We start from the raw sequence: 457844 nt of genomic DNA on the forward strand, positions 1-457844 counted from the left end.
CTGGTGGACTTCGCCAAGTCCAAGGGCCTGGGCGCGCTCTCCATGTGGTCCGGCACCCGCGACAAGCAGTGCGACGGCGGCACCAAGCCCACCGCCGACGCCACCTGCAGCTCCATCACCCAGGACAAGTTCGCCTTCTCCAAGGCGTTCGCGGCCTACAACTGACCTGCTGATCAGGGGGGACTGATCAGAGGAGCGCCGACCGGGGGGAACCGGTCGGTGGCTGACGGCGACCGATGACCCGGGGGCCCGGCGGTGACACACACCGCCGGGCCTTCGCCGTACGGCCACACAGCCGCACAGCCCGTCCGGACGAGCGGAGGGATCAGCCCGCCGACTCCACCGAGGGCAGCGCACTCGTCCGCGCCACCTCCGCGTACCAGCGCGCGCTCGACTTCGGCGTGCGCTCCAGCGTCGCGTAGTCCACGTACACCGCGCCGAACCGCTTCTCGTAGCCGTAGGACCACTCGAAGTTGTCCATCAGGGACCACAGGTAGTACCCGCGCACATCGGCGCCGTCGGCAAGGGCCCGGCGTACGGCGGAGAGGTGGCCGTGGAGGTAGGCGACGCGCTCGGGGTCGTGCACGCGGCCGTCCGCGTCGGGCTTGTCGTCGTAGGCCGCGCCGTTCTCGGTGATGTAGAGCGGCAGGCCGGGCGCCTCGCGGGTGTAGCGCAGGAGCAGGTCGTACAGGCCGCTCGGGTCGACGGTCCAGCCCATCTCGGTGCGCTCGCCCGGGGTCTGGTGGAAGAGGACGTCGTCGGCGGCGGGCCAGGGGGAGTGCTCGCTCGCGCCGTGGCCGTCGGCGCGCGGGCCCGAGACCTCGCCGTCGACCGCGGAGACGAGGGCGGGGCTGTAGTAGTTGAGGCCGAGCGCGTCCAGCGGGGCGTTGGCGGTGCGCAGGTCGCCGTCGAGCACGAAGGACCAGTCGGTGAGCCGGGAGGTCGCCTTCAGGAGCGAGTCCGGGTAGGCGCCGCGCAGCAGCGGGCCGTGGAAGACCCCGTTGGCCAGGTCGTCGATGCGGCGGGCCGCTTCGAGGTCGGCCGGGCGCTGCGACAGCGGGCGTACCACCGCCGAGTTGAGGCTGATCGCGATCTTGTTGCGGGCCGGCATCGCCGCACGCAGCGCCGAAGTACCGAGGCCGTGCGCGAGGTTGAGATGGTGGGCCGCCTTCAGCGAGGCCACCGGGTCGGTGCGGCCGGGGGCGTGGACGCCCGAGCCGTAGCCCAGGAAGGCGCTGCACCAGGGCTCGTTGAGGGTGATCCAGTTCTCCACCCGGTCGCCCAGCGCCTCGCCGACGAGCTGTGCGTACTCCGCGAAGCGGTGGGCGGTGTCGCGCTCGGGCCAGCCGCCCGCGTCCTCCAGCTCCTGCGGGAGGTCCCAGTGGTAGAGGGTGACGGCGGGCTGGATGCCCTTCTCCAGCAGTTCGTCCACCAGACGGCGGTAGAAGTCCAGGCCGATCTGGACCGCGGGGCCCCGCCCGGTCGGCTGCACGCGCGGCCAGGAGACGGAGAACCGGTAGCCGCCCAGGCCCAGGTCCGCCATGAGGGCCACGTCGTCGCGGTAGCGGTGGTAGTGGTCGACGGCGGTGTCACCGGTCTCCCCGCCCGCCGTCCTGCCCGGCGTATGGCTGAAGGTGTCCCAGATCGACGGCGTACGGCCGCCCTCGCGCACCGCCCCCTCGATCTGGTACGCGGAGGTCGCGGCACCCCAGAGGAAGCCCGGCGGGAAGGTGACCGGGGAAGCGGCCGGAGAGGCGGCGGGAGAGGTGACCGGAGAGGCGGTGGGGGAGGAGTCGGGCATGGAAGCGCTCCCATCGAGAGTCGGGAAGACCGAGGGTCGGGAAGACCTGGGGGAAGTCGGGAAGACCCGGGGGAAAGGGGAGAAGGGGCCGGGGCGACACTGACCCGACCCCTCGGACGGAACCGGTCAGCCCTTGATCGCGCCCTGCATGATGCCGCCCACGATCTGCTTGCCGAACAGCAGGAAGGCGATCAGCAGCGGCAGCGTGCCAAGCAGCGCGCCCGCCATGATCACCGCCTGGTCCGGGACATAGCCGGTGCCGAGCGAGTTGAGGGCCACCTGCACGGTGGGGTTCTGCTGGTTCAGGGCGATGATCGGCCACAGGAAGTCGTTCCAGGCGAACACGAAGGTCAGCAGGCCGAGCACCGCCATCGCGGGCCGCGCGGCCGGGAAGACCACGTGCCACACGATCCGCAGACTGCTCGCCCCGTCCACCCGCGCCGCCTCGATCAGCTCCGAGGGCAGCGCCTGCACCAGGTACTGCCGCATGAAGAAGGTGCCGAACGCGGTCACCAGGCTCGGCAGGATCACCGTCTGGAGCTGGTTCGACCAGCCGAAGTCGCTCATCCACAGATACAGCGGGACGACCGCGAGCTGCGGCGGGATCATCATCGTGCCCACGGTCAGCAGGAGCAGCAGCCCCGAGAAGCGGAACCGCAGCTTGGCGAAGGCGAACCCGGCCAGCGTCGCGAAGACCACCGTGCTCACCGTGATCGTGCTCGCCACCAGCAGCGAGTTGAGCATCGCGGTGCCGAGCCCGGCCTCGTCCCACGCCGTCTGGAGGTTCTTGAACAGATTGCCGCCGAACCACAGCGGCGGCGGGGTCTGCGCGAGCCGCCCGCCGGTGCGCGAGGCCGCGACCGCCGTCCACACCAGCGGCGCCAGCGAGACCAGCGCGAACACGGTCAGCGCCACGTACGTCACCGGACCGGCGTGCAGCTGCTTGCCCGCGCCCGTGATCCGGCGCCGCCCGGGCGCCCGCGCGGGCTTCGCCGCCTTCGGCAGGGTCAGTTCACTGGTGGTCATTGGGACTTCCTCAGCCATCGGGTGAACAGCAGATTGACCGCCGCGACGATCAGCAGGATCAGGAACATCGACCACGCGATGGCGGACGCCTTGCCGAGATTGCCGATGATCCAGCCCTGGTCGTACATGTACAGACCGAGCGTCTGGTACTGGTGCTCCGAGCCGCCCTTGGACCCGCTGACCCCGCCGAACAGCAGGGGCTCACCGAAGAGCTGGGTGGAGCCGATCGTGGAGACCACGATGGTGAACAGGATCGTCGGGCGCAGCTGCGGAATGGTCACGTGCCGGAACTGCTGCCAGCGGTTGGCGCCGTCCAGCGCCGCCGACTCGTACAGGTCGGCCGGGATCGCCTGCATCGCGGCCAGATAGATCAGCGCGTTGTAGCCGGTCCAGCGCCAGATGACGATCGTGGACACCGCGAACTGCGAACCCCAGTCGGACTCGCGCCAGTTGACCGGGTCGACGCCGACGAAGTGGAGAATCCAGTTCACCATGCCGCCGTCCCACGAGTACAGCAGCGTGAAGACCAGCGTCGCGGCGGCCACCGAGGTGGCGTACGGCGTCAGCATCACCACGCGCCACACGGTCGAGCCGCGCAGCCGGTAGTTCAGCATGTGGGCCAGCCAGAGCGCCGCCATCAGCTGCGGGACCGTGGAGATCACACCGATGGTGAAGGTGTTCTCCAGCGCGTTCCAGAAGAACTCCGAGGACAGCAGATTGCGGTAGTTGGCGAGACCGGCCCAGCTCTGCTCGTCCAGCGCCGAGAGCTGGACGTCGTGCAGCGAGTACCAGGCCGTGTACAGCAGCGGGACCAGGGTGAAGGCCGCGAACAGCAGGAAGAAGGGGGACACGAACGCGTACGGCGACGCCTTGGTGTCCCAGCGGTAGAGCCGGCTGCGCCAGGAGACGGGCGCGGCCGGCGCACCGCGGTCCCGAGCGCCCCGGGCCGCGCCCGGCGGGGTGCCGGGCGCGGCCTCGGCGCTCGACGCGGGATGCGCGAGAGCCTCTTTGGACGTCACTGGCCGAGCACGTCCTTGATCTCGGCGGACGCCGCCTTCCAGCCCTCGGCCGGGGACTTGCCCTTCTGCTCGACCTGGAGGATGCCGATGTCGCTGATCGCGCTGTCGATCGGCTTGTCCTTCGGACCGAGCGGCTGGGCCGGGATGGTCTTCGCGGCGTCGGAGAAGATCTGGGTGAGCGGCGCGTCCGAGAAGTACGCGGTGGTGTCGGCCGCGGGCTTCAGGTCCGCGTACGCCGCCGGGGTCGACGGGAAGCTGGCCTGCTTGGCGAAGACCTTGGCCTGCTGCGCGGGCGCGGTCAGCCACTTCGCCAGGGCGACGGCCTCCTTCTGGTGCTTGCTGGAGGTCGGCACGCCGAGGAAGGAGCCGCCCCAGTTGGAGGCCGCCGGGGCCGCCGCCACGTCCCACTTGCCCTTGCCGGAGTCACCGGACTTCTCCTGGATGTAGCCGATCATCCAGGCCGGGCAGGCGACGGTGGCGAAGGTGCCGTTGGCGAAGCCGTTGTCCCAGGTCGGGTCGAACTGCTTCAGCTTGGCGGACATGTCGCTGGTCGCCACGGTCATGGCGGCGTCCCAGGCCGCCTTCACACCGGGGGACTTGTCCCAGACGACCTTGCCGTCCTTGTCGTAGTTGCGCACGGAGGCGCCGCCCACGGCCGCGTTGTACACCGAGGCCGCCGAGTCGACGTACTTGGTGCCCTTCGGCGCCTTCTTCATGTACTTCTTGCCGAGGTCGACGTACTTCGCCCAGTCGCCCTTCCACAGCGCGGCGAGCTTGTCGCGGTCGGTGGGCAGACCGGCCTTCGCGAAGAGGTCCTTGCGGTAACAGACCGCCATCGGGCCGGTGTCGGTGCCGAGGCCGATCGTCTTGCCGTCCTTGGTGGTGGCCTGGGCGAGCTTCCAGTCCAGCCACTGGGACTTGTCGACATCCTTGCCGAGGTCGACGAACTTGTTCGCCTGCGTCTGCACGGCCTCGGTGATGTTGCCGACCTCGATGGCCTGGATGTCGTCGGCGCCCGCGCCCGCCTGGAGGCGCGTGAGCACCTTCGGCCAGTACACGTCGGTGCGGGTGGTGACGTTCTCCTTGATGGTGACGTCCGGGTGGAGCTTCATGTACTCGTCGTACAGGCCGGCCTGCTTGTAGCCGAAGACGCCGAAGGTGCCGACGGTCAGCGTGGTCTTGCCGTTGCCCCCGTCGTCCGCGTTCGACGAGCCGTCGTCCGCGTCCTTGGAGCAACCGGCCAGCAGCCCCGTGGTCAGCGCGGCGGCGGCCATCAGAGCCACCGTTCCGCGAGACCTGCGGATGCTCGTGCGCATTGCGTCCTCCTGTTGCCTGACGTGCCGACCCCCCGGCCAACTGCATGGAACTACTGCTGGAGCTGGGCCCGTTCGTACGCGCTGCGGCTCGGGCGGGGAACGTGCGGGATGTGTAGGTGTCAGGTACCGTGGGAGCGCTCCCACGAGTGATGTGTTGAAGGGTCGTCCGTCCGGCGCGGGGTGTCAAGGGAGTGCGCACGCCCAAGTCCCTTCAGTTATCGGGCTGTTAATCAGCCGGGGGTGACGGCGCGGAACGGGGCCGGTGGCGGTGTCGCGGGGCACTGTTAGATTCCAGGCCGGGGGCGGGTACGGCCCGTGGTGCGGGTCGTCGCTGTACGGATACGGCTTGCGCGGCGGGCTGTTGACAGAGGTGTACGGGGTACGGCCGGGAAAGGTGGAGGAGGCCAATGGCGAGCCACGGAGCGCGGGGCGGCCGGAGCGGGGGACGGCCCACGCTCGAAGAGGTGGCCGCCCGTGCCGGGGTGGGCCGGGGCACGGTCTCCCGGGTGATCAACGGCTCGCCCCGGGTCAGCGACGCGACCCGAGCGGCCGTCGAGGCCGCCGTGGAGGAACTGGGCTATGTCCCCAACACCGCCGCCCGCGCCCTTGCCGCCAACCGCACCGACTCCATCGCCCTGGTCGTCCCCGAGCCGGAGACCCGCTTCTTCGCGGAGCCGTACTTCTCCGACATGCTGAGCGGGGTGGGCGCCGAACTCGCCGACACCGAATGGCAGTTGCTGCTGATCTTCGCGGGCAGCGACCGCAAGCGGCAGCGGCTGGCGGACTACCTCTCCGCCCACCGCGTCGACGGCGTCCTCCTGGTCTCCGTCCACGCCGACGACCCCCTCCCCGACCTCCTCGACCGCCTGGAGATCCCGGCCGTCATCAGCGGCCCCCGCTCGGCGGGCGAAACCCTCCCCTCGGTCGACTCCGACAACTACGGCGGCGCCCACTCGGCGGTCTCCCACCTGCTGTCCCGGGGCCGCCGCCGCATCGCCCACATCACCGGCCGCCCCGACGTGTACGGCGCGCAGCGACGGGTGGACGGATACCGGGACGCGCTGCGGTCAGCGGGCGTGACCCCGGACGAACTCCTCCTGGAACCGGGCGACTTCACGGAGGAGGGCGGCCGTCGCGCGATGACGGCCCTCCTGTCCCGCCGCCCCGACCTGGACGCGGTCTTCGCGGGCTCCGACGTCACGGCGGCCGGCGCCCGCCAGGTCCTGCGCGAAGCGGGCCGCCGCATCCCCGACGACGTGGCCCTCGTCGGCTACGACGACTCCGCCATCGCCCGCCACATGGACCCACCCCTGACCAGCGTCCGCCAGCCCATCCAGGAGATGGGGCGCGCGATGATCGGCCTGCTCCTGGAGGAGATAGCGGATCGCCGTCCGGCGGCTGCGCGGGGGCTGGAGCGGAGGCATGTGGTGCTGCCTACGGAGCTGGTGGGGCGGGAGTCGGCGTAAGCCGTGGCCTAGGTCTTCCCTGAAGTGGCCTGTGCGAGAAGGCCGTCGACGAAGGCGCGGAGGGCTTCGGGATAGGTGTCCCGGGCGGCTAGCTCCGGCCAGCATTCGCCGACTTCGGAGAGGCGGGGGAGTCGGGCGGTGTCGATGCCGCTGAAGAAGTCGGCCTCCCCGGCGAGTTGGGCGTTCTCCTGCCGCCGGTGGGCGGAGTGCGCGCGGACCAGGATCTCGCCCGCGGTGTAGTACCAGACGCTCCGGAAGAGCCCGACGGCCTGGTCGAGCGTGCACCCGCAGTCGACGGCCCCCGCCACGATCGTCTCGACCGCCTGGAGGGACGCGGGCCCGAGCCGGGCCAGGAAGCCGTCCACCGTGAGGATCTCGGCCGCCCACGGCCAGGCGGCGAGGGAGTCGTGGATCGCGGTCGCCGCCGCGATGATCCGCTCGCGCGGCTCGGCGGGGAGGTCCGGGCGCAGCGTGTGGTCCACATGCTCGTTGAGGAGCTGGACCAACAGGTCCTCCCTGTCCCGGACATGGTGGTACAGCGTCGTCGTCCCGATGCCGATCTCCGCCGCCAGCCTGCGCACGGTCAGCTTCTCCCAGCCGTCCCGCTCGATGACGCGGCGCGCCGCGTCCAGGATCTCGGTGCGGGAGGTGGCCGGGGGGCGGCCGCTGCGGCCGGGCGATGAGTTGCTTCGGGGCACCGCTCCATCATGCCGTTCCCCGCTTCCCGCTCGACAGCGGCGGTCGCGCGGAGTACTTTCGGAACATGTTCCAAAACCTCGGGGGAGCCGCGTTTCCAACGGCATGGAGGAACTGGTGACGAAGACGGTCGAAGAGCCGGACGGCAGGGGTGCGGCGGTCGACGTGGGGGCGGGCGACGGCGTGCGCGCGGGCGTGCGGCCGGGACTCACCCTCGCCGCGGTGGCCGTGGTGCAGTTCATGGTGTCGCTCGACCTGTCGGTGGTGAACGTAGGACTGCCCGAGATCGCCGACGGCCTGAACTTCTCGGGCGTGGGCCTGACATGGGTGATCCACGCGTACGCGCTCACCTTCGGCGGGCTGCTCCTGCTGGGTGGCAGGACGGCGGACCGGTACGGCCGTAAGCGGGTGCTTCTGGCGGGGCTCGCCCTGTTCGGCCTGGCGTCCCTGTCCGGCGGCTTCGCTCAGTCCCCCGCTCAACTGGTCGCCGCCCGCGCCGTCCAGGGCATCGGAGCCGCGGCCCTCTCCCCGGCCGCGCTGGCCCTGCTGACGACGACGTTCCCCACGGGCCGCGCCCGCGTACGGGCCTTCGGCGTGTGGAGCGCGGTCAACGCGGCGGGCGGTGCGCTGGGCGTTCTGATCGGGGGCGTCCTCACGCAGTACGCGGGCTGGCGCTGGTTGATGTTCGTGAACGTGCCGATTGCGGCAGGGGCGTTGCTGCTGTCGTGGCGGGGTGTGGGCGCGGACCGGCCACACCCCGGCGGTGGCCGGCCGGACATCCTCGGCGCCGTCCTGGTCACCTCGGGGATGCTGCTCCTGGTGTTCGGCGTCGTCCGCACCGACCGGTACGGCTGGGGCTCACCGGTGACGCTGACGACCCTGACGGCGGCGGTGGCCCTGCTGGCCGCCTTCCTCCAGGTCGAGCGGACGACCAGCCGCGAACCACTGATCCGACTGGGCCTGTTCACGAACCGCTCGGTCCTCGGCGCGAACGCCTTCAACCTCCTGGCCGGTGCCGCGATGGCCTCCGCCTTCTACTTCATCTCCCTCTACCTGCAAGGCGTCCTCGGCCACGGCGCCGCCCGCACCGGCCTGGAATTCCTCCCGCTGGCCGTCGGCGTGATCACCGGCTCGGCCCTCGCGGTGAAACTCGCCCACCGCTTCCCACCCCGCACCCTCCTGCCCCTCGGCGGCACCCTGGCAGCCACCGGCTTCGCCTGGGCGAGCCTGATCACCCCGCACGGCTCCTACCTCACCGACATCCTCGGCCCCGCCCTCCTCGCGGGCACCGGCTTCGGCTTCTGCCTGGCCCCGGCGGTCTCCCTGGCAACGGAAGGCGTGTCCTCTTCCGAGGCAGGCACCGCCTCCGCCCTCCTGAACAGCTCCCGCCAGATCGGCGCCTCCCTCGGCCTGACAGCCCTGGTCACGACAGCGGCTCACCACACGGGGCCCGTGGTCACGGCCGAGAGCCTGACCGAGGGGTACGCGCTGGGGCTGAGGCTGGGAGCGGGGCTGCTGGCGGCGGGGGTCGTGGTGGCGATGACGGTGCTGCGGGGGGACCGGTCCGACTGACCGGCAGTGAAGCCGCCTCGGACAGCGGTCAAGCCGCGGCGGCTTCTCGGCGGCAGTAGCGCAGCACGATACCCGGACCCGGTGCCGCCTCCGGCGCCGTACCCCGAGGATCTTCAGCGTCGCCTCCGCACCGGGGCGCACGGCTCCCTGTGACGGTACGCGTCCGGGGCGAACCCGGTGCCGGACTCGACGGGGATGACGTCGTAGTGCTCACCGGGCTGGAAGTAGTGGCCGCATCGGGCGCAGGCGGGGGTGATGTACGACGGCGGGGGCTCGGGTTCGGGGTTCATTTCCGCCCTTCCCGGCCCATCCACGCGCGCTCGGTCCGCTCGCCGGTGCAGGGGCGGCAGGCGCGAGGGAACCAGCGCTGGGGTGTGGGCAGTTGACCGAAGTCGAGGAAGGCAGTCTCGGCGGTGAGCGGGGTTCCGCACCAGACGCAGGCGCGGCCCCGTAGGCGGTCGTCGGGCACGGTGTCGGGTGGGGGAAGTTCCTGAACGAGAGCGCTCAGTGCCTCTGCGTCGGTCCTGTGTGTCTGCCCCAACTCCCGTCTGCCGTAGGCGATGAGAGCCAGCACGTCCTCGGCGCGGCACAGGTGGTGTCGGCGGTGGGGCGGGGTCACCCAGAAGGAGCCGGGCGGACCGGTGACGGTGAGGTCGGGCACGCCCAGGTACGTGCCGTGGCTGAGGAGCGGGGTCTCCGGGTCGCCGGGCCAGCCGTCCTGGTGGGGGACCAGGGCCCAGTAGGTGGGGCCGAGGGTTCGTACGTCATGGATGACAGGGCCGTTGAGCGCGTCACGGGCATCTCCACTGCCGACGGCGGCGTGGAGGAGGTCGCCGGGAATGCGAACGGCATCGAAACACGAGCCGAGCGGCAGCAGCGCGATGCCACACCTGCTCCATTCCCGCCGGGCCTGCTCGGGGGAGGGGTGCGCGCCTGCCAGCCAGTCCCGGACCACTTCGGGAGGATCGCTACGGGAGGGGAGGACGGCGGACTGGGTGGTGTGGCCGTGCTGCATGCGAGGCTCCCTCGGAGGAGGCGGTCCCCAGGGGCAGAGATGCCTTGGGGGCGGGTCGTCCAGCCGACGGTAGGGAAGTGATGTGCGCCGCTGCGAGTGATGTTCATGAATGTTCAGAGCCGCTACTCACCGCAGTTCATCGGCCTGAAGAAGCTTTTGATCCGACTGCCGGGCGAGGCGAAAGTGCGTACATCCATGCACAGCCAGAGCGCTGGAGGGCGTCGAGTCATTACGGTTCATCGGGATCCACCCGAGCACCGGGCAGGGTGAGAGCCCGCCGTCTGAGTGGATCAGACGCGGCAAGCTCGTGATCCAGGGGTGGAAGCCGGATACGGCGACACGGATGAAGCGCTTCGCCTTCGAGGTGTCCGGCCACACGGTTGGCATTTCGAGCACGACCAAGTAGTCCGTGTCTTGAGTCCGTAGGAACGCGACCCCGAGAGAGGCGTGCGATGTCACAGAGATCGCCGAGCCGCGCTGAACTGCTGGACAGCGCCGCCGAGTCGGCCGTCCATCTGGAGATGCGGGACGCATACGGCGTGGCCGGTGAAGCGGCGGACTTCGCTCGCTGGAAGGAGACGGGTGAGTTCGACGACGACCCCGAATCTCCGTACTGGGCGCCCTGGACCGAGCTGGTGCGTCGTACCGTCGCGCGCGGAGTCTCCGTCCGCAGGGCCCGCATCGTCTCCGAGCCCGTGAGTGACTACATTCGCTACGAGCACGCCGGGACCGGCGTCAACGTCGCGGCCGGTGAGCAGGTGCGCTGGCTGCCGCGTCGACGGGCCTCCGATCTCTGCCTGCCGGGCAACGACTTCTGGCTGATCGACGGCAGACTCGTGCGCTGGAACCACTTCACCGGCGACGGTGCGAGCGCGCCTGGCGAGATCACCGAGGAGCCCGGGACAGCCCGGTTGTGCGAGGCGGCGTTCGAGACGGTGTGGGCCCGGGCCGTCCCGCATGCCGAGTACAAGATCCAGTAACGCGACACGAAGGGTCCAGCCGCGCTGCATGGCCGCCACCCCGTCCCCGTCCTCTTCCGCCCAGGCCGCACGCCAGCGCGTCGCCCGACGCCTGCGTGATCTCCGGGCCGACGCGGGACTGACCGGGACCGAACTCGCCGTGCTCTGCGGCTGGACGCACCCCAAGACCTCCCGCCTGGAGAACGGGCGCACGCCGCCGTCCCCCGACGACATCCGCCGCTGGTGCCGGGCGTGCGGCGCGGAGGACCAGACCGAGGACGTCCTCGCGCAGTCGAGAGACGCCGAGTCCGCCTACATGGAGTGGCGACGGCAACTGCGCCCCGGCCTCAAGCGTTTGCAGGACAGCTACGTCGACCTCTACCGCCGCACCGAGCTGTTCCGCATCTACTCGCCCACGCTCGTGCCCGGCCTGCTCCAGACCGAGGGGTACGCCCGCGCCCTGCTGACCGGTGTGGCCGAGCTGTACGACGCGCCCAACGACGTGGACCAGGCCGTGGCCGCGCGCCTGGAGCGCTCGAAGGTCATCAGCGAGCCGGGTCACCGCTTCGTCATGGTCATCGAGGAGAACGTCCTCCACCACCGGCTCGGCGACGCCGACGCGATGGCCGCCCAACTCGGTTATCTGCTCACCGCCGGCGCCCTGCCATCGGTCTCCCTCGGCATCATCCCGCACACCGTGCAACGGGGGCTGTGGCCGCAGGAGTTGTTCCACGTCTACGACGACGAGCTGGTCTCTGTCGAGCTGATGGCCGCGCGGGTACGCGTGACCCAGCCCACCGAAGTCGCCCTCTACCTCAAGGCATTCGAACAGCTCCGCTCCATGGCCGTCTACGGCCCCGACGCCCGAGCCCTGATCCGCCGAGCCATCGAGGCGCTGGACCAGCCAGGGGTGTGACAGGCACGGGCACGAGACCACTGATCAGGGAGGCATGTGATGTCGTCGAACGTGCTGCCAGTCGAGTTCACCGACCTTCTCGCGTCCGCGCAACGGTCCGCCGTCCACCTGGAGATGCGTGACGCGTACGCCGTCGACTACGAGCGCGGCCCCTTCGCCAAGTGGCGTGAGGGATTCCGGTACGACCCCGCCGACCGCGCGTCCTGGTGGCGGCCCTGGCTGGACCTGGTGCGGGAGACGGTGGCCCGGGGTGTCGTCATCCGCCGGGCCCGGATCGTCTCCGAGCCGGTGAGCGAGTACACCCGCTTCCTGTACGACAACACCTTCACCAACGTGGCTGCCGGAGAGCAGGTGCGCTGGCTTCCGCGCCGCAGGACCGGCGCGATCGCTCTGCCCGCCAACGACTTCTGGGTCATCGACGGACAGGTGGTCCGCTGGAACCACTTCACGGGATCGGGCGCGTCCGCGGGCGGGGAGGTCACGGACGACCCTGCAGCGGCGAAGCTGTGCAGTGAAGCCTTAGACGCCGTCTGGGCGCGAGCCATCCCGCACGACCAGTACGAGATCCACTGACCCGCGCCATCGAGGCGCTGGACCACCCGAAGAACTGAGTCGACAGGTACCCCACGCCGCGCCAGACTCCCCCGATGACCCAACGAACCGACACACCCCCCACCTGGGACGAGCGTGCGCAGCTCACCACCTTTCTCGACTACGCCCGGGACACCGCGCGGGCCAAGTGTGAGGGGGTGTCGGAGGAGGGGGCTCGGATGGCGCCGCTTCCGGGGTCGCCGTTGATGACGTTGTGCGGGCTGATCAGTCATCTGCGGTGGGTGGAGTACTACTGGTTCCAGGTGATGTTCCTCGGGGAGGAGCTTGAGGGGCCGCTGGCCGGGGCCACCGAGGATGATCCGGACCCCGAGATGCGGACGGCGGTCGACATTCCGTTGGCGCGGCTGCTCGCCGAGTACGAGGAGCAGAGTGCCCGTTATCGGCGGCTGGTGGCCGAACGTGAGCTGGATGCGAAGGCCAAGCGACCCATCGGGGACGGGCGGTACGTCGATCTTCGCTGGGTGATCCTGCATCTCATCGAGGAGACCTCCCGGCACAACGGCCATCTCGATGTCGTACGGGAGCTTGTCGACGGGCGGACCGGGGCTTAGCCCGTCTCGTCCACGTGGGTCAGTCGGCCGTCGGTCAGGTGCCAGTACCTCTGGTGGGGGGTCAGGCGCCAGGTTTCGGTGGCGGTGAGGCCCTGGGTGATCCAGGTGTGGAGCTGGGGGAGGGCCTGGGCGCGGAGGAGGGGGCGGATGGTGGCGCGTTGCGGGGTGGGGACCGGGTGGACGTAGAGGGAGAAGCCGACCGAGTCCGGGTGGATGCCGCGGCCGTAGGTGCGGGGGAGCGGGGCCACCCAGGACGCGCTCAGGACGATGGACCCGCTGTCCACGCCCGTGAGGAAGTCCAGGTGTGTCACGTGGGTCATGAGCGGGCCCAGGTGCTCGGTGATGTCGGTCGTGGTCAGGGGCCAGGCGCGGCCTCGGGGCAGGCGGCGGTTTCGTGCGGACATGACAGGGAGAGTGGCAGAGAGGGCGCCCGGTGCGGAAACGACTTTGGGCCGATCCGTCGGAACGGATCGGCCCAAAGTCCATCAGGGTGAGTGACGGGACTTGAACCCGCGACATCCTGGACCACAACCAGGTGCTCTGCCAGCTGAGCTACACCCACCACGACCGGCGGTTGAACGTGTCGTTCCCCGACCGGCCGAGAAGAAGTCTACAGGGTTCTCGGGGGTGCTCGCGCACACGTTTCCGTGTGGGGGCTACTGCGGGGGCAGGACGTACTTCGCGGCGATCGTCCGGGCCGTTTCGGAGTCCGGGCCCGGCTGGGGGACGAAGACGGCCTCGCGGTAGTAGCGCAGCTCGGCGATGGATTCGCGGATGTCGGCAAGCGCGCGGTGGTTGCCGTTCTTCTCCGGGCTGTTGAAGTACGCCCTCGGGTACCAGCGCCGGGCCAGCTCCTTGATCGAGGAGACGTCCACGATGCGGTAGTGGAGGTGCGCCTCCAGCGTCGGCATGTCGCGCAGCAGGAAGCCGCGGTCGGTGCCGACCGAGTTGCCGCACAGCGGCGCCTTGCCCGGCTCCTTGACGTGCTCACGGATGTACGCGAGCACCTGCTCCTCGGCGTCGGCCAGCGTCGTACCGCCGGCCAGCTCCTCCAGCAGGCCGGACGCGGTGTGCATCTGGCGCACCACCTCCGGCATCGTCTCCAGCGCGGCGTCCGGCGGACGGATGACGATGTCCACGCCCTCGCCGAGTACGTTCAGCTCGGAGTCGGTGACGAGGGCGGCCACCTCGATGAGCGCGTCGTCGGACAGCGAGAGGCCGGTCATCTCGCAGTCGATCCACACCATGCGATCGTTCATGTGTCTCACCTTACGGTGAGCCGACCCCACCTGAACCCGGCCGTGCGCGAGGTATGGGGGGAGGGGGAGGGGCGTGTGACGTCCGCCCTCTTCCCCCTCCCCGATGATCCCTACGGGATCCCCTACGGTCAGACCCCGCCCCGCGCCCCCGGCAGCAGACTCACCGCACCCGCCGCATGCCTGCGACTCTGCAGCGGGACTCCCCCGTCACGCTCCGCGTGCAGTACGGCGGGCACCTGGCCGACCACGCCATGGCCGGCCAGGCCGACCGCGGTGCCGGTCACACCCGGCGGCGGCAGCGGCGACTCCTGCTCGACCGGCCGTTCGCCCTGCGGCCTGCGGGCCCGGTAGGCGGCCCGGTAGGCGGCGGGGGACGAGCCGAGCTGGCGGCGGAAGTGCCCGCGCAGCGCGACCGGCGAGCGGAAGCCGCACCGGCCCGCGACCTCGTCCACGGAGTAGTCCGAGGTCTCGAGCAGCCGCTGTGCCTGGAGCACCCGCTGGGTGATCAGCCACTGCAGCGGCGCGCTGCCGGTGAGCGAGCGGAAACGGCGGTCGAACGTACGGCGGCTCATATAGGCGCGTGCCGCCAGCGTCTCCACGTCGAACTGCTCGTGGAGGTGTTCCAGCGCCCAGGCGACGACCTCGGCCAGCGGGTCGGCGCCGATCTCCTCGGGTAAAGACCTGTCGAGATAGCGCTCCTGACCGCCACTGCGGCGCGGCGGGACCACCAGACGCCGGGCGAGCGCGCCCGCCGCCTCGTTGCCGTGGTCCGTCCGCACGATGTGGAGACAGAGGTCGATCCCGGCCGCCGTCCCCGCGGAGGTCAGTACGTCGCCGTCGTCCACGAAGAGTTCCCGTGGATCGACGTGCACCGACGGATAGCGCTTGGCCAGCGTCGGCGCGTACATCCAGTGGGTGGTCGCCGGGCGGCCGTCCAGCAGGCCGGCCGCCGCCAGGACGAACGCCCCGGTGCACAGGCCGACGATGCGGGCCCCCTCCTCGTGTGCGCGGCGCAGCGCGTCGAGCGCCTCCTCCGGCGGTGGGGAGGTGATCGAACGCCAGGCCGGTACGACGACCGTCCCCGCGCGGGAGATCGCCTCCAGGCCATGCGGCGCGGTGAGTTCCAGGCCCCCTGTGGTCCGCAGCGGGCCGTCCTCGCCCCCGCACACCAGCAGTCGGTAGCGCGGTACTCCGGCGTCCTGGCGGTCGATGCCGAACACCGAAAGCGGTATGGAACTCTCGAAGATGGGGCCGCCGCTGAACAGCAGCACCGCGACGATCTCCTTGCGGCGTCGCCCGGCGAGCTTCCGGGCTGCGGCATCCGGCGCTGCGGTGGAGTCGTGGCTCATACTGCTAAGCCCCCCTCGGTGGTCGCGGCTCCTCGGTTGTGTCGCTCCTGCACGTTTCCCCTCGGTCCTGCACGAGTCCCCCGCCGTAAGACAGTCAAGATCGAATCTACTGGCTGCCGTGGTCTGCCGGTGGCCAGTTCTCCACGTCACGCATTGTCGACATGACAACTTGGCGTGAAGCATTCGATCACGAAGGGTTGCACTCGTGGGCCGCGCAGGGAAGTGCGCCTCAGCGTGGTGGCCAAACCGCATAGGGTGCGTGGGGTCTCGTGGACCCTGTTTGTGCAGGTGGAACGGGGGATGAAGGGTGGTTGCGACCCCTCCGGAGCGATATTCAGAAGTTGGCTGAAAAGCAGCGTTCCGAGGCGCGGAAACCGGTCAGTCAACCGGTGTCTGTCGTTCCGCCTTCGTCGCGGCGCGCTCGAAGTGGCGAAGGAGCGCCCAGCATGTTCCCGTCACGGCGGTCAGGCCAAGGCCCGCCCCTGCGGCGGTCACCGGCGGGGCGCCGCACCACAGCAGGACGACGGGGACGAGCAGGCACCCGAACACACCCCAGCCGATCACGTCACGCACGGTGTCCGGCGCGGACGGCACGGACGGTGCGGACGGCGCCGATGAAGCCGACGGGCCGCCCTGCGCGGCCGACGACTCGGCGCGCGGTGCGGCGGCGGTGGGCCGGGCTGCGGGCATCGGACTGCTCCCTGGGGGCTGCGGTTCAGGGGGTTCAACGCGGCCGGGCCCGGTCGGTCACCGGGCGGACCCGGATTTCCGTACAACGGTCATGGCGCGATGGTCACCTCCCGGCCCCCGGCCGGTCCCGCCCCCGTCCCCTGATCCCGTACAAAACCGCGTGTACGGGGCAGCGACCATTGCGCCCCGCGCGTCGCTCGTGCATTCTCCGGGGAACCCCCTGGGGCACCCCGGAGGGCCGCTCACGGAGCGTGCGGGAGATCTGGGCTCGGGAGGCGTGCCGCCGTACCCTTGGGGGTATGGGCTTGGGAAGACGAATCCCGGACACAGCTCCGCCGCACGATGTCCCCCTCCCATAAAGGATCACAACGCCGAGACAGCCATGGCCGGTCACGAATTCTTCGAACCCGCGGACCGCAAGCGGCCGGTTGCCGAACCGACGGCGGCCGACCCCCTGGCGGCGGAAGAGGCACGCCCTTCCTGCGATCCCGCCTTCCAGCACGGAGTGGTCGTCGGCTTCGACGGCTCCACCTCCAGCGAGCGCGCCCTCGCCTACGCGATCGGCGTGGCCTGGCGATCCGGCTCCGGCCTGATCATCGTCCATGTGGCCAACCGGCTGCCCACCACCGTGTGGGCGGGCTGCGAGCCGCCCGTCTTCGTCGATGTGCCCGACCACCGCACCGAAGTGCTCGGTCTTGAGCTGGCCTGCGCGGACCATCTCGCCGAGGTGCCCTGGATCCTGGTCGAGCGCGGCGGCGACATCTGCCATGAACTCGAGGAGGTCGGGCGGGAGTACGAGGCGGACGCGATCGTGGTCGGCTCGACCCACGGCCTGGTCGGCCGTCTCTTCGGCTCGGTGGCGGGGCGGCTGGCCAAGCGGGCCCGCCGCCCGGTGATCGTGATCCCCTGACGTCCCGTAAGGGGCGCGTTCAGGACTGTGGAACACCCAACGCGCCTGCTGGTGCGCCCGGTTGAACCGTCATCCAGGTGTCCGGAAGCCCCCGGCGGGGCATGAACCCGCCGGGGGCTTCGGTGCGTGTCGCAGCGCCGGCGGGTGACGGCCGCCGGCCGAGGGGGCGGCACGGAATGGACCCCCACGTGGCCACGTAGGGGTCCGTTCTCCTCTTTGCGCCTAAACCGGCGCCGCTCTCGCGGAGGTGGTTGCTCGCCGCGGGGGTTGCTCAATTGTCGCTTCCGCCCGTGCGGGGATTTCCTATTCCACCGTGACGGACTTCGCCAGGTTGCGCGGCTTGTCGATGTCGCGGCCCAGGGCCTTCGCCGTGTGGTAGGCGAGCAGCTGGAGCGGGATGCCCATGAGGATCGGGTCCAGCTCGTCCTCGTTCTTCGGGACGATGATCGTCCGGTCGGCCTTCTCCTGGTCCTGGTGGGCGACCGCGAGGATCTGACCGCTGCGGGCCTTGATCTCCTCCAGGGCGGCGCGGTTCTTCTCCAGCAGGTCGTCGTCCGGGACGATCGCGACCGTCGGCAGCGCGGGCTCGATCAGGGCCAGCGGACCGTGCTTCAGCTCGGAGGCGGGGTAGGCCTCGGCGTGGATGTACGAGACCTCCTTGAGCTTGAGGGAGGCCTCACGCGCCACCGGGTAGCCCCGGACACGGCCGATGAAGAGCATCGAGCGGGCGTCGGCGAACTGCTCCGCCAGCACCTTGATCTCCTCCTCCTGCTTGAGGATCTCGGTGATCTGCTGGGGCAGCTTGCGCAGGCCCTCGATGATCCGCTTGCCGTCGCGCACCGACAGGTCGCGGGTGCGGCCCAGGTGCAGGGCGAGCAGGGCGAAGGCGACGGTCATGTTGGTGAAGCACTTGGTGGACACCACGCAGACCTCGGGCCCGGCGTGCACGTACATGCCGCCGTCGGCCTCGCGGGCGATCGCCGAGCCGACCACGTTGACCACGCCGAGGACGCGGGCGCCCTTGCGCTTCAGCTCCTGCACGGCGGCCAGCACGTCGTACGTCTCACCGGACTGGGAGACGGCGATGTAGAGGGTGTCGGGGTCCACGACCGCGTTGCGGTAGCGGAACTCGGAGGCGGGCTCGGCGTCGGCGGGGATGCGGGCCAGCTCCTCGATCATCTGGGCGCCGATCATGCCCGCGTGGTACGAGGTGCCGCAGCCGAGGATCTTCACGCGGCGGATCTGGCGGGCCTCACGGGCGTCCAGGTTGAGGCCGCCGAGGTGCACGGTGGAGAAGCGGTCGTCGATGCGACCGCGCAGCACGCGGTCCACGGCGTCGGCCTGCTCGAAGATCTCCTTGTGCATGTAGGTGTCGTGGCCGCCCATGTCGTACGAGGCGGCCTCCCACTCCACGGTGGTGGGCTCGGAGCTGGTCCGGGTGCCCTCGGTGGTGTAGGTGCGGAAGTCGTCGGCCTTCAGGGTGGCCATCTCGCCGTCGTCCAGGGTGACGATCTGGCGGGTGTGGGCGACCAGGGCGGCGATGTCCGAGGCGACGAACATCTCCTTCTCGCCGATGCCGAGGACGACCGGGGAGCCGTTGCGGGCCACCACGATGCGGTCGGGGAAGTCGGCGTGCATGACGGCGATGCCGTAGGTGCCCTCGACGACGCGCAGCGCCTCGCGGACCTTGTCCTCCAGCTTCTCGGCGCTCGAGCGGGCGACCAGATGGGTGAGGACCTCGGTGTCGGTGTCCGAGAGGAATTCGACGCCGTCCGCCTCCAGCTTGCGGCGCAGGTCGGCGGCGTTGTCGATGATGCCGTTGTGCACGACGGCGACCTTGCTGTCGGCCGACATGTGCGGGTGGGCGTTCACGTCGGAGGGGGCGCCGTGGGTGGCCCAGCGGGTGTGGGCGATGCCGGTGGTGCCCTTGAAGCGCGCCGGGACCTTGGCCTCCAGGTCGCGCACCCGGCCCTTGGCCTTGACCATCTTCAGACCGGCCGACTTGGGGCTGGAGACGACGATGCCCGCCGAGTCGTAGCCCCGGTACTCCAGGCGCTGCAGGCCCTCGAGGAGGAGGGGAGCGACGTCGCGCTTACCGATGTATCCGACAATTCCGCACATATGAAGTCTTCCCTCACCCTGGAGTTCTCAGCCGTAGACCATGCGGCGCAGTTGCCTGAGCGTCAGCTCCGGCGGCGCCACGGCCCGGTATTTCAGGTCTGCCTCGATCTGTTCAAAGATCGCTGTGTTCCGCAGGCCGTCGGCCTGCAGTTCACGGTGGCGGCGACGGACGTACTCCTGGGTCGTCTCGTCGAAGTAGGCCAGCACGTCCTGGATCACCCGCAGCGCTTCGCCCCTGTTCAGCGGGGTGGAGCGCGTCAGGTGATCGACAAGTTCCTCGTGCACCCGGTAGATCCTCGGGCACGATCGCGACTTTCGCAAGAATCTTGCCCGAAATCGGGCAAGCGCCTGTTGGGGGTCCGATGGGGTGCTGTTAGCCGGAAATCCACCCGGCGTCCCGGGCGGCGTCGCCCGCGCGGGGCACCTTCTGGTGACATGGACATTCCTCGTATGGGCGTACCCGAGAAGCTGGCCGAGCGCATGAGCATGGCCGAGCAGCACGAATATCTGCGCTCCAGGTTCTCCCGGCGGACCATGATCAGAGGCGGCGCCGTGACGGTGGGCACCGTCGTGGGCGGCGCGTTCGTCTCCGGCGCCTCGGCCCAGGCGGCCCCCGCGAGCGCCCCCGCCACCGCCGCCACGATCCCCGCCCACCGCCCCGCCGAGACCGTCGACGGCGCCCTCGTCGCCCCCTTCGGACGCCATCTGGCCTGGGGCAACGACCCGCGCACCGAGATCACCGTCTCCTGGCAGGTGCCCGTCGCGGTCAAGCGGCCCTTCCTCCGCGTCGGCGCCCACCCCTGGGACCTCTCCCGCAAGATCGAGGCCGAGGTCCGCACCCTCTACACCCCGGCCGGAGTCGGCGCGAGCGGCGACCACACCCAGTACTACGTCCACGCCAAGCTGACTCACCTGCGCCCCGGGCAGACCTATTACTACGGCGTCGGCCACCAGGGCTTCGACCCCGCCGCGCCCCATCTGCTCGGCACCCTCGGCACCTTCACCACCGCCCCCGCCGGGAAGAAGCCGTTCACCTTCACCGCGTTCGGCGACGAGGGCGTCGGCTACCACGGCCTGGCCAACAACGCCCTGATCCTCGGCCAGAACCCCGCCTTCCACCTGCACGCGGGCGACATCGCCTACGGCGACCCGGCCGGCCAGGGCAAGACCACCGACACCGGCTTCGACTCGCGCACCTGGGACCAGTTCCTGCACCAGACCGAGTCCGTCGCCAAACAGATCCCCTGGATGCCCGCCTACGGCAACCACGACATGGAGGCCTGGTACTCGCCCAACGGCTACGGCGGCGAGGAGGCCCGCTGGACCCTCCCGGACAACGGCCCCGACCGCAAGAACCTCCCCGGCGTCTACTCCTTCGTCTACGGCAACACCGCCGTGATCTCGCTCGACGCCAACGACATCTCGTACGAGATCCCGGCGAACCTCGGCATCTCCGGCGGCACCCAGACCAAGTGGCTGGAGACCCAGCTGAAGAAGTACCGCGCCGCGAAGGACGTGGACTTCATCGTGATCTTCTTCCACCACTGCGCCTACTGCACCTCCACCGCGCACGCCTCCGAGGGCGGGGTACGGCAGGAGTGGGTGCCGCTGTTCGAGAAGTACACCGTGGACCTGGTCATCAACGGCCACAACCACCAGTACGAGCGCACCGACGTGATCAAGGGCGACAAGGTCGTCAAGAAGCTCCCCATCGGCGGCACCGCCTACCCGGAGAGCGAGGGCGTCGTCTACGTCACCGCGGGCGCGGCCGGCAAGAGCCTGTACGCCTTCACCGCGCCCGACTCCTACGAGGGGCACGAGCACGAGGTCGAGTCCGTGGCCTCCTTCGTCAACCTCAAGGACGGCAAGCGCGACGAGGCGGTCACCTGGTCCCGGGTGCGCTACCTCGACTACTCCTTCCTGCGCGTGGACGTCACGCCCGCGCCGAAGGGGCACACGGCGAAGCTGACCGTGTCGGGCATCGCGGAGACGGGTGAGCGGATCGACCACTTCACGGTGGCGCGCAAGGCCAGGTAGCGCGTCGCGCGGCACGGGAACGGGCACCCCGGAGGACCGTACTCTCCGGGGTGCCCGTCGTCTCTGTGCCCGTCTTGTCCGTGCCCGTCTCGCGGGCCGCTCAGAACGCCGCGAGCGGGTTCTGCAGGGTGCCGATGAGCTGGAGCGCGCCGGACGGGTCCGCGAGGTCCACCATCTGCTTGTTGTTGCGCAGCTGGAGCCGGTTCAGGCAGGACAGCGCGAACTCGGGCGCGAACATGTCGTACTGCGCGAACTTCTCCGCCAGCTGCGGGTTCGCCGCCTGGTACTCCCGGGTGATCTCCGCGACCGTGCCCCAGAACTCGTCCTCGGTGAGGATGCCCTCGGCCGCCAGGTTGGACGCGAGGAAGCGGAAGAAGCAGTCGAAGACGTCCGTGAAGATCGACAGCAGCTTCGTGTCCTCGGGCACCTCGACCCGGATGCGCCGGACCTCGGGCGGCAGCACCGCGTCCGGGTCCATCACGGCGATCTCCTCCGCGATGTCCTTGTACACCGCGCGCCGGACCGCGCCGTCCGCCAGGACCAGGATCACGTTCTCGCCGTGCGGCATGAACACCAGGTCGTAGGCGTAGAAGCTGTGCAGCAGCGGCACGTAGTACGCGCGCAGGTAGTCGCGCAGCCAGTCGGCGGGTGCCTGCCCGGAGCGCTCGATCAGCGCGCCAGCGAAGGAGGCGCCGTCCTGGTCGACATGGAGCAGCGAGGCCATGGTCGCCAGCGACTCGCCCTCGGCGAGCCGGGACACCGGGGACTCCCGCCACAGCGCGGCCAGCATCTTGCGGTACGGCGAGTAGCGGTCGGTCGCCCGCTCGTACTCCAGGTGCCGGTAGCCGACGGCCGCCTGCTCGCGGATGATCGTCAGGCCCGTGCCGCTGAGCACCGGGTCGTTCTCGATCAGCTGGGCCAGCCAGTCGTTGATCGCCGGGGTCGCCTCCATGTACGCGGCCGAAAGACCACGCATGAAGCCCATGTTGAGGACGGACAGGGCCGTCTTCACATAGTGCTTCTCCGGGTGCGAGGCGTTGAAGAACGTCCGGATGGACTGCTGGGCCAGATACTCGTCCTCGCCCTCGCCCAGGCACACCAGATGGCGGCGGGCCACCTCGGCGGCGAAGGTCACGCTGAGCTTGTTCCACCACTGCCAGGGGTGGACCGGGATCAGCAGATAGTCCTCCGGGTCGAGACCCTGCGCGGTGAGCACGCCCCGGAAGCGCTCCAGGACGGTCTCGCCCAGCTCGCGCCGGAAGAACTCCTCGTACTCGACGCCCGCCCCGGCGGTGAACGCGGCGCGCGAGCGGTGCGCGGCCAGCCAGACCAGTTTCAGCGGGCTCGCGGTCTCCGGCGCGTACGCCAGATACTCGTGCACACCGAAGCCGAGCCGCCCGTTGTTCGCGACGAAGCACGGGTGGCCCTCGGTCATCCCGGTCTCGATCTCCTGGAACGAGCCGGCCGCCAGCTCCTTCGCGGTGACGCGGGGCTTGGTGAGCTTGTAGCAGGTGCCGGACAGGGTGGAGGAGATCTCCTCCAGGTAGACCGGCAGGATCTCCTCGCTCAGGCCGAGCGCTTCCTTGAACTCGATGAAGAAGTCCAGGGCGGCGAGCGGGAGTTCGGAGCCGTCGCGGTGCCGGGTGATCGAGTCTTCGGCGATCTGCCAGTGGTCGAGGCCCCGGCGTACGGCGGAGAAGCGGTACGCGGTCAGTTTGTCGTCGCTGCGGACGACGTACTGCTCCCCGTCCTCCTCGGGCGTGAGCAGCCGCTCATGGGCGAACTCCGCGAGGGCTTTGCGGATCAGCAGGCGGTTGGCCTGGTCCCAGCGCTCGGGGGAGAGATGGGCGACGGAGTCGGCGAGGCTCATGCGGCCACCCCCGTCGCCGCCTCGAACCGCTCCCGCGTGCAGAAGCTCAGCAGGGCGCGCTTCTCCGGCTTCTCTATCTCGCGCTCGGCCTCGAAGCCGACGGCCTCGTTGAGCACGTGCACGGCCTTGTTGCGCACGTCCGGCTCCACGACCACGCGCCGGGTCGCCGGGTCCGCGAACAGATGGGCCATCACGGCCGTGATCACCGACCGGGTGAATCCGTGCACGGGCGTGTCCGTGGGCGGCACCAGGAAGTGCATCCCGACGTCCCCCTCCTGAGGCTCGTACAGCCCGACCAGCTCCCGGTGGGCCGGGTCGTAGCTCTCCATCAGGAAGACCGGCGCTCCGGACTCGTCCAGACCGAGGAAGGCGTGGTGGTGCGGGTCGGCCGCGATCTCCATGTAGGCGCGCTCGACGTCCACCAGGCGTGCGTCCTGCATCATCCAGAACGCGGCCTTCGGGTCGGTGACCCAGCCGTGGACGAGCCGCGCGTCCTTCAGGGGGTCGAGCGGGCGGATCGTGAAGGTCATACGGCGAACTCCTGGAAGGCGATGGTCTTCTCCACCGGGTAGTACTCCCTGCCGAGCAGGTCGCGGATGATGGAGGCGTTCCGGTAGGGGCCCATGCCCAGGTCGGGGCTGGTCACGCTGTGGGTGTGGACACCCGCGTTCTGGAGGAAGACGCCCCGGCCCGTGGTGTCGATCGCGTAGTTGCGGGCGATGTCGAAGTTGCCGTGGGAGTCGTAGCGCAGACGGTCGCGGACCGGCTTCAGGAACTCCGGCTCGCGGTACTGGTAGCCGGTGGCGAGCACCAGGCCGTCGCTCTCCAGCTCGAAGTCCTTGCCCTGCTCCTCCTGGCGGAAGGCGAGGGTGTAGCTGCCGTCCTCGTAACGGGCGCTGGTGAGGGCGGAGTTGGTGAGCAGGCGGGTGGGGACCGGGCCGCCGAGGTTCTTCTGGTAGAGCAGGTCGAAGATCTCGTTGATCAGCTCGCCGTCGATGCCCTTGAACAGGCCCTTCTGCGCGGTGGCGAGCCGGTAGCGGGTGTCCTCCGGGAGCGCGTGGAAGTAGTCGATGTACTCCGGGGAGGTCATCTCCAGCGTGAGCTTGGTGTATTCGAGCGGGAAGAAGCGCGGGGAGCGGGTGACCCAGTTGAGCCGGTAGCCGTGGACGTCGATCTCGCTGAGGAGGTCGTAGTAGATCTCCGCCGCCGACTGGCCGCTGCCGACCAGGGTGATGGAGCGCTTCTTCTGCAGCTCCGCCTTGTGCTGGAGATAGCGGGAGTTGTGCAGGAAGTCGCCGCCGAGGTCCTGGCACGCCTCGGGGATGTACGGCGGGGTGCCGGTGCCGAGGACCAGATGCCTGGCGCGGTAGGTGTCACCGGCCTGCGTGTGCACGGCGTACACGCCGTCCTCGTACGTCACTTCGGTGACCGTGGTGCTGAACCGCACGCTGGTCAGCTTGTTGGCCGCCCAGCGGCAGTAGTCGTCGTACTCCACGCGCAGCGGGTAGAAGTTCTCGCGGATGTAGAACGAGTACAGACGGCCTTTCTCCTTCAGGTAGTTGAGGAAGGAGTACGGCGAGGTCGGGTCGGCCAGGGTGACCAGGTCCGACATGAACGGCGTCTGGAGGTGGGCGCCTTCGAGGAACATCCCGGCGTGCCACTCGAAGTCGGGCTTCGAGTCGAGGAAGACGCCGTTCAGCTCGTCGATGGGCTCGGTCAGACAGGCAAGGCCGAGGTTGAAGGGACCGAGGCCGATCCCCACGAAGTCAAGGACGGGGCTGGCTTCAGGAAGCGCGGTCAAGGGACTCTCCCAGGTACTGCTCGGCGTGGCCGGCGATCAGATCGAGGACGGCGGCGATGTCGGCCGCGGTGGTCTCGGGGTTGAGCAGGGTGAACTTCAGGTAGTGGCGTCCGCCGACCTTGGTGCCCGCGACGACGGCGTCACCGGAGGCGAACAGGGCCTTGCGGGCGTAGAGGTTGGCGCGGTCGATCTCGGCGGGGTCGGTGACCCCGGCCGGGATGTAGCGGAAGACGAGGGTGGACAGGGACGGGGCCACGACCACGTCGTAACGCGGGTCGGTGGCAAGGAGCTTCCAGCCCTCCTGGGCCAGTTCGCAGACCTCGTCGAAGAGTTCGCCGATGCCGTCCGCGCCCATCACGCGCAGCGTCATCCACAGCTTGAGCGCGTCGAAACGGCGCGTGGTCTGGAGGGACTTGTCGACCTGGTTGGGGATGCGCTCCTGGACCATGCGGCGCGGGTTGAGGTACTCCGCGTGGTAGGTGGCGTGGCGCAGGGTGGCCACGTCGCGCACCAGGAGGGCGGACGAACTCACCGGCTGGAAGAAGGACTTGTGGTAGTCCACGGTGACCGAGTCGGCGCGCTCGATGCCGTTCAGCTTGTCGCGGTGCTTGAGCGAGGTGAGCAGGCCGCAGCCGTACGCGGCGTCCACGTGCATCCACACGCCGAACTGCTCGCACAGCTCGGCGATTTCGGGGAGCGGGTCGATGGAGCCGAAGTCGGTGGTGCCCGCGGTGGCGACGACGGCCATCGGGACCAGGCCGTCCTGGACGGCGCGCTCCAGCTCGTGGGCGAGTGCGACGGTGTGCATCCGCTTGTCGTGGTCCACGGGGATGGTCACGACCGCGTCCGGGCCGAGGCCGAGCAGTTTCGCGGACTTCTTCACGCTGAAGTGGCTCACCTCGGAGGTGAACACCCGCAGTTTGTCCAGGGATTCGGCCTTGGCCTCCTCGCGGGCGAGCAGCAGGGCCTGGAGGTTGGACTGGCTGCCGCCGGAGGTGAAGACCCCGTCGGCGTTCTCACCGAGGCCGATGCGCTCGGTGGTCCAGTCGATCAGTTTCCGCTCGATGAGCGTGCCGCCTGCCGACTGGTCCCAGGTGTCCAGCGAGGAGTTGACGGCGGAGAGCACGGCCTCGCCGAGCACCGCCGGTATGACGACCGGGCAGTTGAGGTGGGCGAGGTAGCGGGGGTGGTGGAAGTAGACGGCGTCGCGGAGGTACAGCTCCTCCAGCTCGTCCAGGACGGCGGCGGTGTCGCCGAGCGGGCGGTCCAGGTCGACGGCGTCGATGCGGGGGGTGAGGTCGTCGACGGTGACGCCGGTGAACGGACGTTCGGTGGTGGCCAGTTTGGCAGCCACCCGCTCTACTCCTTCGGTCACGGAGCGGCGGTAGTGCTCCGCGGTGAGGCCATTGAGCAGGTGCGAGCGCATGTGGGGGTCCTCCGAGGGGACTGTCCGTGCGGGAACTTCAACTTAGGTTAGCCTAACCTAAGTTAGCTCGGGGGTGATCACGGGGGTGCGGTGACGGGGGTCACGTCGGCGTTGCGCTTGGCTTTGGCGGGTGGGGGTGCCGGGGGTGCGCGGGGTGGCCGGGCGCGGGTGCGGACGTCGCGGTTGCGAGGAGAGGTGACGCGGACACGCGTCGGAGCGGTGGGGGTGGGGGGAGTGGGGGCGCGTCTCAATGGCCCGCGGGTCGCGTGGCCGGGCGGCTCCGGGGCTGCGTCGATCGGGCCGGACGGATTCGCCACCCCGCGCACGGTGGAGCCGCGTGTCGAAGTGGCTGAGGGAGCGCCGGTCATGGCCGCCCTCCGCGGACCGGACTCCCGCCCACGGTATGCGGCAGGAGTCCGGTCCGCGGAGGGCGGCGGTTCTGGGGGTGACCGGAACGGCGGCGGCCCGAGCCCCGACGCCGCCCGTCCGCGCCGAGGCGAGGAGCAGATGCGAGGTGACTCGGCTGCCGCGCCGCGGTCTCCTGAGCCCGGCCCGGCTCTCCGGGTGCTTTCCCGGGCGGCCGGGTTCAGGAGACGGGGGAGCGGGAGGTCAGCTGACCTTCTTGGCCTTCTCGATGGCCTCGGCGAGATTCGTCAGAAGCGGGACGCACTTGTCGTAGGAGAGGATCGGCTCGGGAGAGCGGGAGATGACCTGGCCGGCCTTGACCGCGGGGAGCTTCTTCCAGGTCGCCTTGGTGATGTCCGCAGGCTGGATCGTCGAGGCGCGGTCGTCCATGATGATCACGTCGGCGGGGTACTTGTCGACGTTCTCCCAGCTCAGGGTCTCGTACCAGCCACCGGTGGACTTCTTGGCCTTCTCCGGGGGCTCCACGAGGTTCACGCCGAGGGCCTTGAAGTACTCCAGGTCGATCGAGTAGTGCGAACCGGAGACGTAGAAAACGTCCTGGGCGGCCGAGCCGGCCAGCACCTTGATCTCGGGGCGGGCCTTCGCGGCCTTGCGCAGCCGCTCGGCGGCGGCCTCGAACCTCGTCTTCGCGTCGACGGCCTTCGGCGCCTTCAGGTCGGCGCCCAGCGACTTGGCCAGTGCGGCCATGTGCTCCAGGGACACGGGCAGTTGGCGGTTCCAGGCGGCGATGCCCACGCTCGGGGCGATCTTGGCGATCTTGGCCTTGGACTCCTCCGGCACGTACCAGAGGGTGCCGGAGGAGTCGAACACCGTGGTGATGAGCACGTCCGGCGCCATGGCCGCGTACTTCTCCACGTTGAACTGGCCCCAGACATTGCCAAGGACCGTGACCTTGCTGATGTCCATGTCGCCGGCCTGCACGTCGGCCTTGCCGTCCTTGGTCCTGGTCGGGCCGAAGACGCCCTTGACCTGGATGCCGTAGTCGTAGAGGGCGGCGCCGACGCCGACGAACGCGACGATGTTCGAGGGGACGGCGTCCAGCTTCACGGTCGTGCCGCGGTCGTCCTTGAACGACCAGGGGCCCGACGCCTTGCCGGACGTCGACCCGGTTGCCGAGCCACCGCTTTTGGCGTCGTCATCCCCACAGGCCGCGAGCACGGCGCCGAGACCGAGGGCACCACCAGCGGCGAGTATGCCGCGGCGGGTGAGGTGGGTGGCACGGACGTTGGGCATGGGCATGCTGCTTTCGAAGGGGGCGGAGCGCCCGCCGGACAATTCGAAAGTAGGTTAGCCTAACCTCATATCTTGTCCAGTGATCGGCTCCTCTGTGACGAAACCGGTGAACCTTCCACGGACCTGCATTGACACGGAGCCAGGCCCAACTCCGTCGTTGTGAACGGTCGTTGGGCCTGACTCGTGCGGTTGTCCCGGCCGGTGGGCGACTACGCGGCCGTCTTCTGTTCGCGAGCCAGGGCCTTGGCCGCGTCGCGGCGCTTGCCGGACAGTACGTCCACCGGGGCGCCGGCGCCCTTGCCGGGCTGCTTCTCCCAACCGCGAAGCTTGGCGACCACCTTGGCCAGCAGCGGGCTGCCCGGCTTCACCGCGACGTAGAACAGCGACTCGTCGGGCGTCTTGTCGTCCCCGCCCCAGCGGACGACGCCTTCGAGTTCGGCGAGGATGTCGCGGATCACCAGTTGCTGCGGGGTGAAGAAGCCGCCTCTGGCACCGCTCGGGTAGTGCTCCGGACGGATCTGTACCGCGGTCCCGGAAGCCTGGTTGGCCTCGGACAGCCTGCCGCGCACCGTGCTCGGGCTGCGCCAGCCGACCACATCGCCCCCGCGCAGCTCGTCCACCTCGTAGTGGAACCGGCGGATGACGTGAACGAGCACGGTCTCCACGTCGCCGATCCGTACGGCGACGCCCTTGACGGGGGTGCCGGGGACCGGCCGGGTCCACACGAACCCGCCCTTGTCGGTGGTCAGTTCCATCTCCCAGCCGTTGGGGCTCGGCTTGCCGGACTGGGTGCGCTTGCCACGGGCCAGCGCACGGCGGGCCGCGTCCCTGAGGTGCTTCGGCTGGGCGTATCGGTTCGCCGCGTGCGCGGGCGAGGCGAGGTACTCGGAGAAGGGCAGCGTGGCCGCTGCCGTGGCGCCCGCGATCACTGCGGTCCGGGCGAGGAAGGTACGGCGGGAAAGCGTGCGGCGGGAAGAAGTCATGAACGCCTTGTCTCTCTCTTGAAGTCCCGAGTGGCCCGGCGCTCGGTTTCCAGCAGGCTGAAACCGCCCAGCGCGACGGCGGCGAGTGCGAGAGCGCCCACCGCGGGGTTGATGTAGCCGGGCACGCCGATCGAATAGGTGGTACCGCTCTTCACATGGCAGCCGAGGCCGAGGGGGATGTAGGTGGGCCGGTAGGAATCGATCTCCAGGACCCGCGCCGGACCCACCGCCGCCTTGCAGCCGAGGTCCCGTCCCGTCTCGTCCAGCGTCAGCAGATGCAGGGCACCCCAGGCGTAGAGGCAGGCCGCGCCGGCCCCCGCGAGCGCCGCGAACGAGCGCAGCTGGACCAGCAGGCCCGCCCGTCTGACGCCGTGGCGGGCCACCGTCGCGAAGCCGTAGACGGCCAGTGCGGCGGCGGCCGACAGGCCGAGAAGAACGAGGAGAAGCAGCGCCAAGGGGTTGTGCCCCTCGTACGGGTCCGTGGACATGGTGCTCCTGACTGCAGATGTGTCTGACCGTGCCGGACTACCGCCGGGACAGTCCGTTGTACTTCTCGAAGAGCTGGTAGAGCGCCATGCGCTTGTTCGCGTGCGCCTCGGCCTCGTTGCCCCAGCCCTGATAGCGGCGCAGGACCTGGAAGATCTCGGACTGGGTGTAGTCCAGGCTCATGGTGCGCATGACGCTCTCACCGCTCGGCGGGTTCTGGCCGCCCGCCTTGCCGGACGCGTCCCACAGGTGGATGAGGGGGACGGTGCGGATCGAGTAGGCGTTGTCCTGGTTGACCTTGTGCCACATGGTCCAGATGTCGGGGTCCTTGGCGGGGTCGAGGATGGTGCCCTGGACGATGCCGGCCTGGATGCAGTGGTTCCAGGCACGGATGCCCACCTCACCACTGATCTGCGCGATACCGGTGGAGGAGTCGCGCTTGGGGACGATGCCGTCCGCCCCGCTTCCGGTGTGGTAGAGGGTGACGGCGGCATCGACGCCGAGGTCGACCACGTCGTAGTGGCGCATCTCCCAGTAGGCCGAGGTCTGGATCAGCGCCTTGCGCATGTTGTACGCGTTCGACAGCTGGGTGATCAGGCTGTCGTGGGACATGATCGTCTCAAGACACTCGGTGTGTGTGAAGATCCGGGTGATGTCCGAGTCCGGGAAGCCGATCTGCTGCATGTAGGTGCTGATGTCGGCGTGCAGGATGTCGTAGTACGACGAGAAGTTGAACGCGGTGTCCGGGTCGCTGTCGAGGTACGACGCGTTGAAGGAACCCTCACCGATGTCGCGCCCCGAGGCGATGTTGTGGTCGACCTCGATGGCACCGTCGCCCGAGCCGAGCACCCGCGTGACGACCTGGTCGTAGGCCCAGTTGGCCGGTAGCGGATAGCCGTAGTTGCCGGAGAAACCGCTGGACATGTCGGAGACGAAGCTCGCCGTGGCGTGGCCCGCTTCGGACACCCGGATGCAGACGTTGCGCGGCCCGTAGACACCGACCCGGTAAGGGTTGTTGTACATCGCCAGGGCGTCCTGGACACCCTTGAAGTAGGGCAGGACGCTGTCGGTCACCTCGTAGTCGTAGGCGTCGAAGTCGACCGCGAAGAAGATCCGGGCACCGTTCTTGAAGCCGTGGCGCTGGGCGGCGGCGATGGCGGCGAGACCGTCCGCGCTCCCGGAGGGGTAGCTGTAGCCGCTGGCGTCGCGGCCGTAGGTCTGCCAGATCGGGAAGCAGCGCAGCCCGTTCTCGGCGATGGTCTGGAGCTCGCCGGCCTGGATCTCCTTCTCGTAGGGCTTTCCGCCGGTGGCATTGATCAGATAGCGGCCGATGTACTTGACGCCCTCGGCCTTGAGGGCCGCCGCGCGGGCGGCGGTGATCTTCGTGACGCCGTCGCAGGCCTCGCCCCTGCGGTTCTGGTCGCCGTACGAGACCAGGAGGGACGCCCAGGTGGAGAAGTCGCCCCTGCCGGTGACCGGGAGCTTCACGAACGCCTGGAACGCGGCCGTCTCACTGGCGACCGTGCTGTTGAAGAGGGAGGTGAAGGGCGTCGCCGAACGGCCGTTGAGGATCAGCGCGGCGCTGTACAGCTGCGCCCAGGTGCCCGCGGACCCCTCGGAGAGCGTGTGGTCGGCCAGGCCCGACCTGGTCCCCGGGCCGAACACGCCGTTGGCGGTGCCGTCGGCCATGCCGAGCTCGTACTGGATGGCGTACAGCATGGACGAGGACACGGTCCGCGAGTGGTGGCCGTCGCACGGCACGATGAAGAAGTCCTGGCGCCCTATGTAACGGCCGTTCAGCCACTGCTGGATATCACGGATCGTCGAACTGCCGCCGTTCACCACGACATAGGGGTCCATGTTGAGCAGCGCCTTGAAGACCTTGGGGTAGAGGGCGCCCTCGTCCGGGAACGACGGAAGCACACCCATGTCGATCTTCAGCTTGCGCACCGAGTCGGCGACGCGGCTGTTGTACGTCCCGTCCATGTCGCCGCCGTCGTAGCCCTTGCAGTAGAGCCCGGCCTGGATGATACGGGCGAAATTGGCCGACGGGACATTCCCGTTCTTCAGCACGGGATACTTCGACTGCAGGGTGTTGAGAGTCGTCGGTCCGAAGGTGTTGGAGAGCGAGCTGATTCCGAGTTCGAGCTGGAGGGCGCGGGTGAGCGCGTACATCACGGTCCAGCTCGTCTGGCCGTTCTCCTCCAGCGGCTCTATGCCCAGCATGTTGGGATATGTCGTATTGATGAAGCGCTGGGCGCGGATTACCATCTCGTCGGCCATGCCGAAGCTCGCTTTCGCTGAGAGGGAATGCCGGGCGCGGAGGCGACGCGGTTGACCCGTCGTGTGCGCAGCGGCTGTTGATTCTTTGCCAGCCGGGCCCGGGGTGGGAAGGCTCTGGCGTAATTGCGCCGATGCGCCGTGAACGTGGGGTCGGCGGGGTGGCGTAATGACGTCACATTCATTGGCAGCCGCTTCTCGTGATGCCAGGATCTACGCTCGACCCAGCCCGAGGAGATGAAATATGCGAGCCTTCAGCGCAGCCCTGACCGCATCGGTTGCCGCCGGAATGCTGGTTTTCACGGGAAATCCCGCGCACGCCGAGGACCAGCTGGACCTGAAGAACTGGATGCTGGCCTGTGAGTCGGGAAACAACTTCAAGTTCGAGCTGCATTACAACTCCGACAACAAGGGTGCCTGGCGTGACTTCGGCTACGCCGTCGCCAACTTCGACTCCGTGTACAGCGGTCAGGGATACAAGCCCCTCGTGTTCTGCGACAACGGTGCCGGCGGGTTGCAGAAGGTGAAGAACAACGCCGCGTCGGCGCACAACAGACACACGTCGTACGGCGCGTGCGTGTACTACAACAGCTGGTTCAACGGGGCGAAGGACGCGCTGCAGCCCGCGGTTCCCGCCCCGGTGAGCCGGAACCTGGTGAACACCTACAACCAGAACGCCTCCTTCCAGTGGTGCTGAGAACGACGCGAGCACGGGGCGCACTCCGCCGGATGCGCCCCGTGCTGGCCCTCGCGCTGGCCCTGCCGCTCGCGGCGGGGTGCGGCGGCCAGGACGCAGGAACCGGCTCCGACCCGGGAGCCGGCCGTGCCGCCGACCCCGCGAACCCGGCCACCTGGGTCCTCCCGCTCCAGGCGTACATGCCGGACCCGGAGCAGGAGGACCTGCTCTTCGACGCCATCGAGCAGGCCAAGTCCGTGTGCATGAAGAAGTTCGGGTTCGACTACCACCCGGCCGAACCGCTGCCGGACATGGGCCCGGACACGCTCACCGACCTCCGGTACGGCATCCACGACCGGCACGTCGCCGCCACGTACGGATACAAGCCCGCCGGTGACATGCGCGCGTACCAGCGGGAGACGCAGCGCCTTATGGAGGCGTCCGAGCTCGGCCCCGAGGAGGAGGCGGCCATGACCGGGAAGCGGGACGGCTCGGCCGTCGGCGCGAAGCTTCCCGAGGACGGCTGCGGCGGGGAGGCGTACCGCCGGATCTACGGCTCCCTGCACCCCCTGTCCACGCTCGCCATGGACCTGAGCAACGAGGCGTACACGAAGGCGCAGCGGGCCGAGCCGGTACGGAAGGCCTTCCGGTCCTGGTCGAAGTGCATGGCCGACAGCGGCTACACCTACGACGAGCCCCTGGACGCCCCGAACGACCCCGCGTTCGGCGCGCCGACGGCCGGACCCGAAGAGATCGCCACCGCCCTGGCCGACCTGAAGTGCCGGGACACGTACAAGGTGGCGGATGTCTGGTTCAAGGAGGAGTCCGCGCTGCAGCGGCAACTGGGCGAGAAGCACGCCCAGGAACTCAAGGCGGCCGACCAGGTGCTCGAGCGGGCGCTGAAGGCCGCGGCACGCATCACCGGGTCCGGTTCCTGAGGAGTTGGCCGGGATGAAAGACAACGCCGGGACGAACGACCTCTCGGACATCGAGCCGCTGCCGGGCGACGAACTCGCCGGGGGACCGGAGCCCGGTCACGCCGGGCTGACCAGGCGCTGGCGGTGGCTGGCCGGGATGACGGCCGCCTCCGTGCTGCTCACCGGCGCGGGGGTCGCCGCCGCTCAGCTGATCCGCTCCCCGGCCCAGGCCGCGGCGGAGACCGCGCCACCTGAGGCCGACGTGCTCACCGCGCCGGTGGAACACCGCGTGCTGAAGGACACGGTCGTCCTGCGAGGCACGGTACGCGCCGGGCAGACGGTAGAGGTGGCGCCGCAGAGCTCGGGCGGGGACGGGGCCGGAGCCCCCGTGGTCACCAGGGTGCCGGTCAAGGCCGGCCAGCGCGTCAAGGCCGGTCAGGTGGTGCTGGAGGTCTCCGGCCGCCCCGTGTTCGTACTGCCCGGAGACATCCCCGTGTACCGCGACCTCAAGCCCGGCGCCGAGGGCCGGGACGTGGCGCAGTTGCAGTCGGCCCTGCGCGGTCTCGGCCATGGCACGGGGGCGGACCCGAAGGGCGTCTTCGGCGCGGGCACGAAGTCGGCACTGGCCGGGTACTACTCCTCGATCGGTTACGAGCCACGGCGGGCCGAGGCCGACGGCGGAGACCGGCTCGACGCCGCGCGGGACGCCGTACGGCAGGCCGAGCGCGCTCTTCAGGACGCCGACCGGGGAACCGGGCAGCACGTCGACGGGGGCACCGGGCAGGGCAGCGCCGCGGTCACCCGGCGCCGGGCCGAGCAGGACCTCGCCGACGCACGCGCCGAACTCGCCGAGGCGGAGGCGGTGTCGGGGCCGATGCTGTCCATGGGCGAGGTGGTCTTCGTCCGCGGATTCCCGGCCTTCGTCGACTCGGTCACCGGCACGGTGGGCTCGCGCGTGTCGGGCTCCGTGCTGCGGCTGTCGGCCGGTGAACTGGTCGTCCACGGGTATCTCCCGGAGCACCAGCGGAAGTTGGTCGGTGCCGGACGGGCGGTGCAGATCCTGTCGGAGCTCAGCGGCGAGGAGACCGGTGCCGTGGTGGCCTCGGTGGCCGATACGCCGGAGTCGGGGAAGGCCGCGGAGGGCGAGGACGCCACGGGCGGCGAGGTGCCCCCGCCCGGCTCCTACCGGCTGGTGGTCAAGCCGGACAAGGCACTCACGGCGGGCTCCGCCGGGCAGGGCGTGCGGTTGACCATCGAGTCGGCCTCGACCGAGGGCCGCGCCCTGGTGGTGCCGATCACGGCGGTCTCCGCCGGGGCCGACAGCAGGACGTCCGTCACCGTCCTCGAAACGAACACCACCCGCAGACGGGTGGAAGTCCGGTGCGGTACCCAGGGCGACGGCTATGTCGCGGTGGTTCCCGTCGGCGGACAGGCCGCGCTTCGGCCGGGAGAGCGCGTGATCGTCGGGCTGCGCGGCACAGGTGGCCCGCGATGAGGCGGCTCCTGCGGCGGAGGCGGCCAGTGCCGGAACCTGTCGGCAGTGACACGGTGCTGGACTTCCGTGCCGTCGGCCGCACCTACCCGGGGCCGCCACCGGTGACGGCCCTGCGGTCCGCGAGTCTGTCGGTGCGGCAGGGGGACTTCGTCACCGTGTCCGGCCCTTCCGGCTCCGGGAAGTCCACCTTCCTCAATATCGCCGGGCTCCTCGACACGCCGACCGAGGGGCAGTACCTCCTCGACGGCGTCGACGTCGGCTGTCTCGCCGACGCCGAACGCACCGCCGTACGAGGCCGCCGTATCGGCTTCGTGTTCCAGTCCTTCCATCTCATGCCCCACCGCACCGCGCACGAGAACGTCGAGCTGGGGATGGTGTACGCCGGGGTGCGGCGCCGGGAACGGGCCGAGCGGGCCCGGGAAGCGCTGCACAGCGTCGGTCTCGGCCATCGGCTCGATGCGCTGCCCGGCCGGCTCTCCGGAGGCGAGCGCCAGCGCGTCGCGATCGCACGGGCCCTGGTGGTCCGGCCCGCGCTGCTCCTGTGCGACGAGCCGACCGGAAACCTCGACAGCGCGACGGCCGACGCCGTACTGGCACTGCTCGACGGACTGAACGACCAGGGAATGACACTCGTCGTGATCACTCACGATCCCGCCGTCGCCGTACGGGGGTCGCGCCGCATCACGATCCGCGACGGCGTACTGAGTGAGCCCGTGCCCGCCGCGGCGCGGTGAGGAGAGGGCATGACCAGACCCGGAACACCGCGCGGTGCGGGAATCTCCCCGTCCGTACTGCGGCTGCGCGACCTGTGCGCCGAGGCGGCGGCGGGCATCCTGCAGCGCCCGGCCCGGTCCCTGCTGACCGCCTTCGGCACCGTACTGGGCGTGGGCAGTTTCGTGGCCGTGCTGGGCCTGACGGCCACGGCGTCGTCGCAGATCGACAGCCGTTTCAGCGGCTTGAGTGCCACCGAAGTGACGGTCGAGGACAACGCCAGGAAGCAGAACGAGTTTGTGAACGTCGCGTTCCCCGAGGACGCCGACCAGCGGATCGGGCGGCTCAACGGCGTGGACCACGCGGGCGTGTACTTCACCGTCCGGCTGCCGGACGACGCCACGGTGAGCGCCTCGCCGCAGGCCGATGCCCCCGGCTCGACCTCCCGCACCAAGGTGGTGGCCGCCTCTCCGGGAGTTCTCGCGGCGGCGGTGCCCAGTCTTGTCCAAGGACGTGTCTACGACGGGTTCGCCGAGCGCACGGCCGCTCCGGTGGCGGTGATCGGCGAGGGGGTGGCCGGTCAACTCGGCATCACCACACTGGAGAACGCTCCCGCGATCTTCATCGACGGGGAAGCCTTCTCCGTCGTGGGCATCGTCGGCGATGTGGAACGCAAGGCCGACCTCCTGCTCTCCGTGGTCGTGCCCAGGACCACGGCGGAACGTGTCTGGGGCGAGGAGACCGCCTCGGATCCCACGATGCTGATCTCCACCCGGACCGGTGCCGCCCAGCAGATCGCGGCGGAGGCGGCACTGGCACTGCGCCCCGACCATCCGGAGTACTTCCGCGCGATCGCTCCTCCGGACCCCAGACAGCTGCGGACGTCGGTCGGTTCCGACCTCGACCAGCTGTTCCTGCTGCTCGCCTCCATCTGCCTGGTCATCGGCGCGGTCGGGATCGCCAACACCACGCTGGTGGCCGTACTCGAACGCACCGGGGAGATCGGTCTGCGCAGGGCTCTCGGGGCGCGCGGGCGCCACATCGCCGGCCAGTTCCTCGCCGAGTCGGGGGCGCTGGGAGCGCTGGGCGGCTTGCTGGGCACCGCGATCGGCACGATCACGGTGGTCGCCGTGGCCGTCTTCCGCGAGTGGACACCTGTCGTCCACCCGGCGACGGTGACGGCGGCGCCGTTGGTCGGCCTGGTCACCGGCCTGCTCGCCGGTCTCTACCCGGCGGTCAGGGCGTCACGGGTCCAGCCCGTGGAGGCGCTCAGGCGCTGAGCGTTCCCTTCTGCGGGAACGTGGCGTATTCACGCCATGAGGATGTTGGGTGCTGCGTGATCTTTTGGGCAGTTTTTAAGACGGACTTGTGGAAACCATGGAGATTAGAGTGCCCGGTGAGGTAGCTGTGGTTCCGTCTCTGGGGGATATGCGTTGCGTCGTTCATCGTCACTCGACCAGCTCGATCAGACCGACATGCTGATTGTCCGCATGCTGCATCAGGGACTCGGTGACGCGGCCATCGGCCGAAGACTCGGCATCGGGCACCGAACGGTTCAACGGCGGGTGCGTCAGCTGATGGAACGCTGGAACGTCCCGGGGCGCGTGGCGTTGGGAGCCAGGGCTCAGGAACTCGGCCTGTTCGGCAGCGAGCAGGACGATGTCAGGGCTGTTATGAGCGGTCGGTTCGCCCAATCGGCCTGAACCGCACGCAGTTCGGAGCAGGCGCCGGGCGCCCCTGATGTCCGCCGATCGCGCCGATGGCGCCGGTCGACAGGTGAGCGTGGGCGGCCCGGCCGCGTCCGGGCCGCCCCGGTCCCTCAGCCCGTCAGTCCCAGTTCCCGGGCGATCAGCATGCGCTGGACCTCGCTCGTGCCCTCGCCGATTTCGAGGATTTTGGAGTCGCGCCACATGCGGGCGACGGGGTACTCGTTCATGAAGCCGTAGCCGCCGTGGATCTGGGTGGCGTCGCGGGCGTTGTCGACGGCGATCGTGGAGGAGTAGAGCTTGGCGATGGCGGCTTCCTTCTTGAAGGGGTCGCCGGCCACCAGGCGGGCGGCGGCGTCGCGCCAGGCGAGGCGGGCCGTGTGGGCCTTCATCTCCATGTCGGCGAGCTTGAACTGGATGGCCTGGTTGGTGCCGATGGGGCGGCCGAAGGCGTGCCGTTCCTTGGCGTAGCGCACCGACTCGTCCACGCAGCCCTGGGCGAGCCCGGTGCCGAGGGCGGCGATGGCGATGCGGCCCTCGTCCAGGATGCGGAGGAACTGGGCGTAGCCGCGGCCCTCTTCGCCGAGCAGGTTGGCGGCGGGCACGCGCACGTCCTGGAAGGACAGTTCGCGGGTGTCGGAGGCGTTCCAGCCGACCTTGGAGTACGGCGCCGCGACCGTGAAGCCGGGGGTGCCCGAGGGGACGATGATCGCGGAGATCAGCGGCTTGCCGTCGGGCTTGCGGCCGGTCACCGCCGTCACCGTGACCAGGCCGGTGATGTCCGTGCCGGAGTTGGTGATGAAGCACTTGGAGCCGTTGATCACCCATTCGTTCGTGTCCGGGTCCAGGCGGGCCGTGGTGCGAGTGGCCCCGGCATCGCTGCCGCCGTCCGGCTCCGTCAGCCCGAACGCGCCCAGGATCTCGCCCGCGCACAGCCGGGGCAGCCACTCGGCCTTCTGCTCCTCGGTGCCGAAGAGATGGATCGGCATGGCGCCCAGCGAGACACCCGCCTCCAGGGTGATGGCCACGGACGAGTCGACCCGGGCCAGTTCCTCCAGCGCGATGCCGAGCGCCAGATAGTCGCCGCCCATGCCGCCGTACTCCTCCGGGAACGGCAGCCCGAACAGGCCCATGCGGCCCATCTCGCGGACGATCTCGTACGGGAACTCGTGCCGCTCGTAGAAGTCGCCGATCTTCGGCGCCACGACATCGTGCGCGAACTCCTCGACCGTACGGCGGAGTTCCTCCAGCTCGGGGCTGAGACGGTGGTCCATGCTGATCACTGGTCCTTGTCGGGCTGAGTCGTGTTGCCGAGGGCGCGGACGGTTCGGGAGGGGCTCGGGCGGCCCAGGTGCCCGGCCATCCACACGCTGGTCGCGGTCAGGCGGTCGAGATCGACGCCGGTCTCGATGCCGAGGCCGTGCAGCATCCAGACCAGGTCCTCGGTGGCGAGGTTCCCGGTGGCGGACTTGGCGTAGGGGCAGCCGCCCAGGCCCCCGGCGGAGGCGTCGACGGTGGTCACACCGTGCTGGAGGGCGGCGAAGGTGTTGGCGAGCGCCTGGCCGTAGGTGTCGTGGAAGTGCACACCGAGGGTGTTGGTCGGCACGCCCGACTCGTTGAGCAGGGCGAGCAGTTCGAGCACATGGCCCGGGGTGGCGACCCCGATGGTGTCGCCGAGGCTCAGCTCGTCGCAGCCCATGTCCCTGAGCGCGGTGCACACCTTGACCACCTGGTGGAGCGGGACGGCGCCCTCCCACGGGTCGCCGAAGCACATCGACACATAGCCGCGCACATGCGCGCCCGCGTCCTTGGCCTGCCGCACCACCGGCTCGAAGACGGCCAGCGACTCGTCCACCGTGCGGTTGAGGTTGGCCTTCGCGAAGGACTCGGTGGCGCTCGCGAACACCGCGATACGGCGGGCGCCGAGCGCGAGGGCCCGGTCCAGGCCGCGCTGGTTGGGGACCAGCACCGGGAGGTCCGCGTCCAGATCGCCGAGAAGCGGGAACAGCTCCTCCGCGTCGGCCAGTTGGGGCACCCACTTGGGGTGCACGAAGCTGGTCGCCTCGATCGTCGTCAGGCCCGCGTCGGCGAGCCTGCGGACGAACTCCGCCTTCACCGCCGTCGGTACGGCCGTCTTCTCGTTCTGCAGGCCGTCGCGCGCGCCCACCTCGTGGATGCGCACCCGGGCCGGGAGATCCGGCGCCGGTACGACCATGGGCAGTCCCTCGGTGCTCACTCCGCCGCCTCCTTCGGCTCGATGACCGCCAGGACCTGGTCCATGGCGACCGTGCTGCCGGGGGTCACGTCGAGTTCGGCGACCGTGCCCGCGTGCGGGGCGGAGACGACGTGCTCCATCTTCATCGCCTCCACCACCAGCAGGCTCTGCCCCGCCTCCACCTCGTCGCCCACGGCCACCTTCACCACCGTCACCGTGCCGGGCATCGGCGCGGTGAGGGAATCGGCGCCCGCGTGCGCGGAGCGGGTGAGGGACGCGGCGACGGGGTCGTGGTCGCGGACCTGCCAGGCGTCACCGTCGCGGCCCAGCCAGGTGCCGTCCGGCAGCGTGGCGAAGGTGTACGACACCCCGTCCAGCTCGCACGCGAAGCGGTGGCCGTCCGCCGAGAAGGCTCCCGGAGTCGCCCGGACCGGGGTGTCGGCGCCGTCCGGCAGCAGCTCGGTCCTGCCGTCCGCGGTGCGGCGCACTCGCACGGTCACCGGCTCCTGGCCCGGCACCCGAAGGGGGTGCGGCGTCCAGGCGCGCGCCCCGCCGAGCCGCCACCCGTCGGCTGCGCCGAACGGGTTCACCCAGCCGGTCCCGGCTTCCGGGGCGAGCGCCGCTTGGCGCAACAGCGCCGCCGCCTCGTACACCTCCGGCGGAACGTCCGTGGAGACCAGCTCGTCCACCACCCGCTCCACCAGACCGGTGTCCAACTCGCCCGCCACCACCGCCGGATGCGCCAGCAGCCGCCGCAGGAACCCCGCGTTGGTCGGCACGCCCAGCGTGACCGTCTCCGCCAGGGCGCCGCGCAGCTTCCGCAGGGCCGTCGCGCGGTCGGGGCCGTACGCGATCACCTTGGACAGCATCGGGTCGTACAGGCTGCCGACCTCGGTGCCCTCGGAGAGGCCGGAGTCCGTGCGGACCCCGTCGCCCTGGGGCTCGCGGAGGAGCAGGACCGTGCCGCCGGAGGGGAGGAAGCCGCGGGCGGGGTCCTCTGCGCAGATGCGGGCTTCCACCGCGTGTCCGGTGAGCCGTACGTCCTCCTGCGTGAAGCCCAGCCGCTCACCGGCGGCGACCCGGAGCTGCCACTCGACCAGGTCCAGGCCCGTGATCAGCTCGGTGACCGGGTGCTCCACCTGGAGGCGGGTGTTCATCTCCATGAAGTAATAGGAGGAGGGGTCGCCGCCCGGCACGATGAACTCCACCGTGCCCGCGCCCCGGTACCCGCACGAGCGGGCCGCCTGCACGGCCGCCTCGCCCATCGCGGCGCGGGTCGTCTCGTCGAGCAGGACGCTGGGCGCCTCCTCGATGACCTTCTGGTGGCGCCGCTGGAGGGAGCACTCGCGCTCGCCGAGGTGGACGACATGGCCATGGCCGTCGGCCAGGACCTGGATCTCGATGTGCCGGGGGCGGTCGATCCACCGCTCCACCAGCAGCGTGTCGTCGCCGAAGGAGGCGCGGGCCTCGCGGCGGGCGGCGGCGATCTCCTCCTCCAGGGCGGAGACGTCCCGGACGAGACGCATCCCCTTGCCGCCGCCGCCCGCCGAGGGCTTGAGCAGCACCGGGGTGCCGATCTCCCGCGCGGCGTCGGCCAGTTGGGCGTCGGTCAGGCCGCTGCCGCTGGAGCCCGGCACGACCGGCACCCCGGCCGCCGCCACCGTCTCCTTGGCGCGGATCTTGTCGCCCATGAGGGCGATGGCGTCGGCGGACGGGCCGATGAAGACCAGGCCCGCCTCCTCGCAGGCGCGCGCGAAGGCGGCGTTCTCGGCGAGGAAGCCGTAGCCCGGGTGGACGGCCTGGGCGCCGGTGCGGGCGGCGGCGTCGAGCAGCCGCTCCACCGACAGATAGCTCTCCCCGGCGGGCGCCGGGCCGATCCGGACCGCCGTGTCGGCCTCCCGGACGTGCCGCGCGTCCGCGTCGGCGTCGGAGAAGACCGCCACCGAGCCCACGCCGAGCGCGCGGAGCGTCCGGATCACCCGGACGGCGATCTCGCCCCGGTTGGCGACCAGCACTGTGTCGAACACGATTCCCCTCCCTCTCACATCCGGAAGACGCCGAACCGGGGCTCTCCCAGCGGCGCGTCGGCACAGGCCGTCAGGGCGAGGCCCAGGACCTGGCGGGTCTCCAGCGGGTCGATCACGCCGTCGTCCCAGAGGCGGGCGGTGGCGTAGTACGCGCTGCCCTGGCCCTCGTACTGCGCGCGGATCGGCGCCTTGAAGGCGTCCTCGTCCTCGGCGGACCACTCCTCGCCGCGCGCCTCCAGCTGGTCGCGCTTGACCGTGGCGAGCACGGAGGCGGCCTGTTCGCCGCCCATGACGGAGATCTTGGCGCCGGGCCACATCCACAGGAAGCGGGGGGAGTAGGCGCGACCGCACATCGAGTAGTTGCCCGCGCCGTACGAACCGCCGACGACGACCGTCAGCTTCGGTACGCGCGTGCAGGCGACGGCGGTGACCATCTTGGCGCCGTGCTTGGCGATGCCACCCGCCTCGTAGTCCCTGCCGACCATGAAGCCCGAGATGTTCTGCAGGAAGACCAGCGGGATGCCGCGCTGGTCGCACAGCTCGATGAAGTGGGCGCCCTTCTGGGCGGACTCGGAGAAGAGGATGCCGTTGTTGGCGACGATGCCGACCGGGTGACCGTGGATGCGGGCGAAGCCGGTGACCAGGGTCTGGCCGAACTCGGACTTGAACTCGCTGAACCGCGAGCCGTCCACCACGCGGGCGATGATCTCGCGGACGTCGTAGGGGGTGCGGGAGTCGACCGGGACCGCGCCGTACAGCCCATGGGGGTCCACCTTGGGCTCCACCGGCGCCGTGACCTCCCAGGGGGCGTCCTTGGGGGCCGGGAGGGTGGCGACGATGTTCCGCACGATCCTGAGCGCGTGCGCGTCGTCCTCCGCGAGGTGGTCGGTGACGCCGGAGACGCGGGAGTGGACCTCGCCGCCGCCCAGCTCCTCCGCGGTGACGACCTCGCCCGTCGCGGCCTTCACCAGCGGGGGGCCGCCGAGGAAGATCGTGCCCTGGTTGCGGACGATGACCGCCTCGTCGCTCATCGCCGGGACGTACGCCCCACCGGCCGTGCACGAGCCGAGGACGGCGGCGATCTGCGGGATGCCGGCGGCCGACATGCGGGCCTGGTTGTAGAAGATGCGGCCGAAGTGGTCGCGGTCGGGGAAGACCTCGTCCTGCATGGGGAGGAAGGCGCCGCCGGAGTCGACCAGGTAGACGCAGGGGAGGCGGTTGTCGAGGGCGACCTCCTGGGCGCGGAGGTGCTTCTTGACCGTCATCGGGTAGTAGGTGCCGCCCTTGACCGTGGCGTCGTTGGCGACGATCACGCACGTACGGCCGCTGACCTTGCCGATCCCGGCGATCACCCCGGCGGCGGGGGCCTGTCCCTCGTACATCCCGTCGGCCGCGAGGGGGGCCAGCTCCAGGAAGGGGGAGCCGGGGTCGAGCAGCGTGTCCACCCGGTCCCTGGGCAGCAGCTTGCCGCGCGCGGTGTGGCGGGCGCGCGCCTTCTCGCCGCCGCCGAGGGCGGCCCGCGCGAGCTTCGCGCGCAGCTCCTCGCCGAGAGCGAGATGGGCCTGTTCATTGGCCCGCCAGGCCTCCGACGCGGGATCCGCCGCGCTCGTCAGCTCCGGTGCCTCGTGCATCCTGCGAACCCCTCACCTTGTTAATGAGCGTTAACGCATTTCCCTCAGGTTAACGACCGCTAACCTCGCTGTCTAGAATGAACCGCATGGCCAGCAGAACCGATGCCCCGACCCGGCGCCAGCAGATCCTCAGGGAGGCCGCGCGCCTGTTCGCCGAGCGCGGCTTCCATGGCGTCGGCGTGGACGAGATAGGAGCGGCGGTCGGCATCAGCGGCCCCGGTCTCTACCGGCACTTCCCCGGCAAGGACGCGATGCTCGCCGAGCTGCTGGTCGGCATCAGCGGCCAGCTGCTGACCGGCGCCCGGCGCCGCCTCTCGGAGGCCGACGGCCACGCGGACGCCTCCGCCGTCCTCGACTCCCTCATCGAGGGCCACATCGACTTCGCCCTCGACGACCGCCCGCTGATCACCCTCCACGACCGCGAACTCGACCGCCTCCGCGAGAGCGACCGCAAGCTGGTCCGCCAGCTCCAGCGCCAGTACGTCGAACTCTGGGTGGAGGTCGTCCGCGAGGTCCACCCCACCCTCACCGAACCCGCCGCCCGCTCCGCCGTCCACTCCGTCTTCGGCCTCCTCAACTCCACCCCCCACCTCGGCCGAGCGGGCACCCTCCCCGGCCGGGGGGCCACAGCAGCGCTGCTGCACCGGATGGCCCGGGGGGCGTTCGCGTCGGCGGGGGTTTGAGGCTCGGCCGGGGCGGTGGCCTGCGCGGGGGTGCGTGCACCCAGCCAGCTCGGCTTTTCGTCGCCCGGGCCGCGTGGGCGTGCTTCCCTGCCGGGTCTACGGCGGTGTTCGTGCGGCGGGTGAGCGCGGCTCTGCCGGTGTGCTGGCCTGTGCGGGGGTGCGTGCGCCGTCCAGCTTCGCTTCGTCGCCCAGGCCGGGTGGAGATGCTTCCCTGCCGGGGTCTATGACGGTGTTCGCGTCGGCCGGGGGGCTGAGGCTCCACCTGGGAGGTGGCCTACGCGGGGCGCGTGCACCAGCCAGCTCCGCTTCCTCGCCCGGGCCGCGTGGGCATCCTTCCCTGCCGGGCCTACGGCGACGTTCGCGTCGGCGGGTGAGCGCGGCTTCGCCGGTGTGCTGGCCTGTGCGGGGGTGCGTGCGCCGTCCAGCTCCGCTTCCTCGCCCAGGCCGGGTGGGCGTGCTTCCCTGCCGGGTCTACGGCGGTGTTCGCGTCGGTGGGTGAGTGCGGCTCCGCCGGGGCGCTGGAGTCATGGCCCGTGTGAGGGGGCGCGCCCGTCACCTTCACCCCTCCACTCCACCCGGGCCGAGCGGGCACGCTTCCCCGTCTGGGCTCTGCCGCGCCGGACGGCACGGGGGGAGCACGCGCGTCGGCGGTCGGCCGGGGCTTCGCCGGTACGCTGCGGCCCGTGGACTACGCCAGGATGCGTGTGCTCGCCGACGAGCCGGGTGCCTTCGCCGAAGGGCTCGAAGGGGCGTGGCGCGTCGAGATCGGGCCGGAGGGGCCCTCGCTGGCGCTGCGGCGTCGCCCGAAACGCCACGCGGGGATCGTCCGCAGCCTGCGCGCGCAGCTGGACCGGCAGCTCCGCGCGACCCACCCGGACCACGTCTGCGCGTCCCCGCCCATCGAGCACCCCGCCCTCGGCCGGATGCTCCACCCGGACGCGGCGGTCGTCCCCGAGGCGGCCCTGGACGAGGATGGCCCGGCGGTGAACGCCTCACAGGTGCCGGCATCCGTCGAGGTCGCCGCTTCGGCGGACGGGGGCACCGCGAGGCCGACCGCGTTCGCCGCCCTGGGCATCGCCCACCACCTGGCCGTCGACCCGGCCGTCGGCACCATCGAGGTCCACTCCGACCCCCGCAAGGGCCGCTACGCCCGCAAGGACGCCTACATCTTCGGTGACACGGTCCCCTTCGGCCCCTGGCTGATCGACACCGGCGACTTCCGGCGGTACGGCAAGACCGGCGGCTGAAAACCCCGCGACGAAAAGGCTGTTCCCGCAGGTCAACCCTGTGGTCTCATTCCCCGGGGGATCGGCAAACAGGGGGGAGTTCCGGTGCGTGCTCGGGTTTTCAGAGGGGTCGCGGGCGCGGTCGTGCTCGTGGGGGTGCTGACGGCGGCGGCCGGGGGTGACGGCGGGAGCGGGGATGCGCAGGGGCGGGCGCTGGCCGGGAGGGGGGGCGAGATCGGCAATGAGCATGTGCGGGTGGGGGCCGAGTACTGGGTGACGATGCCGGTGCAGCGCAATGTCACCGGGGAGCCGCTGACGGTGCTGCGTACGCGGTGGGTCCATGTGCCGCGCAACGTGAAGGTGGTCCGGTACGGCGTCGTCACCGTGAAGGAGACCGGCGGCGCCGTCCTCGGGGCGGTCGAGCCGAAGGATCTGCGCCGCGATGTCGGCCTCACGCACGTGGGCGCCGAGCGGCCCGTCGAGATACCGGCGCACAGTGAGACGGAGGCGTATGTCCTCGCCCTGGTGAAGGTGACCGGGCCCGTGCGCGACCACCTCTCCGGTTACCGCGTCCGGTACCGCCAGGGCGCCGTGGAGTACCGGCAGGATCTCGACTGGGAGGCAAGGCTGCGACCGCACCCCGAGGACGCGTGAGACCCGGGAGCGTGACGAGCGTTACGGCCGATGCCCTCTGGACGGGGTTCCGTACTCGCCGGTAGGCTCGTCTGAGCAAGCGCTTAGACATGCGTCATGCCCGATGTCATGCCGAGTACGTGGAGGTGGCGGCGTGCGCCGTACGGTGTTCAACGAGGATCACGAGGCGTTCCGGGAGACCCTTCGGGCCTTCATCGAGGCCGAGGTCGTGCCCGTCTACGACGAGTGGTTCGCGGCCGGGCAGGCTCCCCGCGACTTCTACTACAAGCTCGGCGAGCTGGGCATCTTCGGGATCAACGTCCCGGAGGAGTTCGGCGGCGCGGGCATGGACAGCCACAAGTTCGAGGCCGTCCTCTACGAGGAGACCGCCCGCGCGGGCGTCCAGTTCGGCGGCTCCGGCGTGCATGTGCTGCTCGCCCTGCCGTACATCAAGATGCTGGCCACGGAAGAGCAGAAGAAGCGTTTCCTGCCGAAGTTCGTCACCGGCGAGGAGATGTGGGCCATCGCGATGACGGAGCCCGGCACCGGCTCCGACCTCGCGGGCATGAAGACCACCGCCAAGCTCTCCGAGGACGGCACGCACTACGTCCTCAACGGCGCCAAGACCTTCATCACCGGCGGCGTCCACGCCGACAAGGTCATCGTCTGCGCCCGTACCTCCGCCCCGAAGGAGGACGACCGCCGCTTCGGCATCTCCCTCTTCGCCGTGGACACCAAGTCCGAGGGCTACTCGGTGGGCCGCAAGCTCGACAAGCTCGGCCTGAAGACCTCCGACACCGCCGAACTCGCCTTCGTGGACGTCAAGGTCCCCGTCGAGGACCTGCTCGGCGAGGAGAACAAGGGCTTCTCCTACCTCGGCCACAACCTCGCCTCCGAGCGCTGGGGCATCGCCTTCGGCGCCTACGCCCAGGCCAAGGCCGCCGTCCGCTTCGCCAAGCAGTACGTGCAGGACCGCACGGTCTTCGGCAAGCCGGTCGCCCACTTCCAGAACACCAAGTTCGAGCTGGCCGCCTGCCAGGCCGAGGTCGACGCCGCCGAGGCCGTCGCCGACCGCGCCACCGAGGCGCTGGACGCCGGTGAGCTGACCCCCGCCGAGGCCGCCTCCGCGAAGCTCTTCTGCACCGAGGTCGCCCACCGCGTGATCGACCGCTGCCTCCAGCTGCACGGCGGCTACGGCTACATGAACGAGTACCCGATCGCCCGCCTGTACGCGGACAACCGCGTCAACCGCATCTACGGCGGCACCAGCGAGATCATGAAGACGATCATCGCGAAGGACATGGGCCTGTAAGGCCCCCGAAATGACTGGCCGATACCACTACACGTCATGAGCCAGGCACTTCAGGACCTCCTCGATCTGCTCGACCTGGAGCGGATCGAGGAGGACATCTTCCGCGGGCACTCCCGCTCCGCCGTCGTCCCCCGCGTCTTCGGCGGCCAGGTCGCGGCCCAGGCGCTCGTCGCCGCGGGCCGCACCGTCCCCGCCGACCGTCACGCGCACTCCCTGCACGCCTACTTCCTGCGCATGGGCGACCCCGGAGCGCCGATCGTCTACAGCGTCGACCGCATCCGCGACGGCCGCTCCTTCACCACCCGCCGCGTGGTCGCCGTCCAGCACGGCAAGCCGATCTTCCATCTCTCGGCGTCCTTCCAGACGTACGAGGACGGTCTCGACCACCAGTCCGTCATGCCGGACGCGCCCGACCCGGCCACGCTGCCCACCTCCCAGGAGCGGCTGCGCGGCTACGGCCATCTCGCCCCCGAGATCGTCGAGCGCTTCCTCCAGGCCCGCGAGGCGATCGACCTGCGCTACGTGGACGAGCCGCCGTACGGCGCGTTCGGCACCCCGCGCGAACCGCACAGCCAGGTCTGGTTCCGCACCAACGGCAAGCTGGACGACGACCCGTTGCTGCACGTCGTCCTCGCGACCTACGTCTCCGACATGACCCTGCTCGACTCCGTGCTGCTCGCGCACGGGCGCGGAGGGTGGGCCGTCGGCGACGTGGTCGGGGCCTCCCTCGACCACGCGATGTGGTTCCACCGCCCCTTCCGTGCCGACGAGTGGCTGCTGTACGACCAGGAGTCACCGTCCGCGCACGGCGGCCGGGGCCTCGGTCAGGCCCGCATCTTCACCCGGGAGGGACAGCTCGCGATCTCGGTCGTCCAGGAGGGTGTCGTCCGCGTCCCGCGCTGAAATATCATCGTCAACAACCTTTTACCCAAGGGGACTTGACGACAGAATCAGATACATGGTTGCTCGAAGTGACGAGTGGCGCATGGGGTACTAGGCTCTAACAGTGAAAGCCGCAACGCACGGTTTGCCCGGCCGACGAGCTTCCGGACGCCCGGATCTCAGCCGCAGCACCCGATGACGCACAGCGTACGGATGACTGACAGGCGTCGGCGGTTCCACATCGTGCCGCTCAGACATTGCGGTGACATCTGAAGACCGCGCCGCATCTTCCTCTTTACGCGGCGACGGCCATCCACCTCGCCCCCAGACAGGGGATACGCGAGAGACGATGGAGATGGAAGGTATTCCCATGCGATCACAGCGCACGAGGCGCCTCGTCGCGATGTCCGCCACCGGCCTGCTGCTGGCCGGAGGAGCCGCGATAGGCACCGCGGGCACCGCCTCTGCAGCCCCGTCCCACAGCAACGACCACAGTTCCTACGGCAGGGACTGGGACAGGAACCACCACAACAACTGGTGGAACGACAACGACAGGGGCCGTCACCACCACAACAACTGGTGGAACGACAATGACTGGGGCCGGGGTGACTGGGGCTACGGCCACGGCCACGGCGGCCATGGTCACGACGGCTACGGCCACGGAGGCTACGGCCACGGCGGTCACGGCGGCGGTCATGGCGGTGGCCATGGCGGTCACGGCGGCGGTCATGGTGGCGGCCACGGTGGTCACGGACGCTGACTCACTCACCGCGATCTGAGCGCGATGTGCGGCCCTGGACGGGGCCGTGCATCGCGCTCGGCGCGTTAGAGCCCCGCTTCTGCCAGCAGATACGCGGTCATGGGGTCGTAGAAACGAGGGCTGACCACATGGTCGTCGAGCGGCACCGCCACCTGGAGGGTGCCCTCGGACTCGGCGAGGAAGAGCGCCGGGTCGTTGCAGTCGGCGTAGCCCACCGCGTCCACGCCGTGCTGCGCGGCGTACCCGGCCCAGCCGTGATCGGCCACCACGAGATCGGGCAGCGGGCGCCCGGCGCGCTCAAGTCCGGTGAGAATGGCGCGCATCGGCTCCCCTGAGTGGGTGTGCCAGAGCGTCGCGCCGTGCTCCAGGACGGCCACGTCCGCGAACTGCATGACGTAACCCTCCTCCGTCGTCAGCCCGTCGGGGATGACGACGATCTCGCAGCCCGCGGCGCGCAGCGCGGCGGCCGTGGCGCGGTGCACGTCGAGCAGGCCGCCGGGGTGCCCGGTCGCGAACAGCACCCGCTGCTCGCCCTCGGCCGCCTTGCGCAGCTGGGCCGCCATCCGGTCCAGCGCGTCCACGGTCAGTTCGGGGTCGATGGTGTCCTGGCCGTAGCGGTGGCCCGGATCGTCGTTCACCCCGACCCGCTCGGCCATCACCGCGAGCACGTCCTGCTCGTCGGACCAGCGGTCGCCCAGCTCGAGACCGAGCCAGAAGTGACGGTCTCCGTTGGCGAGCCTGCGGTAGTGGGAGAGGTTGTTCTCGCGGGGAGTGGCGACGTCGCCCGCGATACGTGTTCTCACCAGATGCTCGACCAGTTCGGCGCGGCTGGGTGTCCCGGGTATCGGCATGCCCCCCATTGTGGGGCAGCGGGCCGGGTGCCGTCTCCGCCCTCGCACCGGTGCGGGCCTCAGCCCCGGCGCAGCGCGAACCACAGCTCCATCCGTACGTCCGGATCGTCCAGATCGGCCCCGAGCAGGGCCGCGCAGCGGGCGATCCGCTGGCGCACGGTGTTGCGGTGGACGCCCAGCGCGACCGCCGTACGGTCCCAACTGCCGTGCAGCGAAAGCCAGGCGTGCAGCGTCTCGGCGAGCGCGGGGCCCGCGGCGAGCGGGGCGAGCAGGGCGCGGGCGTGCGCCTCGGCGTCCGCCGGGGGCACCAGGTCCGCGAGGCCAGGGCGGGCGCCGTGCCGCACCAGCGCGGTACGCGTCGCACGGGCGCGGGCCAGCGCGCGGGCCGCCTGCGCGTCGGCGGCGGCCCAGTCCGCGGGCCGCGCGGGCGCGCTCACCCCGAGCGTCCACCCGGGCTGCGGCTCGGGCTCCCGCCCGGCGGGCACCAGCACCCGTACGGCCTCCCGCGCGAGGTCCGTCAGCGGCGACCCCAGCGCCGCCCCCAGCGCGGCGGCGGCCACGGCGTCCGGCGCGCGCCCCTCGGGCCGCGCGTGCACGACGACCCACGGCTCCGGCCCCGGCCGCAGCAACGGCACGACCTCCTCCGGCGCGGCCCCCAGCAGCAACCGCACCAACGCCGACGACCGGTCCGCCCCCGCCCCGCTCTGATGCTCCCCGGTCAGCAACGACAGCAGCACGGCGGCGACGGACGCGATGGTGTGATCCCCGGCGGTGCGCTGCGCGGCGGCCACCCCGAGCACGAACCCGCCGTTGCTGCCGAGGGCGTAGGCGGAGAGGTGGGTGCCGTGGTGGGTGTCGGTGGCGGAGGAGGGGGCCTGGCGGCCGGCCGGGGTGGGGGCGGTGGTGCCGGGGCGGTGGGGTGGGGTGTGGCCGGGCCGGGTGTCGGGGCCGGGCGTGGGTGCGGCGCTGTGGCCCGGGTCGGGGGTGACGGCCGTGCCGGGGCGGTGGGGTGGGGTGTGGCCAGGCTGGGGGTCGGGGCCGGGCGTGGGTGCGGCGCTGTGGCCCGGGTCGGGGGTGACGGCCGCACCGGGCGTCCGGTCGGCGCCGTGGGGCGGCTGGGGGAGGGCGCTCAGCTGTCGCGTGCCGGGGGCGGTCTCCGCTGGTGACTCGGTGCCGGGGGCCGTCCGCCGTGCGTCCTGGCCCGGCCCGGGTGCGGACGGCCCGCCCGGCTGCTCACCGGGTACGGCTCGGGTTCCGGGGCCGGTCGCGGGTGTGGCTGGTCCCGAGTGTGCTGCGGCCGGGTTGTCGCCAGGGGCTGGTCCGTCCGCCGGGCTGCTGCCCGGTGGGCCGCCGGGTGCGGCTTGAGTTCCGGTGCTGGTCGTGGGTGTGGTCGGTCCCGAGTGTGCTGCGGCCGGGTTGTCGCCAGGGGCTGGTCCGTCCGCCGGGCCGCTGCTCGGTAGGTCGCCGGGTGCGGCTTCGGGGGTGGGTGTTGCCGGGCCGGGGTGTCCTGCGGAGGGGGCGTCGCCGGGTGCCGGGCGGCTGCCTGGCTGTCGGGTTCCGGGCGCGGTGGCCGCGCTGCGGTCAGGGGTCGGGCGGCTCTCGCCGGTTTCCGTCGCGTCGCGCTCCGGTGTTCGGTCCTCGCCGGGTGCCGGGGTGGGCAGCGGGCGTACCACCGACGCCAGCCGGGCCAGTGCCTCCCGAGGGTCCGGGGTCGTCGTGCGGCCCGCGGCGGCGATCGCCGTGCCGTCGGGGCCGTAGAGCACCGCGTGGGCCGCGAGGCGCTGGGCGAGTTGGCGGAGGACGGAGGGGACCGGGTCGGGGCGGGAGGCGGCGGCGGTCAGGCTCTGCTGGGCCTCGGTGACGCGGCGGAGTTCGGCGAGCCGGGCCTGGGCCATCAGCTGCCAGACGGCGCGGGCGATGCCGGAGAAGGTCGTACGGGGCGGGACTTCCAGCAGCGGCAGGCCGTACGCCTCGCACGCCGCGACCAGCGCGCGCGGCACCGTGTCGTGCACCGGGGCGAGACCGAAGCCGAGTGCGGCGCCGCCCGCCGCGACGATCCGGGAGACGTAGTCGTCGAAGTACGCCCCCGACCCCGCCGCCTCCGGGACGTGCACCCCCGCCGTGAGCAGCAGCTCGCCGCCCAGGAGATAGGGGTACGGGTCGGCCATCTCCGAGGTGTGCGCCCAGTGGATCACCGTGTCCGGGTCCTCGGGGCCCGCGATCTGCCGCAGCCCCAGGTCCTCCCGCGCGAGCAGGGCGGAGAGCGGCACGGGTGGGGTCGGCGGCACGGCCGGGGTGATCGGGTCCGTCATGCTGTGCGATTCCTCCGTCCCACCCCGTTCGAGTGGATGAAACGTACACTTCGCAGTCGCTTTCCGGCCACCTAATCTCTAGGCGGAACGGCAGCCACGGGTACGGGCGGATGTCCCCGTGAACCGCTGCCGTCGCACCCCCACGACACCGCACGACACGCCACCGGACTGCGCGCGAAGGAGGGCCCCGCTCATGGCCGTCGACTACACAGTGATCGTCGTCTATCTCGTCGGAATGCTGGCCATGGGCTGGTGGGGGATGCGCCGGGCCAGGTCGAAGAGCGAGTTCCTGGTGGCGGGCCGCCGCCTGGGCCCCGCCATGTACTCCGGCACCATGGCCGCGATCGTCCTCGGCGGCGCGTCCACCATCGGCGGCGTCGGCCTCGGCTACAAGTACGGCCTCTCCGGCGCCTGGATGGTCTTCGCCATCGGCCTCGGCCTGCTGGCCCTCTCGGTGTTCTTCTCGGCCCGGATCGCCCGCCTGAAGGTCTACACCGTCTCCGAGATGCTGGATCTGCGCTACGGCGGACGGGCCGGGGTCATCTCCGGCGTCGTCATGTGGGCGTACACCCTCATGCTCGCCGTGACCTCCACCATCGCCTACGCCACGATCTTCGACGTGCTGTTCGACATGAACCGCACCCTCGCGATCGTCCTCGGCGGCTCCATCGTCGTCGCGTACTCCACCCTCGGCGGCATGTGGTCGATCACGCTCACCGACATGGTGCAGTTCGTGGTGAAGACCATCGGCGTCCTGCTCCTGCTGCTGCCCATCGCCGTGGTCAAGGCGGGCGGCTTCTCGGAGATGAAGGCCAAGCTGCCCACCGAGTACTTCGACCCGCTGGGCATCGGCGGCGAGACGATCTTCACCTATGTGCTGATCTACACCTTCGGCATGCTGATCGGCCAGGACATCTGGCAGCGCGTGTTCACCGCCCGCGACGACCGCACCGCCAAGTGGGGCGGCACGGTGGCGGGCACCTACTGTCTGGCCTACGCCGTCGCGGGCGCCGTCATCGGCACCGCCGCCAAGGTCCTCTACCCCAAGCTGGCCAACCCGGACGACGCGTTCGCGACCATCGTCAAGGACGAACTCCCCATCGGCGTACGGGGCCTGGTGCTGGCCGCCGCCCTCGCCGCCGTGATGTCCACTTCCTCCGGCGCCCTGATCGCCTGCGCGACCGTCGCCAACAACGACATCTGGTCCCGGCTGCGCGGCCTGGTCCGCCCGGGCGGCGAGGAGCACGACGAGGTCAAGGGCAACCGCGTCTTCATCCTGATCATGGGCCTCGCGGTGATCGGCACCGCCATCGCCCTGAACAACGTGGTCGAGGCGCTGACCGTCGCGTACAACCTCCTCGTCGGCGGCCTGCTCGTGCCCATCCTCGGCGGGCTGCTGTGGAAGCGCGGCACCGTGCAGGGCGCGCTGGCCTCCGTGATCGTCGGCGGCCTCGCGGTGATCGGCCTGATGGCGGCCTACGGCATCCTCGCCAACGAGCCCGTCTACTACGGCCTGCTCGCCTCCCTCGCCGCCTATGTCGTCGTCTCGCTGGCCACCAGGCCCACCGACGAGCGCGTCCTCGCCGTCTGGCGCGACCGCCTCGCCGGGAAGTCCCCCGAACTCGCGTCCGAACCGGTCCCGGCTCACCAGTAGAGTCGTACGGAAAGCAGTACATGCGCGACGAAGCGCAAGGAAGAAGGCATTTCACGATGAGCAGCTCCGAGACGCCCCGCGGGCCCGTCGACTCCTCCCGCGTCCCGCGCTACGCGGGCCCCGCCACCTTCGCCCGGCTGCCCCGGCTGGACGAGGTCGGCCGCGCGGACGTCGCCGTGGTCGGCGTGCCGTTCGACTCCGGCGTCTCGTACCGGCCGGGCGCCCGCTTCGGCGGCAACGCCATCCGCGAGGCGTCCCGGCTGCTGCGCCCGTACAACCCCGCGCAGGACGCGTCCCCCTTCGCCCTCGCGCAGGTCGCGGACGGCGGCGACATCGCCGTGAACCCGTTCAACATCAACGAGGCCGTCGACACCATCGAGGCCGCCGCCGACGACCTCCTCGGCACCGGCGCCCGGCTGATGACGCTGGGCGGCGACCACACCATCGCGCTGCCGCTGCTGCGCTCGGTCGCCAAGAAGCACGGCCCGGTCGCGCTGCTGCACTTCGACGCACACCTGGACACCTGGGACACGTACTTCGGCGCCGAGTACACCCACGGCACCCCCTTCCGGCGCGCGGTGGAGGAGGGCATCCTCGACACCTCCGCGCTCTCGCACGTGGGCACGCGCGGCCCGCTGTACGGCAAGCAGGACCTCACGGACGACGAGAAGATGGGCTTCGGCATCGTCACCTCGGCGGACGTCTACCGGCGGGGCGCCGACGAGGTCGCCGACCAGCTGCGCCAGCGCATCGGGGACCGCCCGCTGTACATCTCCATCGACATCGACTGCCTCGACCCGGCCCACGCTCCCGGCACCGGCACCCCCGAGGCGGGCGGCATGACCTCCCGCGAGCTGCTGGAGATCCTGCGCGGCCTGGCCTCGTGCAACCTGGTCTCGGCGGACGTGGTGGAGGTCGCCCCGGCCTACGACCACGCCGAGATCACCTCGGTCGCGGCCTCCCACACCGCGTACGAACTGACCACGATCATGAGCCGTCAGATCGCGGCGGCCCGGAAGGACGCGTAAGCGCAGTGACTCACGACCACGACCTGGTGCTCCGCCCGACGCAGGCGCAGATCTCCGCCGCCCTGAACCCTCCTCCCGGGCGCAACGGCGGCGACCTGGTCGTGGAGACCCTGGCCGGGCTCGGCGCGACGACCGTCTTCGGGCTGCCCGGCCAGCACGCGCTCGGCATGTTCGACGCGCTGCGCCGCTCCTCGCTGCGCTACATCGGGCTGCGGGTGGAGAACAACGCGGGCTTCGCGGCGGACGCGTACGGCCGGATCACGGGGGAGGCGGCGCCGCTGCTGCTCTCCACGGGTCCGGGCGCGCTCACGTCCCTGGCCGCGCTCCAGGAGGCGGCGTCGGCGTCGGCGCCCGTCCTGGCGATCAGCAGCCAGATCCCGACGGCGGGGCTGGGCGGCGGCCGGCACGGGTATCTCCATGAACTCCCGGACCAGTCCGCCTCGTTCCGGGGCGTGGTGAAGTCGGTTCACACGGTGCGCTCGCAGTCGCAGATCCCGTCGGCCATCGCGGAGGCGTGGCGTTCCGCGCTGACCGCTCCGCACGGGCCGGTGTGGGTGGAGATCCCGCAGGACGTGCTCCTCGCGGAGACCTCGCTGCCCGTGGTGACGGCCCCGGACGCGACGCCGGAGGAGCTGGTCCCGCGCGTCGAACTCACGGCGGTGGCGGCGGACTTGCTGTCCCGTGCGGAGCGTCCCGCGATCATCGCGGGCGGGGGAGTCGTACGGTCGGACGCCTCGGGCAAGCTGCGTCAGCTCGCGGAGAAGCTGGACGCCCCCGTGGTGACGACCTTCGGAGGCAAGGGCGCCTTCCCCTGGGAGCACCCGCTGTCCCTCCAGTCCTGGCTGGAGGACCGGCACACGACGGACTTCCTGGAGGACGCGGACGTACTTCTGGTCGTCGGCTCGGGCCTCGGTGAACTCTCCTCGAACTACCACACGTTCAAGCCGCGCGGCCGGGTGATCCAGATCGAGGCGGACCTCGGCAAGCTGGAGTCCAACCACCCGGCGCTGGGCATCCACGCGGACGCCCGCCTCGCGCTCCAGGCGCTCCTGGAGACGGTGGAGGAGCGGACGGACGCGTCGGCGGCGGACCGGGTGCGGGAACTTCTCGCGAAGGTCACGGCACGCATCGCCGCCCAGGAACTCACCCTGGAACAGGACGTGTTGGCCTCGGTACGGAAGGCGCTGCCTCCCGGCTCCCCGTCCTTCTGGGACATGACGATCCTCGCCTACTGGGCCTGGTCCGCCTTCGACCCCCGCGGCGCCAACACCATGCACTCCGCCCAGGGCGCCGGCGGCCTCGGCTACGGCTTCCCGGCGGCCCTCGGCGCGGCGGCGGCGGACCCCACCCGCCCGGTCCTGGCGGTCTCCGGCGACGGCGGCGCCCTGTACTCCATCGCGGAGCTGGCGACGGCCCGCCAGTACGACCTCCCCGTCACCTGGCTCATCGTGGACGACGGCGGCTACGGCATCCTCCGCGAATACATGACAGACGCCTTCGGCGAACCGACGGCGACGGAACTGACCCGCCCGGACTACGTGGCGCTGGCGGAGTCCTTCGGGGTACCGGGCACCCTGACCTCTCCGGAGACCCTGGAGGCGGACCTGTCCAAGGCGCTGGCGACTCCGGGGCCTTCGGTGGTGGTGCTTCCGGCGGTGCTGCGGATGTTCGCGCCGACGCATCTGGACTGACGGCCGTCACTCCCCGGCCGCGTCGAGCAGCACCCGTGCCAGCTCGCGCGGCCGGGAGAACATCGGCCAGTGCCCGGTGTCCATCCGGACGAGGCGCCAGTGCCCGGCGGCCACCAACTCGGCCACGTCGTCGTCGGGTTCGTCCCCGGCGGGTCCGCACAGGACATAGGTCGCCTTCAGGGTGCCGAGCGGGCGGGTGAGTACGGCGGGCTCGGTCAGCGTGGGGCCCGGGTGGGGCGTGGAGTTGCTGACGATCCGCGCGATCTGTTCCTCGGTGAGCCCGTGTCCGTCGTAGTGGGAGGCGGGGGCGACGGGCCAGAAGCCGTTGTTCTGAGCGACGGCCTGTTTCAGCGCCACCCCGCCGTCGGGCCATTGCGAGGCGAACGACTCTCCGTCGACCGGAACACTGGAGTCGACGAACACCACCCGCGCCAGCCGCTCCCCGATCCGCTCCGCGGCCTGGCCCACCGGGACACCGGCGTAGCTGTGCCCCACCAGGACGACTTCGCGCAGATCGTGCCGCTCGACTTCGTCGACGATGTCCTGAACGTGGGTCCGCTGCCCGGCCGTTACGCCCCGCCGGTCGGCGAGACCGGAGAGCGTCAACGAGTGAACGCCGTGACCGGCTTCCCGCAGGAGCGGTACGACGCCGTCCCAGGCCCATGAGCCGAGACGGGCGCCGGGGACGAGTACGAAGGCGGTCATGGGGGCAGGGTAGCGGCCGGGGAGTTTCTGCGGGTGGGGCGCGGGGAACGGCGCGACCAGCCACAGCGGACCCGCACGCGCCCCCAACCTGCACCCCCACGGCGATATCTCTCGAAAACACCCTGCGCGACTCATCTCACCTGGGCGGAAAGCACCCTTGTCCGCAGGAACACCGCGCTGGTGAGGACCCCCAAGAGCACGAGCCCCGCGTTCACCGCGATCGCTGTCTTCAGGCCGGTCAGTACCGCGAGGGCGCCCGTGCCGGTCATCGCGCCGGTGGCGATCGCGCTCATCACCGGGGTGCCCATGGTGATGCCGATCTGCTGGGTCATGGTCGCGAGGCCGGTCGCCAGGCCCTGTTCGCCGTCGGCCAGACCCGACGTGGCGGTCACCATGAAGCCGACGATGACGAGCATGTTCCCGATCCCGCCCGCGAACGTGGCGACGAGCAGCGGTCCCAGGGACGCGTGCCCCGTGCCGAGACCGAGCAGCGCGGCCGTGAACACCGCCTGGACCACCCCGCCGACGATCAGCGTCCGCCTGCTGCCGATCCGCCCGATGATCCTCGGCGCGAGGGCGCCGCCCGTGACCGTACCCACCCCCAGCACCCCGAAGGACAGCCCGGCCGCCAGCGGGGAGAAGCCGAGCACCTTCTGGAGATACAGGGTCAGCAGGAAGACGAGGGAGGTCTCGGTGAGGAACGCGACGAGACCGGCCAGATTTCCCCAGGCGACGGTGCGCCTGCCGAGGACGTGGAGCGGTACGAGGGGCTGGGCCACCCGGCGTTCCACCGCGCCGAAGAGGACCAGCAGCGCCACTCCCGCCCCGAGGGCGCCCAGCGTGTACGGCGAACCCCACCCGCGCTCGCCCGCCTGCGTGAGCCCGAGTACGACGGCCAGCAGACCGAGGGTGACCGTGAGGGCGCCGGGGAGGTCCAGCGTGGCGCGGTGGCCGCTGGTCCGGGACTCGGCGATGACCGCGGGCGCGACCAGCAGGACCGCGAGGGCGACGGGCACATTGACGAAGAACGCCCAGCGCCAGGACAGCAGGTCGGTGAGGACCCCGCCGAGGATCGCGCCGGTGGTGAACCCCGCCGACATCAGCGCCCCGTTGAGCCCGAGCGCCTTCTCCCGCAGCGGGCCTTCCGGGAACGAGGTCGTCAGCAGCGACAGCCCCGCCGGAGTCACGGCCGTGGTGGCCAGCCCTTGCAGCACACGGGCCGCGAGCAGCACCTCGGGGCTGGTGGCGAGACCGCCCGCGAGGGAGGCGACGGCGAGTACGGCGAGGCCGCCGAGGAACAGCCGACGGCGCCCGAAGAGGTCGGCCACCCGGCCGAAGAGCAGGGTGAAGCCCGCCGCGCAGAGGGCGAACGCGGTCCCGATCCACTGGAGTTGACCGAGCCGGAAGCCAAGGCCCCGGCCGATCACCGGAAGCGCGACGTTCAGGATCGAGAAGTCCACGGCGAGCATGAACTGGGCGGCGAGCAGGAGGACGAGGACGAGACGGAGGCGGGGGGTGAGGGCGGTGACGGCTGCGGTCGGGGGCGGGGTTCCGGTGAGCGGCATGGCGGGGATTCCCTTCGACGGGTCGGGGCTCGGCTCGGCGAAGCCAGGCTCGCCAGCGGGAAAGGGGGCAGCCAGCACCCCGGTCCGGGCAGTCACCGGGAGGGTGGTCATGACGTGACCACCCTCGGCGGGCGCCCCGCGCGCCCACGGCGGCCATCATGGAAACCCCGACCCGTGGAGGCAGCGATGGACGCCCCGTCCGACCTGGGCGACTTCCTCAAGTCCCGCCGCGCCGCCCTGCGTCCGGAGGAGGCGGGCCTCACCCCGCTCCCGACCCGCCGCCGGGTGACGGGGCTGCGCCGCGAGGAACTGGCCATGCTCTCCGGCGTCAGCGTCACCCACTACACCCGCCTGGAACAGGGCCGCGCGGCCGGTGCCTCCGACTCCGTCCTGAACGCGATCGCCCGCACGCTACGCCTCACCGAGGACGAGACGGCCCACCTGAAGGCACTGGCCCACCCGGTGCGTTCCGCTACGACCCCGCCCCGCCCGGAGCAGGCGAGCGCATCGGTACGCCAACTCCTCGCGTCGATGCGGGAGATACCGGCCCTGGCCCTGGACCGCCGGAACGACGTCCTGGCCTGGAACCCCCTGGGCCACGCCCTCCTGGCCGCACACCTCCCCGCGAACGCCCCCGACGCCTCCGCCACCCGCCCCAACCTCACCCGCATGCTCTTCCTGGACCCCGCCTACCGCGCCCTGTACCGCGACCGGCCCTCCGAGGCCGTCCTGGCGGTGGCCTCCCTGCGCCAGCAAACGGCCCGCCACCCCGACGACCCCGCCCTGACGGCCCTGGTGGGCCACCTCACCATCCACTCCTCCGACTTCACGCCCCTCTGGAACCGCCACCCGGTCCGCACGTGCACGTCGGGCATGAAACGCCTGCGCCACCCGCCGGCAGGCGACATGGACCTCGCCTTCGAAACCCTGACGTTCCCGGCCTCCTCGGGCCAACGCCTGATCACGTACACGGCCGAGGCGGGCTCGGACTCGGCGCGCGCCCTCCGGTCGCTCCTCGAAGAAACACTCCCGTCGGCCCACCCACCCGAAGACCCCAGTTCGACGCCCCGGTTCGCCATCGGAAGCAACCTCAAGCACCGGTAAAGAACCCGTCAGGGTCGGGCAACTTGTGGGAAGAAGTCGCTCGAACCGGGACACGGTCCGTGCAACTTTCGTGTGGTTCCGTTAGTCAACTGAGGCATGAAAACCCGGACTCCACGTCGTACCGGAGCGGTCGCCGCCGCGCTCGGTGTCGCGTTGCTCATACCGGCCGTGGCCGCCACACCGGCGTCCGCGGCCTCGGCCGTCAGCTGTACGTCGTCCAAGGCGGGGCTGGCGGACAAGCTGGAGAAGGACATCACGGCGGCGCTGGCGAAGCGGAAGAGCAGTGTCGCGCTCGGGGTGTACGACCGCTCGACCGGCACCACCTGCACGCTGCGGGCGACCAGCGCGTACGACTCGGCCAGCACCGTCAAGGTCACCGTGCTCGCCACGCTGCTCTGGGACGCCAAGAAGCACGACCGGTATCTGACGAACACCGAGACCACGCTCGCCAAGGCGATGATCACGCAGTCGGACAACACCGCCACCAGCAAGCTGTGGAAGCAGCTCGGCGTGACGAAGGTCAAGGGCTTCCTGGCCGCCGCCAAGATGACCAGGACGACGCCGGGCGCGAACGGTTACTGGGGGCTGACCCAGATCAACGTCACCGACGAGCAGAAGCTGCTCAAGCTCGTCACCGCCAAGAACAGTGTGCTGAGCGACAGTTCGCGGGCGTACATCCTCAAGCTCATGGGCCAGGTCGTCTCCTCCCAGCGCTGGGGCACCCCGGCAGGCGCCCCCGCCACGGTCGCCGTGCACGTCAAGAACGGCTGGCTCCAGCGCGCGACCCACGGCTGGCGCGTCCACAGCCTCGGCACCTTCGACGGCGCCGGTCACGACTACATGCTCAGCGTGCTGACGCAGGACAACAGCACGATGGACTACGGCGTCACCACCATCCAGAACGTCTCCAAGGTCATCCACAAGGACCTGGTCCCGACGGCGGCCAAGTCCGCCGTCTACGTCCCGACCAGCACCCCGCGCGAGGCCTTCGTGGCCACCCCGCCGCAGGGCTGACACCCCCTCCGCACGGGCCCGGCCCCTCCGTCCACCGGAGGAGCCGGGCCCGCGCGCGGGGGCCAACGGCCGTACCGCCGTGCGCCCTTGGGCCCCGCCCCCTACCGTGACCCCCATGACCGCGCGCAAGAGAACCCGCCCCGTCCTCTCCGCAACCCTCGCCGCCGCCTTCTGCCTCGCGGCACCGGGGGCAGCGCACGCCGACTCCCCGCAGGAGCGCGCCAACTCCCCGCAGACACACGCCTGTTCCCCCGCCGTCACGCTCGACCGTTTCTCCGACGCGCTCGACAAGACGACGTACGACGGCAGTTACGTCGGCAACCTCTCCGCCCTCGCCGTGGACCGCGACGGATCGCTCGCCGCGCTGTCGGACCGGTCCACGCTGTTCCGGCTGGACGCACACAGCCTGCGGCCGACCGGAGCGATCGGTCTCGCCGACGAGAGCGGCCAGGAGCTGGACTCCGAGGGCCTGGTCGTGGACCGGGACGGCACCCGGCTGGTCACCTCCGAGACCGAGCCGTCCGTACGGCGGTACTCGCGCACCGGGAAGCTCCTGGAGCGGCTGCCCGTCCCCGAAGACCTGCGCGTCGCCCCCGCCGGACGCGCCACCGCCAATCAGACCTTCGAGGGGCTGACCCTGCTGCCCGGCGGCCACACCCTGCTCGCGTCGATGGAGTACGCGCTCGCCGGGGACGACCCCGGCACCGTCCGCTTCCAGACGTGGACGCGGGGGCACGGCGGGTTCCGGCTCGCCGCGCAGTACGCGTACCGCACCGACGACCCGAGCCTCGGCGTGCCCGAGGTACAGGCCACCCCCGACGGCCGCCTGCTCGTCCTGGAGCGCGGCTTCACGGCGGGCGTCGGCAACACCGTCCGGCTCTCTCTCGCCGACCCGCGCCACGCCACCGACACCGCACGCGTCGGGCACCTCACCGGACAGCCCGGCGTACGTCTCCTGCGCAAGACCCCGCTCGCCGACATCGCCGACTGCCCGAGCCTCGGCGCGACCGCCCGCCAGCCCCAGCCCAACCCGCTGCTCGACAACATCGAGGGCATGACCGTCACCGGGCGGGACGCGAAGGGCCGCCTGAAGGTGCTCCTGGTGAGTGACGACAACCAGAACCCGGCGCAGACGACCCGCCTCTTCTCCTTGCGGGTGCGCACGGCACCTACTCGCTGAGACTCCCGTCCGGATTCCAGTCCGACGGGATCTCCGAGGACAGCCCGAGCGCGCGGGCGCGGTCCATGATGTGGCGGCGGATCGTGTCGTGCGGATCGCGGCGCCCCCGGCCGACCGCGTGGATCGCCCGGCGCAGGTCCTCCGCGCCGTGCAGGTCCGCCGGGCGGACGGGATAGCTGCCGTCCGGCAGCGCCCAGCCCTCGGCGGCGCTGTGCCGCCGGGCCGCCGCGTCCAGGTCGGCGGCGTCCGGCGTGTCGATGTTGCCCGTGTCGTTGCCCATGTGCGCCTCCATCACCGAGTCCCTGCGACGCGACGCATTCCAGCACAGATACGGACACCCCGCCCGGCGGCCGTCACCCGCCAGGCGGCGCCTCCGTACCGGACCGGGCGGCACCCCCGTACGGAATACCCCCCTTCCACCCCGCGTTTGTGCCTCACGGAAGATCAGGCCGACCGACGGAGGACACCCGCGTGGGACCGCAACGGGGATGGGCACGACGACTGGCGGGATACGCCTGGCGGTATCCGAAGGACGTCGTCCTCGCCCTCGGCTCCTCGCTCGCCGGAATGGCCGTCATGGCGGTCGTCCCGCTGATCACGAAGGTGATCATCGACGACGTGATCGGCGGCCACACCCGCTCGATGGCCCCCTGGGCGGGCGCCCTGATCGGCGCCGCACTGCTGGTGTACGCGCTCACCTACGTCCGCCGCTACTACGGCGGCCGGGTCGCCCTGGACGTCCAGCACGACCTGCGGACCGCGATGTACCGCACGATCACCCGGCTCGACGGCCGCCGTCAGGACGAGCTGTCCACCGGGCAGGTCGTCGGCCGGGCCACCAGCGACCTCCAGCTGATCCAGGGCCTGCTGTTCATGCTCCCGATGACCATCGGGAACGTGCTGCTGTTCCTGATCTCGCTCGGGATCATGGCCTGGCTGTCGCTGCCGCTCACCCTGGTCGCGCTCGCGGTCGGTCCCGCGCTCGGCTGGATCGCCCGGCGCAGCCGCAGCAGGCTGCACCCGGCCACCTGGTACGCGCAGGCGCAGGCCGCCGCCGTCGCCGGAGTGGTGGACGGCGCGGTCAGCGGCGTCCGCGTGGTGAAGGGGTTCGGGCAGGAGGAGCAGGAGACCGGGAAGCTGCGCGAGGTCGGCCGCAGGCTGTTCGCGGCGCGGCTGCGGACCATCCGGCTGAACAGCAAGTACACCCCCGCCCTCCAGGCCGTCCCCGCGCTCGGCCAGGTCGCCATGCTGGCCCTCGGCGGCTGGCTCGCGGTGGGCGGGCACATCACGCTCGGCACCTTCGTCGCCTTCTCCACCTACCTCGCCCAGCTGGTCGGCCCGGTGCGGATGCTCGCCGTGGTGCTCACCGTCGGCCAGCAGGCCCGCGCGGGCACCGAGCGCGTCCTGGAGCTGATCGACACCGAGCCGACCATGAAGGACGGCACCAAGACCCTCCCGGCCGACGCGCCCGCCTCCGTCGAGTTCGACGACGTGTCCTTCGGCTACGACGCCGACCGGCCCGTCCTCAAGGGGCTCAGCTTCGAGATCCGGCCGGGCGAGACGCTGGCCGTCGTCGGCGCCTCGGGCTCCGGCAAGTCCACCCTCTCGATGCTGCTGCCCCGCTTCTACGACGTGGGCCGGGGCGCCGTCCTGGTCGGCGGCCACGACGTGCGCGAGCTGACGCTCGACTCGCTGCGCGCCGCCATCGGCCTGGTCCCGGAGGACTCCTTCCTGTTCTCCGCCTCGGTCCGCGAGAACATCGCCTACGGCCGCCCCGACGCCACGCAGGAGGAGATCGAGGCCGCCGCCCGCGCCGCCCAGGCCCACGGCTTCATCAGCGAGCTGCCCGAGGGCTACGACACCAAGGTCGGCGAGCACGGCCTCACCCTCTCCGGCGGCCAGCGCCAGCGCGTCGCCCTCGCCCGCGCCCTGCTCACCGACCCGCGCCTGCTGGTCCTGGACGACGCGACCAGCGCCGTCGACGCCCGCGTGGAGCACGAGATCCACGAGGCGCTGCACCAGGTGATGCAGGGCCGTACGACCCTGCTCATCGCGCACCGCCGCTCCACCCTGAACCTGGCCGACCGCATCGCGGTCCTGGAAGGCGGCCGCCTCGCGGACATCGGCACCGACGCCGAGCTGCAGAAGCGCTCCCCGCTCTACCGCAGGCTGCTCACCGACCCCGACGAGCTGGGCGGCGTCTCCCCGGGCCACGCCCGCCCGGCCGAGCCGCGCGAGGACACCACCGTCCGCGAGGAGCTGGACGCCGAGTTCGACGCCGAGCGCGGTCTCACCCCGAGGCTGTGGACCGGCGACCGCGCACCCCGCGACCGGGCGCTGGCGGGCACCCCGGCCACCCCGGAACTCCTCGCCAAGGTCGAGGCGCTGCCCCCGGCCACCGACACCCCCGGCGTGGACGAGGCCCGCGCGGTCCGCCCCGAGGACTCCTACGGGCTGCGCCGTCTGCTGCACGGCTTCGGGCGCCCCCTGCTGATCAGCCTGCTGCTCGTCGCCGTGGACGCGGGCGCGGGCCTGCTGCTCCCGGTCCTGATCCGGCACGGCATCGACCAGGGCGTCACCCGCGCGGCCCTCGGCGCGGTCTGGGCGGCCTCGCTGCTGGGCCTGCTCACGGTGCTGGTGCAGTGGGTCGCGCAGTACGGCGAGACCCGGATGACCGGCCGTACCGGCGAGCGGGTGCTGTACGCGCTGCGGCTGAAGATCTTCACCCAGCTCCAGCGGCTCGGCCTGGACTACTACGAGCGCGAGCTGACCGGCCGCATCATGACCCGGATGACCACCGACGTGGACGCGCTGTCCACGTTCCTCCAGACGGGTCTGGTCACCGCGTTCGTCTCGGTCGTCACCTTCTTCGGGATCATGGGCGCGCTGCTGGTGCTCGACCTCCGTCTCGCGCTGGTCGTCTTCGCCACGCTGCCCCCGCTGATCGTGGCCACCTTCTTCTTCCGCCGGGCCAGTGTGAAGGCGTACGAGCTGGCCCGTGAGCGGGTCTCGGTCGTCAACGCCGACCTCCAGGAGTCGGTGGCCGGGCTGCGGATCGTGCAGGCGTTCCGGCGCGAGGGCGACGGCGGGCGCCGGTTCGCCGCGCGCAGCGACAGCTACCGGCAGGCCCGCATCCGGGGCCAGTGGCTGATCTCCGTCTACTTCCCGTTCGTCCAGCTGCTGTCCTCGGTCGCGGCGGCGGCCGTGCTGATCTCGGGCGCCGGACGAGTGGAGGCGGCCACGCTGACCACGGGCGCGCTGGTCGCCTATCTGCTCTACATCGACCTGTTCTTCGCGCCTGTCCAGCAGCTCTCCCAGGTCTTCGACGGCTACCAGCAGGCCACCGTCTCCCTCGGCCGCATCCAGGAGCTGCTGCGCGAGCCCGCCTCCACCGGCTCGGCCGCCGAGCCCCTGGAGGTGCTTTCGCTGCGCGGGGACATCGCCTTCGAGGACGTGTCGTTCGCGTACGGCGACGAGGAGGAGGCGCTGACCGGCGTCGACCTGACCGTCCCGGCCGGGCAGACGGTCGCCTTCGTCGGCGAGACCGGCGCGGGCAAGTCCACGCTGGTCAAGCTGGTCGCGCGGTTCTACGACCCGACCGCGGGCCGGGTCACCGTCGACGGCACGGATCTGCGCGCCCTGGACCTCACCTCGTACCGGCACCGGCTCGGGGTCGTGCCGCAGGAGGCGTACCTCTTCCCCGGCACGGTCCGTGACGCCATCGCCTACGGCCGTCCCGACGCCACCGACGCCGAGGTGGAGGCGGCGGCGCGGGCGGTCGGCGCGCACGAGATGATCGCCACGCTGGAGGGCGGCTATCTGCACGAGGTCGCCGAGCGCGGCCGGAACCTCTCGGCGGGCCAGCGCCAGCTGATCGCGCTCGCCCGCGCCGAGCTGGTCGACCCCGACGTCCTGCTGCTCGACGAGGCCACCGCCGCCCTGGACCTGGCCACCGAGGCCCAGGTCAACCAGGCCACCGACCGCCTCGCGGGCCGCCGTACGACCCTGGTGGTCGCCCACCGGCTGACCACGGCCGCCCGCGCCGACCGCGTGGTCGTGATGGACCACGGCCGGGTCGCGGAGGACGGCACCCACGACGAACTCCTCGCCCTGGACGGCCGCTACGCCCGGCTGTGGCGGACCTTCGTGGGGGAGTCGGAGCCGGAGGAGCCGGTGGGGGTGACCGGCTGAGCCGAGAGCGCGCCGCGCGGGACGGGACGCGCGCCGGGGCGCCCGCGCCCCGCGCGTTTCGCTGACGGTCGTGCAACCGTCCGGCACACCCCGTGCGTCCGTACACCAGTACGTACATCGACGGCGTATGCCCAGGACACGGGGGAGGCACGGGAGTGGGCGGGGACGCGATACGCCGGCTGACGGCGGTCGGCGCGGCCGTGCTGACGGTGCTCGGGGTGCTCGTCCTCGCCGCGCCCGGCGCCGGGGCCGCCCCGCGCCAGGACTGCCCCGGGCGCCAGGTGCGCGCCCTGCCGTTCCGCACCGGGGTCGTCCGGCTCTACAAGCGCGAGGGCTACGTCTGCGCGCTCACCCTCGCCAAGGTCCCCGGCACCCCGCGCGTGATGTCGGTCAGCGTGCAGGCGCGCGGCAACCGGCCGGTGACCGACCAGGGCCGCTACCGCCATCACGCGGGCCCGGTCACCGTGCACGCCGGACACCGCTGCGTGCGGGTGCGCGGCGCGGTGGGGCGCGGCTCGGTCAGCTCGGGCTGGATCCTGTGCTGACCGGCCGCCGGATTCTGTGCCGGTCGGCCGCCAGGTGCCGGGCCTGCGGCCCACATTGATCGCCTGACACGCCCAACATCCTCTGATGTCACAGCAGTTGCTCGGATACCTTCCGGCGCACATGTGTCTCACAGGGGAGAGTCGAATGCGCAAGGCCCTCAGATGGCTGCTGGCGCTCACGGTGCTGCTCGGCACCCTGAGCGCGGCAGGCACCGCAGGGGCGGCCACCGCCGCACCCGCCGACATCAAGGACCGGCTCCTCGCCATACCCGGCGTGAGTCTGATCGAGGAGAAGCCCTACACCGGCTACCGCTTCTTCGTCCTGAACTTCACCCAGCCCGTGGACCACCGGCACCCGGACCGCGGCACCTTCCAGCAGCGCATCACCGTGCTGCACAAGGACACCAGCCGCCCGACCGTCTTCTACACCGGCGGCTACAACGTCTCCACCACGCCGTCGCGCCGCGAGCCCACCCAGATCGTGGACGGCAACCAAGTCTCGCTGGAATACCGCTACTTCACCCCGTCCCGCCCGGCCCCGGCCGACTGGTCCAAGCTCGACATCTGGCAGGCGGCCAGCGACCAGCACCGCGTCTACCAGGCCCTCAAGCGCATCTACTCGGCCAACTGGCTGGCCACCGGCGGCTCCAAGGGCGGCATGACCGCCACCTACTACGAGCGCTTCTACCCGCGCGACATGGACGGCGTGGTCGCCTACGTCGCCCCCAACGACGTGGTGAACGACGAGGACTCGGCCTACGACCGCTTCTTCGCCACCGTCGGCACCAAGGAGTGCCGCGACCGGCTGAACGCCGTCCAGCGCGAGGCCCTGGTACGCCGCGAGGCGCTGGAGAAGCGGTACGCGCGGTTCGCGGCCGACGGCGGCTACACCTTCACCACCGTCGGCTCCCTGGACAAGGCGTACGAGGCCGTCGTCCTGGACTACGTCTGGGGCTTCTGGCAGTACAGCGGCCCGGACTGCGACGACATCCCGGCCGACGCCGCGCACGCGAGCGACGACGCGATCTGGGACTCGGTGGACACCATCTCCGGCTTCTCCGCCTACACCGACCAGGGCCTGGAGCAGTACACGCCGTACTACTACCAGGCGGGCACCCAGCTCGGCTCGCCCACCATCCACTTCCCGCACATCGAGCGCCGTCTGATCCGCTACGGCTACCAGCCGCCGCGCACCTTCGTGCCGCGCTCCATCCCGATGCGCTTCCAGCCCGGCGCCATGCGGGACGTGGACACCTGGGTCCGCCACCACGCCCGGCACATGCTGTTCGTCTACGGCCAGAACGACCCGTGGGGCGCCGAGCGCTTCCGTCCCGGCGCGGGCGCCCGTGACTCCTACGTGTTCACCGCGCCCGGCATGAACCACGGGGCCAACGTGGCCGGTCTGACCGAGGGGCAGCGCACCCTGGCCACCGCCCGGATCCTCGCCTGGGCCGGGGTCGCCTCCCCGGCCGTCCAGGACGACCCGGCCGCCGCGAAGCCGCTGGCCCGCTTCGACGCGCGGCTCGACGTACGCGACGTGGAGCGCGAGCCCGCGCTGCGGCCGTAAGGTCCCACGACGGGCAGGGCGCCGGCCGGGAGGGAACCGGTCGGCGCCCTCACGCGTCCAAGCCCCGGACGCCGGACGAGTCGTGGTGCGGTGTCGGCCGGGTCCGCAGACCAGGCACCGACACCACCCTCCCAAGCCGCACCGCGACCGGCGTCACCGCCACCGGCGCGCCCCCCTCCCATGCGCCGGTGGCGGCCCCGTTCCCGGGCCCCGCTCGCCCCGGTGACCCGCCCTGTGCGGTCCCTTGACGGAAAGAAACTTCCCGGATATTGGTGATTCCTCGGAAGTTTCCTTCAGCCGATCTCCTCCGGAAGGGGCGCACGTGCCCGACACCCGCACGGCAAGCACGGGAAACACCGCACGGCCGTCCAGACGCGCCGTCCTCGCCGCCACCGCCGCCCTCACCGCGACGCTCGCCGCACCCGCCCCGGCCGCCCACGCCGCCGCCACGCCGGACGACAAGACGCTCCGCGCGCTGATCGCCGCCATGACGCTGGAGGAGAAGGTCGGCCAGCTCTTCGTGATGCGGGTCTACGGCCACTCCGCCACCAACCCCGACCAGGCCGACATCGACGCCAACCGCCAGGAGCTGGGCGTCGCCACCGCGGCCGAGCTGATCGCCAAGTACCGCGTCGGCGGCATCATCTACTTCACCTGGGCGCACAACACCCGCGACCCGAAGCAGATCGCGGACCTGTCCAACGGCATCCAGAAGGCGTCCCTCGGCCTCAAACGCGGGCTGCCGGTGCTCATCGCCACCGACCAGGAGCACGGCGCGGTGTGCCGGGTGGGCAAGCCCGCCACGCTCTTCCCGGGCGCCATGGCCGTCGCCGCCGGACGGTCCTATTACGACGCCCTCGCCCTCGGCCGCCTCTCCGGCACCGAACTGCGCGCGATGGGCATCAACCAGGACTACTCGCCCGACGCGGACGTGAACATCAACCCGGCCAACCCCGTCATCGGGGTCCGGTCCTTCGGCGCCGACCCGGCCCTCGCGGGGCTCATGGTCTCCGCCGAGGTGAAGGGCTATCAGGCGGCCCGTGTCGCGGCGACCGCCAAGCACTTCCCCGGGCACGGCGACACCGCGACCGACAGCCACACCGGCTTCCCGGTCATCACCCACACCCGCGACCAGTGGGAGAAGCTGGACGCGGTGCCCTTCCGGGCCGCGATCTCCGCGCACATCGACTCGATCATGACCGCGCACATCCAGTTCCCCGCCCTGGACCCCTCCGGCGACCCGGCCACCCTCTCCCACCCGATCGTCACCGGCATCCTGCGCGGCGACCTCGGCTACGACGGCGTGGTCATCACCGACTCCCTCGGCATGGAGGGCGTGCGCACCAAGTACGGCGACGACCGGGTGCCGGTGCTCGCCCTGAAGGCGGGCGTGGACCAGCTGCTCAACCCGCCCTCCATCGACGTGGCCTGGAAGGCCGTACGGGACGCGGTGCGCGGCGGCGAGCTGACCGAGGCCCGCCTCGACGAATCGGTTCTGCGCATCCTGCGGATGAAGGCCCGCCTCGGCCTCTTCGGCCACGCCTACACCACCCACGCCCGGGTGACCTCCGCCGTGGGCACCGCGTCCCATCGGGCCACGGCCGACCGCATCGCCGAGCGCACCACCACCCTGCTGGTCAACGAGGGCAAGGTGCTCCCGCTCGACCGCCGCCGCACCCCGCGCGTCCTGGTGGTCGGCGCCGACCCGGCCTCCCCGTCCGGCACCGACGGACCGCCCACCGGCGTCATGGCCGCCGCGCTGAAGGAACTCGGCTTCACCACCACCGTCCTCGCCACCGGCACCGCCCCCTCCTCCGCGACCGTCACCCAGGCGGTGACGGCGGCCGGGAAGGCGGACGCGGTGGTCGTGCTGACGTACAACCTCACGGCGACCGACCCCCAGCGCACCCTGGTCGAGAAGCTGCTCGCCACCCAGCGCCCGGTGGTCGCGGTGGCGGTCCGCAACCCGTACGACGTGGCTCGGCTGCCCGGCGTCAAGGCGTATCTGACCTCCTACGGCTGGACCGACGTCGAGGTGCGCGCCGCCGCCCGGGTCGTCGCGGGCAAGGTCGCCCCGCGCGGCAAGCTCCCGGTGCCGGTGCAGCGGGCGGACGACCCGGCGCAGGTGCTGTACCCGATCGGCCACGGGCTGACGTACTAGACATACGTCACGCACCGGGCAGGGCACCCCCGAAGGGCGGAAAGCACCCCTGTCGACTGGCGCGGGCCCCGCGCGGCGCGTCAGGCTGGGCGGGGTCTTCGGGGGGAGTGCGATGCGCGGGAACGGTGCCGTGGGCACGGCGGCACGGCTGCCGTCCGCGTTACTGCTGGCGCTGGCGGGGCTGTTGGGCGTGACGGGCTGCCAGAGCGTGGCCCCCTCGGCCGGGGTGCGCCCCTCCTCGGCCCCGCCCGCGCACGACGGCACGTTCCTGGCCAAGGGCGAGTGCAGCTCCTTCGGGCCGACCAGCTACACCGAGGTGCCGTGTTCGGGGGAGCGGGCCGCCGCCCGGGTCGTCGCCCGCCACGACGGCCCGGTCACCGAAGGGCCGCCCTGCCCTCCGGCCACCGACTTCGTCCTGCACATCGGCGGCGGCGAGCCCGCCACCGGCCGCACCACCGCCCCCGCCGTCCCGCGCGGCTACGCCTGCATGCGCAACCTCCAGCCCCCGCACCCCGGCGACCCGGGCCAGGGCGGCGGCCCCCGCACCGTCCCCGGCGACTGCGTGTACGACTCGGGCGGTGGCCAGGTCCGCGAGACCGCCTGCGACGGCTCCGGCCCGCACAAGCCGGGCTACAAGGTCACCGAGACCGCTCCGGACCGCCGCGCCTGCCCGCCGTCCACCTCCCTGTACGTCCAGGTGGGCGGCCCCGACCCGGTGGGCTGCGCCCGGCGGCTGTGACGCGGCCGGGCCGTGGCTCAGCCGGGCAGCGCCGCCACTTCGTCCGCCGTCGGGTACGACTCCTGCGCACCCCGGCGGGTCACGGCCACCGCCCCTACCCGGGCCGCGTAGGCAGCCGCCTCCGCCAACGGCGAGCCGGTGCCAAGGCGCCACGCCAGCGCGGCCGTGAACGCGTCACCGGCGCCCGTGGTGTCGACCGCGCCCACCCGCACCGGCGGCACGAGCCGGACGCCCGAGCCGTCGCACACCAGCGCCCCCTCGGCGCCCAGGGTCACCACCACCGAGCGGGGGCCGAGGGCGAGCAGGGCGCGGGCCTGCGCCGCGGGGTCCTCGGGGGCGTCGTCCAGCAGGACGCGCGCCTCGTGCTCGTTGACCACCAGCGGGTCGCAGGCGGCCAGGACCTCGGGGGACAGCGGGCGCGGCGGAGACGGGTTGAGGACGAAGCGGGTGCCCTCCGGCAGCCGCCGCACCACCTCCGTCACCGTCTCCGGCGGGATCTCCAGCTGCGCCGACACCACCCGCGCCGAGCGCAGCAGCGGCTCGGCGGAGCGCACGTCCCCGGGGGTGAGGCGGGCGTTGGCGCCGGGGGAGACGACGATGCTGTTGTCGCCGGAGGGGTCGACGGTGATGAGGGCGACGCCGGTCGGGGCGCCCCCGGTCAGGACGCCCGCCGTGGCGACCCCGGCCGAGCCCAGGGAGTCCAGGAGCAGGCGGCCGTGGCCGTCGTCGCCGACCCGCGCGAGCAGCGCCGTACGGGCCCCGAGGCGGGCGGCGGCGACGGCCTGGTTGGCGCCCTTGCCGCCCGGGTGGACGGCGAGGTCACCGCCGAGGACGGTCTCCCCGGCACCGGGGCGCCGCTCGACCGCCACCACGAGGTCGGCGTTGGCCGAGCCCACGACCAGCAGGTCGTAGTCGTACATGAACAGGACTCCCTGAGCAGTGAGTTGGGGCGTCAGCCGGTGAAACCGGCCATGTTCTCACGGGTGACCACCTTCACCGGCACCTTCACGGTCGGCGCGGTCGTGCCGCCGTGGGCCGCCTTGAGGGCGTTGTCCACCGCGATCCGGCCCAGTTGGCTGGGCTGCTGCGCGACCGAGGCGTACAGCGTGCCGTTCTTGACGGCCTTCAGGCCGTCCGGGGTGCCGTCGAAGCCGACGACCTGGACGGACGTGCCCGCCTTGGCGCCGAGCGCCTTGACCGCGCCGAGGGCCATCTCGTCGTTGGCCGCGATGACACCCTGCACGTCGGGGTGCGCCTGGAGCAGGTTCGACATGACGTCCAGACCCTTGGCCCGGTCGAAGTCGGCGGGCTGCTGGGCCAGCGCCTTGATGCCGGGGTACTCCTTCAGCCCCTGGGCGAAGCCCTGGGCGCGCTCACGGGCGGCGGAGGTGCCCGGCTGGCCCTGGAGGACGACGATCTTCCCCTTGCCGCCCAGCTTCTCGGCGAGGGACTTCGCCGCCAGCTCACCACCGGCCACGTTGTCGGAGGCGACCAGCGCGGCCACCGGCGCCTTGTTGACGCCCCGGTCCACGGCGATCACCGGGATCTTCGCCCGGTCGGCGGCCTTGACCGAGTTGGCCGCGGCGTCCGAGTCCACCGGGTTGACGATGATCGCGTCGTAGCCCGAACCCGTGAAGTTCTGCAGCTGGTTGGCCTGCTGGGAGGCGTCGTTCTGGGCGTCCGTGACGGTCAGGTCGATGCCCCGCTCGCGCGCCTCGGCCTGGGCGCCCGAGCGGATCTGCACGAAGAACGGGTTGTTCAGGGTGGACAGGGACAGGCCCATGCGGGGGTTCGTGGCGGCCTTCGAGCTGTCGTGCAGGAACGAGGTCGCGCCGACGATCGCCACGGTCACCACGGCCGCGAGCGCGTACGTCGCCGCCTGCTTGCCCCTGGGACCGCCCGCGCCGGGCACCGCCGCCGTACCCGCCTTGCGGCGCACCGCGTCGAGCAGCACCGCGAGCGCGATGACGACACCGATGACGACCTGCTGCCAGAAGGCGGACACGTTCAGCAGGTTGAGGCCGTTGCGCAGCACCGCGAGGATCAGCGCGCCGACGAAGGTGCCGGACGCCTTGCCGGTGCCGCCCGCCAGCGAGGCCCCGCCGATGACGACGGCCGCGATGGCGTCCAGCTCGTAGCCGTCGGCGGCCTGCGGCTGCGCGGAGCCGAGGCGGGCGGCGAGCACGATGCCCGCGACGGCCGCGAAGACGCCGGAGAGCGCGTAGACGGCCAGCTTCTGCCGCTTGACCCGCAGGCCCGACAGACGCGCGGCCTCCTCGTTGCCGCCGATCGCGTACATCGACCGGCCGATGTAGGTCCGCCCGAGGATCAGCGCCGCGAGCAGCCCCATGACCACCATGACCAGTACCGGCACGGGCAGCCGGCCGCCCAGGTTGTCCCCGAGGTGGGAGACCGAGTCCGGGAACGGGATGGGCACACCGCCGGAGATGACCAGCGACAGACCGCGCGCCACCGACAGCATGGCGAGCGTCGCGATGAACGGCGGCAGCTTGCCGTAGGCGATCAGGAAGCCGTTGACCAGACCGGCCGCCACACCCGTGCCGAGTCCGAGGACGACCGCGAGCGCGACCGGTATCCCGGACTGCGTGGCGCTCCAGGCCAGCACGGTCGAGGTGAGCGCGGCCACCGAGCCGACCGACAGGTCGATGCCCGCCGAGACGATCACGAAGGTCACACCGAAGGCGAGGATCGCCGTCACGGCGGCCTGGACGCCGATGTTGAGCAGGTTGTCCGTCGTCAGGAAGTCGCCGGACAGCGCGGACAGGGCGACGACCAGGACGATCAGCGCGGTCAGCGCGCCGTTGTCGAGCAGCAGGCGGCGCAGGCCGCCCGGGGCGCCCTTCGCGCCCGTCGTGCTCTTGAGCGTGTCAGTTGCCACGGGGGGCCTCCGTTCCGGGAGTGGGAGTGGGGATGCCGGTATCGGTACCGGTGGGGGTGGTGCTCGTGCTCACGGCGAGGGACATCACCGCGTCCTGCGTCGCCTCGGCGGCGGCCAGTTCGCCCGCGATCCGGCCCTGCGCCATCACCAGCACCCGGTCGCTCATGCCGAGCACCTCGGGCAGATCGCTGGAGATCATCAGGACGGCGGCACCGGCGGCCGTGAGTTCGTTGATCAGCTGGTAGATCTCGACCTTGGCGCCGACATCGATCCCGCGCGTCGGCTCGTCGAGGATGAGGACCTTGGTGTCGGCCAGCAGCCACTTGCCGATGACGACCTTCTGCTGGTTGCCGCCGGAGAGCGTGCGCACCGGCTGGCCGAGCCCGGCCATGCGCACCCCGAGCTGCCCGGCGATCCGCCCGGCCGCCGCGTGCTGGCCCCTGCGGTCCACCAGACCGGCCCGGGTCGCGGACCGCAGCGTGACCAGGCCCAGGTTCTCCGCCACGGAGGCGTCGAGCACCAGCCCCTGGCCCTTGCGGTCCTCGGGCACGAGCCCGATCCCGGCCGCCATGGCCGCGTTCACGTCGCCCCGGCGCAGCGCGGCGCCCGAGACCCGCACGGCCCCGGCGTCGTACGGGTCCGCGCCGAACACCGCCCGCACCACCTCGGTACGGCCCGCGCCGACCAGCCCCGCGATGCCGACGACCTCACCGGCGCGCACCTCGAAGCTCACGTCGTGGAAGACGCCGTCCCGGGTCAGCCCCTCGACGGAGAGCAACGCCTCGCCCCGCGCGGGCCGTTCGCGCGGATACTGCTGCTCGATGGAGCGGCCCACCATGAGCCGGACGAGTTCGTCCTCGGGCGTGGACGCCGGGACCTGCCCGACGCTGCGGCCGTCCCGCAGCACGGTCACCCGGTCGCCCAGGGCGGCGATCTCCTCCAGGTGGTGGGTGATGAACACGATCCCGACGCCCTCCGCGCGCAGCCCGCGCACCAGAGTGAACAGCCGCTCGACCTCCTCCGAGGTGAGCACGGCGGTCGGCTCGTCCATGATCAGCACCCGGGCGTCCAGGCTGAGCGCCTTGGCGATCTCCACCATCTGCAGCCGGGCGATGCCGAGTTCGCGCACCCGCGTGCGGGGCGAGACCTGGACGCCGACCCGCGCGAGCAGTTCCTCGGCGTCGGCCTCCATCCGCCTGCGGTCGACGAGCCCGAGGCGGCGCGGCTGCCGTCCGAGGAAGATGTTCTCGGCGACGGTCAGCTCGGGCACCAGGTTGAACTCCTGGTAGATCGTGGCGATCCCGAGCCGCTCGGCGTCCTGCGCGCTCTGCACGCGGACCTCCTCGCCGCCGACCAGGATCCGTCCGCCGTCCGGGGTGTGCGCCCCGGACAGGGTCTTGATGAGGGTGCTCTTGCCCGCGCCGTTCTCCCCGAGCAGCACATGGACCTCGCCCCGGCGCAGCGCGAAGTCGACGCCGTCCAGCGCGATCACGCCGGGAAAGGACTTGCGTATCCCTTCGACGCGCAGCAGTTCTTCGGGGTCGCTCACGGTGTGCTCCTTCGCACGGGGGTGGGGGACGCGGGGGCGGGGATGCCGGAGGTACGGCTCGTGGGGGCGGGGGCCGCGCCGCACGAGCGGCGGACGACCAGCCGGGCGGGCAGGGTCACGGAGGCGGCGGGCCGCCCCTCGATGCGGTCCGCCAGGGCCCGTACGGCGGCCCGGCCCAGCTCGCCGGTGGGCTGGGCGATCGCGGTGACCGGCGGATCGGTGTGCACGAACCAGGGGATGTCGTCGAACGCGGCCAGCGCGATGTCGTCCGGCACCCGCAGCCCGCGCGCGCGGATCGCGTCGAGCGCGCCGAGCGCCATCAGGTTGTCGGCCGCGAAGACCGCGTCGGGCGGCTCGGGCAGATCGAGGAAGCCCTCGGTGACCCGCCGCCCGCTCGCGGCCTGGAAGTCGCCCTGCCCGATACGGGTGTCCGGCAGCGGAAGGCCGTACGCGGCCAGGGCCTCGCGGAACGCCGTCACGCGCTCGCTGCCGGTCGTGGTGCTGCCCGGGCCCGCGATGATGGCGAGCCTGCGGTGGCCGAGCGCGTACAGATGCGCGACCAGGTCCCGCACGGCCGCGCGGCCGTCGGCCCGGACGACCGGCACGTCCACCCCCGGGATCCAGCGGTCCACGAACACGGTGGGGACGCCCGCGCCCACCGCGTCCAGCATCGGCGCCGAGGCGCCGTCGGCGGGGGAGAGGAGCAGCCCGTCGATCCGGCGGTCCAGCAGGGTCCGTACGTGGTGGTCCTGGAGGTCGGGCCGCTCGTCCGCGTTGCCGATGATCACGCTGTAGCCGAGGGCGCGGGCCTCCTCCTCCACCGAGCGGGCCAGCTCGGTGAAGTACGGGTTCAGCACGTCGCTGATGACCAGGCCGAGCGTGTGGGTCTGGGCGGTGCGCAGCGAACGGGCCACGCCGTGGGGCCGGTAGCCCAGCGCGGCAACGGCGCTCAGCACGCGGGTGCGCGCGTCCTCGCTCACCGACGGGTGCGCGTTCAGGACGCGCGAGACCGTGGCGGCCGAGACGCCCGCTGTGGCGGCGACGTCCTTGATGCTCGCCATCGACGGCTCCACCTCCTTGTGGAATCGTTTTCAACGACGTGTTCCGGAGGATTGGAATCGATTACACGGCGGTTCGACAACCCCCTCCGGGCAGGCCGAAATCGGATTGTGATGAAGCGTGCTCAGATGAGCGAGTCCGAGCGGCGTCCGGTGCGTGCCCGCTTCGCCCGCCCCTGTCACCCCGCACCGATACGGTCACCCTCATGGCCCAACAGTCGGGAACCCCCACCGGCGAGCACCGCACGGCTCAGCTCGAAGGGGTGCTGGAACGCATCACCTACGCCAACGAGGAGACGGGCTACACGGTCGCCCGCGTCGACACCGGCCGGGGCGGCGCCGACCTGCTCACCGTCGTCGGCGCGCTGCTCGGCGCCCAGGTGGGGGAGTCGCTGCGGATGGCGGGGCGCTGGGGCTCCCACCCGCAGTACGGCAAGCAGTTCCACGTCGAGAACTACACGACCGTCCTGCCCGCCACCGTCCAGGGCATCCGGCGCTACCTCGGCTCCGGCCTGGTCAAGGGCATCGGACCGGTCTTCGCGGACCGCATCACCCAGCACTTCGGCACCGACACCCTGCGGATCATCGAGGAGGAGCCGAAGCGGCTCATCGAGGTCCCCGGGCTCGGCCCCAAGCGCACCCGGAAGATCGCCGACGCCTGGGAGGAACAGAAGGCGATCAAGGAGGTCATGCTCTTCCTCCAGACCGTCGAGGTGTCGACCTCCATCGCCGTGCGGATCTACAAGAAGTACGGCGACGCGTCGATCTCGGTCGTGAAGAACCAGCCCTACCGGCTCGCCTCCGACGTCTGGGGCATCGGCTTCCTCACCGCCGACAAGATCGCCCAGTCCGTCGGCATCCCGCACGACAGCCCCGAACGCGTCAAGGCGGGCCTCCAGTACGCCCTGTCCCAGTCCACCGACCAGGGCCACTGCTACCTCCCCGAGGAACGCCTCATCGCCGACGCGGTCAAGCTGCTCCAGGTCGACACCGGTCTGGTCATCGAGTGCCTGGCCGAACTCGCGGACCCGGCCCAGGAAGAGCCCGGAGTCGTGCGCGAGAAGGTCCCCGGACCCGACGGGGGCGAGGAGGTCACCGCCGTCTATCTCGTCCCCTTCCACCGCGCCGAACTCTCCCTCGCCGCCCAGCTGTCGCGCCTGCTGCGCACCGGCGAGGACCGGATGCCCGCCTTCCGCGACGTGGCCTGGGACAAGGCGCTCGGCTGGCTGAAGGGCCGTACCGGCGCAGAGCTCGCGCCCGAACAGGAGGCCGCCGTACGGCTCGCGCTCACCGAGAAGGTCGCCGTGCTCACCGGCGGCCCCGGCTGCGGCAAGTCCTTCACCGTGCGCTCGATCGTGGAGCTGGCCCGCGCCAAACGCGCCAAGGTCCTGCTCGCCGCCCCCACCGGACGCGCCGCCAAGCGCCTGGCCGAGCTGACCGGCGCCGAAGCCTCCACCGTCCACCGGCTGCTGGAGCTGAAGCCCGGCGGCGACGCCGCCTACGACCGCGAACGCCCGCTGGACGCCGACCTGGTGGTGGTCGACGAGGCGTCCATGCTCGACCTCCTCCTCGCCAACAAACTGGTCAAGGCCGTCCCCCCGGGCGCCCATCTCCTCTTCGTCGGGGACGTGGACCAGCTGCCCAGCGTCGGCGCCGGAGAGGTGCTGCGCGATCTGCTCGCCGAGGGCGGCCCGGTGCCCGCCGTCCGGCTCACCCGGGTCTTCCGCCAGGCCCAGCAGTCCGGCGTGGTCACCAACGCGCACCGGATCAACGCCGGGCAGCATCCGCTCACCGACGGGCTGAAGGACTTCTTCCTCTTCGTGGAGGACGACACCGAGGAGGCCGGGCGGCTCACCGTCGACGTGGCAGCCCGCCGCGTCCCGGCCCGCTTCGGGCTCGACCCGCGCCGCGACGTGCAGGTGCTCGCCCCGATGCACCGGGGCCCGGCGGGCGCGGGCACCCTCAACGGCCTGCTCCAGCAGGCCATCACGCCCGGACGCCCCGACGTCCCGGAGAAGCGGTTCGGCGGCCGGGTCTTCCGCGTCGGCGACAAGGTCACCCAGATTCGCAACAATTACGACAAGGGCGAGAACGGCGTCTTCAACGGCACCGTCGGCGTGGTCACCTCCCTCGATCCGGTCGAGCAGCGTCTGACGGTCCGTACCGACGAGGACGAGGAGGTGGGCTACGACTTCGACGAACTGGACGAACTGGCCCACGCCTACGCCGTGACCATCCACCGTTCGCAGGGCAGTGAATACCCGGCGGTGGTGATCCCGGTCACCACCAGCGCCTGGACCATGCTCCAGCGCAACCTGCTCTACACGGCGGTCACCCGGGCCAAGCGGCTGGTCGTCCTGGTCGGCTCGCGCAAGGCGATCGGCCAGGCCGTACGCACCGTCTCGGCCGGTCGGCGGTGCACCGCGCTGGACTTCCGGCTGGCCCCGCGAGCCGCCCGCGAACCCGCCCGCGAAACGGTCCTGGAAAAATGATCGATCAAAGGAGTCACGAAGGTCACAGAGCACTTCCGGAAGGTCCGCGCAGACGGCAGGATGTGCAGGTTGACGGCACTGAGTGCCGCCAGCGGGCCAAGTGGCGACCCCGAGTGCACTCTCCTGAGCCAAATGGGGGATGGTAGAGACAGTCAGGGCACCTCGAAGATGAGGCACTAAGTCGGTGAGGGAAGACGTGAGCGACAACTCTGTAGTACTGCGGGTCGGCGACGGCGAGTACACCTATCCGGTGGTCGACAGCACCGTCGGTGACAAGGGCTTCGACATCGGGAAGCTCCGCGCCCAGACTGGTCTGGTCACCCTGGACAGCGGCTACGGCAACACGGCCGCGTACAAATCCGCGGTCACCTACCTCGACGGCGAGGCGGGCATCCTCCGCTACCGCGGCTACCCGATCGAGCAGCTGGCCGAGCGCTCCACCTTCCTCGAGGTGGCGTACCTGCTCATCAACGGCGAGCTGCCCACCGTCGACGAGCTGACGACGTTCAAGAACGACATCACGCGGCACACCCTGCTGCACGAGGACGTCAAGAACTTCTACCGGGGCTTCCCCCGCGACGCCCACCCGATGGCCATGCTGTCCTCGGTCGTCTCGGCGCTGTCCACCTTCTACCAGGACAGCCACAACCCCTTCGACGAGCAGCAGCGCGACCTCTCCACGATCCGCCTGCTCGCCAAGCTGCCGACGATCGCGGCGTACGCCTACAAGAAGTCGATCGGCCACCCGTTCGTCTACCCGCGCAACGACCTCGGCTACGTCGAGAACTTCCTGCGCATGACGTTCTCGGTCCCGGCCCAGGAGTACGACCTCGACCCGGTCGTGGTCTCCGCGCTCGACAAGCTGCTGATCCTGCACGCGGACCACGAGCAGAACTGTTCGACCTCCACGGTCCGCCTGGTCGGCTCCTCGCAGGCCAACATGTTCGCCTCCATCTCCGCGGGCATCAACGCGCTGTGGGGCCCGCTGCACGGCGGCGCCAACCAGTCGGTCCTGGAGATGCTGGAGGACATCCAGGCCAACGGCGGCGACGTCGACTCCTTCATCCGCAAGGTGAAGAACAAGGAGGACGGCGTCCGCCTGATGGGCTTCGGCCACCGGGTGTACAAGTCCTTCGACCCGCGCGCCAAGATCATCAAGGCCGCCGCGCACGACGTCCTCTCCGCGCTCGGCAAGTCCGACGAGCTGCTGGACATCGCGCTCAAGCTGGAGGAGCACGCGCTCTCCGACGACTACTTCGTCTCGCGCAACCTCTACCCGAACGTCGACTTCTACACCGGCCTGATCTACCGGGCCATGGGCTTCCCGACCGAGATGTTCACGGTCCTGTTCGCCCTCGGCCGTCTGCCGGGCTGGATCGCCCAGTGGACCGAGATGATCAAGGAGCCCGGCTCCCGCATCGGCCGCCCGCGCCAGATCTACACGGGCGTGGTGGAGCGCGACTTCATCCCGGTGGAGGAGCGCTGACCTCGGCGCCGTAAGGCGTTGATCTCCGGGGTGCCCCGCGGCGCCCCGGAGGCTGAGCTTCACAAAGAGCTGGGCTTCAAACAGAAAGAAGAAGGCGCCCTGGCGCGTCGGTCCCCCCACGGGCCGACGTCCAGGGCGCCTTCCCATGCCCCGGTGCGGATTCCCCCCACGGGATCCGGGCCGGGCGCTCGGAGAGGGCAGCGCCTGAATTCGCTGCCTGAGCAGGGCGGGCGAACCCACCGCGCTCCAGTGATGCACAACGGTTGCGGTCTGCCGGGACAGCGCACGCTGGGAGGGCCGCTCAAAGCTTCCCGGTGTACGTGCCCCGGCAACGCATCTCTGGAGAAGTCCCCCAAGACGACTCCAGATGCCAGCCGGCGCCCCCCAAGACGCTGGACTGACACCGCCAACTTAGACCTTCGAACCCCTTCGATGGTTACGTTCGCATCACTGTGATCTGCGTCTCTTGCATATGTCCTTTAGGTGCACAAGAGCCCCGATACGACGATCGGGTGCCCCAGCGTAAGGATGATGCGCGAGCCTTGTGAAGAGCTTATGTGAGGCGCGGGCCCGACTCTAGGGGGACTCTTACTTCTCCCGGCCCGAACCGCCGGTAACCAGGGGGTATTTCAGGCAAAGCGGCGCAGCCGCAGGCTGTTCGTGACGACGAACACGGACGAGAAGGCCATCGCGGCCCCCGCGATCATGGGGTTCAGCAGCCCCGCGGCGGCCAGCGGCAGCGCGGCGACGTTGTACCCGAAGGCCCACACCAGGTTTCCCTTGATGGTGGCGAGGGTCTTGCGGGACAGCCGGATGGCGTCCGCGGCCACCCGCAGATCGCCGCGCACCAGGGTCAGATCGCCCGCCTCGATGGCCGCGTCGGTCCCGGTGCCCATGGCGAGTCCGAGGTCCGCGGCGGCGAGGGCCGCCGCGTCGTTGACGCCGTCCCCCACCATGGCCACGGTCCGCCCCTCGCGCTGGAGGCGCCGTACCGCCTCCACCTTGTCCTCGGGGAGGACGTCCGCGATCACCTCGTCGATGCCGACTTCCCGCGCGACCGTCTTTGCGACCGTGCGGTTGTCGCCGGTGAGCAGGACCGGGGTGAGGCCGAGGGCGCGCAGCGCGCGCACCGCCTCGGCGCTGGTGTCCTTGACCGCGTCCGCGACGGCCAGCACCGCGCGGGCGCGCCCGTCCCAGCTGACCGCGACGGCCGTACGGCCCGCCTCCTCGGTCAGGGCGCGGGCGGCGACCAGTTCCTCGAACAGCTTGTGGTCGAGGCGCCCCACGACCACGTCATGGCCCTCCACACGGCCGCGTACGCCCCGTCCGGGGACGTTCTCGAAGTGCTCGACCGGCGGCAGCGTGCCGACCCGCTCCTCCGCGCCTGCGGCGATCGCGCGCGCTACAGGGTGCTCGGAGGCGTGCTCCAGGGCTCCGGCGAGCCGCAGCACCTCCGTCTCGTCCTCGCCGAAGGCGGTGTGCACCTCCTGGAGGGTCATCCGGCCGGTGGTGACGGTGCCGGTCTTGTCCAGCAGGACGGTGTCGACGCGGCGCGTGGACTCCAGGACCTCGGGGCCCTTGATGAGGATGCCGAGCTGGGCGCCCCGCCCGGTGCCGACCATCAGCGCGGTCGGGGTGGCGAGGCCGAGCGCGCACGGGCAGGCGATGATCAGGACGGCGACGGCGGCGGTGAACGCGGCGGCCGTGTCCCCGGTGACCCCGAGCCAGACCCCGAAGGTGCCGAGCGCGATCAGGATGACGACGGGCACGAACACGGCGGAGATCCGGTCGGCGAGCCGCTGCACCTGCGCCTTGCCGTTCTGCGCGTCCTCCACCAGGCGGGCCATCCGGGCGAGCTGGGTGTCCGCGCCCACCCGGGTCGCCTCCACCACCAGGCGGCCACCCGCGTTGACGGTCGCGCCGGTGACCTTGTCGCCGGGGCCCACGTCCACGGGGACGGACTCGCCGGTCAGCATGGAGGCGTCCACGGCCGAGACGCCCTCGGCCACGGTGCCGTCGGTGGCGATCTTCTCGCCGGGCCGTACGATGAACCGGTCGCCCACGGCCAGCGAGGACACCGGCACCCGCACCTCGCGGCCCGCGCGCAGGACGGTCACGTCCTTGGCGCCCAGCTCCATCAGCGCCCGCAGCGCGGCCCCCGCACGGCGCTTGGAGCGGGCCTCCAGATAGCGGCCGAGCAGGATCAGCGCGATGACACCGGAGGCGACCTCCAGATAGATCGCGGAGGCGCCCTCGGTGCGCGAGACCGTGAAGCGGAAGGAGTCGTGCATCCCGGCCATGCCCGCGTCACCGAAGAACAGCGCCCACAGCGACCAGCCGAACGCGGCCAGCGTGCCGACCGAGACCAGGGTGTCCATGGTGGCCGCGCCGTGCCGCAGATTGGTCCAGGCGGCCCGGTGGAAGGGCAGCCCGCCCCAGACGACGACGGGCGCGGCCAGGGTCAGCGAGAGCCACTGCCAGTTGGTGAACTGGAGCGCCGGGACCATGGCGAGCAGGACGACCGGGACGGCGAGGGCGACGGAGACGAGCAGCCGCTGCCTGAGCGCGGCCGTCTCCGGGTCGCGCTCCTCGGCGCTCTCCCCGGCCGTCTCCTGCGGCTCGGGCTCCGGGGGCGGCGGCTCCTCGGCGGTGTAGCCGGTCTTCACGACGGTGGCGATCAGGTCGGCGACCCGCACGCCGGGGCCGTAGCTGACCTTGGCCTTCTCCGTGGCGTAGTTGACGGTGGCGCTCACGCCGTCCATGCGGTTGAGCTTCTTCTCCACCCGGGCGGCGCAGGACGCGCAGGTCATGCCGCCGACGAGCAGCTCGACCTGCGAGGTGGTGCCGTCCGCCTGCCGTGTCTCTTCGGTGGTGCTGGTCATGTCCGGACTCCAGACATCGGACCGGGCCGTACGGAATCCAGTATGAGCTGGTCGGTACGGCCCGGTCGGGGAAGGTGTGTCACCGGCCGCGCGCGGAGGCGTGGGCCGGGGCGTGACCGGTGCCGTCAGGCGCGGCCGGCCAGCTCGAAGCCGGCCTCGTCGACGGCGGCGCGGACGGCCTCCTCGTCGAGCGGGGCGGCGGAGACGACCGTGACCTCGCCGGTCGAGGCGACGGCCTTGACCGAGCTGACGCCGGGGATCTCGGAGATCTCGGCGGAGACGGAGCCCTCGCAGTGGCCGCAGCTCATGCCGCTCACCTGGTAGACGGCGGTGACGGAGCCCGGGGTGTCGGTCTGGGCGCTCATGTCGTTCTCCTCGTCGGACGTGCGTGGGGCGGGGCCGGTGTGGCCGGTGGGGTTCTCGGGGAACCCTCACCTCTGTCAACACTATACCCCTAGGGGGTATTCCCCAAGGGCTCCCCGATGATGGGTGAATCCTCCCGCAGCCTATGTATACGCGCGCTTTGTCGCAGTGCGGCGAACGCCCGCACACCGCCCCTCGGGGGACGATGTACGGGCGTTCGCGGTACGGGATGGTGACGGAGGCTCAGTCTCTGCGGCCACGGTTTCCGGGGCGCGAGGCGACCCAGGCGCGCACCGTGTCGGCGTACCAGTAGGGCTTGCCGCCCTCCACGAGGTCGGGCGGGGGCAGCAGGCCGTGTTTGCGATAGGACCGCACGGTGTCCGGCTGCACCCGGATGTGCGCCGCGATCTCCTTGTAGGACCAGAGCCTTCGGTCGGTCATGAGTCGCACCTCCCTGCGCGCGCGCCACGGGCACGGCCGGGGGCGGCCGTCGGGGGACCGGGCGCAGCGCTGGTGATCACAAGCCTGTGCCGACTCAACGACACAGAGTGACCACCGGGAGGGGTTTGTGGGCCGGGTGTGACGGAGGGCCCGCGTAAGCGCGACGTATGTGACAGGAGGGGTGTATTCGTGACGGAACCGCAGCCGATCAGTATGACGAGCGGCGGGCGTGGGAGATTGACGCGGCGGGGGTCCGGGTGTCCCGGCCGGTGCCGTCCGCCAACCTCCGGTGCGCGTCATACCCCGCACGAGCGCAGGAACGCCCGGGTCCGCCGCGCGATCGGCAGCGGACGGTCCGGCGCGCACGGGTACATGTCCTGCTCGACGATCGCGAACAGGTCGGTGTCCAGGCGGGCCGCCGCCTCCAGGACCGGGCCGAGCGCGGGCACCCCGGCGGGCGGCTCGCACATCACGCCCCGCGCGACCGCAGGACCGAACGGCGTGCCCTCGGCGCGCACCCCGGCCAGGATCTCCGGGTCCACCTGCTTGAGGTGGAGGTAGCCGATCCGCTCGCCGTAGGTCTCGATCAGCTTGACGCTGTCGCCGCCGCAGTAGGCGTAGTGCCCGGTGTCCAGGCAGAGCGAGACGTCGGCGGAGTCGGTGCCGTCCAGGAAACGGGTGACGTTCTCCTCGGTGTCGATGTGGGTGTCGGCGTGCGGGTGGACGGCGATCGTCAGGCCGTACCGCTCGCGCACCTCGCGGCCCAGCCGTTCGGTCAGCGAGGTGAGGTTCCGCCACTGCTCCGCCGTCAGCTCGGACGGCTCCAGCACCTCGCCGGTCTTGTCGTCGCGCCAGAAGGAGGGGATGACGACGAGATGGCGGGCGCCCGTCGCCCGGGTGAGGTCCGCGATGGCCGCGACGTGCTCCCAGGTCCTCTCCCAGACCGCCGGGCCGTGGTGCAGCCCGGTGAAGACCGTGCCCGCGGACACCTTCAGGCCGCGCCGGGCGGTCTCCTCGGCGAGCACGGCCGGATCGGTGGGCAGATAGCCGTACGGGCCCAGCTCGATCCACTCGTACCCGGCGTCCGCGACCTCGTCGAGGAAGCGCCGCCAGGGCACCTGCCGGGGGTCGTCCGGGAACCACACACCCCAGGAGTCGGGGGCCGATCCGACGCGGATACGGGACAGTGAGGAAGTCGGCAGCGACGTCATGGGCGCCAGCGTGGGCGTCTGCCGGAAGGGGTGTCAATACCTGGTCCGAATGTCCGGACAAAACATTGACAGGGCTCACCGGACCGGACTAGAACACCGGGAAGAGACCCGGGACGAAGGGGAGCCGATGGCGTACGACCTGATCACCATGGGGCGGATCGGGGTGGACCTCTACCCCCTCCAGAGCGGGGTTCCGCTCGACCGGGTGTCGTCCTTCGGCAAGTTCCTCGGCGGCTCGTCGACCAACGTCGCGGTCGCCGCCGCCCGGCTGGGGCTGCGCACCGCCGTGATCACCCGTACCGGCGCCGACCCCTTCGGCGACTACCTCCACGAGGCGCTGCGCGGCTTCGGCGTGGACGACCGCTGGGTCACTCCGGTCCCCGGACTGCCCACCCCGGTCACCTTCTGCGAGATCTTCCCGCCGGACGACTTCCCGCTCTACTTCTACCGGCAGCCCAAGGCCCCCGACCTGGAGATCCACCCCGGCGAACTCGACCTGGACGCGATCCGGGAAGCCCGCGTCTTCTGGATGACGGGGACGGGCCTGAGCGAGGAGCCGAGCCGTACGTCCACTCTCGATGCCCTCGCCCACCGCGCCCGCTCCGGGCTCACCGTCTTCGACCTGGACTGGCGGCCGATGTTTTGGCAGGACCCCGACACCGCCCGCCCCTTCTACGCCGAGGCCCTGCGCCACGCCACGGTGGCCGTCGGCAACCTGGACGAGGTGGAGATCGCCACCGGCGTCCGCGACCCGCACGCCGCCGCCGAGGCGCTGCTGGCCGCCGGGGTGGAGCTGGCCGTGGTCAAACAGGGCCCCAAGGGAGTGCTCGCGGTCAGCAGGGACGGCGAGAGCGCCGAGGTGCCCCCGCTGCCCGTCACCGTCCTCAACGGTCTCGGCGCGGGGGACGCGTTCGGCGGCGCGCTGTGCCACGGGCTGCTGGCAGGGTGGGACCTGGAGACGGTGATGCGGCACGCGAACGCGGCGGGCGCCATCGTGGCCTCGCGCCTGGAGTGCTCCTCCGCGATGCCCACCCCGGACGAGATCGAGGCCGCGCTCTCCGCCGGAGCGGTCCGGTGAGCGGGGGCCGGACCGCCGACGGCGTACGGGTGGATGTCTCCACCCTCGTCCACCTCCGCACCCGTCACCCCGAAGCCGTCGCCGAGGCCGCCGCCCGCCGCATCCGGCGTCCGCTGCTCCGGGCCAGTGAGCGGCTGCTGATCGTGGCCGCCGACCATCCCGCCCGGGGCGCGCTCGGGGCGGGCGGCCGGGAGTTCGCCATGGCCAACCGGGCCGACCTGCTGGAGCGGCTGTGTCTCGCGCTGTCCCGGCCGGGCGTGGACGGGGTGCTGGCCACCGCCGACATCCTGGACGACCTGCTGCTGCTCGGCGCCCTGGACGGCAAGGTCGTCCTGGGGTCCATGAACCGGGGCGGACTCCAGGGCGCGCGCTTCGAGCTGGACGACCGCTTCACCGGCCACCGCCCGCAGGACATCGAGCGGCTGCGCTTCGACGCGGGCAAGCTGCTGCTGCGCATCGACTACGACGACCCGGGCTCCCTGGCCACCCTGGAGAGCGCGGCCCGCGCGGTCGACGCGATGGCGGAGCGCCGACTCCCGGTGTTCATCGAGCCGTTCCTCAGCGGACGCGCCCCGGACGGACGGCTGCGCAACGATCTCTCCGCCGCGGCCGTCACCCGCTCCCTCGCCATCGCCTCCGGACTCGGCGGCACCTCCGCCTACACCTGGCTGAAGGTGCCCGTCACCGAGAACCCCGACGACATGGCCGAGGTCATGGCCACCACCACCCTGCCCGCCGTCCTGCTCGGCGGCGAGGCCGGGGGCTCGGCCGAGGAGCAGGCAGCCGCCTACGAGAAGTGGCGCGGCGCGCTCCAACTGCCCACCGTGCGCGGCCTGGTGGTCGGCCGCTCGCTGCTGTACCCGGCGGACGGCGACGTGGCCGCCGCCGTGGACACCGCCGCCGGACTGCTGTGAGGGCCGCATGACGACCAGCGACGGACTGCATCTGCCCGCCGGGACCGCGGCGAGCGGCCCCTACGTGCTCGACGTCGGCCCCACCCCAGGCCCTACTCCAGGCCCCGGCCCCGGCCGCCCCGGCTGGGCGCACACCGCCCTGCGCGTCGTCCGCCTCGAACCCGGTGCCACGCATACCTTCGACACCGGGGACACCGAGTGGATCATGCTGCCCCTGCACGGTGCATGTACCGTACAAATTGACGACACCATGTTTCGGATCCAGGGCCGGGAAAGCGTGTTCGCGCAGGTCAGCGACTTCGCGTACGCACCCCGTGACGCCCGGGTCCAGATCGCCTCCGGCGCGGGAGGCCGCTTCGCCCTGGCAGGAGCGAAGTGCGAGCGACGACTCCCCGCCCGCTACGGCCCCGCGCCGGAGGTCCCCGTCGAAGAGCGCGGCAGCGGCAGCTGCGCCCGCCGGGTGCGCAACTTCGCCGCCGCCGACACCTTCGACTGCGACCGGCTCATCGCCGTCGAGGTCATCACCCCCGGCGGCAACTGGTCCTCGTACCCGCCGCACAAGCACGACGAGCACCTGCCGGGGGAGGAGTCCGAGCTGGAGGAGATCTACTACTTCGAGATCGAGGACGGCGGCCTCGGCTACCAGCGGGTCTTCCCCTCCCGCGAGGGCGGCGCCGATGTGCTCGCCGAGGTCCGCACGGGTGACGTGGTGCTCGTCCCGGACGGCTGGCACGGCCCGTCGATCGCCCAGCCGGGCCACGCCATGTACTACCTGAACGTCATGGCGGGCCCCGGCGCCACCCGCGAATGGCGCATCCGCTTCCACCCGGACCACGCAGGGGGTTACCAGTGACCACCAGGCTCACCGTCGCGCAGGCGCTCGTCCGCTTCCTCGCCGCCCAGCACACCGAGCGCGACGGCGTCCGACGGCGGCTCATCGGCGCCACCTGGGGCATCTTCGGTCACGGCAACGTCGCGGGGATCGGCCAAGCCCTCGTAGAGAATCGGGAGTTGATGCCGTACCACCAGGGCCGCAACGAACAGGCCATGGTGCACGCGGCAGTTGGTTACGCCCGTCAGTCGAACCGCCTCTCCACCCACGCGGTCACGACCTCCATCGGCCCCGGAGCCACCAACCTCGTCACCGGCGCCGCCCTCGCCACCATCAACCACCTGCCCGTCCTCCTCCTCCCCGGCGACGTCTTCGCCACCCGCCCCGCCGACCCCGTCCTCCAGCAGCTCGAAGTCCCGTACGCGGGCGACGTGTCGGTGAACGACACCCTGCGCCCGGTCTCCCGTTACTTCGACCGGATCACCCGCCCCGAGGCCCTGATCCCCGCGGCGCTCCAGGCCGTACGGGTCCTCACCGACCCGGTGGAGACCGGCGCCGTCACCCTCGCGCTGCCGCAGGACGTGCAGGCGGAGGCGTACGACTGGCCCGAGGAGTTCTTCGCCGAACGGGTGTGGACCGTACGGCGCCCGGGGGCCGACCCGACCGAACTCGCCGAAGCGGTACGGGTGATCAGGCAGGCCCGGCGCCCTCTCGTCATCGCGGGCGGCGGGGTCCACCACAGCCGCGCCGAAGCAGCCCTCGCCGAGTTCGCCTCCGTCACCGGCATCCCGGTCGCCTCCACCCAGGCGGGCAAGGGGTCCTTGGCGTACGACCACCCCCAGGACGTGGGCGGCATCGGCCACACCGGCACCGCCACCGCCGCCGAACTCGCCCGCGCCGCCGACCTGGTGATCGGCGTCGGCACCCGGTACACCGACTTCACCACCGCCTCCGGCACCCTCTTCGAGCACCCAGGAGTGCGCTTCCTCAACCTCAACATCGCGCCCTTCGACGGCCACAAGATGTCCGGACTCCCCCTGGTCGCGGACGCCCGCAGCGGGCTCGGCGAGCTGACCGAGGCGCTGGAGATGCACGACCACCGGGTGCCGGACGCCTATGTGGCCGAGTACACCGAGGGCAAGGCCCGCTGGGAGGCCCGGGTGGACGCCTGCTTCGCCGCCGAGGACCCGGACGCGGTGCCGACCCAGCCGCAGGTCGTCGGCGCGCTCGACGCCCTGGTGGACGAGAGCGACATCATCGTGAACGCCGCCGGTTCCCTCCCCGGCGACCTGCACAAACTCTGGCGCGCCCGCTCCCGCGACCAGTACCACCTGGAGTACGGCTACTCCTGCATGGGCTACGAGATCCCGGCCGCCCTCGGTGTGAAGCTCGCCGCACCCGAGCGCAACGTCTGGGCGCTGGTGGGGGACGGGACGTATCTGATGATGCCGACCGAGATCGTCACCGCCGTGCAGGAGGGCGTGGCGATCAAGATGGTGCTCATCCAGAACCACGGGTACGCCTCCATCGGAGGGCTTTCGGAGTCGGTCGGCGCCGAGCGCTTCGGCACCGCCTACCGCCACACCGCGCCCGACGGCACCTACACCGGCGCCCCGCTGCCCGTGGACCTGGCCGCCAACGCGGCGAGCCTCGGGATGCGGGTGCTGCGGGCGCGGACGGTGGGGGAGCTGCGGGCGGCCCTCACCGAGGCGCGCGCCGCCGACACTCCCACATGTGTCTACGTGGAGACCGAAACGTCCGACAGTGTGTCGGGCGCGCCCCCGGCCGCGGCCTGGTGGGATGTTCCCGTGGCCGAGACCGCGACCAGGCCGTCCGCGGTCAAGGCACGCGAGCTGTACGAACGGCACCGGTCGGCCCGCCGCCGCCATCTGTGACAAGGAGCCCGAGGACATGACGAAGACCGTCAACCACTGGATCGGCGGCAAGACCGCCGAGGGCGCGTCGGGTACGTATGGGCCGGTCACCGACCCGGCGACCGGCGAGGTCACCACCCAGGTCGCCTTCGCCACGGCCGAGGAGGTGGACGCGGCGGTCGCCGCCGCCAGGGACGCCTTCGCGACCTGGCGCCACTCCTCGCTGGCCCAGCGCACCTCCATCCTCTTCAAGTTCCGCGCGCTGCTGGACGAGCACCGCGACGAGATCGCCGCGCTGATCACCGCCGAGCACGGCAAGGTGCACTCCGACGCGCTCGGCGAGGTCGCGCGCGGCCTGGAGATCGTGGACCTGGCCTGCGGGATCACCGTGCAGCTCAAGGGCGAGCTGTCGACGCAGGTCGCGACCAACGTCGACGTGGCCGCGATCCGCCAGCCGCTCGGTGTCGTCGCGGGCATCACGCCGTTCAACTTCCCGGCCATGGTGCCGATGTGGATGTTCCCGATCGCCGTCGCGTGCGGCAACACCTTCGTGCTGAAGCCGTCCGAGAAGGACCCGTCGGTCTCGCTCAGGATCGCCGAACTGCTGGCCGAGGCGGGGCTGCCGGACGGCGTGTTCAACGTCGTGCACGGCGACAAGGTGGCCGTCGACCGGCTCCTGGAGCACCCGGACGTGAAGGCGGTGTCGTTCGTCGGTTCGACCCCGATCGCCCGCTACATCCACACCACCGCCTCCGCCCACGGCAAGCGCGTCCAGGCGCTCGGCGGCGCCAAGAACCACATGCTGGTCCTGCCGGACGCCGACCTCGACGCGGCGGCGGACGCTGCGGTTTCGGCGGCTTACGGTTCCGCGGGCGAGCGCTGCATGGCCATCTCCGCGGTCGTCGCGGTCGGTGCCATCGGCGACGAGCTGGTGGACAAGATCCGCGAGCGCGCCGAGAAGATCAAGATCGGCCCCGGCACCGACCCCACCTCCGAGATGGGCCCGCTGATCACCAGGGCCCACCGCGACAAGGTCGCCTCCTACGTCTCCGGCGCCGCCGCCGAGGGCGCCGAGGTCGTGCTCGACGGCACCGGCTACACGGTCGAGGGGTACGAGGACGGCCACTGGATCGGCATCTCGCTGCTCGACAAGGTGCCGACGACCGCCAAGGCGTACCAGGACGAGATCTTCGGCCCGGTGCTGACCGTGCTGCGCGTGGACAGCTACGACGACGGCATCGCCCTGATCAACGCCTCCCCCTTCGGCAACGGCACCGCGATCTTCACCCGCGACGGCGGCGCCGCCCGCCGCTTCCAGCTGGAGGTCGAGGCCGGCATGGTCGGCGTCAACGTCCCGATCCCGGTCCCCGTCGGCTACCACTCCTTCGGCGGCTGGAAGGACTCCCTCTTCGGCGACCACCACATCTACGGCAACGACGGCACGCACTTCTACACCCGAGGCAAGGTCGTCACCACCCGCTGGCCCGACCCGGCCGACGCCCCGGCAGGCGTGGACCTGGGCTTCCCGCGCAACCACTGAGCCGTACACCCGACCGGGCCCGGAGGCGTGCACAGCGCCTCCGGGCCCGGTTTTTTTCGGCCCGGCACCTGCGGTTCCCGTACCGGTGACAAGCGTGGAATCACCCGCGAGATACCGCTGTATGCGTAGCAGAAGGCCCGGTTCAGCGACGGAATCCGTAGTTGAACACCCATTGACGCGCCGGTTTTCGTCGGTGTTCGATGCGGTCGCCGGGAGCGAGAGACATGCCGTACGCCACGAACCGCCGGAGGCGATAGCGCTCCCGCCCGAGCCCGCACCGCACGAGTCGATCGGACCGCCGCATGACCGACACGCTCCGCCCCGCCGAGGCCGCCGCCCCCGGGCACCCGTCCGACAGCCCCCGACAGCTCAAGCGTTCCATCGGCGTCGTCGGCGGCACCCTGCTGACGCTCTCCTGCGTGACCCCCGCCTCCACCCTCTTCGTCGTCGTCCCCGACCTCTTCGGCACCCTCGGCACCGCCACCGCGCTGACCATCGCCATCGGCTCGCTGCTCTGTATCGCCGTGGCGTTCTGCTACGCCGAGCTGGGCACCCTCATCCCGAGCGCGGGCGGCGAGTACGCCATGGTCTCCACGCTCGCCGGACGGCTCACCGGCTGGCTGGTCTTCGTGCTCTCCCTGCTGGTCGTCATGATCGTGCCGCCCGTCATCGCGATGGGCACCGCCGACTACCTCGCCCCCGTCGTCCATCTGGACCCCTCGCTCACCGGCGCCGCCGTCATGCTGCTCGCCACCCTCGCCGGACTGCTCGACCTGCGCGCCAACGCCTGGATCACCGGGATCTTCCTGGTCCTGGAGGTCATCGCCGCCGCGGTCGTCGCCGTCCTCGGGTTCGTCCACGGGCACCGCGGGCTCGGCAGCCTCGTCTCGATGCAGGTCGCGGGCGCCCACGGGCACACGGACACGGTGACCGGGGTGCTTGTCGTCTCCGGGCTCGCCATCGCCCTCTTCGTCACCCAGGGCTTCTCGACCGCCGTCTACCTCTCCGAGGAACTGGAGCACCCGCGCCGCGACGTGGCCCGCACCGTCCTCGCCACCCTCGCCATCTCCACGGTGATCATCCTGGTGCCGGTCGCCGCCATCACCCTGGGCGCCACCGACATCGAGCAGCTGACCGGCGGCGACCTCAGCTCCATGGTCACCGCCTGGTCCAACAGCGCCGTCGGCACCTTCGTCAGCCTCTGCGTCGCCCTCGCCATCGTCAACGCGGGCATCGTCATGGTCATCCAGAACTCCCGCGTCCTGTTCGCCTCCGCCCGCGACAAGGCGTGGCCCACCCCGGTCAACCGCCTCTTCTCGAAGCTCGGCCGCTTCGGCTCGCCCTGGGTCGCCACCCTCGCCGTCGGCGTCCCCGGCGCGCTGTTCTGCTTCGTCGACCTCGACACCCTCTACGGCGTCACCGGCGTCTCCGTGACCGCGATGTACCTGCTCGTCGCCGTCGCCGCCCTGCTCGGCCGCCGCGACGCCCACCGGAACACCCCCGCCTGGCGGATGCCGCTGTGGCCCGCGCTGCCCGTCCTGCTCATCGGCGTCCTCGCCTACGTCCTCACCCAGCAGGACGTCGGCCACCTGCTGTGGACCGGCGGCATCACCGCCGTCGCCACCCTCTACTGGGCGCTCTACCTCCGCCCCCGCGCCGCCACCCACTGGCTCGTCTCCCTCCCCGAGGACACCCGCCCCTGAGCCGGGCGGCCCACCGCGTACCGCACTCGCGGTACACCCGGCCGGACGCGTACGCCCCGGGGAGGGCCAGGGGTTCAGCCCGGCGGCGCCGTCCGCCGCCGCCCGGGGCCCTTACGGTGGGGTCATGGATCTTCGAGTGCCCGCGGCGCGGCTCCTGAAGGGGCCGCGCCGGACGGCCGCCGCCCTCGCCGCCGCCGTGCTGGTCGCGGTCGCCGGAACCTGGACGGCCACCGCCTCCGGCGACGACACCCCCCGCGTGCACCAGGTCAACCAGAAACTGACCACCGCCGACGGCACCCGGCTGACCACCTCCTTCTTCACCGACGGCCGCCCGGGCCGCCACCCCGCCGTCCTGCTCGCCCACGGCTTCGGCGGCAACAAGAAGGACATGCTCGACCAGGCCCGGAACTTCGCCCGGCACGGCTACGCGGTCATGACCTGGTCCGCGCGCGGCTTCGGCGGCTCCACCGGCGAGATCGGCCTCAACGACCCGAAGCACGAGGTCAAGGACGTCTCCCAGCTCATCGACTGGCTCGCCAAGCGCCCCGAGGTCCGCCTGGACGCCCCCGGCGACCCCCGCGTCGGCGTGGCCGGAGCCTCCTACGGCGGCGCCATCTCCCTGCTCGCCGCCGGACACGACCACCGCGTCGACGCCATCGCCCCCGCCGTCACCTACTGGAACCTCGCCGACGCGCTGTTCCCCGACGGCGTGTTCAAGAAGCTGTGGGCCGGGGTCTTCTTCAACTCCGGCGGCGGCTGCGAGGACTTCGAGCCCGCCCTGTGCCGGATGTACCAGCGCGTCGCCCAGTCCGGCACCCCCGACGCCGAGGCCCGCCGCCTCCTGGAGGAACGCTCCCCCTCCGCCGTCGCCACCCGCATCAAGGTGCCCACCCTCCTCTTCCAGGGCCAGACGGACTCCCTGTTCACCCTCGCCCAGTCCGACGCGGCCGAACGGGCGATCAAGGCCAACGGCGCCCCGGTGAAGACCGACTGGATCTCCGGCGGCCACGACGGCGGCGACGAGGAGACCGACCGCGTCAGCACCCGGATGCGCTCCTGGTTCGACCGCTACCTCAAGGACGACACCTCCGCCGCCACCGGCCCCGCCTTCCGCGTCACCCGCACCGGAGGCGTCGACTCCACCGACGGCACGGTGCAACTGCGCGGCGCGAGCGGCAGCGCCTACCCCGGCCTCCACTCCCACCAGCACACCGTCCAGCTCACCGGCGGCACCCAGCACGTCGCCAACCCGGCCGGGGCCGGACCGCCTGCCGTCTCCGCCCTGCCCGGCCTCGGCAGCCTGGCCCGGCTCTCCGCCCTCGGCACCGGCGTCTCCCTGGACTTCCCCGGCCAGAACGCCCACTTCGACTCCGCCCCGCTGCCCGCCACCCTCCGCGTCACCGGCTCGCCCACCGCACGCGTCCACGTGCGGGCCACCTCCGACGACGCGGTCCTCTTCGCCAAGCTCTACGACGTCGGCCCCGGCGGCACCCGCGTCCTGCCCTCCCAGCTCGTCACACCCCTGCGCGTCACCGGCGCCCGCGCGGGCAAGGACGTCACCGTCACCCTCCCGGCCGTCGACCACGAGATCCAGAAGGGCCACCGCCTCCGCCTGGTCCTCGCCTCCACCGACCTCGCCTACGCCTCCCCGACCGCCCCGGCGACGTACACCGTCTCGCTCGACGGCGCCCTGAAGGTGCCCACCGCCCCGGGCGTCACCACCGCCCGCACCCCGCTGCCCTCCTGGGTCTGGTGGCTGCCGCTCGCGGGCGCCGCCCTCGCCGCCGCCCTGCTCCTCACCGCCCGCCGCCCCAGCAGCGCCCCCGCCCCCGACCCCGAGCTGGCCGAGGTCCCGCTCGTCATCGGGGACCTGAGCAAGCGCTACGCGGGCTCCGCCGAGCGGTACGCCGTACGCGACCTGTCCTTCCGCGTAGAGAAGGGCCAGGTCCTCGGACTCCTCGGACCCAACGGCGCGGGCAAGACCACCACCCTGCGCATGCTGATGGGCCTCATCCGCCCCGACGCGGGCGAGATCCGCGTCTTCGGTCACGCCGTACGCCCCGGCGCCCCCGTCCTCTCCCGGGTCGGCGCCTTCGTGGAGGGCGCGGGCTTCCTGCCCCACCTGTCGGGCCGGGAGAACCTGGAGCTGTACTGGCGGGCCACCGGCCGCCCCGCCGAGGACGCCCAGCTGGAGGAGGCCCTGGAGATCGCGGGCCTCGGCGACGCCCTCGACCGCGCGGTGCGCACCTACTCCCAGGGCATGCGCCAGCGCCTGGCCATCGCCCAGGCCATGCTCGGCCTGCCCGACCTGCTCATCCTGGACGAGCCCACCAACGGACTCGACCCGCCCCAGATCCGCGAGATGCGCGAGGTGATGATCCGCTACGCGGCGGCCGGACGCACGGTCATCGTCTCCAGCCATCTCCTCGCCGAGGTCGAGCAGTCCTGCACCCACCTCGTGGTGATGGACCGGGGCCGCCTCGTCCAGGCGGGCCCGGTGCGCGACATCATCGGCTCCGGCGACACCCTCCTGGTCGGTACCGGCACCCCGGTGCGCGAACCGCTCGTGGAGAAGGTGGCCGCGCTGCCCGGCGTCGCCTCCGCCGTCCGCACCGAGGACGGACTCCTGGTCCGCCTGGAGCCCGGCGCCACCGCCGAGGCCCTGGTCGTGGACCTGGTCCGGCTCGAGGTGCCCGTCGCCTCCGTCGGCCCGCACCGGCGCCTGGAAGACGCCTTCCTCACCCTGATCGGAGGCTCCCCGTGAGCACGCTCACCCCGGGCGCGGACACGGCACCCGGCTACCGCCCCGTCCGCACGCTGCCCGTCCGCGTGGAGCTGATCCGCCAGCTCAAGCGGCGCCGGACGCTGGTCATGGGCCTGCTCCTGACCGCGCTGCCGTTCGTGCTGCTCGCCGCCTTCGCCATCGGCGGCGAGCCCGGCGCCCGCAGCTCCCGGATCACCCTCATGGCCACGGCCACCGACTCCGGCGCCAACTTCGCCGCCGTCGCCCTGTTCGTCTCGGCGGGCTTCCTGCTGGTCATCCCGGTCGCCCTGTTCTGCGGCGACACGGTGGCCTCCGAGGCGAACTGGTCCTCGCTGCGCTATCTGCTCGCCGCGCCCGTGCCCCGGGTACGGCTGCTGTGGTCGAAGCTCGTGGTGGCCCTCGGGATGAGCCTGGCCGCGATGGTGCTGCTGCCCGTCGTGGCCCTCGTCGCGGGCACCGCCGCCTACGGCTGGGGCCCGCTGCGCATCCCCACCGGGGGCGCGCTGGAGCCGGGGGTCGCGGTGCAGCGCCTCGCGGTCGCGGTGGCGTACCTCTTCGTGTCCCAACTGGTCACCGCCGCCCTCGCGTTCTGGCTCTCGACCCGGACGGACGCCCCGCTCGGCGCGGTCGGCGGCGCGGTGGGCCTGACCATCGTCGGCAACGTCCTGGACGCCGTCACCGCGCTCGGCGACTGGCGCGATTTCCTGCCCGCGCACTGGCAGTTCGCCTGGGCCGACGCCCTCCAGCCGCACGCCGAGTGGGCCGGGATGGCCCAGGGCGCCTCTGTCTCGGTGGCCTACGCCCTCGTCCTGTTCGCCCTGGCCTTCCGGGGGTTCGCGCGCAAGGACGTGGTGTCGTAGGGCACCGGCGGGGTGTCGTAGAGCAAGGACGTGGTGTCGTAAGGCACTTGGGCATCCGGGCGGCGAGGCGTCCGGGCACACGAAACGGCGGGCCACCGGGGAAACCGGTGGCCCGCCGTCGCGGTACGGGCTCGATCAGCCGTTGCCGGCGCCGTTGCCGGACAGGGCGGAGATGTCGTCCAGGATGTGCGACAGCGGCTCGTCGCCCTTGGCCTGGGTGGAGTTCTCCACGCACTGCTGGTTCTGCGGCGAGGACAGGATCGGGATGTCCTGGACACCGACGTTGACCAGCGCGAGCACCGACTGGGCGTTGAGCTTCGCGGGCAGGCCGATGCACGGCTTGTTCAGCGAGCCCTGGACCAGCGCGAGCTGCGGGCTCATGTCACCGAAGGTGGCCGAGTTGCCGAACGACTGCGAGGCGCCGTTGCCGCTGAACGAGGTGGTGCCGTGGTCGTCCCCGATGGCGAGGGCCTGCGGGGCGGCCACGCCCGCGAGACCGGCGACGGAGGCGGCGACAGCCGCGGTTGCCCACAGCTTCTTCATGTGCGTTCCCTTTCGAAAGGCGGACTCCGGGGAGGAGTTGCGTGATCGTCAACGGGGCGGCGGACACCGGGGTTGCGGTCTGTGCCCCTATCGGGGCAGCGCAGTGCGATGAGTTCACAAGCGCCCCCTCGTTCGTGGAGTCACGCCCAAGTCCCTTGACGCGCATGCCCGTTCACCGTCCCCCGGACATGCCGACGGGCCGCCGATCGCTCGGCGGCCCGCCACGCGGGGCCCACGAGGGGCCCCGCACATCTCCGGATCAGTGGCTGATCAGTTGTTGCCGGCGCCGTTGCCGGACAGGGCGGAGATGTCGTCCAGGATGTGCGACAGCGGCTCGTCGCCCTTGGCCTGGGTGGAGTTCTCGACACACTGCTGGTTCTGCGGCGAGGACAGGATCGGGATGTCCTGGACACCGACGTTGAGCAGACCCACCAGGGACTGGGCGTTGACCTTCGCGGGCAGACCGATGCAGGGCTTGTTCAGCGAACCCTGGATGAGCGCCATCTGCGGGCTCATGTTGCCGTAGGTGGCGGAGTTGCCGAACGCCTGCGAAGCACCGTTTCCGCTGAACGACGTGGTGCCCGTGTCGTTGCCGATGGCCAGGGCCGGCGACGCGGCGACTGCGGACGCACCGACAACGGAGGCGGCGACCGCGGCGGCGGCCAGAACCTTCTTGATCACTTGCGATTCCCTTCTGGAGAAACCCCGTCACCGGAGTGCCCGGATCAACTGCCCCGCCCGCCGTGGGGTTCCTCCCGTTCACTCCGATGGCCCACAGCCGATACGCCCGAAAGCCCGGGTTTCCAAGGAAAATCCGTATCCACGCCGCGCCGCGCCGCGATCCGATCGGGTGACATACCGCAACCATTTCGCCGCCCCGGGGTTGATGCCGGTCAGGAACGTGCGTCTTGGCGTGGAGCCAGGGAAAGGAAAGCGAAATGCTGAAGAAGGCAATGGCCGCGGCCGCGGTCGCCGCGTCCTTCATCGGGGTGTCGGCGGCTGCCGCCCCCCAGGCCCTCGCCATCGGTAACGACACCGGCACCACGTCGCTGAGCGGCAACGGTGCCTCGGAGGCGTTCGGCAACAACGTCACCGGCGGCAACCTCAGCCCGCAGGCCACCCTGGTCCAGAGCTCGCTGAACAAGCTCTGCGTCGGCCTGCCCGTCAAGGCGGACGTGCAGTCGGTCCTCGCGCTGGTCAACGTGGGTGTCCAGGACGTCCCGGTGCTGTCCTCCCCGCAGAACCAGCAGTGCGCGGAGAACTCCACCCAGGCGAAGAACGACGAGCCGCTCTCCCACCTGGTGGACGACGTCTCCGTCCTCGCGGGCAACGGCGTCGGCAACAACTGACGCCTCGCGGCCCGGTCCACCGGCCCGCACCGAAGGCCGCCCCCGCCCGGGGCGGCCTTCGCCGTTTCCCCGTGCTTTTCCGCGATTTCCGCCCCTGTCGAATCCTCCCCGACTGCGCCAACCTGTCAATTCCGTGGAGGCGTTCGAGTGAATTGAGGGGCGACGCGCGTTCCACGGTTTCTTCGGCTGTCTATCCCTCGTTTCACAGCCTGCCGGTCATGGTGCGAGCCGTTCAAGTTGTGCTCGCTCGGTTTCGGCCGACATAAGGACATGACCGCAGAGAAGGGAAACACCATGAAGAAGACCGCTGCTGTCATCGCGGGCGCCATCCTGGCCCTGGGCGGGGCGGCCCCCGCCTTCGCCGACGCCGGTGCCGAGGGTGCGGCCGTCGGTTCGCCGGGTGTCCTGTCGGGCAACGTCATCCAGATCCCGGTGCACGTCCCGGTCAACGTCTGTGGCAACTCGGTCAACGTCATCGCCCTGCTGAACCCGGCGTTCGGCAACGCCTGCGTCAACGGCTGACGCCACCGCCGCGAGGCACCAGCCGCACGGCTGCGTTCAGGCCGGCCCCGGACCGTCGATCCCTTCGAATCTGCGTTCCGGGGCCGGCCTTCCCACTTCTTCGAGCAGGAAGACCACGAGATTGAGACAGACCCTCAGCAAGGGCATCGTCGTGGCCGCCGCAGCGGCCGCGACCGGCGTGCTGTCCTTGTACGGCAGTCAGGCGCTCGCCGATTCGGGAGCGCAGGGCGCAGGACAGCGCTCTCCCGGCGCACTGTCGGGCAACACCCTCCATGTACCGGCTCACGTCCCGGTCACCATCTGCGGCAACACCGTCGACGTGTCGGCGGCGCTCGACCCGGCCCTCGCCGAGTCCTGCGTCACCGGCAAGAGCGCACGCCACCACGACTCCTACGGTGACGACGACTCCGACGACTCCGGCTACGGCTCCGGCGGCCACACCACCCCGCCGCCCGCCTACGGCCACACCCCGGCGCCCGCGACGACCCCGCCCGCGTCCTACGGCCACGACGAGACGACCGCCCCCGCCTCGTACGGCGACGACGACGAGGACGAGACCACCCCGCCGCCGTCCTACGGCCACGACGAGACCACGCCGCCCGCGTCCTACGGTGACGACGAGGACGAGACGACGCCTCCCGCTTCTTACGGGGACGACGACGAGACGACCCCGCCCCCCGCGTACGGCAGTCACGAGACCACGCCGCCCGCGTACGGGGACGACGAGGAGACCACTCCGCCCGCGTACGGCGGCGACGACGAGACCACGCCGCCGCCCTACGGAGGTGAGGAGACCACGCCTCCGCCCACCGGGCACACCACGCCGCCTCCCTACGGCGGCGAGGAGACCACCCCGCCCCCGTACGGCGGCGAGGAATCGACTCCGCCTCCGTACGGCGGTGAGGAGAGCACACCTCCGCCGCACCACAGCACTCCGCCGCCCTACGGTGGCGAGGAGAGCACTCCGCCGCCGCACACACCTCCGCCCCACACGCACCCGCCGCACACTCCGCCGCCGCACGGCGGGCACCACCCGCACAAGCCGTCCCTTCCGCACACCGGTGGACAGGAACGTCTCCTGCTCGGCGCTTCGGCCGCCGGTGCCGTGCTGATCGCGGCCGGTGCGGTGCTGTTCCGGCGAGGCCGGGCAGCGTCCCGTCGGTAGTGCGCCGGGTGCCGGACCCGAGCGCCCGGCACACCGGCGACACGCGGCGCCGTACCGCCACGGCGCCGTACCGAATCCTTCAGCGCCGGAGATGCCCCGGCGCCCCGCCACGCCGTCCGGTGGGAACCGGCCAGCCTGCCGGCCCCTTTGTGTGACCGGCGTCGTTCACCCGGGTGGCAGGAGGCGGCCACCTGAAAGCCCCACCGCGCTGGCGGAGAACCGCTTCCTGTGACTGGGTGTCAGGTACGTACGGGGAGCGGAGAGAAGAGAGGGGCGGTCATGCACGCACCGCGACGACGTGTCCGGCGCGGCCGGCTGACGGCGGCCGTCGCCGCGGTCACCGCCTCGGCGGCGCTGCTGACCGGTTCCGGCTTCGCGGCGCGGGAGGACCCGGAGGTGTCACGGGCGCCCGCCTTCGGGGCCTTCCTGGACTCCGGGCCGCTCGGGGTCGCCCGCATGGCCGAGCTGAGCCGCTGGCTCGGCGGGACCGAGCTGAAGGTCGCCCACACCTATCTGCCCGGCGGTCGCTGGAGCGACATCGAGGGCGACCCCGCCTTCCTCGCCCCCTGGGCGCACTGGCGCCGCGCCCAGGCCGACCGCACGCTCGTGCTCAACGTGCCGCTCCAGGAGCGCAACGAGGAGCATCTTTCCGACGCGCAGGTACGGCAGCTGCTGCGGCAGGGCGCGGACGGCGCGTTCGACCAGCATTTCCGCACCCTGGCCCGGCACCTGGTGGAGCTGAAGGTCCCGGACACCGTGCTCGTGCTCGGCTGGGAGATGAACGGCATCACCTACACCCACCGCTGCGGGCCCGACCCCGAGGCGTGGAAGACGTACTGGAACCGGATCGTCACCGCCATGCGCTCGGTGCCCGGCCAGCGCTTCCGCTTCGACTTCGCCCCGAGCCGGGGCCGGGACGCCGTGCCCTGGACCGAGTGCTACCCCGGCGACGACACCGTGGACATCGTCGGCATGGATTCCTACGACCAGCCGAGCGGGCTCTCCTTCGACGAGCAGGTGAGCGAGCCGTACGGCCTCCAGGCGCACGTGGACTTCGCGCGCGCCCACGGCAAGCCGATCTCGTACCCGGAGTGGGGGCTCTTCCGCAACGGCGACAACGCGGAGTACATGCGGCGGATGCTCGCCTGGTTCGACGAGCACAAGCCGCTGTACAACACGCTCACCGACTACTGCCCGCACGGTGTCTGGCAGTGCTCGGCCAACCCGAGGGCGGCGGCGGTGTACCGGGCGGCGCTGTCGGGCGGGGCGGGGGAGCCGACGCCGAGCGGGACGCCGACGCCGACAGCCACAGCGAGCGGGACGCCGACACCGACGCCCACGCCCACGCCTACGCCGAGCCCGTCGCCCACCGGCTCCCCCGAGCCGTCCCCCACCCCCGAACTCCCGGACGGCTGCTCGCCGTTGCTGCCGGACAGCTGGGTCCAGGAGTGGCTGGGGGAGGGGTTCTGTCTTCCGGCGACCCGGTGGCGGGGGATGCGCTAGCCGCGCCGGAGGTCCTGCCAGCGGTGCAGGACCTCCTTGCCGTGCCGCCGGGCCGCCACGTCGTACAGCGCGGCCGTCAGCAGGGGGACGGTGCGGCGGCGGGCGAGCAGGAGGCGGACGCTGGGGACGGGCTCGGGGCGCCAGTGGTGCTTGTACGGTTCGTCGCCGCGCATGAGGCTCAGGGTGCGGTGGGCGCCGGTGGCGGCGTGGTCGGCGCAGGCGTCCAGCAGTATCACCGCGACGTCCGCGCGCAGGTCGCGCAGCCGGGGGTGGGCGCCGTAGAGGTAGCCGCCCGCCAGGCCGGGGGAGAGCAGGGTGACGTCGACGGCCACCACCTCCGGGCCGAGCAGGAACTCGGTCACCACGGCGTCCCCGGAGCGCGCCATCGCGCCGACCGCGCGCAGCAGGTGCGCGCGGAAGCGCGGGCGCAGATGCTCGGCCGTCACCTTGCGGTCGGCCCACTGGAGCCGGTGGAGTTCCAGGAGGCGGCGCAGCGCGCGGTCGGTGTCACGGGGCCCGGCGACCCGGCGGGTCACGCCAAGGGCGGTCAGCTTGCGGAGCTTGGCGCGCACCCGCTGGGCCTTCTTCGACGGCAGCCGGGCGATCAGGTCGGCCATGGGGGCCGCGGGCAGTTCCAGGCACAGGGAGTCGGGTACCCGGCGGCGCGGTCCGGGCCAGCGGTCGTAGATCCGCTCGGCGGCGCCGCCGGGGCGTACCTCGCGCAGGTCGATCAGCGCGGTGCGGGCGGCGAGGGAGAGTGCGCGGGTGAGGGCGTCGGCGGCGCGGCCGTCGTCGGCGTCGTCGAGGAGGAGGTCGCCGTAGTCGCTGATCGCGCCGCCGAGCGGCACGAGCGCGGTGAGCGGGCTGCGGACCAGGGTCAGCGGGGCGGCGGCGACCAGGTCGGGGCCCGAGCGCACGAGGTGCAGCCGCAGGCGTCCGGGGCGGCCGTAGGAGCGCCACCAGGAGTGCAGCCAGGCGTGGCTCTGGAACGGGGTGGCGGTGGCGCACCGGCGGTGCAGCCGGGTCCAGGCCGGGGCGAGGGCGGCGAAGGCGTCGGGGTCGGTGACCAGTTCGGTGGTGAGCGCGGGGCGGACGGTGCGGGCGGGGCGCGCCGCGTAGGTGGCCGTCACCGCAGGCCGGCGGCGTCGGCGGCGGCCGGGGCGGGCAGCGTGGCCGGGCGGCCGGGTTCCGGTTCGGGCCATCGGCGCGGCCGGACCAGCAGCGCGAGACCGCCGAGCAGACCGCCCGCGCTCGCCCCGACCAGGCCCGTCACGGCGGGCGAGGCCGAACTCGGCTCGGTGGGCGCGACCGCCCGCGCGAACTGGCGCAGTTCCACATGGGTGTCGGCCGCGGCGTCGCCCGCCTGCGCGGTGAGGGCTGCGGCGACCGCGTTGGCCATGGCGGCGGCCCGCGCCGGGCGGGTGGCGGTGGCGGAGACGGCGACCATGGGCGCGTCCGGCGAGGTCGCCGTGCGCACGCTCTCGCGCAGGGTGTCCACGCCCGCCCCCGCCTTCGCCTGTGCGGCCGCGAGCACGCCGGGCTGGGTGGCGATCCGGCCGTACGCCTGGGCGAAGCCGAGCGCCGAGCCGGTGTCGGACCGCTCGGTGGGCACGGCGACGACATAGCTGGTGGCGGTGTACGTGGGCGGCTTCACCAGGCCGTACGCGCCGCCGAGCAGCCCGCCCGTGACGACCCCGGCCGCCACCAGCGACCAGGACGGCAGACGGGAGAGACGGGGACGCCGGTGTGGGTTCTCGGTCATGAGGGGCTGCCTCTCAAGGGGGTGCGGGACGAGGGGACGAGTGCTGCCGTGTAGACGTCCATCAGCCGGGCGGCGCTGCGGGTGACGCAGTAGTGGCGGGCGGCCTCGGGCGCGGTGCGCGGGCCCGGTCCGGCGGCGCGGACCCCGGCGAGCGCGGCGGCGTACGCCTCGGGGTCGCAGGGGATGCGTACGGCGTCCGGGGCGGCCCCGGACGGCAGGTCCTCGACGGCGGGACAGGAGGAGTGGCGCACCGGAAGCCCGGCCGCCAGCGCCTCCACGACCGCCAGACCGAACGCCTCCTCCGGGGACGGCGAGGCCAGTACGTCCATCGCGGAGGTCAGCGCGGGCAGGTCCGGGCCGTCCGACTCGTGGGCCAGATAAGGCCGTTCACCGGCGAACACCACCCGCTCCGCGACCCCGGCCTCCTCGGAACGGCGCCGCAGTTCGCTCTCCTCGGGGCCGCCCCCGACCAGCAACAGCCGGGTGTCGTGCGGGAGTTGGGTGAGGGCCTGGACGAGTACGTCGAAGCGCTTGCCCGGGGCCAGCCTGCCGATCCCGCCGATCACGAACGCGTCCTCGGGAAGGCCGAGTTGGGCGCGGGCGCGTTTCCGTGCGGCCGGGTCGAAGCGGAAGCGGCCGAGGTCGATGCCGTTCGGTACGACCGCGATGCGCGGCTCGGGCACGCCCCACCGGGTCAGCCGGGCCGCGACCGTCGGGGACACGGCGACCGTGGCCCGGCCCAGGCGCTCCCCGGCCAGATACAGCGCACGTACCCCGGAGTTGAGCGGGCGGCCCTCCATCTGTGAGTCGCCCAGGGAGTGTTCGGTCGCCACGATTGCGCGCACCCCGGCGAGCCGGGCGGCCAACCGGCCGTAGAGGCAGGCCCGGTAGAGGTGGGTGTGCACGAGGTCGTAGTGGCCGCGCCGGATCAGCCGGGCCAGCCGGGGCAGCGCGGCCAGGTCGCGGTTGCCGCCCATGGCGAGGTCGGTCACCCGCACCCCGTCGGCCCGCAGCCCGTCGGCCACCGGGCCCGGGTTGGTCAGCGTCACCACATCGCACTCGACGGGCAAGTGGCGCAGCATCAGCCTGAGTTGCTGCTCCGCGCCGCCCACGCCGAGCCCGGTGATGATGTGCAGCGCCCTCATCGCGGACCCGGCACGGGACGGCGGCGCAACCGGTGCAGCCGGTACTTCAGGAACAGCCGGGCGGCGGTGTCGCTCTCCCCGATGTGCACACGGGGGAGCGCGTACGGACCGGTCAGCGGGCCCGGGTCGATGGCGCAGGCGTACGCGTACCCGGCGGCGCGCACCGCGTCCCGCACCCGGCGGTCCACGGTGCCGTACGGATAGCAGAAGCCGTCGGCCGGGCTGCCGGTCAACTCGCCGAGCAGAGCGCGGCTTTGCTGGATCTCCTCGGTCAGGACGCGGTCGTCGGCGCGGGTGAGGTCGAGATGGGTCAGACCGTGCGAGCCGATCTCCATCCCGGCGCGCCGGGCCTCGCGTACGGCGTCGGCGGTGAGCAGCGGCTTGCACGGGCCGGGCCGGTCCCAGGAGTTGTCGCCGCCGAGCCTGCCGGGCAGCACGAACAGGGTGGCCGTGCACTCCCAACGGGCCAGCACCGGAAGGGCGTCGGTGAGGAAGTCGGCGTACCCGTCGTCGAAGGTGAGGCCCACCAGCTGGCGCCCCTCACCCCGCGCGCGGGCCGCCAGCAGCTCGGCCACGCTCACCCCGCGCAGCCCGCGTCCGCGCAGCCAGCGCAGCTGCCGCTCCAGCCGGGCGGGGGTGACGGTGACGCGGTACGGATCGTCGGAGCGGTCGCCGACCGAGTGGTACATGGCGATCCATGGGACCGGGCCGGGTCTGGCCCGCCCCGGGGAGCGGTCGCGGGGCAGGGACGCGGACTCAACGGAAGACGGCATGGGCGAGCCTTCGGGTGTGGGTGCGTACGGAACGGAGGGCGGATGCGAGGCCCGGGGCGCCCCGGGGCAGGCCGAGCAGGGCGAACACGGCGGCGACGGTGACGGACCCGGCCGCGAGCCCGGTGAGCGCGCCGCCGGGCAGGCTCGCGGCGAACGCCCCGGCGGGCGCGGCCACGACGGCCCCGCGCAGCGGGCGGCTCAGCTCGGCCAGCACCCGCCGGACCCGGACCGGCACCCCGCGCCGTACCCCGCGTCGCCGCGCGCGCATCCCGCCGAGCAGCAGGGCGGCGGTGAGCGTGATGCCGGTGGCGTTGGCGGCGGCGATCCCGGCCACGCCCCAGGTGCCGACCGTCGCCGCGCCGATCCAGGCGGTGACCGCGACCCCGGCGGCGATGGCACCCACCGGGTACCAGGCCGCGCGGCCCGCCGAGAAGTAGGAGCGGACCAGGACACCGGTCAGGGTCTGGCCGAGCAGCCCGGCCGCGTACACCCGCATCACGCCCGCCGTCGCCGCCGTGTCCTCGACGGTGAACGCGCCGCGCTGGAAGAGCAGTCGGACGATCTGCGGCGCACAGGCCAGCACCGCCGCCGTGCCGAGCAGCACCAGCGTGGCCGCGACCGCGAGGTCCCGCTCCACCCGGACCCGGGCCCGCTCGGTGTCGCCCTCGGCCAGCGCCCGCGCCACCACCGGGAAGGTGACCGTGCACAGCATCATCGACATGGTCATCGGGATCTGGGCGATCTTCTGGGCGTAGTTGAGATGCGAGATCGCCCCCGAGGGCAGCCCCGAGGCGAGGAACCGCTCGATCAGCACCTGCGACTGACGGCACAGTGCGAACAGCAGGACGGTGGCCATCAGTGGGAGGTCCACGCGCTGGCCCTGCGGGGCGGGGCATGGTTCGACGGACAAGGGTGCGTCGGTCTCGCGGATGCGTAAGCGCCGTACCAGGAAAGGCAGTTGAAGCAGCACCATCAGGACTCCGCCCAGCGCCACTCCGAACGCGGCCGAGCGCACTCCCCAGGCCCCGCCGAGGGCGAACATCGCCGTGACGATGCCGGTGTTGTAGGCCACGTAGATCGCCGCCGGGGCCAGGAAGCTGCGGTGGGCGCGCAGGGCGGCGCTGCAGTACCCCGCGAGTCCGAAGCTGACCACGCAGGTCGCGGTGAGCCGGGTGCAGTCCACGGCGAGCGCGGGATCGGGCAGCCCGGGCGCCAGCACCTCCACGAGTCCCGGCGCGGCCGTGGCGAGCAGCGCGCCCACCACGGTGAGGGCGAGGGCGAGGCGGGGCAGCGTATGGGCGACGAGCGAGCGCACCGGATCGCCCGACGCCCCGCGCGCCCGCCGCGCCAACGCCATGCTGAACGCCGGGATCAGCGCGAACGCCAGCCCGTCCTCGATGAGCAGCGTGGCCGCGAACTCCGGCACCGTCCAGGCGACCAGGAACGCGTCGGTGTCCTGGCCCGCCCCGAACAGCCGCGCCAGCGACTGGTCCCGCACGAGCCCGAGCACGGCACCCGCCGCGGAGAGGGAGGCGGTCAGGAGAGCGGCACGGGCGAGGAAGCGGGGGGTGGCGGCTTCCGCCGACGGCGTGGGGGTGGTGGGGCGGACGGGGTGCGGTGGGGCGGGGGCCGGGCCGGTTTTCGACAGGGGCACCGGGCCGGACCTCGGCAGGGATGCCGGATCGGTCTCCGGCAGGGGCACCGGGCCGGACCTCGGCAGAGCCGCCAGGTCGGTCTCCGGCAGGGGCACCGGATCGGTCTCCGGTACGGGCTCCGGGAGCGGGGTGATGGTCACAGGACTCCGGCCTCCCTCGCCACCGGAACGCGCCCGGCGGACACCGACCCCACCGCGACCCGAGCGGCGCGCTCTTGCTCCGCCCCGCCGACCAGCGCCCACCACGCCACCAGACCCAGCGCCACCGCCGTCAGCACGGTGGAGGGCCCGCCGATGTCGGCGTACATGAAGTCCACCAGCAGCCAGATCAGCAGGCCGCAGCCGATGACCCCGTACTCGCGGCCCCCGGTCGTACGGGCCGTCCACAGCCCCCGCAGCCCGAGCGCCAGCAGTGCCAGCCAGGAGCCCACGAGGCACAGCAGGCCGGTCAGGCCCTGTTCGCCGAGGACGAGGAGGTACATGTTGTGCGGGGAGAGCAGCGGCTGGCGGCGGAAGCCCGTGCCCGCGCCCGCCGTGTCGCTGCCGGAGGACAGCGCCAGCGAGGCGTGCCCGTCGCGGTACTCGGGGAAGCCCTTCAACCCCACGCCGGTCAGCGGGTGTTCACGCCACATGCCGGTCGCCGCCGCCCACATGGTGTACCGGTCGGTCACCGACTGGTCCGGCGCGTCCGCCACCTGCGTGATGCTGTCCAGCCGCTCCTGGAGCATCGCCGTACCCACCCCGAAGCCGCCCACCAGCACCACCCCGGCCGCCAGCGCCACGGCGCCCACCTTCAGCGCCCGGCGCGGCCCGGACAGCACGAGCTGCACGGTGAGCGTCAGGACGGTCGCGATCCAGGCACCCCGGCTGAAGGACAGCGCGAGCGGGAGCAGGAGGACGAGGGCGCAGACCCCGGCGATCGCCCGCTCCCGAGGGGACGGCGAGCTGGATTCCGGTGTCGAAGCCGACCTCCCGCCCAGCGCCACCCCCACCGCGCAGATCAGCCCGAACGACACCACCGTCGCCATCCCCATCACGTCCTGCGCCCCGAAGGTGCCGACGGCGCGGATGTTTTCGCCCTGGTAGGAGGCGCCGGTCGCGGTGACGTACTGCTTCACCCCGACCGCCCCCTCCCACAGCGCGAACCCGATCAACGCCCAGACCAGCAGCCGGACATCGCGCCGGTCGCGCAGGAGCAGCACCACGGCCGCCGGGACCAGGACGAAGATCTGGAGGTAGCGGCCGAGGCCCGCGAGCCCCGCGCCGGGCGCGACCGCGCCCATCGCGGCCAGCGCCGTACCGGCCACGGGCAGCCCGAGGACCACCGCGGCCGTACGGGACAGCGGGCGCCGCCGCTCGCGCAGCAGCCGCAGGACGCAGTACCCGACGACGAGCGCGGAGGCGGCGTCGGCCGGTCCGGCGCCCCCGTCGTCGCCCGACGCGGGGAGCGCCAGGAGGGCGACGACGGCGAGCACCGGCAGGACCGGACGGCGCGACAGCCACAGGGCGAGACTCATCGGTCAGCTCCCGGTGGAACGCACGAGCACGGCGGCCGTGCGCAGCAGGATGCAGACGTCCTGCCACAGCGACCAGGTGTCGATGTACGCGTTGTCGAAGCGGGCCCGGTCCTCGATCGAGGTGTCCCCGCGCAACCCGCTGACCTGCGCGAGCCCGGTGACCCCGACCCGCATCCGGTGCCGGGCGGCGTAGCCGGGGTGGAGCTGGCTGAACCGCGCGACGAAGAAGGGGCGTTCGGGGCGCGGTCCGACCAGGCTCATGTCGCCCCGGAAGACGTTCCACAGCTGGAGCAGTTCATCCAGTGACGACCTGCGCAGGAAGCGGCAGAAGGCGCTCATCTCCGGCTCGCCCGCCACACTCCAGCGCGTCGCGGACTCGCGCTCGTCGACCGGGCGGTGCGTGCGGAACTTCAGCAGCGTGAAGGGGCGCCCGTCCTTGCCGATGCGCTCCTGCCGGAACACCACGCCCGGCCCCTCGGTCAGCCGCAGCACCGCCGCGCACGCCAGCAGCAGCGGACCGCACAGCACCAGCAGGGCGCCCGAGACCGTGACGTCCACCAGCCGCTTGACCACACTGTCCGGCCGCTGCGCGCCCGCGTCGAGACGGCGTACGGCGAACCCGGCCAGCCGCTCGCGCACGCCGTACGCCGGGCCGTCCGCCGCCACCTCCCAGAGGACGCAGCCCGACTCGGCGAGCGCCCGCAGCAGCGGGGCCCGCTCGGTGCGGGTCGCGGGGCCGACGACGAGGACGGTACGCACCCCGTTCTGGATCAGGGCCCGCTCCACCTCCTCCTCACCGGTCAGCACGGGCAGACCGTCGCTGCCGTCGGGGTGGTCCGCGACCACGCCGACCGGCCGCACTCCGCAGCGCGGGTGCCTGAGCAGCGCGGCGGCGACCCGCTGGCCGGTCGCGGCGGGGCCGACCAGCAGGGCCGCGCTCGGCCGCCGCAGCCGCGCGGCCGTACGCCGCCCGCGCACCAGGCCCCGGCCCGCGCAGGTCACCGCCGAGTGCAGCGCCCAGCCGAGCAGCAGGGTGGCGGCGGTCAGCGCCTCGGCCGGTTCGCGGGCCGCGACGAGCGCGGCGAGGGCGAGCCAGGTGACCGCCATCCGGCCGCAGACGGAGGGCAGTTCGTCCAGCCCGCCGGACAGCGCGGACCGGGGACGGGGGCGTGGCAGCAGGGCGCCGCAGATCAGCGCCGCGATCAGCAGCGGGTGGTGCGCGGCCGGGTCCAGCGCGGCGGCGCCCACGAGCGCCCCGGCGAGGTCGGCCGCGAGCAGCGGCAGGGGAGAGGCGGCCCGGGCGGGCGGCCGTCGTACCGGGAGCCGGAAGCCGCGCGCGGCACGGGCCCGTACGACGGGAACCTGGCCCGGCGCCCGGTCCCAGGGCTGCGCGGTGGGGGCGGTGCTTTCCGTGGTCACGAGAGAAGGGACTCCCTGCGCTCGGCGGTCACGGGCGGCCGGGCGCCGAGGAGTTCGCGGTAGAGACCCGCGATCCGCTCGGCGGTGTACCGCACGTCGTGGGTGGACAGGACGTGGCGGCGCCCGGCCTCGCCGAACTCCGCGCGCAGCGGCGCGTCGGTCAGCAGCCCGGCGACCGCGGCGGCCAGCGCGGCCGGGTCCTCGGGCGGCACCAGACACAGCCCGGCCGACGCGGGCGGCAGGCTCTCCCGCGCGCCGTCCACGTCCGCGAGCACCACGGGCCGCCCGCAGGCCAGCGCCTCCAGCGGGGCGAGCGCCATGCCCTCCCAGCGCGAGGGCAGCACCACCAGATCGGCTGCGCGGTACCAGGGCCGTACGTCACGCACCGCGCCCGCGAACAGCACGCCCGGGCCCGCCGCAGCGCGCAGCGCCGCCCGGTCCGGGCCGTCGCCGACCAGCGCCAGACGCGCGCCCGGCACCTCGGCCCGCACCCGCTCCCAGGCGCGCAGCAGCACGTCCTGGCCCTTCTGGCGGCAGAGGCGTCCCACACAGACGGCGAGGGGAGCGGTGCCGGGGTCCGCGCCGGGGTCCGCCGCATCGAGTCCGGGCAGCGCGGCGCGGGCCGGGCCTGCCGGAGCCGGGCAGAAGCGCACCGGGTCGACCCCGTTGGGGATCACGGCGTACGCAGCGCGCACCCCGGCGCGCAGCCCCCGCCCGCGCTCCGCCTCGCTGACACACACCACACGGTCGGCCCAGCGGGCCCCGAACCGCTCCCAGCGCCGGGCGAGCGCGCCGGTGATCCCGTCGGCCGCCTCGAACGACCAGGCGTGCGGCTGGAAGACGGTCGGGACACGGCCGCGCAGGGCGAGCCGTGCGGCCAGCCCGGCCTTCGCACTGTGCGCGTGCACCAGGTCGGGCCGCGCCTCCGCTATCAGACGCCCGAGCCGCCGCACCTCGCCCCGCAGCCCCGGGCCGGGCGCCCTTACGGCGGACCACTCCCGCACCTCGGCACCCAACTCCCTTGCTTTCTCTGCCAGTTCGCCGTCGGGGCAGCCGACGGCCACCCGCAGTCCCGAGGCGAGCTGAGCCCGTACGAGGTCCAGGACGACCCGGGCGACACCGCCGTCGACGGGTTGCGCCAGGTGCAGGACCCGGGGGCGGAAGTCGGGGGGTGGCTGGTGCATGTCGCGGACTACCTCGCTCACGGAAAGGGGCGCTCGGGGCTGCGGTCGCGGCCGGGGCGCCAGGGGCTTGGGAGGGGGAGCGCGTCGTACTGCCGGGCGCCCCTCACGGAGCGGAATCCACGGGTCCTCGTCGCGTCCCCGAGGGGAACGAGAGGAAAGCCCCGCTGGTCACCGCCCTGCGCGCCCGCCGTGACCGAGACCCGACAGGTGCGAGCGGCACCCTCGGGTAACAGCCGTATCCACCGCTCGACCCGGGGCAGTACGGGCCCCGCCGTACCGGTCGTGCGCGCCACTACGCCATTCGGGGGAGAAAGCGGGTCGCGCCCGCGCCCGGCGCACGACCGCGCCCGAGGGGGAGCGCACGTGGCGCGCCCTTCTCCCGAGGCCCATCCCGGGCAGGAGTCCCGGGCCGGAGATCGAGTCGCTGATCGAGTCATCAATAAGGCGAATCGGGGCAACTGTGCCGGATCGGCGAGAGTGCCCCGCACGCGCTTCACTCCTTTGGCGGCACAACCCCCGGGGGGTGCCACGCGTTGACACAGCGTCGGGCATCCCGCCCGGACGTTTGTCTCGATTTGCAAGGAGCACTTCTCCATGTCGCGTATCGCCAAGGGCCTGGTCCTGACCTCCGCCGCCGTCGCGGCCGTCGCCGGCGGTGCCGGTGTGGCTGCCGCCGACGCCGGTGCCAGCGGTGTCGCCGCCGGCTCCCCCGGCGTTCTGTCGGGCAACGTCATCCAGGTCCCGGTCCACATCCCGGTCAACGTCTGCGGCAACACCATCGACGTCATCGGCCTGCTGAACCCGGCCTTCGGCAACACCTGCGTCAACGACTGATCTCGCGGCGCACCCCTTCGGCCGGCCGTCCGCCCGCGCATCGACCGCGGGCGGGCGGCCGGTTTCCGTGAGTTGCCGTAGAGAGGAACCAAGATGAAGTCCCTGAAGGTCGCCGCCGTGCTCGCCGGTTCCGTCGCCCTCACCGGCGCTGCCGCGCCCGCGTTCGCCTACACCGGCGATCTGACCCCCTCCAGCCTCAACGGCGCCGTCGACCAGGTCGCCAAGGGCGGTCTGACCGTGCGCGACGTGATGCCGCTCCAGCACCAGTCGAACGCCCTCGACACCGAGAACAAGACGTCCGTCCTGAACACCGTCAACGGCGCGACGACCGCGCTCAACCAGCCCAACCAGCTGCTCGGCGGCCTGCCCCTCAAGGGGTGATCCGGTACCGGAGACGTGGGGAGGGGCCGGTCCCACAGGACGGGGGACCGGCTCCGTAGGGCGAGGGACCGGCTCCGTGGCGTCGGCGCGCCCTTGCGGGCTCGGTGGCTCAAGCCCCCTGACGTGCCCCGCCCTCCGCCGTGTTCGAGCCCGCTTCCCTCGTTCGTGTGGAGCACCCCGGGCCGCTCATCCGGAAGGGTGAGAAGCCGCCCGAACCCGCCCCGACCCGTCGATAAGGTCGCGCGGTGACCTCAACCTCAAGCGACGCCCCCGCCTTCCGCGGCACCGACCTCGGCACCCTGGTCCTGCTGGCCTGGAGCGGCGAGGCCCCCGACGGCTACGACATGCCCTATCTGCTGGCCTACTCCCTCGGGGACGCGGCGGGCGGTCCGCTCGTCACCGCCGCCGCGGTCCACCAGCTGCTCACGCTCAACGGCCTGCCCGTCGGCGGCGAGGTGATCGACGGCGCCACCCGGCCCAGCCTCCCCGTCACCCTGCTCGTCGAGGCGGGCCAGGCCGTCGTCAACATGCCGCAGCTCGTCGCCCAGGCCGACGCGCCCCCGGAATGGCTCGCCGCCGTCGCCCACCGCGGCTACGCCTACCTCGTCTTCACCACCCGCGCCTGGCCCCAGGGCCGCCCCGGAGTGCCCGTCACCCCGGCCGCCCTGGCCGCCTTCGCCGGAGCCGAGGAGACCCTGCACACGGCCGCGCACCTCATGCTCCCGGCCCGCAGCCTGCGCGGCTGATGCCCCGGGCCCGGGCGGGCGGCCGGGGCCCCGGACTGCTGCTCGTGCTCACCGGGGCGGCCGGACTGCTCGCCTCCTGGGTCATCACCCTGGACGAGTTCAAACTCCTGAAGGACCCGGCCTTCGTCCCCGGCTGCAGCCTGAACCCGGTCGTCTCCTGCGGCAGCGTGATGAGGAGCGCCCAGGCGTCCGTCTTCGGCTTCCCCAACCCGATGCTGGGCCTGGTCGGCTACGCCGTCGTCGTCTGCGTGGGCACCGGTCTGCTGGCCGGTGCCCGCTACCCCGGCTGGTACTGGCTGGCGTTCTGGGCCGGGTGCCTGTTCGGCGTCGGCTTCGTCTCCTGGCTCCAGTTCGAGTCGCTGTACCGGATCGACGCGCTGTGCCTGTGGTGCTGTCTGGCCTGGGCGGCGACGATCGTCCTCTTCTGGTACGTCACCTCACTGGTCGTCCGCGAGGGCCGGCTCCCCGCGCCGGGCCCGGTACGCGCCTTCCTCGCCGACTTCACCTGGCTCCTCGCGCTGCTCCACCTCGCCGTCGTCGGCGTCCTCGTCCTCACCCGCTGGTGGGACTTCTGGACCGGCTGACCAGGGCCCTCCAACCCGGATGGCCCTGCGGCGGTGACTAGGCGCGGCCCGCGCCGGTTACCGGTACCGACATCCGATCCGCGACGAGGAGTTGAGACATGGCTGTCGGTGCCGGTGACACAGCGGTGGGGGCGGGAACGCCGACCGGAGCGGGTACGAGGAGACCGTCACGGCGGGACCTGGCGCGAGGACTGCTGGCCTCCGCCGCCGCCCTCGCCCTGACCCCGGTGATCGCCGCCTCCCGCCCGCTGCCCCCGGGCGACCCCTCGGACGCCGTCTTCGACGAGACGTACCGGGGCCGCCACATCCAGGGCTACGCCGTCCCCTCCCTCACCCGCCGCGCCGGCGAGGGCGACTGGCAGATCACCGTGGACGGCAGCCCGCTGCACCTCATGCGGCGCGCGGACGGCACCTGGATGAGCATGGTCGACCACTACACGTCGTACCCCACGCCCCTGGAGGCGACCCGAGCGGCCGTCGACGAGCTGGGCCCCGGGCGGCACGTGCGGGATCTGGCGCCGGGGCCGGTCGGCGCGATGCGCCACTCGGGCGGCGGCACGGTTCGCCCGGGCGGGATGACGGACGAGATGGCGGGGGGCTCGCATGGCGTACACGCGTAAGAACGTCACCACCCTCACCGCGAGCGAGCGCCGCCGGTTCGTCAACGCGCTCCTCGAGGTGAAACGGCGCGGCGAGTACGACGCGTTCGTGCGCACGCACGTCGACTACTACACCTCCGACGGCGAGAAGGGCCTGCGCGCGGCCCACATGTGCCCGTCCTTCCTGCCCTGGCACCGCAGGTTCCTGCTCGACCTGGAGAACGCGCTGCGCCGGGTCGACTCCTCGGTGACCCTGCCGTACTGGGACTGGACCCGGGACCGCTCGATCACCGCCGCGCCCTGGACGGCGGACCTGCTCGGCGGCAACGGACGGCGCTCCGACCGCCAGGTGACGACGGGTCCGTTCGCGTACGGCACCGGGCACTGGACCCTCAAGGTGAACGTCACCGACGGCAAGGCCCTCACCCGCGACCTCGGCCGTGCCGCCAACCCCATCCAGCTGCCGACCAGGAGCGAACTCCAGTCGGCCCTGGACGACCCGGTCTACGACGCCTCCCCCTGGGACTCCACGGCCACCCGGGGCTTCCGCAACAAACTGGAGGGCTGGGGGACCGGCAGCGGCAGCGTCTCCTGGCGCAACCACAACCGGGTGCACCGCTGGGTCGGCGGCGACATGCTCGGCGGCGCCTCCGTCAACGACCCGGTGTTCTGGCTGCACCACGCCTTCCTCGACTACCAGTGGTACCGCTGGCAGCGGGCCCACACCAGCCACCGCTACCTCCCCGCGAACCCGCCCGGCGCGGGGGACAAGCAGCAGGGGCGGATCGTCGCGCGGCTGCAGAAGCTGCCGCCGTGGAATGTCACGCCGGAGTCGCTGGAGGACGTGAGCCGGATCTATACGTACGCCTGAGCCGCGGAGTTCCAAGGGGTGTTTCAGGGGGCTTCAGGGGGTGCGGACAGGGAAGAGCCCCGGCGCTCGGTGTGCCGGGGCTCTGCGGTGACGCGCGGGGGTGACTCAGTTGCCGTAGCCCGAGTCGCCGTAGCCCTCGGGGGCCTCGGGGGCCGCCGGGGTGGTGGGGGCCTCGCCGACGTTGGCGCAGGTGTTGCCGAACGCCGGGTTCAGCAGGCCGACCACGTTGATGCTGTTCCCGCACAGGTTGACGGGGACGTTGACCGGGACCTGGATCACGTTGCCGGACAGCACGCCCGGCGAACCGACCGCGGCACCCTGGGCACCCGCGTCGGCCAGCGCCAGGCCGGCCCCGCCGACCACCACGGCGCCGGTGCCGAGGGCGACGACGGCTGCCTTCGCGATGCGAGACATCACGTTCTCCTTTTGTTGCTCGGGTTGTTGCTCGGGGGAGCGCGGTCGGCGGGTCTGGCCCAGCCGCCGCACTTCCCGTTCAACGGCCCCGGCCGGGACGGGTCACGGGCGACCGGGAAGAGATCCCCCTTTTGCGGCGAAACGGGTCAAGGGGGTGGTAGTGCCCTTGTCCGCGGCTCAGGGGAGCTGCCGTACAGGCGAGCCCGCGAGGTACGCCTCGATGTCCTCCACCGCCTGCCCGTAATACGTCGCGTAGTTGGCCCGCGAGACATACCCGAGGTGCGGCGTGGCCAGCAGCCGCGGCGCGGTCCGCATCGGATGCCCGTCGGGCAACGGCTCGACGTCGAAGACGTCCACCCCCGCCCCCGCGATACTCCTGTTGTGCAGCGCGGCGAGCAGCGCGTCCTGGTCGACGATCGCGGCGCGGGAGGTGTTGACGAGATAGGCGGTGGGCTTCATGAGCGCGAGTTCGGGGGCGCCGATGAGCCCGCGGCTGCGCTCGCCGAGGGCGAGATGCACGGAGACGAAGTCGCTGTCGGCGAGCAGTTCTTCCTTACTACCGGCCAGCTCGACACCGGTGGCGGCGGCCCGCTCGGCGGTCAGGTTCTGACTCCACGCACTGACCCGCATCCCGAAGGCGAGCGCAATCTGCGCCACTCTCGCCCCGATCTTCCCGAGCCCGAGCAGCCCGAGCCGGGCGCCGTGGAGGTCGGCCCCGAGGGTGGACTGCCACAGTCCGCCTTGCCGTAGGGCGTTGCTCTCCTGAACGACCCCACGGGCGAGTCCGAGGATCAGCGCCCAGGTCATCTCCACGGGCGGAGTCGACGAACTGGCGGTTCCGCACACGGTGACACCGTGCTGTGCGGCGGCCTCGTAATCGATGACGCTGTTCCGCATCCCGGAGGCGACGAGCAGCTTCAGCCGGGGGAGCCGGGCGATGAGCGACCCGGGAAAGGGCACCCGCTCCCGGAGCGTGACGACGATGTCGAAGTCGGCGAGGGCGGCGGCGAGGGCGTCTTCGCGGTCGATGTGCTCCCGGAACACGACGACCTCGACGCGCCCCTGGAGCCTGCCCCAGTCGGCGACCTCGGTGGCCACCCCTTGGAAGTCGTCCAATACCGCGCAACGAAGCTGCATGTCATGTCCCCCTGACCGGCTGATCTGTTGCCGGGGCAATTGGATCACGGGGGTTGGTGGACGGTGCGGGCACCGGAGGGCTTCGCATCGCGGGGGTTTCGATCCAGGGGCTGGTGGGTTGTGGACCACGCGGCGTCGGCCCCGGGGCGGGCGGGCACCCGGTGGGCTGAAGTACTCGCCCCCACCTGAGTACGCGCCCCCTGTCCTTCCCCGTCCCGAACGGAAACCCTGCTGTCATGACCCGAGCCCGGAAGTCCCGCATCCCCCAGCCCCTGTGGACCGTCGCCCTGACCGCCACATCGATCGCCCTCTGGACGGCCTGGCTCGGCTGGGACCAACACCGCGACGTCCACCCGGACGGCTCGACGACCGGCCCGTACGAGCCCTGGCAGGTGATCGGCCTGGCCCTGACCTTGCTGCTCCCGGTGTGCTGGGCGGCGTACCGCCGACACTCCCTCGCGGCCACCCTCGGCACCCCGCTCGGCTTGGCCATCGCCTCGTTCTACGACTGGTCGGACGACGACAGCGGGCTCTTCGTGATCGGGGTGGGGTTGGTGGTGGCGGGGAGTCTGGTGGGGTGTCTCGTCGTAACTGCGCTGGTCAGGGGGATGTTTGGGATGGAGGAGGGAGGGGAGCGGGGGTCGCGTGTCTGAACGATGCCTGGTGCGACTGGCGACGCATTGGCGGTGACCCGGTGCTTTCGGTGTGGCAGGTAGGCCGCGAGGGGAGCGGCGGCTGCCCTCTCCTCCGGGCCGACCGCTGTTCCGCCTGGCGTTGCCCGCCGCAGGATCTGTCGGCCCGTCAACTTCCTCTTGATCGCCAAGTACTTTGTGGTGCAAAGTTAAGGGGAGCGGCCAGCCGTTGGCGGTCCGCCCGTGAGCGCTGCCAAAGCGTCGGACACAAGGGGGGCACATGGGGACATCCGTACCGGGCAACGCGGAATCGGAGCCGAGGGCGGCCGCGGCCGCGTTGCTGGCCGCGACGGAAGGTCTCCGGGCGAGGACTCGCACGCAGACCAACGGGGCGTGGGTTCCCCTCCTCGGCTTCGGGCTTCTTGCGCTGGCCGCCGTTCCGGTCGCCCGATACGCCTTCAACTTCGGCGCCCATGGGCGTTACATCGGGTCCTATCCGGCCTTCGCCTACGCCGAGTTGACCGGTCTGTGCGTCGTTCACCAACCGGGAAACCCTTGCCTGAAGGGAGAGTTCGACGGAGCCGTCCTGCGGTTCACGGCATGGGGCGTGTGGTTCGCGCTCCTCCCCCTCGCATGGTTCGTCCTCGCCCGTTGGTATCGCCTGCGCGGCGAGGCCCGAGGTGTCGTACCCCGGCGCGGCATGTGGGTCCGCGCGACCTTCGCGGCCACCGCCGTGATCACGACGGCTCTGTGGGCGCTCCTGTTCGGCAAGGACCAGCCGTGGGAGGCCGGGCTGCTGGAGAACAGCTACGCCTCCCCGTGGTACCTGGTCGGGGTCGGACTTCTGGCCCTCGGCGTGGCCGAACGCAGTTGGATCGCCATGGCGGCCGGCGCCGCTCACGCCATGCTGCTCACGGGGTACCTGGGAGCCTCCTGGGGCACCGGATGGCTTCCCTGGCAGCACCCCGCCCACCCCGGCTGGGCCGACGGGCCGCAGGCCAAGGCCGTCCTGCTCGCCGCGATCCTGCTCCTGGCCGGTCTGTGCGAGTGGACATCGGTCCGCCGCCGGGGCGCCTTCGGCGTCACCGGTGCGGGTACGGTCGTCTCATGAGCGTCGACGACCCGGCCGCTACGCAGGACGACCAGGAGGAACCCCATCCCACTCAGACGCTGGACGACACGGTCCACCAGCGTGTGCGGCTCGGCGTCCTCGCTGTTGCCCGCGAAGCCGACCGGGTCGAATTCAGCTTCCTGAAAAAGCAGTTGGCCGTCACCGACGGAAATCTCTCCCGGCACCTGAAAGTGCTGGAAGAGTCCGGGATGATCACCGTGGAGAAGGGCTACGCGGGCCGACGCCCCCGCACCTGGGTCACCCTCACCCGCGAAGGCACGCAGGCCCTGGACGCCGAACTCCGCGCCCTGCGCGCACTCGTGCTACGCCTTGACGCTCCTCGTCCTGTGCCGGACGGGCCTGATACGTGATCACCTGATCGCCGGGGGAGGGGCCGACCATCACCGTGCACCGTCCTTGCCGTCACCTGTGGATGTCAGACCGCCGTGGCACCCTGCGCTCGTGAGAATGACATGGGCCGACTTCTGGGCGCTGACAGCCACTCTGAACGGCGAGGCCACCCAGGCGAACTGCCGCTGCCTCGCCGAGGAGCTGAGCCACCGCTCCGTCTCCGACATCATCGGCTTCGCGGAACGCCATGCCGAGGCCCTCTACCGCGTCGACCAGGAGCGGTTCGGCAGCCTCCCTGTCGCCGACCTGACAGCCAGAGACGGCCGCCCCTTCCCACAGTCGGCCGATGTGTTCCTGTACGCCCGCTGCGCCGTGGTGGCCGCGGGCCAGGCCGTATGGGAGAGCGTCTTCTCCGACGCCGACAAGTTCGCCCCGTACACCTCCACCGAATACGACGGTGAATGGCTGTTGTACGTGCCGGACACGGCATACGAACTGGCGACCGGCGAGCAGTGGGACCGCTCGACCCGATACTGCTTCGAGAGCTTCTCCAACCGGGACGGTTGGCCACATTTGCGGGACTGAGGCGAGCTAGCTGTTGATGGGGATCTCGCAGTGCGCGGTCGGCACGACGATGTCCGCCGTCTCCACGGGACATCCCTGGCCGCTGTAGTGCGTTCGGCTGATGTGCGTGACGAGCACGGCATTCTGGATGCCGAGTAGCGATGCCTCCTCGGCAGTTGCCTGCCGTGGCTCCGGCTGCTCCACCGCATGACTGACGGTGATACCGATCGCCGACTTTCCGTAACGGCGGTTCGTCTGGTCCCGCTTGCAGGTGAGGAAGCCGCCCTAGTCCGTCCTTACGTACTGGCATGGGAGAGGTCTGCACGGCCTCGCGCTTTGGTGGTTACGCGCCTGCCATACGGCACGCGCCCCGCTTGTGCGGAGGCGCTACCGTCGCTGCGGCAGCTACTTATTTACCCGGCGAAAGAGTCTTGCATAGTCGATCCGGCCTTCACGGTCACCGATCTCAGGCTGTGCCGCCAACGTGAGCCTCTGCAGCAGATCTGGAACCAGGGTGTCGAGAACCTCGGTCCTGAACTCTGAGCACAGAAGAGCGCAAACTTCTCCCACCCTTACGTCATACTCGGGGTCGCCATTTCCGACGCGCTGCCAGAATTCTTTGCTGGCGAGCGTGATGTATTCCTGGCCGGGTGGTTTTGTTGTCGTGGCCCTCCCGTAACAGGGGGCGAAATAGCCCACGAAAGACTTTCCTTGGTCGCGGTACTGTTCCTTTACTCTGACGATGGTGTTCGACAGATTCTTTCGTGAGCTCATAGGCATGCAGTCCCAGCTCATCTTGACCTGGTAGCCGTTGATCGCCCCGTCCGATTCGATGCTCTCGAAGTCAAAATCATCAGGTAGTGCGGGTTCTGTGGCCCCGGGGAAACAGGCTTTGATGATTGCTTCGAGGAGATGCCCAACAGCTTCCTCTTCCGAGGCGTACAACGCGCTTTGTACTTGCAGAGTCGCCCAGTCTCGAACTGTCTCCGCACCGCGAATGCGCAGCAGGAACGGGTTGGTTCGCTTGAGTCGTTCAGAGACTCGAAGCTTTGAGAACCTTTCGCGCATCCGGTTGACGTAGAGTCGCTCGGATTCGGCAACTATGAACGCGGCCCGCTCTCGGTCCAGCTGAAGAATCTGAGAAACTTCGTCAGCCAGTTCAGCGTTTGACGTATGACGCCTGGGCTCTTCGTCGAAGCTCGGAGATCTCTGCGTTGCCGCTGCCAGTTCTTTGCTTGTGGCAGGTGGTGTGATGTCTGGGCGCATGCGACTCTTCTTACCATGGTCTCGCTCCTTGGGGATCGTCTTTCCCGGATCTGGCCATGGGGACCTGTTGCGTACGGCATGCTGAATCAGCTGAAGACAGAGTGCCTAGCGCTTCAGGCAAAGAACGGTGGCGCGCTTGATGCGCCATGAAAATCGGCCGCCAGGCGAGTACCGCCTCGTCCCGTCCTATTTCGTTTGCGCGCGCCACCAACAGTCGGCACGCGAACGGGGCCGCTGTCATCTCTGAGCCCGGGCAGCCCCGCCGGAGGCATGCCTCTTGCTTCTGCTCACAGCACGTAGCGCGCTGCCGACGGGTCCTTGCCGCCTTCGGAGGCCTCGTGGGTGGTGCTGGCGGGTGCCCTGTCGGCAGTGCTCGGAGCTGGCTGATTCTGCGACCGAAGATCTCGACACGTATTCGATACAGCGATGCACCGGAGCCCGGTGACAGTCGGACAGCCTGGAGACTCCCAAACGATCAGGTGGGAAGCCCGGGAGGCTGGCCACGCTCGCTGCCCCCCGACCAGCAAAAAGCCCTCCCGGAGGGAGGGCCAGGAGCGCGCCCCCGGCAGGACTCGAACCTGCGGCCAAGCGCTTAGAAGGCGCCTGCTCTATCCACTGAGCTACGGGGGCCCGATGCGGGTCAAGGATAAAGGTGACTGGTCCCCGACCCTGTCGCCTCGCCTCCGTGGCTCGATGTGGAGGTTCGGTGAAGCGGTCCTGATAATCGCAGGCGGGTACGAATCGTGCATCGCTTTTGCGCCCCGACGCGCCGGGTGTTGTGCACTCGTTATGCCTGGACTGTGCCCGTGCCCCAGTCGTCCCGTCCGTCCGTTCTGTTCCGTCGGCGCGCAGACATGTCCATATGCTTCAGAATTCCCTCAAAATTGGGCATTCTTCCCATGTGGTGACCTTGGACGTACGGCCCCAGCTGCTCGACACACTCTCCGCCCTGCGCGACCGTGTCGCCGCGGCCCGCTTCCCGCTGCCCCTCGCGGGAGCACCGCGCGTGCGCGCCAACCGCGACGAACTCCTCGCACAGCTCGACGACTACCTCGTACCCCGGCTCCGCTCGCCCGAAGCGCCGCTGCTCGCGGTCGTGGGCGGCTCGACCGGCACCGGCAAGTCGACCCTCGTCAACTCCCTCGTCGGGCGCCGGGTCAGCGAGGCGGGCGTCCTGCGGCCGACCACCCGCACGCCGGTCCTCGTCTGCCATCCGGAGGATCATCACTGGTTCAGCGGGATGCGCGTCCTGCCCGACCTCACCCGCGGCCCGCTGCCCCAGAGGGACACGCGCGGCACGCGAGACATGCACTTCGGCACACGCAACACACACCGCGACATGCGCGACACGCACCAGGACCCCCACGACGACCACCCCGCGCGCGTACTGCGCGTCGAGACCGCCGAGAGCATCCCCCGCGGGCTCGCCCTCCTCGACGCCCCCGACGTCGACTCCCTGGTGGCCGAGAACCGCGTCCTCGCCGCCGAGCTGATCTGCGCCGCCGACGTCTGGATCATGGTCACCACGGCCGCCCGCTACGCCGACGCCGTCCCCTGGCACCTGCTGCGTACCGCCAAGGAGTACGACGCCACCCTGGTGACCGTCCTGGACCGGGTGCCGCACCAGGTCGTCGCCGAGGTCTCCCGGCAGTACGGCGCCCTGCTCACCAAGGCCGGGCTCGGCGACGTACCCCGCTTCACGGTGCCCGAGCTGCCCGAGTCGGCCCGGGGCGGCGGACTGCTGCCCGCCTCCGCCGTCGCGCCCCTGCGCGCCTGGCTGCTGCACCACTCCCAGGACCCCGCCGCCCGCCACCAGGTCCTCGCCCGCACCGCGCACGGCCTCCTCGACTCGCTGAAGTCCCGGATGCCCGAGCTGGCCGGGGCCGCCGCCGCGCAGTACGCCGCCACCCTGCGGCTCACCTCCGCCGTCGACCACGCCTACGACAGCGAGCACGCGCGCGTACGCGGACGCGTCACCTCCGGCGGCGCTCTCGCCGGGGACGCCCTCAAACGCTGGCGCGCCTTCCCGCTGGACTGCACCGCGGGTGAACTCCTGGACGCCCTGGTCGAGAGCCTGGCCGAGCTGCTGCTGTGCGCCGTGACCGCCGCCGACGAGCGGATGCACGAGGCATGGCGCCGCGAGCCCGCCGCCAAGGCCCCCGAGCTGACCGCCCACGACCCAGCCCCGGAGCCCCCCGAGCACCGCATCGGCCTCGCGGTACGGCGCTGGCGGCGCGAGCTGGAGGAGTACGCCGAGGACGAGGTGCGCGAGCTGGAACGCGGCGCCGCCGTCGACGCCGAGGTTGTCGCCGCGCTGGTCGCCACCGCCGTGCTCGGTGGACACCGCGCGCGTACGGCGGGGGAACGGCTCGCCGAGCGGATCGGCCCCCATGGCGCGCTGCGGCTGCGCGACCGGGCCGGGCGGCTGCTCACCGAGCACGTCGACCGCGTGATGCACACCGAGCGTGAACGCCGTCTCGCCCCCCTCGACGCCCTGGACGTCCACGCCGAATCACAGGCCGAACTCATCGCCGCGCTGTCCGTACTGCAGAAGGAGAGGTGAGCGGTGACCGCCGTCGCCGACCAGAACCACACGGATCGCAGGGACCACCCGGACGGCAGCTCCGACGGCACGGGGCCGCCGGACCGCGCGGATCGCCCGAGGGGCCGTACGGAGCACGCCGGAGGCGTCGCGGCGAGCGGGTACGTCCCTCAGCCCGCGCCGGAAGCGGGGCGCCCCGGCAGCGGCGGTACGGAGGCCGACGGCGCCGGACACGCGCGCGTACCCACCGCGTCCTCCGGCACCGACGGCGCGGCCCCCGCCGCCCCGAAGAACGACACCTCCGCCTCCGCCGAGCCCTGGGGCGACGGCCTCATCGCGCGCCGCGCCACCGACAGCGCCGCCCCCGACGAGCAGCGCTCCCCGCTCGACACGCCGACCCGAGGCGGCACCTCCGCCCCCGGCACACTGCCCCTCGCCTACGACGGCGCCCTGCGCTCCCGCCTGGACGCGCTGCGCGAACTCGTCGGCCTCTCGCGCGCGCGTCTCGACAACCACACCCTCGCGGAGGCGGCCCGCGTCCTGGACGAGGCGTCCGCGCGGCGCAGGCTCTCCGGGCAGCACACCGTCGTCGCCATCGCGGGCGCGACCGGGAGCGGCAAGTCGCAGCTGTTCAACTCGCTGGCCGGGGTGCCGATCTCCGAGACCGGCGTCCGCCGCCCGACCACCTCGTCGCCCATCGCGTGCAGCTGGAGCGACGGCGCCGCCGCCCTCATCGACCGCCTCGGCATCCCGGGACGGCTGCGCCGCCGTCCGGTGCCGGGCCCCGAGGGCGAGGCACCGCTGACCGGACTGGTCCTCGTGGACCTGCCCGACCACGACTCGGCGGCCGTGCAGCACCGCGACCAGGTCGACCGCATCCTCAAGCTGGTCGACGCGGTGATCTGGGTCGTCGACCCCGAGAAGTACGCCGACGCGGCCCTGCACGAGCGCTATCTGCAGCCGATGGCCGGGCACGCCGAGGTGATGTTCGTCGTCCTCAACCAGGTGGACCGGCTGCCCGGTGAGGCCGCCGAGCAGATCCTGGACGACCTGCGCCGCCTCCTGGACGAGGACGGCGTCGCGCTCGGCGAGCACGGCGAACCGGGCGCCACGGTGCTCGCCCTGTCCGCGCTCACCGGCGACGGTCTCGGTGAACTGCGCTCCGCGCTGGGCAAGTTCGTGGCGGAGCGCGGAGCCGCCGCCCGGCGGGTCTCGGCCGACGTGGACGCCGCGGCGAGCGGGCTGCGGGCGGTGTACGCCGCCGGGCAGGGCGTCGAACTCGGCGAGGACGCGCGCGAGGAGTTCGCCGACCGGCTCGCCGACGCGGTGGGCGCCACCGCCGCCGGTGACGCCGCCGAGCGGGCCTGGCTGCGCAACGCCAACCGTGCCTGCGGCACGCCCTGGCTGCGGCTGTGGCGCTGGTACCACGACCGGGGCGGGCCGCCCACCGGCAAGCTGGCGGTACGTCCCGCCGCCGACACGGAGGCCACGGCCCGCCAGCGCGTCGAACAGGCGGTCCGTACGGTGTCCGACCGCGCCTCGGCCGGGCTGCCAGGACCCTGGGCGCAGGCGGTGCGCGAGGCGGCCGTACGGGGGTCGCAGGGGCTGTCGGAGTCGCTGGACGAGCTGGCGGCCGGGGCGGGACTGCCGCCGGGCCGCCCGCCCCGGCCCGGCTGGTGGCCGGTGGCGGTGCTCGCGCAGGCCGCGATGACGTTGCTCCAGGTCGTGGGCGGGCTGTGGCTCGCGGGGCAGATCGCGGGGGTGCTGGCGCCCAACCTGTGGGTTCCAGTGCTGCTGATGCTGTGCGGGATCGTGGGCGGGCCGCTGGTGGAGTGGAGCTGCCGACTGGCGGCGCGGGGGCCCGCGCGGCGGTACGGGCAGGCGGCGGAGCGGCGCTTGCGGGAGGCGGCGGCGAGCTGTGGGCGGGCCCGGGTGCTCGATCCGGTGGCGGCGGAGCTGCTGCGGTACCGGGAGGTGCGGGAGCAGTACGGGAAGGTGAGGCGGGCGGGGGTGGGGTGAGGACCCCTTCTCCGGCTCGCCGCTCGTCGTCGGGACGCCCCGTCACCCACTCGGGTGGCGGGGTTTTCCACAGGTCAGCGGGCGGTCCACAGCGCTCGGCGGGGTCGGCGGAAGGGGTGCAGTCTGGTCGCACGCAGGCCGTACGGGAAGGGCTCGTACGGGGGACGGCCCGGCGTCGTGGCGCCGGGTGAGGAGGGGTTCGGATGAACGAGACCGTGGTGTGCGTGGTGGGCAATGTGGCGACGCAGCCGCTGTACCGGGACATGGCGACGGGGCCGTCGGCCCGCTTCCGGCTCGCGGTGACCTCGCGCTACTGGGACCGGGAGAAGAGCGCCTGGACGGACGGACACACCAACTTCTTCACGGTGTGGGCCAACCGGCAACTCGCGGTCAATGTGGCCGCGTCGGTGGAGGTGGGCCAACCGGTCGTGGTCCAGGGCAGGTTGAAGGTGCGCTCGGAGACACGGGAGGGGCAGCAGAGCTGGGCGTCGGCGGACATCGACGCGGTGGCGATCGGGCACGACCTGGCGCGCGGTACGGCGGCGTTCCGGCGCTCAGCCCGGCCGGACACGCCACCTCGTGCGGCGGTACGTGCGGAGCCGGAGTGGGAGACGACGCCGGGTGACGCAGCGGGGGAGCCGGAGCAAAGTCCGGCGGAGACAGCCGGGGTGACGTGATGTCAGCCGCACTGGACTGATGGTGCGTCAGGCCCTGCGGGGCGGCGCACGGGTCCGCTCGGAACGGAACCGCGACTTATCGACGGATGGGTGCCGAAGAGGCCGAACGCGCGGAACACCCCTCTTCCCGCCCTTACCGACCGGTGGATTTATCGACAAGCCCGGTTCGTTCTCAGTGTGCGCGATAACGATTGCGGCTCGGATCGGCCTCCGGAGACCGGACCCCGGCAAGTGGGGTCGCGTTGATCCATAGGATGCCGGGCGTGCCCCCTCGGGGGCAGCCGATTTCTGCTGGTGGGACCGTCCCCCACGTCCAACAGGTCCTGCTCGAAGGGGAATTCTGTGCTTGGTGCGTTCTCTGGGATAACCCGGTCCGCCGTGCCCGCCCGTCTCGGAGCGGTGGCCCTGGTCTCCGGCCTGGCGGCGGTGGGTGTGCTGTCCGGCGCCGGTACGGCCCTGGCCGACGAGGCTCCGCGGACCCAGGGCGGGGCGACGGCCACGATCAACGGCCTCAAGACGTACGGCGAGGCCGTGATCCACGAGGACGGTACGGATCTGACGGTGCCCGCGGGCCTGTTCGAGATGTCCGTGGACGGCGGCGGCACCCTCCAGACGTACTGCGTCGACCTGCACAACCCCACCCAGCGCGACGCGCACTACCAGGAGACCCCCTGGAGCGGCACCTCGCTGGGCGCCAACAAGGACGCCGGGCGCATCCGCTGGATCCTGCAGAACTCGTACCCCCAGGTCAACGACCTCGCCACGCTCGCCCGCAAGGCCGGGGCGCGCGGGCTGACCGAGCAGGACGCGGCGGCCGGTACCCAGGTGGCCATCTGGCGCTACTCGGACGGCGCGAAGGTCGAGGCGGTGGACCCGGACGCCGAGAAGCTCGCGGACTACCTCCAGCGGAGCGCCCAGAACACGGCCGAGCCGCAGTCCTCCCTGACGTTGGACCCGCCCGCCGTCTCCGGGCACTCCGGTGATCTGCTCGGACCGGTGACCGTGCACACCAACGGCGGCACCGTGACGGTGACCCCGCCCGCGGAGGCGGCTGCCGCCGGAGTACGGATCATCGACAAGACCGGCAAGGTGATCACCTCGGCGCGGGACGGCAGCCGGTTGTACTTCGACGTCCCCGAGGACGCGCCGGACGGCTCCGCCCAGCTGACCGTCCAGGCGTCCACCACCGTGCCGGTGGGCCGCGCCTTCGCCTCCGACTCCCGCAGCCAGACCCAGATCCTGGCGGGCTCCAGCGAGTCCACGGTCTCCGCGACCGCGAGCGCCACCTGGGCCGCCGAGGGCGCGATACCCGCGGTCTCGGCCCGCACGAACTGCGCCAAGGGCGGGGTGGACGTCACCGTCGCCGACAAGGGCGACCAGCCGTTCACCTTCCAGTTGATGGGCGAGGAGCACACGGTCCAGGCCGGAGCCACGACCACGGTCTCCGTCCCCCTCCAGGAGGACCGGAGCTACGACTTCACCGTCACCGGCCCCGACGACTTCAGCCGCCGCTTCACCGGCGTCCTCGACTGCAAGACCCAGGGCGCCCTCACCACCAAGTCCGCCCAGACCCTCAGCGACCCCACCCCCGTCGCCCTCCCCGCCGACACCCCGCCCAGCACCGACCTGGCGGCGACGGGCGGCTCGGCGATCACTCCCTTGATCGCCGGAGTGGCGATCGGCTTCGTGGTGATCGGCGGAGCGGTCCTGGTGATCCTGCGCGGGCGCGAGGCGCGGGCGGGGGAGTAGCGGGGCGTCCCGGGCAGTCGTCGGGTCCGGGATGCTGGGGGCATGCGTGCTTCTCGGCTGATTCGGATGGCGTTGCTCGTGCAGTCGCGGCCCGGGGTGACCGCTGCCGAGATTGCTCGGGAGCTGGAGGTTTCCGAGCGGACGGTGATCCGGGACGCACAGGCGTTGCAGGACGCGGGGGTGCCGGTCCGGTCCGAGCGGGGGCGTGCGGGTGGGTATCGGCTGGCGCCGGGGCATCGGACCCGGCTGACCACGCTGCATCCCAGCGAGGCGGAGACGCTGTTCCTGTCCGGACTGCCTACGGCGCTGCGTGATCTCGGGCTGGCGGGGGCGGCGGACGCGGCCCGGCTGAAGCTGTCGGCGACCCTGCTGCCGTCGTTGCGGGAGGCGGCCGAGTCGTCGGTGCGGCGGTTCCATCTGGACGCCCCGGCATGGTTCCGGGAGCCGTCGGTGCCGGAGTTGCTGCCGGAACTGGCCCGGGCGGTGTGGTCGGACCGTACGGTCGAGCTGACGTACGCGCGGCCGGGGCGGGACGGGGCGCCGCCGGACTCGGTGATCCGTCTGCTGGAGCCGTACGGGCTCGTGCTGAAGGCGGGGGTCTGGTACGTCGTGGGCCGCGTGCCGGGGGAGGGGCGGGGGCGGCACGGTGCCTGGCGTACGTACCGCGTCGATCGGGTGACCGCGCTGTCCGCCGCGCCCGGTCTCGACGAACCCTTCGTCCGCGACCCGTCCTTCGACCTGGCCGCGCACTGGCAGGACCAGGCGGTCGAGTTCGCGCGGGCGCTGCTGCGTACGACCGTCACCGTGCGCCTGACGGAGCGGGGGCTGCGGCGGCTGCCCGCCGTGGTGGACCCGGCCGGGGTCGGTGAGGCGCTGGGTTCCGCGACCGCGCCCGACGACGCCGGGCGCGTCACGCTCGACCTGCCGGTGGAGTCGGAGGAGGTGGCCTTCGCTCAACTGGCCGAGCTGGGTGCGGAGGTGGAGGTGCTGGCCCCGGCGAGCCTGCGCGCCCGCTTCCGTGAGCGGGCGCGGGCCGTTGCCGAGCTGTACGGGGCGGGGGATCAGCGGTAGTCGTCCGGCGTCCCGGGCTTCCCGCCGAACTTGACCTCCTCGAAGTACGCCCACGCGTCCGGTCGGCTGCCGTCCACGTCCCGTACGTCGTAGACCTTGGCGAGTTCCGCGCTGGAGGCGGACTTGCGGTTCCAGCGGGCCGCCCTTTCCGGGTCGGCGGCGAGCGCGGCGACCGCGCGGGCGAGGTAGTACGGCGACTCCGCGATCGCGAAGTCCGGCTCCTGGACGGCGGCGTCGCGCCAGTTCTCCTCCGCCACGCCGAAATGGGCGAGCATCTGCTCCGAGCGCAGGAACCCCGGCGTCACGGCGACCGCCGCGCCGCCGTACTCCGCCAGCTCCTCGCCCAGCCCGAAGGCGATGCGGATCGGGGCGGTCTTCGCGAGGTCGTAGTAGAGGTTGTCGCGGTAGCGGCGGTTGAACTCCGCCGTGCCGTCGGTGACTTCCACCAGCAGTGGTGCGTCGGAGCGGATCAGCAGCGGGAGCGCCAGCGCCGCGGTGATCACATGCGACCGCACCCCCAGCTCCAGAATCCGCAGCCCGTCCGCGAGCGGCGTCTCCCAGCTCTTCTTCCCGAACACCGAGCCGACGAGCAGGTGCTCGCCGCCCCAGAGGTCGTTGACGAGGATGTCCAGCCGCCCCTGCTCGCGGTCGATCCGCTCGACGAGGGCGCGTACCTGGTCCTCGTCCAGATGATCGGTGGGGACGGCGACACCTGTGCCGCCCGCCGCGCCGACCAGCTCCGCGGTCTCCTCGATGGTCTCCGTCGCCCTGCCGACCTCGCTGACGCGGTCCCGGGTGGTGCGGCCGGTGACGTACACGGTGGCTCCGGCCCGGCCGAGTTCTACGGCGAGCGCGCGACCGGCGCCTCGGGTGGCTCCGGCGACCAGTGCGATGCGGTCGGTGAGGGGGCGGGGGGTGTTCTGGGCGGTGGTGTCGTTGTCCATGCCACCACGGTGCACGCCAAAGGTGACAGTTCACGTCACCCTTTCTGGCAGTGCCGGATTCCGGCGCGCTTCGGCGTACCAACCCGCGTGCGCGTGTGGCGCCGATGCCGCCCGTCTTGCGCCCTGCCGTACGCCTGTACGGTCGCGCACCCTGGGGTCGACGCATGCCGTGAGCTGCCTGGGGGTGGACGGTGGGGGAGTGGAAGCAGGGGAAGTGCGGCTGGCCTACGGAGGCTGGGCGCCGCTGCCAGAACAAGACGATGAAGGGGACGGCGCGCTGCTATCGCCATCAAGGGGAGTGGACGCAGCGGGGACAGGCCGAGTTGAAGAAGAAGGGGGCTCGGCGCCGTAAGAAGTAGCCCCGTGCCTGAGATTCAGCGCCCGTCGGCTTCTGTGAGGGCCCGCCCGAGCCGCCCACTTCCTGGGTCAGGTGAAAGGGCGAGCCCGGGGGTGTCCAGCATGCCGGTCACGGTCAGCGTCCCCGTCGACGTTGCGGTCAGCCATTCCGCGAGGGTGATTCCCTGGGGCCACAGCCTGCCGTCCTCAGTGCACCACATCGGCCCCGCCGGGTCGCGGAAGTCGACCAACGACCAGCTGGTGCAACCCCAGTCGTAGATCAGGACCAGGCCGGCGGGGACGAGTCCGGACGGGTCCGGGCCGTCCTCGTACAGCTCGGCGATGTCGCGGAAGCTGCCCTGCGGGTGACCGCCACGGACGCCCAGGATGCCGTCGTCCGGGCCGAAGCCGCCGTTGGCCACCTCGGTGTAGAGGCGGCGCAGGAGTGGGGGCATCGGGAAACCGATGGTTCGTTCCGCGTCGGCGACGGCTCCCGAGGTGGTGGGTGGGGGCAGGGACAGCCCCTGAGTCGCGGCGTGCACGGTGGCCACCACCTCGTCGTCTGTCACCGGCAGCGGTGGTCTCGGCTTCATGGCGCCCCTCTCTCAGGAACAAGCCCGTCAGGCTTTGCGGGCCCGCGAGCGCCCCGGCTACTGACCCGGGGGAAAGTCTGCACCCCGAGAAGCGCCCTCGTAGGCGTGCAACTCATCGATCATGCCCCCCAGTTGCTCGCGCACCGCCTCGTACCCCGCCGCCCCCAGCACGATCCGCCGTGGCGGCTGCTCCCGGTCCATCGCGTCCAGTACGGCCCGCACCCCGCGCCGAGGATCGCCCGGCTGGTGCCCGTCCTGGTCGATCATCGCCCCGCGCACCGACTCCACGAACGGCAGGTACGCGGAGACCGACTCGGACACCGACTCGTCGGCGAAGGAGGCGTACGCGTGGGTTCGGAAGGCGCCGGGTTCGACGGCCAGGACCTTGATGCCGAACGGGGCCACCTCCGCGCGCAGCGCCTCGGTCAGGCCCTCGATGGCGAATTTGGCGGCGCTGTAGTAGCCGAAGCCCGGTACGCCGCGCAGGCCCGCGACGGAGGACATGTTGATGATCCAGCCGGTGCGGCGGGCGCGCATGCCGGGAAGGACGGCACGCAGGATCTCCGTGACGGAGAAGAAGTTCAGCTCGAAGGAGCGCCGGACGTCGGCCTCGGGTGTGCCTTCGACGGAGCCGTACCAGCCGCGTCCCGCGTTGTTGACCAGGACGTCGATGCCGCCGAAGCGGTCCTCCGCGGTGCGGACGGCGTCATGGATCTGGGCGGTGTCGGTGACGTCCAGCGGCAGGACAAGGGCCCGGTTGCCGTGGCGGGCCGCCCAGTCGGCCAGGAGCTTGGGGCGGCGGGCGGTGAGGACGACGTCGTCGCCGCGTTCGAGGGCGGCGTCGGCGTAGGCCATGCCGAAGCCGCCGGGGGTGCCGCCGGTGATGAACCAGGTCTTCATGCTTCCTCACATCCGGACCGTCAGGGGGCGATGTCGAGCCTGCTGATCAGCCCTCGGTCGAGGACGAAGCGGTAGCGCAGGTCGACGGTCCCGCCGGGGAAGTCGCCTTCGAGGTGCTGGACGACGGTGTACCGGTCGGGGCCCTCGCGCTCGGCGCCGACCAGGGTCGTGGTGTACGTGTACTCGGAGCCGGTCCGCTCCAGCCAGCGCGTGATGGCGGCGGTGCCCTCGTGGGTCTGCCCGTCGTCCGCGACGGTGGCCTCGGTCGTGAACGTGGCCAGGACGGTGGGGACGTCGTGCGCGTCGTGCGCCCGCAGATGACGCCGGACGACCTCCGGCAGCTCGACGGCTTCCGGCGACTGGACGGCGTCGGGGTTCTCGGTCATGGGAAGTGCCTCGCAGACATGGACATGGACATGGCGGCATAACGCAGCGCCGGTCACCCGGTCACTGCTAAAATAGAAGCCGGTAACTTCGACTTTAGCAGTAACCAGGGAGAGTGCCATGCCGAACCGGATCAGGCTGGAGGACCGTGAGTGCCCGCTGTCGACCACGGTGCGGCACGTCGGCGAGTGGTGGACGCTGCTGATCCTGCACGACGCCTTCGACGGCTACACGCGCTTCGACCAGTTCCAGCAGAGCCTCGGCATCTCCACCAGCATGCTCACCGCACGGCTGAAGACCCTGGTCGGCGACGGCCTGCTGGAGCGTCGCCCGTACCAGACGAACCCCGTCCGCCACGAGTACGTCCTCACCGACCTCGGCCGCTCCCTGCGCCCCGTGATCGTCGCCCTCGCCGCCTGGGGCAACCGCCGGCTCGACCCCCAGGACCGCTCCATGATCCTCATCGACGCCGAGACCGGCCAGGAGTCCGAGCCCATCGTGGTCGACGCCCGCACCGGAAAGCCCCTCGACGACAGCGACGCCTATGTCTTCAGCGCCGGACCCGCCGCGAGCAACGCGATGCGCGCCCGCTACACCGAACTGGAACGGCAGCGGCGTACGCGCGGCAGCGATCGCCACCCGGACGCGTCGTAGCCCACGGGACGCGTCGTAGCTCACGGGACGGGAGAGGGGTCCTACGACCCAGGTCCTCGGTCACCCCGTCTGAGACCATGGACGGGTGAAAGAGATCCGGCGTGGCACGCTTCAGGAGCAGACCTTCTACGAGCAGGTCGGCGGGGAGGAGACGTTCCGGCGGCTCGTCCACCGCTTCTACGAGGGCGTCGCGGAGGACCCGCTGCTCAAGCCGATGTACCCGGAGGAGGACCTGGGACCGGCCGAGGAGCGGCTGACGCTCTTCCTCATCCAGTACTGGGGCGGTCCGACCACCTACAGCGAGAACCGGGGGCACCCCCGGCTGCGGATGCGGCACGCGCCGTTCGCCGTGGACCGGGCCGCGCACGACGCCTGGCTCAAGCACATGCGGGTGGCCGTGGACGAGCTGGGGCTCTCCGAGGAGCACGAGCGGACGCTGTGGAACTACCTCACGTACGCCGCCGCCTCGATGGTCAACACCGAGGGCTGAGGCACCGGAAGACCCTCAAGCCCAGAAGACCCTCAAGAAAGGTCAGCGCACGCTGACGCCGAGCGCGCCGAGCCCCGCCCCGCGCACGGCGACCGAGCCGTACGGCGTGCGCAGCCTCAGCCAGGTGCCCGAGGACAGCAGGACGACGTCCTGCGCTCCGGTGCCGGGGCGCAGGAAGCCGAGGGAGTGCGCCGCGTGCACGGCGCGCAGCGGCAGCCGGGTCGTACCGATCTCGCGGGACCAGATCTCCCGTCCCGTACGGTCCAGTTCGGCGCGGGTGCGCGCCTCGGGGGCCAGTTCCTCGGTGCGGGCGCGGAACTCGGCGACCGACCGGCCGACGGTACGGCGCAGTTCCTCCGGGGCGGGCAGCCCCGGCTCGGGCCTCCAGCCGCCGCGCGGCGGCAGGACCCCGGCCCACGGCGGGCCGGTGACGGCGGCGGGTACGGCCGCGGTGGCCGCCCGGTCCTCCAGCGACTCCAGCAGCTCACCCGCGGAGACGGTCGCGTCGAGCGTGACGTCGAGCCCGTCCTCGTAGGGCTTGGCGAGCCGGGCCGCGCGGATGGCGAGCACCTCGAAGGACGGCGGCCGGCCGAACACGGCCAGCGCCGTACCGGCCGCCTGGAGGCGCACCGCCGCTCCACGGTCGTAATGGAGCAGCCGGGAGAGGAAGGCGCCGAGGTCCGCCGCCTCCCTCTCGTCGGCGAGGTGGAGCACCGTCATGCGGCGACGGCCTCCTCCTCGTCACTCGCTCCGGTTTTGCCGCCCTCGTCGGTGTACTCCGTAAGGAACTCGCGCTCCTCGGCGGTGATCCGGCGGGGCCGCTGGGCCTCGAAGTCGAACGGGACGATCACGGTGGACGCCCGGACGTAGACGAGATCGTCGTCCTTCACCTCGTAGGTGAGGGTGAAGGACGCGGCCCTGATCTCGGTGACCCACAGCTCGATGTCGACCGGCGCGTGCCGGTGGACGAGCTGCCGCTTGTAGTCGATCTCGTGTCGCGCCACGACCGACCCCTGCTGGAAGTCCTTGTCCGGACGGAACAGGAAGTCGATACGGGCCTCCTCCAGATAGCGGAGGAACACCACGTTGTTGACGTGGCCGTACGCGTCCATGTCCGCCCAGCGCAGCGGGCAGCGGTAGATGTGGCGCAAGGTGAGATCAGCCCCGGGTCAGCTTCTTGTAGGTGGCGCGGTGCGGGCGCGCGGCGTCGGCGCCGAGCCGCTCGATCTTGTTCTTCTCGTACGACTCGAAGTTGCCCTCGAACCAGAACCACTTCGACTCACCCTCGTAGGCGAGGATGTGCGTGGCGACCCGGTCCAGGAACCAGCGGTCGTGGGAGACGACCACGGCGCAGCCGGGGAACTCCAGGAGCGCGTTCTCCAGGCTGGACAGCGTCTCGACGTCCAGGTCGTTGGTGGGCTCGTCGAGGAGCAGCAGGTTGCCGCCCTGCTTGAGGGTGAGCGCGAGGTTGAGGCGGTTGCGCTCACCGCCGGACAGCACGCCTGCGGGCTTCTGCTGGTCCGGGCCCTTGAAGCCGAAGGCCGACACGTAGGCGCGGGACGGCATCTCGACCTGACCGACGTTGATGTAGTCGAGGCCGTCGGACACGACCTCCCACAGCGTCTTCTTCGGGTCGATGTTCTCGCGGCTCTGGTCGACGTACGAGATCTTGACGGTGTCGCCGACCTTGATGTCGCCGGAGTCCGGGGTCTCCAGACCCTGGATCATCTTGAACAGCGTGGTCTTGCCCGCGCCGTTCGGGCCGATGATGCCGACGATGCCGTTGCGCGGCAGCGTGAAGCTCAGGTCGTCGACGAGGACCTTCTCGCCGAACGCCTTGTTGAGGTCGTTGACCTCGACCACGATGTTGCCCAGGCGCGGGCCCGGCGGGATCTGGATCTCCTCGAAGTCCAGCTTCCGCATCTTGTCGGCCTCGGCCGCCATCTCCTCGTAACGGGCGAGGCGGGCCTTGGACTTGGCCTGACGCCCCTTGGCGTTGGACCGCACCCACTCCAGCTCGTCCTTGAGGCGCTTGGCGCGCTTGGCGTCCTTCTGGCCCTCGACCTTGAGGCGGGCGGCCTTGGTCTCCAGGTACTTGGAGTAGTTGCCCTCGTAGCCGTGCAGACGGCCGCGGTCGACCTCGCAGATCCAGCCGGCCACGTTGTCCAGGAAATACCGGTCGTGGGTGACGGCGACGACGGTGCCGGGGTACTTGGCCAGGTGCTGCTCCAGCCAGTTCACCGACTCGGCGTCCAGGTGGTTGGTGGGCTCGTCGAGCAGCAGCAGGTCGGGCTGCTCGAGCAGCAGCTTGCAGAGCGCGACGCGGCGCTTCTCGCCACCGGAGAGGTTGGCGACGGGCCAGTCGCCAGGCGGGCAGCCCAGCGCGTCCATGGCCTGCTCCAGCTGGGCGTCGAGGTCCCAGGCGTTGGCGTGGTCCAGCTCCTCCTGGAGCTTGCCCATCTCTTCGAGCAGCGCGTCGGAGTAGTCGGTCGCCATCAGCTCGGCGATCTCGTTGAACCGGTCGAGCTTGCCCTTGATCTCGGCGACGCCCTCCTGGACGTTCTCCAGGACCGTCTTCTCCTCGTTGAGCGGGGGCTCCTGGAGGAGGATGCCGACGGTGTAGCCGGGCGAGAGGAAGGCATCGCCGTTGGAGGGCTGCTCCAGCCCGGCCATGATCTTCAGCACGGTCGACTTACCGGCACCGTTCGGACCGACGACACCGATCTTCGCCCCCGGCAGGAAGCTCAGGGTGACGTCGTCGAGGATCACCTTGTCGCCGTGCGCTTTGCGCGCCTTGCGCATGGTGTAAATGAACTCAGCCAAGAGAAACCGTCCGGCAGCTTGAAATCTGGCAGTGGGCAGATACACCCCATCTTGCCGTACGGCTACCCCTGGGAGGAAACGCGTAAGGTCGGGGGGCCCTGAGCTGGCACTTTGGCCATTGCGTGGCCGGGAGCCCCGTCGCTCTCGGTCGCCGTTGAGCAGCTTCGAGCACCCTCAAGCGCTGGTGTCAGCCGCCGTGGGCGGGCTTGACGGGTTCGCCGGAGGTGCGGCCGTGGACGGCTACCGCATCTCCGGCTGCCAGTGCCGCATGGCTCACTTCACTACGACGTTGTCGCCGGTCGAAGTCGACGGTCCGGTGGTGGTGTTGCCGTAGTACGCCCAGCGCCAGGTACCGGTCCGGGATGCCTTCACGGTCGTTCTGAGGTCACCCGAGCCGTTCGCGTACACCTTCTTCACCGTGGTGTAGGAGGTGGCTCCGGTGGGCTTGAACTGCAGGCTCACCAGGCGGCCTCCGTAGGAGGCGTACTTCCTGGTCTCCCAGTTCGCCCGCGTCACCTTTCCGGTCACGGTGATGGTCCTGCCCTTGGTCACCGGCTCGGGCGAGGCATTCACCGTCAGGCGGGAGTTGCGCTTGACGTAGACCGTGAGGCCCTCGTCGTCGGTGTCACCGCCGCCCTGGAAGGACACCTCGGCCGCGACCTTCCAGGCCCCGGCCTCGCTGTTGTGCATGTCCCACACGCTCGGGTCGAAGTACATCGTCTCGCTGAAGTCGCACACGTCGGCGCTCACCTTGACGCAGTCGCTCGTCTCGATGGCGTGCCACAGCCGATCACCCGCATTGCCGCGGTACAGGAACACCGCCGGATACTTCCACTTGTGGGTGGTCGTCATCCGGAAGGAGGCGGGCGCCGCGACCTCGTCCGACACCCCGATCACGATGGGCTTGCCGCCGTTCACCTGGACACGGGTGAACGAGACCCCGCCCTCGGCCGCCCCGGCCGGCACCGCGGCCATGCCCGTGAACACCGCCGCCGCGCCACCGGCCACGGCAGCTCTCCAGATCTTCTTCCCCACCTGATCCCCGATCTCCGCATCGAAAGGCGCCGGAGACTCGTCTTCCGGCGCCTTTCAGACAGCCGGGATCCACACGGGGTTGTACACCCGTGGATCACGATCGGGCATCAGGCGATCGCCGCCTCGCACGAGGCGGCCGACACCGGTCGAAGACCATTTACGGGACAACCTTTAGGCGCAACCACTTGGCAGAAGATCGGTAAGCGCGGTCACCTGCCCAGTCCAAGAGCCTGCCGCCGAGGTTCTGTCCCGCGTAGTACCGTGCGACCCGAGGTATGCGTTTTGTCGGCGGCCGATAGGTCAGACCAGCCCGCCCCCGCTCATGCTGGTGTGGAGTCCCAAGGGAGTTGCTGGGCTGGCGACGGATGAGTCTAGTCGGCGGAAGGGCCCAGTCTCTTCTCGATCTCCTCATCTGAAAGAGGAACATAGGCGTCGTCAACCCGCTGCCGGTATGTTTCGAGCAGGTCGAAGTTATCGCGAATCCAGATTTGGTGAGTTCGCGAGATGTTGAGAGGCCTCTTCTTTCTGTATTCCTCTCGCTTCCCGAGATCCTTCTTAGCGGGCTTTATCGGTTTACCGTTTGCCCCATAGGTGGTCAGGTCATCCTGGACTGATCCCAGCACCTCACCCTGCCAGTATTTCCCGTGACTCATGCGCAGGTTACGGTGAACGGCTCTTTTGGGAACGAGGAGAAGGGCCTTTCCCTTGTCTGTGCCCTCTTTCACGAAAGGAAGAGTGATCACCTCCTTGACCCACTCTCCAGAATTAGAATCCCAAACCTGAAACTCCCCCTCCTCTGCTGCCGCTTTTAGTGTGGGGTGTTCGGCCATCTGCTTTTTTGTGAATGATGCCAGCTCTCGAAATATGAGCCGAGTTGTCAGATCGGATACTCGATCGTTGGCGATTTCGTCAACAAAAAGCGGAATGTCCTCTAGCTTCTTAAGGATTGAAATGTTAAGCGTGCACAGAGGGTTTTCCTTCAATGAAATCCAAATGGCGTGACCGATCTTCTCGCTCGTTCCGGAGCCGTTGAAGCCGAACGCTGACATACCCAAACGCGTCTCGCGCGGCTCACGAAACCGCAACAGCATGTCTCTGGCCTTCTTCTCGTCAGGGGCGGAGCCCGACCAGAGGCGGCGCAAGAATTCGTCGAAGAATCCCGAGATCGTCGAATAGGCCCCCTGTGCCCAGAAGTCTCCGTTATTTGCCCAGAATCGAATTGCTGATGGATCTACGTACAGTTTGTTGTCTCGATCCACGTGTACGTCGACAAACTCGACCGGCTTGGCGATGGCGAAGTGGCCTGTCACGCGCACTGTTCCTCCTGCGGGTCGCTGTCTCGTGGAAGGTGAAGGAACCTCACTCATTCCAAGATCGCCTGTTTGCGCTGTTATCTCCATCCATTTGGTGCTCTAAACACTCGTAGTGCTGCACAGGGCATTGGTATGCGTACCGGGCGGGAGCACTCCATGCATGCCGCTGTGGTCCCGGGCTTGGGAGCGGCACCTCTCTCCTCGGTGCCGGCCGATCCCCGCCGGAGGTATCGCCTTGACTTTTGTCGGTGCCTAGCCGCCTCCGCGCGCGGGGCGCTGCGTGTTGGAAGGGGATCGGAGGCGGGGGCGCAGCGGGGTCAGTAAGCACGCCCGGCTAAGCGGGGCGCGGCTAAGGGCCGATGAGGTAGAGAGTCTCTTACTCAGGCTGCGTCACGATGCGCCATAGAGGTAGGTCGTGTCGCTTAGGGCGGCTGTTCAGGAGCAGTTGGCGCACGGCAGCTTGCTGGGAGCCGTTGAGGTCGAGAGTTTCTGTGATGTGGCGGAACGTTGTGTGTGATCCCTTGACCGCGGTCCTCCTCTTCGAACCGGTTGACTTGGGCCAGCACGGTTTGCTGTCGAGCTCCCCTCGCGGCTGAACCTCCAGTCGCATGATCTTCTCGGGCGCGTAATCGATCTCGGAGAAGCCGCAGACTTGGCGACTGTACGCCTCGACCTTGTCCAGGGTGGCGCTCGTGAGGATCTCGCGGGCCAGTTCGTTGCGGCTCAGCGCATCGGCCAGGCTGACCTTATGGACTCTCGGTCCTTCGTCGGTGAGCGGTACAAGGAGGCCGAGGTCCCGGATCTTGCATGTGCCCCATACTCCATGGGTTGTCGCGGCAAGCATCGCGGTCGCCTCGGAGGGGTGCCATTCCAGGACCGGGAGGATCGGTTCCACGTCCGTCGCTGTGAAGGTGTGGACGACAGGGCCGAGCAGCGGGCGCAGGTCGTCTGCGAAGAGTTCGCCGTCCAGGCCGGGGCCAGCTACCAATAGGCGTACTGGCGCACTCACTTGGCTGGCTGCGGCCAAGGCGATGGCGTCCGCGAGGGGGCTTTTCAGTGTCGGTTCGTCGCCCCGTGCGAGGATGTCGCCGCCGACGTCCAGGAGGTCCACCGACTTCGGGGGCAGATGGGCGAACAGTTCTTCGAGTGGCGCGTGACGCCCTTGAGGCCCCGGTACGGGTCGAGCAATGCGAAAGTGTGCGGGAGTTCGGACACTAGGCGTGAGAGCGTGGAGCCCGCAGGAGCGATAGGGCGTGCCCCGGCGGTACGACCGAAAACAGACGGCGTGAGGCAACGAGGCCGGTGAAGTCGCAGGCGCCCCGTGGTCCCGGCAGTGGGTCGACCAGCAGTCGATCCCACGCGTACGCGAAGATCACCAACGGGTCCACATCTCCGTACAGGGCGGTACCGAGCATCGCGGCAGCGACCGCGTCGCCCTTGCCTCCCGCTGTAACGGTCAACCGCGTCATGCCGACTGCCTAGTGAGCCCCCGCCGGTCGACGAAGGCTCATTCGGGTGTCCGGTTGTAGCGGGCGATGGTGGCCTTGCTGGTGTCGGCGTCCATGAAGCGCAGTTCCCACGGGCCTGTGTTCACGTCGAACTCTTTGCCGAAGCCGACCCATTTTCCGGCCATGCGGCGGCCGGTTGGTTCCACCAGCATCTGTACGGCGCCGAAGTAGCGGGCGCCGCGGTAGTAGCCCTCGCTCGCGGTCTTCTCGTTCCAGGTGCCGGTGACGATGTTGCCCTCGACCTGGAGGTCCAGGGTGAGAGGCGAGTCGGGGTTCAGGGATCCCTGTGGCAGGCTGCGGCCGGTGAGGCGGTTGCCGTGCTGGAGCAGGACGACGTAGTGCTTGCCGGTGAACGAGCCGTCGCGCCCGGAGCTGAAGTATTCGTACGTGCTCAGCCAGATCCCGGAGTAGTTGCCTCTCGGGGCGGTCTGGGTCGCGGTCGTCGCCGGGACGCCGACGGGGCTGTCCTGTACGTCGTGGCCGCCGTGTCCGTCGCCGGTCACGCGCAACTGGGGCACCGGGGCCGCGAACCCCAGCGACTCGATCGGCAGGCCCGTTACGCTCTCCAGTGCGCGGGCGTACACCGGGCGGGGTACGGCGGTCTCGCCGCTTTCCCAGCGTTGCACGAGGCGCTTGGTGGCTTCGTTGGGCTGGCCCGCCCGCTGTCCGGCTTCCCGCACCGCACGGGCGAATTCGTCCTGGCTCATCAGCAACCCGAGCCGCACGGCCCGGAGCGTGGCGTTCGGTGTCGTCATGCGATCAAGTTACCCGCGCACGCCCTCTAATGACACCGATTTGACGCCCCGCGTGTCACCGAAATGACGCCCTGTCCGCCGCCGCGCACCAGGGCTGATGGGGCTGATTGTGTGTCACATGTTGACCACGCAAGGTGACGAGGGTTCGCACCCCGGCCTGACGATCAAGGTGTACCGGGTGAACCCCGAGACCGGGCAGCGCACGGTTGTCCGTCCCATCCGCCACGTTCAGGCCGCCAGCGACATCCCGTTCAGCCAGTCGTTCCCGCCCTGCGCCTGCCCGCGTCACCGGGAGGGCGTCCGATGAGCCCCGCCTGGGACATGGCGTCGCCCCCGGTGTCGGGCACGTGCGCGCGGTGCGGCCGGTGGACCGACGCCGGAGTCCGCCACTGGATACCCCGCATGACGGGAGCGGACATCGAAGTCATCCTGTGTGCTGACATGGACTCCTGTACACCCCCACCGAAATCCACCCGCCCCCGCAGGTACCCGACCTGACGGACCCGGAGAACGAGCCCCGGTGCCTCTCGCCCGGGGCTCCACCCGTGCCCCACAGCACCTCTTGACGGCGCCGCTTGGATTGGGTGCGATACATCCCGGCAATCCGCACTCGGTCGGTCACGATGCCCCGACCCCGCACCTGCGGCGAATGCCGTGGCGCCGGGGCAGCCCGGTATGGGAAGGAGGCCGATGGCCAGGCGCGACTACGAAGACGACCCGGACGCCCCGAAGGCGAACAGCCTCATCCCGGGCGCCTCGGTCGTCGTCGTGGACGACACCGGGCGCATCCTTCTCCAGCGGCGCGCCGACAACGGGATGTGGGCGTTGCCCGGTGGTGCGATGAACATCGGGGAGTCCCTGCCGGACTGTGCGATCCGCGAGACTCGCGAAGAGACCGGCTACGACGTCGAGTTGACCGGGATCGTCGGCACGTACACCAACCCCGGTCACGTCTTCGCGTACGACGACGGCGAGGTCCGGCAGGAGTTCTCCGTCTGCTTCCTGGCACGGCCGACCGGAGGGGTGCTCGCCGTGTCCGACGAGTCGACGGACGTGCGCTGGTTCGACCCCGGTGAGGTGGACGACCTGCCCATGGTGTCCTCGATCCGCAAGCGCGTGAACGACTGGTGCAGCGGCATCGGGCCTGCCCTCCGGTGAGGTCGCCCCTCCTGATGAGGATGGACCGCCAGAGCCCTCTCGAGGCGGCTGCGTTCGCTGTTGCCGTACTCAACCGCTGGTGTCAGGAGTTGCGGGCTCTTTGGCCAGCGGTCGCTCCGCGTTCTTGTCGGAGCACAGCATCTGGTGGGCCGGTATCACCGATTCCCCCGGCAGTGGATCAATTCCTCGTACGCGGACGGCCACGACATCGATGACCATCGGGGAGTGAGGTGCCTGGATCTTTACCAGGCGCCATCGGAAGTGTTCAGGGATGACCTTGGCTGGAAATTCTGTCATTGCCAGGCTGACCCAACGGTCGTAGACCGTCGGGTAGATACGGATGTCGGCGTGGCACAGGGCGCAGCGGGGCGGTTCCAGGAACGTGACGTCGTCGGGGTCCGGCGTCGGCCGGGGTGCGGCTGTGGCCCCTTCGTGCTGCGCCATTCGGTTGGCGAGGTCGTTCCAGCACGTGTCGCAGAGTTCGGCTATGAGATCGATGCGTCCTCGACTGTGGACAGTCGGGCCGGATTTTCCGCAGCGCTGGCATAAGCGCTCGTTGCGATCGCCTGTAGCCCCCATGTATTCGAGTGTGGGCGACTACGGGTAAATGGAAGTAGGTCGCGAATCGGCCTTAATGGTGCCCACGACCAGAGGCCCCGGATTTCTCCGGGGCCTCTTTGGTCGCGTGCCGCCTCAGTCCCGGCGGATCGTGATCGTCGTCCACGCGCCCACGTGGACGCGGTCGCCGTCCTGGAGGGGGACGGGGACGAAGGGCTGGATGGGTTCGTCGCCGCCGTTGACCGTCGTGCCGTTCGTCGAGTTCTGGTCGACTACCGCCCAGTTGCCGTCCGGCTGCTGGACCAGGACGGCGTGCTGGTGGGAGACGCCGGGGTCCTCAGGGGGGACGGAGAGGTCGATGTCGGGGGTGTCGCCGGTGGAGTGGCGGCGGCGGCCGATGGTGAGCTGGTTGCCGGTGAGGGGGCGCTGCTGCTCGGGGGAGTAGGCGGGGAGGTTGAGGCCCGCGGCCTCCGGGCCGGAGCGCTGCATCATCGCCATGAAGTACTCGCGGTCCGGGCCGATGGTCGCCGTCCATGTGGCCGGGCCCTGCTGGTAGCCCGACGGCGGCTGCGGGTAGCCGTAGCCGCCCGACGGGCCGTTCTGCGACGGGGACGACGGCGGGGAGATCACCCAGTCGTCGGCGCCGCCGCCGAAGGACGGTCCGCCGTTGTTCGGGCGGGCGGTCTCCTGCGGGTAGCCCTGCGGGGAGGGGGCGCCGCCGAACGCCGAGGGCGCCTGGCCGCCGGGGAAGCCGGAGGGGTCGCGGCCGTAGGGGGGCTGGGCGCCGCCCTGCGTGCCCTGGCCGCCGGGGCCGCCGGGACCGGCCTGGCCTCGGTCGAAGGGGGAGGGGGCAGTGCCCGGGCCGCCCGGGGCCGCCGAGGGCTCGCGGCCGTACGGCGACTGACCGCCCGGGCCACCCTGTCCGCCCTGCTCACGGCCGCCGTACGGGGGCTGGCCGCCGCCCGGTCCGCCCGGGGCCGGACGTTCCCGCTCGAACATCGACGGGCGTCCCTGGCCACCAGGGCCGCCGGGGCCGCCGCCAGGACCGCCGCCCTGGCCCCCGCCGAACCCCTGCTGCGGCCCACCAGGCCCACCAGGACCGCCAGGACCACCCGGCCGCCCGCCGAACGCCGACGGGCCCCCCGCCGTCTGCGGAGGTGTCGCCGGGCCGCCGCCGCGTCCCGCGCCGAACGGGGTCGGGCCCGAGGGCTCGTTGTCGAAGGGGGGTATCGGCTCGGCCGGGCGGTTGACCTGGGAGGGGCGGGAGCCCTGGTACTCGTAGCCGTCACCGCCGCCGTAGGAGGCGCTGGGCGGCTGGAAGCGGGGCTGCTGACGGCCGCCGCCGGGCGGGGCCGCCGGGGTGTACGAGGTGGCCGTGTTGGTGAGGAAGTTCCACCGGCACTCCTCGCAGAAGGGCGCGCCGCCCTCGCGGGGCGTGCGGCACTGCGGGCACAGCTCCGGGTTCGGGGAGGACGCGGGGCGGCCCTCGGCGCGCGGCGGCGGGAAGCCGTAGCCGCCGGAGGACGGCGGCGGGGGCGGGGGTACGGCACCGGCCATGCGGTGACCGCACACCTCGCACCAGTCGTCGGAACCCGACTGGTGTCCGTTCGGGCAGGTCGGCATGTCGGTGCTACCCCTTCTCCTGAGGCACTTGTTTCTGCAGGGTCACTTCTTCACGCGGACGGTCTTGGTGGACCGCGTCTCGAGTGTCATCTCGTCGGCCTCGGTGACCTTCGCTTTCAACCGCACAGTACCTGTCGAGGCGTCCACCACGTCCACCACCTTCGCAAGCAGTTTCGCAGTATCCGCGTTCCCCGACACCCTCGCGAGCTGAACCGCGCGCCCCAGTTTGGCCGTTGCTCCGTCCATATCGCCCGCTTTGCGGAGGTCTATCCCCTGCTGGATGGCCTGCGCCAGTTCGGCTTGACCCGTGTAGTGGGCGACTTGGGGGTTGATGGCGGTGGAGGCGGTCAAGTCGTCGGTCCACACGGCCCGTACGAGCCCCTGAGCGCCCAGGTTCTGCGCCACCCCGTCGGGTTGGGGGACCACCAAAGACACTCGCGCGGCCAGCATCTCCTGGCCGAGTCCGGCCGCCGGGACCGTCACGCACAGGTGGTAGTCGCGGGACTCGTCGCCCCACGAGCCGGTCGGATAGTCCCCGGCGCGCGGGCCCGCCTCGGTGCGCCGGTCGGTCAACTCCTCCACCGACGGCGCGACTTGCTTGAGGTACGAGACGACGGCGCCCGCCGGGGTCCACACCCGCAGGGCGACGTCGGCGACCTCCTTGCCCATCGCCGTCTCCATCATCGCGGTGAAGTCGTCGGTCAGACGGGCCGGATCGGCCACGATGTCGGCGGTGCCGAGCAGGGCCGAGGCGATGGCTGTGACTTCTTTCACTTCCCAGTCGGTGCCCACCCCGCGGGCGTCACAGGTGAACCGTCCGGCGCACGCGTCCAGGGTGGCGCGCAGCGCCTCGGGCGACTCGTGCTCGTTGCGCCCGTCGGTGAGCAGGATGCCGTGCCGGATCTCCACGTCCGCCGAGGCGAGCAGCCGGTCGGCCAGGCGCAGCCAGGTGCCGATGGCCGTACCGCCGCCCGCCGAGAGACGGCGCAGCGCCCGCTTGGCCTGCTCGCGGGTGGTGGCGTCGGCCACCGCGAGCCGCCCGCCGCCGGGGTAGACCTCGCGGGCGACGTGCGTGCCGTCGATCACCGCGAAGTGAGTGCCGTCGCGCAGGGCGTCCAGGGCGGCGGCCGTGGCGTCGCGGGCGTTGCGCATCTTGACCGGCGGATAGTCCATCGAGCCGGAGCAGTCCACCATGAGCGCGACGGCGGCCGAGGGCCCCGTCCCCCGGAGCACGGCACCGCCGCCCGTCGCCGTCACCGTGACGACGGCGTGGACCTCGCGGCCGTCCTCCGGCAGGTACTCGTTCTGGTAGACCTCCACCGAGAACGTCGGACCCGCGGGTTTCGCGAAATTGGCCATGCTGCTTCACATCCCCCAAGAAGCACCCCGCCGAGGCGGGGCGGTGCGTGGGCCGCGATCCCGGTCCCCTCCGGTCTCGCGGCTGCTTCCCCGTACACGGCCGCCCCACGGCGCGCGGTGGTCCCCGCGCGCGAACGGCCTCAGGCCGATCCTGCCCCCGGAGCGGGCGCGGGGAACGGCACGACGGCCACTGTTACGTTGTCGTGGCCCCCGCCGTCCAGCGCGTGGCCGACCAGCACCCGCGCGGCGTGCAGCGGACGCTCCGCCGCGTCCCCGGGCACGATGCGGGCCAGTTCCTCGGCCGTCTCGGCGTAGTTCCACAGGCCGTCGGTGCAGACCAGCACCACACCGGCCCGGTCGGGCTTGAACGACGCGGTGTGCGGCTCCAGTTCGTAGGCGTCGGCGCCGAGCCAGCCGGTGATCGCGTGGGCGCGCTCGTCGGCGTACGCCTCGGCCTCGTTCATCAGCCCGGCCGCGACCATCTGCGCCGCCCAGGAGTCGTCCTCGGTGAGGCGGGCCGGGGCGGCGGAGCGGTCGTCGGGCACCCAGTAGGCGCGGCTGTCGCCGACCCAGCCGACCACGAGCAGCCCCGAGGTGACGACCGAGGCGACGATGGTGCAGGCCGGGGCGTTCTGGTGCGGGGTGTGCTCGCGGGCCTCGTCGGGCTCACCGGCGAGCGCGTCCACGGCCTGCGCGGCGGCGACGATCGCCTCGTGCATGGCCTGCTGCGGATGCGTGCCGCGCGGCAGGGCCGCCAGCAGGCTGTCACCGGCCGCGCGGGAGGCGGCCATGGACGCCTCGTCCGGGCGGGTCGCGGAGGAGACGCCGTCGCAGACGACGGCGACCGAGGCGGGCGCGCCGTCGGGCAGCGCGGTGTGCGCGACGGCGAAGGCGTCCTCGTTGCGGTGGTGGCGCAGGCCCCGGTCGCTGACGGCGGCCAGCGGGCCCGACTCGCGCTCCATGTGGTCGCGTTCGCGGGGCTGGGCGTGGCCGCAGTTCTCGCAGTAGCCGTCGCCGTCCACCCGGCCCGCCCGGCAGGCCACGCAGACCGCCGCGGGCTCCGCGCGTGGGTCCGGCGCCTGGAGCGCGTACTCCTCCGGCTCGCTGGGCCGGTCCAGGCGTACGCCCGACGAGGCGGCCTCGGGCCCGGGCAGCGGCGCGCCCCCGGAGTCGGTGCCGGGCACGTCGGTGGCGCGGTGCGTCCGTGGCTCGGCGCTGTCCGGGCCCGGGGGCTCGGGGTCGGGCCAGTCCACGTCGGCCCCGCCCGCCATGGCGAGCGTCGGCTGGTCCCGGGGTGGCGCGGGCACCTGGGAGAGGTCGTAACCGCAGGCACCGCAGAAGAGGTCGCCGGGTTCGAGCGGCTCCGCGCAGCTCGGGCACTTCGGCAGTGCGGCCTGCTGGGGCATCTGTGACATTCGCCTACACCCACGTCCGGGGGCGGTAACGGTTGGCCCGTTCCACCAGTTCGATCCTCTCCTCGCCGCCGGGCGCCAGCCGGGCCAGCGTGCGGTACGCGCGTTCCAGGCCGAACCGGAGACCCCGCTCGTCCAGACCGCTGCCGAGCAGCACCCGTCCGCCCCAGGCGGGCGAGCCGGTGCCCCGGCCCTGGGAGAGTATCCAGTCCAGCGCGCAGCCGAGGACTTCCGCCGACAACCGCTCGCGCCGCGCCGGGTCCAGGCCGTACGCGTCCAGCGCCTCGATCTGGCCCGCCGAGGCGGTCAGATCGTCCAGGAACGGTACGTCACCCGGGCTCGCCGTGCGCTGTCTGAGCCGGGCCCGCACGGCCGCGACCCGGGCGGCGGTGTAGTGGATGGACGACTCCGGCACCGACTCAAGCGTGGCCACCGCCCCGGTCCGGTCCCCGGCCGCGAGCCGCACCCGGGCGAGTCCGAACGCGGCGCTGACGAAGCCCGGGTCGGTCGCCCACACCAGCCGGTAGTACTCGGCGGCGTTGTCCAGCTGACCCAGCACCTCCGCGCACAGGCCGAGCGCCAGCTTGGGCGCGGGCTCGCCGGGAAAGGCGTCGTAGACCGCGTCGAAGGCGAGCGCGGCGTGGGCGAGGTCACCGGTGGCCAGGGCCGTCACGCCCCGGTACCAGACCACCCGCCAGTCGTCGGGCCGCTCCGCCTCCAGCTGGGCCAGCGTCATCAACGCCGCCTCGGAATCGCCGAGTTCGAGCCGGGCCCGGACCCGCCGCAGCCGGGTCTCCACGGTCTGCGCGGGGGCCGCGTCCAGGGCGGAGAGGAGTTCGGCGGGGGCGGTGGCGGTCAGGCCCGCGAGGAACCCGGCGTCCGGGTCGTTCGGGTCGACCAGCGGGACGGCCAGCGCGAGCGCGGCGGACGCCGTGTCCACCTGCCTGACCAGAGCAGGGAGCGGCGCCGAGAGCGTACGGCCCGTGCCGCGCGTGCCGAGCCGGGACACCTCGCCGTCCAGCACCGGGAACAACTCGGTGTCCGTGACCCGCACTTCGGGCCCGAACAGGGTCGAGAGCGCGGGCCGGGGCTGCCCGGTCTGCAGCGAGACCACCTCGCGCAGCACCCCGGTCAGCTGCTCGGCCATCTCCTGCGCGGAGGCGAACCGGCGGGCCGGGTCGGGGTCGGTCGCGCGGACCAGGAGCCGGTAGAAGGACTCGTAGCGCCGGAACACCTCGATGGTGTCCGGGTCGGGCAGCGAGTCGGCGTAGACGGTCGTGTAGCCCTGGAAGTCGAAGGTGAGGACGGCGAGCGTACGGCCCACCGTGTACAGGTCGCTCGCGGGGGAGGGGCCCACGTCCGCGACCTCGGGGGCCTGGTAGCCCACCGTGCCGTAGATCGCGGACTCCTCGTCGTCGGTCCGGCGCACCGCGCCCATGTCGATCAGCTTGAGCTGGTCCTCGGTCTGGATGGCGTTGTCGACCTTGAAGTCGCAGTAGAGCAGATTGCGGCTGTGCAGATGGCCGAGCGCCTCCAACGCCTCGATGCCGTACGCGCACGCCTGTTCCACCGGGAGCGGGTCGCGGCGGCCCTCGGGGGTGCGGCGGGCGTTGGCGATTTCCTTCAGCGACTTGCCGCCGACGTACTCCATGACGATGTAGCCGTCCAGGGAGCCGGTGCGCTGGTCCAGGTGCTCGACGAAGTTGTAGATCCGCACGATGCCCGCGTGCTCGATCTCCGCGAGGAACCGGCGCTCGGAGATCGCCGCCTCCATCGCGTCCTGGTCGCCGGTGTCGAGGAGGCCCTTGAGTACCACCCAGCGGTCGGAGACGGCCCGGTCGACGGCGAGGTAGATCCAGCCGAGCCCGCCGTGCGCGAGACAGCCCGCCACCTCGTACTGCCCGTGCACGATGTCCCCGGCGCGCAGCTTCGGCACGAAGGAGTACGGGTGCCCGCACTTGGTGCAGAAACCTTCCGTGCGGCCCGGACGCTCCCCGCGCGCCCGGCCGACCGGCGCCCCGCAGTCCGAGCGGGAGCAGTACCGCTTGCGCTCGGGCACCTGCGGGTTCTCCAGCACCATCGCGCGCGGATCGGGCCGGGGCACCTGCGGCACCGCGACCAGTCCGGCGCCGAGGCGTCCGCGCCCCGAAGGCCCCGAGGACGCGCCCGAGCTGCGCACCGACACCGAACGCCCGGCCGTACGGCCCGAGTCGGCGCGCGAGAGCCGCCCGGACACCGAGCGGCGCGAGCGCGAGGACTGCGAGGAGGTGCGGGAACTGCGCGAACTGCCGCTCTCCGCAGGGCCGGTGGAGTCCGGGGCCGCGACGTGAGTCACCGCGGAAGGCGCCGGTGAAGCCGGTACCGGGGCGACCACGGGCGCCAGACCGCAGGTGTCGCAGTACAGCCCCCCGCCGCCCATGTCCTCGTACATGCCCGCGCAGTCCGGGCGCTGGCAGGCGTGCCGTTCCTCGCTCACCCCTCGTCCCCCTTCGCGTCGGCGGGCCCGTGCTCCGGCACCTTCGGCGCGTTGAGCAGGTCGGCCGCCGCGTGCTGGTAGCGCAGCACCGCCTGCTCGGCCACGCGCAGATCGCAGGGCGCGCTCCACAGCATGCGGCGGGCCGCGTCGTACCGCTCGATCAGCAGCGGGTCCTCGGCCAGGCCGTGCCGGGCGACCTTGGCCCGGTAGGCGTCCAGTCGGCCGCGCAGCTCGGCGCGGACCGCGAGCGGCGCGGTCACCGCCGTCAACGACTCGCGGGCGCGCAGCAGTTCGTCCTCCGCCCGCCGCTCAAGGGAGTCCAGCAGCGGGGAGAGCCGGTGCCAGCGGGCGTGCCTGCGGTGCTCCGCGGCCGTCGCCAGCTGCTCCTGGAGCACGGTCGGCGGGCCGCTCACCACGGGCACCTCGGTCGCCGCGATCTTCGCCAGGACCTCACCGCGCGCGGTGCGCGCCTCGGCCAGCGTGCGGTCGGCCCGCGACAGCACGTCCCGCAGCCGGAGCAGCCGCTCCTCGGCGTCCTGACGCACCGTCAATACCGCGTCGATCTCCCGGCGTACGTCCTCCAGGGCGCGTGCCTCCCGGTCGTACACCGTGGTGTCCGGACGGCCCCCACCTGGTGCCGAACTGCCCTGCGCGGGCGTCCAGTAGGCGAGCGGGTCGCTGATCACCCGGGCGCGCAGCGCGGTCAGCGTGGCCGTGATGCCCTCCAGGTCGTCCCCGGCCGGGTGTTCACCGGGGCGCACCCCGACGGAGTGGGCGAGCGAGCGTGTGCGGTGGAGTTCGGCGGCGAGGAGATCTATCCGGGCGGGCAGCGCCGACCACACGGCGTCGGCGGCGACCACCACGTCCAGGGAAGAGGCGTACAGGTCGTTCATCCGGTCGACCAGCGCGGTCAGCGTGTAGCTCTCGCTGAGCCTGCCGCTGCCCGCCGGGAGCGCAGGACCCGCCAGGGTGACCGACTCCCCGCGCAGCAGCCCGGTCAGCTCCGCCAGGTCCTCACGGCTGGACCAGCGGCGCCGGGAGCGGATCTCGCGGGCCCGGCGCAGCGTGGCCGCGTACGCGTCGAAGCAGGCCCACAGCACGGTGATGGCCTCCTCCGCGGCGGCCCAGCGCTCCTTGGTGACACCGGTCAGCTCGGCGCCCTCCAGGAGTCTGCGGCCCGCGTGGTCCTGGAGCGCGAGCAGCGAGGTCTCTATCGCCTCGTGCTCCTGGCCGAGCCGCGCCAGCGCACGGTCCACCTCGTCCCGGTCCATCACCGGCCCGGCGGGGTCCGTGACGCCCATCGATCACCTCTCGCTGCTGTCCAAGTCGGCGCTGTCTCGTCCTGCCCGGTCCGCTCAGCTCTCACCCCGGTACTCCGGCACGGGCGGCCGGTACGGCTTCGCGTCCTTGCCCAGTGTCGCCGACAGCCACTTGTCGTACGACGTCTGCCAGCCGTCGGAACGGTAGTCCGCCAGCACGCGGTTGACCCGGCCCACCAGGTCGTCGGCGTCCTTCTTCATGGCCACGCCGTAGTACTCGGTCGTGAAGGCCGGGCCCTTGAGTTCGAGCGTGGGGTCCTGGGCGGCCTGGCTCGCGGCGAGCGCGCCGTCGGTGATCACCGCGTCCGCCTCGCCGAGCTGCAGCCGGACCAGGCAGTCGAGCTGGTTGGGGACGGCCTCGGTGACGACCGCCTTGACCGCCCCGGACTTCACGTCCAGCTCCAGCTTCTTGCGCGCGGTCGAGCCCGCCGCCGTGCACACCCGTCGGCCCGCGAGGTCCTGATACCCCTTCACCGGCGAGGACTTGGGCGCCAGCACCTGCTGCCCGGTGCGGAAGTAGGGGGCGGAGAACGCGACGTCCTTCAGCCGCTCGCAGCTGATGGTCATCGTGCGCACCACCATGTCCACCCAGCCCTTCTGGAGCGCCTCGATGCGCTGACTGGTGGGAATCGCCTTGAACTGCACGGCGTCCGGGTCGCCCACGATGTCCTCGGCGATCCGGTGCACCAGGTCGATGTCGAAGCCCTCCAGCTCCGCGCCCGGGTTGTTCGGATTGCGGTAGCCCCAGCGGTAGCTGTTCTGGTCCACGCCGACGACCAGCTTGCGGGTGCCCGGACGGGCCTTGATCGCGTCGATCGTCCGCCCGCTCGCGCCCGACGGCGGCAGCGACCGGTCCTGCGCCTTCGCGTCCTCGCACTGCGCGGCGCGCGCCTGGCTGCCCTCGGTCACCGGGCCCACGGACGTCACCGGGCCGGGCTCCGGGTGCGCCTGGGTGCGCGGGAGGAGCAGCACGAAGGCGAGCGCGAGCGCGCACAGCACCGCCATCGCACCGACCCCGCCCCAGCCGCGCAGCCGGGTGCGTCCTCCTGCCGCGTCCATGCTCCGGCCCCCTGTCACCTGTACTCCGAAAGCCTGCGCCCGATGCCGAGGACCGCACCGGCCGCGCCGAGCACCCCGAGGGCGGCGGCGCCCGCGGGCAGCCCGGTCATCGCGTCGCGGCCGTCACCGGCCGACCGCTCGAACTCCGCCTGCTCGTGGCCGATCGCGCGGTTCAGGTTCTCGTCCACGCCGTCGAAGCACTCGCCGGTGGTGCCCTTGGCGCCGATCACCATGTCCAGCGCCTGCTGGTAGTTGCCGCTGTCGTCCTCGTGGTGGGCGGCGCTGTGCCGCTTCTTCCACTCCGCCATGTTCCGCGTCGCCGCCGTGACCGGCCGCGCGCCCGTGGAGTCGTCGGCCAGGGAGCCCGCCCGCTTCAGGCTGCCGCCCAGCTCGGCCAGCTCCTGGTCGAAGGCGTAGTAGTACGCGTCGCGCACGTCGCCGTCGACCGTGATCGTCTCGGCACCCCGCGCCACCAGGCCCAGGTTCTCGTTGCCGCGCGCCTTCAGGGCGGCGATCTGGGCGCTGTGCAGGACGTTCAGGGAGCGGACGCCGTGCTCGTCGGAGGCGTGCAGACCGGCACGGGCGACCGTGTGGCCGACCAGCAGCCACAGCAGCACCACCGTGGTGGCGGCGCTGGCCGCGACCAGGCCGTGGCTCAGGACGCGGTTGGTGCGCCGGTACTCGCGGTGCTGCGCCCACCCGAGCGCGCCGAGCGCGACGACCCCGAGCGCGATGGCCGCCCACGGGTACGGGGTCGCGTCGCCGTAGTCGGCGGCAAGCCGCTGGTTCTCCTTGGTGTACAGGTCCTCGGCGGCCGGCAGCATCTCCCGCTGCATCTTCTCGTTGGCGTACCGCAGATAGGCGCCGCCCACCGGATAGCCCTGCCGGTTGTAGACCCGGGCGCGCTCGATCAGGCCCTTGTACTCGGGCAGCAGCCGGTTGAGCTTGGCGATGCTCTTCGTGGCGGGGGAGCCGGGCTCGGACTTGGCGGCGGCCGTGACGAGCCCGGCGGCGGCCCGGCTGATGTCCTTCTCGTACCGGTCCCGGGTCTCGGGCGTCTCCTGGCCGCCCGCCAGAAACCCGCTGGAGACCGTGGTGTTGGCGTCCGCCAGCGAGCGGTAGATCGAGGCGGCCCCGGAGCTGAGCGGCTGGCTGCCGTGCAGCACGTCGTCGGCGGCGGCGGCGCGTTCGCCGCTCTGCCACGCGGTGACCGCGCCGAACGCCACGACCAGCAGCGCGAGTACGGCCCCGATGACCCGCAGCCGCCCTGGCTCGGTGGTCGCGGCGGCCCGCAGCCGCTCGGCGCCCTCGGCGAACGCGGTACGGCGGGCGGGGGGTTGGGCGGGGACGGCGGGTCGGCTGACCTGGGCCGGTACGGCGGGCTGCGGGAGCGCGCCGGGCTGTGCGGGCACGGCGGCGGGGGGCGCGGGCAGGGCGGAACCTGCCGTCGGCGGCGCGCTGCTCCTCGGCGGTTGTGTCACCCGACCTCCCCCATGGTCATCGTTCGCCGCCCAGTATCACCGCCCGCACCGCCTTCCGCACCAGCCTTCACCGCATCTCGCCCGGACGACGGCATGTCACCACCCGTCCAGGAACACGACCTGTCCAGAAACACGCCGCGTCAATCCTGATCGGTTCCCGGTGAGCCGGTGAACAGGACTGGTCGGCAACGGGGTTCGGGTCAGGCGTGGTCCGACTCCCAGTACGAGCGGGCGCGTTCCCCTGATCGCGGGGGCGCGTGCAGGTGATCCAGGGCGAGAAGGGCCGCGCCCAGGACCGGGGCGGCGCGGATCGGGCGCGGATCGGCCTGCGGGGCCCGGGAGCCGAGGTGGTCGCGTACGGCGTCGTCCAGTACGGCGTGACCGGCCGTCAGCACGCTGCCGCCGAGCACGACCGGCGTGGGCTCGCCGAGCAGGTCCAGGCGGGTCAGGGCCACCGTGGCCATCACCGCGACCTCCTCGGCCAGCCGCTCGACCAGCGAGCGGGCCACCGTGTCACCCCGGGCGGCCGTCCCGAAGAGGACCGGCGTCAGCTCGTACCGCCGGTCCGACGGCAGGTGGCCCAGGTGCAGGGCCGCGATCAGGGCGTCCATCGAGTCCAGGCCGAAGTGCGCCGGGAGCGTGCGGGACAGCTCGGTCGGGCCGCCCCGGCCGTCCTCGGCGCGGGCCGCGTGCCACAGCGCCTCCTCCGCCAGGCCCCAGCCGCCGCCCCAGTCGCCGGAGAGCCGCCCGAGGGCCGGGAAGCGGGCGGTGCGGCCGTCGGGGCGCATCCCCACGCAGTTGATGCCCGCCCCGCACACCACCGCCACGCCCCGGGGCTCGGCCACCCCGGCGCGCAGGACGGCGAAGGTGTCGTTGCGCACGGTGACCGAGGAACCCCAGGCGCGGGTGCGCAGCGCGGTCGCCAACTCGGCCTCCTCCACCGGGAGATCGGCGTTGGCTAGGCAGGCCGAGACGTGGGAGACGGTCTTGAGGCCCGCCTTCGCCAGTGCGCGTCCGACCGGTTCGGCCAGGGCGTCCAGCGCCCGCTCCAGACCCACGGCCGGTGGACGGAAGCCGCCGCCGCGCGCGGTCGCCAGCACCTCGCCCTCCGCCGTGAGCACGGCCACGTCGGTCTTGCTGTTGCCCGCGTCCACGGCGAGCGCGGTCCCGGTCACGCCCACGGCAGATGCTCCCGGTTGTGGGCGAGGAGCAGGTCGGTGAGGGAGTCGGCGTACGCGTACTGGCCGACCAGCGGGTGCGCCAGCAGGGCCCGGAACACCCGCTCCCGGCCGCCGCGCAGGGCCGCCTCCAGGGCCAGGTCCTCGTACGCCGTCACACTCGCCATCAGCCCCGCGAACAGCGGATCGACCTCCCCCACCGGCAGCGGCACCGCCCCCTTCGCGCCCACCGCCGCCGGGACCTCGATCACCGCGTCCGCGGGGAGGAAGGGCAGCGTGCCCGCGTTCATGGTGTTGACCACCTGGTACGGGCTGCCGCCACCGGTGAGCAGGGCGGCCGTGAGGTCCACCGCCGCCTCGGAGTAGTAGGCCCCGCCCCGCTTCGCGAGCAGCGCGGGCTTCTCGTCCAGCGCCGGATCGGCGTACATCGTCAGCAGCTCGCGCTCCATGGCGGCGACCTCGGCGGCCCGCGAGGGCTTGGCGCGCAGCTCGTCCACGACCTCGTCGTGCGCGTAGTAGTAGCGCAGGTAGTACGACGGGACGACGCCCAGGCGGTCGAGCAGGGCGCGGGGGAGCCGGAGGTCGGCGGCGAGGGTGTCGCCGTGCCCGGCCAGCAGGCGGGGGAGGACGTCGGGGCCCTCGGGGCCGCCGAGGCGTACGGCGGTCTCCCAGGTGAGGTGGTTCAGGCCCACGTGGTCGAGGTGGACCTCGCCGGGCGCGGTGCCGAGCAGGGCGGCGAACGTGCGCTGGAGGCCGATGGCCACGTTGCACAGGCCGACCGCGCGGTGGCCCGCCTTGAGCAGGGCGCGGGTGACGATGCCGACCGGGTTGGTGAAGTCCACGATCCAGGCGCCGGGGCTGACCCGGCGTACCCGCTCCGCGATGTCCAGCACCACCGGGACCGTACGCAGCGCCTTGGCGAGGCCGCCCGCGCCGGTCGTCTCCTGGCCGACGCAGCCGCACTCCAGCGGCCAGGTCTCGTCCTCGTTGCGGGCGGCCTGGCCGCCGACGCGCAGCTGGAGCAGGACGGCGTCGGCGCCCTCGGCCCCCGCCTCCAGGTCCGCGGTGGCGGTGATCTTGGCCGGGTGGCCGTAGCGGGCGAGGATGCGGCGGGAGACGGCCGCCACCGGCTCCAAGCGCTCCGGGGCGGGGTCGACCAGCACCAGCTCCTCGACGGGCAGGGTGTCGCGCAGCCGCGCGAGGCCGTCGGCGAGTTCGGGGGTGTAGGTCGAGCCTCCGCCGACCACGGTGAGCTTCACGGGCGACTCCCTCGCGTTGCCGTTGCCGGGGGTGATCGGCGCGAACGTAGGCCGTGGCGCGTGGGGCCGTCAACGCAGCGCGCCCCCGGTCGGACGGGACCGGGGGCGCGCTGCGGTGCTCGGGGTTACTTCGACGTGCTCGGCTTCGGGGTGACGATCGGGGTGGTCGCCAGGGACTGCGGGGAGGTGGGGCTCGCGTAGGCCGAGGGGGCGGCCATCGTGGCGGACGGGTCGGGGGCGGGGGCCTCCTCGGCGTCCTCCAGGGCCGTCGCACCGCCCACGATCGGGATGCTCGCCCTGTCGAAGGCCCGCTTGATCCGCCAGCGCAGCTCGCGCTCCACGCTGACCGACTTGCCCGGCATGGTCTTGGCGGAGACCCGGATCACCATGGAGTCGATCAGCACGCTGTCCAGGCCGAGGACCTCGATCGGGCTCCACAGCAGCTCGTTCCAGGGCTCTTCCTTGGCCATCTTCTCGGCGACCTCGTCCAGCACGGACTTGACCTTGTCCAGGTCCTCGTCGGCGCGGACGGTGACGTCCACGTTGGCCGTGGCCCAGCCCTGGGAGAGGTTGCCGATGCGCTTGACCTCGCCGTTGCGGACGTACCAGATCTCGCCGTTGGCGCCGCGCAGCTTGGTCACGCGCAGGCCGACCTCGACGACCTCGCCGACGGCCACGCCCGCGTCGATCGTGTCGCCGACGCCGTACTGGTCCTCCAGGATCATGAAGACGCCGGAGAGGAAGTCGGTGACCAGGTTGCGGGCGCCGAAACCGATCGCGACGCCCGCGACACCGGCCGAGGCCAGCAGCGGGGCGAGGTTGATCTTGAAGGTGGAGAGCACCATCAGGGCGGCGGTGCCGAGGATCACGAAGCTGGCGACCGAGCGCAGCACCGAGCCGATGGCGGCGGAGCGCTGGCGGCGGCGCTCGTTGTTGACCAGGAGGCCGCCGAGCGCGGTGTGGTCCACGGCCTGGACGGTGCGGTTCATCCGCTCGATCAGCTTGGTGATCGCCCGCCGGACGACCGCGCGCAGCGCCACGGCGATGACGATGATCAGCACGATCTGCAGGCCCATCGCGAGCCAGGTCGACCAGTTCTGCTCCACCCAGCTCGCGGCGTTGGTCGCGCTCTGCTGGGCGTCCTGGAGTGAGGGGACGGCCGGGTCCGAGCCCGAGGGCGAGGGAGACGGGGACGCTCCGGCGGCCAGTAGGGCGACGGGCAAGGACACGGCTGGTACCTCCATGGTGCTGCGCGGTCCGGCCCGGCCGGATCGGCAAGATCACGAAAAGGTCACCGGGTGGACAGAACCACCACACTAACGGGGCATTGTGCGCGCCTCCGCCGTTTCGCGCAGGAGCACCCCCTCCCACCTGCGCCTTAACCAGCCATGATCGTCCGGGGGCCCTCGGGTGTGGTCGAAAACACTCCCGGCCCGTTACCGGCACATGGTGGCGCTTCCGCCAGCCATGAGGGGAGACTGGCTCCAGATCGTCCCGGCGCGAGCCACGCGCCGCCGACGCCCAAGGAGGCACCCGTGCCGCATGTCCTGGTCCTCAACGCGTCGTACGAGCCGCTCGGTGTCGTACCGCTCCGCCGCGCGCTCGTCCTCGTCCTGGAGAACAAGGCCGTCTCCCTCGAGGAATCCGGCGCCTTCCTGCACAGCGCGACCGTCACAGTCCCCGCACCCAGCGTGGTCCGGCTCAAGCGATTCGTCCGGGTGCCCTACCGGGGCCCCGTTCCCCTGACCCGGCGGGCCCTGTTCGCCCGGGACGGCGGCCGGTGCATGTACTGCGGTGGCGTCGCAACCAGCGTCGACCACGTCATCCCGCGCTCGCGCGGGGGCAAGCACGTCTGGGACAACGTGGTGGCCTCCTGCCGCCGCTGCAACCACGTCAAAGCCGACCGCCACCTCGTCGAACTCGGCTGGCGCCTGCGCCACAAACCCGCCCCGCCCACCGGCCTGGCCTGGCGCATCATCGGCACCGGCCACAGAGACCCCCGCTGGCTCCCGTACTTGCAGCCCTACGGCGCGGACGACGCCCTGGCCCGGATCGACGGCATTTCCGCCTGAGGGTCCGGGTCTTCGTACTGTCGCGCACAGCGCTCGCGGTGCGGGGCCGTCCCCCGGGTACGGCCCCGCACCCCCGCGTCACGTGGCGCGCAGCTCCGCCGTGTGCGCCGAGCGGCGCAGCAGCGGCAGCGAGGTGGCCGCCGCCAGCAGGCACGCGGCGTAGACGAGCACGGGCACGGACAGCAGCGGCAGCAGCGACACGGAGTGACCGACGAGCAGCGCGTACCCGGCGCCGAGCACCGTGCCCCCGACACCGGCCAGCGCGATCGCGGGGGCGAGCGGCAGGGCGGTCTCCAGGAGCAGGGCCCGTTCGAGGACCGGCCGGGGCACCCCGGCGGCGACCTGGGCGGCCAGTCCGCGGCGCCGGGTGGCGACGGACTCGGCGGCCCCCACGGCGAGACCGCCCAGAGTGATCACCAGGGCGACGAGGATCGCCGCGCCGGTCAGACCGATCCCCGTCGTGTAGTACGGCATGTTCTCCGCGGGGCGACCCTGCGGGCCGGACGACCCCAGGGCGGCGTACAGCGCCTGCCGGACGCCGAGGAATCCGGTGCCCACGACCGTGACCAGCAGGACGGCCGCGTGGGTGCGCGCGGCTGCCCACGGGTCGTCGCGCAGCCGCTCCGCCGCGATCAGCGTCGCCGGGTTCTCCGTACGGGACGCGAGCCGGGCGCCCAGGAACCGGGCGGTGGCACCGGTCAGCCACACGGCGCCCAGTCCGACGACGATCACGGCGGCGAGCACGATCAGCGGGGCGGTGACGTCGGCGACGAAGCCGCCCGTACGGCCCGAGGACAGCAGCGCCCCCGCGACCACGAGCAGCAGGGCTGCCCCCAGCAGGGCCACGCCCGGGCGCCTGCCCCGGCTCGGCCGCACCCGGCGCACCCGGCCCAGCGGTGCGGCGGCCACGTGGCGCAGCGCCGTCACGCTCACCAGCGTGCCCAGCGCCGGAGCCGCCACGAGGACCAGCGCCCAGCCCGCCCACGCGAGCGCGGGCGGATGCTGCCACGCGCGCAGCAGGACCACCATCGAGACGGCGGTGGCGGCCAGCGCCCCCACCAGACAGGAGATCCCCGCCTCCAGCGCGGCGATGCGCCGGATCCGCGCGGCGGAGGCGCCGGCAAGGCGCAGCCCGGCCAGCCGCCGGTCGCGGTGCACGGCGCCCAGACGCGCGCACTGACCGAGGAAGCCCAGCACCGGGACGAGCAGGAGCAGCAGCGCGACGATCACCCCCGAGCGGGTGCCGGCGTCGTTGAGCAGACCGGCCCCCACCTGCACGTGGTACATCCCCCGGACCGAGGCGATCGCGACCGCCGCCGTCCCGAAACCGGTCGCCAGTGCCGCGCCCAGCGCCGTCAGTCCCACCCGCCACCACTCCCGCCGGTCGGAGCCGTCGAGCAGCAGCAGCGCGAGCCGCAGATCGGTGCTCACCGGGACACCTCCGGCGCCTCGGACGAGAGGGCGACAGGTGCGCCGTCCGCGTCGAGCACGATGCCGTCCCGCAGGGACACCTCCCGGTCCGCGTACGCCGCCACCCGGGCGTCGTGCGTGATGAGCAGCACCGCCGTGCCGGACTCGCGGGCCGCGTGGACCAGCGCGGTCATCACCTGCTCCCCGGCGAGCGAGTCGAGCGCGCCGGTCGGCTCGTCGGCGAAGACCGCCTTCGGGCCGGTGACCAGGGCCCGCGCGAGTGCGACCCGCTGGGCCTGGCCGCCGCTCAGCTCGCCGGGCCGCGACTCCTCCTGCCCCCGGACGCCGAACCGCTCCAGCCACTGGCCCGCATGTTCCCGCGCGGCCGTGCGGGAGGCGCCCGCGAGCATCAGCGGCAGTGCCACGTTGTCGGCGGCGGTCAGCTCGGGGATCAGCTGCCCGAACTGGAACACCACCCCGAAGTCGGTGCGCCGCAGTTCGCTGAGCCGCGGCTCCGGGAGCTTTTCGAGCAGTTCACCGGCGTACTCCACGCTGCCCTCGTCCGGCGTGAGGATGCCCGCCAGGCAGTGCAGCAGCGTCGACTTCCCGCTGCCGCTGGCCCCGGTGACGGCCAGGATCTCGCCCGTGTGCAGGTCCACCGACGCGCCGCGCAGTGCCGGTGTGGTGCCGTGTGTCTTGACGAGCCTCCGGGCTCGCAGCAGTGGCTGGGTCATGCGCGGTCGACCTCCGTGATCAGGGGGGTGAGCCGGGCCGCCGTGGTGTTCATCCAGCGGAGGTCGGCATCCAGGTGGGTGAGGGCGTAGTCGGCGGAGAGCACGGTCGCCAGGTCGGCGTGGGCGCCGGTCTTGACGGCCGTGAGCTCCCGCATGCGTTCCATGTGCGCGGTCCTCTGGGCCCGCAGGTAGGCCGCCGGGTCGCCGCCGGAGAGGATCGACACGACGACCTTCGCGAAGATCTCGTTCGTCACGTACGGCGCCGGCGGGGCGATCTCCCCGGCCCACCGGGCCAGTTCGTCCGTCCCGGCGGCCGTCGTGCGGTACAGGGTCCGCTCGGGGCCGTTGTCCGCGTCGGTGCCGCTGACCTCCGCGAGGTCGTCGCGGACCAGGCGTTGCAGGGTCGTGTAGACCTGCCCGTAGGCGAGCGGGCGGGCCTGGGGGAAGCGTTCGTCGTGGCGTCGCTTGAGGTCGTAGCCATGGCTCGGCCCTGTCGCGAGCAGCCCCAGAAGGATGTGACGGGTGCTCATGTGATCACTATATACGCGCTACATGTACTGAGTGAATAGTGATCTCACTGTCCGGTCTCCCTGTCCGGTCCCACCGCCCGCTTTCCCGCCCGCTCTCGCCGCCCGCACGGACGAGTGACCGGCCGGAAGGGTTTCCGCACGTCTGCCGTCCCGTCCACGGGGTAGGGCTGCACAAGGCGCCAGAAGAGCCGTAGTCCCGCCTACCCCCTAGGAGGCCCCCGTGGCCGCACTCGCCCGCCTGTCGCTCCCGGCCCAGTCCAAACCCGTGCCGGGGCCCTCGTTCGGACCGGAGGAGAGCGACTTCGGCGTGTTCAGCGCGGAGGGCCCCTGCGTCGAGCCGCCGCTCACCAGCGAACCGCCGCTGCCCGACGCCGAGCCGCTGACCAGTGAGCCGCCGCTCGCCGACGCCGCCCCGCTGAGCAGCGAGTCCGACCCGATGCCGGTCTCCCCCTGCCCGGGGCTGTAGATGAGCGCGGCGCAGGAGGACGCGGAGCTGTCCCGCCTCGCCGGGCTGCACGGGGTCGCCACCTCCTACAGCCCCTCCCCGGACCGCACGGTCCCGGTGCCCGCCACCGCCGTCGTCGCCGCGCTGGCCGCCCTCGGGGTGGACGCGGCGGGCCCCGACGCGGTCCGCGCCGCGCTGGACGCGCGGGAGCGCGAGCTGCGGGAACGGCTGCTGCCGCAGACGGTGGTCCGCTGGACGAGCGCGCCGGCCGAGCGCGCGGACACCCCCGAGGAGCGGCGGGACACGCCGAGCGAGCGGCCGGGCACCTCCGAGGAGCTGCCCGGCACCCTGAGCCGGCTCTCCGGCACCCCGGGGCAGTCGCCCGGCACTCCGGGGCAGTCGCCCGGCACTCCGGGGCAGTCGCCCGGCACTCCGGGGCAGTCGCCCGGCACTCCGGGGCAGTCGCCCGGCACTCCGGGGCAGTCGCCCGGCACTCCGGGGCAGTCGCCCGGCACTCCGGGTCAGCCGCCCGGCACTCCGGGCCAGCTCTCCGGCACCCTGAGCCAGCTCTCAGCCACCCCCGGTCAGCCGCCCCGCACCCCAGCCGAGCCGTCGACCCCGCCCGGCCCCCGGACAGGCGCCCCGGACGACCTCGCCCCGCCCCACCCCGACCCCTTCGAAACACTTCCCCCCGGCACCCGCCTCCACGTCACCACCGAGCACGGCGAGACGCGCGACCACGTCGACGGTCTGCCCCCCGGCGTCCACCACGTGACCGCGACCGCCCCCGACGGCCGCACCGCCGACGCCCATCTCATCGTCGCCCCCGAGCGCCTGCCCGTCCCCGCCACCCGCTCCTACGGCCTCCTCGCCCAGCTCTACTCCGTGCTGTCCCACCGCTCCTGGGGCATGGGCGACCTCGGTGACCTCGCCGAGCTGGCCGCCTGGGCGGGACGCGCGGCCGGGGCCGGGTTCGTGCAGGTCAACCCGTTGCACGCGGCCGTACCCGGGGCGGGCGCCCCGACCGACCCCTCGCCGTACCGCCCCTCCTCGCGCCGTTTCCCCGACCCGGTGCATCTGCGCCCCGAGGCCGTCCCCGAGTACGCCTACGCCGACCACCGCCGCCTCGGCGCCCTGCGCGAGCGGGCCGAGCGGCTGCGCGCCGACGTGCTCGACAAGGGCGCCCTGATCGACCGCGATGCGGTGTGGGAGCTGAAGCGGGAGGCCCTGGAACTGGTCGCGCAAGTGCCGCTGGGCCCGGGGCGGCAGACGGCGTACGACGCCTTCCGCGCCGAGGAGGGCCAGGCGCTGGAGGACCACGCGACCTGGTACGCCCTGGCGGAGCGGCACGGCCCCGACTGGCGCTCCTGGCCGCCCGCGCTGCGCGACCCGCGCTCGGAGGAGACGGCGCGCGCCCGCGCGGAGCTGGCCCCCCGGGTCGAGTTCCACACCCGGCTCGCCTGGCTCACCGACCAGCAGCTGCGCGCCGCCCAGCGGGCCGCGCGGGAGGCCGGGATGCCCGTCGGGATCGTGCACGACCTGGCCGTCGGCGTGCATCCGCAGGGCGCCGACGCCTGGGCGCAGCAGGACCACTTCGCCGCCGGGATGTCGGTCGGCGCCCCGCCCGACGCCTTCAACGCGCGCGGCCAGGACTGGGGCCTGCCGCCCTGGCGCCCCGACCGCCTGGCCGCCTCGGGTCACGCGCCGTACCGCCGCCTGCTGCGCGCCCTGTTCCGCTACGCGGGCGCGGTCCGCATCGACCATGTGATGGGCCTGTTCCGGCTGTGGTGGGTGCCCGAGGGCAGCCCGCCCACCGAGGGCACCTACGTCCGCTACGACGCCGACGCCATGCTCGCCCTCCTCGCCCTGGAGGCGTCCCGCGCCGGGGCCCTGGTGATCGGCGAGGACCTGGGCACGGTCGAGCCGGGCGTGCGCGAGACGCTGCGGCGGCACGGGGTGCTCGGCACCTCGGTGCTGTGGTTCGAGCGGGACTGGGAGGGCGAAGGGCGTCCGCTGCCGCCGGAGCAGTGGCGCGCGGACTGCCTGGCCACGGCCACCACCCACGATCTGCCGCCCACCGCCGCCCGGCTCACCGGCGAGCACGTCGACCTGCGCGACCGGCTCGGGCTGCTGACCCGCCCGGCCGCCGACGAGCGCGCCGAGGCGGTCGCGGACACGGCGGAATGGCTCGCCCTGCTCGGCAGCCTCGGCCTCCTCGACAGCCCGGCCGCCGGGCCGCCCGGCACCGACGAGGCGGCCGAGATCGAGGGCTTCCACCGCTTTCTGCTGCGCACCCCGGCCAGGCTGATCGGCGTCTGGCTCCCCGACGGCATCGGTGACCGCCGCCCGCAGAACGTGCCGGGCACCTGGGACCAGTACCCCAACTGGCGGCTGCCCGTCTCCGACGCGGCGGGCGCCCCGGTCGCCCTGGAGACCCTGACGACCTCGCCCCGGCTGCGGGCTCTGCTGGAGGTGGTGCGGGCGGGTCTCGGGGCGCCGGGGGCGTGAGTACGGCACCCCGGGCGCGCGGGCCCGGGGGCCGTTCGCTAACTTGGGACCGTGGACAAGAAGAACGCCCTGCGCGCCGGTGCTCTGGCGGCCGGCACGACGCTGATGATGCTGCTCATGTCGTCCCCCGCGCTCGCGCTCACCCGCGACGACGGTGACGACCCCGGCCCCGGTCTGAGCGTCATCGACACCGTCGGCCTCTACGTGCTGCTCCCGATCGGCCTGTTCGTCGTCATCGCCGGACTGGTCGTCATGCTGGACAAGTCCAAGTCCAAGTCCAAGGGCGCCGCCTCGTCCAAGTCGTCCGCCAAGGCCTGACGGACTCCGCAACCGCTCTCCGAGGGCGCCGCTCCACCCGTGCGTGTACGGGCGGGGGCGGCGCCCTCGGTGTTTCCGGCGGGGCGTCCGGGCGGGTGTTTCCGGCGGCGCGGGGGCGGGCAGCCGTATGCCGCCGGGCGCGGTACGCGGTAGGCGGTACGCGGCACGGGCACCCGGCACGTCACCCGGCGCTCCGAGGAGGCAGCCCCCATGGACACGGACGTGAACGGCGACGCGGCGCGCGGAGTCGTCGTGGTGGGCGCGGGCCCCACCGGCCTGCTCCTCGCCGGTGACCTCGCGGAGGCCGGCGTCCCGGTCACCGTCCTGGAGAAGCGCCCGCACCGGATCAGCAACCTCTCCCGCGCCTTCGCCGTGCACGCCCGCACCCTCGAACAGCTCGACGCGCGCGGCCTGGCCGACGCACTGGAGGCGGTGGGGGAGCCGCTGACCCGGCTCGGCTTCTTCGGCAGCCTGAGCATCGACCTGTCCGGCCTCCCCTCGCGCTACCGCCACGTCCTGGTCATCCCGCAGTACGAGGTGGAACGCGCCCTGGAGCGGCGCGCGGTGGCGGCGGGCGCGGCCTTCCGGTACGAGACCGAGGTGACCGGGCTGACCCAGGACCCGGACGGCGTCACGGTCCTGGCGAGTCGCCCGGACGGCCGTACGGAGCGGCTGCGGGCGGCGTACGTGGTGGGCACCGACGGGATGCGCAGCACGGTACGACGCGCGATCGGGCTGCCCTTCCCCGGGCACTCGGTGATCCGTTCCGTGATCCTCGCGGACGTCCTCCTCGCCGAGAAGCCGCCGTCCGTGCTCACCGCCAACGCCGTCGACGGCGCCTTCGCGTTCCTCGCGCCCTTCGGCGACGGCTACTACCGGGTGATCGGCTGGGACCGGCGGCACGACGTGCCCGACGACGCGCCCGTGGACCTCGCGGAGATCAAGGAGATCACCCGGCAGGCGCTGGGCCGCGACTACGGCATGCACGACGCCCGCTGGATGTCCCGCTTCCACAGCGACGAGCGCCAGGTGCCGTCGTACCGGGTGGGCCGGGTGTTCCTCGCGGGCGACGCGGCGCACGTGCACACCCCGGCGGGCGGCCAGGGCATGAACACCGGGCTCCAGGACGCGGCCAACCTGAGCTGGAAGCTGGCGGCGGTCCTGCACGGCCGGTCCGACCCGGCGCTCCTGGACACCTACCAGTCCGAACGCCACCCCGTCGGCCGCGCGGTCCTGCGCAGCAGCGGGGGCATCGTCCGGCTGGCGATGGGGATGGCGAAACACCCCTGGTCCCAGGCGGCCCGCCAGTCCCTCGCACCCCTCCTGTCCCGGGTCGCGCCCCTGCGCCGCAAGGCGATCGCCCAGATCACCGGCCTCGGCTACCGCTACCCGGCCCCGCGCGGCGCCCACCCCCTCACCGGCCGCCGCGCCCCGGACATCGCCCTCGCGAAGAACACCCGGCTGTACGAGGCGCTGCGCGGCGGGCACTTCGTGCTGATCACGCCGGGGCGGTACGAGGGGGCGCGTCCGGCGAACCTGACGGCGGCGGAGTGGCGCAGTGGGCGCCGTACGACGCTGCTGGTGCGGCCGGACGGGTATGTGGCGTGGGCGTCGGACGGGACGGACCGGGGGGAGACGGAGCGGGCGGTGCGGGAGCACGTGGGGCCGGTGGCGTAGATCTGTGCTTATTCTCGGCTTTTCTGCCGCTGGGTCAGGACGGCGACCGTACGCTCGCACCAGTCCCGGTTGCCCTCCTCGTGGGCGAGGCCGCGGAGGCAGGTGAGGTAGGGCCCTATGCGTTCGCCGTTGAGCAGGAAGTCCTCTTCGCTCTCGCCGCCCCGCAGGTTCCGCAGCAGCTTGCCGAAGAGGTCGATCTTGGCCTGGGCGAAGGCGGCGCGCTCTTGGAGCCTGGTGATCAGGGTGCCGGTGTCGACGTGGTCGGCGGCCTGGACCTTGACGAGCAGGTCGTCCCGGATGAAGGACGGCTTGTCGGAGGCGCCCGCGAACGCCTCCAGCTCCGCGAGCCCGGCACCGGTGACGTGGAACAGCCGCTTGTTGGGCCGCCCCTCCTGCACGACCTCCCGCCCCGCGACGAGTCCGGCCTGCTCCAGCCGGGTCAGCTCGGCGTAGAGCTGCTGGGGCTGGGCGTACCAGAAGTTGGCCACACCGACGTCGAACGCCTTGGCGAGCTGGTAGCCGCTGAGTTCGCCGTCGAGGAGGGCGGCGAGCACTGCGTGCCGTAGGGCCATGGGGGCGGCTCCTCACATACCTCTGTCCACTGGACATACCTCTGTCCACTGGGACCTGGCCCATGCTACTCATATCCATGAGTACTCAGATTCATGACTATGAAGGAGTGGGCCCGTGAACACCGCCGACCGTTTCCGCACCGCCGTCGAGCAGGGCGACCTCGCCGCCCTGGACGACCTCTTCACCGACGACATCCGCTTCTACAGCCCGGTGAAGTTCACCCCCTTCGAGGGCAAGCCCCTGGTCCTCGGCCTCTTCGGCGTCCTCCTGCGCACCTTCGAGAACTTCCGCTACATCGGCGACCACACAGGCACCGCGGAGGCGCATGCGGACCCCACCCCGACCCCCTCCTCGGTCCTCCTCTTCCGCGCCGAGGTCAACGGCCGCGAGATCCACGGCATAGACCTCCTCCACTTCGCCCCCGACGACCGCATCAAGGAATTCACCGTCATGGTCCGCCCCCTGTCAGCGGTCCAGACCCTCAGCGAGGCGGTGTTGGCGGGCCTGGTGGAGGACGGCTTGGTCCCGGCGCGGCCGTAGCCGGTAGGCGTCACACTCCTCGGCACCGGGCACCCGAGCGGTCACGCCCTCCCGCACCCGAACACCCCGATACCCGAGCCGGGCCAGCAGCGTGACGGCCCCACTCACAAGGCACCCTGTCGAGTTCAATGACCCGATCCCGCATGGCAACGGCCTCCCCTTGAGGCACCTCACGCGTCCGATACGGCATCGAGCTACTGACTCAACCGTTGTCGCTCATGGTGTCTTCCTGCGTCGGGGAGCTACGCCTGTGTCGTGTGGCTGAAGCCGAGGGACGTCAGCCCTTCGGACTGGCACAGCCTGTCGGAAGAGCCGCCGACTTCGGTCTGAAGGAGCTGGTAGGCGGCTCCGTGGGTCTGGCCCCAGTGCATCGCTGCCCGCCACAGAGCGCGGCCCAGGCCCCGTCCTCGGGCCTCGGGGAGGACGGCGAAGTACTGAGGCAGGAGTTGGGGACGGCCGATCGCGTCGGGGCGCACTTCCATGGGGCCGATCGCGCCCACGATGCGATCGCCTTCGGCGGCGGCGAGGACCGGTCCGCAGCGGGCGTCCCGCATGTGGGCGTAGAGGAAAGCCAGTCCGTCGGTGGCCATCGCCTCGGCGAAGGAGGCGAAGGTTTCCCGCACGGCGGTGGGCCAGTCGGTGACGGGGCGGACCGGACCACCGGGGTCGGGACACGAGCGGGCGGAGAAGTCCTGGAGCTGGATATGCGTACCGCGTGGGGCGCTGGTCTCGGGGCCGAGCGGACGGACGACCCTCGCGTTGGCCACGTCGTGCAGGGCGGCCAGTTTCGCGGCCAGTTCGGCGGCCTCGTCCACGACACTGCCGTGGTGCCCGTAGGCGAAGACCTTGACGGTGCCGCGTCCACGCCGGGTCACCGTGGGGACGAGGGTGCGCTCGCGTTGGTGAACCACGTCACCGCGGAGGACGATCTCGTTCTTCTCGCCGCCCCAACGCCTGTCCTTGTCGTACGGCAGGAAGCCCCCGGTGACGGCCGCCCGTAGGGTGTCCTCGAAGACGCCGACGGTCAGGGCACCGGGATGGACGGGGCCCAGTGTCGGCACGATCGGCGCGGTAAGTACGGGCCGGAGCCAGTCCCAGCGGAAGAACATGTGCGGCACCCTAACGGCGGACCGGTCAGGGCTCAGGCCCCGACGCGGATACGCCGGGGCCTGAGCGGAACCGATCGGATCGTGTCGGTCAGTGGGGGTTGTCGTCACCGGCGTCGCAGGAGCACTCCGCGCTCTCCACGATGTCGTCCAGGTCCGGAACGGCGGTCACCGACAGGGCGGCGACGGGTGGCGCGGCTCGTCGGGCCGAGGGCGGTGGCCCGGGCAGAAGATCCACCCGTACAGGTGCGGCCATGGCATTCACTCCTTGTCTCCGTGCTGGCAGTAGCTGTGCAGCGGCGCCTTCGCCTCCTGGTAGTGCTTGGCCAGGGGGCGGCAGACCCGGCAGGTGCTGGACAGGGCGCAGCCTTCGCACCCTCCGGTGCGAAGTATGAGGCGGTCGGCGATGGCGCCGAGCCGGGTGAGACCGTCGATGCCCTCGGTCATCAGGTCGATCTGGTCGTCACGGCCGACCTTGCAGATCGACACCTTCGCGTGCGGGTCGGCGTGGAAGAAGGTGTGCCCCGCGTTGCAGCCGGCGAACGGCTTGCGCTGGCGCAGGTGGGCGGCGGACTGGGCCAGCAGAGGTTCACCGCCGCCGTAGATCGTGGGCGTCATGTTCGTGTACGCGTGGTTCTCGACGTTCCACTCGTCGGCGAGGGCGGCCATCTCGTCGGCCTCGGCCGCGTTGTCCTCGGTCACCACGACGTTGATGCGCAGCGGCAGACCCGCCTCGCGTGCGGCATCCATGCCGCGCCGGAACGCCTTCCACGCGCCACGGCGCTGAGTGAGCGTGTCGAAGGACTCCTCGCTCGCCCCGTACATGCTGACGACCAGCCGGTACGGCGGGCAGTCCCGGAAGAGCCTGAGGAGGTCCGGGCGCCAGAGCAGGGAGCCGTTGGTGGAGATGGTGAGCATCATCCCGGCCTGCCACGCATACCGATAGGCACCCTGGAAATCCGGGTCCATGGTGGGCTCGCCTCCGGTGATCTGGAGCCAGAGGACACCGGCCGCACGCATGATGTCCAGCAGCCGCACCTTGTCCTCCCAGCCGAGACCCGAGAAGGGGCGCTCGCCCAGATAGCAGTGCTTGCAGCCGAAGTTGCAGCCGAGATTGATCTCCCAGGAGGCCCGGCAGTAGCCGTACGGGGACGGCTCGCGCACCAGCACCGTCTCAGGTGCGGAGCGGCCGCTGAGGTCGATGCCCCACGTGTCGGCGGCGGTCCGCACCGCCCAGGCGGGCAGCATCTCGCCATCGGCGGCAGCTCGTCGCAGGCTCTCGTAGTGGTCGACAGGGATACGGGCACCCGCCCTGGCCCCGGGCCGGAGGAGAAGGTGGCCGTCGAGGAAAGGGGACGCGATCAACTGGTGCACGAGATCTCCTCCAGAGTGTCTTCCCAGGTGTGCCGCTCGATGTGGCCGACGAACAGACAGCACCCCTCACCGTCGGGCCCCGGGGCGATCGCCGGGCAGTCCGGCAGGGCGACCGACTCCACGTCGGTGCTCCCACACCAGCGGAGCCACAGCGCGAACCCGTACTCACCGACATCGTGGAGGAGGCCGTAGTGCTCACCGTCGTCGTGCGTGGCCAACTGGCACTGCACGGCGCTGTCGGCGCACTCGGGGGCCGACTTCCTTTGTGCTTCCCGCAGCAGGTCCAGGGGGACGCGGCGCCAGTGTGTACAGCGCATCACGGCACCATCCGCAGGGATCGGGCAGCGCCCCGCTCCGTGCACCGGCGACACGCACAGGGCGGGAAGCCGCACGGGTGATCCGGGAGTACCGGGTCGTCACTCACGCGTACTTCCGTGAGAGGTCCCCACGTCCGGCCGGAGTCCCGCGAGACCCGCAGCGTCATCCGTACGTCGTCTTGTCCGTTCGCCATGGTCAGGAGCATCGCGAACCACGAGCGCGGCCAGAAAGGCCCAGTGGATTACCCAACTTGGGTAACATCACTCTCGGTTGACCAAGAGCAGCGATCCGTAGTTCTCAAGCCGGAGCGTGCCGATGCCCGAGCCGTCCCGCTCCAAGGAGCTTCCGGTCAGCCTGCTCACGGACCCTGTGATGATCAGGGCGTGCCGGGTCAGGGACTTCGGCCGCGTTTTTCAGCTGGTCAAGGCACGGGCAGGCATCTACCCCTCGATGATTGCCCGGCGTTGCGACCTCACCCCCAGCCGCGTCGGCGAGGTGATGGCCGGGCGTCGGCAGTTGCTGCACATGGACGTGGTCGAGCGGATCTCGGACGGACTGCGTATCCCCGGGCACATGCTCGGGCTGGCACGACGTCCGTGGGAGACCCCGCAGAACCTGGCCGTCACGCCACGCGAGCCCGCCGAGGAACCCACCCGTGACGACGTGGAGTTGGCTGCGAGCCTGCCGGGGGCGGACGTCGACAGCATCCTCGCCCTGGCAGCCGATCAGGAACTCAGTCCGTCGACGCTGGACGCCCTTCACTCGTCGATCACGGACTACTGGCGCCGGGACGACGAGCACGGTGGCGAGACCTTACGGCCGGCCGTCGTCGGCCAGCTCCGGTACGTCGTGGGTCTCCTCAAGGAACAGCGCCCCACGCCCATACGGGACGGCCTGCACAGCATCGCGGCCGAACTGGCCCGGCTCACCGGGTGGACCTACTTCGACGCCCGCCAGTACAACCATGCACGGGCCTACTTCACGGAAGCCCTCGGCCTTGCCAAGGTCATCGACGACCGCCAGTTCATGGCCAACGTTCTTGCCTGCATGAGTCTCCAGGCCACGTATCAGGACAAGCCCGGGGACGCACTCGCGCTCGTCACGGCGGCCCAGGACCAGGCACGGGGCGCCAGGGGCACGACACCGCGCGTGCTGGCCATGCTCGCGATGCGTGAGGCCTTCGCCCACGCCACCCTCGGGAACCACGCCGCGACCCACACCGCGCTCTCGGAAGCCCACACCCAGTTCGGCCGTATCGACGCCGACGACCCGGACCCGGCCTGGGTCGCCTACTTCGACGAGCCCAAACTGATCGTGGACACCGGCATCGCGCATGGCCGCCTGGGCGAAGCGGCACTCGCCGAACCCTTGATCGCGGACGCCTTGCGCCGAGAACCCCGGACGAACCACCGAGGGCGCGCCTTCCACGCCTTCTGGCTCGCCCGTACCCAGCTCCATCGCGGCAAACTCGACGAGGCGTGTCATACGGCCATGGACGCCCTGGCCCCGGCGGCAGCCGTCAGCTCGCAACGAGTCGCCGGGCACCTCCGCGAGTTCTACGAGCAGTTGGAGCCCTTCCGCCGGGAGCCAGCCGCGGTGGCGTTCGAGTCCCGACTCCGGGAAGTGCTGCCTCGTCAGATCAGCGGATCGCCTCGTCCATGAGCAGGTAGAGCAGCCCCACCAGTGAGCCGCTGCTCACGATCTCGCGGCGGTCGATCATGCCCCGGATGTCGGCCAGGGGGATCCACTCGATCCGGTCCGACTCGTTCTTCTCGGTCGGCGGGCCCTCGTACGTCGCTCCGTCGGCGCGGAAGACGTGGTGCTGGGAGTCGGTGATGCCGTTGGCGGGCTCGGCGTAGATCAGGGGCTTGACGGGGGCCGGGCGCCAGCCCGTTTCCTCCAGGACCTCGCGGGCGGCCGCGTCGGCGGGGGTTTCGTCCTCCTCGACCAGGCCCATGGGGAGTTCCCAGGCCCAGGTGTCGGTGATGAAGCGGTGTCGCCACATCATCAGGACCTCGCGCCGCTCGTTGACCACGGCGGCCACGGCCAGGTGGCGGAGCTTGACGACGTGGTGCTCCCAGCGGTTGCCGTCCGGTGTCTCGATGTCGGTGAGCCACAGGTTCACCCACCTGTTCTCGTAGATCGGACGCTCCCCGTGGATCTTCCACTGCATCGCTGCGGCCCCTCTCGATCGGCCTCCAGCATCGCAGAACATCCGACAACCGCGGCTGGGTTCACCTCAATTCACGTCACAGTGACGAATAGGGCCGAGCTGCCGGAGTACGACACGACAACGGGCGCCCGGCCATGAAGCCGGGCGCCCGTCATCCACGCAAGCAGCGCAGCGTCACATACCCGCCGCCGCATCCGCCCCCTGCGCCCGCAGTGCCCGTTCGATGCCCGCGCGGGACTCCGAGACCAGGCGGTGCAGGGCCGCGTTCGGGGCGGCGGACGACAGCCAGTTGTCCGTCTTCGTCAGGGTTTCCTGCGAGACCTGGATCGCCGGGTAGAGGCCGACCGCGATCTGCTGGGCCATCTCGTGGGAGCGGGAGGCCCAGGCGTCCTTCAGGATCTCGAAGTAGCGGTCCGTGTAGGGGGCCAGGAGTTCGCGCTGGTCGGTCTGGACGAAGCCGCCGATGACCGCTTCCTGGACGGCGTTGGGGAGCTTGTCGGACTCCACCACCGAGGCCCACGCCTCCGCCTTGGCCTCCTCGGTCGGACGCGCCGCGCGAGCGGTCGCCGCGTGGCGTTCGCCCGCCGCCGTGCGATCGCGGTCGTACTCCGCCGCGATCTCCGCCTCGTCGAAGCGGCCGACGGCGGCCAGCCGCTGGACGAAGGCCCAGCGCAGCTCGGTGTCGACGGCCAGGCCCTCGACGGTCTGGGTGCCCTCCAACAGCGCGTCCAGCAGGTCCAGTTGCTCCGGCGTGCGGGCCGTGGCCGCGAAGGCGCGGGCCCAGGCCAGCTGGTGGTCGCTGCCCGGCTCCGCGGTGCGCAGATGGGTCAGGGTCGCCTCGGTCCAGCGGGTGAGCAGGGCCTCGCGGGCGGCCGGGTCGGCGTAGAGGTCGAGGGCCAGCTTCACCTGGCGCTGGAGCGACTGCACCACACCGATGTCGGACTCCTTGCCGATGCCGGAGAGCACCAGCGAGAGGTAGTCACGGGTGGCCAGCTCGCCGTCGCGGGTCATGTCCCACGCCGAGGCCCAGCTCAGCGCGCGCGGCAGCGACTCCGCGAAGTCGCCCAGGTGCTCGGTGACGAAGGCCAGCGACTCCTCGTCCAGGCGGACCTTCGCGTACGACAGGTCGTCGTCGTTGAGCAGGATCACCGCCGGGCGGCGCACGCCGGACAGCTCGGGCACGGCCGTCAGCTCGCCGTCCACGTCCAGCTCGACGCGCCGCACGCGCACCAGCTTGCCCGCCTCGTCCAGGTCGTACAGGCCGATCGCGATGCGGTGCGGGCGCAGCGTCGGCTCGCCCTTGGCGCCCACGGGGAGCGCCGGGGCCTCCTGGCGGACCGCGAAGGAGGTGATGACACCGTCCGCGTCCGTCTCCAGCTCGGGACGCAGGACGTTGATCCCCGCCGTCTCCAGCCACGCCTTCGACCAGGTCTTCAGATCGCGCCCGGAGGTCTCCTCCAGCGCGCCGAGCAGGTCCGACAGCCGCGTGTTGCCGAACGCGTGCCGCTTGAAGTACGCCTGCACGCCGTTGAAGAACTCGTCCTCACCGACGTACGCCACGAGCTGCTTGAGCACCGAGGCGCCCTTGGCGTACGTGATGCCGTCGAAGTTGACCAGCACGTCGTCCAGGTCGCGGATGTCCGCCATGATCGGGTGCGTGGACGGCAGCTGGTCCTGGCGGTACGCCCACGTCTTCATCGAGTTGGCGAACGTGGTCCACGAGTGCGGCCACCGCGAGCCCGGCGCGGACGCCTGGCAGGCGATCGAGGTGAAGGTGGCGAACGACTCGTTCAGCCACAGGTCGTTCCACCACTCCATGGTGACCAGGTCGCCGAACCACATGTGGGCCAGCTCGTGCAGGATGGTCTCCGCGCGCGTCTCGTACGCCGCGTCGGTCACCTTGGACCGGAAGACGTACTGGTCGCGGATGGTCACCGCGCCCGCGTTCTCCATCGCGCCCGCGTTGAACTCCGGGACGAACAGCTGGTCGTACTTCTTGAACGGGTACGCGTAGTCGAACTTCTCCTGGAACCAGTCGAAGCCCTGCCGTGTGACCTCGAAGATCGCGTCCGAGTCCAGGTACTCCGCGAGCGAGGGACGGCAGTAGATGCCGAGCGGCACGGACTGCCCGTCCTTCTCGTACACGCTGTGCACCGAGTGGTACGGGCCGACGATCAGCGCCGTGATGTACGACGAGATGCGCGGGGTCGGCTCGAAGACCCAGACGTTGTCCTTGGGCTCCGGGGTGGGGGAGTTGGAGATGACCGTCCAGCCCTCGGGCGCCTTCACCGTGAACTGGAACGTCGCCTTGAGGTCCGGCTGCTCGAAGGAGGCGAAGACGCGCCGCGCGTCCGGCACCTCGAACTGCGTGTACAGATACGCCTGTTCGTCCACCGGGTCGACGAACCGGTGCAGCCCCTCACCGGTGTTGGTGTACGCGCAGTCCGCGACCACCCGCAGGACGTTGCGCCCCTGGAGCAGCCCGGGCAGCGCGATCCGCGAGTCCTTGAAGACCTCGGCCGGGTCCAGCGCGTCGCCGTTCAGCGTGACCTCGTGCACCGTCGGGGCGACCAGGTCGATGAAGGACTCGACGTCGTTCTCCGCGACGTCGAAGCGCACGGTGGTGATGGACCGGTAGGTCCCGCCCTCCTGCGCGCCGGACAGGTCGAGATCGATCTCGTACGAGTCAACGGTGAGCAGCTCCGCCCGCTGCCGCGCCTCTTCGCGAGTCAGGTTTGTGCCAGGCACGCGGTCATCTCCTCGTTATGTGTGGGTTGCGCCATCCTTCCACGCAACTTCCGCGAACGCGATGTCCATATCCCGCCGGTCACCGGGCCGTCCGCCGAGGAGCCTGGGGAGCATGACGACCCACACGACGACCACGCACGTCCCCCGCGCCCTCACGGAGCCGGTCCTCGCCGAACTGCGGACGGCGGACGACGTGGGCCACGCCCTCACCGCCGTCACCGACCCCGAGGGCGGCGCCCCGCTCCGCTGCTGCCTGCGCCGCAGCCAACCCGGGGAGCGCATCGCCCTGGTCTCCTACGCGCCCCTGCGCCGCTGGGCCGCCGAGACCGGGGCCGCGCCGGGGGCGTACGACGAGCAGGGACCGGTGTTCATCCACGCGGAGCGGTGCGGCGGGCCGGAGTCCCAGAGGCTCGCCTTCACCCAGGCCCACCGGGTGCTGCGCCGCTACTCCCGCGACGGCCACATCCTGGGCGGTCGGCTGGTCACCCCGCCGGAGGACTTCGAGGGCGCCCTCACGGAGGCGTTCACCGACCCCGAGGTGGCGCTCGTGCACGTCAGGGCGGTGGAGTACGGGTGCTTCCTGTACGAGGTGCGCAGGCCGTAAGGGAGGCACGCGGGCCGTAGGGGAATGTCAGGGGCGCGCGCCGCCACCGGCACGCGCCCCTGACCCACGACCTGGGGTCAGCCCTTCAGCTCCGCCGCCACCAGCTCCGCGATCTGCACCGCGTTCAGCGCGGCGCCCTTGCGGAGGTTGTCGTTGGAGATGAAGAGGGCGAGGCCGTGGTCGACCGTCTCGTCGGTGCGGATGCGGCCGACGTAGGAGGGGTCCTGGCCGGCGGCCTGGAGGGGGGTCGGGATGTCGGAGAGGGCGACACCCGGGGCCTCGGCCAGCAGCTCGGTCGCGCGCTCGGGGGAGATCGGGCGGGCGAAGCGGGCGTTGACCTGGAGGGAGTGGCCGGAGAAGACCGGGACGCGGACACAGGTGCCGGAGACCTTCAGCCCGGGGATCTCCAGGATCTTGCGGGACTCGTGGCGCAGCTTCTGCTCCTCGTCGGTCTCGTTCAGACCGTCGTCCACGATCGAGCCCGCCAGCGGGAGCACGTTGAAGGCGATCGGGCGCTTGTAGACCTGCGGCTCGGGGAAGTCGACCGCGTCGCCGTCGTGGGTCAGCTTGTCGGCGTCGGCCACGACCTTCTGCGCCTGGCCGTGCAGCTCCGCCACGCCCGCGAGGCCCGAGCCGGACACCGCCTGGTACGTCGCGACGACCAGCGCCTCCAGGCCCGCCTCCGCGTGCAGCACCTTCAGGACCGGCATCGCGGCCATCGTGGTGCAGTTCGGGTTGGCGATGATGCCCTTGGGGCGGTCCGCGATCGCGTGCGGGTTCACCTCGGAGACCACCAGTGGTACGTCCGGGTCCTTGCGCCACGCCGAGGAGTTGTCGATCACGACGGGGCCCTGCGCGGCGACCTTCTCGGCCAGCGCCTTCGAGGTCGCGCCGCCCGCCGAGAAGAGGACGATGTCGAGGCCGGAGTAGTCGGCGGTCGCCGCGTCCTCCACCGTCACGCCGTCCAGCACGGTCCCGGCCGAGCGGGCGGAGGCGAACAGGCGCAGCTCGGTGACCGGGAACTCCCGCTCCTTGAGGATCTTGCGCATGACCGTGCCGACCTGACCGGTGGCTCCGACGATTCCGACCCTCACGGCGACTCCCTTGGTTCTGGCTGACTCTTGCTGCTGTGCCACAGCGTTGACCGGGGCTTTTCCATCATGCGGCCGACCCCGGCCTCTCTGTCCAATTCTTTGCCCGGCTTCGCCCGGCCTGTCCGAGGGGTGGGACACGAGCACGGAGGCCACCGGTTCCCGCCGACCCTGCCCGCGACCGCCCCGGCCACACGGCGGTGTGACGTACGCCTCGGCCGTGTGACGTACACCTCCGAGGGCGCGGCCGAACGTTTCCGGCCCCTCCCGCGTCGTAGGGGCGGACGCGGGAGGGGGTGGCTGGTGCTGCGCGGAAGAGCGCGCCGTGGCCAGGGGGCGTACGCCGGTGCGGAGAGTGCCGGGGACGATCCGCTGGACGCGGCACAGGAACGCCGGGTGCGGGCGGTGCTCGCGCTCGGCGGGGTGCCGCAGTCGGACCTGCCGGACGGGGTGCAGCAGGTACGGCTGCGGCTCCTGGAGCGGGCCGCGAGCGGGCAGGAGGCGCCCCGGGACGTCTCGGCGTGGGCGGCGGTCGTCGCCTCCCACCTGGCCATGGACTGGCATCGCGCCAAGCGGCGCCAGGAACGCCTGGGGGAGCGGCTGGTCGCCCTGCGCGGGCCCGAGCAGCACCCCTCGGGCGAGGAGGACAGCCTGCTCTCCCTCGCGGTCGCCCGGGGCCTGGACGCGCTGCCGGACGCCCAGCGCCAGGTGGTGATCCTGCGCTTCTACGCCGACCTGCCGGTGCGCTCGATCGCCGAACAGCTCGGCGTCCCCGAGGGCACGGTCAAGAGCAGGCTGCACACGGCGGTCCGCGCGCTGCGCGTCCGTCTGCACGAGGACGAGGTGGTGTGACATGACCGCCGGACACAAGGACCACGGGGACGACGGGGACCGCGAGGGCACGGCGGCGTACGGCGGCGGCCCGGACGCGCTGATGGCCGCGATCACCGGCGAGGAGCCGTCCGAGGAGGCCCGCCGGGACGCCCGCTTCCGGCGCGAGCACCGCGCGGCCGAGGCGGACGTGGCCGTACTGCGGCGGGAGCTGACCCGGCTCGCGGAGACGCTGACCGGGGAGACCGGGGAGGGGACACCCGAAGCGGAGGCCATGGAGGTCGCCCCGGCCCGTCCGCCCCGCCCCCGCCCCCGGCGCCGTGTGCGCACCGCCCTCCTCGCGCTCGCCGCCTCCGCCGCCGTCGGTCTGTTCGGCGTCGGGATCTCCTGGCTGGGGGCCCATGACGCCGGAGGCGGTGCGAGCGCGGACTCCGCGGCCTCGGGCGCCAAGCTCGGCCCGCAAGCGGTCATCGCCTGTGCCCGCGCGGTCGCCGAGGGCACGGTCGAGCGGGTCGAACCGGCCGGAGCCCAGGGGGTGTTCACCGTCGTCCTGAAGGTGAGCCGCTTCTACAAGCCACCGACGAGCGACCGCGCCGAGCTGACGTTCACCGTCCACGACACCGCCGCTCCCCGCTCCTACCGCACCGGCGCCCGCATGCTCGTCGTCGTCCCCCGCTCCGCCGCCGAGGACCCGCAGACCTTCCGCGCGGGCGACCCGCCCCGCGAGGAGGACGGCTCCCGGGACGACCTGGAGTGGGGCCGGGCCTGGGTGACCGGGGCGCTGCCGGGGGCACGCCACCTGACCTGCCCGGGCGACGGCTGAGCACCCGAAGACCGAGCACGCCGAAGGGCCGAGCACGCCGAAGGGGCGGGCACCGCAGAAGTGCCCGCCCCTCCGCTCACGTCACCCCGTTACGGCGTGACCGAGCCGATCTTCACACTGCCGCTGCCCGCGACTGTGCCGTGCCCGTTCACCAGCCGGACCCGGCCGAAGAACTCACGCCCGGCCGGCGGCTCGGCGTTGGCCGTGACCTGCCCGGTGACGGTGGCCGTGGCCCCGGTGCCCAGCTCGACCGGGGTGGCCGCGACCGTCACGGTGCCGAGCGAGGCGGAGAAGAACACGTCCCGGTAGTCGTACGCGGTCGTGCCCGAGGGCACCGCGTACCCGTCGACCTTGATCGTGTACGTTCCGGCGGCCGGGTGCGGCAGCGAGACCGCCTCCTCCGAGTCGCCGTCGGCGGACTGGGCGACCTGCTTGCCGCTCGCGTCGTAGACCGTGAGGTCCAGGTCGGCGGACGGGTCGGAGACGTTGCCGATGGCCACGTCCAGGGACTCGGCGCCCTCCGGGACGGTCACCGTGGTGGTGTGGGTCTCGCCCTCCTTGATCGAGGGGCGGGCCGACTCGGAGGAGCCGAGGGGGCCGCCGACGAGCTTGCCGTCCAGGGCGGCGTACTTGTTGGTGACCTTCCAGGAGGCGGCGGCCGGAACGCCCGCCTTGGCCTCGGGCACCGTCACGGTCTCCGGGTCGAAGACCGCGCCCAGGACGGAGACGTCCAGCTTGTACGGGTTGTCGAGCAGCGGCGAGGTGCGCCGGGCCTCGACCTCGACCTCCCAGACGCCGGGCTGCGGGTCGGCGTAGGAGCGCACGTCGGGCTTGCAGCCGTTGCCGTCGAGGTAGTTGTTGTAGCAGTACGGCGTGCTGGTGTTGTCCACCGGCGTGCCGTACGGGTGGATCGAGATGAACCGGGTCTGGCTGCCCGCCTTCAGGCCGCCGATCGCGACCTCCAGCGCCTTCGCGCCCTCGGGCACGGTCAGGAAGTAGGAGCGGGTGCTGTTGCGCTGCACCGAGCCGGACAGGGAGCGGGTGTAGTCCACCGGGCTCGCCACCACGACCGTGCTGAGGATCTGCTGGTCGACGCCCTCGGTGAACGGGTCGTCGACTGCGAGGATCGCGCTCTTGAGCCCGGCCGACCTCGGGGCCGCCTGCACCTTGACGGTGACCGGCTGGTTCAGCGGGAGCCGCACCAGGGGGCTGCCGAGGACGCGGAAGGTGTGCTCCGGGTCGTTGACGAAGCGCAGCGTGTGCCAGACCGCGCGGTCCGGTCCTGAGGTGCGGGTGACCGTGACGTCGTACGTCTTGCGCTGGCCGCTCTTCAGGCCGCCCTCGCGGTCGTAGAGGCCGGTGCCGAAGCCGGGGGTCTTCAGGGCGTCGTCGAGCGCGGTGTCGACCGGGGCCTTGACCGTGTACTCGTGCGAGGACGCGCCGTGCCGGATGGAGTCCCAGGCGTCGACGACGTCGATCAGGCCCGCGCCCTCCTCGTACGCCTGCGCGCCCTTGATGTGGTGCGCGGTCGAGGTGAGCGCGGTGCGCAGCACGGCCGGGGTGAGCGTGAGGTGCTTCTCCTTGGCGGCACTGAGCAGCAGCGCGCTGGCGCCCGCGGCCTGCGGGGAGGCCATCGAGGTGCCCTGGAGCATCGAGTACCCGGCGGGCAGCGGGTAGCCCGCCTCGGCGACCGGGGAGCCGGGCAGCCAGGTCTGGGTGGTGTTGATCGCGGCACCGGGCGCGGTCAGGGTCGGCGTGAAGCCGCCGTCCTCACGCGGGCCGCGCGAGGAGAAGGGCATCAGGGCGTACGGGGTCGTCACCGCCGAGCCGTAGTTCGCGGCCCAGGTCTCCTTGGAGATGGCCGCGCCGACCGAGATGACCTTGTCGGCCAGGCCGGGGTCGCCGATGGTGTTGGCGCCAGGGCCCGAGTTGCCCGCCGAGATGACCAGCTGGACGCCGAACTCGTCGATGAGCCGGGTGTAGAGCGCGGCGCGCGCGTTGGCGCCGTCGTTCAGCGCGGGCAGGCCGCCGATGGACATGTTGACGATGTCCACGCCCCGCTTGGTCACCAGGTCGATCATGCCCTCGGTGAGCGCGATGTTGGTGCAGCCGCCGGACCAGGTGCAGGCGCGCGAGGAGACGATCTTCGCGCCGGGGGCGGCGCCGTTCATCTTCCCGCCGAACAGACCGTTGGCGGCCGTGATGCCCGCGACATGGGTGCCGTGCTCGGACTGGATCACGCCGATGTTGACGTAATCGGCCGTGGCGCCCGAGGAGTTGTAGACCACGTCCTTGCGGATCTCGACCACGAACGGGATGCGCTCGACGACGTCCGTCTTCGGGTCGTCGGTGCCGAAGTAGCCGATCTGGTAGCCGTCCTTGTACGGCTTCATCGGCGGGTTGTTCGTGAAGTCCAGGTCGTCGTCGGTGTCGACGCGGACCGTGCCGGTGGCCGGGTCGTACAGCACGCCCCAGGCGTCGGTGGTGTCACCGTCGCGGTTGAGGTCGCCCTGCATGTCGCCGCCCGCGGTCGCGGACTCGTACAGGTAGTTGAACTTGTAGGAACCGGCCGGGGCCTTGAAGGTCTCGGCGCTGCCGCCCGCGGGGCTGACCGAGAAGGACGGGCCGGAGACGGCCGCCGTCATCCGCCGCCAGGTGCCGTCGCCGTCGCTCACCGGGTCGGTCGCGGTCACCCAGTCGATGATCTTGCGTTCGCCGGTGGTGGTCTTCCGCAGCGCCGGGTGGCCGAGGTCCACACCGGAGTCGAGGATGCCGATGGTGACACCCCGGCCGTCGGCCTTGGGGTGCTCCTTGACGAAGTCGACGGCACCGGTCTCGAAGGACGGGTTGTACGGGTTCTTCGCCGGGGTCTTGCTGTTCGGCGCCGGGTAAGTGGTGGCCGTACGACCGGACTTGGCGCCCTTGGCAGTGTCCGCGCCCGGGGCCGGGTCGTCCAGCGGGATCTCCCGGCGCAGGTCGATCGCCTGCACCGAGGAGAGCTTGGCCGCGGCGGCGATGGCCGAAGTCGCCTTGGCGGTGGGGACGGTGGCGCGGACGTAGCCGACCTTGTCGTAGGTGCGGCCCACCGTGCCGCCGCTCACCGCGCCCAGCTCGTCCGCGACCCGCTCGGTCTGGCCCGGCGTGGTCGCGATCATCATCGTGACGCTCTTGGCGCCCTCCGCGCGGGCGTCGGCGAGCAGCGCCGCGTCGTCCGAACCGAGCTTGTCGTGCGCGGACTTGGGCTCGTTCGCGGGTGCGGTGGCCGGGGCGGACGGCGCGTCGGCGGCGAGGGCGAGCGGCAGGGGCCCGGCCGCGCAGAGCGCGGCGACCACGCCCGCGGTGAAGGCCGTACGGGCCAGCCGTCTCGGACCGGGTATCGGATCGCGCTCGGGAGTGTGGGTCATCGGCATCCCTTGTGAGTGAGGAGTCCTGTGCCGGACGAGCGCACAGCCTTTCCCAAGGGACCGAATTTTGGGGTTCGTTGACCGAATCGATATCGATGTATGGGGAAAACCCGCGATGGAACGGAGCGATAAGGGTCGCATCACCCCCGGAATGCGACCGATTCCCATTCTCCGGACGGCTCGGAGTCACCGCGCTAACGTCCCTCCATGCGACGGAAATTGAGGGTGGCGGCCTACGCCGTGTGTGTCCGGGACGGACAACTGCTGCTCGCCCGTTCACCCACCGCCGACGGCACCCCCGAGTGGGTACTGCCCGGCGGCGGCATGGAGTTCGGCGAGGACCCGTACGACACCGTGCGCCGCGAGGTCACCGAGGAGACCGGCTACCGCATCGAGGTGACCGGCCTCCTCGGTGTGGACTCCCTCCGGCTGACCCTGCCAGACCGCCTCCTCGGCCGCTCGACCGACCACCACGGGCTGCGGCTCATCTACTCGGGCCGCATCACCGGCGGCGAACTCCGCAACGAGGTGAACGGCTCCACCGACCTGGCCGCCTGGCACGACCTCACCGCCGTCCCCGCCCTGACCCGGGTGCCCCTCGTCGACATCGCCCTGCGGATGTGGCGCGAGCGACCGGCGACGGGGCATCTGGAGACGGGGTCCGGTCCCCGGGAAACGGAGGCTGCCGAGTAGCCCGGGACCGGCACCTCGCGGCCCCTCCTTCCCCGCCCGGTGAACGCCCGGTGACCGGCCCCCGGCGCACCGGCGGCAACCGTGTGACCTCCCCAGGTGCGTGCGGTCGCGCGTAGGCCGATCGGCGTCGGCCGTTGCCGCCGCGTTCACGCGTGTTTCACCCCCGCTGCCAAGCATCCGGAACGAGCGGCCCGTTCGCCTCGGCGGCGGTCCGCGACGACCGCCGACGCACTCGGGGAGACCGCGCATGCCGCGCACACGCTCTGCCGCCCGCCCCGAACAGGGCCTCCACCGCCGTTCCCTCCTCGCCGCCGCCGGAGCCGTCACGCTCTCCGCCGGCCTCGGCTACGCCCTGCGCCCCACCGAGAGCGAAGCCGCCACCGCCGTCCCGGCGCCGACCTCCACCCCCACGCCCACCGTGACGGCGACGCCCACGCCCTCGCCCACCCCCGTCGCGCCGTACACCAAGGGCACCACGCTCGACTCCGTCGCCACCCCGCGCGGCTCCGGCTACCGCCGCCTCGGGGACGGGCCCGGCTGGTCCCGGATGGTGCGCACCGAGCTGGCCGCGGCTAAGTCCGGGCGCGCGGACCGCCGTACGCCCCTCGCCGCGTTCGTGCAGTTCACCGATCTGCATCTGACCGACGTCCAGCACCCGCTGCGCCTGGAGTTCCTGCGCGCGTCCGACCCGCACGCCTGGCGCCCGCAGGAGGCGCTGACCGTGCCCGGCGCGGTCTCCCTGGTCGAGCGGGTCAACGCGCTGCGCGCGGGCCCGGTCACCGGCACCCCGTTCGGCTTCGTCATGACCACCGGCGACAACACCGACAACAACTCCCACACCGAACTCGACTGGTTCCTGAAGGTGATGAGCGGCGGCCGGATCACGCCCAACTCCGGTGACCCCCGGCACTACGAGGGCGTCCAGGACTCCGGGCTCGGGCTCTACTGGCAGCCGGGATCCACCGTCCGCGACGGCGACAAGGCGCTCGGCTTCCCGCACCTGCCCGGCTTCCTGGCCGCCGCGATCCGCGAGGTCCGCAGCCCCGGCCTCGCGATGCCCTGGTACTCCACCGTCGGCAACCACGACTTCCTGCCCACCGGCTGCTACGGCTCCCACGCCGACCCCTACCTGGTGGACGCGGCCGTCGGCGGCCGCAAGCTGATGACCGCCACCCGCGCCGAGGCCAAGAGATTCCAGGCCGCCTTCAAGGGCGCCCAGGACCCGAAGGGCACCGGCTACCGCGACTTCCTCAAAGCCCACACCCGCACCCAGCGCGCGATCACCCCCGACGAGCGCCGCGCCCCCTACACCCCGGCCGAGTACGTCAAGGCCCACCTCGACCCCGCCCACCAGGGCCACGGCCCGGCGGGACACGGCTACACGGAAGCCAACCTCGACGCGGGCACCCAGTATTACGCCTTCCGCATCGCCGACGGCGTCCTCGGCATCAGCCTCGACACCACCGACCCCGGCGGCTTCTACGAGGGCTCGCTCGGCACCGCCCAGCTCACCTGGCTCAAGCGCACGCTCACCGAGCACACCGACGACCACGTGATCGTCTTCAGCCACCACACCAGCACCAGCATGACCAACACCCGCCCCGACCCGGCCCGCCCCGGCGAGCGCCGCCACGACGGCGCCGAACTGGTCTCGGTGCTCGCCGCCCACCCCCACGTGCTGGCCTGGGTCAACGGGCACGTCCACAAGAACGTCGTCACCCCGCACCCGGCCGCGCACGGCGGTTCCTTCTGGGAGATCTCCACCGCCTCCCACATCGACCACCCGCACCTCGCCCGGATCATCGAGCTGACGGACAACGGCGACGGCACGCTCTCGCTGTTCACCACCCTCGTGGAGGCCGCGGCCCCGCACCGCACCGACTTCGCCGACCTCTCCCAGACCGGCCTCGCCGCGCTCTACCGCGAACTGTCCTTCAACGCCCCCGGCGCCCACACGACCCTCGCCGGGAAGAGCACCGACCGCAACACCGAGCTGCTGCTCGCGAAGCCCTGACCGCCCGCGAAGCCCCGACCGCCTGCGAGAAGGGTCCGCCGGAGCCCCCGGCGGACCCTCCCGCCCCCGGCCCGTGCCGCCCCCGCGCCCGTCACTGGCGGGGGAGCACCACGACATACGCGGCCGGGTCGCGGTCGCCCGCCGCCATCAGGGCGGTACGGACCACCGCCGCCTGCTGCTCCGGCGACTCCCGCAGCGCCCGCGGGGTGACGTGGACGACCGTGATGCCGAGCCGCTCCAGGTGCTCCCGCTTGCGCGCGTACTCCGTCCACCGCTCGTCCTCGTCCTGGCCCGGAGCCCGGGTGTTCAGCTCCACCGCGACCGCCTGCTCGGGCCAGTAGGCGTCCACCCCGCCCAGCTGGGGGCCGCCGGGCAGCCGCAGATCCACGTTCCACACCGGGTCGGGCAGCCCGTGCCCGGCCACCAGCCGGTACAGCCGGTCCTCGGCGGCGGCCCGGCCCTCGGCCACCAGCGAGTCCACCGCGTCCACGACGTACGACCGCGACAGCAGCCGCGCCCGGTTCAACTCCCGTACCAGCGCGGCCGGTTCGCAGTGTCCTTCGCGCACCGCCTCGGTCAGCAGCCGCCGAACCGTGTCCGCGTCCGTCAGCCGGGCCACCGCGTCCGCCAGCGCGCGCCGCACCGGCGCCACCGGCACCCCGGAGACCGCCTGCGCGGTGGGCAGCTCCGCCGTGCGCCGCACCCGGACGTACCCGGCCGAGCGCAGCCGACGCAGCCTCGGGACCAGCACGTCCACCCGGTCCAGGGCGGCGAGCGGCGGGGCGGTCGCGAAGCCGTACAGGGCGAGCGCGGCCAGGCCGGTGATCATCGCCTCCGCGTACAGCGGGCGGTGCGGGTCGCCCGCCGTCGGCTGGGCCGGGACGCCCGGGACCGACTCGCGCGAGGCGTACAGCAGGGCGCCGTGCAGCCGCTCCTCGCTGGTGGGGCTGCCGGAGTGGAGCAGGACGACGTTCGGCAGCAGCAGCCGCCAGGGGCCCCCTTCGCGGCAGCGCTCGGTCAGCTCGGCCGTCGTCACACCGTGCGAACGCAGCTGGGCCGCCGACAGGACCCGGCGGTGGACCTCGGAGAGATGGCGGAGGGGGCGGGGGGAGAGCGGGGTGTTGTGCGTCATGTCCAACGGAATGCCCGACCCCCGTCCCACCTGTAACCCGTGTTACACGCCCGTCGAGGAATGCGGACAACACGGCGCTAAAGGACGGGTGTTCGGATGCCGAGTAGGCAGCGAAAACCCCTGGTCCGTTCGGGGGAGGACCAGGGGTTACGGGTGCGCGTGCCCGGATTCGGTAACGGTCACCGAACGGGCAAGTTCAGGCCAAAGGTCAGTGGCCTCCGGCCTTCGCGTCGCACGCCTGGGCACGCAGCGCGCGGGCCAGATCGTCCCGCGCCTCCAGCACCAGGCGGCGCAGCGCAGGGGCCGCGTCCGCGTGCTCGGCGAGCCACGCGTCCGTCGCGTCCAGCGTCTCCTGCCGGTCCTGGTAGGCCGGGAAGAGCCCGCTCACGATGTCCATGCCGATCTGGATGGACCGCTCGCGCCAGATCCGGTCGATCACCGCGAAGTACTTCTCCGCGTACGGCGCGGTCAGCCGCCGCTGCGAGGGCTGCGAGAAGCCCGCGATCGTCGCCCCGACCAGCGCGTTCGACAGCCGGTCCGACTCCACGACCTGCGCCCACGCCTGCGCCTTGACCGCCGCCGAGGGACGCGCCGCCAGGCACCGCACCTGGTGCCGCTTGCCGGAGGCCGTGTCGTCGCGGGACAGCTCGGCGACCAGCAGCTCCTCGTCGGCCACCCCGTGCGCGGCCAGCGGCTCCAGGAACGCCCAGCGCAGCTCCTGGTCCACGCTCAAGCCCTCGACGGTCTCGGTGCCGTCGAGCAGCGCCTTCAGCAGCGCCAGATCCGCGGGCGCGGCGGCGGCCGAGGCGAAGAACCGGGCCCAGGCCAGCTGGTGTTCGCTGCCCGGCTCCGCCGCCCGCAGCTCCTCGAGGGCGCCCCGCGCCAGCAGGTCGGCGCCGGTCTCCCGCCACTCGGGAGCCGCGTACCGCTCCAGGGCCGTGCCCGCCCAGGCGTGCAGCATCTGGAGGACGCCGATGTCGGACTCGCGGCCCGCGAAGCGCAGCACCAGCTCCAGGAAGTCCCGCGCGGGCAGCAGCGCGTCCCGGGTCATGTTCCACAGCGCGGACCAGGCGAGCGCGCGGGCGAGCGGGTCGGACAGCGCGCCCAGGTGCTCGCGCAGGGTCGCGAGCGAGGTCTCGTCGAAGCGGACCTTGCAGTAGGTCAGGTCGTCGTCGTTGACCAGCACCAGCTCGGGGGCCTCGGCACCGGCCAGTTCGGCGACGACGGTACGCGGACCCTCGACGTCGGTCTCCACGCTGGAGTAACGCTCCAGCACGCCCTCGGAGTTACGCCGGTACAGCCCCACCCGCACCCGGTGCGGGCGCAGTTCGGGGTGCGACTCCGGGGCCTCCTGCACCACGGCCAGCTCCGCGATCCGACCCTCGTCGTCCAACAGCACCTGCGGGGTGAGGGAGTTGACCCCGGCGGTCTGCAGCCAGGACGCCGCCCACGCCGTCATGTCCCGGCCGCTGGTCTCCGCGAGCACCGAAAGCAGGTCGCCCAGGCGGGTGTTGCCGTACGCGTTGCGCTTGAAGTAGCGGCGGGCGCCCTCCAGGAAGGCGTCCTGACCGACGTACGCCACCAGCTGCTTGAGCACCGAGGCGCCCTTGGCGTAGGTGATGCCGTCGAAGTTGAGCTTGGCGTCCTGGAGGTCACGGATGTCGGCCGTGATCGGATGCGTGGAGGGCAGCTGGTCGGCGCGGTAGGCCCACGCCTTGCGGCGGTTGGCGAAGGTCGTCCAGGCGTCCTTGAACCGGGTCGCGCCCACGTTCGCGAAGGTGCCCATGAAGTCCGCGAAGGACTCCTTCAGCCACAGGTCGTCCCACCACACCATGGTGACCAGGTCGCCGAACCACATGTGCGCCATCTCGTGCAGGATGACGTTGGCCCGCGCCTCGTACGACGTCCGCGTCACCTTGCCGCGGAAGATGTACTCCTCGCGGAAGGTCACCAGACCCGGGTTCTCCATCGCCCCGAGGTTGTACTCGGGCACGAACGCCTGGTCGTACTTCCCGAAGGGGTACGGGTAGTCGAAGTTCTCGTGGAAGAAGTCCAGGCCCTGCTTGGTGATCAGGAAGACGTCGTCGGCGTCGAAGTACGGCGCCAGACCCTTGCGGCACATCGCGCCGAGCGGGATCTCCAGCTTGGACCCGTCATCGAGGACGCGCTCGTAGGAGTCGGTCACATAGTGGTAAGGGCCCGCCACCACGCAGGTGATGTACGTCGAGATGGGCTTGGTCTCCGCGAACTTCCAGACGCCGTCCACGAGTTCACCGGCGCCGTTGCTCCACACCCGCCACTCCTCGGGCGCCCGCACCTCGAAGCGGTAGGGCGCCTTCAGGTCGGGCTGCTCGAAGTTGGCGAACACCCGGCGTGCGTCGGCCGGTTCGTACTGCGTGTAGAGGTAGACCTCGCCGTCCTCGGGGTCCACGAAGCGGTGCATGCCCTCGCCCGTGCGGGAGTAGGCGCAGTTCGCGTCCACGATCAGCTCGTTCTCGGCGGCCAGGTCCGTCAGCAGCACCCGGGAGCCGTCGAAGACCTCGGCCGGGTCCAGGTCACGGCCGTTGAGCGTCACGGCGTTCACCGACGGCGCGATCAGGTCCGCGAAGCTGGAGGCGCCCGGCTCGGCGCAGCCGAAGCGGATCGTCGTCACCGAGCGGAACGTGCGCGGCCCGGCGGCGTCGTCGGCGTCGCCGACGGCGGAGCGCAGGTCGAGCGACACGTCGTACCCGTCGACGGACAGCAGCGCGGCCCGCTCACGGGCCTCGTCGCGGGACAGATTCTCACCGGGCACGGCGGCACTCCCTTGTGATCGCGGAAAAACAGGCACCGACGGCACGATCCTGCCATGCGGCCCTGGCCGGGGGCATCGGGGAATGGCGCGGCCGGGGCCGATGTTGGCGCTGGAAAAGACCGTTTCGCGAGGAGAGACATGTCCGAGACCGCGACCACGTCGGGCAAGACCCCGGTGGACTTCTGGTTCGACCCGCTGTGCCCCTGGGCCTGGATGACCTCCCGCTGGGTGCTGGAGGTGGAGAAGGTCCGCGACATCGAGGTCCGCTGGCACATCATGAGCCTCGCCGTCCTCAACGAGGACCGCATCGACGAGCTGCCCGAGGAGTACCGGGACATGCTCGCCACCAAGGCGTGGCAGCCGGTCCGGGTGGTCACCGCCGCCTGGCAGAAGTACGGCGCGGACGTGCTCGGCCCGCTGTACACCGCGCTCGGCACCCGTATCCACAACGACGGCGAGGGCCCGACCCGTGAGGCCGTCGAGGGCGCGCTCGCGGACGCCGGTCTGCCCGCCGACCTGATCGACTACTTCGACCAGACCGACTTCGAGTTCGACGCCGAGCTGCGCGCCTCCCACAAGGAGGGCATCGAGAAGGTCGGCCAGGAGGTCGGCACCCCGGTCATCGCGGTCCCCGGCCCCGACGGCGAGCAGATCGCCTTCTTCGGCCCGGTCGTCACCCCCGCCCCGAAGGGCGAGCAGGCGGCCCGCCTGTGGGACGGCACCCTCGCGGTCGCCTCGGTCCCCGGCTTCTACGAGCTGAAGCGGACCCGGACGCAGGGGCCGGACTTCAGCAACCTGTAGGCATGTACGGCCACCTGTAGGCACGTACGACAGGGCCCCCGCGGGCATGACGTCGCGGGGGCCCTGACCTTTCCGCCCGCCCGCGTGAAGGGTGAGAAGACGATCACGAGGCGGGACGCTCAGTGGACCTCAGGGGCCTTCAAGGGCCCTCGGTCGCTCAGGGAGCCAGCAGCAGCACGTCCGCCCGCTCCTTGGCGGCTGCGTACCGCCGGGCCACGTCCTGCCAGTTCACGACCTGCCACATGGCCTCGATGAAGTCGACCTTCTGGTTCTTGTACTGGAGGTAGAAGGCGTGCTCCCAGGCGTCGAAGACCAGCACCGGGGTCGAGCCCTGGCCGACGTTGCCCTGGTGGTCGTAGACCTGCTCCACGATCAGCCGGCCGCTCAGCGGCTCGTACGCAAGGACGCCCCAGCCGGAGCCCTGGGTGGTGGCCGACGCCTTGGTCAACTGGGCCTTGAAGGCGGCGAAGGAGCCGAAGGACTCCGTGATCGCGTCGGCCAGCTCGCCCACGCCGTCCTGGGCCAGCGGCTCGCCGCCGCCGTCCTTCGGACCGGTCATGTTCTGCCAGTAGATGCTGTGCAGGATGTGCCCGGAGAGGTGGAAGGCCAGGTTCTTCTCCAGGCCGTTGACCGAGCCCCAGGCGTCCTTGTCCCGCGCCTCGGCGAGCTGCTCCAGGGTGTCGTTGGCGCCCTTCACATAGGCCGCGTGGTGCTTGTCGTGATGCAGCTCGATGATCTCGGGGCTGATCACGGGGGCGAGCGCGGCGTAGTCGTAGGGCAGTTCGGGCAGCGTGTAGACGGGCATGGACAGGTCCCCTCCGAGACTTATTGCAAAAGACTTGCAACTACACGCTAGCAACAAGAAGCTGCCGGGGGACAGGCAGGGCATGACGAAGGCCCCCACGTGTCGCTCGTGGGGGCCTTCGTGCGGCGGGGCGGGCGGGGCGGTGCGGCGCTCGCGCGCGGCGGGGGTGGTTCAGCGCCTGGCGCGGGCCCGCTGCCAGGCGTAGCCGCCCGCCGCCAGGGCCAGCGTCAGACCGCCCGTGGAGTACAGCTGGGCCCGGGTGTCCGGCTGCCGGGCCATCAGCACCAGGATCACCACCATGCCGAGCAGGGCGGCCCAGGTCAGCCACGGGAACGCCCACATCAGCACGGCGGGCCGCTCGGCACCCGCGCGCTCGGCGCGGCGGCGCAGGATCAGCTGGGAGGCGCCGACGAACATCCAGACGACCAGGATCACCGCGCCGATCATGTTCAGCAGCCACATGAACACGTCGTCCGGGCGCCAGTAGCTGAGCAGCACGCACGCGAAGCCGAACACCGAGGAGACCAGGACGGCGATCCTCGGCACCCCGCCGGTCACCTTCGCCAGCGCCTTCGGGCCGAGGCCCCGGCCGACCAGGGAGTGCAGCATGCGCGAGGAGCCGTAGATGTTGGCGTTCATCGCGGAGAGCAGGGCGGCGAGGACCACCACGTCCATCACACGGCCCGCGCCGGGGATGCCGAGGCTGTCGAGGGCGGCGACGTACGGGCCGCGCGCCACGACCTCCGGGGAGTTCCAGGGGACGAGGGTGACGACGACGGCCATCGAGCCGATGTAGAACAGCGCGATCCGCCACATCGTGGTGCGCACGGCGGTGGCGACGCCCCGCACCGGGTCCTCCGACTCGGCCGCCGCGATGGTCACCGTCTCCAGGCCGCCGTACGCGAACACCGAGGCGAGCAGGCCGAGTACCAGGCCCTGGGCGCCGTTCGGCAGGAAGTGGGTGAGGTGGGAGGTGCCGGGGGAGTGGGTGCCGGGCAGCACGCCCGCGATGGCGAGCGCGCCGAGGACCAGGAACAGCACGATCGCGCCGACCTTGAGCGCGGCGAACCAGAACTCGAACTCGCCGAAGTTCTTCACGGCGGCCAGGTTCGCGCCGCAGAACACCACCATGAACAGGGCGACCCAGGCCCACTGCGGGGTGCCGGGCAGCCAGCCGCTGACGATCTTCCCGGCGCCGATGCCCTCCAGGCCGACGACCGTGCACTGCATGATCCAGAACGACCAGCCGACCGTGAACCCCGCCCACGGGCCGATCGCCCGCTCGGCGTGCGCGGAGAAGGAACCCGAGGACGGGTACGCCGCCGACAGCTCGCCCAGCATCCGCATCACCAGCAGCACGAGGAGGCCGGAGAGGGCGTACGCGACGACGATGGAGGGGCCCGCGGCGGCGATCCCCGCGCCGGAGCCGACGAAGAGGCCCGCGCCGATGACGCCGCCGAGGGCGATCATCGACAGATGGCGCTGCTTGAGGCCGGAGGCGAGGGGGACGCCCTGTTCCCGCTGCTGCGGCGCTTGCTGCGGCGGTTGCCGCGTGGTGGTGCTGGGCATGGGGCGGGGCTCGTCCAGTCCGGTAGTCCGACGGTGGGTAAAAAACTCCACCAGTCTGGGCGGTTTCCGGTCGCGGACGGGGGAAGTGCCCACGATACGGACAAATCGCTTACGGAATGTGTACGTCCGTTTACACCGGTGGCCCGGGCCACCCGGCCGGGGTGACGGGCATCACGCCGATCCCGGTGTAAGCGGCCTTCTTTGTCCGGAGCCCACCAAGCGCCTGTTCACGCCTTTGTCGAGCGCGGACGGTGATCGGGGGTTGGCCGCCGGTATAGCGTCGGTGAGTTGTCACCTGCCCACACACCCGCGGAGTCCCCATGAGCACCGCCAGCGTCCTCGCTCGCCCCGGCGCAGTCCTCGCCGACCTCATCCCTTCCCCCAAGCTCTCGGCTTCGCTCGAGCAGGGCGGTGCCCCCACCCGCGTCCGCGACGCCGCCCTCGTGCTCGGCGGCGCCGTCCTCACCGGTCTCGCGGCCCAGATCGCCGTCCCGGTGCCGGGCTCCCCGGTCCCGGTGACCGGCCAGACCTTCGCCGCGCTGCTCGTCGGCACGGCGCTCGGCGCCCGTCGTGGCGTCCTCTCCCTCGCGCTGTACGCGGTCGCGGGCGTCGTCGGCGTGCCGTGGTTCGCGGGCGGCGGCTCGGGCGCGGGCGCGGTCTCCTTCGGCTACGTCCTCGGCATGATCCTCGCCTCCGCCGCCGTCGGCGCCCTGGCCCGCCGAGGCGCGGACCGCTCCCCCCTCCGCATGGCGGGCACGATGCTCCTCGGCGAAGCGATCATCTACGCGGTCGGCGTCCCGTACCTGGCCCTGGCAGCCCACCTCTCCCTGACCCAGGCCATCGCCGCAGGCCTCACCCCCTTCCTCCTCGGCGACGCCCTGAAGGCCGCCCTGGCCATGGGCGCCCTCCCCACGGCCTGGAAGCTCGCCACCAAGCGCTGACAGCCCCCTACGAGGGCCCGCCACATCCGACTCCGGTCAGTGGGGCGGGCCTTTTTCGTACGCCGGTATGCCCGGGTTGGCGGTACGCCCGGGTTGCCGGTACGCCCGGGCTGCGGGGCTGCGGGGCTGCGGGGCTGCGGGGCTGCGGGGCTGCGGGGCTGCGGGGCTGCGGGGCTGCGGGGCTGCGGGGCTGCGGGGCTGCCGGGCTGCCGGACTGCGGGGCTGCCCGACAGCCCCGGCGGCTCCGGCCTCCGGGACTCGGGCCCGGCTCCCCGCGGCCCATGGCGCGAGCGGATCGGCCGCCCGGGGCGCCAGCGGGGCCCGCGAGGGGTACGGCCACCGCTCTCGCCTCCACGAACCTCCGCGAGCCGACCCAGGCGGTCGCGACCTCCGGGACGTACTGCGGCGGTTCGGAGCAGCGACCCGGGCGTCCGCTTCAGGGCGATGGGGCGCGCCGAGCCCGAACCCCGCTCAGCGCGCCTCCTCCTGCTCTTGGCCTTCAGCCCCGGCCCCGCCAACCCGACCCCGTCGCAAAAAACACCGGGCGCGGTGAGGAAAGGTTCCTCACCGCGCCCGGTGTCCGAGAGGCGGGGATCAGGCCGTCGTGACCTTCTCCGGGTCCTCCTGGCCGGAGGCGACCGGCTCGACCGCCGGAGCGGTGCGGTTCGCCAGCAGCTTTTCCTTCAGGAAGGCGATGATGATCACGATCGCCGCGACGCCCAGGGAGAGGAGGACCGTCACGCGACCGCTGCTCTCACCCTTGGTGTCGGTGAGCATATAGCCGAGGACGAAGACGATCAGGGCGGCCGTGGCCCAGGTGAGGTACGGGTACAGCCACATCTTCACGACGAGCTTCTCCGGCGCCTCACGCTGGATGATCTTCCGCATGCGCAGCTGCGAGAAGCAGATGACCAGCCACACGAACAGGGCCACCGCACCGCTGGAGTTGACCAGGAAGAGGAAGACCGTCTTCGGGTAGGCGTAGTTGAAGAACACCGCGAGGAAGCCGAACGCGACCGACGCGAGGATCGCCGCCATCGGCACGCCCCGCCCGTTGGTCCGGGCGAACGCCTTCGGCGCGTCACCCCGCTCGCCGAGCGAGAACGCCATCCGGGACGCGGTGTACAGGCCCGAGTTGAGGCAGGACAGCACCGAGGTCAGCACGATGAACTGCATGATCTGGTCGGCGTGCGGGATGCCCAGCGAGCCGAGCGCGGCCACGTACGAGCCGTCCTTCGCGATCGACGGGTCGTTCCACGGCAGCAGCGAGACCACGACGAGGATCGAGCCCAGGTAGAAGACGCCGATACGCCAGATGATGCTGTTGGTCGACTTGGTGACCGCGCGCTGCGGGTCCTCGGACTCACCGGCCGCCAGCGTGGCGATCTCGCTGCCCATGAAGGAGAACACGACCAGCAGCACACCGGTGAGGATCGCCCCCGGACCGTGCGGCAGGAAGCCGCCGTGCGCGGTCAGGTTCGACAGACCGGCCTTGTCGCTGTGCACGCCCGGCAGCACGCCGAACACCGCCAGCGCGCCGATCACGATGAACGCGCCGATCGCCACGACCTTGATCCCGGCGAACCAGAACTCGAACTCACCGTAGGAACCCACGGAGACGAGGTTCGTGGCGGTCAGGACGGCCATCACGATCAGGGCCCAGCCCCATTGCGGCACCGCCGGTATCCAGCCGTGCAGGATGCCCGCACCGGCCGTCGCCTCGACGGCGAGCACGACGACCCAGAAGAACCAGTAGAGCCAGCCGATCGAGAAGCCCGCCCAGCGGCCCAGCGCCCGGTCGGCGTGGGCGGAGAAGGAACCGGAGGTCGGGTTGGCGGCCGACATCTCGCCGAGCATCCGCATCACGAGCACGACGAGCGTGCCGACGAGGGCGTAGGACAGCAGAATGCCGGGGCCCGCCGTGGCGATACCGGAACTGGAGCCGACGAACAGTCCGGCACCGATCACGCCACCGATCGCGATCATCGACAGATGGCGGTTCTTGAGTCCTGCTTGAAGTCCCGAACCAGGGGTCATGGACGGATTTCCTTTGCGCCTGTGGTGCATTTCCCGTACGACCCGTGGGGGCCGTGTGAAACGACGGAGTACGGGGCCTCGCACGAGCGGTGTGCGAGGCGGTTCAGTGAATCCGAGGGAAACGAATTCGGGAACCTCTGAATCCGGATTGTTACTTGAGGTTTTCTTGAGCTTCTATGGTGTGGCTCACATATCTCCTGTCGAACCCGGAGCTGCTGCCCGGAATCGGGCGTGTCACACTCGGTACATGCGCGTGTATCTCGGCTCCGACCATGCGGGCTACGAACTCAAGAACCACCTCGTCGACTGGCTGAAGGCGGCGGGGCACGAGCCCGTCGACTGCGGGCCCCACATCTACGACGCCCAGGACGACTACCCGCCCTTCTGCCTCCGGGCCGCGGAGCGCACGGCCGCCGACCCGGGCGCCCTCGGCATCGTGATCGGCGGCTCCGGCAACGGCGAGCAGATCGCCGCCAACAAGGTCAAGGGGGTGCGTGCCGCCCTCGCCTGGAGCGAGGAGACCGCCGCCCTCGGCCGCCAGCACAACAACGCCAACGTCGTCGCGGTGGGCGCGCGGATGCACTCCGAGGAGGAGGCGACCAAGTTCGTCGAGGTGTTCCTCAACACCCCCTTCTCCGGTGACGAGCGTCACATGCGCCGCATCGACATGCTGACGAACTACGAGAACACCGGGGAGCTGCCGCCCATCCCGGCGCACCACCCCCAGTCGTAAGCACCGGGCTCCGGCCCACCACCGGGCCCCGGCCCGCCGTACCCACCGCCCGCCCCGCCCGCACCCCGGACGCGGCGGGCGGCCGGGCACCCGGCCAAGGGGCACCGGCAGCGCACCACACCCGCAGGAAGACCGTCAGGAAGGACGCCCAGGCCGTGCCAGAAGGGCACACCATCCACCGCCTCGCGCAGGACTGCGCCGAGCGCTTCGAAGGCACCGCCCCCCGCGTCAGCAGCCCCCAGGGCAAGTTCGCCGACGCCGCGGCCCTGCTCGACGGCGCCGGACTGACCGCCACCGAGGCCCACGGCAAGCACCTCTTCCTCGGCTTCCGCGACACCGACTGGATCCACATCCACCTCGGCCTCTTCGGCAAGGTCGCCCTCGGCCCGGCTCCCGCGCCCCCGCCCACCGACACCGTCCGGCTGCGCCTGGCCAACGACAGCGGGTACCTGGACCTGCGCGGCCCCACCACCTGCGCCCTGATCACCGACGACGAGAAGCGCGCCGTGCACGACCGGCTCGGCCCCGACCCGCTGCGCCCCGACGCCGACCCGGCCGCCGCCTACGCCCGCGTCCGCCGCAGCCGTACGACGATCGCCGCGCTGCTCATGGACCAGAAGGTCATCGCGGGAGTCGGGAACGTATACAGAGCCGAGGTCCTCTTCCGGCACGGCATCGACCCCTACCGCGCGGGCAAGGACATCACCCCCGCCGAGTGGGACGCGATCTGGGCCGACCTCGTGGACCTCATGCGCGAGGGCGTGCGCAACAACCGCATCGACACCGTGCGCCCCGCCCACACCCCCGAGGCCATGAACCGCCCGCCCCGCGTCGACGACCACGGCGGCGAGGTCTACGTCTACCGCCGGGCCACCCAGCCCTGCCACATCTGCGCCACCGAGATCCGCACCGCGGGCCTCGCCGCCCGCAACCTCTTCTGGTGCCCCACCTGCCAGAAGCGCTGAGCAACCCGCCCACGTGCCGCGTCCGTTGATGACGGAACGGCCAATTTCCGCCGGGTGGCAGCGCGAACGGGCTCCGTACCGTTCACTGTGTAGTTGAAACGCCGATGTGGAGTGGAAACGCCAAGTGGAGCCTCGCACGGGGGACAAGTGGGACCTCCCGTGCCAAGCGGCTGGTCCGATGGATAGGGTCGCGAACTGATGGCAGCAGGAGAGCGGCGCGCGAAGGCCGAGACGTTCACGGCCCGGTGGAAGATGCAGTGGCACCGGGTCCGGGTCGCGCTGCGCCGAAGCGCCGTGGACTACTTCCGCGGTGACGGCCCCGACTGGATCGCCCTCGTCGGCCTCCTCGTCACCATTCCCGTCCTCATGGCGATGACCCTGGCCAACTCGGTCTGGTGCTCACCGGCCACCCTGGTCCTGCCCATCGTCGCGGGCGGCCTGGTGCTGCGCCCGGCCAGCCTGCTCGGGCTGTACGCGGCTGCCGCCACCGCGCTGATCGTCGAGTCCGTGAGCCTCGGGCCGTACACCGAGGGCCCCTCCAGGGTCACCCCCGGCGTCGTCCTCGTCGTCGCCGCGTGCGGCTTCTTCGGGCTGCTCACCGCGCAGTTCCGCAGCCGCGTCGGCGTGCCCTGGCGGCGCGGCGGCACCATGCTCTTCGACCTGCGCGAACGCATCCGCGCCCAGAGCGAGCTGCCCAAACTCCCGCGCGGCTGGCACCAGGAGATGGCCCTGCGCCCGGCCGGCGGGCAGTCCTTCTCCGGGGACTTCGTCGTCGCGGCCCGCACCAACGGCGGGCGCACCCTGGAGGTCGTCCTCACCGACGTCTCCGGCAAGGGCATGGACGCGGGCTCCCGCGCCCTGCTGCTCTCCGGCGCCTTCGGCGGTCTGATCGGCTCGCTCCCGCCGCACGCCTTCCTCACCGCCGCCAACGGCTATCTGCTCCGCCAGGACTGGGACGAGGGCTTCGCGACCTCCATCCACCTCGTCCTCGACCTGGACTCCGGGGACTACGAGCTGTACTCCGCGGGCCATCCGCCCGGCCTCCAGCTCTGCGCGGGCAACGGCCGCTGGGAGGAGAAGGCCGCCGAGGGCCCCCTCCTCGGGGTGTACGACGGCGCCCAGTTCGACTCCGTGAAGGGCTCGCTGCGCCCCGGCGACGTGCTGATGCTCTTCACCGACGGCCTGGTGGAGACCTCCGACCGCGACATCGTCGAGGGCATCGACCGCCTCACCGGCGAGGCCGACCGCTATGTCGCGGGCGGCTTCCACGGCGCCGCCTGGCATCTCATCGAGGCCGTCGCCAAGGACGTCAACGACGACCGTGCCCTGCTGCTCATCTGCCGCGAGGCGTCGACCACTTCCCACTGACCGGCGGCCCCGCCGGTGGAACACTGGCCCGATGGACGACGAGCCGCTGACCCTGGCCCAGGTCGAGACGCTGGCCCGCGCCGCCCACGCCCGCCAGACGGACAAGGCCGGCCGCCCCTACGCCGAACACCTCGCCGCCGTCGCGGAGGGCGTACGGCGCCGGGGCGGGGACGACGAACAGATCGCCGCCGCCTGGCTCCACGACGCCGTGGAGGACGAGGCGCTGAGCGAGGACTGGCTCACCGAGGCCGCCCTGACCCCGCGCACCAAGGCGATCGTACGAGCCGTCACCAAGCACCCCGGCGAGCCGCCCGAGGCGTACGCGCACCGCATCCTCGCCACCCCGGGCGCCCTGCTGGTCAAACGCGCCGACCTCGCGCACAACGCCGACCCCGCCCGGCTCGCCGTCCTGGACGAGGCGACCCGGAAACGACTGACCGAGAAGTACACGCGAATGCGTGCGCTTCTCGGTCTCGACGCGAGCGGTGCCGCGGACTAGGCCCCGGCCTTCTCGCGGCGCGGCTCGGCCCCCGAGGCCTCCGAGGATGCCGAGGCCGCCGAGGACTTCGCGCGTCCCTGCGCGAGCTGCTGCTCGCTCTTCTGCTGGCGCAGCCGCGCCTGCTGCGCCGGGTCCTGCTTGAACGCCCACTCCATCTTCGGCTCCATCACACACCGGAAGATCCGCTGGACCGGCTTGGTGCACAGCACCGTGATGACGGCCGCCGCGATCACCGTCGTCGCGATCTCCCCGAGGGGGCCGTGCAGCCAGGAGTGGTCGTACCAGTCCTGGTAGCGGGCAAGGCGCACCAGGAAACCGTGCAGCAGATAGCCGTACAGCGTGCCCGCGCCCAGCGCCGTGAACCACAGCTTGCGGCCCGGCACCCAGGCGAAGAAGCACGCCGTCAGCACGGTCGAGCAGGCCAGCATCGCCAGCGTCATCAGCGGACCGCACCACCACGGGGCGCCCAGCTCCTGCGCCGAGTCGCGGTGGTAGAACCACGCGGCGTTCATCCGCGGCGCAGCCCACCAGGCGACCGCCAGAGCCGCCGCGAACACCGGCAGCGCGGCGATCCGCACCGACCGGCGCCGCACCAGCTTGAAGTGCTCCGGCTTCAGACACAGGCCGAGCACGAAGTACGGCAGGAACTGCAGCACCCGCTGGAGATCGAGGTCGTCGCCTATGGACGGGCTGACCGCGGCGAGCATCGCGATGCCCACGGCCACCGGCAGCGGCCAGCGGATCAGCTTCCACAGCGGAGTGGTCAGCCGCCACACGAACAGCGCGACCAGGAACCACGTCATGTACCAGGGGTCCAGCAGACTGATGTCGCCGCGCTCGCCCGTGAAGTGGTTGCGGAACAGCGAGTACGCCGCCTCGAAGACGACGTACGGCACGACGACACCCGTGACCAGCCGCTTCAGCCGGTCCGGCCGCATGTCGAAACTCCGGGAGAAATAGCCGGAGATGATGATGAACGCGGGCATGTGGAAGGCGAAGACGAAGCCGTAGAGGGCCTGGACCGTCCGGCTGCCGTCCTGCAGCGGCTCCCACGCGTGGCCCATCGCCACGAGCACGATCGCCAGGTACTTGGCGTTGTCGTAGAAGGAATCGCGTTCTTTGACCGGTCTGTCCGCCTGTGCCTTCCCGAGCTGCTCGCTCATCGGAGTACGGGGACCGGGCACCTTGCCGGCCGGCGGCTGGGCCGGTGGCAGTGGCCTGCGGTTCTGGCCTAGGGACGGGGCGGCGTCAAACATCTCTGGCACCCTAGCGTCGAGTGTGCGAATACGTAAAACCACCGAGGTCATTCCTGGTTATCGCCCGCGCATACCCCGTGATTCGCATAACTTGCCTGTCCCGACGGCGTGATGACAGGCACATTCATGACGTTCGTTCACCCGCGATGTCCGGATTCATCCGGACCGAAGCGGTCATTCTCCGTCGGTAGGGCGGCGAGTGTGACGACAATGGGAAATACCTGCGCGCCGGTTGTGCGGATGCGGAAACGAATCCGGGGAATTGGCCGCGCGGGCGCGCGCGGAAGACGCACGGAGGGCGCCGGGGGATGTACGGCGGGCGCGGCCGAAATCGCGCGTGTCGCGGGCCCGTTGCCGGACGATCCTCCGATGATGTGTCACGAGCCGCATACCGAGCCCCCGTTGGTGGCACGATGGTTCTGGCGGAGGTGCGCAGGGCGGTGCCTCCGGGCCCGGAGCGCCGACCGACCGAGGGTGTGATCAGTTGTGGCCATTTCACTGTCTGTGGTGCTGCTGTTGGCGATCATCCTTGTGGTGCTGATCCGGGGAGGGAACATCAAGGCCGGCCCGGCCATCGTGGCGATCCTCTTCGGTTTCTTCCTCGCCTCGACCGGCATGGCGCCGTCGATCAGCCGCTTCATGAACTCGATAGCGGAGACGATCAACTCGATCAGTTTCTGAAACGCGTCAGGGCCGGGCGGAGGATCACACCTCCGACCCGGCCCTGAGCCGTGTGAGCGGGCGACGGGAATCGAACCCGCGTAGCTAGTTTGGAAGACTAGGGCTCTACCATTGAGCTACGCCCGCGAGAGTGCGCCGACGGTCGCTGACCGCGGCACGGGAGCATCGTAGCGGGTCGGCCGACGCGGAGGCCAATGCGCCGCCCGGCCCGGGTGCCACCCCTTCTCGGCGCCACCCCTTCTTATGGGGGCGCCGCAGGTGGCGGGGACATGTACCCTACGTCTCGCACCAGACGGGGTGTGGCGCAGCTTGGTAGCGCGTCCGCTTTGGGAGCGGAAGGCCGTGGGTTCAAATCCCGCCACCCCGACCACGGCTCACGGCGTTGTGATGATCGCCTTTTGGGGCGCTGACCGGCTGCGGTTACTATGCAAGCTGCGCGCCCGTGTGCCCGGCCTCATGGCTTACGTACTCCTCCGGGCGGCTATCCGCCGGGCCTCGCTGGCTCCGGCAGAACCCAAGAAGTCAGCCACAAGGAGACCGAACCGTGAAGAGCGCCGTGGAGACCCTGAACCCGACCCGGGTTCGGCTCACTGTCGAGGTGCCCTTCGAGGAGCTCAAGGACAGCCTCGACGCGGCGTACAAGAAGATCAACCAGCAGGTCACGGTGAAGGGCTTCCGCAAGGGCAAGATCCCGGCCCGGGTCATCGACCAGCGGTTCGGTCGTGGCGCCGTGCTGGAGGAGGCCGTCAACGACGCGCTCCCGAAGTTCTACACCGAGGCGGTCAACGAGGCCGAGCTGAGCCCGCTGGGCCAGCCCGAGGTCGACATCACCGAGCTGAAGGACGGCGAGACGCTGAACTTCACCGCCGAGGTCGACATCCGTCCCGCCCTCGAGATCCCGGACTACTCCGGCATCGAGGTCGAGGTCGACGCCGTCGAGGTCACCGACGAGGACGTGGAGAAGTCCGTCGAGCAGCTGCGCGAGCGCTTCGCCTCCACCTCCCCGGTCGAGCGCGCCGCCGAGGACGGCGACGTGGTCACCATCGACCTGCAGGCCAAGGTCGACGGCGAGGTCCTCGAGGACGGCGTCGCCGAGGGCGTGTCCTACACCATCGGCTCGGGCGAGCTGCTCGACGGCATCGACGAGGCCGTCAAGGGCCTGTCCGCCGGCGAGGAGGCCACCTTCACCTCCGAGCTGAAGGGCGGCTCCGCCGCGGGCAAGGACTCCGAGGTCACCGTCAAGGTCACCCAGGTCGCCGCCCGTGAACTGCCGGAGTTGGACGACGACTTCGCTCAGCTGGCGTCCGAGTTCGACACCCTGGACGAGCTGAAGGCCGACAGCCGCAAGCGCCTGGCCAACATGAAGCAGTACGACCAGGCCACCCAGGCCCAGGAGCGCGTGCTGGAGAAGCTGCTCGAGCTGGTCGAGGTCCCGGTCCCCGAGAAGCTGCTCGAGGACGAGGTCAACACCCGCAAGCACAACCTGGAGCACCACCAGCTCGGCCAGATGGGCCTGACCCTCGACAAGTACCTGGAGATCCAGGGCAAGACCGCCGAGGAGTTCGACGCCGAGACCCGCGAGGCCGCGGTCAAGGGCATCAAGACCCAGTTCGTCCTCGACGAGCTGGTGAAGAAGGAGAACCTGGGCGTCAACCAGGAGGAGCTGACCGAGCACCTCATGCGCCGCGCCGCCTCCTCCGGCATGTCCCCCGACCAGTTCGCCCAGGCCGTCGTCGAGGGCGGCCAGGTCCCGCTGCTCGTCGGCGAGGTCGCCCGCGGCAAGGCCCTGGCCGTCGTGGTCGAGGCCGCCACGGTCAAGGACACCAACGGCGAGGTCATCGACCTCGACGAGGACGACGAGGAGACCACCGAGGTCACCGAGACCGCCGAGGAGAAGACCGAGGGCTGATCCCCCCGGCACCTCAGCCTGAGCAGGGCCCCCGCGGAGCGCGTCTCCCGGGGGCCCTGTGGCATACCTGGGAGCAGTGGACCCGTCTTTGTCTTTGTCTTTTTGGGGGCGCGGGGAACTGCGCGACAAGCCACGACGTACCCGCACCCGACAACGCACCACAACCCCCCATGGCAATACGCCGGAGGCGAACACCCGCTTCTCCGGGATTCCCCGGGGGGACCAGAGCGTTAGGGTCCATGAATACGGGGCGCGGGGGAGCACCCCCGCCAAACCCCGGCAGGACTACGTGAGACGGCCCGGCGCCGTCGTAAGACGAGCAGGTGGATACGTGACGAATCTGATGCCCTCCGCCGCCGGCGAGCCCTCCATCGGCGGTGGCCTCGGCGACCAGGTCTACAACCGGCTGCTGGGCGAGCGGATCATCTTCCTCGGCCAGCAGGTCGACGACGACATCGCCAACAAGATCACCGCCCAGCTGCTGCTCCTTGCCGCCGACCCGGACAAGGACATCTACCTCTACATCAACAGCCCCGGCGGCTCGGTGACGGCCGGCATGGCGATCTACGACACCATGCAGTACATCCCGAACGACGTGGTCACGATCGCGATGGGCATGGCGGCCTCCATGGGCCAGTTCCTGCTCACCGGCGGCGCCGCGGGCAAGCGCTTCGCGCTGCCGCACGCGGACATCATGATGCACCAGGGCTCGGCGGGCCTCGGCGGTACGGTCTCGGACATCAAGATCCAGGCCGAGTACCTGCTGCGCACCAAGAAGCGCATGTCCGAGCTGACCGCCCAGCACTCCGGCCAGACGGTCGAGGCGATCATCCGTGACGGTGACCGCGACCGCTGGTTCACCCCGGAGGAGGCCAAGGAGTACGGTCTCATCGACGAGATCATCACGCACGCCTCGGGTGTTCCGGGTGGCGGCGGCACCGGTGCCTGACCGGCCCGTCCGCGCCACGCACCGCCACCACTGAAAGCTTCCAGAACGCCCACCAGGACGGTGAACACCCCATGAGCAACTTCCCCGGCGCCGCCAGCGGTATGTACGAGGGCCCCCGCCCCGACAGCCGTTACATCATCCCGCGTTTCGTCGAGCGCACCTCCCAGGGCGTCCGCGAGTACGACCCGTACGCGAAGCTCTTCGAAGAGCGCGTGATCTTCCTCGGCGTCCAGATCGACGACGCGTCCGCCAACGACGTCATGGCGCAGCTGCTGTGCCTGGAGTCGATGGACCCGGACCGCGACATCTCGATCTACATCAACAGCCCCGGCGGTGACATGACGGCCCTCACGGCCATCTACGACACCATGCAGTTCGTGAAGCCGGACATCCAGACGGTGTGCATGGGCCAGGCGGCCTCCGCCGCGGCGATCCTGCTGGCCGCCGGTACGCCGGGCAAGCGCATGGCGCTGCCGAACTCCCGGGTGCTGATCCACCAGCCCGCCGGTTCCACGGGCCGTGGCCAGCTCTCCGACCTGGAGATCATCGCCAAGGAGTTCACCCGGATGCGTGAGCAGCTGGAGGACATGCTGGCCAAGCACACCAACCGGCCGATCGAGAAGATCCGCGAGGACATCGAGCGCGACAAGATCCTCACGGCCGAGGAAGCGCTGGAGTACGGCATCGTCGACCAGATCATCTCCACCCGCAAGATGAACAACGAGGCGGTCCGCTGACCGCGGCCGTGTGTTTCTGGGCCGCTTTGGCAGGGTCCACGTCAAAGTGAACCCTGCCAAGGGGGCCCCGAACACGGCCCCGGGCAAGGTACCGTCGGACATAAGGCAGCACCAGGAGCCGCAGGGCCGTAGCGTCCAGGCGTCTCCCAGGCGAAGGGGAAGCACACCGTGGCACGCATCGGTGACGGCGGCGATCTGCTCAAGTGCTCGTTCTGTGGCAAGAGCCAGAAGCAGGTCAAGAAGCTCATCGCAGGGCCCGGTGTGTACATCTGCGACGAGTGCATCGATCTCTGCAACGAGATCATCGAGGAAGAGCTCGCGGAGACCAGCGAGGTGCGCTGGGAGGAGCTGCCCAAGCCCCGCGAGATCTACGAGTTCCTCGAGGGCTACGTGGTCGGCCAGGAGGCCGCCAAGAAGGCCCTGTCGGTCGCGGTGTACAACCACTACAAGCGGGTCCAGGCCGGTGAGAACGGCGGCGCACAGGGCCGCGAGGACGCCATCGAGCTGGCGAAGTCGAACATCCTGCTGCTCGGCCCCACGGGCTCGGGCAAGACCCTCCTCGCGCAGACCCTGGCCCGGATGCTGAACGTCCCCTTCGCGATCGCGGACGCCACCGCGCTCACCGAGGCGGGATACGTCGGCGAGGACGTCGAGAACATCCTCCTGAAGCTCATCCAGGCGGCCGACTACGACGTCAAGAAGGCCGAGACCGGGATCATCTACATCGACGAGATCGACAAGGTGGCCCGCAAGAGCGAGAACCCCTCGATCACGCGCGACGTGAGCGGCGAGGGCGTCCAGCAGGCGCTGCTGAAGATCCTGGAGGGCACCACCGCCTCGGTCCCGCCGCAGGGCGGACGCAAGCACCCGCACCAGGAGTTCATCCAGATCGACACGACGAACGTCCTGTTCATCGTGGGCGGTGCCTTCGCGGGCCTCGAGAAGATCATCGAGGCCCGGGCGGGCGCCAAGGGCATCGGCTTCGGCGCCACCATCCGCTCCAAGCGGGAGCTGGCCGCCAAGGACATCTTCGAGGACATCATGCCCGAGGACCTGGTGAAGTTCGGGATGATCCCCGAGTTCATCGGCCGTCTCCCGGTCATCACCTCGGTGCACAACCTGGACCGCGAGGCCCTGCTCAAGATCCTCGTCGAGCCGCGCAACGCCCTGGTCAAGCAGTACCAGCGGCTGTTCGAACTCGACGGTGTGGAGCTGGACTTCGAGCGCGAGGCGCTGGAGGCCATCGCCGACCAGGCCATCCTCCGCCAGACCGGCGCGCGTGGTCTGCGCGCCATCATGGAGGAGGTGCTGATGTCGGTGATGTACGAGGTGCCGTCCCGCAAGGACGTGGCCCGCGTGGTCATCACGGCCGACGTCGTCCACTCCAACGTCAACCCGACCCTCATCCCCCGCGACTCCCGGGGCCGGGGCCAGGGCGAGCAGAAGACCGCCTAGCACGCGGCACGGCATGCGAGAGGGCCCCCGTCCGGCGCGGACGGGGGCCCTCTCGCGTGAAACCGTCACGCCGCGACCCGGTCAGGCCGCGACGCGGATCTCCTTGCGCAGCCGCGCCACCAGGTCGGCGTCGGCCTCCAGGTCACTGGGGCGGCCCGCCGCGAGCGTGGCGATGTCCATCGGCATCACGAACCCGATGGTGCTGTGGTCGCCCCACACACAGACCGAGACGGTCATCTGCTCGGGCATCCCCTTGGCGGTGCTGTCGGTGGCCACCTTGGCGTGCTGGCACTTGAGCACGGCGTCCCCGAGCGCGGCGGGAGTGAACGACTCCGGCTCGCCCACCAGCTTGTACTTGTTCTCCTCGTCCTTGTTCCCCTGGTCCTTCAGATAGGCGAACATCGCGTCCACGGTCTTCTCCGGGTCGGCGACCGTGCCGTAGACCCCGCCGAACTCCATGAGCTTCTTGCTCAGCGGGTTCGCCTCGTTCCCGGCCGCGTACTCGGCGGTCACGTCCTTCGGGTCCTGCACGCCCCAGGTCTCGGCGTCCTTCAGGTCGTCCTGGGTCATGGCGCCCGCGTCGCTCTTGCCCTTGTGGTACTCGGAGAGCACCTGGGAGGGCGTCACCAGCTTGTGCGGGCCGTCGTCCGCGACCGAGGCGGACCCGTCGTCACCACCGCTGAAGGCGAAGAACGCGCCCACCACCACGGCGACGGCCACCACGGCCGCCCCGACGATCAGCCCGGTCTTCTTCTTGCCCCCGGTGGGCACCGGCGCCTGCGGAGCCCCGTAGGACGGCGGGCCGTAGGGCGGCTGCTGGCCGTACGGGTTCGGCGGCTGCTGCCCGTAGGGGTTCTGCTGCGGCACGCCCTGCTGCGGGTACGCGTACCCCGGCTGCGGGGCCCCGGGCGGGGGCGGCGGGGGCGGTACCGGGGCCGCACCCTGCGGGGGATAGCCGTAGCCGGGCCGGGGCGCGGGCGGCGGCTGCTGTCCGTAGGGGCCCGGCTGGGCGTACGGGCCGGGCTGCCCGGGCGGCGGGCCGTACGGACCCGGCTGCTGGGGCGGTCCGCCGTACGGGCCCGGCTGGTTGCTGCTCATTCCTCGGTTCCCCTCCACACGCTCCTGTGTCCCCGCCATCCTGGCCCAGCCGTGACAGGGGCACGGCACCGGGGGCCGCACCGTTACAGAACAAACGCGTTTCTGGACCACCCCCCGGCACCTCTAAACTGACCCCCGTGACCGAGAACGCTCAGCAGCAGCCATCAGCGCCCGACACCGAACTGCCGACCCAGTACGCGCCGGCCGATGTAGAGGGGCCGCTGTACGAGCGCTGGGTGGAGCGGGGCTACTTCGAGGCGGACGCGAAGAGCGACAAGCCGCCCTTCACCGTCGTCATCCCCCCGCCCAACGTCACCGGCAGCCTCCACCTGGGCCACGCCTTCGAGCACACGATCATCGACGCGCTGACCCGCCGCAAGCGGATGCAGGGCTTCGAGACCCTGTGGCAGCCCGGCATGGACCACGCGGGCATCGCCACCCAGAACGTGGTCGAGCGCGAGCTGGCCAAGGAGGGCAAGTCCCGCCACGACCTGGGCCGCGAGGAGTTCGTCGAGCGCGTCTGGCAGTGGAAGGCCGAGTCCGGCGGCCAGATCTCCGGCCAGATGCGCCGCCTCGGCGACGGCGTCGCCTGGTCCCGCGAGCGCTTCACCATGGACGAGGGCCTGTCCCAGGCCGTCCAGACCATCTTCAAGCGCCTCTACGACGACGAGCTGATCTACCGCGCCGAGCGCATCATCAACTGGTGCCCGCGCTGTCTGACCGCGATCTCCGACATCGAGGTCGAGTACCAGGACGACGACGGCGAACTGGTCTCCATGAAGTACGGCGACGGGGACGAGACGATCGTCGTCGCCACCACCCGCGCCGAGACGATGCTCGGAGACACGGCCGTCGCCGTCCACCCCGACGACGAGCGCTACCAGCACCTCATCGGCAAGCTCATCAAGCTCCCGCTGACCGACCGCTCCATCCCGGTCGTCGCCGACGAGCACGTCGACCCCGAGTTCGGCACCGGCGCCGTCAAGGTGACGCCCGCCCACGACCCGAACGACTTCGAGATCGGCCAGCGGCACGACCTGCCGTCCATCACCGTCATGGACGAGCACGCCGTCATCACCACCCCCGGCCCCTTCCAGGGCCTGGACCGCCTGGAGGCCCGCTCCGCGATCGTCGCCGCCCTGCGCGCCGACGGCCGGATCGTCGCCGAGAAGCGGCCCTACGTCCACTCGGTCGGCCACTGCTCGCGCTGCAAGACCACCATCGAGCCGCGCCTGTCCATGCAGTGGTGGGTCAAGGTCGGCCCGCTCGCCCAGGCCGCCGGTGACGCGGTCCGCGACGGCAAGGTCAAGATCCACCCGCAGGAGATGGAGAAGCGGTACTTCGACTGGGTCGACAACCTCCACGACTGGTGCATCTCGCGCCAGCTGTGGTGGGGCCACCGCATCCCGGTCTGGTACGGCCCGGACGGCGAGGTCGTCTGCGTCGGCCCCGACGAGGAGCCGCCCACCGGCGAGGGCTGGCACCAGGACAGCGACGTCCTCGACACCTGGTTCTCCTCCGGCCTGTGGCCCTTCTCCACCCTGGGCTGGCCCGAGCAGACCGAATCGCTCGCGAAGTTCTACCCGAACTCCGTCCTGGTCACCGGCTACGACATCCTCTTCTTCTGGGTCGCCCGGATGATGATGTTCGGCCTCTACGCGATGGACGGCACCCCGCCGTTCCACACCATCGCCCTGCACGGCATGGTCCGCGACCAGTTCGGCAAGAAGATGTCGAAGTCCTTCGGGAACGTCGTCAACCCGCTGGACTGGATGGACAAGTACGGCTCCGACGCGCTGCGCTTCACCCTCGCGCGCGGCGCCAACCCGGGCGTCGACGTGCCGATCGGCGAGGACTGGGTCCAGGGCTCGCGCAACTTCGCCAACAAGATCTGGAACGCGACCCGCTTCGCGCTGATGAACGGCGCGACGGTCGAGGGGCCGCTGCCCGAGCCGTCGGCGATGTCCGCCACCGACCGCTGGATCCTCTCCCGCCTCAACTCGGTGGTCGCCGAAGTCGACGCGCTCTACGAGGACTACCAGTTCGCCAAGCTCTCCGACGCGCTGTTCCACTTCGCGTGGGACGAGGTCTTCGACTGGTACGTCGAGCTGTCCAAGACGACCTTCCAGGCGGGCGGCGAGGCGGCCGAGGTCTCCCAGCGGGTCCTCGGCGAGGTCCTGGACGTCACGCTCAAGCTGCTGCACCCGGTGGTCCCCTTCGTCACCGAGACGCTGTGGACGACGCTGACGGGCGGGGAGTCGCTGGTCATCGCCGAGTGGCCGACCGACTCCGGCTTCCGTGACGCTGCGGCCGAGCGGGAGATCGAATCCCTCCAGTCGGTCATCACCGAGGTCCGCCGCTTCCGCGCCGACCAGGGGCTGCAGCCCGGGCAGCGCGTCCCGGCCCGGCTGACCCTGTCCGGCACGGCCCTCGTCCCGCACGAGGCGGCGATCCGCCAGCTCCTGCGCCTCCAGCCGGAGGGCGAGTCCTTCACGGCGACGGCCACCCTCCCGGTCGCCGGTGCCGAGGTCGCCCTCGACCTCTCCGGCACGATCGACGTCGCCGCGGAGCGCAAGCGCCTGGCGAAGGACCTCGCGGCGGCGGAGAAGGAGAAGTCCGCCGCGACGGCCAAGCTCGGCAACGAGGCGTTCCTCGCCAAGGCGCCGGACGCGGTGGTCGACAAGATCCGAGGCCGCCTCGCCAAGGCGGAGGAGGACCTGACCCGCCTCCAGTCCCAGCTGGACCGCTTGCCGGCTGCGTAAGCGCGGCAGAGTTTGGAAGGCCCCCGGTGCTGCGGTCGGCGCCGGGGGCCTTCGCTTGCCCGCGCGTGCGGGGTGCCGCTGCGCCCACCCGTGCCGCCCCAGCGGCACGACTGCCCGCAGCGGCGGCAGGTGGGGGGAGGGGGGTGCTTTTTGCTTTTAAGGGGCGCGGGGAACTGCGCGACAAGCCACGATGCACCCGCACTCCACCACCGGCGGGACCGCCCACGGCGAGGGGGTTTCAGGGGCGCGGGGAACTGCGCGATCAGGCACAACGCACTCGCACCCGGACCACCACGCGCAACCACCCCACCGCTCCGTAAACTGGCCCCGTGAGCGACGAGCAGCCCGGTAACGACAGCCCCGACCCCTTCGAAGAGATCATCGCGGAGGAGACCGACCGCGACCCCGACCTCGCCGTGATCGAGGCGGGCAGCCGCACCCTGCGCACCCAGGGCGGCCCGCCGCAGGCGGACGTGCCGGCCCGCCCCGAGGACCCCGAACTCGACCGCGCCCTGCGCGAGGTCGAGACGGAGCTGGCGAGCCGCTGGGGCGAGACCAAGCTGGAGCCCTCCGTCACCCGCATCGCCGCCCTGATGGACGTACTCGGCGAGCCCCAGCGCACGTACCCCTCCCTCCACATCACCGGCACCAACGGCAAGACCTCCACCGCCCGCATGATCGAGGCCCTGCTCGGCGCCTTCGAGCTGCGCACCGGCCGCTACACCAGCCCCCACGTGCAGTCCGTGACCGAGCGGATCAGCCTGGACGGCGCCCCGATCAGCGCCGAGCGGTTCATCGAGACGTACCAGGACATCAAGCCGTACATCGAGATGGTGGACGCCTCCCAGGAGTACCGGCTGTCCTTCTTCGAGGTGCTGACCGGCATGGCGTACGCCGCCTTCGCCGACGCGCCCGTGGACGTCGCCGTGGTCGAGGTCGGCATGGGCGGCAGCTGGGACGCGACGAACGTGATCGACGGCGACGTCGCCGTGATCACCCCCATCGGCCTGGACCACACCGACCGGCTGGGGGAGACCCCCGAGCAGATCGCCGTCGAGAAGTCCGGGATCATCAAGCCGGACTCGACCGTGATCATGGCGCAGCAGCCGGTGGACGCGGCGCAGGTGCTGCTGAAGAAGGCCGTCGAGGAGAACGCCACCGTGGCCCGCGAGGGTCTGGAGTTCGGCGTGGTGGACCGGCAGGTCGCGGTCGGCGGACAGCTGGTCACCCTGCGCGGCCTGGGCGGCGAGTACCCGGAGGTCTACCTCCCGCTGCACGGCGCCCACCAGGCGCACAACGCTGCCGTGGCCCTCGCCGCCGTGGAGGCGTTCTTCGGCGTCGGCGCCGAGCGGGCCCAGCCGCTGGACATCGACACCGTGCGCAAGGCGTTCGCGTCCGTCGCGAGCCCCGGCCGACTGGAGGTCGTCCGCCGCTCCCCGACCGTCGTGCTGGACGCCGCCCACAACCCGGCCGGGGCCGAGGCCGCCGCCGAGGCGGTGCGCGAGGCGTTCGACTTCAGCCGGCTGATCGGTGTGGTCGGCGCGAGCGCGGACAAGAACGTGCGCGGACTCCTGGAGGCGTTCGAGCCGCTGTTCACGGAGGTCGTGATCACCCAGAACTCCAGCCACCGCGCCATGGACGCGGACGAGCTGGCCGCCGTCGCCGTCGAGGTGTTCGGCGAGGACCGGGTCCAGGTCGAGCCGCAGCTGCCGGAAGCCCTGGAGGCCGCGATCACGCTGGCCGAGGAGGAGGGCGAGTTCTCGGGTGGCGGTGTGCTCGTCACTGGTTCGGTCATCACGGTGGGCGAGGCACGCCTGCTGCTCGGGAAGGGCTGAGAGGTTCCGTCGTGCGTACGCTCTGTTCATCGACGCTGATCGGTGAGTTCTTCATCATCGGTTTCGCGGGCCTGGTGGCCATGAAGGACCCCTCGCTCGCCATGTCCACGGTGTGGCTGGTGTGCGGGATCGCCATGGCCCTGTCCGTGCTGCTGTGCGGCATGGTGACCCGCCCCGGCGGCGTCGCCCTCGGCTGGGCCCTCCAGCTCGCCCTCATCGTCTCGGGCATCTTCGTGCCGATGATGTACATCATGGGCGCGGTCTTCGCCGCCCTGTGGTGGGCGTCGGTGCACTATGGCCGAAAGGTGGATGAAGCGAAGGCCCGGTTCGCCGCGGCGGCCGAGCCCACCTCCACACCTGACGCTGCGTGACGAGTGCCACGACACGCCCTGTAATCTCGTGCCACCGCACACGTCAGTCCTAAGGAGCCTTCCGTGACCCAGCGCACCCTCGTCCTGCTCAAGCCCGACGCCGTCCGTCGTGGCCTGACCGGCGAGATCATCAGCCGTATCGAGCGGAAGGCCGACTGGCGGATCACGGCGCTGGAGCTGCGCACACTGGACCAGGACACGCTGGAGCTGCACTACGGCGAGCACAAGGGCAAGCCTTTCTACGAGCCGCTGGTCGAGTTCATGTCCTCCGGTCCGGTCGTCGCGCTGATCGTCGAGGGTGAGCGGGTCATCGAGGGTGTGCGGCAGCTCGCCGGTCCGACGGACCCGATCGCCGCGGCTCCCGGGTCCATCCGCGGTGACTACGGCGTGATCGTCCGCGAGAACCTGATCCACGCGTCCGACTCCGAGGAGTCGGCCGAACGCGAGGTGAAGATCTTCTTCCCGGGTCGTGTCTGACCGGTGCCCGGCGGCCCGTCCGGGCCACGCCGTGCGGAGTTTCCGAGAATTTTTCTGAGTGACCGTCAGGTCGGCAGGACGCCCGGACCTGGGACGGCCGTACGATTTCGGCCGTCCCTTGGCATATGCGTTGCCGATCGGGGGAACGTGTGCCCCCGATGGGCCGTCTCCACAAGCGAGGCGCCGCGTCATCTGCTGACAATGGCGAAGACCCTCGCGCGATGTCCGTGAAGGCGCGTCTACGATGGAACCCTTCACGTCACCGCACCCACCTCGCCTACCTGAAAAGCCCTCAAAAGCTCGTGGGAAGGCCAGACGAATCCTGATGGGGAACTCAATGTCGTTCATCGGCCGTGACATGGCTGTCGACCTCGGGACCGCCAACACGCTGGTGTACGTCAGGGGTCGCGGGATCGTACTCAACGAGCCGTCCGTCGTCGCCATCAACACCAACACCGGTGGCATCCTCGCGGTCGGTGCCGAAGCCAAGAAGATGATCGGCCGGACGCCGGGCAACATCGTCGCCGTGCGCCCGCTGAAGGACGGCGTCATCGCCGACTTCGAGATCACCGAGCGGATGCTCCGCTACTTCATCCTGAAGATCCACAAGCGGCGGTATCTCGCCCGTCCGCGCGTCGTCGTGTGCGTGCCCTCGGGCATCACGGGCGTCGAGCGCCGCGCCGTCATCGAGGCGTCCTCGCAGGCCGGCGCGCGCCAGGTGCACATCATCGAGGAGCCCATGGCAGCCGCCATCGGCTCCGGCCTGCCGGTCCACGAGGCCACGGGCAACATGGTGGTGGACATCGGCGGCGGCACCACGGAGGTCGCGGTCATCTCGCTCGGCGGCATCGTCACCGCGCAGTCCATCCGCGTCGCGGGCGACGAACTGGACAACGCGATCATCCAGTACATCAAGAAGGAGTACAGCCTTCTGCTGGGTGAGCGCACGGCCGAGCAGATCAAGATCACGATCGGTTCGGCGTACGACCTCGACACCGACGAGCACACCGAAGTCCGGGGCCGGGACCTGGTGTCCGGCCTGCCCAAGACCGTCGTCATCTCCGCCGCTGAGGTGCGCAAGGCGATCGAGGAGCCGGTCAACGCGATCGTCGACGCCGTCAAGACGACCCTGGACAAGTGCCCGCCGGAGCTGTCCGGCGACATCATGGACCGGGGCATCGTGCTGACCGGCGGCGGCGCCCTGCTGCGCGGCCTCGACGAGCGGCTGCGCCGCGAGACCGGCATGCCGATCCACATCGCCGAGGACCCGCTCGACAGCGTCGCGCTGGGTTCCGGCAAGTGCGTCGAGGAGTTCGAGGCACTGCAGCAGGTGCTGGACGCGCAGCCGCGCAGATGACGTAACACTTCGATTCCGCCGTACGAGACGTTCTTCGCTCGTGCGGCGGATCGTTGATATAGAGGCATAAGCTCCCGCAAACGGACCGCTCGGATTGGCGCTTCCTTTCGTGTTGGCGTTTTTCCGGCAGTCCTCGAATTCCTATTGAGGAAGGCACGGCCGCCGCACGTGAGGGACACGAAAGAGAGCCGGCTGCTCCTGGTCCTGCTGATCGCCATCGCGTTCGCACTGATCACGGTGGACATCCGCGGGGGCCGGAACTCGCCGGTCGACGGCGCCCGGCATGCCGCTGCCGCGGCGTTCGGCCCGATCGAGAACGGACTGTCCTCCGCGGTCGACCCGGTCGGCGAGGCCGTCTCCGCCGTCCGTGACTCCGGCACCCGCCACGACCGCCTGGCCACGCTGGAGAAGGAGAACGCGGCCCTCAAGGCCAAGCTCGGCAGCGACGACCGCAACCGCAGCCGCCTGAACCAGCTCGACCGGATGCTGAAGATCGCCGGAGAGGGCCAGTACGGCATCAAGGGCGCGCAAGTCATCGCCATAGGAGCGGCCCAGGGCTTCTCCTGGACCATCACCATCGACGCGGGCGCCGACGACGGCATCAAGCGCGACATGACGGTGCTCAACGGCGACGGCCTGGTCGGCCGCGTCACCACCGTCGGCCCCGGCACCGCCACCGTGCTGCTCGCCAACGACCCCGACTTCACCGTCGGCACCCGCATGGAGGGCAGCGACGAACTCGGCTTCGCCTCCGGGCAGGGCGACCGCCCGCTGCGCGTCGAACTCCTCAACGGCAAGGCCGAGGTGAAGAAGGGCGACCGCCTGGTCACCTTCGGCTCCCAGGCCGACAAACCGTTCGTGCCGGGTGTCCCGGTCGGCGTGGTCTCCCGCGTCGACCCCTCCGGCGGCGGTCTGACCCGCACCCTGTACGTCACGCCGTACGTCGGCTTCAGCAAGCTCGACATCGTCGGCGTCGTCGTCTCCGGGCCCAAGAAGGACCCGCGCGACGAGGTCCTGCCCACCAAGCCCAAGCCGGTCCCGACGCCGACCGTGACCGTGACGGTCACCCCCTCGGCCGACGCGCCCGGGTCCACCGACGAGCAGCAGCAGTAGGAGCCGAACCACCATGCGCCTCAACCGCATTCTGCTCGCCGCCGCACTGGTCGTCGTCGCCCTGGTGATCCAGGTGAGCGTCCTCGCCCGGCTGCACCTGCCCGGCGCCGTGCCCGACCTGCTGCTGCTCACCGTCGTCGGCCTCGCCATGGTCTACGGCCATGTCGGCGGCGCCCTCGTCGGCTTCGGCGCGGGACTCCTCGCCGACCTCGCCCCGCCCGCCGACCACGCGGCCGGACGCTACGCGCTCGTGCTCTGCGTCATCGGCTACTGCGCCGGGCTCGTCAGACCGGAGAACGGGCGGCTGAAGTCCGCGATCGGCCCGATGGCCGTCGTGGTCGCCGCCGCGGTCGGCTCCACGCTGCTCTACGCGGGCGTCGGCGCCCTCGTCGGGGACACCGCCGCCCGTCATGTCGGCCTGACCGGGCTGCTGTTCTCCGCCGCGCTCTACGACCTGCTGCTCGCGCCGTTCGTCGTGCCCGGCGTCATGTGGCTGGCCCGCCGCACCGACAACGACCCGCTCACCGAGAGCGGCCCCTCGGTCAAGGCCGGGAACATCTCCTCGGGCTGGCTCTCCTCCGGCACTGGTCTGCGCGTCGGCGGCGGGCGCGGCGGCCTCGGCACCCTCAAGGCCAAGGCCCGCACCCGCTCCGCCCGGGTCGGCCGCATCAAGGGGGTCAAGCGGCTGTGACACCGGGCGACTTCACCCGAAAGAGGCAGCTTCGGGGGAACGGGCCGACCCCGGCCCCGCGTTCATCGTTCGTACGCACACACGTTCACGTACGCGTCCACGCATCCGCGTCCGCGCACTGAGAGGGGGAGCAGCCGCAGTGACCAACATTCCCGAGACCGGTCGGACCCCACGGGTCCAGATCCGACTCGTCGTCATCCAGATCCTCGTCCTCTCCCTCCTCGGCACCCTCGGCGGACGCCTGTGGTACCTCCAGATCCGCCAGGGCGCCGAGTACCAGCGCGAAGCATCCGGCAACCACGTCCAGCAGGTCGTCGACCCCGCCGTGCGCGGTGACATCCTCGACGCGCGCGGCGTCCCCCTCGCGGACAACGAGACCCGCCTGGTCGTCTCCGCCTCCCGCACCGACCTCCTCAAGCAGAAGGACGACGGCAAGGCGGTCCTCGCCAAGCTCGCGGGCGTGCTCGGCCTGAAGACCGAGGACGTCGAGCAGAAGGTCCGGCTCTGCGACGCGAAGACCCCCCAGCCCTGCTGGAACGGCTCGCCGTACCAGCCGATCCCGATCACCGACGAGGCCACGCCCAAGCAGGCCCTCCAGATCCGCGAGCGCGCCGAGGACTTCCCCGGCATCACCGCCGAGCCCGAGGCCGTGCGCCGCTACGGCGCCCCCGGCAAGTCCAACACCTCCCAGGTCCTCGGCTACCTCTCGCCCGTCACCGACGACGAGATCCAGAAGGCCAAGAACACCGACTCGCCGTATCTGCGCTCCGACATGGTGGGCCGCTCCGGCCTGGAGCGGCAGTACGACAAGGAACTGCGCGGCAAGGCCGGTGTCACCCGCTACGAGGTGGACAACCTCGGCCGGGTCATCGGCAAGGCCAAGGCCGACCCCGCGGAGGCCGGTTCCAACCTGGTCACCAGCATCGACTCCCGCGTCCAGCGCGTCGCGGAGTACGAACTGGACAAGGCCATGAAGGTCGCCCGCCAGCAGTTCGACAAGATCACCGGCACCAACTACAAGGCCGACTCCGGCGCCGTGGTCGTCATGGAGGCCAAGACCGGCCGCATCGTCGCCATGGCCTCCGCCCCCACCTACGACCCCAACGTCTGGGTGGGCGGCATCTCCGCCAAGGACTACAAGGCCCTCACCGGCAAGAACAGCGACTACCCGCTGCTCAACCGGGCCATCCAGGGCCAGGCCGCACCGGGCTCCACCTTCAAGGTGATCTCCACCGCCGCCGCGGTCGAGGCGGGCTACGACTTCAACGGCCGCTACCCGTGCACGAGTTCGTACTCGGTCGGCAACCAGGTCTTCAAGAACTTCGAGGGCGAGAGCTTCGGCCCGATCCCGCTGGGCCGCGCGCTCGAGGTCTCCTGCGACACCGTCTTCTACTACCTCGCCGACCAGGAGTGGAAGAAGGACGGCGGCATCAACCCCAAGAAGGGCCAGCCCAAGGACTACTTCTACAAGGCCGCCCACCAGTTCGGCCTCGGCCAGGAGACCGGCGTCGACCTCCCCAACGAGGTCACCGGCCGCGTCCCCGACCGCCAGTGGAAGCTCGACTACTGGAAGGCCAACAAGGACGCCTGGTGCAAGTCCGGCAAGAAGGACGGCTCCTACGTCGAGAAGATCGCGTACGAGAACTGCCTCGAAGGCAACAAGATGCGCGAGGGTGACTCGATCAACTACTCCATCGGCCAGGGCGACACCCTCGTCACGCCGATCCAGGAGGCGCGGATCTACGGCGCCGTCGCCAACGGCGGCACGATGTACCAGCCGACCATCGGCAAGGCGATCATCAGCCCCGACGGCAAGACGATCACGCCGATCAAGCCGAAGAAGACCGGCCGGCTCCCCGTCAGCAAGGCCACCCTCAAGGGCATGGACGACGCCTTCGCGGGCGTCGTCACCCGGGGAACCGCCGCCTGGAAGTTCAGCGGCTGGCCGCAGGACAAGATCCCGCTGCACGCCAAGACCGGTACCGCCGAGGTCTACGGCAAGCAGACCACCTCCTGGCTGGCCACCTACTCCAAGGACTACACGGTGATCATGACGATCGCCCAGGCCGGTACGGGTTCCGGAGCCTCCGGTGAGGCCGTGCGCAACATCTACAGCGCGCTCTACGGCGTCCAGGGCGACGGCTCCATCGACAACAAGAAGGCCCTGCTGCCCGAGCCGCAGAAGGACCTGCCCAAGGTCCGCCCCGACGGCACCGTCACCGCCCCCAAGATCGTCGGTGACCCCGCCAAGGACGTCGAGGCCGCCCAGAAGAACAACGCCAGCAACGGCGAGGACGAGCAGCCCGCGGCCACCGCGCCCACGGACAACACCAACAGCAACACCCGCAGGCGGCCCCGCCGGAGGGGAAGCCGGAGGACGCGCACATGACCGGCAACAGCTTCTCCGTCTCCGGATACGGCCCCGAGCGGGCCGGCTGGACCAGGCTCCTCGCCCGCGACTCCGTCGCCCGCAGGCTCGACTGGCCGATACTGCTCGCGGCCCTGGCGCTGTCCCTGATCGGCTCGCTGCTGGTCTTCTCCGCGACCCGCAACCGCACGGAGATCAACCAGGGCGACCCGTACTACTTCCTGCTCCGGCACCTGATGAACCTCGGCATCGGGCTCGCCCTGATGGCCGGCACGGTCTGGCTGGGCCACCGCGCCCTGCGCAACGCCGTGCCGGTCCTCTACGGCGTCTCCCTGCTCGGGGTGCTGCTCGTCCTCACCCCGCTCGGCGCCACCATCAACGGCAGCCGCAACTGGATCGTGTTCGGCGGCGGCTTCTCGCTCCAGCCCGCCGAGTTCGTGAAGGTCACGATCATCCTGGGCATGGCCATGCTGCTCGCGGCCCGGGTCGACGCGGGCGACAAGAAGTACCCCGACCACCGCACCGTCCTGCAGGCGCTCGGCCTGGCCGCCGTGCCGATCATGATCGTGCTGCTCATGCCCGACCTCGGCACGGTCCTCGCGATGGTGGCCATCATCCTGGGCGTGCTGCTCGCCTCCGGCGCCTCCAACCGCTGGATCTTCGGCCTGCTCCTGACCGGAGTGGTCGGCTGCGTCGCCATCTGGCAGCTGCACATCCTGGACGAGTACCAGATCAACCGCTTCGCCGCCTTCGCCAACCCCGACCTGGACCCGGCGGGCGTCGGCTACAACACCAACCAGGCCCGCATCGCCATCGGCTCCGGCGGCCTGACCGGCGCGGGCCTCTTCCACGGCTCGCAGACCACCGGCCAGTTCGTGCCCGAGCAGCAGACCGACTTCGTCTTCACGGTCGCGGGCGAAGAGCTGGGCTTCCTGGGCGCGGGCCTGATCATCCTCCTCCTCGGCGTCATCCTGTGGCGGGCCTGCCGTATCGCCTTCGACTCGACCGAGCTGTACGGCACGATCGTGGCCGCCGGGATCGTCGCCTGGTTCGCCTTCCAGTCCTTCGAGAACATCGGCATGACCCTCGGCATCATGCCGGTCACCGGTCTGCCCCTCCCGTTCGTCTCCTATGGCGGCTCGTCGATGTTCGCGGTCTGGATCGCGGTGGGGCTGCTCCAGTCGATCCGGGTGCAGCGGCCGATGTCGGCGTAGTGCCTCCGGCGGTTCGACGGGGGATACGGGCGGGTGCATGGCCGGGGGCCGGGGTTCACGGTCCGGGTTCACGGCCGGGCCCGATCGTCCGGGGTTCGGCTGGGCTCGATTGTCCGGGCTTGGCCGGCCCTGAGCGTCCGGGGTTCGGCCAGGCTCGATCGGCCGGGTTCGGCTGGGCCTGAGCGTCCGGGCTTTGGCCAGGCCCGAGCGGCCGGGCTCGGAGATGTGGCGGAGGGGCGGGAGGGGGCTCCCGCCCCTTCGGTGTGTCCGGGGGCTGGCTGGGGGTCGTGGGGGCGTTCTAGATTCGGGGCATGGTGGACGTGAAGCGTGAGGTGGAGCGGAAGTACGAGGGGGGAGACGGTGGCTTTCCCGAGGTGACCGGGACCGCCGGGGTGGCCCGGGTCGTCGACCGGGGCGTGGCCGAGCTGGACGCCACCTACTACGACACCCCCGACGAACGGCTCGCCGCCGCCTCCCTCACCCTGCGCCGCCGCACCGGGGGCGGGGACGCCGGATGGCATGTGAAGTTCCCCGTGGCCCCCGGGGTCCGCGACGAGATCCGGGCGCCGCTGTCGGACACCGTGCCCGAGGAGATCGCCGCGCTGGTCCGCTCCCGGGTCCGGGGCGCCGAACTGGTCCCCGTGATGCGGCTCCGCAGCGCCCGCCACGTCCAGCACCTGCTCGACGCCGAGGACACGCTGCTGGCCGAGGCGAGCAGCGACACCGTGACCGCGGAACGCCTCAACCGGGCGGGCGGCACCGCCCACTGGACCGAGACCGAGGTCGAGCTGGCCGACGGCGGCGACCCCGCCCTCCTGGACCGGATCGAGAAGCGGCTGCGCGCGGCCGGGCTGAAGCCGTCGAAGGCGCCGTCCAAGCTGGCCCGCGCGCTGGTGGAGACCGGCGGCCGGGCGAGCGGGAGCGGCACTCCCGCCGCCCCCATGACGGCGGGCGACCACGTTCTCGCCTATCTCCGCGAGCAGCGCGAGGTGATCCTCTCCGGCGATCCCGCCGTCCGCCGCGATCTGCCCGACGCCGTGCACCGGATGCGGGTGGCCACCCGCCGGGCCCGTTCCGCGCTGCGCGGCTTCCCCCAGGTGCTCGACCGCGCCGCCACCGCCCCGCTCGCGGCCGAGCTGAAGTGGCTCGCCGGGGAACTCGGTCTCGACCGCGACCAGGAGGTGTTGGCCGAGCGCCTGACCGCCGACCTCGCCGCCCTCCCCGACGACCTGGTCGACGGACCCGTGCGCGAGCGCCTGACCGGCTGGGCCGGCGCCCGCCACCACAGCACCCGGGCCCGGCTGATCGGCGTACTCGACTCCGCGCGCTACCTCGCCTTGCTCGACGGTCTGGACGCCCTGCTCGCGGACCCGCCCCTGCTGAAGAGGGCCGCCCGCAAGCCGGGGAAGACCCTGGCCAAAGCCCTGCGCACGGACTTCGCCAAGCTCTCCCGGCTCGTGGAGACAGCCCTGGAGCTGCCGCCCGGCGAGCAGCGCGACCGTACGCTGCACGAGGCCCGCAAGAAGGCCAAGCGCACCCGGTACGGCGCGGAGGCGGTCGCAGATGCGCTCGGCGCCCCGGCCCGCGCCCTCGTCAAGTCCATGAAGTCCCTCACCACCCTCCTCGGTGACCACCAGGACGGCGTCATGGCCCGCCGCACCCTGCGCGAGCTGGCGGCGGTGACGCAGGGGGCGGGGGAGAGCGCGTTCACGTACGGGCTGCTGTACGGGCGCGAGGAGCGGCGGGCGGAGCGGGTGGAGGATGAGCTGCCCGGGCGGTGGCGGAAGATCGTGTCCCGCTTCCCGCTCTGAACGGTACGGAGGACTGCGCCGACCGGGTTACGCTGGATGGTCACCCCCACCCTCAGTCTCCGGGCCGGGGGCGCCCCCCGTCAGCTCACGAAGGTAATGCCGCGATGTCCGTCGAGTCGGTCTTCCCGCAGCTCGAAGCTTTGCTCCCGCATGTGCAGAAGCCGATCCAGTACGTCGGTGGGGAACTGAACTCCACGGTGAAACCGTGGGAATCCTCCGATGTCCGCTGGGCCCTCATGTACCCGGACGCGTACGAGGTCGGTCTGCCCAACCAGGGCGTCATGATCCTCTACGAGGTGCTGAACGAGCAGGAGGGCGTCCTCGCCGAGCGCACGTACAGCGTGTGGCCGGACATGGAGGCCCTGATGCGCGAGCACGGCGTGCCGCAGTTCACGGTCGACAGCCACCGGCCGCTGCGTGCCTTCGACGTGTTCGGCCTGTCCTTCTCCACCGAGCTGGGCTACACCAACATGCTCACGGCGCTGGACCTGGCGGGCATCCCGCTGGAGTCCAAGGACCGTACGCTCGACGACCCGATCGTCCTCGCGGGCGGCCACGCGGCCTTCAACCCCGAGCCGATCGCGGACTTCATCGACGCGGCGATCATCGGCGACGGCGAGCAGGCCGTGCTGGACATGACGGAGATCATCCGCAAGTGGAAGGCGGAGGGCCGCCCGGGTGGCCGCGAGGAGGTGCTGCTGCGCCTGGCGAAGACCGGCGCGGTGTACATCCCGGCCTTCTACGACGTGGAGTACCTGCCCGACGGCCGTATCGCCCGCGTCGTCCCCAACCGCTCGGGCGTGCCGTGGCGCGTGTCGAAGCACACCGTCATGGACCTGGACGAGTGGCCGTACCCCAAGCAGCCGCTGGTGCCGCTGGCGGAGACGGTCCACGAGCGCATGTCGGTGGAGATCTTCCGTGGCTGCACGCGCGGCTGCCGGTTCTGCCAGGCGGGCATGATCACGCGCCCGGTGCGCGAGCGCTCGATCACCGGCATCGGCGACATGGTCGACAAGGGGCTGAAGGCGACCGGTTTCGAGGAGGTCGGCCTGCTGTCCCTGTCCTCCGCGGACCACAGCGAGATCGGCGACATCGCCAAGGGCCTCGCGGACCGCTACACGGACGACAAGATCGGCCTGTCCCTCCCGTCCACCCGTGTCGACGCGTTCAACGTCGACCTGGCCAACGAGCTGACCCGCAACGGCCGCCGGTCCGGTCTCACCTTCGCCCCCGAGGGCGGCTCCGAGCGCATGCGCAAGGTCATCAACAAGATGGTCTCGGAGGAGGACCTGATCCGCACGGTCGCCACCGCGTACGGCAACGGCTGGCGGCAGGTGAAGCTGTACTTCATGTGCGGTCTGCCCACCGAGACCGACGACGACGTCCTCCAGATCGCCGACATGGCGACGCACGTCATCCAGAAGGGCCGCGAGGTCTCCGGTTCGGGGGACATCCGCTGCACGGTCTCGATCGGCGGCTTCGTCCCGAAGCCCCACACCCCCTTCCAGTGGGCCCCGCAGCTCTCCGCCGAGGAGACGGACGCCCGTCTGCAGAAGCTCCGCGACAAGATCCGGGGCGACAAGAAGTACGGCCGCTCCATCGGCTTCCGCTACCACGACGGCAAGCCCGGCATCGTCGAGGGCCTGCTCTCGCGCGGCGACCGCCGCACCGGCGCCGTGATCCGCGCGGTCTACGAGGACGGCGGTCGCTTCGACGGCTGGCGCGAGCACTTCTCCTACGACCGCTGGATGGCCTGCGCCGACAAGGCGCTCGCGCCCTTCGGCGTCGACGTCGACTGGTACACCACCCGCGAGCGCACCTACGAGGAAGTCCTCCCCTGGGACCACCTCGACTCCGGCCTCGACAAGGACTGGCTCTGGGAGGACTGGCAGGACGCCCTCGACGAGACCGAGGTCGAGGACTGCCGCTGGACCCCCTGCTTCGACTGCGGTGTCTGCCCCCAGATGGACACCCACATCCAGATCGGCCCGACGGGCAAGAAGCTCCTGCCTCTGGCAGTGAAGAACGCGGGCCCGACCCCGGCGGGCCACACCCACTGACCCTGAACGCCGACACCGCAAACCCCCGCCGAAGACCGCCCTGCGGTTCTCCGGCGGGGGTTTGCGCTGAGGGCAAGCTGCCGAGGCTTGAGACATGGGCAGCCTGGGGGATCTGGCGGGCCAGGCGGTCGGCGCGCTCATGGGCACGCTGACCGGCGGCGCCATCACCGTGCATGTCGCCCGCTGGCAGACGGCAGCCGCCGGGGAGTCGGCCCGTCGCCAATGGGCTCGACAGCGCTCGGCCGAGGCCGCGCAACGGCTGCTGGAACGGTTCGCGGATCTGTACGCGTGGCTGCCGTCGTTGCCGGATCTCGCCCTGGAGGAGCCCCGGTTCAGCCCGGTGGCCCGTGAGCGCTGCTCGGCGGCTCTCGGTTCGGTCCGGCGGGGCATGCAGACCGATCTGCTCTCCATCGGGGACGCTCGCGTGCGCGCCCGGTACAGGACCTTGGTGCGGCTCTGCCATGACGTCGGTTGGCGGAGCATCGGGCAGGACGACCGGGAGACCAGGGTCCGCGACGTGCGCGGCTACCTGCGCTACGTGCAGTTCACCCTTGAAGCCGTGATCGACGGCCGTTCCCTGCCGGACGACTGCCCGGCACCGGTGCTCGAGCGCGGGGACGGCGTGCCGTGGCTGCCGCCGGTGGTGCCCTGGTACTGGCGTGATCCGGCCGACGGGAGTTGAGGGTCGGCTGGGCGGGGGTTCGGTACGTCCCTGGTGCAAGTGGATGTGCGGGGCCGGGTCGGGTGGATAAGGTCGTCCGGTTACGTCCGGTTGGGGGCAGCCGGTGTGTGGGGGAGGGCTGGGGGATGGGGCGTCGGTCTGCTGGTCTGGCGGGGGTGTGGGCGGAGGCGCAGCGGCAGGAGCAGCGGCGGCGTGCGGACGAGGCGCGGCGGGAGCGGGAGAGGGAACGGCAGGAGCGGGCCAGGGAGCGGGAAGTCGCGCAGAGTCAGCGGGAGTTCCGGCAGGCGCAGGCGCGGCGGCGTACGGAGGAGCTGGAGGCGCGGGTGGCCGCGCTGCGGGGGCTGCTGGCCGCCGGGTGCGGGGCTCAGGCGTTCCGGGTGGCGCGGTTGATGCGGTCCGAGGAGGTCGAGCCGTTCGACCCGGGGCCGCTGGGGTGGCCGGTGCGGATGCCCGACCGGGCGCAGTACCGGGCGGCGCGGGGCGGCTGGACGGCGGCGCAGCGGGCGCAGGCGGAGGCGGACGCGCAGACCCGGTTCGAGCACGACTGGTTCGCGGCGCAGGCGGCCGAGTCCCGGCGTCTGCTGCAACTGGCCGTGCATCAGCGGGAGTACGAGCAGCGGGTGGCGGCCTGGCTCGCCGAGGTGCGGCGGCACAACGCGGGGGTCGCGGAGGCGGCCGAGAGTGTGCGGCGGGGTGAACCCGAGGCGGTGGTCGCGTACTTCGGCGCGGCGCTGCGGGCGTCCACGGCGTGGCCCGGCGGTTTCCCGTGCGTGCCGCGCGCGGCGTACGACCCGGTGGCCCGGCAGCTGGTGCTGGACTGGGAGTTGCCGGGGTTCGCGGTGGTGCCGGAGGCCAGGTCGGTGCGGTACATGCCGACGTTGGACCAGGAGAAGGAGACCCCGCGCCCGATGGGGCAGCGGCGGACGCTGTACCGCGAGGTGCTGGCGCAGTGTCTGCTCCTCGCGGCCCAACAGGTCTTCGCCGCCGACGAGTTCGACGCGCTCGACTCCGTGGCGGTCAACGGCGTCGTCGACGACCACGACCCGGCGACCGGCAGACAGACCCTGATCTGCCTCGCGACGGTCATGGCGCCGAAGGCCACCTTCACCGGTCTCCACCTCGCCCAGGTCGACCCGGTGAGCTGTCTGACGGAGGCGCTGAAGGGCAGGCTCTCGGCGCGTCCGGACCAGCTGGTGGCGGTACGGCCGGGCCGCAGACCGGAGGAGGTGCGTACCGGCCCCGACGAGCGCGGGTCCACCGGCGAGGAGCCGGATCTCTACGCGATGGACCCGGTCGCCTTCGAGTCGCTGGTGGCCGAGCTGTTCCGGGCCATGGGCATGGAGGCGGTGACGACCGCGCGTTCGGGCGACGGCGGGGTGGACGTGCACGCCGTGGACCCGGCCCCGATCCGGGGCGGCCAGATCGTCGTGCAGGTCAAGCGGTACCGCAACACGGTCCCGCCCACGGCGGTGCGGGACCTGTACGGCACCGTGCAGGACACCGGCGCGAACAAGGGCGTCCTCGTCACCACCTCGGGTTTCGGCCCCGGCTCGCACACCTTCGCGCAGGGCAAGCCGCTGGAGCTGATCTCGGGCCCCGAACTGGTCGATCTGCTGCACCGCCACGGACTGCGCGGCCGACTCGGCGAGCGCGAGGGCCGTCCCGCCGCCGAAACGCCGCTCGGCGACTACAACGTCCTGGGCATGTCCTGGTCCGGCGAGGTCGCCCTGGACATGTGCGCGCTGGTCTGCGCGGGCGCCCGGGTCCTCGGCGACGACCACTTCGTGTTCTTCAACAACCCGGCCACCCCGGACGGTTCGGTCCGCTCGGTACCCGCCCCGCCCCCCGACAAGGCGGCCGTCCGCGTCTCCTTCGACGCCCTGCCCGCCGAGGCCGACCGCCTGGTCCTGGTCGCCGCCGTGGACCCGGAGACCGACCCCCACGCCGACCTCTCGGGCTTCACGGCCCCGGTGATCCGCCTCCTGGACCCGGCCCTGACCGAACTCGGCCGCCTGGAGGTCTCCGAGGGCCGCCCCGGCGAAACCGCCCTGGTCCTCGGCTCCTTCCGCCGCCGCCCGACCGGCGACTGGGACTTCGTCCTGGGCGGCCGTGGCTACCCGGGCGGCCTGGCCGAACTCCTCGCGGACCACGGGATCGCGGTGGAGTGAGCGCCCCGCCCCCCCCGGTCCCGGCATGCGGAAGGGCCCGCCGGAGACTCCGGCGGGCCCTTCCGTGCGTCAGGCGACGCGTCAGACCGCGGGCGCGTACTTCGGGTTCGGGCCGTACTCGTTCGGGTCCGGGCGGCCCTCCTGGGCCAGGAAGACGATCAGGATGATCCAGCCGATGAAGGGGATCAGGCCGATGAGGACGAACCAGCCGGAGCGGCCGGTGTCGTGGAGGCGGCGGACGGCGACGCCGAGGCCGGGCAGGAAGAGGGCCAGGCTGTAGATCCAGCTGATGACCATGGTGTCGATCGCCTGGCCGATGATCGACAGCACGATGGCGATGATCAGGTTGACCAGGAAGAACATCCAGTATTCCTGCCGCCGTGCGCGGCCGTTGAAGACGGCGTACTTCTTCAGGACATCGATGTACCAGTGCATACTCGCCCCCCAGCGGAGTTCTGATTTCGGCCTCCATGGAAGCAGCGGCCATGGCGCGGCGCCAGAGGTTGGCGTGTCCTGATCAAGATGGTTATCCGGTTGTGCCCTCGCCCGCCCTCGCCCGTGATCCGTGTCCGGTCGTCGTGAGCGGCATCCGGTTCTCAGACCCGCGCCGGAGTCCCCAGCCGCGCGTCCAGCCAGTTGAAGATCCGCTGCTCGAACAGCGCGCGCCCCAGCGGCTCGCAGTGCAGATGCGCCCCCTCCTCCTCGGTGAAGCGGACCAGCCACTTGGGGCCGGGCAGCGCGTCGTAGAGCCGCCGCGAGGCGCCCGGCCAGAAGTGCTCGCCCTCGGGGTCGGTGATCAGCAGCGGGGTGGTGATCCGGTCGAGGACGGGCATGAGGTCGTACCGCGCCACCTCGGTCAGCAGGTCGTACGGCGCGTCGATGCCGTACGGCCGGGCCCGCCACCGCCACATCGCGGCCAGCGACGGGTTCTGCTCCAGCGCCTCCCCGATGATCGCGTCGAAGGCGTCCCGGTCCCCGGACTCCCACAGCCCGCGCAGATCGGGGCCGAGGTGCTGCCACCAGCTGTCGCACACCCGGACCACCCCGGGGTCGGCCACGGCGGCGGCGATCCGCTGCTCGAAGGCGAGCGCGCGCGGCACCCAGTAGCCGCCCTGGCTGATCCCCGCGAGCGCCAGCCGCCGCGGGTCCACGTCGGGGCGCAGCAGCAGATAGTCGACGACCGGCGTGATGACGTGCTCCCAGTCGGGCCGGAAGGGCACCCCGCGTTCGAAGAGCATCGACTGCTGGCCGGGGCCGTCGAAGAGCAGGACGCGGTAGCCGCGCTCCACGGCGGGGGCGCCGAGCAGCGTCCAGGCGGCGGTCAGCGGGCCGTCGCTGCCGTTGTTGACGATCAGGGTCGGCAGCGGAGCGTCGTCCTCCGCGCCGGGCGGGCTGATCAGATAGCCCGGCAGCGTCGTGTCCTCGTACGGGATCGCGACCCGCTCGGCGGGCGGGTCGCAGGCGTGCAGAAAGCGGTCGAGACAGGCCCGGTGCTCCGCGAACACCTCCGCCGCCCGCTTCCCGCCGTCCCCGAGCGCGTCGGCGGCGACCAGCGCGGTGCCGAAGTAGCCCGCCGCGCGCAGCCAGGCGGCACGCGCGCTGAGCGGATGCCCGGTGGCCGCACAGCGGTCGGCGTCCTCGCTGACCCGGCGCCCCAGGTCCGCCCAGGCGTCGAACCACGCCGCGCCGTCCCCGTCGGCCACCCCGGCGGCCGTGGTCAGCACCTCGCCCGCGTCGGCGCCGCGCCGCCACACCGAGCCGAGGGCGAGCAGGACCTCGTAGTTGAACTGGTCGTTCTCGTTGAAGCGGTAGCTCATGGAGGCTGCTCCCGGGACAGACCGTACCGACCCCCGTGCATCCGGACCGCATCTCCACGGTAGGGGCCCGGCGGGCCGCGTGCACACGGGCGGCGCGCGTGCGGGCCGGGCCGCTCGGCGCGACCATGAAACGAGGGACAGCGCGAGCCGCCGAACGCCGAACGAGGAGCGCGCGCCGCTGAACGAGCACAGCGCGAGCGGGACGTGCGAGCCGGACGAGACAGGCGCGAGCCACCGGAGGAACCCCATGGCCCAGCAGACGGCGACGAAGGCCCCCGCCAAGAAGCCCGTCGGCACGGGCAGCGTCTTCCTCTCCTTCGCCCCCTGGATCATCTTCGGCGTCGTCGCGAGCCCCAGCACCTGGGAGTACGCGGCGCTCGCCGCGCTGGTCGCCGCGCTCGTCCTGTCCGCCCAGGACCTGCGGCACGGCCGCATCCGCATCCTCGACGCGACGGGCATCGTCTTCTTCGCCGTGCTCGCGGTCCTCGCGCTCGCCCTGGACCGGGGCGAGCTGCTGTGGGTGGAGACCTACGCCCAGGTCATCTCCAACGGCCTGGTCGCCGTCGTCGCGCTCGGCTCGCTGCTCGCCGACCCGTTCACCGCGCAGTACGCGCGCGAGTCGACGCCGCGTCAGTACTGGGACTCGCCCGTCTTCCAGCACATCAACCGGGTCCTGACGGCGGTGTGGGGCCTGGCCTTCGCGCTGATGACACTCTTCACCTGGCTGGCGATCCGCTTCCCCGACCAGGACGACTGGTTCAACTGGGTCGTGCCGATCGCGCTGCTCGTCGGGGCCGTGCGCTTCACCCAGTGGTACCCGGACCGGTACAAGGCGGGCCGTACCGCCCCGGCGGAAGGCTGACCGGGCTGACCGGGCTGACCGGAAGGCATCCAATACGGCCCGTACGGCGTCTGTACGGGCATGGACCTGGACAAGCCGCCCGTCGCGCCCGCCTCCTCCGAGGGCTGCCTCGCCGTGGCGATCCGTATTCCGGTGCGGATCGTGGTGCTCGTGCTCGTGGTGCCGGTGCGCCTGGTGTGGGACGGCCTCACCGTCGCCGCCCGCTTCCTGCGGGACACCCTGCTGCGCCCGCTGGGCCGCGCGCTGCTGTGGACCGGCCGGGCGCTCTTCGTGTGGCCGTGGGTGGCGCTGTGGCGCTGGGTCGTGGTCCCGGTCGGCCAGGGGCTCGGCTTCCTCGGCCAGGTCCTCCTGGTGGTGCCCGCCCGCTGGCTGTACGCGCGCGTGCTCGCGCCGCTGGGCCGGGGGACGGCCTGGCTCGCGGCGGCCGTGGGTACGGCGCTGGCGTGGCTGGGGCACCGCCTGTTCGTCGTCCCGGCGCGGTGGTTCCACGGCCGGGTGCTCGCCCCGGTCGGCCGCGCGCTCGCGTGGTGCGGGCGGGCCGTCGCCACCGGGGTGGGCCTCGCCCTGTACTGGACGACGCGCGTGCTGTTCGTGCTGCCCGCGCTGTGGCTGTGGACCTGGGTGCTCGTACCGGCCGGACACGGGCTGTCCTGGCTCGCGGACCTGGTCGTCGCCGGGGTCGGCACCGCCCTGTACTGGACCGCCCGCGTTCTGCTGGTGCTGCCCGCGCGCTGGCTGTGGCGCCGGTTCCTCGCGCCCGTCGGCCGGGTCCTCGCGGTGGTCGGGCGGGAGATCGCGGACGCCCTCGGACACGCCTGGCGGGTCGCCGGGCGCCTCTCGCTGGTGGTCGGACGCGCGCTCGGCACACTCTTCCGGTGGATCTTCGTGGAACCCGTCCGCTGGGTGTACCGCACCGTCCTCACCCCCGTCGGACACGTCGTGCGCGACCACGTCCTGCGGCCCGCCGCCGAGGTCGCGCGCGCCGTGGGACAGGCCTCGCGGCAGGCTCTCGCCACCGCCCGCGACACCGTCCGCCAGGCCCGTGCGGACCTGCGCCGGATGCTCCTCGGCGAGGCGCGGCGGCCGGTCGCCGTGGACCGGCGGGAACCTCACGAGCGCGGCACACGTACTCTTGGTAGCAGTACGACCGCACTCACGAAGGACTAGGACACTGGGCAAGCGACAGCCCGAAGGCCCACCGCCCGCACCCGCGGTGCAGCGCATCCGACTGCGTTACACCAAGCGTGGCCGCCTCCGGTTCACCAGCCACCGCGATTTCCAGCGCGCCTTCGAGCGTGCGCTGCGCCGCGCCGAGGTGCCCATGGCGTACTCGGCGGGGTTCACACCGCACCCGAAGGTGTCGTACGCCAATGCCGCACCCACCGGCACGGGCAGTGAGGCGGAGTACCTGGAGATCGCCCTGACCGCGGCGCGTGACCCCGAGACCCTGCGCGGTCTGCTCGACGGGTCGCTGCCCGCCGGGCTGGACATCACCGACGCGGTCGAGGCCCACACCTCCGGCCTCGCCGACCGGCTCGCCGCCTCCCTGTGGGAGCTGCGGCTGGACGGCGTGGACCCGGCGGAGGCCCGTCGCGCGGTCGATGCCTTCCACGCGGCCGGGACGGTCGAGGTGCAGCGCACCACCAAGAACGGCGTGCGCACCTTCGACTGCCGCCCGGCCGTCGCCTCCCTGGAGGTCGTGGAGACGCACCCGCCGCAGGCTGATAGGCCGGAAGACCGGCCCTGTGCGATACTGCGGCTGGTTGTTCGGCACGTGACGCCTGCCGTACGACCCGACGACGTCCTGTCCGGTCTCCGCGCCGTGGCCGACCTGGCGCCGCCGGTCCCCGCAGCGGTGACCAGGCTGGCGCAGGGGCCTTTCGATGAAGAGACCGGCACGGTGACCGACCCGCTCGCGCCCGACCGCGAGGCAGCCCAGGCCAAGACGGCCGCACCGGCTGCCGCCGCGACGGCGGCGACGCCGGAAGGTTCCGTGTAGGACACACGCCGTAGCGCCGCCCTCGTACTCGGGAGCCACCTGGGTCGGGCAGCGCACCGACCAGAAGACTTTCGCCAGGCCGTACCGACAAGGCGTACGGAACCGGCGAGACAGGACACAGAGTGCTCCCGTGCGGCGCCCGCGCCCCGGACGGCGGCCATCGCGCATCGCGCGGGCCGCGGACGTCAACGGCGGACGGCCCGAAGAGGCCGGCGCCGGACCAGGCGCGGCGCCCGGGAGCCTGACGGGAGAAATGCCCGGATGCTCGAACCGACCGAGCCCAACGAGGGTTCCGAACTGAACACCCCGAGCGACACCCTGCCCCCGCGCAGGCGTCGCCGTGCCGCCTCCAGGCCCGCGGGTTCGCCCGCTGCCGCCGAGGCCCCCACCGAGGTCGTCACGCCCGCCACCAGGGCCGACGAGCCTGCCACCGCGTCGTCGCAGGCCGCCGCCGAGGCGCCCGCGGCCGACGAGACCGCACCCGCCCGCCCCCGCCGCCGAGCGACCCGCCGCGCCTCCGCACCCGCCGGTGCCCCGGCCGCCGCCGAGGCCGCCGAGACGGTCGTACCCGCGGAGACGACGGCCGCGACGGCCGACACCACCGAACCGGCCGAGGTCACCGAGACCCCCGCGCCGCGCCGTACCCGCCGCCGGGCCTCCGCGCCCGCCGGTGCCCCCGCCGCCTCCGCTCAGGCCGAGGAGAAGGACGACGACGAGGTGAGCGTGGACATGGAGAACGCGGACATCGAGAACGCCGAGGACGCCAAGGCCGCCGAGCCGGTCGCCGAGGAGCCCGCTCCCCGTACGCGCCGCCGTGCCACCCGCCGGGCCTCCGCGCCCGCCGGTGCTCCGGCCGCCGCCGAGGCCGCGCCCGCCGAGGCCGCATCCGCCGAGGCTCCGGCCACGGAGGAGAGCCCCGCCGAGCCGGAGCCCCGTACGCGCCGTCGCGCCACGCGCCGCTCGTCCGCGCCCGTCGCCGAGACCGCACCCGTAGAGGCCCCGGCCGCCGTAGAGGCGCCCGCCGCTGCCGCCGAGGAGACGCCCGCCGAGGCGGAGACCGCTCCCCGTGCCCGTCGCCGCGCGACCCGCCGGGCGTCCGCGCCCGCCGGTGCCCCGGCGGCTGCCGAGGCCGGTGCGTCCGCCGAGACCGCCGCCGAGAAGAGCCCCGAGGCCGAGGAGGCCCCCCGCAAGGGCCGTCGCCGCGCCGCCGAGGCGCCCGCCGCCCCGGAGGCCGAGGCTCCGGCCGCCGCCGAGGGCGGCTCGCGCCGTCGTCGCCGCGTCGTACGGCAGGCCGCGGGCGGCTTCTCCGCACCCGCGCCCGCCGAGGGCGCCGAGTCCGACTCCCCGCGCAAGCCCGCGCGCCCCGCCGTCGCCGTCTTCCGGGCGCCGGTGTTCACCGAGCCGAGGTTCCAGACCCCGCAGCGGGCCGCGGCCGAGGCCGCCGCTGTCGCCGCCGAGGCCGAGGAGGCGGCGAAGCCCGAGGAGACCGAGCCGTCCGCACCGGCCGCGCAGGCCGAGCAGCCCGGACGCGCCGAGTCCTACGACGACCGAGGCGAGGCCGGTTCGCGCCGTCGCCGTCGCCGCCGGGGCGCCCCCGCCGAGGAGACCCGCCCGGCCGCCGAGACCGAGACCGAGGCCGAGGAGCCGGAGGAGGCCGACGAGGCCGCCGAGGGCCAGGCCGAGGGCGACGACGCCGAGGGCTCCGACGAGGCCGGTTCGCGCCGCCGTCGCCGCCGGGGCGGCCGTCGCCGTCGCCGTGGCGACGCCCCGGAGGGCGAGGAGGGCACGGACGGCGAGGACGACGACCTGGCCGCCGAGCAGGCCGCGCAGGACGCCGAGGACACCGCCGAGCAGGAGGAAGAGGACGAGGAGGACGCGCACGACGCCGCGGGCTCCAGCTCCAGCCGTCGCCGCCGTCGCCGTCGTCGCCGCGCCGGTGACTCCGGCGAGTCGGGCGACGCCTCCACCGACGACCCCGAGCGCACCGTCGTCAAGGTCCGCGAGCCCCGCAAGGCCGCCGAGCCGTCCGACGAGGTCCAGTCCATCAAGGGCTCGACCCGTCTGGAGGCCAAGAAGCAGCGCCGCCGCGAGGGCCGCGAGCAGGGCCGCCGCCGCGTGCCGATCATCACCGAGGCCGAGTTCCTGGCCCGCCGCGAGGCCGTCGAGCGCGTCATGGTCGTGCGCCAGCACGGCGAGCGCACCCAGATCGGCGTCCTGGAGGACGGCGTGCTCGTCGAGCACTACGTCAACAAGGAGCAGTCCACCTCCTACGTCGGCAACGTCTACCTGGGCAAGGTCCAGAACGTGCTGCCGTCCATGGAGGCCGCCTTCATCGACATCGGCAAGGGCCGCAACGCTGTCCTGTACGCCGGTGAGGTCAACTTTGAGGCGCTCGGCATGGCCAACGGGCCGCGCCGCATCGAGTCCGCCCTCAAGTCCGGCCAGTCGGTCCTGGTCCAGGTGACCAAGGACCCGATCGGCCACAAGGGCGCCCGCCTCACCAGCCAGGTCTCCCTGCCGGGCCGCTACCTCGTGTACGTCCCCGAGGGCTCGATGACCGGCATCAGCCGCAAGCTGCCCGACACCGAGCGCGCCCGGCTGAAGACCATCCTCAAGAAGATCGTCCCCGAGGACGCGGGCGTCATCGTGCGCACCGCCGCCGAGGGCGCGAGCGAGGACGAGCTGCGCCGTGACGTCGAACGGCTCCAGGCGCAGTGGGAGGAGATCAAGAAGAAGGCGAAGACGGGCAACGCCCCGACGCTGCTGTACGGCGAGCCGGACATGACCGTCCGCGTCGTGCGCGACATCTTCAACGAGGACTTCTCCAAGGTCATCGTCAGCGGTGACGAGGCGTGGGACACCATCCACGGCTACGTCTCGCACGTCGCCCCGGACCTCACCGACCGGCTCCAGAAGTGGACCAGCGAGGTCGACGTCTTCGCCACGTACCGGATCGACGAGCAGCTCGCCAAGGCGCTCGACCGCAAGGTCTGGCTGCCCAGCGGCGGTTCGCTGGTGATCGACCGGACCGAGGCGATGATCGTCGTCGACGTCAACACCGGCAAGTTCACCGGCCAGGGCGGCAACCTGGAGGAGACGGTCACCAGGAACAACCTGGAGGCGGCCGAGGAGATCGTGCGCCAGCTGCGGCTGCGCGACCTCGGCGGCATCATCGTGATCGACTTCATCGACATGGTCCTGGAGTCCAACCGCGACCTGGTGCTGCGCCGCCTCCTGGAGTGCCTGGGCCGCGACCGCACCAAGCACCAGGTGGCCGAGGTGACCTCGCTCGGCCTGGTCCAGATGACTCGCAAGCGGGTCGGCCAGGGCCTCCTGGAGTCCTTCTCCGAGTCCTGCGTCCACTGCAACGGCCGCGGTGTCATCGTCCACATGGAGCAGCCCTCGTACGCCGGTGGCGGCGGTGGTGGCGGCAAGCGCAAGAAGCGCGGCCGTGGCGGCGACGGACACACGCACGAGCACGAGGGCGCCGCCGTCGCGGTGGCCGTCGAGTCCCCCGTGCCGGAGGCGGCCGAGACGGTGGCCGAGGTGGCCGCCGAGGTCGCCGAACCGCTCGCGCTGCCCGCGGAGTTCACCCCGGACGAGGAGCTGTACAGCAGCGTCGCCGAGGCGGAGGCCGCAGCCGGACGTGGCCGTTCGCGCCGCCGTACGAGCCGCAGGGCCGCCGGTGCGCCGAAGACCGAGAACGGCAAGGCCGAGTACGCCAAGGCCGAGACCGGCAAGGCCAAGGGCGGCCGGGCCGCGCGCGCCGAGGCTCCGGTGGACCGCACCGAGCCCGTCGCCGAGGCCGAGCGCGCCGTGCGCCCGGAGCGGGCCGCCGAGGCGCAGGCCGCGCCGGTCGCCGCCGAGGACCCGGTGGTGACCCAGGAGGCCGTGACCGAGGCGCCCGCCGCCCAGGAGCCCGTGGCCGAGGAGGCCGCGCCCCAGGGCCGTACGCGCCGCCGGGCCACCCGCAAGGTGTCGGCGCCCGCCGGTTCCCCTGCCGGGTCCGAGGCGACCGTCGTGACCGTCGCGGAGACCGCGCCGGTCGCCGAGCCTGAGCCCGCGGCTGCGGCTGCGGTCGAGGAGGCTCCCGCCGAGAGCGCCGCCCCGGCGCGTCCGCGCCGCCGCGCGGTGCGCAGGGCGACCGCCTCCACCGCGTCCGAGGACACGGCCGTCGTGGTCGTCCCGTCGGCCGCGACGGAGCCGGAGCCGGAGGCGCCCGCCGAGGCGGGCGAGGCCGAGGAGGCCGCCCCCGCCAAGAAGACCGCCCGCAAGGCGGCCAAGAAGGCCCCGGCGAAGAAGACGGCCGCGAAGAAGACCACGGCCGCCAAGAAGACGACGGCCAAGAAGACCGCCGCCAAGAAGACGACCGCGAAGACGACGGCCAAGAAGGCGACGAAGACCGCCAAGACGGCCGCCGCCAAGTCCACGGCGAAGAAGACCACCACGGTCTCCGCGCCCGACGACGAGAGCTGAGTCTCACCCCGATCACCGTGTGGTCCTGCCGTTCCTGGCAGGGCCACACGGTCGTCACGGGACTTTTCCCGCCGTTTCCCGGTAGGAAGGCCCCTCGACACCTCGTGCCGCCGGCCCGCCCGGGCGGCGGCACGCGAGCCGCGTGAACCGAAGGAGAAAACCGCGATGATAGGTCTCGTGCTGGCGGCCGGCGCCGGACGGCGTCTGCGCCCCTACACCGACACGCTGCCCAAGGCGCTCGTGCCGGTGGGCCCGGAGGGCGAGGAGGAGTCGCTGACGGTCCTGGACCTGACGCTGGGCAACTTCGCCGAGGTGGGTCTGACCGAGGTCGGTGTCATCGTCGGTTACCGCAAGGAGGCGGTGTACGCCCGTAAGGAGGCCCTGGAGGCCAAGTACGGGCTGAAGATCACCCTCATCGACAACGACAAGGCGGAGGAGTGGAACAACGCCTACTCCCTGTGGTGCGGTCGTGACGCGCTCAAGGACGGTGTGATCCTGGCCAACGGTGACACGGTGCACCCGGTCTCCGTCGAGAAGACGCTGCTCGCGGCGCGTGGTGAGGGCAAGAAGATCATCCTCGCGCTGGACACGGTGAAGTCCCTGGCGGACGAGGAGATGAAGATCGTCGTGGACCCCGACAAGGGTGTCCAGAAGATCACGAAGCTGATGGACCCCTCGGAGGCCACCGGTGAGTACATCGGTGTGACCCTGATCGAGGGCGAGGCCGCGGCCGACCTCGCGGACGCGCTGCGCGTGACCTTCGAGCGCGACCCGCAGCTGTACTACGAGGACGGTTACCAGGAGCTGGTCAACCGCGGCTTCAAGATCGACGTGCAGCCGATCGGCGAGGTCTCCTGGGTCGAGATCGACAACCACGACGACCTCGCGCGCGGGCGGGAGATCGCGTGCCGATACTGACGCGGCTCATCCCCTCGCCGGTGGTCGTGGACATCCGCCCGGGTGCCCTGGCCGACCTGGCGAGCGTCCTCGCGGACCAGCGCATCTCGCACTCCGGCCGTCTCGCCGTCGCCGTCAGCGGCGGCTCGGGCGCCCGGCTGCGCGAGCGCGTCGCGCCGTCCCTGCCGGGTGCCACCTGGTACGAGGTCGGCGGCGGCACGCTGGACGACGCCGTACGCCTGGCCGACGAGATGAAGTCCGGCCGGTACGACGCGGTGGTCGGCCTCGGCGGCGGGAAGGTCATCGACTGCGCCAAGTACGCGGCGGCCCGCATCGGCCTGCCGCTGGTCGCGGTCGCCACCAACCTCTCCCACGACGGCATCTGCTCGCCCGTGTCCATCCTGGACAACGACGCGGGCCGGGGCTCCTACGGTGTGCCGACGCCCATCGCGCTGCTCATCGACCTCGACGTGATCCGTGAGACGCCGGTGCGCTTCGTGCGCTCGGGCATCGGGGACGCCGTGTCGAACATCTCGGCGGTCGCGGACTGGGAGCTGGCCAACCGGGTCAACGGCGAGAAGATCGACGGACTCGCCGCCGCCATGGCCCGCCAGGCGGGCGAGGCCGTGCTGCGCCACCCCGGCGACTGCACGGACGACGGCTTCCTCACCGTGCTCTCCGAGGGGCTGGTGCTCTCCGGCATCGCCATGTCGATCGCCGGGCACACCCGGCCCTCCTCCGGCGCCTGCCACGAGATCAGCCACGCGCTCGACCTGCTCTACCCCAAGCGCGCGGCGAGCCACGGCGAGCAGGTGGGCCTCGGCGCGGCCTTCGCCATGCATCTGCGCGGCGACCACGAGGGCTCGTTCCTCATGGCGGCCTCGCTGCGCCGGCACGGGCTGCCGGTGCTGGCCGAGGACATCGGGTTCAGCGAGGACGAGTTCGTCCGGGCCGTGGAGTTCGCGCCGGAGACCCGGCCGGGCCGCTACACGATCCTGGAGCACCTGGAGCTGTCCCCGGACGGCATCCGGAAGGCGTACGCGGACTACGCGGCCACGCTGACCGGCTGACCAGGGCCCGGTTTGACCCCTGTGGGGCCTGCCCGTACCCTTGACTGTCGGCGTGTCTGAACACGCCACATCCCCGTAAACCTTTTTCCCTCCCGGTCACACCCGGTGTGGCCGGGAGAGGTCGTCCATGGTGTTTTTACCGGTGCGGCTGGCCTGCGGGGGTGCCGTACTTCGAGCGAAAGTGAGATCCGCGTGTACGCCATCGTGCGCAGCGGTGGTCGCCAGCACAAGGTTGCTGTCGGCGACATCGTTGAGGTTGACAAGATTTCCACTGCCAATGTTGGCGACACGGTCGAGCTCTCGACCCTGCTCGTTGTCGACGGCGACTCCGTGACCAGCGACCCGTGGGTGCTGGCCGGCATCAAGGTCCAGGCCGAGGTCGTGGACCACCACAAGGGCCAGAAGATCGACATTCTGCGCTACAAGAACAAGACCGGCTACCGCCGTCGTCAGGGCCACCGCCAGCAGTACACGGCGATCAAGGTCACTGAGATCCCCACGGCTGCGAAGTAAGGGACTGAGAACAGATGGCACACAAGAAGGGCGCATCGTCCACCCGGAACGGTCGCGACTCCAATGCCCAGCGGCTCGGCGTGAAGCGCTTCGGCGGTCAGGTCGTCAGCGCGGGTGAGATCCTGGTCCGCCAGCGCGGCACCCACTTCCACCCGGGCGCCGGTGTCGGCCGTGGTGGCGACGACACGCTGTTCGCGCTGCAGCCCGGCGCCGTGGAGTTCGGCAAGAGCCGCGGCCGCAAGGTCGTGAACATCGTTCCGGTCGCCTGAATCCTCTGATTCACGGCCGCGACGAAGCATTTCGCGCGAGGCGGACCTCACTTCCCGGTCGGGAAGGCAGGTCCGCCTTTCGCGTGTTGACATAGGTAGTACCCGCACTTTTCTGGAGGCACCCACCATGACCACCTTCGTGGACCGCGTCGAACTGCACGTCGCCGCGGGTAACGGGGGCCACGGCTGTGCCTCCGTCCACCGCGAGAAGTTCAAGCCGCTCGGCGGCCCGGACGGCGGCAACGGCGGCCGGGGTGGCGACGTCATCCTCACCGTCGACCAGTCGGTCACCACGCTGCTCGACTATCACCACTCCCCACACCGCAAGGCCACCAACGGCAAGCCCGGCGAGGGCGGCCACCGCTCCGGCAAGGACGGCCAGGACCTGGTCCTGCCGGTCCCGGACGGCACCGTCGTGCTGGACAAGGCGGGCAACGTGCTCGCCGACCTGGTCGGCCACGGCACCTCCTACGTCGCCGCGCAGGGCGGCCGGGGCGGTCTCGGCAACGCCGCGCTCGCCAGCGCCCGCCGCAAGGCCCCCGGCTTCGCGCTGCTCGGTGAGCCCGGTGACCTCCAGGACGTCGTCCTGGAGCTGAAGACCGTCGCCGACGTCGCCCTGGTCGGCTACCCGAGCGCGGGCAAGTCCTCGCTCATCTCCGTGCTCAGCGCGGCCAAGCCGAAGATCGCCGACTACCCCTTCACCACCCTGGTGCCCAACCTCGGCGTGGTGACGGCCGGTTCGACCGTCTACACCGTCGCCGACGTGCCCGGTCTGATCCCGGGCGCCAGCCAGGGCAAGGGACTTGGCCTGGAGTTCCTGCGGCACGTGGAGCGCTGCAGCGTCCTGGTGCACGTCCTGGACACCGCGACCCTGGAGTCCGAGCGCGACCCGCTGTCCGACCTCGACATCATCGAGGAGGAGCTGCGGCAGTACGGCGGTCTCGACAACCGTCCCCGCATCGTCGTCCTGAACAAGGTGGACGTGCCGGACGGCAAGGACCTCGCCGAGATGGTCCGCCCCGACCTGGAGGCGCGCGGCTACCGCGTCTTCGAGGTGTCGGCGGTCGCCCACATCGGCCTGAAGGAGCTGACGTACGCCCTCGGTGACATCGTCGCCAAGGCGCGGGCCGCCAAGCCCAAGGAAGAGGCCACGCGCATCGTCATCCGGCCCAAGGCCGTGGACGACGCGGGCTTCACGGTCACCCGCGAGCAGTTCGAGGGCGAGCCGCTGTTCCGCGTGCGCGGCGAGAAGCCCGAGCGCTGGGTCCGCCAGACCGACTTCAACAACGACGAGGCCGTCGGCTACCTCGCCGACCGGCTCAACCGCCTCGGCGTCGAGGACCGGCTGATGAAGGAGGGCGCCCGCTCCGGCGACGCCGTCGCGATCGGTCCCGAGGACAACGCGGTCGTCTTCGACTGGGAGCCCTCGGTCACCGCCGGCGCCGAGATGCTCGGCCGCCGTGGCGAGGACCACCGCTTCGAGGAGCAGCGCCCCGCCACCCAGCGCCGCCGCGACAAGCAGGCCGAACGGGACGAGGCGGAGCGGGAGTTCAACGACTTCGAGGCGTTCTAGGGCTCACCGGGCACCCGGCCGGAACACCGGCCGGGTGCCCGCTGCCGGACATTCCCGGCCGTCCTCCCGGGCTGTCGGACTCGATTTTCCGTCTCCGATGGGCGAGTCTGCTGTCACGGGAGGACGTTCGAGGAGGCATGGGGATGAGCTGGCTGATCACGGGCGGCGCCGGATACATCGGCGCTCATGTGGTGCGCGCGATGACGGCGGGCGGCGAGGACGTGGTCGTGTACGACGACCTGTCCACCGGCAGCGCGGAGCGGGTGCCCTCCGGTGTGCCGCTGGTCGTGGGCAGCGTGCTCGACGGGGATCTCCTCGCGCGCACGATCCGCGAGCACGGCGTCACCGGCGTCGTGCACATCGCGGCCCGCAAGCAGGTCGGCGAGTCGGTCGAACGCCCGCTGTACTACTACCGGGAGAACGTCACCGGCCTCCAGACCCTGCTGGACGCGATGACGGAGACCGGCGTCGACCGCGTCGTCTTCTCCTCCTCGGCGGCCGTCTACGGCATGCCCGACGTGGACCTCGTCACCGAGGACACGCCCTGCGTGCCGATGAGCCCCTACGGCGAGACCAAGCTGGTGGGGGAGTGGCTGATCGCGGCTGCTGCCCGCGCCCATGGTCTGCGCGCCGTCAGCCTGCGCTACTTCAACGTGGCCGGGGCCGCCGCCCCCGAGCTGGCCGACACGGGCGTCTTCAACCTCGTCCCCATGGTGTTCGAGCGCCTGGAGGCCGACGAGCCGCCCCGCATCTTCGGCGACGACTACGCCACCCCGGACGGCACCTGCGTGCGCGACTACATCCACGTCCAGGACATCGCCTCCGCCCACCAGGCCGCCGCCGTACGGCTGCGCGAGGCCCCGGCGGGCACCTCGCTGGTCCTCAACATCGGCCGGGGCGAGGGCAGTTCGGTACGCGAGATGGTCGACCGCATCCTCAAGACGACCGGCCACGAGGACGTCGTGGCCGAGGTGACCCCGCGCCGCCCCGGCGACCCGGCCCGGGTCGTCGCGGCGGCCGACCGCATCCGCGCGGAGCTGGGCTGGAGCGCCCGGTTCGGCCTGGACGACATGATCGAGTCGGCCTGGGGCGGCTGGCGCCACCGGCACCCCCGCGACTGACGGGGCCGAGCCCGGGGGACTTCAGGCTTTCAGGCCTTCAGGTCGGCCTTGTCGCCCATCACCACGACCGGGTGCTCCTTCGGGTCCAGCGTGCGCAGCAGGTACTCCATGTCCGCCTTGGGCTGGCTCACGCACGCCGAGGTGCCGCTGCCGTGGTCCATGTGCAGCCAGATGCTGCCGCCCTTGGACTGGCCCTGCGGCCGGGTCGGGTCGTTGGGCGGGGTGCCCTTGACCCGGTTGTAGTCGATGGCGATGACGTAGTCGAAGTCGTTCCAGTACGACTTCTTCCAGTAGTGCGGGGCCTGGAAGGCGGCCGAGCGGGTGTACGGCAGCTTGGTGCCGGGGGAGGGGAGGACACCGCCCGCGTCGCTCAGCGTGAAGACGCCCACGGGGCTGCGCTTGTCGCCCTCGTGATGGTCCGTCGTCCAGCCCTTGCGCCCGTTGTGGGCGGACCAGGTGCGCTGCTGCTTCCAGACCGAGCCGGTCTTCTCGTAGAGCGCGACGGTCGAGTCGGCCGAGTCCTTGCCGTCGCCGTACACCGCGACGACCTGCCGCGTGTCCCCGGGCACCTGCTTCCACAGCCGGTCCCCGATGTCCGGGACGCGCTTGAGCGGTGCGGCGGCGTGCGGCTTGGCGTCGGCGCCCCCGCCGGGCCCCTTCGGGGTGTCCGGATGCCCCGAACCCCCGCACGCCGCCAGACACACCGTCAGCAGAGCGACCCCCGTCGCACCCGCCATCACCCGCACCGAACCGCCGTTTCGCATGGGCTCCATGGTCGCAGACCGTGACCCGGTGGCGGGTCCAGGGTGTGGGGAAGGACCCCGTAAGAGTTCACTCGCGGCCCGTCCCCGGCCCGTCTCGTGCGCGCGTCCGCGTGCTGGACGGGTGCGCGGGCGGTCACCCGCTTCGCGTAGATTGCGAGCGGAACCGGCATGGATGGCGAGCGGGACCGCAGGGCGCGCGAGGGGACAGAGGGCAAGGTGGCAAGTGCGAGGCAGGCCGTGGGCGAGGCCCGCAGGATCGTCGTCAAGGTGGGCTCCTCCTCGCTGACCACCGCCGCGGGCGGCCTGGACGCCGACCGGGTGGACGCGCTGGTGGACGTGCTCGCCAAGTTCCGCGCCCCGGGTGCGGGCGGCGCGCCGCGCGAGGTCGTCCTCGTCTCCTCCGGCGCCATCGCCGCCGGTCTCGCCCCGTTGGGGCTGCCCCGGCGCCCCCGCGACCTGGCCCGCCAGCAGGCCGCCGCCAGCGTCGGCCAGGGCCTGCTCGTCGCCCGCTACACCGCCTCCTTCGCGCGCTACGGCGTCCGCGTCGGCCAGGTGCTGCTCACCAGCGACGACATGAGCCGCCGCAGCCACCACCGCAACGCCTCGCGCACGCTCGACAAGCTCCTCGCCATGGGCGCGTTCCCGATCGTCAACGAGAACGACACCGTCGCCACCGACGAGATCCGCTTCGGCGACAACGACCGCCTCGCCGCCCTCGTCGCCCACCTCGTCCGCGCCGACCTGCTGGTCCTCCTCTCCGACGTGGACGGTGTCTACGACGGCGACCCCAGCAAGCCCGGCACCTCCCGGATCGCCGAGGTGCGCTCCCCGGCCGACCTCGCGGACGTCGAGATCGGCAGCGCGGGCAAGGCGGGCCTCGGCACCGGTGGCATGGCCACCAAGGTGGAGGCCGCCCGGATCGCCGCCGCCGCGGGCATCCCCGTCGTGCTGACCAGCGCCGTCCACGCGGCCGACGCCCTGGCCGGGGGCGACACCGGCACCTGGTTCCACCCCACCGGCAGGCGCTCCGCCGACCGGCTGCTCTGGCTCCAGCACGCCTCCACCCCGCAGGGCTCCCTCACCCTGGACGACGGCGCCGTCCGCGCGGTCGTCCAGGGCCGCAAGTCGCTGCTGCCCGCCGGGATCGCCGCCGTGGAGGGCGAGTTCGGCGCGGGCGACCCCGTCGAGCTGCGCGACGCCGCCGGACGGGCCGTCGCCCGGGGCATCGTCAACTTCGACGCCAAGGAGATCCCCCGGCTGCTCGGGCGTTCGACCCGCGAGCTGGCACGCGAACTGGGCCCCGCCTACGAACGCGAGGTCGTACACCGGGACGACCTGGTACTGCTGCACGTGTGACCCCCGGGGAACCGCGTGTAAAGCGGGGCACAAGGACCGCCCCCGGTGGGGGACGTTCCGCAAAACCGCCACGCGGAGCCCTCGGGCCTGCTCAACTTTGTCTCGGGGACATGTTGAAGGGACACGTTCCGTCAAGGGGCCATGCGTGAAGGAGGCCGTCGTGAGACGAGTCCGTCCTGGGGCGGCGTCCCGTGGTGCTCTGACGAGCGTCGCGGCCGGGGACACCTACGAGGAGCCCAAGGATCTGCCCCGCCTGTGGCATGTCACCCTCAGCGTCTCCGGGGAGTGCGTCCCCGTGCAGGACCTCAGGCGCGCCCTCGAACAGCTGGCCCACGACCACCCCTTCCTCCTGACCAGCCGGTACGCCGGTGACCACGCCGAGATCCGGTACTGGGAGGAGGCCCGCGACCTGCACGACGCCGCCGCCGTCGCGCTGCGGCTGTGGGGCGAGCACCGGCAGAGCGCCGGGCTGCCGCCCTGGGAGATCGTCGGCCTGGAGGTCATCGACCGCGAGACCTACCACCAGCGGATCGCGGAGGGGTACGGGCCCGCACCGGCGACACCGGTAGGGGTGCACCCGTTCTGAGAGGTGGGCGCGGTGTCTCGCGGTGCGCAGGGCGCGGGGGAGCGGCGGCGTCTCGGGTTGCGGAACAGGGCAAGCCGGGCGTGCCGCGCGCATTACCCTTCCTGCCATGACCACGCTCTCGCCGTACGACTCGATGTCCCCGGTCACCCGCGCCGCCTACCGGGCCAAGGCCGCCGCCGCCGACCTCGCCCCGCTCCCGCGCGCGGTGAAGGACGACGCGCTGCTCGCCGTCGCGGACGCCCTGGAGGTCCGCACCAGCGAGATCGTGGAGGCCAACGCCAAGGACGTGGCCAGGGCCCGGGAGAACGGCACCAGCGAGTCCGTCGTCGACCGCCTCACCCTCACCCCCGAGCGGGTCCGCGCCATCGCCGCCGACGTGCGCGACGTGGCCAAGCTGCCCGACCCGGTCGGCGAGGTCGTCCGCGGCTCCACGCTGCCCAACGGCATCGACCTGCGCCAGGTCCGCGTCCCGCTCGGCGTCGTCGGCATCATCTACGAGGCCCGCCCCAACGTCACCGTGGACGCCGCCGCGCTCTGTCTGAAGTCCGGCAACGCCGTCCTGCTGCGCGGCTCCGCCTCCGCCTACGAGTCGAACACCGCTCTCGTCCGGGTGATCCGGGACGCCGTCGGCGGCGCCGGGCTGCCCGCCGACGCCGTCCAGCTGGTGCCCGGCGAGAGCCGCGAGAGCGTGCGCGAGCTGATGCGCGCCCGGGGGCTCGTGGACGTGCTCATCCCGCGCGGCGGCGCCTCCCTGATCCGTACGGTCGTCGGCGAGTCCACCGTCCCGGTCATCGAGACCGGCACCGGCAACTGCCACGTCTACGTCGACGCGCAGGCCGACATCGACACCGCGATCGACATCCTGGTCAACTCCAAGGCCCAGCGGCCCAGCGTCTGCAACGCCGCCGAGACCCTGCTCGTCCACCAGGACATCGCGGACGCCTTCCTGCCCCGCGCCCTGGACGCGCTGGCCGAGGCCGGGGTCACCGTGCACGCCGACCCGCGCGTGCTCGCCTTCGCCGGGGACTCCAAGGCCACCGTGGTCGAGGCCACCGCCGAGGACTGGGAGACCGAGTACCTCTCCTACGACATCGCCGCCGCCGTCGTCGACTCGCTCGACAAGGCCGTCGAGCACATCCGGCTGTGGTCCTCCGGGCACACCGAGGCGATCGTCACCACCTCGCAGCAGGCCGCCCGCAGGTTCACCCAGCTGGTCGACTCCACCACGGTCGCCGTGAACGCCTCCACCCGTTTCACCGACGGCGGCCAGTTCGGCTTCGGCGCCGAGATCGGCATCTCCACCCAGAAGCTGCACGCCCGTGGCCCCATGGGCCTGCCGGAGCTGACCAGCACCAAGTACATCGTCACCGGCGACGGACACGTGCGCGGCTGAGCCGTCCGGAGGACGGCCGGAAACCGGTCCCGGGGGCCGGACGAATTTCCGTACCGTCTGCCCAAATTGACCCCCCAGGTCTACTCTGGACCCGTGCCGGAGGACGTGGGGGGCACGCCGTTCCCGGACGGCTGGGAGCCCGACGACGACCACGACCGCGGAGCGACGGACGAAGAGTTCGCCTCCGTGGTCTTCGACGAGGCCTTCGTAAAGGCGGCCACCGTCCATGAGCCCAGCGCCGTCGAACGCCTCCTCGCCGCCGCCCAGGCCCGCGCCGAGGCCTTCGAGGCGGAGGCCCGCCGCGCCCACGCCTCGGCCGAGCCCTACGACGAGCTGTACGGCCCCGAGCACACCGGATTCGGCCACACCCCGGACGACGACCCGCACGACGGCTACGCCCCCGGTGACGGCCCCGGCTTCCTCGGCCCCTACGGCAAGCAGATCCGCTGGCACCGGCCCGTCGCCTGGGTGCTCGCCGTGGTGATGGGCGTCGGCATGGTGGCCCTGGCCTTCGCCGCCGTCTACCGGGGCGCCTCCTCCGGCACCCGCGACCGGGTGCCCGCCCCGGCCTCCAGCGGCCTGGGCAGCGGGGCCGCCGCCGTGCCCATGCCGTCCGTCTCCGCGGACTACTCCCAGCCCGCGGTCTCCGCCGTCCCGAAGGCCCCCTGAGCGGTCCTCGCGCGCGTCTTTCCACAGCCGCCGTACGCCTGACCGGCGCTGCGCGGTTTTGATGAGCCCCTGTCAGAAGTTGTCGCGTACCAGCGCGTTTACGGGAGGCTCGCCCGACCTACCCTGAAAGTATGGGCGGGCCTGGAGACCCACCGGAGGGGACACCCGAGGGCAGCCCCTCAGGTGCCGAGGACGAGTACCGATCCGTCGTGTTCGACGAGTCGTTCGTCCGCGCTGCCCGGCTCCAGGAGTACTCCGCGCACGAGCGCATGACCGACCACGCCCCCGCCGTACGCCGCCGGGTGCCCCGCCACCGGCTGCTCACCCGGCAGGCCCTGGCCCTCGTCGTCCTCCTCGCCATCGCCTTCGGCACCGCCCTCTACCTGGGCGTCCGTCACCCGTACGGCTCACCGCAGGCCCGCAGATCCGACGCCCCGCTGCGCACGACCGTCGTCCCGCTCGCGCCCCGGGGCGAGGTGCCCGGCGCCGCCGACGCCCGCACCCTCTTCGCGCGCGGCCCCGCCGCCGGGTTCGTGAGCGGCATCGAGGGCGTCCCGCTGCCCGCCGTCCGGGCCACCGCGCACTTCTCGGAGAGCCAGGTCCTGGCCGCACTGACGACCGTCCGCACCTACCTCGTGCGCTCCTCGCTCGACCCCGACGTGCTCGCCGGGCGCGCGATCCGGCCCGTGCGGTCCCTGCTCGACGCCCGTCAGCTCGGCCAGTTCGACCGCAGCGTGAACCGGCCCGCCCCGGACGGCCTGCACGCCGCGACCGGCTGGCTGATCCGCTTCGACCCGGCCCGCGCGGAACTCGCCGACGACCGCGTCCGCGTCCTCGGCACCCTGCGCGCCGCCGAGTCCGACGCGGCCACGCTGGAGGTCACCTCCGACAGCACCTTCGTCTACGCCCTGCGCCCCCGGGGCTCCACCGAGGCATCGGCCCGGGTGTCCCTGTTCACCGTCCGGCGCGCGCTGACCTTCCGCTTCGACAGCGACAACCTGCGCGTGGGCCAGACCCGGCTGGTCGCCTCCACCACCCAGGCGGGGCCGCTGTCCTGCACCGAGGACACCACGGCCCGCCTCCGTCCGCTCCTGGCGGGCCAGACCGCCCGGCCCGGCGGACCCCAGGCCACCGACCCGTACACCGACGCCACCCCGACGGCCGTGTGCGGGACGCTGTCGGACGCGGCTCAGCCGAAGGCGTGAGGCGTGAGACGTGAGACGGCCGGTCAGGGCTGGTCCGTCGGCGCCTCCGGGTCGTCCGGGGTGCCCGGGGTGTTCTTGCCGTCCTTCGACGGCGGCGCGCTCGTGAAGCCGTTGAAACCCCGGCGGACCCGGCCGCCGAGGTCGCCCGCGCCGCCCGCCAGATCCGAGACCAGCTTCATCAGCGGGTCCTTGGAGGTCTTCACGTCGCTCGCATAGCTCGCCGCGGACTGCCGGAAGGACTCCCGGACCCGCGCGTCCTTGTCCTCCTCGCGGTGCGGGTAGTGGCCGTCCATGATCCGCTGGTGGTCGCGGGACTCGGCCCACCGCTTCAGCTCGGCGGCCCGCACCGTGGTGAACGGGTGGGAGCGGGGCAGCACGTTGAGGATCTTCAGCACGGAGTCCCGCAGGTCGCCCCCGGCGTCGTACTCCGCCGCCTGCTCCAGGAACGCGTCCACGTTCATCTCGTGCAGATGGTTGCCGCCCGCGATCTTCATCAGGCCGCGCATCGAGGCCCGCAGGTCCTGGCCCACCAGGAGACCGGCCCGGTCCGCCGACAGCTCCGACTTGCGGAACCACTCCCGCAGCGCCGTCACCAGCGCCATGATCGCCAGATTGCCCAGCGGGATCCACGCGACCTTCAGGGCCAGCGTCGTCAGGAACAGCAGGATCGTGCGGTACACCGCGTGCCCGGAGAGCGCGTGGCCCACCTCGTGCCCGACGACCGCCCGCATCTCCTCCTCGTCCAGCAGCTCGACCAGACCCGTGGTCACCACGATGATCGGCTCGTCCAGACCGATGCACATCGCGTTCGGCTGCGGGTCCTGCGTGACGTACATCGGCGGGACCTTCTCCAGGTCCAGGATGTAGCAGGCGTCGCGCAGCATGTCGTGCAGATGCGTGAACTGCCGGTCGGAGACCCGCACCGAGTCGGACAGGAACAGCAGCCTCAGGCTCCGCTCCGGCAGCAGCCCGCTCAGCGCCTTGAAGACGGTGTCGAACCCGCTCAGCCTGCGCAGCGCCACCAGCGCCGAACGGTCGGCCGGGTGCTCGTAGGCGCGGGAGGAGATCCCGGGGAAACGCCTGCGCTGCCTGCTCGGCACCCGCTCGCGCCCACTCTGTTCGCGGCTTTCTTCGGACATGTCATCCCCCTGCTGCGTGTGAGTGCCGTGCCCCGAGTGCCGTGCCCCCCGGACCGGGTCCAGCCTAGGCGGCGTACCGTGGACCGGGCAGTACCACCGAAGGAGTCCACGCCATGGAGCACCATCTCGCAGCCGCCCGGCTGACCGAGGCCGCCGCGAACGCCGTCCCCGAGCACGGGTCGGGGAACCTGCTCCGCGTCATCCTGGTCGTCATGATCCTGGGCTGCGCACTGACCGGCTGGTTCCTGCTGAGCGGCTACAAGCGGAAGGACGACTGACCCGCCGGGAAGGTTCCCCGCGCCCGCGATCCGGGCCGCCTCCGGGCAGCCGTCCCCGGGCGGCCGTCCCCGCGCCCGCCGGGCAACACCGGAGTCGGCGTGATCTCCGCCGGGGCACCCGCTTACGATGAACCCACGTCTTTATCCCGCCCACACGCGTTAGGTCCTGCCGAAGATGAGCATCCACAGCGCCGCCGTCCAGTTGGTCACCCTCGCCGCCGAGACCGAGGAGCGGGGCGGCCACCACAACAGCCTCAACCCGGCCGTCACCGGCGGCTGCGCCCTGGGCATCCTGCTTCTCCTGCTGTGGATCACCACGCGCTTCAACCGCGACCGCTGAGCCGGGACCTGATCCCCGCACAGATGTCGCACTACGGGCCGGTAGGGTCTGCACGCATGGGAGAGCAGGACATGCCTACCGGTCCGGCGGACGGGACGGCCGCCCACGCGGCCGGCACCGGCACAGGGCACACCTCCGGGGCGCCCGGCACCACCCCCGACGGGCCACGGGACACGGCACACCTCGACAGCCACGGCCCGGTCCGCACCGGCAAGCGTCGGCTCGGCGTCATGGGCGGCACGTTCGACCCGATCCATCACGGGCACCTGGTGGCGGCCAGCGAGGTCGCCGCGCAGTTCCACCTGGACGAAGTGGTCTTCGTGCCCACCGGCCAGCCCTGGCAGAAGTCGCACCGCGCGGTCTCCCCGGCCGAGGACCGCTATCTGATGACGGTCATCGCGACCGCCGAGAACCCGCAGTTCTCCGTCAGCCGGATCGACATCGACCGCGGCGGCCCCACCTACACCGTGGACACCCTCCGCGATCTGCGCGCCCTCAACCCGGACACGGACCTGTTCTTCATCACCGGCGCCGACGCCCTGGCCCAGCTGCTGACCTGGCGGGACTCGGCCGAACTGTTCTCCCTCGCGCACTTCATCGGCGTCACACGCCCCGGCCACCAGCTGACCGACGCCGGTCTGCCGGAAGGCGGCGTCTCGCTCGTCGAGGTACCCGCCCTGGCGATCTCCTCCACGGACTGCCGTGCGAGAGTCGCCAAGGGCGACCCCATCTGGTACATGGTGCCGGACGGAGTCGTGCGCTACATCGACAAGCGTGAGCTGTACCGCGGCGAGTGAGCCGAGAGGGGCACCGGTGAACGACCGATACGACGCTGGGTACGGCGGCGACCAGTACGACGACCAGTACGACGGGAACAGCTACGAGATCGTCGGCTACGACGACTACGGGCGCCCCGTCTACCAGCAGGTCCCGGCCCGCTCCGGCGGCCAGGACCACGACCCGTACACCCGGCAGGGCTACGGCCAGGGAGGCCACGGCGGCCAGGGGGGCTACGACACCGGTCGGCAGCCGCCCGTGCCGCCCGCCTACGACCCCTACGGCACCCAGGGCACCGACCCCTACGGGCAGCAGCAGTACGACGGGTACGGCACGCGCGGCGGCCAGGGCGGCCAGGGCGTCCACGGCGCGGCTCCCCAGGGCGGCGCCCCCTACGACCCCTACGGGCAGGCGGCGACCAGCGGGCAGCAGCCCCGCGTCACCGAGCAGACCGCCCACATCCCCCAGCAGTCCGGACACCCCTCCCGACCGGCCGCCCCGGAGGAGCCCGAGGAACGGCCCGGCGGCACGCCCGGGTCCTCCTCGTCCGCGCCCGCGTCCGCGAGGGAGGGCCAAGAGGCGGCGGGCGAGGAGCAGTTCGCCTTCGCCGAGGAGCCGGACGGCGAGTCCGAGGACGTCATCGACTGGCTGAAGTTCACCGAGAACCGCACCGAGCGCCGCGAGGAGGCCCGCCGCCGCGCCCGCAGCCGGATCATCGCCCTCGTCGTCGTCCTCGCGCTGGTCGCCGTCGGCGGGGTCGGCTACCTCTGGTTCGCCGGGGACCTGCCCGGGTTCTCCTCCTCCGGCAAGAAGGCCGGCACCGCCGTCGCCGCCGGGGCGCAGAAGCGCGACGTGATCGTCGTCCATCTGCACAACACCGGCAAGAACGGCACCTCCACCGTGCTGCTCGTCGACAACACCACCACCAAGCGCGGCACCACCGTCCTGCTCCCCAACTCCCTTGCCCTGTCCGACGATTCGGGCACCACCACGACGCTGGCCAAATCGGTCGACGACGACGGTTCCTCGGGCACCCGCGACCAGATCGACACCGTGCTCGGCACCAGCATCCAGGGCACCTGGCGCCTGGACACGCCCTACCTCCAGAACCTGGTCGAACTCGTCGGCAACATCGAGATCGACACCAACACCGACGTGCCCGACCCGGACGCCAAGAAGAAGGGGTCCGAGGCGCTCGTCCGCCAGGGCAGGAACCAGACCCTCAGCGGCAAGATGGCCGTCGCCTACGCCACCTACCGCGCCCCCGGCGAGACCCAGAACGCCCAGCTGGAGCGGTTCGGACAGGTCCTCTACGGCGTCCTGCGCAAGGTGTCCACCGACCCCTCGGGCGCCACCACGACCGTGCAGACCCTCGCGCAGATCCTCGACCCCTCGCTGACCGACAAGGACCTCGGCACCTTCCTGGCCAAGCTCGCCGATCTCGCCAAGGGCGGCTCGTACAAGACCGTGCTGCTGCCGGTGCAGACCGACGGCACGCTGACCGCCCAGACGAGCGACAGCGTGGTCAAGACCGTGCTCGGCGGCGCCGCCAAGAGCCCCGACGCAGGCTCGGCCGTGCGCGTCTCCGTGCAGAACGGCACCGGGGTCAAGGACGACGCCGAGAAGGCCCGCGTGGTCCTGCTCAACGGCGGCTTCACCTTCGTGGACGGCGGCGCCGCTGCCGCCCAGAGCGCCTCCCGGGTCGTCTACTCCGGCGCGGCCGACAAGGAGAACGCCGCCGAGGTCGCCAAGACCCTCGGCCTGCCCGCCACCGCCGTCGCCAAGGGCTCCGTCACCTCCGGCGCCGACGTCCTGGTCGTCCTCGGCCAGGACTACCGGCCCGGCACGTCCTGACGCGGCCCGCGCCACCGAGGCACCCCGGGTGACCCGAACGTCACGTGGGGTGCCTCACGCCTTCCGTGAGACCCTTGGATTCCCGGTGACTGCCACGGGCCGCGTCCTTCGGGACGGCCCCCGCACCCCAGCCGATCCCCGCCCCCGACCGAAAGCCGCACAGTGACCGCCACCGACCGTTCCCTCGAACTCATCAGCACCGCCGCCCAGGCGGCGGCCGACAAGCTCGCCCACGACGTCATCGCCTACGACGTCAGCGACGTGCTGTCCATCACCGACGCGTTCCTGCTGGCCTCCGCGCCGAACGACCGCCAGGTCAAGGCGATCGTCGACGAGATCGAGGAGCGCCTGCTCAAGGAGCGCGGCGCCAAGCCCGTCCGCCGCGAGGGCGACCGCGAGTCCCGCTGGATCCTGCTCGACTACGTCGACATCGTCGTCCACGTCCAGCACAGCGAGGAGCGCGTCTTCTACGCCCTGGAGCGGCTGTGGAAGGACTGCCCCGAGCTGGAGCTGCCCGAGGAGGCCAAGGCCACCCGCGGCAAGGCCGAGGAGCACGCCAAGCAGCGCGCCGAGGCCGGTGACGAGCCCGGCGAGGAGTGGTGATGGCGGACACCGCCGAGGTGACCGACACCAAGGGCCGGGGCCGCCGCGTCATCCTGTGGCGGCACGGCCAGACCGCCTGGAACGTGGACCGCCGCTTCCAGGGCACCACCGACGTACCCCTGACCGAGACCGGCATCGGCCAGGCCCGCCGGGCCGCGCGGCTGCTGGCCTCGCTCGAACCCGACGCCATCGTCGCCTCCGACCTCCAGCGCGCCTCCGACACGGCCGCCGAACTGGCCGCGCTCACCGGCCTGGAGGTCACCCGCGACGAGGGCCTGCGCGAGACCTACGCGGGCGCCTGGCAGGGCCTGACGCACGACGAGATCATCGCCCGCTACGGCGAGGACTACGCCGCCTGGAAGCGTGGCGAGCCGGTCCGGCGCGGTGGCGGCGAGCTGGAGACCGAGGTCGCCGACCGCGCGGCCCCGGTCGTGCTGCGGCACGCCGAGAAGCTGCCGGAGAACGGCACGCTGGTGGTGGTCAGCCACGGCGGCACCATCCGCACCACGATCGGCCGTCTCCTCGGCATCGACGCCCACCACTGGGAGAGCCTGGGCGGCCTCTCCAACTGCTGCTGGTCCGTGCTCGGCGAGGGCGCCCGTGGCTGGCGCCTGCTCGAGCACAACGCGGGCACCCTGCCGGTGCCGGTCCTCGGCGACGACGACTGAGCGGCCCACCGGTCCGGATTTCACTTTCCGGCAGGTCACCGGCTAAAGTTCTTCTTGTTCGCCCGCCGAGCGGGAAGAACGCACGGGGCTATAGCTCAGTTGGTAGAGCGCCTGCATGGCATGCAGGAGGTCAGGAGTTCAATTCTCCTTAGCTCCACAGGTCGACACTCTGTTGAGTTGTCAAAGATCGGTAGGGAAGATCCCGTCCTTCACAGGGCGGGATTTTTCGTGTGCCAGCGGCGGATGATCTCGGCCGCCAGCTCGGCCGCCATCGGCTGTCTCTCCTTCCTCAGCACCGCCGACTTCGCGCGCGCCTCCTCGTCCACCGGCGTGTAGACCACGATCCGGCACTCGGGCATCCCGTCGATGGACAGGGACTGCGTCGTCATCCGTATCTCGCCGAGCCCCGGATGACCGGGATGACGGAACGCCTTCACCCGGGGCCCCGGCGGCGCCACCTCACCGCTCGCCCACAGCTGGGCGAAGTGCGCGCTCTCGGCCGCCAGCCCGCGTATGTACTCCTCCCAGGCGGGCTCGCCCACATGTCTGCCGTAGGCCGAGCGCAGCGTCGCCACCATCAGCGGCAGCTCGGCCTCCAGCCGGGGCACCGGGCACAGCTCCGGCGGCAGGGTGCACAGCGCCCACAGCACGTTCGGCACCGCGGCGCGCACCGTCTGCGGCACCAGGAACAGGTCGCGGTAGGCGGCGTTGGTGGCCAGGATGTCGTAGCGCGAGGTGTAGACCGCCGCGGGCAGCGGGTCGACCGCGTCGATGATGCCCTGCACCTCCGGGTCTATCCGGCGGGCCAGACCGGCGGGGGTCGGCGCGAACGGCACCTCCGCGAGGCGGTACAGATGCTCCCGCTCCGGCGCGTCCAGCCGCAGGGTGCGGGCCACCGCGTCCAGCACCTGGGCCGAGGCGTTGATCGGGCGGCCCTGCTCCAGCCACGTGTACCAGGTCACGCCCACACCGGAGAGCTGGGCGACCTCCTCCCGGCGCAGCCCCGGAGTGCGCCGCCGCAGCCCCGGTGGCATCCCCACGTCCGCCGGTGTCACGCGCGCCCGCCTGCTGCGCAGGAAGGCGGCCAGCTCGGGCCTGCGGCGCCGGGCCCTCGCCCCAGGCGTACCCATCGCCGCGCCCGCGCCCGCGCCCGGCGCACCGAACCCGTCTGTCGTCCCCGTCCTCGTCCCGCTCATCCTCGTGTCCCCCGTCCTCCGTGTCCCCGTTGCCGCGTCCGGCGCCCGTCGTCATCGTCGGTGCCCCGCCGCGTTCCTGCCAGGTGCCGCCAGTACCAGCATCGGCGGGCTCTCGGCACCCGTACCGCCCCGCCGCCAGGCTCGGCGCCATGACGACACCGCGCACCGGGCCGCCCACCACGCCCGCCTCGAATCTCGCGAACAGTGAAGAACCCGGCACCGACAGTGAAGCACCCCCCACTGACAACCGGTCCCGGCTGCTGCTGTCCGCCCTGCTCACGGCCACTTTCATGGCCGTCCTCGACGTGTTCATCGTGAACGTCGCCGCCCCGAGCATCGGCACCGCCTTCCGGGCCTCGGGCGCCGATCTGCAGCTGGTGATCGCGGGCTACACCATCACCTACGCCGTGCTGCTGATCACCGGCGCCCGGCTCGGCGACCTGCTGGGCCACGGCCGGGTCCACCTCGCCGGGCTCGCCCTGTTCACCGCCGCCTCGCTCGCCTGCGGCCTGGCACCGGGCGTCGACTGGCTCATCGGGTTCCGGCTGGTGCAGGGTGCCGGATCGGCGCTGATGATCCCGCAGGTGCTGAGCCTGATCCAGCGCGCCTTCACCGGCGAGGCCAGGGCCCGTGCCCTCGGCGCCTACGCGGCCGTCCTCGCGGTGGGCGCGGCGGCCGGGCAGATCGTGGGCGGGGTGCTGGTCGCCGCCGATCTGTTCGGCACCGGCTGGCGGCCGGTGTTCCTGGTCAACGTGCCGGTCGGCGCGGTCCTGCTGGTCCTGGGCGCCAAGGTGCTTCCGGCCTCCGGCCCGGCCGACCGCGCCGCCGCCCGCCCGCTGGACGTGCCCGGACTGGTGCTGCTCGGCGCGGCCGTGTCGCTGCTGACCGTCCCGCTGGTCCTCGGTCAGGAGGAGGACTGGCCGCTGTGGTCCTGGCTCTCCCTGGCCCTCTCCGCCGTGCTGTTCACGCTGTTCTGCGGCCACGAGTCCCGGCTGGCCCGGCACGGCGGCGCCCCGCTGATCGCCCTGCGGGTCCTGCGCCACCCCGGCATGTCCCTGGCCGTCCTGCGGGTCCTCCTGGTGATGGCCGTCAACGCGGGCTTCCTCTTCGCCCTGACCCTGCACCTCCAGGGCGGCCTCGGATACAGCGCGCTGCGGGCCGGACTGACCTTCGCGCCGACCGCCGCCGCCTTCGGCGCCGTGGGCCTGGGCTGGCGGCGGCTGCCGCGTTCCTGGTGGCCCGCGCTCTCCCCGGCCGGGTTCGCGCTCACGGCCGCCGGGGTGGTCTGGGTGGGCCTGGCGCTGCGCGGCGGGCACGACGGGGGAGCGGGGCTGTACGGCGGCTGCGTGTGCGCGGGGGCCGGGCTCGCGCTCGCCTTCGGGCCGGTCTTCACGGGCGCGCTGGCCACCGTACGAGCGGCGGACGCGGCGGACGCCGCCGGGCTGCTGGCCACGGTCAACCAGCTCGGACAGCTGATCGGGGTCGCGGCCTTCGGCACGCTCTTCCTCAACCGGCTTGAGTCACTGGGGGCGCCGCAGGCGTATACATCGGCGGAGGCGTTCCGGGTAACTGCCTGGGCGCTTGCCGCGACGGCCGTGCCGGCGGCCGTGTCCGGACTGGTACTCAGGCGTCGCTGACCGTATCGGCCCGGCCGTGGCAGAATCAGACGGCCGGAAGGGGACGCGGCCCGCACGGGAGGGAGTGGCGATGCCTGCGAGCATCCTTGGGGAGGTCGGCCACCTCCTCGGGACGGCCTGGATACGGGACACGGCCACCCGGCTCAGCTGCCCTTCCTGCGGTTCCGCACATGTGGCCCAAGTCCTCGGCGACAACGGCGGGATCTCCTACGTGTGCACGGCCTGCGGCCACAGCTGGAGCTGAGCGATGGGTGCACACAGGCGGAAGTGCGACTGGTGCGGCAGCGGTACGCCGATTGTCCGCGACATGGAACCGATCAACCCCGACTACCAGTACTGGTGCGAGGAATGCGCCCGGGCGCTGATCATAAAAGGCGACCCCATCGAGACCTACCGTGAGCTGGAGGGCGAGCCGATCTACGGCCGGCTCCTCGAAGAGCACTGCACGCTCAAGCGGTTCTATTCCTTCGTCACGGCCTGAACCGGACATAGGGCTCTTTACGGCGTCATACCGGGAACCGATTTGGTGCTCACCGTCGGGGACCGTGTAAGGTTGGCGACGCCTCCGGGGGAACCCGGAAGGGCACCGCGAGGGGCTATAGCTCAGTTGGTAGAGCGCCTGCATGGCATGCAGGAGGTCAGGAGTTCAATTCTCCTTAGCTCCACAGAAAATCGAAGAAGGCTTGCGACGCCTCCGGGGGAATCCGGAAGAGCGCCGCGAGGGGCTATAGCTCAGTTGGTAGAGCGCCTGCATGGCATGCAGGAGGTCAGGAGTTCAATTCTCCTTAGCTCCACAGAAGTCGAGGGCGGATCATCCGGAAGGATGGTCCGCCCTCGACGTTGCCCGGGCGCCCGCACGGCGTTCACGGGCCGCGACACGACGAAGGCGGGCCACCCGATCCGGGCGGCCCGCCTTCCGTAGGTCAGCGGCCCAGTGCGCGCCGTCCGCGTCCCTGGGAGACCACCGGCAGGTTCTTCGACGGCGCCTGCCCCCGGGTGTCCTCCTCGATCCGCAGCGCGAGCGCCGGGCAGCGCCGCACCGCGCGCAACGCCTTCGCCTCCGCGTAGCGCGGCACCGAGGCCTGGGCGACGGTCGGGAAGCCGTCCGCGCCCAGCTCGAAGACCTCCGGGAGGATGTCCGCGCACAGCCCGTGGCCCCGGCACAGCGTCCAGTCCACGTAGATCTTCTGGCGGCTGCCACCGGCGTCCTCGGGCTCTCCGCCGCCCGGGATGCCCGTAGGCATCTTGCCGCCCTCGAAGAGCGGCAGGACGCCCTCCACGGGCCGTCCGCAGCCGTTGCCGAGGACATGGGCGGCGAGGTCGTCCGTGAACGCCTTGATGGTCGACTCCAGGAACATCGCGGAGCCGTCGGGGTGCGAGCACGCCCCGCGCCGCTTCACGCTCTTGGCGACCTGCTTCAGCGCCTCCAGGGCGGCCGGGCCGCCGCCGTTGATGATGTCCTCCATGCCGCGCGCGGCGGCGGGCAGACCGAGGTAGCAGGGCCCGCACTGACCGGCGCTCTCCTCGGCCAGCCACTGCGCCACCCGCAGCGACTCGCCCAGCGGGCAGGTCTCCTGACTGATCGGCAGGATCGCGCCCGCGCCGAGCGCGCCGCCCACCGCGTCCAGCGAGTTGCGGGAGACGATCGCCTCGTTCACGGTCGCCGCGTCGATCCACTTGCCGTGATAGCCGCCGGTCAGGACGCCCTGCGGGACCGGCGGGGCACCGGCCAGCTGGAGGACGTAGCGCAGCGGCACACCCGTCGGCACCTCGATGACCATGGGCCGCGCGACCGCGCCGGAGACCGTCAGCATGACGGTGCCCGGCTCGTCGTACAGGCCGGTGTTGCCGTAGCGCTCGGGGCCGATGCGGGCGGCGATGGCCAGCTGGGCGAACGTCTCGGCGTTCGACAGCAGCGTGGGCGCGCCGCCGACGCCGCTCTGCGAGGCGCTGACCTTGCGGCCGGGCGGGATCGCCGGGCCGCCGTCCACCGAGCGGATCAGGGAGGCGGCGGCGCCGGTGACCATGCGCACCGGGTTGCGCTGCACCCAGGCGCGCAGGGCGGAGCGGCGGCTGTTGCTCAGGCCGCGTTCGGCGAGCGCGGCCTCCATGGAGCGCTGCGTGGACTCACGGGTCACGCCGATCACCAGCGTGCGCGCGCCCATCGCCTCGGCGCACAGCAGCGCGCCGTCCAGGATGAGGTGTGGGGCACGGTTGATGAGCACCGTGTCCTTGCGGCAGGCCGGTTCGTCCTCGCTGCCGTTGACGACGACGACCGGCCGTACGCCCTTCTTGATCGCCGATTCGGCGACCGAGCGGAGTTTCTTGTGGAAGGGGAAGCCCGCGCCGCCGCGGCCCTTGAGGTTGATGCTCTCGGCCAGCTGCGCGAGCTGCTCGCCGCCGAGCGGGTCGAGCGGCCCGTGCACCTTGAGATGCATGGGCAGGTCGAGCCGCTCCACAAGGTCGAAGCCCGACGTGAGCTGGGGAAGCCCGACCACGCGGACTTCGGGGACGTCGGGCAGGGCCTCGTTCACCTATAGCCTCCGGAGGGCATGTTCCAAGGTTCGCCCGAACCCGGCGCGTCGAAGGAGGCACCGGGGGTTGGTTCGGTGGCGGGACCACTGTTGAACGTTTCGGACGAGTTGTACGTGCCGTACCGGGCGTTCGTCTCACCCGTGTTGCGCACATCACCCGCGCCACCGCCCGGCGTGCCCGGATTGCCATAGACGGGGATGGAGTATCCGGTGTCCTGGAGCGGGTCGTAGGCCGACGGCGGGGCCTCGCCCACGGGCGGCGGGGACGGGACCGGCCAGCTCGGGGCGGACGGATCGTTCACGCGCGGCATGGCCTCCGTGGGGCGCATGTCCATCGGGGCGTCGGGGCGACCGCCGGGGTACGGCGGCTGCGGGGGAGAGGCCGTGCGGTACGCGGCGGCGAATCCGGCGCCTCCCGTACCCGCGGCCGGGGACTGGTACAGACCACCGGAACCGGCGCCCGGGCCTCCGCCGCCACGTCGCGGCTCACGGTCCTTGACGCCGGACTCGGCGACCCGGTTGCGGCTGGCCTCCAGCTGCTCCATGCCGGGCCGGTTGGAGTTGCCGAGCATCGCCATGACGCGGTCGGAGAGCTTGCGCTTGACCGGGCGCGGCGCGGCGCGCAGCGCGAGGGCGGCCATCACGCCGAGCAGGGAGAGGCCGTAGAGGATGGTGAAGATCGGCTTGGCCGCGCGACCCGCGTAGAGGCCGTGGACCAGGGCCGCGCACCACGCCGGGTAGGCGAGCATGTGCATCGCGCGCCAGCGGGCGGCAACCGGGGCCGGGGTGGCGAAGTTGCTGCGCAGGGCGCCGGTGACGCCCACGAAGATCATGAGCAGTCCGGCCAGGGAGCCGAGGCCGATCAGCCCGCCGCTGCCGGTGAAACCGAGCGAGAACGGGATGAGCGCGGCGATCACCACGGTGTGGTCCAGCGCGATCTTGGTGGTGATGTGCAGCAGCAGGAACGCGATCGAGGCGACCGCCGTCGTCCGGTGGATGGCCTGGCCGATGATCCGCTGCCGGATGTTCAGCAGGATGCGGTCCTGGGCGACCAGGCCCCAGATCACCGAGCAGCTGAGCGAGACGAGGGACAGCACGCCCGCGCCGAAGTTCAGGAACTCTTGGAACTGGCTGCCTCCGACCAGCACGACCACGGGTATGAGCAGCAGGACGACAGCTGACGCCACCCCATAGGCCGAGCGGCCTGGCTTGGGGAGCGAGCTGTTACTACGACGAGGGTTCATGGGGGCAACTCCGAGCAGTTTCGGGAAGGCGGTCCCGCTGCCGAACTCTAAGTGGAGCCATACCGATCAGTACGAGGTTTGAGTTATTGCGTTGTTATCTAAGAACGGAACCGCGAAGGTGTCGTCCCTTAGTGACTGTTACGCGAAGTAATCTTTGACCCGGGTTCAGATCTGGCGGCCGTACGGACATGTCTTCATGGCATACGCAAGAGCGTCGCGGCTTGCTCAAGGGCTGCGGTACCCTAGCGCCATGCGTGCTGTACGCCTTCTGCTTAGCGAGCCGCGCTGACAGTGCCGACCACCGGTCGAACCGGACGGTCGGAGCCGGCGCGGCATCCCCTCCTGCGTGAGGGGATTTTTCGTTTCCGCAGGCAGAGACGATCGATGGAGCTTTGAGGATCATGAGCGAGACGAACCCCTCCGCCACCGCTGCCGCGTCGGCGGAGGCCGCGCCGCACCGCTACACGGCCGCCATGGCCGCCGAGATCGAGGCACGCTGGCAGGACTTCTGGGACGTGGACGGCACCTACGCCGCCCCGAACCCCAAGGGCACCCTGGGCGGTGATCCGGAGCTGGTCGCCCGGCCCAAGAAGTTCATCATGGACATGTTCCCGTATCCCTCCGGCGCGGGCCTGCACGTCGGCCACCCGCTGGGCTACATCGCCACCGACGTCTACGCCCGCTTCCAGCGCATGACCGGGCACAACGTCCTGCACACCCTGGGCTTCGACGCCTTCGGCCTGCCCGCCGAGCAGTACGCCGTGCAGACCGGCACGCACCCGCGCGTGTCCACCGAGGCCAACATGGAGAACATGAAGGCCCAGCTGCGCCGGCTGGGTCTGGGCCACGACAACCGCCGGTCGTTCGCCACGATCGACCCGGAGTACTACAAGTGGACCCAGTGGATCTTCCTGCAGATCTTCAACTCCTGGTACGACGAGCAGGCCGCCAAGGCCCGCCCGATCTCCGAGCTGATCGCCCTCTTCGAGTCCGGTGAGCGCCCCGTACCGGGCCACACGCGCGCGTGGAGCGAGCTGAGCGCCACCGAGCGCGCCGACGTGCTGAGCGAGTTCCGGCTGGCCTACGCCTCCGACGCACCGGTCAACTGGTGCCCCGGCCTGGGCACCGTGCTGGCCAACGAGGAGGTCACGGCCGACGGCCGCTCCGAGCGCGGCAACTTCCCGGTCTTCAAGGCCAAGCTGCGCCAGTGGAACATGCGCATCACCGCCTACGCCGACCGCCTGCTGGCCGACCTGGACGAGCTGGACTGGCCCGAGGCCATCAAGCTGCAGCAGCGCAACTGGATCGGCCGCAGCGAGGGCGCCCGCGTCGACTTCCCCGTCGACGGCGAGCGCATCACCGTCTTCACCACCCGCCCCGACACCCTGTTCGGCGCGACCTACATGGTGCTCGCCCCCGAGCACCCCCTGGTCGAGAAGTTCACCCCCGAGGCGTGGCCCGAGGGCACCCACGAGGCGTGGACCGGCGGTCACGCCACCCCGGCCGAGGCCGTCGCCGCCTACCGCGCGCAGGCCGCCGCCAAGTCCGACGTGGAGCGCCAGGCCGAGGCCAAGGACAAGACCGGCGTCTTCACGGGTGTGTTCGCGGTCAACCCCGTCAACGGCGAGCAGGTCCCGGTCTTCATCGCCGACTACGTGCTGATGGGCTACGGTACCGGCGCCATCATGGCCGTCCCCGCCCACGACACGCGCGACTTCGCCTTCGCCCGCGCCTTCGACCTGCCCATCCGCTGTGTGGTCGAGCCGACCGACGGCCGCGGCACCGACACCGCCACGTGGGACGACGCGTTCTCCTCCTACGAGGCGAAGCTCGTCAACTCCACGGGCGAGGGCATCACCCTGGACGGACTGGCCGTCCCCGAGGCCAAGGCCCGCATCACCGAGTGGCTGTCCGACGCGGGCATCGGCGAGGGCACCGTCAACTTCCGCCTGCGCGACTGGCTGTTCAGCCGCCAGCGCTACTGGGGCGAGCCCTTCCCGATCGTCTACGACGAGGACGGCGTCGCCCACGCGCTGCCCGAGTCGATGCTCCCGCTGGAGCTGCCCGAGGTCGAGGACTACAGCCCGCGCACCTTCGACCCGGACGACGCCGACACCCAGCCCGAGACCCCGCTCTCGCGCAACGACGAGTGGGTCCACGTCACCCTGGACCTGGGCGACGGCCCGAAGAAGTACCGCCGCGAGACCAACACCATGCCCAACTGGGCCGGTTCCTGCTGGTACGAGTTCCGCTACCTGGACCCGCGCAACGACCAGAGCATGGTCGACCCCGAGGTCGAGCAGTACTGGATGGGCCCGCGCGAGGGCATGCCGCACGGCGGTGTCGACCTGTACGTCGGCGGCGCCGAGCACGCGGTGCTGCACCTGCTGTACGCCCGCTTCTGGTCCAAGGTCCTCTTCGACCTGGGGCACGTCTCGTCCGCCGAGCCGTTCCACAAGCTGTTCAACCAGGGCATGATCCAGGCCTACGTCTACCGCGACAGCCGGGGCATCGCCGTCCCGGCCGCCGAGGTCGAGGAGCGCGACGGCGCCTTCTGGTACCAGGGCGAGAAGGTCTCCCGGCTGCTCGGCAAGATGGGCAAGTCCCTGAAGAACGCCGTCACCCCGGACGAGATCGCCGCCGAGTACGGCGCCGACACCCTGCGCCTGTACGAGATGGCGATGGGCCCGCTGGACGTCTCCCGCCCGTGGGACACGCGCGCGGTGGTCGGCCAGTTCCGGCTGCTGCAGCGGCTGTGGCGCAACATCGTCGACGAGAACACCGGCGAGATCACCGTCACCGACGCCGAGCCCGGCGAGGACACGCTGCGTGCCCTGCACAAGGCGGTCGACGGCGTGCGCCAGGACCTGGAGGGCCTGCGCTTCAACACGGCGATCGCCAAGATCACCGAGCTGAACAACCATCTGACCAAGACCGGCGCCGCTCTGCCGCGCACCGTCGCCGAGCCGCTGGTCCTGATGGTCGCGCCGCTGGCCCCGCACATCGCCGAGGAGCTGTGGCGCAAGCTGGGCCGCACCGACTCGGTCGTCCACCAGGACTTCCCGGTCGCCGACCCGCAGTACGTGGTGGACGAGACCGTCACCTGCGTCGTGCAGATCAAGGGCAAGGTCAAGGCCCGCCTGGAGGTGTCCCCGGCCATCTCCGACGAGGAGCTGGAGAAGGCCGCGCTGGCCGACGAGAAGGTCGTCGCGGCCCTGGGCGGCGCCGCCATCCGCAAGGTGATCGTGCGGGCGCCCAAGCTGGTCAACATCGTGACCGGCTGACGTACGCGGAGACATCGGCCGCCGGGCTCGTGAGGCCCGGCGGACCGGTGTCGGGGTGATCCCCTACGGGCAGGTTCCGGGTTCGGACGGAACCCCGGGCCTGCCCGTTGCGTTTACCGTAAAGAGCGAGGCGGTGCGTGCCGCCCAGGGGTCGAGGAGGAGCGTCATGGAAACCGTGCTCACCGTGGTCGCCCTGCTCTTCCTGCTCTGCCTCGGCCTCGGCGCCTACGCCACGGTTAAGGTGGTCGGCGCCGCCAAGCGCACCGTGGACCGCACGGTCGCCCAGGCCCGCCGCACGGTCGAGGACCACACCCTGCGCGCCAAGTCCTATGGCCGCCCGGGCCCGGCCGGTGAGATCGCCCAGCTGCGGCTCACCCTGCGCACCTCGATGCGTGCCACTCAGGACGCGCTGCACTCCGGCGTCGTGCAGGACGAGTCTCTGAAGGAATCCCTCGGCCTCTTCGAGCGGCTGAGCGTGCACGGACAGGAACTGGACGGCATCCTGCGGCGCCTGGAGTCCGAGCCCGACCGCTCCACGCTCACCGCCCGGCTGCCCGAGCTGCGCACCCGCACCGAGCGCATCACCGCCTCCGCCGACTCCCTGCGCTGGGCCGTCCGCGACCGCGCGGGCCGCTTCGCCGACGACGATCTGGACTCGCTCAGCACCCAGATCGACATCGAGACCGGCGCCCTGCGCCACTGGACCCGGACCGACACCGGCGACCCGGCCACCCCTTGGCCGGAGGCCCCGGCGAACGCGGGCGGCGCGTGGCCCCCGGCGGCCGGTTCCGACCGCCCGGACCCGGCCGTGCCGCACGCGATCACCCCGCCCGGACCGCGCCCGGTCCACCCCTGGCAGCGCAAGCCGCGCCCCGAGACCACCGCCTGATCCGGCCCCCTCGACCCGTCCCGGTTCCACCGACCGGGGTCGGGCTGCCGCACCCCTCCTACGCCAGGTAACCTCCAGCTCATGTCCCGCCATGTCGCGATCGTCACCGATTCAACGGCCTACCTGCCGCCGGGAGCGATGGAGCGCCACGGCATCACAGCGGTGCCGCTGACGGTGGTCCTCGGCGACCGGGCGCTCGAAGAGGGCACCGAGATCTCCACCCGCTCCCTCGCCCAGGCACTCCAGAAGCGCCGCCCGGTCACCACCTCCCGGCCCAGCCCCGAGGAGTTCGCCGCGGTCTACCGCGAGGTCGCCACCTCCGGCGCGAGCGGCATCGTCTCCCTCCACCTGTCCGCCGAACTGTCCGGCACCTACGACGCGGCCGTTCTGGCGGCCCGTCAGGCACCCGTGCCGGTACGGGTCGTGGACACGCAGATGGTCGCCATGGCGCTCGGCTTCTGCGCGCTGGCGGCGGCCGGGACGGCGGAAGCGGGCGGCACGATGGACGAGGCCGTGGCCGCCGCCGAGAAGCGCGCCGCCACCACCTCCGCCTACTTCTATGTGGACACCCTCGACTATCTGCGCCGGGGCGGCCGGATCGGCGCCGCACAGGCCCTGCTCGGCTCCGCACTCGCCGTCAAACCCCTGCTCCAGCTCGCGGGCGGACGCATCGAACCCCTGGAGAAGGTCCGCACGGCCTCCAAGGCGATCGCCCGCCTGGAGGAGATCGCCGTGGAACGGGCGGGCAGCGGCGAAGTCGACATCGCCGTCCACCATCTCGCCGCGCCCGAGCGGGCGGCCGTGCTGGGGGAGCGGCTGCGGGAGCGGTTGCCCGGGCTGGGCGAGCTGCATGTGAGCGAGATCGGGGCGGTGATCGGGGCGCATACGGGGCCCGGGCTGCTGGGGGTCGTGGTCTCGCCTCGGTGAGGGGCTTCTGCCGGGCGGGCTGTGGACAGGGGCTCTCGTGCCGCGTGGCGCTTCACTCGTAGGGGTGGCGGAGTTGTCCACAACTCGGCCCGGTTCCACGGAAATCAACCAAGATCATCGCCGTTCGGCGGGATGTCCGATCCTCGTCGCATGGCACTTCGATCAGACACCCGCACAGCAGTCCCCACCAGCGGTCCCGGCCGGGGGCCCGACTCCGACGGCCGTACCCGGCACCGCCGCCCGCCGCAGAACGGCCGCGCCCGGCACCGGTCACCCGTACCGGCGGACGAGCTGCGCCGCCGTGCGGGGCTCCTCTTCGGTGAACCGCCCGTGGAACGGCGGGAGTCGGGCAACGCCCCACCAGGCGGGGAAAGGCCCCGGTATCAAGCCCGTTATGTACGGGTGCCGTTGGAGGAACCCGAGCCGCCACCTCCCGGACCCGGCCGGTGCGAGCGGGCCGGGCTCGCGCTGCGGGAGCGGATGCCGCTGTGGCTGCAGACCCGGTGCGGGGTCGAACGGCGGGGCGTGATCGCGCTCACCGTGGTGCTCCTGGTCGCCGCCGTCCTCGCGGCGCAGCACTTCTGGAGCGGGCGTACGCAGACGGTGAGCGCACCCGAGGTGCTGCACGCGAAGAAGCCGTATGCCGGGGAGGAAGGGTCCGGCGGTGTGAAATCCCCTGTCGCTGCGGTCGGTTCGGCCTCGCCGGGCGGACAGATCGTGGTGGACGTGAGCGGCAAGGTGCGGGAACCGGGGATCCGTCGGCTGCCCGCGGGTTCACGGGTGGCCGACGCGTTGAAGGCGGCGGGCGGGATGCGGCCCGGGGTGAGCGCCGAGGGGCTGAACAGGGCGCGCTTCCTGGTGGACGGCGAGCAGATCCTCGTGGGGTCGACGATGGCCCCGGCCGCTCCAGCGGGGCTCACGGGCACGGGCGTTGGAGGCATGGGCGCCGGAGGCCCCGCCTCCCCGGTCTCCCTCAACACCGCGACGGCCGACCAGCTCGACACCCTTCCCGGAGTCGGCCCGGTCCTCGCCCAGCACATCCTCGACTACCGCACCCGGCACGGCGGCTTCCGCTCGGTGGAGGAGCTGAAGCAGGTCAACGGGATCGGGAACAGCCGGTTCTCGGACCTGAAGCCACTGGTGCGGCCGTGAGCACGGTGTGCGAGGGGCGCGATGTCGCCGAGGCCGCTTCCGGTGAGATCGCGGCCGAGCGGAAGTCCCCGGAGGCGGGTCCGGCGGACCTGCGGCTCGTACCGCCCGCCCTCGCGGCCTGGGCCGCCTCGGCGCTGCTCATCGTGGTGCCGCTGCGGTGGAGCCTCGCGGTGGCGGGTGTCTGTCTGGTCGCCGGGCTGCTGTCGGTACGGCGACCGCCGGGCGGGCGGTCCGGCTGGCCCCGGGCGCCGGTCGCGGCCGTGCTGCTGTGCACCGCTGCGGCGGCCGTATCGGCGGGGTCGCACGGGCAGGACGTACGACGGGGGCCGGTGCCCGAGGCGGCGCGGCGGTTCGCGACGGTGAGCGCCGAGGTCGAGCTGACGGGCGACCCCTGGCAGAGCAGACCGCGCGTGCGGGGCGACCACGCGGCACCGGTGGCGGTGCTGGCGAGGGCCGAGGTGCGGGAGGTGACGGACGAGGAGGGAGGTGGTGCGGAGGTACGGACCCGGAGTCCTGTCCTGCTGATCATCGACACGAAGGTCCCGCCGCCGACCGGTGCCGTGGCGGAGCCGGGCCGGTCCCCCTGGCTCGCCCTGCTGCCCTCCACCCGGCTGCGGGTGGCCGGCCGACTGGCACCGGCCGACGCGGACGGCGACCGGAGCGCCGCCGTGCTGCGGGTGCGCGACTGGCCGGTGCCCCGGGTCGTCGGCGGGCCGAGCGGGCCCCAGCGGCTGGCGGGCGGGCTCAGGGCCGGGCTGCGCGAGGCGACCGAGGGGCTGCCGTCGGACGCGCGGGCGCTGCTGCCCGGGCTGGTCGTCGGGGACACCTCACGGATCACTCCCGAGCTGGACGAGGCGTTCAAGGAGACCGACCTCGCGCACACCCTCGCCGTCTCCGGCAGCAACCTCACCATCCTGCTCGCGCTGCTCATCGGACCGCCCGGTCTGGCCCAGCGCGCCGAGCGGCGCGGACTCGCCCCGCGCCTGGGTCTCTCGCTGCGGGCCACCGCGCTTCTCGCGTCGGTGCTCACCCTCGGCTTCGTCATCGTCTGCCGACCCGATCCGAGCGTGTTGCGGGCGGCGGCCTGTGGCGCGGTCGCCCTGCTGGCGCTGGCCACCGGCCGCCGCAGATCCCTGGTCCCCGCGCTGGCCGCGACGGTCCTGCTGCTGGTCCTCTACGACCCGTGGCTGGCCCGGAGTTACGGCTTCCTGCTCTCGGTGCTGGCGACCGGCGCGCTGCTGCTCCTCGCGCCCCGCTGGAGCGAGGCGCTGCGGCGGCGCCGGGTGCCCGCCCGCCTGGCCGAGGCGCTGGCCGCGGCTGCCGCCGCCCAGGCGGTGTGCGCGCCGGTGGTCGCGGTGCTGTCGGCGCGGGTGAGCCTGGTGGCGGTGCCGTGCAACCTGCTCGTGGAGGTGGCCGTCGCCCCGGCCACGGTGCTGGGATTCGCGGCGCTCGCGGCGGCCCCGGTGGCGATGCCGGCCGCCACGGTACTTGCCTGGTGCGCGAGTTGGCCCGCGCGGTGGATCGCCGGGGTGGCCAGGACGGGGGCGGCGCTGCCCGGTGCGGGAGTGGACTGGCCGGGGGCCTTCCTGCTGGCCGCGCTCACGGTGGTGGTCGTGCTCGCCGGGCGGCGGCTGGTCCGGCATCCGTGGTGGTGCGGGGCGCTCGGGGTGGTGCTGCTGCTCGCGGTGGTGCGGCCCGCTCCGCTGACCCGGGTGGTCACGGGCTGGCCACCGCCGGGCTGGCGGTTCGCCATGTGCGACGTCGGGCAGGGCGACGCCACGGTCCTCGCGGCCGGGCCGGGCGCCGGGGTGGTCGTGGACGCCGGACCCGATCCGGCGCCGGTCGACCGCTGTCTGCGGGAGCTGGGCATCACCCGCGTCCCCCTGGTGATCCTCACCCACTTCCACGCCGACCATGTCGCGGGCCTCGCCGGAGTGCTGCGCGGCCGTTCGGTGGCCGCCATCGAGACCACCGGCTTCGCGGAACCGGCGGACCAGGCCGCAGCCGTGCGCAGAGAGGCCGCCGCACGGCACATCCCCGTCACCCGCGCGGTGGCGGGCGAGGAACGCCGCGTCGGACCGCTCGCCTGGCGGGTGCTGTGGCCGCAGGCGGCGGCACCGGACCCGGACGGCCCGAACGACGCGAGCGTGGCCGTGCTCGTACGGACCGGCGGGCTGCGGCTCCTGCTGCTGGGCGACCTCGAACCGCCCGCGCAACGGGAGTTGCTGCTGTCGCCCGACGCGGCCGACCTGGCGCGCGTGGACGTACTGAAGGTCGCCCACCATGGCTCCGCCTACCAGGACCCCGACCTGATACGCCTGGCCTCCCCACGGCTCGCCCTGGTGTCCTGCGGCGTCGGCAACCCGTACGGGCACCCGGCACCGTCCACGGTGGCCGCGTTGCGCGCGGGCGGAGCGGTGGTGCTGCGCACGGACCGGGACGGCGCGCTGGCGCTCACCGGGGGAGACGGGGCGGACGGGCGGCTCCAGGTGGCGAAGGGCTGACCGGCGACGCCCGTAACCGCCAATTCGGTCGAGTCCGGCGCTTGGGCTGGATTGCCGTGATGTGGGCCCGTGTTGCTCGAAAGCCGCATCAGGTGATCGAATGAATCTTCGGCAACATATGATGTCGAGGCGTACAGAGGTGTCGTACATGTTCGGCCGGTGGCTGGAAAAACGAACGAACCGGTTCCACCGGACGAGTCCCCTGGCGGCGGTCCGGACCCCGGCCGACGCGGGTGTGCTGAGCTGCCGGGTGCTCGATCCGGTCTACGAGCCGGTGGGCAACGCGGACTTGACGGTCGTCGACAGCGTCGGCCGCAAGGTGGTCAGCGGGGGCACCGATCCCTACGGGCTGTTCATGGCCACGGTCCCGGCGGGGGAGTACCGGCTCTCGGTCGCGGCCGAGGGGTACGCGCCCTACCGCGCGACCGCGATGGTCGGCCAGAACTCCCTCGCCTCGCTGGGCGATGTGACCCTCCAGGTCGCTCAGCCCCCGGAGCCCCCGGCGCGCGGCGACTGGGAGATCGACCCCGCGCACTCCTCCATCGCCTTCACCGCGCGGCACATCGGACTGGCCCGGATCCACGGGCGGTTCAACTCCTTCGCGGGCGCGGTCCGCATCGCCGACCGCATGGAGAACTCCGCGATGCACGTGGTGATCGACGCCGCGGCCATCGACACGGGCGTCCGGATGCGCGACGACCACCTGCGCTCCGCGGACTTCCTGGACGTGCAGCGGTATCCGACGCTGGAGTTCTACAGCGAGCGCTTCGCCCATCGCGGCGGCAACCGCTGGGCCGTCACCGGCGCCCTCTCCCTCCACGGCGTGACCCGCACGGTCACCCTCGACGCCGAATACCTCGGCCTCGGCACCGGCATGGAGGGCGAACCCCGAGCCGCCTGCCGCGCGACCACCGAACTCCACCGCGACGACTACACCATCAGCTGGCAGACGATGCTGGCCCGAGGCATCGCGGTGGTGGGCCGCAGCATCCGCGTGGACCTGGACATACAGATCGTGCCCAAGGCATGAGGAGCCGGGGGCGAGACGTCGGCCCTTCCGGAGCGTGCCGGAGAATGTCCCGGTGAGCGATGTGAGACACGTGCTGGTGCTGCCCGACCGGGATGCCGCCGAGGAGGCGGCCGAGGCGCTGGGGGAGCGGTTCGGGATCGACGAGGAGCCCCGGCTCGTACGGGACGCCCTGGCGGGGGAGGACGACGCCGAGGACGCCCAGTGGCTGGTGGTGCGGGACGAGGCGGGGCGGCTCGACCCCGCCGAGCTGGACGCCTTCGCGGGGGAGTGGGACGGCTGGCGCGAGGAGCCGTGAGCCTGAGCACGTCTGCTTCGTGACCCCGAATTGGTGCCCCTTACAGCGTCTCGGGGTCGGTTCGGGGGCCGGTCAGGGTGTGCGGGCCGGTTCGTTGTCGGTGGTGCGTGGGATGCTGTGAGTGATGGCAAGAAAGACTGCGAATGACGACCCTCTCGCCCCGGTGACGCTCGCCGTGGGCCAGGAGGACCTCCTGCTCGACCGTGCCGTGCGGGAGGTGGTGGCCGCCGCCAGAGCCGCCGACGCCGACACGGACGTACGCGACCTCACCCCGGACCAGCTGCAGCCCGGCACCCTCGCCGAGCTGACCAGCCCCTCGCTCTTCGCCGAGCGCAAAGTCGTGGTCGTACGCAACGCGCAGGACTTGTCCGCCGACACGATCAAGGACGTGAAGGCGTACCTGGGATCGCCCGCGGAGGAGATCACCCTCGTGCTGCTGCACGCGGGCGGCGCCAAGGGCAAGGGGCTGCTCGACGCCGCGCGCAAGGTGGGCGCGCGGGAGGTGGCCTGTCCGAAGATGACCAAGCCCGCCGACCGGCTGGCGTTCGTGAGAGGGGAGTTCAGGGGGTTCGGGCGGGCGGCCACGCCGGAGGCGTGCCAGGCGCTCGTGGACGCGATCGGCAGCGATCTGCGCGAGCTGGCCTCCGCGGTGGCCCAGCTCGTGGCGGACGTCGAGGGCACGATCGACGAGGCGGTCGTCGGCCGGTACTACACCGGCCGCGCGGAGGCGTCGAGCTTCACCGTCGCCGACAAGGCGGTCGAGGGACGGACCGCCGAGGCGCTGGAGGCGTTGCGGTGGTCGCTCTCCACCGGCGTGGCCCCCGTGATGATCACCAGCGCGCTCGCCCAGGGCGTGCGGGCGATCGGCAAGCTGTCCTCGGCGCGTGGCGGCCGTCCCGCCGACCTCGCCCGTGAACTGGGGATGCCCCCCTGGAAGATCGACCGCGTCCGGCAGCAGATGCGCGGCTGGACCCCGGACGGCGTCGCCGAGGCCCTGCGCGCGGTGGCCGAGGCCGACGCGGGAGTGAAGGGCGGCGGCGACGACCCGGAGTACGCCCTGGAGAAGGCGGTCGTCATCATCGCCCGAGCGGCCCGCTCCCGAGGCCGTGCGTGACGTACCGCCGTCGGCCGTGCTGAACCGGCCCTGAGTCTCGACCGGCCCTGAGTCCCGGGGCCGGGCACCGGGCATGCCGAAGGCCCCGGTCACCCCCCTCGGAAGGGAGGCGGCGGGGCCTTCGGATCAAGCTGCTGAAGCCACACCCGCGTGGCGAACGCAGGCCGCGTGTGGCTTCGGAAAGGCCGGTCGGGGACGGATGAGAGAGGGCCCGCCCGGGTCCTACCGGCGTTCAGATCAGGAGGTGTCAGCCCTTGAGGTCGGAGACCTTGGCGGCCAGCGCCGACTTCTTGTTGGCGGCCTGGTTCTTGTGGATGACGCCCTTCGAGACGGCCTTGTCGAGCTGACGCGCGGCAGCGCGCTGGTACTCGGTGGCCTTCTCGACGTCACCCGCGGCAGCGGCCTCACGGGCCTTGCGGATCGCGGTCTTCAGGGAGGACTTGACGGCCTTGTTGCGCAGCCGGGCCTTCTCGTTGGTCTTGATCCGCTTGATCTGGGACTTGATGTTCGCCACGAAGGAGCCTTTTCAGGTTCAGGCACGGGACCGCTCGGGCCCCGGACCGGTGATCCAAGGATTTTCAGTACGTGCCTCGCGCTGAGAGGGCATGAGGCACAGCCATCAACAGTACCAGTGGCCGTCTCGGCGGCCCAAAACGCCCCCCGGTCGCTCCCCGTGGGACCATGGAGACTACGTATCGATCCGACCCGAGGCATAAGGCGCCTCAAGAGACAGGACCCTGCGTGCCCGCGACCCCTAACCATGTGCCCGAGCCGAGCCGTACCGACCCGGCTCTGATCCGCAACTTCTGCATCATCGCGCACATCGACCACGGCAAGTCCACGCTCGCCGACCGGATGCTCCAGCTGACCGGTGTGGTCGAGCAGCGGCAGATGCGTGCTCAGTACCTCGACCGGATGGACATCGAGCGCGAGCGCGGCATCACGATCAAGTCCCAGGCGGTGCGTCTGCCCTGGGCCCCCACCGAGGGCCCCGACCAGGGCGCGACGCACATCCTCAACATGATCGACACCCCGGGGCACGTCGACTTCACCTATGAGGTCTCGCGGTCGCTGGCCGCCTGCGAGGGGACCATCCTCCTCGTCGACGCCGCCCAGGGCATCGAGGCGCAGACCCTCGCCAATCTCTACCTGGCGATGGAGAACGACCTCACGATCATCCCCGTGCTCAACAAGATCGACCTTCCGGCCGCGCAGCCGGAGAAGTTCGCCGAGGAGCTGGCGAACCTGGTCGGCTGCGACCCCGACGACGTGCTCAAGGTCTCCGCGAAGACCGGCCTCGGCGTCGACGCGCTGCTGAACAAGGTCGTCAAGGAGATCCCGGCCCCGGTCGGCGTCAAGGACGCCCCCGCCCGCGCGATGATCTTCGACTCGGTCTACGACTCCTACCGGGGTGTCGTGACGTACGTCCGTGTCATCGACGGCCAGCTCAACAAGCGCGAGCGCATCAAGATGATGTCGACCGGCGCGACCCACGAGCTGCTGGAGATCGGCACCAACTCGCCCGAGATGCTTCCGGCCGACGGCCTGGGCGTCGGCGAGGTGGGCTATCTGATCACCGGTGTGAAGGACGTGCGCCAGTCCAAGGTCGGTGACACCGTCACCAGCCAGGTCAAGGGTGCGACCGAAGCGCTTGGCGGCTACAAGGACCCGAGGCCGATGGTGTTCTCGGGCCTGTACCCGCTGGACGGCTCGGACTACCCGGAGCTGCGCGAGGCCCTGGACAAGCTCCAGCTCAACGACGCCGCCCTGGTGTACGAGCCGGAGACCTCCGCCGCCCTCGGCTTCGGTTTCCGCGTCGGCTTCCTCGGCCTGCTGCACCTGGACGTGATCCGGGAGCGCCTGGAGCGCGAGTTCGGCCTCGACCTGATCGCCACCGCCCCCAACGTGGTCTACCGCGTGGTCATGGAGGACGGCAGCGAGCACACGGTGACCAACCCGAGCGAGTTCCCCGAGGGCAAGATCAGCGACGTGTACGAGCCGGTCGTGCGCGCCACGATCCTCGCGCCGTCCGAGTTCATCGGCTCGATCATGGAGCTGTGCCAGACCCGGCGCGGCACCCTGCTCGGCATGGACTACCTCTCCGAGGACCGCGTCGAGATCCGCTACACGCTGCCGCTCGCGGAGATCGTCTTCGACTTCTTCGACCAGCTGAAGTCCAAGACCCGCGGCTACGCCTCCCTGGACTACGAGCCCACCGGCGAGCAGGCGTCCAGCCTGGTCAAGGTGGACATCCTGCTGCACGGCGACAAGGTGGACGCCTTCTCTGCGGTCACCCACAAGGACCAGGCGTACGCCTACGGTGTCCGGCTCGTCGCCAAGCTGCGCGAGCTGATCCCCCGGCAGGCGTTCGAGGTGCCGATCCAGGCCGCCATCGGCTCGCGGGTCATCGCCCGCGAGACCATCCGCGCCATCCGCAAGGACGTCCTCGCCAAGTGCTACGGCGGTGACATCTCCCGTAAGCGGAAGCTGCTGGAGAAGCAGAAGGAAGGCAAGAAGCGGATGAAGATGGTGGGTTCCGTGGAGGTTCCGCAGGAAGCCTTCATCGCGGTGCTCTCCAGCGATGACAGCGCGGGTTCGGGCAAGGCCAAGAAGTAACCGCGCACGGCACCGGGCCGTACCCGCGATTCCGGGCACAAGGGGCTCGTCGCACACAAGTGCGGCGGGCCCCTGCGTGTGCGTCGGGTCGCTCTGCGTGGACGTTCCGTGCGGTCCTGTGGGGAAGTCGCAGGCCGCGTCCCCTTACGCGACGAGCGGTCGCGCCTTACCCTGATCCCTGCCCCATAGTTACTCGTGAGTTAAACAGCAGGCCAGTCAAACAACAGGCCGTACCCGTTCGCATTCCCCACGTGAGTCACCAGCCGCAGTCAAACCCAGCCGCACCGAGTCAGCCGCACCGTCGCGGGCCCCGGAGGATGTCGTGAGCGACACACAGACCCTGATCGAGAACCGACCGCCCTCCGTGGCGGCCCTCTTCCTGGAGCGCGTGGCGGCGACACCGGACGCCGAGGCGTACCGCTACCCCGTCCCGTCGGCCACGGGCGCCGGTCCGGACGAGTGGAAGTCGCTGACCTGGAGCCAGGCCGCCGAGCGGGTGTACGCCATCGCGGCCGGTCTCATCGAGCTGGGCATCGAGCCCGAGCAGCGCGTCGCGCTCGCCTCCTCCACCCGGGTCGAGTGGATCCTCGCGGACCTCGGCATCCTCTGCGCGGGCGGCGCCACCACGACCGTCTACCCGCAGACCAACTCCGACGAGTCGGCGTTCATCCTCTCCGACTCCGAGAGCCGGGTGCTGATCGCGGAGGACGCCGCCCAGGTCGCCAAGGCGGTGGAGCGCCGTGCCGAGCTGCCCGCGCTCACCAAGGTCGTCGTCATCGACCCCGAGGGCGCCGAGACCGGTGACTGGGTGATCACCCTGGCCGAGCTGGAGAAACGCGGCGCGGCCTATCTGGAGACGCACCCCGAGCTGATCAAGGAGCGCGTCGGCGCGATCACCGCCGACCAGCTCGCCACCCTGATCTACACCTCCGGCACCACCGGCCGTCCCAAGGGCGTACGCCTGCCGCACGACAACTGGTCGTACATGGCCAAGGCCATCGCGGCGACCGGGCTGTGCACCTCGGAGGACGTGCAGTACCTCTGGCTGCCGCTCGCCCACGTCTTCGGCAAGGTACTCACCTCGGGGCAGATCGAGGTCGGCCACGTCACCGCGGTCGACGGCCGCGTGGACAAGATCATCGAGAACCTGCCCGTGGTCCGGCCGACCTACATGGCCGCCGTGCCGCGCATCTTCGAGAAGGTCTACAACGGCGTGGCGGCCAAGGCCCGCGAGGGCGGCGCGGCCAAGTACAAGATCTTCCAGTGGGCCGCCGAGACCGCCCGTGAGTACGCCAAGGCGTCCCAGGACAGCTTCCGGCGCACCGGCACCGCCTCCGTGCCGTTCGCGCTCGCCGCCAAGCACAAGGTGGCCGACGCCCTCGTCTACGCCAAGATCCGCGAGGCGTTCGGCGGCCGGCTGCGCGCCTGTGTCTCCGGCGCCTCCGCGCTCGCCCCCGAGATCGGCTACTTCTTCTCCGGCGCCGGTATCCACATCCTGGAGGGCTACGGCCTCACCGAGACCTCCGCCGCCTCTTTCGTGAACCCGGGCGAGGCATACCGCACCGGCACGGTCGGCAAGCCGCTGCCCGGCTGCGAGGTACGCATCGCGGACGACGGCGAGATCCTGCTGCGCGGCCCCGGCGTCATGCAGGGCTACCACCAGCAGCCCGAGAAGACCGCCGAGGTCCTCGAGTCCGACGGCTGGTTCCACACCGGGGACATCGGCGAGCTGTCGGCCGACGGCTATCTGCGCATCACCGACCGCAAGAAGGACCTCATCAAGACCTCCGGCGGCAAGTACGTGGCGCCCGCCGAGGTCGAGGGCCAGTTCAAGGCGGTGTGCCCCTACGTCTCCAACATCCTGGTGCACGGAGCCGACCGGAACTACTGCACCGCCCTCATCGCCCTGGACGAGCCGACCATCCTCCAGTGGGCCGCCGACAACGGCCTGGAGGGCAAGTCGTACGCCGAGGTCGTCGCCGCGCCGCAGACCGTCGAGCTGGTCGACGGCTATGTGAAGCAGCTCAACGAGGGCCTGCAGCGCTGGCAGACGATCAAGAAGTTCCGGCTGCTGCCCCGCGACCTCGACGTGGAGCACGGCGAGATCACCCCGAGCCTGAAGCTGAAGCGGCCGGTGGTGGAGCGGGAGTACCGCGGGCTGATCGACGAGATGTACGCCGGGACGCGCGAGAACTGACCGGGAACGGACCGGGCCCCACCGGTCCGTACCTCCACAGCCGCACGCACACGCACCCGCGGAACGGGCGTGAACCCCCCGAAGAGGGGACTTCACGCCCGTCTGCGCTCGAAAGTGTTCGTCTTCTGGCACACCAGTAGCACAGTCACCCCGCACGATCGCTCACTTTGGTGACACCCCGCTCATGCGCGCCCCCTGTCTGTCACCCTGGCCGCATGGACATGGCGGCCATACCGACCCAGCGGGCGACCGACGCCCCCGTCGGTGACACGCCCGCGCACCCCGGCGCGAGCCCGCTCGCCGAGGGCCGGACCACCCTCGCCGGGAGCCTCGCCGCGCCCGGCTCCGCCCGCGCCCTGGTGCGCGGCGCCTTCACCGAGTGGGCGGCCCTCGGACTGACCGGACCGGACGGCGACACACGGCTGGCCGACGACGCGATGGCCGTCGTCAGCGAACTCGTCACCAACGCCGTCGTGCACGCGGGCACCGAGGTCGAGATCGCCTGGCGCCTCGAGGCGAACGGCGCGTTCACCGTGGAGGTCCACGACCACCACCCGGCGCGCGCCCCGCGCGACCCCTCCGAGCCCGACGCGCCCGAGATGCCCGAGCACGGGCGCGGGCTGCGCCTGGTCGCCACCCTCGCCGAGACCTGGGGCGTCACCTACCGCAGCGGTGGCAAGACCCTGTGGGCGCGGTTGCCGCCCGGCGGCGCGGAGGAACCCGAGGACCCCGCGCCGGTGCCCGCTCTGCACGCCGCCGAGGCCCTGGCACCCCAGCCGCAGCGCCCCGGCGGCGACCGGGACTGGCTGGGCCGGGGCGCGCTGTCCTTCCTCGCCGAGGCGTCCGACCTGCTCGCGGGCCAGCTCGACGAGAACCTGGTCGCCGCCCTCACCGGCCAGCTCCTGGTGCCCCGGCTCGCGGACTGGTGCGCGGTGTGGCTGGAGGACGAGGCGACCGTGCGCACCGGGTGCGGCTCCGGCCCGGTCCGGGTCTGGCACGCCCACGAGAGCCGCATCGAGGAACTGCACCGCGCCCTGGAGAAGGAGCCGCCGCGCCCCGACGGGGTGCGTTCGGGGCCGGAGCCGTACCCCTGGCCGGGCGGCGCGCTCGGTCCCGAGGGCACCCATGGCACCGCGCTCGCCTACCGGCTCATCGCGGGCGGGCGCCCGCTGGGCACCCTGGTGATCGGCCGCTGCGGGCTGCTCCGCTTCCCCGACGAGGTGACCGGGCTGGTCGAGGACCTGGGGCGCCGGGTGGCGCTGGCCATCGGCGCGGCCCGGCAGTACGCCCGCCAGGCCACCATCAGCGCCGTCCTCCAGCGCGGCCTGCTGCCCGGCGCGGTCGCGGAGATCCCGGGCGTGCGCAGCGCACTGGTCTACGAGCCGCGCGACAAGGGCGGCCCCAGCGGCGACTTCTACGACCTGTTCCCGGCGGGCGACGGCCGCTGGTGCTTCGCGGTGGGCGACGTCCAGGGCAAGGGCCCGGAGGCGGCGGTGGTGATCGGCCTGGCCCGGCCGTGGATCAGGCTGCTGGCCCGCGAGGGCTACCCGGTCGCGGGCGTCCTCGACCGTCTCAACCAGCTCCTCCTGGACGACGCCACCGAGGCCGCCGACGCCGCCGCCCGCGCGCTGGTCGCGGCGGGCGGCGGCCCCTTCGCGCCGGGAGAGGGCCCGCAGAGCCGTTTCCTCTCCCTGCTCTACGGCGAGCTGACCCCGCACGCGGACGGCGGCTTCCGCTGCGTCCTCGCCTCCGCCGGACACCCGCTGCCGCTGGTGCTCAGCCCCGGAGGCCGGGTGCGCAGCGCCGCCCGGCCGCAGACCCTGCTCGGCGTGGTGGAGGACGAGACCTACACCAGCGAGGCCGTCGAGCTGCGGCCCGGCGACAGCCTGCTGTGCGTCACCGACGGGGTGACCGAGCGCCGCTCCGGCACCCGCCAGTTCGACGACGAGGACGGGCTCGCGCACGCCCTGGCGAGCTGTGCGGGGCTGGACGCCGGGCGCATCGCGGAGCGCATCCACGACCTGGTGCTCGGCTTCGCCGACGACCTGCCGGACGACGACCTGGCGCTGCTGGTGCTCCAGGCGGAGTGAGGCCCGGCCGGGGTGCGCCGTCCCGAGGAGCCGGGCGTAGTCCTGAGTACGGGACAATGGAGGACATGCCTTCCGCACTCCCCGACGGCGAGCCCGTCCCCGACGACGGCGCGCTGCCCCCGGCCGCGCTCGCCGGCGCCGCCGAGCGGCCCCTCGGGTTCTATCTGCACGTTCCGTACTGCGCGACCCGCTGCGGCTACTGCGACTTCAACACCTACACCGCCACCGAGCTGCGCGGCACCGGCGGTGTGCTCGCCTCCCGGGACAACTACGCGGACACCCTCACCGACGAGGTCCGCCTGGCCCGCAAGGTGCTCGGCGACGACCCGCGCGAGGTCCGTACGGTCTTCGTCGGCGGCGGCACGCCGACCCTGCTGGCCGCCGGGGACCTGGTGCGGATGCTGGGCGCGATCCGCGACGAGTTCGGACTCGCGCCGGACGCGGAGATCACCACCGAGGCCAACCCGGAGACGATCACCCCGGCCTATCTCGCCGAGCTGCGCGTGGGCGGCTTCAACCGGATCTCCTTCGGCATGCAGAGCGCGAAGCCGCACGTCCTTCAGATCCTGGACCGCACGCACACCCCGGGCCGCCCCGAGGCATGCGTCGCGGAGGCCCGCGCGGCCGGGTTCGAGCACGTCAACCTCGACCTGATCTACGGCACGCCCGGCGAGTCCGACGACGACTGGCGCGCCTCCCTGGAAGCGGCCCTCGGCGCGGGCCCCGACCACGTCAGCGCCTACGCCCTGATCGTCGAGGAGGGCACCCAGCTCGCCCGCCGCATCCGCCGGGGCGAGGTCCCGATGACGGACGACGACGTCCACGCCGACCGCTACCTGATCGCCGAGGAGCTGCTCTCCGCGGCGGGCTTCGACTGGTACGAGGTCTCCAACTGGGCGACCTCCGAGGCGGGTCGTTGCCTCCACAACGAGCTGTACTGGCGCGGCGCCGACTGGTGGGGCGCTGGACCGGGCGCCCACAGCCACGTGGGCGGCGTCCGCTGGTGGAACGTGAAGCACCCGGGCGCGTACGCCGCTGCGCTGACTTCGGGCCGCTCTCCGGGGGCGGGCCGCGAACTCCTCTCGGAGGAGGACCGCCGCGTGGAGCGCATCCTGCTGGAGCTACGGCTGCGCGAGGGCGTCCCGCTGTCCCTCCTGAAGCCGGACGGCCTCGCGGCTTCCCGGCGGGCACTGGCGGATGGTCTGCTCGATCCCGGGCCGTACGACGAGGGGCGCGCCGTGCTGACGCTGCGGGGGCGGCTCCTTGCGGACGCGGTGGTGCGGGATCTGGTGGACTGATCACTCGGCGGAGTGAATCGGTGCGGATTGGTGATTCAGTCCCTAACCTGGTTCGTAGGCTGCCGCCCGTTAGCGCACGGTGGCGGAAACCGGAGGCTGCGGAGATGACCGCTGTGGAAGACCGACCGATGACCACCGACATCGTGAAGTATTTCGAGGACTTTGAATTTCCCGAGGGATTCAAAGTCGAGCTCCTCCGGGGGGAAATCGTGATGATGGCGGGGCCTGACGTGGCCCACAACGACATCGTGGAAGCGGTCATCGACCAGCTCCCTCGCCGACACTGGCGGCGGCTTCAGACTCAGGACATCGCCATCCTCGAAGAGGCGAGCCAGCCGCAGCCGGACCTCGTGGTGGTGGAACGAGGCTCAGGACCGGGCCATGGCAGGCTGATGCCGTCAGAGGTGATCACGATGCTCGTGGAAGTTGTCTCTAAGACGAGTGTGGAACGCGACTACGTGGTCAAGCGCTCGATCTACGCGGCGGGGAAGGTGCCCGCCTACTTCATCATCGACCCCGTCATGGGCCAGTGCACGCTGCTCACCGAGCCGACAGGCCGTGGAGAGTTCGCGGACTACCGGTGCCAGCGGCTGACGAAATTCGGCGACCTCACACCCTTGGAGCCGGTCGGTATCGAGCTGGACACCAGCGAATTCGCCACCTACGAGAATGTCAGGCCCCACCGCTACCCGTAACGAAATCGATCAGCTCCTCCACCCGCCCCAACAACGCCGGCTCCAGCTCCCGGTAAGACGTCACCTTCGCCAGGATCGCCTGCCAGACCGCACCGGTGTTGTCCGACGGCCACCCCAGCGCCCGGCACACGCCCGTCTTCCAGTCCTGGCCGTGGGGAACCCGGGGCCACGCGGGGATGCCGAGGGCGGACGGCTTCACCGCCTCCCAGATGTCGATGTACGGGTGGCCGACGACCAGGGCGTGGTCGCTCGTCACCGACTGGGCGATGCGCCACTCCTTCGTGCCGGGGAGGAGATGGTCCACCAGGACGCCGAGGCGGGCGTCGGGACCGGGGGAGAAGTCGGCCACGATCGAGGGCAGGTCGTCCACGCCCCCCAGGTACTCCACCACCACGCCCTCGACGCGCAGGTCGTCGCCCCAGACCTTCTCGACCAGTTCGGCGTCGTGGCGGCCTTCGACGTAGATGCGCCCGGCGCGGGCCACGCGGGCGCGGGCGCCGGGGACGGCCACGGAGCCGGAGGCGGTGCGGGTGGGGCGCAGCGGGGTGGTGGTGGGGCGTACGAGGGTCACCGCGCGCCCCTCCAGGAGGAAGCCGCGGGGCTCCAGGGGGAAGACGCGGTGCTTGCCGAAGCGGTCCTCCAGGGTCACCGTGCCCGCCTCGCAGCGGATCACCGCCCCGCAGAACCCGGTGCCGGGCTCCTCCACCACCAGGCCCGGCTCGGCGGCGACCTCCGGTACCGGCTGCGGCTTCTTCCAGGGGGCGGTCAGATCGGGGGAGTACTCGCGCATTCCCATGACGATAGGAGAACCCGTACCGCCCCCGTCACGACACGCCGAAACGGGCCGCCAGGGCGTCGCGTTGGCGCCGGACGAAGCCCGCGTCGACCACCGCTCCGTGACCGGGCACGTACAGCGCGTCCGGGCCGCCGAGGGCGAGCAGCCGGTCCAGGGCGGCGGGCCAGCGGGCGGGTACGGCGTCCGGGCCCGCCTGGGGCTCGCCGGACTCCTCGACCAGGTCGCCGCAGAAGACGATCTCCGGCGCGCCGGGCACCAGGACCGCGAGATCGTGCGCGGTGTGGCCGGGGCCGACGTTGGCGAGCAGCACCTGACGGCCGCCGCCGAGGTCGAGGGTCAGCTCGCCGGAGACGGGATGGAGCGGCACGGGCAACGCGGCCACGGCCTCGTCCGCCTCGGCCACCGGCAGACCCTGCTTGACCGCGTCCAGGCGCAGCTCCGCGCGCTCGTGCGCGAGCAGCGCGTCCATGCCGACCGCCGCGTACGTCTCGGCCCCGGGGAACGCGCCCGCGCCCAGCACATGATCGAAGTGCGGGTGGGTCAGCGCGAGATGGGTCACATCGTGGCCGGTCAGTTCCCGCACCGCCGCCCCCAGCCGGGCCCCCTCCGCGAGGCTCGACCCCGCCTCCACGAGCAGCGCCGTACCCGCCCCCACGACCAGCCCCGCCGTGCAGTCCCAGCCCGGCAGCCGGACCCGTCCGACGCCCTCGGCAAGTCGCTCCCACCCCAGGTCTTCCCAAGTCACGTTCATACCGGGACGCTAGCCGCAAGAAGCCGGTGCAGTACCGCTGACCTTGCCCGGGCGGTACCCCACGGCCGTACACTGGGCCGGGGAAGTCTGGCACTCGCACGAGCCGAGTGCCAGGGAGCAAGCCGAGTGCCATGGGCGACAAGATGGAGGTGCGCGCCGCATGCTGAGTGAACGCAGGCTCCAGGTGCTGCGCGCCATCGTCCAGGACTATGTGGGCACCGAGGAGCCCGTCGGGTCGAAGGCGCTCACCGAGCGGCACAACCTCGGCGTCTCCCCGGCCACCGTGCGCAACGACATGGCCGCCCTGGAGGACGAGGGCTTCATCGCCCAGCCGCACACCAGCGCGGGACGCATCCCCACCGACAAGGGGTACCGCCTCTTCGTCGACAAGCTCGCGGGCGTCAAGCCGATGTCCGCGCCCGAGCGGCGCGCGATCCAGAACTTCCTGGACGGCGCCGTCGACCTGGACGACGTGGTGGCCCGCACGGTCCGGCTGCTCGCGCAGCTGACCCGGCAGGTCGCCGTCGTGCAGTACCCCTCGCTGACCCGCTCGACCGTGCGGCACGTGGAACTGCTCTCGCTCGCCCCCGCGCGCGTGATGCTCGTGCTGATCACGGACACCGGCCGGGTCGAGCAGCGCATGGTCGACTGTCCGGCCCCGTTCGGCGAATCCTCGCTCGCCGATCTGCGCGCCCGGCTCAACAGCCGGGTCGCCGGACGCCGGTTCACCGATGTGCCGCGACTGGTCGAAGACCTCCCCGATGCGTTCGAGGCCGACGATCGCGGTACCGTCTCCACAGTGCTCTCCACACTGCTGGAGACACTGGTCGAGGAGAACGAGGAACGGCTGATGATCGGCGGCACCGCCAATCTCACCCGTTTCGGACACGACTTCCCCCTGGTGATCCGGCCCGTCCTGGAGGCACTTGAGGAGCAGGTCGTGCTGCTCAAACTCCTCGGCGAGGCCAAAGATCCGGGCGTCACCGTGCGTATCGGGCACGAGAACGCCCACGAAGGACTCAACTCCACGTCCGTCGTGTCGGTCGGCTACGGTTCGGGCGGCGAGGCGGTTGCCAAGCTCGGCGTGGTCGGACCGACCCGCATGGACTACCCGGGAACGATGGGAGCGGTACGCGCAGTGGCACGGTACGTCGGACAGATCCTGGCGGAGTCGTAAGTGGCCACGGATTACTACGCCGTTCTCGGCGTGCGCCGCGACGCGTCGCAGGATGAGATCAAGAAGGCGTTCCGCAGGCTCGCGCGCGAGCTGCATCCGGACGTCAATCCCGATCCGAAGACCCAGGAGCGGTTCAAGGAGATCAACGCCGCCTACGAGGTGCTGTCGGACCCGCAGAAGAAGCAGGTCTACGACCTCGGCGGCGACCCGCTCTCCCAGGCGGGCGGCGCGGGTGCGGGCGCGGCCGGTGGCTTCGGTGCCGGTGGCTTCGGCAACTTCTCCGACATCATGGACGCGTTCTTCGGCACGGCGTCGCAGCGCGGCCCGCGCTCGCGCACGCGGCGCGGCCAGGACGCCATGATCCGGATCGAGGTCGAGCTGGACGAGGCGGCCTTCGGTACGACCAAGGACATCCAGGTCGACACCGCGGTCGTCTGCAACACCTGCAGCGGCGAGGGCGCGGCCCCCGGCACCACCGCGCAGACCTGTGACATGTGCCGCGGCCGTGGCGAGGTCTCCCAGGTCACCCGGTCCTTCCTGGGCCAGGTCATGACCTCGCGGCCCTGCCCCCAGTGCCAGGGCTTCGGCACCGTGGTCCCGACCCCGTGCCCCGAGTGCGCGGGCGACGGCCGGGTCCGCTCCCGGCGCACCCTGACCGTGAAGATCCCGGCCGGTGTCGACAACGGCACCCGCATCCAGCTCGCGGGCGAGGGCGAGGTCGGCCCCGGCGGCGGCCCCGCCGGTGACCTCTACGTCGAGATCCACGAGCTGCCGCACTCCACCTTCCAGCGGCGCGGCGACGACCTGCACTGCACGGTCACCATCCCGATGACGGCGGCGGCCCTCGGCACCAAGGTGCCGCTGGAGACGCTGGACGGCATGGAGGAGGTCGACATACGGCCCGGCACCCAGTCCGGCCAGTCGATCCCGCTGCACAACCGGGGCGTCACGCATCTGCGCGGCGGCGGCCGGGGCGACCTGATCGTGCATGTCGAGGTCACCACCCCGACCAAGCTCGACCCCGAGCAGGAGCGGCTGCTGCGCGAACTGGCCAAGCTGCGCGGCGAGGAGCGGCCCACGGGCCAGTTCCAGCCCGGCCAGCAGGGGCTGTTCTCCCGGCTGAAGGACGCGTTCAACGGCCGCTGACGGCGAGCGTCGGTTTTCGGAGGGGGCGCCTGGCGCCCCCTCCATCCGTTTCGGGGCCCGGGCCACCGGGCTCGATTCGGACTCGCGCGGCGGACGTGACACGATGCGGACATGCCCCGCACCCTCGCCGATCTCCGCACGCTTCCGATCGTGCAGGCACCCATGGCGGGCGGTGTCTCCACGCCGGAACTGGCCGCCGCCGTCTGCGAGGCGGGCGGCCTCGGCTTCCTCGCCGGGGGCTACACGACCCCGGACGCGCTGCGCGCCGACATCGCGCGGCTGCGCGGACTGACCGGCCGCCCCTTCGGCGTCAACCTCTTCCTGCCCCAGCCGCAGCCCGCCGACCCCGCCGCCGTCGAGCCGTACGCCCGCAGCCTCGCCGGGGAGCGCGAGCGCTACGGCACCGCGACCGGCGACCCGTACGGCCCGGGCGAGGACGGCTACGACGCCAAGCTGGCCCTTCTTCTCGCCGACCCGGTCCCCGTCGTCTCCTTCCACTTCGGCGTGCCCGAGCCCGAGGTGCTGGCCGCGCTGCGCCGCGCCGGGACCGTCACGCTGGTCACCGCCACCACGGCCGAGGAGGCCCGCGCGGTCGAGGCCGCCGGGGCCGCCGCCGTCATCGCGCAGGGCGTGGAGGCGGGCGGCCACCAGGGCACCCACCGGGACGACCCCGCGCGCGACGGCGCGGGACTCGGACTGCTCGCGCTGCTCGCGGAGGTCACCGAGGCCGTGGACCTCCCGGTCGTCGCGGCGGGCGGGCTCATGCGCGGCGCGCAGATCGCCGCCGTGCTCGCCGCCGGAGCCAGTGCCGCCCAGCTCGGTACGGCCTTCCTCGCCACCCCCGAGTCCGGCGCCCCCGACGCGCACAAGCGGGCGCTGACCGACCCCGGCTTCCCGCACACCGAGCCGACCCGCGCCTTCACCGGACGCCCCGCCCGCGCCCTGGTCAACCGCTTCCTGCGCGAGCACGGCGCGGATGCCCCCGCCGCCTACCTGGCCGTCCACCACCTGACCGCCCCGCTGCGCCGGGCCGCCGCCGGGGCCGGGGACGCGCAGGGCATGGCGCTGTGGGCGGGACAAGGACACCGGCTGGCCCGCGCGCTGCCCGCCGGACGGCTCGTGGAGGTACTGGCCGCCGAACTGCGCGCTGCGACAACAGAGTTGGCTGACGGAGGTGGTGCGGGATGACCGCTCCCGTGTTCGTGGTGGAGGACTTCGGCCCGGAGGGCGGACCGTTCGTCCTGGACGGGCCCGAGGGACGGCACGCCGTCTCCGTGAAGCGGCTCCAGGCGGGCGAGGAGGTCGTCCTGACCGACGGCGCCGGACGCCACGCGGTGGCCGAGGTGACCGGCACCGAGGGCAAGGACCGGCTGCTCGTGCGGCTCGGCGCGGTCGTGGAGGAGCCCGAGCCCGCCCCGCGCATCACCGTCGTCCAGGCGCTGCCCAAGGGCGACCGGGGTGAACTCGCCGTCGAGACCATGACCGAGGTCGGCGTCGACCGGATCGTGCCCTGGCAGGCGGCCCGCTGCATCACCCAGTGGAAGGGCGACCGGGGCCTGAAGGCGCTCGGCAAGTGGCGCTCCACCGCGCGCGAGGCGGGCAAGCAGTCCCGCCGGGTCCGCTTCCCCGAGGTCGCGGAGGCGGCCACCACCAAGCAGGTCGCCGCGCTGCTCGCGGAGGCCGACTTCGCCGCCGTGCTGCACTCGGACTTCGCGCACGAGAGCGCGCCGCTGGCCACCGTCGACCTCCCCGCGACGGGCGACATCGTGCTCGTCGTCGGACCCGAAGGCGGCGTCTCCCGCGACGAGTTGGCCCTCTTCGAGGAGGCCGGCGCCCGCACCTGCGTCCTCGGCCCGTCCGTCCTGCGCACCTCCACCGCCGGAACGGCCGCCACGGCCCTCCTCCTGGCCCGCACCGGCCGCTGGTCCTGACCCGGAGAGAATGTGACGGAGCCTCAGGAGTGGCTGGTGGCGTGCGCCGCAGGTGAGGCGCCCCGCGTGCGCCGCACGTTCGGGTGATGGGGCGCAGGCGGCCTTCCGCCGGGTGGGAGTCGGTGGCACGCTGGGAGGCATGGGGGCTTCGAGGTGGGATCGGCGCCGTTCCGGGCGGCTGTTGGCCGTGAGCGGGCTCGTGGCGCTGGGAGTCGGCGCGGTGACGGCCTGTCAGCCGACCGACCTGGGCTCCGCCACCGTCGCCTACACCACCGACTCCACCGCGACCGCCGAGCTGAACCGGCGCCATGTGGACGTGAGTTGGCTGACCTGCACCGGGCAGCAGGGCGACAGTGCCAGTCCGAGCAGGGCGAGTTCGCCCTCCACGGCCACCGTCGTCAGCGTGGACTGCCAGGGCCGCACCAAGGACGGCAAGAAGATAGCCGTCACCGGTGAGGTGACCCGCGCGGTCAACGGCGCCTGTGTGCGCGGCCACTTGACCGCCACCGTGGACGGCCGCCGGGTCTTCCGGGTCAGCGGCCTCGGCGACTGCGACGCCACGCCCGGCCCCGCCTACACCCCGCCCGCCACCTACCACCCGCCGGGACAGCCCCGGCCCACCGTGACGGTCACCGTCACCCGGACCCTGTGGTGCAAGGGCGACCCCACCTGCTGGCCCGTCGAAGGCAAGTGATCCAAATCCGGCGCCACGACGCCGGACCGCGCGTAAGGTGACCGCGTGACTCAGGGTGCTGGCAAGGACATCACGGCAGACACGACGACCACGACGACCGCGACGACCTCGGGGTATCTCCGATTCCCGCACCTCCACGGGGACTTGGTGACCTTCACCGCCGAGGACGACGTCTGGGTGGCCCCGCTCGACGGCGGCCGGGCCTGGCGGGTGAGCGCGGACAACGTGCCCGTGAACCACCCCCGCATATCCCCCGACGGCACCACCCTCGCCTGGACCTCCACCCGTGACGGCGCCCCCGAGGTGCACATCGCCCCGGTCGACGGCGGACCCGCCAAGCGGCTGACGTACTGGGGAAGCGGGAAGACCCAGGTGCGCGGCTGGACCCCCGAGGGGCAGGTCCTCGCGGTCAGCACCCAGGGCCAGGCCAGCCTGCGCCGCACCTGGGCCCGCGCGATCCCGCTCGACGGCGGCCCCGCCACCACCCTGCCGTACGGCCCGGTCGGCGACATCGCGTACGGCCCGCACACCGTCCTGCTCTCCGCCCCGATGGGCCGCGAGGCCGCCTGGTGGAAGCGCTACCGGGGCGGCACGGCAGGCAAGTTGTGGATCGACCGGGACGGCGACGGCGAGTTCGTCCGGCTCCACGAGGACCTGGACGGCAACATCGAGAACCCCTTCTGGGTCGGGGACCGCATCGCCTTCCTCTCCGACCACGAAGGCACCGGCGCCCTCTACTCCTCCCTCGCCGACGGCACCGACCTGCGCCGCCACACCCCCCTCGGGGGCTTCTACGCCCGCCAGGCCGCCACCGACGGCACCCGGGTGATCTGGTCCAGCGCGGGCGAACTCCGGCTCCTGGACGACCTCGACGGCGCCGAACCCCGCCGCCTGGACATCCGCCTCGGCGGCGCCCGCGTCGACCTCCAGCCCCACCAGGTCAGCACCGCCCGCTGGTTCGGCTCCGCCTCCCCGGACCACACCGGACGCGGCAGCGCCGTCGGCGTGCGCGGCACCGTCCACTGGGTCACCCATCGCGGCGGGCCCGCCCGCGCCCTTGCCGCCCAGCCCGGCGTCCGCGCCCGGCTGCCGCGCACCTTCCGCGCCGACGGCGAGGAATGGGTGGTCTGGGTGACCGACGCCGAGGGCGACGACGCCCTGGAGTTCGCCCCCGCCACCGGCCTCGCCCCCGGCGCCGTACCCCGCCGCATCGCCGCCGGACAGCTCGGCCGCGTCCTCGGGCTCGCCATGTCCCCCGACGGCACCCGGGCCGCCGTCGCCTCCCACGACGGACGGCTGCTGCTGGTCGAGCGGGAGACCGGCGAGGTCCGCGAGGTCGACCGCAGCGAGCACGGCGACGTGCACGGCCTCGCCTTCTCACCCGACTCCGGCTGGCTCGCCTGGGCCCACCCCGGCCCCCGCCCGCTCTCCCAGATCCGCCTCGCCAGCACCACCGACCTCACGGTCACCGAGGCCACCCCGCTGCGCTTCCAGGACTACGCGCCCGCCTTCACCCTGGACGGCAAGCACCTCGCCTTCCTCTCCAGCCGCTCCTTCGACCCCATCTACGACCGGCACGTCTTCGACCTCGCCTTCGTGGACAGCGTCCGCCCGCACCTGATCACCCTCGCCGCGACCACGCCGTCCCCCTTCGGACCGCAGCGCCACGGCCGCCCCTTCGGCACCCCGGACAAGGACGAGACCCCGGAGAGCGAGGGCGCCCCGGTCACCCGGATCGACCTCGAAGGCCTCGCCGACCGCATCGTGCCCTTCCCGGTCGAGGCCGCCAGCTACACCAACCTGCGCGCCGCCCGCGACGGCGTCCTCTGGCTGCGCCACCCGATGCGCGGCGTCCTCGGCGCCGCCCGCGCCACGCCCGACGCCCCGGACCCCAAGACCGAGCTGGAGCGGTACGACCTCGCCCAGCAGCGCCTGGAGCACCTGGCCGCCGACGCCGACCACTTCCGGGTCAGCGGCGACGGCAAGCGGGTCCTGCTGTGGAGCGACGGCCGCCTGCGCGTCGTACCCGCCGACCGGCGCGCCTCCGACGACGAGGAGAGCGACTCCCACATCGTCGTGGACCTCGGCCGCATCCGGCACACCGTCGACCCGGTCGCCGAGTGGCGGCAGATGTACGAAGAGACCGGCCGGATCATGCGGGACAACTTCTGGCGCCCCGACATGGGCGGCATCGACTGGGACGGCGTGCTCGACCGCTACCGCCCCGTCCTCGACCGCGTCGCCACCCACGACGACCTGGTCGACCTCCTCTGGGAGGTGCACGGCGAACTCGGCACCTCGCACGCCTACGTCACCCCCGGCGGCGGCTACGGCGGCGGCCCCCGCCAGGGCCTGCTCGGCGCCGACATCTCCCGTCACGAGGACGGCAGTTGGCGGGTGGACCGCATCCTGCCCTCCGAGACCTCCGACCCCGAGGCCCGCTCCCCGCTCGCCGCGCCCGGCGTCGCCGTACGCCCCGGCGACGCGCTCGTGGCCATCGGCGGCCGACCCGTCGACCCCGTCACCGGCCCCGGCCCGCTGCTCACCGGCACCGCCGGGAAGCCCGTCGAGCTGACCGTCTCCCCGGCGGGCGGCGGCGAGGTCCGGCACGCCGTGGTGATCCCGCTGTCCGACGAGGAGCCGCTGCGCTACCACGCCTGGGTCGCCGACCGGCGCGCCTACGTCCACGAGAAGTCCGGCGGCCGGCTCGGCTACCTCCACGTCCCCGACATGCAGGCCCCCGGCTGGGCCCAGATCCACCGCGACCTGCGCGTCGAGGTGGCCCGCGAGGGCCTGATCGTGGACGTCCGCGAGAACCGGGGCGGCCACACCTCCCAGCTGGTCGTCGAGAAGCTGGCCCGCCGCGTCATCGGCTGGGACCTCCCGCGCGGCATGCGCCCCGAGAGCTACCCCCAGGACGCCCCGCGCGGCCCGGTCGTCGCCGTCGCCAACGAGTTCTCCGGCTCCGACGGCGACATCGTCAACGCCGCCATCCGCGCCCTCAACATCGGCCCCGTCGTCGGCACCCGCACCTGGGGCGGCGTCATCGGCATCGACAGCCGCTACCGCCTGGTCGACGGCACGTTGATCACCCAGCCGAAATACGCCTTCTGGCTGGAGGGCTACGGCTGGGGCGTAGAGAACCACGGCGTGGACCCGGACGTAGAGGTCATCCAGAAACCCCAGGACCACGCAGCGGGCAGAGACACCCAGTTGGACGAGGCGATACGGCTGGCCCTGGAGGAGCTGGAAAGGGTGCCTTCTAAAACTCCGCCCACTTTGCCAAGTTAAGGGGCGCGGGGAACTGCGCGACCAGCCACAACGCGACCCGCACCCGAACGACTACGATGCCCCAAGACCACCGACCCGGCGAAAGCGAGCGCAGCGAAATGGCGGGAGAGCCGCAGGAGGACTGCCTGTTCTGCAAGATCGTCGCAGGCCAGATCCCCGCAACCGTGGTCCGCGAGACGGACACCACCCTCGCGTTCCGGGACATCAACCCCCAGGCCCCGACCCACATCCTGGTGATCCCCAAGGCGCACTACAAGAACGCCGCCACCCTCGCGGCAGCGGCCCCGCAGCTCGCCGCAGACGTACTCGCCGAGACGCAGGTCATCGCCGACGAGGAAAAGCTGGAGAGCTACCGCACCGTGTTCAACACGGGCTCCGGCGCAGGCCAGACCGTCTGGCACGCCCACGCACACGTCCTCGGCGGCCGCGGCCTCGAATGGCCCCCCGGCTAAAAGAGATGTCCGTACGCGAACTCGTCGTCCTCGGCACCGCCAGCCAGGTCCCCACCCGGCACCGCAACCACAACGGCTATCTGCTCCGCTGGGACGGCGAGGGCATCCTGTTCGACCCCGGCGAGGGCACCCAGCGGCAGATGCTGCGCGCCGGGGTCGCCGCGCACGACCTGAACCGGATCTGCGTCACCCACTTCCACGGTGACCACAGCCTGGGCCTGGCCGGAGTGATCCAGCGGATCAACCTGGACCGGGTGCCGCACGAGATCACCGCGCACTACCCGCGCTCCGGGCAGCGCTTCTTCGACCGGCTGCGGTACGCCACCGCCTACCGCGAGACCGTCGCCCTCACCGAGGCCCCCGCCGACACCGACGGCGTGCTGGCGACGACCCCCGCCTACACGCTGGAGGCCCGCCGCCTCTCCCACCCCGTCGAGTCCTACGGCTACCGGCTCACCGAACCCGACGCCGTGCGGATGCTGCCCGACCGGCTCGCCGCGCACGGCATCGCGGGCCCGGACGTGGGCCGTCTCCGCCGCGAGGGCGCGCTCGGCGGGGTGACGCTGGCGGAGGTCAGCGAGATCCGGCGCGGGCAGCGGTTCGCGTTCGTCATGGACACCCGGCTGTGCGAGGGCGTCCACGCGCTGGCCGAGGGCTGCGACCTGCTGGTCATCGAGTCCACCTTCCTGGACGAGGACGTACGACTCGCCGAGGAACACGGTCACTTGACCGCAGGACAGGCCGCGACCGTGGCCCGGGACGCGGGGGTGCGGCACCTGGTCCTCACCCACTTCAGCCAGCGCTACTCCGACCCCGGCGCCTTCGAGCACCAGGCCCGTGCGGCGGGCTTCACCGGGGAGCTGACCGTGGCCCGCGATCTCCAGCGCGTCCCGGTGCCCAAGCGCCGCTGAGCGCCACCCGGGCGGCCGGATGAAAGGGCGGGTAAAGGGCCGTACGATGCTCTGATGCCCCTCCCCAAAGCTGAACTGCACCTGCACATCGAAGGCACCCTGGAACCCGAGCTGGCCTTCCGGCTGGCCGGGCGCAACGGCGTGACGCTGCCGTACGCGGACACCGAGGCGCTGCGCGAGGCGTACCGGTTCGAGGACCTTCAGTCCTTCCTGAACCTGTACTACGAGCTGATGGCCGTCCTGCGCACCGAGCGGGACTTCGAGGACCTGGCCAACGCCTACCTCGCCCGCGCCGCCGCGCAGGGGGTCCGGCACGCCGAGATCTTCTTCGACCCGCAGGCGCATCTGGCCCGGGGCGTGGACATGGGCACCGTGGTCGAGGGGCTGTGGCGGGCGCTCGGCTCCAGCGTGGAGAACCACGGCGTCTCCACCCGGCTGATCATGTGCTTCCTGCGCGACGAGTCCGCCGAGTCCGCGCTCGCCACCCTGGACGCGGCCAAGCCGTACCTGGACCGGATCACCGGTGTCGGCCTGGACTCCGCCGAGGTCGGCCACCCGCCGGTGAAGTTCCGCGAGGTGTACGAGGCCGCCGCCGCGCTCGGTCTGCGGCGCGTGGCGCACGCGGGCGAGGAGGGGCCGCCGGAGTACATCACCGAGGCGCTGGACGTCCTCGGCGTCGAGCGCGTCGACCACGGGCTGCGCTGCGTGGAGGACCCGGCGCTGGTGGAGCGGCTGGTCCGCGACCGGGTGCCGCTCACCCTGTGCCCGCTGTCCAACGTGCGCCTGCGCACCGTGGACACCCTGGCCGACCACCCGCTCCCGGCGATGCTGGAAGCGGGCCTGATGTGCACGGTCAACTCCGACGACCCCGCCTACTTCGGCGGCTACGCGGGCGACAACTTCGCCGCGGTCCACGAGACCCTCGACCTGTCCCAGGACCGCCTGCGCGAGCTGGCCCGCAACTCCTTCCTCGCCTCCTTCCTGGAGGACGACGAGGAGCTGCGCGCCCGTTACCTCGCCGAGGTGGAGGCGTACGAGTTCGAGTGACCGGGGAGCGCGCGGACCGGGAGACCGGGGGCGCTCTCCGCCAGGAGGGGTTCCAGGAACGGGACCGTCTCCGGGTGGGGCACCCGGTCCGCGAGCACCACGTCGGGGATCTCCACGCGCGGGATCTCCATGCGGGGGGTCTCCCCGAGCGCGGCCTCCACGAGCGCCGCCTCCGCGAGCGAGGTTCCCGCCTGCGGGAGTTCCGCGAGCGGGATCTCCACCACCGGCAGGTCCGCGACCCGCGTCGTCCGCCGTGCCGGGGCGCTCGCGCGCAGGGCCGCCGCCGTCATCGGGACCGCTGACAGCAGCAGGACGACGGCCAGGATCCGGCCCATCGCCGGGTAACCCGCCCACGCCGACAGCAGGCTGCCGGCCAGCGGTCCGGCCGCCGTGCCGAGCGCGCCCGCCGAGCCGACCAGCACCGCCCAGCGCCCGCGCGGGTCCAGGGAGGCGGCCAGCCCGATGACGTACGACAGCACGAGCGGGTAGCAGGCGTTCCAGGCGATCTCCCCGCCCGCGAACGACACCGGGCCCGAGGCCGACGCGCTGAGCACGACGCAGGCCGCGATCAGCGCCGTACCGACGCCGATCGGCGCCGCGCGGCCGAGCCGCGGTCCGAGCGCGCCCGCGCCGAGGACGCCGAGCAGTCCGGCGCCGAGCGCGACGGCGAACACCGCGCCGACGGTGACCTCGGTGAGATGGGCCTGGTGGAGGCCGATCCGGCCGCTCACGCCCCACAGGGAGTTCTGCGCGAGGGACCAGCAGGGCATGGCGGCGGCCAGCAGCAGCCCGGTGCGCCGGTGGGGGAGCGGGGCGGGTGCGGCGGTGGTCGTGGTGGTGGCCGCGTGGGCGTCCAGGCGGCCGGTGACAGGGAGGACCGCGAGCGCGGTCAGGGCGATCGCCGCGAGCGGCAGGCCGTGGCCCGGACCGAGGTGCGGGATCGTCAGATAGAGGGCGCCCGCGAGGGCGGAGACGGTGAGCAGGCCGAGCGTGGTGACCCGGTGCGGGTCGGGGCGGCCCGCTATGCCGCTCGCGGCGACGGCCGTGGCGGTGCCCGAGCCGAGGCCGCCGACGATCACGCCCGCGACGACCGCCGGAATCGAGCCGGTGAGGGCGGCGGCGCCGTAGCCGAGGACGGCGAGCGTGAGGCCGACGCGGGCCAGGGTGCGCGCCCCGGCCCGTCCGCCGCGCGCCGCCAGCAGGAACCCGGCGGTGGCCGAACTCAGCAGCAGGGCGCTGCCGGTGGCCCCGGCCTCGGTGGTGGTGAGCGGAAGTCCGGCGTCGAGTCTGCCGACGGTGGTGGGCAGCAGATACGGCGCGAGATACCCGGCCGTGAAAAGGGCGACGAGGGGCCAGGGGGTGGTGCGGGGGGCGGACACGGGCGTTCCCAGGGCAGGCGAGAGCGACAGCTCGAAAGGATGCGAGAGGGGGGAGAGAGGCGCCGGTGGTCCGGGGGACGGGAGGGCGCGAGCAAGTTGTATCAAGCACGTGGTTTCGAGCAGAAGTTGAGTGAGTGTGATCTGAGTCACATATAGTTTGGGACGCATGATCGCGGGTACTCGCTTGCGCTCCTCCGGGTGGGTGACCGGGTGAGCGGTCGGTTTGTGATCTCCGGTGATCGCGAACGGCCGTGGATGCGCTATGGTTGATCACGTCGCGGTCGCCGGAACTCCCGGTGGCGGACAGTGCGTTGGTGGTCCAAGGAAAGACGCCCCGCTTCCTGCGGGGAAATGCAGGTGCAAGGCCTGCCCGGCGCTCGATCGAGCCCCATCCCGTCGTTCGGCGGGGTGGGGCTCTTTGCTGTGCGCGCGCCCCTGCCGCTGCCGCGCCCCCTCCCGCTGCGCCATTGACGGTGTCATGTACGTGTACCTAGCCTCTGTTCTCATACGTGATCGGCATTCACAAGGGGAGATGATGGCCGATGAGCGACGACCCGGACCCGCGGAACGTGGCACGACGGCTGCGGGAGGGCATGGCACACGGCGTCCTGTCCTTCCCGCTCACCGCCTTCCACGACGACGGCACCCTCGACCCCGACGGCTTCCGCGCCCATGTGGCCTCCCGGCTCGCGGCCGGACCCGGCGCCCTCTTCCCGGCCTGCGGCACCGGTGAGTTCTTCTCCCTGGACGAGGGCGAGTACCGGCAGGTCGTCGCCATCGCCGTCCAGGAGGCGGCCGGGCGGGTGCCGGTGGTCGCCGGGACCGGGTACGGCTGGGCGCAGGCCGCACGCTTCGCCCGGATCGCCGAGGACGCCGGGGCCGACGCCCTCCTTGTCCTCCCGCATTACCTCACCGCCGCCCCGCAGGACGGCCTCGTCGCCCAGCTGGAGCGGCTGGCCGCCCGCACCCGGCTCCCGCTGATCACCTACCAGCGCGGCCAAGTCGCCTACACCACCGAGTCGTTGCGCCGCCTGACCCGCATCCCCGGCGTCATCGGCCTCAAGGACGGCCACGGCGATCTCGACCGTCTCCGGCGCCTCACCCTGGCCGCCCCCGAGGACTTCCTCTTCTTCAACGGCGCCGCCACCGCCGAACTCCAGGCCCGCGCCTACGCCGCCGTCGGCGTCCCCGCCTACTCCTCCGCCGCGCACGCCTTCGCCCCCGAGATCGCGGGCGCCTTCTTCACCGCCCTGCGCGGCGGCGACCACGGCACCACCGAGAAGCTGCTCCGGGAGTTCTACGGCCCCTTCGCCGACCTCCGCGACCGGGTGCCCGGGTACGCGGTCTCCCTGGTCAAGGCGGCGGCGAGGCTGCGCGGACAGCGGGTCGGGCCCGTGCGCGCCCCGCTCACCGACCCGTCGGGCGCCGACCTCGGTGCGCTGCGGGAGCTGCTGACCGCCGGGCTCGACCTGGTGGGGGCCGCGCTGTGAACCGTGAACTGACCGTGGTGGAGGTCCGGTTGACCCCCGTCCTGGTGGCCGACCCGCCGCTGCTCAACGCCCAGGGCGTGCACCAGCCGTACACCCCCCGGCTGATCGTGGAGGTGGTCACGGAGGGCGGGGCGACCGGGCTCGGGGAGACGTACGGGGACACCGATTACCTGGAGCTGGCGCGTCCGCTGGCCGAGCATCTCGTCGGCCGCTCGGTCATGGATGTGAACCCGCTCTTCGGACTCGGGCTCGACGTGGACGAGGAGCGGGTGCGGGGCGCGCTGGACGCGGGCGGGCTGCGCGGGGTGCGCAGCGCGGACAAGCTGCGGCTCTCGGTGCTCTCCGCCTTCGAGGTCGCCTGTCTGGACGCGCAGGGGCGGGCGCTCGGGCTGCCCGTGCACGCGCTGCTCGGAGGGCGGGTGCGGGACTCGGTGGAGTACAGCGCGTACCTCTTCTACAAGTGGGGCGCCCATCCGGACGGCGTGCCGCACGAGCCGGACGGCTGGGGTGCGGCGCTCGACCCCGAGGGGATCGTCGCGCAGGCCCGTCTCTTCGCGGAGCGGTACGGGTTCACCTCCTTCAAGCTCAAGGGCGGCGTCTTCCCGCCGGAGCAGGAGGTCGCCGCCGTGCACGCCCTCGCCGGGGCGTTCCCCGGGCAGCCGCTGCGGCTCGACCCCAACGGGGCCTGGTCGGTGCCGACCTCGCTGAAGGTGGCGGCCGAACTCGCGGATGTACTGGAGTACTTGGAGGACCCGACGCTGGGCACACCGGCGATGGCCGAGGTGGCCGCCGGGTGCGGGGTGCCGCTGGCCACCAACATGTGCGTGACCACCTTCGGGGAGATCCGGGAGGCGTTCCTGAGCGACGCCGTGCAGGTCGTCCTCTCCGACCACCACTACTGGGGCGGGCTGCGCAACACCCGGCATCTCGCGGCGATATGCGCGGCCTTCGGGGTCGGGGTGTCCATGCACTCCAACACCCATCTCGGCATCAGCCTGGCCGCGATGACCCAGGTCGCCTCGACCGTGCCGAACCTCCACCACGCGTGCGACTCGCACTATCCGTGGCAGGCGGAGGACGTACTCACGTCACGGATCGCTTTCACCGGGGGCCGGGTCGAGGTGTCCGAACAGCCCGGCCTTGGCATCGAGTTGGACCGTGACGAGCTGGCCCGATTGCATCGGCGCTGGGCCGGGGACGACGGGCGGCTGCGCGAGCGGGACGACGCGGCGGCGATGCGGGTGGCCGAACCGGGGTGGCGGACACCGGTGATGCCGCGCTGGTGAGGGGCGGTCCCCGCGCGGCTCGGCTCCGGGTACCGCCCGGGGCGGACGTCGTGGCGGGACCTGCCGGTACGCGGCCGACGTGGTGCACACTGGCCAGATCCGCACCACGACAGGGAGCCAGCCGTGACCCCGTCCCCCGCGATGGCCGGAGAGGAAGCCGGAGGAGAGCCGGAACACCTCACCCAGGCAGCGCGCCGCCAGGCCCAGGTCGACCCGCTGGCCGGTCTGCGCGCGCCCGGCGATCCGCCCTTCGACGTCTATCTCACCGGCACGGTCTTCCTGGACATCGTCTTCACCGGCCTGGACTCGGCGCCGGTGCGGGGTACGGAGTCGTGGGCGCGGGGGATGGGGTCCAGCCCCGGCGGGGTCGCCAACATGGCCGCCGCGCTGGCCCGGCTCGGGCTGCGTACGTCACTCGCGGCGGCCTTCGGGGACGACCACTACGGGGAGTACTGCTGGGACGCGCTCGCCCGGGGCGAGGGCATCGACCTCTCGCCGTCGCGCACGGTGCCGGGGTGGCACTCGCCGGTGACGGTCTCCATGGCGTACGAGGGCGAGCGGACGATGATCTCCCACGGCCACGAGCCGCCGCCGGAGGAACCCGCTCCCGACTGCCCGCCGCTCGCCCGCGCGGCCGTCGCCTCCCTCACCCCCGGCGTCCGCGCCCCCTGGATCGCCCAGGCCGCCCGGCGCGGCACCCGTATCTTCGCGGACGTGGGCTGGGACGACACCGGCGCGTGGGACCTGGCAGGGCTGGCCGACCTGGAGCACTGCGAGGCGTTCCTGCCCAACGCGGAGGAGGCGATGCGCTACACCGGCGCGACCTGCCCCCGCGCCGCCGCCCACGCCCTCACCGAGCACGTCCCCCTCGCGGTGGTCACCCTCGGCGCGGAGGGCGCCTACGCGGTGGACCGCCGCACCGGCGAAACCGCCGAGGTCCCCGCGATCGAGGTGGAGGCCCTGGACCCCACCGGCGCGGGCGACGTCTTCGTGGCGGGCTTCGTGACGGCCACCCTGGCCGACTGGCCCCTCGCCGACCGCCTGGCCCTGGCCGGCCTCACGGCCGCCCTCTCCGTCCAGGAATTCGGCGGCTCCCTGTCGGCCCCCGGCTGGTCGGAGATCGGCGCCTGGTGGCGCCGAGTCCAGTCCCTCCCCTCCCAGAACCCCACCGCCCTCCACCGCTACGCCTTCCTCGACCACCTGGTCCCACCCCGCCTGGACCGCCCCTGGCCCCTCCGCCGAGCAGTCCCGACAATCGGCTTCGGCCGCTCGGCGTAGGCCGTAGGAGAGGCGGCGCTGCGCCGACCGCCCCGCAAGCCTTCGAGGCGCGGCCGAAGCGGGACGCAGGTGGCTGGGCGGGGCTGCGGCGACCGCCCCACGAACCTTCGAGGCGCAGCGGAAGCGGGACACAGGTGGCTGGGCGGGGCTGCGGCGACCGTCCCGCGAGCCTTCGAGGCGCCACGGCCCGCACAGCGGAAACGGGACCACAGGCGGCCTGCGCCGCGCAGCCACCCCCGCAGTCCATCGGTCACCCGACCTGCGGGGCACCCGAGCCCGCGCAGCGGGAACGCTCCCCGGCCGGAGCCCTACCCGCACCCCCGGGACCGTGCGGCCGACGCAATTCCCCCGCACGGACACCACCGGGCGGGCGTCGGCCGCAGCGCCGCCCCGCGCAGCGGCCCTCCGCCAGGACCCACCTGGCATCTCATCGCCGCAAGTCATCCCCCGGCCCCGCCGCAGCGGAAGCGGGCCCCTGTGGCTGGATCCGTACCGACAGGCTCCGCCATGCGGCACGCGCCCCCACGCCCCGCGCAGCGGACCCCCCGCGAGGACGATCCCCGCATCCCATCGACCACCCAGCCCCCTCCGCGCCCCGCGTAGCCGCCCCCGCCCCGCGCAGCGGACCCGCCTCCGCGAGGGCAGTCACCGTCCCAGCCCCGCGCAGCGGACCCGCGCCCGCGCAACGTAGCCCCGCCAGGACAAACCCCGTATCCCGTCGATTACCCCCAGCCGCTCCCGCCCCGCGCAGCGGACCGCTTCCCCGCGAGGGGAAACCCCGTCCCAGCCCCGCGCAGCGGACCCGGACCCGTCCGGAGGAAAAGCGCTGCCGTCTTGTCGGGGCCCCGTCGTACTCTGGGTGGTGCGAGGCCGCTCTTCGGGTGCGGCCGTGATGAGGAGGAATCGCAGGCCCTGAGCGCCGGCCCATGACTCAGACACCCACAGCTCAGACTTCCGCGCAGCGGGCGCGAGCACAGATCAGCATTCCCGCCCAGCACCCCATGGTGACCGTGCTGGGGTCCGGAGACTCCCTGCTGCGCGTGATCGAGAGGGCCTTCCCGGCGGCCGACATCCATGTCCGGGGCAATGAGATCAGCGCGACGGGCGACTCGGCGGAAGTGGCCCTCATCCAGCGCGTGTTCGACGAGATGATGCTCGTGCTCCGCACCGGGCAGCCGATGACGGAGGACGCAGTGGAACGCTCGATCGCCATGCTCAAGGCGAGCGACAACGGGACGAGCGACGGCCCGGAGACCCCGGCCGAGGTGCTGACGCAGAACATCCTGTCCTCGCGGGGCCGCACCATCCGCCCCAAGACGCTCAACCAGAAGCGCTACGTGGACGCGATCGACCAGCACACGATCGTCTTCGGCATCGGCCCCGCCGGCACCGGCAAGACCTACCTGGCCATGGCCAAGGCGGTCCAGGCGCTCCAGTCCAAGCAGGTCAACCGGATCATCCTCACCCGCCCCGCGGTGGAGGCCGGAGAACGCCTCGGCTTCCTCCCCGGCACGCTCTACGAGAAGATCGACCCCTACCTGCGCCCCCTCTACGACGCCCTGCACGACATGCTCGACCCGGACTCCATCCCGAGGCTGATGGCGGCGGGGACCATCGAGGTCGCCCCGCTGGCGTACATGCGCGGCCGGACCCTCAACGACGCCTTCATCATTCTCGACGAGGCCCAGAACACCAGCCCCGAGCAGATGAAGATGTTCCTCACCCGCCTCGGCTTCGACTCGAAGATCGTCATCACCGGTGACGTCACCCAGGTCGACCTGCCCAATGGCACCAAGTCCGGCCTCAGGCAGGTGCAGGAGATCCTGGAGGGCGTCGAGGACGTCCACTTCTCCCGGCTGTCGTCGCAGGATGTCGTCCGGCACAAGCTCGTGGGCCGTATCGTCGACGCGTACGAGCAGTACGACAGCACGCACGGCACCGAGAACGGCGCCCGCAAGGGACACAGCCGCGGCCAGGCCGGACACAAGGGGAAGTAGACCAGCACGACCATGTCGATCGACGTCAACAACGAGTCCGGCACCGAGGTGGACGAGCAGGCGATCCTCGACATCGCCCGCTACGCACTCGCACGGATGCGCATCCACCCCCTCTCCGAACTGTCGGTGATCGTCGTGGACGCCGACGCCATGGAGCAGCTGCACATCCAGTGGATGGACCTGCCGGGGCCGACGGATGTCATGTCCTTCCCGATGGACGAGCTGCGTCCGCCGGGCAAGGAGGACGAGGAGCCCCCGCAGGGCCTCCTCGGCGACATCGTGCTCTGCCCCGAGGTCGCCACCAAGCAGGGCGCCGACGCGCCCACCCAGCACTCCATGGACGAGGAGCTGCAGCTGCTCACCGTCCACGGCGTGCTGCACCTCCTCGGCTACGACCACGAGGAGCCCGACGAGAAGGCCGAGATGTTCGGGCTCCAGGCCGCCATCGTCGACGGCTGGCGGGCCGAGCGCGGGATGACCGGGCCGTCCCCGGCCCCGACCGTCTCGTAGGCGGGGACGCATGAGTCCGCAGATCGTGATCGGCGCGATCGCGCTGATCGTCGTGGCCTGGCTCGCCGCCTGCGCGGAGGCGGGCCTCGCCCGGGTCTCCAGCTTCCGCGCCGAGGAGGCCGTCAAGTCGGGCCGGAAGGGCAGCGCCAAGCTCGCCCAGGTCGCCGCCGACCCCACCCGCTATCTGAACGTCGCCCTGCTGGTCCGCGTCGCCTGTGAGATGGCCGCCGCGTCGCTCGTGACGTACGCCTGCCTGCGGGAGTTCCCGGACACCTGGGAAGCCCTGCTGATCGCCATCGCCGTGATGGTGCTCGTGTCGTACGTCGCCGTCGGCGTCTCCCCGCGCACCATCGGCCGCCAGCACCCGCTGAACACGGCCACGGTCGCGGCGTACGTCCTGCTGCCGCTCGCCCGGATCATGGGCCCGATCCCCTCGCTGCTGATCCTCATCGGCAACGCGCTCACCCCCGGCAAGGGCTTCCGGCGCGGCCCGTTCGCCTCCGAGGCGGAGCTGCGCGCGATGGTCGACCTCGCCGAGCAGCAGTCGCTGATCGAGGACGACGAGCGCCGCATGGTGCACTCCGTCTTCGAGCTGGGCGACACCCTGGTGCGCGAGGTGATGGTCCCGCGCACCGACCTGATCGTCATCGAGCGGTACAAGACCATCCGCCAGGCCCTCACCCTCGCCCTGCGCTCCGGGTTCTCCCGCATCCCGGTCACCGGCGAGAGCGAGGACGACATCGTCGGGATCGTGTATCTCAAGGACCTGGTCCGCAAGACGCACATCAACCGCGACGCCGAGAACGACCTGGTCTCCACCGCGATGCGCCCCGCCGTCTTCGTGCCCGACACCAAGAACGCGGGCGACCTGCTGCGCGAGATGCAGAAGGACCGCAACCACGTCGCCGTCGTCATCGACGAGTACGGCGGCACGGCCGGGATCGTCACCATCGAGGACATCCTGGAGGAGATCGTCGGCGAGATCACCGACGAGTACGACCGCGAACTGCCGCCCGTGGAGGAGCTGGGCGACGGCCGCTACCGGGTCACCGCCCGCCTGGACATCACCGACCTCGGCGAGCTGTACGGCCTGGAGGAGTACGACGACGAGGACGTGGAGACCGTCGGCGGCCTGCTCGCCAAGGCGCTCGGCCGCGTCCCCATCGCGGGCGCCTCGGCCGAGGTCGAACTCCCCGACGAGCGGCGCCTGAAGCTCACCGCGGAGGCGGCGGCCGGACGCCGGAACAAGATCGTGACGGTACTGGTCGAGCCCGCCGGAAACCGGGCCCGGGAGGAGAAACCCGAGTGACACCCCAGGAGTTGCGCGCTCTGTGCCTGTCCTTCAACGCGGTCGTGGAGGACTTCCCGTTCAACCCGGAGACCTCGGTCTTCAAGGTCCTGGGCAAGATGTTCGCCCTCACGAACCTGGGTGCGCGACCCCTGACGGTCAACCTCAAGTGCGACCCGGAGGACGCGATCCGGCTCCGCACCGAGCACGAGAACCTGATCGTCCCCGGCTGGCACATGAACAAACGCCACTGGAACACCGTCACGGCGGACGGCGCCCTCCCGGACACCCTGCTCCGCGAACTGGTCGAGGATTCCTACGACTTGGTCGTGGCGGGCCTGCCACGGGCGGAACGGCTGCGGCTCGACCGCCCCTGAGAAAACCCTGAGGGCGCCGGTGACCCCGTGTCAGAATGCGCCGCATGACTGTGCGATACCCGCGCCCGCTGCGCCCCGGTGACCGCATCGGCGTCACATCGCCCTCCAGCGGCGTTCCCGACGCCCTGCTCGGCCGCCTGGACGTGGCGGTGGGCGACCTCAAGGCACGCGGGTACGAGGTGACCGTCGGCCGGTGCATGGACGGCTCGGGCCATCTCAGCGCCCCGGCCGCCGAGCGCGCCGCGGAACTCACCGCGATGCTCACCGACCCCGAGATCCGGGCCGTGGTGCCCCCGTGGGGCGGCGAGACCGGCATCAACCTGCTCCCGCTGCTCGACTTCGCGGAGCTGGGCCGCGCCGAGCCGACCTGGGTCGTCGGCTTCTCCGACCTCTCCACCCTGCTCGCCCCGCTGACCCTGCGCTCCGGCATCGCCACCCTGCACGGCAACAACCTCATGGACACCCCCTACCGGACGCCCGAGGGCCTGCTGTCCTGGCTGGACATCGCCGAGGCCCCGCAGGGCGAACCGCTCACACAGACCCCGCCCGGCCGGTACCGCTCCGGCGGCTGGGACGACTACGCCGGGCACCCCGAGGTCCGCGAGCTGCGGCTGGACGCCGAGGGCGGCTGGACGCGGCTGGACGGCACCGGGGACGTGGACGTGACCGGGCGGCTGATCGGCGGCTGCGTCGAGACGCTGGCCGACCTCGCCGGGACGCCGTACCTCGATACCACCGCCCTCGCGCCCGGCGAGCCGCTGCTCGTCTACGTCGAGGCCGCCGAGGGCAACGCCTTCGCCGTCTGCCGCGCCCTGCACGGCATGCGGCTCGCCGGGTTCTTCGACCGGGCCGCCGCGGTCCTGGTCGGCCGCACCGGCGCCCCCGGCAACCGCACCCTCACCCAGCACGAGGCGGTGCTCGACGCGCTCGGCCCGCTGGGGGTGCCGCTCGTCGCCGACGTCGAGTGCGGGCATGTCCCGCCGTATCTGCCGCTGGTGAACGGCGCGCGCGGTCGCGTGGTGCACACGGCCGCGCGCAGCGCGATCATCCAGACCCTGGACTGACGGTTCAGGCGCCGGTTCGCGCGGGGCGCAGGCCCACGGCGACCAGGGCTGCCGCGCCGAGCACGATCGCCGCGTCCAGGGCGAGGACCGTGTGGACGCCGGTGAGCAGGTCGGGCGCGGCGGTGGCGAGGGCGCCGAGCAGCGGGATGCCGATCGTGACGCCGACCTGCTGGGTGGAGGTCACCAGGCCGGTGGCCAGGCCCTGTTCGGTGTCGGGGACGCCCGAGGTGACGGTGAGGCCGTACGAGACGATCGCGCCCAGGTGGCATACGCTCGCCAGGGACACGGCGGCGGTGGCGAGCCAGGCCGACCAGGAGCCGGTGTCCAGCAGGAGCAGGGTGGCCACCAGCGCGCCCTGGCCGGTCAGCGAGACGACCAGGGTGCGAGGTGCGCCGAGACGGCCGATCACCTTGGGCGCGAGGGTGCCCGCGGCGACCGACAGGATGCCCTGGACGCCGAAGACGAGCCCGGTCTCGAACGCGGACAGGCCCAGGATCTCCTGGAGGTACAGGGTCAGGACGAAGATGACCGCGGACATCATCGAGAAGGTGATCAGACCGCCCAGGTTGCCCCACGCCACCGTGCGGCGGCGCAGCATCGGCAGGGAGACCAGGGGCGCGGGCGTACGGGACTCGATCACGGTGAACCCGGTCAGCAGGGCGAGCCCCGCGACCAGGCTCACGAGCACGTCGGCGTGGCCGAAGCCGCGGGCGGCGGCGCTGGAGAGGGCGTAGATCAGGGACAGCAGGCCGCCGGTGACGGTGACCGCGCCGGGCACGTCCAGGCGCCGGTGCGCGGCGGTGCGGGACTCCGGCAGCAGGGCCGGGGCCAGCGGGAGCACGAGCAGCGTGGCGATCGTGAGCAGGGCCATCGTGGAGCGCCAGCCGAGCGTGTCGGTGAGGACGCCGCCCGCGATCATGCCGGTGGTGAAGCCGAGGGACAGTACGGCGCCCGAGACGGCGAGCGCGCGGTCGCGGGCCGGGCCCTCCGCGAAGGTGGTCGTCAGCAGGGACATGCCGGTCGGCACGATGGCCGCCGCGCCGAGTCCCTGGAGCGCGCGGGCCGCGAGGAAGACCTCGGGGTTCCAGGCCAGCGTCGCCAGCAGCGAGGCCGCGCCGAACAGGCCGAGCCCGCCGAGGAACAGCTTGCGGCGGCCGTAGAGGTCGCCGACGCGGCCGAACAGCAGCAGGAAGCCGCCCGACGGCAGCGCGAAGGCGGTGACCGCCCACTGGAGTGCCGTACGGCTCATGCCGAGGTCGTCGCCGAGCCGGGGCAGGGCCACGTTCAGGACGGAGAAGTCCAGGGCGACCATGAACTGGGCGGCGCACAGGACGAAGAGGACGAGCTTGTCGCGGGGGGAGAGGCGTACGGGGCGTGCGGGGGCCGGGAGTTGGCCTGCGGGATGGTTCGGTTCGGTGGTCGTGTCGATCGCCATGGCACGAGCTTGCGGGCGCGGGAAGAAACGCGGGGAGTCGGAACTTATGGTGGTGGTGGCACCACCAGACACGGCGACGGCGGGGGAGCGGCACGTGGCGCCTGCGGGCACGGCGAGAAGTGAACGGCGCACCGAGCTGCGGGAGTTCCTGATGAGCAGGCGCGCCCGGGTGAGCCCCCAGGAGGCGGGGCTCCCGGCGGCCGGGGTGCGGCGCCGTACGCCCGGGCTGCGGCGCGAGGAGGTGGCCGTGCTCGCGGGTGTGGGCGTGTCCTGGTACCAGTGGCTCGAAAGGTACACCCCTTGGGATACGTGCCGGGTGGCGTTCGCCTGAGCGGCAAAGAGCCCCGCCGCACACCACGGGGGTGATGCACGACGGGGCCGTTGGCTACGCCCTCACCGCACGGGTTTCTGGGTGCGGCACCCCAGCTAAGGGGCGGACCGGGGCGAGTGCCTGAGCACGTCAGCTCAGACGGAGTACGTCCTACTCCTGCACAGGGCTTGTCCGGTCGGGAACGTCGCCGTCCGATCCGCTGGACTCTCTTGCTCGCCGTCGTCCAACGGACCGGGGTCTACTCGTGACGAGTCACGCGGGCATGGTCGGTGTACTCGCGCCGGAACAAGTCGTGCCCAGTCCTGCCCGTGTGCCGAAGGGCCCAGTCCTGGGCATCGTCCGGGACGCCCTGGGGCCCGGAGTCCTCACCGCATTCCGCTGTCATGCAGAAGAGTTGAGCGGTGATCCCGCCGTCCGGCACGTGCGTGATGGTGTGGTCCACGAAGCGCATGACGGTGCGGGTCATCCGAACGCCTCAGCGGGCAGCTCCGGGCCTTCGTCGCCGCCGTCCTGGTCGTCCTCAGCACCGCCGACACCCAGACGGTCACCACGGCTCCCAGCGACCCGCAAGGCGTCACCCAAGCACTCCGCCAACTGCCTTGCCAGGTAACGCATTTCTGGTTCTGTGGCGCGGGGGTTGGACAGGAGTTCGTGAGCGTGGAGAAGTACCTTTCCCCCGATGCTGAGCTGTGCGGCCTCCATGTCATCCGCGAGACGGCTGAGCACGCCCCCGGCGTCGTCGCTCTGGAGCAAGCATTCCTTGCCATCCTTCGTTTTCCACGGCAATACGCGAACCACGTTCCGTGTGCTGCTTTCCCGCTTGCTCACGTCTTTCCCTCCGCCCTCTCCGTGTTGCACTCAAGGTAGAGGGAGGCGCGAGGAGGGCCGCACAATATTTCCGTGGTCGGGTAAAGATCATGAACGGAACGACTCGGCCCACTCCGTCAGTCGCTCTCGGAACCGTTCGCCAAACAATGCATACCCCTCATACACAGAGAACTCCTTGAGGTATGCGGACACGTCTCGATGATCGCGAAAAACCATCGCCCCTGTGGAAGTCTCGACCGTGGCAGTTCGCGCGTCATAGACGGTGAAGGTATTCAGCGGACACACGGGCATGTGGCCACTCAGCGGAATAACGCCGACTCGCACATTCGGTAGGAGGCTTACAGAGATCAGCCGATCGAGCTGCATAGCCATGGCCGCTCCATGTACGTACGGCCACCTAACCGCTTGCTCAGTCAAAATGAACGTGAAGCGCTTTGAGGCGTCATAGAGGACAGCCTGCCGCTCCAGCTTCTTCGCAATAGCTTTGCTGTGATCCCCGGGGACGCTGGCGAGACTGGCTCTCACATACTCAGGGGTTGCCAATAGCCCCGTCACCATGGACAGGAGAAAGTACCGGAACTCCGTTGAGGACTTCTCAAACCCGGCTAGCTCGTTCTGCTTCTTCTCCAGGCCAGTACGGCGCTGAGACCAGACATCCTGCCATTCGGTGTTGGCAACCCGCGCAAGCGCCGTGACCTGCGCGACAAGTTCAGGCGGCGCGTCCAGGGCCCTCAGGATCAGCTCTACGTCCACAAGGCTGGGCGTAAGTTTCCCGCCCTCAATATTGCTCACCTTTGTCTGTGAGAGATTACAGCGCTGAGCGAGCCGGGTCTGAGTGATCCCGGCCCGCTTGCGGAGCCCCTTGAGTGTTTCGGCTAGGTCGGCCTTGGATTGACCCAGCTCCTCCGGGTTAAGCGTCAAGGCCCTTCACGTACTCCTCGAAGGGCACCGATTCGGCCAGCGCAATGCGCTGATACTCGACGTAAGGTTCTACGTCGCCCTCATAGATCTCTCGGCTGATCTGTGTTCCGTCAGCCTCGTAGTGCATGAGTACGACCTGCGACCTGTCGAACATCCAGAAGTCTTGAACCTCAGCCAGCGGATTAGGCCGATCGGTCACGTCCATGATGCGAATATCTTCACCCGCCCATGCGTGCGGCAGGTAATACATGAACTCGTACCGGAGGTATTCGGAGAGCGGACGCGTGACGATATGCACACGCCCCTTACTCCGTCCCTCGCTGCGGACCCTCTTGAGGTCTTCCGTGTAGTCGTTGGAATGAGTGTGCGGGTCGATGCGTTCCCCAGCCCTGAACCGCTGTATCTCGTCGGCTTCCTGGGGGACGTTGTAGGCGGGCAGCGTTTCGAGCCTCCATGCCTCCGAGCGAAAGTCACGGAATTTTGCCTGCCAAGCCTCACCATCCAAGAGCACGGAAAGCCTCCTTCAAAACTGCTTCGGGAATCTCAACCAGGGCTTCACCGGTCGGGGGCGTAAAAGCGTCGGACAAGTCGCCCTGAACGATGATGGAGCCGTTGGCCGTTCGGTAGAGGTTGGGGCAGTCGTTCTGATTGCACTCCGGGTCATTCACGTTGCCGGTCAAGCGGGTGAGTTCCTCGCGTGCCATGCCGAACCCCCTTGTTGTGGCCCCGGTTGGGGCTGGTGAGTACGACGGTACGAGGGGCAGGCGGGGGCGTCTATGCGGCAACGCCAATATTCGCGTTGTCGGGTAAGGATCTTGAACGGTGGCGTTCGCTGGCCGGAACCCCCGGAACGACAGAAGCCCACGACGACCACCTAGCGCGGGCAGCCATCGGGGGCAGGGTCAGAAGTGGCACGGGCAGACCATGCAGGCGAAGAGGTCCGTGGGCAGTGGGGCACGACCCAGCTCCGCAGCGAAGAGCCCCGCGAACGGCACCCACAGGGGATGTGTCGGCGGGTCGGTCGTGTCGCCCAACCGACAGGCGAGCGAGGCCAGTTCAGGGCTCACGGGGTGCTGAAGGGTCACGTGGTGTGCTCCGCGTCGTAGTCGTCCAGGGCCTGCCGGGCAAGGCGCTGCATCTGTTCGAGCGGGCTTTCCGCGCCGCTGGACTCCGTACCGGTTTCAAGGTCGCGCATCGCGGAGTGCAGCGCGGAGAAGTACCTCAGCGCCGGATGAGCGATGGGGAGCCCGCTGGCACCGATGACCATGAAGCCGTCAGCGGCCACCTGGCGGATCAGGGAGTCCCAGAGCGCCCGTACGTCGTCCAGTCGTTCCGGGGCGCTCTCGGGGGCGCTCAGGGCCGTCACGGTGGCAAGCCTGCCGTTCTGTGCCGTTGCCTTGCGGGCGCGTGACGCGGCGACTCGACAGGCGGCGGAGCAGTAGCGCTGTCTCGCGTCGGCGTTCTTACCGAACGGCTTTCCGCACGGCTTGTGTTGGCAGGTGGTGACCTTCAAGAGATTTCCTCCTTTCGGGGAAGACGAACAACGGTGAAGGGCGTGTTCGTTACGGACGCGTTTTCCGAGCTGGGACCGGGATCGCCAGCGGCATTGATCGGGAACTTTCAAACCGCATAGGCCCCCAGCCGGCTGCGACCCATCGGGAAATTCGGGAACTCGACGCCTTCACGCGTTCGTGTCGCTCGCAATGCACCGCTTGCATTCGATGACCCAACAATCCGAGCGCTCATCTCTCCGCGCGTCTGCGGGCAATCGTTCCTTGAGTCGGTAGCCGATTCGCTGACACATGCGGCAGCGCACGGGAACGCGTGGCCTGTTGTCTCCGCTGGGCAGTGCACGGCCATCGGGTCGCATCCATGCCGGACGCATCCACGAAGGCCAGTCACTCAACTCCTCAGCGGTGCCCGGAATCTCACGCACCTTGAATGCGATCAGCGTGCGGCCATCGCTGAGCTTGTGGGCACCCGCCCTCTTGCGCGCCCACCCCTTCGCAGTGAGGTACCCCCCTATGTCGTCGGGGCACTGAACGCACATACCCGCCCCCAGGGGCACGCGGTCAATGCGCACCCCTGAGAGCAGTTCAACGAACATGAGGATTAGGCCAGTTCGGCAAGCTCAGCCGAGAGAAGCCACTGAGCCTCGCTCTGCGGAACGTCGTACGTCTCGCCGTTCTGGAGCACGTGAGACGGAATGCCGTTCGTGGTCGGGCCGTAGCTCATGTAACCGGTCATGCGAAGGGTCACGGTCGGCTCATCGGTGTTGAAGAAAGACATGGTGGAGAACTCCTCTTAGGCGGTGACGGTGATCTTGCAGACGGCAGCAGCGTTCGGAACAGCGATAGCGGCACGGGCGATAGCGCGCACGGCGGTACCGTCCTTCAGGAACCCGAACTGGTCCGAAACCTGAAAGCCCGCGTCCTTGCGCCACACGGCAAAGATCTGGTCCGCCTCATAGGCGAGAACATCCGTGCCAGGCATGAACGAAGAGATCCACACCGGAACGCCCAGGATTGCGCGCTGAATTCCAGCAGTAGGCGAACCGGCCGACTCGCTCAGAAGCGGCTTCAGCGACCCGGAAGCCTCCCGAAGCGCCATAAGACCCGCCCATGTGGTCGGGTGCATAACCACGGCCGTCGCCTTCGAGTTGACCGCTTCGAGCTTCCCGAATGCGGCAACGAAGGCATCAAGGTCCTTGAACCCGCCCGTCACCGCGTGCGTCTGGATTCCCGGCGTGTTCGCGATTCCCACGAACCCCTTGTTGGCTCCCGTGCCAATCAGCGCCTCACGGTCGAAGCCCAGAGAGACCGACCGCATAAGCGACTTGGCTACCGGGTCCATAAATGCCGAACCACCGTCCTCCACAAGCTCATTGGCGAGCATGTCAGCGGCGGCAATCTTCTTCGGCGTCACCTTCAGCGGCTCAGCACCGAAACCACCAGTCGGCAGGTCGTCCAGCTCACCCACGAAACCGGCCGCGAAGTCCGAACGGATCACCGGGAACGAGTAGGTCTCAGCGTTCGTCTGCACCCGGTTCACGCCGGACGCCATGACGACCGACTGAGGGGCGAGAAGGTCAACGAACTTCTTCGCCATCTCTTCCGGGCTGAACGCCTTACCCGTGCCCGTCGTGGTGATGCCACGGGAGATCTCCACGGAGCGCTTCAGAAGCTCCCCAGGAATCACCCCAGCGCCCGCAGAGCGCACCGCAGGGAAACCGCGATTAACGCCCATCTGCTGTAGCGGTGAGTTCACCCGCATCGCCTCCTCTTCAGCGGCAGACGCGATGATGTGCCGCTTGGCCATCCCGTCATGCTCCGCGATCTGCTCCAAGAGCCCGTTCTCTTCCTTCCGCTCAGCGGCAGAAAGGGACCGCTTGCCAATGCGCTCCGAGAACGCCTTGAGCTTGTTTGAGGCCACCTCCCGCTTCTCCATCGCGACCCGCGAAATCTCGGCATGACTCAACGAACCCACCCCTTGTGTGATGGCAGCAAAAAGGCCGGAACCGTGAATGGAAAGGTCCGGCCGGCTGCGGGTTAGCGGGGAAATCGGAAACGTCCCCTCACCTGTATTAGTAAATGTCTACGCGGCGCGGTTCTTCGCCGCCCACTCGCGCTTTCGCTGCCGGGTCCGCTCCGCCTTGCATTCTTCCGAGCACATCAGCGGCCAACGGCGCTTCTGCCCCTCCGGGCGCTTCTCCTCATACGTCGCCCCGCACACCTGGCATTCGCCCGTGAACACCTTCACGCCGTCCACCACGCGGATAGTGCCGCCCTTCGTCACCCAGGACATGGGCCGGGCCTCACGACGACGGATGATCTGACGAGAGCGAAGCACGTCATTACGAAGCTCGGGCGGGAATTCCCACAGAGGCCGGAACGGATCGGCTATCAGCCGGTAACCGCCACGGGCGAAACCGGCGCGCACGTCCATCGGGCCGTTCTCGCCCCGCATGTAGCGGGCGGTGTCCCACTGCATCCAGGCCCGGACAAGAGCCGGGTTGATGTGCTCCGTCAGCTCATCGGGCGTACCGGCGAGAGCGTCAATCTCGTTCTCTGTAACGCCAGTTGGGTTGTAGTACACGGGGAACCTCTCTGTGGCAGGGCATGAAAAGACCCCGGTTCAAATAAAGCCGGGGCGGCGACTCATGTGAGTCGGTGATCAGGCGGCCTTGCGCTTGCGGTAGTCGGCGGTCTTGCAGCGGTTCGAGCAGAAGCGGCGCGGACGGCCACGCCCCGACCACCCGGCAGGCTCACCGCAGTGCGCACAGACGGCTTCCTCGCGCTCCACGGCGGCGATCGCTTCCGCCTCTTCCAAGTCGTCCTGTGCGTCCTGGCAGTGACGTTCGGCTTCGTCTTCGTAGTCGCAGAACTTCTTGAGCGGGTGGGTTACCTCGAACGGTTCGCCGCACAGCGGGCACGGCTTCCATTCACGCGGCTTGCGGGGCTTTCTGCTGTCTCGGAACACGGCCTGTCGGCAAGCGGGAGAGCAGTAGCGCTCTTGCCGTCCGGTCAGCGGTTCCCCGCAGTGCTGGCATTCGTCGGTGTGGTTCTCGCTGTCGTAGTAGCCCACGCGGGCAGACCTCCGTGACGTAAGTCGGAGAGACGAAACGGATGACGTAGTAACGGTTATTGCTTTGCTTGTGAGTTCTTAGGGGGTAGATGAATTACTGTTATGCGTCATAGAAATAAGTAACAGTCCAACTAAGATTCCCCTCTCTCCCGCTGTCGGGCAGCCCTGTAGGCGGCGCGATCCCGGCAGCGCTTCGAGCAGTACCGGGCCGGTCGCCCTACGCCGCTGTACTCGACGCTGAGCCCGCATTCCGGCCCTGCGCACGGCTCACCCGCCCGCAGCTCCTCAGCGGCCCGCAGCGCCTCCGCTATGAGCGCGTGGAGTTTCACAGTTCGTTCGTCGGCTCCGCCCACTTGCTCCCATGCGGCGGCTTCCGCTGCTCGCAGCTTCGCGAGTAGGGCGGCGAATTTCGGCGTATCCATGAGTTCCCTTCGGTGAAATCCGGCGTAAGTCGAGAAAGGGAACGGCGAATCACGGAGTAACCCCGGAACTGTGCGGGGGAGTTCTGCCGTGATTCGCCGGTCTCGAAGCGGTTCTAGTCGGTCGATTGCCTGCCCGTGCTGACCCTGGAGCGCAAGGGTTGCCTACGGGTACGAGAGAGCCCCGCCGGTCACTGAGGACCAACGGGGCCGTACGGGGCGCTGCGCGGGCCTATGCGGCCGTCTCGTACTCCGCGTCACCCTCGCTCGCGACGGGCTCCCAGTCGATGACCACGCGCCCGCCAGGATGCCCGGCAGGGTGAACGGTGACCTTGCAGCGCTGATCGGTCAGCATCGAACGCCGCTGGTCCTCCGTGGCCTGGTCCCACGCCTCCCAGAGCAACACGTCCGTCAGCGTCCATGTCTCGGTGACTTCCGGGTCGTGCTCGGTGCTCAGACGGGTGTGTGTGGTCTTGAGGTCCGACACCAGGGCGCGGAGGTCTGCCGCGTCGTCGGCGTCCATCAGGAGAAGGTTCGCGTTCCCGCGCCGGATCTTGGCGTCCAGGTCGGCAAGCTCCCCGCTGTGGTCGATGCCGCCGGAGTAGGTGACTTCGTACAGCGGGGTGTCTCCGTGCTGCTTGCGGAAGTCCTCAAAGACCAGCGGCTCTATCAGGTGCGCCATGATCGAACCGTGCCCGCACGAGCCCTTGTAGAGCGGCTTCTTGCGGCTGGACTGCCCGCCGTTCCACTTCGCGCCGCACGCGCAGACCACCATGCCCGCAAGCCACGGCGCATCCATCCGTTCGGCCCGCTCCCCGGCCTCAAGCTCCTTCAGCCGGTCCCGGACGCGCTTGGCCGTCGCGGCGTCGATGACCTCCGGGCCGAATTGCACCGGGGTCACGCCGTCGGCTTCGGTGACAAGCTCCCCGTTGTGCTCGCGCCACCCGCGCAGCATCACGCCGCGAAGGAGCTTGCGCCACTGCTGACGCCCGATGGGCAGCGCCCGCGCGGTCCCGGCCAGCGTCGCCCCCTTGCCGCCCTCAAGGAGCTTGGCTATCTGCTCGCGAACGAGGGCGAATGCGTCCGCGTCTTCGGCCAAGTACGCCTTGCCGTCGCGGCGTTCGACCTTGTACGGGAACGGGGCCTTGCCGGAGATCCAGCGGCCTTGAGTCCGGCGCTCTTCGTGGGCGGCTTCGCTGCGGTCGGTGATGATGCCCAGTTCCCATTCCGCCACGGCCGCGATGATCGTTGCGATCAGCCGCCCCGTTCCCGACTTGTCGGCGGAGTCCAAGAGGCTGTCTGAGGTGACCAGCCGTACGCCGTTCTCGTCGGCCCAGTCCAAGAGCTTCTGAAACTCCCGGACGGAGCGCGCGAACCGGTCCAGCTTCCACGCGATGACCACGGCGGGACGGTCCGCCATGATCCGGACCATGCCCTTCTTCCGGGCCTCAAGAGCAGAGCCGCCCGATACGCCGTCGTCCACGTACGCGTTCGCCACGGCGGCGGCAATGGTCTCCTCATCGAAGCCCAGCGCCTCAGCCTTCAGACGGCAGGCGCGAATCTGAACGTCCAGCGACGACGACTCATCGGACGAGCGGGACAGACGGAGGCTGAACGCAAGCTCAGCACGGGCGGCAACGGTGGCATGGGTGTTCACGCTCCCCTGAGAGCGGGTGGATTTCCTGATCACGACGGGCGGCGCCTCCCCGGCACGAGACATGAGCGCCCCGGCAAGGGCGAAGGTCCTGTCTCTCTCCTTCAAGGGAGTCGGTTGCCTGGCGTCGCTGACCAGCGGAGATGCGGCGGTGTTCGGCTTCATGCGGACGCTAGAGCGCAAGGGTTTCTCCAGGGACCTGCCCCGGACACTTCAGGCGGTGTGACGCCGGTCATGTCCCAGGGGATGAACAGTTCCCTGGAGCAGGGGCGGGACATCTCCGTCTCCCCGCAGGTGCTCGACGCGGTCGCCCGGGTGCTGCGGCTGAGCGACGCCGAGCGGCGGCACCTCTATGTGCTCGCCGGGCTCAACCCGCCCGCGCCCCAAGTCGCCCCGGACCGGCGGGACATGTGCGACGGGCTGCGGCGGCTGATCGACACGTGGATGCCGTATCCGGCGCACATCATGGACCGCTACTACAACTGCGTGATGTTCAACCACGCTGCCGCCGTGGTGCTCGGCATGGGGCACGGGGGCGCCCCCGGCAACTGCCTGGTCGACTTCTTCACCGACCCGCTCTACCGGTCGCGCAACCGGAGCTGGGAGCGGAACGCGCGCACCGTCGTCGCGCAGTTCCGGGCGGTGTACGCCGCCTCCCCCGACGACGAGGGCTTCCAGGAGGTCCTTGCCGAAGTCAGCGCGGCCAGCCCCGAGTTCCGCCGGATCTGGGCCGCGCGGGACATCGAGGACCAGGGGCAGATCCGCAAGGAACTGGAACATCCTGTCGCCGGGCGGCTGGTCGTCGAGTCCACGGCGATGCAGGTGCCCGCCCGGCCCGACCTCCTCGTCGTGCTGCACGCCCCCTTGGACGAGGCGGACACCGCGGCCAAGCTGGAGTGGCTGGCGGGGGAGGGTTCCGCTGTTCGTATGCTCGGGGCATGAGCGAGAACGAGCTTGATCCTGAGGACCGGAAGATCGTGACGCTGGCGCGGTCGGTACGGGCACGGAACGGGGTCGCCGAGGGGGCGGCCGTACGGGACGAGACGGGGCGGACGTATGTGGCCGGGTCCGTGGAGTTGCCGTCCCTGTCGTTGAGCGCGTTGCGTACGGCTGTCGCGATGGCGGTGGCTTCGGGGGCGAGGTCTCTCGAGGCGGCGGCGGTGGTGTCGGAGGCGGAGGGGGTCGCTGGCGCGGACCTGGCCGCGGTCGCCGACCTGGGAGGCGCGGGCACGCCGGTCCTCCTCGCCGCCCCGGACGGAGCCGTCCACCTGACCGTCCCCGCCGCCTGAGGTAACCAGGGGGCTCCGCCCCCTGGACCCCCGCCCTCGCCCACCACACCCACCCGTCTCGGGAGACGAACAGGGCACCGTCACGGGGTGGCGGCTCGGGCGGGTGGGAACGGGCCCGGCGCCGGGAATGCCTCCGGCACGGCCGGCCGGCCCGAGTCCCCTCGGCACCTGCGGAGCCCGCGTCCTCCCGGGCGCTGCCGCCGCTCGCTGGTCGACCGGCGTCAGCCGCCGACTTGGGCTTGAGCAGGGGTAAGGGCGGGTGGGTGGGCAAACTTGGTCAGAGCGCCGCAGGCCCATCCGTACCCGCACCACCAGCACGTCGCCTGCGAGGGCGTCACCGTGATGTCGCGGAGCGTGACGCTCGCGGTTCAGGGCGGTGTCGCCGGGGACGTACTACGGTGCTCGACCGCACCCCCGTACCCGCCCGTGCGGCGCCGCTCCGCGGATCAGGGAGAATGGTCGGCATGAGCGTTCGTACCCAGTCATCCGAGCGGTCGGGCGACAGCGTCCACCGCGCAGGCTTCGCGTGCTTCGTGGGCCGCCCCAACGCGGGCAAGTCCACCCTCACGAACGCTCTCGTCGGGCAGAAGGTCGCGATCACCGCGAACCAGCCGCAGACGACGCGGCACACGGTGCGCGGCATCGTCCACCGCGACGACGCCCAGCTGATCCTGGTCGACACCCCCGGTCTGCACAAGCCGCGCACGCTGCTCGGCGAGCGGCTGAACGACGTGGTGCGCACCACCTGGGCCGAGGTCGACGTGATCGGCTTCTGCCTCCCGGCGAACGAGAAGCTGGGCCCCGGCGACCGGTTCATCGCCAAGGAGCTGGCCGGGATCAAGAAGACCCCGAAGGTCGCGATCGTCACCAAGACCGACCTGGTCGACTCCAAGGCCCTGGCCGAACAGCTCATCGCCATCGACCAGCTCGGCAAGGAGCTGGGCTTCGAGTGGGCCGAGATCGTGCCGGTCTCCGCGGTCGGCGACAAGCAGGTGGGTCTGCTGGCCGACCTGATCGTCCCGCTGCTGCCCGAGGGCCCGGCGCTCTACCCCGAGGGCGACCTCACCGACGAGCCCGAGCAGGTCATGATCGCGGAGCTGATCCGCGAAGCCGCCCTGGAGGGCGTACGCGACGAGCTGCCGCACTCCATCGCCGTGGTCGTCGAGGAGATGCTGCCCCGCGAGGACCGCCCGGCCGACAAGCCGCTGCTCGACATCCACGCGAACGTCTACATCGAGCGCCCCAGCCAGAAGGGCATCATCATCGGCCCCAAGGGCAAGCGCCTGAAGGACGTGGGCATCAAGTCCCGCAAGCAGATCGAGGCGCTGCTCGGCACGCCGGTCTTCCTCGACCTCCATGTGAAGGTCGCCAAGGACTGGCAGCGCGACCCCAAGCAGCTGCGCAAGCTCGGTTTCTGACGGCCCGTCACCGGTTACGTCAGCACCCCCGCCGGACTCCGCGCCGCCGCCCGCAGGCGCGCCGCGTCCCGGCTCGGCGGGGCCCCGAACCGACGCCGGTACTCGCGGCTGAACTGCGACGGATTGTCGTAGCCCACGCGCTGCCCGACCCCGGTCACATCGCCGGGGTGGGTCGCGAGCAGCAGCCGCGCCTCCTGGAGCCGGATCTGCTTCTGGAACTGGATCGGGCTCATCGCCGTCACCGCCTGGAAGTTGCGGTAGAACGCCGAGACGCTCATCCCGGACAGCCGCGCCACGTCCGCCACCCGGAAGGGCTCCGCGTAGTGCTCGCGGATCCAGCCGACGGCCCGGGAGACATGGCTGAGCCCGCTGTCGGGCAGACCGAGCTGGCGGACCGTCGCCCCCTGTTCCCCGGTGATCAGCCGCCACAGGATCTCCCGCTTCACCAGCGGCGCGAGGACGGCCCGGTCGCGCGGCTCGTCCAGCAGCCGCACCAGCCGGACCACCGCGTCCAGGAGCGCGACGGGCGCGTCGCTGACCGCGATGCCCGACGGAGCGCCCTGCGTCGCGCGGGGGAGGTCCCCGGGTGCCGCGCCGAGCAGCAGTTCGGCGACGGCCGAGGGGTCCAGGGTGAGACCGAAGCCGAGGGCGGGGTGGCCGGGGTCCGCGCGGGTGAAGTGGCCCGTCACCGGCAGGTCGACCGACGCCACCAGATACTGCCCGGCGCCGTACGCGAACACCCGCTCGCCCAGGGCCAGATGCTTCGCGCCCTGCGCGATCACCGCCAGCACGGTCCCCGACATCGACGGCTCCGGGGGATCGGCGCGGTCGACCCGCGAGATGAGCACGCCCTCGACGGCCGTGGTCCAGTCGGGCCGCACATGCCGCTCCAGCAGGGCGCGCAGCTCCGCCAGCAGTGCTTCCGCTCGTCTCTTCTCCGGCATACCGCCATTGCAGCACCTCCCGCCGTCCCCGCTCCCGCACACGAGAGGATCGTGCAGGTACGCGGGAGGATCGTTCTACGTTTCCGCAGGTCAGAGGCGCCTAATGGAGAGAGGAAGTCCATCGGCTCTCACCCCTGGAGGAATCCCATGCAGGTCGCCATCGTCACCGGAGCCAGCTCCGGCATCGGCCGCGCCGCCGCCGTCGAGATCGCCCGACGCGGCATCGGTGTCATCCTCACCTACGGCCGCAACCGGCAGGGCGGGCTCGACACCGTGGCCGCCGTCGAGAAGGAGGGCGGCACCGCCGTCGCGCTGCCGCTGGACCTCGGCGACTCCGGCACGTTCGACGCCTTCCGGGACACCGTGGCCGGAGTGCTGCGCGACACCTGGCAGCGGGACACGTTCGACCACCTCGTGAACAACGCCGGGCTCGCGCAGTCCGCGCCGATCGAGGACATGACCGAGGACACCTTCGACCTGCTGGCGCGGGTCCTGCTGAAGGGACCGTACTTCCTGACGCAGAAGCTGCTGCCGCTGATGGCCGACGGGGGCGCGATCGTCAACACGAGCAGCAGCTCGGCGACGGCCGCCTCCCCGGAACCCGGCTACTCCGCCTACGCGGCGATGAAGGGCGGTCTCAACGTCCTCACCCGCTACATGGCCAAGGAGTTCGGCCCGCGCGGCATCCGCGTCAACGGCGTCTCGCCCGGACCGACCCGCACCCGGCTCGGCGACGACGGCTTCACCCGCTTCCCGGAGGTGATCCCGGCCCTCGCCGCACGCACCGCGTTCGGGCGGGTCGGAGAACCCGAGGACGTCGGCGCGTTGATCGCCACCCTGGTCTCCGACGAGAGCCGCTGGGTCACCGCGCAGACCATCGAGGTGTCGGGCGGGTACGACCTCTAGTCCCTGAGGGTGCGCAGCAGTTCGCGGTACCAGCGGTACGACGCCTTCGGGGTGCGCTCCCGCGTCGCGAAGTCCACATGGACCAGACCGAAGCGGCGGGCGTACCCCTCGGCCCACTCGAAGTTGTCGAGCAGGGACCACACGAAGTAACCGCGCACATCGACCCCGGCGGTCGACGCCCCGTGCAGGGCGCGGACATGGGCGTCCAGGTAGGTGATGCGCTCCTGGTCGTCAAGGCCCTCGTACGAGCAGCCGTTCTCGGTGATGACGACGGGCGGGAGCCGGTCGCCGTAGCGGTCGCGGAAGCCGGTGAGCAGTTCGGTCAGGGCCTCGGGTACGACGGGCCAGCCGAAGTCGGTGACCGGGTAGCCCCCGATCTCCCTGAGTGAGAAGGGGAGTTCGGCCGGGACGGTGACACCGCCGAACTCGGTGTCGGTGCCCTCCGGGGCGCCCACCCGGGTCGGCGCGTAGTAGTTGATCCCGTACCAGTCCACCGGCTCCCCGATGATCCGGGCGTCCGCTTCGGTGTCGCCCGGCATCAACTCCCCGATGCCGTCCGGGTACCGGCCCAGGATGACCGGCTCCGCGAACATCCGGTTCAGCAGGAGGTCGTAGAAGGCGGCGGCCTCCTGGTCGGCCGGGTCGGCGGAGGCGGGCCAGGTGGGGCCGTGCGAGTTGGCGATGCCGACGCTGGTCGCCCCGGCCGCGCGCAGGGCGCGTACCGCCAGGCCGTGGCCCAGGAGTTGGTGGTGGGCGGCTGGCAGCGCGTCGAACAGCAGGCGCTTGCCGGGCGCGTGGATGCCGAGCGCGTGGCCCAACAGGGTGTGCTCGGCAGGCTCGTTGAGCGTGATCCACTGCCCCACCCGGTCCCCGAGCCGCTCCGCGACCCGCGCCGCGTGATCCGCGAACCGGTACGCCGTGTCCCGCTCCAGCCAGTCCAGCGCGGCGGGCAGATCCCAGTGGAACAGCGTCGGCACCGGCCGCACGCCCACCGCGCACAACGCGTCCACCAACCGGTCGTAGAAGTCGAGCCCGCCAGGCGACTCGACCCGCGGCCACGACACGGAGAACCGGTACGCGTCCACCCCGAGATCCGCGAGCAGCGCCACGTCCTCCGGCCACCGGTGATAGTGATCGCACGCGACCGCCGCCGTCGACCCGTCCTTCACCCGCCCCGGCTCCGCCGTGAACACGTCCCACACCGACGGCTCCCGCAGCCCGACCACCCCCTCGATCTGATGCGCCGAGGTGGACACCCCCCACAGAAACCCGTCGGGAAACCGGGGCACAGGACCGCGCGCGTCAGTCGCCATGCGGGGATCATCCGCACCCCGCACCCGTGAAGTCAACGCCCCCGCAAGGGAGTTCGCTGCCCCAGCGCTGCCGCGAGACGGTCGCGTGCCTCGGTCTGGGCCGCGATGCGTGCCTCCAGGACGGCGAGCCGCTCCCGGGCGACCCGCAGACCCTTCTCGGAAGGCCGTGCCGTGGGCAGGTCGCCGTCCAGGCACGGCAGGAAGACCCGTACGTCGTCCAGGGTGAGCCCGGCGGCCAGCAGATGGCGGATGTTGCGGACGCGGGTGACCGCCCCGGTGCCGTAGACGCGGTAGCCGTTGGGCGCGCGCTCGGAGGAGATGAGCCCGGCCTGCTCGTAGTGGCGCAGCGCGCGGGCGGTCGTCCCGGTCTTCCCCGCCAGTTCACCGATCCGCACCCGCGTCACCTCCGGGCCCACTCCTACCACGCGACGCCCTGCGCGGCGACTCACGCCACGACCGCTCCGCCGTCCACGGGGAGGACCACCCCGGTGACGAACGACGCGTCGGGGGAGGCGAGTCGGGCGATCGCCCAGGCCACCTCCTCCGGACGTCCGACACGGCCCAGCGGGGTGTGCGCGAGCTGCCACTCCCGTACGGCGGCCATCCGCTCCGGAGTGAGTCCCTGGTGCACACCGATGGGGGTGTCGATCGCGCCCGGGGCGACCGCGACGACCCGCACCCCGCGCGGTGCCAGCTCCACCGCCCAGCTTCGGGTGAGGGTCTCCAGGGCCGCTTTGGTCGCGGCGTACACCGAGTTCCCGGGCCACGCCCGCTGACCGACCGACGTGCTGACGTTGACGACCACCCCGCGCGCCTCCTCCAGCGCGGGCAGCGCGGCCTGGGTGAGACGGACGGGGGCGGTGAGGTTGGTGGCGAGCTGGGCGGTGACCGCGTCCGGCGTGAGCGTGCCGAGGGCGCCGCCGCGTACGACAGCCGCGTTGTTCACCAGCACATCCAGTCGCCCATGCGCTTCGAGGACGGCCCGGATGATCCGCTCGGGTCCGCCCTCGGAGGTGATGTCGGCGGCTAGCGGGGTGATCCGGGCGTCCCCGGCGGCGGTCTCGCCGAGCGGCCCGGGTCGCCGCCCCACGGCGACCACCCGGGCGTCCTCGGCGGCGAAGACGCGCGCCGTGGCCCGCCCGATCCCGGTACCGGCCCCGGTGACGACGACGATCCTTTGACGTGTGGTGTCCCTCATGCCGCACATCGTCCGACCCTGCCGTCAACGGCAAGGTCAAGCGACCGCGAGCCGCCTTCTCACGCACCCTCCTTCAGCACCCGCGACACCAACTCCCGCTGTGCGTCGGTCAGTCGGGGGTCCGCCGCGTGGATCGTGCGACCGTCGACCGTGATCTCGTAGTGGAAGCCGTCGGGGACGCCCGCAGGCGGGGCGGTGTGGCCGGAGGTCAGGGCGCGTTCGGCCAGCGAGCGCAGCTCCGTGGCGTCGGGGCGGGTCGAGGTGTCGATCTCGGCCCGCCGCTCGATGCCCGCGAAGCCGCCCGTGCGCCGTACTTGGATACGCATGAGGACCTGTTTAGTACGGAACTAGAGCGTGTGCACCCCGACCCCCTCCCACGCCTTCTCCACCGCCTGGAGTTCCGCCCCCGCGCCGTACCGTTCGCGGGCCGCCTTCACGGTGAGGGTGGCGAAGTCGCTGAACTGGGCGTCCTGTTCGAGGTCGCCGCCGGTCAGCACGTCGTACCAGATCTGGCCCGCCTTCTCCCAGGCGTACCCGCCGATCGCTGAGGCGACCAGGTAGAACGCGCGGTTGGGGATGCCGGAGTTGATGTGCACGCCGCCGTTGTCCCGGCCGGTGTGGACGTAGTGCTCCATGTCCGCGGGCTGGGGGTCCTTGCCGAGGACGTCGTCGTCGTAGGCGGTGCCCGGCTCCTTCATGGAGCGCAGCGCCTTGCCGGTGACGCGCGGGGCGAGCAGGCCCGCGCCGATCAGCCAGTCGGCGTCGGCGGCGGTCTGGCCGAGCGTGTACTGCTTGATCAGCGAGCCGAACACGTCGGACAGCGACTCGTTGAGCGCGCCGGACTGGCCGAAGTAGGCGAGGTTCGCGGTGTACTGCGTGACGCCGTGGGTGAGTTCGTGGCCGATGACGTCCACCGGGAGGGTGAAGTCGAGGAAGATCTCGCCGTCCCCGTCGCCGAACACCATCTGCTCGCCGTTCCAGAAGGCGTTGTCGTAGTCCTTGTCGAAGTGCACGGTCGCCTTCAGCGGCAGCCCGCTGTCGTCGATGGAGTGGCGGCCGTACGCCTTCAGATACAGCTCGAAGGTGGCCCCGAGTCCCGCGTACGCGCGGTTGACGGTGGCGTCGGAGCCCGGCTCGGAGCCCTCCGTGCGGACCTGGTGCCCGGGCAGGTCCTGGGTGTGCCGGGCGTCGTAGATCGTGCGGTGCGGCTGGTCGGCCGCGGCCCCGTGCGGCGCGACGGCGGCGGCGCCGATCACGGTGGTCAGCCGTCGGCGGGTGCGCTCGAACGCGTCGCGCTCCAGGGAGCGGCGGGCCGGGCCCGACACGCTCGGGTCGGCGTCCTGGGCGAGCTTGTCGAGAAGGTGCGGCGGGATGATCGTGCAGAAGACGGGCTCGAAGCCCCCGTGGGTGCTCATACCTGGAAATGCTTGCACTGCGTGACATCAAAGTCACTAGTTGCCACCGCGATTGATGAAATGCGGTGATTTCAGTCGTCACTCCGCGTCACGAAGTGGTATGGACGCCATCATGGCCGCCTCGCGGTCGCCGTCATGGCCGCGTGCCTGCCCGCCACCCCCTCTGGTTCCGCATGCTGATACGCCCCGGCACCTGTGGAACGGCTCGGCTAGGCTGCGGAGCATCATGCGATTCGGGCTGCTTCTCCTTAGCTGCCGCGGCGAGGGCCTGTAGACAAGGCCGACCCCCTCCCCGCGGTGCTCTGGCGTTGCGTCGTCGGCCGTCCGTCCGGACCTTTCCGAGGAGCCCACGCGATCATGGCGAACCGCCAGCAGCCCAGCCCGATGCCGATCCACAAGTACGGCCGGTACGACCAGGTCGACATCCCCGACCGCACCTGGCCGGGGAAGCGGATCACCACCGCCCCCCGCTGGCTCTCCACCGACCTGCGCGACGGCAACCAGGCGCTGATCGACCCGATGTCCCCCGAGCGCAAGCGCCGCATGTTCGACCAGCTGGTCAAGATGGGCTACAAGGAGATCGAGGTCGGCTTCCCCGCCTCCGGGCAGACCGACTTCGACTTCGTGCGCTCCATCATCGAGGAAGAGGGCGCGATCCCCGAGGACGTGACGATCTCCGTCCTGACCCAGGCCCGCGAGGACCTGATCGAGCGGACCGTGGAGTCCCTGAAGGGCGCCCGCCGCGCCACCGTCCACCTGTACAACGCGACCGCCCCGGTCTTCCGCCGGGTCGTCTTCCGCGGCTCCAAGGACGACATCAAGCAGATCGCCGTCGACGGCACCCGCCTGGTGATGGAGTACGCGGAGAAACTGCTGGGCCCCGAGACCGAGTTCGGGTACCAGTACAGCCCCGAGATCTTCACCGACACCGAGCTGGACTTCGCGCTGGAGGTCTGCGAGGCGGTGATGGACGTCTACCAGCCGGGTCCGGGCCGCGAGATCATCCTCAACCTGCCCGCCACCGTGGAGCGTTCGACCCCGTCCACGCACGCCGACCGCTTCGAGTGGATGCACCGCAACCTCTCCCGGCGTGAGCACGTCGTCCTGTCCGTGCACCCGCACAACGACCGGGGTACGGCCGTGGCCGCCGCCGAGCTGGCCGTGATGGCCGGTGCCGACCGCGTGGAGGGCTGCCTGTTCGGGCAGGGCGAGCGCACCGGCAACGTCGACCTGGTCACCCTGGGCATGAACCTGTTCTCGCAGGGCGTCGACCCGCAGATCGACTTCTCCGACATCGACGAGATCCGTCGCACGTGGGAGTACTGCAACCAGATGGAGGTCCACCCGCGCCACCCGTACGTGGGCGACCTGGTCTACACGTCCTTCTCCGGCTCCCACCAGGACGCCATCAAGAAGGGCTTCGACTACATGGAGACCGAGGCGAAGGCCAAGGGCGTCACGGTCGACGACCTCGAGTGGGCGGTGCCGTACCTGCCCATCGACCCCAAGGACGTGGGCCGCTCCTACGAGGCCGTGATTCGGGTCAACTCGCAGTCCGGCAAGGGCGGTGTGTCGTACGTCCTGAAGAACGACCACAAGCTGGAACTGCCGCGCCGGATGCAGATCGAGTTCTCGAAGATCATCCAGGCCAAGACGGACGCCGAGGGCGGGGAGATCACGCCGCGCGACATCTGGGCCGTCTTCCAGGACGAGTACCTGCCCAACCCGGAGAACCCGTGGGGCCGCATCCAGGTGCGCACGGGCCAGTCGACCACGGACACCGACGGCGTGGACACGCTGACCGTCGAGGCGACCGTGGACGGCGCGGACACCGTCCTGACCGGCTCGGGCAACGGTCCGATCTCGGCCTTCTTCGACGCCCTGCAGTCCATCGGCGTGGACGTACGCCTGCTGGACTACCAGGAGCACACCATGAGCGAGGGCGCCTCCGCGCAGGCCGCCTCCTACATCGAGTGCGCGATCGGCGACAAGGTTCTGTGGGGCATCGGCATCGACGCGAACACGACACGTGCATCGCTGAAGGCCGTCGTCTCCGCCGTGAACCGCGCGACCCGCTGACCCACCCCTGACCGGGCCTTTCGGCTCCCGGGCCGTCGTATACGACCTGCGTACGACGGCCCGGGCGCCGCTGTTCAAGTGGCGTATACCGGCCATCCCTCACCCGGGGTAATGGGCCGGTCTCGCTCGAGGTACTGACTCGGACTCCGCAGTGTGGCTAACATCACGCCAGCGCGGCGATGTTGCCGCGTCGTTACGTGCGGAGGTGCGACGTGCTGCCAGTACGGGGACGAAACGGCCGTGCCGCCAGAGCTGCGCGCATTCTGGGCACCCGCACCACCTGGACCCCGGCCGGGGACGGCGAGTTCTTCTGCCCCGGCTGCGGGGGCGACCGCAACTACCAGCGGATGACGGGCCACGTCCGCCTGACCCTGCTCGGCGTACCGGTGTTGTCGCGCGGCGAGACCGGCCCCGTCGTGGAGTGCGCGGCCTGCCAGCACCACTACGGCCTGGACGCCCTGGACCACCCCACCTCGCGCCGTCTCTCCGCGATGCTGCGGGACGCCGTCCACACGGTCGCCCTGGCGGTCCTGGTCGCCGGGGGCACCGCCTCCCGCGCCCCCGTGGCCAAGGCCGCCGCCACCGTCCGCGCGGGCGGCGTCGAGGACTGCGCGGAGGAGGAACTGGCCGCCCTGGCCGATGCGGCGGGCCCCTACGGCGCGGGCCTCGCCCTCGAACTCCACACCACCCTGGACCCCCTGGCCCCCCACCTCGCGTCCCCCGGCCGCGAGGCCCTTTTCCTGGACGCGGCCCGCATCGCCCTGGCGGACGGCCCGTACACCCCGGCGGAACAGGGCGCCCTGGCCGCGATCGGCGCCGCGCTGCTGCTGGGCGCGGGGGAGATGGGACGGCTGCTGGAGGTGGCGCGGCGGAGGGTCTGAGCGGGGGCTAGGGTACGGCGGCGTGGATGTGTACGAGGCAGTGGACAGCCGCCGGGCCGTCCGGGCGTTCAGTGACCGGCCGGTGCCCCGCGAAACCCTCGAACGCGTGCTGACCGCCGCGACCCGGGCCCCGTCGAGCGGGAACCTCCAGCCGTGGCACGTGTACGTCGTCACCGGTGAGCCCCTGGCCGCCCTGAAGCGCCGCGCGACGGCCAGAGCGGTGGCCGGAGACCCGGGCGATCCCCGCGAGTACCCGATGTACCCGCCCGACCTGACCTCCCCCTACCTGGACCGCTTCACCGCGGCGGCCACCCAGCGCTACCGGTCCCTCGGAATCGATCGCGACGACCCCGACCGCCCCCGGAAGATCACCGCCCTGAACTCCGCCGCCTTCGGCGCCCCGGTCGTCCTGTTCTGCTACCTCGACCGCGCGATGGGCCCCGGCCAGTGGGCCGACCTGGGGATGTACCTCCAGACGGTCATGCTCCTGCTGAGAGCGGAAGGACTCCACAGCTGCCCCCAGGTCATGTGGACCATGTACCGCGAAACCGTCAGCCGGACGGTCGGCGCCGCCCCCGACCACGCCCTCTTCTGCGGCCTCTCGCTGGGCTTCGCGAAGGAGGACGTACCGCCGCTGCGAACGGGCCGGGCGGAACTGGGGGAGACGGTGCGTTTCGTCGACAATGACGACGGTGGAGCAGAGTCTGGCGGACCGGCTGGGGATCCTGCCGGGGCAGAACGTGCGGGAGACCGGCTGGGACGAGGACAGTGACGACGCGCTGCGGGCGGCCGTCGAGAAGCGCACCGGCCATGGCCTGACCGGCGAGGACAGTGAGGCCGTCGTCGATGTGGCGCTGCTGTGGTGGCGCGAGAACGACGGCGACCTGGCGGATGGCCTGGTCGCCGCGCCGGCCGGTCTCGCGGACGACGGCACCATCTGGCTCCTCACCCCGAAAATGGGCCGCGACGGCCACGTGGAGCCGAGCGACATCGCCGAGGCCGCGACGACCGCCGGACTCGTCCAACGGGCCTCCGTCCCGGCGGGCGTGAACTGGAACGGCACCCGTCTGGAGATCCCGCGCAACAGCCGCTGAGGTCAGCCCCGCTTCAGCCGCCGGGCGAGTCGGCCGCCGCGAGATCGGCGTCCGCGACGTCCATCGGCTCCAGGTCGATCGTGACGTCCGGGAAGGCCGCGTGGACGGACAGCCAGTCGTCGCGGTCGAGGACGAGCACGGTCCCGGGAGGCAGGGGAGCCACGCCGCTCACCGCGCGCCCCGGAGGAACGCCCGGTAGGCGTCCGCGGCGTCGGGCTCCACGGTGGGTGTGTCCGGGCCGTACCGGGTGTCGGTGCGGTCGTGCTTCGGGCCGGAGAGCCAGAAGGTGTCGTCGGTGTCGACGTCGTAGAAGTTCGCGTCGGACAGGCCGAGACCGGTGCCGCGCCGCAGGGTCCGGCCTTGGAAGTAGGCCGTCTTCCAGGTCTTCGAGAAGTCCACCCAGCCGATCCACGACGGCCCGCGGTCGGTGTCGTAGCCCGTCTTGAGCTGCACGAACATGAGTCTGCGAGGCATGACACCAGCTTGGCGGGGAGGGGGCACGCCGTAAAGCGGATTAGGGCGCGCGCCGGGCAACCTGTTCTTCGGCTGCCTCTGAGCCTGCGGATCGCCTGGGCGGGTCCGGGTGCCGGTGCCCCGGTGCCGATCCGCCGTCTCAGACGCGCCGCGCCCGCCACAGCCAAGCCGCCGTCGCGACCAGCAGGGCGAACACCGCCAGGTTGGCCAGGAGAGCCGGGGTGCCGGTGGCCGGGCCGTTGCCGGAGAGGTTGGCGGTGGCGAAGACGGCGCTGGGGAGGATGGTGGTGAGCAGGACGCCGGTGGTCTTCTGGACGGCGGTCCAGTGCACCGAGGTGCACAGCAGCACCGCGCCGACGATGCGGAACAGCACGCCGAACGCGGGCCCGGGAAGGTCGGGGAAGACCATCATGAAGGGCAGCGAGAGGGTCAGCATCAGCAGCGGGACCAGGGGATGCACCTTGCCGCGCCGGACGGGTGCGGTGTCAACGCCCTTGACCGGCATGCCGGTTGACCCGCTCCCCGCCTCGGCCAGCGCCGTCGCCGCGATCGTACGGGGGTCACCCAGCCCCGCCAGCACCTCGCCGACCGGGGCGTCGGGACGCTCGGCGCACGTCACCTCTATGTGCTCGGCGAGATCGGCGAGGAGTTCCTGACGCCGGTCGGCGGGCAGCGCGGACGCCTCGCGCTCGACGGCGGAGAGGTAGTCGCGGACGGCATCGGCGGAAGTCTTCATGCGGGGTCTCCGGTCGAGGAGGGCGGGGTGGCCAGAAAGGTGTCGACGGCATCGCGGAAGCCGGGCCAGACGCGGGTGAACTCGTCCAGCGCGGCCCGGCCGCTGCCGGTGAGCGCGTAGTAGCGGCGGGGCGGTCCGGAGGGGGACTCCTGCCAGGTGGTGGTGACCAGGTCGTCGCGACGGAGCCGGGAGAGCAGCGGATAGACCGTGCCCTGACTGGTCGCCAGCGTGCCCGAGTCCTCCAGCGCCTGGAGGAGTTCCACCCCGTAGCGCGGGCGGTCCCGCATCAGCGCCAGCACGCAGTACTCCAGCACCCCCTTGCGCAGCTGGGCAGCCGCCCGGGCCTGCTTGGTCGAATCACCTGGTTCCATGCGATGCAAGATACCCGGCACGGCAAGTCCAGGGGAAGGGGGCCGGTGTCGGCGCCTGCCCTACGCGCACCTCCGCCGAAATAATCACGGGCATGAGTGACGACCCGTCGACACCCCCCTGGAACGAGGACGCGCCCGGCGTACTCCGGCTCCCCTCCGGGCGCCTGGTACGCGGCCGTGGCCTGCGCAGGCCACTGGACCCCACCGCACCCCCGCCCACCTACGCCGTCTACCTCCTCGGCAAGCAACCACCCCCCGTCCCCTGGGAGTTCCAGTGGCTCCGCTGGCCCGACTTCCGCCTCCCTGCCGACCACGTGGCCGCCCGCGCGGTCCTCACCGACGCCTGGGAGCGCGCCGCCGCCGACCGCGTGGAGTTCGCCTGCGGCGGCGGCCGGGGCCGCACCGGCACCGCACTGGCCTGCGTGGCCGTCCTGGACGGCGTACCGGCGGACCGGGCCGTGGAGTTCGTCCGGCGGCACTACGACCGACATGCGGTGGAGACGCCTTGGCAGGGGCGGTTCGTGCGGAGGTTCGCGGCCCGCTGAGCTGTGGGTCGGCCGAGCCGGGCTCAGCCGCCGACTCGATCAGGGCCTGGTGGCGCGACTGCTCAGAACGCGAGCCGCATCCGCTGCCTCGGTTCGCCTGGCCCGAAGTACTCCGGATGGAACTCGCCGTACGGCGTGAAGCCGAGGTGGCGGTACAGGGCCACGGCGGAGCCGTTCGCGGGGTCGACGGTGAGCAGGACCTCGCCCGCGCCCTCCTCGTGGAGCCGCCGCAGCATCGCGGTCATCAGCTCACGACCCAGGCCGTTGCCGCGCAGGGCCGGGCTGACGACGAGGCTGAGGATCCAGCTGGAGGCGTGGAGCGGTGGGGTGGCGAGGATGTACCCGTGGAGAGCGGTGCCGTCGTCCACGACGAGCAGGTGATCGCCGAGGGCGTCGTGGAACTGGCGCAGCGCGAAGTAGGGATAGGGGTCGTCCGGGAAGGTCTCACGGTCGAGCCGCAGCACGTCAGGGAGATCCGCTTCCGTGATTTTTCGCAGGAAGCGGTCTCCGTGAAGAGGAATCATTCCGTCCCCTTTCCGGTCCCCCGAAATTCGTGCGATATCCGCACTGATGCGACAGTATGCAGCCACCCTTGAGGTGTGATCGGCGCGGCTTCTCCCATGGTTACCCGCTGTTTTTCGGTCATCCAAGTAGAGATCCGGACCAAATGTGGTTGACTGTGTCACGCGAACGAAATCGCGCGCAGTTCCGATATTGATCTTACCTCGCCCGGCGATGAATCTTGCGTGGCGTGGGTTTCGTTGTGCGTTCATCCTGCTACCCTGAGTTAATGACCTCGGGATCGCCTGCTGGCGTGAAGAAGCTGAATGGTGATGTCGCATGGGAGGATTTCGACCCCCAGGCGTACATCGAGCACAATTATCGCGTCCTGCACCCGGACGACGAGGCGATCATCACCGTCGTCCGAGATCATTTCAGCGGCCATTTCGGCGGCTCCGGTTCGGTGGCCTCCGGAATCGACGCGGGAGCGGGCCCCAACATCTATCCGGCGCTCGCCATGCTCCCCTGGTGCGACAAGATCACGCTCCTGGAGCGCTCGCCGGCGAACGTGCAGTACCTGAACTCCCAGATCGAGTCGTACGGCCCCCAGTGGGACCAGTTCTGGGACGTGCTGTGCCGGGACGAGGCGTACCCCCGGCGGGTCCAGGACCCGCGCGCCCGGTTCGCGCAGACCGTCCAGCCCCGCCAGGGCAACCTGTTCGACCTCGCCCAGGGTGACGAACGCTGGGCGATGGGCACCATGTTCTTCGTCGCCGAGTCGATGACCACCTCGCTGGAGGAGTTCCGGCGCGCCGTCGCCTGTTTCCTGACCGCTCTCGAACCGGGCGCCCCGTTCGCCGCCGCGTTCATGGAGCACTCCCGGGGATACCGGGTGGGAGAGAGTGATTTCCCCGCGCTCGACATCGACGAGCAGGGAGTCCGCGAGACACTCGACATTCACGCGTCGAATGTCGAGACGCACCGGCTGGGGAAACCGGGCGGCTTGTTGCGTGAGGGATACACCGGAATGATCGTCGCCACGGGTCATCGGAGCGACCGGTAAATGCGGAGATCCATTCACCGTTTTCACCGTCGGGATGACATACCTGTGTGAGGGGCATGGGGATGCAGATCCAACCCAGACAGAATCTGCTGTCGATCTGGCAGGCCGTGACACGTCACTGTTTCACCGACGGAGCCTGGGAATGGGGGGACACGGGAGGACTGAGCAGCGTCGCCGACGCCGAGCGGCTGCTCTGCCTGCTGTATCCCGCGACCGAGGCACCCGCATTCCGTCTCGACGCGCCCGACACCACCCAGCCCGACGTGGAGAAAACCCTGCGGCAGGTCGGTGACGCCACGGAGATCCCCGAGACGCTGGTCCGGGTGCTCACCGAATTCATGGAGCGTCACCGTGCCGGTGACACCCCCACCTTCTCCGGCGGGAGCTACTTCGCCGCCCTCGGCCCCGAGGACGAACTCTCCAAGGAGCAGCGGGCCCTCGGCGTCGTCGACTCCTACAGCCTCTCCGTCACCCTGTGCCTGGCCACCCTCGGCTTCCTGAAGGTCTACCAGACCAAGACCGAGCGGCCGGGCACGCTCCAGCTGATCGAGTCCCTGCGCGAGGCGACCAGCGACCGGCTCACCGCCGCCATGGTCAACCTGCTGCGCGCCTTCACCGTCGACGTGTACACGGTCGATTCTCCGCAGGGCCAGGCGCTGTGCCGGCTCATCGGCCAGGGCCGCACCCCCGACCGCATGGTCCTCCAGCAGTTCCAGGAACGCTTCCGCGCCCTGCGCGCCGTCATCCGCGAGAGCGTCGTCCTCGGCGTCGACGTCGAGGAACAGCTCGGCAACGAGAACCGCCTCTTCGAATGCGGCTGGGCCTGGAGCGTCGTGCGGGGCGCGCCCCTGGTGGAGACCTCCGAGCCCGTCGGCGAACAGCCCACCGGCGTCGCCCGCGCCGTGCCGTACCTCTACTTCACCGTCGTCGCCCTCGACGGCATCCAGGACCTGTTCTCCGACCGAACCCTCGTCCTCGGCCTGCTCAACCAGGAACAGCAGAAGCTGGCCGAGGCGCTCCGCCTGCGCTGGACCATCACCCAGCAGTACTGGTCCGGCATCGCCCGCTTCGACGACGACCGCTGGCCCCTGGAGGACATCCCCTGGCGCACCACAGGCCAGCGCATGGAGTCCGAGTACTTCTCCCTGTGCGTCGCCTCCATCCTCGTCCACGACCTGGTCCGCCGCCGCGCCACCGAGGACGACCTCAACCGCACCGTCGGCATCATGGAACGCCTCGCCGAGCGCGGCCGGGTCACCGCGAGCACCACCCGCAGGGACTCCGCCGTCCTGCTGCACAACCCCGGACTCGCCCTGCCGCTCGCCTCCGACCATCCGCTCGGGCCGCCCATGCGGTGGACCATGACCGACTTCTCGGCCCAACTCCTCAAGCGGACCATCCAGTTGTGCGCCCTCTCGCGCAACGTCGCCGCCCACACCCGGCTGCTTCAGCTCGCCGAGCGCACCATGGACCACCTGTGGATGCGGCGCATCACCGACAGCGAGGGCGTCGGCCTGTGGGACAACGTGCACGCGGTCTTCCCGGACTCCGCCGACCGCCAGAACCAGCCGTCCTGGACCATCACCGAACGCATCACCGAGTGCATGGTCGCCGCCCAGCAGCTCTACAACCAGCCCCCCATCCGCAGCGCCGAACCCACCGCGCTCGCCCACGCCCTCCTCAGCGAGGCCACCCACCTCCTCGGCACCGAGCAGCTGGAACAGCCCGCGCCCATCGCCAAGAGCCTGGAAGGGGCGGAACTCAAGGGCATCGAAGCCGACCTGCGCCGCGCCCGCTCCCTGCTCGACACCCAGCCCGGCACGTCCTGCGCGCTCGCCCTGAACGTGCTCAGCCGGCTCGACGACCTCGCCCGCGCCCGCGCGGCCGGATCCCAGGGGGTATGAGCCGTGCTCGTCTTCGCCGCCTCCGACAAGGGAGGCACCGGACGCTCCGTCACCAGTGCCAACCTCGCCTACCGACGCGCCCTCGACGGCGACGACGTCTGCTACCTCGACTTCGACTTCGGCTCGCCCACCGCCACCGCCGTCTTCGACACCCCGAACGTCATGGAGGAGGCCGAGGGCCGCGGCCTGCACGCCTACCTCAAGGGCAAGACCGGCGAACCCCTGCGCGTCGACGTGTGGAGCCGCACCGAACACCCCGTCCTCAGCGACCGCCCCAGCGGCTCCGGACGCCTCGTCCTCTTCCCCGGCGACCGCGGCGGCGGCGAGTTCGTCACCGACGAGGACAACCTGCACCGCTGCGTCGACCTCTTCCTGCGCCTGCACCGCGAGTTCGACCTCGTCGTGGTCGACCTCAGCGCCGGACGCAGCTACGCCATGGACCTCGCCCTGACCGCCACCGCCCGCGAGGAACTGCGGCACATCCGCTCCCGCTGGCTGCTCTACCACCGCTGGACCCGGCAGCACGTCATGGCCGCCGCCGAACTCCTCTCCGGCCGCCAGGGCCTCCTCGGCTCCGGCATCGCCATGGGCCATGACCGCACCGCGCTCCTCGGCTCCGTGCGCTTCGTGCGGGCCGCCGTACCCGACCTGGAGTCCCCGCAGTGGGCCCAGATGCCCGCCGCGCAGTACGCCTGGATGCGCCAGTGCGACAAGCGACTTGAGGAACTCGCCGCCTCCCTCGGCATCGGCAAGACCCGCGCCCTGGCTTCGATCCCGCTGGAACCCGTGCTCCAGATGCGCGAACAGCTCATCACCGACGAGGACGTGCTCGACAGCAAGATCGCCAACTTCACCACCCGGCAGGCTCTGGTGGAACTGGCCGAGCGGCTCACCGACGACAAGTTCTGGGGGCAACTGTGACGGAGGCCGCCGCCGTCTTCCGGGAGACCAGCGCCGACCCGGTCACCGAGTCCGTGCCGTACTCCCATCTCTCCCTGGAACTCGGCCACTTGTACATGGAGGACTTCGCCGAGGGCGCCGACCGGCTGGTGCGCCACTTCACCGCCGTACGCCCCTGGGCCGACACCGCCCGTGCCTGGGCCGCCGCCGCGCTCCCCGCGGGCAAACGGCCCCGGATCAGCACCTGCTTCCTCATCGACGACTACTTCAGCCGTCTGTCCACCCCGGCCAAGCTCGTGCCCACCCTGCTGGACGCCGCCGAGCGGGCCGGGCTCACCATCGACTACCTCGCCCGCGAGTCCGGCTGCGCGCTCGCCGACCCCGCCCGCCCCGACCGGGCCGGACTCGCCGAGTCCGTGATGCACCGCCTGGTCGAGTCACCCCCGCCCGGCAGCAACGGCTTCCGGCCGCCCGTCAGCCGTACCGGCTGGCTCACCAACGGCCGCCGCGCCCCCGCCCGGCGCACCTCCGCCGCCCTCGACGCCGACAGTGCCTGGCAGCCGCCCGCCGAGACCGAGGCGCGCGGCCATTCCGTCTTCGTCGACGTCGAACTCTGGGACGACAACGGCCCCCACCGCACCTGGTCCTGCGCCTTCCTCGCCGCCGTCTGGCAGCTCGCCCGGCTCGGCCTGCTGCGCGACGACGGCCGCGCCGTCCTCACCCCGGCCCCCTGGGACCGGGACCTGCCCTTCCCCGACGACTGGGACGCGCTGCCGCCCCTGCTCCGGCTCAACCCGGCCGCGCCGCCCTTCACCGCCTACTCCACGTGCAGCGTCCTCCCGGTCCGCTTCCTGCCCGTCGAACACGCCGTACGCGTCATCCTCGGCCAGGTCCACGTCGACGCCGACGCGGTCGGCCAGGCCGTCGCACGCGCCGGGCAGGAGAAGGTCACGCTGCCCGAGGGCGTCGTGGAACGCACCTCCTACCTCTTCCCGCCGGGGCTCTGACGTGGCCGCCGCTCCGGCCCTGATGTGCGGCGAGGTCCGCACCTGCCTGCTGCCTACCCGCGACGCGGTGAGCGAGCGCACCGCCGAACGGCTGCTGCGGCTGCGCCCCGACGAACGCGTCCGCCTTTCCCGGCGCCCCAACCCGCACGCCCTCTCCCCGGACGTGCTCACCGGCGTCGACTGCCGACTGCCCGCCGCCAACGGCGCCAAGGCCCGCGCCATCGGCACCCTCGCCGCCCGCGCCACCCTCACCGAGGGCCGGGTCCTCCAGGCCACGGCCCACTTCGCCGCCCCCGCGAGCGGCCCCGACCGGCGCCGTCCCTGGGGCGAGTACCTGGTCCACCCCGGCGTGCTCGTCCCCCTCGGACGGCTCCCGGTCCGCGCGGTCGCCGACGGCTTCCTGACGGACGGGCACGCCCCCGACCTGCTCGACGCCGGGTCCGTCGCCGAGGGCATGCTCGCCCGGATCTCCCGCAACCACCGCCTCCTCGACCACGACACCCCGCTGCGCACCCCCACCACCCGGCTCCGGTGGGTGGCCCTGCCCGCCCCCGCCGGGACACCGGCCCGGCTCGTGAGCCTCACCGTCGACGACACCGATGGGCTGCGCACCGTGGAACTGACCGTCCCCGAGGACCTGCCGCCCGCCGCCGTGGCCGGGTTCTGCGAGGACCTGGCCCTGCACGACTGGCTGCTGACCACCGTGAGCCAGAAACTCGACGGGCTGCCGCTCGCCCGGGCCGACGGCGCCGCCGCCCTCAAGGTGCTGCGCCCGCTCGTCGACCACCTGCTCCACCTCTGGATGCCCATGGCCCGCGTCGCCCCGGCGCTCGGCCCGCTCTGGCACACCCTGGAGCAGCACCCCGGTTTCAGCCGCCAGTGGCACAACCTCGTACAGCGCGTCCGCGACCAGATGGCCCTGCGGGCCCTGCTGCACCGGGAGGCTGCCGCCCTGGCCGCCTCCTGAACCGACTCGGAAGCCCACATGATCCCGACGGGGGGAGAAGCGGGATGACAGGAACGATCACAACGCGCGGTCACCACGGCCACCATGTCTCCGACACCGGGGGCCGGGAGGACGCGGGCCGTCGGTTATTGCAGAAACTGCTGGTCACGGTCGTGGCGGGCGGTGTGGTGTACGTCCTGACCACGGTGCTCGCGCCCACCGCCGAGGACGTGTGGCAGCTGGTGCTTTCGGTGCTGTGCGGGGGCGCGGTGCTGATCGTCCAGTTCATGGTGACCTTCGCGCACCAGCTCAACGACCTGAAGAGTTCCGTCGACAAGCGCTTCGTGGACATCGGCCGGGCCACCAAGCTCTTCAACGAGGTCGAGAAGCTGCGCGGCGACGCGGTGCCCCGGCTCGCCGAGAGTGCCACCCTGGTCGTCTCCACCGGACCAGAGATCCTGCACGACTTCGCGCACGAGGAGATCAACCGGCTCGCCCTCCAGATGGACGACCTGACCAACCTCACCGCCGAGTGCCCGGGCGAGAACCACGACTGGCTGCTCAGCCTCACCAAGTGCGCCCAGCGGAGCATCGACGCGATCAGCACCTCCGTCGACCAGAACTTCTGGAGCACCGAGCCCGCAGGGCGTTACCTGGAGGCGCAGCGGGAGGCGATCGACGCGCGCGAGATCAAGGTCAGGCGGCTGTTCGTCGTCAAGGACCCCGAGGACGTCCCGCGTCTGGACGACGTCTTCAAGGAGCAGCGCGACGTGCACATCGAGGTCCGCGTGGTGGCCCTCTCCTCGCTCCCGCTGCACGTCCGGCGCGGCAAGATGATCGACTTCATCGTCTTCGACGGCGCCCTGTCCTACGAGATCGGCGCCGACCAGCTCAGCGTCAACTCCTGGACGACCGTGAACGCCCGCGAGGACGACGTACAGCAGCGGATCAGGCGCTTCACCGAACTGTGGAACGCCGGGGAGGGCGGGGACGGCGGCACGCCGGACGGCGGCCCGGAGCCCGACGTGTCCTGAAGCACATGCACCGGGGCCGTGAAGCGCGCGGACCGGGCCTGCGCGCCGGACGCGTGCGCGAGAATGGCCCCATGAGTCTGTTCCGCGACGACGGCATCGTGCTGCGCACCCAGAAGCTCGGCGAGGCGGACCGGATCATCACGTTGCTCACGCGTGGGCACGGGCGGGTGCGGGCCGTGGCGCGGGGGGTGCGGCGGACGAAGTCGAAGTTCGGGGCGCGGCTCGAGCCGTTCTCGCATGTGGACGTGCAGTTCTTCGCGCGGGGCAGTGAGCTGATCGGACGCGGTCTGCCGCTGTGCACGCAGAGTGAGACCATCGCGCCGTACGGCGGCGGGATCGTCACCGACTACGCCCGCTACACCGCCGGTACGGCCATGCTGGAGACGGCCGAGCGGTTCACCGACCACGAGGGCGAACCGGCCGTGCAGCAGTATCTGCTCCTCGTCGGCGCCCTGCGCACCCTCGCGCGGGGTGAGCACGCCCCGCATCTCGTCCTCGACGCGTTCCTGCTCCGCTCGCTCGCGGTCAACGGCTACGCGCCCAGCTTCGGGGACTGCGCACGGTGCGGGATGCCCGGGCCGAACCGGTTCTTCTCGGTCGCCGCGGGCGGCTCGGTCTGCGGGGACTGCCGGGTCGCGGGCAGTGTCGTACCGTCCCCGCAGACCCTGGTGCTGCTCGCCGCGCTGCTTACGGGAGACTGGGAGACGGCGGACGCGGCCGAGGCGCGGCACGTCCGCGAGGGGAGCGGCCTGGTGTCCGCCTATCTGCACTGGCATCTGGAGCGCGGGCTGCGCTCCCTTCGGTACGTAGAGAAGTAAGCGGCTAGCACGGCTGAGGAGACGAGAAGCACATGGTCGTACGCGGATTTCTGGGGCGGCGGCAGCGCGAGTACAAGGCGCCCGAGCCGCACCCCTCGGGCGCGCGTGCGCCGAAGCTTCCCGGTGAGCTGATCCCCGAGCACGTCGCGATCGTCATGGACGGCAACGGGCGCTGGGCCAAGGAGCGCGGGCTGCCGCGCACCGAGGGGCACAAGGTGGGCGCCGAGCGTGTGCTCGACGTGCTCCAGGGCTCCATCGAGGTCGGCGTGCGCAACATCTCCCTCTACGCCTTCTCCACCGAGAACTGGAAGCGGTCGCCCGACGAGGTGCGCTTCCTCATGAACTTCAACCGCGACTTCATCCGCAAGACCCGGGACCAGCTCGACGAGCTGGGCATCCGGGTGCGGTGGGTGGGCCGTATGCCCAAGCTGTGGAAGTCGGTCGCCAAGGAACTCCAGGTCGCGCAGGAGCAGACCAAGGACAACGACCTGCTCACGCTGTACTTCTGCATGAACTACGGCGGCCGTGCCGAGATCGCGGACGCGGCGCAGGCCATCGCGGAGGACGTGAAGGCGGGGCGTCTCGACCCGTCCAAGGTCACCGAGAAGACGATCCAGAAGTACATGTACTACCCGGACATGCCGGACGTCGACCTCTTCCTCCGCCCCAGCGGCGAGCAGCGCACCTCCAACTACCTTCTCTGGCAGAGCGCTTACGCCGAGATGGTCTTCCAGGACGTCCTGTGGCCCGACTTCGACCGCCGCGACCTCTGGCGCGCCTGCGTCGAGTTCGCCTCCCGCGACCGCCGCTTCGGCGGCGCCGTCCCGAACGAGGAACTGCTCGCGATGGAAGAGGCGATGAAGGGCGACCCGGCGGTGCAGGACGACCCGACGGCGTCCTGAACCCCGTCCCGCTACGATCCCTCCTCACGATCATGGACCTGGGGAGGGATCGGCATGGTGGGCGATGTCGTGGAGCTGGCGTACCGGTCGACGCGTGAGGACGCCGCGTCGGCCGTGCGGGCCCGGCTGCGGATGACCTGGCTGCGGTGGGGACGGGCCGTGCTGCTCGTCGCCGCCGGGCTGGCCCTGGGGGTGGAGGCCGCGCTGCTGACCGGCGGGCACCACGGACTGCCGCCCGGGGAACTCGCGGCGGTGGTCGTGGGCACGGTGCTGCTGCTGGTGATGCCCTGGGCGGCGAGCCGCAGTCTCCACCGCGCCCTTGAGCGGCAGGGGGCGTTCCGGGTCACGGTGACCGACGCCGGGATCACGGTGGTGACCGACCCGGGGACGGAGACGCTGACCTGGGCGGACCGGCCCCGCTACACCGAGACGGAACGCGTCTTCGTCCTCGCGGGCGCCGACCGCGGCGCGAGCGCCCTCACCGTGCTCCCCAAACAGGGCCTGCCCGACCGCACGGACGTGGACCGCCTGCGGGCCCTGCTGGACCGTCACGTGACGCGCTGCTGAGGGCGGCCGGGCAGCCGGGCGGCGGGCCCGGGCTCTGAGCGTCGCTCCTGCCGACCCGGCGGCGCTGCGGTCCCGCGCACGGAGGGGCCGTGATCCCGGAGCCTCGGAAAACCGGTGGGGAACGGAGATCGGCGCCCGCACGTCCCGCGAGGAGGGCCCGCAGCCGGAGGCGTCAGCCGGGGCCGGGGCCAGTCCCGATTGCCCGGCCCCGACCGCCCAGCCCGTAGCTCAGCCGGAGGCGCAGTCCGCGCAGGTGCCGAAGATCTCCACCGTGTGGGCCACGTTCACATAGCCGTGTTCCGAGGCGATGGCTTCCGCCCACTTCTCCACCGCCGGGCCCGCCACCTCGACCGCCTTGCCGCAGGTGCGGCAGACGAGATGGTGGTGGTGTTCGCCGGTGGAGCAGCGGCGGTAGACGGACTCGCCGTCGGAGGTGCGCAGAACGTCGACCTCGCCCGCCTCGGCGAGGGACTGCAAGGTGCGGTAGACGGTGGTGAGACCCACCGAGTCGCCCTTGTGCTTGAGCATGTCGTGCAGGTCCTGCGCGCTGCGGAACTCGTCGACCTCGTCCAAGGCCGCCGCCACCGCTGCGCGCTGCCGGGTCGCGCGGCCCTTCACGGGCTGTCCAGCGGTCGTCACCGGGTGCCTCCTCATGTCTGCGCCTCTGACCGGGCCATTGTGCCAGCCCGGACCCCGCCGGGTCAGACGCCGACCTCGTCCCCTGCCACCCGCGTGGCCGGAATCGCGCACTCCGCCGGGTCGCCGGACGGCCGTGACGCACGGGCGCGTCGGCGGGCCAGCGGGGCGGCCAGCACCGCCAGGACGGCGAACGCGGCGATCGTGAGCAGCACGATCGTGGCACCCGGCGGAACGTCCACGTAGAACGACGTGACCGTGCCGCCGAGGGACACGACGACGCCGATCGCGACCGCCAGGCCGAACGTCGCCGCGAAACCGCGGGTGAGCTGCTGCGCGGCGGCCACCGGTACGACCATCAGCGCGGAGACCAGGATCAGGCCCACCACCCGCATCGCCACGGTGACCGTGACGGCCGCGGTGATGGCGGTCAGCAGGTTCAGCGCGCGCACCGGCAGCCCGGTGACCCGCGCGAACTCCTCGTCCTGGCTGACGGCGAACAACTGCCGCCGCAGCCCCAGCGTCACCGCGACCACCAGCGCGGCCAGCACCACGATCGCGGTCACGTCCGAGGGCGAGACCGTGGACAGGGAGCCGAAGAGGTACGAGGTGAGGTTGGCGTTGGAGCCGCCCGGCGCGAGGTTGACCAGCATCACGCCGCCCGCCATGCCGCCGTAGAAGAGCATGGCGAGGGCGATGTCGCCGCGCGCGCGGCCGTACCAGCGGATCAGCTCCATGAGGACCGAGCCCGCGACCGAGACCAGCGTGGCCATCCACACCGGCGAGGAGTGCAGCAGGAAGCCGAGGCCGACGCCGGTCATCGCCACGTGCCCGATGCCGTCGCCCATGAGGGGCTGGCGGCGCTGGACGAGGTAGATGCCGATCGCGGGCGCGGTGATGCCGACCAGGACGGCCGCGAGGAGCGCCCGCTGCATGAAGGCGTAGTTCAGGAGATCCATCAGCTCAGCAGTCCCGTGCGGATCGGTCCGGCGCCCTCGGGGGCGTGCGGGTGGACGTGGTCGTGGCCCGGGAGCGCGTGCTGGCCCACGGCCTTCGGGGGCGGCCCGTCGTGCAGCACGCAGCCGTCGCGCAGGACGACCGCGCGGTCGATCAGCGGCTCCAGCGGGCCCAGTTCGTGCAGCACGAGCAGCACGCTCGCCCCGCCCGCGACCTGCTCGCGCAGCGTCGCGGCCAGCACTTCCTGGCTGGCGAGGTCCACGCCCGCCATCGGCTCGTCCATGATCAGCAGCTCGGGGTCGGAGGCCAGCGCCCGCGCGATCAGCACCCGCTGGTGCTGGCCGCCGGAGAGCGCGGTCACCGAGTCCCCGGCGCGGTCCGCCATGCCGACCAGTTCCAGGGCCCGGCGCACCGCCTCCCGGTCGGCCTTGCGGAAGAGGCCGAAGCGGGTCCGGGACAGCCGCCCGGAGGAGACGACCTCGGTCACGGTGACGGGCACGCCCCCGGCCGCGCTGGTGCGCTGCGGCACGTACCCCACGCGCGACCACGCGCGGAACGACTTCAGCGGGGTGCCGAACAGCTCCACCGAGCCGGAGGCGGCCGGGATCTGACCGATGGCCGTGCGTACGGCGGTGGACTTGCCGGAGCCGTTGGCGCCGAGCAGCGCGACGACCTCGCCGCGCCCCACGGTCACGTCGATGCCGCGCAGGACGGGACGGCCGCCGAGTTCGGCGCGGATGTCGCGCAGTTCCAGGACCCGCTCAGGGCCGGGGCTGGTGTCGGTGCCGGTCATTTCGCGCCCAGCGCCTTCTGGAGGGCCGTGAGGTTGGCCTCCTGGACGGCGAAGTAGTCCCGGCCCCGGGACTTTTCGGTGATGCCCTCGAGGGGGTCGAGCACGTCGGTCTTGAGGCGGCCGTCCCCGGCGATGGTCTTCGCGGTCTTGTCGCTGACCAGCGTCTCGTAGAAGACGGTGGTGACGCCGTCGGCCTTCGCCAGCTTCTGGAGTTCCTTCACGCGCGCGGCGCTCGGCTCCGACTCGGGGTCGAGTCCGCTGATGGCCTCCTCGGTGAGGCCGTAGCGCTCGGCGAGGTAGCCGAAGGCGGCGTGCGTGGTGATGAAGACCTTGGACTTGGTGTGCGCGAGGCCGTCCTTGTACCGGGTGTTCAGCTCGTCGAGCCGCTTGACCAGGGCGTCGGTGTTCTTCGCGTAGTCGGCCTTGTGCTTCGGGTCGGCCTTCTCGAAGGCGCGGCCGACGCCCTGGGCGACCTGGGCGTAGCGCACCGGGTCGAGCCAGATGTGCGGGTCCTTGCCCGACTCCTCCTCGTCGCCGTGGCCGCCCTCGGCGTGCTCGGCCGCGTGGCCGCCGACCTCGGTGCCGTGTTCCTCCAGCGTGGTCAGCGTGGCGGCGTCGATCTTGGTCTTGACCGGCGACTCGGCCACGGCCTTGTCCACCGACGGCTGGAGCCCCTTCAGGTAGAGGACCGCGTCGGAGTCCTGGAGCCCCGCTATCTGCCGCGGGCTGATCTCCAGGTCGTGCGGCTCCTGGCCAGGGGAGGTCAGCGTGGTCACGTGGACGTGGGAGCCGCCGATCTCGTTCGCCAGGAAGGCCATCGGATAGAAGGAGGCGACGACGTCCAGCTTGCCCGTGCCGCCCGCCGCGCTCGCACCGCCCGAGCAGCCGGTGAGTGCGCCGAGGCCCAGCGCGGTGGCAGCCGCGAGCGCGGACCCGGATATGAGGCGTCGTCGTACGTTCATGACAGTCATTTTCAACAAATATGGAAACCGTTGTCAACAAACTGTCCGGAGTCTTGTGGCGGTCTTGCGATGCGGGCGCCCCGGGGAGAAGTTTGGGAAGGGCTTGGGTGGCCTTGGGTGATCTTGCGCAGCCCTTGGGGCGCCTGCGGGCGGGGGCCGATTTGGCCGTGGGGGAGCCTGCGCCGGTAACCTGAATCATTCGCTGGAAGCATCTCGCTTCAACGCCCGTCGTCGTAATGAAGAGAGCACCGTGGCCGCCGACAAGATCGACACCATCGTCAGCCTGAGCAAGCGCCGTGGCTTCGTTTTCCCCTGCAGTGAGATCTACGGCGGACAGCGTGCCGCCTGGGACTACGGACCGCTGGGTGTCGAGCTCAAGGAGAACATCAAGCGCCAGTGGTGGCGCTACATGGTGACGTCGCGCGAGGACGTGGTCGGTATCGACTCGTCCGTCATCCTGGCCCCCGAGGTCTGGGTCGCCTCCGGTCACGTCGCCACCTTCACGGACCCGCTGACCGAGTGCACCTCGTGTCACAAGCGGTTCCGCGCGGACCACCTGGAAGAGGCGTACGAGGAGAAGAAGGGCCACGCTCCGGCGAACGGCCTGGCGGACCTCAACTGCCCGAACTGCGGCAACAAGGGCACCTTCACCGAGCCCAAGCAGTTCTCCGGTCTGCTCTCCACCCACCTCGGCCCGACCCAGGACTCCGGCTCCGTCGCCTACCTGCGTCCCGAGACCGCCCAGGGCATCTTCACCAACTTCGCCCAGGTGCAGACCACTTCGCGCCGCAAGCCGCCCTTCGGCATCGCCCAGATGGGCAAGTCCTTCCGCAACGAGATCACGCCCGGCAACTTCATCTTCCGCACCCGCGAGTTCGAGCAGATGGAGATGGAGTTCTTCGTCAAGCCGGGCGAGGACGAGGAGTGGCAGGAGTACTGGATGCAGCAGCGCTGGAACTGGTACACCGGGCTCGGCCTGCGCGAGGAGAACATGCGCTGGTTCGAGCACCCGAAGGAGAAGCTCTCCCACTACTCCAAGCGCACCGCCGACATCGAGTACCGCTTCTCGTTCGGCGGCTCGGAGTGGGGCGAGCTGGAGGGTGTCGCCAACCGGACCGACTACGACCTCGGCGCGCACGCCAAGGCGTCCGGTCAGGACCTCTCCTACTTCGACCAGGAGGCCGGCGAGCGCTGGACCCCCTACGTCATCGAGCCCGCCGCCGGTGTCGGCCGCACCATGCTGGCCTTCCTCCTCGACGCCTACACCGAGGACGAGGCGCCCAACGCCAAGGGCAAGATGGAGAAGCGCGTCGTGCTGCGTCTCGACCACCGCCTGGCCCCGGTCAAGGTCGCGGTGCTCCCGCTCTCCCGCAACCCGGAGCTGTCCCCGAAGGCCAAGGGGCTGGCCCAGGCGCTGCGCCAGAACTGGAACATCGACTTCGACGACGCCGGTGCCATCGGCCGCCGCTACCGCCGTCAGGACGAGATCGGTACGCCGTTCTGCGTCACCGTCGACTTCGACACGCTCGAGGACAACGCGGTGACCGTGCGCGAGCGCGACACGATGAAGCAGGAGCGCGTCTCCCTCGACCAGATCGAGGGCTACCTCGCGGCTCGCCTCATCGGCGCCTGACCTCTGCATTTCCGCCCACCCTCCTGTCCGGTCCGCCGGGCCGGAGGGTGGGCTTCTTCATGCCCGCTTCCGGTTCCGAGGGGCTTCTACCCAGGATCGACTGACAAATAACAGATGACAGATATTGAATTCTGTCATTCGTCGTGCCAGGCTGGACGCATGACGATCCCCACGCGCAATCTCGGAACCACCGGCCCCCAGGTCTCCGCCCTCGGCCTCGGCTGCATGGGCATGTCCGGTATGTATGGAGAGGCGGACCGCCCGGAGGCCATCGCCACCGTGCACGCCGCCCTGGAGGAAGGCGTCACCCTCCTCGACACCGGCGACTTCTACGGCATGGGGCACAACGAACTCCTGGTCGGCGAAGCCCTCCGCACCGCCCCGGCCCACCTGCGGGACAACGCGGTGCTGAGCGTGAAGTTCGGCGCCCTGCGCGACCCGGACGGCGCCTGGCTCGGCTTCGACGGCCGCCCCGCCGCGGTGAAGACCTTCGCCGCCTACTCCCTCCAGCGCCTCGGCGTGGACCACATCGACATCTACCGCCCCTCCCGCCTCGACCCGGACGTGCCGATCGAGGAGACGGTCGGCGCCGTCGCGGAACTGGTCGAGAAGGGCTGGGTGAAGCACATCGGCCTCAGCGAGGTCGGCCCCGACACCATCCGCCGGGCGGCGGCGACGGCCCCCATCAGCGACCTCCAGATCGAGTACGCGCTGATCTCCCGGGGCCCCGAGCGCGAGATCCTGCCCACCCTGCGCGAACTGGGCATCGGCGTCACGGCGTACGGCGTCCTCTCGCGCGGTCTGCTCTCCAACCACATCACCGCCGACCGCGACTTCGCGGCCGGTGACTTCCGCTCCTTCTCGCCGCGCTTCCAGGGCGAGAACTTCCAGCACAACCTGACCCTGGTCGACGCCCTGCGCAAGATCGCCGAGCAGAAGGGCGCCAGCGTCGCCCAGATCGCCATCGCCTGGGTGCTCTCCCGGGGCGAGGACATCGTGCCGCTGGTCGGCGCCCGCACCCGCGAGCGGCTGGCAGAGGCACTGGGCGCGCTCGACGTGACTCTGGACGAGGCCGACCTCGCCGCCATCGAGGAGGCCGTACCGGCGGACGCTGCGGCGGGGGAGCGGTACGCCCCGGCCCAGATGGCGATGCTGGACAGCGAGCGGTGAGAAGGGGCCCGGGTGACCGGCGAAAGGGCCCGTCCTCGCCGGTCACGGCCGCCTTCCCGCCAGGTACGGTCTAGGACATGGCAGCGACCGAGACCCTGACCGCCGAGCGCATCCTCGAGGCGACCGAGGAGGTGCTGCGCCGCCACGGCCCGGCCAAGGCCACCGTGGTGGACGTGGCCCGCGCGCTCGGGGTCAGCCACGGCAGCGTCTACCGCCACTTCCGCACCAAGGCGGCGCTGCGCGAGGCGGTGACCAAGCGCTGGCTGGACCGCACCTCGCTCAAGCTGGCCGACATCGCCGGGGGCCCCGGCCCCGCGGAGGAGCGGCTGCGCGACTGGCTGGCCGCGCTGTTCGAGGCCAAGCGGCACAAGGCGGGGGACGACCCCGAACTGTTCGCCACCTACAGCGTCCTGGCCGACGAGAGCGGCGCCACGGTCGGCGAGCACATCACCGACCTCACCGCCCAGCTCGCCACCATCATCGAGGCGGGCGTCGACACGGGCACCTTCCGCCCGGCCGACCCCTCCGCCGAGGCCCGCGCCGTCTTCCAGGCCACGGCCCGCTTCCACGACCCCTGCCACGCCCGCGAATGGCAACGGCCGGAGATCGAGACGGACTTCGAGGCGGTGGTGGGGCTGCTGATACGGGGGTTGCGGGCGGACGGGTAGGCGCATGTCGGCCTCGGCGGCATGCGCCCGGCGTGGCGGCTCTGCGAGGCGGGCGAAACATCATCGCCGATATCGCCCGGCGTGCCAGACTTTTCCCATGACGCACGCACTGCATCTGACTGCCGCGGTCACCCATGAGGACGGGTGGTATGTGGCCCGTTGCCTTCAGGTAGAGGTCACCAGCCAGGGCGAGAGTATCGAGGAGGCGTTGTCCAACCTCCGTGAGGCGCTGGAACTGTACTTCGAGGACGCTCCCGTACCCGAGGTCACCGACGTGATCACCGCTCCGGTCGAGGTTCGCGTCGCATGAGCCCCGCCGTGCCGAACGGCGTGTCCGGGACCGAGATCGTCAAGGCACTGGAGCGCGCCGGTTTCGGCCACGTTTCGACCCGTGGCAGCCACGCCAAGTACCGCAAGGATGATCGAACTGTCATCGTGCCCCTGCATCGTTCCCTAGCACCGGGCACCCTGCGTTCCATCCTCCGTCAGGCTGACTGGACGGTGGACGACCTCACCGAACACCTCAAGTAGCCGTACAGCTCCGCTCAGGCGGTGATGCGCCAGAAGGCGCGCATCGGCTCCGGTGGGGTGGGGCCGGTCATGGCTGTCTGGGTCAGGAGGATGGTGACCTTGGTGGTGGACGGGATCAGGTGGGCCGTGGTGCCGGTGCCGCCGACCCAGCCGTAGCGGCCGGGGACGGTCCAGGGGGCGGTGTGGGTGACGTCCACCGAGCCGCCGTAGCCCCAGCCCTGGCCCTCCAGGAAGAGGGGGCTGGCCTCGCGCTGGGCCGGGGTGAGGCGGTCGGTGGTCATCCGGGTCACGGCTTCCGGGGAGAGGAGACGGCGGCCGTCGGGGGTCTCGCCGTGGGCGAGGAGCATGCGGGCGAAGGCCAGCCAGTCGTCGGCGGTGGAGACCAGGCCACCGGCGCCGGAGGGGAAGTCGGGCAGCCGCTTCCAGTCGTCGGCGCGGGGGTCCGCGACCTCGGCGGTGCCGTCCTCGCCCGGGCGGAAGGCGGTGGTGAAGCGGTGCCACTCCCGTTCGGGTACGGAGAAGCCGGTGTCCTTCATGCCGAGGGGCTCGAAGATCCGCTCGGCCATGAACTCCGGGAGCGTGCTGCCGGACGCCCGCGCGATCAGGGCGCCCTGGAGATCGGAGGCGGTGTTGTAGAGCCACGCCTCGCCGGGCTGGTTCAGCAGCGGCACCTTGGCGAGGTCGGCCAGCCAGGTGTCCGGGGCGGGGTAGTCGTGCGGGAAGAGGCCGTTCTGCAAGGGGAGCAGCGCGCGGACGGCGGGCAGCGAGAAGTCCGCGGGGAAGCCCCAGCCGGGCAGTGAACTGAGCAGATCCGCCACGGTGATGGACCGCTCGGCGGGCACCACGTCGTCCACCGGACTCTCCGGCGTCCGCACCACCATCGGCGCCGCCAGCTCCGGCAGCCACCGCTCCACCGGGTCCGCGAGACCGACCCGCCCGTCCTCGACCAGCATCATCAGCGCGGCGGCGGTGAGGGGCTTGCTGATGGACGCGAGCCGGAACAGCGAGTCCCGCGCCATCGGCACGCTCCGGTCGCCGTCCGCGTGCCCGACGGTCACCACCTCGACGTCGTCCCCGCGCGCGACCAGCGCGACGGCGCCGGGGAGGCGGCCGTCGTCGACGTACCGGTGCAGGGTGTCGTGCAGTGCGGTCATGGGGGTCGCCTTCCGGTCGGCGCGAGCGTCAGGGTCGTCAGGTGTGATGACTCCCACGGGCGAGCCGATTCATCGCCGCGCGGGATCGACGGTCGCCTGATGGGCCTCGGCCAGATGCGCGGCGGCCTTCTCCAGGTGTTCCCCCGCCCTGCCCCACGGCAGGAACCGCGTCCCCTCCCGCCAGCCGCAGGTCCCGCAACTGATCACCCGCGAGAGCCCGTTCTGCCGTACCCCCACCTCGTGCACGCGCCCGTGCCGGTCCCACCGCCGCACACTCCCCGTACCCCTGCTCTCCGTACCCCTGCTCTCCATGGGCGGAGTGTGCAGCACGGGGGGTGAGGTGGGGGCGGGAACGGGGGGTGGGGACCGTCACAGGGGTGGGGGCTCTGCCGATGCAAGCTCGACGGCCTCACCCCAAGTGCCCTGGTCAGAGGCGTCATGGCAAGGTCGGCGGGGCCGATAGGGTGGTTTGATCATTCTGATGAAAGGCCACGACGTGACCGGGTCTCGCCCCCACGCCCTGTTCTCCTTCGGCACGCTGCTGGACCAGCGGGTCCAGACCGCTTTGTTCGGGCGTACGGTACCGACGACCGCGGCGTCCCTGGCCGGTTACACGACCAGGCCCCTGGCGATCACGGACGAGTCCGTGATCGCCACCAGCGGCCAGGACGTGCACCTGACTCTGGAGCGGCAGCTCGGTGCCACGGTCGAGGGCGGCGTCCTGCGGCTGAGCGACCAGGAGCTGGCCGCTGCCGACGCGTACGAGGTGGACGACTACGCCCGGCGGCGCGTGCTCCTCACCTCGGGGGAGACCGTCTGGGCCTACCTGGACGTGCGGGCGCTGCGCGCGGCGGCCCGCATCGTGATCGTCGGCGACAGCATCGCCTACGGACGCTGCGACCCGCAGGGAGGCTGGGCCGCACACCTGGCGGCTGCCCATGTCGCGGCGAACGAGAACCAGCACCGAGTCTTCAACCTGGCCATACCCGGCAGCACTCTGGCGGATGTCAGCGAGCAGACACCGCCGCTCCTGGCTCCCCGCCACCCCGACACGCTCGTCGTGGCCGCCGGGATCAACGACTCCGCCCTGCCCCTGGCCGCGTCGGACACCGACCACGACGCCTTGCCGCACGTCGCCGACCGTCTCGGCTCGCTGGCCGCGACAGCCCGGCGGAACAACGCGCGCATGGTCGTGGTCGGACCGATCTGGGTCGATGAGGCGCGGCTGGGAGATGTCGAGGGCCTTCGCTTCACCACGGAACGGGCGCTCGTCCTGCGTGCCGCCCTGCGGACCTGGTGCGAGGACCACCACATCGACTTCCTCGACCTGTGGGAGCCGCTTCGCGACCGGCCTCACCTGCTCGTCGACGGCCTGCACCCCAGCCCGGAAGGGCACAAGGAGCTGTACCGGTACCTGAGCGCCCTCAGCCGCTGAACACGGCTGCTGGACACGCCTGCTGAACACGGCACCCAGGACGGGCGCACCCGTGCCAAGCACCTGTGCCAAGCCCCTCCGGCCCAGCCCCCGCTCAGCCACCACCCCCGCTCAGCCACCCCCGCTCACCCGCCCCGCGCCCCCTCACCCCACCTCCCGAGGCAGCCGCAGACTCAGCAACCCCGTGACGACGATCGCTCCCAGCTGAATGACCAGCGCGGTGAGCAGCGCGTCCCGCATGCCCAGGTGAGGGATCAGGCCGAGGAACAGCGCGCCCAGGGTGGCCACGCCGAGGGCGAGGGACGCCTGCTGGGTGGTCGTCAGGACGCCGCTGCCCACTCCGGCGCGGGCGGACGGCACCTCCGACAGGACGATGCGCAGCAGGTTCGGCAGCTGGAGCGCCTGCCCGGCCCCGGCGACGGCCGCGCCCGGCAGCAGCGTGCCGAGTCCGAGGTGCGGCCAGTCGCGCCACACGGCCAGCGCGATGAGCAGGACGCCGAGCCCCTGGAGCACGGACCCCGTGGCCACCACCCGCGTGCCGAAGCGGGCGATCAGCCGCGGCCCCGCCAGCGAGACCAGCAGGAACGCCACCGCCATCGGCGCGAGCGCGAGCCCCGCGTCCACCGGCCCGAGCCCCGCCCCCTGCTGGAGGCTCAGCGCGATCACGAACATGAACCCGCTGAAGCCCAGCGAGAACGGCACGATGATCAGCAGCCCGCGCCGCAGCGAAGGGGCCGCGAACAGGCTCGGCGGCAGCAGCGGGGTGTGCCCCAGCCGGTCCGCGCGGCGCTCGACGGCGTAGAACGCCCAGGCCGCGACCGGGAACACGGCCAGCGACAGCCACGTCCACAGCGGCCAGCCGGTCGCCCGGCCCTCGGTCAGCGGGGCGAGCAGCGCGAGCAGGGCGACGGCGAGCAGGACGGTGCCGGGGACGTCGACCGGTTCGGGGTGCCGGGAGCGGGTGTCGGGGACGCGGCGGACGGCGAGGACCAGGCCGAGGACGACCACGGGCACGTTGACCAGGAAGATCGACCGCCAGCCGGTACCGGCGATGTCCGCGGCGACCAGGACACCGCCCAGGATCTGCCCGATCACCATGGAGAGCCCCGCCGTCGCGCCGTACAGGCTCATCGCGCGGGCGCGGCGGGCGCCGGTCGTCGTGGCCTGGATGGTGGCGAGCACCTGCGGGAGCATCATCGCGGCCGACGCGCCCTGCGCGGCCCGCGCCGCGACCAGGCTCCACGCGCCCGGCGCGAGCCCGCACGCCAGCGAGGTGAGCCCGAAGGCGGCCATGCCCGCGAGGAACAGCCGCCGTCGGCCGAAGAGGTCGCCGAGCCGGCCGCCGAGGACGAGCAGGACGGCGTAGGTGACGCCGTACCCGGCCACGACCAGTTCCAGGACGGCCTCGCTCGCGTGGAGGTCGGAGCCGATGGCGGGCAGGGCGACGTTGACGATGAAGAAGTCGACCAGCGGGAGCGCGGCGGCCAGCAGGACGGTCAGCAGGCCCGGCCCGGTGAGGGTGGGTGCCGCCGCCGGGGCGCGCACGGTGGGTGCGCGGTGGAGGGTCTTGGTCATGTCCCCGAGCCTGCGCCGCGCCGCAGACGGGTACCAGAGTGTTCTCATCCTGGTACCCGAACTACCCGTCCACCCTCTCCGTCCGGCCCGGAAGGCGCGGCAACCTGGTACTGATTCCCGCTCATCCTGGTGGCGGAAGTACCTGGAAACGGGGTGCGGGCGGGCGCATCCTGGAACCATGTCCACCATGGCCCAGGAAACCACCGCACCCGTGACCAAGAGCGCGGAGATCCGCCGCCATGAGCTGGCCACGTTCCTGCGCAGCCGCCGCGAGCGCATCTCGCCCGAGCAGGTGGGGCTGCCCCGGGGCGCGCGGCGCCGTACGCCCGGACTGCGCCGGGAGGAGGTCGCACACCTCTCCGCGGTGGGCGTGACCTGGTACACCTGGCTGGAGCAGGCACGCAACATCCAGGTCTCGGTCCAGGTCCTCGACGCCCTCGCCCGCACCCTGCTGCTCGACCCCAGCGAGCGGGCCCACCTCTTCCAGCTGGCCGGGGCCACCGACCCCACGCCCGCCGCGACCTGCCCGAGCCTCACCCCGGCCCTGCGGGACGCGCTGCGCCAGATGGAGCCGTACCCCGCCGCCGTGCAGAACAGCCGGTACGACATCCTGGCCTACAACCGCGCCTACGCCCGGCTGCTCTGCGACCTGGACGCCGTCCCGCCCGAGGACCGCAACTGCGTCCTCCTCGCCTACACCCACCCCGACTGGCGCTCCTCGATCGTCCACCTCGACGACACCCTCCGCCTCATGGCCGCCCGCCTCCGCGCCTCCCTCGCGGGCCACCTCGGCGAACCCGCCTGGAAAGTCCTCCTGAAGCGCCTCCAGACCCTCCCCGAATTCCGCGAACACTGGGAGCGGTACGAGGTCGTCGGCAACCGCTCCAAGACGAAGGAATTCCTCAACCGGTACGTGGGTCACCTCACCCTGGAACACACCGACCTGTGGCTCAGCCCCGACCCGGGCCCCCGCATGGTGATCTACACCCCGAAGAACGAGGAGACGCGGCAGCGGCTGGAGCGGCTGTACGAGCTGGCGTGCGCGGCGGGGTGAGCGGGCCGGAGCCGTCGGCGGCGGGGCAGACCCGACATCGAGTGAGCCGGTACGCGGCTCAGGACCGTCCCGCCCCCACCGACTCCCGTACCTCCGGCGCCTCCAAGCGCTCCGCCGTCCGCGTGGCCGTGCCCCGGGCCCAGCGCCCGCTCGTCACGTACCCGAGGATCAGGACCGTCGCGCCGCAGGCCGTGAGGATCCACCAGCCGGGGCGCGCGGCGGAGACGAAGGCGTCGCGGTAGGGGGAGTCGCCGATGCCCGAAGCCAGGACCGCGCCGACCACCGCCACGCCCAGGGTCTGGCCGAGCTGGCGGCTTGTCGAAGCGACCGCCGCTGCCACGCCCGCCTGGGCGCGGGGCATGCCGGAGACCGCCGTGTTGGTGATCGGGGCGTTGACGAAGCCGAAGCCGATGCCGAAGAGGACGTAGCCCGCGAGGAGGGTGAGGTTGGAGGTCTCGGCTTCGAAGGCGGCGAAGAGGATGCCGCTCAGGGTCATCGCGGTGCCTGCCAGCAAGAGCGGTATGCGGGGGCCTCGACTGCCCACCAGGCGGCCGGAGAGCGGGGCGCAGAGGAGGGTCGGGGCGGCCATCGGGAGCATCCAGAGGCCCGCGTGGAGCGCGTCCAGGCCGCGGACGTTCTGCAGGTACAGCGTCGACAGGAACAGGAAGCCGCCCAGCGCCGCGAAGCCGCTCACCGCTATCACCGTCGCCCCGCTGAAGGGCGCCGAGCGGAAGAAGCGCAGCTCGATCAGGGGTTCCGCGCGCCGGGGCTCGTAGATCAGCAGGGCGAGCAGCGCGGCCAGCGCCACCGCGCCGAAGGGCAGCACCGTCGCCGCGCCCGCCTCCGGCGCCTCGATGATCGCGTACGTGAGCGAGCCGAACAGGGCGATCACCAGGAGCTGGCCCACCGGGTCGACCCGGCGCGGCTTCGGCGCCCTGGACTCCGGGACGAAGCGGAGCGTCAGCAGCAGGGCCGCCGCGCCCACCGGCAGATTGACCCAGAAGATCGAGCGCCAGCCGACCGACTCCACCAGGAGCCCGCCGACCAGCGGGCCCGCCGCCATGGAGATGCCGACCACCGCGCCCCACGCGCCGATCGCCCGCGCCCGCTCGCGCGGGTCGGTGAAGGTGTTGGTGATGATCGACATCGCGACCGGGTTGAGCATCGAGCCGCCGACCGCCTGGATCATGCGGAAGACGACGAGCAGTTCCAGGTTCGGCGCCAGCGAGCACAGCAGGGAGCCGAGGGTGAAGATCGTCAGGCCGGTCATGAAGACCCGCTTGCGGCCGATCCGGTCCGCCGTCGAACCCGCGAGCATCAGCAGCGAGGCGAGCACCAGGGTGTAGGCGTCGATCGCCCACTGGAGGCCGGAGGTGGTCGCGTGCAGGTCGCGCTGCATCGAGGGGAGCGCGACATTCAGGGCGGTGTTGTCGAGGCTCACGATCAGCAGGCTCATGCAGCAGATCGCGAGCACGAGCAGCCGCCGCCGGTGGCTGAGCTCGGGCATGGGATCATCGTACGCCCACTTCAATAGTGCGGCTAACTAATTACCAATGCACGGATATCGGCGGACGGGCGGCCACGCGAGGGAGATGGGGGACAATGGACGGCGGTCCCCGGCCCACCAGGCCCGGCCGTACGCCCCCCATCCGACCCGGAGCCCCTGATGAACCAGCCCCTCTCCATCGGCCCGCACGCCGTGGCGCCGCCCGTCGTGCTCGCACCCATGGCGGGGATCACCAACGCGCCCTTCCGCACCCTGTGCCGGTCCTTCGCCGGAGGCGACTCAAAGGATGCGGCCAGCGGGGGCAAGGGCCTGTTCGTCAGCGAGATGATCACCACCCGGGCGCTGGTCGAGCGCAACGAGAAGACCATGCAGCTCATCCGGTTCGACGCGACCGAGAAGCCGCGCTCGATCCAGCTGTACGGCGTCGACCCGGCCACCGTCGGCAAGGCCGTCCGCATGATCGCGGAGGAGGGACTGGCCGACCACATCGACCTGAACTTCGGCTGCCCGGTCCCCAAGGTGACCCGCAAGGGCGGCGGCTCCGCGCTGCCGTACAAGCGGAACCTGCTGCGCGCCATCCTGCGCGAGGCCGTCTCCGGCGCCGGTGACCTGCCGGTCACCATGAAGATGCGCAAGGGCATCGACGACGACCACATCACCTACCTCGACGCGGGCCGCATCGCCGTCGAGGAGGGCGTCACCGCGATCGCGCTGCACGGCCGTACCACCGCCCAGCACTACGGCGGCACCGCCGACTGGGAGGCCATCGCCCGGCTCAAGGAGCACGTCCCGGAGATCCCGGTGCTCGGCAACGGCGACATCTGGTCCGCCGAGGACGCGCTGCGCATGGTCCGCGAGACCGGGTGCGACGGCGTGGTCGTCGGACGCGGCTGCCTCGGGCGGCCGTGGCTGTTCGCGGACCTGGTGGCCGCCTTCGAGGGCCGTACGGACGAGCTGGCGCGGCCGAGCCTGAAGGAGGTGGCCGACGTCATGGTCCGGCACGCGACCCTGCTCGGGGAGTGGCTGGGTGACGAGGCCAAGGGTGTCGTCGACTTCCGCAAGCACGTCGCCTGGTACCTCAAGGGCTTCGCGGTCGGCTCCGAGATGCGCAAGAAGCTCGCGATCACCTCGTCGCTGGAGGCGCTGCGCGCCGGGCTGGACGAGCTGGACCTCGACCAGCCCTGGCCCACCGGCGCCGACGGCCCGCGCGGGCGCACGTCCGGCAACAACCGGGTGGTCCTGCCGGACGGCTGGCTGAAGGACCCGTACGACTGCGCGGGCGTCGGCGAGGACGCGGAGCTGGACACTTCCGGCGGCTGAGCGCCGCCGGGTACGCGAGAAGGGCCGAGCCGCTCGGGGGCTCGGCCCTTCTCGCGTCGTCCGGCCCGCCGTGTTGGTGTCCGGCCCGCCGCGTTCTCCGAGAATCCTTCTCGCCTCGCATCTGCGAGCCCCGTCCGCGGCACATCGCGGCGCCGGGGCTCCGATGCCACGCTCCGTGCCGGAAAAGCTCGCAAATTCCCTGCCGGGGAGGGCATTTCCGCTGTGGCGACCCCTCGGCGACCCCGCAAGACTTGGGACAACCGTGTCTGGAAGCGGGTGGACCATGAGCGTCGTCGAGCAGTCCGTCGAGGTCGAGGTGCCGGTGCGTACGGCGTACGACCAGTGGACGCAGTTCAAGAGCTTTCCCCGGATGATGAACCCCGTGCTGCGGGTGGATCAGGTGGGGCCCGCGATGACGCGCTGGAAGGTGCGGGTCGGGCCGCTGCCCAGGGAGTACATGGCCGAGATCGTCGAACAGCGGCCGGACTCGCTGATCGCCTGGCGCGACGCCGAGCGGCATCCCCGGCACTGGGGCGAGGTGTACTTCCGCGCGGCGGGCCCGGACCGGGCGGTGATCGAGGTACAGCTGCACCTCGAACCGCGCGGCCTGCTGGACCGGCTGCCCGGCACGGCCAACCGCGTGCGCCAGGCCGTCCGCGAGGCGCTCGACAACTTCAACGAGGGCGTCTACGCCACGGCCACCGGCAAGGCCATGTTCACCTGCGACGACTGGGACATGTCCACGGCGCCGCCCGGCCATCTGGTGCTGCAGAGCATGCGCTCGCACGACCAGTGGAACACCATCCCGTACACCGACAACGACCGCTATCGCGGCATCCACGGGCGCCGGAACATCATCATGGTGAACCCGGACGACATGGCCGAACTCAGTCTGACCAAGGGGTAGTTCGTGAACATCATCGGCGTCTGGGACGACGATGTGGAGCGCCGGGTCGACGGCTACGAGGTCATTCCGTACCCCACCACCCGGGGGTGCGCGGCGGCCTACTACCCGGAGGTGCAGCCGCTGGTCCCGCTGAACAGCCTCGCGGACATCAGCAGGCAGCCGACCTCCAAGGGGATCGTGGTCCGGCTCGAACCGGGCGTCGCGCCTCCCGGCACCAAGCCCACCGAGTTCCGCGACTGAGCGGACGGCGGTTCGGGCCGGACCCCCGAGGGGACCGGCCCGAACTCCGCTTGTCCTGCTGCCCGTTCAGCCCTTCTTCGGGTGCGGGGTGGAGCCGTACGCCGTCAGGAAGCGGTCGCGGAAGGCGTTCATCTTCCACACCGGGGCGTCGTGCGCCGGGCGCAGACCGTCCGACCAGCCCCAGTCCGCGACCTTGTCCAGGACCTTCGGGTCCTTGGCGACGATGGAGATCGGCACGTCACGGCTGGCGTGGTTGCCGCTGACGCGGGCGATGGGCTGGTGGTCGCCGAGGAAGACCAGCACGGTGTCCTTGCTGCCGTAGCGGGTCAGCCACTCGGTGAGCGCGGTGACCGAGTACTGGATCGACTTGCCGTACTCCTCACGGGACTTGGTGGTGTCCGCGATGACGTCGGCCGACTTGTTGCCCGCGGCCTCGATGCCCTTGAAGAGGGAGCCGTCGCCCAGCTGGTCCCAGCCGACCATCTTCGGGATCGGGGCCCACGGCTGGTGACTTGAGGTCAGGATGACCTCGGACATCAGGGACTTGCCGTCGGTGCGCTTCTTGCCGTGGACGCGCTTCTGGAACTGCTCCAGGGCGTACTGGTCGGGCATCGTGGACCAGCTGAACTTCGGGCCCTTGTAGCCGAGTTCGAAGGCGTTGTAGACCTTGTCGAGACCGTAGAAGCTCTGCTCCGGCCACGCCTTCTGCACGCCCGGCATCACGCCGACGGTGTCCCAGTCGCCGGTCTTCTTGAACACCTTGGTGAGGCTGAGGTGGTCGCTGGCCATCACCGTGCGGTAGCGCTGCTGATTGCTGATCCACAGCCCTGACAGGGTGGTGGAGTGGCCGAGCCAGCTGCTGCCGCCGTACGTCGCGGAGGTCAGCCAGCCGCTCTTGGCGTGGTAACCGGCCCTCGCCAGCGCCTTGGTGCGCTCGTCCAGGGTCTTGTCCACACCGGGCGCCATGATCGGGTCCTCGATCGCGCTGCGGCCGTAGCTCTCGATGAACGTGAAGAGCATGTCCTTGCCGCGGAGGTCGGGCACGAGCTGGGCGGGGGGCGTGTCGCCGAAGGCGTCCACCTTCGCGACCTTCCCGAACTCCGCCTCGTCCTTGAGGGTTTCACTCACCCGCTCGGTCTGGCTCCGCATCACCACGGCGGTCGTGTCCGACGCGAGTGGTACTCCCGCGAGCTCCAACCCCAGGGAGGAACAGGTGATCCAGGCGACACCGGCGATCAACGTGGCGCGGGTGGCGGTGCCTTGGTGCCTCGCCACGACATTGCTCAGCCGTACGACGGAGAGGGCCAGCACGACGAACATCACCACCACGGCGACGACCAGTCCCGCCGTCGCCGCGAGCGTCGCCGTCCGGCCGAGCGAGTCCTCCAGATACGACTGCGCGTCCCCGAGCAGCGTCCAGTCGAGGACCATGTTGAAGTTCCGGCCCAGATACTGATGGAACCCCATGTCCAGCCAGTTCAACACCGTCAGCGCGGCCAGCACGACACCGGAGACCGCCGCGAGAACCACCCTGGGCCGCCGCGGCAACGCCAGCATCACCGCCGCGCCGACGATCGCCTCCCCCGGGAGCCGGAGAAACTTGGCGGGCCCGATCCCCACGATGCTGCTGGGCATCACGAGCGCCATGACGACGAGGACTGCGGCGATTGCGGTGAGCGCGAGCGAGATTCCTCGGGCGGGGCCCGGGTTGTTCGCCCGCCAACGGGCGGCCCAGGAGGGGGACTTGTCGGGGGCCGGGGCGCTGTCTGGTGTCGGGGCGTCGTTGGTCGACTGTGTCGCGTCCTGGACGGCCACCGCCGGGCGGGCGCCCGCGTCCCTGTCCGGGGGTGCGTCTTCAGAGCCGACCTGGTCGGGGGCTGCGGCGTCCGCGACAGCAGCGGCCTTCCCCTCCTTCGGGGTGTCACCGGTGGCCGGGGTCTTGTCGATGTGCCCCTCGGCGGCGGTGGTTTCCGCGTCGGTCGGGTCCTGGACCGCCGCCGCAGCGCTCGCGTTGCTGTCCGGGGCCGCGTCGGGGCGCTTCGCAGGGGTGCCCGTGGCAGCGGTGCCCTTCATGCCTCCCGAGGCGTCACCCGAGCCCTCGGACGCGTCCGCACTTCCGCCCTCGGCGCTGTCCACACCTCGCGTGGGGACGGCCGCTTCGGCTGTCCTGCCGACCCCGGCGGGGGAGCCACCGCCACTCGCCGACCGGCGCGACTCTCCGTTCGCACGAGGCACGGTGGCCGCTCCGGCGCTACCGCTCCGAGTGGCATCCGCGTCTCCCGCAGGGCTGGCCACTTCGGCCTTCGGGCCGCCCCCGGAAGGGGAGGCGCCGCTCGTGTTCTTGGCCGGGGTCGCCTCGGCGGCGCTGTCCAGAGCGGAATCCACGCCCGAGTCCCCGGCGGGGGGCGCCGGTTGGGCCTTCGTGCTGCCCCCGTTGGGAGGGGCCCCGTTCGCCTTCCTGCGCGGCTTCCGGTTGGCGCCCGTCGCCGGACTCGCCTCGGCGACGCTGCCCCGGGCGGAGTCCGCGTCCTCCGCGAGAGCGGCCGTCACGCCTCCGCTCGCTGCCGTAACGGACCCCGTCGGGACGGAATCCACGTCCTCCACGGAAGTGGCCGTCGCGCTACCGGCCGAGGCGGACGTCGCAGAGGCAGACCCCCCGTCCACGCCCCCCGCAGGGGCGGCGGCGCTCGTGCCCTTCGTGGAGGTGGCAGTCCTCGCCGGACCCGATCCCCGGTCCGTTGCCCCCGCAGGGGCGGTGGCCGTCTGTACCGGGGCAGACCCCGCGTCCGTTCCTCCCGCAGGGGCAGGGGCCGTTTTCGCCGGGGCGGACTTCGCGCTCGCGCCCCTCGCAGGGGTGGTCGTCCTCGCCGGACCCGACCCCCCGTCCACGCCCCCCGCAGGGACACCCGCCGGGCTGGGTGACTGGCTCGTGTTCTTTTGGTGAGGCAACCCGGGGGTCCTTCCGTGCGCGGGCTGGGGCGGGGGAGTGGGGGCGGGCCGCGCTGGGGAGGCTGGGCGGACCGGTTCCGGGCCGGTCCGCCTGGCCCGCCGCCCTTCCGTACGGGCCGCCGCCGACCCACGTTCAGGGCGCTCGGCAAATACCGGGCAAACGCCCGGTCAAGGCTGATGTCACGCGCCTCCGACCGCCGTGAGCAGGGCGAGCGGAGCCGCCGCCGAGCGGGATTCCCGTACGCAGGCGTGCGGGTACGGTACCGGCTCCGGATGCGTGTCGCGGTCGTACCCCGCCAGGACCTCGGGCAGCCGGTGACCGCCCGCCGTCGCCGCGTCCACCAGCCCATGGGCGACCGCGCGGGCCTCGTCGTGGAGGCCGTAGCGGGCGAGGCCGAGGGTGATGAGCGCGTTGTCGTGCGGCCAGACCGAGCCCCGGTGGTAGGAGAGCGGGTGGTAGGCCGCCTGGCCCGAGGCGAGCGTGCGGACGCCCCAGCCGGAGAAGAAGTCCGGCTCAAGGAGGCGGCGGCCCACCACCTCCCCGTACTCCTTGTCCAGCAGCCCCGACCACAGCAGATGCCCCGCGTCGGAGGCCAGCGCGTCTATCCGGCGCCCCTCACCGTCCAGCGCGAGCGCGGGGAAGGACCGTTCCCGCATCCAGAAGTCCCGCTGGAAACGGTCACGGAGGTCGGCCGCCGCCTGTTCCAGGAGCGCGGCGTACGTCCCGTCGTCCCACACCGTCCGCGCCACCCACGCCGTGCGGCGCAGCGCGTCGTAGGCGTACCCCTGCGCCCCCGCCGCCATCACCGCGCCGGTCGGCCGGGTGCCGTCGGCGCAGCAGATCGCGCCGGGGGAGTCCTTCCAGTTCTGGTTGGCGAGGCCGCCCTCGTCGGCGCGGTAGACCAGATAGCCGCGCGAGGTCAGCCCGCCGTGGTCCAGCATCCAGCCGATCGCCGCGCGGGCGTGCGGCTCCAGACGCCGGGCGAGCACCGCGTCCCCGGTCCGCTCCACGTACGCGCCGAGCAGGACGAGGAAGAGCGGGGTGGCGTCGACCGAGCCGTAGTACCGCCCGTACGGCACCTGCCCGAAGTGGGCGAGCTCGCCATGGCGCACCTCGTGCACGATCTTGCCGGGCTGGGCGAGCGGGGAGCGGCCGGTGCCGGTTCCGGTGGCCTGGGTGGCGGCGAGCGCGGGCAGCGTGGCGGCGGCCAGTTGCGGCCGGTACGGCAGCGCGAACAGCGCTGTCAGCAGGGCGTCCCGGCCCAGCAGCGCGAGGAACCAGGGCGCCCCGCCCGCCGGTACGCGCAGCTCCTCCCCGTCCGGCCCGGTCGCCGGAACCTGGAGCGAGGCCAGGTCGTCCAGGCCCCGCGAACAGGCCGCCGCCAGCTCGGGCCAGCCGGTCGGGAAGGCCACGCCCTCCACGAACCGCCCCTGGAGACCGGTGAGTTGTTCCCGCACCGCCGAGGGCGAGCGCGGCACCCGCACCGCCCGCCGGTCCCCGTGCGGCCGGGCCACCACCCGCACCAGCAGCTCCGCGCTGCCGTACGGCGGCAGTTCGAGCGTCCACACCAGCCGCCGCGCCCCCGTCCCGGTCTCCTCCACCGCCTCCGGAGCGGGATCGGCGGTGACGGACGTACAGGAGCGCCACTCCCCGCGCCGGTAGCCGAACTCGATCCCGTCGTCCAGGACTTGGCGGGTGCGGACGGCCCCGGTCTTGGCGTACGTACGGTGGTCGGAGCGCAGCTCGAACTGGTCCGCGAAGTCGGCGTCCACGGTGAGCCCGAGCCGCACCGTGGCGGTCACCGCGAGATTGCTGGTCACCTTCAGCGACTCCACGAACGCCCGGTCCCCGACGGCCTGTTCGCGCCACAGGGTGTACGGCGGCGGCTCCTGACGCCCCCCGCGCGGCACCAGCACACAGCGCGCCGTGTCCCCGTCCGCGACCGGCGTCAGCACCTCGGGCACCGCGCCGTCCACGGTGAGCTGCCAGCGGCTGAGATGCCGGGCGTCGCGCACGAACACGCCGTCCGGGGAGCCGCCGCCGCGCACCCCGCCGATGTCGCCCCCGTCCCCCACGGCGGCGAACGTCGCCCCGCGCACGAACAGATGATGCCGCTCCGTCATCGGTCCCCTCCCTCGTCCGTCCTGCCGCCGCTGTGGCTCAGGAGCGTGTCGTGCGAATCGCCTGTGTCTCTACGTCCGTTGCCGCCCGGCTCCCCGTGCAGCAGATCGAGGGTGAGCGCCGCCGTCCAGCCGAACGCCGGTGCCCCGCAGGCCGCGCCGGTGTGCGGGTCGACGTACTCCGCGAAGCCCGAGGAATCCGCCGTACGCAGAAAGGCGGTGCGCAGCCCGTCCGCCAACTGCCGCTCTCCGTAAGCCCGCAGCCCCCGCTCGATCAGCCAGGCGGTGTTGAACCAGGCCGGGCCGCGCCAGTAGCGGTGCGGGTCGAACGCCTCGCCCAACAGGTCGTAACTGGGCACGAGTCGAGTAGTGGTGCCGAGCCCGAAGTGCGGGCCGCGCAGGGTGCGTACGAGCGCCGCGGCCACCTCGCGGGGCAGCCCCGGCAGCAGCAGCGGGACCAGGCCCGTCACGCCCCGCTCGCGCACCGGGCCGCCGCCGCGCAGGTCCCGGCAGAGGAACATGCCCCGCGACGCGTCCCACAGCCGCTCCACCAGGGCCTCCGTCAGCCGCTCGGCGCGCGCGTGGCGGGCGGTGCCGGGGGCGCCCAGCTCCCGGGCGATCTCGGCGAGAGCGTGCTCGGAGGCGATCAGCAGCGCGTTGAACGCCGGGTCCTCCACGGCGAACTCCCCGCCCCCGTCGGCGTATTCACCGTCCCGGTAGTCGGCCGCGAGCCGCACGTACCGCCCGTAGTCCAGATCCGTCGGCCGGTCCTCGGGCGAGCCGTGGGCGAGGTCCGCGCGGCGGAAGGAGCGGGCCGGGGCGGGACGGACGCGGGCCAACGGGGCGTCCCAGCAAGGGCTGTTGTCCATCCCCTGCTCCCAGGGGTGCACCACCGAGACCAGTCCGCCCCCGCCGAGGTCGCGCCGGTGCAGCAGATAGCGGTGCCAGGCGGCCAGCCGGGGATAGAGGCGGGCGAGGAAGCCGCGCGCCCGCGACAGGCCCGGGTCGGCCCGGTGCACCAGCCACGCGGCCAGCGCGTGCACGGGTGGCTGCACGATGCCGGACGTCTGTACCGTGCGCGGGGCGCCCGCGGCGCGTCCGGCGGCCGAGGAGCGCCAGAAGTCGGGGCTCGGGAAGTACGCGTCGAGCGGCACGGAGGGGTGGAAGACGATGTGCGGCACGCGCCCGTCGGCCCACTGCGCCGCCAGCAGCGTCTCCAGCTCGGTCTGGGCCCGCAGCGGCGACAGATGGCGCAGCCCGATCGCGATGAAGGCCGAGTCCCAGGACCACTGGTGCGGATACAGGCTCCGCGAGGGGACCGTCGAGGCGCCCGTCCAGTTCGTGTGCAATACGCGAGCGGCCCTGACGTGCAGCGACGCCGTGGGTGGCGGATCGTATGCGATCTCGCGCTCCGTGACACGGGCAGTGAGCTGGGCAGTGCGATCCACTCGGGGCTCCCCGAAGACGTCCGGCCGGCCAGGTTTGGTTGTGTCTACCGCAGGGTTACGTCTATTTAACACGCAAAACTCAATATGTAATGCAAGCTTGAGGAACACAAGGGGGTGTGCATGACCGGACGGGTCGGCAGGACGGGACGGACGGCCAGGGGAGGGGCCCAGGCGAGCGCCGGGGACCTGCTCGAACTGGTACGCAGCGGGCGCGCGGTCACCCGCGGCGCCCTCCAGCAGATGACCGGACTCTCCCGCGCGACCGTCGGCCAGCGCCTGGACCGGCTCTTCCGCGCGGGCTGGCTGCGCGAGGGTGCGGGCGGCCCGGTGGACTCCCCGCTCGGCGGACGCCCCGCCGTCACCCTGGAGTTCGACGGCTCCCACGCCGTCGTCCTCGCCGCCGACCTGGACACCCGGCACGCCCGCGCCGCCGTCCTCACCCTGACCGGCGAGATCCTGGCCGAGCACTCCGGCACCCTCGTCGTGGAGGACGGACCCGAGGCGGTCCTCGCCGAACTCGGCCGCTGGTTCGCCCGGTTGCTCACCGAGGCGGACCACCGCCCCGAGGAGGTCTGCGGCATCGGGCTCGGCGTGCCAGGCCCCGTGGACAGCGAGACCGGCCGCGTGATCCAGCCCCCGATGATGACCGGCTGGGACGGCTACGACATAAGGGGCCGCCTCTCCCGCGCCTTCACCGAACACACCGGCGCCCCCGCCGTCCCGGTCCTCGTGGACAACGACGCCAACCTCATGGCCTACGGCGAGCAGCGCACCGGACACCCCGACTGCGCCGCGTTCGTGCTGGTCAAGGTGTCCACCGGCATCGGCGCCGGGGTCGTCGTGGACGGCGCGCTCTACCGGGGCATCGACGGCGGCGCGGGCGACATCGGGCACATCCGCGTCGGCACCGACGCGCTGTGCCGGTGCGGGTCCTACGGCTGCCTCGCGGCCGTCGCCAGCGGGGGCGCCGTCGCCCGGCGGCTCGCGGAGGCGGGGGTACCGGCCGCCTCCGGCTCGGACGTACGGGAACTCCTCGCGGCGGGCGACCCCCAGGCGGCGGCGCTGGCCCGCGAGGCCGGACGCCAGGTCGGAGACGTCCTGGCCACGGTCGTCACCCTCCTCAACCCCGGCGTCCTGATGATCGCGGGCGACCTGGCGGGCACGCCGTTCGTGACCGGCGTACGGGAACTCCTCTACCAGCGGGCTCTGCCTCGCTCCACGGCCCACCTCGACGTGGTGACTGCCCGTCTGGGGGAGCGGGCGGGGGTGATCGGCGCGGGGGCGCTGGTGGTGGAGCATCTGTACGCGCCGGAGCGGGTGGAGGAGCGGTTGGTGGCGCTGGGGGTGTGAGGTGGCGGTGGCGCTTCGCGCAGAGCGGGGAGGGTGGCGTGGGTGTGCCGGGGGCGGAGGTTCCGGGGCCGCGCCCCGCCGCGTCCCGTGGACGAGTGGGGTTGCGCGCTTGCGGAGGGTTTGCGAGGGGTGGCGTGGGGCTGATCCCGAGGAAGGGGGTGTGTCCCGCTCGCGGACGGGGGCGTTCGTGAGGGGGCCCTCACCAGCGACGACGCCCGTACCGTCGCCCGGGTGCGCGGCGGGCGGCGGCTCGGGCCCGGTGGGTCTGCCGCTCCCGCGTGCGGTGGCCCGGGTGCGGGCGGACGACGCGGTGGACGGCGGTGCGGCACTGGTTTAGAGGGAATGGGGCCCCGGGAGAGGGCCCGGTTCTTGAGCGGGGCGGCGTTTGTCGGCGGTCGCCCCCCTGAGCAGGACCGGCTGGGCTCACGGAGCCTCTGCTGGTCCCCGGCCAGGGCCGACACTCCTTTCCAGGCGCCTCTTCCTCGGACCGGAGTCAGCGCCCCTCAGGGACCTTCGCCCCCTCGGCGCAGCCCGGCTGCCCTTAGGCAATCCCGGCCCCATGCGCCCGGAGCGGAGCAGATCCGGAGTTCCCTCGGGAAACTCACCGCTCCCCGGGCCACGGCTCGGCGTCCCTTCCGGGAAAACCTCGCGATCCGCTCAGGGCCGGACCGCCACCGCTTCCGGGAGATCCGTTCCGCCTTACTCAGCGCCGGAGCCCCACCGCCTCCGGGAGGTCCACGCCGAGGACGCGTCGGCGGACGGAACAGCGGTGCCGAGCCGTGCCGCCGCGCCGTCCGGCGGCATCTCCAGCGCCGTCGGACAGGCGCTGTGCACCATCCAGGTTTCCGTAAGGGGATTCGGGCCCGCCCGGCGGCGCACCGGTCGTCGTTCCGCCCACGCACCGCGCGGAGCGCCCCCGTGTCGGCCGTGTTTCCGGCGCGCGTCGCCGTCCGCATGGTGAAAATCCGGGGCCTGTGGCAGCGTGATTCTCGCCACCCTTGATAAGGGGAGCGCTCAGATGAGCGGATCATCGGCGGGTGCACTTCTCCAAGGGGTGGCACTCGGTGCCACCCCTTGGCCGTTCAATGATCGAAATCAAACGCGCCGAAGCCCGCTCGTATGAGCGGAGCGACCCGCCTGAACAGAGGTGTGCGTTCAAGAGTTGAAAACACGTGTGGCCGTGCCCTTGCCCTGCCTTTGCTTTAGATCCTGTGGCAGACGGCTGGTTACAGGCTTATGACGCACTACTGGACGTACCCAGGTGCCTTCGATCTGGGTATGTTCCTCGCCGTCAGGGCAGCCACCGCGGCCTCAAGGAGTCGAGACCCGTGCCGGAAAACAAAGAGCCTCACGTAGCGAAGTTCGTCTACGACTTCACCGAGGGGAACAAGGACCTCAAGGACCTGCTCGGTGGCAAGGGCGCCAACCTCGCCGAGATGACCAACCTCGGACTGCCGGTCCCTCCCGGCTTCACCATCACCACCGAGGCGTGCAAGGTCTACCTCGACAGCGGGGAGGAGCCCGCGGCACTGCGTGACGAGGTGAGTGCGCACCTCGACGCGCTGGAGCAGCGCATGGGCAAGAAGCTCGGCCAGGCCGACGACCCGCTGCTGGTCTCCGTCCGCTCCGGGGCCAAGTTCTCCATGCCCGGCATGATGGATACCGTCCTGAACATCGGCCTGTCGGACAAGTCCGTGAAGGGCCTGTCCAAGCAGGCCGGCGACGAGCGCTTCGCGTGGGACTCGTACCGCCGTCTGATCCAGATGTTCGGCAAGACCGTCCTCGGCGTCGACGGCGACCTCTTCGAGGAGGCGCTGGAGCAGGCCAAGGAGGCCAAGGGCGTCCAGGTCGACACCGAGCTGGACGCGGCCGACCTGAAGAAGCTGGTCACCGCCTTCAAGGAGATCGTCAAGGCGGAGGCGGGCCGGGACTTCCCGCAGGACCCGCGCGAGCAGATGGACCTCGCGATCAAGGCCGTCTTCGAGTCCTGGAACGGCGACCGGGCCAAGCTCTACCGCCGCCAGGAGCGCATCCCGGGCGACCTCGGCACCGCCGTCAACGTGTGCTCCATGGTCTTCGGCAACCTCGGCCCCGACTCCGGCACCGGCGTCGCCTTCACCCGCGACCCCGCCTCGGGCCAGCAGGGCGTCTACGGCGACTACCTCCAGAACGCCCAGGGCGAGGACGTGGTCGCGGGCATCCGCAACACCGTCTCGCTCGCGGAGCTGGAGAACATCGACAAGGCGTCGTACGACCAGCTCATGCAGATCATGGAGACGCTGGAGAACCACTACCTGGACCTCTGCGACATCGAGTTCACCATCGAGCGCGGCAAGTTGTGGATGCTCCAGACCCGGGTCGGCAAGCGGACCGCGGGCGCGGCGTTCCGTATCGCGACCCAGCTGGTGGACCAGGGCCTGATCGACGAGACCGAGGCGCTGCAGCGGGTCAACGGCGCCCAGCTCGCCCAGCTGATGTTCCCCCGCTTCGACGAGGACGCCAAGGCCGAGCAGGTCGGGCGGGGCATCGCGGCCTCGCCGGGCGCGGCGGTCGGCAAGGCGGTCTTCGACTCGTACACCGCGGTGAAGTGGTCCCGCTCGGGCGAGAAGGTCATCCTGGTGCGCCGGGAGACCAACCCCGACGACCTGGACGGCATGATCGCCGCCGAGGGCATCCTCACCTCGCGCGGCGGCAAGACCTCCCACGCGGCCGTGGTCGCGCGCGGCATGGGCAAGACCTGTGTCTGCGGCGCGGAGGAGCTGGAGGTCGACACCAAGCGGCGCCGGATGATCGTCCCCGGCGGGCATGTGGTGGAGGAGGGCGACGTCATCTCCATCGACGGCTCCTCCGGCAAGGTGTACCTCGGTGAGGTGCCGGTGGTTCCCTCGCCGGTGGTCGAGTACTTCGAGGGCCGGATGCACCCGGGCGCCGACGACGCCGACGAGCTGGTCGAGGCCGTGCACCGGATGATGGCCTTCGCGGACCGCAAGCGGCGGCTGCGGGTACGGGCCAACGCCGACAACGCCGAGGACGCACTGCGCGCCCGTCGCTTCGGCGCCCAGGGCATCGGGCTGTGCCGCACCGAGCACATGTTCCTCGGGGACCGGCGTGAGCTGGTCGAGCGGCTGATCCTGGCCGACACGGAGGCGGAGCGCGAGGAGTCGCTGAAGCAGCTGCTCCCGCTGCAGAAGCAGGACTTCGTCGAGCTGTTCGAGGCGATGGACGGCCTGCCGGTGACGGTACGACTGCTCGACCCGCCGCTGCACGAGTTCCTGCCCGACATCACCGAACTGTCGGTCCGCGTGGCCCTCGCCGAGTCCCGGCAGGAGCCGCACGAGAACGAACTCCGCCTCCTCCAGGCGGTCCACCGCCTCCACGAGCAGAACCCGATGCTGGGCCTGCGCGGTGTGCGTCTGGGCCTGGTCATCCCGGGCCTGTTCACGATGCAGGTCCGCGCCATCGCGGAGGCCGCCGCCGAGCGCAAGGCGGCCAAGGGCGACCCGCGCGCCGAGATCATGATCCCGCTGGTCGGCACCGTCCAGGAGCTGGAGATCGTCCGCGAGGAGGCCGACCAGGTCATCGCGGAGGTCGAAGCGGCGACGGGCACGCGCCTGAAGCTGGCGATCGGCACGATGATCGAACTCCCGCGCGCCGCCCTGACCGCCGGCCAGATCGCCGAGGCCGCCGAATTCTTCTCCTTCGGCACGAACGACCTCACCCAGACGGTGTGGGGCTTCAGCCGGGACGACGTGGAGGCATCCTTCTTCACGGCGTACCTGGAGAAGGGCATCTTCGGCGTCAGCCCGTTCGAGACGATCGACAGGGACGGAGTGGGCTCCCTGGTCAAGTCGGCTGCCGCGGCAGGCCGTTCGACCCGCCCCGACCTGAAACTCGGCGTCTGCGGCGAACACGGCGGCGACCCGGAATCGGTCCACTTCTTCCACGAGGTCGGCCTGGATTACGTCTCCTGCTCCCCGTTCCGCATCCCGGTCGCCCGACTTGAGGCGGGCCGCGCGGCCACGGAGTCGAGGGGCAGCGACCACCGCTGACCTACCCGGGGGGTGGCGGTGATCGCTACCCCCTCCCAGCCCCGGACCCGCCGTCGGTCCCCGACCCTCACCACCGATCGACGACGGCTCCGGCGCCACAGAGGGGGCGGCACCCTGTGCGGGGGTGCCGCCTCTTCGCATGCGGTCTGGGTAGCTTGTCAAGCTACGTCGCTGACCAGGACGAATGGTGTTTGCTGGCGTTGGTTGTCGCTGAGCCTGCGCGGAGCTGTTGTGCCCTGGGGGTGCGGATCGGACATATCGCGTTCGGTGGTAGTTGTCAGAGGGGCGTACCTGCGGTGTTCTTAACAGCCGCAACTGACCAACGCCGTCCGGGGGTCATGCGCATTGAGTCGGGGGCCGCGGAGCTGCGCCGCGAGGACCGGTACGTGACCTGGCACCGTCACGCCCCGTTGCCAGCCAGAGGTTGATCCGGAGGCCTGGGCCGGTGGATACGAGCGTCAACGGCTCACGACACTAGTTCTCCGGGCTTGGGCATGGTGGTAGTAGTGTCGCAGATCTACATGGCTGGCCTGCGGGTGTTGGTTGCTACGGGTCACCGATCAGCACTGAGCGGTCTCGGACGGCCCACAGACGGCCCGGAACTACGCGAGAGCTGGCTGCGTCTACCAGGGTGGATCAAGAATGAGGGGCGTCCGAGCGTGCTAGCAGCGACGAACACAAACAGTGCGGGAGCTCTCCCACCTGCCGTGGTAGTAGCCATGTGCGCTCTCCTCTTCACCATCGCCTCGTTTTGGTGGCTCAACGCACGCCAAGGGGCACTCAAGTCGTATAGCCCTCACTCTTTCGCTGCGGTGGCAACACGCAGTAAAACGCTTATCCGGATACCGCTCGTCTTCTACAATACCGGACCAAAGCCAATTGTTGTACAGAATCTGCGCCTAACCTTCAAGGGGGGCGCAGGGGATTCTATAACACTACCTTGGAGAACGACTCGCGACAGGATTAGGCCAGAGAAAGATGACGATCCTAGGCTACCTAGCGTCTTCGTCGTAGCTGGCCGGTCTGCAGTGCAAATATTCGTAGAGTTTGGCGTCGAATTTCCTCACTTCATCCCCGAGCATCGGAAATATGACGCCATGATTGAATGCAAGCTTGGCCACAAGAGGCGCTGGGGTCAACTCCTCGCTTTCCCTCTTCAGATCGGAAATGTGACCAGTCCGGCAACCTATATTGCGTATAGTAATGAATCTGACCAAATTTCCGAACATGAAAGGGAGAAGGCTGTAGCGGTCCTGGAAAATTTGAGGTCATCCGCAGGCCCCACTGCAACCTAAGCAATCAAAGCCTCTCGCGCGAAAAGACAGGAAAAGCCATGCCCATTCCATCCCTTCCCCGCTTTCTCTACCTGGACGATAGGGCGCTGGGGGAGTATCTTTCCGTCGTGGAGGAGGGCCTTTCCGATGAATCGAAGATGCGACGCATGTCTAGCGCGACTGGAATCGAGCCCACCGCGCTGGGGGAACCTGTAAGCGGTGATTCCACCTCCGAGGAAGAGCGAGTAATCCGCGAAACAGCTAGCCAGCGCTTCATCCGCCTGGTAACTGCCCTCGATGCAGCTTCCCTCCGCTGGCGCTATCGCGACATCGAAGACCTTGGTGAGGAATTTGACGTCGTTAAAGTAGCGGACATTGTGCAGGTGCAGTGCGAAGTGGAGATTCCTCCTTTTGTTCGCATGTTTAGTCAGCCAGACCAGTTGGATGGCATGGTGAATATGATTGAAGCATTTCGCGCAATGGCCCCACTGCTGGGACAGGATCTCGACGGGCTCCCTGGGAAGAAAGAGGCGAAAGCCGTCCGGGACTTTGGTAAGGCAATGAAGTCGGATGTGGTTATCGTCGGCGACCAGGAAGAGGGCGGCCCTCAGGTCACCGGCAAGTTGCATCAGGACTTCATTCGAGATGAGATCGAAGGAGAGGTGTTCATCCTTGGAAAGATTTCCAAGCGCCTGAAAGATGGTGAAACACATTCTCTCCTGGCAATCCCTGGCGCATCCCTGATGAGTCGGCAGCAGCGTCGGCAAGCTGCTCGACAAGAGCAGACCGACGAGACCACGCTGGTAGGCCCTGCCCTGGCGCTCGACATCCTCGCGATTTATCGCTGACGCGTATGCGCAGGTCGGCGGAGCGGCTTTGGGTTGGAGCTGCCTTGGGGCGAGTGATCATGGCCCCGTAAGCTTCCGGCGAGGTGAGCAGTCTGCGGACTTGCCCGCTAAAGCGCGACGTGGGGGCCATGCTCTTAGAGGATCGCCCCAAAGGGGCTGCCTAAAGCCATGGAACCGGCCACCCTAGCCCCAGAAGGTGTCTCCTCCTTCTTGCCTGCAGTCGCCGAACGCGCCCGCGCCGTGCGCGGGCCTTGATGGAGTAAAGAAAGTTGTACCGCGCTGCCAGCGCTAGAACAGCTGCGTGACGAAGGCTGCTGCTCCCTGAGTGCTTACCACCGTTGACATCAAATGCTGATGTCAGCAGGGGCCCTTCCCGCGGCCAGTAGATGCGAACTGGCAGCAAGCAGCTCTGGGTAAGGTTCGGCCATGCGGGCCGCTTCCATGGCAGATGCAATCAGCTCATCTGTTGGTCCTTCACCCGGCTGCTGCTCCGCCGCCTTCACCAGCGACCACGCAGGGCCCTCGATTCCGAAGACCTGCACATTGGTCAGTCCGGACTTCAGCAGCTCTGAAGCCAGCTCCTCAGCCCTGTGGAAGTAGCTCAGGGTGAACCCTCGCGCACCGTCATAGACGGCCGTCTCTAGGATCTTTGAGACGGAGTCACGAATTCGCTCCGTGTGAAGGTGGGCGTACGTCACGTGCTCAAAGAGCGAGGCGTACCGGTTGATGGCTGCTGCCACGACCAGGCCGCCCGGCTTCACCACGCGCTGAGCTTCTGCCAGTGCAGTACGCCGGTCCTCGGGATCGGGAAGGTGGTACAGAGGACCAAGGAGCTGTACGACGTCGAAACTGTCATTCGGCTCGTTCAGATCGCGGGCGTCTCCCACAACCGCTGAGCAAACGGCTGACGCTGCCTCGACATGCCGAGGGACCGGGTCCACCAGCGTCACGTCATAGCCGTCCTTCACGAGCCATTCGGCATGAATTCCGGTACCGCCGCCCACGTCGAGCACGCGGGCCGGTGCAGGGGGGAGGAACCGTCGAAGAAGCTCTTGTGTTCGGGCCAGCTCCATCCGTCCGTCTGCCGAGCTGCGCAGGCGGTCGTCCTCGTCCACCGTCTCGCCGTAGAACCGCATTACGGAGGGGGCCAGTTCGGGAGTCGACATGGTCGCAGTATCGTGCGTACCGGTGGACCAGTCCAGTGTGCGAGGTAGGGGAAACCATGGCCGTTCTGAAGTACGAGGAGATCGCCGAGTCGCTTCGGGCCCGCATCGCCGCTGGTGAGTTCGCCCCCGGCGAGATCATTCCGTCAGGCCGAGATCTGGCCGAGCAGTGGGACGTGTCGCGGGCCACCGCCATCAAGGCGGTGGACGTGCTCCGCAACGACGGCGTGGTGGTGGCCAAACAAGGGACCGGTTTCGTGGTCACGGAGACACCATTGGCGCGGCCCGCTGGTGCTCGGCGAGCCGGGTCGGCGCGCATCCTCGGTGGGATGCCGTTCCGGCGGGTCGGGGTGCCGGACTGGGTCGAACCGCCTGCGCACGTGGCCAACGCGCTCGGCTTGGCGCCCGGCGTACAGGCGCTTCGTCGCGTGCGCATCCTTCAACTCCCTGACGGAAGCCCCAACAGCTGCGTGGAAGCGTGGTTCCCTCCCGAGATCGGAGAGGCAGCACCCCGGCTGTCCGGCGCCGCGCCCATCGCCGAGGGCACGACTCGCTACGTCCGTCGGCAGACCGGGCGTTTTCCGGCAGAAGGAGTGGACGTCATCACCGTGCGGCTCGCCACCGAAGTTGAGGCGGAGCGGTTGGGGGTCGAGGAAGGCAGCGCTGTCGCGGTTCTCCTGCACACGGCGCGTGACCAGGAGGGGCGTCCGCTGGTCTGCGAAGAGGGTGTTACGCCTGCCTCGCTCTTCGAGCAGGTGGACACCTACGCGATGTGAGAAACATCCGTAGCGGAAGCTCACCCGCTCCGCTACGACGGCATCTTTGATGCTTCGTCAAGTGCTTTGAGCTGCTGAGACGTACTTCCGCGTTCGTCAGCTCTAGGTTCACTCTTGACTGGACCGGTCCACCGGTCCAGTCTGAAGTGCAACGCCGCACCGCCACACGGCGGAACGGTCCCGGTTCGGGATGGCCTGCCACTCCGCCGAATCTCTCTGGATGGTGTCGTGATGCAGTGCGTTCACTGGCGTCGCGTGCCCCTGGACCTGGTGCGAGAAGCCCGGGAGAAGTCGACCGTTGATCACGTCGACAGGGCGGTGCAGTGCCAACTGTCCAAGCCGAGCAGCACACTTGCGAAGACCCTCCGGAGGAGGTCCCGTGCACCAGCTGATCGCGAGCCCGTACAACGGGACGTTCCTGATCGCCCGCCCCGGCTCCAAGGGCGGCATGCGTATCCCTCGGACGCATTACGAAGAGCTGGCCTCGATCGCCGAGAGCAGCACCCCTCTGCCTGCCTGGCTCATCGACCACGCCCGCACGGCCTGGACCGTGGACCTGGCGGGCGCGGTGATGCGGGACGCCGTCCTCGTACGCTCCGGTACCGGTCTCGGCTATGGCCGGGCCACGTACGAGATCAACAAGGGCTGCAACTTCAACTGCGAGCACTGCTACCTCGCGGAGCGGAAGTTCGAGGGACTGCCCTGGCCGGACAAGGTCCGGCTTCTACACCTGCTGCGGGACGCGGGGGTGCTGTGGCTCCAGTTCACCGGCGGTGAGCCGCTGATCGACCGGGACTTCGTGGACGCGTACACGCTTGCTCACCGCTCCGGGATGCTGATCGAGATCCTGACCAACGGCTCCCGGCTCCACCGCCCCGAGATCATCGACCTCCTGCGCGACCTGCCACCGCACAAGGTGACCGTCTCCCTCTACGGGGCGACGCCGGACAGTTTTGACTCGCTCACCCGCAAGCCGGGGGCGTTCAAGCTGGTCGAGAAGGGGCTCGTCGCGGCGCGCGAGGCCGGTATCGCGCTGGAACTGGCGCTGATCATCGCCCGGCACAACGCCCACGAGCTGGACGCCATGCGCGCCCTCGCCGAGCGGTACGGGGCGAGCCGCCAGGAATACGGCACGATCTCCCCCACGTACACCGGCTCGCCCGAACCGCTGGCCGCACAGGCTCCCGGCTTCCTGGACAAGACCAGCGTCTTCAAGGGCTGCCCCGCCGGCCACACTTTCTTCCACGTCGACCCGCACGGCCTGGCGACCATGTGCAAGGTCGGCCGCGAGAACCCCATCGACCTCATGTCCGAGGGCCTGGACGGACTCCTTCGTCTGCCCGGCATCGCCGATGCCCAGATGCTTCGCACCGGTGGCTGCGGCGGCTGTCAGCTCTCCGGCACCTGCCGGGTCTGCCGACCACTCGCCAAGGCGTACCAGGAGGCGAAGGCACCACTGAACACCTACTGCCGACACGGAAGCGAGGAAGCGTCATGACCACTGTCATGGTGGAGATCAGCACCCGACCGCCGACCCTGGAGGAGCCCGAGGGAGTGATCCTCCTGGACGACCTGGAGGTGCTGGCCGAAGGGGCCGTCCCGGGCTGCAACGACGACAACCCGTACCGGTAGACAACCGGACGCGCAGAACCGCGGGGGCTTCCGGGCGTTCTCCCGTCCGAAGTCCCCGCACCGCTGCCCGCCCACCCTCGCACCCGCTTCCGTGGAAGAATGAAGCCCCATGGCGACCATCCGCATCGGCCTCGACCGACTGCCGCCCGCCGCTCGCGCCGCCGTCGAAGAGCACACCGGCCCCCTCCTCACGGTCGAGGAGACCGCCGAGGGCTTCAACAGCGAGATCGCGGCCCGTGTCACCTCCACCACGGGCACCTGGCACATCAAGGGCCTGCGCACCGATCACCCCCGCGTCTGGACCCAGCACCGGGAGGCCGCCGTCGCCCCCTTCCTCACCGGCCTGGCCCCCGCCCTCCGCTGGCGCGTCGAGGCCGCTGGTTGGGACCTCCTCGGCTTCGAAGCCCTCGCCGGTCACCACGCCGACTACGCCCCCGGATCCCCCGACCTCACCGAAGTCGCCTCCCTCCTGCGCCGCCTCGGCGAGACCTCCTGCCCCGACATCGAGCTACGCCACGCCGAGCAGCGTTTGGAACGCTACGCAGCCCACCGCGACGACCTCCGCTTCTTCGCCGGGGTCCACCTGCTCCACACCGACCTGAACAACGCCAACGTCCTCGTCGACGATCAGGCTCTCCAGGGCGATCGGGCCCGCTTGGTCGACTGGGCCTGGGCGACCCGTGGCGCGGCGTGGCTCGACGCCGGGTACTGGGTCATCTGGCTCATCGCCGCCGGTCACGCCCCCGCATCCGCCGAACGCTGGGCCGCCGAGATCCCCTCCTGGCACACCGCACCCGCCGAGGGCATCACCGCCTTCGCCGCCGCCAACGCCAACGTCTGGTCCGAGATCAGCACGGCCGACCCCGACCCATGGACCCTGCGCCTCGCGGCTGCCGCCACCGCCTGGTGCGCACATCGCAGGACTGGTTGAGCCGAACTCCCACGCGGCCGAGCGCAAGTCCACCGTGGACGATCCGCACGCCGAGATCATGGTCCCGCTCGTCGGTACGATCCAGGAACTGGAGACCGTCCGCGACGAGGTCGACCAGGTCATCGCGGAAGGCAGGGCGGAGGCGGGTACGCGGCTGAAGCTTGCCATCGGCACGACTACGTCTCCTGCTCCCCCTTCCGCATCCTGGTAGCCCGCCTGGAAGTGGGCCGCGTGGCGACTCAGTCCACGGGCAGCGGCCACCGCTGAGCCCCGGAGCCCGTCGTCGGTCCCCGACCCTCACCACCGATCGACGACGGCTCCGGCGCCACAAGAGGGGGCGGCACCCTGTGCGGGGGTGCCGCCCCTTCGCGCGCCTGGTCACTCCTCGGCGAACAGATCCGCCGCGTTCGTCGCATGGACGGCTCGCTGGAACCACGTGTCCAACTGGTCCGGGTCCTCGCAGGTGTTGACCCGGGCGCGGATGTCGTCGGGGACGGAGAGGGCTCGGCATTCGAGGGCGCGGATGATCAGCTCCCGCTGACTCTCGACACGTCCCTCCTCGCGCCCCTCCTCGCGTACCTGCTCGGCCAGCGGGTGGCGCCAGAAGTACTGGATGGCTGTCATCAGGTCCCTCCACATCTGCTTCGCCTGGGGGTCGGCCAGGCATGAGTCGACAAACTGCACGAAGACCGCGGCGTTTTCGGGGTCGATGGTCCGCAGGGCGGATGCCAGGGATTTCAGTATGGCGGCGGACTGGGGGCCGCGCCCGTGTGTCATCGCCGAAAGCACCGCAAGGGGTACGTCCCGTTCGGCCTGCCGCTCGTCCGAGATGACGGGGACGTTGTCCGGGCCCAGTACGAGTGGCCGTACCGTCAGCGAGTGCCAGTCGCGGAAGCCGAGCCGGATCGGGCGGGCCGCCCACTTCGCGGTGGCGCTGCTCTGCGTGGTGACGATGAGGATCGGCTCGCAACGGTACTTCTCGTACAAAAATGACAGGTAGTACGGCCAGCTGCCCCGTTTGCGATCGTCCACCTTCCCCTGGGACTCGACCACGAGCAGGTACGTGCCGTCGTCCGTCTCGGCCCGCAGCAGCGTGTCCACGCGTCGCTCGACCGGTTCGATCTCGGTGAGGTCCACGTTCAGCGCGGCGATCTCGCGTGGCTCGGGAAACGGTACGTGCAGTACCTGCTGCAGCGCCCGGGTCAACAGCGCCGGGTCTTTCTGGAAGATCCGGTGCAACGCCTCATGCGACGAGCCGACCATCAGCTCCCCCTTTCGTACGACGTGATCAACGAGTCGCGTCGCCGTCAGGTCGTGCCGCGCGAGGGAGCGCGTGGAAGCGTGGCCCGCAGCGTGACACGCCGTCGCAACACCCCCTTCGCAATCGTCCCGCATCGTTGATCGCTGGGACGGGCATCGATGACGGAAGACAGACAAGGGGTGCGCGCATGGCGGTCAGTCGTAGGGCGTTGTTGGGTGCGAGCGCAGGGGTTGGGTTCCTCGCCGCCTGTGGGAGCAACACCGGTCGGGGCGAGGGTGGTTCAGGGACGCGGATTTCGCAGTGGTACCACCAGTATGGCGAAGCCGGGACCGAGCAGGCCGTCAAGCGGTACGCCGCCGCCTACGACAAGGCCGACGTCAGTGTGCAGTGGCGGCCCGGTGACTACGACCGGCAGACCGCTGCCGCGTTGCTCACCGATTCCGGGCCGGATGTGTTCGAGGGGAGTCCTACGCTCGATCAGATCCAGGGGGGTCAAGTCGTCGACCTCACCGAGCTGTTGGACGGAGTGAAGGACGACTTCAACCCCGCCGTGCTCACGCCGAAGACGTACGACGGGAAGATCTGGGGCATTCCGCAGGTCATCGACATGCAGATGCTCTACTACCGCAAGAGCCTGTTGAAGGATGCCGGGGTCGAGCCGCCCACCTCCCTGGACGCCCTCGTGGACGCTGCCAAGCGGCTCACCACCAGCAAGACCAAGGGTCTCTTCCTCGGCAACGACGGCGGCGCGGGTGTCCTCGGCGGAACTCCCCTCAACGCGGCCGGACTTCAGCTCGTCACCGAGGACGGGAAGGTCGGGTTCGACGACCCCGCCGCCGCCCGTACCCTCGGCAAGCTGCACCAGTTGTACGCCGACAAGTCCCTGCTGCTCGGCGCGCCCGCCGACTGGTCGGACCCCGCCGCGTTCCTCCAGGGGCTCACGGCGATGCAGTGGTCGGGGCTGTGGGCGCTGCCGCAGGTGAAGAAGGAACTCGGGGACGACTTCGGGGTGTTGCCCTTCCCGAAGGACGGCCCGCAGGGGGCGCCCGCCGTGCCCGTGGGTGCGTACGGCTCCGCGGTCAGCGCGCGCGGCAAGCACCGGGAGGCCGCCAAAGAGTACGTGAAGTGGCTCTGGGTCGAACGCACCGACTACCAGGAGGACTTCGCCCTCTCCTACGGCTTCCACATCCCGGCCCGGATCTCCCTCGCCAAGAAGGCGGCCAAGCTGCGGACCGGTCCCGCCGCCGACGCCGTCCGCTTCACCACCGACCACGGCCACGCCCAGCCGCTGCTGTGGACCCCGGCGAACCAGACCGCCTACCAGGACGGCCTCAGCCGGATCATCAAGGACGGCGCGCATCCCGAGACCGAACTCCGGTCCGTCGTAAGGAAAGTGGCCGCCGAACTCGACCGGGTGAAGAAGAAGTCGTGAGGCGTACGAACGCGCGGTGGTTCTGGGTCTTCGTCGGCCCCTTCGCCCTCGGACTCGCCCTGTTCACCTACGTCCCGCTGCTGTGGAGCGTCGGCCTGAGCTTCTTCGACGCGCACAACACCGTCACGCCCACCCACTTCGTCGGGCTGGACAACTACACCGCGATGCTGAAGGACGACGCGTTCCGGGACAGCCTGAAGACCTTCCTCGTCTTCACCGCGTTCATCGTGCCCACCACCTACGCCGTCTCCCTCGCGCTCGCCCTGATGGTCAACCGGGTCCGCAGGGCGCGCGCCTTCTTCCGCTCGGTGTTCTTCCTGCCGGCCGCGTGCAGTTACGTCGTCGCGGCCCTGATCTGGAAGATGTCGGTCTTCAGCGGGGTGCGGTTCGGGCTGGCGAACACGGTCCTCGGCTGGTTCGGCGCCGACTCCGTGGCCTGGCTGTCCACCACGGACCCGCCCTGGTACTGGCTGGTCATCGTGACCGTACGGCTCTGGCTCCAGGCCGGTTTCTACATGATCCTCTTCCTCGCGGGGCTGCAGCGCATCGACCCGGCGCTGTACGAGGCCGCCGCCGTGGACGGCGCCAGGCCGGGCTGGACCGTGCTGCGCCACATCACGCTGCCCCAACTGCGGGCCACCTCGGTCGCGGTGATCCTGCTGCTCGTCGTCAACGCCTTCCAGGCCTTCGACGAGTTCTACAACCTGCTCTCCGACGCCCGGGGTTACCCGCCCTACGCCCGGCCCCCGCTCGTCTACCTCTACTACACGGCCCTCGGCGAGGGGCAGAACCTGGGCCTGGGCAGCGCCGGTGCCGTGATCCTCGCGCTGATCATCGCGGTCGTCACCGTGGGCCAGGCGCGCTGGCTGAAGCTCGGGAGGACCGACGCCGATGGATGACGCGCTCGTACGGGCCGGACGGGCCCTCAGGCTGGCCGTGCTGATCGCACTCGCGCTGCTCTTCCTGATCCCCTTCTACCTGCTGCTCCGCAACGGCCTGTCCACCGAGCGGGAGATCACCTCGCCGGAGTGGACCTTCTTCCCGCACGAGCTGCGCTGGGACAACGTCCACGAGCTGTTCGCGGACACCTCCGTCCCCTTCGCCCGCTCCCTGCTCAACTCCGCGCTGATCGCCGTCGCCACCACCCTCGGCACCCTCCTGCTCGCCTCCCTCGCGGGCTACGGCCTCGCCCGCATCCCCTACCGGCACGCGAACAAGGTCTTCTACGGCGTCCTCGGCACCCTGCTGATCCCGGCCGCCGTCACCTTCGTGCCCAGCTTCGTGCTGGTGTCCTCGCTGGGCTGGATCTCCACGCTGCGCGGCCTGATCGTGCCGACGCTGTTCTCGGCGTTCGCGTGCTTCGTGTTCCGGCAGTACTTCCTGGGGTTTCCAAGGGAGTTGGAGGACGCGGCACAGGTCGACGGGCTCGGCCACTGGCGCACGTACTGGCTCGTCGTCGTGCCGAACGCGCGGCCGGTGTTCGCGGCCGTCGGCACGATCGTGTTCCTCGGCGCCTGGAACTCCTTCCTGTGGCCCCTGGTCATCGGCCAGGACCGCGACACCTGGACGGTCCAGGTGGCCCTGTCGTCCTTCACCACCTCCCAAGTGATCCGTCTGCACGAACTGTTCGTCGCGTCGGCGGTCTCGATCCTGCCGCTGCTCCTGGTCTTCCTCGTCTTCCAGCGGTGGATCGTGGTGGGGGTGGAGCGGTCCGGGATCGACTGAGCCATTCCCGAACTCAGGCCTTGCGGCTGCCCGTCAGGTGTGCGAACACCACCACGTTCCCCTGATAACCGGTCGACCTGGAGTAGCCCCCACCGCACGTGATCACCCGCAACTCCGGGCGCGTGGACGCGCCGTACACCTTCTCGTCCGGGAAGTTCTTCGCCGAGTAGACCTCGACGGCGTCGACCGCGAAGACCGCGATCGTGGCGTCCTCGCGGTCGATCTCGATCGTGGTGCCGCGCTTCAGGGCACCGAGGTCGTAGAAGACGGCGGGGCCCTCGGTGTTGTCGACGTGGCCCGCCACGACGGCGGTGCCGGTGGAGCCGGGGGCGGTGCCCGCCTCGTACCAGCCCGCGAGGTTCTTCTCCGCCGGGGGCGGGACGTCCAGGCTGCCGGAGGGGGTCAGGGAGAGGCCCATCAGGGGGGCGTCGACGTGGATCGCGGGGATGCGGATGCGGGTCGGCGGGGACGGGTCGAGGGCGGGGGCCGCGCTGTGTTCGCCGCCCGGTTCGGGGCGGCCCTCGGCGGCGGAGGGCTGGGGCGGGGCGTGGGTGCCGGTGCCGTCGCCGAGCAGCCAGACGCCCGAGGCGAGCGCCACCACCGTCACGGCGGCTATCGCGGCGTCACCCAGTCTGCGCATGTGAACCCCCTTACCGTGCACGCGTCTCCACGAGGTGGACCCCCGTCCCCCTCCGGGCCGCGAGGGGCATCGGACCCGGAGGGGGCGGGACGTGCGGTACCGGCCGACGGACAGCGGAGGGTGTCCGTCAGATCCCGTCGCCTCTCGCCCGGCGATGCAGGAGCCAGGTACCGCCCGCGGCGGCGACGGCCAGTGCCGCCACGCCCGCCGCGGTCTGTGAGGGGCCGGGGCCTGGTGCCCCGCCGACCCCGGTCTTCAGGCTGCCGCGCGGCTGCGTCTGCGGCCCGGCCGCGCTCAGCGCCACCTTCAGGTCTCCCCGCACCTGCCGGTCGTCCTCGGCGCACCGCGCGACGATCTCGTACGTCCCCGGCTGCGCGCCCTCCGGGACCTGGAAGCGGCCGATCGCCTCGCCCTCGTGCGTGGTCGGCGCCAGCGGGAACGTCCCCGCGCCCACCGCGCCCGCGTCGCCGAGCGCGCTGCCCTGCTCGCCGCACGCCGCCGTGTTCACGGTGACCTCGCTGCCCGGCGTGGTCGTGGACGGGTACACCTGGAGGCCGCTCGCCGCGCCGCCCAGCCACAGGCTTGCGGCTGTGGCCGGTCGCAGCGGGGCCGCGTCCGCGTGGGCCGCCGGAGCGGTGGCGAGCCCTGCCGCGGCCACGGCGAGCGCGGTACCGGTCAGCAGACGGGCGGTGCGACGCATGGTGGTGCTCCCCAGGGCTTGTCCGACGTGAATCGTCCAGGGGCGAGCGCCCCTGCCCTACCGAGGTAAAGCCCAGAGCGCCCCCACCGCCTCCCGGGAACGGCCCCGCACTGCGGAGAACGGGTGGCGCCCCCGACCCCCACATGGGTGAGCGGCGGCTTGTCGACGCAGGTCAGGGGCGGGTACGGGGTGGACGGGGAAGAGCACACGAATGGAGGGCCGGGCACAGATGAACGGGTGACCGGACCGACGGGCCGTCAGGAGCCCCGGGACCGACAAGCCCCGGCACCTCGGCAGCGCGGAACCCCGGCACCCCGCCCCGGCCCACTCCCCGTCACCCCCGCGACGCCAGCGCCCGCTCCACCCCGTCCTCCTTCGGTCCCAGGAAGCGCGGGCCCGGTCGGAACAGGACGTCCAGGCTTGCCTTGGCTGCCGCGAAGACCTCGCGGGTGCCGCCGTAGTACCAGGTCGCGTCGTGTTTGGCGGAGACTCCGACGCCGTACGAGCGCACGCCCGCCGCCTCGCAGAGGGCGACGGCGCGGCGGATGTGGAAGCCCTGGCTGATCAGGACCGCGCGGTCGACTCCGAACACCTTGCGGGCGCGTACGCAGGAGTCCCAGGTGTCGAAGCCCGCGTAGTCCTCGACGATGCGGGCGGCGGGGACGCCGTGGTGGGTGAGGTAGGTGTGCATCGCGTCCGGTTCGTCGTAGTCCTCGCGGCTGTTGTCGCCGGTGACGAGGACGGCCTCGATCCGGCCCGCGCGGTAGAGGCGGGCCGCCGCGTCGAGGCGGTGGGCGAGGTACGGCGAGGGCTCGCCGTCCCAGAGTCCGGCGCCGAACACGATGGCGACCTGCTCGCGCGGCACGTCCGCGACCGTCCGCAGCCGGTCCGCCGTCGAGACGTACAGCCAGGCGGAGGGGAGGAGCGCCAGGACACAGGCCGCCATGACGGCCTGGAGCAGGCGCCGTTGCCCGCGCCGGGTGCGCGGAAGACGCGGCAGGCGGGGCGGGCGGATCTTCATACGGGCTCCCGGAGGTCGTGTTCCGACCAGGGAGACGCGCGGGAAGGCACGGCGGTTCACAGGGGCTGAGCTGGTCGACTCGGTTCACAGGCCACTTCCCTGTACGCCGCGTGTCCGTGACGACACGGCAACGGACGCGCAACGTCGCCGGGGCAGGATGTCCCCCATGACAGTGCCGGACTCGCTCAGCGACGATCTCCTCCCCGACCTCGGCAGCACGGCGCATCTCATGAGCAGCATCGGTGTCCGGCTCGCCGGCCAGCTGCGGCACGTCACCCCTCAGGGCCGCCCCCGCTCCGACGCGTCGCCCGCCGCTCGAAAACCCCACAAAAGCGCCACAAACGGATAGCCGCCCGCACCGCCTTCCCCGATCGTCACCGCCGCCGCTTACTGTCGAGACATGGAAGGCACCGCACACCCCTCGACCGCCGACGTCTACGACCCCGCGTCCACCGAGCGCTGGGCCCCCGAGCCCGACAAACGCCCCGGCCGCACCGCCTTCCAGCGCGACCGCGCCCGCATCCTGCACTCCGCCGCGCTGCGCCGCCTCGCGGGCAAGACCCAGGTCGTCACGCCGGGCACCCGCAGCCGCGCCTGGGACGCGAGCCCCCGCACCCGGCTCACCCACTCCCTGGAGTGCGCCCAGGTCGGCCGCGAGCTGGGCGCGGCCCTCGGCTGCGACCCCGACCTGGTGGAGGCCGCCTGCCTCGCGCACGACCTCGGCCATCCCCCCTTCGGCCACAACGGCGAACAGGCGCTGAACGAATTCGCCGACGACATCGGCGGCTTCGAGGGCAATGCCCAGTCGCTCAGGCTCCTCACCCGCATCGAGCCCAAGCGCTTCACCCCCGAGGGCTCCGTCGGCCTCAACCTCACCCGCGCGACCCTGGACGCCGCCACCAAGTACCCCTGGCCGCGCGGCGCCAGCCCGGCCGATCCCGCGTCCCCCAAGTTCGGTGTCTACGACGACGACCGCCCCGTCTTCGACTGGGTCCGCAAGGAGGCCCCCGGCACCCGCACCTGCTTCGAGGCCCAGGTCATGGACTGGGCCGACGACGTGGCGTACTCGGTGCACGACATCGAGGACGGCCTGCACGCCGGGCACATCGACCCCAACTGCCTCCAGGCGGAGCCCGAAAGACGCGCCGTGTTCGAGGTCGCGATCGGCCGCTACGTCCCCGCGGACACCGACCCCGCGGAACTCGCCGCCGCCCTCGACCGGCTCCAGGACCAGGAGTGGTGGCCGCACGGCTACGACGGCACGGCGGTCGCGCAGGCCCGCCTGAAGGACGCCACCAGCCAGCTCATCGGCCGCTTCGCCCTCGCGGCGGAGGCCGGCACCCGCGAGGCGTACGGCACCGGGCGCCTGACCCGTTACGGCGCCGAACTCGTCGTACCCCGCGAGGCGCGCATGGAGTGCGCGGTGCTCAAGGCCGTCGCCGACCGGTACGTCATGCAGCGCGCCGAGCAGGAACTGCTCCGCGCCGACCAGCGGATCGTCGTCGCCGAGCTGGCCGAGGTGCTGACCCTGCGCGCCCCGGACGGGCTGGAGCCGCAGTTCCGGGCGCTGTTCGACGAGGCACCCGACGACCACGCGCGCAAGCGGGTGATCGTCGACCAGATCGCCTCCCTGACCGACGCCTCGGCCCGCTCGCTGCACGCGAGACTCATGGGGCGCGACTGACGGGACACGACTGACGGACCGAGGCGGGAACACCGGACACCCGGCCGGGCATATGTAGAAGGAACGTGCCTGCGAGTGGCCTGATCGGGTCACTCCCCCTTCCCGCGGCACGCCACGTGCGGGACGCTCCCCTGTGGCGGCAGGCGGCACCCTACGAGGAGGCATCAAGTGGTCGACGCGGATCAGACGTTCGTCATCGTCGGAGGCGGGCTCGCCGGGGCCAAGGCGGCCGAGACGCTGCGCGCGGAGGGCTTCACCGGCCGGGTGATACTGATCTGCGACGAACGCGACCACCCTTACGAGCGACCCCCGCTGTCCAAGGGCCACCTCCTCGGCAAGGAGGAGCGCGAGAGCGTCTTCGTGCACGAGCCCGCCTGGTACGCGCGCCACGACATCGAGCTGCATCTCGGCCAGACCGTGGACGCGATCGACCGCACCGCGAAGACCGTCCGCTTCGGCGACGACGGCACCCTCGTCCGCTACGACAAGCTGCTGCTCGTCACCGGCGCCGAACCCCGCCGCCTGGAGGTCCCCGGCACCTCGCTCGCGGGCGTCCACCATCTGCGCCGCCTCTCCCACGCCGAGCGCCTCAAGGGCGTCCTCGCCGCCCTCGGCCGCGACAACGGCCACCTCGTGATCGCGGGCGCGGGCTGGATCGGCCTGGAGGTCGCGGCGGCGGCCCGCGAGTACGGCGCCGAGGTCACCGTGATCGAGCCCGAGCCGACCCCGCTGCACGGCGTCCTCGGCCCCGAGCTGGGCAACCTCTTCGAGGAGCTGCACCGCGAGCACGGGGTCCGCTTCCACTTCGGGGTCAAGCTGACCGAGATCGTCGGCCAGGACGGCGTCGTCCTCGCCGCCCGCACCGACGACGGCGAGGAACACCCCGCGCACGACGTGCTCGCCGCCATCGGCGCCGCCCCGCGCACCGGCCTCGCCGAGGCCGCCGGGCTCGAACTGGCCGACCGCTCCCTCGGCGGCGGCATCGCGGTCGACGAGCACCTGCGCACCTCCGACCCCGACATCTACGCCGCCGGAGACGTGGCCAGCTTCCCGCTCCCGCTCTTCGGCACCCGGCTGCGCGTCGAACACTGGGCCAACGCCCTCAACGGCGGCCCCGCCGCCGCCCGCGCCATGCTCGGCCGGGACACCGTCTACGACCGGCTGCCCTACTTCTTCTCCGACCAGTACGACCTCGGCCTGGAGTACAGCGGCTGGGCGCCCCCCGGCTCCTACGACCAGGTGGTGATCCGGGGCGACGCGGGCAAGCGCGAGTTCATCGCGTTCTGGGTGCGCGAGGGCCGGGTGCTCGCCGGGATGAACGTGAACGTGTGGGACGTCACAGAGCCCATCCAGCGGCTGGTGCGATCCCGGGCCGTGGTGGACACCGAGGCCCTGGCCGACCCGCACGTCCCGCTCGCCGGGCTGGTGCCCTGAGGCACGGGCGAGCGGGGAGTGCCCCCGGACCCCCGTAGAATTCATCCGTGGCAGGACGGATCAACGACGAGGACGTGAAGGCGGTACGGGACGCGGTCCCGATCGACGCCGTGGTCTCCGAGTACCTCCAGCTGCGGAACGCGGGCGGCGGCAACCTCAAGGGCCTCTGCCCCTTCCACGACGAGAAGTCCCCGTCCTTCCAGGTCAGCCCGAGCAAGGGGCTCTTCCACTGCTTCGGCTGCCAGGAGGGCGGCGACACGATCACCTTCGTCATGAAGGTGGACCACCTCTCCTTCTCCGAGGCGGTCGAGCGGCTGGCGGGCCAGGCCGGGATCACGCTGCGCTACGAGGAGGGCGGGTACAACCCCGCCCACCAGCGCGGCGAGCGCATCCGCCTGGTCGAGGCGCACAAGATCGCCGCCCAGTGGTACGCGGAACAGCTCGCCACCAGCCCCGAGGCCGAGACCGGCCGGATCTTCCTCGCCGAGCGCGGCTTCGACCAGGCCGCCGCCGTCCACTTCGGCGTCGGCTACAGCCCCCAGGGCTGGGACCACCTCACCCGCTATCTGCGCGGCAAGGGCTTCAGCGACAAGGAACTGATCCTCTCCGGGCTCGCCCAGGACGGCCGCCGCGGCCCCATCGACCGCTTCCGGGGCCGCCTGATGTGGCCCATCCGGGACATCGGCGGCGAGGTCGTCGGCTTCGGCGCCCGCAAGCTCTACGAGGCGGACAACGGGCCCAAGTACCTCAACACCCCCGACACCGCGATCTACCGGAAGTCCCAGGTCCTCTACGGCATCGACCTGGCCAAGCAGCAGATCGCCAAGTCCAGCCGGGCCGTCGTCGTCGAGGGCTACACCGACGTCATGGCCTGCCACCTCGCCGGGGTGACGACGGCCATCGCGACCTGCGGCACCGCCTTCGGCGGCGACCACATCAAGATCCTGCGCCGCCTGCTCATGGACAACGGCTCGGCCCGCGTGATCTTCACCTTCGACGGCGACGCGGCCGGACAGAAGGCCGCGCTGCGCGCCTTCGAGGACGACCAGAAGTTCGCCGCCGAGACCTACATCGCCATCGCCCCCGACGGCATGGACCCCTGCGAACTCCGCCTCGCCAAGGGCGACGAGGCCGTCGTCGACCTCACCGAACCCCGCACCCCGCTCTTCGAGTTCGCGCTCCGCCAGATCGTCGCGCGCTACGACCTCGACACCCCGGCGGGCCGCGCCGCCGCGCTGGACGAGGCCGCACCGGTCGTCGCCCGCATCAAGAACAGCGGCGCCCAGCACGAGGTCGCCGTCGACCTCGCGGGCATGCTCGGCATCCTCGACACCCAGTTCGTCGTCAAGCGCGTCGCCCAACTCGCCCGCTGGGCAAGGGATCGCGGCGGCAAGGGTGCCCCGCCGCAGCAGCAGAACCGCGCCGACCGGCAGCAGTGGGAGACGACCCCCCGGGTGAGTTCAGGACCCGCGCTCACCCTGCGCAACCCGGTCTTCGCCGCCGAACGCGAACTGCTCAAACTCGCCCTCCAGCGGCCCGAGTTGGTCTCCCCGGCCTTCGACGCCTACGGCATCGACGAGTTCACCGCCGCGCCCTACGCCGCCGTGCGCCAGGCCATCGCGGAGACGGGCGGCGCCGAGTACGGCGTGGCCGACCCGCAGGAGTATCTGGTCGGGGTCCGCGAGGCCGCGCCCGACGACACCGTGCGCGCCATGGTCACCGAGCTGGCCGTCGAGCCGATCCTGCGCCGCACGGTGGACGAGATCTACGCGGGCACGGTCCTCGTCGTCGTCCGCCGCCGCGCGGTCGAGCGCCGCATCCAGGACGTCCAGTCCCAGCTGACCCGTCTCGCCACCGGCGGCGACCCCGCCCAACTGGCCTCCGTACAGAACGAATTGTGGGTCCTCCAGCAGTACGACCAGGCATTGCGCGCGCACGGAGCGGACGCGCTCTAGCCCTCGCGGGCCCCAGGATCACCACGCGGTCACGGGCCGGACGCAAAAAGTCACCGCACGCCCCTCGTGGCGGGGATGTGTCGTACCCCACACTGGGTGCGGTGCCCCAGCCCCCCGGAGCGCAGGCCGCGACTCATCCTGGAGGTCGCCCCCGTGCGGACCCACACCCTCACCAAGACCGCAGGAGCCGTCACACCCCCCGGTGACGAGCCCGACGCGGAGACGGACGTGCTCATGGCCGTGCCCTCGCAGGGCGGCCCCCGCCGGGAGGCGGAACCCGAGGAGACGCATGAGCCCGCCGAACCCCCGGCGGATGCCCTGAGCGGCGACGAACCCGAACCCGAACGCGAGCCCGCCGCGACGCGCGCCGCCGTCCGGTCCGAGACCGGCGGGCCCTCCGCCGACCTGTTCCGGCAGTACCTGCGCGAGATCGGCCGCATCCCGCTGCTCACCGCCGCGGAGGAGGTCGAACTCGCCCGCCGCGTCGAGGCCGGGCTCTTCGCCGAGGAGAAACTGAGCGGCACCCCCGACCTCGACAGTCACCTCGCCGGTGATCTCGACCGGCTCGTCGTCCTCGGCCGCATCGCCAAGCGCCGCCTCATCGAGGCCAACCTGCGGCTCGTCGTCTCCGTCGCCAAGCGGTACGTCGGGCGCGGGCTGACCATGCTCGACCTCGTCCAGGAGGGCAACCTCGGGCTCATCCGCGCGGTGGAGAAGTTCGACTACGCGCGGGGCTACAAGTTCTCCACGTACGCCACGTGGTGGATCCGCCAGGCGATGTCGCGTGCGCTGGCTGATCAGGCTCGGACGATCCGGGTGCCTGTGCATGTGGTCGAGTTGATCAACCGGGTTGTCCGGGTGCAGCGGCGGATGCTTCAGGAGCGGGGGTACGAGCCGACGCCCGAGGAAGTCGCGGCGCATCTTGAGCTTCCTCCGGAGCGGGTGCGTGAGGTGCTGCGGCTGGCTCAGGAACCGGTGTCGTTGCACGCGCCTGTGGGGGAGGAGGATGAGGTCGCCCTCGGGGATCTCATCGAGGACGGGGATGCTGCCAGTCCTGTGGAGTCGGCGGCGTTTCTTCTTCTACGGCAGCATTTGGATGCGGTGCTTTCCACTCTTGGGGAACGTGAGCGGAAGGTAGTTCAGCTGCGGTACGGGTTGGCTGATGGGCGGCCCCGTACGTTGGAGGAGATCGGCAGGTTGTTCGGGGTCACTCGGGAGCGGATTCGGCAGATCGAGTCGAAGACCCTGGGCAAGCTGCGGGACCATACATACGCGGATCAGCTTCGGGGTTATCTGGACTGATGCCGGGTGCGGGCCGGTTGTGGCTGATCGCGCAGTTCCCCGCGCCCCTAAAAGACAAAAGCCAAAAGCCAAAAGACGACCCCCACCCCCCGCTGCGGGCAGTCGTGCCGCTGGGGCGGCACGGGTGGGCGCAGCGGCACCCGCCAACGCGGGGAGTGCACCCACCCGTACCTCAGCCCAAGGCGGTCAGTCCACCTCGGCTACCGCCTGAGCGAACTGGGCCTTGTACAGGCGGGCATACGCACCGTCCGCGGCCAACAGGTCCGCGTGCGCGCCCTGTTCCACGATGGAACCGTTCTCCATCACCAGGATCGTGTCCGCGTCGCGGATCGTGGAGAGACGGTGGGCGATGACGAACGACGTGCGGCCGTCGGCGAGTTTGGCCATCGCCTTCTGGATCAGCACCTCGGTGCGGGTGTCGACGGAGCTGGTCGCCTCGTCAAGGACGAGGATCACCGGCTCGGAGAGGAACGCCCGCGCGATGGTGATGAGCTGCTTCTCACCCGCGCTGACGCCCGTACCCTCGTCGTCGATGACCGTGTCGTACCCGTCGGGGAGGGTGCGGATGAACCGGTCGGCGTGGGCAGCCCGCGCCGCCTCCTCGATCTCACCCCGCGTGACCTCGCGAGAGGACCCGTACGCGATGTTCTCCGCGATCGTGCCGCCGAACAGCCAGGTGTCCTGGAGCACCATGCCGATGTTCGAGCGGAGTTCGTCGCGGGTCATGTCGCGGACGTCGACGCCGTCGAGGGTGATGCGCCCGCCGGAGACCTCGTAGAACCGCATGAGCAGGTTGACCAGCGTGGTCTTGCCCGCGCCGGTCGGGCCGACGATGGCGACCGTCTGGCCGGGCTCGACCTTCAGGGAAAGGTCCTCGATCAGCGGCTTGTCGGGGTCGTAGCGGAAGGAGACGTTCTCCAGGCGGACCCGGCCGCGCAGCTCGTCGGGGCGCACGCCCGGCTGCGGGTCGGCGCCCTGCTCCTCGGCGTCCAGCAGCTCGAAGACCCGCTCGGCCGAGGCGACGCCGGACTGCACCAGGTTCGCCATCGACGCGACCTGGGTCAGCGGCATCGAGAACTGCCGCGAGTACTGGATGAACGCCTGCACGTCACCGATGGACAGCGAGCCGGAGGCGACCCGCAGACCGCCGACCACGGCCACCAGCACGTAGTTGAGGTTCGAGACGAACATCATCAGCGGCTGCATGACCCCGCTGTTGAACTGCGCCTTGAACCCGGCCTCGTACAGCTGCTCGTTCTGCTCGGCGAACTGCTTCGCCGACTCCTCCTGGCGGCCGAACACCTTCACCAGGGTGTGCCCGGTGTACATCTCCTCGATGTGCGCGTTCAGCGCGCCGGTGGTCCGCCACTGCTGCACGAAGTGCGGCTGCGAGCGCTTGCCGACCCGGGTGGCCACCAGGAAGGACAGCGGCACGGTCACCAGGGCGACCAGCGCGAGGATCCAGGAGACGTAGAACATCATCGCGAGCACGCCCACGATGGTCAGCACCGAGTTGATCAGCTGGCCCATCGACTGCTGGAGCGTCTGGCCGATGTTGTCGATGTCGTTCGTGGCGCGGGAAAGTACCTCGCCGCGCTGGCGCTGGTCGAAGTACGACAGCGGCAGCCGCGACAGCTTGTCCTGCACATCGGCGCGCATCCGCAGCATCGTGCGGTTCACGCTCCGGTTGACCAGCCGCGTCGCCACCGCCATCAGCAGACCGGCGACCAGGAAGGTGACCAGGGCGAGCAGCAGGACATTCCCCACCGCGCCGAAGTCGATCCCCTGGCCCGGGGTGAAGTCGGTGCTGCGCAGCATGTCCGCGACGGCGCCCTTGCCCTGCGCGCGCAGGTTGCTCAGGACCTGGTCCTTGGTGGCCCCGGCCGGCATCTGGCGGCCGATGATCCCGGCGAACACCAGGTCGGTGGCCTTGCCGAGGATCTTCGGACCGATCACGCTCAGCGCCACGCTGCCGACCACGCAGGCCAGCAGGGTGTAGATGGTGCCCCGCTCGGGGCGGAACCGGGCCAGCAGCCGTTTGCCCGACCCCTTGAAGTCCATCGAGCGCTGGTCCGGGCCGCCCCCGGCCATCATGCGTCCCATGGGCCCGGCCATCAGGCAGCCTCCGCTTCCGTGAGCTGGGAGAGCACGATCTCCCGGTAGGTCTCGTTGCCCGCCATGAGTTCGTGGTGGCGGCCCGAGCCGACCACCCGGCCCTCGTCCAGGACGATGATCCGGTCGGCGTCCCGGATGGTCGCCACCCGCTGGGCGACGATCACGACGGTCGCCTCCGAGGTCTCCTCCGTCAGCGCGGCACGCAGCGCCGCGTCCGTCGCGTAGTCGAGCGCGGAGAAGGAGTCGTCGAAGAGGTAGATCTCCGGGCGCTGCACCAGGGTGCGCGCGATGGCCAGCCGCTGGCGCTGACCGCCCGAGACGTTGGTGCCGCCCTGCGCGATCGGGGCGTTCAGACCGCCCTCCAGCTCGGCGACGAAGTCCTTGGCCTGCGCCACCTCAAGCGCGTGCCACAGCTCCTCGTCGGTCGCGTCCGGATTGCCGTAGCGCAGGTTGGTGGCGACCGTGCCCGCGAACAGGTACGGCTTCTGCGGCACCAGGCCGACCGTGCGCGCGAGCAGCGCCGGCTCGGCCTCGCGCACGTCCACGCCGTCCACCAGCACCTGGCCCTCGGTGGCGTCGAACAGGCGCGGGACCAGGCCGAGCAGGGTGGACTTGCCGCTGCCGGTCGAGCCGATCACGGCCGTCGTCTCGCCCGGGCGGGCCACCAGGTCGATGGAGCGCAGCACCGGCTCCTCGGCACCCGGATAGCGGAAGCCCGCGCCCCGGATCTCCAGATGCCCGTGTCCGCGCAGCTCGGTCACCGGCGCGAGCGGCGGGACGACGCTGGACTCGGTGCCCAGCACCTCCTCGATGCGCTCGGCACACACCTCGGCGCGCGGCACCATCATGAACATGAAGGTGGCCATCATCACGGACATGACGATCTGCATCAGATAGGCGAGGAACGCCGTCAGGTCACCGATCTGCATCTCGCCGCTGTCGATGCGGTGGGCGCCGAACCAGACCACCGCGATGGACGACACGTTCACCACGGTCATCACGATCGGGAACATCAGCGCCAGCATCCGGCCGGTGGCCAGCTGCATGTCGGTCAGCTCGGAGTTCGCCCTGCCGAACCGCTCGCGCTCGTAGTCGTCGCGGACGAAGGCGCGGATCACGCGGTTGCCGCTGATCTGCTCGCGCAGCACCCGGTTCACCGTGTCCAGACGGGTCTGCATCGAGCGGAACAGCGGGCGCAGGCGGCGCACGATCAGCGCCACGCTGATGGCCAGCACCGGGACGACGGCCACGAGCACCGCCGACAGCGGCACGTCCAGGCCGAGCGCGAGCACGATCCCGCCGACACACATGATGGGCGCCGAGACCATCAGGGTGAACGTCATCAGGACCAGCATCTGGACCTGCTGCACGTCGTTCGTCGTACGGGTGATGAGCGAGGGCGCCCCGAAGTGACCCAGCTCACGCGAGGAGAAGGACTGCACCCGGTCGAAGACCGCGCCGCGCACGTCCCGGCCCAGCGCCGAGGCGGTACGGGCGCCGAAGTACACGGCGCCGATGTTGCACACGACCTGGACCAGCGAGATGCCGATCATGAGGGCGCCGAAGGACAGGATGTAGCCCGTGTCGCCCTTCACGACACCGTTGTCGATGATGTGCGCGTTGAGGGTGGGCAGATAGAGCGTGGCGCAGGTCTGGAGGAACTGGAGCGCCACCAGGAGGGTGATGGGTTTCTTGTAGGGCCTGAGATAGGTCCGCAGAAGTCGTATGAGCACGCTGGTCTCTCGGAGTCGGCGGTGGGGCGGGGGTGCCTGCCCCTGGCCCTATCGTCGGACACTCCACCCGCGTTACCTCAACCGAATTAACCCGTCAGGCTGCCCGTTTGAGCTGTGGGCGGAAACGCCTGCGCGGGGGTGAGTTTCACGACTCCTCGTCAGCGGGCCTACGTGTCGGTGGGCCTCCTCGTCGGTGGGCCTACCGGAACGCTCCCGGGTGGGTCTGCTCCCGTACCGACGTGTACTGCTGGCGCACCGCCTGGCCCACGGCCAGGTCGTCGCCCGGCTCCAGCACCTGCGCGGCGGCGCCCTGCCAGGCGGGCGGGGTGCGCGGGTCGAGCGTGCCCTGGGCCGCGCCGAGCGCCCACGCGGCCTGGCGGGCGGCGCCGATCGCGGCGTAGTCGGCGGGCTGCGGTACGACCACCTGGGCGCCGAACAGCGCGGGCGCCACCGCCTGCACGGCGGGCAGCTCGGCGGCCTGCCCCAGCAGGAAGATCCGCCGTACCTCCACGCCCCGGCCGCGCAGTACGTCCAGCGCGTCCGCGAGGCCGCAGAGCATGCCCTCGAAGGAGGCCCGTGCCAGGTGCTCCGGCTTCATGGACTCGCGCCGGAGCCCGGCCAGGGTGCCCGCGGTGTGGGGGAGGTTCGGGGTGCGCTCGCCCTCCAGGTACGGGAGCATCACCAGCCCGTGCGAGCCGGGCGTGGACTTCATCGCCAGCTCGGACAGGCTCTCCAGGTCGGGCAGGCCGAGCAGTTCGGCGGTGCCGCGCAGGGCCCGTACGGCGTTCAGGGTGGTGACGACCGGCAGGTGCATGCCGGTGGCGTCGGCCAGGGAGGTGATCATCCCGGACTGGTCCGCCAGCGCCCCCGGGTGCACGGCCATCACGGACCCGGACGCACCGAGCGAGACGACGGCGTCGCCCAGGCCGATGCCGAGGCCGAAGGCGGCGGCCATGGTCTCGCCGGTCCCGGCGGAGATCAGCAGGCCCTCCGGGGTCGTCCCGGCCGCCTCGGCCGGACCCAGCACCTCCGGCAGCGCCACCTGGTGGCCGAGGGCCAGCTCGACCAGGTCGGGTCGGTAGCCGCCGGTCGCGGCGGACCAGTATCCGGTGCCCGAGGCGCCGCCCCGGTCGGTCGTACGGCGCACCGGGCGGCCCAGGAGCTGCCAGACCAGCCAGTCGTGCGCCTGGAGCAGCAGGGCGGTACGGCGGGCGTTCTCCGGCTCGCTCTTGGCCAGCCAGCGCAGCTTGGTCACCGGCTGGGCGGCCTGCGGGACGCATCCGACGGCCTGCGCCCACGCCTCCCGGCCGCCGAGCGCGTCCAGCAGGTCGGCCGCGGCCACCTGGGCGCGCTTGTCGGCGCCGGTCATCGCGGGGCGGACGGTGTTGCCCTGCGCGTCCAGCGGGATCACCGCGTTCTGCTGCGCCGAGACCCCGATGGCCTGCACGCCCTCCAGCAGCCCGCCCCCCGCGGCCTCGCCCAGCGACAGCAGCCACGCCTGCGGGTCCACGTCACTCGGCCGCCGCCCGCCCTCGGGCACCTCGATCGGATGCGGCGCGTACCCCTGACGGAGCACGGCACCCGTGTCCATGTCACAGACGACGATGCGAGTGAAAGCGGGTGAGCTGTCCAGCCCGGCGACTATCCCCATGCCCCGAATTCTGCCGTAGCGCGGCGCTTGCTTGGGCCAGGGCGGGGGAGTACGGGGCGGACGGGGGTGGGGCGAGGGGTGGCCTGGGGCGGGTGTGGGGTGCGGTGAGGTGGGTCGGGAGGTGCGGCGGGGGGTGTCTGGAGCGGGGCGTGGGGCGGGAGTTGGGCGGATGTGCTGGGGGCGCGGTGCTCGTGGTGGGGGCGGGATGCGAGCGGGGCCGGGGTGAGGTCGGGGGCGTCCGAGGTCTCGGGCAAGGGGGCGGGGCGGACTGGATCGGCGCGGCCGGAGCGCGAGCCCGGGTCGGCCTCCGGGCCGCCGTCCGGAGACGAGGTGGCGGGCCCTCCGGGGGCTGGGGCGCTCGGGCTGGGGTGTCGGTCCGAGGGATGTGGGGCAGTGGGCCGGGGTGCGGAGTCGTTCGGGGGCGGGGCGCGAGCCCGGGGCCTGCCGCACTCGAGCCGGGCGTCAGCCCATGGGCTGGGCGAGTCGGCGTCGGGCAGGGGGGCCGGAGTGAGGTGCGAGTCCGGGGGCCCGCTGCGCTCAAGCCGGGTGTCAGCCCAGGGGCCGGGCGAGTCGGCGCCGGGCAGCGGGCCCGGGGTGCGGAGCGGTTCGGGGTGAGGCGCGAGCCCGGGGGCTCGCTGTGCTCAAGCCAGGTGTCAGCTCAGGGGCTGGGCAAGTCGGCGTCGGGCAGGGGGCCCGGGTGTGGAGTCGTTCGAGGGTGGGGCGTGAGTTCGAGGCCTGCCGCACTCGGGCCGGGCGTCAGCCCAGGGGCTGGGCGAGTCGGTGCCGGGCAGGGGCCGGGGTGCGGAGCGGTTCGGGGTGAGGTGCGAGCCTCGGGGCCCGCTGTGCTTGAGCCGGGCGTCAGCCCTGGAGCCGGGCAAGTTGGCAAGCCAGGTGTCAGCCCAAGGCTGGGCGAGTCGGTGTCGGGCAGTGGGCCGGGGTCCGGAGCCGATCGAGGGTGGGGCGTGAGCCCCGGGCTCGCTGTGCTCAAGCCAGGTGTCAGCCCAGGGGCTGGGCAAGTCGGCGCCGGGCAGCGGGCCCGGGGTGCGGAGCCGATCGGGGGTGAGGTGTGAGCCCAGGGGGCCGCTGTGCTCAACCCGGGCCTCAGCCCTAGGGCCGGGCGGCCCGGAGTCGATGCCGGGCAGCAGGCCCGGGGACGGAGTCGATCGGTGCGAGCCCGGGGGCCTGCTGTGCTCAAGCCAGCAGTCAGCCCAAGGCTGGGCGAGTCGGTGTCGGGCGGGCGGCCGGGGTGCGGAGCCGTTCGGGGGTGAGGTGCGCGCCCGGGGTGTCCGCCGGACTCGAGCCGGGTGTCAGCCCAAGGGCTGGGCGAGTCGACGCCGAGCAGTGGGCCGGGGTGTGGAGCCGTTCAAGGTGGGGCGCGAGCCCGGGGGTCCGCCGCGCTCGAGCCGGGCGTCAGCCCATGGGGGCGCGCACGTCGGTGTCGGGTGCCCGGGCTCTGTTCCCGGGCGGGGCGCCGCATGAGGGGGCCCGGGCCCCCTCCGCTGGGGGCCCGGGCTCCGGGGCGGTCAGGGGGTGTCCGCTCAGGCTCCCGGCTCAGGGCCGGTGCCCCAGTCGTCTTCCGTCCGGGTGTGGCCGTTGCGTTCGCGGAGGGAGCGGACGCGTTGGGCGACCGGTTCGGGGACGTGTTCGCCGACCTTCTCGCCGACGGTGTGCAGCGCCTTGCCGGCGTAGACGCGGCCCTGGTGGGCGGCGGTCTCGGCGGTGTTGCGCACGGCCGGGTTCTGCGCGATCCCGCGAGCGGCCTTCTTCATCTGCTCGTACCGCTCGTGCCCGGACCGCGTGCCGAGCACGTAGCCGACGGCCAGTCCGGCGACGAACGTGAGCCGATAGCGCATGGCGGCCACCCTTTCCTTCCGTAGTCCCTGCCCAGATTCATCGTGCTGTGTGGGGGCCGAGGGGTACCGATTGGCGGAGCACCCCCCTGCTTGCGCTAATGTATGTGTCGCAGCGAGCGCCCGCCCCCTGGCGAATACCCAGGTAGGTGCGTTCGATGCAGACGAAGCGATCCCCTGTAGCTCAATTGGCAGAGCAGCCGGCTGTTAACCGGCAGGTTACTGGTTCGAGTCCAGTCGGGGGAGCTTCGATCCCCTGTAGCTCAATTGGCAGAGCAGCCGGCTGTTAACCGGCAGGTTACTGGTTCGAGTCCAGTCGGGGGAGCGCGTTGAACGAGGACCCCCTTCGGGGTCCTTTTTCATGTCCGTGGGAACCGCTCTGGCCTGGGCGAAGTCCTCACGGTCAGGAAGCAGCGCGGAAGCCGACCATCCGAAGCAGGAGATCGTATGAGCGGCTATGCTGCGGCAGACGGCGCGCACACATGTACGCGACACGCCGCGACGGGGCAGTAGCTCAGCCGGTTAGAGCAGCGGACTCATAATCCGTCGGCCGTGGGTTCGAGTCCCACCTGCCCCACAACGAGGCCGCGCAGCAGGAACGTTCTCACCTGCGGCACGGCGCGGCCCCTCCCTCGTGAGGGGCCTTTCTCGTCTTCGGGGACCGCCGGTCGGCCCCAGGCGTCGCGGGACGTGCCTACGCGGCGGTCGACTCGTCGCCCTGGTCCTGAGCCCCCAGCAGATAGCCCGCCTGGAAGCGGGTGCGGGCGTCCAGTGACTCCATCAGGTCGGAGATCCGGCGTTGGCAGGTGCGCGCGGAGATCCCCAGGGTCCGCGCGATGACCTTGTCCTCGGCCCCGTTGACGAGCATCCGGACGATCGCGGCGTCGATCGCGGCGGAGGCCGCCCGACCGGCCCGCGGATCGTAGTGTCCGTCGAAGGGCTCGGCGGCGGACCACAGCCCCTCGAAGCCGCTGCGGAAGCCGGACACGACCGCCGGGTCTCTGAGCACCGCGACCCCCGTCCCGTGCTCCAGCGGGACGACACCGGTGCGCCCGTCGACGATCACCAGCCACGCGACGCCCGCAGTGGTCGTACGCGCCTGGCCGGTACGGGCGACGAGCCGCCCGGCGTACTCCCGCAGCGCCGGATCGAACCGGGCCGCGTGCGGCAGCAGCAGCCGGACCCGCAACCCGGCGTCGGCCCGCGACCGGGCGTCCAGGCCGGTCAGGACGGCGTCGCCCAGCGCGTCCTCGGGCGAGCGGGCGAACAGCACCTCGCGGTCGGCGTCGGCGAGCAGCCCGGCCACCACCCCGTGCGCGACCTCCGCGTCCTCGATCCGCTGCACCGGACCGGGGTCGGGCTCCTGGGCCGACTGCGCCCGGTACAGCGGCATCAGACTGTGCATCCGCTGCCGCAGCTGCTCCAACTGGTGCTGCCGGGAACGAAGTTCCTCGTCGTGCACGGCGAGCAGCTGGAGCGAGGCGGTCAGCGGGTTCACGGCGACGTACGCGTGGCCGCAGCCGTGCGCCAGGTGCAGCAGGCGCAGTTCCACCAGGTCCCCGATCGCCGCAGCGGCCTCGTCCTCGGTGATCCCGAGCGTCGTGGCGCAGCGCGGGGCGTCCACGTACGCGTCGCGCAGGGCGAGTTCGTAGATCTGGTTGGCGACGGTGCCGGATCGCGGCACCTCAGGCAGTTCCGTTATGTCCGCTCTGGACACGGTTTTCCCTCCCTCGGCTTTACGCCATACCGAGATCGGAAACTATACGAGGGCGCCCACGTCAACCACCGTTCCGTTCTGTGAATCCCGTGACCGCACGGAAGCGCCACGCGCTGCGGGCGGGCGCCCCGTACAGGAGGAATTCCTTGTCCGCTGATTCGACCGTCGGCGCGAAGACGACCGCCGCCGCTCTGCTCACCATGGTGCTGTGGGCCTCGGCCTTCGTCGGCATCCGGTACGCGGGCGAGGACATCCGCCCCGGCGCCCTCGCCCTGGGCCGGCTGTTCGTCGGCTCCGTCGCCCTGCTGATCCTGCTGGCGGTCCGCCGCGAGGGCCTGCCGCCGCGTGCGGCCTGGCCGGGCATCGCCGGGGCCGGTGTCTTCTGGTTCGGCCTCTATATGGTCGCGCTGAACGGGGGCGAGCGGCACACCGACGCGGGCACGGCCGCCCTCGTCGTCGGGACCGGGCCGCTGCTGGTGGCGCTCCTCGCCGGTACCGTCCTCAAGGAGGGCTTCCCCCGCCCGCTGCTCATCGGCCTGGGCATCGCCTTCGCCGGGACCGCGCTCGCCGGACTCTCCGGCAGCGGCGGCTCCTCCGCCCTGTGGGGCGTGCTCCTCTGCCTCGCCGCGGCGGCGGGGCACGCGGTCGGCGTGATCTTCCAGAAGCCCGCCCTCGGCCACGCCTCGCCGCTCCAGGTCACCGCGTTCGGCTGCGCCGTCGGCGCCGTCGCCTGTCTGCCCTTCACAGGGCAGCTCGTCGACGACCTCGCGGACGCCCCGGCCACCGCCGTCGGCGCCGTCGTCTATCTCGGCCTGCTGCCCACCGCCCTCGCCTTTCTGACCTGGGCCTACGCCCTGTCCCGGATGTCCGCGGGCCGCCTGGGCGCGACCACGTACGTGGTACCCGCGCTCACCGTCGTCCTCGCGTGGCCCGTCCTCGGCGAGCTGCCCTCCCCGCTCGCGATCGCCGGTGGCGCGCTGTGCCTGCTGGGCGTCGGCATCGCCCGCCGCCGCGCAACCCCGGCCCCGGCCGTTCCGTCCGCGCGAACTCCCGCCCCCGAGCCCGCGCCGGGGGTCACCGGCAGCACGGGAAACCCCCGTTGATGTTGAATACAGGCCCATGAGCGAGAACGAGCGCGCGGCCAGCCGGACGGCGGTGCTGGTCTGCCAGGGCCGGGCGGCGGCGGACGGCCGGTTCGCCACGGACCGCTTCGCCGATCCGGTGGCGGTACGGCTGCTGCGCGCGGCGGAGCGGGAGCCCGTGGACGAGGTGCGCGCGGGGACGCCGCCGCAGGGCTGGCACGCCCGCACGGCGTACGAGAGCGTACGGGCCTGCGCCGAGGTGGTCGTCCCGCGCACCGTCGCGATCGACGACGCCCTGCGCGCCCGGGTCTCCGGCCAGCTGGTGATCCTCGGCGCCGGACTCGACACCCGCGCCTGGCGCCTGTCCGAGCTGGCGGACACCGACGTCTGGGAGGTCGACCACCCCGCCTCCCAGCAGGACAAACGCGCCCGGCTGGCCGAGGCGGCCCCGGAGGCCACCGCCCGCTCCGTACGCTTCACCCCGGTCGACTTCGCCACCGACGACCTCGGCGCCGCGCTGGACGCCACCGGTCACGACCCCGCCCGGCCGACCGTCTGGCTCTGGGAAGGCGTCGTCCCCTACCTGACCCGCGACCAGGTCCGCGCCACCCTGTCCGCCCTCACCGCCCGAACGGCCCCCGGCAGCACCCTCGTCCTCAACTACCAGTCCCCGTCGGCCAAAGCGGCGGCGGGCCGCCTCCTGACCCGCGTCCTCGGCAACGCCGTCACAGCGGGCGAACCCTGGCGCTCCCTCTGGAAGCCCCACGACATGGCCTCCCTGCTCACCGAATACGGCCTCCACATGACCTCGGACGACTCCCTCCTCACCCTCGCGGTGAGCCTCTACGGCCCGACCGGGGGCCGTACGTCCCTGCGGTCGGGGCGGGTGGCGGTGGCGGAGCGCCGCTGAGGGCTCGTCAGGCGGCGCAGCATCCGCCCGCCGGGGCGGCGGCGCTCTTGTCCCGCGTGTCCGCGTCCGCCTTCACGACGTACACCTCCCACGGCTCCTTGCCGGGTCCGTGGACCCAGACCTTGTCCTGGAGGGCGTAGCAGCAGGAGGTGCCGGTCTCCTCCAGGGTGGTGAGGCCGGAGTCCTGGAGGCGGCGGGTGGCGGCGGCGACCTCCTCGGTGCTGGAGACCTCGACGCCGAGGTGGTCCAGGCGGGTGTCCTCGCCCGGCTCGCCCTCGATGAGGACGAGCTTGAGCGGGGGCTCGGTGACGGCGAAGTTCGCGTAGCCGGGACGGCGCTTGGCCGGTCCGGTGCCGAAGAGGCGTGTGTAGAAGGCGACGGAGCCTTCGAGGTCGGCGACGCGCAGAGCGAGCTGAACACGGGACATGACGGTCTCCCTGTCCGAGGTCTTGTTTCGACAGATGTCGATATGGCGAGCTTGCCTCGCTGATTCGATGGGTGTCAACATAGACGCATGTCGAAATCAGAGTTCACCGTGCTGGGGCAGGACGACACCGGGGTGTGCTGTTCGCCGCTGGTGCGGGAACCGCTGGGCGAGGAAGCCGCCGTCGACCTGGCGCGGATGTTCAAGGCGCTGTCGGACCCGGTGCGGCTGCGGCTGCTGTCGCTGATCGCCTCGCACGAGGGCGGCGAGGCGTGTGTCTGCGATCTGACCGGGCCGTTCGAGGTGTCGCAGCCGACGATCTCCCACCATCTGAAGGTGCTCCGCGAGGCGGGCCTCGTCGGCTCGGAGCGGCGCGGTACCTGGGTCTACTACTGGGTGCGGCCCGCCGCCCTGGCCCGGCTCTCCTCCCTGCTCCAGGCGCCGGGGGGCTCGCGGTGACGGACGCGGTGCCGCTCGCCCGCCGCGCCGCCGCGGAGTTCACCGGGACGGGGGCGCTCGTCGCGGTCGTGGTCGGCTCCGGCATCCAGGCGACCGCGCTGTCCCGGGACGTCGGCGTGCAGCTCCTGGCCAACTCCCTGGCGACCGTGTTCGGGCTCGGCGTCCTGATCGCCCTGCTCGGGCCCGTCTCCGGCGCCCACTTCAACCCGGCGGTCACCCTGGCGGACTGGTGGACCGGGCGCCGGGGCACGTCCTCGGGGCCGCGGCAGGTGGCCGTCTACGTCACGGCTCAGCTCGCGGGGGCGATCGCCGGTGCGGTGCTGGCCAACGCGATGTTCGGTGAGCGGCTGGTGCGCTGGTCCGGGCACGCGCGCTGGGGCGGGCACCTGTGGCTGAGCGAGGCCGTCGCCACGGCCGGGCTCGTCCTGCTGGTCCTCGGCCTCACCCGCACCGGGCGCGCGCACATCGCGCCGGTCGCGGTCGCCTCGTACATCGGCGCGGCGTACTGGTTCACGTCCTCCACCAGCTTCGCCAACCCCGCCGTCACGGTCGGCCGGGCCTTCACCGACTCCTTCGCGGGCATCGCGCCCGCCTCCGTACTGCCGTTCATCGCCGCCCAGTCGGCCGGTGCGGCGGTCGGAGTCGGGCTGGCCGCCGCGCTGTTCGGACGCCCGGCGCCCGCCACCCGGGCCGCCGTCCCGTCGCCCACCACCGCACACGACTCCGCCGTCGCCCGCCCCTGACCCCCGCGAAGGAACCCCCGTGTCCCACTCCGCCGTCCCCTCCGTGCTGTTCGTCTGCGTGCACAACGCCGGACGCTCGCAGATGGCCGCCGCTTTCCTCACCCACCTGGCCCAGGGCCGCATCGAGGTCCGCTCCGCCGGGTCCGCCCCCGCCGACACCGTGAACCCGGCCGTCGTCCAGGCCATGGCCGAGACCGGCATCGACATCTCCGCCGAGATCCCCAAGATCCTCACCCCCGAGGCCGTCCAGCTCTCCGACGTGGTGATCACCATGGGCTGCGGCGACACCTGCCCCTACTTCCCCGGCAAGCGATACCTCGACTGGCAACTGCCCGACCCGGCGGGCCAGGGGGTGGCGGCCGTCCGCCCGATCCGCGACGAGATACGGGAACGCGTGCGCGGGCTGATCGAGGAGCTGGGGGGCGAGCACGGGCGCTGACGGTGTGCTGCGGTGCTGAGAGAGGGACAGCTGTTGCGGCTCGTTCCTTCGGGTGAGTTGCCCGGAAGCCCGAGTCGGGCGCGGCAGCATGGGGGGTATGGATCTCGAATTTCAGCTGGTGCTGTTGCGGCGGATGGCCGATCATCATCCCGAGTTGGCGGAGGACGCGCGGTTGCGGCTCGGGGCGTCGTTGATCGAGATGCGGGAGGTCAATCGGCGGTGGCAGGCGATGGCGCGGTCGAAGAAGTGGCGGTCGGCGGCGGAGCGTTACCGGGTCGTGCTGGGGGCGCCCGAGGTGGTCGAGGCGCGGCAGGTGGGCGGGATGGCGTGCGAGGCGTGGCAGTGGGGGCTGTCGCTGTGGCCGGATCTGCGGTTCGAGGTGCTGGTGGGGGAGGGCGGGGCCGTGCTCACCGAGTGGCTGGTGCGGCGGCCCGAGGCGGCCGTTCCGCTGCCGCGCACGCTGGAGGACCTGACCGGCTGGTCGTACACGCTGGACGAGGTCGCCCGGGCCTTCGCGCCCGTGCGGCCCGTGCAGAGCACCGCGCCGACCCGGCAGGCGCTCGTCTTCACCGCCCCGGACCGGGACGGGACGTCGCACGAGGTCGCCGCGGAGTTCACCTGGGGGCTGCTGCAGCGCACGGCCCTGCGGGACTGACCGCCCTCAGGACGCGGCGGCGATGATCTCCCGCGCCACCTCCGGCAGAGAGCCCGGGTGCAGGAACAGGAACAAGTTCGGTTCCACCAGCTCCAGTTCCATCAGCACGGGCAGCCCGTCCTCGCCGTCCACCAGGTCCACCCGGGCGTAGAGGAGCCGGTCCGGGCCGCCCGGCACCGCCGCCAACGCCGCCTCCGCCACCGCGAGTTCGGCCTCGCTCGGCTGCCACGGCTCCAGCCCCGGATGCGGGGTGCGCGGCGCGTCGTACGCCGTACCCGGGGTCAGCACCGCGCCCTTGCGGCTGGCGTGGAGCAGTCGGCCGCCGAAGAACTGGAGGGCGCGCTCGCCGCCGGTGTCCACGGCACGCATGTACGGCTGGACCATCGCGGTGAGGTCTTCGGCGTGGAGCCGCGCCAAGTGCCGTACGGCCGTGTCGTGTTCGGCCGGGGTGTAGCGCGCCGCGTAACGGGCGCCCGCACCGGAGGCGGGCTTGATCACGTACTCGTGCGCGGTGGGGAGGTCGGCCGGGGAGCCGGGGGCGATGTAGCGGGTCGGCACCGTACGGACGCCCGCCGCCGCGAGATCGCCCACGTACCGCTTGTCGCAGTTCCAGTGGATCACCTCGGCCGGGTTGAGCAGCCGGGTCGCCGCCTCCACCCGGTCCACCCAGTCCGCGAACTCGGCGGTGCGCCAGGCGTAGTCCCAGGTCGAGCGGATGACGACGAGGTCGTACGACGCCCAGTCCGCGTCCGGGGCGTCCCAGAACCGGCTCTCCGCGTCGGCGCCCGCTTCCCTCAACTCCCGCACCAGCTCAGGCAGATCGGCGTCCCGGGCGGGACCGTCGGCGGGGTCGTAGGTGGCGAGGGCGATGCGGGGCACGGCGGCTGTCCTGTCGTACGGCGATGCGATCAACGGCGAGGCTAGCAACCGCGCGCGAGGTGGGACAGCCTTGTTGACCTTCACCTTCGGGGAAGCCCCAGCATCGGTGGGGAAGCGAGGAACACGAGCCCGTGGAGGCGGAGTTCGCATGGAACTGCTGACGATCGGCGCCTTCGCACGGGCGAGCAGGCTGTCGCCCAAGGCGCTCCGGCTGTACGACGAGCTGGAGTTGCTGCGCCCCGCCCGGGTGGACCCCGGCACCGGCTACCGCTACTACGCCGTCAGCCAGTTGGAGCGCGCCCGGCTCGTGGCGTGGCTGCGCAGGCTCGGGATGCCGCTGGCCGGGATACGCGCGGTGAGCGCCCTGGAGGGGGCGGACGCGGCGCGGGAGGTGCGGGCGTACTGGGCCCGCGTCGAGGCGGAGACGGCCGCGCGGCGGGACCTCGCCGCGTTCCTCGTGGACCAGTTGACCGCCGAGTCCGGAAGGGACCACACCGACATGCTGGAACTCCGTTACGCCGCCCGCGCCGACCGCGGGCACGTCCGCACCGTCAACCAGGACACCGTGTACGCCGGGCGCCGACTCCTCGCCGTGGCCGACGGGTTCGGCCCGGCCGGGGCACCCGCGAGCGGCGCCGCCGTCGACGCGCTGCGCTTTCTCGACAAGCCGCAGGAACCGCATGCGGGCAGCGTGCTGAACCTCCTCGAGGACGCGGTGCGCGGCGCGAGCGAGGCGATAGCGGCCCTCGCAAACGGCATCGACGGCATCGACGGCGCCGACTCCGGTGCCACCCTGACCGCGCTGCTGTGGACCGGCTCCCGGCTCGCCCTCGTCCACATCGGCGACTCGCGCGCCTATCTCCTGCGCGACGGCGAGCTGTTCCGCGTCACCCACGACCACAGCGTGGTCCAGTCCCTGCTGGACGAGGGACGGCTCACCCCCGAGGAGGCCGCCGTCCACCCCCAACGCACCCTGCTGCTCAAAGCACTTGGCGGTGCCACCGTGCCCCTGCCCGATCTGCGGCTCCAGGAGGCGCGGGCCGGGGACCGGTATCTGCTGTGCTCCGACGGGCTGACCGGCGTCGTACCGGACGAGCGGATCGCGCGGCTTCTTGCCGCCGCGCCCGAACCGGCCGCCGCCGTCGAGATGTTGATCGGCGCGGCGAACGCGGCGGGCGGTCCCGACAACATCGGCTGCGTGGTCGCGGACGTGGTGCCGGGCGCGGAGCGGGCGGGCTGACGGGCGGCCGTACCCGCGAGGGGCCCACCCCGACGGGGCGTCGTCGCAGGTGCCCCGCCCGACGGGCTTGTCGTACCGTCCGCTTACGATCCGCACATGCAGCACACACCCGCCTCTTTCGCGTCCCGGCTGGCGCGCCCCGACTTCGACATCGTGTCGGCCTACCCCGAAGCCGCCTGGCTGCGGCAGGTCGCGGCCGTGCGGGACTGGGCCACCGTGCGCGGGTACGTGGACGGGCTGCCGCAGGGGACCAACCGCAGCTTCGTGGTGAGCGTTCTGGCCGAGGTGCGCGGGAGCGAGGAGTGGATGCGCCAGATCCTCGCCACCGCGCCGGACGATGTGCTCGCGCTCACCGTGCTCGGCGCCCGCGAGGTGAAGATCGGCTGGGAGATACGCACCGCGGCCTCCGCGAAGCACGTCAGCCGCAAGCAGTTCGAGGGGCTGCACGCCCATCTGCGGTTGGCCGAGCAGGCGTTGATCCGGGCGACCGCGCTCGACCCGGCGTTCGACGCGGCGTGGGCGGAGCGCCTGACCACCGCGATGGGGCTGCAACTGGGGCAGTCCGAGGCGCGCCGCCGCTACGACCGGCTGTCCGCCGTCCACCCGCACCACATCACCGGTCAGGCGCGGCTGCTCCAGCAGTTGTGCCCCAAGTGGAGCGGCAGTTGGGAGGCGGCGCACGCCTTCGCACGCGAGTGCATGACCAACGCGCCCGAGGGCTCGCTGAGCGGCGGCATGGTGGCCGAGGTCCACATGGAGCACTGGGTCTCGCTGAAGGCGCGCGAGCGGCAGGAGTATCTGCGCCGTCCGGAGGTGCGCGCGGAACTCGTCGAGGCCGCCGAACGCTCCACGCTCAGCCCGCACTTCCGGCCCGACTATCAATGGGTCACCGTCCAGGGCTACTTCGCCGCCATGTTCTCCCTGCTCGGTGACCACCCGCGCGCCGCCGCCTGCTTCCGCTCGCTGAACAACCTCGCCTCCGAGTACCCGTGGGTCGAGCTGGACGGCGTGAACGCCGCGGACTCCTACATCAAGCACCGCAACGCCGCCCTGGCCAAGGGCTGAGCGGTACCCGAAAACCGCGACACCGCGACACCGCGGCACCCCGACGACCGACCAGCCCCAAGAGATCCGGACATGAACCTCCAGACCCCCCTCCTCCACACCGAGGTCGACGGCATACCCACGCTCTTCGCCGCGACCGAGACCCCCGGCCCGCTGCGCGCCGGGCTGGTCTTCCGCGTCGGAGTCGCCGACGAGACGCTGGCCCGCACCGGGGTGACCCACCTGGTCGAGCACCTGGCCCTGCACCGGCTCGGCGTGAGCGACTACCACTTCAACGGCGAGACCAAGGCGGCGTTCACGCACTTCTTCATCGAGGGCGCCGAGCACGAGGTGACGACGTATCTCAGCACCGTCGCCGCCTCCCTGCGCGAACTGCCCATGGAACGCCTGGAGACCGAGAAGGAGATCCTGCGCACCGAGGAGTCCCGCCGCTCCTCGCCCCAGCTCCCGCTCTGGCGCTACGGCGCACAGGGCTACGGCCTGGCCAGCTATCCCGAGTGGGGCGTGCGCGACCTCGGCCCGGACGCCGTACGCGACTGGGCGCGGACCTGGTTCACCCGGGGCAACGCCGTGCTGTGGATCGCGGGCGAGCGGATGCCGGACGGCCTCTCGCTCGGGCTGCCCGAGGGCGAGCGGCGCCCGATGCCCGCCGTCACCTCCGCGCTGCCCGAGACCCCGGCGTACTTCTCCGACGGCAAGGGCGGCGTGCTGCTCGACGCCGTCGTCACCGACACGGCCGCCGCCCGGCTGTACGCGGGCATCCTGGAGCGCGAACTCACCCGCGCCCTGCGCCAGGAGGGCGGCTACTCGTACACGGCGGCCACCGACTACCTCCCCCGGCGCGACGGGTACGCGGTCCTGACCGCCTTCGCCGACGCGCTGCCCGCCAAGCAGGACGCGGTGCTCGGCGGGTTCGTCGACGTGCTCGCCGCCTGCCAGGCGGGCCGGATCGGGCAGAGCGCGCTGGACGCGGTGCGCGGCCGGTACGTGGCGGGGCTCGCCGCGCCCGACGCGACCGCGCTCCGGCTGCCCGCGCTCGCCGAGGACCTGCTCGCGGGCCGCCCGGTGCTGACCCCGGCGGAGCTGAGCGCCGAGCTGGCGGACGTGACCACCGAGCAGGTGCACGCGGTCGCCCTGGAGGCCGCGGGGACGGCCCTCATGCAGGTGCCGGGCGCCCTCTCGGCGGACTGGGCCGGATACACGGCGGCGCCCACCACCTCGTCGTCCACCGTGAGCGGGCGGAAGTTCGCCGAACTGGGCGAAGGTAAGGCGACGCTGGTCGTCGGCGCCGACGGCGTCAGCGTGAAGGGCCCGCACGGCAGCGGCCCCGAGTGCGTGGCGACGGTGCGGTACGCGGATTGCGCCGCGATGCTCGCCTGGCCCGACGGCGGACGGCGGCTCATCGGCACCGACGGCATGATCGTCGAGGTCGAGCCCTCGCTCCACGGCATCGACGCGGCCACCATGGCGGGCATCGACGTGGCCGTGCCGCGCGCCGCCGTCGTCTCGCTGCCGCCGAGGCAGCAGGTCCCGAGGCCGCAGAGCCCCGCGACCCCGTCGGCTTCCGGCCCCGGCGGACGCGCGGGACGCCCCGCGCCGACCCGGCGCACCGCGCTCCAGACCGTCGTCCTCATCCTCTTCGGCCTCTTCGGCGGTCTCTCGGCGCTGGTCGCCCTGCTGTTCACGGCCTTCGGCTACGACGCGGAGTTCGGGTTCACCGACTGGCTGATCACGATCATCGTGATGTGGGGCTTCACGGCGCTGGTGTCCTGGCCCGCGGTGCGGGTGCTGCGGCGGACCCGGCGGGTCTGAGAGGCCCGGCCGGGGTAGGAAGGTGGGGTCGTCCCCCGTGGCGCGTCCCCGTGGCGCGCCCACCCCGCGATGAAGGAGTGCGTGGCGTGTCCTCCCTGTTCCCGGCCCTGTCGTCCCCGGCGGCGGAACGCCCCGCCCTCCGCTTCGGCCCGCGATCGCTGACCTACGCCGGACTCGCCGCCGCCTCCGGCGCTCTCGCCGGGCGGCTGCGGGGTGCGGGGCGGGTCGCCGTGTGGGCCACGCCCGAGCTGGAGACCGCCGTCGCGGTGACCGGCGCGCTGCTCGCCGGGGTGGCGGCCGTACCGCTCAACCCGAAGTCGGGGGAGCGGGAGCTGGCGCACATCCTGGCCGACAGCGCGCCGAGCCTGCTCCTCGCGGCACCGGGCGCCGAACTGCCCGCCTCAGCAGGGGACTTGCCCCTCCTGGAAGTGGACGCGTACGCCACCGGCACCGTCCCCGAGGACACCTACGACGACGAGGACCCGGCGCTCGTCGTCTACACCTCCGGCACCACCGGACCACCCAAGGGCGCCGTCCTCCCGCGCCGTGCCCTCGCCACCACCCTGGACGCGCTCGCCGACGCCTGGCAGTGGACCGGGGACGACGTGCTGACCCACGCGCTCCCCCTCTTCCATGTGCACGGACTCGTCCTCGGCGTCCTCGGCCCGCTGCGGCGCGGCGGCGAGGTCCGGCACCTGGGCAGGTTCGCCCCCGAGGGCGCGGCCCGCGCGCTGGAGTCGGGCGCGACCATGCTGTTCGGGGTGCCGACGATGTACCACCGCCTGGCCGAGGCGCTGCCCGGCGACCCCGGCCTCGCCAAGGCGCTCGCCGGGGCCCGGCTGCTGGTCTCCGGCTCGGCTGCGCTGCCCGTGCACGACCACGAGCGGATCGCCGCGGCGACCGGGCGCCGGGTCCTGGAGCGGTACGGCATGACCGAGACCCTGATGAACACCAGTGTCCGCGCGGACGGCGAGGCGCGCCCCGGCACCGTGGGCGTGCCGCTGCCCGGGGTGGAGCTGCGCCTGGTGGAGGACGACGGCACGGAGGTCACCGCGCGCGACGGGGAGAGCGTGGGCGAGATCCAGGTGCGCGGCCCGAACCTGTTCACCGGGTATCTGAACCGGCCCGACGCGACGGCCGCCGCGTTCACGGCCGACGGCTGGTTCCGCACCGGTGACGTGGCGGTGCGCGAGGCCGACGGTTACGTCCGCATCGTCGGGCGCAAGGCCACCGACCTGATCAAGAGCGGCGGGTACAAGATCGGGGCGGGCGAGATCGAGAACGCGCTCCTTGAGCTGGACTCCGTACGGGAGGCGGCGGTGACGGGGGAGCCGGACCCGGATCTGGGCGAGCGCGTGGTCGCCTGGGTCGTACCGACCGACCCCGAAGTGCCGCCCTCCCTTGAGGAGTTGGCGTCGCACGTGGCCGGGCGGCTGGCCCCGAACAAGCGGCCCCGGGTGCTGCGGCTGCTGTCCGCGCTGCCCCGCAACGACATGGGGAAGGTGATGAAGCGGTCGCTGGGGACGGGTTCCTGAACGCCCGTTCATGGCGACCCGCGGCGTCGTTGTCCTGCACCCCGCCCGGCGCGTCGCGCGAAACCCCTCGTTCGGCGGCACCCCGCCCGGCCCCCTCCAGAAGGCACCCGGTGCCGCGCCCCCGCAGGATTCCCAGTGGGGGCCCGCCGGATGGGGCGGACCTCCATGGCCTGCGCACTCGCACTCGGGAGGAACCGCCGTGAACGTCAGCCTGGAGCAGTTGCGCCGCTGCCACTTCGCCGTCGACCTGGGGGCGGCGCGCACCCGTGTGTATGTGAAGGGCGCGGGGCTCGTCGTGGACCAGCCGTCGGTGGCGGCCGTGAACACCCGGACCGGCGCGCTCATCGCGGTCGGTGAGTTCGCGGAGCAGATGACCGGCCGGACGCCCTCGTATATCCGGGTCGTACGGCCGGTGTCCGGCGGCACGGTCGTCGACATCGACATGGCCCAGCGGATGCTGCGGCACCTGATCGGCGACAAGATGCGGCGCGCGCTGCGCCGTAAGCCCCGGCTGCGCGCGGCGGCCTGCACCCCGCACGAGGCCGACCCGCTGGCCCAGCGGGCGACGATCGAGACGCTGGTCGGGCTCGGCGCGCGGCGCGTGGAGCTGGTGGACACGCTGATCGCCGCCGCCGTCGGGTGCGGGCTGCCGGTGGAGCGGCCCGAGGCGACCATGATCATGGTGTGCGGGGCGGCGGCCACCCAGGTGGCGGTGCTCTCCCTCGGCTCCATCGTCACCGCCGAGCGCATCCCGGTGGGCGGCGAGGCGGTGGACCGGGCGATCGTGCAGCACCTGCGGCACGAACACGAACTGCTGCTGCCCAGCCAGTCCGTACGGCCGCTCCAGATCGCCCTGTCCGACAACGGGCTGACCCCGCAGGGGCCCGCGTCCACCGAGATCCACGGCCGTGACGTGGCGACCGGGCTCGCCCGCAGCGTCCGGGTGGACACCGCCGCGATGCGCGACGCGATCCACACCCCGCTGCTCGCGGTGCTCGACGGCATCGGCAAGGTGCTGCGGGAGTGCCCGCCCGACCTGGTGGCGGACCTGGCCGAGCGGGGCATCATGATGGTCGGCGGCACGGCCCTGCTGCCCGGTCTCGACCAGATGCTCCGCGACGCCACCGGAGTCCCCGTGCACATCGCGGAACGCCCGGACGTGTGCGCCGTACAGGGCCTCGGCGCCATGCTGGAGGGGCAGATCGCCCCTCTCGTCCTCAACCCCCTGGCCGCCTGAGGCGGTTCAGTACGGCAGGATGCGCCCCGACGGCGTCCTGCGGTCGATCTCCTGCCCCCGCGGTGCCGCGGGGCGACGGCTCACCCGTACCCGGATACGACGTTCCATGACGCCTCCTCCCGTTGCCGACGCCGAGCGCCGGTAGGGGGACGGTGCCCAGAACGGGGCAGGTTGAAGCGGGTGACTTCGTAACGGATCACGGAATCCGCGCGCGGACGCCGGTGCCGACGCGCGGCCGGCCCTGCCCGGTCCCTACCCCAGCCCCGCCATCTTCCGCTCCTCCGCTGTCAGCGGAGGCTCCGTCAGCGGGGGCTTCAGGGGGCCGATCAGGGCGGCCAGCAGCATGCCGGGGGTGAGCAGGGTCTCCGCGCCGCGTTGGAGGGAGGTCACGTCGGTCACTCGGCGGGCCACCCGGCCGTTGCCGGTGGCGGTGCGCAGGAGACGGGTGAGGTAGGGGGAGAGGAGGCGGTCGCGGAGGGTGGGGCCGGTGGGGGTGGCGTGGGGGTAGAAGACGTCGGCGCCGGTGGCCAGGTCCCAGGCGGCGGTGGTCGTCCGGGCGACCGCCTTCTGGATGTGGCGGGAGAGCCCCGGGGTGCCCAGGCCGCCTCGGCGGTCCACCGTCTCGCGCAGGGCCAGCGCCGACCGGGCCGCCACCGACATGCCGTGGCCGTAGACCGGGTTGAGGGCGCACAGGGCGTCACCGAGGACGGCGAAGTTGTCGGGCCAGCGGGGCATGCGTTCGTAGTGGCAACGGCGGTTCGCGGTGGTGCGGGTGAGGGTGACGTCCGTCAACGGCTCGGCGTGCGCCAGGAGTTCACCGATCAGCGGGTGGCGCAGGCGGGTCAGGGCGTAGGCGGTGAAGTCGTCCGCCGTGCGCGGGAGTTCGTCCTCCGTCGTGCCGAACAGGGTGACCATCCAGCGGCCTTCCTCCACCGGCATCAGCACCCCGCCCCGGCCCGTGCCCGAACCCCGCACGTCCGGCTCGATGTTGACCACCGGGAAGTTCTCCGCGGCCTCCGGCGGCGCCTGGAAGAGGCGGCTCGCGTACATCAGGCCGGAGTCCACCTCGCGGCGCTCGGGAGCGGGCAGCCCGAGGGCGGTCAGCCAGGCCGTCGCACGGGAGGCACGGCCGGTGGCATCCACCACCAGGTCCGCCGTCAGCGCGCGCTCCTCGCCGTGGACCAGGACGCGTACGCCCGTCACCGCGTCGGCCGTGCCGGTCGGGCCCACCGCCTCGGCGCCGTCCAGCAGCTCGATGTCCCCGTCCGCCAGGACCAGTTCGCGGATCACCCAGTCCAGCAGGTCGCGCCCGGCGGGCAGCATGTACGCCGACTCGGCCCAGCGGCGGTACCAGCCGTACGGGGACAGTGCGACCATGCCCGTCGTCATCGGCACCCGGTTCACCCCGGCCGCGCGCAGCCGCGCCACCGCGCCGGGCAGCAGCTCCTCAAGGGCCCGCGCGCCGCCCGACCACAGCTGGTGCACATGCCGGGCCTGCGGCAGCCCCTTGCGCGGCTTGGGCCCGGACGGCAGCACGTCGCGCTCGACCACCGTCACCCGCGCGCCCGTCGAGGCGAGCGCGCGGGCCGCGAGCAGACCGGCGAGGGAGCCGCCGAGCACGACGGCGGACTTGCGTTCACTCATGGACGGCAACGCTCTCTGCTGGTGCGACGGCCGCACGGGCGCGGACCGCCTCGATGTCCTCGGCACTGCGCAGGGCCCGGGAGACGGCCCCGATCTCCTGGAGCAGACTCGTGGTGTCCGGCCCTGAGACCTCGGCGGCCGGTTCCGGCGTACGGTTCCTGGTCTCGACGGCGTCGAGGATGCCGACCGCCGCCGCCAGCGCCCGCGCCCGCTCCGGCGGATGCCCGAGGGCGAGCCCGGCGGCGTACGACCGCGCGCCGAGGGCGGGGTCGATGTGCCGGGCCAGCGACAGCAGCACGTCCCGGATGAACGTCTCGCGCCGGGTCAGCCGCAGCTCGGGCGTGGCCCGCAGCACGAACGGCACGCCTTCGCCGGTCGCGGAGCGCAACAGCAGGTACAGCGGCCGTAGTTCACGGTGGGCGAGACGGACCCGCCAGCGGTCGCGGGCGTACTGACCCGCGTGCGGCAGGATGAAGCCGACGGCGATCAGGATCGCGGACATCGCGGCGACCGGCGGCGCCAGATCGGTGCTCAGCCAGTCCAGGTCCCGGTCCAGCCAGCGCGCGGCGACCGCGACCAGCTTGGTCGCGTCGAAGATCAGGTTCAGGACGTAGCCCGCGCCCAGCAGCTTCAGCCCCCAGCGCAGCCAGGCGTCCAGGCCCTCCGCGCGCACCCAGTTCCACAGCAGCCGCGAGGTGATCAGGCAGGCCACCGCGTGCGCGCAGAGGTAGAGCAGGATCTCCTCGCGCATGAACGGCGTGTTCGCGTAGTAGGTGTCCAGGTCCCGGCGCCGCTCCACCGGCACGTCGGCCAGCAGGAAGAGCACCCACAGCAGGACGATGACCCCGCAGTACACCGACACCACCCGGCGCCGGGCCCGCCGGGTGACCGCCGAGCGGTCGGCAGGACCGTTGCGCCAGGTGATGATCAGCAGCAGACAGGAGCCGCAGAACGCGGTGAGCAGCGAGTAGCACCAGGGCGCCGAGATGTTGGGGACGCCGGTCAGCCGGTTCACCCGGGCGATCGTGGACGGCGAGCAGAAGACGAAGACCCCGCAGGCCAGCAGCAGCAGTCCGCCCACCGCGCGCAGCAGCGGGTCGCGCCACAGCCGGACGATCGTGGGCAGCTTGACGACCAGGGCGGCGGCGAGCACCGCCGTCGGTATCCAGAAGGAGATCGAGAAGTCCCGCAGCGAGGCCGGGTCGGCCAGGACCGGGCCGCTCACCGGGCCGCCCCGCCCCGGCCCCGGTAGCCGAGCGAGCGCTGCACCGGGTCCAGCGGCGCCTCCGGCGCGGTGAGCCGGCCCCGGAAGAGGGTGGCCAGCCGGTGCCCGAAGTCGTCGGCGGCGGCCTCCTCGTCCTCGCGCGAACCGTCCCGCGCGGCCACCGTCAGCGCGAGGCTCTGCCGACCGGGCTCACCGGCGAGCGCGCGGGCCGCCGCACCGGCCGGCGGATGATGCCGGTGCCCGGCGTGCAGATGCCACAACTCATGGCCCAGGATCACCAGTTGCTGCACGGCCTCGGCCCGCTCCTCCACGATGACCAGGTCGAAGTCCTCGAACTCCACACACAGTCCGGTGACTTCGATCTCGTCCGGGAAGCGCTCGAAGCGCAGCTCGACCGGACGGCCGTCCCGGCGGGCACTCATCGCCTCGCACAGCGCGGTGCACAAGTCCTGTATGCCACCGACCGGTTGGGGGCGCTCATGGACGGAGGAGGCCAGGGCGGAGGCCAGGGCGCGCATCGACCGGCGCGGCCGGGCCGGGCCGAGCCGGGCGGCCATGCGCGCCAGCCGCTCCCGCGCGCCCGCGACGACCATCTGTTCCCCTTCGCACCCGCCGGTGACCGCACCGAGCGCACCGTACGCGTGCGTCAGTGGTTCCGGGCCGCGGAGCACCCCGTCGGCCGGACCGTCCGAGCCTACGCGGACCGGTGTGTCCACGTCATGCCGATCCCGGGTCGCGCGCCCCGAAAATTTCGGCGGACTCGACTCGGGCCGCACACAGCCGCCTTGGCGGTCAGCGCACCCCCGGCGAGGCCACCTCCCGCACCGGCACCCCGCCGAGCGACCGACCCAGCAGGGTCAGGCCCACCTTGCCCGGCCCCGACAGCGTGGTGAACTCCGACAGCACCGCCAGCGCCAGCGTGTTGGTGCCCCGGGTGCGCAGGATGCCGTTCGGCAGCACGAAGGTGTGCTGCGGGCCCACGTTGTTGATGTACTGGCCCAGGTTCCAGCCGTTGAGGAAGATCTGTGCCCGGTAGGCCCGGTACGGATCGTCCTCCAGGGTCAGCCCCACCGAGGCGTCGATGTCGGCCGGTACCGAGAGCCGGAAGTCGGTCCGGTACCAGGTGACGCCCTGGCGCCGCTCGGCGCGCGGGAAGTCCACGCGCTCCCAGTCGCGGTCGCGGAAGCCCGGCAGATGCCAGCCCTCACGCTCGCCGTAGAGGCCGCCGTTGTTCTGCGGGCCGCGCACCGGGTCGGGCGTGCCGCCCTGGAGGCGCCATGTCACCTTGGGAGAGCCGCCCTTGAAGGTGGCCGCGACCAAGCCGCGCGCCGCCTTGTGGGTGTCGAGCGCCGCGCCGTCCTGGTCGTGCTGCATCCGCCGCACCAGCACCGACAGCACATGGCGTCCGGGCGAGCGGTGCTGTTCCCGCACCGGGAAGGCGGCCGTCGCCTCCCACGTCCCCTTGCGGATGGTGGTGTTCTTGTCCGGGACCGGCATCCGGTGGGTGCCCAGGGGCTCTCCGTCGAGCCAGGCCATCAACAGGCCCTGCGTACCGGTGCTGTAGGCGAGCGCGACCTCCTCGATGCCGGTGGCGCCGTCGAACTCGCCCCGGTACCAGACGTCTCCGTAGTGGAAGCCGTAGTCGTCCGCGAACAGCACGGGACCGCCCTTGGGGACCGGCGTGGTGCTGTGCGAGGTGGTGCGGTCGGCGGTCGTCCAGTCGCCGTCGTCGAAGTTGGGCCCGGCTTCGGGGTTCTCGGTCCGCATCCGCCAGCCGCCCAGCTCGGGCAGCTTCACCTCGGGCACGCCGGGCAGTGTGACCGTGCTGATCACGCTGCCGGACAGGGTGATGCGGGTCGGCACCTTGCGGCCGTTCCACACCAGCGAGGAGATGCCGCGCGGACCCCATACCTCCAGCATGGAATCGGAGGTGAGGTCGCCGGTGAGCCGTACCTCGGAGCCGTGCACCTCGGCGTGGCGCAGCAGGGCGGGGCCGTAGACCAGCAGGCTGCCGGACGGGGTGTCGTACGGGAACAGCTTGGTGCTGGTCGCGTCGTCCGCGAAGAGCAGCACCAGCGGGGTCTCGGTCTCGCCGCCCGCGACATGCACCCGGCTCAGCCCGGACGCCGGGCCCAGCGGCGCGTTGACGTGCAGCTCGTCGCCCTCGAAGGCCCAGCCCGCCTCGGGGTCGAGCCGGGTGGTGGTGGGCTCCACCGGGCAGTGCAGGACCAGTTCGGCCATGTCGCCCGCCCGGCCCGCGAACAGGGCGATGTCCTGCCGCCCGGCCGTCATCCGGAACACGGGCTGTGTGGTCGTGTACTTGAGGCGCCGCTGGCCCAGCGACAGTTCGGTGGCGAGCATCTTCGCGTCGCGCGGCGGCACGGTGATGCGCAACGTGCCCGCTGTGGTGGGCAGTTCGGTGGTGACCGGCTTCGTCCCGTCGTTGCGCGTGATGTACACGTGCGCGCCGGTGTCCGGGTTGGTCAGGTGGTAGACCTTCAGCCCCTCCGCCGTGACCGCCTCGGCCCGCTCCAGCCGGGCGAAGTCCGGTACGCGCTGGAGGAGATGACCGAGCTGGTGCAGCGGAGCGATCTTCTCGGTGACGTTGCGGGCCTCGTCGATCGCGGCGCCGTAGTCGTACGACGTGTAGACCACCGGCGCGGGCAGCCAGCCCCACGAGGTGCCGCCGAAGGCCATGTAAATGTTGTGCAGCGTGAGGCCGTTGGCGAGGTTCGTCAGATAGAACCGGCGCTCGTACGCCGAGTCACGGGTGCGCCGCGCCTCCGCGTACCCCTTGCCATCGAACCAGGCCCCGCCCCACGGGTCGAACCAGCCGCCCCCGAACTCGGGCACGAAACCGGGCGTGTGCGGCGAGGCCGAGGCCCCGCCGGTCGCGCCGCCGGGCCCGAACGTCCCCCAGTCCGGCGGGGTCTGCGAGGGAGAGGGGTATCCGTCGAAGCCGTAGAGCCAGCGCCCCTTCTCGCCGCCCGTGTCGAAGGAGCCCGGCACCCAATGGCCGTTGCGGCCCTTGTCGTTGTGGAAGAGGGGGACGTCGATCCCGTCGGCGCGCACCTTCTTGTACAGGTGGGACAGGTACTCCCGGCCCGTCGCCTCGGTGACGTGGGAGTCGTACTCGTTCTCGATCTGGTAGAGCAGCACCGTGCCCCTGCCATGCGTGAACAGGTGCTTGCGGGCGATCCTGTTGACCTGGGTCAGCCACTCGTCCACGTGCCCCAGATACACCGGGTCGGCGGTGCGCGCGCTGCCCTCGGTCACCGTGAGCCAGCCGGGGAAACCACCGCCGTCGATCTCGGCGTTGATGTAGGGGCCGGGCCGCAGGATGACGTACAGCCCCGTCTCCGCCGCCGTGCGCAGGAACAGGTCCAGATCGCGCACGCCGGTGAAGTCGTACTTCCCGGGCGCGGGGGAGTGGTAGTTCCACGAGACGTAGACGCTCACGGTGTTGAAGCCGTGCGCCCGCATCTTCTGCAGCACGTCCCGCCACAGGGACGGGCTCGGCAGCCGGAAGGGGTGCATCTCGCCGGACCACACCACCAGCCGCCTGCCGTCCACGAGGAGCGAGTGGCGGTCGTACCCGATCGTGTGCCGTCCGCCGTCGGCGCGCGGCGGCTCGGGCGCCGGACCGGTGGCCGCGGAGCGCGCCGCGTAGGCCGAGGGCGCCCCGGTGCCGCCGCTGCCGCCCAGGGCGAGGCCGAGCGCGGCCGAGCCGGTCAGGGCACTGAAGGTACGTCTGCTGAGCGCCAAGGTCGATCCTCCCGGGCGATCCTACGGGGCGTGGGTCCGGCCATTCTCCACGCCCCGGCGACCCACAATGGACGCATGAGGATCTCGGCGCGGGCGGATTACGCGGTACGGGCGGTGCTGGAGCTGGCCGTACGGCAGGGTGACGGCCCGGTGAAAGCGGAGGAAATCGCGGGTGTCCAGGACATCCCGCACAAGTTCCTGGAGGGCATCCTCGGCGATCTGCGGCGCGCCGGGATCGTCGACAGCAGGCGCGGCGGAGGCGGCGGTTACCGGCTCGCGCGGGAAGCCGCCGCCATCACCGTCGCGGACGTCATCCGCGCGGTGGACGGCCCGATCGTCTCCGTACGCGGCGAACGCCCGACCGAACTCGCCTACACGGGTACGGCCCGGCCGCTGCTCCCGCTGTGGATCGCCCTGCGCGCCGGGGTGCGGCAGGTGCTGGAGGGGGTCACGCTCGCGGACCTCGCGGCGGACGCCCTGCCGGAGCCGGTACGGACCCTCGCGGCACAGCCTTCCGCCTGGGAGAACCCGTAACGCCCCGGTGTCTCAGACGGGTTGACCCATCCCGGCCGCGTTCGGCCAGCTCTGCGCGCTCGGCCAGCCGGTCGCCGGGGCCGGGGTCAGCCCGGCGGGCGGCGCGGGGGCCGGGGTGCCGGGCGCGGTCATGCCGCGCACCTGGGCGGCGGTGAGACCGCCCCGGGCCGGGACGCCGGGCGGGGTGGGGCCCGCCGCGGCCGGAGCCATGGCGGCCGGAGCCGCCGCGGCCGGAGCCATGGCGGCCGGAGCCGCCGCGGCCGGAGCCGTCGCGGCCGGGGCCATGGGAGCGGCGGGGGCCATCGCCGCCGGTGCCATCGGCTGGGGGACCGGGGGCATCTGCGGCTGCGCCGGGAGCTGCTGCGGGGCCACGGGCTGCGGCGCGAACGGCTGCGGCTGGGCCGGGAGCTGCGCGGCGGCCGGGATCTGCTGGGGCGCGGGCGGGAGCGGCGGCTGCGGGGCCGGGGGCAACTGCTGGGGAGCGGCGGCGGGCTGCGCGGCCGGAGCCATCGGCCCAGAGCGGGCCGCCATCGGGCTCGCTTGAGCCGCCGCCGGCACCGGCATCCCGCCGCCGGCCGGCGCTGCGGCGGCGGGGAGCGGCATACCGGTGCCGGCGGCCGGGGCTGTGGGGAGCCCCGGGGAAGGAGCCGCGGCGATCGCCTGCGCGGGCAGTCGCATCCCGGCCCCGTTGGTCTCGTTGATCAGCCGGTCCACGGCGGGGGTGCCCGAGCTGTAGCCGTTCCCGGCGCTCAGCTCGGGGACGGCGGCCTTCTTCCTCGTCTCGTAGAGCACGTGCTCCAGGCCGGTCACCAGGCGGCGCACGTCGGGCTCGGGGCGCACCACGAGCCGGACGAACCGGCTGGACGAGCCGATCTTGTTGCCGCACTCGCGGACCAGCACCCGGTGCTCGGTGAGCAGCCGGTCGCGGACCACGGTGCCCTCGGCGCCGAGCGGGAGGCGCACGAAGAGGAAGTTGCCCTGCGAGGGATAGACGGTCAGACCGGGCAGCCCGGCCAGCCGGCTCGCCATCTCCAGGCGGTCCCGGCGCACCTGGAGCAGGCTCTGCGCGTACTCGGTGCCGTGCTCCTTCAGCATGAACACCACGTGTTCCGCGAAGGAGTTGAGGTTCCACTTGGGCAGCATCGAGCGGACCTTGCCCGCGAGCGCGGGGTTGGCGACCAGATAGCCGAAGCGGATGCCGTGCAGACCGAAGTTCTTGCCGAGGCTGCGCAGCACGATCACGTTCGGGCGCAGCATGGCCTCCTGGACGACGCTGGGCTCGGCCTCCGCGTCCGCGAACTCCAGGAACGACTCGTCGATCACCACCAGGTCCAGGTCGGCCATCGCGTCCATGAACTGCACCACCGACTGTCTGGACAGGAAGCCGCCGTCGGGGTTGTTGGGGTTGCAGATCACGGCGACCCTGGTGCCCCGCTTGCGGATGAACTCGCCGTAGCGGGCCAGGTCGAGCGCGAAGCCGTTGGCCTCCTGGAGCGGGAACATGTCGACCCGCTTGCCCGTCTCCATCGGCTGGTCGGTCCAGCGGCCGAAGGTCGGCACGGGCACGGCCAGCGACTCGCGGACCAGCAGATGGTCGATCCAGGTGATGAGTTCGGTCGAGCCGTTGCCCATCGCCACGCACTGCGGGGGGAGTTGAAGCAGCTGGCACAGCTCGGCGGTGATCGTGTCGGCGCTGCTCGGGTAGTACGTGATGATGTCCCGCAGCCGGGCCGCCATGTCCTCGAACATCGCGGGGGTCGGGAAGTACGGGTTGCACGGGATGCAGAAGTCCACCGGGCCCGCACCGTCACTGCCCCGCCTGAGCGCCGCCATCGAGGGGCTGTGCGCGGCGGTGCCGCGGAACAACGAGGTGACGTTGTCAGGCAAGGAGACCTCCGACGAAGGGCGGCCCGTGGGGACAGGGGCCACTCATGCATACGGAACTGACGGGGGTGGTGTTCAACTCGGGCGCCACGTGAGCCACTTCACTCCACCGCCGCATCGCCTCCCCCGAACGCGCCCCGATCGAACACGGCGCGCGGGAACTCGGCCGGTCCCGCACCAAACCTTCACAGTCGCGCCTAGGAACGTGACCCCGCTGGAATCTAGTCTTCCCGCGTCATGGACTACTGCCACCCGTGCCGACGGCACCTCAACGGCGCCCTGGCCTGCCCAGGCTGCGGCGCCCCCGCGCCCTCCGCCGTCACGCCCGTGGACGTGACCGTCGCACCGGGGGCGGGGCCTGATCCTTACGGGGTGGGGGCTCAGGGGTACGGCGGGGTGGCGGGTGTCGAGCCCCAGGGTTACGCCGGTGCGCCCGGTGCGGAGCCCCACGGGTACGCCGGTGCGGCGCCCCAGGCTGCCCAGGGGTACGGCACGCCCCCGGCGCCCCTCCATCCAGAGGCCCCCGCCCAGGCCAGAGTCCCCCGGCAGGCCGACCGCCGCGCCGAGCCTCCCGTCCAGGAGAGCGCGGAGCAGCCGTACGCCGTTCCCGCCCCGGACGGCACCCCCGAGTCCGGCCCCGACCGAGTCCCCGACGAAGCCCCGGCCGCCGACCCCGACACGGACCCCGGTATCGACCCCGACGACGATGACGATGTCGACGCGGACCCCGACTCCGACCTCAGCCGCCGCGACCGCAAGGCCGCCGCGCACCGTCGTCGCCGTCGCCGTACCCTCCTCGTCACCACCGGGTTCGTACTGGCGGCAGGCGCGCTGAGCCTCGCCGAACTCGGCACCGACGCGCCCTTCTCCATCGACCGCCCCGCCGCCTCCGGTGGCGCCTCCCCGGACGGCGGCGCGGGCTCGGCCCAGCCGGATCCGACGGCCGCGACGCCACAGGGCGGCACCGCGGGCGCCGGTTCCGGCCGCGCCTCGGCCTCCGCCTCCCCGGACGCCTCGCCCTCCGCGTCCGCGTCCAAGACCCCCAAGCACAAGGCGTCCAAGTCCGCCGAGGCCCCGGACCAGGCCACCCAGGCCGCCACCACGGCCCCGCCCGCCCAGGTCCCGGCCCCCGCCGATCCGCCGCCCGCGCGCCCCACGGCCACCCCGACCCACAGCGACCCGGCCCCGGACCCCACCCCGACCCCGGACCCGACCAAGTCCTGCGACCGCTTCCTGTGGTGGTGCACCTGACTCGATTCCCCACACTTGACTGCTAAATCAACGGCAAATCGGTCATATCGGCCCGCCGGAAACGGGGGAGTCAAGGTGGACTACGCCGTGTCCTTCGGGGCCGGTGCGGGCATCGGCGTCCTGTACGCCCTCCTCCGGGTCACCCCGCCCGCACCGCCGTTCCTGTGCCTCATGGGGCTGGCGGGCATGCTGACCCGCTTCCGCCCCCACCNCCCCGACAACACCCCCCGAAAACCACCCCCCGAAGCCTGACGCCCTCGGGTTCTGCGCGCAGGGCGCACGCCGCACCCCGAGGCGCACGGACCGGCCACGGCACGCGCCACCCGCTTCCGCACGCCTTCGCCACCCCGTACCACCCCCGTGCCATCGGCCATCCGGGGTATCGGAGACACCAACCGGGGTCCGGCACGGTTGAGTCGAAGAGGTACATCTCGCCGTACACGAACCAGTGGAGCGCCCCGCACGGGGAGAGGGCGTCGGCAGCGGCTCAGTGGAGGAGAACGGATGAGTCAGGAGATCACCGTCCAGGGCACGGTCGCCGAGGGCTTCGAGGCGGTACGCGAGGAGTTCGCCGCCTTCGTCTCCGGTGAACGCGCGGACTACGAAGGCCAGTTGTGCGCCTATGTGCATGGCAGGAAGGTCGTCGACCTGTGGGCGGGCGACGGCGTCGACGGCAACACGCTGTACGGCGTCCACTCGTCCACCAAGGGCGCCGCCCATCTCGTCGCCGCCCTGCTGGTGCAGGACGGCACGCTGGAACTGGACCGCAAGGTCACCTACTACTGGCCGGAGTTCGGCGTCGAGGGCAAGGGCGCGCTCACCCTGCGCGATCTGCTGGCCCACCGCGCCGGACTGATCGGCACGGACACCGGCTTCAGCCCGGCCGAGCTGGCCGACGACCGCGCGCTGGCCGAACGCCTCGCCGACCAGCGGCCCTTCTGGCGCCCCGGCACCGCCTTCGGCTACCACGCGGTGGTGATCGGCGCCCTGACCGGCGAGGTCGCCCGCCGCGCGACGGGCCGTACGCTCCAGGAGCTGTACGAGGAGCGGGTCCGCGTCCCCTACGGGCTCGACTTCTACCTGGGCCTGCCCGCCTCCCGCGAACCCCGCTTCCGCAGCACCCAGCCGATGGTGCTCACCCCCGTGCAGCAGGCCGAGTCCGAGGCACGGCCGTCAGGACCGCACACCCTGGAGGCCATCGCCTACAACCTGCACGCCGCCGAGCCCACCGACCTCGAATCCGTGCCCAACGACCGCACCCTGCGCGCCAGAGGACCCGCCTCGATCGGCGGTGTCGCCTCGGCGCGCGGTCTCGCCGGGATGTACGCGGCGATGATCAGCGAGGTGGCCGAGAAGGCACCGCTGCTGAAGGCCGACACGGTCGCCGAGTTCGGACAGCCGCACTCGGTCGGCTACGACCTGGTCGGCCGCGTCCACAAGACGTTCGGCCTCGGCTTCCAGATCACCGCCGACACCCACTACCCCTTCCTCGGCGCGGGCACCATCGGCCACAGCGGTGCCGCCGGCTCCCAGGCCTTCGCGGACCCACGCAGCGGCCTCGCCTACGGCTACACCCGCCGCCGCTTCGCCTACCCCGGCGGCGCGGCCCCGGAGAACGACCGCCTGGTGGCGGCGGCGCACCGGGCGGCGCTGGGACTCTGACCCGCGCGAAGAGCGTACGACGGAGGCCGCACCCCCCCCATGCACGGGTGCGGCCTCCGGTACGTACGACCTCAGAGCTTGACGACCATCTTGCCGATGTTCTCCCCCCGCAGCAGACCGAGGAACGCCGACACCGCGTTGTCGATGCCGTCCACGACCGTCTCGCTGTACTTCAGCTCGCCCGAGGCGACCCAGGGGCCGACCTCGCGGACGAACTCGGGCTGGAGGTCGTAGTGGTCGCCCACCAGGAAGCCCTCCATGCGGCCCCGGGTCTGGATCAGCCGGGCGAGGTTGTTCGGACCGGGGGCGGGCTCGGTGTTGTTGTAGACCGAGATCATGCCGCAGATGGCGATGCGGCCGTGCAGCCGGAGCGAGCCGAGGGCGGCCTGGAGGTGGTCGCCGCCGACGTTGTCGAAGTAGACGTCGATGCCGTCGGGCGCGGCCTCGCGCAGCTGCGCACTCACCGGGCCGTCCTTGTAGTTGAACGCGGCGTCGAAGCCGTACTCGTCCACCAGGAGCCGTACCTTCTCGTCGGACCCGGCCGAGCCGATGACCCGGGCGGCGCCCTTCAGCCGGGCGATCTGACCGACCTCGCTGCCCACGGCACCGGCGGCGCCCGAGACGAAGACGGTGTCGCCCTCCTTGAAGGAGGCCACGCGCAGCAGACCAGCGTACGCGGTCAGGCCGGTCATGCCGAGCACGCCCAGGTAGGCGGAGAGCGGCGCGGCCTGCGGGTCGACCTTGGCGGCGCTCTTCGCGTCCACCGCCGCGTACTCGCGCCAGCCGAGGAAGTGCAGCAGATGGTCCCCGACCTCCACGCCCTCGGCGTTGGAGGCGACGACCACGCCGACGGCCCCGCCCTGCATGGGCTCACCGAGGGCGAAGGGCTCGGCGTAGGACTTGGCGGCACTCATCCGGCCCCGCATGTACGGGTCCACCGAGAGGTACTCGTTGCGTACCAGGACCTGGCCCTCGCCGGGCACCGGCATCGGGACCTCGACCAGCGCGAAGTCCTCGGGCTTCGGCCAGCCCACCGGACGGCTGAGCAGATGCCACTCGCGGCTCACGGCGGGCAGGGCGGGGGAGTCGGACATGAGGGGCTGACCTTCTTCCAGAATGCTTCAGTACCTGAAATAACCATGCGCCTGAATATTTCATGCTGTCAAGTAACGCGGTATCCTGGAGCGCATGTCCCCCTCGTCCGCGTCATCCGCCCAGGAGCGGCGCCGTGCCGCCGACCCCCTCACCCTCGAGGTCGTCGAACTGATCGGTGACGTCGTGGCCCGCTTCCACGCGGACTACGACGAAGCGGCGGCAGCCCACGCCCTCACCGGCCCGCAGGCCCGCCTGCTCAGCCTGCTCGCCCTCGAACCGCTGCCGATGCGCCGCCTCGCCCAGCGGCTCAAGTGCGAGCCGTCCAACGTCACCGGGATCGTGGACCGCCTGGAGTCGCGCGGCCTGGTCGAGCGCCGCCCCGACAGCGGCGACCGCCGGGTCAAGCTCGCCGCCGCCACCGAGGAGGGGCTCAGCGTCGCCCGCGACCTGCGCGAGGGCCTGCGCTTCGCCCGCGAACCGCTGGCCGGGCTCTCGGACGAGGAGCGCGGCTCCCTGCGGGACCTGCTGCGCCGGATGCTCTCGGCCTGATCCGGGCGTGGCCCCGCCCGGCCGGTTGGGTAAAGTCCTCGCCATGCGCGATCTCGGGGTGGGGTTCCGTCATCTGCTGCGCGGCCAGCGCTGGGTGACCCGGCACGGCGGACGGTACGGCTACGGGCTGCTGCCCGGCCTGATCACCCTCGTCCTCTACACGGCCGCGCTCGTCGCGCTCGCCGTGTGGGGCTACGACGCCGTCACCTGGGCGACCCCGTTCGCCGACGACTGGTCGAGCCCCTGGCAGCGCCTGTTCCGGGACGTCCTCGCCGTCGTCCTCTTCGCGCTCGTCCTGCTGCTCGCGGTCCTCACCTTCACCGCGGTCACCCTGCTCGTCGGCCAGCCCTTCTACGAGAGCCTGTCCGAGCGGTGCGACGAGGACGTCTCGCCCGACGGCACCGCGCCCCGCTCCGAGCTGCCCCTGTGGCGCGAGCTGTGGATCTCGGCCCGCGACAGCCTGCGGGTGCTGGCCCGCGCCTGTGTGTGGGGCGTCCTGCTCTTCGCGCTCGGTTTCCTGCCCGTGGTCGGGCAGACGGTGGTCCCGGTCGTCGGCTTCTTCGTCACCGGCTTCTTCCTCACCGAGGAACTGGCCGCCGTCGCCCTCCAGCGCCGGGGCCTGGACCTGCGCGCCCGCCTGGCCCTGCTGCGCTCCCGCAAGAGCCTGGTCTGGGGCTTCGGCGTCCCGCTCGGCCTCGCCTTTCTGGTCCCGGTCGTCGCCGTCTTCCTGATGCCGGGCGCCGTCGCCGGAGCCACCCTCCTCGCCCGCGACCTCCTGGACGAGGAGACCACCGAGGACCGCCCGGAACCCGAACAGCCCGAGGCGGACCGCCCGGTCACCGCCTGAGCGGCCACGGTGAAGTCGTGCGGGTGTGTGAAAGGTTCGTACGGAACCACCCCCGCACCCCCGTCCGGCGTCCCCCGCGCCGCCCCCGCCCGTTACCGTCGGAGGCGGGACACGTCCCTCGACGAGCAGCCCCGGTCCGGAACCTGACAGCTGGACCGGGGCTCGTCGCATCCCACGGGCGCCGCGCCCCTCAACGGATCTCTTCGTCCGTCGTGCGGGCGTGCTCCGGCGTCGGCGCGTCGATGCGCCCAGGACGCCCCTGGATGGCCGGGTCGCCCGCGTTCACCACGCCCACCGGGACGCCGTTCTCCATGACGACGGCCTGGCGCACGGAGTGCTCGCGCATCTTCTGGGTGACGACGTCCAGACCGTCCTCGACGTCCACGATCACCAGGTCATCCTGGACCGCCTCGCCCATGGTCAGATTCTCGGCGTCGGCGCCGTCCGCGAGCACCCCGCTCAGCAGGTCGTGATCGCTGACCAGCCCGACCGGGTTCCCGTCCGCCACGACGAGCACGACGTCGACCCCGCCGTCCCGCATGGTCCGGGCCACCGACGTCACCGAAGCACCGCTGTCGGCCGTCGTGGGGTTCCCCGTCATGACCTCGCGCAGAGTGTTGTCCATCTCCGGCCCCTCTCACCGACGCGTACGACGTTGTCCGCCACCCCGGGTACCCCGCCTGCCGCTCCCGACCCCACCGTCCCGCGCCGGGCGGGGACGGCTAGCGGGTCGAGAAGCCGTACACCGTCTCCGAGCGGTAGACCTCGCCCGGGTCGAGCCGCGTGCTGGGGAAGTCCGGGCGATGGGGGGAGTCCGGGAAGTGCTGGGTCTCCAGGGCGATGCCCTCGCCGGGGGCGAAGGGGGCGCCGAGGTGGTCGGCGGTGTAGAGCTGGATGCCTGGTTCGGTCGTGGACACCGTCAGGGCCCGGCCCGAGGCGGGGTCGTACAGCTCGGCCACCTCCTCGGCGGCGGCCGTGACGCCCTTGTCCAGGACGAAGTTGTGGTCGTAGCCGGACCCGGTCTTGCGGGCCGCGCGGAAGTCGAAGCGGGTGCCGGTCACGTCCGCCGGGTCGCCCTCCGGGATCAGGTCCGCGTCCACCGGGGTGTACCGGGAGGCGGCGAGCCGCAGTTCATGACCGCCCGCGTGCCCGGAGCCCGGCCCGCCGAGGTTCCAGTACGTGTGGTTGGTGAGGTTCACGATCGTCGGCGCGTCCGTCACCGCCTCGTAGGCGATCCGCAGCGCGCCCGAGGCGTCCAGCGTGTAGGTGGCGGCCACCTCCAGGCGGCCCGGGAAGCCCTCCTCGCCGTGCGGGCTGACCCGGCTCAGGCGCAGGCCGTGCTCGACCGGCGCCACGTCCCACACCCGCCGGTCGAAGCCCTCCTCGCCGCCGTGCAGCGAGTGGGGGCCGTTGTTGGGCGCCAGCGCGTACGTCCGGCCGTCCAGCGGGAAGCGGGCGCCCGCGATGCGGTTGGCGTACCGCCCGACCAGGGCGCCCAGATACGGCCCCCGGTGCGTCAGATAGTCGTCCAGGGACGGGAATCCCAGGACCACGTCCGCCGGGCGGCCCTCCCGGTCCGGGGTCTCGACGGACTGCACGATCCCGCCGTACGACAGCACGCGCACCCGCGTCCCGCCGCGCTCCAGCGTCCAGCGGTGCACCGGGGCCCCGTCGGAAAGTGTGCCGAAAAGTTCGCCCATGTGGGAAACCTTAGGTCACGGTCGCTCCGCCGTGACCGTGCGGTACGCGATCTCCGCGAGCCTGGCCTGACCGCTGCGGCTCGGGTGGAACCAGTCCCAGCGGCTGAGCTGGCCGGTGCCGAAGCGGTAGTCGAAGACCGCGTTGCCGTCGAACCGGCAGCGCGGGTCGCTCGCGCACACGTCCTCCAGCGCCGCGTTGTAGTCCTCCACCCGCTGCTGGACCTTCTCGCGCCGCCGGGTGGCCGCCGCCGTCAGATCGTCGGCCGCGCCCAGCATCGAGGGGCAGATGCCGAGCTTCCACACCTGCTTGCCCAGCGGGTCCGTGCGCCCCGTCGACCACAGCCGCTGGAGATTGGGCACGCTCGCGACGTACACCTGCGTCCTCGGCAGCGTCGTGCGCAGCGTGCGCAGGGACTTCGCGAAGTCCGCGCGGAACTCCTTCACCGGGGTCATCGCGGACACCGAGGCACGGCAGGCGTCGTTCGCCCCGACCATCACCGTCACCAGCTCGGGCCTGCGCGCGGCGGCCCGGGCCAGCTGACCGGGCAGGTCGGCCATGCGGGCGCCGGTCACCGCGTAGTTCCAGCTGTACTCCGCCGCCTTCACGGGCCCGAGCAGCCGCACCGCGAGGCTGTCCACCCCGGCGTCGCTGCCCGTCGCCCAGGAGACCTCCGGGCAGTCGGAGAACACCGAGCAGGCGTCGAAGCCGCGGGTGATGGAGTCCCCGACGGCGGCGATCGAACCGGGGCTGCGGTTCCACACCGGCGCGGGCTTCGCGGGGGCCCGGGACACGCCCGTACCCGCGTGATCACCCCGGATGGAGTCACACCCCGTCGCCAGCACGGCCGCCGTCAGCACCGCGACGGCGGCCCGTACCCGGTGGCCTCGCTTCCGCATCCTGGCTGATCCCCTCGCTCGTCGGTGCAGCTCCGGCAGGTGCGCCCCCCTCATGACAACGTGCCGCGGTTCCCGCCCCGCCCGCAGGGAACGGCACACCCCTGTACAAGCGTCCCCCTGGGTGAATGGCAAAGGTTTCCTGGCACCGGGACCGACGGTACGTCACACTCCTTGCACCGCCGCACGGTAGCCTCGCCCTCAACGCGGCCGTCGCCCCACTGCCGCCGGTCAGTCCGCAAGATGTCCCGCTCAGCCCGGAGGTTCCGGTGACGACACGTGGAGTTCTGTACGTGCACTCCGCGCCGCGCGCGCTCTGCCCGCATGTCGAGTGGGCCGTCGCCGGGGTGCTCGGCACGCGCGTCAACCTCGACTGGATCCGGCAGCCCGCCGCCCCCGGCACCTGGCGCTCCGAGTTCTCCTGGAAGGCCGAGGCCGGTACCGCCTCCAAGCTCGCCTCGGCGCTGCGCGGCTGGCAGATGCTCCGCTTCGAGGTCACCGCCGAGCCCAGCGCCACCGCCGAGGGCGAGCGCTACAGCTGCACCCCCGACCTCGGCATCTTCCACGCCGTCACCGGCATCCACGGCGACATCCTCATCCCCGAGGACCGGCTGCGCGCGGCCCTGCAGCGCAGCAAGCACGGCGAGACCGACCTCGAGTCCGAACTCGCCAAGCTCCTCGGCAAGCCCTGGGACGACGAACTGGAGCCCTTCCGCTACGCGGGCGAGGGCGCCCCGGTCCGCTGGCTGCACCAGGTGGTCTGAAACCTCCCGCACGTCTCCCGCCCGGCCCGGCCCACGACCGGCCGCACCCGGGCGTCCTGACGGCGGTCCTGGTCAGCGCCGAGATCGCCCGGTGGCACCGCCCCCGGGCCTGTGCCTCGGGGCCGCCGCCGTCGCCTCCCTGCTCTGTCCGAGCGCCTTCACGGCCGCCGCCGTACTGCCCGTACGGGACGGGAAGGGCGCCCCGCCGCCGCAGGCCCGTACCGACCCGCCGTGTGCACGGGCAACGCGATGCTCTGCGTGCGCCGACTGGCGGGCCCTCAGGTGGCGGCGATCGCGCCCGTGGCCTGGGTCATCACGGTGATGCTCATCGGTGACACGACGACGGCCCGGTCTCCGACGAGCGGAGACCGGGCCGTCACGGCGTCACGACGCCTCAGATCGTCCTGAACGCCAGGACCACGTTGTGGCCGCCGAAGCCGAACGAATCGTTCAGCACGGCGATACGGCCCTCGGGGAGCGTGCGCGGCTCGCCGACGACGACGTCCGCGTTGACCTCGGGGTCCAGCTCCGTGACGTTGATGGTCGGCGGGGCCGTGCGGTTGACCAGGGCCAGGATCGACGCGACGGTCTCGATGCCGCCCGCGCCGCCCAGCAGATGACCGGTCATCGACTTGGTGGCGGAGATCGCCATGTGGTCGACGTCGTCCCCGAACACCTTGCGCAGCGCCTTGACCTCGGCCACGTCGCCCTGCGGCGTCGAGGTGGCGTGCGCGTTGACGTGCACGATCTCCGACGGCTTCAGGTCGGTCGAGTCCAGCAGGTTCTGCAGCGCGTGCGCGATGCCGTTGCCCGAGGGCTCCGGCTGCGTGATGTGGTGCGCGTCGGCGGAGATGCCCTGACCGACCGCCTCGACGTAGATCCGGGCACCGCGCGCCTTGGCGTGCTCCTCGGACTCCAGCACGATCACACCGGCGCCCTCGCCGAGCACGAAGCCGTCACGGCCCGCGTCGTAGGGACGCGAGGCGCCCTCGGGGTCGTCGTTGTTCTTGGACATCGCCATCATGTTGCCGAAGGCCACGATGGGAAGCGGGTGGATGGCGGCCTCGGTACCACCGGCCACGACCACGTCCGCACGCCCGGTGCGGATCATCTCGATCGCGTACCCGATGGCCTCCGCGCCCGAGGCGCAGGCCGACACGGGGGTGTGCACACCGGCACGCGCGCCCAGCTCGATACCGACGTTGGCCGCCGGGGAGTTGGGCATCAGCATCGGCACGGTGTGCGGGGAGACGCGGCGTACGCCCTTCTCCTTGAGCACGTCGTACTGGTCGAGCAGGGTCGTCACACCGCCGATGCCGGAGGCGATGACCGCGCCGAGCCGGTCGGGGTTGACGGCCTGGTCCTCGCCCGCCCTGGCGGTGAAACCGGCGTCCTGCCAGGCCTCCTTGGCCGCGATCAGCGCGAACTGCGCCGAGCGGTCCAGCTTGCGGGCCTGCGGGCGGGGGATGACCTCGCCGGGCTCGACCGCGATACGCGCGGCGATCTTGACCGGCAGCTCCTGTGCCCAGTCCTCCTCCAGGCGGCCGACGCCGGACCGGCCGGCGAGCAGGGCCTCCCAGGTGGAGGGCACGTCGCCACCCAGCGGTGTGGTTGCGCCGATACCGGTGACGACCACGGTGCGATTGGTCGGGCTCACGGGAATTCTTTCTCCAACGATGCGGGAATCTACGGCGCCACCGCCGGGTGGCGGGGCCTTGCGGCCTCGGGACCTCGCGGCCCGGGGCCTACGAGCCTCAGGCCTGGTGCTTGAGGATGTAGTCGGTGGCGTCACCGACGGTCTTGAGGTTCTTGACGTCCTCGTCCGGGATCTTCACGTCGAAGCGCTCTTCGGCGGCGACGACGACCTCGACCATGGACAGGGAGTCGACGTCGAGGTCGTCGGTGAAGGACTTGTCCAGCTGGACGTCCTCGGTGGGGATGCCGGCGATCTCGTTCACGATCTCGGCAAGGCCCGCGACGATCTCTTCCTGGGTGGCGGCCATGTCAGGCGCTCTCCTTCTTCGATGTTCAGACAGTAAGTGGCATTTTCCCCGCATCGGACCGATGGTCCGGCACGGAGTGCCTAGGGGAGGGTAACGACCGTGGCGGCGTAGACCAGACCCGCCCCGAATCCGATGACGAGCGCCGTGTCGCCGCTCTTGGCCTCGCCGGTCGCCAGAAGCCGCTCCATCGCGAGCGGGATCGACGCGGCCGAGGTGTTGCCGGTGGTGCGGATGTCACGGGCGACCGTGACGTGCTCCGGCAGCTTGAGGGTCTTCACCATCGAGTCGATGATCCGCACATTGGCCTGGTGCGGGATGAAGACGTCCAGGTCGTCCGAGGTGATCCCGGCCGCGTCCAGCGCCTGCTGGGCGACCTTCGCCATCTCGAACACGGCCCAGCGGAAGACCGCCTGGCCCTCCTGCGTGATCGCGGGGAACTTGACGTTCCCCGCGCTGTCCTGGGGGAGTTCGGACGCGTCGGCGGTCGCGAACCTGTCCCACGGGACGGTCTGCTTGATGGTGCCGGCCTTGTCGCCCTCCGAGCCCCACACCGTGGGGCCGATGGCGGGCTCCTTCGACGGGCCGACCACGACCGCGCCCGCGCCGTCGCCGAACAGGAAGGCCGTCGCGCGGTCCTCCAGGTCGGTCAGGTCGCTCAGCCGCTCCACGCCGATGACGAGCACGTACTCGGCGGAACCTTCCACCACCATGCCCTTGGCGAGGGTCAGGCCGTAGCCGAAGCCCGCGCAGCCCGCCGAGATGTCGAACGCGGCGGCCTTGTCGGTGCCCAGCTTGTCCGCGATCTCGGTGGCCACGGCCGGGGTCTGGCTGAAGTGCGAGACCGTGGAGACCACCACGGCGCCGATCCGGTCGGCGTCGATGCCCGCGTCGGCGATGGCCTTGCCCGCCGCCTCGACCGACATCGCGGCGACCGTCTCCTCGGGGCCCGCCCAGTGCCGGGTCTCGATGCCGGAGCGGGAGCGGATCCACTCGTCGGAGGAGTCGATCTTCTCCAGGATCACCTCGTTGGGCACCACCCGGGTCGGGCGGTAACCGCCGACACCGAGGATGCGCGCATACGGGGCGCCCTTGCTGGGCCTGATCTTCGCCATTGCCATGGGCTCCTTGTCAGACCCCCGCCGCGTCGGCGGCAGGAGTCACGGTCTCGGCGATGAGCGCGCGCGCCGCGTCGAGGTCTTCGGGGGTCTTCAGCGCCAGCGTCCGCACGCCCGGCAGGGCCCGCTTGGCCAGGCCGGTCAGGGTGCCGCCCGGGCACACCTCGATCAGCGCGGTGACGCCGAGTTCCTTGAAGGTCTCCATGCACAGGTCCCAGCGGACCGGGTTGGCGACCTGGCCGACCAGCCGCTGAAGCACCTCGGTGCCCGTCGCGACGGTCTGCCCGTCCTTGTTGGAGACGTAGGTGAACGCCGGGTCGGTGGGCGCCAGGGAGGCGGCGGCCTCGGCCAGCTTCTCCACCGCGGGCGCCATGTGCAGGGTGTGGAAGGCGCCGGCCACCTTCAGCGGGACGACCTTGCGGACGCCCTCGGGCTTGTCCTCGTTCAGCGCGGCCAGCTGCTCCAGCGTGCCCGCGGCGACGATCTGGCCCGCGCCGTTGATGTTGGCCGGGGTCAGGCCCAGCTTCTCCAGGTGCGCGACCGAGACCTCCGGGTCGCCGCCGAGCAGCGCCGACATGCCGGTCTCGGTGATCGCGGCGGCCTCGGCCATGGCCAGCCCCCGCTGCCGGACCAGGCGCAGCGCCTCGGTGTCGTCGAGCACGCCGGTGATCGCGGCGGCGGTGATCTCGCCCACGCTGTGACCCGCGACCGCGCCCGGCGCGATCGTCGCGATGTCACCCAGTGCCGCGGCGGACAGGATTCCGGCGGCGACCAGCAGCGGCTGCGCCACCGAGGTGTCGCGGATCGCGTCCGCGTCGGCCTCGGTGCCGTAGTGGACCAGGTCCAGGCCGATGGCGTCCGACCACGCGGCGACACGGTCGGCGGCACCGGGCAGTTCGAGCCAGGGAGTCAGGAAGCCGGGCGTCTGGGCGCCCTGGCCGGGAGCGACGAGTACGAGCACTCTCACACTCTCTCTTGGGGACGGCCTGCGCCGCCCGTGAGGACAGGGACGAAGAACACGAAGGGCTTTTGTGGAGCCCGGACAAAAAGCTAGAGCTGGGCGTCTCCATCGGTCAGCCGCCCCAGGATCAGGGCGATCCGCAGCGTGAACGCGGATCGTACATCGGAAGGTGACCAGCCGGTGACGTCAGTCACACGTCGGAGCCGGTAGCGGACGGTGTTCGGGTGAACGAAGAGCATCCGCGCCGCGCCCTCCAGGCTGCTCGCCTGCTCCAGGTAGACACTCAGGGTCTCCAGGAGCGCCGAGCCCGCCTCCTCCAGCGGTCTGTAGATCTCCTCCACCAGCTGCTCGCGCGCGCCCGGATCGCCCGCGATGGCGCGCTCGGGCAGCAGATCGTCGGCCAGCACCGGGCGGGGCGCGTCCTGCCAGGCGGAACACGCCTTGAGTCCGGCCGCCGCCGCCTGCGCGGAGCGGGTCGCGGCCTGGAGGTCGGGCACCACGGGCCCCGCGACCACGGGCCCCGCGGCGTACGGGCCGATCAGCGACTTGGCCACCGCGAGCGGATAGGCGCTGCCGCCCGCGATCACCACGAGCCGGTCCCCGAGCACCCCGGTGAGCACCTGGAGCTTGGCGTGCCGGGCGGCGCGCCGGATCGCCTCCACGGTCAGCTCGCTGTCGCCCTCGGGCGCGGTGCCGAGCACCACGCACACATGCTCCGGGGAGTTCCAGCCGAGCGCGGCGGCCCGGCTGACGGCGCCCTCGTCGGCCTCGCCGCTGAGCACCGCGTTCACCACCAGGGACTCCAGGCGCGCGTCCCAGGCACCGCGTGCCTCGGCGGCCTGGGCGTAGACCTGGGCGGTGGCGAAGGCGATCTCCCGGGCGTACACCAGCAGGGCCTCGCGCAGCACGCGCTCGTCGCCGGGCGCGGCCACCTCGTCGATGGCGCTCTCCATGACCTCGATGGTGGTGCGCACCATCTCCACGGTCTGGCGCAGCGTGATCGCCCGGGTCAGCTCGCGGGGCGCGGTGCCGAACACATCGGTCGAGATGGCCTGGGGCGCGTCCGGGTGCCGGAACCACTCGGTGAAGGCGGCGATGCCCGCCTGGGCGACGAGCCCGATCCAGGAGCGGTTCTCCGGTGGCATCGCCCGGTACCACGGCAGGGTGTCGTCCATGCGCGCGATGGCCTGTGCGGCGAGATTCCCGGAGGACTTCTCCAGCCGCTTCAGGGTCGCGGAGTGCGGGTGGGCGGCATGACGTGCGGGATCGCTGCTGTGGGATTCGGGTTCGGGCACGGGGACAAGAGTGCCTTATCCGGCGGGGGCCGTGCGTCGCCGGGTCCTGCCGAGTGCCCGGCACCGGGGCCCGGGGCGCCTTTCCCGGGGACTACCGTGGGCCCTGTGATCGAGGTACGGCGCGCAGACGAGCGGCAGCACGGAGGCGACCCGGAGGCCGGGATCGACTCCCGCCACGCCTTCTCCTTCGGCCCGCACTACGACCCGGACAACCTGCGCTTCGGCGCGCTCATCGCCTGCAACGAGGAACGCCTCGCCCCCGGCGCCGGTTTCGCCGAGCACCCGCACAGCCACACCGAGATCGTCACCTGGGTGACCGAGGGCGAACTCACCCACCGCGACTCCACGGGCCACGCGCGCGTGATCCGCCCCGGTGACGTACAACACCTCAGCGCGGCGGCGGGCGTCCGCCACTCCGAGCGCAACGAGGGCGCGGTCCCGCTGGTCTTCGTCCAGATGTGGCTGGCTCCGCGTGCGCCCGGTGGGGAGCCGTCGTACGCGGTCGTCCGGGACCTGGCCGGGCCGTACGCGGTGCCCGGCGCGGGCGCGACCCTGCGGGTGCTGCGCCCGGCGGCGGGGGAGCGGACCGCGCTTCCCGACGGTCCCTTCCGCTACGTCCATGTCGTACGCGGCGAGGTGCGGCTCGCAGGCGACACCCTCGGCCCCGGCGACGCGGCGCGGATCACCGGCGCCCGGGGCCCGGAGCTGGCCGGGGTGACGGAGGCCGAGGTCCTGCTGTGGGCGATGGAGTCCTAGGCCCGCTCAGCGCCGGAACTCCGCCAGCACCGCGTCCGTGAAGGGCGGCCACGCCTCGATCGCCCACGGTCCGAAGGCGCGGTCGGCCAGGGCGACCGTGGCGAGTCCCGCGTCCGGGTCCACCCACAGGAACGTGCCGGACTGGCCGAAGTGGCCGAAGGTGCGGGGGGAGGACGAACTGCCGGTCCAGTGCGGGGACTTGGTGGAACGGATCTCGAAGCCGAGGCCCCAGTCGTTGGGGTTCTGGTGGCCGTAGCCGGGCAGGACGCCCTTGGTGCCCGGGTACTGCACGGTCATCGCCTCGGCGACCGTGCGCGGGTCGAGCAGCCGGGGTGCCTGGATCTCCGCCGCGAAGCGCAGCAGGTCCTCGACGGTGGAGACGCCGTCCTTGGCTGGGGAGCCCTCCAGCGAGGTCGCGGTCATGCCCAGCGGGTCGAGCACGGCCTGGCGCAGATACTCCGCGAAGGGGATGTCGGCCGCCTTGGCGATGTGGTCCCCGAGCTGCTCGAAACCGGCGTTGGAGTACAGCCGCCGCTCCCCGGGCGCCGCCAGGCTGCGGTGCTCGTCGAAGGCGAGGCCCGAGGTGTGGGCGAGCAGATGGCGGACGGTCGAGCCGGGCGGCCCCGCAGGCTCGTCCAGCTCGATCGCCCCCTCCTCGTACGCGACGAGCGCCGCGTAGGCGGCCAGCGGCTTGGTCACCGAGGCCAGCGGGAAGCGGTGCCCGGCGGGGCCGTGGGTGCCGAGGACCGTCCCGTCGGCGCGCACGACGCCCGCGGCGGCGGTGGGAACGGGCCAGTTCTCGATCAGTGCCAAGCTGTGCGACGACATGCCCAGGAGCCTATGCGGGTCACAGGACCAGCTCCATGAAGGGGTCCGGCTTCGGCCGGAAGCCCAGCGACTCGTACAGCGGCAGGGCCTCGGCGGAGGCGGTCAGCTGGATCTTGCCCGCACCCCGCTCGCGGAACCACTCGAGCAGCCCGTCCACCACACAGGCGCGGGCGTACCCCCGGCGGCGGGTGCCGGGATCGGTGGCCACGCTGAAGACGAAACCGACCGCGCCCAGGGGGTTGGTCGGGTGGCCGATCCGGTACTCCACCGTCCCGGCCGCGAGCGCGGCCAGTGCCCCGGGCCGCTCCGGATGGTCCACCACGAAGGCCGCGAAGGGCCCCGCCGGATCGGCCAGCCGCTCACGCAACGTGGGCAACGACTGATCGTGCCACGCCCCGGCAGCGGGGTGCGGCGAGATGGCGTCGATCATCACCTGGCGCAGGCGCAGCACTTCCCGCGCGTCCTCGGGCACGGCCCGTCGTACGAGACTCATGGCAGGGCACGCTAATGGCCGACTACCGCGCCCGTCCCGGTATTTGTCGCTGAACGCGCTTGCTTGGAGTGCGCTCGAAGGTCATAGCGTGGGGGCATGACGGTGATGCAGACCATGCAAGCGGCCACCGAGGAAGTCACCACCCCCGACATCTGTGCTCCGGCCGCCCAGCGGCGCCATCCCCGGCCCGACGGCCAGGACCGCTACACGATCAGCGAGGTCGTCGCCTTCACGGGACTGACCGCGCACACCCTGCGCTGGTACGAGCGGATCGGTCTGATGCCGCACGTCGACCGGTCGCACACCGGCCAGCGCCGCTACCGCAACCCCGACCTGGACTGGCTGGACCTCGTCACCAAGCTGCGCCTGACCGGGATGCCGGTGGCCGACATGGTGCGCTACGCGGAACTGGTCCGCGAGGGGGAGAACACCTATCCGCAGCGCAAGGCCCTGCTCGAGGACACCCGCAGGGACGTGCTGACCCGGATCGCCGAACTGCGCGACACGCTCGCCGTGCTCGACTTCAAGATCAGTGTGTACACGACGGAGGGAACCGACCGATGAGCGACGCCAGGATCGCGTCCGTACGCCTCGGCACGGACGGACCGGAGGTCGGCGTCCAGGGCCTGGGCTGCATGGGCATGAGCTTCGCCTACGGCCCGGTGGACACCGACGCCTCGCGGGCCACGCTCGACCGCGCCCTGGAGCTGGGCGTCACGCTGTTCGACACGGCGGACGCCTACGGCGCGGGGGACAACGAGCGCTTCCTCGCCCCCTTCTTCAAGGCCCACCGCGACGAGGTGGTCATCGCCACCAAGTTCGCCCTGTCGATCCCGGCGGACGACCCGACCAAGCGGATCATCCGCAACGACGCCCCCTACATCCGCCAGGCCGTCGAGGCGAGCCTGAAGCGGCTCGGCGTCGACGAGATCGACCTCTATTACATGCACCGCCGCGATGTGGACGTGCCCCTGGAGGAGAGCGTCGGCACCATGGCGGAGCTGGTGCGCGAGGGCAAGGTCAAGCACCTGGGCCTGAGCGAGGTGACGGCCGACGAGCTGCGCACCGCGCACGCCCTCCACCCCATCGCCGCCGTGCAGTCGGAGTGGTCGCTGTTCAGCCGGGACATCGAGGCGCACGTGGTGCCCGCCGCCCGTGAGCTGGGCGTGGGCCTGGTGGCGTACTCCCCGCTCGGCCGGGGCTTTCTGACCGGCGCCTTCACCGACGCGGCCAAGGAGCTGTCCACCGACGACTTCCGCCGTACCCACCCCCGCTTCACCGGCGACAACGCCGCCGCCAACGCAGCCCTGCTGGAGCCGGTGCGCAAGGTCGCCGAGGCGCACGGGGTCTCCCTCGGCCAGGTCGCCCTCGCCTGGGTCCAGCAGCAGGCGGCCGTCTGGAACCTGCCCGTCGTCCCGATCCCGGGCACCCGCAAGCCGAGCCGGGTCACCGAGAACGTGGCCGCCGCCCACCTCGTGCTCAGCGACGAGGAGCTGGCCCTGCTCGAGCCGATCGCCGGTCAGGTGGCGGGCACCCGGTACGCGGACATGTCGTTCAGCTCGGCGGGCCGCGAGTAGGACGCGCGAGGGGTGCGCCCGGCGGAGCGTTACAGCTCCGCCAGCAGCTCGGCCTTCTTCGCCGCGAACTCCTCGTCCGTGACCAGCCCGGCCTGGTGCAGCTCCCCGAGATGCCGGATGCGTTCGGCGATGTCGGCGGGGTCGCGCCGGGCCGGGTCTGCCGCGCGGGCGGCGGCGGTCACGGCGGGCACCGGCGCGGTGCCGCACTCCCGGACGGCGGCCAGCACGGCCGCCGCGAAGGGCAGCGACTCGTGCACCGGGCCATAACCCAGCCCGAAGACGACCGCCGCCGGGTCCTGGTCGGCCTGCGCGGGCGCCGCACCGGCGCTCTCGGGCCGCAGCAGCCGCAGATGCCCCTCGAAGACCTCCGGCGAGCGCCACTCGACCCCGGACAGCTCCGACACCGCAAACTTCTGGTCCCCGGCCTTCCACTTGGCCGAGGACGCGCCGGTCCAGGACCAGCGGAACCGCACGCTCGTGCCGTCGAAGGACGCCTTGCCGTCGTACGCCTTGAACTGGAGCGGCGGCTCGGGCGCGCCGATCAGATACCCGTCCACCGGACCGGACTCGGTCAGCAGCACCTTCAGCTCGTCCGCGTAGTACTCGGCCAGGGTCTCCCGCTCGGCGGGCAGCACCAGCCGGTACGGATCGGAGCCCTCGGGCAGCTGGCCCGCGGCGGCCTCCATCAGCGGGTCGGCCCCCGCGCGCGGCTGGAGCCGCAGCGCGACCGTGCCCCGTCTGCCTCGCGTCAGCGTCACGCCCTCGAGGGCGGCCAGCGGGACACGCCGCTCACCCAGGGCCTGAAACAGTTTCGGTGTCCGTATCCCCCGTTCGTAACGGATGAGCACGGAGTCGGACTCGAACTCCCAGACGGCATGAAAACCCGCCAGTACGTCACCCATGCGGCTCATCGTATGCGGCACGTGCTCCTCCGTCGCCACCCGCGCAGACCGCACTTCCTGCTGTCTTCTACGCGCGTCCGTCCGGGGACTTCTCCGGCAGACCGGTACGGCACCCGGCGTCCCCGTGCGCACAGGTGACCGTGTCGTACGCCCCCACGCCGACCCTGGCCAGGTTGCGCAGGCTGTCCGTGCCCGGCTGGAAATAGCCGGCATGGCCCTGCGCGTCGCTCGCCGAGAGGACGCGGGCGCCGAAGGCGCGGGAGACCGGGTCGGCCCCGTGCCCGAGACCGCCGACCTCCAGATACGGCACGTCCCGCACCCAGTCGGTGGCGTCCCGCATGGCCCACACCCGGGCCCGGGTGCCCAGCTGGGCCGCCTTGGTGACCCGCATGCCGGGGCTCGCGGCCACCGCCACGTCGCTCACCCGCTGCGGCATCCCGCGCGCCGCGACCCCGCACAGCACCGAGCCGTAGCTGTGGCAGAACATCGACACCGGGGCCCGGCCGGGCAGCGCGCCCAGTAGCGCGTTCAGCCGGACGGCGCCGTCTTCGGCGCGCATCGCGGTCGCCGCGTCCACGCCGAGCCCGTCGGGCGCGGTGTAGTCGGCCCACGCGATCACGGCGGTCCGGGTCTTCGGGCTCGCCTTCCGCTCGGCCGCGTGCAGCGCCTGCGCCATGCCGACCGGGGCGGTGTACTTCCGGTTGGTCCGCTGGAAGGTGAACAGATCGGTGTCCACCCCGGGCACCACCACGGAGATCCGCTGCGCCCGGTCCAGATCGCCGAACACCTCGGCCACCCGGCCGGAGCCGTCGGGGTCGAAGGCCAGGATGTGCCGGTCGGGCCGCGCCAGCGCCGCGTAGCGCTGCATACGGCGGGCCGCGTCCTGCTGGCCGTACGTACTCAGTCTGCTGTCGTGCATCCGGCGCCGCGCGGTCTCACTCGCCTGGTCCAGCGCGACACGGTTCGCGTGATAGCGCAGGGTCACCGGGGCGCCGTTCATGTTGCCGACCGCGAGCGGATAGCGGTCGGCGAGCAGCAGGCGGTCCGCCGCGGTGAGCGAGGCGAAGAACGCCGCGAGCCGCGCCGGGGCCGAGGCGGTGGGGTCGGGCAGCCGGTGGCCGCCGATGCTGTCGCGCTCCCACTGGGCGAGCGAGGACCGCAGCGCGGTCGAGTCCCGGTGGGTGTGCAGTGCGGTCCAGCCGGTGGTCGCGAGCATCACGAACACGACGGCCAGCGCCAGCAGTGCGCGCCAGACATTGAGCTGGGGGGAGGTGCCGAAGGAAGTCACTGGGAGGACACACTAGGAGAACGGGACGGTCTCGGGGTAACCGAGTGGCAGGGATCACGTTTCGCGAGTCGAGGGACGGGTTTCGCGGATCGTAGGACGGATCGAGATCGAAATCCCGGAACGATCTCGGTGATCCGGAAACGAATTCAGACGGTCTCCCAGTTCCCGACGAGCGCCGGGCCCACCTGATCGAGGTGCGAGGCGATCAGCTCCCGCATGCACTCCAGGCTGAAGTCGTCGCCGGTGCTCCACTGCTCCTCGGTGACCCGTATCACCCCGCAGAAGACGGCCACCGCCAGCCGGGGCCGGGGATCGGTGTCCACGTCCACGCCCTCGCGCTCGGCGAGCACCCGGGCGAGGGTCTGCTCGGTCGACGCCGAGCGGCGCAGATGGGCGGCGAGCAGCGCGGGCGTCGAGCCGATCATGCGGTACATCCGCAGATACAGCCCGACCGGCACGGACGCCTCGACCGTCTCCCGGATGGCGTCCCAGTTCTCCAGGAGCGCCTGCCGCAGCGCGACCATCGGCGGCTCGTGCGGCGGCCGGTCGCGCACCGCGGCCACGAAGTGCGCCTCCGTCATGTCCTGTACGACGAAGGCCGCGTCCTCCTTGCCCGCGAAGTAGCGGAAGAAGGTGCGCTGCGAGACGTCGACCGCCTCGGCGATCTCGTCGACGGTGGTCTGCTCGTACCCCCGCGTGGTGAACAGTTCGAGGGCCGCGCGCACCAGCGCCTCGCGCGTACGCCTCTTCTTGCGCTCGCGCAGCGTCTCCATGGGCCTTCTCCTGTGAACGTCCTTCCAGCTCAGCCTATGCGCTGGGAGACACGCCGATGACCGGCAGGCGAATCGGTTTGTCAACTGTCAGTGACTGTCACTAGCCTCGATCTCATGACTAGTCAGACCACCATCGACAAGGCGGGTCCGGGTGACGGGGCATCCGCCGACGCGTCTGCACCGACCCCGGCGGGACTTCGCGGCCATCCCTGGTTCACCCTGATCACCGTCGCCGTGGGCGTGATGATGGTGGCCCTCGACGGCACCATCGTGGCCATCGCCAACCCGGCCATCGCCAAGGACCTGCACGCGAGCTTCTCCGACGTGCAGTGGATCACCAACGCCTACTTCCTCGCCCTCGCCGTCTCCCTGATCACCGCGGGCAAGCTCGGTGACCGCTTCGGCCACCGGCAGACCTTCCTCATCGGCGTGACCGGCTTCGCGCTCGCCTCCGGCGCCATCGGGCTGTCTCACAGCATCCCCATGGTCGTCACCTTCCGGGTCCTGCAGGGCCTGTTCGGCGCGCTGCTGATGCCCGCCGCGCTCGGCCTGCTGCGGGCCACCTTCCCGGCCGAGAAGCTGAACATGGCCATCGGCATCTGGGGCATGGTCATCGGCGCCTCCACCGCGGGCGGCCCGATCCTCGGCGGTGTCCTGGTCCAGCACGTCAACTGGCAGTCGGTGTTCTTCATCAACGTGCCGGTCGGCCTGCTCGCCCTGCTGCTCGGCACGCTGATCCTGCTCGACCACCGCGCCGAGAACGCGCCACGCTCCTTCGACCTGCCCGGCATCGCGCTGCTCTCCGGCGCCATGTTCTGCCTGGTCTGGGCCCTCATCAAGGCCCCCGCCTGGGGCTGGGGCGACGGCCGCACCTGGGGCTTCATCGGTGCCTCAGCACTGCTCTTCGTGGCCTTCGCCTGGTGGGAGACGAAGGTCGCCGAACCGCTGATCCCGCTGACGCTGTTCCGCTCGGTCCCGCTGTCGGCGGGCGTGGTGCTGATGGTCCTCATGGCCATCGCCTTCATGGGCGGCCTGTTCTTCGTGACCTTCTACCTCCAGAACGTGCACGGCCTCAGCCCGGTCGACGCCGGTCTGCATCTGCTCCCGCTCACCGGCATGATGATCGTCGGCTCCCCGCTGGCGGGCCTCGCCATCACCAAGCTGGGCCCGCGCGTCCCGCTCGCGGGCGGCATGACGCTCACCGCCGTCGCGATGTACGGCATGTCCACCCTCAAGGCGGACACCGGCAGCGCCACCATGTCCCTCTGGTTCGCCCTGCTGGGCCTCGGCCTCGCCCCGGTCATGGTCGGCGCCACCGAGGTCATCGTCGGCAACGCGCCCATGGAGCTGTCCGGCGTCGCGGGCGGCCTCCAGCAGGCGGCCATGCAGATCGGCGGCAGCCTCGGCACCGCCGTCCTCGGCGCCGTGATGGCCTCCAAGGTCGACAACGACCTCGCGGGCAACTGGACCGCCGCCGGCCTCCCCAAGCTCACCCCCGCCCAACTGGGCCAGGCTTCCGAGGCCGTCCAGGTCGGCGTCCCCCCGGTCACCAAGGACATGCCCCCGGCCCTCATCGCCAAGATCACCGACGTGGCCCACGACACCTTCATCTCGGGCATGAGCCTCGCCTCCCTGGTGGCGGCGGGCGTGGCGGCGGTGGCGATCCTGGTGGCCCTCCTGACCCGCCGAGGCGAAAACGCAGAGGCAGGAGCAGGAGTGGGTCACATCTGAGTTTGGTAACTGTCGTGCTTTTAAGGGGCGCGGGGAACTGCGCGACCAGCCACGACGGTCGGACGGCCGCGCGATCACCGAACCACCAACGGCGATCGCGCGGCCACAACGAACCCGCACAGCCCTACGCGTCACCGCCGGCGGCACCCGGCGCCGCAGCCTTGACGTCCAGCAACTGATACCGATCAATCGCCTGCTTCAGCGCCGAGCGATCAATCTTCCCTTCCTTCGCCAACTCGGTCAGCACAGCGACCACGATCGACTGAGCGTCGATATGGAAGAACCGCCGAGCCGCCCCACGGGTGTCCGCGAAGCCAAACCCATCCGCACCAAGTGACTGATACGGCCCAGGAACCCACCGCGCAATCTGATCCGGCACCGACCGCATCCAGTCCGACACCGCCACAAACGGCCCCTCACCCGTGCTGAGCTTCCGCGTCACGAACGGCACCCGCTGCTCCTCCTCGGGATGCAGCAGGTTGTGCTCCTCGCAGGCCACCGCCTCGCGCCGCAGCTCGTTCCAGGAGGTCGCCGACCACACGTCGGCCCGTACGTTCCAGTCCTCGGCCAGGATCCGCTGCGCTTCGAGCGCCCACGGCACCGCGACGCCCGATGCCATGATCTGCGCGGGGATCGCGCCGGAGTCGGCGTCCTTGAGCTTGTGGACGCCCTTGAGGATGCCCTCGACGTCCACGTTCTCCGGCTCGGCCGGGTGCTTGATCGGCTCGTTGTAGACGGTGAGGTAGTAGAAGACGTCCTCGCCGTGCGGATGCTCGGCGTCGCCGCCGTACATCCGGCGCAGCCCGTCCTTGACGATGTGCGCGATCTCGTAGCCGTACGCCGGGTCGTACGCCACGCACGCCGGGTTGGTGGAGGCCAGCAGCTGGGAGTGGCCGTCCGCGTGCTGGAGTCCTTCGCCGGTCAGGGTCGTACGGCCCGCGGTCGCGCCCAGGACGAAACCGCGCGCCAGCTGGTCGGCCATCTGCCAGAACTGGTCGCCGGTGCGCTGGAAACCGAACATCGAGTAGAAGACGTAGACCGGGATCAGCGGTTCGCCGTGGGTGGCGTAGGCCGAGCCCGCCGCCATCAGGGAGGCCGTGCAGCCCGCCTCGGAGATGCCGTCGTGCAGCATCTGGCCGGTGGGGGACTCCTTGTAGGCGAGCAGCAGTTCGCGGTCCACCGACTCGTACTGCTGGCCGAGCGGGTTGTAGATCTTCGCGCTCGGGAAGAACGAGTCCATGCCGAAGGTGCGGTACTCGTCCGGCGCGATCAGCACGAACCGCCTGCCGATCTCCTTGTCCCGCATGAGGTCCTTCAGCAGCCGTACGAACGCCATGGTGGTGGCGATCTGCTGCTGACCCGACCCCTTCTTCACACTCGCGTACGCCGTGTCGTCCGGCAGCTCCAGCGGCTTCGAGCGCACGAGCCGCGTCGGGACGTACCCGCCGAGCGACCGGCGCCGGTCGTGCATGTACTGGATCTCCTCCGAGTCCCGGCCCGGGTGGTAGTACGGCGGGGCGCCGGACTCCAGCTCGCGGTCGGAGATCGGCAGATGCAGCCGGTCGCGGAAGTGCTTGAGGTCGTCGACCGTCAGCTTCTTCATCTGGTGGGTGGCGTTGCGGCCCTCGAAGTTGGGGCCGAGCGTCCAGCCCTTGACCGTCTGCGCCAGGATCACCGTCGGCTGGCCCTTGTGCGCCTTGGCCGCCGACATCGCCGCGAAGATCTTCCGGTGGTCGTGGCCGCCGCGCCCCAGGTGCAGGATCTGGTCGTCGGTCATGTTCTCGACCATGGCGCGCAGCCGCTGGTCGTCGCCGAAGAAGTGCTCGCGGATGTATGTGCCGGACTCGGTGGCGTACGTCTGGAACTGGCCGTCGGGCGTGGTGTTCAGCTTGTTGACCAGGATGCCGTCCCGGTCCTGGGCCAGCAGCGGATCCCAGGTCCGGTCCCAGACCAGCTTGATCACGTTCCAGCCGGCGCCCCGGAACTGCGACTCCAGCTCCTGGATGATCTTGCCGTTGCCGCGCACCGGGCCGTCGAGCCGCTGGAGGTTGCAGTTGACCACGAAGGTCAGGTTGTCCAGGCCCTCGCGGGCGGCGATGGACAGCTGGCCCAGCGACTCCGGCTCGTCCATCTCGCCGTCACCGAGGAACGCCCACACGTGCGAGTGCGAGGTGTCCGCGATCCCGCGCGCCTGCATGTAGCGGTTCATCCGCGCCTGGTAGATCGCGCCCAGCGGGCCGAGGCCCATGGAGACGGTCGGGAACTCCCAGAAGTCCGGCATGGAGCGCGGATGCGGGTAGCTGGACAGTCCGTCGGGGTACTTCGACTTCTCCTGCCGGAAGCCGTCGAGCTGGTTCTCGGTGAGCCGGTCGAGCAGATAGGCGCGGGCGTAGATGCCGGGGGAGGCGTGGCCCTGGAAGAAGACCTGGTCGCCGCCGTCACCGCCGTCCTTGCCCCGGAAGAAGTGGTTGAAGCCCACGTCGTACAGGGACGCGGAGGAGGCGAAGGTGGCGATGTGGCCGCCGACGCCGATGCCGGGCCGCTGGGCGCGCGAGACCATCACGGCCGCGTTCCAGCGGGTCGCGTTGAGGATGCGGCGCTCGATCTCCTCGTTGCCCGGGAAGAACGGCTCGCTCTTGGTGGGGATCGTGTTGACGTAGTCCGTGCTGCGCATCTCGGGCACGGCCACGCGCTTCTCGCGGGCCCGCTCGATCAGCCGGAGCATGAGATACCGGGCCCGCTCCCGGCCGCGCTCGTCGACGGCGGCGTCGAGGGAGTCGAGCCACTCCTGTGTTTCCTCGGGGTCGAAGTCAGGAACCTGACTCGGAAGGCCGCCAATGATGATCGGATTGCGATCGGAACCGGAAGCCACGCTGTTCCTCACCTTTCGGAGGGGCCTGGGCCATTTCTTCTCCGACGACTTCGGAGTCTTCTTCTCGGGGACTTCTTGTTGAAGGACGTTCCCCATCGTGTACCTCGCCAGGGCCCGCGTCACCCCGGTCGCGGCGTTCGCCCGGCGCAAAACGCGACGATACGCCCGCCGTGTGACGTGCTCGGCAAATTTGTTCGACTGTCGTAACCAAGGATGATTCTGGAGGGGGCATAACGGGCACATCGGTGTGATGTGGTTCCCCGGCAAACGGGATACGGTGCCATAAGCCGCTGCGGCGCCGCCGCCGCAGTCACCGTTTCGGCGGTCTGGACGGCCGGGTACTTGCGCGATCCGTCCCGCCCGTGTGGACTACGGCCAATGCTTCGCGTACGCGTGGGGCTGAGTTACTTCACCAAGACATGATCAGGAGGCAACCCGTGAGCGCGACCGCGGACCACGCGGAGGAGCGGACCAACCCTGCCGCCAGGCTGGGTTTCCAGCCCGGACAGGTGGTCCAGGAGATCGGCTACGACGAGGACGTCGATCAGGAACTCCGCGAGGCCATCGAGGAAGCCGTCGAAGGCGACCTGATGGACGAGGAATACGACGACGTGGCCGACGCCGTCGTGCTGTGGTTCCGTGATGACGACGGCGACCTCACCGATGTGCTGGTGGACGCCACCACGTACATCGAAGAGGGCGGTGCCATCCTGCTCCTGACGCCGAAGACCGGCCGTACGGGGTACGTGGAGCCGAGCGACATCTCGGAGGCCGCGACGACCGCCGGCCTGACCGCCTCGAAGAGCGTCAGCGTCGGCAAGGACTGGAGCGGCTCGCGTCTGGCGACGCCGAAGGCCGCCAAGTCCGGCAAGCGGTAGGACAGCGCCGCCGAGCGGCAGGACCCCGCCGAGCCCTGGGCTCCGGGCGGGCCGGGCACACCCCCGTCCCGCCCCCGGGCCCGAGGTGTGCGCTGCGTAGGGTGGGCGGGAGCGGACTCCCGCCCACCCCCGTCAGCCCACCGAAGGGATGCAAGCACGATGGCGATCCAGGCCGGCGACAAGGCGCCCGACTTCGAGCTCAAGGACAACCACGGCCGCACCGTGCGGCTCTCGGACCTCCGCGGCGAGAAGAACGTGGTCCTGCTCTTCTACCCCTTCGCCTTCACCGGCGTGTGCACCGGCGAGCTGTGCGAGCTGCGTGACCACCTGCCGCAGTTCGAGGACCGCGACACCCAGCTCCTCGCCGTCTCCAACGACTCCATCCACACCCTGCGCGTCTTCGCCGAGCAGGAGGGCCTGGAGTACCCGCTGCTGAGCGACTTCTGGCCGCACGGCAACGTCTCCCGCGCCTATGGCGCCTTCGACGAGGACAAGGGCTGCGCCGTCCGGGGCACCTTCGTCATCGACAAGGAGGGCGTCGTGCGCTGGACCGTCGTCAACGGCCTGCCCGACGCCCGTGACCTCAACGACTACGTGAAGGCGCTCGACGCGCTGTGAGCCGGTCCGGGGCGGACGCCCCCGGGCCCCGACACCTGTGATCCTTCGGGTCCAGGGTCTGCGAGGGGCGGGAACCCGTCACTAGGATCGGCTCGTTGATCCCGTATCCGAAGTACGACGGGGCTTCCCGCCCCCGACACCACATGGAGGACCCGTGGGAGTCAGCCTCAGCAAGGGCGGCAACGTATCGCTGACGAAGGAGGCCCCGGGCCTGACCGCCGTCATTGTCGGCCTGGGGTGGGACGTGCGCACCACGACCGGCACCGATTTCGACCTCGACGCCAGCGCACTGCTGCTGAACAACGCGGGCAAGGTCGGCAGCGACCAGAACTTCGTCTTCTTCAACAACCTCAAGAGCCCGGACGGCTCGGTCGAGCACACCGGCGACAACCTCACCGGTGAGGGCGAGGGCGACGACGAGCAGATCAAGGTCAACCTCGCGGAGGTGCCCGCCGACATCGACAAGATCGTGTTCCCGGTGTCGATCTACGACGCCGACAACCGCCAGCAGTCCTTCGGCCAGGTCCGCAACGCCTTCATCCGCGTGGTGAACCAGGCGGGCGGCCAGGAGCTGGCGCGCTACGACCTCAGCGAGGACGCGTCCACCGAGACCGCCATGGTCTTCGGCGAGCTGTACCGCAACGGCCCGGAGTGGAAGTTCCGCGCCATCGGGCAGGGCTATGCCTCGGGACTGCGCGGCATCGCCCAGGACTTCGGCGTCAACGTCTGACGCCGTCGGTTTCACCGTCCGGGCGCCGCACCGTTCAGGTGCGGCGCCCGGGGGTATCCCCTCCGGGGGGCGCAGGAGACAGAGAGAAGCACCACAGGGGAGGACCAGCAGCATGGGTGTCACGCTCGCCAAGGGAGGCAATGTCTCCCTCTCCAAGGCCGCGCCGAATCTCACCAACGTCATGATCGGGCTCGGCTGGGACGCGCGGTCCACCACCGGCGCCCCCTTCGACCTCGACGCCAGCGCCCTGCTGTGCGGCGCCGGGAACCGGGTCATGGGCGACGAGTGGTTCGTTTTTTACAACCAGCTGACCAGCCCGGACGGCTCGGTCGAGCACACCGGCGACAATCTCACCGGTGAGGGCGAGGGCGACGACGAATCGATTCTGGTCGACCTCTCCCGGGTTCCTGACCAGTGCGAAAAGATCATCTTCCCCGTCTCGATCCACATGGCGGACGAGCGCGGCCAGTCCTTCGGCCAGGTGTCCAACGCGTTCATCCGCGTGGTCAACCGCGCCGACGACCAGGAACTCGCCCGCTACGACCTGAGCGAGGACGCCTCCACCGAAACCGCGATGATCTTCGGGGAGCTGTACCGGTATCAGGGCGAATGGAAGTTCCGGGCGGTGGGGCAGGGGTATGCGTCGGGTCTGCGTGGCATCGCGCTGGACTTCGGGGTCAACGTTTCGTAAAGCCGGGCCATACGTCCAGGAACAGCGTGTTTTCCCGGAGGACGCCCCTTCTGGTCCGTCCGGAGGGAGACGTTCTACACTTCGTGGTCAACGTTTCGCAAAGCCGGGTACGGCAGGGGGAGATCATCCTCCGGGCAATCGCCCGGAGGCGTCCTCCATACACGATGGGGTTAGCCAGTGCTTCTGAAAACCTTCGGCTGGTCGTTCGCGGTGACCGCGCTCGGCCTGGTCGCTGCGGTCTTCTACGGGGGGTGGAAGGCCTTCGGCATCGTGGCGATCCTCTCCATCCTGGAGATCTCGCTGTCGTTCGACAACGCGGTGGTCAACGCCGGAATCCTGAAGAAGATGAACGCCTTCTGGCAGAAGATCTTCCTCACGATCGGCGTGCTCATCGCGGTATTCGGCATGCGGCTGGTCTTCCCCGTCGTGATCGTCGCGGTCAGCGCCAAGATGGGTCCGATCGAGGCCGTCAATCTCGCGCTCAACAACAAGGACCGCTACCAGGAACTCGTCACCGACGCCCACCCGGCGATCGCCGCCTTCGGTGGCATGTTCCTGTTGATGATCTTCCTCGACTTCATCTTCGAGGACCGGGACATCCAGTGGCTGCGCTGGATCGAGCGGCCGCTGGCCAAGCTCGGCAAGGTCGACATGCTGTCGGTCTGCATCTCCCTGATCGTCCTGCTGATCACCTCCTTCACCTTCGCCACCCACGCCCACCAGCACGGCGGCGCCCACGCCGACAAGGCACAGACGGTCCTGATCGCGGGCATCGCGGGTCTGATCACGTACATGGTCGTCGGCGGCCTCTCCGGCTACTTCGAGGACAAGCTGGAGGCCGAGGAGGAGCGTGAGCACGAGGCCGAGGAAGCCGCGGCCCGCACCGGCAAGCCACGCTCGGCGGTGCAGCTCGCCGGACAGGCCGCGTTCTTCATGTTCCTCTACCTGGAGGTCCTGGACGCGTCCTTCTCCTTCGACGGCGTGATCGGCGCCTTCGCCATCACCAACGACATCGTCCTGATGGCGCTCGGCCTCGGCATCGGCGCGATGTACGTCCGTTCGCTGACGGTCTACCTGGTCCGCCAGGGCACCCTCGACGACTACGTCTACCTGGAGCACGGCGCCCACTACGCGATCGGCGCCCTCGCGGTGATCCTCATGGTCACCATCCGGTACGAGATCAACGAGGTCGTCACCGGTCTCGTCGGCGTCGTCCTGATCGCCTGGTCCTTCTGGTCCTCGGTCCGCCGCAACCGCGCCCTGGCGGCCGAGGGCGGCGGCGACGCGGGCTCGGCGGCGAAGACGGAGATCTCCTCAGGGGTGTGACTCCCGCCGTGCGAGGAGTGTGAGACCTCGTGCCCGGCGCGTGCCCCCTCGTGCGCCCCTTAAGGGCAAGATCGGGGGCGGGGCGGGGTGTGGTGCCCCGTGCCGGAAGGGAACGCTTCGAACGGGGCGGCCGACGTGGTCGGCCGCCCTGACGGCTTCTCCACCACGAGCACCACGAGCACGAGCACCGGGGGCGGGAATGGGATTCTTCGACGGACTGCTGGGCGGACGCGGCACCGACTTCGACTCGGGCAGCCCCGCGAGCAACGCGATCGAACTGACCAAGCGGCACCAGCAGGTGTCCCTCACCAAACAGGACGCGGCCACCGGCCACCTCCGGGTCAATCTGACCTGGCAGATGCGGACCTCCGACATCGCGGGCATCCAGCGCGAGAGCCTTTTCCGGCACCCCTTCAAGGCGCTCAAGCCACCGGAAGTCATGGGTCACGGCCAGAGCATGGTCAACGTCGACCTGGACCTCGGCTGCCTCTACGAGCTGACGGACGGCACCAAGGGCGTCGTCCAGCCCCTCGGCGGCTACCTCGGCGACGTGAACGCCCCGCCGTACGTCAAGCTCAGCGGCGACGACCGCTTCGGCTCGGCGTCCGGCGAGACGATGTACGTCAACCTCGACCACCGCGACGCCATCAAACGGCTCCTGGTCTTCGTCTACATCTACGACCAGACCCCGGCCTTCGACCGCACCCAGGCCAGGGTCACCCTCTATCCGAGCAACGGCCCCCGCATCGAGATCGCCCTGGACGAACGCCACCCCCAGGCCCGCTCCTGCGCGGTGGTGCTCATAGAGAACGTCAAGGGGGAACTGCTGGTGCGCCGCGAGGTCAAGTTCGTCTACGGCTTCCAGGGCGAGTTGGACCGGCTCTACGGCTGGGGGCTCAGCTGGGGCCGGGGCTACAAGTCGAAGGCGGACCGCTAGCGGGGGCCCGGGCGCCGCCTCAGCGGCCCAGGAACTGCGGGCCCTGCGGCGGCAGCCGGAAGTCCGGGTCCAGAGCCGCCGCCGGAAGGGGCTGCGGCTGCGGATAGCCGTAGGCGGGCTGCTGCCGGGTCGCCGGGGGCTGCTGGGCCGTGGCCTGCTGCGGACCGGCCGGCTGCGGGTAGCCGTACGCGGGCTGCGCGGCGGTGGCGGGCTGGGGATAGCCGTAGGCCGAGCGCAGCGCCGAGGTCGTCTGCGGATAGCCGTAGGCGGGCGGCGCCTGCGGCGGGACCGGCGGCGGCTGCTCGGGCGGCAGGGGCAGCGACAGGGACTCGGAGCGCGGCGGCTCCTCCACCGCCTCCGACTCGTCCACCGAGATGCCGAAGTCGGTGGCGAGCCCCTTCAGCCCGTTCGAATAGCCCTCGCCCAGCGCGCGGAACTTCCAGGAGTCCCCCCGCCGGTACAGCTCACCGCAGATCAGCGCCGTCTCCGCACCCGTCTCCGGGGTGACCTCGAAACGGGCCAGCGGCTCGGCGTCCGGCGTCGCCGCGTCGTACACCAGGACGCACAGCGCGGGCACGCGGTCGAAGGTCTCGCCGTCCGCCGAGGCGACCAGCAGAACCCGGCTGACGCCCGGCTCCAGTGCGGTCAGGTCCGCCTGCACGGTGTCGGCCAGGCCCTCGGCGACCCGCTTCTTGCCCAGGCGCCACACGGCGTCCGAGGGGTGCCGGGGCTGGTTGTAGAACACGAAGTCCTCGTCGGAGCGCACACGGCCGTCGGAACCCAGCAGCAGCGCCGAGGCGTCCACGTCCGGCACGCCCTGCCCGGGCGTCCAGCGCAGCACGGCGCGCACCGTGGTGGCCTCCAGCGGGATGTTCGACCCCTTCAGCATCGCGTGCGTCATGCGGTCATCCTGCCTTCTCGGTCCTGGGCACGACAATGCGGGGGTGCCCGGCGTCGCCACGCCTCGGTTACCGGAAATTCATGCCCTCCGGGAACCCCTGACATGGATCCCTACGTACTATTACCGGCCACCCTTTGCCGAAATCACCGGCCCGCGTACGCCTTGAGGGAGTCCTATGCGTCATTTCGGGCACATCGCCCCCGAGGTGCGGGAGCGTCTGTTCCACCAGGAGCCGTGCGAGTTCACCGCCGACTCCCCGGCCCGGCTGCTGTCCGCCGCCCTCGGCGCCACGCTCTACAGCCCGGCCACCCGGCCGTGCCTCGCGGACGACGTCCTCAAGCAGGGCCGGGCCGGCGTGGTCTCCATGGTGCTGTGCCTGGAGGACTCCATCGACGACGCGGACGTACCGGCCGGTGAGGACAACCTCGTGCGGCAGTTCGCCGAGCTGGACGCGCGCGCGGGCCAGGAGCCGCCGCTGCTGTTCATCCGGGTGCGCACCCCCGACCAGATCCCCGACCTGGTCCGGCGCCTGGGCCCCACCGCCCGGCTGCTCTCCGGGTTCGTGCTGCCCAAGTTCACCGGGGAGCGCGGGATGCCCTTCCTCGAGGCGCTGAGCGCGGCCGAGAAGGAGAGCGGCAGACGGCTGTTCGCCATGCCCGTCCTGGAGTCGACCGAGCTGCTCTACCGCGAGTCGCGCGTGGAGACCCTGGACGGCATCCTGCGCGCGGTCGGCAAGTACCGCGAGCGGGTGCTCGCCCTGCGCCTCGGCGTCACCGACTTCTGCTCCTCCTACGGCCTGCGCCGCGCCCCCGACATGACCGCCTACGACGTCCAGATCGTCGCCTCCGTGATCGCCGATGTGGTCAACGTGCTGGGCCGGGCCGACGGCACCGGATTCACCGTGACCGGGCCGGTCTGGGAGTACTTCCGCGTCCCCGAGCGGGTCTTCAAGCCGCAGCTGCGGCAGAGCCCCTTCCTTGAGGTGCGGGCCGTCGGACTGCGCGAGAAGCTGATCGAACACGCCATGGACGGCCTCCTGCGGGAGATCTCCCTCGACCAGGCCAACGGCCTGCTCGGCAAGACCTGCATCCACCCCTCCCATGTCATGCCCGTCCACGCGCTGTCCGTGGTCAGTCACGAAGAGTTCAGCGACGCCCAGGACATCCTGCGGCCGGAACGCGGCGGTGGGGGTGTGCTGCGGTCGGCCTACACGAACAAGATGAACGAAGTGAAGCCCCACCGCGCCTGGGCCGAGCGCACCCTGCTGCGCGCCGAGGTCTTCGGCGTGGCCGGCGAGGACGTCGGCTTCGTCGAACTGCTCGCCGCCGGGATAACCGGCTGACCCCCGCCCCTGCCCCCCGCCGGGACGCCCCGGCCGACCTCCCCCCACCACCTCCAAGGAACGCATGAACAACGCAGTGAACGACGGCGTCTGGTCCGGCAGCTGGGTCGCCGAGCGGCTCGGTGTCGAGCTGGAGGGCGACGACGAACTGCCCGCCCTCCTCGGGCTCGCGCTGCGCCGCAACCCCAAGCGGGCCCATCTGCTGGTCTCGCACGTCCTCGGCAAGCACGTGCCCCAGTCGCCCACCGTCGTCTACGGCCACGGCTTCCGGCTCGGCCGCCGGGTGCGCGCGCTGCTCGGCGACACCGGGGCCGCCGAGGCCGTCGTCCTGGGCTACGCGGAGACCGCCACCGGACTCGGGCACGCCGTCGCCGACGGCCTGGGCCTCGCCCCGTATCTGCACTCCACCCGCCGCCCGGTGGCCGGGGTGGACCGCGCGGGCGGCTTCGAGGAGTCCCACTCGCACGCCACCTCCCATCTGCTGCTCCCGGCCGACCCCGCGCTGCTCGCGGGCGACGGCCCGCTGGTGCTGGTCGACGACGAGTTCTCCACCGGCAACACGATCCTCAACACCATCCGCGACCTGCACGCACGCCACCCCCGGCGGCGGTACGTGGTGGTCGCCCTGGTCGACATGCGCTCCCCGGAGGACGCCGGGCGCCTGGCGCGGTTCGCCGCGGGGATCGGCGCCCGCGTGGACCTGGTGGCGGGCGCGTCGGGGACCGTACGGCTGCCGGAGGGCGTGCTGGAGAAGGGGCGGGAGCTGGTCGCCCGCCACGCGAGCGCCGTACCCGGCCCGGCCGCCCCGGCGGACGGCGCGGACGCGACGCCGTACGGCCGCACCCCCCGCGTCGACCTGCACTGGCCGCGCGGGCTGCCCGACGGCGGGCGGCACGGGTTCACCCCGGCCCACCGCGCCCGGCTGGAGGCCGCGCTGCCCGCGATGGCCGCCCGGGCCGCCGAGGCGCTGCCCGAGGGCGCCCGGCGGGTGCTGGTGCTCGGCTTCGAGGAGCTGATGTACGCCCCGCTGCGCATAGCCCGCGAGCTGGAGCAGCTGGTCCCCGCCGAGGTGCGCTTCTCGACCACCACCCGCTCCCCGGTGCTCGCCGTGGACGACCCGGGCTACGCGATACGCAGCAGCCTGGTCTTCCCCGACCACGACGACCCGGCCGACGGCCCCGGCGAGCGGTACGCGTACAACGTCGCGGGCGGCGGCTTCGACACCGTCCTCGCCGTGGTCGACTCCGCCGCCGACACCCCCCGGCTGCACGCCCCCGGCGGCCTCCTGGACCGCCTCGCGGCCCATGTCCCGAACGTCCTGTTCGCGGTCGTGCCGTCCTATGTCCCCGAGCCCGTTGCCACTCCCGAAAGGCCGCCCATGCTGCCCGAGCCCCTTCGCGGCCCCGCCTTCTCCTCGTACGCCCCCGACGAGGTCGGCTGGCTGCTCCAGGACCTCTCGGGCGTCACCCTGGAGGCGCCGACCGAGGAGCGCGAGGAGGCCGTGCAGAGCGGCGGCGCGCACTACGCGGAGTCGCTGCCGGTGGAGTACCAGCCCAGCGAGCGTTACCAGGAGCTGTTCCACGCCGCCCTGGATGCCTCGGCCGCCCGGATCGCCCAGGCCGTCGGCGTGGTCACGGAGACGGTCCTCACCGAGGTCGCCGCCCGGCCGCGCCCCGGCGCCGAGGACGGGACGCCCCGCCCGGTGCTGGTCTCCCTCGCCCGCGCGGGCACCCCGGTCGGCGTGCTGATGCGCCGCTGGGCCCAGCACCGCCACGGCCGCCAGCTGCCGCACTACGCCGTCTCGATCGTGCGCGGCCGGGGCATCGACGCCAACGCGCTGCGCTGGCTGGCCGCCCACCACGACCCGCGCGACGTCGTCTTCGTCGACGGCTGGACGGGCAAGGGCGCCATCACCCGCGAACTCGCCGCCGCCATCGAGGAGTTCGAGCGCGAGGAGGGCATCACCGGCTTCGTCCCGGAGATCGCCGTCCTGGCCGACCCGGGCTCCTGCGTGCGCACCTACGGCACCCGCGAGGACTTCCTCATACCCTCCGCGTGCCTCAACTCGACGGTTTCCGGCCTGATTTCGCGCACCGTGCTGCGCGCCGACCTGGTCGGACCGCACGACTTCCACGGCGCGAAGTTCTACCGCGAACTCGCGGGCGCCGACGTCTCGGTGGCCTTCCTGGACGCCGTCGCCGACCGCTTCCCCGAGGTGGAGGAGAGCGTGGACGTGGCCGTCAAGGAACTGCTCGCCGGGGACCGCGCCCCGACCTGGGAGGGCTGGCGGGCCGTGGAGCGGATCAGCGAGGAGTACGGCATCCACGACGTGAACCTGGTCAAGCCGGGCGTCGGCGAGACCACCCGGGTGCTGCTGCGCCGGGTGCCCTGGAAGATCCTCGCCAAGGCGGGCGCGGGAGCCGACCTCGACCACGTCCGGCTGCTCGCCGAACAGCGCGGGGTGCCGGTGGAGGAGGTCGACGACCTGCCGTACAGCTGCGTCGGGCTGATCCACCCGCGCTACACGCGCGGTGCGACGGGCGCCGACGGCCGGGCGGTGAGCGTCTGATGACGGTCATGGTGGCGAGCGACCTCGACCGCACGCTGATCTACTCCGCGGCGGCCCTCGGGCTGACCATGCCGGATACCCGGGCTCCCCGGCTGCTGTGTGTGGAGGTCCACGAGAGCAGACCGCTGTCCTTCATGACCGAGACGGCGGCCGGACTGCTGACCGCGCTCGGGGACGCGACGGTGTTCGTGCCGACGACGACCCGCAGCCGCAAGCAGTACCAGCGGATCAACCTGCCCGGGCCCGCCCCGGCGTACGCGATCTGCGCCAACGGCGGCCATCTGCTGGTCGACGGCGTCACGGACCAGGACTGGCACGCCCAGGTGCAGGCGCGGCTCGCCGCCGCGTGCGCGCCGCTGGCGGAGATCCAGGACCACCTCGCCGCGATCGGCGATCCGCTGTGGGTGCGCAAGCAGCGCGTCGCCGAGGACCTGTTCGCCTATCTGGTCGTGGAGCGCGAGCTGACGCCCGACAGCTGGGTGACCGAGCTGACCGGCTGGGCGGCGGAGCGCGGCTGGACGGTCTCGCTCCAGGGCCGCAAGCTCTACGCCGTCCCCGGACCGCTCACCAAGAGCGCGGCCGTGCGGGAGGTCGCCCGGCGCACCGGCGCGGAGCTGACGCTCGCGGCCGGTGACTCGCTGCTCGACGCCGACCTGCTGCTCGCCGCCGACCGCGCGTGGCGGCCGGGGCACGGGGAGCTGGCCGAGGCGGGATGGACGGCGCCGCATGTGGACGCGCTGGCGGATCGGGGGGTGCTGGCGGGGGAGCGGATTCTGCGCGAGTTCCTGGGCGCGGCGGGGAGCGGGGCGGCGGGGAGTGGGGCGGCGGTTCCGGCCCCGGCTTCCGCACGCACGTCGGCCCCTGCTTCGGCTGAGGTGCGTCCGTAGGGGCCGGGGGCGCGTCGGGTGACGGCGGCGGTGTGCGGTGCCGACGGGTGTCGGGCAGCGGTGGCGGTGTGCGGCGGCGGCTTGGATCAGCCGCAGCAGCCCCCGCCGCAGCAGCCGCCGCCTCCGCCCGACGGGCTCGGCGCGGGGGCGGCGGAGGTGCCGCCGACCGCGACCGCGGAGAGCAGCTTCACCGTGTCGTCGTGGCCCGAGGGGCAGGCGGCGGGGGCGGCGGACTCGGCCATGGGGCGGCTCAGTTCGAAGGTGTCGCCGCAGGTCCGGCAGCGGTACTCGTAGCGAGGCATGGGGACAGGTTAGCCGCCGGAGCGGGCGGCGGGGCGGCTCACTCGGAGGTCGTGTCCGGGCGGGCGTTCCCCTTCGTGTCCGTCCCCTTCCCGCGCGTCTCCTGACCCGTGAGGGCGGGCCGGTCCGCGCCGGTGAGCGCGGGCTGCGCGTCCGGGTGGTCGGGGTGCCGGGCACGCCAGTAGGGGTTGTCGTGCGGGAGGACCGAGCCGACCCGGCCGTACATCCCGAAGGTCATCAGCAGCAGGCCGACCACGAAGGTGAAGTACACGTTCTGGATCTTGAACGCCAGGATGTTGCTGTCCGTGCCCAGCAGGCCCAGGTTGATGAAGCCGTTCAGGATGAACAGCACGCCGAAGACCATGTTCAGCGTGGAGGCGAAGTTGCCGCCGATCACCATGCCCGCGAGCAGGATCAGCCCGACGACGATCGAGAGCACGCTCAGCGCGCCGTTGGTGTTGAGGCCCGCCACCGTGTCGCTGCCGGTGTTGAAGGGGCCGATGTGGTCGACCACTCCGAGGATGCCGAAGATCAGCAGGAAGAGCCCGATCAGCCCGGCGCCGATCCGGTAGACCGTGTTCAGCTTGTGGTCGACGGGCAGATGCTCGTCGAAGGGGATGCGGCTGCGGCGGTGTCTGGTGCGCTCTGCGTGTGTGGCCATGTCCGCCTCCCTCAGGGCATCGGGGCAGGCCATACGGTTCATCCCAATATCCGCCCGCTGGGCCGGTGGCGGCAACACAGGGCTCACTGCCCGGAGCCGCGCTCCTCGCGGATCCGGGAGACCACCCGGGACGCCGTCTCGCGTACGGCCTCCGTCTCGGTCAGGAAATGCCAGTAGTCGGGGTGACGGCCGCTGTCGAGCGTGGCGATCGCCCGGTCGAGACGGGCCACCGCGTCGTCCAGCGGCCGGGCGTGCCGGGGCTCGGGCGCCGTACGGCCGGTCATGGCGAGCCGCTGGGCGTCGCGGAGCGCGAACCTGGCCCGCTCGATCTCGGCGCGGGGGTCCTTCTGGACGGCGTTGAGCCGGTTCAGCCGGTCCCCGGCGGCCGAGACGGCCTCGTCGGTGGTGTTCAGCAGGGCGCGCACGGTCGAGAGCAGCGAGGTGGCGTCCGCCCAGCGCTGGGCCTCCCGCGCGGAACGCGCCTCGGCGAGCTTGCGCTCGGCCTGCCGTACGTTCTCCCCGGCCTGCTCGGGCACCTGCTGGAGGTCCTGCCAGCAGGCGGCGGTGAAGCGCCGGCGCAGCTCGCTCAGGATCGGCTCGACCTGTCCGGCGCGGGTGGTGAGCGCCTGGGCGCGGGTGCCGAGGCTGACCAGTCGCCGGTCGATCTCGGCGGCCTTCTCCGGCAGCCGCTCGGCCTCGGCCCGGATCGCCGCGGCCTCCCGCCGTACCCGCTCGGCGCGCTCCAGGGTGGCGGCCACGCCGTGCTGTCCGGCGCCCTGGTTGAGCTTGGTCAGCTCGGGGGAGAGCGTGGCCAGCCGCGCCGCGAGGTCGTCGGCCCGCAGCCGCTTGTCCCGTACGGCGTCCAGCGCGTTGCTCGCCCCCAGCAGCTCCTGCCGGGCCCGTTCCACGGCCGGGGCGAGCCGCGCGAGCTGCGTCTCCGCCTTGCCGAGCAGCGGCCCGAGCGACGTGCCGAAGCGGTCCAGCTCCTGCTTGACCCGCACCAGCTCGTCCTTGGCGGCGGTCAGCTCGGTCCGCGCCCGCGCCGCGACGGCGGCCTCCAGATCGTCCCGGTCCAGGTCCTGCGCGTCCACGGCCTCGATGTACCGGTGGCTGGCCTCGTCGATCCGGCGCCCGAGCGCGGCGAAGCCGTCGACGGCGCTGCGTGCGGCGGGGGAGTCGTCGACGGCGCCGATCGTCTCGATGGCGATCAGCAGGTCCCGCTGGGCGGTGTCCAGGGCGTAGAACGCCTCCGCCGCCGCGTCCTTGGCGGCCTGCGCCTCGGCCCGCTGACTCTCGGCCCGGCCGCCGAACCAGCGACGGGTACCGCCTCCGGCGAAGGCGGCGGGCAGCGCGAGGACGGCGAGCAGGGGGAGGCTCACGAGGAGGGCGGTGTCGCGCAGGGCGCGGGGCCGATGCGGGGACCGTGCGGCCGTCGGCCGGTACGGCTGCGAACCTGACGTGCCCGGTGTCCCCGTCACATGCCTCTCCCGTGCTGTCCTGCGGCGCCCTGGGTGGAGCCATTCTCCCACCCGTCGAAGACGAACACACGGCCCGGTCAGTTGCCTCCACCCGGCCCCCCGCCTCGGATTACGGGTTTGCGGTCACCTGGCGCAGTCAAGGTAAGCTGTCGCTCGACCCGGCCGCGTGCCCGGTCGCCACGGGTGCGTAGCTCAGGGGTAGAGCGCCTGCCTTACAAGCAGGATGTCGGCGGTTCGAAACCGTCCGCGCCCACACACAGCGGAGGCCCCTCACTACATCAGTGAGGGGCCTCTCGTCTTGTACTTCAGCAGGTATGTAGATCGTTCAGGCGATCTTCGGGGGTGGTCCCGAGGGCGGCCGGTTTACGGCCGGAGCCGGACGGCGGGGACCGAGCGGTGCGCCTAGGGCGTGTTCTTCCGGCTTGCCTCGCAGGTGGGGGCCGTGCGGCGGGGCGCGGTGAGCCGGGGCCGCCGCGCGAACACCCGCCAGGCCGGGGCGGATCGGTGCGAAGCGGAGGGACGGAATCCCGTCATATCCCGGCATGCACCTCGCTACTCTTCGTTCCCCATGCTCCCGGTAGGTGACAGGAGGGTCCTGTGGCGGCCCAAGTAACAATCAACGAAGGTGTGTTGTGGGTGGGGGGCGAGGCGTACCCGCTCAGCAACATCTCGCACGTCGGCCAGCGGCGCCTGGCCGTCGACCAGGGCGCCGCGTGGAAGAAGTTCATCCTCCGGACCATCGCCTGGCTGATCGTGGGCGGCATCTTCGCCTCGGTGGTCGGCACCTTCGGCACGATCGTCCTCCTCGCGGTGGAGGCGCTTCTCGTCTGGAAGCTGGTCTCCGCGCTGCAGAAGCCCCCGGTGTACGGCCTGATCCTCAACACCTCCGGCACGCAGCGCGCGGCCATCTGGTCCACGCGGCAGGAGGAGATCCAGCAGCTGATCCACGAGATCACCAGGGCGATCGGCAACCCCGACATCGCGCAGGTGATCGTCAACGTGGAGCACGCGGTGCAGGGCGACCTCATCCAGCAGTACGGCTCGGGCAGCATCGGCAAGGCCGAGCACAGCGGCAGCGGGAGCATCCAGGGATCATGAGCGGCGACCACATCCAGCAGTACGGCTCCGGCAGCATCGGCAAGGCCGAACACACCGGCTCCGGGGACATCGTGGCGGGCGGCAAGACGGTCGGCGCGACCACCGGGGGACCTGAGGTGACGGCCCTCCTGGAGGCGATCGAGGGGCTGCGCCCGCACCTGGACGCGAGCGACCGGGCGGAGGTGGACGCGGCGGCCGGCTCGATCGCCGAGGAGACCTCCCCGGAACGCCTGCGGGGCCTGGTACGGCGCATCTCCGGCATCGCGGCGCTGGTCGGCGAGGTGGGCGTACCGGTGATCGCGGCGGCGAGGGCGCTGCTGGCGGCGGCCTGAGGGGGGCCGGGGGCGGGATGCCCGCGCTCGTCAGCGGTGGTTCTCGTTGAAGTGGGCGATCAGCGGGGAGAGTTCGAGGAGGCTTTCGATGTGGAAGGTCGGGAGGCGGTCGGACTTCTTCTCGCGGGGGTGCAGGGCCGCCCAGGGGCCTCGGTGCAGGAGGGCCGTGTGGAGACCGGCGTCGTGGGCGGGGCGGATGTCGTTGTCGAGGCGGTCGCCCACGTACAGCATCTCGTGGGGCTCGGCGGGGACGAGTGAGACGAGGCGGGCGAAGAAGGCGGGGTCCGGCTTGGCCGTGCCCCAGTCCTCGGAGAGGCCGATCAGGTCCACGTCGCTCGCGAACAGCTCGCGCAGACACCGGCCCGCCCGGGCGTTCTGGTTCGCCGCGATGCCGAGCCAGAGGCCGTCGGCGCGCAGCGTGGCCAGGGTGTCCCGGACGTCCGGGTAGAGGTCCGCCTCCGTGACGGTCTGCGGCAGCCCCGCCTCCTCCCGCTCCTCCCGCGCCGCGCTCAGGTCGAACCCCGGGCGGAACGCGTCGAACACCTCGCGCCAGTCGCCGCCCCGGGCCACCACCGCCCCGAACACCGCGCTGAACGTGTGCCGGGGCACGCCCAGCCAGTCCGCCCAGGCGCCCCACTCGGCGGTCTCGTCCACGAGGCACTCGCCCACGTCGAAGATCACAGCGCGCATCATGAGGGCAGCGTATCCAGCGCGCCCGGCGTGCGGTGTCGTGCGGCGAGGCGGAGCCGCCCGCCCCTCAGGCAGGCGGTTCCCCTTCCGCGTGCTTCAGCTTCGAGCGCGCGTCCACCCGGTCCGCCGCCGTTATCTCGGACCAGAAGCGGTGGCCGCTGACGAAGACCGCGAGTTCGTGTTCGCGGCGGCGGAGCTTTTCCACTTCCGCCTGTTCGTCAGGGGTCCAGCCGGGGGAGGCCGGGCGCTCGATCTTGCGCCAGCCGAGGTCGTCGCTGAAGCCGTCCAACGGCTCCACCGACCAGGGGAGCCGCTTGAGCAGGGCCGACAGCTCGGCCCGGACCTGGTGCAGCTCCGCCTGCCCGGCGAGGAGGTCACTGGGGAATTCGGGGGTCGTAGCCACGCGCCAATGGTACGCCTGTTCGAATCCATGGGACGCGTTCGTAGGGGCGGTTCAGTCGAACGAGTGTTCTTTGAGGGGCCGGGTTGACGGCCCACGCCCCCCCGCTCAGTGCCCCCGAAGACCCCGCTCCCTCGGCTCAGTACCCGGCCGCCCGCAACTCCTCCACCAGCCGCGCGGCCACCGGCACCGCCACTCCCCGCGCCTCCGCCGCCCGCAGCAACGCCCCGCCGATCGCGTCCAGCTCCAGCGCCCGCCCGGCCTCCGCGTCCCGCTGCATCGAGGACTTCGTACCGGGCAGGAAGGAGCCGTACCGCGCGAGCAGCCGCGCCGCGTCCGTCGGGGCGCCATGCGCCCGGCCGACGGCCGCCGTCTCCGCCACCAGCGCCTCCAGCTCCGTACGGTGGCGGTCGAGCACCACGTCCAGCGGGGCGGCGTACCGCGTGGTGAGCAGGGCGAACGGGGCGAGGAAGGCCAGCTTCGTCCAGAGCGTCGCCGTCGCGTCGTCGGTCACCCGGGTCGTCACGCCCGAGGCGGTGAGCGCGGCGGCGAGGGCGTCGAGACGGCGCCGGGGCGCCGTCGCGCTCGCGAGGTCCACCTCCACGAACGGGCTGCCCTGCTCGATGACCACCGGGTCTGCGGAGACGCGCGTCGACTCCACCCGGATCGCGGCCGGGGCCACCTGGCCGGAGCCGTAGCGGGCGCGCAGGGCCGCCGGGTGCTCGACGCCGTTCAGGAACGGTACGAGGAGGGTGTCGCCCAGCGCCTTCGCCGGGACGCGGGACAGCGCGGACTCCAGGCCCGTCTGCTTGACGGCGATCAGACAGGCGTCGACCGGCTCGCGCAGCTCGGTGTCCGCCTCCACGGACGCGGTGAACTCCCCGAACTGGCGGCTGCGGACCTGGATTCCGTCCGTGCGCAGCGACTCCGCGGTGCTCTCGCGCGCCAGGCAGATCACGCGGTGTCCGGAACGGGAGAGCAGCGCGGCGAGCAGTCCGCCGACTCCGCCGGGGCCGAGGACGGCAACGGTGGGCTTGATCGTCATGAGGTTGACTCCTTCAGGGGTCGGCCCCGGGTATCGGTGGCCGCCGTGGACTGATCATGGCATGGGGTGGCTGGAGCGGGGGAGTACCCGTTCACACGGCGAACCCCGCCTCCTCGCGCCACACTTGACCCATGTGCCGGAGCATCAAAACCCTGCGCCCGCCCGTCCTGCCCGGCGAGGCCACCGAGGACGACATCCACGCCGCCGCCCTGCAGTACGTACGCAAGATCTCAGGCTTCCGCGCCCCCGCCGCCCACAACCGCGAGGCATTCGACCAAGCGGTCACCGCCGTCGCCTCAGCAACGGCCGACCTACTGGCCGCCCTGGAGGTACGGGGCCAGAAGAAACCGACGGCGACTGGCTGAATGCCGGGACCGGCCGTGCCCGAGACGGGCTCAGCTCTGCCCGCGAGCCACGCCGCGCGCCCTCACCCCTCCGTCGGGCGCCGTCGCATCAGGTAGGCCGCTCCCGAACCCGCCGCGCACAGGGCCGCCACCGATACTCCCGTTGCCAGCCAGGTCGCGCCCAGCCAGCGGGCGCCGTAGTAGCCGAGGGCGACGCTGTAGGCGGCCCAGGACAGGCCCGCGAGGGCGGACCAGGGGAGGAAGTCGCGGGCGCGGCGGTGGGCGGCGCCCGCGCAGAAGGAGACGACCGAGCGGCCCGCCGGGGCGAACCGGGCCAGTACCACCAGCGCGCCGCCGCCCCGCGCCAGCGCCTCACCGAGACGTTCCTGCGCGCTGGTCAGCCGCCGGGAGCGGGCGATGGCGCGGTCCAGACGTGCGCCGCCGCGCCAGGCCAGGCGGTACGCGACCAGGTCGCCCACGACCGAGGCGACGGCGGCGCAGATGATCAGTACGACGGTGTCGGGCACGTCGTGCGGCACGGCCCCCGCCGCAGCGCCCGTACCGGCTGCCGCCGCTGTGGCCGCCGTGATGACGAGCACGCCGCTCGGCAGCACGGGCACGAAGACGTCGAGCAACACCGACACCGCCACCACGGCGTAGACCCACGGCCCACCCGCCAGTGCCCCCACGCTTTCCAGCACCACGACTCCTCGCTCCCCCGACGACAGCCATACAGCGTACGCCGGACGGAGTGACGGATGGTTCACAAGAGGATCAAGGGAACGACACGACATGCTCACGGTGACGCTCCGCTGGGTTTACCGGGGCGGGGAGCAGGGGCGCGCACCGATGTGACTGTCGCACCGCACGGGCGTCGCGCGCCCGCCCCCCCCCCGTCACCCGCCCGGCGCGCCCCACCCGGCGCCCCCGCGTTCCGTGTCGTAGGAACGGGGAGGGGACTTCGCGCGGCTGTGGGGTCGTGGCGGTGACGGTCCGGAAGGTGTGGTGAGAGGGATGCTCGCAGGGCTCTGTGCGGGGGCCGTTGCCGTGGTCGTGCTGGCGGCGACGCCCGCCGTCGCCGACGGGTACACCGTCGACGCGGAGGGCCGGTTCGCCCCGCCGGCCGCCTTCGTGCCGTCGGCGGCGGTGACGTACGACCAGACGCTCGTCCCCGCCGCCGGGACGATCCGGGTACGGCAGCTGACCGGCCCTGGCGCGGCCACGACCGTCGAGCTGACGGTGGGCGGGCTGCGGCCCGGGCACACCTACGGCGCGTACGTCCACCAGCGCGCCTGCGGTTCCACCGGGGCCGACGCGGGGGACCGGTACCGCAACGACGCGGACGCCGGGCCTACCGCCGCCAACGAGGTCCGCCTCGGCTTCAACACCGACTCGGGGGGCGCGGGCACGGCGAGCGTCCGGCACCCCTGGGGCTTCCGGCGCGGCGAGGCCGCCTCCGTCGTGATCCAGGACCGCCCCGGCACGGTGGGCGCCCGCCGCGTCGCCTGCTTCACGGTGCCGTTCGGCTGGGTCACCGGGATGTCCTGACATGGTCCTCGGGCCGCCCGCCGAGATACGCCTCGGTGAGCACGTACGGCGTCCCGGCCAGCCGGAACCGGACACTGCCGTCGGCGGACGGTACTGCGCGGGCCACCCACCAGGCGACGCGCGCGTGCCCCGGCGGGGTCAACTCCCCGCCGGGGCACGCGCGTTCAGGGGCGGGGCGTCACGCCGCCACCGGTGCCTCCTCCACCGCCGGTTCCGCCGTCGCCGTCGCCGTACGGCGCGGGAGCAGGGACTCCGCGGCGAAGGCGCCCGAGCCGGTGAAGACCAGGAGGAAGAAGGCCCAGCAGAAGAGGACGGAGAGTTCGCCGCCGTTCT

At 71.6% G+C, this 457844-nt stretch carries 407 protein-coding genes, 11 tRNA genes and 6 pseudogenes (2 of these 424 only partly in view); 241 read left to right on the forward strand and 183 right to left on the reverse strand.

Going from position 1 to position 457844, the window contains the following annotated elements; genetic code table 11:
- Positions 1 to 165, forward strand: the 3' end of a protein-coding gene (locus B079_RS0106345) for a cellulose binding domain-containing protein (RefSeq protein WP_018544938.1). The gene continues 1275 nt to the left of window position 1, outside the view; the window shows 165 of its 1440 coding nt (coding positions 1276–1440); the start codon falls outside the window, past its left edge; its stop codon occupies positions 163 to 165.
- Between the two features lie 160 nt (positions 166 to 325).
- On the opposite strand, the gene B079_RS0106350 is transcribed toward B079_RS0106345, so the two are convergent.
- From B079_RS0106350 to B079_RS0106365, 4 genes are all read right to left on the reverse strand, one after another.
- Complete coding sequence (locus tag B079_RS0106350; RefSeq protein ID WP_018544939.1) at positions 326 to 1801, reverse strand: GH1 family beta-glucosidase; 1476 nt, start codon at positions 1799 to 1801, stop codon at positions 326 to 328.
- Between the two features lie 126 nt (positions 1802 to 1927).
- The gene (locus B079_RS0106355; RefSeq protein WP_018544940.1) at positions 1928 to 2827 is read right to left on the reverse strand and encodes a carbohydrate ABC transporter permease; all 900 of its coding nucleotides are present in this window, start codon (positions 2825 to 2827) and stop codon (positions 1928 to 1930) included.
- A complete protein-coding gene (locus tag B079_RS0106360; protein WP_018544941.1) occupies positions 2824 to 3846 on the reverse strand; it encodes a carbohydrate ABC transporter permease in 1023 nt (340 codons plus the stop codon). Before B079_RS0106360 ends, B079_RS0106355 begins: the two co-directional genes overlap by 4 nt.
- Positions 3843 to 5162: an ABC transporter substrate-binding protein gene (locus tag B079_RS0106365; RefSeq protein WP_026248413.1), complete on the reverse strand. Its 1320-nt coding sequence runs from the start codon at positions 5160 to 5162 to the stop codon at positions 3843 to 3845. The genes B079_RS0106360 and B079_RS0106365 overlap by 4 nt, the downstream gene beginning before the upstream one ends.
- 407 nt (positions 5163 to 5569) lie before the next feature.
- On the opposite strand from B079_RS0106365, the gene B079_RS0106370 reads away from it, so the two are divergent.
- Positions 5570 to 6628: a LacI family DNA-binding transcriptional regulator gene (locus tag B079_RS0106370; protein WP_018544943.1), complete on the forward strand. Its 1059-nt coding sequence runs from the start codon at positions 5570 to 5572 to the stop codon at positions 6626 to 6628.
- 8 nt (positions 6629 to 6636) lie between these two features.
- Here B079_RS0106370 and B079_RS0106375 read toward each other — a convergent pair whose 3' ends face one another.
- Positions 6637 to 7326 carry a TetR/AcrR family transcriptional regulator gene (locus tag B079_RS0106375; RefSeq protein WP_018544944.1) on the reverse strand — a complete coding sequence of 230 codons (690 nt, stop codon included), beginning with the start codon at positions 7324 to 7326 and terminating at the stop codon, positions 6637 to 6639.
- A gap of 115 nt (positions 7327 to 7441) precedes the next feature.
- Here B079_RS0106375 and B079_RS0106380 point away from each other — a divergent pair, with 115 nt between their 5' ends.
- Positions 7442 to 8896, forward strand: coding sequence for an MFS transporter (locus tag B079_RS0106380; RefSeq protein ID WP_234016761.1), 1455 nt, complete (start codon positions 7442 to 7444; stop codon positions 8894 to 8896).
- Positions 8897 to 9009: 113 nt separating this feature from the next.
- Here B079_RS0106380 and B079_RS35135 read toward each other — a convergent pair whose 3' ends face one another.
- Positions 9010 to 9186 (reverse strand): hypothetical protein, encoded by a 177-nt coding sequence (locus B079_RS35135; protein ID WP_018544946.1) that lies wholly within the window; start codon positions 9184 to 9186, stop codon positions 9010 to 9012.
- A complete protein-coding gene (locus B079_RS35740; protein WP_018544947.1) occupies positions 9183 to 9911 on the reverse strand; it encodes a hypothetical protein in 729 nt (242 codons plus the stop codon). The genes B079_RS35135 and B079_RS35740 overlap by 4 nt, the downstream gene beginning before the upstream one ends.
- Positions 9912 to 10363: 452 nt before the next feature.
- On the opposite strand from B079_RS35740, the gene B079_RS0106400 reads away from it, so the two are divergent.
- The 4 genes from B079_RS0106400 to B079_RS0106415 all read left to right on the forward strand — a co-directional run bounded on the left by B079_RS0106400 (position 10364) and on the right by B079_RS0106415 (position 12949).
- Positions 10364 to 10891 carry a DUF6879 family protein gene (locus B079_RS0106400; protein ID WP_018544948.1) on the forward strand — a complete coding sequence of 176 codons (528 nt, stop codon included), beginning with the start codon at positions 10364 to 10366 and terminating at the stop codon, positions 10889 to 10891.
- A 28-nt stretch (positions 10892 to 10919) separates the two neighbouring features.
- A complete protein-coding gene (locus tag B079_RS0106405; RefSeq protein WP_018544949.1) occupies positions 10920 to 11786 on the forward strand; it encodes a helix-turn-helix domain-containing protein in 867 nt (288 codons plus the stop codon).
- Between the two features lie 39 nt (positions 11787 to 11825).
- A complete protein-coding gene (locus tag B079_RS0106410) occupies positions 11826 to 12359 on the forward strand; it encodes a DUF6879 family protein (RefSeq protein ID WP_018544950.1) in 534 nt (177 codons plus the stop codon).
- Between the two features lie 74 nt (positions 12360 to 12433).
- Positions 12434 to 12949, forward strand: coding sequence for a DinB family protein (locus tag B079_RS0106415; RefSeq protein WP_018544951.1), 516 nt, complete (start codon positions 12434 to 12436; stop codon positions 12947 to 12949).
- Here the strand turns inward: B079_RS0106415 and B079_RS0106420 are convergent.
- From B079_RS0106420 to B079_RS31450, 5 genes are all read right to left on the reverse strand, one after another.
- Complete coding sequence (locus tag B079_RS0106420) at positions 12946 to 13353, reverse strand: hypothetical protein (RefSeq protein WP_018544952.1); 408 nt, start codon at positions 13351 to 13353, stop codon at positions 12946 to 12948. The genes B079_RS0106415 and B079_RS0106420 overlap by 4 nt on opposite strands.
- Positions 13354 to 13438: 85 nt before the next feature.
- Positions 13439 to 13511: transfer RNA gene (locus B079_RS0106425), tRNA-His, on the reverse strand.
- Between the two features lie 94 nt (positions 13512 to 13605).
- Positions 13606 to 14208 (reverse strand): oligoribonuclease, encoded by a 603-nt coding sequence (orn, locus tag B079_RS0106430; RefSeq protein ID WP_037801301.1) that lies wholly within the window; start codon positions 14206 to 14208, stop codon positions 13606 to 13608.
- Between the two features lie 128 nt (positions 14209 to 14336).
- On the reverse strand, positions 14337 to 15557 hold the full coding sequence (locus B079_RS0106435; RefSeq protein ID WP_018544954.1) for a helix-turn-helix domain-containing protein: 1221 nt from the start codon (positions 15555 to 15557) through the stop codon (positions 14337 to 14339).
- Between the two features lie 378 nt (positions 15558 to 15935).
- Entirely contained in the window at positions 15936 to 16247 is a 312-nt protein-coding gene (locus B079_RS31450; protein WP_018544955.1) for a hypothetical protein, read from the reverse strand.
- Between the two features lie 382 nt (positions 16248 to 16629).
- On the opposite strand from B079_RS31450, the gene B079_RS0106445 reads away from it, so the two are divergent.
- Positions 16630 to 17157: a universal stress protein gene (locus B079_RS0106445; RefSeq protein ID WP_018544956.1), complete on the forward strand. Its 528-nt coding sequence runs from the start codon at positions 16630 to 16632 to the stop codon at positions 17155 to 17157.
- A 303-nt stretch (positions 17158 to 17460) separates the two neighbouring features.
- On the opposite strand, the gene glmS is transcribed toward B079_RS0106445, so the two are convergent.
- A complete protein-coding gene (gene glmS, locus B079_RS0106450) occupies positions 17461 to 19278 on the reverse strand; it encodes a glutamine--fructose-6-phosphate transaminase (isomerizing) (RefSeq protein WP_018544957.1) in 1818 nt (605 codons plus the stop codon).
- Between the two features lie 27 nt (positions 19279 to 19305).
- Positions 19306 to 19563 (reverse strand): hypothetical protein, encoded by a 258-nt coding sequence (locus tag B079_RS0106455; RefSeq protein WP_018544958.1) that lies wholly within the window; start codon positions 19561 to 19563, stop codon positions 19306 to 19308.
- Positions 19564 to 19728: 165 nt separating this feature from the next.
- Here B079_RS0106455 and B079_RS0106460 point away from each other — a divergent pair, with 165 nt between their 5' ends.
- Positions 19729 to 21315, forward strand: coding sequence for a purple acid phosphatase family protein (locus B079_RS0106460; RefSeq protein WP_018544959.1), 1587 nt, complete (start codon positions 19729 to 19731; stop codon positions 21313 to 21315).
- Between the two features lie 100 nt (positions 21316 to 21415).
- Here B079_RS0106460 and B079_RS0106465 read toward each other — a convergent pair whose 3' ends face one another.
- The 8 genes from B079_RS0106465 to B079_RS0106500 all read right to left on the reverse strand — a co-directional run bounded on the left by B079_RS0106465 (position 21416) and on the right by B079_RS0106500 (position 31823).
- Complete coding sequence (locus B079_RS0106465; protein ID WP_018544960.1) at positions 21416 to 23185, reverse strand: IucA/IucC family protein; 1770 nt, start codon at positions 23183 to 23185, stop codon at positions 21416 to 21418.
- Complete coding sequence (locus B079_RS0106470; RefSeq protein ID WP_018544961.1) at positions 23182 to 23715, reverse strand: GNAT family N-acetyltransferase; 534 nt, start codon at positions 23713 to 23715, stop codon at positions 23182 to 23184. Before B079_RS0106470 ends, B079_RS0106465 begins: the two co-directional genes overlap by 4 nt.
- Positions 23712 to 24986, reverse strand: coding sequence for a lysine N(6)-hydroxylase/L-ornithine N(5)-oxygenase family protein (locus B079_RS0106475; protein ID WP_026248414.1), 1275 nt, complete (start codon positions 24984 to 24986; stop codon positions 23712 to 23714). Before B079_RS0106475 ends, B079_RS0106470 begins: the two co-directional genes overlap by 4 nt.
- Positions 24970 to 26412 (reverse strand): lysine decarboxylase DesA, encoded by a 1443-nt coding sequence (gene desA / locus B079_RS0106480; protein ID WP_018544963.1) that lies wholly within the window; start codon positions 26410 to 26412, stop codon positions 24970 to 24972. The genes B079_RS0106475 and desA overlap by 17 nt, the downstream gene beginning before the upstream one ends.
- A 609-nt stretch (positions 26413 to 27021) precedes the next feature.
- On the reverse strand, positions 27022 to 28071 hold the full coding sequence (locus B079_RS0106485) for an ABC transporter substrate-binding protein (RefSeq protein WP_026248415.1): 1050 nt from the start codon (positions 28069 to 28071) through the stop codon (positions 27022 to 27024).
- A 209-nt stretch (positions 28072 to 28280) separates the two neighbouring features.
- Positions 28281 to 29054, reverse strand: coding sequence for a twin-arginine translocation signal domain-containing protein (locus tag B079_RS0106490; protein WP_026248416.1), 774 nt, complete (start codon positions 29052 to 29054; stop codon positions 28281 to 28283).
- The gene (locus tag B079_RS0106495; protein WP_018544966.1) at positions 29051 to 29542 is read right to left on the reverse strand and encodes a hypothetical protein; all 492 of its coding nucleotides are present in this window, start codon (positions 29540 to 29542) and stop codon (positions 29051 to 29053) included. Before B079_RS0106495 ends, B079_RS0106490 begins: the two co-directional genes overlap by 4 nt.
- Before the next feature lie 37 nt (positions 29543 to 29579).
- Positions 29580 to 31823, reverse strand: a complete 2244-nt coding sequence (locus B079_RS0106500; RefSeq protein WP_018544967.1) for a glycoside hydrolase domain-containing protein — start codon at positions 31821 to 31823, stop codon at positions 29580 to 29582.
- Between the two features lie 241 nt (positions 31824 to 32064).
- Between B079_RS0106500 and B079_RS0106505 the strand changes: the two genes are divergently transcribed.
- The 6 genes from B079_RS0106505 to B079_RS0106530 all read left to right on the forward strand — a co-directional run bounded on the left by B079_RS0106505 (position 32065) and on the right by B079_RS0106530 (position 37322).
- Positions 32065 to 32517 (forward strand): hypothetical protein, encoded by a 453-nt coding sequence (locus tag B079_RS0106505; protein WP_037801303.1) that lies wholly within the window; start codon positions 32065 to 32067, stop codon positions 32515 to 32517.
- 32 nt (positions 32518 to 32549) lie between these two features.
- The gene (locus B079_RS0106510) at positions 32550 to 33434 is read left to right on the forward strand and encodes a hypothetical protein (protein WP_018544969.1); all 885 of its coding nucleotides are present in this window, start codon (positions 32550 to 32552) and stop codon (positions 33432 to 33434) included.
- Positions 33435 to 33447: 13 nt separating this feature from the next.
- The gene (locus tag B079_RS0106515) at positions 33448 to 34908 is read left to right on the forward strand and encodes a hypothetical protein (protein ID WP_018544970.1); all 1461 of its coding nucleotides are present in this window, start codon (positions 33448 to 33450) and stop codon (positions 34906 to 34908) included.
- Entirely contained in the window at positions 34905 to 35642 is a 738-nt protein-coding gene (locus B079_RS0106520; protein WP_051095008.1) for an ABC transporter ATP-binding protein, read from the forward strand. Before B079_RS0106515 ends, B079_RS0106520 begins: the two co-directional genes overlap by 4 nt.
- 9 nt (positions 35643 to 35651) lie before the next feature.
- Complete coding sequence (locus tag B079_RS0106525; RefSeq protein WP_018544972.1) at positions 35652 to 36899, forward strand: ABC transporter permease; 1248 nt, start codon at positions 35652 to 35654, stop codon at positions 36897 to 36899.
- A 210-nt stretch (positions 36900 to 37109) separates the two neighbouring features.
- A complete protein-coding gene (locus B079_RS0106530) occupies positions 37110 to 37322 on the forward strand; it encodes a DNA-binding response regulator (protein ID WP_234016774.1) in 213 nt (70 codons plus the stop codon).
- A gap of 116 nt (positions 37323 to 37438) precedes the next feature.
- Here the strand turns inward: B079_RS0106530 and B079_RS0106535 are convergent, their stop codons facing one another.
- The 4 genes from B079_RS0106535 to B079_RS0106550 are packed head-to-tail and all read right to left on the reverse strand — an operon-like array spanning position 37439 to position 43198.
- A complete protein-coding gene (locus tag B079_RS0106535) occupies positions 37439 to 38599 on the reverse strand; it encodes an acyl-CoA dehydrogenase family protein (protein ID WP_026248418.1) in 1161 nt (386 codons plus the stop codon).
- A gap of 5 nt (positions 38600 to 38604) precedes the next feature.
- Entirely contained in the window at positions 38605 to 39561 is a 957-nt protein-coding gene (locus B079_RS0106540; RefSeq protein WP_018544975.1) for a hydroxymethylglutaryl-CoA lyase, read from the reverse strand.
- Positions 39558 to 41567 (reverse strand): acetyl-CoA carboxylase biotin carboxylase subunit, encoded by a 2010-nt coding sequence (locus B079_RS0106545; RefSeq protein WP_018544976.1) that lies wholly within the window; start codon positions 41565 to 41567, stop codon positions 39558 to 39560. The genes B079_RS0106540 and B079_RS0106545 overlap by 4 nt, the downstream gene beginning before the upstream one ends.
- A 14-nt stretch (positions 41568 to 41581) precedes the next feature.
- Entirely contained in the window at positions 41582 to 43198 is a 1617-nt protein-coding gene (locus B079_RS0106550) for a carboxyl transferase domain-containing protein (RefSeq protein WP_018544977.1), read from the reverse strand.
- 86 nt (positions 43199 to 43284) lie between these two features.
- Between B079_RS0106550 and B079_RS0106555 the strand changes: the two genes are divergently transcribed.
- From B079_RS0106555 to B079_RS33690, 6 genes are all read left to right on the forward strand, one after another.
- Positions 43285 to 43881 (forward strand): TetR/AcrR family transcriptional regulator, encoded by a 597-nt coding sequence (locus B079_RS0106555; protein WP_018544978.1) that lies wholly within the window; start codon positions 43285 to 43287, stop codon positions 43879 to 43881.
- 683 nt (positions 43882 to 44564) lie between these two features.
- Positions 44565 to 45128 (forward strand): Uma2 family endonuclease, encoded by a 564-nt coding sequence (locus tag B079_RS0106560; RefSeq protein ID WP_026248419.1) that lies wholly within the window; start codon positions 44565 to 44567, stop codon positions 45126 to 45128.
- 84 nt (positions 45129 to 45212) lie between these two features.
- Positions 45213 to 45761, forward strand: a complete 549-nt coding sequence (locus tag B079_RS0106565; protein WP_158684946.1) for a hypothetical protein — start codon at positions 45213 to 45215, stop codon at positions 45759 to 45761.
- A gap of 133 nt (positions 45762 to 45894) precedes the next feature.
- Complete coding sequence (locus B079_RS0106570) at positions 45895 to 47052, forward strand: acyl-CoA dehydrogenase family protein (RefSeq protein ID WP_018544981.1); 1158 nt, start codon at positions 45895 to 45897, stop codon at positions 47050 to 47052.
- Positions 47053 to 47088: 36 nt separating this feature from the next.
- On the forward strand, positions 47089 to 47955 hold the full coding sequence (gene tesB, locus B079_RS0106575) for an acyl-CoA thioesterase II (protein WP_018544982.1): 867 nt from the start codon (positions 47089 to 47091) through the stop codon (positions 47953 to 47955).
- Positions 47956 to 48304: 349 nt separating this feature from the next.
- On the forward strand, positions 48305 to 48694 hold the full coding sequence (locus B079_RS33690) for a hypothetical protein (RefSeq protein WP_158684947.1): 390 nt from the start codon (positions 48305 to 48307) through the stop codon (positions 48692 to 48694).
- A gap of 65 nt (positions 48695 to 48759) precedes the next feature.
- Here the strand turns inward: B079_RS33690 and B079_RS0106585 are convergent, their stop codons facing one another.
- A complete protein-coding gene (locus B079_RS0106585; RefSeq protein ID WP_018544984.1) occupies positions 48760 to 49545 on the reverse strand; it encodes a phosphatase in 786 nt (261 codons plus the stop codon).
- A gap of 59 nt (positions 49546 to 49604) precedes the next feature.
- The gene (locus B079_RS0106590) at positions 49605 to 51857 is read right to left on the reverse strand and encodes a PucR family transcriptional regulator (protein WP_018544985.1); all 2253 of its coding nucleotides are present in this window, start codon (positions 51855 to 51857) and stop codon (positions 49605 to 49607) included.
- Positions 51858 to 52050: 193 nt separating this feature from the next.
- Between B079_RS0106590 and B079_RS0106595 the strand changes: the two genes are divergently transcribed.
- Genes B079_RS0106595 through B079_RS0106605 form a run of 3 tightly spaced genes read left to right on the forward strand, consistent with a single transcriptional unit; the run spans position 52051 to position 56230 of the window.
- Positions 52051 to 53511, forward strand: coding sequence for a sodium:solute symporter (locus tag B079_RS0106595; protein ID WP_018544986.1), 1461 nt, complete (start codon positions 52051 to 52053; stop codon positions 53509 to 53511).
- Positions 53512 to 53567: 56 nt separating this feature from the next.
- A complete protein-coding gene (gene speB / locus B079_RS0106600) occupies positions 53568 to 54539 on the forward strand; it encodes an agmatinase (protein WP_018544987.1) in 972 nt (323 codons plus the stop codon).
- 5 nt (positions 54540 to 54544) lie between these two features.
- Positions 54545 to 56230 (forward strand): thiamine pyrophosphate-binding protein, encoded by a 1686-nt coding sequence (locus B079_RS0106605; RefSeq protein WP_018544988.1) that lies wholly within the window; start codon positions 54545 to 54547, stop codon positions 56228 to 56230.
- A gap of 6 nt (positions 56231 to 56236) precedes the next feature.
- Here B079_RS0106605 and B079_RS0106610 read toward each other — a convergent pair whose 3' ends face one another.
- Complete coding sequence (locus B079_RS0106610; protein WP_018544989.1) at positions 56237 to 56935, reverse strand: alpha/beta fold hydrolase; 699 nt, start codon at positions 56933 to 56935, stop codon at positions 56237 to 56239.
- A gap of 131 nt (positions 56936 to 57066) precedes the next feature.
- A complete protein-coding gene (locus B079_RS0106615) occupies positions 57067 to 58500 on the reverse strand; it encodes an MFS transporter (RefSeq protein ID WP_018544990.1) in 1434 nt (477 codons plus the stop codon).
- Between the two features lie 186 nt (positions 58501 to 58686).
- Between B079_RS0106615 and B079_RS0106620 the strand changes: the two genes are divergently transcribed.
- From B079_RS0106620 to B079_RS0106630, 3 genes are all read left to right on the forward strand, one after another.
- On the forward strand, positions 58687 to 59604 hold the full coding sequence (locus B079_RS0106620) for a helix-turn-helix transcriptional regulator (protein WP_018544991.1): 918 nt from the start codon (positions 58687 to 58689) through the stop codon (positions 59602 to 59604).
- Positions 59605 to 59700: 96 nt separating this feature from the next.
- Positions 59701 to 60618, forward strand: coding sequence for a serine hydrolase (locus tag B079_RS0106625; protein WP_037801304.1), 918 nt, complete (start codon positions 59701 to 59703; stop codon positions 60616 to 60618).
- Between the two features lie 115 nt (positions 60619 to 60733).
- Positions 60734 to 61798 (forward strand): esterase-like activity of phytase family protein, encoded by a 1065-nt coding sequence (locus B079_RS0106630; RefSeq protein ID WP_018544993.1) that lies wholly within the window; start codon positions 60734 to 60736, stop codon positions 61796 to 61798.
- On the opposite strand, the gene B079_RS0106635 is transcribed toward B079_RS0106630, so the two are convergent.
- On the reverse strand, positions 61788 to 62078 hold the full coding sequence (locus B079_RS0106635) for a hypothetical protein (RefSeq protein WP_158684948.1): 291 nt from the start codon (positions 62076 to 62078) through the stop codon (positions 61788 to 61790). The two genes, B079_RS0106630 and B079_RS0106635, sit on opposite strands and share 11 nt — an antisense overlap.
- 191 nt (positions 62079 to 62269) lie before the next feature.
- Here B079_RS0106635 and B079_RS0106640 point away from each other — a divergent pair, with 191 nt between their 5' ends.
- The 5 genes from B079_RS0106640 to B079_RS0106660 all read left to right on the forward strand — a co-directional run bounded on the left by B079_RS0106640 (position 62270) and on the right by B079_RS0106660 (position 71001).
- A complete protein-coding gene (locus B079_RS0106640) occupies positions 62270 to 65989 on the forward strand; it encodes an ABC transporter ATP-binding protein (RefSeq protein ID WP_026248420.1) in 3720 nt (1239 codons plus the stop codon).
- Between the two features lie 155 nt (positions 65990 to 66144).
- Positions 66145 to 66534 (forward strand): hypothetical protein, encoded by a 390-nt coding sequence (locus B079_RS0106645; protein WP_018544996.1) that lies wholly within the window; start codon positions 66145 to 66147, stop codon positions 66532 to 66534.
- Positions 66535 to 66679: 145 nt separating this feature from the next.
- Complete coding sequence (locus B079_RS0106650) at positions 66680 to 68101, forward strand: S28 family serine protease (protein ID WP_018544997.1); 1422 nt, start codon at positions 66680 to 66682, stop codon at positions 68099 to 68101.
- A gap of 322 nt (positions 68102 to 68423) precedes the next feature.
- Entirely contained in the window at positions 68424 to 70262 is a 1839-nt protein-coding gene (locus B079_RS0106655) for a glycoside hydrolase family 3 protein (RefSeq protein ID WP_018544998.1), read from the forward strand.
- A 112-nt stretch (positions 70263 to 70374) separates the two neighbouring features.
- On the forward strand, positions 70375 to 71001 hold the full coding sequence (locus B079_RS0106660) for a hypothetical protein (RefSeq protein ID WP_018544999.1): 627 nt from the start codon (positions 70375 to 70377) through the stop codon (positions 70999 to 71001).
- Between the two features lie 17 nt (positions 71002 to 71018).
- On the opposite strand, the gene B079_RS0106665 is transcribed toward B079_RS0106660, so the two are convergent.
- The 4 genes from B079_RS0106665 to B079_RS0106680 are packed head-to-tail and all read right to left on the reverse strand — an operon-like array spanning position 71019 to position 76510.
- The gene (locus tag B079_RS0106665; RefSeq protein WP_018545000.1) at positions 71019 to 71921 is read right to left on the reverse strand and encodes a ribokinase; all 903 of its coding nucleotides are present in this window, start codon (positions 71919 to 71921) and stop codon (positions 71019 to 71021) included.
- Between the two features lie 32 nt (positions 71922 to 71953).
- Positions 71954 to 73900, reverse strand: a complete 1947-nt coding sequence (locus tag B079_RS0106670) for a substrate-binding domain-containing protein (RefSeq protein ID WP_018545001.1) — start codon at positions 73898 to 73900, stop codon at positions 71954 to 71956.
- Complete coding sequence (locus tag B079_RS0106675) at positions 73890 to 75449, reverse strand: sugar ABC transporter ATP-binding protein (RefSeq protein WP_026248422.1); 1560 nt, start codon at positions 75447 to 75449, stop codon at positions 73890 to 73892. Before B079_RS0106675 ends, B079_RS0106670 begins: the two co-directional genes overlap by 11 nt.
- Positions 75446 to 76510 carry a LacI family DNA-binding transcriptional regulator gene (locus B079_RS0106680; protein WP_018545003.1) on the reverse strand — a complete coding sequence of 355 codons (1065 nt, stop codon included), beginning with the start codon at positions 76508 to 76510 and terminating at the stop codon, positions 75446 to 75448. The genes B079_RS0106675 and B079_RS0106680 overlap by 4 nt, the downstream gene beginning before the upstream one ends.
- Before the next feature lie 203 nt (positions 76511 to 76713).
- Between B079_RS0106680 and B079_RS0106685 the strand changes: the two genes are divergently transcribed.
- Both B079_RS0106685 and B079_RS0106690 read left to right on the forward strand, forming a co-directional pair.
- Entirely contained in the window at positions 76714 to 78999 is a 2286-nt protein-coding gene (locus B079_RS0106685) for an ATP-dependent RecD-like DNA helicase (RefSeq protein ID WP_018545004.1), read from the forward strand.
- Between the two features lie 196 nt (positions 79000 to 79195).
- Positions 79196 to 80485, forward strand: a complete 1290-nt coding sequence (locus B079_RS0106690) for a citrate synthase (protein ID WP_018545005.1) — start codon at positions 79196 to 79198, stop codon at positions 80483 to 80485.
- 629 nt (positions 80486 to 81114) lie between these two features.
- Here B079_RS0106690 and B079_RS0106695 read toward each other — a convergent pair.
- The 4 genes from B079_RS0106695 to B079_RS0106710 form a co-directional block, all read right to left on the reverse strand.
- Positions 81115 to 83367, reverse strand: coding sequence for a heavy metal translocating P-type ATPase (locus B079_RS0106695; protein WP_018545006.1), 2253 nt, complete (start codon positions 83365 to 83367; stop codon positions 81115 to 81117).
- A gap of 125 nt (positions 83368 to 83492) precedes the next feature.
- Positions 83493 to 83732 (reverse strand): heavy-metal-associated domain-containing protein, encoded by a 240-nt coding sequence (locus B079_RS0106700; protein WP_018545007.1) that lies wholly within the window; start codon positions 83730 to 83732, stop codon positions 83493 to 83495.
- 241 nt (positions 83733 to 83973) lie between these two features.
- Complete coding sequence (locus B079_RS0106705; protein ID WP_018545008.1) at positions 83974 to 84171, reverse strand: helix-turn-helix transcriptional regulator; 198 nt, start codon at positions 84169 to 84171, stop codon at positions 83974 to 83976.
- 296 nt (positions 84172 to 84467) lie between these two features.
- Positions 84468 to 85382 (reverse strand): sugar phosphate isomerase/epimerase family protein, encoded by a 915-nt coding sequence (locus tag B079_RS0106710; protein WP_018545009.1) that lies wholly within the window; start codon positions 85380 to 85382, stop codon positions 84468 to 84470.
- Between the two features lie 127 nt (positions 85383 to 85509).
- Between B079_RS0106710 and iolC the strand changes: the two genes are divergently transcribed.
- The 8 genes from iolC to B079_RS0106750 all read left to right on the forward strand — a co-directional run bounded on the left by iolC (position 85510) and on the right by B079_RS0106750 (position 96947).
- A complete protein-coding gene (gene iolC / locus B079_RS0106715; RefSeq protein WP_018545010.1) occupies positions 85510 to 86460 on the forward strand; it encodes a 5-dehydro-2-deoxygluconokinase in 951 nt (316 codons plus the stop codon).
- A 29-nt stretch (positions 86461 to 86489) separates the two neighbouring features.
- On the forward strand, positions 86490 to 87374 hold the full coding sequence (locus B079_RS0106720; protein WP_026248423.1) for a Cgl0159 family (beta/alpha)8-fold protein: 885 nt from the start codon (positions 86490 to 86492) through the stop codon (positions 87372 to 87374).
- Positions 87375 to 87381: 7 nt separating this feature from the next.
- Complete coding sequence (gene iolB, locus B079_RS0106725) at positions 87382 to 88227, forward strand: 5-deoxy-glucuronate isomerase (RefSeq protein WP_018545012.1); 846 nt, start codon at positions 87382 to 87384, stop codon at positions 88225 to 88227.
- Positions 88182 to 90101 (forward strand): 3D-(3,5/4)-trihydroxycyclohexane-1,2-dione acylhydrolase (decyclizing), encoded by a 1920-nt coding sequence (gene iolD / locus B079_RS0106730; protein WP_199779880.1) that lies wholly within the window; start codon positions 88182 to 88184, stop codon positions 90099 to 90101. Before iolB ends, iolD begins: the two co-directional genes overlap by 46 nt.
- 16 nt (positions 90102 to 90117) lie before the next feature.
- A complete protein-coding gene (mmsA, locus tag B079_RS0106735) occupies positions 90118 to 91620 on the forward strand; it encodes a CoA-acylating methylmalonate-semialdehyde dehydrogenase (RefSeq protein ID WP_018545014.1) in 1503 nt (500 codons plus the stop codon).
- 302 nt (positions 91621 to 91922) lie between these two features.
- Positions 91923 to 93323, forward strand: coding sequence for an APC family permease (locus B079_RS0106740; RefSeq protein WP_018545015.1), 1401 nt, complete (start codon positions 91923 to 91925; stop codon positions 93321 to 93323).
- Positions 93324 to 93447: 124 nt separating this feature from the next.
- Positions 93448 to 96087, forward strand: a complete 2640-nt coding sequence (locus tag B079_RS0106745) for an alpha/beta fold hydrolase (RefSeq protein WP_026248424.1) — start codon at positions 93448 to 93450, stop codon at positions 96085 to 96087.
- Positions 96084 to 96947, forward strand: a complete 864-nt coding sequence (locus B079_RS0106750) for an ABC transporter permease (RefSeq protein WP_018545017.1) — start codon at positions 96084 to 96086, stop codon at positions 96945 to 96947. The genes B079_RS0106745 and B079_RS0106750 overlap by 4 nt, the downstream gene beginning before the upstream one ends.
- A 135-nt stretch (positions 96948 to 97082) precedes the next feature.
- Here the strand turns inward: B079_RS0106750 and B079_RS0106755 are convergent, their stop codons facing one another.
- Positions 97083 to 97490 carry a rodlin gene (locus B079_RS0106755; protein WP_018545018.1) on the reverse strand — a complete coding sequence of 136 codons (408 nt, stop codon included), beginning with the start codon at positions 97488 to 97490 and terminating at the stop codon, positions 97083 to 97085.
- Positions 97491 to 97760: 270 nt separating this feature from the next.
- Positions 97761 to 98171, reverse strand: coding sequence for a rodlin (locus B079_RS0106760; RefSeq protein ID WP_018545019.1), 411 nt, complete (start codon positions 98169 to 98171; stop codon positions 97761 to 97763).
- A 257-nt stretch (positions 98172 to 98428) separates the two neighbouring features.
- Between B079_RS0106760 and B079_RS0106765 the strand changes: the two genes are divergently transcribed.
- The 4 genes from B079_RS0106765 to B079_RS0106780 all read left to right on the forward strand — a co-directional run bounded on the left by B079_RS0106765 (position 98429) and on the right by B079_RS0106780 (position 102029).
- Positions 98429 to 98839, forward strand: coding sequence for a rodlin (locus tag B079_RS0106765; RefSeq protein WP_018545020.1), 411 nt, complete (start codon positions 98429 to 98431; stop codon positions 98837 to 98839).
- Positions 98840 to 99133: 294 nt separating this feature from the next.
- On the forward strand, positions 99134 to 99361 hold the full coding sequence (chpD, locus tag B079_RS0106770; RefSeq protein ID WP_026248425.1) for a chaplin ChpD: 228 nt from the start codon (positions 99134 to 99136) through the stop codon (positions 99359 to 99361).
- A gap of 121 nt (positions 99362 to 99482) precedes the next feature.
- The gene (locus tag B079_RS0106775) at positions 99483 to 100526 is read left to right on the forward strand and encodes a chaplin (RefSeq protein WP_018545022.1); all 1044 of its coding nucleotides are present in this window, start codon (positions 99483 to 99485) and stop codon (positions 100524 to 100526) included.
- Positions 100527 to 100805: 279 nt separating this feature from the next.
- Positions 100806 to 102029, forward strand: a complete 1224-nt coding sequence (locus tag B079_RS0106780; RefSeq protein ID WP_018545023.1) for a glycoside hydrolase family 26 protein — start codon at positions 100806 to 100808, stop codon at positions 102027 to 102029.
- On the opposite strand, the gene B079_RS0106785 is transcribed toward B079_RS0106780, so the two are convergent.
- The 8 genes from B079_RS0106785 to B079_RS0106820 all read right to left on the reverse strand — a co-directional run bounded on the left by B079_RS0106785 (position 102026) and on the right by B079_RS0106820 (position 111483).
- Positions 102026 to 103159 (reverse strand): GNAT family N-acetyltransferase, encoded by a 1134-nt coding sequence (locus tag B079_RS0106785; protein ID WP_018545024.1) that lies wholly within the window; start codon positions 103157 to 103159, stop codon positions 102026 to 102028. The genes B079_RS0106780 and B079_RS0106785 overlap by 4 nt on opposite strands.
- On the reverse strand, positions 103156 to 103791 hold the full coding sequence (locus B079_RS0106790; protein ID WP_018545025.1) for a hypothetical protein: 636 nt from the start codon (positions 103789 to 103791) through the stop codon (positions 103156 to 103158). The genes B079_RS0106785 and B079_RS0106790 overlap by 4 nt, the downstream gene beginning before the upstream one ends.
- A complete protein-coding gene (locus tag B079_RS0106795; RefSeq protein ID WP_018545026.1) occupies positions 103788 to 104936 on the reverse strand; it encodes a glycosyltransferase in 1149 nt (382 codons plus the stop codon). Before B079_RS0106795 ends, B079_RS0106790 begins: the two co-directional genes overlap by 4 nt.
- Positions 104933 to 105625, reverse strand: a complete 693-nt coding sequence (locus B079_RS0106800; RefSeq protein ID WP_018545027.1) for a polysaccharide deacetylase family protein — start codon at positions 105623 to 105625, stop codon at positions 104933 to 104935. Before B079_RS0106800 ends, B079_RS0106795 begins: the two co-directional genes overlap by 4 nt.
- A gap of 67 nt (positions 105626 to 105692) precedes the next feature.
- Complete coding sequence (locus B079_RS0106805; protein WP_018545028.1) at positions 105693 to 107504, reverse strand: lipid II flippase MurJ; 1812 nt, start codon at positions 107502 to 107504, stop codon at positions 105693 to 105695.
- Positions 107501 to 108880, reverse strand: a complete 1380-nt coding sequence (locus tag B079_RS0106810; RefSeq protein ID WP_018545029.1) for an O-antigen ligase family protein — start codon at positions 108878 to 108880, stop codon at positions 107501 to 107503. The genes B079_RS0106805 and B079_RS0106810 overlap by 4 nt, the downstream gene beginning before the upstream one ends.
- A gap of 3 nt (positions 108881 to 108883) precedes the next feature.
- Positions 108884 to 110299: an exopolysaccharide biosynthesis polyprenyl glycosylphosphotransferase gene (locus B079_RS0106815; RefSeq protein ID WP_018545030.1), complete on the reverse strand. Its 1416-nt coding sequence runs from the start codon at positions 110297 to 110299 to the stop codon at positions 108884 to 108886.
- Positions 110296 to 111483: a glycosyltransferase gene (locus B079_RS0106820; protein WP_018545031.1), complete on the reverse strand. Its 1188-nt coding sequence runs from the start codon at positions 111481 to 111483 to the stop codon at positions 110296 to 110298. Before B079_RS0106820 ends, B079_RS0106815 begins: the two co-directional genes overlap by 4 nt.
- 594 nt (positions 111484 to 112077) lie before the next feature.
- Between B079_RS0106820 and B079_RS0106825 the strand changes: the two genes are divergently transcribed.
- The 6 genes from B079_RS0106825 (at position 112078) to B079_RS0106850 (ending at position 115498) form a co-directional block, all read left to right on the forward strand.
- A complete protein-coding gene (locus B079_RS0106825) occupies positions 112078 to 112317 on the forward strand; it encodes a chaplin (protein WP_018545032.1) in 240 nt (79 codons plus the stop codon).
- 93 nt (positions 112318 to 112410) lie between these two features.
- Positions 112411 to 112698, forward strand: a complete 288-nt coding sequence (locus tag B079_RS0106830) for a hypothetical protein (protein ID WP_018545033.1) — start codon at positions 112411 to 112413, stop codon at positions 112696 to 112698.
- A 245-nt stretch (positions 112699 to 112943) separates the two neighbouring features.
- Positions 112944 to 113444 carry a DUF5949 family protein gene (locus tag B079_RS0106835; protein WP_018545034.1) on the forward strand — a complete coding sequence of 167 codons (501 nt, stop codon included), beginning with the start codon at positions 112944 to 112946 and terminating at the stop codon, positions 113442 to 113444.
- On the forward strand, positions 113444 to 114028 hold the full coding sequence (locus B079_RS0106840; RefSeq protein WP_018545035.1) for a vitamin K epoxide reductase family protein: 585 nt from the start codon (positions 113444 to 113446) through the stop codon (positions 114026 to 114028). Before B079_RS0106835 ends, B079_RS0106840 begins: the two co-directional genes overlap by 1 nt.
- Positions 114029 to 114126: 98 nt before the next feature.
- Complete coding sequence (locus B079_RS0106845; RefSeq protein ID WP_018545036.1) at positions 114127 to 114648, forward strand: tyrosinase family oxidase copper chaperone; 522 nt, start codon at positions 114127 to 114129, stop codon at positions 114646 to 114648.
- Positions 114632 to 115498, forward strand: coding sequence for a tyrosinase family protein (locus B079_RS0106850; protein ID WP_018545037.1), 867 nt, complete (start codon positions 114632 to 114634; stop codon positions 115496 to 115498). The genes B079_RS0106845 and B079_RS0106850 overlap by 17 nt, the downstream gene beginning before the upstream one ends.
- Before the next feature lie 105 nt (positions 115499 to 115603).
- On the opposite strand, the gene B079_RS0106855 is transcribed toward B079_RS0106850, so the two are convergent.
- Positions 115604 to 115912: a chaplin gene (locus B079_RS0106855; RefSeq protein WP_018545038.1), complete on the reverse strand. Its 309-nt coding sequence runs from the start codon at positions 115910 to 115912 to the stop codon at positions 115604 to 115606.
- A 177-nt stretch (positions 115913 to 116089) separates the two neighbouring features.
- On the reverse strand, positions 116090 to 117049 hold the full coding sequence (locus B079_RS0106860; RefSeq protein ID WP_026248427.1) for a D-2-hydroxyacid dehydrogenase family protein: 960 nt from the start codon (positions 117047 to 117049) through the stop codon (positions 116090 to 116092).
- Positions 117050 to 117285: 236 nt separating this feature from the next.
- Between B079_RS0106860 and B079_RS31455 the strand changes: the two genes are divergently transcribed.
- The 4 genes from B079_RS31455 (at position 117286) to B079_RS0106880 (ending at position 119728) form a co-directional block, all read left to right on the forward strand.
- On the forward strand, positions 117286 to 117702 hold the full coding sequence (locus tag B079_RS31455) for a hypothetical protein (protein WP_018545040.1): 417 nt from the start codon (positions 117286 to 117288) through the stop codon (positions 117700 to 117702).
- Positions 117703 to 117961: 259 nt separating this feature from the next.
- Positions 117962 to 118792: a hypothetical protein gene (locus tag B079_RS0106870; protein WP_026248428.1), complete on the forward strand. Its 831-nt coding sequence runs from the start codon at positions 117962 to 117964 to the stop codon at positions 118790 to 118792.
- Positions 118789 to 119163 carry a winged helix-turn-helix domain-containing protein gene (locus B079_RS0106875; RefSeq protein WP_018545042.1) on the forward strand — a complete coding sequence of 125 codons (375 nt, stop codon included), beginning with the start codon at positions 118789 to 118791 and terminating at the stop codon, positions 119161 to 119163. The genes B079_RS0106870 and B079_RS0106875 overlap by 4 nt, the downstream gene beginning before the upstream one ends.
- A gap of 97 nt (positions 119164 to 119260) precedes the next feature.
- Entirely contained in the window at positions 119261 to 119728 is a 468-nt protein-coding gene (locus B079_RS0106880) for a DUF4240 domain-containing protein (protein WP_018545043.1), read from the forward strand.
- Positions 119729 to 119734: 6 nt separating this feature from the next.
- Here the strand turns inward: B079_RS0106880 and B079_RS33695 are convergent.
- The 3 genes and pseudogenes from B079_RS33695 to B079_RS0106890 form a co-directional block, all read right to left on the reverse strand.
- A pseudogene (locus B079_RS33695) lies at positions 119735 to 119935 on the reverse strand (UTRA domain-containing protein); the annotation flags it as partial.
- A gap of 177 nt (positions 119936 to 120112) precedes the next feature.
- On the reverse strand, positions 120113 to 120973 hold the full coding sequence (locus tag B079_RS33700) for a PmeII family type II restriction endonuclease (RefSeq protein ID WP_078495867.1): 861 nt from the start codon (positions 120971 to 120973) through the stop codon (positions 120113 to 120115).
- Positions 120974 to 121530: 557 nt separating this feature from the next.
- Positions 121531 to 121603, reverse strand: a tRNA-Arg gene (locus B079_RS0106890).
- Between the two features lie 271 nt (positions 121604 to 121874).
- Here B079_RS0106890 and B079_RS0106895 point away from each other — a divergent pair.
- From B079_RS0106895 to B079_RS0106915, 5 genes are all read left to right on the forward strand, one after another.
- The gene (locus B079_RS0106895; RefSeq protein ID WP_026248429.1) at positions 121875 to 123536 is read left to right on the forward strand and encodes a GTPase domain-containing protein; all 1662 of its coding nucleotides are present in this window, start codon (positions 121875 to 121877) and stop codon (positions 123534 to 123536) included.
- A gap of 3 nt (positions 123537 to 123539) precedes the next feature.
- Entirely contained in the window at positions 123540 to 125534 is a 1995-nt protein-coding gene (locus B079_RS0106900; RefSeq protein WP_018545046.1) for a YfjP family GTPase, read from the forward strand.
- Between the two features lie 203 nt (positions 125535 to 125737).
- Positions 125738 to 126211: a single-stranded DNA-binding protein gene (locus B079_RS0106905; protein WP_018545047.1), complete on the forward strand. Its 474-nt coding sequence runs from the start codon at positions 125738 to 125740 to the stop codon at positions 126209 to 126211.
- 378 nt (positions 126212 to 126589) lie between these two features.
- Positions 126590 to 127960: a TQXA domain-containing protein gene (locus B079_RS0106910; protein ID WP_234016762.1), complete on the forward strand. Its 1371-nt coding sequence runs from the start codon at positions 126590 to 126592 to the stop codon at positions 127958 to 127960.
- 42 nt (positions 127961 to 128002) lie between these two features.
- Positions 128003 to 129031, forward strand: coding sequence for a helix-turn-helix transcriptional regulator (locus tag B079_RS0106915; protein ID WP_026248430.1), 1029 nt, complete (start codon positions 128003 to 128005; stop codon positions 129029 to 129031).
- Here B079_RS0106915 and B079_RS0106920 read toward each other — a convergent pair.
- From B079_RS0106920 to B079_RS0106935, 4 genes are all read right to left on the reverse strand, one after another.
- The gene (locus B079_RS0106920; RefSeq protein WP_018545050.1) at positions 129022 to 129975 is read right to left on the reverse strand and encodes an SDR family oxidoreductase; all 954 of its coding nucleotides are present in this window, start codon (positions 129973 to 129975) and stop codon (positions 129022 to 129024) included. The genes B079_RS0106915 and B079_RS0106920 overlap by 10 nt on opposite strands.
- 374 nt (positions 129976 to 130349) lie before the next feature.
- Positions 130350 to 130904: a hypothetical protein gene (locus tag B079_RS31460; protein WP_158684949.1), complete on the reverse strand. Its 555-nt coding sequence runs from the start codon at positions 130902 to 130904 to the stop codon at positions 130350 to 130352.
- Positions 130905 to 130961: 57 nt separating this feature from the next.
- Positions 130962 to 131804: an SDR family NAD(P)-dependent oxidoreductase gene (locus B079_RS0106930; RefSeq protein ID WP_018545052.1), complete on the reverse strand. Its 843-nt coding sequence runs from the start codon at positions 131802 to 131804 to the stop codon at positions 130962 to 130964.
- A gap of 20 nt (positions 131805 to 131824) precedes the next feature.
- Complete coding sequence (locus B079_RS0106935) at positions 131825 to 132190, reverse strand: nuclear transport factor 2 family protein (RefSeq protein ID WP_018545053.1); 366 nt, start codon at positions 132188 to 132190, stop codon at positions 131825 to 131827.
- A gap of 118 nt (positions 132191 to 132308) precedes the next feature.
- On the opposite strand from B079_RS0106935, the gene B079_RS31465 reads away from it, so the two are divergent.
- Positions 132309 to 132842, forward strand: coding sequence for a winged helix-turn-helix transcriptional regulator (locus B079_RS31465; RefSeq protein WP_018545054.1), 534 nt, complete (start codon positions 132309 to 132311; stop codon positions 132840 to 132842).
- Positions 132843 to 132927: 85 nt separating this feature from the next.
- Positions 132928 to 133332, forward strand: coding sequence for a globin (locus B079_RS0106945; protein ID WP_018545055.1), 405 nt, complete (start codon positions 132928 to 132930; stop codon positions 133330 to 133332).
- A 42-nt stretch (positions 133333 to 133374) separates the two neighbouring features.
- Here the strand turns inward: B079_RS0106945 and B079_RS0106950 are convergent, their stop codons facing one another.
- The 8 genes and pseudogenes from B079_RS0106950 to B079_RS0106975 form a co-directional block, all read right to left on the reverse strand.
- Positions 133375 to 134052: a hypothetical protein gene (locus B079_RS0106950; RefSeq protein ID WP_018545056.1), complete on the reverse strand. Its 678-nt coding sequence runs from the start codon at positions 134050 to 134052 to the stop codon at positions 133375 to 133377.
- Positions 134049 to 134483: an acyl-CoA thioesterase gene (locus B079_RS0106955; RefSeq protein WP_018545057.1), complete on the reverse strand. Its 435-nt coding sequence runs from the start codon at positions 134481 to 134483 to the stop codon at positions 134049 to 134051. Before B079_RS0106955 ends, B079_RS0106950 begins: the two co-directional genes overlap by 4 nt.
- 7 nt (positions 134484 to 134490) lie before the next feature.
- On the reverse strand, positions 134491 to 136155 hold the full coding sequence (gene ettA / locus B079_RS0106960; protein WP_026248431.1) for an energy-dependent translational throttle protein EttA: 1665 nt from the start codon (positions 136153 to 136155) through the stop codon (positions 134491 to 134493).
- A gap of 273 nt (positions 136156 to 136428) precedes the next feature.
- On the reverse strand, positions 136429 to 137190 hold the full coding sequence (locus B079_RS0106965; protein ID WP_026248432.1) for a hypothetical protein: 762 nt from the start codon (positions 137188 to 137190) through the stop codon (positions 136429 to 136431).
- A gap of 172 nt (positions 137191 to 137362) precedes the next feature.
- Positions 137363 to 137458, reverse strand: a pseudogene (locus B079_RS35745) (GNAT family N-acetyltransferase); the annotation flags it as partial.
- Between the two features lie 103 nt (positions 137459 to 137561).
- Positions 137562 to 138500 (reverse strand): hypothetical protein, encoded by a 939-nt coding sequence (locus B079_RS35140; RefSeq protein WP_158684950.1) that lies wholly within the window; start codon positions 138498 to 138500, stop codon positions 137562 to 137564.
- 379 nt (positions 138501 to 138879) lie between these two features.
- Positions 138880 to 139918: pseudogene (locus tag B079_RS31470) on the reverse strand (DUF1152 domain-containing protein).
- 92 nt (positions 139919 to 140010) lie between these two features.
- Positions 140011 to 140766, reverse strand: a complete 756-nt coding sequence (locus B079_RS0106975) for a helix-turn-helix domain-containing protein (protein ID WP_018545061.1) — start codon at positions 140764 to 140766, stop codon at positions 140011 to 140013.
- Between the two features lie 690 nt (positions 140767 to 141456).
- Between B079_RS0106975 and B079_RS0106985 the strand changes: the two genes are divergently transcribed.
- Positions 141457 to 141924, forward strand: coding sequence for an NUDIX domain-containing protein (locus B079_RS0106985; protein ID WP_018545063.1), 468 nt, complete (start codon positions 141457 to 141459; stop codon positions 141922 to 141924).
- A gap of 69 nt (positions 141925 to 141993) precedes the next feature.
- On the opposite strand, the gene B079_RS35750 is transcribed toward B079_RS0106985, so the two are convergent.
- The 11 genes from B079_RS35750 to B079_RS0107035 form a co-directional block, all read right to left on the reverse strand.
- A complete protein-coding gene (locus tag B079_RS35750; protein ID WP_234016763.1) occupies positions 141994 to 142503 on the reverse strand; it encodes a DUF6083 domain-containing protein in 510 nt (169 codons plus the stop codon).
- A gap of 114 nt (positions 142504 to 142617) precedes the next feature.
- Positions 142618 to 144105, reverse strand: a complete 1488-nt coding sequence (locus B079_RS0106990) for an FHA domain-containing protein (protein WP_018545064.1) — start codon at positions 144103 to 144105, stop codon at positions 142618 to 142620.
- 42 nt (positions 144106 to 144147) lie between these two features.
- On the reverse strand, positions 144148 to 145464 hold the full coding sequence (locus B079_RS0106995; RefSeq protein ID WP_018545065.1) for a vWA domain-containing protein: 1317 nt from the start codon (positions 145462 to 145464) through the stop codon (positions 144148 to 144150).
- Between the two features lie 140 nt (positions 145465 to 145604).
- On the reverse strand, positions 145605 to 146879 hold the full coding sequence (locus tag B079_RS0107000) for a PP2C family serine/threonine-protein phosphatase (RefSeq protein ID WP_026248434.1): 1275 nt from the start codon (positions 146877 to 146879) through the stop codon (positions 145605 to 145607).
- A gap of 4 nt (positions 146880 to 146883) precedes the next feature.
- A complete protein-coding gene (locus B079_RS0107005; protein WP_078495907.1) occupies positions 146884 to 149307 on the reverse strand; it encodes a tetratricopeptide repeat protein in 2424 nt (807 codons plus the stop codon).
- Between the two features lie 41 nt (positions 149308 to 149348).
- Complete coding sequence (locus tag B079_RS0107010; protein WP_018545069.1) at positions 149349 to 150653, reverse strand: hypothetical protein; 1305 nt, start codon at positions 150651 to 150653, stop codon at positions 149349 to 149351.
- 54 nt (positions 150654 to 150707) lie between these two features.
- A complete protein-coding gene (locus tag B079_RS0107015; protein WP_018545070.1) occupies positions 150708 to 151730 on the reverse strand; it encodes a glutamate ABC transporter substrate-binding protein in 1023 nt (340 codons plus the stop codon).
- A 14-nt stretch (positions 151731 to 151744) separates the two neighbouring features.
- Positions 151745 to 153211 (reverse strand): hypothetical protein, encoded by a 1467-nt coding sequence (locus tag B079_RS0107020; protein ID WP_026248436.1) that lies wholly within the window; start codon positions 153209 to 153211, stop codon positions 151745 to 151747.
- 200 nt (positions 153212 to 153411) lie between these two features.
- Positions 153412 to 154392: an N-acetylglucosamine kinase gene (locus tag B079_RS0107025; protein ID WP_018545072.1), complete on the reverse strand. Its 981-nt coding sequence runs from the start codon at positions 154390 to 154392 to the stop codon at positions 153412 to 153414.
- A complete protein-coding gene (locus tag B079_RS0107030; protein ID WP_018545073.1) occupies positions 154383 to 155648 on the reverse strand; it encodes a 6-phospho-beta-glucosidase in 1266 nt (421 codons plus the stop codon). The genes B079_RS0107025 and B079_RS0107030 overlap by 10 nt, the downstream gene beginning before the upstream one ends.
- Positions 155649 to 155773: 125 nt before the next feature.
- A complete protein-coding gene (locus tag B079_RS0107035) occupies positions 155774 to 156892 on the reverse strand; it encodes a mechanosensitive ion channel family protein (RefSeq protein WP_037801307.1) in 1119 nt (372 codons plus the stop codon).
- A gap of 291 nt (positions 156893 to 157183) precedes the next feature.
- On the opposite strand from B079_RS0107035, the gene B079_RS0107040 reads away from it, so the two are divergent.
- Entirely contained in the window at positions 157184 to 157720 is a 537-nt protein-coding gene (locus B079_RS0107040) for an HNH endonuclease (protein WP_018545075.1), read from the forward strand.
- A 78-nt stretch (positions 157721 to 157798) separates the two neighbouring features.
- Here B079_RS0107040 and B079_RS0107045 read toward each other — a convergent pair whose 3' ends face one another.
- The 3 genes from B079_RS0107045 to B079_RS0107055 are packed head-to-tail and all read right to left on the reverse strand — an operon-like array spanning position 157799 to position 160394.
- On the reverse strand, positions 157799 to 159151 hold the full coding sequence (locus B079_RS0107045) for a hypothetical protein (RefSeq protein ID WP_018545076.1): 1353 nt from the start codon (positions 159149 to 159151) through the stop codon (positions 157799 to 157801).
- On the reverse strand, positions 159148 to 159864 hold the full coding sequence (locus tag B079_RS0107050) for an ABC transporter ATP-binding protein (protein ID WP_018545077.1): 717 nt from the start codon (positions 159862 to 159864) through the stop codon (positions 159148 to 159150). The genes B079_RS0107045 and B079_RS0107050 overlap by 4 nt, the downstream gene beginning before the upstream one ends.
- Entirely contained in the window at positions 159861 to 160394 is a 534-nt protein-coding gene (locus tag B079_RS0107055; RefSeq protein ID WP_018545078.1) for a PadR family transcriptional regulator, read from the reverse strand. The genes B079_RS0107050 and B079_RS0107055 overlap by 4 nt, the downstream gene beginning before the upstream one ends.
- Positions 160395 to 160614: 220 nt before the next feature.
- On the opposite strand from B079_RS0107055, the gene B079_RS0107060 reads away from it, so the two are divergent.
- From B079_RS0107060 to B079_RS0107075, 4 genes are all read left to right on the forward strand, one after another.
- The gene (locus tag B079_RS0107060; protein ID WP_018545079.1) at positions 160615 to 160860 is read left to right on the forward strand and encodes a hypothetical protein; all 246 of its coding nucleotides are present in this window, start codon (positions 160615 to 160617) and stop codon (positions 160858 to 160860) included.
- On the forward strand, positions 160861 to 163347 hold the full coding sequence (malQ, locus tag B079_RS31480) for a 4-alpha-glucanotransferase (protein ID WP_018545080.1): 2487 nt from the start codon (positions 160861 to 160863) through the stop codon (positions 163345 to 163347). It begins immediately after the preceding gene.
- Between the two features lie 51 nt (positions 163348 to 163398).
- Complete coding sequence (locus B079_RS0107070) at positions 163399 to 163665, forward strand: hypothetical protein (protein WP_018545081.1); 267 nt, start codon at positions 163399 to 163401, stop codon at positions 163663 to 163665.
- Positions 163666 to 163875: 210 nt separating this feature from the next.
- A complete protein-coding gene (locus B079_RS0107075; RefSeq protein WP_018545082.1) occupies positions 163876 to 165342 on the forward strand; it encodes an FAD-dependent monooxygenase in 1467 nt (488 codons plus the stop codon).
- Between the two features lie 8 nt (positions 165343 to 165350).
- Here the strand turns inward: B079_RS0107075 and B079_RS0107080 are convergent, their stop codons facing one another.
- The gene (locus B079_RS0107080; RefSeq protein ID WP_026248437.1) at positions 165351 to 165914 is read right to left on the reverse strand and encodes a PadR family transcriptional regulator; all 564 of its coding nucleotides are present in this window, start codon (positions 165912 to 165914) and stop codon (positions 165351 to 165353) included.
- Positions 165915 to 166029: 115 nt separating this feature from the next.
- Between B079_RS0107080 and B079_RS0107085 the strand changes: the two genes are divergently transcribed.
- Complete coding sequence (locus tag B079_RS0107085; protein WP_018545084.1) at positions 166030 to 166455, forward strand: nuclear transport factor 2 family protein; 426 nt, start codon at positions 166030 to 166032, stop codon at positions 166453 to 166455.
- Positions 166456 to 166697: 242 nt separating this feature from the next.
- On the opposite strand, the gene B079_RS0107090 is transcribed toward B079_RS0107085, so the two are convergent.
- From B079_RS0107090 to B079_RS0107105, 4 genes are all read right to left on the reverse strand, one after another.
- On the reverse strand, positions 166698 to 167564 hold the full coding sequence (locus B079_RS0107090) for a GNAT family N-acetyltransferase (RefSeq protein WP_018545085.1): 867 nt from the start codon (positions 167562 to 167564) through the stop codon (positions 166698 to 166700).
- 88 nt (positions 167565 to 167652) lie between these two features.
- On the reverse strand, positions 167653 to 167817 hold the full coding sequence (locus tag B079_RS35440; protein ID WP_199779881.1) for a hypothetical protein: 165 nt from the start codon (positions 167815 to 167817) through the stop codon (positions 167653 to 167655).
- Positions 167818 to 167822: 5 nt separating this feature from the next.
- Positions 167823 to 168935 (reverse strand): radical SAM protein, encoded by a 1113-nt coding sequence (locus B079_RS0107100; RefSeq protein ID WP_026248438.1) that lies wholly within the window; start codon positions 168933 to 168935, stop codon positions 167823 to 167825.
- A complete protein-coding gene (locus B079_RS0107105) occupies positions 168923 to 169252 on the reverse strand; it encodes a hypothetical protein (RefSeq protein ID WP_037801399.1) in 330 nt (109 codons plus the stop codon). Before B079_RS0107105 ends, B079_RS0107100 begins: the two co-directional genes overlap by 13 nt.
- Positions 169253 to 169568: 316 nt before the next feature.
- Here B079_RS0107105 and B079_RS0107110 point away from each other — a divergent pair, with 316 nt between their 5' ends.
- Positions 169569 to 170915, forward strand: a complete 1347-nt coding sequence (locus B079_RS0107110) for a helix-turn-helix domain-containing protein (protein WP_018545088.1) — start codon at positions 169569 to 169571, stop codon at positions 170913 to 170915.
- On the opposite strand, the gene B079_RS0107115 is transcribed toward B079_RS0107110, so the two are convergent.
- Positions 170893 to 171426 carry an NUDIX hydrolase gene (locus tag B079_RS0107115; RefSeq protein WP_018545089.1) on the reverse strand — a complete coding sequence of 178 codons (534 nt, stop codon included), beginning with the start codon at positions 171424 to 171426 and terminating at the stop codon, positions 170893 to 170895. The two genes, B079_RS0107110 and B079_RS0107115, sit on opposite strands and share 23 nt — an antisense overlap.
- Before the next feature lie 174 nt (positions 171427 to 171600).
- Positions 171601 to 174174 carry an aminopeptidase N gene (gene pepN / locus B079_RS0107120; protein WP_018545090.1) on the reverse strand — a complete coding sequence of 858 codons (2574 nt, stop codon included), beginning with the start codon at positions 174172 to 174174 and terminating at the stop codon, positions 171601 to 171603.
- Positions 174175 to 174286: 112 nt separating this feature from the next.
- Between pepN (B079_RS0107120) and B079_RS0107125 the strand changes: the two genes are divergently transcribed.
- Positions 174287 to 174778, forward strand: a complete 492-nt coding sequence (locus B079_RS0107125) for a DUF1203 domain-containing protein (RefSeq protein ID WP_018545091.1) — start codon at positions 174287 to 174289, stop codon at positions 174776 to 174778.
- A 77-nt stretch (positions 174779 to 174855) separates the two neighbouring features.
- On the opposite strand, the gene B079_RS0107130 is transcribed toward B079_RS0107125, so the two are convergent.
- Complete coding sequence (locus B079_RS0107130) at positions 174856 to 175872, reverse strand: aspartate-semialdehyde dehydrogenase (RefSeq protein WP_018545092.1); 1017 nt, start codon at positions 175870 to 175872, stop codon at positions 174856 to 174858.
- Between the two features lie 300 nt (positions 175873 to 176172).
- On the opposite strand from B079_RS0107130, the gene B079_RS0107135 reads away from it, so the two are divergent.
- Both B079_RS0107135 and B079_RS33195 read left to right on the forward strand, forming a co-directional pair.
- Positions 176173 to 176721, forward strand: coding sequence for a sigma-70 family RNA polymerase sigma factor (locus B079_RS0107135; RefSeq protein WP_026248440.1), 549 nt, complete (start codon positions 176173 to 176175; stop codon positions 176719 to 176721).
- A 1-nt stretch (position 176722) separates the two neighbouring features.
- Positions 176723 to 177523: a hypothetical protein gene (locus B079_RS33195; RefSeq protein ID WP_018545094.1), complete on the forward strand. Its 801-nt coding sequence runs from the start codon at positions 176723 to 176725 to the stop codon at positions 177521 to 177523.
- 89 nt (positions 177524 to 177612) lie between these two features.
- On the opposite strand, the gene B079_RS0107145 is transcribed toward B079_RS33195, so the two are convergent.
- Positions 177613 to 180927 (reverse strand): S8 family serine peptidase, encoded by a 3315-nt coding sequence (locus B079_RS0107145; protein ID WP_026248441.1) that lies wholly within the window; start codon positions 180925 to 180927, stop codon positions 177613 to 177615.
- A 207-nt stretch (positions 180928 to 181134) separates the two neighbouring features.
- Between B079_RS0107145 and B079_RS0107150 the strand changes: the two genes are divergently transcribed.
- A complete protein-coding gene (locus B079_RS0107150) occupies positions 181135 to 181620 on the forward strand; it encodes an NUDIX hydrolase (RefSeq protein WP_199779882.1) in 486 nt (161 codons plus the stop codon).
- 247 nt (positions 181621 to 181867) lie between these two features.
- The gene (locus B079_RS0107155; RefSeq protein ID WP_018545097.1) at positions 181868 to 183634 is read left to right on the forward strand and encodes a TIGR03767 family metallophosphoesterase; all 1767 of its coding nucleotides are present in this window, start codon (positions 181868 to 181870) and stop codon (positions 183632 to 183634) included.
- Positions 183635 to 183725: 91 nt separating this feature from the next.
- Here B079_RS0107155 and B079_RS0107160 read toward each other — a convergent pair whose 3' ends face one another.
- Complete coding sequence (locus tag B079_RS0107160) at positions 183726 to 184766, reverse strand: hypothetical protein (RefSeq protein WP_018545098.1); 1041 nt, start codon at positions 184764 to 184766, stop codon at positions 183726 to 183728.
- 208 nt (positions 184767 to 184974) lie between these two features.
- A complete protein-coding gene (gene pepN, locus B079_RS0107165; protein ID WP_018545099.1) occupies positions 184975 to 187560 on the reverse strand; it encodes an aminopeptidase N in 2586 nt (861 codons plus the stop codon).
- 138 nt (positions 187561 to 187698) lie between these two features.
- Between pepN (B079_RS0107165) and B079_RS0107170 the strand changes: the two genes are divergently transcribed.
- Positions 187699 to 188361 carry a DsbA family protein gene (locus tag B079_RS0107170; protein WP_018545100.1) on the forward strand — a complete coding sequence of 221 codons (663 nt, stop codon included), beginning with the start codon at positions 187699 to 187701 and terminating at the stop codon, positions 188359 to 188361.
- A 157-nt stretch (positions 188362 to 188518) separates the two neighbouring features.
- Here the strand turns inward: B079_RS0107170 and B079_RS0107175 are convergent, their stop codons facing one another.
- Both B079_RS0107175 and B079_RS0107180 read right to left on the reverse strand, forming a co-directional pair.
- Positions 188519 to 189166, reverse strand: coding sequence for a superoxide dismutase (locus B079_RS0107175; protein ID WP_018545101.1), 648 nt, complete (start codon positions 189164 to 189166; stop codon positions 188519 to 188521).
- A gap of 171 nt (positions 189167 to 189337) precedes the next feature.
- The gene (locus B079_RS0107180) at positions 189338 to 190735 is read right to left on the reverse strand and encodes an amino acid permease (RefSeq protein ID WP_018545102.1); all 1398 of its coding nucleotides are present in this window, start codon (positions 190733 to 190735) and stop codon (positions 189338 to 189340) included.
- A gap of 320 nt (positions 190736 to 191055) precedes the next feature.
- Here B079_RS0107180 and B079_RS0107185 point away from each other — a divergent pair, with 320 nt between their 5' ends.
- On the forward strand, positions 191056 to 191676 hold the full coding sequence (locus B079_RS0107185) for a biotin transporter BioY (protein ID WP_018545103.1): 621 nt from the start codon (positions 191056 to 191058) through the stop codon (positions 191674 to 191676).
- Positions 191677 to 192270: 594 nt separating this feature from the next.
- Here the strand turns inward: B079_RS0107185 and B079_RS0107190 are convergent.
- Positions 192271 to 193713, reverse strand: coding sequence for an amino acid permease (locus tag B079_RS0107190; protein ID WP_037801310.1), 1443 nt, complete (start codon positions 193711 to 193713; stop codon positions 192271 to 192273).
- A gap of 247 nt (positions 193714 to 193960) precedes the next feature.
- Here B079_RS0107190 and B079_RS0107195 point away from each other — a divergent pair, with 247 nt between their 5' ends.
- The 4 genes from B079_RS0107195 to B079_RS0107210 all read left to right on the forward strand — a co-directional run bounded on the left by B079_RS0107195 (position 193961) and on the right by B079_RS0107210 (position 197278).
- Positions 193961 to 194446 carry a ribose-5-phosphate isomerase gene (locus B079_RS0107195; RefSeq protein WP_018545105.1) on the forward strand — a complete coding sequence of 162 codons (486 nt, stop codon included), beginning with the start codon at positions 193961 to 193963 and terminating at the stop codon, positions 194444 to 194446.
- A gap of 155 nt (positions 194447 to 194601) precedes the next feature.
- Positions 194602 to 195411 (forward strand): Fpg/Nei family DNA glycosylase, encoded by an 810-nt coding sequence (locus B079_RS0107200; protein ID WP_018545106.1) that lies wholly within the window; start codon positions 194602 to 194604, stop codon positions 195409 to 195411.
- 198 nt (positions 195412 to 195609) lie between these two features.
- Entirely contained in the window at positions 195610 to 196779 is a 1170-nt protein-coding gene (locus B079_RS0107205; RefSeq protein ID WP_018545107.1) for a PP2C family protein-serine/threonine phosphatase, read from the forward strand.
- 31 nt (positions 196780 to 196810) lie between these two features.
- Entirely contained in the window at positions 196811 to 197278 is a 468-nt protein-coding gene (locus tag B079_RS0107210; protein WP_018545108.1) for an HD domain-containing protein, read from the forward strand.
- Here the strand turns inward: B079_RS0107210 and B079_RS0107215 are convergent.
- Positions 197275 to 198441, reverse strand: coding sequence for an acyltransferase family protein (locus tag B079_RS0107215; protein WP_018545109.1), 1167 nt, complete (start codon positions 198439 to 198441; stop codon positions 197275 to 197277). The genes B079_RS0107210 and B079_RS0107215 overlap by 4 nt on opposite strands.
- Positions 198442 to 199020: 579 nt before the next feature.
- Here B079_RS0107215 and B079_RS0107220 point away from each other — a divergent pair.
- On the forward strand, positions 199021 to 199215 hold the full coding sequence (locus B079_RS0107220) for a hypothetical protein (protein WP_018545110.1): 195 nt from the start codon (positions 199021 to 199023) through the stop codon (positions 199213 to 199215).
- 55 nt (positions 199216 to 199270) lie between these two features.
- Here B079_RS0107220 and B079_RS0107225 read toward each other — a convergent pair.
- Positions 199271 to 199341: transfer RNA gene (locus B079_RS0107225), tRNA-Gly, on the reverse strand.
- Positions 199342 to 199508: 167 nt separating this feature from the next.
- Here B079_RS0107225 and B079_RS0107230 point away from each other — a divergent pair.
- The 5 genes from B079_RS0107230 to clpX all read left to right on the forward strand — a co-directional run bounded on the left by B079_RS0107230 (position 199509) and on the right by clpX (position 204265).
- Positions 199509 to 199585: transfer RNA gene (locus B079_RS0107230), tRNA-Pro, on the forward strand.
- A 174-nt stretch (positions 199586 to 199759) separates the two neighbouring features.
- Positions 199760 to 201124: a trigger factor gene (tig, locus tag B079_RS0107235; protein WP_018545111.1), complete on the forward strand. Its 1365-nt coding sequence runs from the start codon at positions 199760 to 199762 to the stop codon at positions 201122 to 201124.
- 343 nt (positions 201125 to 201467) lie between these two features.
- Positions 201468 to 202073 (forward strand): ATP-dependent Clp protease proteolytic subunit, encoded by a 606-nt coding sequence (locus B079_RS0107240; protein ID WP_018545112.1) that lies wholly within the window; start codon positions 201468 to 201470, stop codon positions 202071 to 202073.
- A gap of 71 nt (positions 202074 to 202144) precedes the next feature.
- Positions 202145 to 202810 carry an ATP-dependent Clp protease proteolytic subunit gene (locus B079_RS0107245; RefSeq protein WP_018545113.1) on the forward strand — a complete coding sequence of 222 codons (666 nt, stop codon included), beginning with the start codon at positions 202145 to 202147 and terminating at the stop codon, positions 202808 to 202810.
- Between the two features lie 168 nt (positions 202811 to 202978).
- Positions 202979 to 204265 carry an ATP-dependent Clp protease ATP-binding subunit ClpX gene (clpX, locus tag B079_RS0107250; protein ID WP_018545114.1) on the forward strand — a complete coding sequence of 429 codons (1287 nt, stop codon included), beginning with the start codon at positions 202979 to 202981 and terminating at the stop codon, positions 204263 to 204265.
- Between the two features lie 81 nt (positions 204266 to 204346).
- On the opposite strand, the gene B079_RS35445 is transcribed toward clpX, so the two are convergent.
- On the reverse strand, positions 204347 to 205363 hold the full coding sequence (locus B079_RS35445; protein ID WP_018545115.1) for a hypothetical protein: 1017 nt from the start codon (positions 205361 to 205363) through the stop codon (positions 204347 to 204349).
- Positions 205364 to 205500: 137 nt separating this feature from the next.
- Here B079_RS35445 and B079_RS0107260 point away from each other — a divergent pair, with 137 nt between their 5' ends.
- The 13 genes from B079_RS0107260 to B079_RS0107320 all read left to right on the forward strand — a co-directional run bounded on the left by B079_RS0107260 (position 205501) and on the right by B079_RS0107320 (position 224272).
- A complete protein-coding gene (locus B079_RS0107260) occupies positions 205501 to 208125 on the forward strand; it encodes a valine--tRNA ligase (protein WP_018545116.1) in 2625 nt (874 codons plus the stop codon).
- Between the two features lie 329 nt (positions 208126 to 208454).
- Complete coding sequence (gene folC, locus B079_RS0107265) at positions 208455 to 209960, forward strand: bifunctional tetrahydrofolate synthase/dihydrofolate synthase (protein WP_018545117.1); 1506 nt, start codon at positions 208455 to 208457, stop codon at positions 209958 to 209960.
- Positions 209961 to 209971: 11 nt separating this feature from the next.
- Positions 209972 to 210331, forward strand: a complete 360-nt coding sequence (locus B079_RS0107270) for a DUF4233 domain-containing protein (RefSeq protein ID WP_018545118.1) — start codon at positions 209972 to 209974, stop codon at positions 210329 to 210331.
- A 63-nt stretch (positions 210332 to 210394) separates the two neighbouring features.
- The gene (gene ndk, locus B079_RS0107275; protein ID WP_018545119.1) at positions 210395 to 210808 is read left to right on the forward strand and encodes a nucleoside-diphosphate kinase; all 414 of its coding nucleotides are present in this window, start codon (positions 210395 to 210397) and stop codon (positions 210806 to 210808) included.
- Between the two features lie 337 nt (positions 210809 to 211145).
- Positions 211146 to 212165 carry a rod shape-determining protein gene (locus tag B079_RS0107280; RefSeq protein ID WP_014672705.1) on the forward strand — a complete coding sequence of 340 codons (1020 nt, stop codon included), beginning with the start codon at positions 211146 to 211148 and terminating at the stop codon, positions 212163 to 212165.
- 168 nt (positions 212166 to 212333) lie between these two features.
- Positions 212334 to 213278 carry a rod shape-determining protein MreC gene (mreC, locus tag B079_RS0107285; RefSeq protein ID WP_018545120.1) on the forward strand — a complete coding sequence of 315 codons (945 nt, stop codon included), beginning with the start codon at positions 212334 to 212336 and terminating at the stop codon, positions 213276 to 213278.
- A gap of 13 nt (positions 213279 to 213291) precedes the next feature.
- Complete coding sequence (gene mreD, locus B079_RS0107290) at positions 213292 to 213969, forward strand: rod shape-determining protein MreD (protein ID WP_018545121.1); 678 nt, start codon at positions 213292 to 213294, stop codon at positions 213967 to 213969.
- 139 nt (positions 213970 to 214108) lie between these two features.
- Complete coding sequence (gene mrdA, locus B079_RS0107295; RefSeq protein WP_018545122.1) at positions 214109 to 216358, forward strand: penicillin-binding protein 2; 2250 nt, start codon at positions 214109 to 214111, stop codon at positions 216356 to 216358.
- Complete coding sequence (rodA, locus tag B079_RS0107300; RefSeq protein WP_018545123.1) at positions 216355 to 217551, forward strand: rod shape-determining protein RodA; 1197 nt, start codon at positions 216355 to 216357, stop codon at positions 217549 to 217551. The genes mrdA and rodA overlap by 4 nt, the downstream gene beginning before the upstream one ends.
- Positions 217552 to 217862: 311 nt before the next feature.
- Positions 217863 to 219362: a CYTH and CHAD domain-containing protein gene (locus B079_RS0107305; RefSeq protein ID WP_018545124.1), complete on the forward strand. Its 1500-nt coding sequence runs from the start codon at positions 217863 to 217865 to the stop codon at positions 219360 to 219362.
- Between the two features lie 104 nt (positions 219363 to 219466).
- Entirely contained in the window at positions 219467 to 221422 is a 1956-nt protein-coding gene (locus B079_RS0107310) for a TIGR03960 family B12-binding radical SAM protein (protein ID WP_018545125.1), read from the forward strand.
- A gap of 94 nt (positions 221423 to 221516) precedes the next feature.
- Positions 221517 to 222104 carry a hypothetical protein gene (locus tag B079_RS0107315; protein ID WP_018545126.1) on the forward strand — a complete coding sequence of 196 codons (588 nt, stop codon included), beginning with the start codon at positions 221517 to 221519 and terminating at the stop codon, positions 222102 to 222104.
- Between the two features lie 125 nt (positions 222105 to 222229).
- The gene (locus B079_RS0107320; protein WP_026248443.1) at positions 222230 to 224272 is read left to right on the forward strand and encodes a restriction endonuclease; all 2043 of its coding nucleotides are present in this window, start codon (positions 222230 to 222232) and stop codon (positions 224270 to 224272) included.
- Between the two features lie 81 nt (positions 224273 to 224353).
- On the opposite strand, the gene B079_RS0107325 is transcribed toward B079_RS0107320, so the two are convergent.
- Together B079_RS0107325 and B079_RS0107330 are read right to left on the reverse strand one after the other, a co-directional pair.
- A complete protein-coding gene (locus tag B079_RS0107325) occupies positions 224354 to 224707 on the reverse strand; it encodes a DUF805 domain-containing protein (protein WP_018545128.1) in 354 nt (117 codons plus the stop codon).
- A gap of 161 nt (positions 224708 to 224868) precedes the next feature.
- The gene (locus tag B079_RS0107330) at positions 224869 to 226089 is read right to left on the reverse strand and encodes an alpha/beta hydrolase family protein (RefSeq protein WP_018545129.1); all 1221 of its coding nucleotides are present in this window, start codon (positions 226087 to 226089) and stop codon (positions 224869 to 224871) included.
- Between the two features lie 247 nt (positions 226090 to 226336).
- Here B079_RS0107330 and B079_RS0107335 point away from each other — a divergent pair, with 247 nt between their 5' ends.
- From B079_RS0107335 to galE, 10 genes are all read left to right on the forward strand, one after another.
- Complete coding sequence (locus B079_RS0107335; RefSeq protein ID WP_018545130.1) at positions 226337 to 226951, forward strand: hypothetical protein; 615 nt, start codon at positions 226337 to 226339, stop codon at positions 226949 to 226951.
- 60 nt (positions 226952 to 227011) lie between these two features.
- A complete protein-coding gene (locus B079_RS0107340; protein WP_018545131.1) occupies positions 227012 to 228118 on the forward strand; it encodes a hypothetical protein in 1107 nt (368 codons plus the stop codon).
- Positions 228119 to 228164: 46 nt separating this feature from the next.
- Entirely contained in the window at positions 228165 to 228950 is a 786-nt protein-coding gene (locus B079_RS0107345) for a TIGR03936 family radical SAM-associated protein (RefSeq protein ID WP_018545132.1), read from the forward strand.
- 261 nt (positions 228951 to 229211) lie between these two features.
- Positions 229212 to 233426 (forward strand): Rne/Rng family ribonuclease, encoded by a 4215-nt coding sequence (locus B079_RS0107350; RefSeq protein ID WP_018545133.1) that lies wholly within the window; start codon positions 229212 to 229214, stop codon positions 233424 to 233426.
- 165 nt (positions 233427 to 233591) lie between these two features.
- Positions 233592 to 234344, forward strand: coding sequence for a sugar phosphate nucleotidyltransferase (locus B079_RS0107355; protein ID WP_018545134.1), 753 nt, complete (start codon positions 233592 to 233594; stop codon positions 234342 to 234344).
- Complete coding sequence (locus B079_RS0107360) at positions 234332 to 235393, forward strand: iron-containing alcohol dehydrogenase family protein (RefSeq protein ID WP_018545135.1); 1062 nt, start codon at positions 234332 to 234334, stop codon at positions 235391 to 235393. The genes B079_RS0107355 and B079_RS0107360 overlap by 13 nt, the downstream gene beginning before the upstream one ends.
- A 192-nt stretch (positions 235394 to 235585) precedes the next feature.
- Positions 235586 to 235906 (forward strand): 50S ribosomal protein L21, encoded by a 321-nt coding sequence (gene rplU / locus B079_RS0107365; RefSeq protein WP_018545136.1) that lies wholly within the window; start codon positions 235586 to 235588, stop codon positions 235904 to 235906.
- A 14-nt stretch (positions 235907 to 235920) separates the two neighbouring features.
- Positions 235921 to 236175, forward strand: coding sequence for a 50S ribosomal protein L27 (rpmA, locus tag B079_RS0107370; protein WP_018545137.1), 255 nt, complete (start codon positions 235921 to 235923; stop codon positions 236173 to 236175).
- 127 nt (positions 236176 to 236302) lie between these two features.
- Positions 236303 to 237748 carry a GTPase ObgE gene (gene obgE / locus B079_RS0107375; RefSeq protein WP_018545138.1) on the forward strand — a complete coding sequence of 482 codons (1446 nt, stop codon included), beginning with the start codon at positions 236303 to 236305 and terminating at the stop codon, positions 237746 to 237748.
- A gap of 143 nt (positions 237749 to 237891) precedes the next feature.
- Positions 237892 to 238869 carry a UDP-glucose 4-epimerase GalE gene (gene galE / locus B079_RS0107380; RefSeq protein WP_018545139.1) on the forward strand — a complete coding sequence of 326 codons (978 nt, stop codon included), beginning with the start codon at positions 237892 to 237894 and terminating at the stop codon, positions 238867 to 238869.
- A gap of 29 nt (positions 238870 to 238898) precedes the next feature.
- Here galE and B079_RS0107385 read toward each other — a convergent pair whose 3' ends face one another.
- Positions 238899 to 239633, reverse strand: coding sequence for a L,D-transpeptidase family protein (locus B079_RS0107385; protein ID WP_018545140.1), 735 nt, complete (start codon positions 239631 to 239633; stop codon positions 238899 to 238901).
- A gap of 216 nt (positions 239634 to 239849) precedes the next feature.
- Between B079_RS0107385 and proB the strand changes: the two genes are divergently transcribed.
- From proB to B079_RS0107410, 5 genes are all read left to right on the forward strand, one after another.
- Positions 239850 to 240989, forward strand: coding sequence for a glutamate 5-kinase (gene proB / locus B079_RS0107390; RefSeq protein WP_051095035.1), 1140 nt, complete (start codon positions 239850 to 239852; stop codon positions 240987 to 240989).
- Positions 240990 to 241149: 160 nt separating this feature from the next.
- Entirely contained in the window at positions 241150 to 241575 is a 426-nt protein-coding gene (locus B079_RS0107395; protein WP_018545142.1) for a hypothetical protein, read from the forward strand.
- 106 nt (positions 241576 to 241681) lie between these two features.
- On the forward strand, positions 241682 to 242968 hold the full coding sequence (locus tag B079_RS0107400; protein WP_018545143.1) for a glutamate-5-semialdehyde dehydrogenase: 1287 nt from the start codon (positions 241682 to 241684) through the stop codon (positions 242966 to 242968).
- Positions 242969 to 243034: 66 nt separating this feature from the next.
- Positions 243035 to 243637 carry a membrane protein gene (locus B079_RS0107405; RefSeq protein WP_037801316.1) on the forward strand — a complete coding sequence of 201 codons (603 nt, stop codon included), beginning with the start codon at positions 243035 to 243037 and terminating at the stop codon, positions 243635 to 243637.
- 131 nt (positions 243638 to 243768) lie between these two features.
- Positions 243769 to 244842, forward strand: a complete 1074-nt coding sequence (locus tag B079_RS0107410; RefSeq protein WP_026248444.1) for a hypothetical protein — start codon at positions 243769 to 243771, stop codon at positions 244840 to 244842.
- A 23-nt stretch (positions 244843 to 244865) separates the two neighbouring features.
- Here B079_RS0107410 and B079_RS0107415 read toward each other — a convergent pair whose 3' ends face one another.
- Positions 244866 to 245981: a M48 family metallopeptidase gene (locus B079_RS0107415; RefSeq protein ID WP_026248445.1), complete on the reverse strand. Its 1116-nt coding sequence runs from the start codon at positions 245979 to 245981 to the stop codon at positions 244866 to 244868.
- A gap of 113 nt (positions 245982 to 246094) precedes the next feature.
- Between B079_RS0107415 and B079_RS35450 the strand changes: the two genes are divergently transcribed.
- From B079_RS35450 to B079_RS0107450, 7 genes are all read left to right on the forward strand, one after another.
- Entirely contained in the window at positions 246095 to 246259 is a 165-nt protein-coding gene (locus B079_RS35450) for a hypothetical protein (RefSeq protein WP_018545147.1), read from the forward strand.
- A 175-nt stretch (positions 246260 to 246434) separates the two neighbouring features.
- Positions 246435 to 246599 (forward strand): hypothetical protein, encoded by a 165-nt coding sequence (locus B079_RS35455; protein ID WP_018545148.1) that lies wholly within the window; start codon positions 246435 to 246437, stop codon positions 246597 to 246599.
- Between the two features lie 56 nt (positions 246600 to 246655).
- Entirely contained in the window at positions 246656 to 247396 is a 741-nt protein-coding gene (gene nadD / locus B079_RS0107430) for a nicotinate-nucleotide adenylyltransferase (protein ID WP_018545149.1), read from the forward strand.
- A gap of 16 nt (positions 247397 to 247412) precedes the next feature.
- Positions 247413 to 249230: an LCP family protein gene (locus tag B079_RS0107435; RefSeq protein WP_018545150.1), complete on the forward strand. Its 1818-nt coding sequence runs from the start codon at positions 247413 to 247415 to the stop codon at positions 249228 to 249230.
- 162 nt (positions 249231 to 249392) lie between these two features.
- A complete protein-coding gene (gene rsfS / locus B079_RS0107440) occupies positions 249393 to 249833 on the forward strand; it encodes a ribosome silencing factor (protein WP_018545151.1) in 441 nt (146 codons plus the stop codon).
- Entirely contained in the window at positions 249833 to 250501 is a 669-nt protein-coding gene (locus B079_RS0107445; protein WP_018545152.1) for a histidine phosphatase family protein, read from the forward strand. Before rsfS ends, B079_RS0107445 begins: the two co-directional genes overlap by 1 nt.
- 84 nt (positions 250502 to 250585) lie before the next feature.
- Positions 250586 to 250658: transfer RNA gene (locus tag B079_RS0107450), tRNA-Ala, on the forward strand.
- A gap of 52 nt (positions 250659 to 250710) precedes the next feature.
- On the opposite strand, the gene B079_RS31495 is transcribed toward B079_RS0107450, so the two are convergent.
- On the reverse strand, positions 250711 to 251631 hold the full coding sequence (locus tag B079_RS31495; RefSeq protein WP_037801317.1) for a helix-turn-helix transcriptional regulator: 921 nt from the start codon (positions 251629 to 251631) through the stop codon (positions 250711 to 250713).
- Between the two features lie 215 nt (positions 251632 to 251846).
- Between B079_RS31495 and B079_RS0107460 the strand changes: the two genes are divergently transcribed.
- The 5 genes from B079_RS0107460 (at position 251847) to B079_RS0107480 (ending at position 254128) form a co-directional block, all read left to right on the forward strand.
- Positions 251847 to 253334, forward strand: coding sequence for an MFS transporter (locus tag B079_RS0107460; RefSeq protein ID WP_018545154.1), 1488 nt, complete (start codon positions 251847 to 251849; stop codon positions 253332 to 253334).
- A gap of 70 nt (positions 253335 to 253404) precedes the next feature.
- Positions 253405 to 253578, forward strand: coding sequence for a hypothetical protein (locus tag B079_RS34865; protein ID WP_018545155.1), 174 nt, complete (start codon positions 253405 to 253407; stop codon positions 253576 to 253578).
- Positions 253579 to 253581: 3 nt separating this feature from the next.
- Positions 253582 to 253815, forward strand: coding sequence for a hypothetical protein (locus B079_RS0107470; RefSeq protein ID WP_006136074.1), 234 nt, complete (start codon positions 253582 to 253584; stop codon positions 253813 to 253815).
- 111 nt (positions 253816 to 253926) lie between these two features.
- Positions 253927 to 253999: transfer RNA gene (locus B079_RS0107475), tRNA-Ala, on the forward strand.
- A gap of 56 nt (positions 254000 to 254055) precedes the next feature.
- A tRNA-Ala gene (locus B079_RS0107480) sits at positions 254056 to 254128 on the forward strand.
- A gap of 129 nt (positions 254129 to 254257) precedes the next feature.
- Here the strand turns inward: B079_RS0107480 and B079_RS0107485 are convergent.
- Entirely contained in the window at positions 254258 to 255868 is a 1611-nt protein-coding gene (locus tag B079_RS0107485; RefSeq protein WP_018545157.1) for an NADH-quinone oxidoreductase subunit NuoF family protein, read from the reverse strand.
- Positions 255865 to 257112 carry a cytochrome b/b6 domain-containing protein gene (locus tag B079_RS0107490; protein ID WP_199779883.1) on the reverse strand — a complete coding sequence of 416 codons (1248 nt, stop codon included), beginning with the start codon at positions 257110 to 257112 and terminating at the stop codon, positions 255865 to 255867. The genes B079_RS0107485 and B079_RS0107490 overlap by 4 nt, the downstream gene beginning before the upstream one ends.
- A 401-nt stretch (positions 257113 to 257513) precedes the next feature.
- Here B079_RS0107490 and leuS point away from each other — a divergent pair, with 401 nt between their 5' ends.
- The 8 genes from leuS to holA all read left to right on the forward strand — a co-directional run bounded on the left by leuS (position 257514) and on the right by holA (position 268307).
- Positions 257514 to 260396 (forward strand): leucine--tRNA ligase, encoded by a 2883-nt coding sequence (leuS, locus tag B079_RS0107495; RefSeq protein ID WP_018545159.1) that lies wholly within the window; start codon positions 257514 to 257516, stop codon positions 260394 to 260396.
- A 166-nt stretch (positions 260397 to 260562) separates the two neighbouring features.
- Positions 260563 to 261285 carry a hypothetical protein gene (locus tag B079_RS0107500; protein ID WP_018545160.1) on the forward strand — a complete coding sequence of 241 codons (723 nt, stop codon included), beginning with the start codon at positions 260563 to 260565 and terminating at the stop codon, positions 261283 to 261285.
- Positions 261286 to 261366: 81 nt separating this feature from the next.
- Positions 261367 to 262212, forward strand: a complete 846-nt coding sequence (locus B079_RS0107505) for a DegV family protein (RefSeq protein WP_018545161.1) — start codon at positions 261367 to 261369, stop codon at positions 262210 to 262212.
- Between the two features lie 150 nt (positions 262213 to 262362).
- Positions 262363 to 263364, forward strand: a complete 1002-nt coding sequence (locus B079_RS0107510; RefSeq protein ID WP_086022340.1) for a ComEA family DNA-binding protein — start codon at positions 262363 to 262365, stop codon at positions 263362 to 263364.
- On the forward strand, positions 263361 to 265868 hold the full coding sequence (locus B079_RS0107515) for a ComEC/Rec2 family competence protein (protein WP_018545163.1): 2508 nt from the start codon (positions 263361 to 263363) through the stop codon (positions 265866 to 265868). Before B079_RS0107510 ends, B079_RS0107515 begins: the two co-directional genes overlap by 4 nt.
- A gap of 148 nt (positions 265869 to 266016) precedes the next feature.
- Entirely contained in the window at positions 266017 to 266898 is an 882-nt protein-coding gene (locus tag B079_RS0107520) for a YceI family protein (protein WP_026248448.1), read from the forward strand.
- A 52-nt stretch (positions 266899 to 266950) separates the two neighbouring features.
- A complete protein-coding gene (locus tag B079_RS0107525) occupies positions 266951 to 267193 on the forward strand; it encodes a hypothetical protein (RefSeq protein ID WP_037801408.1) in 243 nt (80 codons plus the stop codon).
- Between the two features lie 124 nt (positions 267194 to 267317).
- Positions 267318 to 268307, forward strand: a complete 990-nt coding sequence (holA, locus tag B079_RS0107530; protein ID WP_026248449.1) for a DNA polymerase III subunit delta — start codon at positions 267318 to 267320, stop codon at positions 268305 to 268307.
- 247 nt (positions 268308 to 268554) lie between these two features.
- Here the strand turns inward: holA and rpsT are convergent, their stop codons facing one another.
- A complete protein-coding gene (gene rpsT / locus B079_RS0107535) occupies positions 268555 to 268821 on the reverse strand; it encodes a 30S ribosomal protein S20 (protein WP_018545167.1) in 267 nt (88 codons plus the stop codon).
- 227 nt (positions 268822 to 269048) lie between these two features.
- Between rpsT and lepA the strand changes: the two genes are divergently transcribed.
- From lepA to B079_RS0107560, 5 genes are all read left to right on the forward strand, one after another.
- A complete protein-coding gene (lepA, locus tag B079_RS0107540) occupies positions 269049 to 270923 on the forward strand; it encodes a translation elongation factor 4 (protein ID WP_026248450.1) in 1875 nt (624 codons plus the stop codon).
- 322 nt (positions 270924 to 271245) lie between these two features.
- Positions 271246 to 273120 (forward strand): AMP-dependent synthetase/ligase, encoded by a 1875-nt coding sequence (locus B079_RS0107545; RefSeq protein WP_018545169.1) that lies wholly within the window; start codon positions 271246 to 271248, stop codon positions 273118 to 273120.
- 221 nt (positions 273121 to 273341) lie between these two features.
- The gene (locus B079_RS0107550; protein WP_018545170.1) at positions 273342 to 275210 is read left to right on the forward strand and encodes a SpoIIE family protein phosphatase; all 1869 of its coding nucleotides are present in this window, start codon (positions 273342 to 273344) and stop codon (positions 275208 to 275210) included.
- 65 nt (positions 275211 to 275275) lie between these two features.
- A complete protein-coding gene (hemW, locus tag B079_RS0107555) occupies positions 275276 to 276508 on the forward strand; it encodes a radical SAM family heme chaperone HemW (protein WP_026248451.1) in 1233 nt (410 codons plus the stop codon).
- 104 nt (positions 276509 to 276612) lie between these two features.
- Complete coding sequence (locus B079_RS0107560; protein ID WP_018545172.1) at positions 276613 to 277203, forward strand: Uma2 family endonuclease; 591 nt, start codon at positions 276613 to 276615, stop codon at positions 277201 to 277203.
- Here the strand turns inward: B079_RS0107560 and B079_RS0107565 are convergent.
- Both B079_RS0107565 and B079_RS0107570 read right to left on the reverse strand, forming a co-directional pair.
- Positions 277181 to 277993, reverse strand: a complete 813-nt coding sequence (locus B079_RS0107565; RefSeq protein WP_018545173.1) for a DUF3097 domain-containing protein — start codon at positions 277991 to 277993, stop codon at positions 277181 to 277183. The two genes, B079_RS0107560 and B079_RS0107565, sit on opposite strands and share 23 nt — an antisense overlap.
- A 34-nt stretch (positions 277994 to 278027) precedes the next feature.
- Positions 278028 to 278750, reverse strand: a complete 723-nt coding sequence (locus B079_RS0107570; RefSeq protein ID WP_018545174.1) for an MBL fold metallo-hydrolase — start codon at positions 278748 to 278750, stop codon at positions 278028 to 278030.
- A 160-nt stretch (positions 278751 to 278910) separates the two neighbouring features.
- Here B079_RS0107570 and hrcA point away from each other — a divergent pair, with 160 nt between their 5' ends.
- The 9 genes from hrcA (at position 278911) to B079_RS0107615 (ending at position 289399) form a co-directional block, all read left to right on the forward strand.
- Positions 278911 to 279927 (forward strand): heat-inducible transcriptional repressor HrcA, encoded by a 1017-nt coding sequence (hrcA, locus tag B079_RS0107575; RefSeq protein ID WP_018545175.1) that lies wholly within the window; start codon positions 278911 to 278913, stop codon positions 279925 to 279927.
- Positions 279928 to 281073 (forward strand): molecular chaperone DnaJ, encoded by a 1146-nt coding sequence (dnaJ, locus tag B079_RS0107580; RefSeq protein WP_018545176.1) that lies wholly within the window; start codon positions 279928 to 279930, stop codon positions 281071 to 281073.
- Positions 281074 to 281184: 111 nt separating this feature from the next.
- Positions 281185 to 282261 carry a nitronate monooxygenase gene (locus tag B079_RS0107585; RefSeq protein ID WP_018545177.1) on the forward strand — a complete coding sequence of 359 codons (1077 nt, stop codon included), beginning with the start codon at positions 281185 to 281187 and terminating at the stop codon, positions 282259 to 282261.
- Positions 282258 to 283004 (forward strand): 16S rRNA (uracil(1498)-N(3))-methyltransferase, encoded by a 747-nt coding sequence (locus tag B079_RS0107590; RefSeq protein WP_018545178.1) that lies wholly within the window; start codon positions 282258 to 282260, stop codon positions 283002 to 283004. The genes B079_RS0107585 and B079_RS0107590 overlap by 4 nt, the downstream gene beginning before the upstream one ends.
- Positions 283005 to 283143: 139 nt before the next feature.
- Entirely contained in the window at positions 283144 to 283698 is a 555-nt protein-coding gene (locus B079_RS0107595) for a hypothetical protein (RefSeq protein WP_420705757.1), read from the forward strand.
- Between the two features lie 144 nt (positions 283699 to 283842).
- On the forward strand, positions 283843 to 286989 hold the full coding sequence (locus tag B079_RS0107600; RefSeq protein WP_026248453.1) for a S41 family peptidase: 3147 nt from the start codon (positions 283843 to 283845) through the stop codon (positions 286987 to 286989).
- A gap of 98 nt (positions 286990 to 287087) precedes the next feature.
- On the forward strand, positions 287088 to 287441 hold the full coding sequence (locus B079_RS0107605; RefSeq protein ID WP_018545181.1) for a histidine triad nucleotide-binding protein: 354 nt from the start codon (positions 287088 to 287090) through the stop codon (positions 287439 to 287441).
- Between the two features lie 5 nt (positions 287442 to 287446).
- On the forward strand, positions 287447 to 288352 hold the full coding sequence (locus tag B079_RS0107610; RefSeq protein ID WP_018545182.1) for a ribonuclease Z: 906 nt from the start codon (positions 287447 to 287449) through the stop codon (positions 288350 to 288352).
- 54 nt (positions 288353 to 288406) lie between these two features.
- On the forward strand, positions 288407 to 289399 hold the full coding sequence (locus B079_RS0107615) for an adenosine deaminase (protein WP_018545183.1): 993 nt from the start codon (positions 288407 to 288409) through the stop codon (positions 289397 to 289399).
- On the opposite strand, the gene B079_RS0107620 is transcribed toward B079_RS0107615, so the two are convergent.
- Positions 289363 to 290778 (reverse strand): hypothetical protein, encoded by a 1416-nt coding sequence (locus B079_RS0107620; RefSeq protein ID WP_018545184.1) that lies wholly within the window; start codon positions 290776 to 290778, stop codon positions 289363 to 289365. The two genes, B079_RS0107615 and B079_RS0107620, sit on opposite strands and share 37 nt — an antisense overlap.
- Before the next feature lie 542 nt (positions 290779 to 291320).
- Here B079_RS0107620 and B079_RS0107625 point away from each other — a divergent pair.
- From B079_RS0107625 to B079_RS0107660, 8 genes are all read left to right on the forward strand, one after another.
- A complete protein-coding gene (locus B079_RS0107625; protein ID WP_018545185.1) occupies positions 291321 to 292268 on the forward strand; it encodes a 5-dehydro-4-deoxyglucarate dehydratase in 948 nt (315 codons plus the stop codon).
- The gene (locus B079_RS0107630) at positions 292265 to 293554 is read left to right on the forward strand and encodes a glucarate dehydratase family protein (RefSeq protein ID WP_018545186.1); all 1290 of its coding nucleotides are present in this window, start codon (positions 292265 to 292267) and stop codon (positions 293552 to 293554) included. The genes B079_RS0107625 and B079_RS0107630 overlap by 4 nt, the downstream gene beginning before the upstream one ends.
- A 141-nt stretch (positions 293555 to 293695) precedes the next feature.
- Positions 293696 to 294832, forward strand: coding sequence for a carbohydrate kinase family protein (locus tag B079_RS0107635; RefSeq protein ID WP_086022354.1), 1137 nt, complete (start codon positions 293696 to 293698; stop codon positions 294830 to 294832).
- 926 nt (positions 294833 to 295758) lie between these two features.
- Complete coding sequence (locus B079_RS0107640; RefSeq protein WP_078495875.1) at positions 295759 to 296829, forward strand: PhoH family protein; 1071 nt, start codon at positions 295759 to 295761, stop codon at positions 296827 to 296829.
- Between the two features lie 12 nt (positions 296830 to 296841).
- On the forward strand, positions 296842 to 297339 hold the full coding sequence (gene ybeY / locus B079_RS0107645; RefSeq protein ID WP_018545189.1) for an rRNA maturation RNase YbeY: 498 nt from the start codon (positions 296842 to 296844) through the stop codon (positions 297337 to 297339).
- A gap of 10 nt (positions 297340 to 297349) precedes the next feature.
- Positions 297350 to 298648 carry a hemolysin family protein gene (locus B079_RS0107650; RefSeq protein WP_018545190.1) on the forward strand — a complete coding sequence of 433 codons (1299 nt, stop codon included), beginning with the start codon at positions 297350 to 297352 and terminating at the stop codon, positions 298646 to 298648.
- Complete coding sequence (locus B079_RS0107655) at positions 298645 to 299004, forward strand: MmcQ/YjbR family DNA-binding protein (protein ID WP_018545191.1); 360 nt, start codon at positions 298645 to 298647, stop codon at positions 299002 to 299004. The genes B079_RS0107650 and B079_RS0107655 overlap by 4 nt, the downstream gene beginning before the upstream one ends.
- Before the next feature lie 44 nt (positions 299005 to 299048).
- Entirely contained in the window at positions 299049 to 300068 is a 1020-nt protein-coding gene (locus tag B079_RS0107660; RefSeq protein ID WP_018545192.1) for a S66 family peptidase, read from the forward strand.
- 4 nt (positions 300069 to 300072) lie between these two features.
- Here the strand turns inward: B079_RS0107660 and B079_RS0107665 are convergent, their stop codons facing one another.
- Positions 300073 to 301503, reverse strand: a complete 1431-nt coding sequence (locus B079_RS0107665; protein WP_018545193.1) for an MFS transporter — start codon at positions 301501 to 301503, stop codon at positions 300073 to 300075.
- Between the two features lie 46 nt (positions 301504 to 301549).
- On the opposite strand from B079_RS0107665, the pseudogene B079_RS35755 reads away from it, so the two are divergent.
- Positions 301550 to 301795 (forward strand): annotated as a pseudogene (locus B079_RS35755) (XRE family transcriptional regulator); the annotation flags it as partial.
- A 277-nt stretch (positions 301796 to 302072) separates the two neighbouring features.
- Here the strand turns inward: B079_RS35755 and B079_RS0107675 are convergent.
- From B079_RS0107675 to B079_RS31510, 11 genes are all read right to left on the reverse strand, one after another.
- Positions 302073 to 302300, reverse strand: a complete 228-nt coding sequence (locus B079_RS0107675; RefSeq protein WP_018545195.1) for a hypothetical protein — start codon at positions 302298 to 302300, stop codon at positions 302073 to 302075.
- Positions 302297 to 302662: a hypothetical protein gene (locus B079_RS0107680; RefSeq protein ID WP_026248455.1), complete on the reverse strand. Its 366-nt coding sequence runs from the start codon at positions 302660 to 302662 to the stop codon at positions 302297 to 302299. The genes B079_RS0107675 and B079_RS0107680 overlap by 4 nt, the downstream gene beginning before the upstream one ends.
- An 87-nt stretch (positions 302663 to 302749) precedes the next feature.
- On the reverse strand, positions 302750 to 303583 hold the full coding sequence (locus tag B079_RS0107685) for a helix-turn-helix domain-containing protein (protein WP_026248456.1): 834 nt from the start codon (positions 303581 to 303583) through the stop codon (positions 302750 to 302752).
- A complete protein-coding gene (locus tag B079_RS0107690; protein ID WP_018545198.1) occupies positions 303573 to 304094 on the reverse strand; it encodes a DUF6879 family protein in 522 nt (173 codons plus the stop codon). Before B079_RS0107690 ends, B079_RS0107685 begins: the two co-directional genes overlap by 11 nt.
- The gene (locus B079_RS33735) at positions 304078 to 304287 is read right to left on the reverse strand and encodes a hypothetical protein (RefSeq protein ID WP_078495876.1); all 210 of its coding nucleotides are present in this window, start codon (positions 304285 to 304287) and stop codon (positions 304078 to 304080) included. The genes B079_RS0107690 and B079_RS33735 overlap by 17 nt, the downstream gene beginning before the upstream one ends.
- 377 nt (positions 304288 to 304664) lie before the next feature.
- The gene (locus B079_RS0107700; protein ID WP_018545200.1) at positions 304665 to 304949 is read right to left on the reverse strand and encodes a hypothetical protein; all 285 of its coding nucleotides are present in this window, start codon (positions 304947 to 304949) and stop codon (positions 304665 to 304667) included.
- A 746-nt stretch (positions 304950 to 305695) separates the two neighbouring features.
- Positions 305696 to 305872: a hypothetical protein gene (locus tag B079_RS35145; protein WP_018545201.1), complete on the reverse strand. Its 177-nt coding sequence runs from the start codon at positions 305870 to 305872 to the stop codon at positions 305696 to 305698.
- A 15-nt stretch (positions 305873 to 305887) separates the two neighbouring features.
- Positions 305888 to 307060, reverse strand: coding sequence for a phage major capsid protein (locus B079_RS0107710; RefSeq protein WP_158684951.1), 1173 nt, complete (start codon positions 307058 to 307060; stop codon positions 305888 to 305890).
- A 117-nt stretch (positions 307061 to 307177) separates the two neighbouring features.
- Positions 307178 to 307678: a hypothetical protein gene (locus tag B079_RS31500; RefSeq protein ID WP_018545203.1), complete on the reverse strand. Its 501-nt coding sequence runs from the start codon at positions 307676 to 307678 to the stop codon at positions 307178 to 307180.
- 78 nt (positions 307679 to 307756) lie between these two features.
- Positions 307757 to 308167, reverse strand: coding sequence for a hypothetical protein (locus tag B079_RS31505; protein WP_018545204.1), 411 nt, complete (start codon positions 308165 to 308167; stop codon positions 307757 to 307759).
- Between the two features lie 651 nt (positions 308168 to 308818).
- Positions 308819 to 310405, reverse strand: a complete 1587-nt coding sequence (locus B079_RS31510; RefSeq protein ID WP_078495877.1) for a recombinase family protein — start codon at positions 310403 to 310405, stop codon at positions 308819 to 308821.
- Positions 310406 to 310486: 81 nt separating this feature from the next.
- Here B079_RS31510 and B079_RS31515 point away from each other — a divergent pair, with 81 nt between their 5' ends.
- From B079_RS31515 to era, 3 genes are all read left to right on the forward strand, one after another.
- Positions 310487 to 311182, forward strand: a complete 696-nt coding sequence (locus B079_RS31515; protein ID WP_234016764.1) for a helix-turn-helix transcriptional regulator — start codon at positions 310487 to 310489, stop codon at positions 311180 to 311182.
- On the forward strand, positions 311179 to 311529 hold the full coding sequence (locus B079_RS0107740; protein WP_018545208.1) for a cytidine deaminase: 351 nt from the start codon (positions 311179 to 311181) through the stop codon (positions 311527 to 311529). The genes B079_RS31515 and B079_RS0107740 overlap by 4 nt, the downstream gene beginning before the upstream one ends.
- A 464-nt stretch (positions 311530 to 311993) precedes the next feature.
- The gene (gene era, locus B079_RS0107745) at positions 311994 to 312947 is read left to right on the forward strand and encodes a GTPase Era (protein ID WP_018545209.1); all 954 of its coding nucleotides are present in this window, start codon (positions 311994 to 311996) and stop codon (positions 312945 to 312947) included.
- Positions 312948 to 312961: 14 nt separating this feature from the next.
- Here era and B079_RS0107750 read toward each other — a convergent pair whose 3' ends face one another.
- Entirely contained in the window at positions 312962 to 313891 is a 930-nt protein-coding gene (locus B079_RS0107750; RefSeq protein WP_018545210.1) for an AraC family transcriptional regulator, read from the reverse strand.
- A 147-nt stretch (positions 313892 to 314038) separates the two neighbouring features.
- On the opposite strand from B079_RS0107750, the gene B079_RS0107755 reads away from it, so the two are divergent.
- A complete protein-coding gene (locus tag B079_RS0107755) occupies positions 314039 to 314797 on the forward strand; it encodes an SDR family NAD(P)-dependent oxidoreductase (protein WP_018545211.1) in 759 nt (252 codons plus the stop codon).
- On the opposite strand, the gene B079_RS0107760 is transcribed toward B079_RS0107755, so the two are convergent.
- The 5 genes from B079_RS0107760 to B079_RS0107780 are packed head-to-tail and all read right to left on the reverse strand — an operon-like array spanning position 314794 to position 318723.
- Positions 314794 to 316110, reverse strand: a complete 1317-nt coding sequence (locus B079_RS0107760; protein WP_026248457.1) for a GH1 family beta-glucosidase — start codon at positions 316108 to 316110, stop codon at positions 314794 to 314796. The genes B079_RS0107755 and B079_RS0107760 overlap by 4 nt on opposite strands.
- A 32-nt stretch (positions 316111 to 316142) precedes the next feature.
- On the reverse strand, positions 316143 to 316505 hold the full coding sequence (locus B079_RS0107765) for a MerR family transcriptional regulator (protein WP_037801411.1): 363 nt from the start codon (positions 316503 to 316505) through the stop codon (positions 316143 to 316145).
- 50 nt (positions 316506 to 316555) lie between these two features.
- Complete coding sequence (locus B079_RS0107770; protein WP_026248459.1) at positions 316556 to 317317, reverse strand: SDR family NAD(P)-dependent oxidoreductase; 762 nt, start codon at positions 317315 to 317317, stop codon at positions 316556 to 316558.
- A gap of 50 nt (positions 317318 to 317367) precedes the next feature.
- Positions 317368 to 317634, reverse strand: coding sequence for a protealysin inhibitor emfourin (locus tag B079_RS0107775; RefSeq protein WP_018545215.1), 267 nt, complete (start codon positions 317632 to 317634; stop codon positions 317368 to 317370).
- A 21-nt stretch (positions 317635 to 317655) separates the two neighbouring features.
- A complete protein-coding gene (locus B079_RS0107780; RefSeq protein WP_018545216.1) occupies positions 317656 to 318723 on the reverse strand; it encodes a M4 family metallopeptidase in 1068 nt (355 codons plus the stop codon).
- A 357-nt stretch (positions 318724 to 319080) separates the two neighbouring features.
- Between B079_RS0107780 and leuA the strand changes: the two genes are divergently transcribed.
- The 4 genes from leuA to B079_RS0107800 all read left to right on the forward strand — a co-directional run bounded on the left by leuA (position 319081) and on the right by B079_RS0107800 (position 322777).
- On the forward strand, positions 319081 to 320802 hold the full coding sequence (leuA, locus tag B079_RS0107785) for a 2-isopropylmalate synthase (RefSeq protein WP_018545217.1): 1722 nt from the start codon (positions 319081 to 319083) through the stop codon (positions 320800 to 320802).
- A gap of 212 nt (positions 320803 to 321014) precedes the next feature.
- Positions 321015 to 321683: a TerB family tellurite resistance protein gene (locus B079_RS0107790; RefSeq protein ID WP_018545218.1), complete on the forward strand. Its 669-nt coding sequence runs from the start codon at positions 321015 to 321017 to the stop codon at positions 321681 to 321683.
- A 22-nt stretch (positions 321684 to 321705) separates the two neighbouring features.
- Positions 321706 to 322455, forward strand: a complete 750-nt coding sequence (locus B079_RS0107795) for a nitroreductase (protein WP_018545219.1) — start codon at positions 321706 to 321708, stop codon at positions 322453 to 322455.
- A complete protein-coding gene (locus B079_RS0107800; RefSeq protein WP_026248460.1) occupies positions 322367 to 322777 on the forward strand; it encodes a DUF3052 domain-containing protein in 411 nt (136 codons plus the stop codon). The genes B079_RS0107795 and B079_RS0107800 overlap by 89 nt, the downstream gene beginning before the upstream one ends.
- 13 nt (positions 322778 to 322790) lie before the next feature.
- On the opposite strand, the gene B079_RS35150 is transcribed toward B079_RS0107800, so the two are convergent.
- The 4 genes from B079_RS35150 to B079_RS0107820 all read right to left on the reverse strand — a co-directional run bounded on the left by B079_RS35150 (position 322791) and on the right by B079_RS0107820 (position 324358).
- On the reverse strand, positions 322791 to 322940 hold the full coding sequence (locus tag B079_RS35150; RefSeq protein ID WP_158684954.1) for a hypothetical protein: 150 nt from the start codon (positions 322938 to 322940) through the stop codon (positions 322791 to 322793).
- A gap of 5 nt (positions 322941 to 322945) precedes the next feature.
- Complete coding sequence (locus B079_RS0107810; protein ID WP_026248461.1) at positions 322946 to 323251, reverse strand: hypothetical protein; 306 nt, start codon at positions 323249 to 323251, stop codon at positions 322946 to 322948.
- A gap of 139 nt (positions 323252 to 323390) precedes the next feature.
- The gene (locus tag B079_RS0107815) at positions 323391 to 323987 is read right to left on the reverse strand and encodes an HAAS signaling domain-containing protein (protein WP_018545223.1); all 597 of its coding nucleotides are present in this window, start codon (positions 323985 to 323987) and stop codon (positions 323391 to 323393) included.
- Positions 323984 to 324358: a PadR family transcriptional regulator gene (locus B079_RS0107820; RefSeq protein ID WP_018545224.1), complete on the reverse strand. Its 375-nt coding sequence runs from the start codon at positions 324356 to 324358 to the stop codon at positions 323984 to 323986. Before B079_RS0107820 ends, B079_RS0107815 begins: the two co-directional genes overlap by 4 nt.
- A gap of 92 nt (positions 324359 to 324450) precedes the next feature.
- Here B079_RS0107820 and B079_RS0107825 point away from each other — a divergent pair, with 92 nt between their 5' ends.
- Complete coding sequence (locus B079_RS0107825; RefSeq protein WP_018545225.1) at positions 324451 to 324903, forward strand: protein-tyrosine phosphatase family protein; 453 nt, start codon at positions 324451 to 324453, stop codon at positions 324901 to 324903.
- A gap of 62 nt (positions 324904 to 324965) precedes the next feature.
- On the opposite strand, the gene B079_RS31520 is transcribed toward B079_RS0107825, so the two are convergent.
- Positions 324966 to 325427 (reverse strand): GNAT family N-acetyltransferase, encoded by a 462-nt coding sequence (locus B079_RS31520; protein WP_078495878.1) that lies wholly within the window; start codon positions 325425 to 325427, stop codon positions 324966 to 324968.
- A 290-nt stretch (positions 325428 to 325717) separates the two neighbouring features.
- On the opposite strand from B079_RS31520, the gene B079_RS0107835 reads away from it, so the two are divergent.
- The 9 genes from B079_RS0107835 (at position 325718) to B079_RS0107875 (ending at position 334545) form a co-directional block, all read left to right on the forward strand.
- On the forward strand, positions 325718 to 326467 hold the full coding sequence (locus tag B079_RS0107835; protein WP_018545227.1) for an SCO2525 family SAM-dependent methyltransferase: 750 nt from the start codon (positions 325718 to 325720) through the stop codon (positions 326465 to 326467).
- A 62-nt stretch (positions 326468 to 326529) separates the two neighbouring features.
- Complete coding sequence (locus tag B079_RS0107840) at positions 326530 to 328371, forward strand: SCO2524 family protein (protein WP_018545228.1); 1842 nt, start codon at positions 326530 to 326532, stop codon at positions 328369 to 328371.
- A 3-nt stretch (positions 328372 to 328374) separates the two neighbouring features.
- Positions 328375 to 329292 carry an SCO2523 family variant P-loop protein gene (locus tag B079_RS0107845; protein ID WP_018545229.1) on the forward strand — a complete coding sequence of 306 codons (918 nt, stop codon included), beginning with the start codon at positions 328375 to 328377 and terminating at the stop codon, positions 329290 to 329292.
- Entirely contained in the window at positions 329289 to 330278 is a 990-nt protein-coding gene (locus tag B079_RS0107850) for an SCO2522 family protein (RefSeq protein WP_018545230.1), read from the forward strand. The genes B079_RS0107845 and B079_RS0107850 overlap by 4 nt, the downstream gene beginning before the upstream one ends.
- Before the next feature lies 1 nt (position 330279).
- A complete protein-coding gene (locus B079_RS0107855) occupies positions 330280 to 331245 on the forward strand; it encodes an SCO2521 family protein (protein WP_018545231.1) in 966 nt (321 codons plus the stop codon).
- Positions 331246 to 331289: 44 nt separating this feature from the next.
- Positions 331290 to 332258: a hypothetical protein gene (locus B079_RS0107860; RefSeq protein ID WP_199779884.1), complete on the forward strand. Its 969-nt coding sequence runs from the start codon at positions 331290 to 331292 to the stop codon at positions 332256 to 332258.
- A 71-nt stretch (positions 332259 to 332329) separates the two neighbouring features.
- Positions 332330 to 333076, forward strand: a complete 747-nt coding sequence (recO, locus tag B079_RS0107865; protein WP_018545233.1) for a DNA repair protein RecO — start codon at positions 332330 to 332332, stop codon at positions 333074 to 333076.
- A gap of 32 nt (positions 333077 to 333108) precedes the next feature.
- Entirely contained in the window at positions 333109 to 333978 is an 870-nt protein-coding gene (locus B079_RS0107870; RefSeq protein WP_018545234.1) for an isoprenyl transferase, read from the forward strand.
- Positions 333979 to 334032: 54 nt separating this feature from the next.
- Complete coding sequence (locus tag B079_RS0107875) at positions 334033 to 334545, forward strand: YcxB family protein (protein ID WP_018545235.1); 513 nt, start codon at positions 334033 to 334035, stop codon at positions 334543 to 334545.
- Positions 334546 to 334773: 228 nt separating this feature from the next.
- On the opposite strand, the gene B079_RS0107880 is transcribed toward B079_RS0107875, so the two are convergent.
- From B079_RS0107880 to B079_RS0107895, 4 genes are all read right to left on the reverse strand, one after another.
- Positions 334774 to 335184: a Fur family transcriptional regulator gene (locus B079_RS0107880; RefSeq protein WP_026248463.1), complete on the reverse strand. Its 411-nt coding sequence runs from the start codon at positions 335182 to 335184 to the stop codon at positions 334774 to 334776.
- A 62-nt stretch (positions 335185 to 335246) separates the two neighbouring features.
- Entirely contained in the window at positions 335247 to 336140 is an 894-nt protein-coding gene (locus tag B079_RS0107885; RefSeq protein ID WP_018545237.1) for a metal ABC transporter permease, read from the reverse strand.
- On the reverse strand, positions 336140 to 336931 hold the full coding sequence (locus B079_RS0107890; protein WP_018545238.1) for a metal ABC transporter ATP-binding protein: 792 nt from the start codon (positions 336929 to 336931) through the stop codon (positions 336140 to 336142). The genes B079_RS0107885 and B079_RS0107890 overlap by 1 nt, the downstream gene beginning before the upstream one ends.
- Positions 336928 to 337893, reverse strand: coding sequence for a metal ABC transporter substrate-binding protein (locus B079_RS0107895; protein WP_018545239.1), 966 nt, complete (start codon positions 337891 to 337893; stop codon positions 336928 to 336930). Before B079_RS0107895 ends, B079_RS0107890 begins: the two co-directional genes overlap by 4 nt.
- Before the next feature lie 250 nt (positions 337894 to 338143).
- Between B079_RS0107895 and B079_RS0107900 the strand changes: the two genes are divergently transcribed.
- The 5 genes from B079_RS0107900 (at position 338144) to B079_RS0107920 (ending at position 341895) form a co-directional block, all read left to right on the forward strand.
- Positions 338144 to 339526: a glycine--tRNA ligase gene (locus B079_RS0107900; protein ID WP_018545240.1), complete on the forward strand. Its 1383-nt coding sequence runs from the start codon at positions 338144 to 338146 to the stop codon at positions 339524 to 339526.
- A 159-nt stretch (positions 339527 to 339685) separates the two neighbouring features.
- Positions 339686 to 340696, forward strand: a complete 1011-nt coding sequence (locus B079_RS0107905; RefSeq protein ID WP_018545241.1) for an aldo/keto reductase — start codon at positions 339686 to 339688, stop codon at positions 340694 to 340696.
- Between the two features lie 77 nt (positions 340697 to 340773).
- On the forward strand, positions 340774 to 341364 hold the full coding sequence (locus tag B079_RS0107910; RefSeq protein WP_018545242.1) for a TetR family transcriptional regulator: 591 nt from the start codon (positions 340774 to 340776) through the stop codon (positions 341362 to 341364).
- A gap of 97 nt (positions 341365 to 341461) precedes the next feature.
- Positions 341462 to 341674, forward strand: a complete 213-nt coding sequence (locus B079_RS0107915) for a type II toxin-antitoxin system HicB family antitoxin (RefSeq protein ID WP_018545243.1) — start codon at positions 341462 to 341464, stop codon at positions 341672 to 341674.
- Entirely contained in the window at positions 341671 to 341895 is a 225-nt protein-coding gene (locus B079_RS0107920; protein ID WP_026248464.1) for a type II toxin-antitoxin system HicA family toxin, read from the forward strand. Before B079_RS0107915 ends, B079_RS0107920 begins: the two co-directional genes overlap by 4 nt.
- A gap of 14 nt (positions 341896 to 341909) precedes the next feature.
- Here the strand turns inward: B079_RS0107920 and B079_RS0107925 are convergent, their stop codons facing one another.
- Together B079_RS0107925 and B079_RS0107930 are read right to left on the reverse strand one after the other, a co-directional pair.
- Positions 341910 to 343049: a serine hydrolase domain-containing protein gene (locus tag B079_RS0107925; protein ID WP_018545245.1), complete on the reverse strand. Its 1140-nt coding sequence runs from the start codon at positions 343047 to 343049 to the stop codon at positions 341910 to 341912.
- Positions 343050 to 343118: 69 nt separating this feature from the next.
- Positions 343119 to 343361, reverse strand: a complete 243-nt coding sequence (locus tag B079_RS0107930; protein WP_051095041.1) for a hypothetical protein — start codon at positions 343359 to 343361, stop codon at positions 343119 to 343121.
- 184 nt (positions 343362 to 343545) lie between these two features.
- Here B079_RS0107930 and B079_RS0107935 point away from each other — a divergent pair, with 184 nt between their 5' ends.
- Positions 343546 to 344484: a GDSL-type esterase/lipase family protein gene (locus B079_RS0107935; protein WP_018545247.1), complete on the forward strand. Its 939-nt coding sequence runs from the start codon at positions 343546 to 343548 to the stop codon at positions 344482 to 344484.
- Positions 344485 to 344628: 144 nt separating this feature from the next.
- Here B079_RS0107935 and B079_RS0107940 read toward each other — a convergent pair whose 3' ends face one another.
- Complete coding sequence (locus B079_RS0107940) at positions 344629 to 346059, reverse strand: MFS transporter (RefSeq protein ID WP_018545248.1); 1431 nt, start codon at positions 346057 to 346059, stop codon at positions 344629 to 344631.
- A gap of 178 nt (positions 346060 to 346237) precedes the next feature.
- Here B079_RS0107940 and B079_RS0107945 point away from each other — a divergent pair, with 178 nt between their 5' ends.
- Positions 346238 to 347113, forward strand: coding sequence for a helix-turn-helix transcriptional regulator (locus B079_RS0107945; protein WP_018545249.1), 876 nt, complete (start codon positions 346238 to 346240; stop codon positions 347111 to 347113).
- 58 nt (positions 347114 to 347171) lie between these two features.
- Here the strand turns inward: B079_RS0107945 and B079_RS0107950 are convergent, their stop codons facing one another.
- A complete protein-coding gene (locus B079_RS0107950; RefSeq protein WP_018545250.1) occupies positions 347172 to 348620 on the reverse strand; it encodes an MFS transporter in 1449 nt (482 codons plus the stop codon).
- A gap of 159 nt (positions 348621 to 348779) precedes the next feature.
- Between B079_RS0107950 and dusB the strand changes: the two genes are divergently transcribed.
- The 3 genes and pseudogenes from dusB to B079_RS34875 all read left to right on the forward strand — a co-directional run.
- On the forward strand, positions 348780 to 349940 hold the full coding sequence (gene dusB, locus B079_RS0107955) for a tRNA dihydrouridine synthase DusB (RefSeq protein ID WP_018545251.1): 1161 nt from the start codon (positions 348780 to 348782) through the stop codon (positions 349938 to 349940).
- 283 nt (positions 349941 to 350223) lie between these two features.
- Positions 350224 to 350604 (forward strand): annotated as a pseudogene (locus B079_RS35760) (SRPBCC family protein); the annotation flags it as partial.
- Positions 350605 to 350616: 12 nt separating this feature from the next.
- Positions 350617 to 351087, forward strand: a pseudogene (locus B079_RS34875) (molybdopterin dinucleotide binding domain-containing protein); the annotation flags it as partial.
- Positions 351088 to 351153: 66 nt separating this feature from the next.
- On the opposite strand, the gene B079_RS0107970 reads toward B079_RS34875, so the two are convergent.
- The 3 genes from B079_RS0107970 to B079_RS31530 all read right to left on the reverse strand — a co-directional run bounded on the left by B079_RS0107970 (position 351154) and on the right by B079_RS31530 (position 357605).
- Entirely contained in the window at positions 351154 to 353160 is a 2007-nt protein-coding gene (locus B079_RS0107970) for a CDP-alcohol phosphatidyltransferase (protein ID WP_234016765.1), read from the reverse strand.
- Positions 353161 to 354216: 1056 nt separating this feature from the next.
- Positions 354217 to 356160, reverse strand: coding sequence for a glycogen debranching N-terminal domain-containing protein (locus B079_RS0107980; protein WP_018545255.1), 1944 nt, complete (start codon positions 356158 to 356160; stop codon positions 354217 to 354219).
- Positions 356157 to 357605, reverse strand: coding sequence for an amylo-alpha-1,6-glucosidase (locus B079_RS31530; protein WP_051095014.1), 1449 nt, complete (start codon positions 357603 to 357605; stop codon positions 356157 to 356159). The genes B079_RS0107980 and B079_RS31530 overlap by 4 nt, the downstream gene beginning before the upstream one ends.
- Before the next feature lie 120 nt (positions 357606 to 357725).
- Here B079_RS31530 and B079_RS0107990 point away from each other — a divergent pair, with 120 nt between their 5' ends.
- The 3 genes from B079_RS0107990 to B079_RS0108005 all read left to right on the forward strand — a co-directional run bounded on the left by B079_RS0107990 (position 357726) and on the right by B079_RS0108005 (position 365126).
- Entirely contained in the window at positions 357726 to 358955 is a 1230-nt protein-coding gene (locus B079_RS0107990; protein WP_018545257.1) for an ROK family protein, read from the forward strand.
- 1328 nt (positions 358956 to 360283) lie between these two features.
- Positions 360284 to 363004, forward strand: a complete 2721-nt coding sequence (gene ppdK, locus B079_RS0108000; protein WP_018545259.1) for a pyruvate, phosphate dikinase — start codon at positions 360284 to 360286, stop codon at positions 363002 to 363004.
- Between the two features lie 1333 nt (positions 363005 to 364337).
- Positions 364338 to 365126 (forward strand): DUF6414 family protein, encoded by a 789-nt coding sequence (locus tag B079_RS0108005; protein ID WP_018545260.1) that lies wholly within the window; start codon positions 364338 to 364340, stop codon positions 365124 to 365126.
- 344 nt (positions 365127 to 365470) lie between these two features.
- Here B079_RS0108005 and B079_RS0108010 read toward each other — a convergent pair whose 3' ends face one another.
- Positions 365471 to 366292 carry a class I SAM-dependent methyltransferase gene (locus tag B079_RS0108010; protein ID WP_018545261.1) on the reverse strand — a complete coding sequence of 274 codons (822 nt, stop codon included), beginning with the start codon at positions 366290 to 366292 and terminating at the stop codon, positions 365471 to 365473.
- A gap of 56 nt (positions 366293 to 366348) precedes the next feature.
- Here B079_RS0108010 and B079_RS0108015 point away from each other — a divergent pair, with 56 nt between their 5' ends.
- From B079_RS0108015 to B079_RS34615, 5 genes are all read left to right on the forward strand, one after another.
- The gene (locus B079_RS0108015) at positions 366349 to 367065 is read left to right on the forward strand and encodes a GntR family transcriptional regulator (RefSeq protein ID WP_026248467.1); all 717 of its coding nucleotides are present in this window, start codon (positions 366349 to 366351) and stop codon (positions 367063 to 367065) included.
- Positions 367066 to 367444: 379 nt separating this feature from the next.
- Positions 367445 to 368563, forward strand: a complete 1119-nt coding sequence (locus B079_RS0108020) for a radical SAM protein (RefSeq protein WP_018545263.1) — start codon at positions 367445 to 367447, stop codon at positions 368561 to 368563.
- Positions 368560 to 368697, forward strand: coding sequence for a hypothetical protein (locus tag B079_RS35460; RefSeq protein WP_018545264.1), 138 nt, complete (start codon positions 368560 to 368562; stop codon positions 368695 to 368697). The genes B079_RS0108020 and B079_RS35460 overlap by 4 nt, the downstream gene beginning before the upstream one ends.
- 109 nt (positions 368698 to 368806) lie before the next feature.
- Complete coding sequence (locus B079_RS0108030) at positions 368807 to 369628, forward strand: hypothetical protein (RefSeq protein ID WP_018545265.1); 822 nt, start codon at positions 368807 to 368809, stop codon at positions 369626 to 369628.
- Between the two features lie 34 nt (positions 369629 to 369662).
- Entirely contained in the window at positions 369663 to 369839 is a 177-nt protein-coding gene (locus B079_RS34615) for a hypothetical protein (RefSeq protein ID WP_018545266.1), read from the forward strand.
- Between the two features lie 167 nt (positions 369840 to 370006).
- Here the strand turns inward: B079_RS34615 and B079_RS0108040 are convergent, their stop codons facing one another.
- Positions 370007 to 370891 (reverse strand): hypothetical protein, encoded by an 885-nt coding sequence (locus B079_RS0108040; protein WP_018545267.1) that lies wholly within the window; start codon positions 370889 to 370891, stop codon positions 370007 to 370009.
- A 185-nt stretch (positions 370892 to 371076) separates the two neighbouring features.
- On the opposite strand from B079_RS0108040, the gene B079_RS0108045 reads away from it, so the two are divergent.
- The 3 genes from B079_RS0108045 to B079_RS0108055 are packed head-to-tail and all read left to right on the forward strand — an operon-like array spanning position 371077 to position 374046.
- Positions 371077 to 372321, forward strand: coding sequence for an ABC transporter substrate-binding protein (locus B079_RS0108045; RefSeq protein WP_026248468.1), 1245 nt, complete (start codon positions 371077 to 371079; stop codon positions 372319 to 372321).
- Positions 372318 to 373220, forward strand: coding sequence for a carbohydrate ABC transporter permease (locus B079_RS0108050; RefSeq protein ID WP_018545269.1), 903 nt, complete (start codon positions 372318 to 372320; stop codon positions 373218 to 373220). The genes B079_RS0108045 and B079_RS0108050 overlap by 4 nt, the downstream gene beginning before the upstream one ends.
- Entirely contained in the window at positions 373213 to 374046 is an 834-nt protein-coding gene (locus B079_RS0108055; RefSeq protein ID WP_018545270.1) for a carbohydrate ABC transporter permease, read from the forward strand. Before B079_RS0108050 ends, B079_RS0108055 begins: the two co-directional genes overlap by 8 nt.
- Before the next feature lie 13 nt (positions 374047 to 374059).
- Here the strand turns inward: B079_RS0108055 and B079_RS0108060 are convergent, their stop codons facing one another.
- The 3 genes from B079_RS0108060 to B079_RS0108070 form a co-directional block, all read right to left on the reverse strand.
- Complete coding sequence (locus B079_RS0108060) at positions 374060 to 374686, reverse strand: class F sortase (RefSeq protein WP_018545271.1); 627 nt, start codon at positions 374684 to 374686, stop codon at positions 374060 to 374062.
- A 127-nt stretch (positions 374687 to 374813) separates the two neighbouring features.
- A complete protein-coding gene (locus B079_RS0108065) occupies positions 374814 to 375386 on the reverse strand; it encodes a hypothetical protein (RefSeq protein WP_018545272.1) in 573 nt (190 codons plus the stop codon).
- Between the two features lie 334 nt (positions 375387 to 375720).
- The gene (locus tag B079_RS0108070; protein WP_018545273.1) at positions 375721 to 376407 is read right to left on the reverse strand and encodes a SanA/YdcF family protein; all 687 of its coding nucleotides are present in this window, start codon (positions 376405 to 376407) and stop codon (positions 375721 to 375723) included.
- A 400-nt stretch (positions 376408 to 376807) separates the two neighbouring features.
- Between B079_RS0108070 and B079_RS0108075 the strand changes: the two genes are divergently transcribed.
- From B079_RS0108075 to B079_RS0108090, 4 genes are all read left to right on the forward strand, one after another.
- Positions 376808 to 378091 carry a deoxyguanosinetriphosphate triphosphohydrolase gene (locus B079_RS0108075; protein WP_018545274.1) on the forward strand — a complete coding sequence of 428 codons (1284 nt, stop codon included), beginning with the start codon at positions 376808 to 376810 and terminating at the stop codon, positions 378089 to 378091.
- Positions 378092 to 378259: 168 nt separating this feature from the next.
- A complete protein-coding gene (locus B079_RS0108080) occupies positions 378260 to 379525 on the forward strand; it encodes an NAD(P)/FAD-dependent oxidoreductase (RefSeq protein WP_018545275.1) in 1266 nt (421 codons plus the stop codon).
- A 47-nt stretch (positions 379526 to 379572) separates the two neighbouring features.
- On the forward strand, positions 379573 to 381480 hold the full coding sequence (gene dnaG / locus B079_RS0108085) for a DNA primase (RefSeq protein ID WP_018545276.1): 1908 nt from the start codon (positions 379573 to 379575) through the stop codon (positions 381478 to 381480).
- A gap of 75 nt (positions 381481 to 381555) precedes the next feature.
- Positions 381556 to 382782, forward strand: coding sequence for an RNA polymerase sigma factor (locus B079_RS0108090; protein ID WP_078495909.1), 1227 nt, complete (start codon positions 381556 to 381558; stop codon positions 382780 to 382782).
- Positions 382783 to 382968: 186 nt separating this feature from the next.
- Here B079_RS0108090 and B079_RS0108095 read toward each other — a convergent pair whose 3' ends face one another.
- The 4 genes from B079_RS0108095 to B079_RS0108110 all read right to left on the reverse strand — a co-directional run bounded on the left by B079_RS0108095 (position 382969) and on the right by B079_RS0108110 (position 390134).
- Positions 382969 to 384897: an ABC transporter ATP-binding protein gene (locus B079_RS0108095; protein WP_018545278.1), complete on the reverse strand. Its 1929-nt coding sequence runs from the start codon at positions 384895 to 384897 to the stop codon at positions 382969 to 382971.
- Complete coding sequence (locus tag B079_RS0108100; protein WP_018545279.1) at positions 384897 to 386630, reverse strand: ABC transporter ATP-binding protein; 1734 nt, start codon at positions 386628 to 386630, stop codon at positions 384897 to 384899. The genes B079_RS0108095 and B079_RS0108100 overlap by 1 nt, the downstream gene beginning before the upstream one ends.
- A 199-nt stretch (positions 386631 to 386829) precedes the next feature.
- On the reverse strand, positions 386830 to 388281 hold the full coding sequence (locus B079_RS0108105; RefSeq protein WP_026248469.1) for a xylulokinase: 1452 nt from the start codon (positions 388279 to 388281) through the stop codon (positions 386830 to 386832).
- A gap of 1538 nt (positions 388282 to 389819) precedes the next feature.
- Entirely contained in the window at positions 389820 to 390134 is a 315-nt protein-coding gene (locus B079_RS0108110) for a hypothetical protein (protein ID WP_026248470.1), read from the reverse strand.
- Positions 390135 to 390304: 170 nt separating this feature from the next.
- Between B079_RS0108110 and B079_RS0108115 the strand changes: the two genes are divergently transcribed.
- The 3 genes from B079_RS0108115 (at position 390305) to B079_RS0108125 (ending at position 390708) form a co-directional block, all read left to right on the forward strand.
- A tRNA-Asn gene (locus tag B079_RS0108115) sits at positions 390305 to 390377 on the forward strand.
- Between the two features lie 6 nt (positions 390378 to 390383).
- Positions 390384 to 390456 (forward strand) — tRNA-Asn (locus B079_RS0108120).
- A gap of 178 nt (positions 390457 to 390634) precedes the next feature.
- Positions 390635 to 390708, forward strand: a tRNA-Ile gene (locus B079_RS0108125).
- 117 nt (positions 390709 to 390825) lie between these two features.
- Here the strand turns inward: B079_RS0108125 and B079_RS0108130 are convergent.
- On the reverse strand, positions 390826 to 391848 hold the full coding sequence (locus tag B079_RS0108130) for a LuxR family transcriptional regulator (RefSeq protein ID WP_234016766.1): 1023 nt from the start codon (positions 391846 to 391848) through the stop codon (positions 390826 to 390828).
- Between the two features lie 146 nt (positions 391849 to 391994).
- On the opposite strand from B079_RS0108130, the gene B079_RS0108135 reads away from it, so the two are divergent.
- Positions 391995 to 392951, forward strand: a complete 957-nt coding sequence (locus B079_RS0108135; RefSeq protein ID WP_018545283.1) for a DMT family transporter — start codon at positions 391995 to 391997, stop codon at positions 392949 to 392951.
- A gap of 16 nt (positions 392952 to 392967) precedes the next feature.
- Positions 392968 to 393840, forward strand: coding sequence for a class I SAM-dependent methyltransferase (locus B079_RS0108140; protein WP_018545284.1), 873 nt, complete (start codon positions 392968 to 392970; stop codon positions 393838 to 393840).
- A 7-nt stretch (positions 393841 to 393847) separates the two neighbouring features.
- Here the strand turns inward: B079_RS0108140 and B079_RS0108145 are convergent, their stop codons facing one another.
- Complete coding sequence (locus B079_RS0108145) at positions 393848 to 394267, reverse strand: ArsI/CadI family heavy metal resistance metalloenzyme (RefSeq protein WP_018545285.1); 420 nt, start codon at positions 394265 to 394267, stop codon at positions 393848 to 393850.
- An 87-nt stretch (positions 394268 to 394354) separates the two neighbouring features.
- Between B079_RS0108145 and B079_RS0108150 the strand changes: the two genes are divergently transcribed.
- The 4 genes from B079_RS0108150 to B079_RS0108165 all read left to right on the forward strand — a co-directional run bounded on the left by B079_RS0108150 (position 394355) and on the right by B079_RS0108165 (position 396560).
- Positions 394355 to 394723: an ArsR/SmtB family transcription factor gene (locus B079_RS0108150; protein ID WP_018545286.1), complete on the forward strand. Its 369-nt coding sequence runs from the start codon at positions 394355 to 394357 to the stop codon at positions 394721 to 394723.
- On the forward strand, positions 394720 to 395466 hold the full coding sequence (locus B079_RS31535) for an aquaporin (RefSeq protein WP_051095016.1): 747 nt from the start codon (positions 394720 to 394722) through the stop codon (positions 395464 to 395466). Before B079_RS0108150 ends, B079_RS31535 begins: the two co-directional genes overlap by 4 nt.
- A 19-nt stretch (positions 395467 to 395485) precedes the next feature.
- Positions 395486 to 395905, forward strand: coding sequence for an arsenate reductase ArsC (locus B079_RS0108160; protein WP_018545288.1), 420 nt, complete (start codon positions 395486 to 395488; stop codon positions 395903 to 395905).
- Positions 395906 to 396002: 97 nt separating this feature from the next.
- Positions 396003 to 396560 (forward strand): hypothetical protein, encoded by a 558-nt coding sequence (locus B079_RS0108165; protein WP_018545289.1) that lies wholly within the window; start codon positions 396003 to 396005, stop codon positions 396558 to 396560.
- Between the two features lie 6 nt (positions 396561 to 396566).
- Here the strand turns inward: B079_RS0108165 and B079_RS0108170 are convergent, their stop codons facing one another.
- On the reverse strand, positions 396567 to 397439 hold the full coding sequence (locus B079_RS0108170; protein WP_018545290.1) for an ATP-grasp domain-containing protein: 873 nt from the start codon (positions 397437 to 397439) through the stop codon (positions 396567 to 396569).
- Between the two features lie 148 nt (positions 397440 to 397587).
- Here B079_RS0108170 and B079_RS0108175 point away from each other — a divergent pair, with 148 nt between their 5' ends.
- From B079_RS0108175 to B079_RS0108195, 5 genes are all read left to right on the forward strand, one after another.
- Positions 397588 to 398679, forward strand: coding sequence for a MerR family transcriptional regulator (locus B079_RS0108175; RefSeq protein ID WP_018545291.1), 1092 nt, complete (start codon positions 397588 to 397590; stop codon positions 398677 to 398679).
- Positions 398680 to 398775: 96 nt separating this feature from the next.
- Entirely contained in the window at positions 398776 to 399744 is a 969-nt protein-coding gene (locus B079_RS0108180; protein WP_018545292.1) for a hypothetical protein, read from the forward strand.
- Positions 399745 to 399816: 72 nt separating this feature from the next.
- The gene (locus tag B079_RS0108185) at positions 399817 to 401556 is read left to right on the forward strand and encodes an insulinase family protein (protein WP_018545293.1); all 1740 of its coding nucleotides are present in this window, start codon (positions 399817 to 399819) and stop codon (positions 401554 to 401556) included.
- Positions 401557 to 401642: 86 nt separating this feature from the next.
- Positions 401643 to 403091, forward strand: coding sequence for an acyl-CoA synthetase (locus B079_RS0108190; RefSeq protein ID WP_018545294.1), 1449 nt, complete (start codon positions 401643 to 401645; stop codon positions 403089 to 403091).
- Between the two features lie 199 nt (positions 403092 to 403290).
- Positions 403291 to 404328 carry a rod shape-determining protein gene (locus tag B079_RS0108195; protein ID WP_018545295.1) on the forward strand — a complete coding sequence of 346 codons (1038 nt, stop codon included), beginning with the start codon at positions 403291 to 403293 and terminating at the stop codon, positions 404326 to 404328.
- A 252-nt stretch (positions 404329 to 404580) separates the two neighbouring features.
- Here the strand turns inward: B079_RS0108195 and B079_RS0108200 are convergent, their stop codons facing one another.
- From B079_RS0108200 to B079_RS0108215, 4 genes are all read right to left on the reverse strand, one after another.
- Complete coding sequence (locus B079_RS0108200) at positions 404581 to 405972, reverse strand: NAD(P)/FAD-dependent oxidoreductase (protein ID WP_018545296.1); 1392 nt, start codon at positions 405970 to 405972, stop codon at positions 404581 to 404583.
- Positions 405965 to 407197, reverse strand: a complete 1233-nt coding sequence (locus tag B079_RS0108205) for an MAB_1171c family putative transporter (RefSeq protein ID WP_018545297.1) — start codon at positions 407195 to 407197, stop codon at positions 405965 to 405967. The genes B079_RS0108200 and B079_RS0108205 overlap by 8 nt, the downstream gene beginning before the upstream one ends.
- Positions 407194 to 407790 carry a hypothetical protein gene (locus tag B079_RS0108210; protein ID WP_026248474.1) on the reverse strand — a complete coding sequence of 199 codons (597 nt, stop codon included), beginning with the start codon at positions 407788 to 407790 and terminating at the stop codon, positions 407194 to 407196. Before B079_RS0108210 ends, B079_RS0108205 begins: the two co-directional genes overlap by 4 nt.
- A 199-nt stretch (positions 407791 to 407989) precedes the next feature.
- Positions 407990 to 410962, reverse strand: a complete 2973-nt coding sequence (locus B079_RS0108215; RefSeq protein WP_018545299.1) for a beta-galactosidase — start codon at positions 410960 to 410962, stop codon at positions 407990 to 407992.
- 75 nt (positions 410963 to 411037) lie between these two features.
- Here B079_RS0108215 and B079_RS0108220 point away from each other — a divergent pair, with 75 nt between their 5' ends.
- Positions 411038 to 411496, forward strand: a complete 459-nt coding sequence (locus B079_RS0108220) for an RrF2 family transcriptional regulator (protein WP_018545300.1) — start codon at positions 411038 to 411040, stop codon at positions 411494 to 411496.
- Between the two features lie 12 nt (positions 411497 to 411508).
- Here B079_RS0108220 and B079_RS0108225 read toward each other — a convergent pair whose 3' ends face one another.
- Positions 411509 to 413383 carry a pyridoxal phosphate-dependent aminotransferase gene (locus tag B079_RS0108225; protein ID WP_018545301.1) on the reverse strand — a complete coding sequence of 625 codons (1875 nt, stop codon included), beginning with the start codon at positions 413381 to 413383 and terminating at the stop codon, positions 411509 to 411511.
- Between the two features lie 234 nt (positions 413384 to 413617).
- Here B079_RS0108225 and B079_RS31540 point away from each other — a divergent pair, with 234 nt between their 5' ends.
- The 3 genes from B079_RS31540 to B079_RS0108240 all read left to right on the forward strand — a co-directional run bounded on the left by B079_RS31540 (position 413618) and on the right by B079_RS0108240 (position 416293).
- Entirely contained in the window at positions 413618 to 414631 is a 1014-nt protein-coding gene (locus B079_RS31540; RefSeq protein ID WP_026248475.1) for an SCO2400 family protein, read from the forward strand.
- A 75-nt stretch (positions 414632 to 414706) separates the two neighbouring features.
- Positions 414707 to 414883 (forward strand): DUF1427 family protein, encoded by a 177-nt coding sequence (locus B079_RS33745; RefSeq protein ID WP_018545303.1) that lies wholly within the window; start codon positions 414707 to 414709, stop codon positions 414881 to 414883.
- 252 nt (positions 414884 to 415135) lie between these two features.
- Positions 415136 to 416293, forward strand: coding sequence for an EstA family serine hydrolase (locus tag B079_RS0108240; RefSeq protein ID WP_018545304.1), 1158 nt, complete (start codon positions 415136 to 415138; stop codon positions 416291 to 416293).
- 71 nt (positions 416294 to 416364) lie between these two features.
- Here the strand turns inward: B079_RS0108240 and B079_RS0108245 are convergent, their stop codons facing one another.
- Positions 416365 to 417387: an NADP-dependent oxidoreductase gene (locus B079_RS0108245; RefSeq protein ID WP_018545305.1), complete on the reverse strand. Its 1023-nt coding sequence runs from the start codon at positions 417385 to 417387 to the stop codon at positions 416365 to 416367.
- A gap of 94 nt (positions 417388 to 417481) precedes the next feature.
- On the opposite strand from B079_RS0108245, the gene B079_RS0108250 reads away from it, so the two are divergent.
- Both B079_RS0108250 and B079_RS0108255 read left to right on the forward strand, forming a co-directional pair.
- A complete protein-coding gene (locus B079_RS0108250) occupies positions 417482 to 417937 on the forward strand; it encodes a MarR family winged helix-turn-helix transcriptional regulator (RefSeq protein WP_018545306.1) in 456 nt (151 codons plus the stop codon).
- A 43-nt stretch (positions 417938 to 417980) separates the two neighbouring features.
- Entirely contained in the window at positions 417981 to 418784 is an 804-nt protein-coding gene (locus B079_RS0108255; protein WP_018545307.1) for an EI24 domain-containing protein, read from the forward strand.
- 190 nt (positions 418785 to 418974) lie between these two features.
- Here B079_RS0108255 and B079_RS31545 read toward each other — a convergent pair whose 3' ends face one another.
- From B079_RS31545 to B079_RS0108270, 3 genes are all read right to left on the reverse strand, one after another.
- A complete protein-coding gene (locus B079_RS31545) occupies positions 418975 to 419409 on the reverse strand; it encodes a cyclic nucleotide-binding/CBS domain-containing protein (protein WP_018545308.1) in 435 nt (144 codons plus the stop codon).
- 97 nt (positions 419410 to 419506) lie between these two features.
- Entirely contained in the window at positions 419507 to 420484 is a 978-nt protein-coding gene (locus tag B079_RS0108265; protein ID WP_018545309.1) for an aldose epimerase family protein, read from the reverse strand.
- A gap of 15 nt (positions 420485 to 420499) precedes the next feature.
- Positions 420500 to 421381, reverse strand: coding sequence for an SGNH/GDSL hydrolase family protein (locus tag B079_RS0108270; RefSeq protein ID WP_018545310.1), 882 nt, complete (start codon positions 421379 to 421381; stop codon positions 420500 to 420502).
- A gap of 266 nt (positions 421382 to 421647) precedes the next feature.
- Between B079_RS0108270 and B079_RS0108275 the strand changes: the two genes are divergently transcribed.
- Positions 421648 to 422142 (forward strand): DUF3145 domain-containing protein, encoded by a 495-nt coding sequence (locus tag B079_RS0108275; RefSeq protein WP_026248476.1) that lies wholly within the window; start codon positions 421648 to 421650, stop codon positions 422140 to 422142.
- A 394-nt stretch (positions 422143 to 422536) separates the two neighbouring features.
- Here the strand turns inward: B079_RS0108275 and fabF are convergent, their stop codons facing one another.
- From fabF to B079_RS0108305, 5 genes are all read right to left on the reverse strand, one after another.
- Positions 422537 to 423799, reverse strand: a complete 1263-nt coding sequence (fabF, locus tag B079_RS0108285; protein ID WP_018545313.1) for a beta-ketoacyl-ACP synthase II — start codon at positions 423797 to 423799, stop codon at positions 422537 to 422539.
- A gap of 97 nt (positions 423800 to 423896) precedes the next feature.
- Positions 423897 to 424145, reverse strand: coding sequence for an acyl carrier protein (locus B079_RS0108290; RefSeq protein ID WP_018545314.1), 249 nt, complete (start codon positions 424143 to 424145; stop codon positions 423897 to 423899).
- An 80-nt stretch (positions 424146 to 424225) separates the two neighbouring features.
- Complete coding sequence (locus tag B079_RS0108295) at positions 424226 to 425257, reverse strand: ketoacyl-ACP synthase III (RefSeq protein WP_018545315.1); 1032 nt, start codon at positions 425255 to 425257, stop codon at positions 424226 to 424228.
- Between the two features lie 16 nt (positions 425258 to 425273).
- A complete protein-coding gene (locus B079_RS0108300; protein ID WP_018545316.1) occupies positions 425274 to 426221 on the reverse strand; it encodes an ACP S-malonyltransferase in 948 nt (315 codons plus the stop codon).
- 89 nt (positions 426222 to 426310) lie between these two features.
- The gene (locus B079_RS0108305; RefSeq protein WP_018545317.1) at positions 426311 to 427516 is read right to left on the reverse strand and encodes a PucR family transcriptional regulator; all 1206 of its coding nucleotides are present in this window, start codon (positions 427514 to 427516) and stop codon (positions 426311 to 426313) included.
- Between the two features lie 105 nt (positions 427517 to 427621).
- Between B079_RS0108305 and B079_RS0108310 the strand changes: the two genes are divergently transcribed.
- Entirely contained in the window at positions 427622 to 428272 is a 651-nt protein-coding gene (locus B079_RS0108310) for a pirin family protein (RefSeq protein WP_018545318.1), read from the forward strand.
- A 6-nt stretch (positions 428273 to 428278) separates the two neighbouring features.
- Here the strand turns inward: B079_RS0108310 and B079_RS0108315 are convergent, their stop codons facing one another.
- Positions 428279 to 429100: a serine hydrolase domain-containing protein gene (locus B079_RS0108315; RefSeq protein ID WP_018545319.1), complete on the reverse strand. Its 822-nt coding sequence runs from the start codon at positions 429098 to 429100 to the stop codon at positions 428279 to 428281.
- Positions 429101 to 429119: 19 nt separating this feature from the next.
- Positions 429120 to 429593, reverse strand: a complete 474-nt coding sequence (locus B079_RS0108320; RefSeq protein WP_026248477.1) for a GNAT family N-acetyltransferase — start codon at positions 429591 to 429593, stop codon at positions 429120 to 429122.
- A 96-nt stretch (positions 429594 to 429689) separates the two neighbouring features.
- Here B079_RS0108320 and B079_RS0108325 point away from each other — a divergent pair, with 96 nt between their 5' ends.
- Positions 429690 to 430157, forward strand: a complete 468-nt coding sequence (locus B079_RS0108325; RefSeq protein ID WP_018545321.1) for a MerR family transcriptional regulator — start codon at positions 429690 to 429692, stop codon at positions 430155 to 430157.
- Positions 430154 to 431170, forward strand: coding sequence for an aldo/keto reductase (locus B079_RS0108330; protein ID WP_018545322.1), 1017 nt, complete (start codon positions 430154 to 430156; stop codon positions 431168 to 431170). Before B079_RS0108325 ends, B079_RS0108330 begins: the two co-directional genes overlap by 4 nt.
- 29 nt (positions 431171 to 431199) lie before the next feature.
- Here B079_RS0108330 and B079_RS0108335 read toward each other — a convergent pair whose 3' ends face one another.
- The 3 genes from B079_RS0108335 to B079_RS0108345 all read right to left on the reverse strand — a co-directional run bounded on the left by B079_RS0108335 (position 431200) and on the right by B079_RS0108345 (position 434133).
- Positions 431200 to 432072, reverse strand: coding sequence for a DUF4429 domain-containing protein (locus B079_RS0108335; RefSeq protein WP_018545323.1), 873 nt, complete (start codon positions 432070 to 432072; stop codon positions 431200 to 431202).
- A 67-nt stretch (positions 432073 to 432139) separates the two neighbouring features.
- On the reverse strand, positions 432140 to 433360 hold the full coding sequence (locus tag B079_RS0108340) for an alpha/beta hydrolase (RefSeq protein ID WP_018545324.1): 1221 nt from the start codon (positions 433358 to 433360) through the stop codon (positions 432140 to 432142).
- Positions 433361 to 433506: 146 nt separating this feature from the next.
- Positions 433507 to 434133: a TetR family transcriptional regulator gene (locus tag B079_RS0108345; protein WP_018545325.1), complete on the reverse strand. Its 627-nt coding sequence runs from the start codon at positions 434131 to 434133 to the stop codon at positions 433507 to 433509.
- A gap of 114 nt (positions 434134 to 434247) precedes the next feature.
- Here B079_RS0108345 and B079_RS0108350 point away from each other — a divergent pair, with 114 nt between their 5' ends.
- Positions 434248 to 435864, forward strand: coding sequence for an MFS transporter (locus B079_RS0108350; protein WP_026248478.1), 1617 nt, complete (start codon positions 434248 to 434250; stop codon positions 435862 to 435864).
- Between the two features lie 124 nt (positions 435865 to 435988).
- On the opposite strand, the gene aceE is transcribed toward B079_RS0108350, so the two are convergent.
- Positions 435989 to 438736, reverse strand: a complete 2748-nt coding sequence (gene aceE, locus B079_RS0108355; protein WP_018545327.1) for a pyruvate dehydrogenase (acetyl-transferring), homodimeric type — start codon at positions 438734 to 438736, stop codon at positions 435989 to 435991.
- A 437-nt stretch (positions 438737 to 439173) separates the two neighbouring features.
- Here aceE and B079_RS0108360 point away from each other — a divergent pair, with 437 nt between their 5' ends.
- The 6 genes from B079_RS0108360 to B079_RS0108385 all read left to right on the forward strand — a co-directional run bounded on the left by B079_RS0108360 (position 439174) and on the right by B079_RS0108385 (position 443916).
- Positions 439174 to 439614: a DUF3052 domain-containing protein gene (locus B079_RS0108360; RefSeq protein WP_018545328.1), complete on the forward strand. Its 441-nt coding sequence runs from the start codon at positions 439174 to 439176 to the stop codon at positions 439612 to 439614.
- A gap of 159 nt (positions 439615 to 439773) precedes the next feature.
- Positions 439774 to 440232: a peroxiredoxin gene (locus tag B079_RS0108365; protein WP_018545329.1), complete on the forward strand. Its 459-nt coding sequence runs from the start codon at positions 439774 to 439776 to the stop codon at positions 440230 to 440232.
- 154 nt (positions 440233 to 440386) lie between these two features.
- Entirely contained in the window at positions 440387 to 440962 is a 576-nt protein-coding gene (locus B079_RS0108370) for a TerD family protein (protein WP_018545330.1), read from the forward strand.
- A gap of 112 nt (positions 440963 to 441074) precedes the next feature.
- Positions 441075 to 441653, forward strand: coding sequence for a TerD family protein (locus B079_RS0108375; protein ID WP_018545331.1), 579 nt, complete (start codon positions 441075 to 441077; stop codon positions 441651 to 441653).
- Between the two features lie 177 nt (positions 441654 to 441830).
- Positions 441831 to 442979 carry a DUF475 domain-containing protein gene (locus B079_RS0108380; protein ID WP_018545332.1) on the forward strand — a complete coding sequence of 383 codons (1149 nt, stop codon included), beginning with the start codon at positions 441831 to 441833 and terminating at the stop codon, positions 442977 to 442979.
- 199 nt (positions 442980 to 443178) lie between these two features.
- A complete protein-coding gene (locus B079_RS0108385) occupies positions 443179 to 443916 on the forward strand; it encodes a TerD family protein (protein ID WP_018545333.1) in 738 nt (245 codons plus the stop codon).
- A gap of 19 nt (positions 443917 to 443935) precedes the next feature.
- Here B079_RS0108385 and B079_RS0108390 read toward each other — a convergent pair whose 3' ends face one another.
- A complete protein-coding gene (locus B079_RS0108390) occupies positions 443936 to 444817 on the reverse strand; it encodes a TerD family protein (RefSeq protein WP_018545334.1) in 882 nt (293 codons plus the stop codon).
- Positions 444818 to 444992: 175 nt separating this feature from the next.
- Here B079_RS0108390 and B079_RS0108395 point away from each other — a divergent pair, with 175 nt between their 5' ends.
- From B079_RS0108395 to B079_RS31550, 3 genes are all read left to right on the forward strand, one after another.
- Entirely contained in the window at positions 444993 to 446159 is a 1167-nt protein-coding gene (locus B079_RS0108395; RefSeq protein ID WP_018545335.1) for an HpcH/HpaI aldolase/citrate lyase family protein, read from the forward strand.
- A 64-nt stretch (positions 446160 to 446223) separates the two neighbouring features.
- Entirely contained in the window at positions 446224 to 448728 is a 2505-nt protein-coding gene (locus B079_RS0108400; RefSeq protein WP_018545336.1) for a phosphoribosyltransferase, read from the forward strand.
- The gene (locus B079_RS31550) at positions 448728 to 449615 is read left to right on the forward strand and encodes a hypothetical protein (protein ID WP_018545337.1); all 888 of its coding nucleotides are present in this window, start codon (positions 448728 to 448730) and stop codon (positions 449613 to 449615) included. Before B079_RS0108400 ends, B079_RS31550 begins: the two co-directional genes overlap by 1 nt.
- An 86-nt stretch (positions 449616 to 449701) precedes the next feature.
- Here the strand turns inward: B079_RS31550 and B079_RS0108410 are convergent, their stop codons facing one another.
- From B079_RS0108410 to B079_RS0108420, 3 genes are all read right to left on the reverse strand, one after another.
- Entirely contained in the window at positions 449702 to 449917 is a 216-nt protein-coding gene (locus B079_RS0108410; protein ID WP_018545338.1) for an FmdB family zinc ribbon protein, read from the reverse strand.
- A 38-nt stretch (positions 449918 to 449955) separates the two neighbouring features.
- Complete coding sequence (locus B079_RS0108415) at positions 449956 to 450576, reverse strand: DUF4383 domain-containing protein (protein WP_018545339.1); 621 nt, start codon at positions 450574 to 450576, stop codon at positions 449956 to 449958.
- A gap of 83 nt (positions 450577 to 450659) precedes the next feature.
- Positions 450660 to 452054, reverse strand: coding sequence for a hypothetical protein (locus B079_RS0108420; RefSeq protein ID WP_018545340.1), 1395 nt, complete (start codon positions 452052 to 452054; stop codon positions 450660 to 450662).
- A gap of 181 nt (positions 452055 to 452235) precedes the next feature.
- On the opposite strand from B079_RS0108420, the gene B079_RS0108425 reads away from it, so the two are divergent.
- The 3 genes from B079_RS0108425 to B079_RS0108435 all read left to right on the forward strand — a co-directional run bounded on the left by B079_RS0108425 (position 452236) and on the right by B079_RS0108435 (position 453484).
- A tRNA-Val gene (locus tag B079_RS0108425) sits at positions 452236 to 452307 on the forward strand.
- Between the two features lie 344 nt (positions 452308 to 452651).
- Complete coding sequence (locus B079_RS0108430) at positions 452652 to 453152, forward strand: DUF6232 family protein (RefSeq protein ID WP_106432280.1); 501 nt, start codon at positions 452652 to 452654, stop codon at positions 453150 to 453152.
- Positions 453149 to 453484 (forward strand): hypothetical protein, encoded by a 336-nt coding sequence (locus B079_RS0108435; protein WP_018545342.1) that lies wholly within the window; start codon positions 453149 to 453151, stop codon positions 453482 to 453484. Before B079_RS0108430 ends, B079_RS0108435 begins: the two co-directional genes overlap by 4 nt.
- A 30-nt stretch (positions 453485 to 453514) precedes the next feature.
- Here the strand turns inward: B079_RS0108435 and B079_RS0108440 are convergent, their stop codons facing one another.
- From B079_RS0108440 to B079_RS0108450, 3 genes are all read right to left on the reverse strand, one after another.
- Positions 453515 to 454177 (reverse strand): HAD family hydrolase, encoded by a 663-nt coding sequence (locus B079_RS0108440; protein ID WP_018545343.1) that lies wholly within the window; start codon positions 454175 to 454177, stop codon positions 453515 to 453517.
- 64 nt (positions 454178 to 454241) lie between these two features.
- Positions 454242 to 454577 (reverse strand): hypothetical protein, encoded by a 336-nt coding sequence (locus B079_RS0108445; protein ID WP_018545344.1) that lies wholly within the window; start codon positions 454575 to 454577, stop codon positions 454242 to 454244.
- Between the two features lie 136 nt (positions 454578 to 454713).
- On the reverse strand, positions 454714 to 455619 hold the full coding sequence (locus B079_RS0108450) for a ketopantoate reductase family protein (protein WP_018545345.1): 906 nt from the start codon (positions 455617 to 455619) through the stop codon (positions 454714 to 454716).
- A 131-nt stretch (positions 455620 to 455750) separates the two neighbouring features.
- On the opposite strand from B079_RS0108450, the gene B079_RS0108455 reads away from it, so the two are divergent.
- The gene (locus tag B079_RS0108455) at positions 455751 to 455984 is read left to right on the forward strand and encodes a DUF2277 domain-containing protein (protein ID WP_018545346.1); all 234 of its coding nucleotides are present in this window, start codon (positions 455751 to 455753) and stop codon (positions 455982 to 455984) included.
- Between the two features lie 62 nt (positions 455985 to 456046).
- Here B079_RS0108455 and B079_RS0108460 read toward each other — a convergent pair whose 3' ends face one another.
- Positions 456047 to 456664: a DedA family protein gene (locus B079_RS0108460; RefSeq protein WP_018545347.1), complete on the reverse strand. Its 618-nt coding sequence runs from the start codon at positions 456662 to 456664 to the stop codon at positions 456047 to 456049.
- Between the two features lie 313 nt (positions 456665 to 456977).
- Here B079_RS0108460 and B079_RS0108465 point away from each other — a divergent pair, with 313 nt between their 5' ends.
- Positions 456978 to 457511, forward strand: coding sequence for a hypothetical protein (locus tag B079_RS0108465; RefSeq protein WP_026248479.1), 534 nt, complete (start codon positions 456978 to 456980; stop codon positions 457509 to 457511).
- 178 nt (positions 457512 to 457689) lie between these two features.
- Here the strand turns inward: B079_RS0108465 and B079_RS0108470 are convergent, their stop codons facing one another.
- Positions 457690 to 457844: the final stretch of a DoxX family protein gene (locus tag B079_RS0108470; RefSeq protein ID WP_018545349.1), read on the reverse strand. It continues 304 nt past the right edge of the window; only the last 155 of its 459 coding nucleotides appear in the window; its start codon lies off the right edge, out of view — the gene reads right to left on this strand; its stop codon occupies positions 457690 to 457692.

Origin of the sequence: Streptomyces sp. LaPpAH-108, assembly GCF_000373625.1 — a bacterium.
Lineage (GTDB): Bacteria > Actinomycetota > Actinomycetes > Streptomycetales > Streptomycetaceae > Streptomyces.

Bases quoted from the DNA above. Each gene is read 5' to 3' on its own strand.
- B079_RS0106350 (WP_018544939.1), bottom strand. From the start codon at position 1,801: ATGCCCGACTCCTCCCCCACCGCCTCTCCGGTCACCTCTCCCGCCGCC.
- B079_RS0106355 (WP_018544940.1), bottom strand. From the start codon at position 2,827: ATGACCACCAGTGAACTGACCCTGCCGAAGGCGGCGAAGCCCGCGCGG.
- B079_RS0106365 (WP_026248413.1), bottom strand. From the start codon at position 5,162: ATGCGCACGAGCATCCGCAGGTCTCGCGGAACGGTGGCTCTGATGGCC.
- B079_RS0106370 (WP_018544943.1), top strand. From the start codon at position 5,570: ATGGCGAGCCACGGAGCGCGGGGCGGCCGGAGCGGGGGACGGCCCACG.
- B079_RS35135 (WP_018544946.1), bottom strand. From the start codon at position 9,186: ATGAACCCCGAACCCGAGCCCCCGCCGTCGTACATCACCCCCGCCTGC.
- B079_RS35740 (WP_018544947.1), bottom strand. From the start codon at position 9,911: ATGCAGCACGGCCACACCACCCAGTCCGCCGTCCTCCCCTCCCGTAGC.
- B079_RS0106400 (WP_018544948.1), top strand. From the start codon at position 10,364: ATGTCACAGAGATCGCCGAGCCGCGCTGAACTGCTGGACAGCGCCGCC.
- B079_RS0106405 (WP_018544949.1), top strand. From the start codon at position 10,920: ATGGCCGCCACCCCGTCCCCGTCCTCTTCCGCCCAGGCCGCACGCCAG.
- B079_RS0106410 (WP_018544950.1), top strand. From the start codon at position 11,826: ATGTCGTCGAACGTGCTGCCAGTCGAGTTCACCGACCTTCTCGCGTCC.
- B079_RS0106415 (WP_018544951.1), top strand. From the start codon at position 12,434: ATGACCCAACGAACCGACACACCCCCCACCTGGGACGAGCGTGCGCAG.
- B079_RS0106420 (WP_018544952.1), bottom strand. From the start codon at position 13,353: ATGTCCGCACGAAACCGCCGCCTGCCCCGAGGCCGCGCCTGGCCCCTG.
- orn (WP_037801301.1), bottom strand. From the start codon at position 14,208: ATGAACGATCGCATGGTGTGGATCGACTGCGAGATGACCGGCCTCTCG.
- B079_RS0106435 (WP_018544954.1), bottom strand. From the start codon at position 15,557: ATGAGCCACGACTCCACCGCAGCGCCGGATGCCGCAGCCCGGAAGCTC.
- B079_RS31450 (WP_018544955.1), bottom strand. From the start codon at position 16,247: ATGCCCGCAGCCCGGCCCACCGCCGCCGCACCGCGCGCCGAGTCGTCG.
- B079_RS0106445 (WP_018544956.1), top strand. From the start codon at position 16,630: ATGGCCGGTCACGAATTCTTCGAACCCGCGGACCGCAAGCGGCCGGTT.
- glmS (WP_018544957.1), bottom strand. From the start codon at position 19,278: ATGTGCGGAATTGTCGGATACATCGGTAAGCGCGACGTCGCTCCCCTC.
- B079_RS0106460 (WP_018544959.1), top strand. From the start codon at position 19,729: ATGGGCGTACCCGAGAAGCTGGCCGAGCGCATGAGCATGGCCGAGCAG.
- B079_RS0106465 (WP_018544960.1), bottom strand. From the start codon at position 23,185: ATGAGCCTCGCCGACTCCGTCGCCCATCTCTCCCCCGAGCGCTGGGAC.
- B079_RS0106470 (WP_018544961.1), bottom strand. From the start codon at position 23,715: ATGACCTTCACGATCCGCCCGCTCGACCCCCTGAAGGACGCGCGGCTC.
- desA (WP_018544963.1), bottom strand. From the start codon at position 26,412: ATGCGCTCGCACCTGCTCAATGGCCTCACCGCGGAGCACTACCGCCGC.
- B079_RS0106485 (WP_026248415.1), bottom strand. From the start codon at position 28,071: ATGCCCAACGTCCGTGCCACCCACCTCACCCGCCGCGGCATACTCGCC.
- B079_RS0106490 (WP_026248416.1), bottom strand. From the start codon at position 29,054: ATGACTTCTTCCCGCCGCACGCTTTCCCGCCGTACCTTCCTCGCCCGG.
- B079_RS0106495 (WP_018544966.1), bottom strand. From the start codon at position 29,542: ATGTCCACGGACCCGTACGAGGGGCACAACCCCTTGGCGCTGCTTCTC.
- B079_RS0106500 (WP_018544967.1), bottom strand. From the start codon at position 31,823: ATGGCCGACGAGATGGTAATCCGCGCCCAGCGCTTCATCAATACGACA.
- B079_RS0106505 (WP_037801303.1), top strand. From the start codon at position 32,065: ATGCGAGCCTTCAGCGCAGCCCTGACCGCATCGGTTGCCGCCGGAATG.
- B079_RS0106510 (WP_018544969.1), top strand. From the start codon at position 32,550: ATGCGCCCCGTGCTGGCCCTCGCGCTGGCCCTGCCGCTCGCGGCGGGG.
- B079_RS0106515 (WP_018544970.1), top strand. From the start codon at position 33,448: ATGAAAGACAACGCCGGGACGAACGACCTCTCGGACATCGAGCCGCTG.
- B079_RS0106520 (WP_051095008.1), top strand. From the start codon at position 34,905: ATGAGGCGGCTCCTGCGGCGGAGGCGGCCAGTGCCGGAACCTGTCGGC.
- B079_RS0106525 (WP_018544972.1), top strand. From the start codon at position 35,652: ATGACCAGACCCGGAACACCGCGCGGTGCGGGAATCTCCCCGTCCGTA.
- B079_RS0106530 (WP_234016774.1), top strand. From the start codon at position 37,110: ATGCTGCATCAGGGACTCGGTGACGCGGCCATCGGCCGAAGACTCGGC.
- B079_RS0106535 (WP_026248418.1), bottom strand. From the start codon at position 38,599: ATGGACCACCGTCTCAGCCCCGAGCTGGAGGAACTCCGCCGTACGGTC.
- B079_RS0106550 (WP_018544977.1), bottom strand. From the start codon at position 43,198: ATGCACGAGGCACCGGAGCTGACGAGCGCGGCGGATCCCGCGTCGGAG.
- B079_RS0106555 (WP_018544978.1), top strand. From the start codon at position 43,285: ATGGCCAGCAGAACCGATGCCCCGACCCGGCGCCAGCAGATCCTCAGG.
- tesB (WP_018544982.1), top strand. From the start codon at position 47,089: ATGAGCCAGGCACTTCAGGACCTCCTCGATCTGCTCGACCTGGAGCGG.
- B079_RS33690 (WP_158684947.1), top strand. From the start codon at position 48,305: ATGCGATCACAGCGCACGAGGCGCCTCGTCGCGATGTCCGCCACCGGC.
- B079_RS0106585 (WP_018544984.1), bottom strand. From the start codon at position 49,545: ATGCCGATACCCGGGACACCCAGCCGCGCCGAACTGGTCGAGCATCTG.
- B079_RS0106590 (WP_018544985.1), bottom strand. From the start codon at position 51,857: ATGACGGACCCGATCACCCCGGCCGTGCCGCCGACCCCACCCGTGCCG.
- B079_RS0106595 (WP_018544986.1), top strand. From the start codon at position 52,051: ATGGCCGTCGACTACACAGTGATCGTCGTCTATCTCGTCGGAATGCTG.
- speB (WP_018544987.1), top strand. From the start codon at position 53,568: ATGAGCAGCTCCGAGACGCCCCGCGGGCCCGTCGACTCCTCCCGCGTC.
- B079_RS0106610 (WP_018544989.1), bottom strand. From the start codon at position 56,935: ATGACCGCCTTCGTACTCGTCCCCGGCGCCCGTCTCGGCTCATGGGCC.
- B079_RS0106615 (WP_018544990.1), bottom strand. From the start codon at position 58,500: ATGCCGCTCACCGGAACCCCGCCCCCGACCGCAGCCGTCACCGCCCTC.
- B079_RS0106620 (WP_018544991.1), top strand. From the start codon at position 58,687: ATGGACGCCCCGTCCGACCTGGGCGACTTCCTCAAGTCCCGCCGCGCC.
- B079_RS0106625 (WP_037801304.1), top strand. From the start codon at position 59,701: ATGAAAACCCGGACTCCACGTCGTACCGGAGCGGTCGCCGCCGCGCTC.
- B079_RS0106630 (WP_018544993.1), top strand. From the start codon at position 60,734: ATGACCGCGCGCAAGAGAACCCGCCCCGTCCTCTCCGCAACCCTCGCC.
- B079_RS0106635 (WP_158684948.1), bottom strand. From the start codon at position 62,078: ATGGGCAACGACACGGGCAACATCGACACGCCGGACGCCGCCGACCTG.
- B079_RS0106650 (WP_018544997.1), top strand. From the start codon at position 66,680: ATGCGCAAGGCCCTCAGATGGCTGCTGGCGCTCACGGTGCTGCTCGGC.
- B079_RS0106660 (WP_018544999.1), top strand. From the start codon at position 70,375: ATGCGCGGGAACGGTGCCGTGGGCACGGCGGCACGGCTGCCGTCCGCG.
- B079_RS0106665 (WP_018545000.1), bottom strand. From the start codon at position 71,921: ATGTACGACTACGACCTGCTGGTCGTGGGCTCGGCCAACGCCGACCTC.
- B079_RS0106680 (WP_018545003.1), bottom strand. From the start codon at position 76,510: ATGGCGAGCATCAAGGACGTCGCCGCCACAGCGGGCGTCTCGGCCGCC.
- B079_RS0106685 (WP_018545004.1), top strand. From the start codon at position 76,714: ATGGCCCAACAGTCGGGAACCCCCACCGGCGAGCACCGCACGGCTCAG.
- B079_RS0106695 (WP_018545006.1), bottom strand. From the start codon at position 83,367: ATGACCAGCACCACCGAAGAGACACGGCAGGCGGACGGCACCACCTCG.
- B079_RS0106700 (WP_018545007.1), bottom strand. From the start codon at position 83,732: ATGAGCGCCCAGACCGACACCCCGGGCTCCGTCACCGCCGTCTACCAG.
- B079_RS0106705 (WP_018545008.1), bottom strand. From the start codon at position 84,171: ATGACCGACCGAAGGCTCTGGTCCTACAAGGAGATCGCGGCGCACATC.
- B079_RS0106710 (WP_018545009.1), bottom strand. From the start codon at position 85,382: ATGACGTCGCTGCCGACTTCCTCACTGTCCCGTATCCGCGTCGGATCG.
- iolC (WP_018545010.1), top strand. From the start codon at position 85,510: ATGGCGTACGACCTGATCACCATGGGGCGGATCGGGGTGGACCTCTAC.
- iolB (WP_018545012.1), top strand. From the start codon at position 87,382: ATGACGACCAGCGACGGACTGCATCTGCCCGCCGGGACCGCGGCGAGC.
- iolD (WP_199779880.1), top strand. From the start codon at position 88,182: ATGGCGCATCCGCTTCCACCCGGACCACGCAGGGGGTTACCAGTGACC.
- mmsA (WP_018545014.1), top strand. From the start codon at position 90,118: ATGACGAAGACCGTCAACCACTGGATCGGCGGCAAGACCGCCGAGGGC.
- B079_RS0106740 (WP_018545015.1), top strand. From the start codon at position 91,923: ATGACCGACACGCTCCGCCCCGCCGAGGCCGCCGCCCCCGGGCACCCG.
- B079_RS0106745 (WP_026248424.1), top strand. From the start codon at position 93,448: ATGGATCTTCGAGTGCCCGCGGCGCGGCTCCTGAAGGGGCCGCGCCGG.
- B079_RS0106755 (WP_018545018.1), bottom strand. From the start codon at position 97,490: ATGAAGAAGCTGTGGGCAACCGCGGCTGTCGCCGCCTCCGTCGCCGGT.
- B079_RS0106765 (WP_018545020.1), top strand. From the start codon at position 98,429: ATGCTGAAGAAGGCAATGGCCGCGGCCGCGGTCGCCGCGTCCTTCATC.
- chpD (WP_026248425.1), top strand. From the start codon at position 99,134: ATGAAGAAGACCGCTGCTGTCATCGCGGGCGCCATCCTGGCCCTGGGC.
- B079_RS0106780 (WP_018545023.1), top strand. From the start codon at position 100,806: ATGCACGCACCGCGACGACGTGTCCGGCGCGGCCGGCTGACGGCGGCC.
- B079_RS0106790 (WP_018545025.1), bottom strand. From the start codon at position 103,791: ATGACCGAGAACCCACACCGGCGTCCCCGTCTCTCCCGTCTGCCGTCC.
- B079_RS0106795 (WP_018545026.1), bottom strand. From the start codon at position 104,936: ATGAGGGCGCTGCACATCATCACCGGGCTCGGCGTGGGCGGCGCGGAG.
- B079_RS0106800 (WP_018545027.1), bottom strand. From the start codon at position 105,625: ATGTACCACTCGGTCGGCGACCGCTCCGACGATCCGTACCGCGTCACC.
- B079_RS0106810 (WP_018545029.1), bottom strand. From the start codon at position 108,880: ATGAGTCTCGCCCTGTGGCTGTCGCGCCGTCCGGTCCTGCCGGTGCTC.
- B079_RS0106820 (WP_018545031.1), bottom strand. From the start codon at position 111,483: ATGCACCAGCCACCCCCCGACTTCCGCCCCCGGGTCCTGCACCTGGCG.
- B079_RS0106825 (WP_018545032.1), top strand. From the start codon at position 112,078: ATGTCGCGTATCGCCAAGGGCCTGGTCCTGACCTCCGCCGCCGTCGCG.
- B079_RS0106830 (WP_018545033.1), top strand. From the start codon at position 112,411: ATGAAGTCCCTGAAGGTCGCCGCCGTGCTCGCCGGTTCCGTCGCCCTC.
- B079_RS0106840 (WP_018545035.1), top strand. From the start codon at position 113,444: ATGCCCCGGGCCCGGGCGGGCGGCCGGGGCCCCGGACTGCTGCTCGTG.
- B079_RS0106845 (WP_018545036.1), top strand. From the start codon at position 114,127: ATGGCTGTCGGTGCCGGTGACACAGCGGTGGGGGCGGGAACGCCGACC.
- B079_RS0106850 (WP_018545037.1), top strand. From the start codon at position 114,632: ATGGCGTACACGCGTAAGAACGTCACCACCCTCACCGCGAGCGAGCGC.
- B079_RS0106855 (WP_018545038.1), bottom strand. From the start codon at position 115,912: ATGTCTCGCATCGCGAAGGCAGCCGTCGTCGCCCTCGGCACCGGCGCC.
- B079_RS0106860 (WP_026248427.1), bottom strand. From the start codon at position 117,049: ATGCAGCTTCGTTGCGCGGTATTGGACGACTTCCAAGGGGTGGCCACC.
- B079_RS31455 (WP_018545040.1), top strand. From the start codon at position 117,286: ATGACCCGAGCCCGGAAGTCCCGCATCCCCCAGCCCCTGTGGACCGTC.
- B079_RS0106870 (WP_026248428.1), top strand. From the start codon at position 117,962: ATGGGGACATCCGTACCGGGCAACGCGGAATCGGAGCCGAGGGCGGCC.
- B079_RS0106875 (WP_018545042.1), top strand. From the start codon at position 118,789: ATGAGCGTCGACGACCCGGCCGCTACGCAGGACGACCAGGAGGAACCC.
- B079_RS0106880 (WP_018545043.1), top strand. From the start codon at position 119,261: ATGACATGGGCCGACTTCTGGGCGCTGACAGCCACTCTGAACGGCGAG.
- B079_RS33700 (WP_078495867.1), bottom strand. From the start codon at position 120,973: ATGCGCCCAGACATCACACCACCTGCCACAAGCAAAGAACTGGCAGCG.
- B079_RS0106905 (WP_018545047.1), top strand. From the start codon at position 125,738: ATGAACGAGACCGTGGTGTGCGTGGTGGGCAATGTGGCGACGCAGCCG.
- B079_RS0106915 (WP_026248430.1), top strand. From the start codon at position 128,003: ATGCGTGCTTCTCGGCTGATTCGGATGGCGTTGCTCGTGCAGTCGCGG.
- B079_RS0106920 (WP_018545050.1), bottom strand. From the start codon at position 129,975: ATGGACAACGACACCACCGCCCAGAACACCCCCCGCCCCCTCACCGAC.
- B079_RS31460 (WP_158684949.1), bottom strand. From the start codon at position 130,904: ATGAAGCCGAGACCACCGCTGCCGGTGACAGACGACGAGGTGGTGGCC.
- B079_RS0106930 (WP_018545052.1), bottom strand. From the start codon at position 131,804: ATGAAGACCTGGTTCATCACCGGCGGCACCCCCGGCGGCTTCGGCATG.
- B079_RS0106935 (WP_018545053.1), bottom strand. From the start codon at position 132,190: ATGACCGAGAACCCCGACGCCGTCCAGTCGCCGGAAGCCGTCGAGCTG.
- B079_RS31465 (WP_018545054.1), top strand. From the start codon at position 132,309: ATGCCGAACCGGATCAGGCTGGAGGACCGTGAGTGCCCGCTGTCGACC.
- B079_RS0106950 (WP_018545056.1), bottom strand. From the start codon at position 134,052: ATGACGGTGCTCCACCTCGCCGACGAGAGGGAGGCGGCGGACCTCGGC.
- B079_RS0106975 (WP_018545061.1), bottom strand. From the start codon at position 140,766: ATGACGACACCGAACGCCACGCTCCGGGCCGTGCGGCTCGGGTTGCTG.
- B079_RS0106985 (WP_018545063.1), top strand. From the start codon at position 141,457: ATGGCCAGGCGCGACTACGAAGACGACCCGGACGCCCCGAAGGCGAAC.
- B079_RS35750 (WP_234016763.1), bottom strand. From the start codon at position 142,503: ATGGGGGCTACAGGCGATCGCAACGAGCGCTTATGCCAGCGCTGCGGA.
- B079_RS0106990 (WP_018545064.1), bottom strand. From the start codon at position 144,105: ATGCCGACCTGCCCGAACGGACACCAGTCGGGTTCCGACGACTGGTGC.
- B079_RS0106995 (WP_018545065.1), bottom strand. From the start codon at position 145,464: ATGGCCAATTTCGCGAAACCCGCGGGTCCGACGTTCTCGGTGGAGGTC.
- B079_RS0107000 (WP_026248434.1), bottom strand. From the start codon at position 146,879: ATGTCACAGATGCCCCAGCAGGCCGCACTGCCGAAGTGCCCGAGCTGC.
- B079_RS0107005 (WP_078495907.1), bottom strand. From the start codon at position 149,307: ATGTACGAGGACATGGGCGGCGGGGGGCTGTACTGCGACACCTGCGGT.
- B079_RS0107010 (WP_018545069.1), bottom strand. From the start codon at position 150,653: ATGGGCGTCACGGACCCCGCCGGGCCGGTGATGGACCGGGACGAGGTG.
- B079_RS0107015 (WP_018545070.1), bottom strand. From the start codon at position 151,730: ATGGACGCGGCAGGAGGACGCACCCGGCTGCGCGGCTGGGGCGGGGTC.
- B079_RS0107035 (WP_037801307.1), bottom strand. From the start codon at position 156,892: ATGGAGGTACCAGCCGTGTCCTTGCCCGTCGCCCTACTGGCCGCCGGA.
- B079_RS0107050 (WP_018545077.1), bottom strand. From the start codon at position 159,864: ATGACCCAGCCACTGCTGCGAGCCCGGAGGCTCGTCAAGACACACGGC.
- B079_RS0107055 (WP_018545078.1), bottom strand. From the start codon at position 160,394: ATGAGCACCCGTCACATCCTTCTGGGGCTGCTCGCGACAGGGCCGAGC.
- malQ (WP_018545080.1), top strand. From the start codon at position 160,861: ATGAGCGCGGCGCAGGAGGACGCGGAGCTGTCCCGCCTCGCCGGGCTG.
- B079_RS0107075 (WP_018545082.1), top strand. From the start codon at position 163,876: ATGGACACGGACGTGAACGGCGACGCGGCGCGCGGAGTCGTCGTGGTG.
- B079_RS0107080 (WP_026248437.1), bottom strand. From the start codon at position 165,914: ATGGCCCTACGGCACGCAGTGCTCGCCGCCCTCCTCGACGGCGAACTC.
- B079_RS0107090 (WP_018545085.1), bottom strand. From the start codon at position 167,564: ATGTTCTTCCGCTGGGACTGGCTCCGGCCCGTACTTACCGCGCCGATC.
- B079_RS35440 (WP_199779881.1), bottom strand. From the start codon at position 167,817: ATGGCCGCACCTGTACGGGTGGATCTTCTGCCCGGGCCACCGCCCTCG.
- B079_RS0107105 (WP_037801399.1), bottom strand. From the start codon at position 169,252: ATGCGCTGTACACACTGGCGCCGCGTCCCCCTGGACCTGCTGCGGGAA.
- B079_RS0107110 (WP_018545088.1), top strand. From the start codon at position 169,569: ATGCCCGAGCCGTCCCGCTCCAAGGAGCTTCCGGTCAGCCTGCTCACG.
- B079_RS0107115 (WP_018545089.1), bottom strand. From the start codon at position 171,426: ATGCAGTGGAAGATCCACGGGGAGCGTCCGATCTACGAGAACAGGTGG.
- B079_RS0107125 (WP_018545091.1), top strand. From the start codon at position 174,287: ATGACGACCCACACGACGACCACGCACGTCCCCCGCGCCCTCACGGAG.
- B079_RS33195 (WP_018545094.1), top strand. From the start codon at position 176,723: ATGACCGCCGGACACAAGGACCACGGGGACGACGGGGACCGCGAGGGC.
- B079_RS0107145 (WP_026248441.1), bottom strand. From the start codon at position 180,927: ATGACCCACACTCCCGAGCGCGATCCGATACCCGGTCCGAGACGGCTG.
- B079_RS0107150 (WP_199779882.1), top strand. From the start codon at position 181,135: ATGCGACGGAAATTGAGGGTGGCGGCCTACGCCGTGTGTGTCCGGGAC.
- B079_RS0107155 (WP_018545097.1), top strand. From the start codon at position 181,868: ATGCCGCGCACACGCTCTGCCGCCCGCCCCGAACAGGGCCTCCACCGC.
- B079_RS0107160 (WP_018545098.1), bottom strand. From the start codon at position 184,766: ATGACGCACAACACCCCGCTCTCCCCCCGCCCCCTCCGCCATCTCTCC.
- B079_RS0107170 (WP_018545100.1), top strand. From the start codon at position 187,699: ATGTCCGAGACCGCGACCACGTCGGGCAAGACCCCGGTGGACTTCTGG.
- B079_RS0107175 (WP_018545101.1), bottom strand. From the start codon at position 189,166: ATGCCCGTCTACACGCTGCCCGAACTGCCCTACGACTACGCCGCGCTC.
- B079_RS0107180 (WP_018545102.1), bottom strand. From the start codon at position 190,735: ATGCCCAGCACCACCACGCGGCAACCGCCGCAGCAAGCGCCGCAGCAG.
- B079_RS0107185 (WP_018545103.1), top strand. From the start codon at position 191,056: ATGAGCACCGCCAGCGTCCTCGCTCGCCCCGGCGCAGTCCTCGCCGAC.
- B079_RS0107190 (WP_037801310.1), bottom strand. From the start codon at position 193,713: ATGACCCCTGGTTCGGGACTTCAAGCAGGACTCAAGAACCGCCATCTG.
- B079_RS0107195 (WP_018545105.1), top strand. From the start codon at position 193,961: ATGCGCGTGTATCTCGGCTCCGACCATGCGGGCTACGAACTCAAGAAC.
- B079_RS0107205 (WP_018545107.1), top strand. From the start codon at position 195,610: ATGGCAGCAGGAGAGCGGCGCGCGAAGGCCGAGACGTTCACGGCCCGG.
- B079_RS0107210 (WP_018545108.1), top strand. From the start codon at position 196,811: ATGGACGACGAGCCGCTGACCCTGGCCCAGGTCGAGACGCTGGCCCGC.
- B079_RS0107215 (WP_018545109.1), bottom strand. From the start codon at position 198,441: ATGAGCGAGCAGCTCGGGAAGGCACAGGCGGACAGACCGGTCAAAGAA.
- B079_RS0107240 (WP_018545112.1), top strand. From the start codon at position 201,468: ATGCCCTCCGCCGCCGGCGAGCCCTCCATCGGCGGTGGCCTCGGCGAC.
- B079_RS0107245 (WP_018545113.1), top strand. From the start codon at position 202,145: ATGAGCAACTTCCCCGGCGCCGCCAGCGGTATGTACGAGGGCCCCCGC.
- B079_RS35445 (WP_018545115.1), bottom strand. From the start codon at position 205,363: ATGAGCAGCAACCAGCCGGGCCCGTACGGCGGACCGCCCCAGCAGCCG.
- B079_RS0107280 (WP_014672705.1), top strand. From the start codon at position 211,146: ATGTCGTTCATCGGCCGTGACATGGCTGTCGACCTCGGGACCGCCAAC.
- mreD (WP_018545121.1), top strand. From the start codon at position 213,292: ATGCGCCTCAACCGCATTCTGCTCGCCGCCGCACTGGTCGTCGTCGCC.
- rodA (WP_018545123.1), top strand. From the start codon at position 216,355: ATGACCGGCAACAGCTTCTCCGTCTCCGGATACGGCCCCGAGCGGGCC.
- B079_RS0107305 (WP_018545124.1), top strand. From the start codon at position 217,863: ATGGTGGACGTGAAGCGTGAGGTGGAGCGGAAGTACGAGGGGGGAGAC.
- B079_RS0107310 (WP_018545125.1), top strand. From the start codon at position 219,467: ATGTCCGTCGAGTCGGTCTTCCCGCAGCTCGAAGCTTTGCTCCCGCAT.
- B079_RS0107315 (WP_018545126.1), top strand. From the start codon at position 221,517: ATGGGCAGCCTGGGGGATCTGGCGGGCCAGGCGGTCGGCGCGCTCATG.
- B079_RS0107320 (WP_026248443.1), top strand. From the start codon at position 222,230: ATGGGGCGTCGGTCTGCTGGTCTGGCGGGGGTGTGGGCGGAGGCGCAG.
- B079_RS0107325 (WP_018545128.1), bottom strand. From the start codon at position 224,707: ATGCACTGGTACATCGATGTCCTGAAGAAGTACGCCGTCTTCAACGGC.
- B079_RS0107330 (WP_018545129.1), bottom strand. From the start codon at position 226,089: ATGAGCTACCGCTTCAACGAGAACGACCAGTTCAACTACGAGGTCCTG.
- B079_RS0107335 (WP_018545130.1), top strand. From the start codon at position 226,337: ATGGCCCAGCAGACGGCGACGAAGGCCCCCGCCAAGAAGCCCGTCGGC.
- B079_RS0107340 (WP_018545131.1), top strand. From the start codon at position 227,012: ATGGACCTGGACAAGCCGCCCGTCGCGCCCGCCTCCTCCGAGGGCTGC.
- B079_RS0107350 (WP_018545133.1), top strand. From the start codon at position 229,212: ATGCTCGAACCGACCGAGCCCAACGAGGGTTCCGAACTGAACACCCCG.
- B079_RS0107355 (WP_018545134.1), top strand. From the start codon at position 233,592: ATGATAGGTCTCGTGCTGGCGGCCGGCGCCGGACGGCGTCTGCGCCCC.
- rpmA (WP_018545137.1), top strand. From the start codon at position 235,921: ATGGCACACAAGAAGGGCGCATCGTCCACCCGGAACGGTCGCGACTCC.
- obgE (WP_018545138.1), top strand. From the start codon at position 236,303: ATGACCACCTTCGTGGACCGCGTCGAACTGCACGTCGCCGCGGGTAAC.
- galE (WP_018545139.1), top strand. From the start codon at position 237,892: ATGAGCTGGCTGATCACGGGCGGCGCCGGATACATCGGCGCTCATGTG.
- B079_RS0107385 (WP_018545140.1), bottom strand. From the start codon at position 239,633: ATGCGAAACGGCGGTTCGGTGCGGGTGATGGCGGGTGCGACGGGGGTC.
- B079_RS0107400 (WP_018545143.1), top strand. From the start codon at position 241,682: ATGACCACGCTCTCGCCGTACGACTCGATGTCCCCGGTCACCCGCGCC.
- B079_RS0107410 (WP_026248444.1), top strand. From the start codon at position 243,769: ATGGGCGGGCCTGGAGACCCACCGGAGGGGACACCCGAGGGCAGCCCC.
- B079_RS0107415 (WP_026248445.1), bottom strand. From the start codon at position 245,981: ATGTCCGAAGAAAGCCGCGAACAGAGTGGGCGCGAGCGGGTGCCGAGC.
- B079_RS35450 (WP_018545147.1), top strand. From the start codon at position 246,095: ATGGAGCACCATCTCGCAGCCGCCCGGCTGACCGAGGCCGCCGCGAAC.
- B079_RS35455 (WP_018545148.1), top strand. From the start codon at position 246,435: ATGAGCATCCACAGCGCCGCCGTCCAGTTGGTCACCCTCGCCGCCGAG.
- nadD (WP_018545149.1), top strand. From the start codon at position 246,656: ATGGGAGAGCAGGACATGCCTACCGGTCCGGCGGACGGGACGGCCGCC.
- B079_RS0107445 (WP_018545152.1), top strand. From the start codon at position 249,833: ATGGCGGACACCGCCGAGGTGACCGACACCAAGGGCCGGGGCCGCCGC.
- B079_RS31495 (WP_037801317.1), bottom strand. From the start codon at position 251,631: ATGGGTACGCCTGGGGCGAGGGCCCGGCGCCGCAGGCCCGAGCTGGCC.
- B079_RS0107460 (WP_018545154.1), top strand. From the start codon at position 251,847: ATGACGACACCGCGCACCGGGCCGCCCACCACGCCCGCCTCGAATCTC.
- B079_RS34865 (WP_018545155.1), top strand. From the start codon at position 253,405: ATGCCTGCGAGCATCCTTGGGGAGGTCGGCCACCTCCTCGGGACGGCC.
- B079_RS0107470 (WP_006136074.1), top strand. From the start codon at position 253,582: ATGGGTGCACACAGGCGGAAGTGCGACTGGTGCGGCAGCGGTACGCCG.
- B079_RS0107490 (WP_199779883.1), bottom strand. From the start codon at position 257,112: ATGAACCCTCGTCGTAGTAACAGCTCGCTCCCCAAGCCAGGCCGCTCG.
- leuS (WP_018545159.1), top strand. From the start codon at position 257,514: ATGAGCGAGACGAACCCCTCCGCCACCGCTGCCGCGTCGGCGGAGGCC.
- B079_RS0107500 (WP_018545160.1), top strand. From the start codon at position 260,563: ATGGAAACCGTGCTCACCGTGGTCGCCCTGCTCTTCCTGCTCTGCCTC.
- B079_RS0107505 (WP_018545161.1), top strand. From the start codon at position 261,367: ATGTCCCGCCATGTCGCGATCGTCACCGATTCAACGGCCTACCTGCCG.
- B079_RS0107510 (WP_086022340.1), top strand. From the start codon at position 262,363: ATGGCACTTCGATCAGACACCCGCACAGCAGTCCCCACCAGCGGTCCC.
- B079_RS0107520 (WP_026248448.1), top strand. From the start codon at position 266,017: ATGTTCGGCCGGTGGCTGGAAAAACGAACGAACCGGTTCCACCGGACG.
- holA (WP_026248449.1), top strand. From the start codon at position 267,318: ATGGCAAGAAAGACTGCGAATGACGACCCTCTCGCCCCGGTGACGCTC.
- B079_RS0107550 (WP_018545170.1), top strand. From the start codon at position 273,342: ATGGCGGCCATACCGACCCAGCGGGCGACCGACGCCCCCGTCGGTGAC.
- hemW (WP_026248451.1), top strand. From the start codon at position 275,276: ATGCCTTCCGCACTCCCCGACGGCGAGCCCGTCCCCGACGACGGCGCG.
- B079_RS0107560 (WP_018545172.1), top strand. From the start codon at position 276,613: ATGACCGCTGTGGAAGACCGACCGATGACCACCGACATCGTGAAGTAT.
- B079_RS0107565 (WP_018545173.1), bottom strand. From the start codon at position 277,993: ATGCGCGAGTACTCCCCCGATCTGACCGCCCCCTGGAAGAAGCCGCAG.
- B079_RS0107570 (WP_018545174.1), bottom strand. From the start codon at position 278,750: ATGAACGTGACTTGGGAAGACCTGGGGTGGGAGCGACTTGCCGAGGGC.
- hrcA (WP_018545175.1), top strand. From the start codon at position 278,911: ATGCTGAGTGAACGCAGGCTCCAGGTGCTGCGCGCCATCGTCCAGGAC.
- B079_RS0107585 (WP_018545177.1), top strand. From the start codon at position 281,185: ATGCCCCGCACCCTCGCCGATCTCCGCACGCTTCCGATCGTGCAGGCA.
- B079_RS0107590 (WP_018545178.1), top strand. From the start codon at position 282,258: ATGACCGCTCCCGTGTTCGTGGTGGAGGACTTCGGCCCGGAGGGCGGA.
- B079_RS0107595 (WP_420705757.1), top strand. From the start codon at position 283,144: ATGGGGGCTTCGAGGTGGGATCGGCGCCGTTCCGGGCGGCTGTTGGCC.
- B079_RS0107605 (WP_018545181.1), top strand. From the start codon at position 287,088: ATGGCGGGAGAGCCGCAGGAGGACTGCCTGTTCTGCAAGATCGTCGCA.
- B079_RS0107610 (WP_018545182.1), top strand. From the start codon at position 287,447: ATGTCCGTACGCGAACTCGTCGTCCTCGGCACCGCCAGCCAGGTCCCC.
- B079_RS0107615 (WP_018545183.1), top strand. From the start codon at position 288,407: ATGCCCCTCCCCAAAGCTGAACTGCACCTGCACATCGAAGGCACCCTG.
- B079_RS0107625 (WP_018545185.1), top strand. From the start codon at position 291,321: ATGAGCGACGACCCGGACCCGCGGAACGTGGCACGACGGCTGCGGGAG.
- B079_RS0107635 (WP_086022354.1), top strand. From the start codon at position 293,696: ATGGCCGGAGAGGAAGCCGGAGGAGAGCCGGAACACCTCACCCAGGCA.
- B079_RS0107640 (WP_078495875.1), top strand. From the start codon at position 295,759: ATGACTCAGACACCCACAGCTCAGACTTCCGCGCAGCGGGCGCGAGCA.
- ybeY (WP_018545189.1), top strand. From the start codon at position 296,842: ATGTCGATCGACGTCAACAACGAGTCCGGCACCGAGGTGGACGAGCAG.
- B079_RS0107650 (WP_018545190.1), top strand. From the start codon at position 297,350: ATGAGTCCGCAGATCGTGATCGGCGCGATCGCGCTGATCGTCGTGGCC.
- B079_RS0107660 (WP_018545192.1), top strand. From the start codon at position 299,049: ATGACTGTGCGATACCCGCGCCCGCTGCGCCCCGGTGACCGCATCGGC.
- B079_RS0107665 (WP_018545193.1), bottom strand. From the start codon at position 301,503: ATGGCGATCGACACGACCACCGAACCGAACCATCCCGCAGGCCAACTC.
- B079_RS0107675 (WP_018545195.1), bottom strand. From the start codon at position 302,300: ATGACCCGCACCGTCATGCGCTTCGTGGACCACACCATCACGCACGTG.
- B079_RS33735 (WP_078495876.1), bottom strand. From the start codon at position 304,287: ATGGCACGCGAGGAACTCACCCGCTTGACCGGCAACGTGAATGACCCG.
- B079_RS35145 (WP_018545201.1), bottom strand. From the start codon at position 305,872: ATGTCTTTCTTCAACACCGATGAGCCGACCGTGACCCTTCGCATGACC.
- B079_RS31510 (WP_078495877.1), bottom strand. From the start codon at position 310,405: ATGAAGCCGAACACCGCCGCATCTCCGCTGGTCAGCGACGCCAGGCAA.
- B079_RS31515 (WP_234016764.1), top strand. From the start codon at position 310,487: ATGAACAGTTCCCTGGAGCAGGGGCGGGACATCTCCGTCTCCCCGCAG.
- B079_RS0107740 (WP_018545208.1), top strand. From the start codon at position 311,179: ATGAGCGAGAACGAGCTTGATCCTGAGGACCGGAAGATCGTGACGCTG.
- era (WP_018545209.1), top strand. From the start codon at position 311,994: ATGAGCGTTCGTACCCAGTCATCCGAGCGGTCGGGCGACAGCGTCCAC.
- B079_RS0107750 (WP_018545210.1), bottom strand. From the start codon at position 313,891: ATGCCGGAGAAGAGACGAGCGGAAGCACTGCTGGCGGAGCTGCGCGCC.
- B079_RS0107755 (WP_018545211.1), top strand. From the start codon at position 314,039: ATGCAGGTCGCCATCGTCACCGGAGCCAGCTCCGGCATCGGCCGCGCC.
- B079_RS0107760 (WP_026248457.1), bottom strand. From the start codon at position 316,110: ATGGCGACTGACGCGCGCGGTCCTGTGCCCCGGTTTCCCGACGGGTTT.
- B079_RS0107770 (WP_026248459.1), bottom strand. From the start codon at position 317,317: ATGTGCGGCATGAGGGACACCACACGTCAAAGGATCGTCGTCGTCACC.
- B079_RS0107775 (WP_018545215.1), bottom strand. From the start codon at position 317,634: ATGCGTATCCAAGTACGGCGCACGGGCGGCTTCGCGGGCATCGAGCGG.
- B079_RS0107780 (WP_018545216.1), bottom strand. From the start codon at position 318,723: ATGAGCACCCACGGGGGCTTCGAGCCCGTCTTCTGCACGATCATCCCG.
- leuA (WP_018545217.1), top strand. From the start codon at position 319,081: ATGGCGAACCGCCAGCAGCCCAGCCCGATGCCGATCCACAAGTACGGC.
- B079_RS0107800 (WP_026248460.1), top strand. From the start codon at position 322,367: ATGACGACGGTGGAGCAGAGTCTGGCGGACCGGCTGGGGATCCTGCCG.
- B079_RS0107810 (WP_026248461.1), bottom strand. From the start codon at position 323,251: ATGCCTCGCAGACTCATGTTCGTGCAGCTCAAGACGGGCTACGACACC.
- B079_RS0107815 (WP_018545223.1), bottom strand. From the start codon at position 323,987: ATGAAGACTTCCGCCGATGCCGTCCGCGACTACCTCTCCGCCGTCGAG.
- B079_RS0107820 (WP_018545224.1), bottom strand. From the start codon at position 324,358: ATGGAACCAGGTGATTCGACCAAGCAGGCCCGGGCGGCTGCCCAGCTG.
- B079_RS0107825 (WP_018545225.1), top strand. From the start codon at position 324,451: ATGAGTGACGACCCGTCGACACCCCCCTGGAACGAGGACGCGCCCGGC.
- B079_RS31520 (WP_078495878.1), bottom strand. From the start codon at position 325,427: ATGATTCCTCTTCACGGAGACCGCTTCCTGCGAAAAATCACGGAAGCG.
- B079_RS0107840 (WP_018545228.1), top strand. From the start codon at position 326,530: ATGCAGATCCAACCCAGACAGAATCTGCTGTCGATCTGGCAGGCCGTG.
- B079_RS0107860 (WP_199779884.1), top strand. From the start codon at position 331,290: ATGACAGGAACGATCACAACGCGCGGTCACCACGGCCACCATGTCTCC.
- recO (WP_018545233.1), top strand. From the start codon at position 332,330: ATGAGTCTGTTCCGCGACGACGGCATCGTGCTGCGCACCCAGAAGCTC.
- B079_RS0107870 (WP_018545234.1), top strand. From the start codon at position 333,109: ATGGTCGTACGCGGATTTCTGGGGCGGCGGCAGCGCGAGTACAAGGCG.
- B079_RS0107875 (WP_018545235.1), top strand. From the start codon at position 334,033: ATGGTGGGCGATGTCGTGGAGCTGGCGTACCGGTCGACGCGTGAGGAC.
- B079_RS0107885 (WP_018545237.1), bottom strand. From the start codon at position 336,140: ATGGATCTCCTGAACTACGCCTTCATGCAGCGGGCGCTCCTCGCGGCC.
- B079_RS0107890 (WP_018545238.1), bottom strand. From the start codon at position 336,931: ATGACCGGCACCGACACCAGCCCCGGCCCTGAGCGGGTCCTGGAACTG.
- B079_RS0107895 (WP_018545239.1), bottom strand. From the start codon at position 337,893: ATGAACGTACGACGACGCCTCATATCCGGGTCCGCGCTCGCGGCTGCC.
- B079_RS0107905 (WP_018545241.1), top strand. From the start codon at position 339,686: ATGACGATCCCCACGCGCAATCTCGGAACCACCGGCCCCCAGGTCTCC.
- B079_RS0107910 (WP_018545242.1), top strand. From the start codon at position 340,774: ATGGCAGCGACCGAGACCCTGACCGCCGAGCGCATCCTCGAGGCGACC.
- B079_RS0107915 (WP_018545243.1), top strand. From the start codon at position 341,462: ATGACGCACGCACTGCATCTGACTGCCGCGGTCACCCATGAGGACGGG.
- B079_RS0107920 (WP_026248464.1), top strand. From the start codon at position 341,671: ATGAGCCCCGCCGTGCCGAACGGCGTGTCCGGGACCGAGATCGTCAAG.
- B079_RS0107925 (WP_018545245.1), bottom strand. From the start codon at position 343,049: ATGACCGCACTGCACGACACCCTGCACCGGTACGTCGACGACGGCCGC.
- B079_RS0107930 (WP_051095041.1), bottom strand. From the start codon at position 343,361: ATGGAGAGCAGGGGTACGGAGAGCAGGGGTACGGGGAGTGTGCGGCGG.
- B079_RS0107940 (WP_018545248.1), bottom strand. From the start codon at position 346,059: ATGACCAAGACCCTCCACCGCGCACCCACCGTGCGCGCCCCGGCGGCG.
- B079_RS0107945 (WP_018545249.1), top strand. From the start codon at position 346,238: ATGTCCACCATGGCCCAGGAAACCACCGCACCCGTGACCAAGAGCGCG.
- B079_RS0107950 (WP_018545250.1), bottom strand. From the start codon at position 348,620: ATGCCCGAGCTCAGCCACCGGCGGCGGCTGCTCGTGCTCGCGATCTGC.
- dusB (WP_018545251.1), top strand. From the start codon at position 348,780: ATGAACCAGCCCCTCTCCATCGGCCCGCACGCCGTGGCGCCGCCCGTC.
- B079_RS0107970 (WP_234016765.1), bottom strand. From the start codon at position 353,160: ATGAAGGGCACCGCTGCCACGGGCACCCCTGCGAAGCGCCCCGACGCG.
- B079_RS0107980 (WP_018545255.1), bottom strand. From the start codon at position 356,160: ATGACGGAGCGGCATCATCTGTTCGTGCGCGGGGCGACGTTCGCCGCC.
- B079_RS0107990 (WP_018545257.1), top strand. From the start codon at position 357,726: ATGACCGGACGGGTCGGCAGGACGGGACGGACGGCCAGGGGAGGGGCC.
- B079_RS0108005 (WP_018545260.1), top strand. From the start codon at position 364,338: ATGCCCATTCCATCCCTTCCCCGCTTTCTCTACCTGGACGATAGGGCG.
- B079_RS0108010 (WP_018545261.1), bottom strand. From the start codon at position 366,292: ATGTCGACTCCCGAACTGGCCCCCTCCGTAATGCGGTTCTACGGCGAG.
- B079_RS0108015 (WP_026248467.1), top strand. From the start codon at position 366,349: ATGGCCGTTCTGAAGTACGAGGAGATCGCCGAGTCGCTTCGGGCCCGC.
- B079_RS35460 (WP_018545264.1), top strand. From the start codon at position 368,560: ATGACCACTGTCATGGTGGAGATCAGCACCCGACCGCCGACCCTGGAG.
- B079_RS0108030 (WP_018545265.1), top strand. From the start codon at position 368,807: ATGGCGACCATCCGCATCGGCCTCGACCGACTGCCGCCCGCCGCTCGC.
- B079_RS0108040 (WP_018545267.1), bottom strand. From the start codon at position 370,891: ATGGTCGGCTCGTCGCATGAGGCGTTGCACCGGATCTTCCAGAAAGAC.
- B079_RS0108045 (WP_026248468.1), top strand. From the start codon at position 371,077: ATGGCGGTCAGTCGTAGGGCGTTGTTGGGTGCGAGCGCAGGGGTTGGG.
- B079_RS0108055 (WP_018545270.1), top strand. From the start codon at position 373,213: ATGGATGACGCGCTCGTACGGGCCGGACGGGCCCTCAGGCTGGCCGTG.
- B079_RS0108060 (WP_018545271.1), bottom strand. From the start codon at position 374,686: ATGCGCAGACTGGGTGACGCCGCGATAGCCGCCGTGACGGTGGTGGCG.
- B079_RS0108065 (WP_018545272.1), bottom strand. From the start codon at position 375,386: ATGCGTCGCACCGCCCGTCTGCTGACCGGTACCGCGCTCGCCGTGGCC.
- B079_RS0108070 (WP_018545273.1), bottom strand. From the start codon at position 376,407: ATGAAGATCCGCCCGCCCCGCCTGCCGCGTCTTCCGCGCACCCGGCGC.
- B079_RS0108075 (WP_018545274.1), top strand. From the start codon at position 376,808: ATGGAAGGCACCGCACACCCCTCGACCGCCGACGTCTACGACCCCGCG.
- B079_RS0108090 (WP_078495909.1), top strand. From the start codon at position 381,556: ATGTGTCGTACCCCACACTGGGTGCGGTGCCCCAGCCCCCCGGAGCGC.
- B079_RS0108095 (WP_018545278.1), bottom strand. From the start codon at position 384,897: ATGGCCGGGCCCATGGGACGCATGATGGCCGGGGGCGGCCCGGACCAG.
- B079_RS0108105 (WP_026248469.1), bottom strand. From the start codon at position 388,281: ATGGGGATAGTCGCCGGGCTGGACAGCTCACCCGCTTTCACTCGCATC.
- B079_RS0108110 (WP_026248470.1), bottom strand. From the start codon at position 390,134: ATGCGCTATCGGCTCACGTTCGTCGCCGGACTGGCCGTCGGCTACGTG.
- B079_RS0108140 (WP_018545284.1), top strand. From the start codon at position 392,968: ATGAGCGAGAACGAGCGCGCGGCCAGCCGGACGGCGGTGCTGGTCTGC.
- B079_RS0108145 (WP_018545285.1), bottom strand. From the start codon at position 394,267: ATGTCCCGTGTTCAGCTCGCTCTGCGCGTCGCCGACCTCGAAGGCTCC.
- B079_RS0108150 (WP_018545286.1), top strand. From the start codon at position 394,355: ATGTCGAAATCAGAGTTCACCGTGCTGGGGCAGGACGACACCGGGGTG.
- B079_RS0108165 (WP_018545289.1), top strand. From the start codon at position 396,003: ATGGATCTCGAATTTCAGCTGGTGCTGTTGCGGCGGATGGCCGATCAT.
- B079_RS0108175 (WP_018545291.1), top strand. From the start codon at position 397,588: ATGGAACTGCTGACGATCGGCGCCTTCGCACGGGCGAGCAGGCTGTCG.
- B079_RS0108180 (WP_018545292.1), top strand. From the start codon at position 398,776: ATGCAGCACACACCCGCCTCTTTCGCGTCCCGGCTGGCGCGCCCCGAC.
- B079_RS0108185 (WP_018545293.1), top strand. From the start codon at position 399,817: ATGAACCTCCAGACCCCCCTCCTCCACACCGAGGTCGACGGCATACCC.
- B079_RS0108200 (WP_018545296.1), bottom strand. From the start codon at position 405,972: ATGAGTGAACGCAAGTCCGCCGTCGTGCTCGGCGGCTCCCTCGCCGGT.
- B079_RS0108210 (WP_026248474.1), bottom strand. From the start codon at position 407,790: ATGGTCGTCGCGGGCGCGCGGGAGCGGCTGGCGCGCATGGCCGCCCGG.
- B079_RS0108220 (WP_018545300.1), top strand. From the start codon at position 411,038: ATGAGGATCTCGGCGCGGGCGGATTACGCGGTACGGGCGGTGCTGGAG.
- B079_RS31540 (WP_026248475.1), top strand. From the start codon at position 413,618: ATGGACTACTGCCACCCGTGCCGACGGCACCTCAACGGCGCCCTGGCC.
- B079_RS0108240 (WP_018545304.1), top strand. From the start codon at position 415,136: ATGAGTCAGGAGATCACCGTCCAGGGCACGGTCGCCGAGGGCTTCGAG.
- B079_RS0108245 (WP_018545305.1), bottom strand. From the start codon at position 417,387: ATGTCCGACTCCCCCGCCCTGCCCGCCGTGAGCCGCGAGTGGCATCTG.
- B079_RS0108250 (WP_018545306.1), top strand. From the start codon at position 417,482: ATGTCCCCCTCGTCCGCGTCATCCGCCCAGGAGCGGCGCCGTGCCGCC.
- B079_RS0108255 (WP_018545307.1), top strand. From the start codon at position 417,981: ATGCGCGATCTCGGGGTGGGGTTCCGTCATCTGCTGCGCGGCCAGCGC.
- B079_RS31545 (WP_018545308.1), bottom strand. From the start codon at position 419,409: ATGGACAACACTCTGCGCGAGGTCATGACGGGGAACCCCACGACGGCC.
- B079_RS0108265 (WP_018545309.1), bottom strand. From the start codon at position 420,484: ATGGGCGAACTTTTCGGCACACTTTCCGACGGGGCCCCGGTGCACCGC.
- B079_RS0108270 (WP_018545310.1), bottom strand. From the start codon at position 421,381: ATGCGGAAGCGAGGCCACCGGGTACGGGCCGCCGTCGCGGTGCTGACG.
- B079_RS0108290 (WP_018545314.1), bottom strand. From the start codon at position 424,145: ATGGCCGCCACCCAGGAAGAGATCGTCGCGGGCCTTGCCGAGATCGTG.
- B079_RS0108295 (WP_018545315.1), bottom strand. From the start codon at position 425,257: ATGGCGAAGATCAGGCCCAGCAAGGGCGCCCCGTATGCGCGCATCCTC.
- B079_RS0108315 (WP_018545319.1), bottom strand. From the start codon at position 429,100: ATGTCGTCGCACAGCTTGGCACTGATCGAGAACTGGCCCGTTCCCACC.
- B079_RS0108320 (WP_026248477.1), bottom strand. From the start codon at position 429,593: ATGAGTCTCGTACGACGGGCCGTGCCCGAGGACGCGCGGGAAGTGCTG.
- B079_RS0108325 (WP_018545321.1), top strand. From the start codon at position 429,690: ATGACGGTGATGCAGACCATGCAAGCGGCCACCGAGGAAGTCACCACC.
- B079_RS0108330 (WP_018545322.1), top strand. From the start codon at position 430,154: ATGAGCGACGCCAGGATCGCGTCCGTACGCCTCGGCACGGACGGACCG.
- B079_RS0108335 (WP_018545323.1), bottom strand. From the start codon at position 432,072: ATGGGTGACGTACTGGCGGGTTTTCATGCCGTCTGGGAGTTCGAGTCC.
- B079_RS0108345 (WP_018545325.1), bottom strand. From the start codon at position 434,133: ATGGAGACGCTGCGCGAGCGCAAGAAGAGGCGTACGCGCGAGGCGCTG.
- B079_RS0108350 (WP_026248478.1), top strand. From the start codon at position 434,248: ATGACTAGTCAGACCACCATCGACAAGGCGGGTCCGGGTGACGGGGCA.
- B079_RS0108365 (WP_018545329.1), top strand. From the start codon at position 439,774: ATGGCGATCCAGGCCGGCGACAAGGCGCCCGACTTCGAGCTCAAGGAC.
- B079_RS0108375 (WP_018545331.1), top strand. From the start codon at position 441,075: ATGGGTGTCACGCTCGCCAAGGGAGGCAATGTCTCCCTCTCCAAGGCC.
- B079_RS0108385 (WP_018545333.1), top strand. From the start codon at position 443,179: ATGGGATTCTTCGACGGACTGCTGGGCGGACGCGGCACCGACTTCGAC.
- B079_RS0108390 (WP_018545334.1), bottom strand. From the start codon at position 444,817: ATGACGCACGCGATGCTGAAGGGGTCGAACATCCCGCTGGAGGCCACC.
- B079_RS0108395 (WP_018545335.1), top strand. From the start codon at position 444,993: ATGCGTCATTTCGGGCACATCGCCCCCGAGGTGCGGGAGCGTCTGTTC.
- B079_RS0108400 (WP_018545336.1), top strand. From the start codon at position 446,224: ATGAACAACGCAGTGAACGACGGCGTCTGGTCCGGCAGCTGGGTCGCC.
- B079_RS31550 (WP_018545337.1), top strand. From the start codon at position 448,728: ATGACGGTCATGGTGGCGAGCGACCTCGACCGCACGCTGATCTACTCC.
- B079_RS0108410 (WP_018545338.1), bottom strand. From the start codon at position 449,917: ATGCCTCGCTACGAGTACCGCTGCCGGACCTGCGGCGACACCTTCGAA.
- B079_RS0108415 (WP_018545339.1), bottom strand. From the start codon at position 450,576: ATGGCCACACACGCAGAGCGCACCAGACACCGCCGCAGCCGCATCCCC.
- B079_RS0108435 (WP_018545342.1), top strand. From the start codon at position 453,149: ATGAGCGGCGACCACATCCAGCAGTACGGCTCCGGCAGCATCGGCAAG.
- B079_RS0108440 (WP_018545343.1), bottom strand. From the start codon at position 454,177: ATGATGCGCGCTGTGATCTTCGACGTGGGCGAGTGCCTCGTGGACGAG.
- B079_RS0108450 (WP_018545345.1), bottom strand. From the start codon at position 455,619: ATGACGATCAAGCCCACCGTTGCCGTCCTCGGCCCCGGCGGAGTCGGC.
- B079_RS0108455 (WP_018545346.1), top strand. From the start codon at position 455,751: ATGTGCCGGAGCATCAAAACCCTGCGCCCGCCCGTCCTGCCCGGCGAG.
- B079_RS0108465 (WP_026248479.1), top strand. From the start codon at position 456,978: ATGCTCGCAGGGCTCTGTGCGGGGGCCGTTGCCGTGGTCGTGCTGGCG.